Annotated in this window: 361 protein-coding genes and 68 pseudogenes (1 of these 429 only partly in view); 194 read left to right on the plus strand and 235 right to left on the minus strand. The window is 71.4% G+C overall.

The genetic code is table 11. The annotated features are described in order from the left end of the window. Window positions 1-117: 117 nt before the first annotated feature. The 7 genes and pseudogenes from WJ438_RS08550 to WJ438_RS08580 form a co-directional block, all read left to right on the plus strand. Window positions 118-5,634: an amino acid adenylation domain-containing protein gene (locus WJ438_RS08550; RefSeq protein WP_406724675.1), complete on the plus strand. Its 5,517-nt coding sequence runs from the start codon at window positions 118-120 to the stop codon at window positions 5,632-5,634. Beyond that, on the plus strand, window positions 5,631-9,602 hold the full coding sequence (locus WJ438_RS08555; RefSeq protein ID WP_406724676.1) for an amino acid adenylation domain-containing protein: 3,972 nt from the start codon (window positions 5,631-5,633) through the stop codon (window positions 9,600-9,602). Before WJ438_RS08550 ends, WJ438_RS08555 begins: the two co-directional genes overlap by 4 nt. A 61-nt stretch (window positions 9,603-9,663) precedes the next feature. Continuing rightward, window positions 9,664-10,932 carry a cytochrome P450 gene (locus WJ438_RS08560; RefSeq protein ID WP_406724677.1) on the plus strand — a complete coding sequence of 423 codons (1,269 nt, stop codon included), beginning with the start codon at window positions 9,664-9,666 and terminating at the stop codon, window positions 10,930-10,932. Window positions 10,933-10,981: 49 nt separating this feature from the next. Further along, complete coding sequence (locus tag WJ438_RS08565) at window positions 10,982-11,566, plus strand: DUF3995 domain-containing protein (RefSeq protein ID WP_406724678.1); 585 nt, start codon at window positions 10,982-10,984, stop codon at window positions 11,564-11,566. After that, complete coding sequence (locus tag WJ438_RS08570; RefSeq protein WP_406724679.1) at window positions 11,563-12,519, plus strand: ATP-binding cassette domain-containing protein; 957 nt, start codon at window positions 11,563-11,565, stop codon at window positions 12,517-12,519. The genes WJ438_RS08565 and WJ438_RS08570 overlap by 4 nt, the downstream gene beginning before the upstream one ends. Beyond that, window positions 12,516-13,304: an ABC transporter permease gene (locus tag WJ438_RS08575; protein WP_406724680.1), complete on the plus strand. Its 789-nt coding sequence runs from the start codon at window positions 12,516-12,518 to the stop codon at window positions 13,302-13,304. Before WJ438_RS08570 ends, WJ438_RS08575 begins: the two co-directional genes overlap by 4 nt. Window positions 13,305-13,367: 63 nt before the next feature. Continuing rightward, a pseudogene (locus WJ438_RS08580) lies at window positions 13,368-13,712 on the plus strand (transposase); the annotation flags it as partial. A gap of 46 nt (window positions 13,713-13,758) precedes the next feature. Here WJ438_RS08580 and cpt read toward each other — a convergent pair. From cpt to WJ438_RS08595, 3 genes are all read right to left on the minus strand, one after another. Then, window positions 13,759-14,289, minus strand: a complete 531-nt coding sequence (gene cpt, locus WJ438_RS08585) for a chloramphenicol phosphotransferase CPT (RefSeq protein WP_406724681.1) — start codon at window positions 14,287-14,289, stop codon at window positions 13,759-13,761. A gap of 462 nt (window positions 14,290-14,751) precedes the next feature. Further along, window positions 14,752-16,731 (minus strand): ABC1 kinase family protein, encoded by a 1,980-nt coding sequence (locus WJ438_RS08590; protein ID WP_406724682.1) that lies wholly within the window; start codon window positions 16,729-16,731, stop codon window positions 14,752-14,754. A 10-nt stretch (window positions 16,732-16,741) separates the two neighbouring features. Then, complete coding sequence (locus WJ438_RS08595; RefSeq protein WP_406724683.1) at window positions 16,742-18,889, minus strand: MMPL family transporter; 2,148 nt, start codon at window positions 18,887-18,889, stop codon at window positions 16,742-16,744. Between the two features lie 390 nt (window positions 18,890-19,279). Between WJ438_RS08595 and WJ438_RS08600 the strand changes: the two genes are divergently transcribed. From WJ438_RS08600 to WJ438_RS08610, 3 genes and pseudogenes are all read left to right on the plus strand, one after another. After that, window positions 19,280-20,305, plus strand: coding sequence for a polyprenyl synthetase family protein (locus WJ438_RS08600; protein WP_406724684.1), 1,026 nt, complete (start codon window positions 19,280-19,282; stop codon window positions 20,303-20,305). A gap of 509 nt (window positions 20,306-20,814) precedes the next feature. Then, on the plus strand, window positions 20,815-22,377 hold the full coding sequence (locus WJ438_RS08605; RefSeq protein WP_406729629.1) for a BTAD domain-containing putative transcriptional regulator: 1,563 nt from the start codon (window positions 20,815-20,817) through the stop codon (window positions 22,375-22,377). A 54-nt stretch (window positions 22,378-22,431) separates the two neighbouring features. Next, a pseudogene (locus WJ438_RS08610) lies at window positions 22,432-23,435 on the plus strand (IS5 family transposase). A gap of 34 nt (window positions 23,436-23,469) precedes the next feature. Here the strand turns inward: WJ438_RS08610 and WJ438_RS08615 are convergent. Further along, window positions 23,470-23,853, minus strand: a complete 384-nt coding sequence (locus tag WJ438_RS08615) for a hypothetical protein (protein WP_406724685.1) — start codon at window positions 23,851-23,853, stop codon at window positions 23,470-23,472. Between the two features lie 776 nt (window positions 23,854-24,629). Continuing rightward, window positions 24,630-25,383 (minus strand): annotated as a pseudogene (locus tag WJ438_RS08620) (IS5 family transposase). 26 nt (window positions 25,384-25,409) lie between these two features. Here WJ438_RS08620 and WJ438_RS08625 point away from each other — a divergent pair. After that, window positions 25,410-25,463: pseudogene (locus WJ438_RS08625) on the plus strand (hypothetical protein); the annotation flags it as partial. A 369-nt stretch (window positions 25,464-25,832) separates the two neighbouring features. On the opposite strand, the gene WJ438_RS08630 reads toward WJ438_RS08625, so the two are convergent. From WJ438_RS08630 to WJ438_RS08640, 3 genes are all read right to left on the minus strand, one after another. Beyond that, window positions 25,833-26,558, minus strand: coding sequence for a DUF4241 domain-containing protein (locus tag WJ438_RS08630; RefSeq protein WP_406724686.1), 726 nt, complete (start codon window positions 26,556-26,558; stop codon window positions 25,833-25,835). Window positions 26,559-27,073: 515 nt separating this feature from the next. Then, entirely contained in the window at window positions 27,074-27,382 is a 309-nt protein-coding gene (locus WJ438_RS08635; protein WP_406724687.1) for a hypothetical protein, read from the minus strand. A 181-nt stretch (window positions 27,383-27,563) separates the two neighbouring features. After that, window positions 27,564-28,826, minus strand: coding sequence for an IS701 family transposase (locus WJ438_RS08640; protein ID WP_406724688.1), 1,263 nt, complete (start codon window positions 28,824-28,826; stop codon window positions 27,564-27,566). A gap of 91 nt (window positions 28,827-28,917) precedes the next feature. On the opposite strand from WJ438_RS08640, the gene WJ438_RS08645 reads away from it, so the two are divergent. Next, entirely contained in the window at window positions 28,918-29,463 is a 546-nt protein-coding gene (locus tag WJ438_RS08645) for a helix-turn-helix domain-containing protein (protein ID WP_406724689.1), read from the plus strand. After that, window positions 29,366-31,141 carry a transposase gene (locus tag WJ438_RS08650; protein WP_406724690.1) on the plus strand — a complete coding sequence of 592 codons (1,776 nt, stop codon included), beginning with the start codon at window positions 29,366-29,368 and terminating at the stop codon, window positions 31,139-31,141. Before WJ438_RS08645 ends, WJ438_RS08650 begins: the two co-directional genes overlap by 98 nt. Here WJ438_RS08650 and WJ438_RS08655 read toward each other — a convergent pair. After that, window positions 31,110-31,808 (minus strand): DDE-type integrase/transposase/recombinase, encoded by a 699-nt coding sequence (locus WJ438_RS08655; RefSeq protein ID WP_406729630.1) that lies wholly within the window; start codon window positions 31,806-31,808, stop codon window positions 31,110-31,112. The two genes, WJ438_RS08650 and WJ438_RS08655, sit on opposite strands and share 32 nt — an antisense overlap. Before the next feature lie 165 nt (window positions 31,809-31,973). On the opposite strand from WJ438_RS08655, the pseudogene WJ438_RS08660 reads away from it, so the two are divergent. Then, window positions 31,974-33,069, plus strand: a pseudogene (locus WJ438_RS08660) (integrase core domain-containing protein). Window positions 33,070-33,419: 350 nt separating this feature from the next. Here the strand turns inward: WJ438_RS08660 and WJ438_RS08665 are convergent. After that, window positions 33,420-35,138, minus strand: coding sequence for an N-formylglutamate amidohydrolase (locus WJ438_RS08665; protein ID WP_406724691.1), 1,719 nt, complete (start codon window positions 35,136-35,138; stop codon window positions 33,420-33,422). An 817-nt stretch (window positions 35,139-35,955) separates the two neighbouring features. On the opposite strand from WJ438_RS08665, the gene WJ438_RS08670 reads away from it, so the two are divergent. Next, complete coding sequence (locus tag WJ438_RS08670) at window positions 35,956-37,902, plus strand: protein kinase domain-containing protein (protein WP_406724692.1); 1,947 nt, start codon at window positions 35,956-35,958, stop codon at window positions 37,900-37,902. 382 nt (window positions 37,903-38,284) lie between these two features. Here WJ438_RS08670 and WJ438_RS08675 read toward each other — a convergent pair whose 3' ends face one another. The 5 genes from WJ438_RS08675 to WJ438_RS08695 form a co-directional block, all read right to left on the minus strand. Further along, window positions 38,285-40,360: an SWIM zinc finger family protein gene (locus tag WJ438_RS08675; protein WP_406724693.1), complete on the minus strand. Its 2,076-nt coding sequence runs from the start codon at window positions 40,358-40,360 to the stop codon at window positions 38,285-38,287. Further along, window positions 40,357-43,275, minus strand: coding sequence for a DEAD/DEAH box helicase (locus WJ438_RS08680; protein ID WP_406724694.1), 2,919 nt, complete (start codon window positions 43,273-43,275; stop codon window positions 40,357-40,359). The genes WJ438_RS08675 and WJ438_RS08680 overlap by 4 nt, the downstream gene beginning before the upstream one ends. A gap of 158 nt (window positions 43,276-43,433) precedes the next feature. Beyond that, window positions 43,434-44,012, minus strand: coding sequence for a sugar kinase (locus WJ438_RS08685; protein WP_406724695.1), 579 nt, complete (start codon window positions 44,010-44,012; stop codon window positions 43,434-43,436). Beyond that, complete coding sequence (locus tag WJ438_RS08690) at window positions 44,009-45,193, minus strand: ROK family glucokinase (RefSeq protein ID WP_406724696.1); 1,185 nt, start codon at window positions 45,191-45,193, stop codon at window positions 44,009-44,011. Before WJ438_RS08690 ends, WJ438_RS08685 begins: the two co-directional genes overlap by 4 nt. Window positions 45,194-45,441: 248 nt before the next feature. After that, a complete protein-coding gene (locus tag WJ438_RS08695; RefSeq protein ID WP_406729631.1) occupies window positions 45,442-46,179 on the minus strand; it encodes a GntR family transcriptional regulator in 738 nt (245 codons plus the stop codon). Window positions 46,180-46,307: 128 nt separating this feature from the next. Between WJ438_RS08695 and WJ438_RS08700 the strand changes: the two genes are divergently transcribed. Together WJ438_RS08700 and WJ438_RS08705 are read left to right on the plus strand one after the other, a co-directional pair. Then, window positions 46,308-47,330, plus strand: a complete 1,023-nt coding sequence (locus WJ438_RS08700; protein WP_406724697.1) for a Gfo/Idh/MocA family oxidoreductase — start codon at window positions 46,308-46,310, stop codon at window positions 47,328-47,330. 181 nt (window positions 47,331-47,511) lie between these two features. Further along, window positions 47,512-48,384 (plus strand): Cof-type HAD-IIB family hydrolase, encoded by an 873-nt coding sequence (locus WJ438_RS08705; protein WP_406724698.1) that lies wholly within the window; start codon window positions 47,512-47,514, stop codon window positions 48,382-48,384. A 154-nt stretch (window positions 48,385-48,538) separates the two neighbouring features. Here WJ438_RS08705 and alc read toward each other — a convergent pair whose 3' ends face one another. Continuing rightward, the gene (alc, locus tag WJ438_RS08710; protein WP_406724699.1) at window positions 48,539-49,696 is read right to left on the minus strand and encodes an allantoicase; all 1,158 of its coding nucleotides are present in this window, start codon (window positions 49,694-49,696) and stop codon (window positions 48,539-48,541) included. 125 nt (window positions 49,697-49,821) lie between these two features. Continuing rightward, entirely contained in the window at window positions 49,822-51,162 is a 1,341-nt protein-coding gene (gene allB / locus WJ438_RS08715) for an allantoinase AllB (RefSeq protein ID WP_406724700.1), read from the minus strand. A gap of 245 nt (window positions 51,163-51,407) precedes the next feature. Between allB and WJ438_RS08720 the strand changes: the two genes are divergently transcribed. Continuing rightward, a complete protein-coding gene (locus WJ438_RS08720) occupies window positions 51,408-52,211 on the plus strand; it encodes an IclR family transcriptional regulator (protein WP_406724701.1) in 804 nt (267 codons plus the stop codon). Between the two features lie 106 nt (window positions 52,212-52,317). Here WJ438_RS08720 and WJ438_RS08725 read toward each other — a convergent pair whose 3' ends face one another. Then, a complete protein-coding gene (locus WJ438_RS08725) occupies window positions 52,318-52,635 on the minus strand; it encodes a DUF5955 family protein (RefSeq protein WP_406724702.1) in 318 nt (105 codons plus the stop codon). 249 nt (window positions 52,636-52,884) lie between these two features. On the opposite strand from WJ438_RS08725, the gene WJ438_RS08730 reads away from it, so the two are divergent. From WJ438_RS08730 to WJ438_RS08745, 4 genes are all read left to right on the plus strand, one after another. Next, window positions 52,885-53,523 (plus strand): NTP transferase domain-containing protein, encoded by a 639-nt coding sequence (locus tag WJ438_RS08730; protein WP_406724703.1) that lies wholly within the window; start codon window positions 52,885-52,887, stop codon window positions 53,521-53,523. A gap of 143 nt (window positions 53,524-53,666) precedes the next feature. Further along, window positions 53,667-55,292: a malate synthase A gene (gene aceB / locus WJ438_RS08735; RefSeq protein ID WP_406724704.1), complete on the plus strand. Its 1,626-nt coding sequence runs from the start codon at window positions 53,667-53,669 to the stop codon at window positions 55,290-55,292. Window positions 55,293-55,526: 234 nt separating this feature from the next. Beyond that, window positions 55,527-56,342 (plus strand): LysR family transcriptional regulator, encoded by an 816-nt coding sequence (locus tag WJ438_RS08740; RefSeq protein ID WP_406724705.1) that lies wholly within the window; start codon window positions 55,527-55,529, stop codon window positions 56,340-56,342. Further along, a complete protein-coding gene (locus WJ438_RS08745; RefSeq protein WP_406724706.1) occupies window positions 56,309-57,211 on the plus strand; it encodes an acyl-CoA dehydrogenase in 903 nt (300 codons plus the stop codon). Before WJ438_RS08740 ends, WJ438_RS08745 begins: the two co-directional genes overlap by 34 nt. A 33-nt stretch (window positions 57,212-57,244) precedes the next feature. Here the strand turns inward: WJ438_RS08745 and WJ438_RS08750 are convergent, their stop codons facing one another. Together WJ438_RS08750 and WJ438_RS08755 are read right to left on the minus strand one after the other, a co-directional pair. Further along, entirely contained in the window at window positions 57,245-58,132 is an 888-nt protein-coding gene (locus WJ438_RS08750; protein WP_406729632.1) for a HipA family kinase, read from the minus strand. Further along, a pseudogene (locus tag WJ438_RS08755) lies at window positions 58,021-58,461 on the minus strand (hypothetical protein); the annotation flags it as partial. The gene WJ438_RS08750 and the pseudogene WJ438_RS08755, both read right to left, overlap by 112 nt. A 205-nt stretch (window positions 58,462-58,666) precedes the next feature. Here WJ438_RS08755 and WJ438_RS08760 point away from each other — a divergent pair. From WJ438_RS08760 to WJ438_RS08780, 5 genes and pseudogenes are all read left to right on the plus strand, one after another. After that, window positions 58,667-58,873, plus strand: a pseudogene (locus WJ438_RS08760) (IS30 family transposase); the annotation flags it as partial. Next, a complete protein-coding gene (locus WJ438_RS08765) occupies window positions 58,857-59,186 on the plus strand; it encodes an integrase core domain-containing protein (RefSeq protein ID WP_406724707.1) in 330 nt (109 codons plus the stop codon). The pseudogene WJ438_RS08760 and the gene WJ438_RS08765, both read left to right, overlap by 17 nt. A gap of 29 nt (window positions 59,187-59,215) precedes the next feature. Continuing rightward, window positions 59,216-59,388: pseudogene (locus tag WJ438_RS08770) on the plus strand (trypsin-like serine protease); the annotation flags it as partial. Between the two features lie 172 nt (window positions 59,389-59,560). Continuing rightward, entirely contained in the window at window positions 59,561-60,799 is a 1,239-nt protein-coding gene (locus tag WJ438_RS08775; RefSeq protein WP_406724708.1) for a hypothetical protein, read from the plus strand. Between the two features lie 416 nt (window positions 60,800-61,215). Further along, a complete protein-coding gene (locus WJ438_RS08780) occupies window positions 61,216-61,911 on the plus strand; it encodes an MOSC domain-containing protein (protein WP_406724709.1) in 696 nt (231 codons plus the stop codon). A gap of 139 nt (window positions 61,912-62,050) precedes the next feature. On the opposite strand, the gene WJ438_RS08785 is transcribed toward WJ438_RS08780, so the two are convergent. The 4 genes from WJ438_RS08785 to WJ438_RS08800 all read right to left on the minus strand — a co-directional run bounded on the left by WJ438_RS08785 (window position 62,051) and on the right by WJ438_RS08800 (window position 67,016). Then, window positions 62,051-63,250, minus strand: coding sequence for a cysteine desulfurase-like protein (locus WJ438_RS08785; RefSeq protein ID WP_406724710.1), 1,200 nt, complete (start codon window positions 63,248-63,250; stop codon window positions 62,051-62,053). A gap of 233 nt (window positions 63,251-63,483) precedes the next feature. Further along, window positions 63,484-65,043, minus strand: coding sequence for a M28 family peptidase (locus WJ438_RS08790; RefSeq protein ID WP_406724711.1), 1,560 nt, complete (start codon window positions 65,041-65,043; stop codon window positions 63,484-63,486). A 110-nt stretch (window positions 65,044-65,153) separates the two neighbouring features. Continuing rightward, window positions 65,154-65,855: a MerR family transcriptional regulator gene (locus WJ438_RS08795; protein WP_406724712.1), complete on the minus strand. Its 702-nt coding sequence runs from the start codon at window positions 65,853-65,855 to the stop codon at window positions 65,154-65,156. Window positions 65,856-66,161: 306 nt separating this feature from the next. After that, window positions 66,162-67,016, minus strand: a complete 855-nt coding sequence (locus tag WJ438_RS08800; RefSeq protein WP_406724713.1) for a transposase — start codon at window positions 67,014-67,016, stop codon at window positions 66,162-66,164. A gap of 310 nt (window positions 67,017-67,326) precedes the next feature. On the opposite strand from WJ438_RS08800, the gene WJ438_RS08805 reads away from it, so the two are divergent. The 3 genes from WJ438_RS08805 to WJ438_RS08815 all read left to right on the plus strand — a co-directional run bounded on the left by WJ438_RS08805 (window position 67,327) and on the right by WJ438_RS08815 (window position 71,592). Beyond that, the gene (locus tag WJ438_RS08805) at window positions 67,327-68,454 is read left to right on the plus strand and encodes a sensor histidine kinase (RefSeq protein WP_406724714.1); all 1,128 of its coding nucleotides are present in this window, start codon (window positions 67,327-67,329) and stop codon (window positions 68,452-68,454) included. Beyond that, window positions 68,438-69,160, plus strand: a complete 723-nt coding sequence (locus WJ438_RS08810; protein ID WP_406724715.1) for a response regulator — start codon at window positions 68,438-68,440, stop codon at window positions 69,158-69,160. Before WJ438_RS08805 ends, WJ438_RS08810 begins: the two co-directional genes overlap by 17 nt. Before the next feature lie 419 nt (window positions 69,161-69,579). Further along, window positions 69,580-71,592: a BTAD domain-containing putative transcriptional regulator gene (locus WJ438_RS08815; RefSeq protein ID WP_406724716.1), complete on the plus strand. Its 2,013-nt coding sequence runs from the start codon at window positions 69,580-69,582 to the stop codon at window positions 71,590-71,592. Window positions 71,593-71,629: 37 nt separating this feature from the next. Here the strand turns inward: WJ438_RS08815 and WJ438_RS08820 are convergent, their stop codons facing one another. The 12 genes and pseudogenes from WJ438_RS08820 to WJ438_RS08875 form a co-directional block, all read right to left on the minus strand. Beyond that, entirely contained in the window at window positions 71,630-72,949 is a 1,320-nt protein-coding gene (locus WJ438_RS08820) for an MFS transporter (RefSeq protein WP_406724717.1), read from the minus strand. Next, entirely contained in the window at window positions 72,946-73,653 is a 708-nt protein-coding gene (locus WJ438_RS08825; RefSeq protein ID WP_406724718.1) for an alpha/beta fold hydrolase, read from the minus strand. The genes WJ438_RS08820 and WJ438_RS08825 overlap by 4 nt, the downstream gene beginning before the upstream one ends. 100 nt (window positions 73,654-73,753) lie before the next feature. Then, window positions 73,754-74,854 (minus strand): non-ribosomal peptide synthetase, encoded by a 1,101-nt coding sequence (locus tag WJ438_RS08830; protein WP_406724719.1) that lies wholly within the window; start codon window positions 74,852-74,854, stop codon window positions 73,754-73,756. 8 nt (window positions 74,855-74,862) lie between these two features. Further along, window positions 74,863-75,624: pseudogene (locus tag WJ438_RS08835) on the minus strand (AMP-binding protein); the annotation flags it as partial. Window positions 75,625-76,166: 542 nt separating this feature from the next. Beyond that, window positions 76,167-77,618 carry a serine hydroxymethyltransferase gene (gene glyA, locus WJ438_RS08840; protein ID WP_406724720.1) on the minus strand — a complete coding sequence of 484 codons (1,452 nt, stop codon included), beginning with the start codon at window positions 77,616-77,618 and terminating at the stop codon, window positions 76,167-76,169. Next, entirely contained in the window at window positions 77,611-80,784 is a 3,174-nt protein-coding gene (locus WJ438_RS08845) for a non-ribosomal peptide synthetase (protein ID WP_406724721.1), read from the minus strand. The genes glyA and WJ438_RS08845 overlap by 8 nt, the downstream gene beginning before the upstream one ends. Before the next feature lie 431 nt (window positions 80,785-81,215). Beyond that, window positions 81,216-82,274 carry a pyridoxal phosphate-dependent aminotransferase gene (locus WJ438_RS08850; protein ID WP_406724722.1) on the minus strand — a complete coding sequence of 353 codons (1,059 nt, stop codon included), beginning with the start codon at window positions 82,272-82,274 and terminating at the stop codon, window positions 81,216-81,218. A 49-nt stretch (window positions 82,275-82,323) separates the two neighbouring features. Continuing rightward, window positions 82,324-82,614 carry a hypothetical protein gene (locus WJ438_RS08855; RefSeq protein ID WP_406724723.1) on the minus strand — a complete coding sequence of 97 codons (291 nt, stop codon included), beginning with the start codon at window positions 82,612-82,614 and terminating at the stop codon, window positions 82,324-82,326. After that, complete coding sequence (locus WJ438_RS08860; protein WP_406724724.1) at window positions 82,590-83,231, minus strand: hypothetical protein; 642 nt, start codon at window positions 83,229-83,231, stop codon at window positions 82,590-82,592. Before WJ438_RS08860 ends, WJ438_RS08855 begins: the two co-directional genes overlap by 25 nt. Before the next feature lie 76 nt (window positions 83,232-83,307). Further along, complete coding sequence (locus tag WJ438_RS08865) at window positions 83,308-83,994, minus strand: 2OG-Fe dioxygenase family protein (protein ID WP_406724725.1); 687 nt, start codon at window positions 83,992-83,994, stop codon at window positions 83,308-83,310. A gap of 35 nt (window positions 83,995-84,029) precedes the next feature. Further along, window positions 84,030-85,073 carry an iron-containing redox enzyme family protein gene (locus tag WJ438_RS08870; protein WP_406724726.1) on the minus strand — a complete coding sequence of 348 codons (1,044 nt, stop codon included), beginning with the start codon at window positions 85,071-85,073 and terminating at the stop codon, window positions 84,030-84,032. A 322-nt stretch (window positions 85,074-85,395) separates the two neighbouring features. Then, window positions 85,396-85,986 carry a transposase gene (locus WJ438_RS08875; protein ID WP_406724727.1) on the minus strand — a complete coding sequence of 197 codons (591 nt, stop codon included), beginning with the start codon at window positions 85,984-85,986 and terminating at the stop codon, window positions 85,396-85,398. A gap of 99 nt (window positions 85,987-86,085) precedes the next feature. On the opposite strand from WJ438_RS08875, the pseudogene WJ438_RS08880 reads away from it, so the two are divergent. Together WJ438_RS08880 and WJ438_RS08885 are read left to right on the plus strand one after the other, a co-directional pair. After that, window positions 86,086-86,373, plus strand: a pseudogene (locus WJ438_RS08880) (IS6 family transposase); the annotation flags it as partial. A gap of 172 nt (window positions 86,374-86,545) precedes the next feature. After that, window positions 86,546-86,845, plus strand: a pseudogene (locus WJ438_RS08885) (IS5/IS1182 family transposase); the annotation flags it as partial. Window positions 86,846-87,062: 217 nt separating this feature from the next. Here WJ438_RS08885 and WJ438_RS08890 read toward each other — a convergent pair. After that, on the minus strand, window positions 87,063-87,584 hold the full coding sequence (locus WJ438_RS08890; protein WP_406724728.1) for an SgcJ/EcaC family oxidoreductase: 522 nt from the start codon (window positions 87,582-87,584) through the stop codon (window positions 87,063-87,065). Window positions 87,585-87,643: 59 nt separating this feature from the next. Here WJ438_RS08890 and WJ438_RS08895 point away from each other — a divergent pair, with 59 nt between their 5' ends. Together WJ438_RS08895 and WJ438_RS08900 are read left to right on the plus strand one after the other, a co-directional pair. Continuing rightward, a complete protein-coding gene (locus WJ438_RS08895; RefSeq protein ID WP_406724729.1) occupies window positions 87,644-88,111 on the plus strand; it encodes a MarR family winged helix-turn-helix transcriptional regulator in 468 nt (155 codons plus the stop codon). Window positions 88,112-88,198: 87 nt separating this feature from the next. Beyond that, window positions 88,199-89,112: pseudogene (locus WJ438_RS08900) on the plus strand (IS982 family transposase). Window positions 89,113-89,131: 19 nt separating this feature from the next. On the opposite strand, the gene WJ438_RS08905 reads toward WJ438_RS08900, so the two are convergent. Beyond that, window positions 89,132-90,544 carry an amino acid permease gene (locus WJ438_RS08905; RefSeq protein ID WP_406724730.1) on the minus strand — a complete coding sequence of 471 codons (1,413 nt, stop codon included), beginning with the start codon at window positions 90,542-90,544 and terminating at the stop codon, window positions 89,132-89,134. Between the two features lie 929 nt (window positions 90,545-91,473). On the opposite strand from WJ438_RS08905, the gene WJ438_RS08910 reads away from it, so the two are divergent. Then, a complete protein-coding gene (locus WJ438_RS08910) occupies window positions 91,474-91,692 on the plus strand; it encodes a hypothetical protein (protein ID WP_406724731.1) in 219 nt (72 codons plus the stop codon). A gap of 2 nt (window positions 91,693-91,694) precedes the next feature. Then, a complete protein-coding gene (locus WJ438_RS08915; protein ID WP_406724732.1) occupies window positions 91,695-93,692 on the plus strand; it encodes a caspase, EACC1-associated type in 1,998 nt (665 codons plus the stop codon). Between the two features lie 501 nt (window positions 93,693-94,193). On the opposite strand, the gene WJ438_RS08920 is transcribed toward WJ438_RS08915, so the two are convergent. From WJ438_RS08920 to WJ438_RS08955, 8 genes are all read right to left on the minus strand, one after another. Further along, window positions 94,194-96,119, minus strand: a complete 1,926-nt coding sequence (locus tag WJ438_RS08920; RefSeq protein ID WP_406729633.1) for a helix-turn-helix domain-containing protein — start codon at window positions 96,117-96,119, stop codon at window positions 94,194-94,196. A gap of 174 nt (window positions 96,120-96,293) precedes the next feature. Beyond that, complete coding sequence (locus tag WJ438_RS08925; protein WP_406724733.1) at window positions 96,294-97,688, minus strand: MFS transporter; 1,395 nt, start codon at window positions 97,686-97,688, stop codon at window positions 96,294-96,296. Window positions 97,689-97,785: 97 nt separating this feature from the next. Then, entirely contained in the window at window positions 97,786-98,583 is a 798-nt protein-coding gene (locus tag WJ438_RS08930; protein WP_406724734.1) for a 3-hydroxybutyrate dehydrogenase, read from the minus strand. A 168-nt stretch (window positions 98,584-98,751) separates the two neighbouring features. Further along, window positions 98,752-100,185: a tannase/feruloyl esterase family alpha/beta hydrolase gene (locus WJ438_RS08935; protein WP_406724735.1), complete on the minus strand. Its 1,434-nt coding sequence runs from the start codon at window positions 100,183-100,185 to the stop codon at window positions 98,752-98,754. Between the two features lie 168 nt (window positions 100,186-100,353). Continuing rightward, on the minus strand, window positions 100,354-101,889 hold the full coding sequence (locus tag WJ438_RS08940; RefSeq protein ID WP_406724736.1) for a PHB depolymerase family esterase: 1,536 nt from the start codon (window positions 101,887-101,889) through the stop codon (window positions 100,354-100,356). 179 nt (window positions 101,890-102,068) lie between these two features. Next, entirely contained in the window at window positions 102,069-102,728 is a 660-nt protein-coding gene (locus tag WJ438_RS08945; protein WP_406724737.1) for a CoA transferase subunit B, read from the minus strand. Window position 102,729: 1 nt separating this feature from the next. Beyond that, window positions 102,730-103,512: a CoA transferase subunit A gene (locus WJ438_RS08950; protein ID WP_406724738.1), complete on the minus strand. Its 783-nt coding sequence runs from the start codon at window positions 103,510-103,512 to the stop codon at window positions 102,730-102,732. A gap of 299 nt (window positions 103,513-103,811) precedes the next feature. After that, complete coding sequence (locus WJ438_RS08955; RefSeq protein WP_406729634.1) at window positions 103,812-105,377, minus strand: IucA/IucC family protein; 1,566 nt, start codon at window positions 105,375-105,377, stop codon at window positions 103,812-103,814. A 115-nt stretch (window positions 105,378-105,492) separates the two neighbouring features. Here WJ438_RS08955 and WJ438_RS08960 point away from each other — a divergent pair. From WJ438_RS08960 to WJ438_RS08970, 3 genes and pseudogenes are all read left to right on the plus strand, one after another. After that, window positions 105,493-107,059, plus strand: a pseudogene (locus WJ438_RS08960) (IucA/IucC family protein). A 16-nt stretch (window positions 107,060-107,075) separates the two neighbouring features. Beyond that, complete coding sequence (locus WJ438_RS08965; protein WP_406724739.1) at window positions 107,076-108,350, plus strand: VWA domain-containing protein; 1,275 nt, start codon at window positions 107,076-107,078, stop codon at window positions 108,348-108,350. Continuing rightward, a pseudogene (locus WJ438_RS08970) lies at window positions 108,350-109,179 on the plus strand (hypothetical protein). Before WJ438_RS08965 ends, WJ438_RS08970 begins: the two are co-directional and overlap by 1 nt. Before the next feature lie 92 nt (window positions 109,180-109,271). On the opposite strand, the gene WJ438_RS08975 reads toward WJ438_RS08970, so the two are convergent. Further along, window positions 109,272-109,898 carry a winged helix-turn-helix transcriptional regulator gene (locus WJ438_RS08975; protein WP_406724740.1) on the minus strand — a complete coding sequence of 209 codons (627 nt, stop codon included), beginning with the start codon at window positions 109,896-109,898 and terminating at the stop codon, window positions 109,272-109,274. A 91-nt stretch (window positions 109,899-109,989) separates the two neighbouring features. On the opposite strand from WJ438_RS08975, the gene WJ438_RS08980 reads away from it, so the two are divergent. Further along, window positions 109,990-111,198 carry a pyridoxal phosphate-dependent aminotransferase gene (locus WJ438_RS08980; protein WP_406724741.1) on the plus strand — a complete coding sequence of 403 codons (1,209 nt, stop codon included), beginning with the start codon at window positions 109,990-109,992 and terminating at the stop codon, window positions 111,196-111,198. A 130-nt stretch (window positions 111,199-111,328) separates the two neighbouring features. On the opposite strand, the gene WJ438_RS08985 is transcribed toward WJ438_RS08980, so the two are convergent. Together WJ438_RS08985 and WJ438_RS08990 are read right to left on the minus strand one after the other, a co-directional pair. Beyond that, entirely contained in the window at window positions 111,329-112,651 is a 1,323-nt protein-coding gene (locus WJ438_RS08985) for an MFS transporter (RefSeq protein WP_406724742.1), read from the minus strand. Window positions 112,652-112,937: 286 nt separating this feature from the next. Further along, window positions 112,938-113,729, minus strand: coding sequence for an IclR family transcriptional regulator (locus tag WJ438_RS08990; protein ID WP_406724743.1), 792 nt, complete (start codon window positions 113,727-113,729; stop codon window positions 112,938-112,940). Window positions 113,730-113,868: 139 nt separating this feature from the next. Between WJ438_RS08990 and WJ438_RS08995 the strand changes: the two genes are divergently transcribed. Continuing rightward, the gene (locus WJ438_RS08995; protein ID WP_406724744.1) at window positions 113,869-114,501 is read left to right on the plus strand and encodes a hypothetical protein; all 633 of its coding nucleotides are present in this window, start codon (window positions 113,869-113,871) and stop codon (window positions 114,499-114,501) included. A 58-nt stretch (window positions 114,502-114,559) separates the two neighbouring features. Then, on the plus strand, window positions 114,560-114,982 hold the full coding sequence (locus tag WJ438_RS09000) for an acyl-CoA thioesterase (RefSeq protein ID WP_406724745.1): 423 nt from the start codon (window positions 114,560-114,562) through the stop codon (window positions 114,980-114,982). Window positions 114,983-115,028: 46 nt separating this feature from the next. Here the strand turns inward: WJ438_RS09000 and WJ438_RS09005 are convergent, their stop codons facing one another. Beyond that, window positions 115,029-115,430, minus strand: coding sequence for a winged helix-turn-helix transcriptional regulator (locus tag WJ438_RS09005; protein WP_406724746.1), 402 nt, complete (start codon window positions 115,428-115,430; stop codon window positions 115,029-115,031). 103 nt (window positions 115,431-115,533) lie between these two features. On the opposite strand from WJ438_RS09005, the gene WJ438_RS09010 reads away from it, so the two are divergent. From WJ438_RS09010 to WJ438_RS09020, 3 genes and pseudogenes are all read left to right on the plus strand, one after another. Continuing rightward, a complete protein-coding gene (locus tag WJ438_RS09010) occupies window positions 115,534-117,180 on the plus strand; it encodes an MFS transporter (RefSeq protein WP_406724747.1) in 1,647 nt (548 codons plus the stop codon). Between the two features lie 99 nt (window positions 117,181-117,279). Next, window positions 117,280-118,164, plus strand: coding sequence for a lysozyme (locus WJ438_RS09015; protein ID WP_406724748.1), 885 nt, complete (start codon window positions 117,280-117,282; stop codon window positions 118,162-118,164). A gap of 118 nt (window positions 118,165-118,282) precedes the next feature. Continuing rightward, window positions 118,283-118,940, plus strand: a pseudogene (locus WJ438_RS09020) (peptidoglycan recognition family protein). Window positions 118,941-119,003: 63 nt separating this feature from the next. Here WJ438_RS09020 and WJ438_RS09025 read toward each other — a convergent pair. The 10 genes from WJ438_RS09025 to WJ438_RS09070 form a co-directional block, all read right to left on the minus strand. Further along, window positions 119,004-120,398 carry an 8-oxoguanine deaminase gene (locus tag WJ438_RS09025; RefSeq protein ID WP_406724749.1) on the minus strand — a complete coding sequence of 465 codons (1,395 nt, stop codon included), beginning with the start codon at window positions 120,396-120,398 and terminating at the stop codon, window positions 119,004-119,006. Between the two features lie 18 nt (window positions 120,399-120,416). Continuing rightward, window positions 120,417-121,352: a factor-independent urate hydroxylase gene (pucL, locus tag WJ438_RS09030; protein ID WP_406724750.1), complete on the minus strand. Its 936-nt coding sequence runs from the start codon at window positions 121,350-121,352 to the stop codon at window positions 120,417-120,419. Between the two features lie 4 nt (window positions 121,353-121,356). After that, complete coding sequence (gene uraH / locus WJ438_RS09035) at window positions 121,357-121,752, minus strand: hydroxyisourate hydrolase (RefSeq protein WP_406724751.1); 396 nt, start codon at window positions 121,750-121,752, stop codon at window positions 121,357-121,359. Window positions 121,753-121,759: 7 nt separating this feature from the next. Then, a complete protein-coding gene (uraD, locus tag WJ438_RS09040) occupies window positions 121,760-122,269 on the minus strand; it encodes a 2-oxo-4-hydroxy-4-carboxy-5-ureidoimidazoline decarboxylase (RefSeq protein WP_406724752.1) in 510 nt (169 codons plus the stop codon). Between the two features lie 147 nt (window positions 122,270-122,416). Continuing rightward, window positions 122,417-122,785, minus strand: a complete 369-nt coding sequence (locus WJ438_RS09045) for a helix-turn-helix domain-containing protein (RefSeq protein ID WP_406724753.1) — start codon at window positions 122,783-122,785, stop codon at window positions 122,417-122,419. After that, window positions 122,782-123,033, minus strand: a complete 252-nt coding sequence (locus WJ438_RS09050) for a hypothetical protein (protein ID WP_406724754.1) — start codon at window positions 123,031-123,033, stop codon at window positions 122,782-122,784. Before WJ438_RS09050 ends, WJ438_RS09045 begins: the two co-directional genes overlap by 4 nt. Window positions 123,034-123,071: 38 nt before the next feature. Continuing rightward, window positions 123,072-123,512 carry an NUDIX domain-containing protein gene (locus tag WJ438_RS09055; protein ID WP_406724755.1) on the minus strand — a complete coding sequence of 147 codons (441 nt, stop codon included), beginning with the start codon at window positions 123,510-123,512 and terminating at the stop codon, window positions 123,072-123,074. Between the two features lie 276 nt (window positions 123,513-123,788). Beyond that, window positions 123,789-123,980 (minus strand): hypothetical protein, encoded by a 192-nt coding sequence (locus WJ438_RS09060; RefSeq protein ID WP_406724756.1) that lies wholly within the window; start codon window positions 123,978-123,980, stop codon window positions 123,789-123,791. 501 nt (window positions 123,981-124,481) lie between these two features. Further along, the gene (locus tag WJ438_RS09065; RefSeq protein ID WP_406724757.1) at window positions 124,482-125,012 is read right to left on the minus strand and encodes a hypothetical protein; all 531 of its coding nucleotides are present in this window, start codon (window positions 125,010-125,012) and stop codon (window positions 124,482-124,484) included. A 136-nt stretch (window positions 125,013-125,148) separates the two neighbouring features. After that, entirely contained in the window at window positions 125,149-125,823 is a 675-nt protein-coding gene (locus WJ438_RS09070; protein WP_406724758.1) for a DEAD/DEAH box helicase, read from the minus strand. Window positions 125,824-126,066: 243 nt separating this feature from the next. Here WJ438_RS09070 and WJ438_RS09075 point away from each other — a divergent pair, with 243 nt between their 5' ends. The 7 genes from WJ438_RS09075 (at window position 126,067) to WJ438_RS09105 (ending at window position 131,767) form a co-directional block, all read left to right on the plus strand. Then, a complete protein-coding gene (locus WJ438_RS09075) occupies window positions 126,067-126,261 on the plus strand; it encodes a DUF2795 domain-containing protein (protein ID WP_406724759.1) in 195 nt (64 codons plus the stop codon). 191 nt (window positions 126,262-126,452) lie between these two features. After that, window positions 126,453-126,866 carry an SRPBCC family protein gene (locus tag WJ438_RS09080; RefSeq protein WP_406724760.1) on the plus strand — a complete coding sequence of 138 codons (414 nt, stop codon included), beginning with the start codon at window positions 126,453-126,455 and terminating at the stop codon, window positions 126,864-126,866. A gap of 19 nt (window positions 126,867-126,885) precedes the next feature. After that, complete coding sequence (locus tag WJ438_RS09085; protein ID WP_406724761.1) at window positions 126,886-127,194, plus strand: hypothetical protein; 309 nt, start codon at window positions 126,886-126,888, stop codon at window positions 127,192-127,194. Window positions 127,195-128,397: 1,203 nt separating this feature from the next. Beyond that, window positions 128,398-129,255: a TIM barrel protein gene (locus WJ438_RS09090; RefSeq protein WP_406724762.1), complete on the plus strand. Its 858-nt coding sequence runs from the start codon at window positions 128,398-128,400 to the stop codon at window positions 129,253-129,255. Window positions 129,256-129,301: 46 nt separating this feature from the next. Continuing rightward, window positions 129,302-130,195, plus strand: a complete 894-nt coding sequence (locus WJ438_RS09095) for a 2-hydroxy-3-oxopropionate reductase (RefSeq protein ID WP_406724763.1) — start codon at window positions 129,302-129,304, stop codon at window positions 130,193-130,195. 444 nt (window positions 130,196-130,639) lie between these two features. After that, window positions 130,640-130,915 (plus strand): hypothetical protein, encoded by a 276-nt coding sequence (locus WJ438_RS09100; protein ID WP_406724764.1) that lies wholly within the window; start codon window positions 130,640-130,642, stop codon window positions 130,913-130,915. A 207-nt stretch (window positions 130,916-131,122) separates the two neighbouring features. Next, window positions 131,123-131,767 carry a TIGR04222 domain-containing membrane protein gene (locus WJ438_RS09105; protein ID WP_406724765.1) on the plus strand — a complete coding sequence of 215 codons (645 nt, stop codon included), beginning with the start codon at window positions 131,123-131,125 and terminating at the stop codon, window positions 131,765-131,767. A 33-nt stretch (window positions 131,768-131,800) separates the two neighbouring features. On the opposite strand, the pseudogene gcl reads toward WJ438_RS09105, so the two are convergent. Next, window positions 131,801-133,584: pseudogene (gcl, locus tag WJ438_RS09110) on the minus strand (glyoxylate carboligase). Between the two features lie 263 nt (window positions 133,585-133,847). On the opposite strand from gcl, the pseudogene WJ438_RS09115 reads away from it, so the two are divergent. After that, window positions 133,848-134,623 (plus strand): annotated as a pseudogene (locus WJ438_RS09115) (hypothetical protein). A gap of 197 nt (window positions 134,624-134,820) precedes the next feature. Here the strand turns inward: WJ438_RS09115 and WJ438_RS09120 are convergent. The 4 genes and pseudogenes from WJ438_RS09120 to WJ438_RS09135 form a co-directional block, all read right to left on the minus strand. Continuing rightward, window positions 134,821-136,491, minus strand: coding sequence for an AMP-binding protein (locus WJ438_RS09120; RefSeq protein WP_406724766.1), 1,671 nt, complete (start codon window positions 136,489-136,491; stop codon window positions 134,821-134,823). A 298-nt stretch (window positions 136,492-136,789) separates the two neighbouring features. Beyond that, window positions 136,790-137,550, minus strand: a pseudogene (locus WJ438_RS09125) (S1 family peptidase). A gap of 204 nt (window positions 137,551-137,754) precedes the next feature. Continuing rightward, a complete protein-coding gene (locus tag WJ438_RS09130; RefSeq protein ID WP_406724767.1) occupies window positions 137,755-140,607 on the minus strand; it encodes an AAA family ATPase in 2,853 nt (950 codons plus the stop codon). A 157-nt stretch (window positions 140,608-140,764) separates the two neighbouring features. Then, a pseudogene (locus tag WJ438_RS09135) lies at window positions 140,765-141,712 on the minus strand (hypothetical protein); the annotation flags it as partial. Window positions 141,713-141,863: 151 nt separating this feature from the next. On the opposite strand from WJ438_RS09135, the gene WJ438_RS09140 reads away from it, so the two are divergent. Continuing rightward, window positions 141,864-142,130: a hypothetical protein gene (locus tag WJ438_RS09140; protein WP_406724768.1), complete on the plus strand. Its 267-nt coding sequence runs from the start codon at window positions 141,864-141,866 to the stop codon at window positions 142,128-142,130. A 79-nt stretch (window positions 142,131-142,209) separates the two neighbouring features. Continuing rightward, window positions 142,210-142,650, plus strand: coding sequence for an SRPBCC family protein (locus WJ438_RS09145; RefSeq protein WP_406724769.1), 441 nt, complete (start codon window positions 142,210-142,212; stop codon window positions 142,648-142,650). A 39-nt stretch (window positions 142,651-142,689) separates the two neighbouring features. Here the strand turns inward: WJ438_RS09145 and WJ438_RS09150 are convergent, their stop codons facing one another. From WJ438_RS09150 to WJ438_RS09165, 4 genes are all read right to left on the minus strand, one after another. After that, window positions 142,690-143,868 carry an XdhC family protein gene (locus WJ438_RS09150; RefSeq protein ID WP_406724770.1) on the minus strand — a complete coding sequence of 393 codons (1,179 nt, stop codon included), beginning with the start codon at window positions 143,866-143,868 and terminating at the stop codon, window positions 142,690-142,692. A 160-nt stretch (window positions 143,869-144,028) separates the two neighbouring features. Beyond that, window positions 144,029-146,356, minus strand: coding sequence for a xanthine dehydrogenase subunit D (pucD, locus tag WJ438_RS09155; protein ID WP_406729635.1), 2,328 nt, complete (start codon window positions 146,354-146,356; stop codon window positions 144,029-144,031). A 148-nt stretch (window positions 146,357-146,504) separates the two neighbouring features. Continuing rightward, window positions 146,505-147,110, minus strand: a complete 606-nt coding sequence (locus tag WJ438_RS09160) for a (2Fe-2S)-binding protein (protein ID WP_406724771.1) — start codon at window positions 147,108-147,110, stop codon at window positions 146,505-146,507. Continuing rightward, complete coding sequence (locus WJ438_RS09165) at window positions 147,110-148,000, minus strand: FAD binding domain-containing protein (protein WP_406724772.1); 891 nt, start codon at window positions 147,998-148,000, stop codon at window positions 147,110-147,112. The genes WJ438_RS09160 and WJ438_RS09165 overlap by 1 nt, the downstream gene beginning before the upstream one ends. A 413-nt stretch (window positions 148,001-148,413) precedes the next feature. Here WJ438_RS09165 and WJ438_RS09170 point away from each other — a divergent pair, with 413 nt between their 5' ends. Beyond that, on the plus strand, window positions 148,414-150,147 hold the full coding sequence (locus WJ438_RS09170) for a PucR family transcriptional regulator (protein WP_406724773.1): 1,734 nt from the start codon (window positions 148,414-148,416) through the stop codon (window positions 150,145-150,147). Between the two features lie 323 nt (window positions 150,148-150,470). Continuing rightward, complete coding sequence (locus tag WJ438_RS09175; RefSeq protein ID WP_406724774.1) at window positions 150,471-151,226, plus strand: hypothetical protein; 756 nt, start codon at window positions 150,471-150,473, stop codon at window positions 151,224-151,226. 16 nt (window positions 151,227-151,242) lie between these two features. Here WJ438_RS09175 and WJ438_RS09180 read toward each other — a convergent pair whose 3' ends face one another. Then, on the minus strand, window positions 151,243-152,103 hold the full coding sequence (locus tag WJ438_RS09180; RefSeq protein ID WP_406724775.1) for a GntR family transcriptional regulator: 861 nt from the start codon (window positions 152,101-152,103) through the stop codon (window positions 151,243-151,245). A 189-nt stretch (window positions 152,104-152,292) separates the two neighbouring features. On the opposite strand from WJ438_RS09180, the gene WJ438_RS09185 reads away from it, so the two are divergent. Together WJ438_RS09185 and WJ438_RS09190 are read left to right on the plus strand one after the other, a co-directional pair. After that, window positions 152,293-153,147 (plus strand): (2Fe-2S)-binding protein, encoded by an 855-nt coding sequence (locus tag WJ438_RS09185; RefSeq protein WP_406724776.1) that lies wholly within the window; start codon window positions 152,293-152,295, stop codon window positions 153,145-153,147. A gap of 248 nt (window positions 153,148-153,395) precedes the next feature. Next, window positions 153,396-154,439: a DUF2637 domain-containing protein gene (locus WJ438_RS09190; RefSeq protein ID WP_406724777.1), complete on the plus strand. Its 1,044-nt coding sequence runs from the start codon at window positions 153,396-153,398 to the stop codon at window positions 154,437-154,439. A 14-nt stretch (window positions 154,440-154,453) separates the two neighbouring features. Here the strand turns inward: WJ438_RS09190 and WJ438_RS09195 are convergent, their stop codons facing one another. Together WJ438_RS09195 and WJ438_RS09200 are read right to left on the minus strand one after the other, a co-directional pair. Then, window positions 154,454-154,903 (minus strand): ATP-binding protein, encoded by a 450-nt coding sequence (locus WJ438_RS09195; protein WP_406724778.1) that lies wholly within the window; start codon window positions 154,901-154,903, stop codon window positions 154,454-154,456. 241 nt (window positions 154,904-155,144) lie between these two features. Further along, window positions 155,145-155,765, minus strand: coding sequence for a hypothetical protein (locus WJ438_RS09200; protein WP_406724779.1), 621 nt, complete (start codon window positions 155,763-155,765; stop codon window positions 155,145-155,147). A 299-nt stretch (window positions 155,766-156,064) separates the two neighbouring features. Between WJ438_RS09200 and WJ438_RS09205 the strand changes: the two genes are divergently transcribed. After that, the gene (locus WJ438_RS09205) at window positions 156,065-157,423 is read left to right on the plus strand and encodes a helix-turn-helix domain-containing protein (protein WP_406729636.1); all 1,359 of its coding nucleotides are present in this window, start codon (window positions 156,065-156,067) and stop codon (window positions 157,421-157,423) included. 6 nt (window positions 157,424-157,429) lie between these two features. On the opposite strand, the gene WJ438_RS09210 is transcribed toward WJ438_RS09205, so the two are convergent. Further along, the gene (locus tag WJ438_RS09210; RefSeq protein ID WP_406724780.1) at window positions 157,430-159,172 is read right to left on the minus strand and encodes a pyruvate dehydrogenase; all 1,743 of its coding nucleotides are present in this window, start codon (window positions 159,170-159,172) and stop codon (window positions 157,430-157,432) included. A 93-nt stretch (window positions 159,173-159,265) separates the two neighbouring features. Beyond that, window positions 159,266-160,473: pseudogene (locus WJ438_RS09215) on the minus strand (protein phosphatase 2C domain-containing protein). Between the two features lie 177 nt (window positions 160,474-160,650). Here WJ438_RS09215 and WJ438_RS09220 point away from each other — a divergent pair. Further along, window positions 160,651-161,133: a DUF456 domain-containing protein gene (locus WJ438_RS09220; RefSeq protein WP_406724781.1), complete on the plus strand. Its 483-nt coding sequence runs from the start codon at window positions 160,651-160,653 to the stop codon at window positions 161,131-161,133. A 16-nt stretch (window positions 161,134-161,149) separates the two neighbouring features. On the opposite strand, the gene WJ438_RS09225 is transcribed toward WJ438_RS09220, so the two are convergent. The 5 genes from WJ438_RS09225 to WJ438_RS09245 form a co-directional block, all read right to left on the minus strand. Continuing rightward, entirely contained in the window at window positions 161,150-161,659 is a 510-nt protein-coding gene (locus WJ438_RS09225) for a methylated-DNA--[protein]-cysteine S-methyltransferase (RefSeq protein WP_406724782.1), read from the minus strand. Beyond that, window positions 161,656-163,065 (minus strand): DNA-3-methyladenine glycosylase 2 family protein, encoded by a 1,410-nt coding sequence (locus WJ438_RS09230; protein ID WP_406724783.1) that lies wholly within the window; start codon window positions 163,063-163,065, stop codon window positions 161,656-161,658. The genes WJ438_RS09225 and WJ438_RS09230 overlap by 4 nt, the downstream gene beginning before the upstream one ends. 80 nt (window positions 163,066-163,145) lie before the next feature. Next, on the minus strand, window positions 163,146-164,273 hold the full coding sequence (gene rsgA / locus WJ438_RS09235) for a ribosome small subunit-dependent GTPase A (RefSeq protein WP_406724784.1): 1,128 nt from the start codon (window positions 164,271-164,273) through the stop codon (window positions 163,146-163,148). Between the two features lie 294 nt (window positions 164,274-164,567). Continuing rightward, window positions 164,568-166,067, minus strand: a complete 1,500-nt coding sequence (locus WJ438_RS09240) for a cellulose binding domain-containing protein (RefSeq protein ID WP_406724785.1) — start codon at window positions 166,065-166,067, stop codon at window positions 164,568-164,570. 278 nt (window positions 166,068-166,345) lie between these two features. Further along, window positions 166,346-167,665, minus strand: a complete 1,320-nt coding sequence (locus WJ438_RS09245; protein WP_406724786.1) for a radical SAM protein — start codon at window positions 167,663-167,665, stop codon at window positions 166,346-166,348. A gap of 189 nt (window positions 167,666-167,854) precedes the next feature. On the opposite strand from WJ438_RS09245, the gene WJ438_RS09250 reads away from it, so the two are divergent. From WJ438_RS09250 to WJ438_RS09260, 3 genes are all read left to right on the plus strand, one after another. Next, the gene (locus WJ438_RS09250) at window positions 167,855-169,111 is read left to right on the plus strand and encodes an FAD-binding protein (RefSeq protein WP_406724787.1); all 1,257 of its coding nucleotides are present in this window, start codon (window positions 167,855-167,857) and stop codon (window positions 169,109-169,111) included. Window positions 169,112-169,351: 240 nt separating this feature from the next. Beyond that, on the plus strand, window positions 169,352-170,767 hold the full coding sequence (locus WJ438_RS09255; protein WP_406724788.1) for a hypothetical protein: 1,416 nt from the start codon (window positions 169,352-169,354) through the stop codon (window positions 170,765-170,767). A 30-nt stretch (window positions 170,768-170,797) separates the two neighbouring features. Then, window positions 170,798-171,547, plus strand: a complete 750-nt coding sequence (locus WJ438_RS09260; RefSeq protein ID WP_406724789.1) for a hypothetical protein — start codon at window positions 170,798-170,800, stop codon at window positions 171,545-171,547. Here the strand turns inward: WJ438_RS09260 and WJ438_RS09265 are convergent. Beyond that, window positions 171,534-171,953, minus strand: coding sequence for an NUDIX hydrolase (locus WJ438_RS09265; RefSeq protein ID WP_406724790.1), 420 nt, complete (start codon window positions 171,951-171,953; stop codon window positions 171,534-171,536). The genes WJ438_RS09260 and WJ438_RS09265 overlap by 14 nt on opposite strands. A gap of 77 nt (window positions 171,954-172,030) precedes the next feature. Then, entirely contained in the window at window positions 172,031-172,828 is a 798-nt protein-coding gene (locus WJ438_RS09270) for an isocitrate lyase/phosphoenolpyruvate mutase family protein (protein ID WP_406724791.1), read from the minus strand. 86 nt (window positions 172,829-172,914) lie between these two features. On the opposite strand from WJ438_RS09270, the pseudogene WJ438_RS09275 reads away from it, so the two are divergent. Beyond that, a pseudogene (locus tag WJ438_RS09275) lies at window positions 172,915-173,918 on the plus strand (IS5 family transposase). Between the two features lie 121 nt (window positions 173,919-174,039). Here the strand turns inward: WJ438_RS09275 and WJ438_RS09280 are convergent. Then, window positions 174,040-174,275: pseudogene (locus WJ438_RS09280) on the minus strand (carbohydrate esterase); the annotation flags it as partial. Between the two features lie 179 nt (window positions 174,276-174,454). Beyond that, window positions 174,455-175,288, minus strand: a complete 834-nt coding sequence (locus WJ438_RS09285) for a class II glutamine amidotransferase (RefSeq protein WP_406724792.1) — start codon at window positions 175,286-175,288, stop codon at window positions 174,455-174,457. A gap of 115 nt (window positions 175,289-175,403) precedes the next feature. Here WJ438_RS09285 and mmuM point away from each other — a divergent pair, with 115 nt between their 5' ends. After that, window positions 175,404-176,333 carry a homocysteine S-methyltransferase gene (mmuM, locus tag WJ438_RS09290; protein ID WP_406724793.1) on the plus strand — a complete coding sequence of 310 codons (930 nt, stop codon included), beginning with the start codon at window positions 175,404-175,406 and terminating at the stop codon, window positions 176,331-176,333. On the opposite strand, the pseudogene WJ438_RS09295 reads toward mmuM, so the two are convergent. Further along, window positions 176,320-176,739, minus strand: a pseudogene (locus WJ438_RS09295) (ATP-binding protein); the annotation flags it as partial. The gene mmuM and the pseudogene WJ438_RS09295 sit on opposite strands and share 14 nt — an antisense overlap. Window positions 176,740-177,184: 445 nt before the next feature. Here WJ438_RS09295 and WJ438_RS09300 point away from each other — a divergent pair. Then, the gene (locus WJ438_RS09300) at window positions 177,185-177,940 is read left to right on the plus strand and encodes a hypothetical protein (RefSeq protein ID WP_406724794.1); all 756 of its coding nucleotides are present in this window, start codon (window positions 177,185-177,187) and stop codon (window positions 177,938-177,940) included. A gap of 494 nt (window positions 177,941-178,434) precedes the next feature. After that, window positions 178,435-179,136 (plus strand): hypothetical protein, encoded by a 702-nt coding sequence (locus tag WJ438_RS09305; protein WP_406729637.1) that lies wholly within the window; start codon window positions 178,435-178,437, stop codon window positions 179,134-179,136. An 11-nt stretch (window positions 179,137-179,147) separates the two neighbouring features. On the opposite strand, the gene WJ438_RS09310 is transcribed toward WJ438_RS09305, so the two are convergent. Beyond that, the gene (locus WJ438_RS09310) at window positions 179,148-179,570 is read right to left on the minus strand and encodes a leucine-rich repeat domain-containing protein (protein WP_406724795.1); all 423 of its coding nucleotides are present in this window, start codon (window positions 179,568-179,570) and stop codon (window positions 179,148-179,150) included. A gap of 194 nt (window positions 179,571-179,764) precedes the next feature. On the opposite strand from WJ438_RS09310, the gene WJ438_RS09315 reads away from it, so the two are divergent. Continuing rightward, entirely contained in the window at window positions 179,765-180,457 is a 693-nt protein-coding gene (locus WJ438_RS09315) for a maleylpyruvate isomerase family mycothiol-dependent enzyme (protein WP_406724796.1), read from the plus strand. 138 nt (window positions 180,458-180,595) lie between these two features. Here WJ438_RS09315 and WJ438_RS09320 read toward each other — a convergent pair whose 3' ends face one another. Continuing rightward, window positions 180,596-180,904: a hypothetical protein gene (locus WJ438_RS09320; RefSeq protein WP_406724797.1), complete on the minus strand. Its 309-nt coding sequence runs from the start codon at window positions 180,902-180,904 to the stop codon at window positions 180,596-180,598. 93 nt (window positions 180,905-180,997) lie between these two features. On the opposite strand from WJ438_RS09320, the gene WJ438_RS09325 reads away from it, so the two are divergent. Beyond that, window positions 180,998-181,456, plus strand: a complete 459-nt coding sequence (locus tag WJ438_RS09325; protein ID WP_406729638.1) for a DNA glycosylase AlkZ-like family protein — start codon at window positions 180,998-181,000, stop codon at window positions 181,454-181,456. A gap of 54 nt (window positions 181,457-181,510) precedes the next feature. Here the strand turns inward: WJ438_RS09325 and WJ438_RS09330 are convergent, their stop codons facing one another. Together WJ438_RS09330 and WJ438_RS09335 are read right to left on the minus strand one after the other, a co-directional pair. Beyond that, window positions 181,511-182,518: a homoserine dehydrogenase gene (locus tag WJ438_RS09330; protein ID WP_406724798.1), complete on the minus strand. Its 1,008-nt coding sequence runs from the start codon at window positions 182,516-182,518 to the stop codon at window positions 181,511-181,513. A gap of 87 nt (window positions 182,519-182,605) precedes the next feature. Further along, window positions 182,606-183,837, minus strand: a pseudogene (locus WJ438_RS09335) (carboxylesterase/lipase family protein); the annotation flags it as partial. Between the two features lie 234 nt (window positions 183,838-184,071). Here WJ438_RS09335 and WJ438_RS09340 point away from each other — a divergent pair. Next, window positions 184,072-184,425, plus strand: coding sequence for a substrate-binding domain-containing protein (locus WJ438_RS09340; protein ID WP_406724799.1), 354 nt, complete (start codon window positions 184,072-184,074; stop codon window positions 184,423-184,425). A 63-nt stretch (window positions 184,426-184,488) separates the two neighbouring features. After that, window positions 184,489-184,892: pseudogene (locus tag WJ438_RS09345) on the plus strand (VOC family protein). On the opposite strand, the gene WJ438_RS09350 reads toward WJ438_RS09345, so the two are convergent. From WJ438_RS09350 to WJ438_RS09380, 7 genes are all read right to left on the minus strand, one after another. Next, on the minus strand, window positions 184,872-185,564 hold the full coding sequence (locus tag WJ438_RS09350) for a helix-turn-helix domain-containing protein (protein WP_406724800.1): 693 nt from the start codon (window positions 185,562-185,564) through the stop codon (window positions 184,872-184,874). The pseudogene WJ438_RS09345 and the gene WJ438_RS09350 overlap by 21 nt on opposite strands. A 10-nt stretch (window positions 185,565-185,574) precedes the next feature. Then, window positions 185,575-186,510 carry an AraC family transcriptional regulator gene (locus WJ438_RS09355; RefSeq protein WP_406724801.1) on the minus strand — a complete coding sequence of 312 codons (936 nt, stop codon included), beginning with the start codon at window positions 186,508-186,510 and terminating at the stop codon, window positions 185,575-185,577. A 225-nt stretch (window positions 186,511-186,735) separates the two neighbouring features. Then, window positions 186,736-187,827 carry an ABC transporter ATP-binding protein gene (locus WJ438_RS09360; protein WP_406724802.1) on the minus strand — a complete coding sequence of 364 codons (1,092 nt, stop codon included), beginning with the start codon at window positions 187,825-187,827 and terminating at the stop codon, window positions 186,736-186,738. Next, window positions 187,824-189,431, minus strand: a complete 1,608-nt coding sequence (locus WJ438_RS09365) for an ABC transporter permease (protein ID WP_406724803.1) — start codon at window positions 189,429-189,431, stop codon at window positions 187,824-187,826. The genes WJ438_RS09360 and WJ438_RS09365 overlap by 4 nt, the downstream gene beginning before the upstream one ends. 5 nt (window positions 189,432-189,436) lie before the next feature. Next, window positions 189,437-190,309, minus strand: a complete 873-nt coding sequence (locus WJ438_RS09370) for an iron ABC transporter substrate-binding protein (protein WP_406729639.1) — start codon at window positions 190,307-190,309, stop codon at window positions 189,437-189,439. 19 nt (window positions 190,310-190,328) lie between these two features. Beyond that, window positions 190,329-190,490, minus strand: a complete 162-nt coding sequence (locus tag WJ438_RS09375; protein ID WP_406724804.1) for a hypothetical protein — start codon at window positions 190,488-190,490, stop codon at window positions 190,329-190,331. 253 nt (window positions 190,491-190,743) lie between these two features. Further along, window positions 190,744-191,895, minus strand: a complete 1,152-nt coding sequence (locus tag WJ438_RS09380) for a YihY/virulence factor BrkB family protein (RefSeq protein ID WP_406724805.1) — start codon at window positions 191,893-191,895, stop codon at window positions 190,744-190,746. A 90-nt stretch (window positions 191,896-191,985) separates the two neighbouring features. On the opposite strand from WJ438_RS09380, the gene WJ438_RS09385 reads away from it, so the two are divergent. From WJ438_RS09385 to WJ438_RS09455, 15 genes and pseudogenes are all read left to right on the plus strand, one after another. Further along, window positions 191,986-193,620, plus strand: coding sequence for an acyl-CoA dehydrogenase family protein (locus WJ438_RS09385; RefSeq protein WP_406724806.1), 1,635 nt, complete (start codon window positions 191,986-191,988; stop codon window positions 193,618-193,620). Window positions 193,621-193,902: 282 nt separating this feature from the next. Continuing rightward, window positions 193,903-194,400: pseudogene (locus WJ438_RS09390) on the plus strand (transcriptional regulator); the annotation flags it as partial. Window positions 194,401-194,616: 216 nt separating this feature from the next. Continuing rightward, window positions 194,617-195,947 (plus strand): annotated as a pseudogene (locus WJ438_RS09395) (hypothetical protein). A 91-nt stretch (window positions 195,948-196,038) separates the two neighbouring features. After that, a complete protein-coding gene (locus WJ438_RS09400; RefSeq protein WP_406724807.1) occupies window positions 196,039-196,611 on the plus strand; it encodes a GNAT family N-acetyltransferase in 573 nt (190 codons plus the stop codon). A 216-nt stretch (window positions 196,612-196,827) separates the two neighbouring features. Further along, the gene (locus WJ438_RS09405; RefSeq protein ID WP_310887545.1) at window positions 196,828-196,911 is read left to right on the plus strand and encodes a putative leader peptide; all 84 of its coding nucleotides are present in this window, start codon (window positions 196,828-196,830) and stop codon (window positions 196,909-196,911) included. A gap of 157 nt (window positions 196,912-197,068) precedes the next feature. Then, entirely contained in the window at window positions 197,069-198,766 is a 1,698-nt protein-coding gene (locus WJ438_RS09410) for a nitrite/sulfite reductase (protein WP_406724808.1), read from the plus strand. Further along, a complete protein-coding gene (locus tag WJ438_RS09415) occupies window positions 198,763-198,942 on the plus strand; it encodes a hypothetical protein (RefSeq protein WP_406724809.1) in 180 nt (59 codons plus the stop codon). Before WJ438_RS09410 ends, WJ438_RS09415 begins: the two co-directional genes overlap by 4 nt. Next, entirely contained in the window at window positions 198,939-199,649 is a 711-nt protein-coding gene (locus WJ438_RS09420; protein WP_406724810.1) for a phosphoadenylyl-sulfate reductase, read from the plus strand. The genes WJ438_RS09415 and WJ438_RS09420 overlap by 4 nt, the downstream gene beginning before the upstream one ends. Window positions 199,650-199,684: 35 nt before the next feature. Next, the gene (cysC, locus tag WJ438_RS09425) at window positions 199,685-200,275 is read left to right on the plus strand and encodes an adenylyl-sulfate kinase (RefSeq protein ID WP_406724811.1); all 591 of its coding nucleotides are present in this window, start codon (window positions 199,685-199,687) and stop codon (window positions 200,273-200,275) included. Then, entirely contained in the window at window positions 200,272-201,225 is a 954-nt protein-coding gene (gene cysD, locus WJ438_RS09430) for a sulfate adenylyltransferase subunit CysD (protein WP_406724812.1), read from the plus strand. The genes cysC and cysD overlap by 4 nt, the downstream gene beginning before the upstream one ends. Before the next feature lie 2 nt (window positions 201,226-201,227). Further along, a complete protein-coding gene (locus WJ438_RS09435) occupies window positions 201,228-202,559 on the plus strand; it encodes a sulfate adenylyltransferase subunit 1 (protein ID WP_406724813.1) in 1,332 nt (443 codons plus the stop codon). Window positions 202,560-202,782: 223 nt separating this feature from the next. Then, the gene (locus WJ438_RS09440; RefSeq protein WP_406724814.1) at window positions 202,783-203,886 is read left to right on the plus strand and encodes an aliphatic sulfonate ABC transporter substrate-binding protein; all 1,104 of its coding nucleotides are present in this window, start codon (window positions 202,783-202,785) and stop codon (window positions 203,884-203,886) included. A gap of 38 nt (window positions 203,887-203,924) precedes the next feature. Next, complete coding sequence (locus WJ438_RS09445) at window positions 203,925-204,740, plus strand: ABC transporter ATP-binding protein (protein ID WP_406724815.1); 816 nt, start codon at window positions 203,925-203,927, stop codon at window positions 204,738-204,740. Further along, window positions 204,727-205,618, plus strand: a pseudogene (locus tag WJ438_RS09450) (ABC transporter permease). Before WJ438_RS09445 ends, WJ438_RS09450 begins: the two are co-directional and overlap by 14 nt. A gap of 7 nt (window positions 205,619-205,625) precedes the next feature. Next, the gene (locus WJ438_RS09455) at window positions 205,626-206,375 is read left to right on the plus strand and encodes a sirohydrochlorin chelatase (protein WP_406724816.1); all 750 of its coding nucleotides are present in this window, start codon (window positions 205,626-205,628) and stop codon (window positions 206,373-206,375) included. Between the two features lie 44 nt (window positions 206,376-206,419). On the opposite strand, the gene WJ438_RS09460 is transcribed toward WJ438_RS09455, so the two are convergent. The 3 genes from WJ438_RS09460 to mgt form a co-directional block, all read right to left on the minus strand. Then, on the minus strand, window positions 206,420-206,773 hold the full coding sequence (locus WJ438_RS09460) for a DUF4440 domain-containing protein (RefSeq protein ID WP_406724817.1): 354 nt from the start codon (window positions 206,771-206,773) through the stop codon (window positions 206,420-206,422). A 13-nt stretch (window positions 206,774-206,786) separates the two neighbouring features. Then, on the minus strand, window positions 206,787-207,335 hold the full coding sequence (locus WJ438_RS09465; protein WP_406724818.1) for a DUF1697 domain-containing protein: 549 nt from the start codon (window positions 207,333-207,335) through the stop codon (window positions 206,787-206,789). 305 nt (window positions 207,336-207,640) lie between these two features. Next, entirely contained in the window at window positions 207,641-208,840 is a 1,200-nt protein-coding gene (gene mgt, locus WJ438_RS09470; RefSeq protein ID WP_406724819.1) for a macrolide-inactivating glycosyltransferase, read from the minus strand. Between the two features lie 278 nt (window positions 208,841-209,118). On the opposite strand from mgt, the gene WJ438_RS09475 reads away from it, so the two are divergent. Next, entirely contained in the window at window positions 209,119-209,988 is an 870-nt protein-coding gene (locus tag WJ438_RS09475; RefSeq protein ID WP_406724820.1) for an aminoglycoside phosphotransferase family protein, read from the plus strand. Window positions 209,989-210,055: 67 nt separating this feature from the next. Here WJ438_RS09475 and WJ438_RS09480 read toward each other — a convergent pair whose 3' ends face one another. Then, window positions 210,056-210,778, minus strand: coding sequence for a 3'-5' exonuclease (locus WJ438_RS09480; protein ID WP_406724821.1), 723 nt, complete (start codon window positions 210,776-210,778; stop codon window positions 210,056-210,058). 130 nt (window positions 210,779-210,908) lie between these two features. Continuing rightward, window positions 210,909-212,147, minus strand: coding sequence for an SAV2148 family HEPN domain-containing protein (locus WJ438_RS09485; RefSeq protein WP_406724822.1), 1,239 nt, complete (start codon window positions 212,145-212,147; stop codon window positions 210,909-210,911). 288 nt (window positions 212,148-212,435) lie between these two features. On the opposite strand from WJ438_RS09485, the pseudogene glgX reads away from it, so the two are divergent. From glgX to WJ438_RS09510, 5 genes and pseudogenes are all read left to right on the plus strand, one after another. Further along, window positions 212,436-214,633: pseudogene (gene glgX, locus WJ438_RS09490) on the plus strand (glycogen debranching protein GlgX). A 67-nt stretch (window positions 214,634-214,700) separates the two neighbouring features. After that, window positions 214,701-217,112, plus strand: a complete 2,412-nt coding sequence (gene treY / locus WJ438_RS09495; protein ID WP_406724823.1) for a malto-oligosyltrehalose synthase — start codon at window positions 214,701-214,703, stop codon at window positions 217,110-217,112. A 157-nt stretch (window positions 217,113-217,269) separates the two neighbouring features. Further along, entirely contained in the window at window positions 217,270-217,821 is a 552-nt protein-coding gene (locus WJ438_RS09500) for an FHA domain-containing protein (RefSeq protein WP_406724824.1), read from the plus strand. Window positions 217,822-217,839: 18 nt separating this feature from the next. Further along, window positions 217,840-217,989: pseudogene (locus WJ438_RS09505) on the plus strand (dehydrogenase); the annotation flags it as partial. Continuing rightward, a complete protein-coding gene (locus WJ438_RS09510) occupies window positions 217,986-218,414 on the plus strand; it encodes an SSI family serine proteinase inhibitor (RefSeq protein ID WP_406724825.1) in 429 nt (142 codons plus the stop codon). The pseudogene WJ438_RS09505 and the gene WJ438_RS09510, both read left to right, overlap by 4 nt. 68 nt (window positions 218,415-218,482) lie before the next feature. Here the strand turns inward: WJ438_RS09510 and WJ438_RS09515 are convergent. Continuing rightward, window positions 218,483-219,735: pseudogene (locus WJ438_RS09515) on the minus strand (M14 family zinc carboxypeptidase). Between the two features lie 213 nt (window positions 219,736-219,948). Here WJ438_RS09515 and WJ438_RS09520 point away from each other — a divergent pair. Together WJ438_RS09520 and treZ are read left to right on the plus strand one after the other, a co-directional pair. Further along, window positions 219,949-220,194: a helix-turn-helix domain-containing protein gene (locus WJ438_RS09520; RefSeq protein WP_406724826.1), complete on the plus strand. Its 246-nt coding sequence runs from the start codon at window positions 219,949-219,951 to the stop codon at window positions 220,192-220,194. A gap of 21 nt (window positions 220,195-220,215) precedes the next feature. Then, window positions 220,216-221,960: pseudogene (gene treZ / locus WJ438_RS09525) on the plus strand (malto-oligosyltrehalose trehalohydrolase). Window positions 221,961-221,998: 38 nt separating this feature from the next. Here the strand turns inward: treZ and WJ438_RS09530 are convergent. From WJ438_RS09530 to WJ438_RS09550, 5 genes and pseudogenes are all read right to left on the minus strand, one after another. Beyond that, entirely contained in the window at window positions 221,999-222,955 is a 957-nt protein-coding gene (locus WJ438_RS09530) for an aminoglycoside phosphotransferase family protein (RefSeq protein ID WP_406724827.1), read from the minus strand. Window positions 222,956-223,235: 280 nt separating this feature from the next. Beyond that, a complete protein-coding gene (locus tag WJ438_RS09535; RefSeq protein WP_406724828.1) occupies window positions 223,236-223,484 on the minus strand; it encodes a PDZ domain-containing protein in 249 nt (82 codons plus the stop codon). Window positions 223,485-223,966: 482 nt separating this feature from the next. After that, window positions 223,967-226,162, minus strand: coding sequence for a germacradienol/geosmin synthase Cyc2 (gene cyc2, locus WJ438_RS09540; protein WP_406724829.1), 2,196 nt, complete (start codon window positions 226,160-226,162; stop codon window positions 223,967-223,969). Window positions 226,163-226,273: 111 nt separating this feature from the next. Continuing rightward, window positions 226,274-227,460: pseudogene (locus WJ438_RS09545) on the minus strand (damage-control phosphatase ARMT1 family protein). 87 nt (window positions 227,461-227,547) lie between these two features. Continuing rightward, window positions 227,548-228,195 (minus strand): ScbR family autoregulator-binding transcription factor, encoded by a 648-nt coding sequence (locus WJ438_RS09550; protein WP_406724830.1) that lies wholly within the window; start codon window positions 228,193-228,195, stop codon window positions 227,548-227,550. Between the two features lie 563 nt (window positions 228,196-228,758). Here WJ438_RS09550 and WJ438_RS09555 point away from each other — a divergent pair. From WJ438_RS09555 to WJ438_RS09575, 5 genes are all read left to right on the plus strand, one after another. After that, entirely contained in the window at window positions 228,759-229,772 is a 1,014-nt protein-coding gene (locus WJ438_RS09555) for a substrate-binding domain-containing protein (protein ID WP_406724831.1), read from the plus strand. Window positions 229,773-229,958: 186 nt separating this feature from the next. Further along, the gene (locus WJ438_RS09560) at window positions 229,959-232,493 is read left to right on the plus strand and encodes a nitrate- and nitrite sensing domain-containing protein (RefSeq protein ID WP_406724832.1); all 2,535 of its coding nucleotides are present in this window, start codon (window positions 229,959-229,961) and stop codon (window positions 232,491-232,493) included. Between the two features lie 22 nt (window positions 232,494-232,515). Then, window positions 232,516-232,947 (plus strand): roadblock/LC7 domain-containing protein, encoded by a 432-nt coding sequence (locus WJ438_RS09565; protein WP_406724833.1) that lies wholly within the window; start codon window positions 232,516-232,518, stop codon window positions 232,945-232,947. A 1-nt stretch (window position 232,948) separates the two neighbouring features. Continuing rightward, entirely contained in the window at window positions 232,949-233,308 is a 360-nt protein-coding gene (locus WJ438_RS09570) for a DUF742 domain-containing protein (RefSeq protein ID WP_406724834.1), read from the plus strand. Next, window positions 233,295-233,891: a GTP-binding protein gene (locus tag WJ438_RS09575; protein WP_406724835.1), complete on the plus strand. Its 597-nt coding sequence runs from the start codon at window positions 233,295-233,297 to the stop codon at window positions 233,889-233,891. Before WJ438_RS09570 ends, WJ438_RS09575 begins: the two co-directional genes overlap by 14 nt. 67 nt (window positions 233,892-233,958) lie before the next feature. Here the strand turns inward: WJ438_RS09575 and WJ438_RS09580 are convergent, their stop codons facing one another. From WJ438_RS09580 to WJ438_RS09615, 8 genes are all read right to left on the minus strand, one after another. Further along, window positions 233,959-234,915 (minus strand): ABC transporter substrate-binding protein, encoded by a 957-nt coding sequence (locus WJ438_RS09580; RefSeq protein WP_406724836.1) that lies wholly within the window; start codon window positions 234,913-234,915, stop codon window positions 233,959-233,961. 159 nt (window positions 234,916-235,074) lie between these two features. Beyond that, a complete protein-coding gene (locus WJ438_RS09585; protein WP_406724837.1) occupies window positions 235,075-235,740 on the minus strand; it encodes an ABC transporter permease in 666 nt (221 codons plus the stop codon). Then, window positions 235,737-236,435 carry an ABC transporter permease gene (locus WJ438_RS09590; RefSeq protein WP_406724838.1) on the minus strand — a complete coding sequence of 233 codons (699 nt, stop codon included), beginning with the start codon at window positions 236,433-236,435 and terminating at the stop codon, window positions 235,737-235,739. The genes WJ438_RS09585 and WJ438_RS09590 overlap by 4 nt, the downstream gene beginning before the upstream one ends. Further along, window positions 236,432-237,556, minus strand: a complete 1,125-nt coding sequence (locus WJ438_RS09595; protein ID WP_406724839.1) for an ABC transporter ATP-binding protein — start codon at window positions 237,554-237,556, stop codon at window positions 236,432-236,434. The genes WJ438_RS09590 and WJ438_RS09595 overlap by 4 nt, the downstream gene beginning before the upstream one ends. A gap of 289 nt (window positions 237,557-237,845) precedes the next feature. Then, the gene (msrB, locus tag WJ438_RS09600; RefSeq protein ID WP_406724841.1) at window positions 237,846-238,253 is read right to left on the minus strand and encodes a peptide-methionine (R)-S-oxide reductase MsrB; all 408 of its coding nucleotides are present in this window, start codon (window positions 238,251-238,253) and stop codon (window positions 237,846-237,848) included. 47 nt (window positions 238,254-238,300) lie between these two features. Then, window positions 238,301-239,725: a UDP-N-acetylmuramate--L-alanine ligase gene (gene murC, locus WJ438_RS09605; protein ID WP_406724842.1), complete on the minus strand. Its 1,425-nt coding sequence runs from the start codon at window positions 239,723-239,725 to the stop codon at window positions 238,301-238,303. Between the two features lie 63 nt (window positions 239,726-239,788). Further along, window positions 239,789-240,262: an indole-3-glycerol phosphate synthase gene (locus WJ438_RS09610; protein ID WP_406724843.1), complete on the minus strand. Its 474-nt coding sequence runs from the start codon at window positions 240,260-240,262 to the stop codon at window positions 239,789-239,791. A gap of 239 nt (window positions 240,263-240,501) precedes the next feature. Further along, complete coding sequence (locus WJ438_RS09615) at window positions 240,502-241,326, minus strand: pyrimidine reductase family protein (protein ID WP_406724844.1); 825 nt, start codon at window positions 241,324-241,326, stop codon at window positions 240,502-240,504. A 319-nt stretch (window positions 241,327-241,645) separates the two neighbouring features. Between WJ438_RS09615 and zapE the strand changes: the two are divergent. From zapE to WJ438_RS09630, 3 genes and pseudogenes are all read left to right on the plus strand, one after another. Continuing rightward, a pseudogene (zapE, locus tag WJ438_RS09620) lies at window positions 241,646-242,823 on the plus strand (cell division protein ZapE). A 39-nt stretch (window positions 242,824-242,862) separates the two neighbouring features. After that, a complete protein-coding gene (locus WJ438_RS09625) occupies window positions 242,863-243,846 on the plus strand; it encodes a slipin family protein (RefSeq protein WP_406724845.1) in 984 nt (327 codons plus the stop codon). A gap of 134 nt (window positions 243,847-243,980) precedes the next feature. Further along, window positions 243,981-245,405: a PhoX family protein gene (locus tag WJ438_RS09630; RefSeq protein ID WP_406724847.1), complete on the plus strand. Its 1,425-nt coding sequence runs from the start codon at window positions 243,981-243,983 to the stop codon at window positions 245,403-245,405. Between the two features lie 66 nt (window positions 245,406-245,471). On the opposite strand, the gene WJ438_RS09635 is transcribed toward WJ438_RS09630, so the two are convergent. Both WJ438_RS09635 and WJ438_RS09640 read right to left on the minus strand, forming a co-directional pair. After that, window positions 245,472-245,957: an SRPBCC domain-containing protein gene (locus WJ438_RS09635; protein WP_406724849.1), complete on the minus strand. Its 486-nt coding sequence runs from the start codon at window positions 245,955-245,957 to the stop codon at window positions 245,472-245,474. Further along, complete coding sequence (locus tag WJ438_RS09640) at window positions 245,954-246,334, minus strand: ArsR/SmtB family transcription factor (protein WP_406724851.1); 381 nt, start codon at window positions 246,332-246,334, stop codon at window positions 245,954-245,956. Before WJ438_RS09640 ends, WJ438_RS09635 begins: the two co-directional genes overlap by 4 nt. Before the next feature lie 101 nt (window positions 246,335-246,435). Between WJ438_RS09640 and WJ438_RS09645 the strand changes: the two genes are divergently transcribed. The 4 genes from WJ438_RS09645 to WJ438_RS09660 are packed head-to-tail and all read left to right on the plus strand — an operon-like array spanning window position 246,436 to window position 249,858. Then, a complete protein-coding gene (locus WJ438_RS09645) occupies window positions 246,436-248,058 on the plus strand; it encodes an FAD-dependent oxidoreductase (RefSeq protein WP_406724852.1) in 1,623 nt (540 codons plus the stop codon). Continuing rightward, window positions 248,055-248,906, plus strand: coding sequence for a polysaccharide deacetylase family protein (locus tag WJ438_RS09650; protein WP_406724853.1), 852 nt, complete (start codon window positions 248,055-248,057; stop codon window positions 248,904-248,906). Before WJ438_RS09645 ends, WJ438_RS09650 begins: the two co-directional genes overlap by 4 nt. 18 nt (window positions 248,907-248,924) lie before the next feature. After that, complete coding sequence (locus WJ438_RS09655; RefSeq protein ID WP_406724854.1) at window positions 248,925-249,104, plus strand: hypothetical protein; 180 nt, start codon at window positions 248,925-248,927, stop codon at window positions 249,102-249,104. A 37-nt stretch (window positions 249,105-249,141) separates the two neighbouring features. Beyond that, complete coding sequence (locus WJ438_RS09660; RefSeq protein ID WP_406724855.1) at window positions 249,142-249,858, plus strand: peptidyl-tRNA hydrolase; 717 nt, start codon at window positions 249,142-249,144, stop codon at window positions 249,856-249,858. Window positions 249,859-249,979: 121 nt separating this feature from the next. Here the strand turns inward: WJ438_RS09660 and WJ438_RS09665 are convergent, their stop codons facing one another. Continuing rightward, the gene (locus tag WJ438_RS09665; RefSeq protein ID WP_406724856.1) at window positions 249,980-251,317 is read right to left on the minus strand and encodes an MFS transporter; all 1,338 of its coding nucleotides are present in this window, start codon (window positions 251,315-251,317) and stop codon (window positions 249,980-249,982) included. A gap of 129 nt (window positions 251,318-251,446) precedes the next feature. Beyond that, window positions 251,447-252,091: a GntR family transcriptional regulator gene (locus WJ438_RS09670; protein ID WP_406724857.1), complete on the minus strand. Its 645-nt coding sequence runs from the start codon at window positions 252,089-252,091 to the stop codon at window positions 251,447-251,449. A gap of 190 nt (window positions 252,092-252,281) precedes the next feature. On the opposite strand from WJ438_RS09670, the gene WJ438_RS09675 reads away from it, so the two are divergent. The 7 genes and pseudogenes from WJ438_RS09675 (at window position 252,282) to WJ438_RS09705 (ending at window position 265,235) form a co-directional block, all read left to right on the plus strand. Beyond that, window positions 252,282-254,378: a hydantoinase/oxoprolinase family protein gene (locus WJ438_RS09675; RefSeq protein ID WP_406724858.1), complete on the plus strand. Its 2,097-nt coding sequence runs from the start codon at window positions 252,282-252,284 to the stop codon at window positions 254,376-254,378. Then, window positions 254,375-256,111 (plus strand): hydantoinase B/oxoprolinase family protein, encoded by a 1,737-nt coding sequence (locus WJ438_RS09680; RefSeq protein WP_406724859.1) that lies wholly within the window; start codon window positions 254,375-254,377, stop codon window positions 256,109-256,111. Before WJ438_RS09675 ends, WJ438_RS09680 begins: the two co-directional genes overlap by 4 nt. 144 nt (window positions 256,112-256,255) lie before the next feature. Further along, window positions 256,256-257,646, plus strand: a pseudogene (locus tag WJ438_RS09685) (2-oxoadipate dioxygenase/decarboxylase family protein). A gap of 54 nt (window positions 257,647-257,700) precedes the next feature. Beyond that, a pseudogene (locus tag WJ438_RS09690) lies at window positions 257,701-260,609 on the plus strand (FAD-binding and (Fe-S)-binding domain-containing protein). A gap of 28 nt (window positions 260,610-260,637) precedes the next feature. Then, the gene (locus tag WJ438_RS09695; protein ID WP_406724860.1) at window positions 260,638-261,783 is read left to right on the plus strand and encodes a Glu/Leu/Phe/Val family dehydrogenase; all 1,146 of its coding nucleotides are present in this window, start codon (window positions 260,638-260,640) and stop codon (window positions 261,781-261,783) included. A gap of 180 nt (window positions 261,784-261,963) precedes the next feature. Further along, window positions 261,964-263,280 carry a DUF692 domain-containing protein gene (locus tag WJ438_RS09700; RefSeq protein ID WP_406724861.1) on the plus strand — a complete coding sequence of 439 codons (1,317 nt, stop codon included), beginning with the start codon at window positions 261,964-261,966 and terminating at the stop codon, window positions 263,278-263,280. Window positions 263,281-263,570: 290 nt separating this feature from the next. Continuing rightward, complete coding sequence (locus WJ438_RS09705; RefSeq protein WP_406724862.1) at window positions 263,571-265,235, plus strand: alpha/beta hydrolase; 1,665 nt, start codon at window positions 263,571-263,573, stop codon at window positions 265,233-265,235. Here WJ438_RS09705 and hemQ read toward each other — a convergent pair whose 3' ends face one another. Together hemQ and hemG are read right to left on the minus strand one after the other, a co-directional pair. Next, window positions 265,236-265,967, minus strand: a complete 732-nt coding sequence (hemQ, locus tag WJ438_RS09710) for a hydrogen peroxide-dependent heme synthase (RefSeq protein WP_406724863.1) — start codon at window positions 265,965-265,967, stop codon at window positions 265,236-265,238. It lies immediately after the preceding gene. Between the two features lie 5 nt (window positions 265,968-265,972). Continuing rightward, the gene (gene hemG, locus WJ438_RS09715; RefSeq protein WP_406724864.1) at window positions 265,973-267,433 is read right to left on the minus strand and encodes a protoporphyrinogen oxidase; all 1,461 of its coding nucleotides are present in this window, start codon (window positions 267,431-267,433) and stop codon (window positions 265,973-265,975) included. A gap of 158 nt (window positions 267,434-267,591) precedes the next feature. On the opposite strand from hemG, the pseudogene WJ438_RS09720 reads away from it, so the two are divergent. After that, window positions 267,592-268,658: pseudogene (locus WJ438_RS09720) on the plus strand (DUF4349 domain-containing protein). A 163-nt stretch (window positions 268,659-268,821) separates the two neighbouring features. Next, window positions 268,822-270,198, plus strand: a complete 1,377-nt coding sequence (locus WJ438_RS09725; protein WP_406729640.1) for an FAD-dependent oxidoreductase — start codon at window positions 268,822-268,824, stop codon at window positions 270,196-270,198. Here the strand turns inward: WJ438_RS09725 and WJ438_RS09730 are convergent. Then, window positions 270,182-270,539: pseudogene (locus WJ438_RS09730) on the minus strand (hypothetical protein). The gene WJ438_RS09725 and the pseudogene WJ438_RS09730 sit on opposite strands and share 17 nt — an antisense overlap. A 132-nt stretch (window positions 270,540-270,671) precedes the next feature. On the opposite strand from WJ438_RS09730, the gene WJ438_RS09735 reads away from it, so the two are divergent. Continuing rightward, window positions 270,672-271,487 (plus strand): rhomboid family intramembrane serine protease, encoded by an 816-nt coding sequence (locus tag WJ438_RS09735; RefSeq protein ID WP_406724865.1) that lies wholly within the window; start codon window positions 270,672-270,674, stop codon window positions 271,485-271,487. Window positions 271,488-271,881: 394 nt separating this feature from the next. Here WJ438_RS09735 and WJ438_RS09740 read toward each other — a convergent pair whose 3' ends face one another. Genes WJ438_RS09740 through WJ438_RS09755 form a run of 4 tightly spaced genes read right to left on the minus strand, consistent with a single transcriptional unit; the run spans window position 271,882 to window position 274,695 of the window. Continuing rightward, a complete protein-coding gene (locus WJ438_RS09740) occupies window positions 271,882-272,040 on the minus strand; it encodes a hypothetical protein (protein ID WP_406724866.1) in 159 nt (52 codons plus the stop codon). 28 nt (window positions 272,041-272,068) lie between these two features. After that, window positions 272,069-272,569, minus strand: a complete 501-nt coding sequence (locus WJ438_RS09745; protein ID WP_406724867.1) for a helix-turn-helix domain-containing protein — start codon at window positions 272,567-272,569, stop codon at window positions 272,069-272,071. A 23-nt stretch (window positions 272,570-272,592) separates the two neighbouring features. Next, entirely contained in the window at window positions 272,593-273,801 is a 1,209-nt protein-coding gene (fahA, locus tag WJ438_RS09750) for a fumarylacetoacetase (RefSeq protein ID WP_406724868.1), read from the minus strand. Window positions 273,802-273,846: 45 nt separating this feature from the next. After that, on the minus strand, window positions 273,847-274,695 hold the full coding sequence (locus WJ438_RS09755; RefSeq protein ID WP_406724869.1) for a hypothetical protein: 849 nt from the start codon (window positions 274,693-274,695) through the stop codon (window positions 273,847-273,849). Between the two features lie 107 nt (window positions 274,696-274,802). Here WJ438_RS09755 and WJ438_RS09760 point away from each other — a divergent pair, with 107 nt between their 5' ends. From WJ438_RS09760 to WJ438_RS09790, 7 genes are all read left to right on the plus strand, one after another. Further along, window positions 274,803-276,002: a homogentisate 1,2-dioxygenase gene (locus tag WJ438_RS09760; RefSeq protein ID WP_406724870.1), complete on the plus strand. Its 1,200-nt coding sequence runs from the start codon at window positions 274,803-274,805 to the stop codon at window positions 276,000-276,002. Window positions 276,003-276,066: 64 nt separating this feature from the next. Then, window positions 276,067-277,410, plus strand: coding sequence for an MFS transporter (locus WJ438_RS09765; RefSeq protein ID WP_406724871.1), 1,344 nt, complete (start codon window positions 276,067-276,069; stop codon window positions 277,408-277,410). Then, window positions 277,407-278,222 (plus strand): SDR family NAD(P)-dependent oxidoreductase, encoded by an 816-nt coding sequence (locus WJ438_RS09770; protein WP_406724872.1) that lies wholly within the window; start codon window positions 277,407-277,409, stop codon window positions 278,220-278,222. The genes WJ438_RS09765 and WJ438_RS09770 overlap by 4 nt, the downstream gene beginning before the upstream one ends. Next, window positions 278,219-278,680, plus strand: coding sequence for a nuclear transport factor 2 family protein (locus WJ438_RS09775; protein ID WP_406724873.1), 462 nt, complete (start codon window positions 278,219-278,221; stop codon window positions 278,678-278,680). Before WJ438_RS09770 ends, WJ438_RS09775 begins: the two co-directional genes overlap by 4 nt. Continuing rightward, window positions 278,677-279,510 (plus strand): SDR family NAD(P)-dependent oxidoreductase, encoded by an 834-nt coding sequence (locus tag WJ438_RS09780; protein ID WP_406724874.1) that lies wholly within the window; start codon window positions 278,677-278,679, stop codon window positions 279,508-279,510. Before WJ438_RS09775 ends, WJ438_RS09780 begins: the two co-directional genes overlap by 4 nt. Continuing rightward, window positions 279,503-280,969, plus strand: a complete 1,467-nt coding sequence (locus WJ438_RS09785; protein ID WP_406724875.1) for an FAD-dependent oxidoreductase — start codon at window positions 279,503-279,505, stop codon at window positions 280,967-280,969. Before WJ438_RS09780 ends, WJ438_RS09785 begins: the two co-directional genes overlap by 8 nt. After that, complete coding sequence (locus tag WJ438_RS09790; RefSeq protein ID WP_406724876.1) at window positions 280,966-281,484, plus strand: nuclear transport factor 2 family protein; 519 nt, start codon at window positions 280,966-280,968, stop codon at window positions 281,482-281,484. The genes WJ438_RS09785 and WJ438_RS09790 overlap by 4 nt, the downstream gene beginning before the upstream one ends. A 587-nt stretch (window positions 281,485-282,071) precedes the next feature. Here the strand turns inward: WJ438_RS09790 and WJ438_RS09795 are convergent. From WJ438_RS09795 to WJ438_RS09835, 9 genes and pseudogenes are all read right to left on the minus strand, one after another. Next, window positions 282,072-282,248: a hypothetical protein gene (locus tag WJ438_RS09795; protein WP_406724877.1), complete on the minus strand. Its 177-nt coding sequence runs from the start codon at window positions 282,246-282,248 to the stop codon at window positions 282,072-282,074. A gap of 491 nt (window positions 282,249-282,739) precedes the next feature. Then, window positions 282,740-283,381, minus strand: a complete 642-nt coding sequence (locus WJ438_RS09800) for a CoA transferase subunit B (protein ID WP_406724878.1) — start codon at window positions 283,379-283,381, stop codon at window positions 282,740-282,742. Next, window positions 283,381-284,141, minus strand: a pseudogene (locus tag WJ438_RS09805) (CoA transferase subunit A). Before WJ438_RS09805 ends, WJ438_RS09800 begins: the two are co-directional and overlap by 1 nt. Window positions 284,142-284,143: 2 nt before the next feature. Beyond that, complete coding sequence (gene fahA, locus WJ438_RS09810) at window positions 284,144-285,346, minus strand: fumarylacetoacetase (protein WP_406724879.1); 1,203 nt, start codon at window positions 285,344-285,346, stop codon at window positions 284,144-284,146. Next, window positions 285,343-286,215, minus strand: a complete 873-nt coding sequence (locus tag WJ438_RS09815) for a hypothetical protein (protein WP_406724880.1) — start codon at window positions 286,213-286,215, stop codon at window positions 285,343-285,345. Before WJ438_RS09815 ends, fahA (WJ438_RS09810) begins: the two co-directional genes overlap by 4 nt. Beyond that, the gene (locus WJ438_RS09820) at window positions 286,212-287,408 is read right to left on the minus strand and encodes a homogentisate 1,2-dioxygenase (RefSeq protein ID WP_406724881.1); all 1,197 of its coding nucleotides are present in this window, start codon (window positions 287,406-287,408) and stop codon (window positions 286,212-286,214) included. The genes WJ438_RS09815 and WJ438_RS09820 overlap by 4 nt, the downstream gene beginning before the upstream one ends. A 26-nt stretch (window positions 287,409-287,434) precedes the next feature. Then, window positions 287,435-288,811, minus strand: coding sequence for an MFS transporter (locus tag WJ438_RS09825; RefSeq protein WP_406724883.1), 1,377 nt, complete (start codon window positions 288,809-288,811; stop codon window positions 287,435-287,437). 58 nt (window positions 288,812-288,869) lie between these two features. Then, the gene (locus tag WJ438_RS09830) at window positions 288,870-289,109 is read right to left on the minus strand and encodes a hypothetical protein (protein WP_406724884.1); all 240 of its coding nucleotides are present in this window, start codon (window positions 289,107-289,109) and stop codon (window positions 288,870-288,872) included. Beyond that, a complete protein-coding gene (locus WJ438_RS09835) occupies window positions 289,106-290,749 on the minus strand; it encodes an FAD-dependent monooxygenase (RefSeq protein ID WP_406724885.1) in 1,644 nt (547 codons plus the stop codon). The genes WJ438_RS09830 and WJ438_RS09835 overlap by 4 nt, the downstream gene beginning before the upstream one ends. A 149-nt stretch (window positions 290,750-290,898) precedes the next feature. Here WJ438_RS09835 and WJ438_RS09840 point away from each other — a divergent pair, with 149 nt between their 5' ends. After that, window positions 290,899-291,579, plus strand: coding sequence for an IclR family transcriptional regulator (locus tag WJ438_RS09840; protein ID WP_406724886.1), 681 nt, complete (start codon window positions 290,899-290,901; stop codon window positions 291,577-291,579). A gap of 288 nt (window positions 291,580-291,867) precedes the next feature. Here WJ438_RS09840 and WJ438_RS09845 read toward each other — a convergent pair whose 3' ends face one another. Next, window positions 291,868-292,134: a hypothetical protein gene (locus WJ438_RS09845; RefSeq protein WP_406724887.1), complete on the minus strand. Its 267-nt coding sequence runs from the start codon at window positions 292,132-292,134 to the stop codon at window positions 291,868-291,870. Window positions 292,135-292,465: 331 nt separating this feature from the next. Here WJ438_RS09845 and WJ438_RS09850 point away from each other — a divergent pair. Both WJ438_RS09850 and WJ438_RS09855 read left to right on the plus strand, forming a co-directional pair. After that, window positions 292,466-292,991: pseudogene (locus tag WJ438_RS09850) on the plus strand (rhomboid family intramembrane serine protease); the annotation flags it as partial. Continuing rightward, complete coding sequence (locus tag WJ438_RS09855; RefSeq protein WP_406724888.1) at window positions 292,975-293,967, plus strand: ATP-binding SpoIIE family protein phosphatase; 993 nt, start codon at window positions 292,975-292,977, stop codon at window positions 293,965-293,967. The pseudogene WJ438_RS09850 and the gene WJ438_RS09855, both read left to right, overlap by 17 nt. Here WJ438_RS09855 and WJ438_RS09860 read toward each other — a convergent pair. Beyond that, the gene (locus WJ438_RS09860) at window positions 293,918-294,406 is read right to left on the minus strand and encodes a J domain-containing protein (RefSeq protein WP_406724889.1); all 489 of its coding nucleotides are present in this window, start codon (window positions 294,404-294,406) and stop codon (window positions 293,918-293,920) included. The genes WJ438_RS09855 and WJ438_RS09860 overlap by 50 nt on opposite strands. Before the next feature lie 183 nt (window positions 294,407-294,589). On the opposite strand from WJ438_RS09860, the gene WJ438_RS09865 reads away from it, so the two are divergent. Next, window positions 294,590-295,012 carry an Hsp20/alpha crystallin family protein gene (locus WJ438_RS09865; RefSeq protein ID WP_406729641.1) on the plus strand — a complete coding sequence of 141 codons (423 nt, stop codon included), beginning with the start codon at window positions 294,590-294,592 and terminating at the stop codon, window positions 295,010-295,012. Window positions 295,013-295,108: 96 nt separating this feature from the next. Here the strand turns inward: WJ438_RS09865 and WJ438_RS09870 are convergent, their stop codons facing one another. The 4 genes from WJ438_RS09870 to WJ438_RS09885 all read right to left on the minus strand — a co-directional run bounded on the left by WJ438_RS09870 (window position 295,109) and on the right by WJ438_RS09885 (window position 298,658). Next, complete coding sequence (locus WJ438_RS09870) at window positions 295,109-295,342, minus strand: hypothetical protein (protein WP_406724890.1); 234 nt, start codon at window positions 295,340-295,342, stop codon at window positions 295,109-295,111. Between the two features lie 175 nt (window positions 295,343-295,517). Next, complete coding sequence (locus WJ438_RS09875) at window positions 295,518-296,585, minus strand: hypothetical protein (RefSeq protein ID WP_406724891.1); 1,068 nt, start codon at window positions 296,583-296,585, stop codon at window positions 295,518-295,520. A 480-nt stretch (window positions 296,586-297,065) separates the two neighbouring features. Continuing rightward, window positions 297,066-297,554: an Hsp20/alpha crystallin family protein gene (locus WJ438_RS09880; protein WP_406724892.1), complete on the minus strand. Its 489-nt coding sequence runs from the start codon at window positions 297,552-297,554 to the stop codon at window positions 297,066-297,068. Between the two features lie 108 nt (window positions 297,555-297,662). After that, a complete protein-coding gene (locus tag WJ438_RS09885) occupies window positions 297,663-298,658 on the minus strand; it encodes an alpha/beta fold hydrolase (protein WP_406724893.1) in 996 nt (331 codons plus the stop codon). 305 nt (window positions 298,659-298,963) lie between these two features. Between WJ438_RS09885 and WJ438_RS09890 the strand changes: the two genes are divergently transcribed. From WJ438_RS09890 to grpE, 3 genes are all read left to right on the plus strand, one after another. After that, window positions 298,964-300,415 carry a lipase maturation factor family protein gene (locus tag WJ438_RS09890; protein ID WP_406724894.1) on the plus strand — a complete coding sequence of 484 codons (1,452 nt, stop codon included), beginning with the start codon at window positions 298,964-298,966 and terminating at the stop codon, window positions 300,413-300,415. Window positions 300,416-300,599: 184 nt separating this feature from the next. Beyond that, on the plus strand, window positions 300,600-302,483 hold the full coding sequence (gene dnaK, locus WJ438_RS09895) for a molecular chaperone DnaK (protein ID WP_406724895.1): 1,884 nt from the start codon (window positions 300,600-300,602) through the stop codon (window positions 302,481-302,483). Next, window positions 302,480-303,064 carry a nucleotide exchange factor GrpE gene (gene grpE, locus WJ438_RS09900; protein WP_406724896.1) on the plus strand — a complete coding sequence of 195 codons (585 nt, stop codon included), beginning with the start codon at window positions 302,480-302,482 and terminating at the stop codon, window positions 303,062-303,064. The genes dnaK and grpE overlap by 4 nt, the downstream gene beginning before the upstream one ends. A 592-nt stretch (window positions 303,065-303,656) precedes the next feature. Here grpE and WJ438_RS09905 read toward each other — a convergent pair. Together WJ438_RS09905 and WJ438_RS09910 are read right to left on the minus strand one after the other, a co-directional pair. After that, window positions 303,657-304,184, minus strand: a pseudogene (locus WJ438_RS09905) (aldehyde dehydrogenase family protein); the annotation flags it as partial. Between the two features lie 495 nt (window positions 304,185-304,679). Further along, a complete protein-coding gene (locus WJ438_RS09910) occupies window positions 304,680-305,132 on the minus strand; it encodes a YbhB/YbcL family Raf kinase inhibitor-like protein (RefSeq protein WP_406724897.1) in 453 nt (150 codons plus the stop codon). A gap of 381 nt (window positions 305,133-305,513) precedes the next feature. Here WJ438_RS09910 and WJ438_RS09915 point away from each other — a divergent pair, with 381 nt between their 5' ends. The 3 genes and pseudogenes from WJ438_RS09915 to WJ438_RS09925 all read left to right on the plus strand — a co-directional run. Further along, the gene (locus tag WJ438_RS09915) at window positions 305,514-305,876 is read left to right on the plus strand and encodes a DUF5335 family protein (protein ID WP_406724898.1); all 363 of its coding nucleotides are present in this window, start codon (window positions 305,514-305,516) and stop codon (window positions 305,874-305,876) included. Window positions 305,877-306,680: 804 nt separating this feature from the next. Beyond that, the gene (locus tag WJ438_RS09920; RefSeq protein ID WP_406724899.1) at window positions 306,681-307,253 is read left to right on the plus strand and encodes a YceI family protein; all 573 of its coding nucleotides are present in this window, start codon (window positions 306,681-306,683) and stop codon (window positions 307,251-307,253) included. A gap of 232 nt (window positions 307,254-307,485) precedes the next feature. Further along, a pseudogene (locus WJ438_RS09925) lies at window positions 307,486-307,789 on the plus strand (isochorismatase family protein); the annotation flags it as partial. A gap of 127 nt (window positions 307,790-307,916) precedes the next feature. Here the strand turns inward: WJ438_RS09925 and WJ438_RS09930 are convergent. Then, window positions 307,917-308,444, minus strand: a complete 528-nt coding sequence (locus tag WJ438_RS09930) for a copper chaperone PCu(A)C (RefSeq protein ID WP_406724900.1) — start codon at window positions 308,442-308,444, stop codon at window positions 307,917-307,919. Between the two features lie 313 nt (window positions 308,445-308,757). Between WJ438_RS09930 and WJ438_RS09935 the strand changes: the two genes are divergently transcribed. Beyond that, window positions 308,758-309,168 (plus strand): transposase family protein, encoded by a 411-nt coding sequence (locus WJ438_RS09935; protein WP_406724901.1) that lies wholly within the window; start codon window positions 308,758-308,760, stop codon window positions 309,166-309,168. 264 nt (window positions 309,169-309,432) lie between these two features. On the opposite strand, the gene WJ438_RS09940 is transcribed toward WJ438_RS09935, so the two are convergent. Next, the gene (locus WJ438_RS09940; protein WP_406724902.1) at window positions 309,433-310,575 is read right to left on the minus strand and encodes a cation:proton antiporter; all 1,143 of its coding nucleotides are present in this window, start codon (window positions 310,573-310,575) and stop codon (window positions 309,433-309,435) included. A 2-nt stretch (window positions 310,576-310,577) separates the two neighbouring features. Continuing rightward, the gene (locus WJ438_RS09945) at window positions 310,578-311,057 is read right to left on the minus strand and encodes a cation:proton antiporter regulatory subunit (protein WP_406724903.1); all 480 of its coding nucleotides are present in this window, start codon (window positions 311,055-311,057) and stop codon (window positions 310,578-310,580) included. Window positions 311,058-311,432: 375 nt separating this feature from the next. Between WJ438_RS09945 and WJ438_RS09950 the strand changes: the two genes are divergently transcribed. Both WJ438_RS09950 and WJ438_RS09955 read left to right on the plus strand, forming a co-directional pair. Next, entirely contained in the window at window positions 311,433-312,185 is a 753-nt protein-coding gene (locus WJ438_RS09950) for a transposase family protein (RefSeq protein ID WP_406724904.1), read from the plus strand. A 377-nt stretch (window positions 312,186-312,562) separates the two neighbouring features. Then, window positions 312,563-313,225, plus strand: coding sequence for a dienelactone hydrolase family protein (locus WJ438_RS09955; RefSeq protein WP_406724905.1), 663 nt, complete (start codon window positions 312,563-312,565; stop codon window positions 313,223-313,225). Between the two features lie 216 nt (window positions 313,226-313,441). Here the strand turns inward: WJ438_RS09955 and WJ438_RS09960 are convergent, their stop codons facing one another. The 4 genes and pseudogenes from WJ438_RS09960 to WJ438_RS09975 all read right to left on the minus strand — a co-directional run bounded on the left by WJ438_RS09960 (window position 313,442) and on the right by WJ438_RS09975 (window position 315,298). After that, a complete protein-coding gene (locus WJ438_RS09960; protein WP_406724906.1) occupies window positions 313,442-313,723 on the minus strand; it encodes a hypothetical protein in 282 nt (93 codons plus the stop codon). Between the two features lie 419 nt (window positions 313,724-314,142). Beyond that, window positions 314,143-314,265, minus strand: a complete 123-nt coding sequence (locus tag WJ438_RS09965) for an Hsp20/alpha crystallin family protein (protein ID WP_406724907.1) — start codon at window positions 314,263-314,265, stop codon at window positions 314,143-314,145. A gap of 83 nt (window positions 314,266-314,348) precedes the next feature. Next, a pseudogene (locus tag WJ438_RS09970) lies at window positions 314,349-314,786 on the minus strand (thioredoxin family protein). A gap of 71 nt (window positions 314,787-314,857) precedes the next feature. Beyond that, entirely contained in the window at window positions 314,858-315,298 is a 441-nt protein-coding gene (locus WJ438_RS09975; RefSeq protein WP_406724908.1) for an ATP-binding protein, read from the minus strand. A gap of 887 nt (window positions 315,299-316,185) precedes the next feature. Between WJ438_RS09975 and WJ438_RS09980 the strand changes: the two are divergent. Next, window positions 316,186-316,947: pseudogene (locus WJ438_RS09980) on the plus strand (transposase family protein). Window positions 316,948-317,108: 161 nt separating this feature from the next. Here the strand turns inward: WJ438_RS09980 and WJ438_RS09985 are convergent. Then, window positions 317,109-317,264 carry a hypothetical protein gene (locus WJ438_RS09985; protein WP_406724909.1) on the minus strand — a complete coding sequence of 52 codons (156 nt, stop codon included), beginning with the start codon at window positions 317,262-317,264 and terminating at the stop codon, window positions 317,109-317,111. A 21-nt stretch (window positions 317,265-317,285) separates the two neighbouring features. Between WJ438_RS09985 and WJ438_RS09990 the strand changes: the two genes are divergently transcribed. After that, window positions 317,286-317,423: a hypothetical protein gene (locus WJ438_RS09990; protein WP_406724910.1), complete on the plus strand. Its 138-nt coding sequence runs from the start codon at window positions 317,286-317,288 to the stop codon at window positions 317,421-317,423. An 85-nt stretch (window positions 317,424-317,508) separates the two neighbouring features. Then, the gene (locus WJ438_RS09995; RefSeq protein WP_406724911.1) at window positions 317,509-317,859 is read left to right on the plus strand and encodes a transposase; all 351 of its coding nucleotides are present in this window, start codon (window positions 317,509-317,511) and stop codon (window positions 317,857-317,859) included. Between the two features lie 321 nt (window positions 317,860-318,180). Here the strand turns inward: WJ438_RS09995 and WJ438_RS10000 are convergent, their stop codons facing one another. The 8 genes and pseudogenes from WJ438_RS10000 to WJ438_RS10035 all read right to left on the minus strand — a co-directional run bounded on the left by WJ438_RS10000 (window position 318,181) and on the right by WJ438_RS10035 (window position 322,989). After that, on the minus strand, window positions 318,181-318,372 hold the full coding sequence (locus WJ438_RS10000) for a hypothetical protein (protein WP_406724912.1): 192 nt from the start codon (window positions 318,370-318,372) through the stop codon (window positions 318,181-318,183). A gap of 30 nt (window positions 318,373-318,402) precedes the next feature. After that, window positions 318,403-318,489: pseudogene (locus WJ438_RS10005) on the minus strand (hypothetical protein); the annotation flags it as partial. Between the two features lie 15 nt (window positions 318,490-318,504). Then, a complete protein-coding gene (locus WJ438_RS10010) occupies window positions 318,505-319,188 on the minus strand; it encodes a hypothetical protein (RefSeq protein WP_406724913.1) in 684 nt (227 codons plus the stop codon). Between the two features lie 198 nt (window positions 319,189-319,386). After that, a complete protein-coding gene (locus WJ438_RS10015; RefSeq protein WP_406724914.1) occupies window positions 319,387-320,064 on the minus strand; it encodes a hypothetical protein in 678 nt (225 codons plus the stop codon). Window positions 320,065-320,081: 17 nt separating this feature from the next. Continuing rightward, window positions 320,082-321,791: a S8 family peptidase gene (locus tag WJ438_RS10020; protein WP_406724915.1), complete on the minus strand. Its 1,710-nt coding sequence runs from the start codon at window positions 321,789-321,791 to the stop codon at window positions 320,082-320,084. A gap of 65 nt (window positions 321,792-321,856) precedes the next feature. After that, a complete protein-coding gene (locus WJ438_RS10025; protein WP_406724916.1) occupies window positions 321,857-322,111 on the minus strand; it encodes a hypothetical protein in 255 nt (84 codons plus the stop codon). A 9-nt stretch (window positions 322,112-322,120) separates the two neighbouring features. Continuing rightward, the gene (locus WJ438_RS10030) at window positions 322,121-322,318 is read right to left on the minus strand and encodes a hypothetical protein (RefSeq protein WP_406724917.1); all 198 of its coding nucleotides are present in this window, start codon (window positions 322,316-322,318) and stop codon (window positions 322,121-322,123) included. Window positions 322,319-322,401: 83 nt separating this feature from the next. Next, a complete protein-coding gene (locus WJ438_RS10035) occupies window positions 322,402-322,989 on the minus strand; it encodes a hypothetical protein (protein WP_406724918.1) in 588 nt (195 codons plus the stop codon). Window positions 322,990-324,119: 1,130 nt separating this feature from the next. Here WJ438_RS10035 and WJ438_RS10040 point away from each other — a divergent pair. Both WJ438_RS10040 and WJ438_RS10045 read left to right on the plus strand, forming a co-directional pair. Further along, window positions 324,120-324,347, plus strand: coding sequence for a hypothetical protein (locus tag WJ438_RS10040; RefSeq protein WP_406724919.1), 228 nt, complete (start codon window positions 324,120-324,122; stop codon window positions 324,345-324,347). 26 nt (window positions 324,348-324,373) lie between these two features. Beyond that, window positions 324,374-324,715, plus strand: a complete 342-nt coding sequence (locus WJ438_RS10045; RefSeq protein ID WP_406724920.1) for a hypothetical protein — start codon at window positions 324,374-324,376, stop codon at window positions 324,713-324,715. A gap of 381 nt (window positions 324,716-325,096) precedes the next feature. Here WJ438_RS10045 and hemE read toward each other — a convergent pair whose 3' ends face one another. Continuing rightward, a complete protein-coding gene (hemE, locus tag WJ438_RS10050; protein WP_406724921.1) occupies window positions 325,097-326,164 on the minus strand; it encodes a uroporphyrinogen decarboxylase in 1,068 nt (355 codons plus the stop codon). A 159-nt stretch (window positions 326,165-326,323) separates the two neighbouring features. Here hemE and WJ438_RS10055 point away from each other — a divergent pair, with 159 nt between their 5' ends. The 5 genes and pseudogenes from WJ438_RS10055 (at window position 326,324) to WJ438_RS10075 (ending at window position 332,943) form a co-directional block, all read left to right on the plus strand. After that, entirely contained in the window at window positions 326,324-327,001 is a 678-nt protein-coding gene (locus WJ438_RS10055) for a DUF3000 domain-containing protein (RefSeq protein WP_406724922.1), read from the plus strand. 267 nt (window positions 327,002-327,268) lie between these two features. Next, window positions 327,269-327,927 (plus strand): annotated as a pseudogene (locus WJ438_RS10060) (LuxR C-terminal-related transcriptional regulator). 183 nt (window positions 327,928-328,110) lie between these two features. Next, a pseudogene (locus tag WJ438_RS10065) lies at window positions 328,111-329,409 on the plus strand (HRDC domain-containing protein). A gap of 190 nt (window positions 329,410-329,599) precedes the next feature. After that, the gene (locus WJ438_RS10070; RefSeq protein ID WP_406724923.1) at window positions 329,600-330,817 is read left to right on the plus strand and encodes a thiolase family protein; all 1,218 of its coding nucleotides are present in this window, start codon (window positions 329,600-329,602) and stop codon (window positions 330,815-330,817) included. Continuing rightward, on the plus strand, window positions 330,814-332,943 hold the full coding sequence (locus WJ438_RS10075; RefSeq protein ID WP_406724924.1) for a 3-hydroxyacyl-CoA dehydrogenase NAD-binding domain-containing protein: 2,130 nt from the start codon (window positions 330,814-330,816) through the stop codon (window positions 332,941-332,943). Before WJ438_RS10070 ends, WJ438_RS10075 begins: the two co-directional genes overlap by 4 nt. Before the next feature lie 117 nt (window positions 332,944-333,060). On the opposite strand, the gene WJ438_RS10080 is transcribed toward WJ438_RS10075, so the two are convergent. Next, the gene (locus tag WJ438_RS10080) at window positions 333,061-334,077 is read right to left on the minus strand and encodes a hypothetical protein (RefSeq protein WP_406724925.1); all 1,017 of its coding nucleotides are present in this window, start codon (window positions 334,075-334,077) and stop codon (window positions 333,061-333,063) included. 69 nt (window positions 334,078-334,146) lie between these two features. Between WJ438_RS10080 and WJ438_RS10085 the strand changes: the two genes are divergently transcribed. Next, on the plus strand, window positions 334,147-334,521 hold the full coding sequence (locus WJ438_RS10085; protein WP_406724926.1) for an NTP pyrophosphohydrolase: 375 nt from the start codon (window positions 334,147-334,149) through the stop codon (window positions 334,519-334,521). A 64-nt stretch (window positions 334,522-334,585) separates the two neighbouring features. Here the strand turns inward: WJ438_RS10085 and WJ438_RS10090 are convergent, their stop codons facing one another. From WJ438_RS10090 to ngcE, 9 genes and pseudogenes are all read right to left on the minus strand, one after another. After that, window positions 334,586-336,112 carry an amino acid permease gene (locus WJ438_RS10090; RefSeq protein WP_406724927.1) on the minus strand — a complete coding sequence of 509 codons (1,527 nt, stop codon included), beginning with the start codon at window positions 336,110-336,112 and terminating at the stop codon, window positions 334,586-334,588. Window positions 336,113-336,260: 148 nt separating this feature from the next. Then, complete coding sequence (dxs, locus tag WJ438_RS10095; protein WP_406724928.1) at window positions 336,261-338,231, minus strand: 1-deoxy-D-xylulose-5-phosphate synthase; 1,971 nt, start codon at window positions 338,229-338,231, stop codon at window positions 336,261-336,263. A gap of 291 nt (window positions 338,232-338,522) precedes the next feature. Next, complete coding sequence (locus WJ438_RS10100; RefSeq protein ID WP_406724929.1) at window positions 338,523-339,815, minus strand: sugar ABC transporter permease; 1,293 nt, start codon at window positions 339,813-339,815, stop codon at window positions 338,523-338,525. Next, complete coding sequence (locus tag WJ438_RS10105; protein WP_406724930.1) at window positions 339,812-340,603, minus strand: ATP-binding cassette domain-containing protein; 792 nt, start codon at window positions 340,601-340,603, stop codon at window positions 339,812-339,814. Before WJ438_RS10105 ends, WJ438_RS10100 begins: the two co-directional genes overlap by 4 nt. Window positions 340,604-340,779: 176 nt before the next feature. Further along, window positions 340,780-341,880 (minus strand): substrate-binding domain-containing protein, encoded by a 1,101-nt coding sequence (locus WJ438_RS10110; protein WP_406729642.1) that lies wholly within the window; start codon window positions 341,878-341,880, stop codon window positions 340,780-340,782. Between the two features lie 133 nt (window positions 341,881-342,013). Next, window positions 342,014-343,225 (minus strand): ROK family protein, encoded by a 1,212-nt coding sequence (locus tag WJ438_RS10115; RefSeq protein ID WP_406724931.1) that lies wholly within the window; start codon window positions 343,223-343,225, stop codon window positions 342,014-342,016. A 262-nt stretch (window positions 343,226-343,487) separates the two neighbouring features. Next, window positions 343,488-344,411, minus strand: coding sequence for a carbohydrate ABC transporter permease (locus tag WJ438_RS10120; RefSeq protein ID WP_406724932.1), 924 nt, complete (start codon window positions 344,409-344,411; stop codon window positions 343,488-343,490). A 4-nt stretch (window positions 344,412-344,415) separates the two neighbouring features. Further along, the gene (locus WJ438_RS10125) at window positions 344,416-345,342 is read right to left on the minus strand and encodes a carbohydrate ABC transporter permease (RefSeq protein ID WP_406724933.1); all 927 of its coding nucleotides are present in this window, start codon (window positions 345,340-345,342) and stop codon (window positions 344,416-344,418) included. A gap of 82 nt (window positions 345,343-345,424) precedes the next feature. Beyond that, a pseudogene (gene ngcE / locus WJ438_RS10130) lies at window positions 345,425-346,907 on the minus strand (N-acetylglucosamine/diacetylchitobiose ABC transporter substrate-binding protein). Window positions 346,908-347,310: 403 nt separating this feature from the next. Between ngcE and WJ438_RS10135 the strand changes: the two are divergent. The 4 genes and pseudogenes from WJ438_RS10135 to WJ438_RS10150 all read left to right on the plus strand — a co-directional run. Further along, window positions 347,311-347,946: pseudogene (locus WJ438_RS10135) on the plus strand (discoidin domain-containing protein); the annotation flags it as partial. A gap of 160 nt (window positions 347,947-348,106) precedes the next feature. Continuing rightward, window positions 348,107-349,794, plus strand: a pseudogene (locus tag WJ438_RS10140) (GH92 family glycosyl hydrolase); the annotation flags it as partial. A gap of 79 nt (window positions 349,795-349,873) precedes the next feature. Then, window positions 349,874-350,077 carry a hypothetical protein gene (locus WJ438_RS10145; RefSeq protein ID WP_406724934.1) on the plus strand — a complete coding sequence of 68 codons (204 nt, stop codon included), beginning with the start codon at window positions 349,874-349,876 and terminating at the stop codon, window positions 350,075-350,077. A 31-nt stretch (window positions 350,078-350,108) separates the two neighbouring features. Further along, the gene (locus tag WJ438_RS10150) at window positions 350,109-350,303 is read left to right on the plus strand and encodes a hypothetical protein (RefSeq protein WP_406724935.1); all 195 of its coding nucleotides are present in this window, start codon (window positions 350,109-350,111) and stop codon (window positions 350,301-350,303) included. Between the two features lie 38 nt (window positions 350,304-350,341). Here the strand turns inward: WJ438_RS10150 and WJ438_RS10155 are convergent. The 5 genes and pseudogenes from WJ438_RS10155 to WJ438_RS10175 form a co-directional block, all read right to left on the minus strand. Continuing rightward, window positions 350,342-350,533, minus strand: a pseudogene (locus tag WJ438_RS10155) (cellulose binding domain-containing protein); the annotation flags it as partial. A 223-nt stretch (window positions 350,534-350,756) separates the two neighbouring features. Continuing rightward, entirely contained in the window at window positions 350,757-353,480 is a 2,724-nt protein-coding gene (gene acnA, locus WJ438_RS10160) for an aconitate hydratase AcnA (protein WP_406724936.1), read from the minus strand. A gap of 486 nt (window positions 353,481-353,966) precedes the next feature. After that, the gene (locus tag WJ438_RS10165) at window positions 353,967-354,539 is read right to left on the minus strand and encodes a PIN domain-containing protein (protein ID WP_406724937.1); all 573 of its coding nucleotides are present in this window, start codon (window positions 354,537-354,539) and stop codon (window positions 353,967-353,969) included. After that, entirely contained in the window at window positions 354,503-354,841 is a 339-nt protein-coding gene (locus tag WJ438_RS10170; RefSeq protein ID WP_406724938.1) for a hypothetical protein, read from the minus strand. Before WJ438_RS10170 ends, WJ438_RS10165 begins: the two co-directional genes overlap by 37 nt. A 37-nt stretch (window positions 354,842-354,878) precedes the next feature. Then, the gene (locus WJ438_RS10175) at window positions 354,879-356,423 is read right to left on the minus strand and encodes an integrin alpha (protein ID WP_406724939.1); all 1,545 of its coding nucleotides are present in this window, start codon (window positions 356,421-356,423) and stop codon (window positions 354,879-354,881) included. Between the two features lie 744 nt (window positions 356,424-357,167). Here WJ438_RS10175 and WJ438_RS10180 point away from each other — a divergent pair. Both WJ438_RS10180 and WJ438_RS10185 read left to right on the plus strand, forming a co-directional pair. Continuing rightward, window positions 357,168-357,368: a DUF4236 domain-containing protein gene (locus WJ438_RS10180; RefSeq protein ID WP_406724940.1), complete on the plus strand. Its 201-nt coding sequence runs from the start codon at window positions 357,168-357,170 to the stop codon at window positions 357,366-357,368. An 82-nt stretch (window positions 357,369-357,450) separates the two neighbouring features. Next, window positions 357,451-358,980 carry a helix-turn-helix domain-containing protein gene (locus WJ438_RS10185; RefSeq protein WP_406724941.1) on the plus strand — a complete coding sequence of 510 codons (1,530 nt, stop codon included), beginning with the start codon at window positions 357,451-357,453 and terminating at the stop codon, window positions 358,978-358,980. Here the strand turns inward: WJ438_RS10185 and WJ438_RS10190 are convergent. After that, window positions 358,914-359,438 carry a hypothetical protein gene (locus tag WJ438_RS10190; RefSeq protein WP_406724942.1) on the minus strand — a complete coding sequence of 175 codons (525 nt, stop codon included), beginning with the start codon at window positions 359,436-359,438 and terminating at the stop codon, window positions 358,914-358,916. The two genes, WJ438_RS10185 and WJ438_RS10190, sit on opposite strands and share 67 nt — an antisense overlap. A gap of 392 nt (window positions 359,439-359,830) precedes the next feature. Next, a complete protein-coding gene (locus WJ438_RS10195) occupies window positions 359,831-360,379 on the minus strand; it encodes a TetR/AcrR family transcriptional regulator (RefSeq protein ID WP_406724943.1) in 549 nt (182 codons plus the stop codon). A 304-nt stretch (window positions 360,380-360,683) separates the two neighbouring features. Between WJ438_RS10195 and WJ438_RS10200 the strand changes: the two genes are divergently transcribed. Continuing rightward, window positions 360,684-361,151, plus strand: coding sequence for a hypothetical protein (locus tag WJ438_RS10200; protein WP_406724944.1), 468 nt, complete (start codon window positions 360,684-360,686; stop codon window positions 361,149-361,151). A gap of 240 nt (window positions 361,152-361,391) precedes the next feature. Here the strand turns inward: WJ438_RS10200 and WJ438_RS10205 are convergent, their stop codons facing one another. Both WJ438_RS10205 and WJ438_RS10210 read right to left on the minus strand, forming a co-directional pair. Beyond that, on the minus strand, window positions 361,392-362,330 hold the full coding sequence (locus tag WJ438_RS10205) for a sigma-70 family RNA polymerase sigma factor (protein WP_406724945.1): 939 nt from the start codon (window positions 362,328-362,330) through the stop codon (window positions 361,392-361,394). A 10-nt stretch (window positions 362,331-362,340) separates the two neighbouring features. Continuing rightward, complete coding sequence (locus WJ438_RS10210; RefSeq protein ID WP_406724946.1) at window positions 362,341-363,531, minus strand: NAD(P)/FAD-dependent oxidoreductase; 1,191 nt, start codon at window positions 363,529-363,531, stop codon at window positions 362,341-362,343. Between the two features lie 322 nt (window positions 363,532-363,853). Between WJ438_RS10210 and WJ438_RS10215 the strand changes: the two genes are divergently transcribed. Both WJ438_RS10215 and WJ438_RS10220 read left to right on the plus strand, forming a co-directional pair. Next, window positions 363,854-364,084: a hypothetical protein gene (locus tag WJ438_RS10215; protein ID WP_406724947.1), complete on the plus strand. Its 231-nt coding sequence runs from the start codon at window positions 363,854-363,856 to the stop codon at window positions 364,082-364,084. Beyond that, on the plus strand, window positions 364,068-364,208 hold the full coding sequence (locus WJ438_RS10220) for a hypothetical protein (RefSeq protein WP_406724948.1): 141 nt from the start codon (window positions 364,068-364,070) through the stop codon (window positions 364,206-364,208). Before WJ438_RS10215 ends, WJ438_RS10220 begins: the two co-directional genes overlap by 17 nt. Before the next feature lie 113 nt (window positions 364,209-364,321). Here WJ438_RS10220 and WJ438_RS10225 read toward each other — a convergent pair whose 3' ends face one another. Then, entirely contained in the window at window positions 364,322-364,897 is a 576-nt protein-coding gene (locus WJ438_RS10225) for a flavoprotein (protein ID WP_406724949.1), read from the minus strand. 162 nt (window positions 364,898-365,059) lie between these two features. Continuing rightward, window positions 365,060-365,920: a sulfurtransferase gene (locus WJ438_RS10230; RefSeq protein WP_406724950.1), complete on the minus strand. Its 861-nt coding sequence runs from the start codon at window positions 365,918-365,920 to the stop codon at window positions 365,060-365,062. Between the two features lie 525 nt (window positions 365,921-366,445). On the opposite strand from WJ438_RS10230, the gene WJ438_RS10235 reads away from it, so the two are divergent. Further along, entirely contained in the window at window positions 366,446-367,426 is a 981-nt protein-coding gene (locus WJ438_RS10235) for an alpha/beta fold hydrolase (RefSeq protein ID WP_406724951.1), read from the plus strand. Between the two features lie 108 nt (window positions 367,427-367,534). Here WJ438_RS10235 and WJ438_RS10240 read toward each other — a convergent pair whose 3' ends face one another. The 3 genes from WJ438_RS10240 to WJ438_RS10250 are packed head-to-tail and all read right to left on the minus strand — an operon-like array spanning window position 367,535 to window position 370,094. Further along, the gene (locus WJ438_RS10240; protein ID WP_406724952.1) at window positions 367,535-368,224 is read right to left on the minus strand and encodes a 3-oxoacid CoA-transferase subunit B; all 690 of its coding nucleotides are present in this window, start codon (window positions 368,222-368,224) and stop codon (window positions 367,535-367,537) included. Further along, entirely contained in the window at window positions 368,221-368,892 is a 672-nt protein-coding gene (locus tag WJ438_RS10245; protein ID WP_406724953.1) for a 3-oxoacid CoA-transferase subunit A, read from the minus strand. The genes WJ438_RS10240 and WJ438_RS10245 overlap by 4 nt, the downstream gene beginning before the upstream one ends. Continuing rightward, window positions 368,889-370,094: a thiolase family protein gene (locus WJ438_RS10250; protein ID WP_406724954.1), complete on the minus strand. Its 1,206-nt coding sequence runs from the start codon at window positions 370,092-370,094 to the stop codon at window positions 368,889-368,891. The genes WJ438_RS10245 and WJ438_RS10250 overlap by 4 nt, the downstream gene beginning before the upstream one ends. A gap of 83 nt (window positions 370,095-370,177) precedes the next feature. Between WJ438_RS10250 and WJ438_RS10255 the strand changes: the two genes are divergently transcribed. Beyond that, on the plus strand, window positions 370,178-371,062 hold the full coding sequence (locus WJ438_RS10255; RefSeq protein WP_406724955.1) for a LysR family transcriptional regulator: 885 nt from the start codon (window positions 370,178-370,180) through the stop codon (window positions 371,060-371,062). A gap of 49 nt (window positions 371,063-371,111) precedes the next feature. Here the strand turns inward: WJ438_RS10255 and WJ438_RS10260 are convergent, their stop codons facing one another. Further along, the gene (locus WJ438_RS10260; RefSeq protein ID WP_406724956.1) at window positions 371,112-371,306 is read right to left on the minus strand and encodes a hypothetical protein; all 195 of its coding nucleotides are present in this window, start codon (window positions 371,304-371,306) and stop codon (window positions 371,112-371,114) included. Between WJ438_RS10260 and WJ438_RS10265 the strand changes: the two are divergent. Then, a pseudogene (locus WJ438_RS10265) lies at window positions 371,258-371,452 on the plus strand (hypothetical protein); the annotation flags it as partial. The gene WJ438_RS10260 and the pseudogene WJ438_RS10265 sit on opposite strands and share 49 nt — an antisense overlap. Before the next feature lie 99 nt (window positions 371,453-371,551). Here the strand turns inward: WJ438_RS10265 and WJ438_RS10270 are convergent. Next, window positions 371,552-372,201: pseudogene (locus WJ438_RS10270) on the minus strand (DJ-1/PfpI family protein). Window positions 372,202-372,355: 154 nt separating this feature from the next. Here WJ438_RS10270 and WJ438_RS10275 point away from each other — a divergent pair. After that, window positions 372,356-373,117 carry an IclR family transcriptional regulator gene (locus WJ438_RS10275; protein ID WP_406724957.1) on the plus strand — a complete coding sequence of 254 codons (762 nt, stop codon included), beginning with the start codon at window positions 372,356-372,358 and terminating at the stop codon, window positions 373,115-373,117. 42 nt (window positions 373,118-373,159) lie between these two features. Here WJ438_RS10275 and WJ438_RS10280 read toward each other — a convergent pair whose 3' ends face one another. Next, window positions 373,160-373,411, minus strand: coding sequence for a hypothetical protein (locus WJ438_RS10280; protein WP_406724958.1), 252 nt, complete (start codon window positions 373,409-373,411; stop codon window positions 373,160-373,162). 485 nt (window positions 373,412-373,896) lie between these two features. On the opposite strand from WJ438_RS10280, the pseudogene WJ438_RS10285 reads away from it, so the two are divergent. Both WJ438_RS10285 and WJ438_RS10290 read left to right on the plus strand, forming a co-directional pair. Beyond that, window positions 373,897-376,603, plus strand: a pseudogene (locus WJ438_RS10285) (SpoIIE family protein phosphatase). A gap of 194 nt (window positions 376,604-376,797) precedes the next feature. Further along, a complete protein-coding gene (locus WJ438_RS10290) occupies window positions 376,798-377,055 on the plus strand; it encodes a hypothetical protein (protein WP_406724959.1) in 258 nt (85 codons plus the stop codon). A 187-nt stretch (window positions 377,056-377,242) separates the two neighbouring features. Here the strand turns inward: WJ438_RS10290 and catC are convergent, their stop codons facing one another. The 4 genes from catC to WJ438_RS10310 are packed head-to-tail and all read right to left on the minus strand — an operon-like array spanning window position 377,243 to window position 380,434. Next, window positions 377,243-377,536: a muconolactone Delta-isomerase gene (gene catC, locus WJ438_RS10295; RefSeq protein ID WP_406724960.1), complete on the minus strand. Its 294-nt coding sequence runs from the start codon at window positions 377,534-377,536 to the stop codon at window positions 377,243-377,245. Window positions 377,537-377,542: 6 nt separating this feature from the next. After that, entirely contained in the window at window positions 377,543-378,400 is an 858-nt protein-coding gene (catA, locus tag WJ438_RS10300; protein WP_406724961.1) for a catechol 1,2-dioxygenase, read from the minus strand. A 25-nt stretch (window positions 378,401-378,425) separates the two neighbouring features. Beyond that, window positions 378,426-379,529, minus strand: coding sequence for a mandelate racemase/muconate lactonizing enzyme family protein (locus WJ438_RS10305; RefSeq protein WP_406724962.1), 1,104 nt, complete (start codon window positions 379,527-379,529; stop codon window positions 378,426-378,428). After that, complete coding sequence (locus tag WJ438_RS10310; protein ID WP_406724963.1) at window positions 379,526-380,434, minus strand: LysR substrate-binding domain-containing protein; 909 nt, start codon at window positions 380,432-380,434, stop codon at window positions 379,526-379,528. Before WJ438_RS10310 ends, WJ438_RS10305 begins: the two co-directional genes overlap by 4 nt. Before the next feature lie 250 nt (window positions 380,435-380,684). Here WJ438_RS10310 and benA point away from each other — a divergent pair, with 250 nt between their 5' ends. The 10 genes and pseudogenes from benA (at window position 380,685) to WJ438_RS10360 (ending at window position 391,010) form a co-directional block, all read left to right on the plus strand. Beyond that, window positions 380,685-382,031, plus strand: coding sequence for a benzoate 1,2-dioxygenase large subunit (gene benA / locus WJ438_RS10315; protein ID WP_406724964.1), 1,347 nt, complete (start codon window positions 380,685-380,687; stop codon window positions 382,029-382,031). Next, complete coding sequence (benB, locus tag WJ438_RS10320) at window positions 382,028-382,534, plus strand: benzoate 1,2-dioxygenase small subunit (RefSeq protein ID WP_406724965.1); 507 nt, start codon at window positions 382,028-382,030, stop codon at window positions 382,532-382,534. The genes benA and benB overlap by 4 nt, the downstream gene beginning before the upstream one ends. Window positions 382,535-382,632: 98 nt before the next feature. Further along, window positions 382,633-383,664 (plus strand): benzoate 1,2-dioxygenase electron transfer component BenC, encoded by a 1,032-nt coding sequence (gene benC, locus WJ438_RS10325; protein WP_406724966.1) that lies wholly within the window; start codon window positions 382,633-382,635, stop codon window positions 383,662-383,664. Beyond that, complete coding sequence (benD, locus tag WJ438_RS10330; RefSeq protein WP_406724967.1) at window positions 383,661-384,437, plus strand: benzoate diol dehydrogenase BenD; 777 nt, start codon at window positions 383,661-383,663, stop codon at window positions 384,435-384,437. The genes benC and benD overlap by 4 nt, the downstream gene beginning before the upstream one ends. A gap of 30 nt (window positions 384,438-384,467) precedes the next feature. Then, a pseudogene (locus tag WJ438_RS10335) lies at window positions 384,468-384,845 on the plus strand (ATP-binding protein); the annotation flags it as partial. A gap of 1,465 nt (window positions 384,846-386,310) precedes the next feature. Continuing rightward, window positions 386,311-387,225, plus strand: coding sequence for a LuxR C-terminal-related transcriptional regulator (locus WJ438_RS10340; protein ID WP_406724968.1), 915 nt, complete (start codon window positions 386,311-386,313; stop codon window positions 387,223-387,225). A gap of 440 nt (window positions 387,226-387,665) precedes the next feature. Further along, window positions 387,666-388,712: a PHB depolymerase family esterase gene (locus WJ438_RS10345; protein WP_406724969.1), complete on the plus strand. Its 1,047-nt coding sequence runs from the start codon at window positions 387,666-387,668 to the stop codon at window positions 388,710-388,712. 175 nt (window positions 388,713-388,887) lie between these two features. Then, window positions 388,888-389,523, plus strand: a complete 636-nt coding sequence (locus tag WJ438_RS10350; RefSeq protein ID WP_406724970.1) for an HAD family hydrolase — start codon at window positions 388,888-388,890, stop codon at window positions 389,521-389,523. Between the two features lie 284 nt (window positions 389,524-389,807). Beyond that, window positions 389,808-389,978, plus strand: a pseudogene (locus WJ438_RS10355) (IS110 family transposase); the annotation flags it as partial. Between the two features lie 144 nt (window positions 389,979-390,122). Next, window positions 390,123-391,010: a class I SAM-dependent methyltransferase gene (locus WJ438_RS10360; protein WP_406724971.1), complete on the plus strand. Its 888-nt coding sequence runs from the start codon at window positions 390,123-390,125 to the stop codon at window positions 391,008-391,010. A 3-nt stretch (window positions 391,011-391,013) separates the two neighbouring features. On the opposite strand, the gene WJ438_RS10365 is transcribed toward WJ438_RS10360, so the two are convergent. Then, window positions 391,014-391,397 (minus strand): VOC family protein, encoded by a 384-nt coding sequence (locus WJ438_RS10365; RefSeq protein WP_406724972.1) that lies wholly within the window; start codon window positions 391,395-391,397, stop codon window positions 391,014-391,016. A gap of 480 nt (window positions 391,398-391,877) precedes the next feature. Here WJ438_RS10365 and WJ438_RS10370 point away from each other — a divergent pair, with 480 nt between their 5' ends. Then, the gene (locus tag WJ438_RS10370; RefSeq protein ID WP_406724973.1) at window positions 391,878-393,182 is read left to right on the plus strand and encodes an MFS transporter; all 1,305 of its coding nucleotides are present in this window, start codon (window positions 391,878-391,880) and stop codon (window positions 393,180-393,182) included. Between the two features lie 161 nt (window positions 393,183-393,343). Here the strand turns inward: WJ438_RS10370 and WJ438_RS10375 are convergent, their stop codons facing one another. Together WJ438_RS10375 and WJ438_RS10380 are read right to left on the minus strand one after the other, a co-directional pair. Continuing rightward, window positions 393,344-394,141 carry a hypothetical protein gene (locus tag WJ438_RS10375; RefSeq protein ID WP_406724974.1) on the minus strand — a complete coding sequence of 266 codons (798 nt, stop codon included), beginning with the start codon at window positions 394,139-394,141 and terminating at the stop codon, window positions 393,344-393,346. Between the two features lie 451 nt (window positions 394,142-394,592). Continuing rightward, on the minus strand, window positions 394,593-395,501 hold the full coding sequence (locus WJ438_RS10380; protein WP_406724975.1) for an NAD(P)-dependent oxidoreductase: 909 nt from the start codon (window positions 395,499-395,501) through the stop codon (window positions 394,593-394,595). A gap of 83 nt (window positions 395,502-395,584) precedes the next feature. Here WJ438_RS10380 and WJ438_RS10385 point away from each other — a divergent pair, with 83 nt between their 5' ends. Further along, window positions 395,585-395,956: a winged helix-turn-helix transcriptional regulator gene (locus WJ438_RS10385; protein ID WP_406724976.1), complete on the plus strand. Its 372-nt coding sequence runs from the start codon at window positions 395,585-395,587 to the stop codon at window positions 395,954-395,956. Window positions 395,957-396,169: 213 nt separating this feature from the next. On the opposite strand, the gene WJ438_RS10390 is transcribed toward WJ438_RS10385, so the two are convergent. From WJ438_RS10390 to WJ438_RS10405, 4 genes and pseudogenes are all read right to left on the minus strand, one after another. After that, window positions 396,170-396,265 carry a DUF397 domain-containing protein gene (locus tag WJ438_RS10390; protein ID WP_406724977.1) on the minus strand — a complete coding sequence of 32 codons (96 nt, stop codon included), beginning with the start codon at window positions 396,263-396,265 and terminating at the stop codon, window positions 396,170-396,172. Between the two features lie 62 nt (window positions 396,266-396,327). Continuing rightward, window positions 396,328-396,468, minus strand: a pseudogene (locus tag WJ438_RS10395) (XRE family transcriptional regulator); the annotation flags it as partial. Between the two features lie 7 nt (window positions 396,469-396,475). Beyond that, window positions 396,476-397,290 (minus strand): IS5 family transposase gene (locus tag WJ438_RS10400; RefSeq protein WP_406724978.1). Its coding sequence is split into 2 segments (ribosomal slippage): window positions 396,476-396,936 and window positions 396,936-397,290, totalling 816 coding nucleotides; the frame shifts between segments, so codons are not numbered across the junction. Window positions 397,291-397,356: 66 nt separating this feature from the next. Beyond that, on the minus strand, window positions 397,357-397,953 hold the full coding sequence (locus WJ438_RS10405; protein ID WP_406724979.1) for a Scr1 family TA system antitoxin-like transcriptional regulator: 597 nt from the start codon (window positions 397,951-397,953) through the stop codon (window positions 397,357-397,359). On the opposite strand from WJ438_RS10405, the gene WJ438_RS10410 reads away from it, so the two are divergent. Further along, entirely contained in the window at window positions 397,952-398,386 is a 435-nt protein-coding gene (locus WJ438_RS10410; protein WP_406724980.1) for a VOC family protein, read from the plus strand. The genes WJ438_RS10405 and WJ438_RS10410 overlap by 2 nt on opposite strands. A 119-nt stretch (window positions 398,387-398,505) precedes the next feature. After that, window positions 398,506-398,613, plus strand: a complete 108-nt coding sequence (locus tag WJ438_RS10415) for a hypothetical protein (RefSeq protein ID WP_406724981.1) — start codon at window positions 398,506-398,508, stop codon at window positions 398,611-398,613. A 146-nt stretch (window positions 398,614-398,759) separates the two neighbouring features. Here the strand turns inward: WJ438_RS10415 and WJ438_RS10420 are convergent, their stop codons facing one another. Further along, complete coding sequence (locus tag WJ438_RS10420) at window positions 398,760-399,146, minus strand: DoxX family protein (protein WP_406729643.1); 387 nt, start codon at window positions 399,144-399,146, stop codon at window positions 398,760-398,762. A gap of 175 nt (window positions 399,147-399,321) precedes the next feature. Here WJ438_RS10420 and WJ438_RS10425 point away from each other — a divergent pair. Together WJ438_RS10425 and WJ438_RS10430 are read left to right on the plus strand one after the other, a co-directional pair. Next, a pseudogene (locus tag WJ438_RS10425) lies at window positions 399,322-399,793 on the plus strand (carboxymuconolactone decarboxylase family protein). 132 nt (window positions 399,794-399,925) lie between these two features. Next, entirely contained in the window at window positions 399,926-400,849 is a 924-nt protein-coding gene (locus tag WJ438_RS10430) for an RNA polymerase sigma-70 factor (protein WP_406724982.1), read from the plus strand. Between the two features lie 144 nt (window positions 400,850-400,993). On the opposite strand, the pseudogene WJ438_RS10435 reads toward WJ438_RS10430, so the two are convergent. The 6 genes and pseudogenes from WJ438_RS10435 to WJ438_RS10460 all read right to left on the minus strand — a co-directional run. Beyond that, window positions 400,994-401,221: pseudogene (locus tag WJ438_RS10435) on the minus strand (IS5/IS1182 family transposase); the annotation flags it as partial. A 38-nt stretch (window positions 401,222-401,259) separates the two neighbouring features. Then, a complete protein-coding gene (locus WJ438_RS10440; protein WP_406724983.1) occupies window positions 401,260-401,943 on the minus strand; it encodes an ABC transporter ATP-binding protein in 684 nt (227 codons plus the stop codon). Continuing rightward, window positions 401,936-402,937, minus strand: coding sequence for an ABC transporter ATP-binding protein (locus WJ438_RS10445; RefSeq protein WP_406724984.1), 1,002 nt, complete (start codon window positions 402,935-402,937; stop codon window positions 401,936-401,938). The genes WJ438_RS10440 and WJ438_RS10445 overlap by 8 nt, the downstream gene beginning before the upstream one ends. Further along, window positions 402,934-403,845: an ABC transporter permease gene (locus WJ438_RS10450; RefSeq protein WP_406724985.1), complete on the minus strand. Its 912-nt coding sequence runs from the start codon at window positions 403,843-403,845 to the stop codon at window positions 402,934-402,936. Before WJ438_RS10450 ends, WJ438_RS10445 begins: the two co-directional genes overlap by 4 nt. 5 nt (window positions 403,846-403,850) lie before the next feature. After that, window positions 403,851-404,819, minus strand: coding sequence for an ABC transporter permease (locus WJ438_RS10455; RefSeq protein ID WP_406724986.1), 969 nt, complete (start codon window positions 404,817-404,819; stop codon window positions 403,851-403,853). 20 nt (window positions 404,820-404,839) lie between these two features. Further along, window positions 404,840-406,435 carry an ABC transporter substrate-binding protein gene (locus WJ438_RS10460; RefSeq protein ID WP_406724987.1) on the minus strand — a complete coding sequence of 532 codons (1,596 nt, stop codon included), beginning with the start codon at window positions 406,433-406,435 and terminating at the stop codon, window positions 404,840-404,842. A gap of 432 nt (window positions 406,436-406,867) precedes the next feature. Between WJ438_RS10460 and WJ438_RS10465 the strand changes: the two genes are divergently transcribed. After that, window positions 406,868-407,269 carry a hypothetical protein gene (locus tag WJ438_RS10465; RefSeq protein WP_406724988.1) on the plus strand — a complete coding sequence of 134 codons (402 nt, stop codon included), beginning with the start codon at window positions 406,868-406,870 and terminating at the stop codon, window positions 407,267-407,269. Window positions 407,270-407,324: 55 nt separating this feature from the next. Here WJ438_RS10465 and WJ438_RS10470 read toward each other — a convergent pair whose 3' ends face one another. From WJ438_RS10470 to WJ438_RS10480, 3 genes are all read right to left on the minus strand, one after another. Next, a complete protein-coding gene (locus WJ438_RS10470) occupies window positions 407,325-412,346 on the minus strand; it encodes a DNA repair ATPase (protein ID WP_406724989.1) in 5,022 nt (1,673 codons plus the stop codon). 76 nt (window positions 412,347-412,422) lie between these two features. Beyond that, the gene (locus tag WJ438_RS10475; protein ID WP_406724990.1) at window positions 412,423-414,468 is read right to left on the minus strand and encodes a flotillin family protein; all 2,046 of its coding nucleotides are present in this window, start codon (window positions 414,466-414,468) and stop codon (window positions 412,423-412,425) included. 223 nt (window positions 414,469-414,691) lie between these two features. Then, window positions 414,692-415,081: a hypothetical protein gene (locus tag WJ438_RS10480; protein WP_406724991.1), complete on the minus strand. Its 390-nt coding sequence runs from the start codon at window positions 415,079-415,081 to the stop codon at window positions 414,692-414,694. A 249-nt stretch (window positions 415,082-415,330) separates the two neighbouring features. Between WJ438_RS10480 and WJ438_RS10485 the strand changes: the two genes are divergently transcribed. Then, window positions 415,331-416,392 carry a PucR family transcriptional regulator gene (locus tag WJ438_RS10485; RefSeq protein ID WP_406724992.1) on the plus strand — a complete coding sequence of 354 codons (1,062 nt, stop codon included), beginning with the start codon at window positions 415,331-415,333 and terminating at the stop codon, window positions 416,390-416,392. Window positions 416,393-416,599: 207 nt separating this feature from the next. Here WJ438_RS10485 and WJ438_RS10490 read toward each other — a convergent pair. Next, window positions 416,600-416,996: pseudogene (locus WJ438_RS10490) on the minus strand (RidA family protein). Then, window positions 416,993-418,119: pseudogene (locus tag WJ438_RS10495) on the minus strand (acyl-CoA dehydrogenase family protein). The pseudogenes WJ438_RS10490 and WJ438_RS10495 overlap by 4 nt, the downstream one beginning before the upstream one ends. A gap of 136 nt (window positions 418,120-418,255) precedes the next feature. Here WJ438_RS10495 and WJ438_RS10500 point away from each other — a divergent pair. Both WJ438_RS10500 and WJ438_RS10505 read left to right on the plus strand, forming a co-directional pair. Further along, window positions 418,256-419,911, plus strand: coding sequence for an AMP-binding protein (locus WJ438_RS10500; RefSeq protein WP_406724993.1), 1,656 nt, complete (start codon window positions 418,256-418,258; stop codon window positions 419,909-419,911). Window positions 419,912-419,951: 40 nt separating this feature from the next. After that, window positions 419,952-420,773, plus strand: coding sequence for a PaaX family transcriptional regulator C-terminal domain-containing protein (locus tag WJ438_RS10505; RefSeq protein WP_406724994.1), 822 nt, complete (start codon window positions 419,952-419,954; stop codon window positions 420,771-420,773). A 22-nt stretch (window positions 420,774-420,795) separates the two neighbouring features. Here WJ438_RS10505 and WJ438_RS10510 read toward each other — a convergent pair whose 3' ends face one another. Together WJ438_RS10510 and WJ438_RS10515 are read right to left on the minus strand one after the other, a co-directional pair. Continuing rightward, window positions 420,796-423,117: a bifunctional salicylyl-CoA 5-hydroxylase/oxidoreductase gene (locus WJ438_RS10510; protein WP_406724995.1), complete on the minus strand. Its 2,322-nt coding sequence runs from the start codon at window positions 423,115-423,117 to the stop codon at window positions 420,796-420,798. Further along, a pseudogene (locus tag WJ438_RS10515) lies at window positions 423,102-423,928 on the minus strand (enoyl-CoA hydratase family protein). The gene WJ438_RS10510 and the pseudogene WJ438_RS10515 overlap by 16 nt, the downstream one beginning before the upstream one ends. A gap of 224 nt (window positions 423,929-424,152) precedes the next feature. On the opposite strand from WJ438_RS10515, the gene WJ438_RS10520 reads away from it, so the two are divergent. Continuing rightward, window positions 424,153-424,587, plus strand: a complete 435-nt coding sequence (locus WJ438_RS10520) for an ATP-binding protein (RefSeq protein WP_406724996.1) — start codon at window positions 424,153-424,155, stop codon at window positions 424,585-424,587. Between the two features lie 29 nt (window positions 424,588-424,616). On the opposite strand, the pseudogene argF reads toward WJ438_RS10520, so the two are convergent. The 10 genes and pseudogenes from argF to WJ438_RS10570 all read right to left on the minus strand — a co-directional run bounded on the left by argF (window position 424,617) and on the right by WJ438_RS10570 (window position 436,363). Then, window positions 424,617-425,623 (minus strand): annotated as a pseudogene (gene argF / locus WJ438_RS10525) (ornithine carbamoyltransferase). Window positions 425,624-425,709: 86 nt separating this feature from the next. Continuing rightward, on the minus strand, window positions 425,710-426,933 hold the full coding sequence (locus WJ438_RS10530; protein WP_406729644.1) for an arginine deiminase: 1,224 nt from the start codon (window positions 426,931-426,933) through the stop codon (window positions 425,710-425,712). Window positions 426,934-427,276: 343 nt separating this feature from the next. Beyond that, entirely contained in the window at window positions 427,277-429,832 is a 2,556-nt protein-coding gene (locus tag WJ438_RS10535; protein WP_406724997.1) for a polynucleotide kinase-phosphatase, read from the minus strand. Next, window positions 429,829-431,303, minus strand: a pseudogene (locus WJ438_RS10540) (3' terminal RNA ribose 2'-O-methyltransferase Hen1). The gene WJ438_RS10535 and the pseudogene WJ438_RS10540 overlap by 4 nt, the downstream one beginning before the upstream one ends. A 163-nt stretch (window positions 431,304-431,466) precedes the next feature. After that, complete coding sequence (locus tag WJ438_RS10545) at window positions 431,467-432,390, minus strand: LLM class F420-dependent oxidoreductase (RefSeq protein WP_406724998.1); 924 nt, start codon at window positions 432,388-432,390, stop codon at window positions 431,467-431,469. Window positions 432,391-432,537: 147 nt separating this feature from the next. Beyond that, window positions 432,538-433,540 (minus strand): annotated as a pseudogene (locus WJ438_RS10550) (IS5 family transposase). Window positions 433,541-433,613: 73 nt separating this feature from the next. Next, window positions 433,614-434,090, minus strand: coding sequence for a DUF6099 family protein (locus WJ438_RS10555; RefSeq protein WP_406724999.1), 477 nt, complete (start codon window positions 434,088-434,090; stop codon window positions 433,614-433,616). A 188-nt stretch (window positions 434,091-434,278) separates the two neighbouring features. Continuing rightward, entirely contained in the window at window positions 434,279-434,638 is a 360-nt protein-coding gene (locus tag WJ438_RS10560) for a nucleotide pyrophosphohydrolase (RefSeq protein WP_406725000.1), read from the minus strand. After that, window positions 434,631-435,881: an ATP-binding protein gene (locus WJ438_RS10565; protein ID WP_406725001.1), complete on the minus strand. Its 1,251-nt coding sequence runs from the start codon at window positions 435,879-435,881 to the stop codon at window positions 434,631-434,633. The genes WJ438_RS10560 and WJ438_RS10565 overlap by 8 nt, the downstream gene beginning before the upstream one ends. Before the next feature lie 86 nt (window positions 435,882-435,967). Further along, the gene (locus WJ438_RS10570) at window positions 435,968-436,363 is read right to left on the minus strand and encodes a cell division protein SepF (protein WP_406725002.1); all 396 of its coding nucleotides are present in this window, start codon (window positions 436,361-436,363) and stop codon (window positions 435,968-435,970) included. Window positions 436,364-436,601: 238 nt separating this feature from the next. On the opposite strand from WJ438_RS10570, the gene WJ438_RS10575 reads away from it, so the two are divergent. The 3 genes and pseudogenes from WJ438_RS10575 to WJ438_RS10585 all read left to right on the plus strand — a co-directional run bounded on the left by WJ438_RS10575 (window position 436,602) and on the right by WJ438_RS10585 (window position 439,630). Next, window positions 436,602-437,057 carry a tellurite resistance TerB family protein gene (locus WJ438_RS10575; RefSeq protein ID WP_406725003.1) on the plus strand — a complete coding sequence of 152 codons (456 nt, stop codon included), beginning with the start codon at window positions 436,602-436,604 and terminating at the stop codon, window positions 437,055-437,057. Window positions 437,058-437,268: 211 nt separating this feature from the next. Beyond that, complete coding sequence (locus tag WJ438_RS10580) at window positions 437,269-438,615, plus strand: hemolysin family protein (protein ID WP_406725004.1); 1,347 nt, start codon at window positions 437,269-437,271, stop codon at window positions 438,613-438,615. Beyond that, window positions 438,612-439,630: pseudogene (locus WJ438_RS10585) on the plus strand (hemolysin family protein). Before WJ438_RS10580 ends, WJ438_RS10585 begins: the two are co-directional and overlap by 4 nt. 88 nt (window positions 439,631-439,718) lie before the next feature. On the opposite strand, the gene WJ438_RS10590 reads toward WJ438_RS10585, so the two are convergent. The 4 genes from WJ438_RS10590 to WJ438_RS10605 all read right to left on the minus strand — a co-directional run bounded on the left by WJ438_RS10590 (window position 439,719) and on the right by WJ438_RS10605 (window position 443,866). After that, on the minus strand, window positions 439,719-441,074 hold the full coding sequence (locus tag WJ438_RS10590; RefSeq protein ID WP_406725005.1) for an FAD-dependent oxidoreductase: 1,356 nt from the start codon (window positions 441,072-441,074) through the stop codon (window positions 439,719-439,721). A 67-nt stretch (window positions 441,075-441,141) separates the two neighbouring features. After that, window positions 441,142-441,852: a maleylpyruvate isomerase family mycothiol-dependent enzyme gene (locus tag WJ438_RS10595; RefSeq protein ID WP_406725006.1), complete on the minus strand. Its 711-nt coding sequence runs from the start codon at window positions 441,850-441,852 to the stop codon at window positions 441,142-441,144. Further along, the gene (locus WJ438_RS10600) at window positions 441,852-442,700 is read right to left on the minus strand and encodes a fumarylacetoacetate hydrolase family protein (protein WP_406725007.1); all 849 of its coding nucleotides are present in this window, start codon (window positions 442,698-442,700) and stop codon (window positions 441,852-441,854) included. Before WJ438_RS10600 ends, WJ438_RS10595 begins: the two co-directional genes overlap by 1 nt. Beyond that, window positions 442,697-443,866, minus strand: a complete 1,170-nt coding sequence (locus WJ438_RS10605) for a cupin domain-containing protein (protein WP_406725008.1) — start codon at window positions 443,864-443,866, stop codon at window positions 442,697-442,699. The genes WJ438_RS10600 and WJ438_RS10605 overlap by 4 nt, the downstream gene beginning before the upstream one ends. Before the next feature lie 107 nt (window positions 443,867-443,973). Between WJ438_RS10605 and WJ438_RS10610 the strand changes: the two genes are divergently transcribed. Further along, window positions 443,974-444,750, plus strand: coding sequence for an IclR family transcriptional regulator (locus tag WJ438_RS10610; RefSeq protein WP_406725009.1), 777 nt, complete (start codon window positions 443,974-443,976; stop codon window positions 444,748-444,750). 246 nt (window positions 444,751-444,996) lie between these two features. On the opposite strand, the gene WJ438_RS10615 is transcribed toward WJ438_RS10610, so the two are convergent. Continuing rightward, entirely contained in the window at window positions 444,997-445,638 is a 642-nt protein-coding gene (locus WJ438_RS10615; RefSeq protein WP_406725010.1) for a TetR/AcrR family transcriptional regulator, read from the minus strand. Between the two features lie 510 nt (window positions 445,639-446,148). Between WJ438_RS10615 and WJ438_RS10620 the strand changes: the two genes are divergently transcribed. Next, a complete protein-coding gene (locus WJ438_RS10620) occupies window positions 446,149-447,795 on the plus strand; it encodes an MFS transporter (RefSeq protein ID WP_406725011.1) in 1,647 nt (548 codons plus the stop codon). A 67-nt stretch (window positions 447,796-447,862) separates the two neighbouring features. After that, complete coding sequence (locus tag WJ438_RS10625) at window positions 447,863-448,450, plus strand: YdeI/OmpD-associated family protein (protein ID WP_406725012.1); 588 nt, start codon at window positions 447,863-447,865, stop codon at window positions 448,448-448,450. 89 nt (window positions 448,451-448,539) lie between these two features. Here the strand turns inward: WJ438_RS10625 and WJ438_RS10630 are convergent, their stop codons facing one another. From WJ438_RS10630 to WJ438_RS10645, 4 genes are all read right to left on the minus strand, one after another. Beyond that, window positions 448,540-450,030, minus strand: a complete 1,491-nt coding sequence (locus WJ438_RS10630; protein ID WP_406725013.1) for a glycoside hydrolase family 3 protein — start codon at window positions 450,028-450,030, stop codon at window positions 448,540-448,542. Window positions 450,031-450,039: 9 nt separating this feature from the next. Beyond that, a complete protein-coding gene (locus WJ438_RS10635; protein ID WP_406725014.1) occupies window positions 450,040-450,870 on the minus strand; it encodes a carbohydrate ABC transporter permease in 831 nt (276 codons plus the stop codon). After that, the gene (locus WJ438_RS10640) at window positions 450,867-451,853 is read right to left on the minus strand and encodes a carbohydrate ABC transporter permease (RefSeq protein ID WP_406725015.1); all 987 of its coding nucleotides are present in this window, start codon (window positions 451,851-451,853) and stop codon (window positions 450,867-450,869) included. Before WJ438_RS10640 ends, WJ438_RS10635 begins: the two co-directional genes overlap by 4 nt. An 86-nt stretch (window positions 451,854-451,939) precedes the next feature. Further along, window positions 451,940-453,214: an extracellular solute-binding protein gene (locus WJ438_RS10645; RefSeq protein WP_406725016.1), complete on the minus strand. Its 1,275-nt coding sequence runs from the start codon at window positions 453,212-453,214 to the stop codon at window positions 451,940-451,942. A 369-nt stretch (window positions 453,215-453,583) separates the two neighbouring features. Here WJ438_RS10645 and WJ438_RS10650 point away from each other — a divergent pair. Continuing rightward, window positions 453,584-454,474 (plus strand): annotated as a pseudogene (locus WJ438_RS10650) (GntR family transcriptional regulator). Here WJ438_RS10650 and WJ438_RS10655 read toward each other — a convergent pair. The 4 genes from WJ438_RS10655 to WJ438_RS10670 all read right to left on the minus strand — a co-directional run bounded on the left by WJ438_RS10655 (window position 454,446) and on the right by WJ438_RS10670 (window position 457,722). Then, window positions 454,446-455,003, minus strand: a complete 558-nt coding sequence (locus tag WJ438_RS10655) for a TetR/AcrR family transcriptional regulator (RefSeq protein WP_406725017.1) — start codon at window positions 455,001-455,003, stop codon at window positions 454,446-454,448. The pseudogene WJ438_RS10650 and the gene WJ438_RS10655 sit on opposite strands and share 29 nt — an antisense overlap. Before the next feature lie 12 nt (window positions 455,004-455,015). Next, window positions 455,016-455,597 carry a sugar O-acetyltransferase gene (locus WJ438_RS10660; RefSeq protein ID WP_406725018.1) on the minus strand — a complete coding sequence of 194 codons (582 nt, stop codon included), beginning with the start codon at window positions 455,595-455,597 and terminating at the stop codon, window positions 455,016-455,018. A 53-nt stretch (window positions 455,598-455,650) separates the two neighbouring features. After that, window positions 455,651-456,874, minus strand: a complete 1,224-nt coding sequence (locus WJ438_RS10665) for an MFS transporter (protein ID WP_406725019.1) — start codon at window positions 456,872-456,874, stop codon at window positions 455,651-455,653. A 128-nt stretch (window positions 456,875-457,002) separates the two neighbouring features. Beyond that, window positions 457,003-457,722: a hypothetical protein gene (locus tag WJ438_RS10670; protein WP_406725020.1), complete on the minus strand. Its 720-nt coding sequence runs from the start codon at window positions 457,720-457,722 to the stop codon at window positions 457,003-457,005. A gap of 385 nt (window positions 457,723-458,107) precedes the next feature. On the opposite strand from WJ438_RS10670, the gene modA reads away from it, so the two are divergent. The 3 genes and pseudogenes from modA to WJ438_RS10685 all read left to right on the plus strand — a co-directional run bounded on the left by modA (window position 458,108) and on the right by WJ438_RS10685 (window position 460,879). After that, a complete protein-coding gene (gene modA / locus WJ438_RS10675; RefSeq protein ID WP_406729645.1) occupies window positions 458,108-458,923 on the plus strand; it encodes a molybdate ABC transporter substrate-binding protein in 816 nt (271 codons plus the stop codon). Next, entirely contained in the window at window positions 458,920-459,783 is an 864-nt protein-coding gene (modB, locus tag WJ438_RS10680) for a molybdate ABC transporter permease subunit (RefSeq protein WP_406725021.1), read from the plus strand. Before modA ends, modB begins: the two co-directional genes overlap by 4 nt. Further along, window positions 459,780-460,879: pseudogene (locus WJ438_RS10685) on the plus strand (ABC transporter ATP-binding protein). The gene modB and the pseudogene WJ438_RS10685 overlap by 4 nt, the downstream one beginning before the upstream one ends. Window positions 460,880-461,170: 291 nt before the next feature. Here the strand turns inward: WJ438_RS10685 and WJ438_RS10690 are convergent. Continuing rightward, window positions 461,171-461,373: the 3' end of an MFS transporter gene (locus WJ438_RS10690; protein ID WP_406725022.1), read on the minus strand. It continues 1,180 nt past the right edge of the window; the window shows 203 of its 1,383 coding nt (coding positions 1,181-1,383); its start codon lies off the right edge, out of view; the stop codon is at window positions 461,171-461,173.

Below are 461,373 nucleotides of genomic sequence, written 5' to 3' on the forward strand. Positions count from 1 at the left end.
GGCGTCACCGGCGAACTCTACGTCGCCGGCCCCGGCCTGGCCCGCGGCTACCTGGGCCGCCCCGAGCTGACCGCCGAACGCTTCACCGCCTGCCCCTACGGCACCCCCGGCGAGCGGATGTACCGCACCGGCGACCTGGTCCGCTGGACCGCACCCGGCGAACTCACCTACCTGGGCCGCACCGACGACCAGGTCAAGCTCCGCGGCTACCGCATCGAACCCGGCGAGATCGAAGCCGCCCTCCGCCACCAGGACGGCATCCGCCAGGCCGCCGTCACCGTCCGCGAGGACCGCCCCGGCGACCGCCGCCTGGTCGCCTACATCACCACCGACCCCCACACCCCCGCCGACCCGGCGACGCTCCGCGACGCCCTCCGCACCACCCTGCCCGAGCACATGGTCCCGGCCGCGATCGTCACCCTCGACGCCCTCCCCCTGACCGTCAACGGCAAACTCGACCGCACCGCCCTCCCCACACCCGACATCACCGCCACCGGTGCGGGCCGGACTCCCCGGACCGTTCAGGAAGCGCTGCTCTGCGACCTGTTCGCCGAGGTGCTCGGGGTGGAGACCGTCGGCATCGACGACGGCTTCTTCGACCTCGGAGGGCACTCCCTGCTGGCCACCCGTCTCGCGAGCCGCGTCCGGGACGAGCTCGGCGTGGAGCTGCCGGTGCGCAGCGTCTTCGAGCACCCGACCGTGGCCGCGCTCGTCCGGCAGCTCGGCTCGGCGTCCGGGGTACGGCCCCCGGTGCGCGCGGTCGAACGCCCTGCGGAGGTTCCGCTCTCCTTCGCCCAGCGCAGACTGTGGTTCCTCGGTCACTTCGACGGGCCCAGCGCCGCGTACAACATCCCGCTGGCGTTGAGCCTGACCGGCGACCTGGACCGGGAGGCTCTCGCCGCCGCGCTGCGCGACGTGGTCGACCGGCACGAGAGCCTGCGGACCGTCTTCCCCGACACCGACGGGCGCCCGCGCCAGCTGGTGCTGGAGGCCGCTGCCCTCGGTCTCGGACTGCCCGTCACCGAGGTCACCGAGGCCGAACTGCCCGGCGCGCTGAGCGCCGCGGCCGGCCACGCCTTCGACCTGACGGCCGATGTGCCGGTGAAGGCGGACCTCTTCGCCCTCGCTCCCGACCGGCATGTGCTCCACCTGCTGGTGCACCACATCGCCGCCGACGGCGCCTCGCTGGCGCCGCTGGCCAGGGACCTGTCCACCGCCTACGCGGCGCGCCGCCTGGCACGGACCCCCGACTGGGAGCCCCTGCGGGTGCAGTACGCGGACTACACGCTGTGGCAGCGGGACGTGCTGGGCAGCGAGGACGACCCGGACAGCAAGGTCTCGGCTCAGTTGGAGCACTGGCGTACCGCTCTCGCGGAGCTCCCCGAGGAGCTGACGCTGCCGACCGACCGGCCGCGGCCCCAGCGTTCCTCGCACCGCGGCGGCCTGGTCCCGCTGGAACTCGACGCCGAGCTGCACGCCCGGATCGCAACGCTGGCACGCCGCACCGGTACCAGCGTGTTCATGGTGCTCCAGGCGGCCACCGCCGCCCTGCTCACCAAGATGGGGGCCGGCACGGACGTCCCGATCGGCACCCCGGTCGCCGGACGGACCGACAGTGCCCTCGACGACCTCGTGGGCTTCTTCGTCAACACGCTGGTGCTGCGCACCGACACCTCCGGCAACCCGACCCTCCGGGAGCTGCTGGCACGGGTCCGGGACACCGACCTCGCTGCCTACGCCCACCAGGACGTTCCGTTCGAGCGGCTCGTGGAGGTCCTGAACCCGGAGCGCTCGTCGGCCCGGCACCCGTTGTTCCAGGTCAACCTGACCTTCCACAACCAGGCCGCCGCCGCGGACGGCCTGGACCTGCCCGGACTGACGTTCGGTGGTCACCCGGTCGAGCACAACGTCGCCAAGTACGACCTGGCACTGAGCCTCACCGAGCAGCGGACTCCCGACGGTTCGACCGCGGGGATCACGGGTGCTCTGGAGTTCGCCGTCGACCTCTTCGACACGTCCACGGCCGGCAGCCTGGTCGAGCGCTTCGTCCGACTGCTGTCCACCTGGACCGAGGAGCCCGACCGTGCACTCGGCGACGTGCACGTTCTGGACGCTGCCGAGTGGGATGCCGCTCTCGCCGGCGTGGGTGCGGTGGTGGACCAGGCCGGCACGGACAAGCCGTCGCTGGCGGAGCTGTTCGAGGACCGCGCCGCCGGCACACCCGACGCGGTCGCCGTGGTGTGCGGTGACCGGTCGGTCTCGTACCGCGAGTTGAACACCTCCGCGAACCGGCTGGCACGCCGCCTGATCGCCACCGGTGCCGGACCCGGCCGGTACGTCGGCCTGGCCCTGCCCAGATCCATCGACCTCGTCACCGCGCTGCTCGCCGTCCTCAAGTCCGGCGCCGCCTACGTGCCCATGGACCCCGACTACCCCGCCGACCGCCTGGCCCACATGGTCGCCGACTCCGCCCCCGCCCTGGTGGTCACCACCTCCGCGGTGGACCTCGCGGGCGTCGACTGCGGCACCGCCACCGTCCTCGTCCTGGACGACCCGCACGTGCTGTCCGACGTGGCCGCCCTGCCCGGCACCGACCTCACCGACGCCGAACGCGGCGGCCCGCTCTGCGCCGGCTCCGCCGCCTACGTCATCTACACCTCCGGCTCCACCGGCCGCCCCAAGGGCGTGGTGGTCCCCCACGGCAACGTGGTGCGCCTCTTCACCGCCACCGACCCCTGGTTCGGCTTCGGACCCGACGACGTGGGGACCCTCTTCCACAGCTACGCCTTCGACTTCTCCGTCTGGGAGATCTGGGGCCCGCTGCTGCACGGCGGCCGCCTCGTGGTCGTGCCCTTCGAGGTGTCCCGCTCACCGGAGGACTTCCTGGCCCTGCTGGCCGACCAGAAGGTCACCGTCCTCAACCAGACGCCCTCCGCCTTCTACCAGCTGATGCGCACCGACGCCGACCACCCCGACCTGGGCGCACGCCTGGCCCTGCGCTACGTGATCTTCGGCGGCGAGGCGCTCGACCTCTGGCGCCTTCAGGAGTGGTACGACCGCCACCCCGACCACGCCCCCCGCCTGGTCAACATGTACGGCATCACCGAGACCACCGTCCACGTCACCCACCGCGCACTGGATGCCGAAGGCGCCGCCTCGGCGACGGCCAGCCTCATCGGCCGGCCGATCCCGGATCTGCGGGTGCACGTCCTCGACGCGCACCTCGCTCCGGTCCCCGCCGGTGTCGTCGGTGAGATGTACGTGGCCGGCGCGGGCCTGGCCGACGGCTACCTGGGCCGGCACGCCCTGACCGCCGAGCGCTTCGTCGCCGACCCGTACGGCCCGCCCGGCAGCCGGATGTACCGCACCGGCGACCTGGCACGCCGCACCAGGGACGGTGACCTGGAGTACCTCGGCCGCGCCGACCACCAGGTCAAGATCCGCGGCTTCCGCATCGAACTCGGCGAGATCGAGGCCTGCCTCGCCTCGCATCCGCAGGTCGGCCAGATCGCCGTCGTCGTCCGGGAGGACCGGCCGGGCGAGCGCAAGCTCGTCGGGTACGTCGTCCCGGAGGCGGAAGAGCGGACCGAACCGGAGGAACTGCGCAAGCACCTGCGTACGCAACTCCCCGAGTACATGGTGCCGTCGGCTTTCGTCACGCTCGACGCCCTGCCGCTGACCTCCAACGGCAAGCTCGACCGGAAGGCGCTGCCCGCTCCCGACTTCGCCGCGGCGGCGGGAGGCCGCGCGGCGCGGACCGAGCGTGAGGAGCTGCTCTGCGGCCTGTTCGCGGAAGTCCTCGGACTGCCCACCGTCGGCGTGGACGACGGCTTCTTCGACCTGGGCGGCGACTCCATCGTCTCCATCCAGCTCGTCGCCCGCGCCCGCAGGGCCGGACTGCTGCTGACCCCGCGCGACATCTTCGAGCACAAGACGGTCGAGGCGCTGGCCACCGTCGCCGCCGTCGTCGACCGCACGACCGACGAGGGACCGGACGCCGGGATCGGGACCGTCGGGGCGACGCCGATCGTCCGCTGGCTGGAGGAACGCGGCGGCCCCGTCGACCGCTTCAACCAGTCGATGCTGCTCCAGGTCCCCGCGGGTGCGTCGGCCGGGCATCTGACGGCCGCGCTGCAGACGCTGCTGGACCACCACGACATGCTGCGGGCGCGGCTGACGCGCGGCGCCGGCGGCTGGTCGCTGGAGGTTCCGGACCGTGGCACGGTCGACGCGGCCGACCTGCTGCACCGGGTGGCGCTGCCGTCGGGCCAGGTCCGGGCCGAGACGCTCGCCGAAGCCCTGGAGGAGCACGCCACCGCGGCGTGGGACCGGCTCTCGCCCGAGGACGGCGTCATGGTCCAGGCGGTCTGGTTCAACGCCGGCCCGGACCACCCGGGTCGGCTGCTGCTGATCGCCCACCACCTCGTGGTCGACGGCGTCTCCTGGCGGGTCATCACCCCCGATCTGGCCGCGGCGTACCAAGCCCTGGCCGGTGGCGGGAAGCCGGTGCTCGAACCGGTGCCCACGTCCTTCCGTACCTGGGCCCGCCTGCTGAACGAGGAGGCCCACAAGCCCGCACGCGTCGGTGACCTGAGCCGCTGGACGACGATGCTGGCCGATGCCGAGCCGCTGCTCGGCGAGCGTCCGCTCGATCCGGCGCGTGACACCCAGGCGACCGCGCGCACCCTCACCCTGTCCCTCGCCCGCGAGCACACCGAACCGTTGCTGACCTCCGTCGTCTCCGCGTTCCACGCCGGGGTGAACGACGTGCTGCTGACCGGATTCGCGCTGGCCGTGGCCGAGTGGCAGGAGAGCCGGGGACGCAGCACGCGGGGTGTCCTGGTGGACCTCGAGGGCCACGGCCGGACCGGACCGGGCGGCGACACCGCCTGCGACCTGTCGCGCACGGTCGGCTGGTTCACCGGCATCCACCCGGTGCGCCTGGAGACCGGCCACCAGGACTGGGAGCAGCTCACCGCCACCGGCTCGGGCGCGGGCAGGGTGCTCAAGCAGGTCAAGGAGCAGCTGCGGGCGGTGCCCGACAACGGGCTCGGCTACGGGCTGCTGCGCTACCTCAACCCGAACACCCGGACCGTCCTCGCCGAACTCGCCCCGCCGCAGATCGGGTTCAACTACCTGGGCCGGCTCGGCGGGGGCGGCGAAGCGGCCGAGGCCGCGGACTGGGGCCCGGCCCCCGAGTCGGGCGGGCTCGGCGGCGGCTCCGACGACGCCATGCCGCTCGCGCACCCGCTGGAGGTCAACGCCTTCACCCAGGACGGCCCCGAGGGTCCGCAGCTCGTGGCCACCTGGACCTGGGCCGGGGAACTCCTCGGCGAGGAGGACGTGGCGGGGCTGGCCGAAGGGTGGTTCCGCATGCTCCGCATGCTCGCCGAGCACGCGGCCGCTCCCGAGGCCGGCGGCTGGACGCCTTCCGACCTGCCGCTGGTGTCACTGAGCCAGCACGACATCGACGGCCTCGGTGACGACCTCGATGACGACTTCGACGACGAGTTCGAGGACGACTTCGACGGTTCTGACGCGTCCGACGGTCACCAGGACCGAGGGACGCGGCACGACCAGCACGACAACGGACACGACGACGCCGATGCCGGCACCAACTGGAGGAACCGATGACCAAGCCGGCGATCGAGGACGTACTCCCTCTGTCACCTCTGCAGGAGGGGCTGCTGTTCCACGCGCTGCTCGACGAGCAGGAGATGGACGTCTACACGGTGCAGCTGGTGCTGGAGCTGACCGGCATCGTGGACACCGAGCGGATGACGGCCGCCGTCGCCGCGCTCGTCGCCCGGCACACCAGCCTGCGCGCCGGCTTCCGGCACGAGGGCCTGGAGCGCCCGGTGCAGGTGATCCGCAGCCGGGTCCGACCGCCCTACCGGGAGGTCGACCTCGGCGGACTGCCCGAGGACGAGCGGCCCGCCGCGCTGGAACGGGCCCTGGCCGAGGACCGCGCGCGCCGCTTCGACCTGAACCGGCCGCCGCTGGTGCGCTTCACCCTGGTGCGCCTCGGCGAGCGCGAGCACCGGCTCGTGGTGAGCAACCACCACATCCTGCTGGACGGCTGGTCCACACCGCTGCTGGTCAGCGAGCTGTTCACCCTGTACAGGCAGCACGGCGACCCGTCCGGGATGCCGCACGTCACGCCCTACCGCGACTATCTGGCGTGGGTGGCCAAGCAGGACCGGACGCAGAGCGAGCAAGCCTGGCGCGAGGTACTCGGGGACGTCTGCGAGCCCACCCTGCTGGCTCCCGCGGACCCGTCCCGCCGGCCGATCCGGCCGCGCCACCACACGCTGGACCTGTCCGAGGAGTTCACCTCCGCGCTGGCGGCGCGGACCCGCGCGAACGGTCTGACGCTGAACACCGTTCTGCAGGGTGTGTGGGGGCTGCTGCTGAGCCGCCTGACCGGCCGGGACGACGTCGTCTTCGGCGGTACGGTCTCCGGGCGCCCGCCGGAGCTGCCCGGTGTGGAGCACATGATCGGGTTGTTCATCAACACCCTGCCGGTCCGGGTCACCCTCGACCCCACCGAATCGCTGGCGGGGCTCCTGGCCCGGCTGCAGAAGCAGCAGTCCGGCCTCATGAGCCACCAGCAGCTGAGCCTCACCGAAGTACAGTCCCTCGGCGGTTGGAAGGAGGGTGTCGGCGAGCTGTTCGACACGCTCACCGTGACGGAGAACTACCCCGTCGACCCGTCCGCGCTGGCGGCCGAGGACCCGGGCGACCCGGACGAGCTGCGGGTCACCGGGCTGGTGGGGGAAGACGCCAACCACTACCCGATGAGTCTCGCGGCCGTCCCCGGCCCCCGGCTCCACCTGCGGCTGAGCTACCGGCCCGACCTGTTCTCCGACGAGACCGTGCGGCTGATGGGCGGACGTCTGGAGGCGCTGCTGCGAGCCGTGGTCGAGGACCCGGAGCAGGCCGTCGGCCGGCTGGACGTTGTCTCCCCGCAGGAGCACCGGCGGCTCGTCGACGAATGGAGCCGCGGCGGCGACGGGCCGCGGGCCCGGACCTTCCCCGAGCTGTTCGAGGAGCAGGTGCGCAGCACCCCGGACGCCGACGCCGTCATCGCGCCGGGGGTTCTGCTCCGTTACGCCGAGCTGAACGAGCGGGCCAACCGGCTCGCCCGGCTGCTGGTCGCGCGCGGGGCCGGGCCGGAGAAGATCGTCGCCCTGCTGCTGCCCCGGTCGGTGGACATCGTGGTGGCGCAGCTCGCGGTGCTCAAGTCCGGGGCCGCCTACCTGCCGGTGGACCCGTCCTACCCGGCCGAGCGCATCGCGTTCATGCTCGACGACGCGGCGCCGGTACTCGCCGTCACCGTCTCCGGTGTCACCCTGCCGCAGGGCACGCTGTCGGCCGGGCTCCCGGTGCTGCGGCTGGACGACCCGGCCGTCACCGGGGAACTCGCCGCGCTGCCGGCCCACGACCTGGCCGACTCCGACCGCTCCACCGCGCTGCTGCCCGGTCATCCCGCGTACGTCATCCACACCTCCGGTTCCACCGGCAGGCCCAAGGGTGTGCAGGTGCAGCACAGCGGGCTGGCCGCCTTCTCCGCCGCGGTGGCGGAGGGGTTCGCCGTGGACGGCACGGCCAGGGTGCTCCAGTTCGCCTCCCCGAGCTTCGACGCCTCGGTGCTGGAACTGTGCTCCGCGCTGCCCGCCGGGGCCGCGCTCGTCGTGCCCCCGCCCGGCCCGCTCGGTGACGAGGCCCTCGCCGAGGTGCTGCGCGAGCAGCGGGTGACCCATGCCCTGGTGCCGCCGGCGGCGCTCGCCACCGTGCCCGTGGAAGGGCTGCCCGATTTCCGCTCCCTGGTCGTCGGCGGTGACGCCACCGGCGCCGAACTCGTGGACCGCTGGGCGCCGGGCCGCCGGATGGTCAATGCCTACGGGCCGACCGAAGCCACCGTCGCGGCCACGCTCAGCGAGCCCCTGACCGCGGGGTGCGGCACTCCGCCCATCGGTCGGCCGGTCCGCGGCACCAGGGTCTATGTACTGGGCGATACGCTGCGCCCTGTTCCCGTCGGCGTGCCGGGTGAGCTGTACGTGGCCGGGGACGGTCTGGCCCGCGGCTACCTGGGCCGTGCGGCACTGACGGCCGAACGGTTCACCGCCTGCCCTTACGGCGGGCCCGGCGAGCGGATGTACCGCACCGGGGACCTGGTCCGCTGGACCGACGAGGGCACGCTGGAGTACCTCGGCCGCGCCGACGACCAGGTGAAGATCCGCGGCTTCCGCGTCGAACTGGGCGAGATCGAGTCGGCGCTCGCCGCGCTGCCCGGTGTCGGCCGTGCGGTGTCGGTGGTGCGGGAGAACACCGGGGGCGACCGGATGATCGTGGCCTACGTCGTTCCGGCGGACCCGGCCGGACCGGCGGGCTGCCTGGAGCCGGACGCGCTGCGGGCCGGTCTGGCCGGCACGCTCCCCGAGTACATGGTGCCCGCCGCGTTCGTGCGGCTGGACGAGGTTCCGCTGATGCCGAACGGAAAGCTGGACCGCAGGGCGCTGCCCGACCCCGAGTTCACCGGGGCGCTGGGCAGCGGGGCGCCCCGTACCCCCGAGGAGGAGGTGCTCTGCGGTCTGTTCGCCGAGGTGCTCTCGCTGCCCAGGGTCGGCGTCGACGACAACTTCTTCGATCTCGGCGGGCATTCGCTGCTCGCGACCCGGGTGATCAGCCGGGCGCGGGCCGCGTTCGGCGTGCGGCTCTCGGTGCGCAGCCTGCTGGAGAACCCGACCGTGGCCGCACTGGCCGCCGAGCTCACCGCCGGCTCCGACCACGACCCGTTCGACGTGCTGCTGCCCCTGCGGCCCGGCGGCTCGAAACCGGGCGTGTTCTGCCTGCACCCCGGGGCCGGTATCGGGTGGGGCTACTCGGGACTGCTGCGGCACATCCCGGCCGACCACCCGATCTACGCGCTCCAGGCGCGAGGTCTCGCCCGCGACGAGGAACTGCCCTCCTCCATCCAGGAGATGGCCGACGACTACCTCGACCGGATCCGCAGCGTCCAGCCGTCCGGTCCCTACCACCTGGTGGGCTGGTCCCTCGGCGGAATCCTCGCGCACATGATCGCCACCCGGCTCCAGGAGGCGGGCGAGCAGGTCGGGCTGTTGGCCGTGCTGGACACCGACCCGGACATCCCCTCCGAGGAGCACGCGGATCTCGCGTACGACGAACAGGACGTGCTGGCCACGCTGTTGGACCTCAGCGGCCGGACAGGGGACCGCGACCCGACCGAGCCGCTGGTGTACGAGCGGGTGATGGAGGTCCTGCGGGCCGGGGACAGTGCACTCGCCGGCCTGGAAAAGCGCCATATCAGCGCGCTCGCCCGTGTTGGCACCAACATGTCGAGGAGCATCATCCACACGTACAGCCCTGATCTACTGGGCGTCGTCCGTGGCGATGTCATGCTGACCGTCGCAGGCCGGGACCACGCCTCCCCGCAGGCGATGGCCGCGGCGTGGCGGCCCTTCGTGGAGGGGCGGGTCGACATCCAGGTCGTCGACTGCGGGCACAACGAGCTGACCCGGCCGGGGCCGATCGGCGAGATCGGCCGGGCACTCGCCGCGCAGTTGCGCGAGCTCCGGTGAACCGCCGGAGCATCACCGTACCGACGACCCGCCACAGCGCACCCACTTGGAGCAAGCCCCTATGACCAGCGCCACCGAGGCACTGGGCGGAGCCGACGTCGAGGCCCATGAGCTCGACAGCTTCGACCTGACCGATCCCCGGACCTATCAGACGACCGACGTCCACGCCATGTGGCGCCGGTTCCGCGCCGAGAGCCCGGTACACCGTCATCCGGCGACAGCGGCGGGACCCGAATTCTGGGTCCTGTCCAAGTACGACGACATCATGAAGGTGTACAAGGACGACGACAACTTCACCTCCGAGCGAGGGAACCTGCTGGTCACGCTGTTGCACGGCAGTGACTCCGCGGCGGGCAAGATGCTCGCGGTCACCGATGGCCCCCGGCACGCGGCGATCCGCAAGCTGATGCTCAAGTCGTTCTCGCCGCGCGCCCTGCGGCACATATCGGAGCAGGTCGTGCAGCGCACCCGCACGCTCCTCAAGGACGCGGTGGAGCGGGGCGAGGCGGACTTCGCGCGGGACGTCGCCGAGCACATCCCGATCGCCACCATCTGCGACCTGCTGGGCGTCCCCGAGTCGGACCGCGCCTTCCTGCTCGGCCTCAACAAGCAGGCCCTCAGCTCCAGTACGGCCAGCACCAGTGCCGAGGAGTCCTGGCTCGCCCGCAACGAGATCCTTCTGTACTTCGGCGAGCTCGCCGAGGAGCGCAGGAGGAACCCGGTCGACGACGTCATCAGCGTGCTGGCCACCGGCGAGATCGACGGAAAGCCGCTCGACGAGGACGAGGTCGTCCTGAACTGCTACAGCCTGATCATCGGCGGCGACGAGACCAGCCGGCTGTCGATGATCGGCGGGGTGCAGGCACTGATGCGTCACCCGGAGCAGTGGAACGCGTTGAAGCAGGGCGAGGTGACGGTGGAGAGCGCTGTGGAGGAGGTGCTGCGGTGGACGACTCCGGGCATGCACTTCGGCCGCCGGGCGCTGCGGGACGTCGAGATCGCGGGGCAGCGGATCGCCGCCGACGACATCGTCACCCTGTGGAACACCTCCGCCAATCGGGACGAGGACGTCTTCGACGCCCCCGAGACGTTCGACCTGGCACGCACCCCCAACAAGCACGTGTCGTTCGGCTACGGGCCGCACTTCTGCCTCGGTGCGTTCCTCGGCCGTGTCGAGATCAACGCCATGCTCGACGGACTGCGCACCGTGGCGGACCGCATCGAGCCCAACGGCCCGGTGGAGCCGGTGTTCTCCAACTTCCTCAGCGGCCTGGAGAGCCTGCCCGTCCACTTCGACGCGGACCGTACAGGGCTCGCCCAGTGGAGCTGAGGGACGTTCGCTGCGCCCCCGGGTCCTGATGAGAAGGAAGAGGAAGACGATGTCGAAGGCACGAGAGGATGCCGCCTCGGCGTCCGAGGTCCCGATTTCCCGATGGGAGCGGGCCGTTGGGTACTGCGCGGTGATCGCCGGGCTCGCCTACGCCCTGCCGCACCTGTGGTGGGGGCTGGGGATCATGATCGCCTACCCCGACACCCCCGAGTCGGTGCCGGACGTGGCCTGGCAGCGCATGGTCGCCTTCTGGGGCATGGGGGCGGCCTCCACTCTCGCCGCCCTCGCGACCACCGCCCTCTTCCGGCCCTGGGGGGACTTCTTTCCCCGGTGGCTCCGCATCGGGGCGGGCCTGATCGGCGGCACCGGGCTCGCTCTGTGGGGACTCGGCTACGGATACCTGCGGTTCTTCGTCGCCGTCGGCAGGGTCGAGCCGAGCGCGGAAGTGGCCGCCTCCTTCGGTCCCTGGAACTTCTACTGGTATCCCGTGTTCTTCATCTGGGGCGCGTCGCTGGCACTCGCCGCACTCCACCTGCGCCACCGCCCCCGCCGTCTGTCCGCCCCCGGGGCCGACGTCCCGCAGTCGGACGGACGGAACCGAAGGGCCCCTTCAACGATCGAGGTGAAGCCGTGACGAACGCCATCGAGGCGGAGGGCCTCCGCAAGAGTTACAAGGGCCACGAGGCGCTGAGCGGGGTGTCCCTCTCCGTGCCCGAGGGAACGGTTCTCGGACTGCTCGGCCCCAACGGTGCGGGCAAGACCACCACCGTCCGCATCCTGGCCACCCTGCTGCGGCCCGAGGAGGGCAGGGCGACGGTCGCCGGATTCGACGCCCTCAAGCAGCCCAAGGAGGTGCGCCGCCGGATCGGCCTCACCGGCCAGTACGCGGCCCTCGACGAACGGCTCACCGGCCGCGAGAACCTGCGGCTCGTCGGCACCCTGCTGCACCTGGGCAAGGGCCCGTCGCGCCGCAAGGCGGACGAGTTGCTGGAGCGCTTCGAACTCTCCGACGCCGCCGACCGGGTGGTACGGACCTACTCCGGCGGCATGCGCAGGCGGCTGGACCTGGCGGCCAGCCTGATGGTCGACCCGCCGGTCCTCTTTCTCGACGAGCCGACCACCGGACTCGACCCCAGCAGCCGGCTCGTCCTGTGGGGGATGATCCGGGAGCAGGTGGCCAAGGGCGTCACCGTCCTGTTGACCACCCAGTACCTGGAAGAGGCTGACCAGCTCGCCGACCGCATCGTGGTGATCGACTCCGGCAAGGTGATCGCCGATGGCACCGCCGACCAGCTGAAGCAGAAGGTCGGCACCGAGCGCCTCGAGGTCGCCGCGCTCGCCGTCGAGGACACCTCCCGGGTGGTGGCCGCGATCGGCGCCCGGCTCGCGACCACCCCGTCCGTCTCCGACGACGGCCGCACCGTGTCGGTGCCGCTGCCCGACGGCATGGGCGGAGTCGCCGCCGCAGCCGCGGCCGTGGAGGAACTCGGCATCGAAATAGCCGAGTTCGCCGTCCGGCGCCCTTCGCTCGACGACGTTTTCATGACGCTGACCGGCCAGACGGCCAGGGAGAGGAATTCGGCGTGACCGAGACACTGAGTGACGTACGGGCGTTGGTGGGCCGTCACTTCCGGCACATCTACCGCATACCCGAGCAGCTGATCAGCGTCACCATCATGCCGATCGCCTTCGTGCTGATCTTCGGCATGCTGTTCGGCAGTGCCATGACGGTGGAGGGCGGCAGCTACCAGGAATACATCATGGCGGGCATCTTCATCCAGGTGATGATGGCCAACATCTCCCAGACCGCCCTGGGCGTTGTCGGGGACCTGAGTAACGGCCTGGTGGACCGCTTCCGTTCGCTGCCGATCTCCCGCTCCGCGGTGCTGATCGGCCGTACCACCGCGGACATGGCGCTCGCCGCCTGGTCCTGCGTCCTGATGGCCGGTGTCGGCTATCTCATCGGCTGGCGCATCCACAACGGACTGCCCAAGGCCCTCGCGGCGTTCGGGCTGCTGCTCCTGCTCGGCTTCGCCATGTCGTGGCTCGGCGCGCTGCTCGGTCTGGCGCTGCGCAGCACCGAATCGGTCAACGCCCTGGCGTTCATGGCGATGATGCCGCTGGTGTTCCTGTCCAACGCGTTCGTCCCGCCCGCCGGACTGCCGACCTGGCTGAGGGTCGTCGCCGAGTGGAACCCGGTCAGCATGGTGGTCACCGCCTGCCGGCAGCTCTTCGGCAACCCCACCGTGGGCGTCGGCACGGGACTGCCGGCCGAGCACCCCATCGCGATGTCGCTGCTCCTGATCGGTGTCATCCTCGCCCTGGTCGTACCGCTGTCGGGCCGCGCCTACAGCACGGCGACCGCCCGCTGAGGGCACCCGTGCACGCACAACGCCCGGCCGGAGTTCCCCGGCCGGGCGTTGTGCGTGCACGGCGGCGCCCCGAGCTACGTGATCATGGACAATCTCTCCGCGCACAACGGAGCGAAGATCCCCGCCTGGGCGAAGAAGCACAAGGTCGAGCTGTGCTTCACCCCGACCAACGCCTCCTGGGCCAACCCGATCGAGGCGCACTTCGGACCGCTCCGGCAGTTCACTCCCACCAGCTCGCACCATCCGAACCACACCGTCCAGACCCGGGCCCTGCACGATTGCCTGCGCTGGCGCAACGCCCACGCCCACCACCCCGACGCCCTCGCCGCCCAACGACGCGAACGCGCCCGCATCCGCAGCGAGAAGGGCATCCGCCGGGGCGGACGCCCCCTCACCATCGCAGCCTGACTCCTCCCGGCGCTGCGGTCACAGCGGCAGACAGCCGGACCGTCGATCACCTGACCTGTGCGGCGATGGTCCGCGCACACTCCATCGCCTCCGCATGCGCGGTGTCCACCTCCAGGTCATAGGCCACGCCCCGGTGGACCACATCCGCCTGGGACGCAGCCATCCCGGTGGTCCGATCGCCTCGTGCGACCTCACGGCCTGCGGCCACCGCAGCGTCACACCGGACGCCGACCCACAGCACCCGCGATTCGCCCAAGGCTTTCCGCCATCGCTGCTGCGAGTCCGCTCCGCCGAGGAAGACCTCATCGACGATGACCCGGGCGCCGGCACGGACCATCGCGGCGACCCCCTCGATCCATGCCGCTTCCAGCGTTCGGAACTCCGGCCCGACGATCACCTCCCCGTCCGGAGCGAACTCGATCCCGCCATCCGACGCCTGCATGGACGCCGGCATCGCGTCAACCAGCGTGTCGGTCCCCAGGGCCAGCCACGGATCCGGCAGGACTGCCTGCAGACACCGAACGATCCCGGACTTCCCCGAGCTGGAACCACCGTTGAGAACGATCACCTGAGTCATCACCGCGCCACAGTAGAGGCACCGGGGCAAGTCTCGAAACGGATTTCCGCGAACTCTGCACCGCCTGCCACAACCTGGTGAACTTTCCCGGTCAGAGCACTGGCGCGCGTAGGCGGACAGTCCGCGTGGACAGCGGGCGCACGTAGGCGGCGAGCACGCGTGGACAGCAAGTCCGCGTAGGTGGCGACGGAGTTCGGCGGCTACGGCCTCCGGGGGCGCCGGTGCGGGCCGAGAGACCGGCACGTTCCGCAGCCGACCCGGTCCCGGGCGCCCGCCGAACGGGGCACCACCGCTGCGGACTTCGCCTCCTGTCCGCCCCCGTTCCTGCCCAACATCGCGCGGACGGCGGTCCGCTGTACCGGGACGGAGCCGAACCCGCGGGGCGCGGGGCGGGGCCCGCGGTCGTTCCGGCTGGCTCGAGCCGCGGACGTACGGCGAGCCCGGGGGCTCAGGGGGCCGGGGTCAGCGGCGGCCGTGGGAGAGCGAGAACAGCACCCGCAGCGTCAGCACCGAAGCGACGAGCAGCAGATTGCACCCGAGCACCTCGAACAGTCCGACCGACGGGGTGATCTCCGGCCCGCCGGGCGTCTGCAGCAGCATCACCCCGACCACCCCGGCCGCACCGCCGCTGAAGGCCAGCAGTACGTCGTGGACGATTCCACGGACGAAGTCGCGGTCACGTTCGTCGGCCAGCACCCGGACGTTCACGCTCAGCCGTCCCTGCTCCAGGGCCTCCGTGAGGCGGTCGACCCGGCGCGGCAGGCGGCGCAGGACCGGCAGCAGCGTGAGCATCTCGTCCGTGGCCGCACGTCCGAGGCTCCCCGGGGTCAGCTTCCGCCGGACCTGGGAGGTCGCGAACCGGCGGGCCTCGGCGATGATGTCGTAGTCGGGGACCAGCCGGTCGAGGGACACCTCCAGGGTCGACAGGGAACGGAACACGGCGGCGATCTCGCCGGGCACGACGAGCCCGTACTTGGTCACCAGCAGGAACAGCGCGGCGAACATGTCCCGGTCCGGCCGGGTCCCGGGAGCCAGGTGCCGGGCCATGAACCGGCCCAGGTCACGGGTGAGCCGGTTCTCGTCGGCCGGTTCCGGCCGGTGCTCCAGCAGTTCCAGCAGCGCATCGCAGAGGGCCTGCTGGTCGTTGCGGTGGATCGCGACCAGCAGGTCGCGCAGCGCCGAACGCAGCACCCGGTCGATCCGGCCTGCGCAACCGAAGTCCAGCAGTCCCAGTCGTCCGTCGTCCAGCAGCATGATGTTGCCCGGGTGCGGATCGGCGTGGAAGACGCCGTCGGTCATGATCTGCGCGAGGAAGCAGTCCAACAGGGCTCCGGCGAGCGCCGTCCGGTCCCATCCGCGGGCGTCGGCGGACTCGGCCGCCTTGTCGAGCGTCACCCCGTCCAGCCACTCCACCACCAGCACGCGGGCGGTGGTCAGACCGTCGTGGACAGCGGCGATCTTCACCGCCGGGGCCGGATCCTCCGACGGGTGCTGTCCTGCTTCGGCCTCCCGCGCGGCGGCGATCTCCCGGGTGTTGCGGGCCTCGGTGCGGAAGTCGAGTTCCTCCCGGAGGGAGGCGGCGAAGCCCCGGACCAGTCCGGTGACTCCGACGGAGCGGCCCCACGCGGTGCGTTCGCCGGTCCTGCGGGCGATCCGCAGGAGGATGTCCAGATCGCGTTCCACCACCTGGCGGGCCCGGGGGCGCTGCACCTTGACGGCGACCACCCGGCCGTCACACAGCCGCGCCCGGTGCACCTGGGCGACGGAACCGGCCGCCAGCGGCACGGTGTCGAACTCGGCGAACACCTCGCCCGGCGGGGCTCCGAGGTCCTTGGTGAGCACCTGCTCGATGTCGTCCCAGGGCTCGGCGGCCGCCGTGCACTGGAGCAGGCTCAGTTCGTCGATGAACTCGGTGGGCAGCAGGTCGTAGCGGGTGGAGAGCACCTGGCCGAGTTTGACGAAAGTGGTGCCCGCCTCCTCCAGGGCCATCCGCAGGGCGCGGGCGTGTTCCGTCCGGGTGGCGCTCGTCGCCGGGCGGGTCAGGCCGGACAGCCGCGGGAGGCGGCCCAGCCCGTGCCGGAGGGCGATCCGGCTCAGCTCCGTGAAGCGCCGGGTGCGCGCCACCCGGCGCTTCACGGAGCGGGGCCAGCGGACGATGCCGCCGACCAACCCGCTGGGCACCACTGCCTCGGACAGGGCCAGGAACGTCATGGCGGCCAGCAGGGCGCAGCCCACCTGGACGGTCACCAGCGCGGTGCCCGCCGCGGCGGGCCCCATCGCGGAACTCACCAGTCCGGTGGTGAGCAGTCCGGTGCATCCGGTCAGCAGGAAGCGCAGCACGCCGATCCGCAGACCGAGCAGCCTGCGCGCCCCGAAACCGAGTACCACCAGACCGAGGGCGATGGTGCCCACAGCGGTCAGGGCGATGACGAACGCGGTCAACGTGAGGAGGTCACGTCGTGGCCGGCTCGGGTGCCAGCGCCGGCACGGCGTCATCGCCTTCCGTCGGCCCCTGCCGGTCACGCGACGGCCACCAGGCCCGTTCGCCGAGCAGCGAGGTGACCGCCGGTACCAGCACGAGCGCCATCACAAAGGCGGCGATCAGGATGCCGAACGCCACCGCGAAGCCCAGTTGCTGGAGCATGCTGTTGGCGGCCAGCATCAGGACGCCGAACGTGCCGGCCAGGATGACGGCGGCGGCCCCGATGGTGGGCGCCGAGTGGGTCACGGCGAGCCGGACGGCCTCCTGCTGGGTCCTGCCCCGGGCGATCTCCTCTCGGAGGCGGGCGACCATGAGAATGTTGTAGTCGGTTCCGATCGCCACCACGAAGAGGTAGACGAACACGGGCAGCGCGAACATCAGCCCGTTCTCGCCCTTGATCTGCTGGAAGACCAGGACGGCCGAGCCGAGGGTGGCACCGAACCCGAGGCCCACAGCCACGATCAGGTACCAGGGCGCGATGGCGCTGCGCAGCAGGAGTCCGAGAATCACCATGATGGCGATGCCGGCGATCGGGAAGACCAGCGAGTAGTCGTGGTCGACGGCGGCGCGGATGTCGGCGAGGACCGCGCTGGTGCCGCCGACGAGCGCTTCGGTGCCCTCGGGCGCCACCTGGTGCGCGGTGTCGCGCAGGTCGCCGGCGACCAGGTTGATGGCCGCCTCCTCGGCGGGGCGGAAGTCCAGGACGACGCTGAACTGCGCCGCGTCCCCGGCGGTGCCGAGCATGGCCGGCGAGACGTCGCCGACGCCCTCGACCCCGGAGAGCTTCTCGCGGAACGTCTCCAGGGCGGCCGGGTCGAGCCGGGAGCCGTCCTTGGAGGCGACGAGCACCAGGGAGGGGTCGGTCTGCCCGGCGGAGAAACCACGCTGGAGGTCCTTGGACGCCTGTACGGACTCCAGGTTCTGCGGCAGCGAGCTCTCACTGTCGAACTCGGCGTTGAAGCCGAACGCGGCCACGCTCATGACGGCCAGCAGGCCGCCGGAGAGACCCGCGAGGAGGCGGGGCCGCTGCGAGACGAGGGTGCCGAGCCCGGCGACGACGCTCCTGGGCTGCTTCTTCCACGCCTTGGAGGGCCAGAACGCCTTGGCGCCCAGCAGCGAGAAGACCGCGGGGACAAGGGTCAGGGAGGCCAGCAGGGTGACGGCCACGGCGATGGCCAGCGACGGGCCCATGGCGCGCAGCATGCCCATGGTGGAAAGTACCAGGGCGAAAAAGGCGACGATGACCGCGCCGGCCGCGGAGGCGATGGTCTCGCCGACCCGGGCCACCGCGTCGATCATGGCCTTCTTGGGCTCCTGCCCCTCCCGCAGCTGCTCGCGGTACCGGAAGAGCAGGAACAGGATGTAGTCGGTGCCCACGCCGAACAGCACCACGATGAGGATGGCGGAGACCGAGTTGTCGGCCTGGAGCCCGCCGAGTTCGGCGGCGGTGGCGATCAGCCCGGTGGCCACCACGAACACCAGAAGGATCAGCAGGACCGGCAGCAGCGCGATGAGCGGACTGCGGAAGATCAGCAGCAGCAGCACCACGATCAGCACCAGGGTTGCCAGCATGATCATCGCGTCGGTGTCACCGGAGGACTCGAGGTTGTCCAGCCCGCTGGCGGTCGGCCCGGTCACCCCCATGCTCAGGCCGGTCTTCGCGAGCAGCGGCTTGGCGTCCGCCCGGAGCTGCTTCACCGACTCGAAGAGCGCCTGGTCGTAGTGGTTCTTCGTCGTGGCGAAGACACTCGCCAGCGCCACCTTGCCGTTGGGCGAGACCGCCTCGGGGCTCGCGAGGACCGACTTCACCTTGTCGTAGCCCTCCGCCTGCAGGGCCCCGGCGATCCGGGTCACCTCCGTCAGGTCGGCCGGTGAGAGCTTGTCCCCGTCGTCGCGTTGGAACACCGCGATGGCGGAGGGCTGCTCCGCCATCGGGAACGCGCGCTGCTGCAGCTCCGTGACGCGTACCGACTCGTAGTGGGACGGCAGGAAGTCCGCCTGGTCGTTGGTGCTCTTCAGCTGCGGCGCGAGCGCGACCACGGCGACGGTCGCGAGGATCCAGGCGATGATCGTCAGCCAGGGCCGGTTGACGGCGAACCGCCCTATCCGTCCGAACATGGTGCTCCTTCGTGCTTCCTGAGCTGGGGGATACCGGGGCCAACGCATTGGGGTCGCCGGTCTACTCGCAGTCTGGCCGCCGTGTTCCGCCGCCGCCGATGACGAGCGCCAACGCGGCAAGAACCTGCCAGGACCGTTGCCCGCGCTCCGGGCCCGGTGTGACAGTCCTGGTGTCCGCAGCGCGACCCGGTGCGACAGTCCTGGCGTCCGCAGCGCGACCCGTCGCGGACGCCCGCCACTCACGGCCCGCCGCACGCATTGTCCGGACCCTGCCACGGCGTCGGGCGAACAGCCGGCTGCCAGGAGCGAGCCCTCGTGGCGAGCCCCCGCGGCCGACCGTCCGCAGTGTCCTGCCGGGGAACCCCGTGCCTCATACCCTCAGGAGCCCGGATGAACGTGTTGAGCCCCCCGGAGCACAGTTCCCTCGTGTCCGGTCTCGCCGTCGAAGACCCGGCACTGCGCGACCGGCTCGCCAAGCGCCTGCGGACCGTCGAACAGCGCCTCCAGGAGCGCACCGCCGGCACCGCCGACCCCCGTGTCGCCCCACTCGTCGGGCATCTCGTCACCACCGGCGGAAAGCGGCTGCGGCCCCTTCTGGTCCTGCTGGGCGCGGAGTTCGGGGATCCGGAGAGCGAGGGTGTCATCGACACGGCCGTGCTGACCGAACTCGTCCACGTCTCCTCCCTCTACCACGACGACGTCATCGACGAAGCCGGCACCCGGCACGGGGCGGACAGCGCCAACGCCCGCTGGGGAAACCGCCGAGCGGTGTTCGCCGGGGACTGGCTCCTCGCCCAAGCCGCCCAGCTGGCCTGTGAACTGGGGCCGTGCGCGGTGCGGTTGAACGCGACGACCGCAAGCCGGTTGGTGCGCGGCCAGTCACTGGAGCTGCTCGGGCCCCAGCCGGGGACCGCGCCCCTGGACCACTACCTCCAGGTGACGGCCGGCAAGTCCGCGTCCCTGATCGTCCTGTCGTTGCAGCTCGGTGCTCTTCAGGCAGGCGCGCCCGGAGCGCACGTCGACGTCCTCGCGGAGTACGGCGAGCAGCTGGGCCTCGCCTTCCAGATGTCCGACGACATCCTCGACATCAGTTCGCCCGCCTCCGCGTCGGGCAAGGAGCAGGGCAGGGACATAGAGGCCGGTGTGCTCAGCCTCCCGGTGCTTCTCGCGCTTGCCGACGAGGACCCGGGCGACGGAGAGCTGCGTTCCCTGATCACCGCCGGACCGGCCACCGGGACACGGCCGCACCGCCGGGCGATGGAACTCCTGCGGGACTCCGCCGCACTCGCCGCGGCCGCAGCCATGAGGGACGAGCGCCTGGCACTGGCCCGTACGGCCCTCGCGGCCCTGCCTCGGACCCCGGCACGCGCGATCCTCGACACGCTCTGCGACTTCGTGGCCCACCGCACGGCCTGAAGCACCTACGGGAGACCGACCATGCCGGGGCACAGCGACACCGTGCGCGAACGCACCACCCGACTCGGGTCCGCGGGAGCGGGCCGCGTCCGGCCACCCGCCGCACCGTCCGCCCCGCAGCCGCGCCCGGCCGCCGGACCGCGAGCACGGAGACCGGCGGGCGTGAACGGCGTCGGCCCGTTCGTGTTCCGCGTACTCGGATCAGTCGAGGCCGAGAGCGACGGACGGACAATCCCCCTCGGCGGGGCGAAGCAGCGCACGGTCCTCGCGGCGATGCTGCTCGCCGGGGCCGGCCGCTCTCCGACGACCGGCTCAAGGCCCTGCTGTGGGGATGCGAACCGCCCGCCACGGCGACGGCCCAGCTCTACACCTACATTTCGCAGCTCAGGAAGTGCCTGGGTACCGGCGTCCACCTGAAGCGGCACGCCCACGCCTACCGACTGGACGCACGGGGCGCCTTCTTCGACTGGACGGCTTTCGAGAGCCTGTCGGACCGCGGTCGCGCGGACCTGACGGCGGGCCGCTACACCGAGGCCGCCGAACACCTGGGCCAGGCGCTCGCGCTGCGGCGCGGGCCGGTTCTCTCCAACGTCACCGTCCACCTCCGGGAACGCCAACAGCCCTTGCTGGACGAGGCCCTCCTGTCCGCGCGGGAAGGCCGGATCGAAGCCGAACTGGCCCTGGGACGCCACGACGCGGCGGTCCCGCAGCTGATGCGGCTCGTGATGGAGAATCCCCTGCGCGAGCGGCTGCTCGGCCAGCTCATGACCGCTCTGCACCGGTGCGGTCGGCAGGCGGAAGCCCTCGCGGTGTACGAGCGCGGCCGACGGATGCTCCGTGACGAGCTGGGGGTGGACCCCGACCGGGCGCTGCGTGACATCCGGCAGTCCGTGCTGACGGGCACCCTCGCGAGGCCGGCCGCGCGTGAGACGGCGGGGATCGTCGGCACGGCGCTCGCCCTGCCGGACGGCGGGCCCCGCCCCGCGGTGGCGCGGGTGCGCGACCGCGGGGCCTGGAGCGGTGTCGTGCCCGCGATGCTGCCCGCCGATGTCGCGGACTTCTCCGGCCGCCGCCGGGAGCTGGACGGCATCGCGGCCGCCCTGGGCCAGGCGGGGCCCTCCCCCGCCGTGGTGACGGGCGCCGCGGGTACCGGCAAATCGGCCCTGGCCGTGCACGCCGCGCATCAGGCACGGCGCAGCTTCCCGGACGGGCAGCTCCACGCCGACCTGTCCGGACAGTCCGAATGTCCCCGCTCTCCCGCCGAGGTGCTCGGCTGGTTCCTGCGGGCCATGGGCGTCGCGGAGCACAACCTTCCGGCTTCCGTGGAGGAGCGCGGCCAGCTCTACCGCAGTCTGCTCGCCGACCGCCGCATGCTGGTGCTCCTGGACAACGCCGCCGACGACCGCCAGATCCGCCCGCTGCTGCCCGGCACGGGCGGCTGCCGCACGCTGATCACCGGCCGGGACTCCTTCACCACGTTGCCGGGGGCGCGTCCGCTCGCCCTCGGCCCGATGAGCGCCGAGGAGGGCTGCCGGATGCTGAGCGCGATCGTGGGGGCCGAACGAACCAGGAACGAGCCCGACGCGGCCGCCCGCATCGCCGAACTGTGTGACCGACTGCCTCTCGCCCTGCGGATCGTGGCGGCCCGGCTGGCCGCGCACCCGCACCAACGGCTCGCGGCGGCGGCGGCCCGGCTCGAACCGGAGGAACGCAGGCTCGACGAACTACGGGCGGGCGACCTCGACATCCGGGCGGCGCTGTCCTCCGGCCACCGGCGGGTGGCCGCACCGGTGCGGGCGGCCCTGGGGGTCCTGGCGTACAGCGGGCCCGACGCCTTCGGCGTACAGGAGGCGGCGGACGTCCTCGGTTGCCCGCGGAAGGACGCCGAGGACGCGTTGGAGAGCCTGGCCGGTGCCCGCCTGCTGGAGGTGTCCACCCCGGCCCCGTCGCGTTACCGTCTCATGCCGCTGGTGCGCCTCTACGCCCGCGAGCAGAGCCGCGGGGCCGGCTTCCCGGCACCCCGGGCGGCGGACGACGGCCGGTGGTCTGCTAGGGCCTGTGTGATGTTGTGATCAGTCTTGCCGGTCCGGATCCGCCTGGAAGGCGGATCCGGTAGGAAGACAATCGTGACGCGCAGACAACTCACCGAAGAACAGTGGAAGTTGATCGAGCCGTTCCTGCCGATAGGCGAGTACGGCCCGTACCCCGAGCGGCTGCGGGATCAGTTCGAGGGGGTGATCTGGCGGTTCAGGACGGGCGCGCAGTGGCGGGAGATGCCGGGCGAGTTCGGCCCCTGGCCGACCGTCTACGGACGCTTCCGGCTCTGGCGGAACGCCGGTGTCTTCACCGCCCTGCTGGAGGGCCTGATCGCCGAGGCCGCCCGCCGGGGCAAAACGGACCTGTCCCTGGTCAGCGTGGACTCCACGACCGTCCGCGCCCACCACGACGCCGCCGGGATGCTCGTCGGCCAGGAGGTCATGGAGGCGCTCGAGGAGGCCGCCGCCGAGCAGGAACAGGCCCGGCAAAAGGGGGCGACAAGGCGGAACAGAACGGGCGGGACGGCGGAAACGGGCCCGAGCGGGAAGAACGCCGGCGCGTCCGCCGCCGACGCAGGCTCCGCCTGAAGGAAGCCCTGCTCGGCCGGTCCCGCGGCGGACTGACCAGCAAGATTCACCTCGCCGCCGACCAAAAGCGCCGGCCGCTGTCGTTCGTGCTGACCGCCGGGCAGGCCGCGGACAGCCCGCAGTTCATCCCCGTGCTGAACAAGGTCCGGGTCCGCGGGCCGGTCGGCCGGCCCCGCACCCGGCCCGGCGCGGTCGCCGCGGACAAGGCCTACTCGTCCCGCGCCAACCGCGCCTACCTGCGCAAACGGCACATCAGGGCGGTCATCCCGGAGAAGAAGGACCAGGCCGCCAACCGCAAGAGGAAGGGCAGCAGGGGCGGCCGTCCCGTCACTTACGACGCCGATCGTTACCGTGACCGCAACACCGTCGAGCGACTGATCAACCGGCTGAAGGACTGGCGCAGCATCGCCACACGCTTCGACAAGACGCCCGAGAGCTACCTCGCCGGCCTCGAACTCCGCGCCTCGATGATCTGGATCGGAGATCTCCTGCAAGCGGCCGATTGATCACAACATCACACAGGCCCTAGAAGGGAAGCGGTCAGCCGCACCCTCCCGCGTGCCCCTCGTCGAGGCCGAGCGACCTGGTGTACCCCCCGTCGCCGGTATGCGGCAGCAGCGAACCGCTCAGGGAGTCGATGTAGGTGGCCACCAGATTGCTCCATCGGATGTCGGAGTCGATGTCCCTTCGGCCGAGCAGCCCCGAGGACCGGTCGACGGTCTCGGTTCCGCCGAAGCCGCCCTGTTGCACGAGGTCCCAGATCGTGTTCCTGGCGGTCGTTTCGTCGGACACACTCTGGCCGTTGAGGACCGTCATCAGGTTCATCCCTCCTTGTTCCAGCCAGGACGTGATCTCCTCCTCCAGTTCCGCCAGCATCTGGTCGCTGTCGCGGCCGTCCCCCTCATGGGGCGTCCTCTCGCTCATAACCGCCTCCCTCGTCAACACGGATCCGATCGGTCAGTACTGGAACAGCATCCGGGAAGCATCTATGAATCGCCTATGGAAAGCGATCCTGCCCGACTCCGGGGCCGCTCCCGCAGCCCACTGCCCCCCTTCTGGCCGACTGGCACGCCTACTTGGCGTCCCATCAGGCCTGGCGTCGGGTAAGCGCCTTCGGCTGCCCCACATCACCCAGCCGTGCCTCGACGCGCACGGCATCGCGCATCTGAAGAACTGGCGACACCGGCTCCCCACCTCGGCCACTGCGAACACCGGACACTCCGCCTGTCGGACAGCCCGAAACCCTGTCCGGACGATCTGCAGCCGTTCATGTGCGACGGGAGCCCCTACGGTCCAACCCTCTGAAGACGCGTCCCCAGAGGGCGTTTCGGATCCGCCATAGCGACCCCTTCCTTGCACGCCCGCCGCCGCCCATCGGCGTCAGCGTCCACAGACGGAGAAGAGTCAAGCCTTCGCAAAGCCAGAACCTCGGGAACCACGCCGTGCGTGGTGCGTGACCCGCATCATTGGCGAGATGACGATCCATCGGAAATGGCGTCAAATGAGCGTCACGAGCGTCGTTTCAGCGTCAGGATATCGCCTGTAACGCTCACAGCGCACATTATGCGCACCGAGGGAACCGCGGGTCAGGCGCCCTTCACAGCAGGCTCAAGGACGGCGACGCACTCTACGTGGTGCGTCATCGGAAACAGGTCTGGCTCGCAATTCGTCCCTGGTGACTGCTGCCCTTACTGATCGTTTCAGAATGAGGTTCGGAGTCGTCTCCAGCAGATGATGCCGCAGGCGAGTTGGAGCAGGCCGAGGTGGAGGTCGGCGCGTATCTCGTAGCGGGTCCGCAGCCGTTTGAACTGACGCGGCCGGGCGAGGGTGCGCTCGGCGCCCCAGCGGGTCTTCCCCAGGCCGGGACCGTGGGCGGTGCCCTTGCGGGCGGTCTTCGGTGTGATGCCCCGGGCCCGCAGGAGGCGGCGGTACTTGTCGTGGTCGTCGCCGCGGTCGGCGATCAGTCGCCCGGACCGTCGGCGAGGCCGTCCACGGGTCCCGCGGAGGTGCGGTATCGCGTCGAGCAGAGGCATGAGCCGGGTGGCGTCGTGACGGTTTCCGCCGGTCAGGGACACGGCCGGCGGCGTTCCGTGCCGGTCGGTGATCAGGTGGTGCTTGCTGCCCGGGCGGGCCCGGTCGACCGGCGAAGGTCCGGGGTGAGCTCCCCTTTGAGCGCCCGTGCGTGCGAGCCGTCGATCGCCGCGTCGTCCGTCTCCAGCAGTCCCGCCTTGCGCAGTTCACCCAGATGACCTCGTGCAGACGCGGCCGGGGGCCCGCCTCGGTCCAGTCCCGCAGCCGTCGTCAGGCCGTCACTCCGCTGCGGCCGATCCGCTCCGTGGGTACATCGGCCCAGCTCACGCCCTTGCGCAGCACATAGACGATCCCGCGCAGGGCGACCCGGTCATCCACCGGCAGCCGGCCCGTATACCGGCGACGACGCGGCGGCCGAGGCAATCCGGCACCGGCGCGCCAGAGCCGGCATCCCCGAGTCCGAGCGGCACCGGGAGAAGTGGCGCCTGGCACTGGAGATGCTCGACGAGGTGCGCGAGGAGTGGGAACTGCCGGACCTGCCGGTCGTCGCCGACGCCGGCTATCTCTGGGCCTTCTCCTCCCTGCACTCATCACCCGGGGCGCAGACCCACTACCGCCACCGGCGCGACCTCGGCGACTGGCACGCACAAGCTCAGTGGCACCTGTTCAATCGCCTGCTCGGGCAGCTGTTCCACTGCCTCCAGAGGCGAGTCCTCTTCGAGGAAGAACGTGCCCTCACTCCGCCCGCGACCGCACCAATGGCAGCTGCTGACGGGGTTCTTGAAAACGACCGGGAATACTCCTCACCCCACTTGATCAAGTCCTCAAGCGCATGGGGAAGTTCGGCGACCGGCGGACCCGGTGGCGCCGCGTCAGGCCTTGGCACCAGGCAGGCCGCTGGTTACGACGATCACGGCCACGTCGCCGGTCTTGGTGCGACCCAGCCAGACGACACCGCCCGACTCTGCCGTGAACGTGACCAGATCGGCTTGTTGCGACTCGTCGGTGACCCGCTCGCACCAGCCGGGCAACTGTTCGGAGTCGCGCGGCACCGGCCCGCCATCCACATACGCGCGAAACGGCGCGGCCAAGGCCGTCCACGCGCCGGCGTCGGCGAAGCAGCCCACATTGGCGTCGGAGCCAAAGCGGATCCGCTCGCCCGGCTGAAGCCGGTCGATGTCGTCGTCGACACCCAGGCCCATCTCCCACCCGACCACGGGGTCGTCACTGATGCGCAAGCGGGTCGCGGCGCACTCAACGCCGTCGCAGTGCTCCCCGAAGAATTCGTACGGCCCCGCCGTCCACGCGATCTCCACCCGGTAGGTGCCCGGGGGAATCCGCACCGCCAGCTCCCGTGGAGGCCTCGTCGGCAGTCCTCGCTCGTACTCCCAGACTTCGTCGTCATGCCACGGCGCGTCCACGACAAGACGGCCGCTGGGTATGCGAATGGCGGTCACCTCTTCAACCCCCGTGACTACGACGGGCGTTGTCGGATCGTCGTACACCGTCCCCAGGTGCTTCCCGGGCGTGAATGCCGTCTCCAGGTACCAGGCGGCCTCCGGCCCGGCCGCCAGCCGGGCGTCCCCGATCCACTCCATGTCTCATCCCTCCGTCGCCACCCGGCCGGGCGGTCAACCGAAAAGGTACGTGGGCCCAGTGACATCGGCAGTTCGCACATCGGCCCACGGAAGGTGACCGTGACCAGGTCAGCTCGCCGTGGTGCCACCACTGCGTCGGATGCCGCCTGGCAGGTCGTGGAGGTAGGCAGCCAGACCGTAGGTCAGCGCGGGTCGGCCTGGAAAATCAAGCTGAGCGGCTCTGAGGTCACCGAGCAGAGGGTGGGGAAATTCAAATGTCCCCATCACTGCTTGACGTCTTCAGATCCCGAGATGTCTATCGGGACACGACCCCCAGGCTCGGTGCGGGCACGCACCGCCCCACGTCCGAAGATCGACACATCCGTAACGAGGCACCCGGCCAGCCATCACACGAGTCAGACCACGACACGGGGCGGCACCCGTCGGATTCTCCCCGCACAGCCGCCCTAACGACGGCGTACTTCCGAAAGTCAGGCTGATGTGGGTGTGATGCCCCAGGAGGACTACTGGCTCATTCATGGACCGTGAAGTTCGGTCTCCCAAGCCTGGAACGGCGGCTCGACCTCATAAGTCGGATCGCAACAGCTGCGGATCCACTGTGCGACGCGGTACTGCGCATCCCCGTCGTTCAGCACCTCGCCGTTTGTGTCGACTTGCAGCACATTGCCGTAGATCGCGAAGACCTGCTCCAGCGACGAACCGAACTGGAAGAGAGTAGGTCGGTAGTCAAAACCGTCGAGCAGGTCAACGTCGATGGTGCCGTTGGCCAAGTAGAAGGCGAAGAACCGAAGCGAAGCACGCACGTCGACAGGAAGATGTTCCACCAGCACATCATGCCTGGTGTCTACGCCGCCTTGGCAAGATCTTTTTGACGGCGGGACCTAGTAGGGCTTTGTTAGGTCCTGTGGTGTGGTTCTGGTGTCGGTGCGGGCCGGCCGCATATCGAGCAGGCGCCGGCCCAGGTGGCCAGGAGGGCCTGGAGTTCGCGGAGGACCGCGTACAGGGTCAGGCCGGCGCAGGGACTTTTGGGTCGAGTCGCAGCAGGGTACAGAACGCCTGGGCGAGGGAGGCGAGGGTGGTGTGCCGGTGCCAGCCGGAGTAGTTGCGGCCCTCGAAGTGGTCCAGGCCCAGGCCGTCCTTGAGCTCGCGGTAGTCGTGCTCAACTCTCCAGCGGATCTTGGCGATCCGGACCAGGTCACGCAGCGGGGTGTCGGCAGGCAGGGTGGACAGCCAGTAGTCGGTGGGCTCGGCGGAGCCCGGTGGCCACTCGGCCAGCAGCCAGCACTCGGGCAGGGAGCCGTCGGCGAAGCGGCGGATGGTGCGGTTGGCGGGGCGGACCCGCAGCGCCAGGAAGCGCGAGCGCATCTCGGCGCGGGGGTTGTGCTTGCCGACCCTGCTGCCCTGGCGCCAGGTCACCGTCCGCACCACCGACCTTCCTGCATCCAGGGCGAGTTGGCGCAAGGTGGTGTGCGGCTGGGGGTAGGTCGGGACGGGTGGGCGACCCCGACCGGAGTACGGCGGGCGCTCGGGGACCGCGTCACCCGGGTAAGCGGTGGTGGTGCCCTTGACCGCCACGGCGTAGGCCAGGCCGCGCTCGGTCAGCCCCTCGCGAAAGCCGGTGGCATCCCCGTATCCCGCGTCGGCGACGACCGGCAGGTCCGGCAGTTCCCAGTCCCCGCGCACTTCGTCGAGCATGTCCAGGGCCAGGCGCCACTTCTCCCGGTGCCGCTCGGCCTCGGGGATGCCGGCCCTGGCACGTCGGTGCCGGATCGCCTCCGCCAGCAGCACATCGCCGGCGTGCTGGGCGTCGTCCCAGCTCTCGGGCAGGAACAGGCGCCAGTCGACGGCCGCCGAGGCGCGGTCGGACACCAGGTTGACGCTGACGCCGATCTGGCAGTTGCCGCGCTTGCCCAGCGCGCCGCAGTACATCCGGGCCACCCCCGGGGAGTCGTAGCCGTCCTTGGGGAAGCCCACGTCGTCGATGGCGTACGCCTCCGGCGAGATGTGGGCGGCGGCCCAACGGGCCATCCGCTCACGGACCTTGACCCAGTCCCAGGTGGAGGAGGAGACGAACTGCTGGAGTTGCTGGTGGTCCACGCCCAGGCGTTCGGCCATCGGCTGCATCGACTTGCGCTTGCCGTCCAGCATCAGCCCACGCAGGTACAGCTCACCCTTGGCCCGCTGGTCCCGCCGCGGCAGCGAGCCCAGCATCTCGGCCGCGAACGCCTCCAGGCGCGGGCGGACCGTCTCCATCTCCTCCGGTGTCACACCCGAAAGAAGATCACAACACTACCTACGCACGAACAATCGGGGTACCTAACAAAGCCCTACTAGAGTTCCTGTTTCGGGGCGTAGGTTGGTGGCCTTGAGCTGGGAGGGGCTGCGGGTCCCGGAGATCGCCGGGGAGCTGGGCTGCCATGAGCAGACGGTGCGCCGGTGGCTGCACCGCTTCAACGCCTCCGGTCTGGATGGTCTGGTCGATCTGGGCGGGCAGGGCCGCAAGCGGCGATCACCGAGGCCGAGCGGTCCCGGATCATCGCGCTGGTCCGGAAGCCGCCGTCCGGGCGCTCGGTCCCCGGGGCCGACGGCGCCCTTCAGGCCGCCGACGAGGTCGGTGCGCCGGTGTGGACGCTGGCCGAGGCGGCCCGGGCCGAGGGGATCGAGGTCCGGCGCAGTCAGGTGCGCCGGATTCTGCTGGTGGAGGGCGTGCGTCGGCGCCGTATCCGGTCCTGGGTGCGGAGCCGGGATCCCGACTTCGCGGGAAAAGGACGCGGATCGTCGCGCTCTACACCAGCCCGCCCGAGGGCGTGACGGTCCTGTGCGCCGACGAGCTTGGCCCGATGATCCCCCGTACCTTCCCGCCGGCGCCGGGCTGGTCACCGGACGGGCACCGAATCAAAAGTGAACTCGACTACAGCCGGGGGCCGGAGAAGACCTGGGTCTACGGCGCCCTGCGGCCGGTGGACGGCCGGGAGGTCACCATGACCGCTTCTTCCCGAAACAGCGTCGACTACCAGTGGTTCCTGCAGGTGGTGGAGGACGCCAACCCGACGGGCGAGATCGTGGTGGTCACCGACCATCTCTCCTCCCACAACAGCCTGGCCACCCGGACCTGGTTGGAGGATCACCCCCGCATCCGGCACGCCTTCATCCCGGTCGACGCCTGTTGGCTGAACCTGCAGGAGGGCTGGTGGCGGATCTTCCGCAAGACCGCTCTGGCCGGCCAGTCCTTTGCCGACCCCGCCGAGATCGACCGAGCCACGACCCTGGCCACCACACAGCTCAACTCCCTTTCCACACCCTGGGTTCGGGGACGCCCCGCACCACCGACCCGCACACTACGCCGCCGTCTTACTTACTGCCTTCGAGGAACCTTGCATAACAGGGCCATCGCGGGAAAGGGCCCCGGTGGGCGAAACCGTACGGTTCGAGAATCCGGGACCTCCGTGCGCAGTCGGCGTGAGCTCGTCCACGGCTCTATCGCTGCGGGCCGGGGCGGAGGGTGCACGGGTGGTGACGATATGCTCACGCGGTGGGCCGGAATCCCCGTCGCGTCGTCGTCCGGGCTGCCGGAAGGTCGGAGAAGGAGCCGGTCCGGTCGAGTGTGGGGTCAAGGGGGAGGCGATGGGATGCGGCAGGCCGGTGTGCTCGATGTCGGGTGCCACAGTGCTCTACTGACGGTGGTGCGCCGGCGCCCGGGGGCGGTGCTGGAGCCGGTGTTCTCCCGCAAGGTGCGGTTGAGACTGCACGAGACCCTCGACCGCAAGGGGCGGCTGGACAAGGCCGGCATGAAGAGCGTCGAGCGGGCAGTGGCCGAGGCCGTCGCCGCCGCCCCGCGTCCGCGCGGACCGGAAGTGTTCGCGTTCGCGACCTCCGTCATCCGGGACGCGCCCAACCGCGACGAGATCATCGCGCGGGTGGCACGCACCACTGGCACCCACCTGCGCGTGCTGAGCGGCGTTGAGGAGGCGCGGCTGGCCTACGTGGCCGCCCGCCAGTGGGCAGGCCCGACGGCCGGGCAGCTGCTGGTCCTGGACATCGGCGGCGGCACCGTAGAGATCGCCTCCGGCACCGGAGACCAGCCCCGCGCCGTCCACTCGCTGCCACTGGGTGCTCGCAGGATCACCCGGGACTGGCTTCCCGGCGGCACCGCGCCATCCCAACGCCGCCTGGCCGAGATCCGGCAGCACCTTCATCGGTCCCTGGAAGCCGTGCCCGGTCTGCCGCAGGCCGAACCAGGTGGGCGGGTGCTGGCCTGCTCCAAGACCTTCGAACAGCTCGCCCGGCTCGCCGCCGCCCAGGGCAAGACACCGCGAGCCGGACGGCGGCTGGCGCTACCCCAACTGCGCACGTCAGTCTCCCTGCTGGCCGACGCGGGAACGCCCCGCCGTGCCAAGCTGCCGGGCATCTCCCGGCACCGCGCCGAACAGTCCCTGGCCGGAGCCCTGATCGCACAGGCCCTCATGGAAGCCTGCGGGGCCAAGAACGTCGAGATCTGCCCGTGGTCCACCCGGGAAGGGCTACTGCTCGAACGCCTCGGCCCACCCCACATCACAGCCGACCGTTCCCGCCTGGTCGGCTGAGCCCAAGGGACGTCGAAAGCGTCGACATCCGCACCATGATGGTGGCCACCGTGAACGGGCATGAGTCAAAGGGGATCCAGTTCCTCGCTCGCGAGCCCCCGACGATATGAGCGCGGCTCAAACCCACCGGTGTTGACGATGCCTCCGATGAGGGCGGCGACGGCGGAGACGAGTGCGAGCAGTGAACGGCGTTGTCACGTTGTGGGGTGCGTGACTGTCTGACGGCGGGCCGGGGCGTGGTGGGTCCGCGGCCCGGGCCTGTGGTCAGGCCGTGGTGGGCGGGTCGGCAGCGCCGGGGTCCGGTCCCGGAGGGCGAAGCGGAGGGCCGTCTCGGCGCGGGGGCCGGGGGCGGCCATCGGGTGGCGGTGGGGGCGGAAGCGCGGTGGGATGCCGCTGCAGGCGGCCGGGAACCGCTGCGCTGCGCCGGCGGAGCGCAGCGGTTCCCGGCGTGTTCGTGCCGCCGGGTGGGCTGGTGGGAGTTCTCCGCCCGGTGGTTCAGGCCCTTGGGACAGCGGTGCTCCCCGGAGGGCATGACCTGGCGGTGGGCGGTGCCGTGGGAGCGGAGCTTGCCGGTGACCACCATCCGCGGGACCGCACGCGTCGTCTTCAGCAGGCGGCGGAAGAAGCGCCGGGCCGCGGCGGTGTCCCGCCGGTTCTGTACGAGGATGTCCCAGACGGTGCCGCCGGCGGCGACGGCCCTGCGCCTGCCGAAAACTCATCCGCGCTGGTGGGAGGCAGTGTGCCTCGGCCGCCGGGCGCCGACCGCGTCGCCCGAAGTGTCAAGGTCAGCACCCTGGCCGCCCTGTGGATCAAGGCGACACGGTGATCGACCGTGCTGCTGAAACCGGCCTACCTCGGCGTCATGAATGCCCTCGCCCTCCTGCGATTGCTCCCGCTGAGCGACCGCGAGAAGGATGCCGAGATACTCGCCTTGCGCCACCAGATCACGGTGCTGGAACGCCAACCCGGCAAGAACAGAGCCCGGTTCACCCCAGGCGACCGGGCGTTCCTGGCAGCACTCCTGCATCGGCTGCCGCTCGACGCTCTCCGCGGCATGCGGCTACTGGTGCGCCCCGAGACGGTGCTGCGCCGGCACCTCGACCTGATCGCGCGCCGCCACACTGCGGCCTCCCACCCCAAGCGCCCGGCAGGCCGAGGACCATACGCTCCATCCGGGCCCTGGTGCTGCGACTGGCGACGGAGAACCCCACCTGGGGCTACAGGAGAGTGCATGGCGAACTGCTCGTCCTCGGGGGAAGGTGGCCGCGTCCACGGTGTGGGAGATCTTGCACCGGGCCGGTATCGACCCCGCCCCCGAACGGACCTCCACTACCTGGGCGGGTTTCCTGCGCTCCCCGGCCGACGCCCTGCTGGCCTGCGACTTCTTGGAAACCGTCACCCTGTCCGGGGCGCGCATGTACGTTCTGGTCGTCATCGAGCATGCCACCCGGCGCATCCGCGTCCTCGGCGCGACTGCGCACCTGACCGCCTCCTGGGTGGCGCAGGCCGCGAAGCACCTTGTTGTGGACCTTGAGGATGCCGATGGTCGGGTCAGATTCATGATCCGGGGCCGGGACGGGAAGTTTTCCGCCCTCTTCGGCGCCATCCTCGCCGACGTCGGCATCGAGGTCATACTCAGCGGCGTGCAGATGCCGAGGATGAACTCCCTCATGGAGCGCTGGATACAGACTTGTCGACGCGAGCTTCTGGACAGGGCGTTGATCTGGAACCAGCGCCATCTCCTCCACACTCTGCGCGCGTTCGGACAGTTCTACCACTCCCACCGACCCCACCAGGGCATCGCGAACGTCCGTCCCCTCGACTCCCTGCCCACGCCGATCACCGCTCCGGAGCAGATCGCCCGCCTCGACATACGCAGACGCGACCGCCTCGGCGGCATCCTCCACCAGTACGAACATGCTGCCTGACCCGCACGGATGTCATTTTCGACAAGGACAACGCGGCCGCCACCGCGGCGTCGACCGCGTTGCCACCCCTCTCGGGGATCTGCGGGCCGGCTTCAGCGGCGTACGGGTTGACCATCGCCACGACGCCCTGCCGGAACGCCTTGCCCGACCACGGCGGCGGGCTGCCCTGGGCGTGTGACGGCAGGGACACGGTGGACTGGGCGCCAGGCGACGGATCGTTGCTGCCCGCACTGGCGATTGCCCTCGAGCCAGGGCTTGCGCCCACCAGCAGACCTGCCGGCAGGACGCAGCCCAGGGCTCTTCGAGAGCAAGTCATGCCCTCCCTTCATCGACGAACGTCTGGTTCGGTGTCACTGACCGGCCTGCTGCCCAGCGTCGCGGATCACGCGCTCCGCGTATGCGATGACGGGCCGCGCCTGCTCGGCCGAGAGGCTTCCGGCCTGCTCGAAGTCCGTCACCTGGTTGATGAACGCACCGAGCTGGCTCTTTCCCGCTCCGATGTTGCCGCGGCTGAACTGCGCGCTCGCGGCATCGAGCTTCGCGTTCAGCGATTGCGCGTTCCCCGCGGTGACCGGCAGCTCACCGACGAGCCCCGCCAGCACCGCAACACCTTCTGACGGTGTCAGGTGCGCGAGAGTCACCCGGACGGCATCCGCGGCAAGCGAACCGGTTGAGCCGGGAGATTGCGACACCACCACCTTGGCCCAACCCGCCTTGCTGAAGTGGTGAACGCCGAACGGATTCCACCGTGCCCCGTCGACGCGCTGATCGCGCACCGATTCCGCGAGTGCGGTGCTGCCGTCGTCCTCGTGGATCCGATACACGACGTTCCTGGATCGACCGGACTGCGCCGGCCACCAGGCATCGATCGCATACGACCCTGGCGTCGGAACGTAGAACCGGAACTCTGCGGTGTCCCCCGCTGTCGGGTTCGACAACAGCCGGAAGTTGAGGCCGTGAGACTGGCTGTTGTTGCCATCCACCCAGCTGCCCGAGGTGACGAAACGCGCCTTGGCCGGGTCATTGAAAGAGTTCAGGTTGTCGACGATGACCTCGTCGCCCGGCGTGGGCGGAGTCTGCGCCTGGGGCTCGATCCGGACACCGAACTGCGCGAGGAAGTCCGGGTAGACGTCGGCGAGCGCGGTCGCGAAGTTGGCGCGGTCGGTCAGCGTCTTCCGCACGCCGGCGTAGTGCGTCTCGATCTGCACCCCGCAGATGCGGCCGCCGTCCGCACAGCCGTGCCGCGGGGTGTTGTACCCGGGATCCGCGCCCGTGAAATAGGGTTCGTCCACCTGTGGGGCGGGATCCTGCTGGCTCGGCACTGACGGATATCCCGCGTCGGCAAGGTAGGTGCCGAGCGCCGTCGGGCCGCGCAGGAGCGCCGAGAACGGCAGCGGTGATTCCTCGGAGAAGGTCCGGAACGACGCGGCCTGCTCGTAGGCCGGCGCAGCGTCCAGCTCGGCGTCGGAGAGGCGAAGCGTCTCGGCGGTCAACTGGTAGCCGAGCTCCAGACGCTGGACGGCGTGCCCGTGACCGTGGAGGTCCGTGTACCAGCCCCGGCCGGATTCGGCGAGCACGTCCGCCTTGGCCGCATCGATGAACTTGTGGTAGTCGCGCCAGGCTTGTTCGGCCAACGGGTTGCCGCACGCCGCCGCCCCGATGTCGCGATTGGCGTCAAGGCGCGAACGGGAGAGACGGTTGATGACGACGTGCGGGTACTTGCCCGTCTTGGCGAAGAAGGCCTGCTGGATCTGGCGGGCGAGATCCTGCGTGTTCAGGTCGGTCTGGGTGACGGTTTTCGGCCCACATGTGGTGGAGGTGCGGGCGGGGATGGCCTCCGGGGTCAGCGACCCCCCGTGCGGGGCGGTGAAGATGACCGGCAGGTTGCCGGCCACGTACTCGATGTACTCGTTCTTGCCGAAGTACGAGGTGCCGGGGACGAACGCCTTCGCCTCCGTTTCCTGCCCCGCGGCGGGGCTGAGACCGGCACCCGCCAGAACACAGGCAAGCGCTGCGACTGGAAGTGCCAGGAGCCGCCTCCACCGCAGCCTGCTTCTTATGAATCCCATCCGGGAATTGTCCTTTCTGGATGAAACGACCTCGTGCTCGCCTTTTGCGCCACGGCCGCTATCGGGCTTCCGCGACGCCCACATACTGAACTGATCCGTGACTCGACCTCCATTGGAAGATGTACTGGCCAACCGGACCGAACGTAGGAGTCGGCTGGGACGGAGGTGAGCGTAGGTGCATTCATTTTCGTTGGCTATGGCGTGAACCGAACTTGAGCATTTCTTGAGCTGGCCCCTCAGTTGGAGATCCTTGAGGCGCCGCAGTTCGGTGGTCTTGTGTATCGGGTAACTTCCGTACGTGCGGGCTGAGTTACCAGATGTCCCGTCGGTCGTGACCGACCGGGAGGAGGCTGAGGAGTGGTCAGACCGGCTGGAGAACCTGCCGGCTGGAGGACCTGCTCGTGGACCTGGGGCACGTCTTCCGCCACATCCGACCGCAGGAGGCCCTCGCGGGCCACCGCCCGATCGAGATCTGCAACGCCCCGACCCTGCACCCCGAACTTCCCACCAGGATTTCTGAGCCACGAACGTGACGCGGGACACCGGGACCGCGCGTCCCCGAACCGTCTCCCCCGCTGCCCCCGCCCGGCCGCCCCAAGAGCGAGGGCAGCGTCGTGTCCGGAAAGCCGGCAAACACCGGCGGTACCCGGCGGGCGCCGGTTTCGCCTCGCGCAGTGCCGTCGCGGTGCTGTACCGGGGGTATTCCAGCTCTCCGTGGGTACCCGCGTCCAGCGGCGCGCCGACCACGGCTCGCCAGCAGCATGCGCACCTCAATGCAGTGGGAGAGGGAATGAGGCTTCGTGAGTCGGCTCGGGCCATGGCTTCCCGGTGTTCCGCCGAAGTACTGAGCGGCCGGTACCGTCTGGACGATCTCCTTGGTTCGGGCGGCGCCGCGGATGTCTACCGAGGTTTCGATCTGCGATTGCAACGACCGGTGGCGGTCAAGGTCTTTCGGCCCGATACCGGCATCGACATCGAGGAGAACCTGCACAGCGAAGCTGTGATCCTGGCCCGGTTGCACCACCCCGGGCTTGTCACCGCCTACGACGCCGGCCAGCACAACGAACGTGTCTTCCTGGTCATGCAACTGATCGAAGGCAACACACTGAAAAACCGCATCGCCAAGGGCCCGCTGCCACCCCGAGCGACTGCCGCACTCGGCGTCGACCTGGCCCACGCACTGGCGCACGCACACGAAGCAGGAATCGTCCACCGAGACGTCAAACCGTCCAACATCCTCCTGGACACTTCCCACCGCCCCCACCTGACCGACTTCGGCATCTCCCGACTGCTGGACGCCACCACCCGCACCGCCACCGGCACGCTCATCGGCACCGCCGCCTACCTCTCCCCCGAGCAGGTCCTCGGCCGGCCCGTCGGCCGGCCCGCCGACGTGTACGCCCTCGGCCTGGTGCTCCTCGAATGCCTCACCGGCAGGCTCGAGTACGACGGCGGTCCCCTCGAAGCCGCGATCGCGCGACTGCACCGCCGCCCCGTTCTGCCCCACTGCCTGCCGGAACAACTGGCCGTCCTGCTGCGGGACATGACAGCCCTGGACGAGCAGAACCGCCCAACAGCCCGCGACTGCGCCCGCACACTGGCGGCGTTGGCCGAGACGGCACGTCTTGAAGCCGGTCCGTCGGCGCACGTCACGAGCCTCATCGCCAGCCCCGGGCCGTCGCAGACGGCCGACCGCACGCACATGAATCCGCTGCCCGACGAGGATCAGGCTGCTCCCCGCGCTACGCCCGCGCGTGGGCGCACCCTCGTGGCCGGCGCGACCGTTGTACTCGCCGCTGTCATGGCAACCGCCTTCGCCGTCACCGACGACTCCGCCCCACCAGGCGAGGACCGAAGCGCGCCCAGGGCTACCAGTGCCCCCACTGGGAAGTCGGATCCTCCTGGTGGCGCAGGGCAGAAGGAGGCGGCCACGACGTCTGCGGCGGCGCCGTCCTCTGACCCCAGCGCCTCTGACCCCAGCGCCTCTGACCCCAGCGCCTCTGACCCCAGCGCCTTTGACCCCAGCGCCTCTGTCGGCACACTCCCCGACGACGTACCCGGGCAAAGCGTCGGCCCCTCTTCCCCGGCCCGAACCACAGCTCCGCCAACGACGCGGCCACACCCAGCTCTGCGGCCAAGACGGCACAAGCCGCACCAAGCGACACGGACACACCCGTGGCGGCAACGCCGGGCGGCGCGGCGACCGAGACCCCGCACCGACCGCCCGGCCAGGCAAAGAAGGCAGAAAAGGCCGAGAGTACGGCGCCGCAGAAGGAAGCCGAGAAGACGGCCACGGAACGCTGACGATGCGAGCGGGATGCCGGCTGACTTCGTCGGACCTCGAGCAGTCTCCGGCAGCCTGACCTGCCCAGGAGGGGGCAGGCGCCCGCCCGTATCTGTGCGTGGCTCCGACCCGTCAAGGAAGTGCGCCATGTCCTGGACGTGGCGGGCTTCATCATCGTCGACGAAGAGTCGAGACGGCAAGAGCGCGCCGCGAGCGCCGCGGAGGAATGCCCACGGCGGGAGGAGCATCGGTAGCATCCGACGGGAGGCCCTCGATCACGTCCTCCTCAGGGGCGAGGCCCACGCCCGACAGGTCCGGGCCCCCTACCAGAAGCACCACACCGCGCCTCGGCCCCATCGGGCCCGCCGTCAGCCGCCACCCGACTCGGCCCGACAGCCCGCCACCGACTTCGATACGCGCAGACTCCTGCGCACCCGCGTCCTCGGTGGCGTCCTCAACGGGTCCCGCTACCCGGCCTGAGCAGCAGCCATGGCTTTCCGAGTCCCACAGGGTCTGCGGGCTTTGCTCAGCGCGTGCCGGTCGTCGCAGTGCTGTAGGCGTACAAGGCGACGACGCCGACCACACAGGCGAGGATCATCCAGAAGGCGAGGCTCAAAGACGCTTCCCGACTACACCGTAGCTCCGGGTCACGACCTCAGAATCATGCCGAGACCCCCATGAAGGCGAACGCGACCAGAAGCCCGCCTGCCCGTCCAGCCGTTCGCTTGATCTTCGCCATGGGCGCCTCCTCCGGCGGGCCGGGACTCAGGGTCTTTGCGGAAAGCGGATCGGCCCGGTTCGGGGCCATCGCCCTCGCTATGGCGTCATGCTCCGCTCCAGGGGGCCACGCCCTGCACCGGGCTCACCCGGTGTCCGGGATGTCCGGGGCATCCAGGCCGGTCAGGGCGCCGACGGGATCCGGGTCGGGGGTGCCTCGGGGCCACCAGTCGTCGTGGCCCGGTTCCGACTCGTACGCGTACCAGAGGTGGTCCCGGCCGAGGCGGAGCTGGACGTGTCCGCGGGGGTGGGTGAGGTGGTTGTGCCAGGGGCGGAAGGCGGGTAGGTCGGCGGCGAGGAGCAGGGGGCGGGCGCGGTCGAAGCGTCCGGCCGGCGGGTCCCAGGGGTCCTCCAGGACCTCGAGTCCCGTCGGGCCGCCCTGGCGCCACGCGGCGACCGCGCGCGCCAGCTCGGCCGGGGTACGGCCGACCCCTTTGGCGAGCGAGGCGTACAGCGCGCGGGTGGTCGCGGTGAGCCCGGAGCCGGGGCGGGCGGCCGCGAGCCGTACTGCGTCCTGCCACAGCGTGAGCCGGCCGACGGGGTCGCGGCCGGTGGTGAGCAGGGTGTGGGCGCGGGCGGCGGCGTCGGTGGCGAGCTGGTCGAGTGCGAACGGGTCCGGGCCGCCGGGGGACGCGGGGTACACCGGCGGCTGCTCGGGATGCGGGGGCGGGGGCAGCGGTGCCGGCAGCGGTGGGAGAGCGCGTGGGGCGAGCGCCTCACTGGCGCGCACTCCGGAAAGGGGCTCCTGTTCCCTGCCCCGGGTGGCGCGGGCCGCGCGGGCGGCGCTGCGCCGGGACAGGGCGTCGATCAGCTGGCGCTCGCCCCGACCGCGCAGCAGGAGCAGCACGAACGGATCGGCGTCGAGGAGCCGGGCGGCCTGGTAGCAGAGGGCGGCGGCGTGCTTGCAGGGGTGCCCGAAGTCGGGGCAGCTGCACCGCGGTTCGAGGTCGCCGGGGCTGGGGAGCAGCGGGACCCCGCAGTCGGCGAGGGACTGGGGCAGCTCCTTGTCCAGGAGGGCCGCGATGTGGCCGGGCCGGTCGGCGGCGACGTCCAGGAAGCGCTCCCAGTCGGCGTCCCCGAACGTGCGCAGCCGCAACTGCACCCGGTACGGGCGGGGGCGGCTCCCCTGGACGTAGGCGAGGACGAGGCCGGGGGTGACGGTGACGGCGTCGACGTGGCCCCGCTCCGCGTATCGGCGTCCGCGTGCCAGCCGCGCGGCGTCCAGCGCGCCCTCCTCCAGCGCCGTGACCCACGCGTTGCCCCACCAGGTCTCGGCGAACCCCGGGGCGTCCGAGGCGCCGGGCGGGAACGCGGGGAAGGTGCGTCGGAGTTCACCGTCGCGGGTGGGGGCGGCCATGGAGCGGGGGGTGTGCGACGGAGGGGAGGCGGGTGGGTCGGGGGACGCCTGGGGTATCGGGGGTTCGTGGCGGGCTCCGTCGGGCTTCGGGGCCGGTTCTTGCACGTCGGGGAGCGAGGGGAAGGCGCCGGTGAGCAGCTCCCGTACCGGGTGTGCTCCTCCGCCCGCTCCTCGCTCGTTCGTCCGGGTGCCCTCGGCGCGGTCGCCCCGGGTGGTGCGCGGGAGCCGGGAAGTGGTGCCCGACGGGGTGCGCCCGGTGTGGCGTCCGGCGGCGGCCCCCCGGTCCTCGGTCTCCGTTCGCGCGCGCAGCGCTTCCTCCCGGGCCGATCGCAAGGCCTCCCGCGCGATGTCACCGGGGCGCCGGCCGTGTCGGTCCGCCGAATCCGACGGGTCCGACATGATCGGCCGGTTTCGGGGGGCTCCGGCTGCCGGCGGTGCGGCGGTGTCCACTTCGGGCCGATCCACGGGTACGCCGCTGTCCGCACTCCCGTCGCCGGTCTCCGCGCTCGTGCCCTCCTCGCCCGTGTCCCCCTCCCCCGCCGCGTCCGCGGGCTCGGTCGCGTCGGGGCTTCCCGTTCCCGCCGCGCGTCGGGCGAGTACCGCCCTGCGCAGGGCGTCGCGGGCCACGTCCCCCGGACGCTGCTCCTGGCCCGCGGACTTCCCGTGCCCCCCGGTGTCCGGGCCCGGGTCGGGGACGGGCGCGGGGCGCTGCTCCGGGGTGCCGGTGTCCGCCGGTTCGGCGCTCACGCGTCGGCGGGCCGCCCGCAGGGCCTCCCGGGCCTGGTCGGACGGGCGGGGGGTCATGACGTCCTCCGCAGGGAGACCAGGTCGGACAGCTCGCGGTCGGTCAGTTCCGTGAGCGCCGACTCGCCGGAGCCGAGGATCGCGTCGGCGAGGGCCCGCTTGGCCTCCAGCATCTCGGCGATGCGGTCCTCGATCGTGCCCTCGGTGATGAGGCGGTGGACCTGGACCGGCTGGGTCTGGCCGATGCGGTAGGCACGGTCGGTGGCCTGCTCCTCGACCGCCGGGTTCCACCAACGGTCGAAGTGGACGACGTGGCCCGCGCGGGTGAGGTTCAGGCCGGTGCCGGCGGCTTTCAGGGAGAGGACCAGGACGGGGGTCGTGCCGCTCTGGAAGCGGTCCACCATGCGCTCCCGCTCCGGTACCGGCGTACTTCCGTGGAGGAGCTCGACCGGGACCGCGCGCTCGGTCAGATGTGCGGTGATCAGCCGGGCCATGCCGACGTACTGCGTGAAGACCAGGGCCGATCCGTCCTCGGTGAGCAGGGTGTCCAGCAGTTCGTCCAGCAGGGTCAGTTTGCCCGAGCGGGCCGCCAGGCGGTCACCGCCGGTCCGTGCGTGCTCGTCCTTGAGGTAGAGCGCCGGATGGTCGCAGATCTGTTTGAGCGCGGTCAGCAGCTTCAGCACCAGGCCGCGGCGGCCCATGCCCTGTGCGGTCTCGATGGCGAGCATCGACTCGCGCACCACCGCTTCGTAGAGCGCGGCCTGTTCACGGGTGAGCGGGACGGGGTGGTCCGTCTCGGTCTTGGGCGGCAGTTCGGGGACGATGCCCGGGTCGGACTTCTTGCGCCGCAGGAGGAAGGGCCGCACGAGACGGGAGAGTCGCTCGACGGCCTGGTCGTCCTCGCCGTTCTCCACCGCGCGGGCATGCCGGGCGCGGAAGGACTTGAGCGGGCCGAGGAGTCCGGGGGTCGTCCAGTCGAGGAGGGCCCACAGCTCGGAGAGGTTGTTCTCGACGGGGGTGCCGGTGAGCGCCACGCGCGCGGGGGACGGGATGGTGCGCAGCGCCTTCGCCGTGGCCGAGTGCGGGTTCTTGACGTGCTGCGCCTCGTCGGCGACGACCATGCCCCACCGCTGGGCGGCCAGCGTCGGGGCGGCCGAGCGCATGGTGCCGTAGGTGGTGAGGACGAAACCTCCGGCCAGGTCGTCCAGGGTCCGGTCCGGGCCGTGGAAGCGGCGCACGGGGACACCGGGCGCGAACCGGGTGATCTCCCGCTGCCAGTTGCCGAGCAGTGAGGCCGGGCAGACGACCAGCGTCGGCTCGGTACGGGCCCGCTTCAGATGCAGCGCGATGAGGGTGATCGTCTTGCCGAGGCCCATGTCGTTGGCGAGGCAGCCGCCCAGGCCGAGGGAAGTCATGAGGTCGAGCCAGGCCAGGCCGCGCAGCTGGTAGTCGCGCAGGGTGGCGTCGAGTCCGGGCGGTGGAGCGGCGGGCTGCACGCCGGTGGTGAGGCGGTCGCGGAGCACCGCCAGGGCGCCGACCGGGACCGCCTCGACGGTCTCGCCGTCGGCCTCCGCGGTGCCGGTGAGGGCGACGGACAGCGCGTCGACGGGATCGAGCAGACCCAGCTCCCGTTTGCGGGCTTTGCGGACGAGGGCCGGGTCGACCGGCACCCACTGGTCGCGCAGCCGGACGACCGGGCGGTGGGCCTCGGCCAGGGCGTCCATCTCGGCCTCGGTGAGCGGATCGCCGCCGAGCGCGAGCTGCCAGCCGAACCGCAGCAGGTCCTCGCTCTCGAAGAAGCCGCTCCCGTCGGTCGCCGAACCGGGCGCCGACCGGACCACCGCCGTCGCGGTCAGGTCCTGGGCGAGATCCCTGGGCCAGTGCACGGCGACACCGGCCGCGGCGAGCCGGGTCGCGGCCACGCCGAGCAGATCGTTCAACTCGTCCTCCGACAGGGCCAGCACGTCGGGTACGTCCTGGTCGGAGAGCCGGTCCAGCGGGGGCCAGACGCGGGCCGCCCGGCGGACGGCGAGGGCTGCGTCCACGCGCGCGCGGGGGCCGAACGCGCTGCCCGCCGTGCCCGCCCACAGGGCCGCCGCGTCAGTGACGAGGGTGGGGTCGGCGAGGCTGTGCACCTGAACGATCGCCGCGCCCGCCCCGCGCGCGACTGCACCGCCCTCGCCCTCGTCGGCACCGTCGAACAGGTCGTACGCGGAGAGGTCGAGGCGGAGCGAGACGCGCACCCCGGCGTCCATTCCGGCGGCGACCTCGGCGGCCCAGTCGTGGGCGCCGGGCAGCCGCTGGGCCTTCCGCGCGGCGAACGGCAGTCCCGAGGCGTACGGCGCGGCGGGGGTGCGGGGCAGGGTGTCCGCGACCGCGTCGAGGAAGGCGCGGACGAGTGCTTCCGGCTCCGGCAGCCGGAGCGGACCGGAGCCGGGAAGCGGGACTGCGTGGCCCTCGAACGGCAGGGCCGCGGCCACCGCGCGCAGGTGCGCCACGTCGTCGGGGTCGAGCGGGCCGGCCCGCCAGGCGTCGTGGCCGGTGGTCGTCAGGCCGGGCAGTAGCCGGCCGCGGGCGGTGAGCCGCAGCGCGTGCAGGGCGGCGGCGCCCCAGCAGGCGGTGGCGGGGTGGGCGGTGGGATCGTGCCGGGCGCGGACCAGCAGTGGCAGGGCCTCGTCGAGGGGCAGGGAGTGGGCGCTGACCGTCCGCCGCCGAACCCCGGCGCCGTGCGGGCGGGTGACGGTGAGCCGCGTACGCGGGGCGGGCTCCGGTGCGGGGGCGGTCGGATCCGTGGGAGCGACGGGATCGCCCTCGGGGTCGTAGAAGGCGATCCGGCCGTCGCGCGGAAGGGGTGCGGGCAGGAACACCGCGGCGAGACCGACGGAGATCTCCGTCGTCCCCGTGTTCTCAGCGATCTCGGCGGTCTCCGTCCCGGCCGTGCGCAGCTCGGCCGTCACGGTCGCCCCCTCGCTCATCCGTCCTGTCACCTCCCGCCCGTTCCCGTCCGCTCCGCCCGCGTGGCCGGATCAGCCGTCCCTCAGCCGTCTTCGACTCTACGGGCGGGCACTGACAATCGGTCCCGGCGCCCTGACCGGGCGGTCGGGACGGGAGGGAGCGAGGGAGCGGCGCGGGGTCAGGGAACCGTCCGGGAGACGACGTACACCTTGGGAAAGCCCGGCTTGCCGTGGTTGACGACGACCTCGTGGGTCGGCGCGGGGTCCTTCTGCTCGTTGACGAGCCCGGACCACGTGCCGGGGCGGTCGAACTTCCAGCCGGTGATCTCCTGGTCGCGGTCGCTGATGGTGATGTCGTCCCGCTTCAGTTCGTCCTGCTGCACCCCCATGCTGGTGAGGAAGGCGCTCAGGCCGGCGTCGGTGGTCTCGAACTCGACGTAGAGGCGGCTGGTCTTCCAGTTGTTGGTCTCGTAGGTGGCCACCCACCAGGCGGGGTGCGGGACCGGCACCTGGTAGAGGCGGCGCTGCAGCTTCGACGGCCAGCCCTGGGTCAGGCCGTTGGCCGAGTACTTCGCCTCCTTGTTCTTGCCGCTCGCGCGGCTCTGGTTCGCGGAGATCACCAGGTACCCGGCCGGGACGCCGATGAGCAGCACGATGATCAGCAGGGTGAGCGCCCTGCGGCGGATCATGTGCAGGCGGTCCTCGGGCGGCCGGGGCCTGCCGGGAAAGCGTGCCTGCGGGGGAAGGTCGCCCGTCACAGCGTCTCCTGGGGGGTTCGGCGGGCCTCCGCGTACCGCTCGTAGCGCTCGTACCGCTCGACCCGGCGGCGCTTGGCGCGGCGGAAGCGGCGGGCGACCAGGCGGGCGAGGTCGGCGGCGCCCACCATGCCGGCCTCGGGGCCGAGCTGGGCGCGGACGATATGGGCCTCGGGGCGGTAGCCGCGGCCGGTGAGGTGGCGCTTGAAGGCGTCCCGCGCGGGGCCGATCAGCAGGTCGTCGGCGGCCGAGACCCCGCCGCCGATGACGAAGCAGGAGGGGTCGAGGGCGGCGGCGAGGTTGGCGATGCCGACGCCGAGCCACTGGCCGATGTCCTGGAGGAGCTCGATGCACATGGCATCGCCCTCACGGGCCAGCTCGGTGATCATCGGGCCGCTGATCTCGGCGATGTTCCCTTTGACGTGCTCGATGATCCCGTAGGCGACCGGCGAGTCGGCGGCGGCCAGTTCGCGCGCCTCCCGGACCAGTGCGTTGCCGGAGCTGTACTGCTCCCAGCAGCCGCGGTTGCCGCAGGGGCAGCGGTGGCCGCCGGGGACGACCTGCATGTGGCCGAACTCGCCGGCGACGCCGTACTTGCCGCGCTTGACCTGACCTTCCTCGAGGATCGCGCCGCCGATGCCGGTACCCAACGTGATCATGACGAGGTGGTCCTCGCCGCGGCCGGCGCCGAAGCGCCATTCGGCCCAGGCGGCGGAATTGGCGTCGTTGTCGACCAGGACGGGGACGGCCAGGCGTCCGGCGAGCCGGTCGCGCAGCGGCTCGTTGCGCCACGACAGGTGCGGGGCGAACAGCACGCGATTGCGGTCGGCGTCGACCCAGCCGGCCGCGCCGATGCCGACCGCGTGCACGTCGTGCCGGTCGGACAGGTCCAGCACCAGTTCGACGATGGTGTCCTCGACGACTCTCGGGCTCTTCGACTTGTCCGGGGTTTCGGTGCGGAGCCGCTCCAGAATGTTGCCGTCGGCGTCGACGACGCCCGCCATCACTTTCGTACCGCCGATGTCGATGCCAACAGTCGGCACGCGCGGGGCCGACAGGTGGGAGCGGCGTTCCCGGGTACCGACCGTGCGGAGCACGGGTGTACGGCGGGAGCCGATGGGGGTTGCGCCCGCCCGAGCGGAACTCAGCGCCCTGGGCAGTGTGAGGTCGCGGTAGGTGCTCATTGTCGCCGATTCTGCCTCACCGTGACCCTGGGTGGCGTACTCGGGCGCAAACGCATCGCGTGACGCCTGCCGCTCCTGGGGCACTCGCGGCGGCCTCCTGGTGCGTGCCGGCGGCTCCCTCCCCGGAACGACGCCCCGCATCTGCGCACCGACCGCACCGAAGCCGGTCACATTGTCCGGACAATGTGACGAGGATCGGCTCAAGTCCCTGGTGTTCACTGGGATGTTCACGCTGGATCTCACCGGCTTCACGACCGTACGAGCAGCTGGAACTCGAACGAGTAGCGGCCGGGCCGGTAGATGTGGGTGCCGAATTCCACGGCGCGTCCGGTGTCGTCGAAGGTCACCCGCTGCATGGTGAGCAGCGGGGCGCCCGTCTCCTCACCGAGCCGCTCGGCCTCGACGGCACTGGCGGCGCGGGCGCCGATGGCCTGGCGGGCGCTGTGCAGGGTGATCCCGGCGGACCGCATCAACCGGTACAGGCCGGTGGCCTCCAACTGACCGGTGTCCAGGTCGAGCAGCCCGGATGGCAGGTAGTTGCACAGGTACGCCATCGGCTCGCCGTGCGCGAACCGCAGCCGCTCGATCCGGTGCACCTCGCCCGCCTCTGCCACACCGAGGGCCGCCGCGACCTCGGCGGACGCGGGGACGACCGTGTTGACCAGGACCTTCGTGGCCGGGCGCTGGCCCGCCGACTCCAGGTCGTCGTAGAGGCTGCTGAGCTCCAGGGGGCGCTTGACCTGGCTGTGCACCACCTGGGTGCCCACCCCTCGCCGCCGTACGAGCAGACCCTTGTCGACGAGGGACTGGATGGCCTGACGGACGGTCGGCCGGGACAGGCCGAGCCGCCCGGCGAGCTCGATCTCGTTGCCCAGCAGGCTCCCCGGGGTCAGCCTGCCGTGCTCGATGGCGGCCTCCAGTTGCTGGGCGAGCTGGAAGTACAGCGGTACGGGGGAGCCTCGGTCCACGCTCAGATCCAGCTGCACGGTCGGGTCCACTCCTGGTTTCGGCACGGCCCGAGCGTAGTCCCACGCGTGGTTGACGGGAAGTCGTGTCGTTCGATTGTCCGGACATGCGGATTGACAGGGAGGGGCGCGGGCCGCAGGTTGTTCCCATGCGCATCGGGGTCATCGGTACGGGCCGTATCGGCACCATTCACGCCCACACACTCAGCAGGCACCGCGACGTCGGTTCCTTGATCCTCACGGACGCGGAACCGGCTCGGGCACAGGCACTCGCACACCGGCTCGGTGAGACGGCGGCGCCCGGGGTGGACGAGATCTACACCTGGGGGGTGGACGCCTTGGTGATCACGACGGCCACGTCCGCCCACGCCGAACTCATCGGCCGGGCAGCCCGGTCGGGGCTGCCGGTGTTCTGCGAGAAGCCCATCGCCCTGGATCTGGCCGGTACGTTACAAGCGGTCACGGAGGTCGAGGCGGCCGGGACCGTCCTCCAGATGGGCTTCCAGCGCCGGTTCGACCCGGGCTACCTGGGCGCGCGTGAGGCGGTGCGCTCGGGACGGCTCGGCCGGCTGCACACCGTACGGGCGATGAGCGGCGACCCGGAGCCGCCGCCTGCCGGGTGCCTGCCGCAGTCCGGCGGGCTGTACCGGGACACCCTGATCCACGACTTCGACCTCGTGCGCTGGGTGACCGGCCGGGAGGTCGTGGACGTCTACGCCGTCGGCTCCGACGCCGGTCCGGCCATGTTCCGCGAGGCGGACGACGTGGACACCGGCGCGGCGCTCCTCACCCTCGACGACGGCACACTCGCCGCCCTCACCGCGACGCGGATGAACGGCGCGGGCTACGACGTACGCATGGAGCTCGCCGGGGAGCGGGACCAGATCGTGGTCGGCCTGGACGACCGTACGCCGATCGCGTCCACCGAGCCGACCGGGCCGCCGGCCGCGGACAAGCCGTGGACCGGGTTCGTGGAGCGTTTCGGGCCCGCGTACGAGGCGGAACTGATCGCGTTCGTCGAGGTGGTGCGCGGTGAGCGGGCCAACCCCTGCGACGGGCGCGAGGCCCTGCAGGCACTGCGCGTCGCGGAGGCGTGCGAGGTGTCCCGGCGGGAGCGCAGAGCGGTACGGCTGAGGGAGATCACCGGCGGGGCGGCATCGCCCTTCGGGTGAGGTCCGGAAGCCCTCGGGCGCGCTGACGCCCCGTCCTGTTGCGCCACCGCGCTCGGGAGGCGGGCCCGTCGCGTGCGCACCAGGGGCGCCAAGCCGTCCCAACGAATTAGGCAAGGATCCTTACTAGAATGGCCGCGGCCCGGCCGAAACCGTCCCCGAAGATGCAGAACAGGATCCTTCCATGACCGCGTCCACCGCGTCGCCCACCGTGTCCACCAGCCTCCCCCACCTGCCCGGCGTGCCGGTCGACATCAGGCTGGTCGTCACCGACATGGACGGCACCCTCCTGGACGACGCCGGAAATCCGCCGCGGCGGCTGCGCCGGACCATGTCGCTCCTGCGCGAGCGCGGTGTGCTGTTCAGCCCGGCGAGCGGCCGTCAATACGCCACCCTCGCCCGTCTGTTCAAGGGCTTCGACGACGGCATGGTCTTCATCGCGGAGAACGGCACCCAGGTGGTCCGCGACGGCATCGAACTCGCCTCCGACCCGCTGGACCCCGCCGTCGCCGCCCGGCTCGTCAGGACGGTGCGCCGACTGGCGGACGACGGCACGGACGTCGGCGTCGTCGTCTGCGGCAAGCGCCACGCCTACACCGAGCGCACCGACGCGGCCTTCCTCGCCAAGGTCGCCCAGTACTACGTCGCCCACCGGAACGTCGCGGACGCCACCGTCGTCGACGACGAGATCAACAAGATCGCGATATTCGGTTTCGCCCCCGCGGCCCGCACCATCGCACCGGCCCTGACCGAATTCGCCTCCACCCACCAGGTCGTCGTCTCCAGCGAGCACTGGGTCGACGTGATGAACCGGACCGCCGACAAGGGCACCGCCCTGCGCCGCGTCCAGCGGGAACTGAACGTCACCCCCGCCCAGACGCTGGTGTTCGGCGACTACCTCAACGACCTGGAAATGCTCGACGCCGCCGAGTGGTCCTTCGCCATGGCCAACGCGCATCCCGACGTCCTGAACCGCGCCCGCCATGTGGCCCCGTCCAACAACGACGACGGCGTTCTGCGCACGATCGAGCGGCTGCTCGCGCTGCCCGGCGAGTGACGGCACGGCACGTCAGCACTCCCGGGTGTCCTCCAGGAAACCGGCGTCGTGGACGAGCGGGGCGATCTGCACGCGACACCGGCACGAACCCGGCGGACGGCCCCACGCCCCGGTCGGGCCGCGATGACTCGCCGGACCCGCCGGGGCTCGTGGGTCAGCCGGCCAGTTCCCGGTGGCGGGCGGCCAGGGCGGTCGAGCCCTGCTCGGTCAGCGAGCCGAACAGGCGCAGCCGGGAGATGCCGCCGTCGGGAAAGATGTCCACGCGCGCGTGCGTACCGATCGTCGGGACGGGGAGGACGAAGCGGTGGTTGGTGTCGGGCTGGAGACGGGTGCGGGGCAGGATCTCCCGCCAGCCGTCGCCCCCGCCCTCTCCGTCCGCCACGCCGCCCTCGGCGTCCCGTACCGACACCGAGGCCCAGCCGGCGCTGTTGCCCTTCAGGTACGCCGTGTCGATCTCGAGGGCGCGGATCCGTGCCTGACCGGTGAGCCGGTAGCGGATCCAGTCGTGGCCCCGGTCCCGGCGGCGCCGGGTCTCCCAGCCGTCGTCCATCTTGCGGGAGCGGTCGGGCCGGATGGTGTTCGCGGCCGGTGAGTAGAAGCGGTCGGACGCGTCCTCGACCCGGCCGCCGTTCTCCAGGGCGACGACGTCGAAGGTGCCCAGGGCGCCCAGCCACCCGGGGTCCGGGACGACGTCGCCGTACACGCGCAGGCGCGCGATGCCGCCGTCGGGGTGCTGGGACAGGCGCAGGTGGGTGAAGCGCCGCCCGGCCGAGACGGCGAAGCCGTTGGCGGCGTGGCCGCCCACCGGGGTGCGCGGGAGAAGCGTCGTCCACTTCACCCCGTCCGAGAGCAGTTCCTCCGGTGTCGGGGAACCGGGCACCGAGGCGCCCTCGACCGATACGGCCTGGGGATGGTTGCCGCGGAAGTGGGCGGTGTCGACGACGACGCCTCGGACGACTCCGGGCGCGCCGAGGCGGATCAGCGCCCAGTCGTGGTCCTCGGGCGCTGGCCAGGGTTGCCCGGCGGAGGGGCCGCGGCGGCGCCGGGTCTCCCAGCCGTCCATGACCTTGCCCTTGTGCCCGAAGTGCTCTGGATCGAACAGCGGGCGCTCGGGCAGCAGCAGGTTCTCGCGCTGGGCGAAGAACTCGTCGTTGGCGGCGACGACACCGGCGCCGAGCCGACGGTCGGCGAGATCGGTGAGGTCGGCGAAGGGGAAGTCGGCGGTGCGGTAGTCCGCGTAGGGGTCACCGCCGCCGTAGGGGGCCGCGTCGCCGCTGAAGCGGGGCCACGGGGAGGGATACTGCGCCGTCACGGTGATCCGATCCTGCCTTTCGGGGGTGGGGAGCCGGTGGCCGGAGGTCGGCAGTCGGGAGCGGGAGACGGGGTCGAGTGGGTCGGTCGTCCGGCGCCTTCCGTCTCCGCGTCCTCGCCCCGGCGTCAGGGGATGCGGGTGAGCAGGTGGCCCTTCGGTTCGGTGAATTCGCCGTCGGCCATGACGCGCCGACCGCGCAGCCAGGTGGACTTCACGACGCCGTACAGGGTTCTACCCGCGTACGCCGTCACCCGGTTGCGGTGCTGGAGCCCCTCCGGGTCGACGGTGAAGGTCTCGTCGGGTGCGAGGACGGCGAAGTCGGCGTCGCGGCCGGGCGCGATGGCGCCCTTGCGGGTGCCGAGGCCGACCAGCTCCGCCGTGCGCGTCGACATCCAGCGCACGACGTCCTCCAGGCCGTGGCCCCGCCTCCGGGCCTCGGTCCAGACGGCGGACAGGCTGAGCTGGAGGCCGGAGATGCCGCCCCAGGCGGTGGCGAAGTCGGCGGTCTTGAGGTCGGCGGTGGACGGGGAGTGGTCGGTGACCACGCAGTCGATGACGCCGTCCGCCAGAGCCCGCCAGAGCGGGTCCTGGTTGGCGGCTTCGCGGATGGGCGGGCAGCACTTGAACTCGCTCGCACCGTCCGGGACTTCCTCGGCGGTGAGGGTCAGGTAGTGGGGGCAGGTCTCGACGGTGACGCGTACCCCGTCGGACTTGGCCTCGGCGATCAGCGGCAGCGCGTCGCTCGAGGACAGATGCAGGATGTGCACGCGCGCGTCGAGACGCTTCGCCTGCGCGAGGAGCAGGGCGACGGCGGTGTCCTCGGCGTCGCGCGGACGGGAGGCGAGGAAGTCGGCGTACTTCGGGCCGCCGCGGAGCGGGGCGGCGGCGAGGTGGCGCGGGTCCTCGGCGTGCACGACCAGCAGCCCGTCGAAGGCGGCGATCTCCGCCAGGGCGCGGGCCAGTTGCTCCGGTCCGAGGTGCGGGAACTCGTCGACGCCGGACGGCGACAGGAACGCCTTGAAGCCGAAGACCCCGGCCTCGTGCAGCGGGCGCAGGTCCGTGACGTTGCCCGGCAGGGCGCCGCCCCAGAAGCCGACGTCGACATGTGCCCGGCCCGCGGCGGCCCGCTGCTTGATGCGCAGGTGACCGGCCGTCGTCGTCGGTGGGAGGGAGTTGAGCGGCATGTCGACGAGCGTCGTGATGCCGCCGGCCGCCGCCGCGCGGGTGGCGGTCCAGAAGCCCTCCCACTCGGTACGGCCCGGGTCGTTGACGTGCACGTGGGTGTCGACCAGGCCGGGCAGCAGAACGTCGCCGCCGAGGTCCGTCAGGCGGGCCGTCCCGGGGAGGGATGCCTCGTACGGCAGGACGGCCGTGACGATGCCGTCGGCGACCGCGACCGACGCGGCCCGCGTTCCCTCGGGAGTGATGACGCGCGTCGAGCGCAGTACCAGTTCGGTGTCGGACACCCGTGCCCGCCTCCCTTCCACCGGCGTTCTTCCCGGGATTTCAACTTTCTGTTGAAGGAGTCTTCACTCCCCCTTCCCGTCGTCAAGGGGCACACTGCCCGGAGAGCGACCAATGGCCCCTCTCTGGACGTTTCCATAAAGCGGAATTAGAATTCCGATAAACAGAATGCAGTGACGCACCATCGGGCAGCCCACCGGCCGCGGGGTAGGCTTCCCCTTCCCGCAGCCCCGAAAGGAAACGCGCCGTGCCGACGTCCAGCGCCAGCACCAACGGCTCCGCCCGGTCCGCCTCCGGCGGGGTCCAATCCCTCGAGCGCGCCTTCGACCTGCTCGAAAGGATGGCGGACGCGGGCGGCGAGGTCGGTCTCAGCGAGCTGTCGACGAGCAGCGGGCTGCCCCTGCCGACCATCCACCGCCTGATGCGCACCCTCGTCGCATGCGGTTACGTGCGCCAGCAGCCCAACCGCCGTTACGCGCTCGGCCCACGCCTGATCAGGCTCGGCGAGTCCTCCTCCCGACTGCTGGGCACCTGGGCACGCCCGTACCTGGCCCGCCTGGTGGAGGAGACGGGCGAAACGGCGAACATGGCGCTGCTCGACGGGGACGAGGTCGTGTACGTCGCGCAGGTGCCGTCCAAGCACTCCATGCGGATGTTCACCGAGGTCGGCCGGCGCGTCCTGCCGCACTCCACCGGTGTGGGCAAGGCCCTGCTCGCAGGTTTTCCGCCGGAGGACGTACGAGCTCTGCTCGCCCGTACCGGGATGCCCGCCGCGACGGACAAGACCATCACCACGCCGGAGGGGTTCCTGGCGGCGCTCGACGAGGTGCGCCACCAGGGCTACGCCATCGACGACAACGAGCAGGAGATCGGCGTGCGCTGCCTCGCCGTTCCGGTGCCCGACTCCCCCACCGCCGCGGCCCTCTCGATCTCCGGCCCCGCGGGGCGGGTCACGGAGTCGGCCACGGAGCGGATCGTGCCGGTACTCCAGCAGGTGGCCGCGGAACTCTCCGAGGTGCTCACCACTCCGGGCGGCGGCCCGACGGTCTGACGCGACCCCGTCGCCCGGCCCGGTCGGCCGCCCCGCAGACCCGCCGCCCCTCGACCGCAGCGCCCGCGCACGCCCCCTTTCGAAAGGCGTTTCGCAAGCTTGTCCGTCAACCTCGGGGTGACGGTTCGAACAGTTCCACCGCGTCCCGCACCTCCCGCAGCCCCGGGGCCAGTGCGCTCACCGAGCCGATCGCGCCGGCGATCAGCAGCAGGGAACGGCGCAACCGGGGGATCTCGGCATTGCCGTCCGCCACCATGGCGTCCAGTGCGGCCAGCTCCTCCTCCGCGATGCTCCGGTCAGAGAACTCCGCGGGGTGGGACGCGAGTTGGCGCCGCAGCCGGGACACGGCGGAGCGCAGCCCCGTCACCCGCGGGTCCTCCTGACGACTGCCGCCCGTACGCCTTTGCTCTACGCTCCGCAACACAGTCCTCCCCCTCACGCACCACGGTGCACCTCTCCCCACCGGCCTCGCCGCCCCCGTCGCCGGTGCGCGCCAGTAAACGCCACGCCGGCCCTCCGCGCCAGTCCGCTGCGTCATCGGTTTGCTCCAGAGCGTGACATCGCGCGCTCGATGCGCCCCTCCCCCGCCCTCTTCCCACCCCTCCGCGCGCCGCCTCCGCACCCCCCATCGCACCGCGCGGACACCCGGCGGCAAGTGCGGTATGCAGGGCGCATGACGATACCTCGGACGAGCCCGGACACCGCACAGGCGGTCCCGGAACGGGTCGCGGGACTGCTGCTCGCGGCAGGCGGCGGACGACGGCTGGGCGGCCGCCCCAAGGCACTGCTGACGCACCGGGGGCGACCGCTCGTGGAGCACGCCGTACGGTCCCTGCGCGAGGGCGGCTGCGAGCGCGTCCACGTGGTGCTCGGCGCGGGGGCGGACGAGGTGCGCGCGCGTGCCTCATTGCCGGGCTGCGTGCTCGTCGACAACCCTGGATGGGAGCGGGGCATGGGCTCGTCCCTACGGGCCGGGCTCGCCTCGCTGGCCGGTACGGACGCACGGGCCGCACTGGTCCTGCTGGTCGACCAACCCGGGATCGGGCCAGAGGCGGTCGCGCGGGTACTCGGCGCACGCGCGGCGCGAGAGTCGCGGGAGTCGCTCGCCTCGGCCACCTACGCCGGCGTACGCGGTCACCCGGTCCTGTTCGGGTCCGGGCACTGGGCCGGCGTCGCCGCGACCGCGACGGGCGACCGGGGGGCGCGCGCCTACCTGAAGAAGCACGCGGACCGGGTCACGCTCGTCGAGTGCGGGGACGTGGCCGAGCCCTACGACATCGACACGGAGGAGGATCTGGCCCGCCTCGAGTGAACGGAAGGGCACCGAGCGCCACCGTGACCCGAACCGAAGCGCCTCGACCCGAAGATCCTCGACATCAACAGAGCATTGAACTTCCACGATAAGGAAACTACTATCCAGCGCCCAGAGCGCCCGCCTGAAGGAAGTGACAGCTGATGTCCGCACCAGCGCCGTCCCCGCTGGCCATCGTCGACGCCGAACCCCTGCCCGGGCAGGAGGAGGTCCTCACCGAGGCGGCACTCGCCTTCGTGGCCGAGCTGCACCGGCGGTTCACGCCCCGGCGTGACGAACTCCTCGCCCGCCGCGCGGAGCGCCGTGCCGAGATCGCCCGCACCTCCACGCTCGACTTCCTCCCGGAGACGGCCGCCGTCCGCGCGGACGACTCCTGGAGGGTGGCCCCGGCCCCCGAGGCCCTGAACGACCGCCGCGTCGAGATCACCGGCCCCACCGACCGCAAGATGACCATCAACGCCCTCAATTCGGGCGCGAAGGTCTGGCTCGCGGACTTCGAGGACGCCTCCGCGCCCACCTGGGAGAACGTGATCCTCGGCCAGCTCAACTTGATCAACGCCTACACCCGGACCATCGACTTCACCGACGCGGCGTCCGGCAAGTCCTACGCCCTGCGCCCGGACGAGGAGCTGGCGACGGTCGTCACGCGCCCGCGCGGCTGGCACCTGAACGAGCGGCACCTCATCGCCCCGGACGGCACTCAGGTGCCCGGTGCCCTGGTCGACTTCGGGCTGTACTTCTTCCACAACGCCAAGCGTCTCCTCGACCTCGGCAAGGGCCCGTACTTCTACCTCCCGAAGACGGAGTCCCACCTGGAGGCCCGCCTGTGGAACGAGGTGTTCGTGTTCGCGCAGGACTATCTGGGCATCCCCCAGGGCACCGTCCGCGCCACCGTCCTCATCGAGACGATCACGGCCGCGTACGAGATGGAGGAGATCCTCTACGAACTGCGCGATCACGCCTCGGGGCTGAACGCGGGACGCTGGGACTACCTGTTCTCCATCGTCAAGAACTTCCGTGACGGCGGCGCCAGGTTCGTCCTCCCGGACCGCAACGCGGTCACGATGACGGCCCCGTTCATGCGGGCGTACACCGAACTCCTCGTACGTACCTGCCACAAGCGGGGCGCGCACGCGATCGGCGGTATGGCGGCCTTCATCCCCTCCCGCCGGGACCCGGAGGTCAACAAGGTCGCGTTCGAGAAGGTCCGCGCCGACAAGGACCGCGAGGCGAAGGACGGTTTCGACGGCTCCTGGGTCGCCCACCCGGACCTGGTCCCGATCGCCATGGAGGCCTTCGACAGGGTGCTGGGCGACAAGCCGCACCAGAAGGACCGGCTGCGCGAGGACGTCCACGTCAGCGCCGCCGACCTGATCGCGATCGACTCCCTGGAGGCCAAGCCGACGTACGCGGGCCTGGTCAACGCCGTCCAGGTCGGTATCCGCTACATCGAGGCCTGGCTGCGCGGCATGGGTGCGGTCGCCATCTTCAACCTGATGGAGGACGCGGCCACCGCCGAGATCTCCCGCTCCCAGATCTGGCAATGGATCAACGCGGGTGTCGTCCTCGACAACGGCGAGCGGGTCACCGCAGAACTGGCCCGCAGGGTCGCCGCCGAGGAACTGTCGAACATCCGCGCCGAGACCGGCGACGAGGCCTTCGCGGCGGGCCACTGGCAGCAGGCCCACGACCTGCTCCTGAAGGTCTCCCTCGACGAGGACTACGCCGACTTCCTCACCCTGCCGGCGTACGAGCAGCTCCAGGGCTGACGCTCACCCGTGCCCGTGGCCCCCGGGAGACCTCCGGGGGCCACGGGCACCCGGGGGTTGCTCGGCCGCCCGCACCCCGGAACTCGACGCGCTCCCGGTACGCGAAGGGACTGTCCGGCGCTGCGGGCGGTCATATCCACGAAGCGCCGAGTCCATTTGGCTGACCCATTCAGCCTTCTCCGAGTCGGTCGATCATCTGTTGACATTCCCCGGGAGCCATGAAATGCAGACGGCATGGATTTTCGCCAACTCGAGTACTTCAGGGCCATTGTCGAGGCCGGCTCGGTTTCGCAGGCCTCCAAGAATATGAACATGACACAGCCGCCGGTGAGTCACGCCGTCGCGAAGCTGGAGCGGGAGCTCGGTGTGCGCCTTCTCGAGCGGACGGCGAAGGGTGTCCACCCCACCCAGGCCGGGCTCCACCTGCTCTCCAGAGGCGAGCGCCTGCTCGCCGACCGGAACCGTGCGGTCGAGACACTGAGGTCGATGGCCGAGGGGGCGGCCGGAGACCTGCGCATCGGCGTGGAGCCCATGGTCATCAACGAAATCACCGCCGATGTCCTGGCGGAGTTCCTCGACCAGGCTCCCAGCGCCCGCGTGAGTCTGATCGACGTCACTCCCGATGTGATCGTTCAACGGATTCGGGCCGGTGAATTGGACATGGGCTGCGTTCCGTTCGCCCCCGCACAATTCGCCGGGTTCGTCGCGGACATCTGCGAGTGGTCTCCCGTTATCGATATCGACATCAAGCTCGCCGTGCCGAAATATCGCGCGAAGGAACAGCACCCTGACGGAAAAGGTTGGGGTCGCTGGATTCTCCCGTCCCCGATTCCCGCCTTCTCGGGAATGCCCGACGCCGCGGAGAAAGCCCTGTCGGCCGACCATTCCTTCGAAGTCATCGAGGTCTCCACGCCACAGACCGCGCTCGCTTTCGTCGCCGCGGGCCTGGGCGTCGCCCCTGTGACCGAGCGCATGGCCGGCAAAAACGACGCGGTGGCCCTTCTCGATCCCCCGCGATGGCTCAGGCCCATGCAGGCGACGAGGCGGTGACCGAACTCTTCACCCAGGAAGCGTTTCCCCTGGTGGCGGGGCAGTCCACCACGTGCACCGGCCAGGCCGTACGGGAGGACGGCGGCTACCGGGTGAACGGCGTCTGGCAGTTCGCGGCCGGGGTGTCCATGGCCACCCACCTCAATCTCGCGGTGACGGTCCAGGGGACGGGAGAGAGGCTGGTCTGCCTGGTTCCCCGCGCCGCCCTGCGGATCAGCGACAACTGGGACATGCTCGGGCTGCGGGCGACCGCCAGCCTCGACTACCGGGCCGAAGACCTGCTGGTCAAGGACACCTATGTCTTCCGCCCCGGCCCGGAGCACGCCCGGCGGGGCCGTTCCCTGCAGGGCCTGAGTCCCGCGCTGCTGGCCGGGCTGCATCAGGCGGCCTGGTCGCAGGGGATCGGACGGCGCATGCTCGACGAACTGCGCGAGCTGACGCAGCGCGAGGACCCCGCAGCGGGGTCCCCGGTCACCAGTGACGAGTTCTTCGCGGAGTACGCACGGCACTTCTCGCACGTCCGGGGCACCACGGCACTGCTGCGCGAGACCTGGCGCGACAACGAGTCGACGCTCGCGGCCCAGGCCCCGCTCGACGACGAGCAGGAGACGATGTCGCGGCTCGCCTGCAGCCTCGCCACCCGGACCGCGCTGGAGATCAGTCAGCTCGTGCATCGCTTCGCGGGTGCCCAGGTCATGCGGGACGGCGCGTTGCAACGCTTCTTCCGCGACAGCCACGCCGGAAGCCAGCACCGGGGCTCCTCGCACATCGTGACGCAGAAGTGCGGCCGGATCCTGTCGGGCACTCTGCCCGCCGGGTTGCACTGGGGGTTCTTCGACCTCGTCGTCACCGAGCAGGCGGCGGCGTGAGCGGGCCCGCGGGGTCCGAGCAGGATCCAGCCCTCATCCCGGCCGTGATCCCAGGTGCACCGACCAGTCCCGTTCCGCCTCCGGCTTGCCGTGCAGGTCGGGGACGCGCTTGAGCCAGTCCGGGCGGCCCTGCCGGGTCCGGGCCGCGCGGCGCGCGTTCTCCTCGGCCAGTTCCTCCGCGGCGGGGAAGTCGGTCGGCAGCCACGCCGGTGAGGCCCGCACGCGCGCGTGGAGATACGCCACGTACGCCTCGCGGGCCGCGTCGGGCGTCGCGAAGTCCGGGTCGTCGGCCAGCCAGGCGTCGGGCACCTCGTCGGTGATGGCCCGCAGCAGTTCCTCGGTCACCCGGGGCGCCAGTTCGGCGTCGGCGGCGCGGACGTCGGGCGCGTAGCCGCCGAGGGCGTGGTGACGGAAGTCGTACGCCTTCGCCGGGTCGGAGGCGGCCCAGCGGTGATGGAAAACGAGCGCGGCACCGTGATCGATGAGCCACAGACGCGGCGGGGCGACGCCGAACGTCGGCCAGACCATCAGATTGGAGCTGTGCGTGGTCCGGTCCACGTTCACCGTCAGCGCGTCGAGCCAGACGGTCCGGCCGGCCTCCACCGGATCGACGGGGAAGACCTCGGCGACCTCGGGCGTGAAGTCTTGCGCGCCCGACAGGTAGTCCATGCCGAGGTTGACCCCGGCACTGGCGGAGTGCAGTTCCCGTACCTCCTGGTGGGGCTCGCCGTCGGCGATCGCCGGGTCGAAGTCCACCAGGACCAGCTCCGGGAAACGCAGCCCCAGGGCACGGGCCAGCTCACCGACGATCACCTCGGCGACCAACGCCTTGCGTCCCTGCGCGGACCCCGTGAACTTGACGACGTACGTGCCGAGGTCGTCGGCCTCGACGATCCCGGGCACGGAACCACCGGACCGCAGGGGTGCGATATAGCGGGTGGCAGTGACCTCGGACAGCATCTCGCCAGGCTACGCGATCCCTTGGCCTTGCAATCCATGACCTCCCCAAGATTCCCGTGTTCCGGCAAATCGGCCACGATCAGCCCTGGGGAGTTTCGGCCGGCGCACTGATCTCCCGGCTCCCCGAGCAGTCCGTCGATCATGGCGCGCCCCTTGCTCCCGGCCTCCGGCATGAAGTGAGCGTAGTGACCGAGCGTGACAGCCGGCGAGGAGTGCCCGAGCCCTCGCGCCAGCGTCACCACGGACTCCCCCGCCTCCAGCATGATCGAGGCATAGGCGTGACGCGGCACCAACGAGAACACCTATCGGTGCAGCCTTGGCGGGCCGGGCTTCTTCGACGGGAGGGGTTCGGCGGGACCACCGGGTGACTCGGAGAACACGTGCCGGAAGGCTTTCCGTTGAGATGTCCACGGCGGTCCACAGGGCGAGAGCCCTGGCCGGGAGTGACTTGATAGAAGCCTGCTGAGCCGTCAACTCGCAATAGGTCTGTCCCCTGGCCAGGGCCCTCGTATCAACGGTCTGCTGCGGCAGTACTTTCCCAAGGGAACGGACCTCTCCCGCTACGGCACTCGCGAGCTCGATGCGGTCGCTGCCACCTTGAGCAGCCGACCGCGCAAGACCCTCGGCTGGAAGACCCCGGCCGAGGCCCTCAACGAGCAGCTACCGTTGATCCCACAGGCCGGTGGTGCGACGACCGGTTGAATTCGCCCCGTACACGAGCCTGACGTTTGGTCAGCACTGCGAGGAAGCGGGCATCCGACCATCGACCGGACGGACCGGCTCGTGCTTCGACGACGCCGTCACCGAGAGCTTCTTCGCTTCCCTGGAGACCGAACTCATCGACCGCACCGCCTTCCGCCCCCGACACCACGCCGAGCAGGCCCTCTTCGCCCACCTCGAAGGCTTCTACAACCCGCGGCGCCGTCATTCGGCGAACGGTCACCTCAGCCCGGCCGAGTACGAGCGTCGACACGCGGCCGAGCCATCCGTCAACCGCGCGCAGACCGCGGCATAGCCCGCAAGCCCGTCCGCGTCCGTCAGATCGGGGCAACTCCAACCAACGTCTGCGCCGAGGCGGGCGACACCGGAGGGCCCGCCTTCTCCGGACCACGGCCCTTGGCCTGCTCTCGGGCGGCAGCGGAAACTGCACCTCCGGCGGCACCACCTTCCACCAGTCGATCACCGAGGTCCTCGCGGCCTACGGCCCGACCCTGTACTGGCGGCCCGGCTGCCGGGCCTTCCCGGCCGTGGTAGCCCTCCGCGACCCCCGAGCGAAGGACCCTGTGTCGAAGCGTACTTGGCGCCGGGCCCACCCACCTCTATGTTGACGGCGTCCATTCAAGCCGAGGTGCTGCCACAAGCGGCACCTCGACAACCGAGGAGGCCCCCATGTTCGGCCGGAGAAGACCGAGAACCCGATGGACCGCCACCAGCAGTGTCCTGGCGATGCTGGCCGGAGCGCTGGCGCTGACCGTCCCGGCGGGCGCTGCCGCCGCGGACCGGCCGGCCGCCACCCCTGCGGCCGCCGTGACCGAGCACCTGCTGGAACACGGCCGCACCGCGATCGGTGCCACCGCCCGTGACACACCGCGCGTCGACATCACCCGCAGCGCCGACGGCTGGGCCTTCGGCACGGCCGTGCTGGCCACCGAACCGGGATCGGACCGGATGCCCCAGGGGTGGCTGTTCCTCGCCGAACGCGAACGCGGCACGTGGCGTGTGGCATTCGAGGGCGAGGAGGGGTTCGCCGAGCTGTCGAAGCGCTCTCCCGTGGTGAAGGCCCAGGAGAAGCCCCTCTTCGCCCAGCGGGACGGCAAGCAGAAGGACACCCTCGACCGCGGGGCCCCCGGTGCCGACGGCGACGTCACCGTGTACAGCGCCGGTGACTACCGTACGGGCATGGCGCTGCCCACGACCATCGGCGCCAACACGGTCATGACCAGCGGCCCCCACGGCTGGAGCGGCAGCGCGGCGCCGTGGAGTTCACTGGACTTCGCCGGCGGCGACGAGGCCGTGCGCGCGGCCCGGCAGGGGACGGCCTACACCATGTGTCGGGGCTGGATCAGGGTCGTCCACGACCGCGGCTACGCCACGGACTACTACCACCTGTGGAACAACATCAACACCAACGGCGGCTGGGTGAACACCGGCGCCTTCCTCGGTTCCACGGGCACGGACGTCACCTGCGGCGGTGCCGCCTACGGCCGCCATGTCCACTTCGGCCTGATCCAGAACGGCTCGTACATTCCGATCGCGGGCCACAACCTGGGCAAGTGGGTGCTCTACAACGGCTCCGCCGCCTACCAGGGGTCGGCGATGCACGGCAGCCGGCGGGTGTACGCCGGGGGGACCCTCTACAACTACGGCGCGCTGGGCCTCACCCAGGCCGTGATTGACGCCAACGGCGGCACGTACGTCAACAAGCGCTCCGGGCCCGGCACCGGTTACGCGTCCAAGGGCACGGTGGCGGACGGAGCCACGGTCGGCATCGCCTGTTCCCGCTACGGCACCTCGCACACCGGCCGCTACGGCACCACGAGTCTGTGGAACAAGCTGACCGACGGCACGTGGGTCAGCGACGCCTATGTCTGGACGGGGGTCAACGGACCGGTCAACGGTTGGTGCTGAGACACCGACGGGCCGAGCGGGGCCCAACGCCCGGTTCCCGCTCGGTCCGCCAACTCCCGTGCTCCGGACGGTTCCGCACCCACCGGGCGGCGGGAGAAGGACCGAAGGGACCGTCCGCGGGGAGGGGAGGGACAACCCCTGGCACCCCATCTGGTGGCCAGAAGGAGGTGGCCTCCTCCACGGTGGACCGGCGGCGCCCCCGGCGTACAGAACGCGCCATGCGGCAGCGGTGAGTGGCAGGAAAGGATTCACGGATGACCGGGGATCTACTGGAGTTCGGCCCAGGCCGACACAAGAATGGCCGCGTGCGCAGCGGCCATGACGCGCATGTTTTCGCAGGACAGGGTCTGGTGCGCGCGCCGTGCCCGCCCGTTTCTCCCTGACAGCGTCGGTCCCACACCCCTAGAGAGAGTCACGTGCACCTCAGAGAAATCTGGCGATTCCCCGTGAAGTCCATGCGCGGCGAGCGGCTGAAAAACGTCGAACTCACCGAGAACGGTCTGACCGGCGACCGGCACATCCACGTCCGTGACACCCGCGGCCTGCTGACGGCCCGGGTGCGTTCCCGGCTGCTCGGCCTCTCCGCGACCACGGCGATGGACGGCAGCGTGCTCGTCGACGGCCACCCCTGGGACAGCCCGGAGGCGGCGGAGTCGGTGCGCGGCGCGGCCGGCCCCGACGCGGAGGCCGTCTACTACAGCGGGCGCGAGCGGTTCGACGTCCTCAACCTCACCGTCATCACCGACGGCGCCGCCGAAGCCCTCGGCCACGATCCGCGCCGGCTCCGCTCCAACCTGGTGATCGGCGGTGTCCCCGGCCTCGCCGAACGCGACTGGCCCGGCCGCACCCTCCGCATCGGCGACACCGTCATCGGCGTCTGCAAGCTGCGCTCCCGCTGCGTCATGACGACCGTCGACCCCGACACCGGAGAGCGCAACCACGACGTCCTGCGCGACATCCACCGGCTGTACGACGGCGTCTTCGCGCTCGACTGTTGGGTGGCCTCGCCCGGGACCATCGCCGAGGGCGACGAGGTCAGACTGACCGACGAGCAGTGGCCGGAGCCGGTCCGCGGCGGCTGGATCGTCGGGGCGCCGTACCTGGTGCCCTGAGCCCGGACCGTACGACGCCTTCTCCACGCCTCGTGTCCACCCGGTCTCAGGGCACCGCGATCCTGGAGTGAGGGCAGCGCGAGGGCGTCTTCCAGAGCCTGCTGCAGGCCCGCCGTGCTCGGCGCCGGCCTGGGGCGGATCAGAGGAAGGACGCCAGGCCGTCGAGGAGCCGGTCCACGTCCTGCGCCGTGTTGTACGGAGCGATGCCGGCCCGCAGGGCGGGGCCCTCCAGTTTCAGCGCCGTGAAGGGCTCGTACGCGTAGAACTGCCCGGCCGTCGCCAGCACGTTCCGCGACGCCAGGTGGATCTGTGCCTCGCGCTCGTCACGGCCCACCAGCGTCATCAGCAGCGTCGGGGTCCGGTCCGCAGCCCTGGAGTGCAGCGTGACCGCGTCGCCGAAGGACCGAAGACCTTCCTCAAGGCGCGTACGGAGCGTCGACTCGTGCTCGTGCAGCGCGGTCAGCGACGAGGCCAGCCGCTCTCTGCGTGTGGTCCCGGCGCCCGGGTCCACCGCGGCGAGGAAGTCCACGGCGGCGCGGGCGCCCGCCAGGATCTCGTAGGGCAGCGTGCCGAACTCGAAGCGCTCCGGCACCTCGTCGGAGGAGGGAAGCAATTTGTCCGGTCGGAGCGTCTCGAGGAGTTCGGGTGCGGCCGCCAGCACGCCGCAGTGCGGGCCGAGGAACTTGTAGGGCGAGCAGACGAAGAAGTCCGCCCCGAGTGCCGGCACGTCCACCAGTTCGTGCGCGGCGTAGTGCACTCCGTCGACGTGGACCAGGGCGCCGATCTCGTGGGCCCGGTCGGCGATGTGGCGGACGGGCGGCTTGGTGCCCAGGACGTTGGAGGCCGCCGTGATCGCGACCAGCCGGGTGCGCGGGGAGAGGGCCCGCTCGAAGGACTCCAGGTCGACCTCGGCCGTCGCCGGGTCGATCTCGATCCAGCGGACCGTGGCGCCCGCGTGCTCGGCGGCCTGGATCCACGGCCGCACGTTGGTGTCGTGGTCCAGGCGGCTCACGACGACCTCGTCCCCCGCCCGCCACCCCTGAGCGAGGGTGCGCGAGAAGTCGTAGGTCAGCTGGGTGGCGCTGCGGCCGTGGACGATCCCGCCGGCGGGCATGTTCAGCAACTCCGCGTAGGCGGAACGGAACGCGGCGACGGCGCGTTCGGCGTTGAGTTCGGAGGGGCTGACGGTCCCCCGGTTGGACAGCGGTCCGGTCAGCGTCTCCGCGATGGCGTCGGCGACGGGTCGGGGCGTCTGGGTGCCACCCGGCCCGTCGAAGAAGGCGAGACCCCCGTCGAGCGAGGGGAAGTGGGCCCGGAGGGCGGTGACGTCGATGGCCATGGCCTCTGCTTTCTGTCGGGCGGCGTCAGTGGTGCGCGCGTGGCAGGGCAGGGCGGGGTGCCCTGTGGGGCACGGCCCCCGGCGCCGGTCCGCCGTGCCGGGATCGGAGCACGGCGGAGCGCGTCCCCGGTGCCGGGTCCGCCGGTCCGGACACCGGGGACGGTGGTGCTCTCCGATCGTGCCGGGCTTGCGTCTGATCGACAAGGACGCCCCCGGGGGAGGCGGGACGGACCCTACCGGGTCACACCGTACGAACCGACGGCGGGCCGGACGGCGTCGCGGTCGGCGGCCGTCCGCGGCGCGGTGGTGGCCGGAGGGCGCACGGAGCTGATGTCGTGCGCATACGTGCCCACCGCGTCGGCGATGACGTCGATGTTCTCCTCGAGCGTCGTCAGGCTGATGTTGTTGATGTCGTCACGCGCCCCGTGGTAGTTCAGGTCGAACGCGGCCCCCGCCGTACCCCCGAAGACGGCCGCCTCGGCGGGTGTCTTGAGCGCCTCCGCGCCGGCGAACGTCCCGCCGGCCGGGATGCCGGCGTCGAGGAACGGGCCGTAGTCGAAGCGGGCGACGAACGGGGTGCCCGCGTGCGGCCGGCCCTGCTTGCCGAGGAACGCGGCTATGTTCTGCTCCAGGCGGTCCGAGCCCGCGGGCGCGCTCTGGGTGTTGGCGCCGTCGGAGTTGTCGCCGTCGTAGACGAACATGGCGCCGTTCGTGGAGGCGATCAGCTCGAAGTTCAGGTAGAGCTTGATCTCCTGTTTGTCGAGCGGCGTGAGGTTCGCGACGTAGTGGTGCGAGCCGACCAGGCCGCTCTCCGCGGCGGACCACCAGGCGAACCGCACCTTGTTGCGGGGATTCTTCTCCTGCTTCGCCAGCTTCAGCGCGACGTCCAGCAGGGCGGCCGAGCCGGAGCCGTTGTCGTTGATGCCGGGACCGGCGTGCACCGAGTCCAGGGAGGCGCCGAGCATGACCGTCTCGGCGGCGTCGCCGCGCGCGGTTTCGGCGACGACGTTGTTGGTGGAACGGTTCTCCTGGAGCTGGCGGATCTCGAGGGATACGTTGACCGGGCCCGCGGCGAGGTCCGCGGCGAGCTTCTCGCCCTCGGCCTTGCTGATGCCGCCGGTGGGAACCTTCGCGGCGGACGGGTCGCCGAGGGTGCCCGAGAGGGGACCGTACCCGGCGTCGATGTTGTTGTAGATGAGGGCGCCGATCGCGCCCGCGGCGGCGGCCTGCTGCTGCTTGAGGGCGAAGGCGCAGCCTCCCCGCTTGATCAGGGCGATCCTGCCCGTGTAGCTGCCGGAGGCGAAGTCGCCCGGCTCGCAGCCGGTGGTGCCGTCCTCGTCGACCGGGACGGCCGCGAGGTCGGCGCGGATACCGCCGGCCGGCGTGGACGTGGTGTACGTCAGCGCGCGTATCTCGATGTCGTGCGGGGCGGGCGTCACGGTGGAGAGTTTTTCGGCCAACGTCTGCGTGTAGACGAAGTCGAACCTCTGGTACTCGACGTGGTAGCCCGCCTCCTTCAACTGCTGGTGGACGTAGGCGGCCGAGGCGTCGTGGCCGAGCGAGCCGGCGACGCGGTGACCGCCGGCCGGGTCGGCTATCGCCTGGAACTTCTTCAGGTGCGTTAAGGCGTCCTTGGCCGACGCCTCGCGTACCAGCGCCCTGGAGAGCGCGGCGGCGTCCCGGCCCGGCCGGTGCTGCCAGGAGGAGGCAGGAGAGGCGGAGGCCAGCAGGAGCGGGGTTACGAGAGCAACTGCGGCCAGGGCGGCCGCGGCTCTGCGAGGTGGTGCGTCCACAGAGGTCCTTCCCGATACGAACGAGGTTGAGGGGAAGCTAGCGATCCCTGAGGGCTTTTGTGAACAGACGTGCAAGAATTCATCTCATCTCACGCACAGTTGTGATTGTGTCATGGATGACGGATGCACGGAGGTTCGTCGCGGCGCGGGGTCCGGTGGCGCTCACGCCGACCGCCGTCCGTCCCGGGTGATACGGAGTGCTCCGCCCCGCTTCCACCGGGTGACAGGAAATGCTCGTGGGCGAGCCGGCGGAGCGCGGACAGGGCGATCCCGCCGAGCGCGGTCACCGCGACCAGGCTTGTCGCCGCGCTTTCGGGGTCGTCCTGTTCCCTGAGGATTTGCACCTCGAGCCGCGCGATCCGCTCCAGGTGTTCGGCATAAGCGGGGAACAGCCGTGGAATTTCGTGGTGTCCGAGGGACTTGCAGGCGATGGCGACCTGGCAGAGCGTCTTCCAGGCCGGGTTGTCGCGGTTGACCTGCCAGCCCCAGCCGTGGACCAGGCCCTCCACCCGGGCCTTCGCCCACTCCCACTCGGGGTCGGGTGAGGCGGAACCGGGGGTGGGCAAGGCGTACTGCGTGAGGCGCAGCAATTCCGTCGCCGGCGGTCGCTCCTCCTCGACGTGCCGGACGATCCTGCGCACCTCGGCGTGCGGAAGGCCGCCGATATCCAGCAGTGCCTTTACCAGTGCAACCCTGCGTACATGCGTTTCGTCGTATTCGGGGAGCGTCGGCAGGAGTTCCAGATCCTGATAGGACCGGAGCGTGCGGACGGATACGTTGGCCTTGCGGCTCAGGGCGGAGAGCTGCGACATATTCCACCGGATTTCGGTCGGCTACTGGGGAGGGCATGCTTCACGACTGGACAGGCAATTCGGGATCGCCGTGACCCTAGGGCGCGGGAATGCGGAACCACAAGCATTTTCTGGGCCACCGCCGGGGAATTGGCTCAAAGGGGGACTTCCCTTGCCCAGGAGGAGAGAGGCGGGCGTCGTGAAGGTCCTCCCGTCTCGGTTGGATGATCGTTCAACCTCGATTCGTCGGCTGTCGCCGGGAGGGGCGGACCCGGCGGACGATCAGCCGCATCCCCTCCAGCCAGCCCTCGCGGGTGTTCAGACCAGTCAACTCGGTGACCGGATAGCCCTCTTGAAGTCGCCGCCCAGTGTCAGCGAGGTCTCCCATGCTTGCTCGGGAAGCTGTGCGATCACCGCCTCGTCCTCATCGGTGATCTTCCAGCCGACCGTGTAGCGGACCGTGCGCCGGGTGGTGTTCAACGCTTCGAGATGCTGAAGCAGGACGTGGGTGGCGCCCGCGCCGTCGACGCGGATCAGCAGCTTGGACTGCGAGGAGCGGGGGATCTGCTGAAGGCAGGCGGCCAGTACGCGCACAGGGTCGTCCACAGTGTTCGCTCCCGCGTTGCCCGGGCGCAGTTCCATCACGAGGCTCTCGCCGGTGTTCGCGCACCAGCCGCCCGGCGGATGGAACCCGAAGGTTCCCTTGGACGTGCCCGCGGCTCCTTCCTTCCTGGACGCGGTGGTGATGATCGTGGCGTCCAGGTCCACGACGATCCAGCCCGTCAGGGCGCGTCCGGCGACCGTGAGACAGGGAAAGCCGCCGGGCCGCAGGTGGAGCAGGGTCCACACGTGGCGGCGCACCCGCCGCCACGCCTTCGCGATCCGCGTCAGGGTCCGCTCGTCGAGCCCGGCCAGCACCCGGCGTGTGGTCGAGTCCGAGACGGCCTGCCCGAACAACCCCTGTTGATGCAGTTGGAGTCGTTCGGCCTCCAACAGACTTCGCGTCCCCGGCACGAGCGCGCCCGCCAGCTGGACGAGCACGGCAGCCCGCTCCCGCCAGCCGGCCGCCGCGCTCGTCGGCAGCACCCCGGCAAGCCCTCGGATCAGACCGATCCGGTCCGCCAGCTTCCGTAGCAACACCGCCCCGGCATGCCCGACCAGCCCCTTCCCCTCGGCCGTCACAGGCAGCCCACGGTCCCCCAGTACGCTCGACCACCAGAAAGGTGTCCTGGCTCCTGAACCGGATACGAACTCGGCACTCGCGTCCTTGCAGGTCAGCAGCACCTTTCTGCCGTCAGGGCGTCAGGGCACACAATTCCGCTGAATAGCCCGGGTCAATGGCTTCGGGTTAGGCTGGATTTCGCGGGCGCGGCACTTGACGTCCTTTTAGCGAGTACGGCACGATCATTCTGTGTCCGGCCGCTCTCTCCTTTTTGCGCCGACTGCGTGGCGAGAGGGCCGGTGATGGGGGAACACAAAGGGGAGGGGATTCGTGTCCGACGCGTCGGCGCGGGGAAAGCCGCGACACGGTCCTCGTGCCGAGGACGAGGGGCTGGCCGCCGAATTACTCGCCTACGAGCCGGAACTGCTCGACGTCTATCGAAGCAGGCTCGTGGAGCAGCGCAATCCGCTCGGGACGCACGAGGAAGTCTGGGATTCCGTGCGCGACCGGGTGAGGGGGATCCTGACCGAATGCCGTGACGCCCTGGGCGAAGGCGTCACCCGGCCGGGGCCGCACGACCGGCGGCCCGTCGACCGGGTGCCCCGTCCTGAGGAGCCGCCGACTCCTCAGGGCGCCGTGCCGGTGCATGTGCTGCGGGCCGGATCCCTGCTGGTTGAGCTCGTCGCCGAGTTCCTGGAACGGCCACCGGCCGCCCGCCGGCTCCCGGACGGCCTGAGCCGGGTACGGCTGATGGCCGGACTCCAGGCGGCCGTGGCCCGTTCCCTGGAGGACGACGCCGCCGGACGCGGCTTCCTTCCGCTCGACGTCGTACGGGACTCCACCCGCCAGAGCCGCGACGCCATGGCGCGCGAGATCCACGACCGTATCGGCAGCGCCGCCGGCCTGGCCCTGCGTCAGCTGGAACTCTACGAACTCACCCAGAACGTCTCGTCGGTGACCGACCCTCGGCTGGACAGTCTCAAGCAGGCGATCCTGGAGATCATGCACAGCACACGGGAGGTCGTGACCGGACTGCGGGCCGGCACGCACTCCGCCGAGTCCCTCCGGGCGGCACTGGCCGCCTTCGTCACCACGATGGCCGTCGACCGGCCGCACGTGGAGATCCGGGTCGAGGACTTCGACGAACCGCTCTCCGAGCCCCTGGGCGAACACCTCTTCCTCGTCCTGCGCGAGTGCCTGCGCAACGCCCTGGCACACGCCCATGCCGAGCGGGTCGTCCTCGGCGTGCGGTGCGAGGGACCGCGGCTGGAGGCGCATGTACGCGACGACGGGATCGGACTCCCCCCGGAGCGGAAGTACGGCAACGGCCTGGTCTCCGTGGCGGAGCGGATCCGCCTCCTCGGAGGCGGCATGCGGATCGACAGTGCGCCCGGGCGGGGCACCTCCCTGACGTTCTCGGTGCCGAGGGACGGGGAGTGCCATGCCGGAGACCGATGAGACCGGGCCGCCGCGACCCGGCGAGCCGATCCGTATCGTCGCTGTCGACGACCACTCCCTGCTGCGCAACGCCCTCTGCCAGCTGCTCGACGTCGAGGACGACCTCTGTGTCGTCGCCGAGGCGGACACCTCCGTCGGCCTCGGCGACCTGGTGGCGCGCACCGCCGCCCACGTGGTCCTGCTCGACGTGGAGATGCCCCACCACCACGCCCCCGGCGTCGTGAGCGAACTGACCGCGCGCTTCCCGCACCTGCAGGTGCTCATGCTGTCCATGCACGACCACGCGCCGCTGGTCCACGAACTGCTCGCCCGCGGTGCCCACGGCTATCTGCACAAGAGCTCCCCGCGCGCCTCGCTGCTGTCGGCCATCCGCGGGGTGATGGCACGCGACCCGCAGGTCATGATCGCGCTACCGAGCAGCGCCACGCCCGAGAAAGCCATCCAGAGCGCCGGACACACCCTCTCGCTCCGCGAACGCGAAGTCCTCACCCATGTCGCCGGCGCGCTGAGCAACCGCCAGATCGCCAACGAGCTCGGCATCACCGAGGCTACGGTGAAACGCCACCTCCGGAACGTCTTCGAGAAGCTCGGCGTCGCCTCGCGCATCGGGGCCGTCAACAAGGCCGTGGAGGCGCGCCTCATCGACCCCGCCGCCGCGGGCAAGCAGCCGTCGCTTCCCGAGCCGGTGTACCGCCGTGCCATGTGAGAGCCGCCGCCGTCCCAGCTCGCCCCGTCCCTCTACGCCTGCTCGCCCCGTCCCTCTACGCCTTTCGAAGCATGCGGGATGCTCCCTGCAGGGTCTGGTGTCGACCAGGCGTGCGGATTACATTCGCGCCCATGCCTCGACTGACACCCTGCGAGACTCACGTTCCGGCACCCGGTGCTGAGCTTCTCCCTGCCGTGTGTCACCGCCGCCACCCGGGCCCGCTCGGCTCCTGTCGGCGGCCCACGGGCGCGTACTGAACACCGGGGCGACTCTGCCCACGCCGGCCGTCCGGGGCGGTCGGCTCTTCATGAACACGCGGAACGCGACGCAACTCGCCGCCTCCGCGCAACCCGGGGCCCGAACGGCCACCACCGGGGACTGGCATGAGCAGCACGCGACCCTGAGGGGTGAACAGGAACATGACCTGCACGGGGGCACCTCTTCGCATACAGCTCCTCGGACCGGTACGGGCATGGCGGGACGGTGAGGAGATCGCGCTGGGCTCGCCCAAACAGCGCGCGGTCCTGAGCATCCTCGCCAGCCGGGCGGGCGGGGTGGTCAGCGGGGAGACCATCATCAGCGCACTCTGGGAGAGCGACACCCCGCAGACGGCGGCCAACGGCGTCCACACCTACGTGGCCCGCTTACGCCGCGCCCTGGAGCCGGACCGCGGCAGCAGGGCGGCCAGCACGGTCCTCTCCTCCGAATCGGGCGGCTACTGCCTGCGCCTGCAACCGACGGACGTGGACGCCACACTCTTCGTCGAACGCCACGGGCACGCCCGCAAGTCCCGCGAAGGCGGCAGCACCGAGACGACGTTACGGCTCTACGAGGACGCCCTGGGACTCTGGCGGGGCGAGGCGTACTCCGGTGTGCCCGGCCCCTTCGCGGCCATGGAGGGCGGGCGGCTGCGGGACCTGCGCCTGACCGCCGTCGAGGAGTGGGCCCAGGTCATGGTGGAAGCAGGCGAGCACGCCGAGGTGGTCGACGCCCTCTCGCGCGCCGCCGCCGAGGAACCGCTGCGCGAGAAGCTCCGCTGGCTGCTGATGCTGGCTCTCTACCACTCGGGCCGCCAGGCCCACGCGCTCGCCGTCTACACCGAGACCCGCCGGCTGCTGCGTCGCGAGCTGGGCATCGAGCCGGGCACCGAACTGCAGGACCTCCACCGGCGTATCCTCGCCGGCCAGCGCGAGTTGCGCCTTCCCGGCGGCAGCCTCACCCCCCGGCCCAGGGAAGGCCTCACCGCCGTCGTCCCCGTACCGGCCCAACTCCCGGCCGTCGCACGAGGCTTCACCGGACGCGACGCCGAGCTGCGGCAACTGGGGCAGCTCCTGGACGACGAACTGGCCCAGCGGGGGACACCGGTGGTCGTCGTCGACGGACCCGCCGGCGTCGGCAAGTCGGCGCTCGTCCTGGAACTGGCCCATCGCGTCGCCGACCGCTTCCCTGACGGCCAGCTCTACGTGGACCTCTGCGGCAACGGCCTGCGTGGGCGGCCGCTGAGCGCCTCCGACGTCCTCCACCAGCTGCTCGTCAGCCTCGGCGCCGACAGCGCCCGGATCCCGCGCGACCTGGCGGGCCGCACCACGCTCTACCGCAGCCTGCTCTACGGCCGGCGGATGCTGATCGCCCTCGACGACGCCCTGAGCGCCGACCAGTTGCGGCCCCTCATACCGCGCGGCGCGTCCTGCGTCGTAGCCACCAGCCGGCAGCGGTTCGGCGGACTGGCCGCCCGCGACGGGGCACACACCTTCACCGCGCGGCCGATGGCCTTGGACGAGGCCGCCGACCTGCTCACCGGACTCTCCGGTGGCCGCCTCGCCGACGAACCCGCGGCCGCCCTGCGTCTCGCCGCGCTCTGCGGCGGGCTGCCGCTCGCGCTGCGCATCACCGCCGAAGGCCTCGCCACCCGCCCGGACGTCCCCCTGGAAACGCTCGTGAAGCAGTACGCGGCGGAGAGCGACCGGCTCGACCGGCTCACCGTCGCCGACGACGCCCTCGCCAGCGTCCGCGACGCGTTCCAGACCTCGTACCAGGCCCTCTCGGCCGACGCGGCACGGATGTTCCGCTTCCTCGGCCTGGTCAAGGACGCGCCGATCACGGTCGAGGCCGCCGCGTCCCTGGCCGACACCGACCACGACGGCGCCCGGCGCCTGCTGGACCTGCTGGCCGCCCACCACCTCCTGGAGGACCACGGGCACCAGTACCGTCTGCACGACCTCCTGGGCATCTACGCCGCCGAGTGCGCCGAGCGCGAGCCGGTGCTGAACCGGCGCGCCGCCCTGGCCCGGCTCGACCAGGCATGCCGGGCCGCCCGCGCCGGGCGGATCGCCGAACGGGACGGCGGCGCGGACTACGCCGTGGTGCTCCGCCGCGCCGCCGTCCTCCGCCGGGCCGCCCCCCAGCGGCGCGAGGAGGTCACCCGGCCCTGACGGCCCGTGGGCCCGGCGACGGCGCGGCGCGCGGACTTCACCGCGCGGCGAGAGCGGCGTCGTCGGGTCCCTCCGGCATGGTGCGCAGCCGGCCGACCGGCGACAGGTAGATCGGGATCAGCATCGCGATGGAGAGCAGACCCGCGATCCACAGCGCCCCGCGCAGCCCCGCCCACGCCGCGAGCAGACCCGCGACCGGGCCGCCCAGCGCACCGCCGCCGTACAGGAGCATGCGCATCGCGGCCGTCATCCGGCCCATCAGGTGCTGCGGGGTGATGGTCTGCCGCAACGACACGATGAGCACGTTGGAGACGCTGCTGCCGAAGTACTCGATGAAGAAGGAGGCCACGAACAGCCCCACGAGCAACCAACGCGGACCGCCGGCGGCGGGCACCAGCAGCGGGCCGAGGAAGATGATCGACACCGACACCCGGTAGGCGGTGCCCACCGAGAGCCGCCGCACCACCATGCCGGATACCAGCGCGCCCAGCAGACCGCCCACGGCCGCCGCGCCCATCACGAACCCGATCACCGCGGCCGACAGCTCCTTGTCCCGCACGGCGTAGAGCAGGAACAGCGTCTGCACCGTGGTCAGCAGGAAGTTGCACGAGCAGCCGACCAGTCCCATCGCCCGCAGCCACCGGTTGCCGAACACCCAGCGCAGGCCCTCGGTGAGCTCGACGCGCAGCCGGCGCCTCTCCGCCGGGACCTCGGGGGCCGGTTCGGGCTTCCTGACGAGGAGCAGCGAGACCACCGACAGCGCGTACGAGACCGCGTTCGCGGTCATCGCGAAGGGCGCCGAGAACGCGCTGACCAGCGTGCCCGCCAGGCCGGGACCGGCGATGTCCGCCGACGACAGCGTGGCGTTCAGCTTGGTGTCGGCCTCCAGCAGGCTGTGCCGGTCCTTGACCAGCACCGGCACGTACGACATCCAGCTGACGTCGAACAGCACCGTCGCCACACCGATCCCGAGCGCCAGCGCGTACAGCGTCGGAAGCGTCAGCAGATCGAACTGGTAGAGCAGCGGCACCAGGCTGATCAGCACCATCCTGACCAGGTTCGCGCCGAGCATCACCGGCCGCTTGCGCACCCGGTCCACCCACACGCCGAAGAGCAGGGCGAGCCCGAGGAAGGGGACCAGCTGGGCGAAGCGCAGCATGCCCAGCTCCCCGGCACCCACCCCGAAGACCAGGACGGCCGTGAGGGGCAGCGCGAGCTGCGTGATCTGCGAGCCGTAGAGGGAGAGCGCCTCGCCCGCCCAGAACACCATGAAGTTCCGATCGCGCCAGAGCGACCGGGGAGGGCCCTCCGCCTCGGTCGCGAAGGCCGGGGCGGAGGACGTGCCGTGCTCCGTCATGCTGGAGTCGCCTCTCGTAGAGCCTGGTTGACGATGCCGACGAGGGAGCTGAGCCCCGGCTCCTGCCACACCGAGTGGTGGTCGCCCGGCGCGGTGAGCACGGACAGACGGCTCACGTACGGACTCCAGTCGAGCAAGCGCTCCACCGAGTCCTCGGCCTTGACCAGGATCGCGGACCCCTGGTGCACCTGGCTCAGCCGGTGCTGCCGCATGGCCACCACGTGCGTTCGGAACAGGGCGTACCGCTCCAGCAGGAACTCGACGTCGAACTCCTCCGGGACCGCCCCGCCGCGCTCGGCCGCCGCGAAGATCTCGGCCGGCTCCGCGCCCTCGGGCGTCCCCACGAGTGCTTTGTCGATCCCCGGGGCACGCTCCGGGGTCACTCCGAGGAAGTCGTACAGGAAGTACCGGGCCAGCCGGTCGTCGGGCGGGACCGACTGCGTACCCGGAAGCGCCGCGTCGACGATGACGAGCAGCGGCACCTCCTCGCCCTCGGCGGCCAGCAGCCGCGCCATCTCGTAGGCGACCACACCGCCGAGCGACCAGCCGAGCAGCAGGTACGGGCCGTGCGGCCGGTCCGCCCTGAGCGAGGCCGTGTGCAGCGCCGCCAGCTCCCCGATCGACGTGAGCGGGTCGGAGGCGCCGTCGAACCCGGGCGCCTCGAACCCGAACACCGGCCGTCCGGGATCCAGCCGGTGCGCCATCGTCGAGTAGCAGTAGGGCGAACCCGATACCGGATGGACACAGTGGAGCGGGGCAGGCCGCCCCCGTCCCGCAGAGGGACGAGGCTGCCGGGGGACGCGGTCACGGTGCGGTGGCTCCGTTCGTGGTCGGTGCGGGCGCGGCGAGCCGCTCGTCGATGACGGAGGCGATGTCGGCGACGGTGCTCCCGCTGTACAGCAGGCGGACGTTCACCCTGATCCCGAAGTGCTTGTTCAGCCGGGTGACGGCGCGCATGGCCTGCAGGGAGTTGCCGCCCACCGCGAAGAAGCCGCTGTCGGCGCCGACCCGCGTCGTCCCGAGAACGGCCGTGAAGATCTCGGCCACCGTCCGCTGGGTCGCCGTGGCCGGCTCCGCGTAGCTCTCCGCCGGCGCGCCGAGGTCCTCAGGCGGGGCCGGGAGGGCCTTGCGGTCGACCTTGCCGTTGGGCGTCAGGGGCAGCTCGTCCAGGACGAGCACGGTGCCGGGCACCATGAAGCGCGGCAGGGAACGTGCCGCGTGCTCGGCGACCGGCTCCGCCTCCACGGTCCGGCCCGCCTCGGCGACGACGTAGGCGACCAGCCGCTTGTCGCCCGAGCCGTCCGGGTGCGCGGTGACGACCGCCTCCCGCACCGTCTCGTGGGACCGCAGCACGGCCTCGATCTCACCGAGCTCGATCCGCAGACCGTGCAGCTTGACCTGGAAGTCGGCACGGCCCAGCAACTCGATCATGCCGTCCGGAGCGAAGCGCGCCACGTCGCCGGTCCTGTAGAGGCGTTCGTCCGTCACCTCGCCGCAGGACCAGGTGAAGAACCGCTCGGCGGTCTGCTCGGCGCGGCCGAGGTACTCCCGGGCCAGTCCGATGCCCGCCAGGTGGAGTTCACCCGGGACGCCGGGCGGCACCGGCTGCAGGTTCTCGTCGAGGATGTACGTCCGCTGGTTGGCCATGGGCCGCCCGTACGGGATGCTCGTCCAGCGCGGGTCGGTCTTGGTGACCTCGAAGAGCGTGGAGTGGATGGACGACTCGGTGGCTCCGCCCATCGCGACGAACCGCAGGGCGGGCGCCTTGGCCCGGGCCCGGTCCGGCAGCGACACCGGGATCCAGTCGCCGCCGAGCAGGGCCAGACGCAGATCGTCCAGCGGGCCGGCCCGGTGCTCTCCAGGTGGTCGACGACCATGTCCAGGAGGGCGGGGGCCGAGTTCCACACCGTGACCCGGTGTTCGGCCAGCAGATCGGCCCAGTGCTCCGGGTCCTTGGCACGCTCCGGGTCCGGCAGGATCACCGTGCCGCCCGCGGTCGTCAGACCCATGAACTCGTACACCGACATGTCGAAGCTCGGCGACGACAGCGCCAGCACCCGGTCCCCGGGGCCCACGCCGTAACGGGTGTTGAGGTCCGCGAGGTTGTTCATCACGCCCCGGTGGCGCAGGGCGATCGGCTTCGGCGCGCCGGTCGAGCCCGAGGTGTGGATGATGTACGCGAGATCCTCCGGCGTGGCTTCGCCGGCCGGGTCGTGCGCCGGGTAGGCGGCGAGCGCCTCGGCGTCCCGGTCGAGCAGCAGCACGGGCGTGGCCGGGTCGATGTCCGGCAGCGGGAGGCTGTCGGCCGGTCCGCTCCGGCTGAGGACGACGGCGCAGGAGGTGCCGGCGACCATCGTGGCGAGCCGTTGCCGCGGATAGTACGGGTCGAGGGGCACGTACGCGCCGCCCGCCTTGAGCACCCCGAGGACCGCGACCAGCAGCTCGGCGCAGCGGTCCAGGCAGATGCCGACCCGCCGGTCCGGGCCGACACCCAGCTCCCGCAGACGGTGTGCGAGACGGTTCGCCGCCTCGTTCACCTCGCGGTACGTCCAGGTCCTGCCCCCGCCGACCAGGGCGGGGGAGTCCGGAGCCGCCGCGGCGCGGCCCTCGAAGGCGGTGTGGAGGCAGACGCCGTGCGGAAGGTCCGCCGCGGTGTCGTTCCACTCGACGAGCATCTGGTGCAGCTCGTCCCCGGGAAGCAGCCGCAGCAGTGCCACCGGCCGCTCCAGGTCGGCCAGACCGTCCTCCAGGAGCACGCGGTAGGAGGAGAGGAACCGCAGGGCCGTGTCGTGGTCGAAGAGTTCCGGGGCGTACCGCAGCTCCGCGTCCGGCGGTCCGCCGACGCCCTCGCCCGGCGCGTGGAGGACCAGCTCGACCTCGTCCCGCGCCGTGTCCGTGAACGGCGGCCGGCCGGCGATCGGGTCGCTGACCAGCGAGGCCAGGGTCGAAGCACCGGTGACGGTCCGGACCGACCGGGCCGTCACCGAGCCGGGAGTCGTCACGGCGAAGCCGAAGGTGAACTGCCCGCTCCAGCGGTGGAGCAGGGCGGTGAACCCGGCGAGCAGCAGCGCCTGGGAGGCCGCCGCGGCCCGGGGGCCGAGCGTCACGCGGGCGGACCCGGTGCGCTCGGGGGTGGCCCCGGCGAGGCGGGGGCGGTCGGTGGGCAGGAGCACGGGCGGTGTCGGCTCGGTGGGCGTCACGGGTTCGGTGTTCCGGCTCAAGGCCCTTCTCCTCGTTCGCGGTCGGCGGCGCCGACGGGGCCGAGCCCGGCGCCGAACGGCAGCGGGTGGGCCCGGCACAGGGCGGCGACCTCGGCCGTCACCCGCTCGCGCACCGTGGGGTCGGTGCGGAACTCGGTGTCGCCGAGCACCGTGGTGGCGGTGAGCACCCGGTGGAGCATTTCGGCGCAGACCCGCGTCTCAGCCGGCCCCATGCCGCGCTGCGCCAGGACGTTGGTGCCCAGGCGCAGCCCGCTCGCGACGAGCGGCGCCTTGGTGTCCTTGGGGATGCGGTTGCGGTTGGTGAGGATGCCGCACGCTTCCAAGGCGCGTTCGGCGACCACGCCGGTGATCCCGCGCTCGAACACGTCCAGCAGCACCATGTGGTTCTCGGTGCCTCCGGCCAGGACCCGGTAGCCGTACCCGGCGAGCGCGTCGGCCAGCTCCGCGGCGTCGGCGCGGACCAGCCGCATCGTCTCCCGGAACTCCGGCTCCGCCACCAGCTTCAGCGCGTGGGCCTTGGCGGCGATCGACGCCGGGCTCGGCGTCCCCTGGGACTGCGGGAAGACCGCGCGCTGCATCAGCCGGCCGAGCGGGGTGCGACGGGGGTCGGGACCGGGGGTCCGGTCCTCCTCGCCGATCAGGATCAGCCCGCCGCGCGGCCCGCCCAGCTGCTTGTACATACTGGTGGTGGTGATGTGCGCGAGGTCGACGGGGCTGGGGTGCTCCCCCGCCGCCACCAGTCCGGCGATGTGCGAGATGTCGGCCACCAGGTACGCGCCGACCGAGTCGGCGATCGCGCGGAACCGCTCGAAGTCCAGGGTCCGCGGGTAGGCGCTGGCGCCCGCGATGAGCACCTGGGGGCGGTGGGCGAGCGCCAGCTCGGCCACCTGGTCGTGGTCGATGAGCCCGTCGTCGTCCAGGCCGTAGTGGACGGCCCGGTAGTGGTGGCCGGTCACCGAGGCGGAGGACCCGTGCGTGAGGTGCCCGCCGGAGTCCAGGTCGAGGGCGAGGAGGACCCCGCCCGGCGGCATCAGCGCCGCCAGGACGGCCTGGTTGGCGGAGGAGCAGGAGTGCGGCTGCACGTTGGCGTACCGCGCCCCGAAGGCTTCCCGGGCCCGCTCGACGGCGAGCCGCTCCACCGCGTCGAACCGCCCGGCGCCGGGGTGGTAGCGGGCCCCGGGGTAGCCCTCGGCGGTGACGTTCGACAGGGCGGCGCCGCCGGTGGCGAGGACCGCCGGGTTGGCCACGCTGGCGGACGCCACCATGGCCAGGGTCAGGGCCTGCTCCTCCACCTCGCGGTCGAGGAGCAGGGCCAGTTCGGGATCGGTGCGGTTCAGCAGGTCCATGCCCTGGGCCAGCAGGACGGACTGCGCGGCGGCGGAACCGGAGGCGAGGCCGTTCCACGGTGGGCGCGGGGACGGGACCGCCGCCCGGAGGGTGTCAGGCACGCGTATCCGCCTTGGCGTCCACGAGCCCGTCGATCGCGCTCGCCACCGAGGCCACCGAGGCACCGCCGTACAACAGCCGGACGTTGACCTTGACGGGGAAGTGCTTGTTGCGCCGGCTCACGACACGCATCGCCTGCAGCGAGTTGCCCCCCAGCTCGAAGAAGTTGCTGTCGGCGCCGACCTCTGTCATGGACAGTACAGCACCGAAGACCTCGGCCACCTTCTCCTCGGTCGCGGTCACCGGGGCGACGTACCGCGCCGTCCCCTCACCCGAACCGGACACCGGGGCGGGGAGCTTGGCCCGGTCGATCTTGCGGGCCGGCGTCAGCGGGAACTCCGTCAGCTCCACCCAGCCCGTCGGCACCATGTACTCCGGCATCGTGCTGCCCAGGTGCTCACGGAGCTCGTGCACCGTCGGCGGGGTGTCGCCGAGCACGGTGTAGTACGCCACCAGCTGCTTCTCCCCGAAGTCCTCACGCAGCAGGACCAGGGCCATCCGGACCTTCGGATGGGTCAGCAGCCCGGACTCGATCTCGCCGAGCTCGATGCGCAGACCGCGCAGCTTCACCTGGTTGTCCAGGCGTCCGATGAAGTCGATCTGCAGATCGCGCGTCCAGCGCACCAGGTCGCCCGTGCGGTAGACCCGGCCCTCGCCCAGGAACGGGTCGGGGACGAACTTCTCGTCCGTCAGCTCCGGCAGGTTGAGGTACCCGCGGGCCAGACCCTCGTCGCCGCCGATCAGCAGCTCACCTGGGACGCCGACCGGCACCAGGTTGAACTCCTTGTCGACCACGTAGTGCAGACGGCTGAACTCCGGCCGGCCGATGGGCGGCGAGGACAGCCACTCCTTGTGCTCGCACAGGTACTCGGTCGTCGCGATCGACGCCTCGGTGGGGCCGTACAGGTTCACGAACTTGCGGCCCGGCAGGTTCCACTTGTTGACCAGCTCGGCCGGAAGCGCCTCCGCGCCGCCCATGATGTACTTCAGGTCCGGGTACGGACCCGCCTCCACCACGGAGAGGATCGCGGGAGAGAGCCCGGCGTACGTCACCCGCTGGTCGCGGATGAGGGAGCCCAGTGACTCGGGCGACGAGGCGTCCTCCGGCGCCACCAGCACCAGCGCGGAGCCGCTGATCAGACCAGCGAAGATCTCGCCCTGGGACATGTCGAAGGTCAGCGCCGGCAGCTGCAGCAGCCGGTCCTCGGTCGTCCACTCGCCGAAGCTGCGCCGGTACGCCTCGATGAACATGCGCAGACCGCGCTGCTCGATCATCACGCCCTTGGGGCGGCCCGTGGAACCCGAGGTGTAGAGGACGTAGACCAGCGAGGTCGGCTCCGTCCACTCCTCCAGCGGCTCGTCGTCCGACAGCGCCTCGGCGGCCTCCCACTCGGTGTCGATGCTGAAGGTCGCCCAGCCGCTGGACTCCGGCAGGTCGCCCAGCGAGCGTTCCCGCGTGATGACCAGCGGGCTCTTGGTGTCCCGCAGCATGTGGTCCAGGCGGGCGTTCGGGTGCGAGGGATCGATGATCGTGTAGGCGGCGCCCGACACCATGACACCCAGGATCGCCACGAGGGCGTCCAGGTCGCGGTCCATGGCGATGGCCACGACCTCCTCCTGCCGCACCCCGCGCGAACGGATGTACCGCGCGAGCTTGCCGGCCCGGCGCATCAGCTCGCCGTACGTCATCTCCCTCCCGCGGCAGACCGCGGCGACCAGCTCCGGGTTCTCCTCGGCAATCCGGGCGATCGTCGCGTGCACCGGCTCCGTCGTGTAGTCGAAGTCCGCGCCGCGTCCGACCTCCAGCAGCTCCGCGCGCTCCTCCTCCGACAGCAGCGGGAGGGCCGAGACGGGGGTGTCCGGGGCGTCGGCGGCGACGGCGAGCACGTTCCGGAAGTGCCCGACCATCGCCTCGACGCGCCAGCGGTCGTACAGGTCGGTCGCGAACTCCACGATCAGCCGCAGCCGTTCGGTGCCCTCGACGAAGGAGAAGGAGAGGTCGAACCGCGATCGCGAGGTGGCCAGCGGGATCGACTCGCAGGCCAGCCCGGACAGCTCCAGGACATCGCCCGTGGCGGCCTCGCCCAGCAGCTGGCAGGCGATCTGGAACAGCGGGTTGCGCCCGGCGTCACGCGTCGTCTGCACACGGTCCACGACGTGGTCGAACGGCACGTCCTGGTTGTCGTACATGTCGAGGTTGGCGTCCGCGATACGCTCCAGGAGCTCGGCGAAGGTGACCCCGCCGGACAGGTCGCACCGCAGCACCGTCATGTTGATGAACAGGCCGACGACGTCTTCGAGCTCGGGGTCAGTGCGGCCCAGCATGGGCACACCGAGCGCGATGTCGTCCTGCCCGCTGTAGCGGCTCAGGACCACGTTCAGCGCCGCGGCCACCACCATGTACAGGGACGCGCCCTGCTCGTGCGCCAGCGCCCGCGCCTTGGTGAGCAGCTCCGCCGGGAAGTCGGCGACGAAGGTCTCGCCTTTCTGCGTCGGCTCGGCGGGACGGAGCCGGTCGGCGGGCAGTTCCAGCGCCTCCAATCCGGCGAGACGCTCCTCCCAGAACTTCAGCTCCTCCTCCCACACACCGTCCGCGCGCTGCTTGCGCTGGCGCTGGATGTGGTCGCCGTAGCCGATGGCCAGCTCGGGCAGCGCGGGCGTCCGGCCGGCCGCCAGCTCCCCGTAGGCCTGCGAGATCTCGCGGCTGACCACACCACCGGACCAGCCGTCGGTGACGATGTGGTGGAAGCTCAGCCCGAGCACGTGGTGGTCGGCGGCCAGCCGGAACAGCTGGAACCGGGAGATCGGACCCGCCGCCAGGTCGAAGGGGGTGTCCGCCTCCGTCGCCAGCGCCTCCGTCAGCGCGGCCTCGGCCTCCTCGGGAGCCAGCCCGGACAGGTCCACGACCGGCAGCGGCCGGTCCTCGGCCGGCGACACCACCTGGTAGGGGACGCCGTCCTGGGCGTGGAAGGTCACCCGCAGCTGCTCGTGGCGCTTCACCAGCAGGTTGAGCGCGCCCTCCAGCGCCGCGACGTCCAGCTCACCGCGCAGCCGGTAGGCGATCGGGACGTTGTAGGTGGTCTCTCCGGGGTTCATCTGGTCGAGGAACCACAGCTGCTCCTGTCCGAAGGACAGTTGGATGTGCGACTCGGCGGTGTGCGTGCTCATCGTCACAGGACTCCATTCGGCTTTTCACGGTGGTCGCCCGGGGCGTGCGCGGGGTGCGGACCGTACCCGGGCGGCGCCAGGACGGCGGGAAGCGGACAGGGCGAGGCGGACGGTGCGGGAGGGAAGGCGGAACCAGGCCCCCGCGGGCCGGGTGCGCGGCCTGGGGCGGGGATCCGTACGAGGTACTGCAGGAACATCCGGGTCCGGGCGGGGGCCGGGGCCGGGTTTCCGGACCGGTGTGGCGGTCCGACGTTCGCGGTCCGGTCGGCTGACCGGTGCAGGGCCCGGACGGTCTCCCGGCTGGCCCGGGTCCGTCCGGCTCCGGGTCATGGTCCGGGCGGGCCCGGGAGCCCTGGCCCGGGCCCGCCCCGACGGCTCGAGCGGCCGGGGCGGGCCGCGGCGGTTCGGGCGACCCGTGGGCCGCCCGGCCGTCAGCGTGCCGGGTCGGCGCCGGCCGGGCCGGGCACGGGCCGGAGCACGCGCTCCACCCGGCCGAGGCCCTCGGCCACGGCTTCGGGGGAGCGGGCGAAGCAGATCCGGAAGCCGTCGCTGGCCCCGAGCGTCTCGCCGGGCATGAGCAGGACGCCCAGGCCGAGGGCCCGGCGGCACATCGCCAGCGGTTCCTCACCGGTGGTCAGCCAGAGCCAGGCGAACGGGGTGTCCTCGGGCTCCACCAGGGTCACCGCGTCGGCGTTGCGCCGGGCGAAGTCCCGGACGAGCTCCAGACCCCTGCGGGTGGTCTCGTGATAGGTGCGCAGATGCTCCTCACGGTGGGCCAGGACGTCGCAGGCGAGTGTCTCGCACAGCACCGAGTTGGAGATCGTGGACAGGAACTTCCGTCGGGCGCACGCCTCGACGACCTCCGGCGAGCCGTACAGCCAGCCGACCCGCAGGCCGGGGAAGCCGTACACCTTGGAGAGGCTGGACACCGAGATCACCCGGTCGCGGCCGACCGCGGCGGAGCGCGACAGGTCGAGCGCGTACTCCTCGTCGAGCAGCAGATGGGCGTCGACGCGGTCCGCCAGCGCGAGCAGGGCCTCGAGGTCCTTCTCCGCGATGCGCCGGCCCGTCGGATTGCACGGGCTGTTGGCGACGATGAGGCGTACGTCCGGCCCGGCGACCGCCTCGGCGGCCTCCACGTCGAAACCGAGGTCGGGACGGAAGCCGACCAGGTCGACCTCGCAGCCCAGCTCCGGCGGCACGTCCCAGGACTGCTGCCAGCCCGGCCGGAAGGCGATCACCCGCGACCCGGGGGTCAGCAGCGCCGCGTAGACGAGGTAGAGCGCCTGCTGCGCGCCCTGGGTGACGAGAACCGAGTCGGCCGAACCGCCGTACAGGCCAGCGACCGCCTCCCGCAGGGCCGTGAGGCCCCGGTCGTGTCCGTAGTCGAGCTCCAGGGAGGACGGCACGTTCAGCGCGTCGAGGCGTCCCGGGATCATGTTGCTGTCGCCGAGGTCGATGTCGAAGCGGCCCGCGGCGTCCTCGAACACCCACCGCTGGATCGGATAGTCGCGCGCCGTGCGCGTGGCCGGGGGAGGGTCACCGTACGGTCCCCGCAGTCAGGGTCCGGTCGAGCCGCGCGCGGAGTGCCGGGGCGAAGGACCCCGCCGCCACCTGCTCAGCGTCGCCCGTCATCATGATCCCGCCGTCCTCGGCGACGGCGATCTCCAGGGAACCCCCGGGCATCCGGACCTCCACCCGGTCGTCGCACAGGCCCAGTTCGCGGGCGGCCGACACGGCGGCGCAGGCGCTCGCGCCGGAGGCCGTGACGTAGCCGGCGCCGCGCTCGAAGATCTCCAGCTCCATCAGGGACCGGGACGCCATGCGCATGAACTGCACGTTGGTGGTGCTCGGGAACCGGCGATGGCGGGCGATCCGCGGCCGAGCCGGCGGGCCAGCTCGGCGGTGGGCTCGTCCACCGGGACGACCGTGTGCGGATTGCCGTTGTGGACGCAGGTGACCGTCAGCTCCTCGCCGTCCACGGACAGCGGGACGCCCACCGCGCGGCCGGTGTACGGGGCCCCGTCCTCCCGGAGCAGGGGCAGGTCGGCCGCGTCGAAGCCGGGTCGTCCCATGCCGACCTCGACCCGCCCCTCGGTGGCGTCGAGGACCCGGACCGGGCTGTCGCCGGCGGCGGTACGGAGGGTGAACTCCCGTCCCTCGGCCCAGGCGCCGGGCTCCTGGCCGGCGAGGTGGAGGGCGAACATCCGCAGCCCGTTGCCGCTCCTGCCGCAGTCGGAGCCGTCGGAGTTGAATAGATCGAGCGGAACCGGGACGCCGGGCCGGGGCGGTTCCAGCGGTCCGTAGAGGACTCCGTCCGCTCCGATGCCCAGGTGCCGGTCGCAGACCAGCCGGATCGCCTCACGCGTCAGGGGGAAGTCGGTGCGGCGAGGATCGATCACCAGGTAGTCGTTGCCTGCTGCCTGATACTTGAAGAAGTCGATCACGGGATGATCTCCCTTGGCTACTGGGTGCGGCGCCGCCCCGGGGCGTGGAGGCCCCGCTCCGGGGCGGCACGCGGGATCACTGCTCGGCGAGCGCGGCGGTGTCGTGCTCCTCGCCGTACCACTTCTCCGCCCACCGGGAGAAGGCGATGATCACGATGTCCCGGTGGCCGGGGCCGCCGTCGGCGGAGGTCACGTCGGTGACGTCGTGGGCCAGCCCGCGGTCGTCCAGCAGCACCGCCTGTCCCGGCTCCAGCGTGCCGGTCCAGAACGGCTCGTCGGCACCGGGATTCCACAGGCGGGTGGTGCCGCCGCCGACGTTCTGCTTGTTGAGGACCGCGATCATCACGAACTCGTGGCCGTCGTGGTGCACGCCCTCCGGGGTGAGCGGACCGGGCTTCCCGCCGTCGGCACGCGTCCGGTTCTGGTGGACGTTGATCTGCCAGTCCTCGGAGCGGTCGAGACCGAGCTTCCGGGCACCGTGCTCGATCAGCGGCGTGAAGTCCACCTTGATCGGCTCGTAGACGCGACGGATGCCGCCGCCCACCGAGTTGAACTTCTTGTACGTCGTGTAGTCGCGGTGCGGGAGGCGCTCGAACGACCACCCGTCGGTGCCCTCGGGGCTCAGTCTGTATTGCGAGAACCGCTTGAAGCGGGTCCCGTTGCCCATGTACTCGTCCACGGGGCAGTCGTCGTAGCTCGCCAGGATGTCGGCCGAGACCTCGGGCAGGTCGATGATGGCGAAGCGTTCGCTGCCAAGGGCCATGGTTGCTCCTCCGGAAGGGTTGATGTCGGCGGACGTCAGGCGGCGACGGACGGCATGCGCTCGTCCAGGTACGCCGCAGAGGAGTTGAGCCGCCACAGGATGCCGCGCGCGATGGCACGACGCATGTCCGCGGACTCCGCCGCTGGCAGGACCACGTTGTGGAACCAGCCCTGCGCGTGCTGGGAATCGATGGTGATGTGGAGCTTGTGGTACGTGATGCCGACCTCGGGCAGACCCAGGCGCTCCCACGCGTGCACGACCTGGACGAACCGGTCCGGGGCCATCCACTCGGTCATGCCCAGGAAGCCGACGGCCTCCGGGTACAGGGTGCGGTGGCGGCACAGCATGACCGCGAGGTTGCCGTTGAGCAGCGAGGTGGCGGTGAGGGAGCGGGAGAGCTCCTCCTCCGAGATCTCGAACACCTCGTAGATCTTGTTGAAGAGGTGGGTGTGGACCTGGTCGTGATCCCCATTGCCCATCTCGTCCCAGAAGTTGGACGCGATCTCCATCTTGGCGGCGCCGGCCGTACCGACCTGCATCATCGCGAGAAGGTCGTCGAAGCGGCCGTCCACGACCGACTCCTGCATCACGTAGTTGCGCAGGTCGTCCTGAGTGGCGGTGTTGCGGATGAACTGGTGGTAGTACGGGTGCTTGTACACGCGGTGGTTGCGCGCCGTGGTCTTGAGCCAGGTCAGGTACTCGCGGGGCTCGGTCGGCGCCTCCTCCAGCAGACCGGGCTCGACCAGCCGGTCCTGGGCGGCCGCGGTCGCGATCTCCAGGGAACGGGCGATCTCGTAGACGAGGACGGAGCCCTCGGCGCTCCCCCGCTGCGGGATCTTGGTGTATATCTGGTAGATCCGGTCGAGCAGGTACTGCTGCGCGTACAGGGCGTCGAGGTCGCCCGTGGCCGCGGCGGCGTTGATGTCGGCCACCTCGCCCAGGACGCGGCTCCGCTCGCCGGCCGGCAGCGCGTCGACCTTCTCGGGCGCGGAACCGAACCATGCGGACACCGTGTCCACGGTGGACCGGAACCGGTCACCGGATACGGTCAGACCCTTGGAGCCGCCGATTTCTGGCATGTGTTTCCCCTTGGATTCACTGGACATCAGTTTTCCGATACGAGGTCTGTGCACTGTCGCTGGGACGACGGTTGACCTGCCGTACTGTGCTGCGGCGAAACGTTCTTTCGTCAGCCGCGCCGATGGCGGGCGATGCCATTCTGCAAGGGGCCCGCTGGACGGAACATGTACGCCGTCTGTACGTCCCCGCCGGACTGACCTGACCCGGCGGTGAGGGGCGCCGGCGGCGGGTGAGCGGGAGAGCGTGGACGGAGCACGGCAGGGACGGTTGCGCGTCGAACGGGACGCCTCGGACTCTGAGACGAAAAATCAAGTGCGTCGTTCAGGCCGTCGCGGTGAGGGGTCCGAAACGGACGGTCAGGCCGAGGCGGTTGGCTCCCTTGGTCATCCGACGCATGGCGCGTTCGGGGTCACGCCGGGTGAAGTAGTCGGCGCCGGAGCCCTGATGGCGGGCCTTGTCGCGGAGGATGTGCCAGATCGCGACAGCCAGCTTGTGCATGACGGCGATCAGTGCCCTCTGGCGACCGCGGCGGGCGGCGATGCGCCGATAGTAGGCGCCGAGGTAGCAGTCCTTGTTCCGGGTCACGGCCATCGCGGCGGCACCCGGCAAGCGTTTGAGGTCGGAGTTGCCATTGCGGGGCCGAGCGGACTTGGTGACGCCGGCCGATTCGTTCATGCCCGGGCAGACGCCGATCCATGAGGCGAGGTGCCCGGCGGTGGCGAACTGGGCCATGTCACCGCCGGTCTCGGCGAGGATGATCTGGGCGCCCGCGGGGCCGATACCCGGAACGCTGTCCGGATCCTCGACGGCCTCGTCCCGCCCCAGGCGGGTCAGAAGCGCGGTGATGCGCTGGTCCAGCTGGTCGAGCACAGCAGCGAGATGGTCGATCTCGTCGAGGAAGTGCCGGCACATGAACGCATGATGCTCGGTAAGTTCCCGTCCAGTGGCACTGTCACGTTGACTGACCGGGTGGGATGATCTTCTGGTTGATCAGGCTGGAAGGGCTCGTCCGTGGACAGCGCGCCGTCGTACAGGGGGCACCGGTGTCCGGTCGAGGTGATCTCTCACTGCGTGTGGCGGTACTTCCGCTTCCCGCTCGGCTTCCGTGAGATGGAGGAGCTGATGCCCGGGCGCGGCGTGCTCGTCTGCCACGAGACGGTCCGCCGCTGGTGCGCCACGTTCGGACAGGCCTACGCGAACGGCCTGTGCCGCCGCCGGCCCCGGCCCGGGGACGGGTGGCACCCGGACGAGGTGTTCGTCAGGATCGACGGGGAGCTGACGTACCGGTGGCGGCCCATCTTGATTGCCGCAGTGCCGCACTCACGAGGGGCGCGGAGCCGACCTCGTCTTGTCAAAGGACTCTGTGGGTCCGGGCATGCTCAAAGGCTCGGCCCGCGCCATGAAGGCCGGCTCTGGCTCCTCCAGCGAACCGGGGAACAGGACTTGCTTGCCCTCCTTCACGTCCCATTAGGCCTACTCGCCCCTCAGAAACCGGGCCCACCCGCGGAAACGCCGTATCAAGGCGGTCATCCCGGAAAGAGGGCCCAGTCCGTCAACCGGAGGATGGAGGGCTCCGGGGGCGGCCGGCCCGTCAGCCACGACGCCGGCCTCCCCAAGGAGAGGAACACCGCCGAGCGCCTGATCAACAAGCTGAAGGCCTGACGAGGCGTCGCCACCCGATACGAGCAAGACCCCGGACAGCCACCTCGCCGGCCTCCACCTGCGCGCCTCGGCGATCTGGAGCAAAGACCTCATCCGGACCACCCATTGATCACGACTTTCCACGCGCCCTGGATGAATGAGTCCAAGGGTGAGGTGCGCACGCCAAGCCCCTTGTCTGATGCCGGGAGTACGGGGACCGCTCGTTCTGCAGGTACTCGGCCGCAGCGCCGGCGCCTACTGGGGCGGGGATCCGGCTGGCGCTGCGGGGCGCCCTGGGATGAACTACTGCCACGGCTGAGGTGTGGGCCGAGTGGTCTGTCGTGGTGTCAGATCGATGTCGTGGGCGAGGTTGTCCGCGGGGCGTCAGGAGAGGGGCGGCCCCCGCTCAGGCGCCGACTGACGCGACTCATTGCCTGTGACATGCGGGAGGGGAAGGAGCCGGGGTCGGGAATGGTGACCGGCCGCACGCGACCGTTGTGGAGGGCGGAGATCCGCCAGCCCTGCTCGGTGCGGACGACCACGAGGGTCTGCCGGGACAAGCGCCGCTTGGGCAGCTCGGACCGCCACGGCATCAGCACTGATGCCGTGCCGTGAACGACAGCGACGTCCGCGGTGATGTGACGGATGGTCTCCAGGTCTCCGACGAGCGCCGAGCCTGCCAGCACACCGCGAAAGAGCCGGTCGTGGTTGTCCTGGAGGGCTGGTCGGCCGGTCGCGTGGGTGCCGTCGTAGGAGACGTAGTCGGCGTCGGCGGTGAAGCAGGCGCCGAAGGCGGCGGCGTCGTTGTCGGTCCACGCCTGCATGAACTGCTTGAACAACTGCGTGATCTGCTCGTCGTCGGTAGGCATGACGTCCTCCCGGGACTATTATTTCGTTTACCGAACCTTACGTTAACAGAAAGATTCGAATGTCGAAAGATGATGTCGTGGGCGAGGTCGCCGTGCGGATGAGGATGCTCCAGCAGAGCTTCGACGCCTTCGACGAGGCGGCCGCGGCCCTGCTGGGGCTGAACCGCACCGACCTGCGCTGCCTGGACCTGATCCTGGCCAAGGACCCGATGTCGGCCGGAGAGCTCACCACTGCGGCCAAGCTCAGCCCGGCGGCGACGACAACAGCCATCGACCGACTCGAACGAGCGGGCTTCGTCACCCGCAGCCGGGACGCCGCCAACCGGCGGCGGGTTCTGGTCGCCGCCACCGAGGCTGCCCGCGCCGCCGAGCGGGAGGTGTACGGTCCCCTCGGCGAGGCCGGGAGGTCGGCGCTCCGGCCCTACGGCGAAGAGCAGCTCGCCGTGATCATCGATTTCCTGGAGACAGCCCGCCGGGTCCAGGAAGAGCAGACGGCACGCCTCAAGGGGCCGCCGGTCCGGGGATGAACGCGGGCATCGATGGGCTTCACGATGTCCAGCTCGCCGTGGGTGAATTGGCTGCGCAGACGTGGCGAGGGTCTCCGGAGTCGGTTTGTGACGACCGATCTGCACGCCCTCGCGACCGCACTGTGCGTGAAGACCGATGACCTGCTGAAGGATTCGCCTCCTCTCGCACCGTGGCGTCCACGGACGGGCTCGGCACCGAAGCCGAGCGATGCCGAACTGGCCACCCTGGCGGTGATGCAGGCTCTGCTCGACTTCACCTCCGAGGCCCGCTGGCCGCGCCACGCCCGCTCTCGCCTGCAGGGCCTGTTCCCGTATCTGCCGTAGCAGAGCGGCCACAACAAGCTACTGCGCAAGGCCGCGGGCCTGCTCCGACAGGTCATACGCGAGCTGGCCCACGACACCCCGCTGTGGGCCGACGACGTCTGGGGGGTCGACTCAGCCTCCTCGAGTGCGGCCGCTCGCGCGAGACCGTCAAGCGCTCCGACCTGGCCGGTCGGGCCGAGTACGGGTACTGCGCCAGCCATTCACGGTTCTTCTGGGGCCTGCGGCTGCACCCGGTGTGCACCCTGCACGGCCTGCCCGTCGCCTTCGCCCTGACCGGCGCCAAGGCCGACGAACGCGAGACCTTGCTGGACCTACTCGCCGTCGAGCCCCGGTTGCTCGCCAACCGGCCAGGCCAGACGCTGATCGGCGACAAGAACTACTTCGGCAAGGACTTCGAGGCCCAGCCCGCCGAGCTGGACATCCGGCTGCTGCGGCCGGCCCGCAAGGGCGAGCCCGCGCGGGCGGGATCACACCCGTTCAAGCCATTACGGCAGGTCATCGAGTCGGTCAACGAGAGCTTCAAAGGCCGGCTCGACCTCGAACGCCACCGCGGCCGCACGCCCGGCGGTGTCACCGTCCGCGTCCTGCAGCGCATCCTCGCGCTGACCACCGCGATCTGGCACAGCGATCACACCGGTCAGCCGGTCATGCGCGCGTTGACGGCACACGACCACTGAACCCCTTGGAATCGATCATCTAGCGCTTGGCCAGCTCCGAGCGCCTGTACGAGTACGCGAAGTAGAACACGCACCCGATCAGGAACCAGATGGCGAACCGCACCCAGGTCTGCCACTGCAGGAACGTGATCAGCCAGATCGAGAAGACCACACCCACCGCCGGCACGAACGGCATCCACGGGGTACGGAAGCCGCGCGGCAGGTCCGGCTGCCGGTAACGGAGCACGATCACCGCCGTGCACACCACCACGAACGCCAGCAGGATGCCGATGTTGGTCAGTTCGGCCACCTCCGCGATCGGCAGGAAGCCGGCGAGGAGGGCGGACGCCACCCCGACGATCCACGTCACGCGGGTCGGCACGTGCCGCGTGGGGTGCGTCTTCGCGAACCACTTCGGCAGCAGCCCGTCCCGGGACATGGAGAACCACACCCGGGTCACACCCAGCATGAACGTGAACATCACCGTGAGAATGCCGATGATCGCGCCCACCGCGATCACGTCCGCCAGCCAGCTCAGCCCCACCGACTGGAACGCGGTCGAGAAGCCGCTCTCCTTGTCGATGTCCTTGTAGTTCTGCATACCGGTCAGCACCAGACAGGCCGCCACGTACAGGACCATCGCGATCGCCAGCGAGTAGATGATCGCCTTCGGCATGTGCCGCCGCGCGTCCTTGGACTCCTCGGCAGCCGTCGACATCGCGTCGTAGCCGAAGACCGCGAAGAACACGGTCGCCGCACCCGTGAACGCCCCGCCGATCCCGTAGGGGAAGAACGGGTTGTAGTTGGCGGTGTTGACGTGGAAGACGCCGACCAGGATCACCACCAGCACCACCAGTACCTTCAGCCCCACCACGATCGTCTCGAAGCGTGCCGCGCTGCGGATGCCGAGGTTCAGCAGCCAGGCGATGAGCAGGCACAGGAGCGCCGCGAACAGGTCCACCGTGTGCCCGGCACCGGTGCCGGGCGCGCCCAGCATCCAGGCGGGCAGATCCGCGCCCACGTCCTCGATCAGGAAGCTGAAGTAGCCGGAGATGCCGATCGCGACCACCGCCACGATCGCCGTGTACTCCAGGAGCAGGTCCCAGCCGATGAACCAGCCGGCGAACTCGCCGAGCACCGCGTAGCCGTAGGTGTAGGCCGAGCCCGCCTTCGGGATCAGTCCCGCGAACTCGGCGTACGACAGGGCGGCCGCCGCGCTGGCCACGCCCGCGATGAGGAAGGACACCAGCACCGCGGGGCCCGCCGTGCCGTTGGCCACCGTGCCGGCGAGGGTGAAGATGCCCGCGCCGATGATGCCGCCCACGCCGATCGCGGTCAGCTGCCACAGCCCGAGCGTCCGCTCGAGGCGCGGCCCCTCGACGGTTTCCGTCTCCTCGATGTGTTCGATGGGTTTGCGACGGAGAATGCCCTCGCCTGCTCGGAGCCCTGCCATGTGCCTCACCTCTTCGTCTGCGGTAACGGCTGACGGCGGATGATGACGGCTCAGCGCCGCCGGGTACGGAAGACCGTCACGCACGCGGCCGGACCGCGGCGGGGCGGCCGCCGGTCCGGCCCACTGCTCCAGGCTCTGCCTACGGCACCACCGTCACCGGCCATCGTCCCGCTTTCACCAGGCGGACCGCGACCGATCGACGCCCACCCGTGCCTGGTACAGCCGTCCGCCGTCCTGACCCGGAGACTGCCGCCGTGGCGCATCTCCCCGCGCTCGGACGTGGTGGGCGGAGGCCCGTGGGGCAGCTCGTCCTCGCTCCTCGCGGCCAGAATTTTCTTCACGTCTTTCTTCGGGCCGCGGAATACCGGGACTCGCGTCGCCAGCTGTGCGGGAACAGACGGATCCTCCAGGGATGGCGCCCCGAACGGATACCGCCGAGCGGCAGTACGGCCGAAGCGCGGGACGATGTCGTGGAAACGGCGACGGACATGGCCGGCTCCCCGAACTGCACCTCCCTGCCCTTGTGCTCCCGCACGCTGCGCATGATCAGCCGAATGGCGTCTGAGCAGGCATGTCGGCTCCACTCGCCGCACACGACTGGTTGAACCGTGAAATGCGCGGAGAGATGCGGAGAGGAGGAAGGAAAATAGATTTGCCACCGCCGGATCAGCGGCAGAAAATGAAATAAGAATGAGACGTGGAGCCACCGGAGGTCCGACTCCGCGCCGCCCCGACAGGCATCGGACAAAAGGGGCTGACCCGGTGGAGAACGAATTGCAGATCCTTCTTTCCGAGGAAGGATCAGACCCCGAACACGTTGCGCGGAGGACCCGCAATCTGCGCGAGGAACTGCTCCGGCTCGATGTGGAGGACGTACGTTCGGCCCCGGCCGGGAGGTCCCGCCCGGGGCGCGGGCCGTCGATGTCGCGATGGTCGGTTCCCTGCTGGTGAACCTGGGCAGTGCGGCCACCGGGCTGGGCCAGGTGGTCGCCGTGATCCGCGACTGGTGGGGCCGGTGCCATGACACGCGCCCGTCGCTGCGCCTCACCCTGGACGGCGACGTCCTGGAGCTGTCCGAAGCGACCGACGATCAGGTCGTGGAGGCCTTCGACCTGTTCGTCCGGCGCCACGCCACGGCGGTGACCTGACCATGGGCGGGGAATCCCGGCATGCGCTGATCATCGCCAACGACAGCTACGAGGATCCCGCTCTGAGGAAACTGCGGGCACCCGCTCAGGACGCTGTCGCTCTCGCCGAGGTCTTGGGCGACCCGCAGATCGGTGGCTTCGACGTCCGGGTGATGCGCAACGAACCGGCGCACGTCATCAGCATGCGGGTCGACGACTTCTTCTCCGACCGGAGGCCCGGCGACACCCTCGTACTGCACTTCTCCTGCCACGGGCTGAAGAGCGAGACCGGCGAGCTGTTCTTCGCCGCGCCCAACACCCTCCCCCGGCGCCTGGCGTCGACTGCCGTCGCGGCCAACTTCGTACGCCGCTGCATGGCCTCGACCCGGGCCCGCAGCATCGTGCTGCTGCTGGACTGCTGTTACGGCGGAGCCTTCTCCCAGGGCCCGGCTTCCGTCCGCGCCGGAGGGGACGCGCACGTGCTCGACTCCTTCGCGGGGGACAAGCTCGGCGGCGGACGCGGCTGGGCAGTGATCACGGCCTCCAACTCCATGGAGTACGCCTTCGAGGGCACCGACCTCGCCGAAGGTTCCGTGCCACGGCCGTCGGTGTTCACCCACGCTGTGGTGCAGGGCCTGGCGACCGGCGAGGCGGATCTCGACGAGGACGGCCGGGTCTCCCTCGACGAGCTGTACGAGTACGTCTTCGACCACGTACGCCGGCAGAACCCCCATCAGACCCCGGGGCGCACCGTCGACTTGCAGGGGGACATGTACCTGGCGCGCAGCCATCGCCGCCGCATCGTTCCGTCGCCGGTGCCGGACGATGTCCGGGCAGCCATGCGCAGCCCGGACATCTACACCCGGCGCGGGGCCATCGCCGAGCTGCGCGCCCGGATGGAGAACAGGGATCTGTCCATTGCCGCGGGGGCGCGCGAGGCACTGGAGGAGATGGCGCACCGGGACATCCACGCGGTTGCGGAGGAGGCGTCCCGAGCCCTGAGCGAGATGGGCATCAACCCGTACCCGGCCCGCCTCGACTTCGGTCCGGTACGGCAGCACACGAGCCCGCCCCACCGGACCGTACGCCTGCTCGGCCCGCCCTTGGCCCGCAGTTGCACACCGCACGTCAAGGGGCCGAGGCTACGGGCCCAGGAGTCGGGGGACGGCCTGGACGTCTGGGTCGACACGGTGTCGACGGGACCCGTGCGCGGGGACATCGTGCTGAAGGGGGTCGTGGGGGAGGCGGTACTGCACGTGGAGGGAAAAGTGGTGCCCGCGGAAGGAGCCGCGTCGTCGCCGCAGGGCCGGACCGCATCGCCGTCGGCCTCGGCGCCGCCTACCTCGCCGTCCGCTCACGCGACGTCGCCGGCAGCCGGACCGACATCTCGGCCCGCCGAGCCGGAGCCTCCGCCGAGCGTGACCGCACCGGCATCCCAGCGGGCCGGCTCCCCGGCCCCGCCCTCCACGCACCGCACGCCACCCTCGCCCGAGACCAGGCGCCCGGCGCCTCCGCTCTCGCCACGCCCCGGGCGGTACGGCGCCGACGAACAGCCGACCCGCCCCGGCACCGCACCGTCCTCGCCGCCGGAGAGCGGCGCACCGGCCTCCCCGGACGCACACGCCCGCCGCACTCCCACGCCGTCCAGGTCCCTTCGTGCCCCCACCCTGGCCGGAGCCGGACTCGCCCTCGCCACGCTCGCCGACGGCGCGGTGATCGCGGCCGGTACCAAGGTGGCAGAGATCGCGAGGAGCGCGGAGAGTGCCGGAACCACCATCAAGGACCATGTCCAGCAGGGCGGCATGCTCACGCCACTCGTCATCTGTCTGCTGTCCGCGGTGACCGGCCTCGTCCTCACCGCTCTTGCCCGTCACGAGGCGAAGGCGCGGCCCGAGCGGTGCACGCCGTCCGCCGCCGTCGCCACCAGGCTCCTGACGGCAACGGCGAAGTGGCTGGCAGTCCCCGCCTTGCTCCTGGCCGCACTGATGCTCATCGCCTACCTCGTCGTGCAAGCGTGGTAGACCTGGGGCCGGTTCGGTCGTCCCACCGTCCGGGAACCGACGAAAACGCTGGTCAGGTCTGAGCTCGGCCCGTCGGCGACCGTGTTCCCGCGCAGATCGAGATCATTTCCCAGGCATCCGGCTCAGGGCCGTGAGTGCTTCCAGGGAACCCGGGCCAGAACGAGGCCGAGGATCTTGGCCCACGGTCGACGTGGGACAGACGGCCGGCCGTGCCTGTGGTGCACGTCGTCGACCAGGAGTATCCGCTTGCCCTGGAACGTTGTACGTGCCGTTGCGGCGGATGGGTCGCGCGTGGTCCTGGTCGGCTTGTCACTTGGCCCGGAATCCGCTGCCCTTGGGGTTTCGGCGAGAGCTGCCTTGACAGCACGGGCCGTGCCGGTGACTGGAACGGCCGGCGACCGGCGGCGTTCTCGGCGCAGGCCGCAGCCGTGTGCGGTTTACGGTCGGGGGGAGTCGAGTTGCCGGCGGTCAGGGCGCTGTGCCGGTGTTGCCGGATCCGACTCAGTGGTCGGGCGTCGGGTTCTGGGCGAGGTGGTGCAGGCTCAGGGCGACTTGGATTTCCAGGGCCTTCCTGGGCGTGTTCCAGTCGGGACCGAGGAGTTGGGCGACACGGTCGAGGCGTTGGACCACGGTGTTGACGTGGACGTGCAGGGCGTCCTTGGCTCTGGCGAGGCTGGCACCGTGGTCGTAGTAGGCGCTGAGGGTGCGGGCGAGTTCGGTGCCGCGCTGGCTGTCGTAGGCGAGTACGGGGCCCAGGACGCGGTCCACGTATCCGTGGATGTCCGCCCGGTCGCCGAGGAGCACCCCGAGGAAGCCGAGGTCGGCCAGGCCTGCGCCGGTGCCGGTGCGGCCGAGTGCTTCCAGGGCCTCGAGGCAGCGGCGTGCCTCGTCGTAGGTGTCGGGGAGGTGTTCGGGGGCCGTGCCGGGGCCGGCGGCTCCGATGGTGATGGGGGTGCCGAGGCCCCGGGAGAGGCCTTGGGCGAGTTCCTGGGCGAGTGGGCCTGGAGTCGAGGTGGGTGCGAGGAGGACGGTGTGCCCGTTGCGGGTGCCGGCCAGGCCTCCGAGCGTGCGGGCATGGCGTGCTGCCTCGATCAGCAGGCGTGAGCGCAGGTCCGGATCGCAGTTGAGGACGAGTACCGCGTGCGGCCGGGCGAGGTTGATGTCCAGCTTTCTGGCACGCAGCGTCAGACTGCCGATGTTGCGGTGGCTTCCGGGGGGTTGGGCGGTGAGCAGGTCGTCGAGGAGTTCGCCGCGCACGCGGTCCTCGGCTTCGGCCACGGACCGGCGCAGGAGCAGCAGGAGGGCGGTGACCATGCCGGCCCGTTCGAACAGTCGCCGGTCGGCGTCGGTGAGATCGGCCCGGTCGGTGAGCACCAGGCTGCCGAGGAGTTCCGGGCCCGCCAGGACGGCGCACACCCAGTTGCCGCCGACGGGGATGGCCCGTCCGCCTCTGCGGGAGGCTTCGATTCCCTGCTCGGGCGGGCGGACCGGGCCGGTTCCCAGGCGGGCGAGTTCGGTACCGTCCGCGTCGTGAACGGCCAGGCCGCCGTCGAGGAGGGCGGCGATCTCGCGGGTGACGTCATCGACGTCGCCGCCTCTGAGGACCAGGTCGGTGAGCCGGTCGTGGGCTTCGGCCGCGCGGTGCAGGTCTTCGCTGCGGGCCCGGGCCGTTTCGTTGGCGGCGTTCAGTTCGACCAGCGCGGAGCGGGTCTCCTCCAGCAGGCGCGCGCCGTCGATGGCCACGGCGGCGTGGTCGGCCAGGGAGGAGAGCAGGGCGATGGCCTCGGGGGTGAAGTCGCGCGGAGCGCGGTCTCCGGCGAACAGGACGCCGATCACGCGCCGGCCGACGCGCAGGGGCACGCCGAGGATGCCGCGCAGGCCCTCCTCGTCGACTCCCTCGTCGATGGCTCCGGTGTGCTTGAAACGGCGGTCGGTGCGGTAGTCGGGGCTCGCGTAGGGGCGGGCGGTCTGCGCGACCAGGCCACCGAGTCCTTCGCCCATGGCGAGGCGCAGTTGCTGGAACTTGGCGGAGACCGAACCGGCGGTCACCCGCATGAACGTGTCGTCGGCCGTGGGGTCGTTCAGGGTCATGTACGCGGTGTCGGTGCCCAGCAGGGTTCTGGCCCGGTGCACGATGGCCCGCAGTACGGCGTCCAGGTCGCGCAGTGCGGCCAGGTCGCTCGCGGTGTCGAAGAGGGCGGCAAGCTCGGCCTCCCGTCGTCGGCGCTGGGCCAGGGTCCGGTGGACGTCCAGTGCGGTCCGGGTGGCCTCGTCGATGACGGCCTGCTCACTCGGGTCGGCCGCGGCGGCGCGGGCCCGGGCCGCCGGCTGGGCCAGGCGTTCGGCCGGTGCGTCGGCGGCGAGCAGGTCGAGCAGCTGTCGGAGTGCCGCCGTCGCCGTGGGGGAGGGGTCGCTGCCGACAGTCATGGGGCTCACGGGGGTCATGGGGCAGTACTCCCTCCAGCTGCGTGGCTGGTGTGCGGACGGGCTGTGGTGGCCCGCGTGACGGGCGCGGTGGCTGCGGGCGAGTATGCCGCGGTCCGCCCGTTCCCTCCTGCACGGGGCGGACCGCGGCACGGTGGCCTCTGGGCCTCTGAACCTCTAGACCCGGTCGGTACTGGCGACCGGTGCCTCCTGCCGCTGCTGCTCCGGCGTCGAACCCGCCAGCGGGACGGTCAGGTCACGGCCACGGGTCTCCTTGATGACGAGGACGGTGATGGCGGTGATCACCGCGGAGGCGCAGACGTACACCGCGATGGGCGTCCAGGAGTCGTAGCGCCTGAGGAGCTCGACGGCGATGATGGGGGCGAGAGCGCCGGCGACGATGGAGGCGAGCTGTGAGCCCACGGAGGCCCCGGAGTAGCGGACCTTGGTGTCGAACATCTCGGAGACGAAGGCGGCCTGCGGCCCGTACATGGCGCCGTGGAGCAGCAGGCCCACGGTGACCGAGAGGGTGATCACGGTGAAGGACTTCGTGTCGACCATGGAGAAGAAGGCGAAGATCCACGCGGCCATGCCGACTGCGCCGATCAGCGTCACGGGCCTGCGGCCGATGCGGTCGGAGAGTGCCCCCCACAGCGGGATGGTGATGAAGTGGACGGCGGAGGCGATCAGGACGGCGTTCAGCGCGGTGCTCTTCGGCAGCTCCAGGTGGGTGGTGACATAGACCAGCAGGAAGGAGGTCACGATGTAGTAGGAGATGTTCTCGCCGAACCGGACACCGATGGCCCCGAGCACCTCACGCCAGCTGCGGCGGAAGACCTCGATGACGGGCGCCTCGTCCTTGACTCCCTTGGCGGCGTCCGCTTCGGCCTTGGCCCGGGCGGCGAGGAAGACCGGCGATTCGGACACCGAGATGCGGATCCACAGTCCGACCACGACCAGGACGCCGGAGAGCAGGAAGGGGATGCGCCAGCCCCAGGACAGGAACGTCTCCTCGGACTGAATGGTGGCCAGCAGCGCGAGAACGGCGGTGGCCAGCAGGTTGCCGGCGGGGACGCCGCACTGGGGCCAGGAGGCCCAGAAGCCGCGGTGCTTCTCGCCTCCGTGCTCGGAGACGATCAGCACGGCACCGCCCCATTCGCCGCCCAGGGCGAAGCCCTGGATCAGGCGCAGGACGGTGAGCAGGATCGGGGCGCCGACGCCGATGGTGCCGTAGGTGGGCAGCAGGCCCATGGCGAAGGTGGCGCCGCCCATCAGCAGCAGGCTGAGCACGAGCAGCTTCTTACGGCCGATCTTGTCGCCGTAGTGTCCGAAGACCATGCCGCCGATCGGCCGGGCCAGGAACCCGATCGCGTAGGTCATGAAGGCGAGCAGCGTGCCCACCAGCGGGTCGCTGCTGGGGAAGAAGAGGGTGTTGAACACCAGCGCGGCGGCGGAGCCGTAGAGGAAGAAGTCGTACCACTCGACGGTGGTGCCGATCAGGCTCGCACCGACGATACGGGCGATGCCGCCGGAGCGGGGCTCGTCCGGCTTGGCGGTTGTGGTCTCGGACATGGGTTCACCGATTCTCGGGTGAGGTGCGGGTGCGGGGACAGGCGTGGGGGGAGTCATGGGGACGGGGGCGGCGCGGGGCGGCGCCCGAGGCGGTGGGTCAGTTGGCTCCCCAGCCGCCGTCGAGGGGCAGTGAGGTACCGGTGATGTAGCTGCTGTGGTCGGCGCACAGCCACAGCGCGGCCGCGGCGACCTCCTCCGCCTCCAGCAGGCGCTTGATGGGTGAGCGGGTCAGCAGCACATCGGTCAGGACGTCGGCGGGGCTGATCCCGTGGGCGGCGGCCTGGTCGCGGATCTGGTTCTCGACCAGGGGGGTGCGGACGTAGCCGGGGTTGATGCAGTTGCTGGTCACGCCGTGGGCGGCGCCCTCGAGCGCGGCCACCTTACTCAGGCCCTCCAGGGCGTGTTTGGCGGCCACGTAGGCGGACTTGTAGGCGCTGGCCCGCAATCCGTGGACGCTGGAGACGTTGATCAGCCTGCCCCAGCCCCGCGCATACATGTGCGGCAGGCTACGGCGCATCAGCAGGAACGGGGCGGTGACCATCACCTGCTGGATGAGGGCGAACCGCTCCGGCGGGAACTCGGTCAGGGGCGCCACGTGCTGCAGGCCGGCGTTGTTGACCAGGATGTCGATCTCGGTCGGCAGCACGTCGATCGCGGCCGGGTCGGCCAGGTCGACGATGTGCGCCTCGCCGCCGATCTCGGCGGCGACCTCCTTGGCCGAATCCGCATCCCGGTCGACCACGTGCACGGTGGCGCCCGCGGCGGCCAGCGCCGTGGCGCACGCCTTGCCGATGCCGCTGCCGCCACCGGTGACCAGAGCGACCCGGGACGTCAGGTTCACGCCGACGCTGGGCGGCGCCGAGTCGGCGGTGGGAGGAGGGAATTCGCTTGTCATGGCCGGAAACAGTACGGATGCCACCCAGCCACACCTATGTATGCAGCACACACAGTAAGGGCTGCTTTTGTAGCGACCTCATCCATAAAGCGAGGCGTGAAGCGACACGCGCCGTGAGGGGTGGGCCCTGCGGCGACCGTGACATTTCGCCACGGCCGCCGCGGTGCGTCACCCGTCGAGGCTGCAGCCGGTGAGCAGGGCCGCCGGATCGGCGGCCTCGGGCCGGGCGACGGTGTGGCTCGCGGGCGGACGATGCCCGGTGGTGAGCCACTTCTCCAGGGCGGTGAAGGCCGACCGGTGGCAGGGCAGGAGGGGCCGGAGTCGGTCGGGGAAGGCGTCGACGAGGGAGTCGGTGTGCGTGCCGTCCTCGATGCGGTAGTAGCGGTGCAGGCCGCCGCGGCCCGCGTCCTTGATCATTTGGGCGTAGACGTCCGAGCCCTTGCTGATGGGCAGCAGGACGTCCAGGGTGCCGTGAAGGGTGATCAGCGGCTTGCCGATGCGGCCGGTCAGCGCGATGCGTTCCACGGCCTTGTGGACTTCGGCGGGGCGGTTCGCGTAGTCGTAGTCGGCGTCACAGCCCGGGATCTCCCCGGAGGCGCAGTACGGCGTGCCGGCCTTGGTCGCGCCGTCGAAGGCAGGGTCGAACTCCTCACGGTAGATGCGCTGCGTCAGGTCCCAGTAGACCTGGTGGTGGAACGGCCACAGGAACTCCGAGCCGGCCGGGAAGCCCGCGCGGTGCAGTTCCTCGCGTGCCCGCTCGGCACCGGGACCGCCCGCCTCGTAGGCGGGGTAATGACGCAGGGTGGGTGGCAGGAAGGTGAACAGGTTGGGGCCCTCCGAGCGCCAGAGGGTGCCTTCCCAGTCGATTCCGCCGTCGTAGAGCTCGGGGTGGTTCTCCAGCTGCCAGCGCACGAGGTAGCCGCCGTTGGACATGCCGGTGGCCAGGGTGCGCACGGGCGGCCGGTGGTAGCGCTGGGCGACCACCGCGCGGGCGGCGCGGGTGAGCTGGGTGACGCGGGTGTTCCATTCGGCGACGGCGTCACCGGGCCGGCGGCCGTCGCGGTGGAAGTCGAGACCGGTGTTGCCCTTGTCGGTGGCGGCATAGGCGTAGCCGCGGGCGAGCACCCAGTCGGCGATGGCCCGGTCGTTGGCGTACTGCTCACGGTTTCCGGGGGTACCGGCCACCACCAGGCCGCCGTTCCAGCGGTCGGGCAGCCGGATGACGAACTGTGAGTCGTGGTTCCAGCCGTGGTTGGTGTTGGTGGTCGAGGAGTCGGGGAAGTAGCCGTCGATCTGGATACCGGGCACGCCGTCGGGAACGGTGAGGTCCTTGGGCGTGAGTCCGGCCCAGTCCGCCGGGTCGGTGTGGCCGGAGGCCACGGTTCCCGCCGTGGTCAGTTCGCTCAGGCAGTCGGCCTGCTGATGAGCGGCGCCCGGCACCCGCAGGTGGGACAGGTGGGCGCAGTGACGGTCCGCGGAATCGGGAGCCGCCGGCCGGGCCGCGGCCGAGGAGGGGAGCAGGGCCGCGGCAGCGGCCAGGGCGACAGCGCCGATGACGGTGCGCCGTCTCCGGCGCGAGGTGAAGCCGATGAGCAAGGCCACGGAGAGCCTCCAGTGTGCGACGGATGGACGGGCTGGAGGCTAGGCGGAGCGGCGTGCACAGGAATATGTGTGTGCCCAACATGGCGGCGATCCTTGGCGGATGGGCCGCCGCCATGTTGGGCACGGCCATAAGTGCCGTGACAGCACCTACGGCCGTGACCGGTCGCGTCAGGAGCAGGTGCCGTCCGCGAGGGTGAAGTGGCCGACGGGTGACTCCTTCAGGGTGCGGGTGATGAAGATGTTGTACAGACCCATGTTCTGTTCGGAGCCCTTGGCGTAGGTGTAGCCGCCGCTGGTTGTGGCGCGTCCTGCCTGAACGTGGGCGTAGTTGGTGGCGGTCCAGCAGGCGGTCTCACCGCCGGTGGTCCACGCGGTGATCGTGTCGGAGGGCCATCCCGGCTTGCCGTCGGCGTCGCGGGCGGCGACCGCGTAGGTGTGGGAGGAACCCGCGGTCAGGCCGGTGTCGGTGTAGGACGTGGCGTCTGCCGGGGCGAGCGGATCACCGTCCCGGTAGACGATGTAGTCGTGGGCGCCGTCGACGGCGTTCCAGCTCAGGCGGATGGTGGTGTCGGTGGCGTCGGTCGCGGCCAGGCCGGTCGGGGCGGGCAGCCTATCGTCCTCGTAGGGTCCCGTCAGGCCGAAGAACTGGGCGATCCAGTGGCTGGAGCAGATGGAGGCCTGGAAGTTGACGGTGCCGGTGCTGCCGCACTGCTGGGGCCCGCTGCCGGGATCGACCGGCGTGGCGTGCCCGATGTTCGGGACCCGGTTCACCTCGACAGCCACCGAGTCGTCCGCGGCGGCGTACTCCTCGTGCCGGGTGGAGTTCGGGCCGATCACGAACGTGTGGGTCGGCTTCTGGGACAGGCCGTGCAGTGCGGTCCACTGGTCGCGCAGTTCGTCGGCGTTGAGCGGGACGACCTTGGAGTCGTTGTCACCGTGCCAGATGGCCACGCGGGGCCAGGGGCCGGACCACGAGGGATTGGCGTCGCGGACCCGCTTCGCCCATTGGTCCGGAGTCAGGTCGACTCCGGGGTCCATGCACTTCAAGGCGGCCATGACGTCGCTGGCGCAACCGTAGGGCAGACCCGCGACGACCGCGCCGGCCTGGAAGACGTCCGGGTACGCGGCGAGCATCACCGACGTCATGGCGCCGCCGGCGGACAGGCCGGTGACGTAGGTCCGCCGGGCGTCCGCGCCGTAGGTGGAGACCGCGTGCGCGGCCATCTGCCGGATCGATGCGGCTTCGCCCTGGCCTCTGCGGATGTCGGTGGTCTGATACCAGTTGAAGCACTTGCTCATGTGGTTCGAGAAAGTGGTCTCGGCGAACACCACCAGGAACTTGTGCCGGTCGGCGAGTTCGGGCAGGCCGGAGTTGTTGGCGTACATTTGGGCGTCCTGGCTGCAGCCGTGCAGCGCGAACACCACCGCCGGCTTGGCGGGCAGGGACGCGGGCCGGTAGACGTACATGTTCAACTGGCCCGGGTTGGCGCCGAAGTCGGTGACCTTGGTCAGGCCGACCGCGGCCTGGGCGGTCGGCGCCGGACCGACCAGGGCCGCCGCGAGGACGAAGGCCACGACGGCCACGAGACGGGACAGCAGTCCGCGCCACACACCCCGCGCCGGACGTGGCGCGGGATCGGCGGACGGTGCGGACGACGTACGGGACAGCGGGGCGCCGGTTCCCCGGAAAGGCGGCGGTTGCATGGCGGCTCCTCGGTGCGGTGGGGGACACCGGGCCGCTCCTTGGCGTGGAACGGTGGGAGCGACCCAGTGCCCGGCACCGTAGGGGTCGTTCAACGTGCAACGGTATGGCAGGGAGCACCACAGCCCGCTTGCCACGATGTGGACCCGAACCGGTTGTGCCGCCGGGAGGCGTCTGCTACTCAGACACCGGCCACCGTCTCCAGATGCGAGGGAACGCGCAGGTCGGCCCCTGTCGCGGCGCGTACGTCGTCGACGCCGACCCCGGGAGCGAGTTCGGCCAGCGAGAAACCGTCCGGCGTGACGTCGATGACGGCGAGATCGGTGATGACGCGCTGGACGACCCCGGTACCGGTCAGCGGCAGATCGCACTCCGCGACGAGTTTGGGGCTGCCGTCCTTGGCGGTGTGCTCCATCAGCACGATGACCCGGCGCGCCCCGTGCACCAGGTCCATGGCACCGCCCATGCCCTTGACCATCTTCCCCGGGATCATCCAGTTCGCCAGGTCCCCGGAGGACGACACCTGCATGGCGCCCAGCACCGCGGCGTCGATGTGCCCGCCGCGGATCATGCCGAAGGACAGCGCGGAGTCGAAGAACGACGCCCCGGGCAGGGTGGTCACCGTCTCCTTGCCCGCGTTGATCAGGTCCGCGTCGAGTTCCTCCTCGAGCGGGTAGGGGCCGACGCCGAGGATGCCGTTCTCGGACTGCAGCACCACCTCGACTCCCGGCGGGAGGTGGTTCGGGATCAGTGTGGGCAGGCCGATGCCGAGGTTGACGTAGGTGCCGTCCACCAGTTCGCGGGCCGCCCGGGCCGCCATCTGCTCGCGAGTGAGCGCCATGTCAGGCACCGCCTTCCTGCTCGGTCCGCACGCACCGTCGTTCGATCCGCCGGGCGGCGGCCGGGTCATCGGGAAAGACCCGGACCACCCGCTGCACGAACACCCCTGGCAGGTGCACCTCGTCCGGATCCAGTTCCCCCGGCTCCACCAGGTGCTCGACCTCGGCGACGGTGACGCGCCCGGCCATCGCGGCCAGCGGGTTGAAGTTGCGGGCCGAGGAGCGGAACACCAGGTTGCCGTGACGGTCCCCGAGGGTCGCCCGCACCAGGGCGTAATCGGTCCTGATGCCCTCCTCCAGCAGGTACTCACGCCCGTCGAAGACCCGCGTCTCCTTCGGCGGCGACGCCACCGCGACCTGCCCGTCCGCGCCGTAGCGCCAGGGCAGCCCGCCCTGCCCGATCTGCGTCCCGGCCCCGGCCGGTGTGTAGAACGCCGGGATGCCCGCCCCGCCGGCCCGCAGGCGTTCCGCCAGCGTGCCCTGCGGCACCAGCTCCACTTCCAGTTCCCCACTGAGGTACTGGCGGGCGAACTCCTTGTTCTCGCCCACGTACGAACTGGTCATACGCGCGATCCGGCCGGCCCGCAGCAGGAGTCCCAGCCCCCAGTCGTCCACTCCGCAGTTGTTGGAGACGACCTTGAAGCCGCCCGCCTCCCGCTGCAGCAGTGCGGCGATCAAGGCGCTCGGTATGCCACACAGCCCGAACCCGCCGACGGCCAGCGACGCCCCCTCGGGGATGTCCGCCACTGCCTCGTCCACGCTGTCGACCGTTTTGTCCAGTCCCATACGGCCCCTCTCCATCAAGGGGCGCGTACCGCCCCGAACAGCCGAGGTGTACATATGGTGTGACCTTCGCACCCCGACTTCCCTCGACGTGACGACCCTAGGGACGCACAGGAGCCGACCGGTATGGCCGCCTCCGACACCTTCCGCGTGGTCTGGGTGTGGCTCGCAACCAGGTGCGGACGTGCCTTATGCGTGTGAGCGCACAAGGCCTGCGACGGCCGTATGGCGTCGGCAACCACATCTGCGGCCGTCATCCGTGCGTCCCGGCAGCTGTGGCTTTCGCCCCTGCGCCCCCGCGCCTATCCGTCGGCCAGCGGGTTGGGGACCGGGCGGTAGCGGGCGGCGGCGCCGTCGGCGTCGGTCCAGCGCAGGAGGAGGTTGGTTTTGGCGGGGAGTGTGGGGTCTGTGAGGAGGGCGGGCACCTCGGGGAGGTCGTGGCGGGCCAGTTCGTGGCGTACCGCGGGCCAAGGGTCGAGGCCGGGGTGGTGCTCGGCCAGGGCCGCGGCGATCTCGCCCAGATGGTTGACGACCAGGCAGTACACCAGCCGCTCCCAGCCCGCCGCCCGGGACACCTCCGGCAGGAGCTTCACCCCTTCGGCGTCCCGGAACAGCGCCTGCACGGGGATGCCGTCGGGGCCGACCGCGACCAGGGTGTTCTGCAGGTGCGCCTCCAGGACGACACCGTGCCCGGCGAAGGCCGTCAGCGCTGCGGGGACGACCTCGGCCAGGTACGCCTTCCACCACGCGGCCGGGGCCGTGGTGGTGGCGAGCGGATTGCCGGCGAAGCCCTCGGCCAGGGCGGCGGCGAGGTGGGGGGTCGCACCGGGCAGGAGGTGGTCGCGCAGCCCGTCGCGGACGACCACGGCCAGTTCCTCGAAGGCGAAGCCCGCGGTGCGGTGGCCGCGGTCGCTGAGCCAGGCCGCCGGGCCGCCGAAGGCGGCGAACGCCTCGCGTACGGCCGTGTCGGTCCTGCGCAGCCGCAGCAGGTCATGGCGCCACAGGCGGCGGATGTCGTTGGTGATGCGTACGTCGAGGCTGAACTTCAAAAACAGGTCGCGTGCGGGTGCGTACACGGTGCGGATCGCGGCCGTGGGCCAGGCCGGGAACGGGGTCGCGCCCAGGCTGATCAAGCGGCCGTCGGCGAACGCGGGGGCGAGGTTCCGGGCCGCCAGCTCCAGCTGCCAGGGGTGGGCGGGCAGTAAGCGGTAACCGGGCGGGGCGGTGCCGAGCCGGTCGAGGGCCGAGGTGTCGCCCTCCTCGACGACCGCGTCCTCGCGCAGTCCGAGCAGCGTCAGCGGGAAGCGGGCGTACGCCTCCGGCGCGTACGGCAGCCAGCTCGCCGCGGGGCCGCCGCCGCGCGCCTTGGGGGCGGGGTGATGGGTGTGGCCGGTGAGCAGGGACTGTTCGGAGCGGAGGTAGGGGTCGAGGGGCGGGGCCGTCCGGGCCCGCGCCCCGAGCAGGGCGGCCACCGCGTCCCTGCTGCGGATCATCTCGGCCGGCAGCTCCTGGTTGGGCAGACCGGTGTGCCGCCGCAGTTCCTCCGCGACGAGTTTCACCAGTTCGGCGTAGCCCACGCGGTGCCAGGCGCCGTCCACGCACACCTCGGGTACGGCGGGGCGCCGGGTGCCGCGGACCCGCAGCAGGCGGTCGACGCCGGGCAGGCGATACGTCCGGACGTCCGCGTGCTCGTCAACGTCCGCGTCCACGTGTGCGTCAACGTTCACGTCCGCGTCCGGCACGGGTTGTGCGACCTCGCGCAGCAGGCAGTTCAGCAGCGGCACGGCCGCGTACGCGTCGGCGCGGGCGGCGAGCCCGGCGGCGTGGTGGGCGCGGATCGCCGCGTCGTCGTCTGCGGGCGGGGGCATGAGATCCACGCGTTCCACTGTTTCCCAACGGTCTGTCCGGACGGAGACGATCAGTATGTCCGTCGTGGACCGCTTGTCCGCCGCGCAACGCTGTTCGCACCCGAGGAGCCCACCCGTGCACCGTCCCCCCACCGCCGAGGCCGAGATCGCCGACGAGCTGGCCGCCGTACGGCCTGCTCTGATGCCCCGGTACGCCGCAGCGCTGCCAGGGGCCCGCGCGGCCGTGCTGACCCGGCTGTGGCGTGGCCTCGCGCACGATCCGCTGCCGTGGATCACCGGCCGGGAGCCGGACCGTGACGGGCTCACCTTGCGGCTGGCGGACGGGCGGCGGCTGCACGGCCCGCGACCGGACCCGTACGCGACCACCGCGTACGTCACCGTCGTACACCTGGACGAGGTGGCGTACGACGATCCGGCGCGGTTGATGGCGCGGCTCACCGTGCCGCAGTCGGCGGCCTTCGCCGCCGAACTCGCGCACAGTGTGGCCTCGTTGGCGTTGTCCCGAACGGCCGGAGGGGCGTGGGAGCGCGCGGACGAGTGGCCTCGGTGGGACTGGGAGTGGGAACAGCGGGTGGTCGACGGGCATCCGTTCCATCCCAGCTGCCGTTCCCGGCCCGGTTTCTCGGTCGCCGAGCAGTTGGCGTACGGGCCCGAGCACCGGCCGGTCGTGGAGTTGGGACTGGTGCCGGTACCGGCCGGCGACTGCCTGGTGACGGGGGCCTGGCCGGAGTGGTTGCGGGACGGAGGGCGGATGGTGATCCCCGTGCACCCATGGCAGGCGGCGCATGTGCTCAAGCGGGGAAACCCCGGAAAAGAGGAGGGGGAGATCCTGCCCAGCGGATCGCCGCGCATCCGCTGATGGCGCTGCGTACCCTCGCGCTGCCCGACGGGCCCCATGTCAAAACGGCGTTGAGTGCGCGGCTGACGTCCTCGGTGCGGGACATCTCGCCCGGTTCGGTCGCCGCGTCCGCGGTGCTGTCCGGCTTCGGGGAGTCGGTGGCCGCGCGGACCGGCGGCCTGCTGCACGTCACCCGCACCCTCGGCGCCGCGGCGGCCGGCTCCCCGATCTGGCGGCCGTGGTGCGCGAGTCGCCGCAGGAATACGCGTCGGCCGGGGAGCGGGTGGTTCCCGTGGCGGCGCTGGCGACCACCGAGGTGCTCCGCTCCCCCGCCTGGGCGGCCCGGTTCGCGCGGCTCGCCCTGACAGTCGGGCTGCGACTCCTTGATCTGGGCGTGGCTTTGGAGGCGCACGGCCAGAACCTCCTGGTGGTGTTGTCGCCGGACGGGGAGCCGGTGCGGCTGGTCTACCGCGATCTGGCCGATCTGCGGATCAGCCCCGCGCGGCTGGCGCGCCACGGCATCCCGGTGCCCGAGGTGTCCGCCCGCATGGTCACGGACGACGAACGCGCCCTGCGGCGCAAGCTGTTCGGTTCGCTGGTCGCGGGTGCGCTGGCCGGTACGACGGGTTCGGGCCCGGCGCTCCGGGCCGCACTGGAGACGGCCGTACGGGATCTGCCACGCACGCCGGACCTCGCCGCCCTGCTCGGCGAACCGCTGCCCGCGAAGGCACTGACGCTGATGCGGCTGTCACCGCGCGCGACCGGGGATGAATGGGCGGAAATGCCCAATCCCCTTCGGGGCGAGTCGCCTTGGGAGCCCCGTTTTGGAGCGGGCCGTCCCTGATCAATAGGATCCATCGATGATCAGAAGAAAATGGCCGGCAGCGGGAGTCGGTGTCCTGCTCGCCGCCCTGACGGCCGGGCTCGCCTTCCCGACCGCGGCGGTCGCCGGTGAACCCACGGGCCAGGACGCGCCCCAGGTCGACCTCGTCCTCGATGTGAGCGGTTCGATGCGGACCCGGGACATCGACGGCCAGTCCCGGATGGCGGCGGCGAAGCAGGCGTTCAACGAGGTGCTGGACGCGACGCCGGAGGAGGTCGAGCTGGGTATCCGGACCCTCGGCGCCGACTACCCCGGCGACGACCGCAAGGAGGGCTGCAAGGACACCGCGCAGCTCTACCCGGTCGGCCCGCTGGACCGTACGGAGGCCAAGACGGCGGTGGCCACGCTCACCCCGACCGGCTGGACCCCGATCGGCCCCGCCCTGTTGCAGGCGGCCGACGACTTCAAGGGCGGCAACGGCTCCAAGCGCATCGTGCTGATCAGCGACGGTGAGGACACCTGTGCCCCGCTCGACCCGTGCGAGGTGGCCCGGGAGATCGCGGCCAAGGGCATCGGCCTGACCATCGACACCCTGGGCCTGGTGCCGAACGCCAAGCTGAGCCGGCAACTCAGCTGCATCGCCGAGGCGACCGGCGGCACCTACACCTCGGTCGAGCACCAGGACGAACTCGCGGACCGGGTCAATGAGCTGGTGGAACGTGCGGCCGAACCGGTGGTGACGCCGGTCGCGACCGAGGGTGCCGCGTCCTGCGCGAAGGCGCCGACACTGGAGTCCGGTCTCTACACGGACCGCGAGGAGTTCGGGCAGCAGCGCTGGTACCGCGTGGACGTGCCGGCGGGCCAGGAGCTGCGCGCGTCGGTGAGCGTGGCGGCCGACCGGGCGGTGAACCCGGACTACGGCGTGCTGCTGCGGGCCGTCACGGTGCACGACCGGGAGATCGTCCGCGGTGAGGCCACGGGCAACGGCCGTACGGACGTCCTGTCCACCGGCCTCCGCTACCCGAAGCCCGAACGGGACGACGACGACAGCGACAAGCCGGCCGCCGAGACGGTATGCCTGGCGGTGACCAACTCGTTCTCGCCGGGCTCCGGTGTGAAGACCACGCCCGGCCTACCCCTGGAACTGACCATCGATGTCGTCGAGGGTCCGGGCGAGTCGAGCGACGTGGCCTCCTTCGGCCTGGGCCGGGGCTGGTGGCTGCTCGGCGCACTGGTCCTCACCGGCTTCCTCGCCGGTCTCGTCTGGGGCTGGCTGTCCCGTTGGCGGTTCGCGGTCTGGAGGACCCACTGATGCGTATCACCCGCTTGTGGGGCGCCGCCCTGCTCACGCTCGGACTGGCCGCGGCTGCCGTGGCCCCCGCGGCGGCCGATTCCAGCCCCTCCCCCACACGTCGGAGGACGCCGCCGGACCGACCCGCGCGGGCACCTCGTTCCGTACCGCGACGGAGTTCGAGCAGGGACAGACCGCCACGGCGCGTGCCTCCGTCGGCGACTACCTGTACTGGTCGTTCCCGGCGGACGCGGGGCAACGCCCCACCGTGCAGGTGACGGTGAAGCTGCCCGAGACGCACGCCGCCGAGACCTGGCGGGTCGACGTGTACGACGGTCTGCGCCGCCGCCAGGCCTGCCAGTACGGCGCCCAGACCCGCACGGCGCCGGCGGACGCGGCCTCCGTGGAGCTCGCCTGCGTGCTGCGCACGGTCCGCGCCTGGTCGGAGCCGTGGGCCAACGACCCGCTGCCGGGCACGTATTACATCCGGCTCACCGCGGTGAACCTCTCGGCGTCCGACCTGGGCCAGCCGGTGGACGTCGAAGTCCGGGTCGGCTCCAAGGACATGGGCGGCGCCGCGGCGGTGGACGGCTCACTCGCGGAGCCGCTGGTGCCGGGCATCGCGCTGCGGACGGAGGCGGACGGCGAAGGCGACGGGGACGGCGAGGAGAAAACACCCTCGGCCGTACTCGCCGCTCTCGAGCCCGAGGACGGCTGGACCTCCGGCTGGTGGTCCGACCGCTGGGTCTGGACCGCGGTGGGCGGCGCCCTGGCCTCGCTGGCGGGTGTCGCCGGCTACCGGTTGACCCGTGGGTCGGGACGGCCGTCCCGGGTACCGCCGGGCGCGTGACGGTCGGCATGTGACGATCAGCAGCGCGTGACGCCTGCTCAGGAGGCCCGCCTTGTGCGGGCCTCCTTTCGTTGCCGTCGCCGCCCTCCCCGTCACGCCTCGCGGAGCGCCTTGGCGAGCGTGCCGTCGCCGCCCACCTCGATCCGCCCGTCCCGCACCGCGTCGGCCAAGGCCAACTCGCCGCGGCCGATCGCCGTACAGGTGTCGGCGTCGAGGGCCAGGGTGGCGTCGGGCTCCCCGGGAGCGGGCCCGTCGCCGTAGACGGCCCCGTCCTCAGCTCCGACGTGCAGGTGGAACCGCCCCTCGTCCAGTTGGACTTCGACCAGCCCCTCACCCCCCAGGGCACGCAGCAGCGGCAGCGCGAACCAGTGCGCCCGTACCGCGTCGGTGGGCCGCCGCTCCCCCAGCACGCCCTGTCCCCACGTGCCGAGAGCCTGGAGCACCGGCAGCAGCTCGCGCCCTCGGGCGGTGAGTTCGTACACGGAGGCCGCGCCGGGCGGGGGCAGCCGCCGCCGGACGGTCAGCCCGTCGCGCTCCATGTCCTTCAGTCGCGAGGCCAGCACGTCCGTGCTGACGCCGGGGAGGTCCGCGTGCAGGTCGGTGTAGCGCCTCGGGCCGGCGAGCAGCTCCCGGACGATCAGCAGGGTCCAGCGGTCGCCGACGGCGTCGAGCGCGCGGGCGGCGGAACAGTACTGGTCGTAGCTTCGGCGAGGTGACATGCGACGCAGTGTAGACAAGTCGTTGGACTTTCCAAGCAGTCACTTGGTAAAACCAAGCAAGCAACACCGGATACCTGAGGGGAAGCGGCGCATGGAGTTCCGGCAGTCGAGCAAGCTCAGCGAGGTCTGTTACGAGATCCGCGGCCCGGTCATCGAGCACGCGAACGCCCTGGAGGAGGCGGGGCACAGTGTGCTGCGCCTGAACACCGGCAATCCGGCCCTGTTCGGCTTCGAGGCGCCGGAGGAGATCCTCCAGGACATGATCAGGATGCTGCCGCAGGCGCACGGCTACACCGACTCGCGGGGTGTCCTCTCCGCCCGCCGCGCGGTGGCCCAGCGCTACCAGACCCTGGGCCTCGAGGTCGACGTCGACGACGTCTTCCTCGGCAACGGCGTCTCCGAACTGGTCTCGATGGCCGTGCAGGCACTCCTGGAGGACGGCGACGAAGTCCTCATCCCCGCCCCGGACTTCCCCCTCTGGACGGCGGTGACCACCCTCGCGGGCGGCAAGGCGGTGCACTACCTGTGCGACGAACAGGCCGACTGGTACCCGGACCTGGACGACATGGCGTCGAAGATCACGGACCGTACGAAGGCCCTGGTCATCATCAATCCCAACAACCCCACCGGCGCGGTCTATCCGAAGGAGGTCGTCGAGGGCATCCTCGACCTGGCCCGTCGGCACGGTCTGATGGTCCTCGCCGACGAGATCTACGACCAGATCCTCTACGACGGCGCCGTGCACCACTCGGCCGCCGCGCTCGCCCCCGACCTGGTGGTCCTCACCTTCTGCGGGCTGTCGAAGACCTACCGCGTGGCGGGTTTCCGCTCCGGCTGGCTGGTGGTCACCGGCCCGAAGCAGCACGCCAGGAACTACCTGGAGGGCCTGACCATGCTGGCCTCCATGCGCCTGTGCGCCAACGCGCCCGCCCAGTACGCCATCCAGGCCGCGCTCGGCGGCCGCCAGTCCATCCGTGAACTGACCGCGCCGGGCGGACGCCTGCACGAGCAGCGGGACGTGGCCTGGCGCATGCTCAACGACATCCCCGGCGTGAGCTGTGTCAAGCCGAAGGGCGCCCTGTACGCCTTCCCGCGCATCGACCCGGCGGTGCACAAGATCCACGACGACGAGAAGTTCGTCCTCGACCTCCTCCTGCGGGAGAAGATCCAGGTGGTCCAGGGCACGGGCTTCAACTGGCCCTCCCCCGACCACTTCCGCATCCTCACCCTCCCCCACGCGGACGACCTGGAGGCAGCGATCGGCCGCATCGGCCGGTTCCTGGGCGGCTACCGTCAGTAACGGCCGGTCGGCCGCGTTCAGACCGTACACCGCTTCCTGTACGGGTCCGGCCGGGCCTGAGGCCGCCGCCGCGAAGCGCGATGCCCCGCCTCCTGCAGGAGGCGGGGCATCGCGCTTCGCGGCGGCGGCCTCAGGCCCGGCGGTTCGGGATGGCGAGGAGGGCCGCGGCACTCAGGGCGGCGGCTGCGGCGAAGACGTAGAAGACCGTGGTCGGGCCGAGAGAGGCCGTCAGGATCCAGCCGCCGAGCAGCGGCGCCACGATCGCGCCGCCGCGCCCGAAGCCCGAGACGTAGCCGAGTGCCGTGGCACGGATCGAGGCCGGGTAGCTGGACGCCACCCAGTCGTTGAGCACGGTCAGGGCCGAATGGGCACCGACACCGGCGAGCGCGGTCAGACAGAGGACGACGACGGTGTTGCCGCCCCACGACAGGCCGACGACGGCGACCGCGGAGAGCACCGCGCTGCCGATGGTGACGAAGCGCGGGCCGACCCGGTCGGCGACGGCGGCGATGGCGAACGAGCCGATCACGGCACCCAGATTGAGCACGAGCGTGAACTGCAGCGCCGAGCCGAGCGGGTAGTCCATCTCGCGCATCAGCTGGGTCAGCCAGGTGTTCAGGCCGTACCAGGCCAGGAGCACCGCGAAGTTGGCGACGACGAACAGCACAGTGGTGCGTGCGCGGCCGTCCGACAGCACGGAGCGGGCCGGCGAGGGGGTCTTCGCCTCGGCCGTCAGGCCGCCGGACTCGGGGCTGCCGACGGACGCCGTCGGGGGAGTGGCTTTGGGGTCGGGGACGTCGGCCGCTCCGGGCCGCGAGTCCGGCAGCAGGGCGTACGCGCCGACGAACACCAGCGTCGACAGTGCCGCGCCGACACCGAACAGGCCGCGCCAACCGAGGGACTCGCCCCACGTGGCGGCGGTGAGCGCGGCGAGCACACCGCCGACCGGAACGCCCGCGAGGACGACGGTCGCCACCAGCGCGGAGCGACCGCGCGGAGCGTACTCCTTCGCGAGGGCCACGCAGGACGGCATCACACCGCCCATGCCGATGCCGGCGAGCAACCGGAAGAGACCGAACTGCCAGGGCTCGGCGGCGACGGCACAGCCGACGGTGAACAGGGTGAAGACCACTCCCGACGCCAGCACGAGCCGACGCCTGCCGAGACGGTCGGCGAGTGGCCCACAGACGATGGCGCCGATGAGCATGCCCAGATAGACAAGGCTGCCGAGAGTTCCGGCAAGGGACTTGTCGAGGCCCAGATTCGAGTCGGCGAGCATCGACGGCATCGCCACGCCGTAGACGATGAGGTCGAACCCCTCGACCGTGATCGCCGCCGTACACAGGGCGACGACCGCACGGGTCAGGGCGCGGGTGCGCCGGTCCGTCGGGGCGGGAGCGGGGGCCCGGGCGGAAGCGGGAGCGGAGGCGGGAGCTTGAGCGTCGGTGGTCATGCGGCCACGTCCTGTCGTGGAGAGGTGGGGGGAGGGGAGCCGGGCAGGCCGCTGGACGGAGCACCGACACGGTGGGCGGCTCCGCAGACCCCGGTGTCCTTCCGGCGACGAGCGGATGACCCATCGGTGACCACATGAAAGCAGCCCTGTTACGCAGGGAGCAATAAAACTGCCCAGGAATTCCGCTCTGCGGTACAGAAGGGAGCACCCCTTTGCACCACGGGCCTGCCGCCGTACGATGCCCGTCCGCTTCGGCCGCGTGCGTACGGGGACACCGGCCGCCGACTCAGAGTGCCGCCTCCATGCGGCGCACGGCCTCTCCGAGCACAGCGGCCGCATCACTGAGGCGGGCGCGGGTGAAGCGCAGCGAAGGGGCCGAGGCGATCATCGCCGCCACGGCGCGGCCGCCCGGCTCCCGCACTGCGGCGCCCACGGCGGAGATACCGCGCTCGGTAACCCCGATATTGACGGCGTAGCCCCGCCTGCGGACGGTCGCGAGCGTGCGGTGCAGTGTCTCGGGGTCGGTGTCCGCCTGTGCCGTGCGCCGGGTGCCGTAGATGTCGGCGAGTTCGGAGACGCTCAGGTCGGCGAGCAGCGCCTTGCCTCCGGCGGAGAGGTGCGCGGGCAGATTCACGCCCACGCGGCTACCGACGCGCAGTGCGTGCGTTCCCTCGATGCTGTGCAGGATGCGCGCCTCGGCCCCGGCCCGGACCGCCAGGTGCACCGTCTCGCCGAGCTGTCCGTTGAGCCACAGCATGTGCGGCCGGGCGGTTTCCACGAGGTCGTACTCGGACCGCTGGGACATCCCCAGGCGGTAGAGCGTGGGGCCGGGCCGGTACACCTTGTCGGCGCCCTGCACCGCGAAGCCGCGGCCGCGCAGGGTGGAGAGCAGACGATGAGCCGTGGACCGGGCCACACCCAGCTCGTCGGCGGCCTCGCTCAGCCGCACACGCCCCTGCTTGCGGAGCAGGAGCAGCAGGGAGAGGGCGTTCTCCACGGATTCCAGGCCCTGCGCGGGCTTGCCGCCTGCACTCCGCGGTTCCGATCCGGGCTGCGACGTACGATCTGAATTCTCCACAGCGGAATTCTACGACCGGCTCATGGAACGGCACGCATCGCGCCGAGGCTCCGGGCGCCGGGGGTGTCAGTGCTCGGTCGTAGCCTTCGAAAGGATGGAAAAGGGATGGTCGGCCGGTCGGGGAGCGGGGGTGGCTGTGGTGACGAGAGCGTTGGGTGCGGGGCTGCGGCGGGTCATCGAGGGTGCCGATCTCGCGACCGGGCGCCTAAAGGGGACGGAGGCGCAGCTTGCCGCGCTGGTGAAGCGTGGGCTTGCCTTCCGGCATCCGCGGGCGCCGCGCCATCACTTCCTGACGCCTGCGGGGCATCGGATACGGGACGCGGAGGCGGAGCCCGAGCCGGTGGAGGCCGGGGCACCGGCGGCCACCGGGGTGTTCGCGGCGCGGGTCGGTGGTGAGGCCACGGCTTCCGGAACCGGGCCGGCTCGGCTCCGGGAGGTGCGCAGTGCCTGGCAGGGCATGCTGGAGCTGCGCAGGATGACCAACCCCGACGGTGCCACCGACCGGCCGTGCGGATGGGAGCGGGCTCATCTGGTGCAGGCCGCCGCGCTCGCCCTGGAGGCCGCCGGGTGCCGTCCCGCCGGGGAGGGCGCCGAAGGCGGCTACCGGGTGCGGGAGACGCCGCAGCCGGAGGCCGTCGCCGTGTACGAGGTGGACGGAGAGGCGCTGCGGGCCTGTGCGGCCACCCTGGAGGGGGCCGGCTGGCAGGTCGGGGAGCACACGGAGCCGAGGACGCGAACGCGGTATCTGCTGGCCTCTCCGCGCCGGGTGTGAGGGGCATGCCAAAATCGGTGGTCAGGGCAACGAAACGAGCAGGCGCGAAGGGGACGCAGTGAGCGAGCCGTTTTCCGTCCGGGTGACCGTGCGCGGATACGAGACCGATGTACAGGGCCACCTCAACCAGGCCGTGTACCTCAACTACGCGGAGCACGCGCGCTGGTCGCTGCTCCAGGAGGCCGGGATCACGCAGTCCGGTCTCATCGGGCAGGGTGTGGGACCGGTCGCCCTGGAGACCACCATCCGCTACAAGCGGGAGCTGCTCGCCGGTGACGAGGTCGACGTGAGCTGCGCCTTCACCTGGGGCACCGGCAAGACGTTCCGCATCGAGCAGATCATCACCAGGGCGGACGGCACGGTCGCGGCCGAGATCACGGCGGTCGGCGGCGTACTGGACCTCGAGGAGCGCAAGCTGGTGCCGAGCCCGCAGGACGTCTTCCGGGAACTGGCCAAGGACCCGGGCGTGTTCGGGCTGTAGGGCGGTCGTCGCGTCCGGACCGGGGCGAACGGCTCCCCCGGTGCGGCTACGCGCCGACGGGGTCGGGGTTGTGCTCCGTATCGTAGGCCGCCCGTGACTCGGCGATGTAGACCCGGTTGCGTTCGGCCCAGTCGGTCAGCCGCTGCAGCGTCTCGTGCAACTCGCGGGCCACCGGGGTGAGTGCGTACTCCACCTTCGGCGGCACCGTCGGATGGACGGTACGTGTGACCAGCCCGTCGCGCTCCAGGTTGCGCAGGGTGAGCGTCAGCATGCGGCGGCTGATGCCCTCGATGCCGCGCTCCAGTCCGGTGAACCGGATGGGTCCGTGCGCGGCTGCGACAAGGATCTGCACGCTCCATTTTCCGGCGACCCTGTCAAGAACTTCCCGCACCGGGCACGCGTGCGCGTTCACCACCTGCGGGGTAACAACGGTGTTCCTCCGGGACATCGAACTGCCTCCTTACCGCGGTCTCCCATGGTCACTGACGATGTACCCCGTTACAAGTCGTGCACCTTTGGAGCTCCGGACAGGAAGTGGAGGCCGCACCCCCATGTCGACCCCGATCAAGTCACCGGCGCCGGCGGCACCACGGCGAACGTCCTCCCGTGGGGCGTCACTCGTCGTCCTGTGCGTGGGGACGCTGATGACGATCCTGGACGGCACCGTCGTCACCGTCGCCCTGCCCGCCATACAGAACGACCTCGGCTTCAGCGCGCCGGGGCTCGCCTGGGTGGTCAACGCCTACCTCTTCCCGTTCGGCGGGCTCCTCCTGCTGGCCGGTCGGCTCGGCGACCTCGTGGGACGCAAGCGGATGTTCACCGCCGGGCTCGCCGTGTTCACCGCTGCCTCCGTCCTGTGCGGGGTGGCCACCGACCAGGGCATGCTGATCGCGGCGCGTGCCCTGCAGGGTGCAGGCGGGGCGATGACCTCGGCGGTGGTGCTGGGGATGCTGGTCGCGCTGTTCCCCGAGCCCCGGGAGCGGGCCCGGGCCATCGCGGTGTTCAGCGCGGTCGGTGCGGCGGGCGGGGCGCTCGGCACGTTCCTCGGCGGCGCGCTGACGCAGTGGTGGGGCTGGCACTGGATCTTCCTGATCAATCTTCCGATCGGCGTCGCCGCGCTGTTCGCCGCGGTCCGTGCGCTCGCTCCCGACCGCCGTGCCGCCGACGCGGGACTGGGCCGCGGCGCCGACCACCCGGGGGCGGTGCTGATCACCGGGGCACTGATGCTCACCGTCTACGTCGTCATCGGTACCGGCGAGCGGGACATCGGCGGCACCCTGCTGCTGTCCGTGCTCGCCCTCGCCCTGTTCGCGGCGTTCACGATCCGTCAGGCACGGGCCGCGCGCCCGCTGCTGCGGCTCAGGTTGCTCGGCTCAAGGATGCCGGCCGGCGCGAACGCGGTGCAGGTGCTGATGGTGGCGACGATGTACGGCTTCCAGTTCATCGGCGCGCTGTATCTTCAACGGGTTCTTGGATACGGCGAGTTGATCACCGGTCTGGCGTTCCTTCCGGCCCCGGTCGCGATCGGGGCGCTGATGCTGGGCCTGTCCGCGCGCACCATCGGCCGCTTCGGTGCGTACTGGGTGCTGCTGTCGGGGCTGGCGCTGATCGTCGCCGGGATGGCGCTGCTGAGCAGAGCGCCCGAGGGCGGTGTGTACGTCACGGACGTCCTGCCGCCCATGCTGCTGCTCGCCGCCGGGTTCGCGGCCGCGATGCCCGCGCTGACCGGGCTCGCCATGACGGGAGCGCGGGAGGAGGGCGTCGGAGTGGCATCCGGGTTGTTCAACACCACCCAGGTGGTGGGAGGTTCACTGGGGCTCGCGGTACTGTCGGTGCTCGCGGCGAGCCGCACGGACGGGCTGCTCGCGGGCGGTGCGGACGCGGTGCCGGCGACGGCGGAAGGGTACCGGCTGGCCTTCCGGGTGGCGACGGCGATCGCGGTGGCAGCGCTGGTGCTGGCAGCGGCGGTCCTCAAGGCTCGCCAGGCCGGCCCCCGCGCCGGACTCGGACTGAGGCTTGCCCACCGTCCACCACTTGGCCCTGCCCGGGTTTCCACAAGAACAAGCCGCAGTTTTCACGCCGTGAAAGTTTCTGCCACCGAACCCGCAAGGTCCCAGGCCACCCGAACCTCCAGTGGACCAGACCTCCAGAGGCGCCCGCGAGGGCTTTACACGCGTAGACCCCACATGCCTAACTAATGACGCGCGCACGTCAAATCACGGAACAGCACGGTTCTGCCCAGGTGGCACCGGCCGACGTCACCTCCTCTCCTCCCCACATGCGTACCGGAGGCAGTCATGTTCTCGTTCCCCAGCCGCTCGACCGGCACCCGCAGACGGACGACCACGGCGCTCGGCGTCCTCGTCGCGGCTCTCGCGCTGACCGCGACCACCGTCTCCAGTGCCGCCGCCGCGCCCCAACCCGACAAGGACCGCGTCAAGGTCAAGCCGGGCCAGGCGTACATGGGCGTGGGCGCCCAGGTCCACGGCGACGTCCCGGCCGAAGAGCCGTCGATGGGCATCATGGCTCCGACCGACGGCGTCCAGGGCATCGACGTCTCGCACTGGCAGGGCGCCATCAACTGGACCTCGGTGCGCAACTCCGGGATCCAGTTCGCCTGGATGAAGGCGACCGAGGGCACCAGCTACAAGGACCCGAGTTTCAACACCAACTACCCGGCCGCGTACTACGCCGGTGTGATCCGCGGCGCGTATCACTTCGCGCGCCCCAACGTCTCCAGCGGTGCGACCCAGGCCAACTACTTCGTCAACAGCGGCGGGGGCTGGTCACGCGACAACATGACCCTGCCGGGCGTCCTGGACATCGAGCACAACCCCTACGGGGCCATGTGCTACGGCCTGTCCACCACCCAGATGCGCACCTGGATCAACGACTTCTACAACACCTACAAGTCCCGCACCGGCCGGGACGCGGTGATCTACACGACGGCCGGCTGGTGGAACACCTGCACCGGCAACTGGACCGGCATGTACTCCAAGAGCCCGCTGTGGGTGGCGCACTGGACCTCGGCATCGTCCCCGACCATCCCCAGCGGTTTCCCCACCTGGACGGTCTGGCAGTACACGAGCACCGGCTCGGTCAGCGGCGTCTCCGGCAACGTGGACCGCAACCAGTTCAACGGTTCGCGCGACCGGCTCCTGGCCCTCGCCAACAACACGTGACGGTATAGGCGCGAGCGCCTTCCGAGACTTCCCCAGCACGCGATCACGCGGTGGAGCCGGCGGCCGGACGGCCGCCGGCTCACCGCCCCCCACCCTCCCCCTCCTTCGAGGAGTGATCGTGAATCCCGAGAACGCCCTCCGGCGCCGCCTGCTGCTCGCCGGGGCGGCCGGCCTGGTCGCCGCCACCGCCCTGCCCGGCACCGCCGGCGCGCAGAGCGCCGAAGCCGTCGAACCGGACATCGACACCACCGGAGTCTGGGGCGCCCGTTCCCCCCAGGGGAACATCCGCCTCCTCCGGTACCGGCCGAGCAGGATCATCGTTCATCACACAGTGAGCGCCAACACCTCCGACTCCTCCCGTGCCCAGGCCCACTCCCACGCCCACTGGGTCCAGGACCTGCACATGGACAAGAACGGGTGGGCCGACACCGGCTACCACTTCCTGGTCAGCCGGGGCGGCTGGATCACCGAGGGCCTGGCACGGCAGCCTGAAGGGCCTCACCGGCGGGACCACCTTCCCCCTCGGCACCCACACCGCCGGGCAGAACAACTACGCCATCGGCATCGCCAACGAGGGCGCGTACCACGACGGCGCGGTTCCGCCCCAGGCCCAGTGGGAGGTCCTGGTGACCCTCTGCGCCTATGTGTGCGACCGGTACGGCATCCCCACCCCGCAGATCTACGGCCACAAGGACTACGGCGACACCCTCTGCCCGGGGGTGTTCCACGACATGCTGCCCCGGTTGCGCGACGAGGTCGGAGCGGCTCGGGCGTAGTTTCCATGACGGCCGGTCAAATCGACGGGCGGGCGGAAGTCGTGCCGCCCGCCCGGTTGGTGGTCAGGCCTGGGCGGTGATCCGGGCCAGTCGCTGGGCCTGTGTGCGCGTGGAACGGGCGATCTCTTCCTCGTCGGCCGTGCGGAGTCGGCTGTCCTCCACGATCTGGCGGCCGTTCACGAAAGACGCGGTGACCGGGGCCGCCGCGCCGAGGACCAGCGCGGCCACCGGGTCGGCGATGGAGGCATGGGCGAGGGTGTCCATCCGCCACAGCACCAGGTCGGCGAGCTTGCCCGGCTCCAGCGAGCCGATCTCGGCGGCACGGCCCAGCACTCGGGCGCCACCGAAAGTACCCAGACGCAGTGCCTGACGAGTCGTCAGGGCCGCTTCCCGGTGCGGGCCGAGGCGGTTGACGAGCAGGGTGTTGCGCAGTTCGGTGTGCAGTTCGCCGGACTCGTTGGACGCCGTGCCGTCCACGCCGAGGCCGACCGGGACGCCGGCCGCCAGCAGGTCGGGGACGCGCGCGATACCCGCGGCGAGGCGGGCGTTGGAGGAGGGACAGTGGGCGACGCCCGTCCTCGTACGGGCGAAGGCGGCGATGTCGGAGTCGCTCATGTGGACGCAGTGGGCCATCCACACGTCCTCGCCGAGCCAGCCGGTGGACTCGAAGTAGTCGGTCGGGCCCATGCCGAACAACTCGTGGCAGAACTTCTCCTCCTCCACCGTCTCCGAACCGTGGGTGTGCAGGCGTACGCCGAGCCCGCGGGCCAACTCCGCTGCCTGCCTCATCAGTTCGGTGGAGACGGAGAAAGGGGAGCAGGGCGCCACGGCGACCTGGGTCATGGCGTCGAAGGAGGTGTCGTGGTGCTGCCGGACGGTCTCCTCGGTCGCGGCGAGGGCGTCCTGGAGCGTCTCGACGGCGAAGTCCGGGGGCAGTCCGCCGTCCTTCTCGCCGCGGTCCATGGAGCCGCGGGCGAGGGTGAAGCGTACGCCCATGTCGCGGGCGGCGCGGATGATGGTGCCGGACAGGTCGCCGGTGCCCCGCGGGAAGACGTAGTGGTGGTCCATCGCGGTGGTGACACCGCCGCGGGCCATCATCGCGAGGGAGCCCCGGGCCGCCGCGTCCACCATCGGCTCGTCGATGCGCGCCCAGGTCGGGTACAGCGCGACGAGCCAGTCGAACAGGTTGTGGTCGGTGGCCAGGCCCCGGGTGATCCACTGGTAGAAGTGGTGGTGGGTGCTGACCAGGCCGGGGGTCGCCAGATGCCCGGTGGCGTCGATGCGGCGGACGACGTTCTCCAGGCCCTCGGGCGCCCTGCCCGCGCCGAGGGACTCGATGCGGTGGCCGGCGAGGACGAGGTGCCCGGAGGGGTACTCGGCGTCCTGTGCGTCGACGGTCGCGATCGCGCAGTTCTCGATGACGACGCGTTCGGTGGCGCTGCGCTGGGCTGCTGCCATGGTTCGTCCCTTCTGCCCTCAGAGGTTGGTGAGGTCCGCCGGTATCAGCGCCTCGCAGCCGTCCCGCAGGATCGTGGCCTCTATCAGACCGTAGGGGCGGTCGGCGGCGAGGTAGACGGCACCGCCCTCGCTGTCGTTCTTGAGGCCGAAGGGTTCCAGGTCCACCTGGAAGTGGTGACTGTTGGGGAGGGAGAAGCGGACCTCGTCTATCTCGTCGCGGTTTTCGATGATCCGCGCGCCCATCTGGTACATCGTCTGCTGCAGGGAGAGGGAGTAGGTCTCGGCGAACGCCTGGAGCATGTGCTGCTTCGTCCGCTCGTAGGACGTCTCCCAGTCGGGCATCCGCTGCTCGTCGTCGGTCCAGTTGAACCGCCAGCGGGCGGCGACCGAGGTGGCGAGGATACGGTCGTGGGTCTCCTTCAGTGTCGTGTACTTGTCCTTGACGTAGCCCCAGAACTCGGAGTCGGTGGAGTTCAGCACCGTCAGGTCCTTCAGGCCCGAGACGACCTCCCACCGCTCGCCGTCGTAGGTGACCTGCGTCAGTCGGGTCTCCTGGCCCTTGCGGACGAAGGAGTGCTCGCCCTCGTGGGCGTCGGAGGTGGCGATCCGTTCCCAGGCGTACTCCTCGACGCGGATACGGGCCCGGTGGAGGGGCTCCTGCGAGGTGACGAAGTGCCGGGCGAGATGGATGCCGAACTGCTCGGCGGACTCGATGCCGTGCTCCTTGGCGAACGCGAACACGGTGTTCTTGGTGGTGTCGGTCGGCAGGACGTTGGCGTTGGAGCCGGAGTAGTGGACGTCCTCCATGTCGCCGGACAGGGCGATGGAGACGTTCAGATCCTTGATGTGGTGGGTGGCGCCGTTCCGCGTGATCCTGACGACTCGGTTCTCGGCCTTGCCGTACTGGTTCTGGCCCAGGACCACAGGGCGGGCAGGGCGGGACGTGTCGGTCATCTCGCTAGCTCCCTCGGTATACGGAGTAGCCGAACGGGTTGAGCAGCAGCGGTACGTGGTAGTGCTCGCCCGGTACGACGGCGAACGTGATCGCCACCTCCGGGAAGAACACTCCGGCACCGCTGTCCCGATTCGCGGGGGCGTCCTGCTGCGCCTCGGCCTGCCGGTCGGTGAAGTACGGCTCCACGGCGAAGTCGAGCCGTACGTGGGTGGTTCCCTCCGGCGGCGCCGGAAGGTCCTTGCACCGCCCGTCCTCGTCGGTCGCGGAGCCGCCGAGCGCCTGCCAGGGCGCCTCCCGGCCCGAGCGGGCGGAGAGGTGGACGGCGACGCCCCGGGCGGGGCGGCCGGCGCTGGTGTCCAGGATGTGCGTGGACACGGAGGCGGTGGTCTCGGTGCTCATCTCTGCGTCAGTCCCCGTCGACGAGTCGGGCCAGGCGGATGCGGTTGATCCTCCCCAGTTCGGTGCGGACGATCTCCCGCTCCCGCTCCGGCGTGTTGCCCATGCGCCCGGTCAGCGCGTCGCGCATCTGCTCGCCGGTCCGGCCGGTGGCGCAGATGAGGAACACATGGCCGAACCTCTCCTGGTAGGCCAGGTTCAGTTCGAGCATCTCCGCCTTGAGCCGGTCCGTCGCGAAGGCCATGCCGCTCTGCTCCCGCGTCGAGGCCGGGTCGCCGGGCCGGGGCCTGCCGATCGGCGGGTGCCCGGCCATCGCCTCCTGAAGGTCCGCCGCGCTCAGCCCGCCCATGGCGGCGTCGGAGGCGGCGTACAGGTCGTCGGCGGTGGCGTAGGGCCGGTCGGCGAGCAGTCGGCGGGCCCACGCCGTGGAGGCACATGCCTCGTGGAGGGCGGCCAGGGCCGCGGACTCCTCGAGTGCGTTGAAGCGGGCCAGGCCCGGCGGCGTGGAAGTGGACGTCACGGTGGCCTCCCCGGCCGCGAGCGGCCTTCGTGCTGAGCGGGCGTGCCGACAGCTAACGCCGCCACGGACCGACACGTCAACACTTTGTTGAAAAATAACGGCCGGCCACCCTGCCACGCAGCATCAGAAGCGGCTTGTACGCCCTGTTCAGGAGCCCTTCTCACGGTTGAGGTAGTTGTAGACGGTGAACCGGCTGACGCCGAGCGCGCTCGCCACGGTCTCCACGCCGTGCCGTACGGCGAAGGCGCCGCGCGCTTCCAGGCTCCGCACGATCTCCTGCTTGGTTCTGCGGTCCAGGTCGGCGAGGGGTCTGCCCTGCCGGCGCTCCAGGGCGGCGAGGATGCGATCGAGGGAGTCGGCGAGCTGGGGCAGGCGTACGGCGACGGCGTCGGCACCCTTCCAGGCGAGTACGACGTCGTCGGGGCCGGCCTCGTCGGGCGGGATCAGCTGCCCGCCCACCGCGTTGACGAGCGGTTTGACCGCCGCGATGAACGGCTCGTCCGTCGCGCCGCTCATTCCTCGCCCTCCGCGATCACGTTGACCTGGAGCGACACCCGGGTGGCGCCTGCCTCCAGGGACCGGCGCAGCAGGGCGTCGACGGCGGTGAGCATCGCGCCCGCGCCGCCCTCCGCGGTGTTCCCGAACGGCCCGACGTCCACCGAGTCCAGCCCGGCCGCCTCCACAACCTCCCGGGCCACCACCGCGTGCGCGGGCGCCTCGTCCAGGTCGAAGGGCTCGGTCGTGAACTCCACTCTCAACCGCATCGCGCCCCCATGACCTTGACTCTGACCAGCTTGTTCCCTCAGGCCTCCGGCTGAGAGGGCCCATTCGGGGCACATTCGAAGAGGTGGCTGTAGACGTTCAAGGTCATCGCAGCGTTGGTGTGCCCCGGTCGAGACACGACCTTAACGGACTCCCCTGCGGCGATCAGCAGGAACGCGTGAGCCTGCCGTAGGGCATGAGGTCCGAGGCCCCTGGGAAGCTTGGCCTTGGCGAGCGTTGGACGCTGGAAACCGAGCACGACCGGGGCTCCGAGGCAGGCGGCGACTTCTTCGGCGGCCTCCCGGGCCAGGGTTCGCCCCGGACTCTCGCCGGGCTCGGAACGACCGCCGGGCAGGCTGGCGTCCCGAACCGGTCCGGTGGGACGGCGATGCGGCCGTCGGCCAAGACCGCCGGCGGCGCGAGGGTGCCCGGCATGCGCGCGGCGCGGCGGCTGCTCATACGGCCGGCGCGGGCTCGGCACCGAAGGCAGTGACGGCCTGATCGTGCAACCCGGAGAACGTCTCCGGGCCGGCCTCGTACCCGGCAGTGCCGGCGCTGTTGAAGCGGCCCGGGGCCCACACCCGTCTGGTTGGCGATCACCAGCGTCACGGGGCGGTCGGAGGCGTCAACCGCCACGGCCGCGCTACCGCACCTGGGAGTTCTTCCGCGGACAGGAGAGTGGACCCGGAAAGTGCAGGTCGCCACCCCGCACACTCCCGATGACCTGTGCCGCAGTCGGATTTTGCCTGGCGTCTTGTCAGGTTCGTCCGGGCCCGACGAGCTGCAGGGCGAGTTCCGCGTAGCGATCGGCAAGCTCGTCAGGCGGCCATTCCCCTCCCGGGCGATACCAGCGCGCGATGTCGATGCCGAGCGACAGCAGCGCGGTGCTTGTCAGCCTCGGTCCGGCGACGTGGAACTCACCGACGGCGACGCCGCGGCCGACACCCACGACAGCCTTGGCCTGAGACCGAGGGACGCGTATTTCCCCAGGGGACACGAATCCCACACCAACCGTTCCAGGCCCCGGAGCCTGCACGCCGACAAGGTTTATGACCTGCCTGACCTGCGGCAACGGCTGCACAGTCGGGGCACTGGAGAGCCGGATGACCGGGAAACCGTCATGTCCGGTCCGGCGGGAGGCCGCGCGGAACAGGACTCACCCCACGGCGAGAACCTCACCGCGCGGCCGACCCAACCTCCTGGCTGACCGGCTATCGCCGCCCGTCACCCCGCTACGAGCGTCCCCGCGCAACGACCTGGCCTTCCTCGGCCTCGCCGCAGCCCTGTGCTGCTGCGAGCGCCTCCTCGGCCTGACCGTGTAGGACACGGTGTAAGCCTGCCGCCGGTCAGGTCCATTCGACCTCCCAGGGGCTGTGGCCTGCTGGGCGCCCGCCGCCCCGGGGCGGAAGTCGACGATCGGGGCAAGCGCGTCGACAGCCCTCCGATCGGCTCATCCACCCTCGGGCAGGTAGTAGGTCTGCCTCAGGTATGCAGCCATGTCCTCAAGCGCTTGGACATAACCGGCCCTGTACCGCGCGTCGGTGTCGGTACGTTCGCTCTCCGCCTTCGCCCACTGGTCCAGGTGCATCGCGATGTGCAGGTGGTTGCGGTACAGCGGGCCGTTTCCGCCGTTGAGTACCGCTCGCGCGCGCTTCTCGTCCCAGTCTTCGAGTGCGGTGGTGTCGAAGTTCAGCAGTTCGTCATTCGAAGGCTGCGTCTCGAGTCCCCAAGGCGCCTCCTGACGGGGGTCGGCCTTCCCCTCACCGTCCGGCTCGTGCCGGGCTCGCTCGGCGGCCTCGACACCCTCCAGTGGGTTGCCCGCCGTCGTGCCGTGCCCCGGCTGGTAGCCCTCCCTGGCGCTCGCCGTACCCGGCACGGACCGCTCCTGCGCCTGGCTCTCGGCGCCCGAGTGCGCCCCGGGCTCGTCGTGGCTGCGCGCCCGGTCGTAACGGTCCCCGCGGTGGTTCTTCTGGCCGGTCATGTCCGCCCTCCCATGCGTGGGAGCTTGCCGAGTCCCCTGGGAGGGACACCGCAAACGGCCACGCGGTCGCGGTGCCGACCGATCCCCACCCGGCCCGCGCACCACCGTGGGCAAGCCGTCCCGGGCGGCCAGCGCTTCAAGGGGCAGCGTGTCGCTCGGCAGGGAGACACACCGGGGGCCGAACGTACTTCGCCCTCCTTTCCCGTGGCGACGGCGTCGGCCTCTTCCAGTTGCGCACCGGTGTAGCGGCGGTCTCGGTCAGGGCCGGGACCGGTGGTCTCCCACGCGGCGCACCGCCCGATCCAGGCGCAGGTGGTCGGGCGGAAGTCGTGGCCCCACGGGGACACGCACCGCGCCTCGTCCCCCACGAACCGGGCGGGACCCACCTCGGCCAGTCGCTCCCCCACCTCGTCCTTGGCCAGCTGTTCCGGTGGCGGACACAGGAATGTGGCCTGGCCTCGACGCATCGCCCCCAGGCGGCCTCCTTACTCGCCGCGCCGAGGTCGCGGTTGACCGCGACGGCGGCAGGGGCGCGGTCGCCGTCCGGCAGGTCGGCGATCCGGTCCCGCTGGAGGGCCGGCAACGGCGACACCACCACGACCGGTGCGCACAGCGTCAGGGCGGGCACCCGGTAGACGGCGGACTTGCCGGCCCCGGTCGGCATGACGACGAGGGTGTCCTCGCCCTCCGGCAGCCGTTCCACGGCCGTGAGCTGCTCGGGCGGGAGGGTGTCCCAGCCGAACACGTCCACGGCGATCTCCCGCAGGCGCGTGGCCCGCCCCTGTTCCGTCCGTGGCCCTTCGCGCCCCACGGCCCGCTTCCTCGCTGCTCGTGCGGACGCGTGCGAGGGCCGCGCCCATGGCGCCGCCCTGAATACCCGCAGGACTGGCGGACGATGCTGCGGCACACTCGCCCACCGCGGGGCACGAGGAGGATGTGAAGGCGCTGGTCTGCCACCACGATGCCCGGCGGCGAGCGCTGATTGGCACGGCAGCCCGTCGGGTACCCGGCCTCCGGCGCAGGCCCCCGCGCCACGTACGGAACGGAGAACGCCATGGCAGAGATCAGCCCGATCGACCTGCAGAAGGCCCTGAAGGGAGCCGACTATCCGGCCAGCAGCGACGATCTCGTCTCGCTGGCCAGGAGCAACGGCGCGGACGACACCCTCGTCGAGAAGATCTCCCAGTCGGGAGCGAAGCAATTCGACGGACCCAACGACGTGCAGAAGGCCGTCTTCGGCAGCGACTAGGAAAGCCGTGACGTCCGTGCTCATCGCCTCGATCCAGCTTTTGCCGCTGGCTCAGCGCACGGCCCCCACCGACCGGTTCCCGGTCCTCTCCCGCGGTTGGCGCTCCATGGGCGAGCAAGAACCGCGGGGTTGTATCCGGGCGGGGCGGGCACCCGCTCCGCTGTACGCCCCCAGCCGAGGACGGTATCGCGATGACCGAGTACGAACGTTCGCGGACGATGCCCGCACAGCCCGAGCACGTCTTCGACCAGGCCGCCCATGTCGACCAACTGGAGACCTGGCTGCCGGAAGCGCTGCACGTGGACGTCGGGGACCTTCCTGCCGTCACCGTGCACGAGGACCGCACCGACGAGGACGTCTCCGCCCTGTTGCGCGCCCAGCGGGACCAGATGCGGCTCGAGTGGGGCACCCGCGACCAGGGCAGCTATGCCGGCTGGCTCCAGGTCGCCGGCATCGGTGGCGGAGCCAGTGAGGTGACGGTGCACCTGTCGTTCTTCGACGACAGCCACGACCCGGGCGAGGAAGCCGTCGGCGACGCCCTGGACACCAGCCTTCAGCGCCTGGAGGAGCAGGTGCGGCTGCGCGTCGACAACGCGGCCGGCTGACGGGCGGGCCGCGTACGACATGGCACGCGCCAAGCAGTACGCCGTCGCCGCGTCCGGACAGTGGACCGACGAGGAGGAGGACCGCCGCCGACTGCAGGCCGGCGAGGTCCATGCCTGGGAGCCGGGCCTGAACCAGACCGTCTGCGGGCTGTCCCTCAGCCGCTCCCGGCTGATCCGCTTCGCGCACATCGCCTGGCCCGACACCTTCCCGGAGTCCGGAGGCGCGGCGGACCGGGTGCGACGCCAGTGCCCGCGTTGCGCCTCGGTCGCCGGACGCCGTGGCGGTGACGCACGCCCGCGGTGGCACCGCTCCAACCCCCGGCCCTGAGCGCTGCTCGGCGGTACTGCCATGGCGGACGTATGCCGCCGAGGGGCCCTTGGAGTGGGTCGACGAGCCTGGAACCGGGCGGCGTTTCCGGTGGAGGCCGGCAGGCGTCCGCCGAGCCACGAATCCAAGTCGTCGCCCTCCGCTCGTCGACAGTTCGCTCGCCGTCCTCACCAAGGGGGACGCCTGGCTGCCCGACCGTCGGCGCCGTACCACCGCTCCGCTACGGCCGCGCCCGCATCGACTTCCTCCTGGACCACCACGCCCTCACGCCCCCGGACCTCCCCTTCGGCGGGGTCAAGCGCTCAGGTGTGGGGCGGGAACTCGCCAGGTACGGCATCAACGAGTTCGCCGACAAGAGGCTCGTCCGTGTCCCTCACTGAACAGAGGGAACCGACGCATTTCCTCGGCTGCGCCGTAGTCGCTGGCGGGTGGTCGAAAAGGCCGGTTGCCCACGGTGCCGGGCAGGCATTCGGCGCAGCACTGGAACTCAATTTCCGCGCCCTGCGGCACCGCCATCGCCTGGTGTTCACCGAAGCGACGGACCATCGCCCGGTCGCTGATGACCGCCCTGGTCAGCCAGAGCCGTGCAACAGACCACACCTTTCCCATTGGGCGTCAGAAATCTTGAGCGATGCCCTGACACCCTCGCCACTTCAAACGCTGCCGTGCCATAGATCCACAGGTCAGGCGCCCTTGCAGCAGGCTCAAGAATCGCCACGCACTCCACGTGACGCGTCATCGGGAACGGGTCGAAGGCGTCCGCGCGGAAGTGCCCGCACCAGGCCGTGAGGCCCTGACCTGGAATTGGGCGCCTGTCCCGGATCGGCCAGGCGTCCCTGGGTCGTTACGACCTGTGCCGAGTCGGACCGCTGCCGCATTGACCACAAGGCCTCCCTCGCCCACCTCCCCACAGGGCATATCCAGGGCACACGTACCTGGAAAACGCTGCGAAGCGACGAGAACGGGTGAGGGGCGTTCCTGCAGGTCAGCACGAGTAAGTGTGCGTTACCGCAGGCCAGAGCCGCGCCGCGGGACTCCGCCCTCACTCGTACGCGCTCAACCTAACCGTTCCCTCGAGCCGTCCGGCACCTCTCGCGCGCCCCCTCTTGACAGCCCTTGAAGCTTACGGGCAGTCTTCCGGTAAGCAGAAACTGCATTCCGTAATGCGAAATAGGAAATCGGGAGGAAGGGAGCGCGGCCCAGATGCCAGGTGCCGAGTGGAGTACTGCCGCAGACCAGCGCTTCAACGTCAATCTGTCGATCCTCTTCACCGAACTCCCGCTCCTGGAGCGCCCCGCGGCAGCCGCCGCGGCCGGCTTCACCGCGGTCGAGCTGTGGTGGCCCTGGGTCGCCTCGCCCACACCCGAGCGGTCCGGACTCGACGCCCTGAGGAAGGCGATCGAGGACGCGGGCGTCCGGCTCACGGGCCTGAACTTCTACGCCGGGCAGCTCCCCGGCCCGGACCGCGGCGCCCTGTCGGTCCCGGGCGAGGAGTCGGAGCGGTTCCGCGCCAACGTCGAGGTCGCCGCGGTCTTCGCCGAGTCCCTCGGCTGTACGGCCCTCAACGCGCTGTACGGCAACCGCGTCGACGGCGTGGATCCCGCCGAGCAGGACGCGCTCGCCCTGGAGAACCTCGTCCTCGCCGCCCGCGCGGCCCACCGGATCGGCGCGATCCTGCTGATCGAGGCGTTGAACCGGCCCGAGTCCCCGCGGTACCCGCTGGTGTCGGCGCCGGCCGCGGTGAAGGTCGTCGACGAGGTGAACGCGGCCACGGGGCTGGACAACGCCCGGTTCCTGATGGACCTGTACCACCTGGCCATGAACGGCGAGGACCTGCCGGCGGTGATCGAACGGTACGCCGCGCGGACCGGCCATGTGCAGATCGCCGACAGCCCCGGCCGCGGCGCTCCCGGCACCGGCTCGCTCCCGCTGGCGGACCTCCTCGGACGGCTGCGGAAGGCGGGCTACACGGGCTGGGTCGGCCTGGAGTACAAGCCCGGCGACCGGCCGAGCGCCGAGGCCTTCGACTGGCTGCCGGCCGAGGCCCGTACTCCCCGCTGAGCAGCGGACGCCCGCGGACACCGCAGAGCGAAAGAGAGGCACCCGCATGAGCACCGGCCTTCCCAAGGTCTCCTGGATCGGCCTCGGCATCATGGGCTCCCCCATGTCCGAGAACCTGATCAAGGCGGGCTACGACGTCACCGGCTACACCCTGGAGCAGGAGAAGCTGGACCGGTTGGTCGCCGCGGGCGGCACGGCCGCCTCCTCCGTCGCCGAAGCGGTCCGCGACGCGGACGTGATCATCACCATGGTTCCCGCGTCCCCGCAGGTGGAGGCGGTCGCCTACGGGCCCGACGGCATCCTGGAGAACGCCCGGTCCGGCGCCCTGCTGATCGACATGTCCACGATCACCCCACAGACCTCGGTCGACCTGGCCGCCGCCGCGAAGGACAAGGGCATCCGGGTGCTCGACGCCCCGGTGTCCGGCGGCGAGGCGGGCGCCGTCGAGGCGGTGCTGTCCCTCATGGTCGGCGGCGACCAGGCCGACTTCGACCGGGCGAAGCCGCTCTTCGACGTGCTCGGCAGGACGATCGCGCGGTGCGGACCGCACGGCTCCGGGCAGACCGTGAAGGCCGCCAACCAGCTGATCGTCGCCGTCAACATCCAGGCGTGCGCCGAGGCCGTGGTCTTCCTGGAGAAGTCCGGCGTGGACCTGGCGGCCGCGTTGGACGTCCTGAACGGCGGTCTCGCCGGCTCGACCGTGTTGACCCGCAAGAAGGGCAACTTCCTCGCCCGCGACTTCAAGCCCGGCTTCCGCATCGACCTGCACCACAAGGACATGGGCATCGTCACCGACGCCGCCCGCACCGTCGGAGCGGCCCTGCCCGTCGGCGCGGTGGTCGCGCAACTGGTCGCGAGCCTGCGCGCGCAGGGCGACGGCGGCTTGGACCACTCCGCGCTGCTGCGCGCGGTGGAGCGGCTGTCCGGCGCCGAGGTCTGACGCCGGTCCGACGCCTCTCAGCACCCGGAGTCCACCCCGCCCGAACGGACCAGCTCGGCTGAGCCCGCCTCGGCCCGGCTCGACGACAGGAGAACCGGAACAGGCTCGCGTACGGCCCCCGACGGGAGGTCGAGGCCGTACGCGCGGCCCGCGGCGGAGACCGCGCGCGGTCCGGACGAAGGGTGACCGCGCGGACCCCGCGGGCGGGGCGGGGGCGCCGCGGCGGCGTGCGAGCCAGTGCGGTGGCGAAGGCCACCGGGCCCCTCCTTCGGCCTGAAGGGGAGGAGCACCCGGTGCCGTCGCACCCGCCGCGGTCCCGAGCCCGACTCACCGACCCCGTCCGGCGGCGCGAACGTACCGTCGTGCCCGACCTCGCGCCGCCGGACGGCCACACCTCCCAGCGCCCGGGGTGCGGATCCGCCCGGCGGGCAGGAGCCTGGGGGCATGGCACCTCCCACGGAGCAACCGCACATCGTGGTGCATCCGCCTGCCCTGGACGGCTCGCGGCGGGTGACCTCGGGCGACGAGACGCTGGGCGTCGCCTCGCACGTCGACGACGTCCGCGAGATCCTGCGGCTGGCGGACCACGGGGGTACCTCCCTGCTCGAGCTGATTCGAGAGCTCGGGGGAGTCACCGACGTCGAGGAGGCCGACCTCATCGAGTGGCAGGGCGGCGGCCCCGACAACTGGCCGGGCCTGTCGGAGCACCACGAGGCCTGAGCCCGCGTGCCACGTCCGCGGACAAGGACCGCACGACCGTACTCGGTTCATCAGGCCTACGGCAGTGGCCGTAGCCCGCCTACGGCACCCTCAAATCAAGCTCTGAACCGAGCCCCGGACGCTTCGAGCCCCCCTGTCGACGGGCACACATACCTCGTACGTGGGGCCTGCCGGCACGGGGGCGGCGGGCCCCGCTTCGGGGGAGCCATGGGCGACAGCACCGACAGCACCGATGTCCGCCGGACGCCGGACGAGATCGCGCTGCTGCGCGGCGGCCCGCGTGCCGCGGTCACCGTCACCGTCGTCGCCCTGCATCTGCGGGGCGCCGTCGAAGCGGGGCCGCCGGGCACCGTGCGGGCCGCCGCGCACGATTCGGCTCCGGCGGAGGATGCCGGAAGCCCGGACCGGACTCGGGTCCTGGAGCGCGCCGTGCACGGTGCCCTCGAAGAGCCCGCCGGGCTGCGGGAGTTGGTTCGGCATCCGGATGTCCGCTGGGCGGTGGCCGAGGTACGCGTCGGCCTCACGGAGGCAGGGCTGCTGCGCCACCCGCTGCTCGGCCCGACCCGTGCCGCCCGCCGCCAGGTGCGGGGCCTGCGGGAACGGCATCCGCTCCCGGCCGACCGGCACGGCCTCACCCAGCACGACAAACTGCTGGCCGTCGCGCTGCACGGGGAGCCGGCCCTGCGGGTGTTCGTGCCACGCTTCGCCCTCCGCGCGGGGCTGATCGCCCGGGTCGAGATCGGGAGCAAGAGCATGCTCCGGCCTTCCCGGGGCTCCGGGACCTACGGCGGCTCCGGCGGCAGCCACTACTGCGGAGGCGGTGGCGGTTGTGGCGGAGGGGGCGGGGGCTGAGGACGGCCGGGACCGTCCCTCACCCCTCCTCCGTCAGGCCTTCAGCGTCCTGATCGACGTCGGGGCGTGCCACGGCTCCGTCGCGAGTTCCTCGAACTCGACGACGTCGCTTATGTCGTTGGTGGTCGACATGGAGATGTCGGTGACGCGCTCCAGGATCACCTCGACGACCACCGGGACCCTGAATTCCGCGGCGAGCTTCTTGGCCTCCTCCAGTGCCGGGCCCAGCTCGCCGGGTTCGGTCACCCGGATCGCCTTGCAGCCGAGGCCCTCGGCGACCCGGACGTGGTCGACGCCGTAGACGCCCAGTTCGGGCGCGTTGATGTTCTCGAACTCCAGGCTGACCTGGAAGTCGATGTCGAACGCCCGCTGCGCCTGCCGGATCAGGCCCAAGTAGGAGTTGTTGACCAGGACATGGATGTACGGGATCTTGTGCTGCGCCCCGACCGCCAGCTCTTCGAGCATGAACTGGAAGTCGTAGTCGCCGGACAGGGCGACGACCTGCGCCCCGGGGTCGGCCTTGGCCACGCCGAGCGCCGCCGGGACGGTCCAGCCGAGGGGCCGGCCTGGCCGCAGTTGATCCAGTGCCGGGGCCGGTGGACGTGCAGCATCTGGGCGCCGGCGATCTGCGAGAGGCCGATCGACGAGACGTACCGCGTCTCGGGGCCGAAGGCCCTGTTCATCTCCTCGTAGACGCGTTGCGGCTTGATCGGGACGTCGTCGAAGTGCGTACGGCGCTGGAGGGTGGCCCGCTTCTCCTGTGCCGCCGCCGCCCAGGCGGAGCGGTCGGGCAGCCCTCCCCCTGCCCTGAGTTCCGTCGCGACCTGGACGAACAGCTCCAGCGCGGCGCGCGCGTCGGAGGCGATGCCGTAGTCGGGGGCGAAGATCCGGCCGATCTGGGTGGGTTCGATGTCGACGTGGACGAACGTCCGGCCGGCCATGTAGACGTCGAGCCGGCCGGTGTGGCGGTTGGCCCAGCGGTTGCCGATGCCGAGGACGAAGTCGGACTCCAGGAAGGTCGCGTTGCCGTAGCGGTGCGAGGTCTGCAGGCCGACCATGCCGGCGTTCAGCTCGTGGTCGTCGGGGAGGACGCCCCAGCCCATCAGGGTCGGCACGACCGGTGTGCCGGTCAACTCGGCCAACTCGACGAGAAGTTCTGCGGCGTCGGCGCCCAGGACGCCGCCGCCCGCGACGATCAGGGGGCGCTCGGCGGCGTTCAGCATGCCGAGCGCCTTCTCGATCTGGGCGCGGCTCGCGGCGGGCTGGTAGACGGGGAGCGGCTCGTACGTCCCGGGGTCGAACTCGATCTCCGTCTGCTGCACGTCGATCGGCAGGTCGATCAGGACCGGGCCCGGCCGGCCGGAGCGCATGAGGTGGAAGGCCTGCTGGAAGACGCCGGGGACCTGCGCGGCCTCCAGGACGGTCACCGCCATCTTGGTGACCGGCCCCGCGATGGCGGCGATGTCGACGGCCTGGAAGTCCTCCTTGTGGATCACCGCGGTCGGGGCCTGGCCCGTGATGCACAGGATCGGAATGGAGTCGCCGGTCGCGGAGTACAGCCCGGTGATCATGTCGGTGCCGGCCGGACCGGAAGTGCCGACGCAGACCCCGATGTTGCCCGGGCGGGTGCGGGTGTAGCCCTCGGCCATGTGCGAGGCACCCTCGACATGGCGGGCAAGGGTGTGGGTGATGCCGCCGGAGGCCTTGAGCGCCGCGTAGAAGGGGTTGATCGCCGCGCCGGGGACACCGAACGCGTCGGTGACGCCCTCACGCTTGAGGATCTCAACTGCCGCGCGGGCAGCGGTCATTCGAGCCATGGAACACTCCTGATTCGACTGTCGGATTCGCACTCCCGTCGCGCCCCGCGGTGATCCTATTTCGCATTGCGGAAAATGAATTCTACTATCTGGAATGAATGTAGGTGGGTGGGTGAAGGCCGTCAAGAGAGCGGCGCGACGGCGCCAAGAGGCGGCCCGAGGGCCGTCCGGGAGTGGCAACCGCCGGACAGGACGGGCGCGCGGGAGGACGAGGGGGACGCCGACCTGAGGTGAAGTCGTCCAGGAACGGGAGTGGGTGGGCCATGCCCGAGAGCGTGTCCGTGTCCGTGCGCTGTCCGGCCTGTCGCAGCGCGCACCGTTACACGCTGCGCGTGCGGTGCGCCCGTCGCCCTGCCGCCGGGCCCTGCCGCCGGGCCCTGCCGCCGGCCAGGAACGCGGTGCCCACACCGGTCGTCCATCGCGTCCGGCAGGGCGACTGGATCACCGTACGCTGCGGCGGCTGCGGACGGCCCGGCGAGTGGCCGCGGCCGGAGCTCGGATGCCCGTGCGGGACGGTGCTGCGGATCCCGCTGGCCGCCCGGGGCGCCCCGTCCGGCCCCGACACCACGCCCGCCTCCGATGACACACCCGCACCGAACGCCACGCCCCGCCCGAACGGCACACCCGCACCCGGCCCCCGGGACACCGGCTCCGCTCCACGCCACGCCCTCCGTTCCGTGCCGATCCGCAGCGCCCGCGACGCGGTCACCGCCACCGTGCTGTATCTGCGGCGGCTCGGCCACGGGGACATCCGCCGCGCCGACCGGCGCCCCCGTCCGGCATCGGGCCGGCCGACCGGGGTGTCGTCGTCCTCCTCGACCCGTCCGCGCGTCGGGCGACACCGCGGGACGTGGAGTGCCTGCGGCTGACCGCCATGACGGAGTCCGCCCGGTGCCTGTACTCCTTCCTCGCCGGTTACACCCCGGACGCCCGGGACCGCGCCGACCGCCTCGGCGTCCCGCTGTTCCTGCTCGACCTCACCGGCACCCCGCAGCCGGTGAACGACCCGGCCGACGCCCTGGACGCCACCCGGACCTGAGAGCCCGACCCGGAGAACCGGCGACGCGCCCGCCGCCCCCGTCCGACACTCGGCACATGCGCATCCGCCCCGCCGCCCCCGACGAGCTGCCCGCCCTCCAGGACATCGAACGGGCCGCCGGCGCCCTGGGCGCGGCGGAGATCACCGACGACGAACCACCCGCCCTGGACACCCTCGAGCACCACCGTCGGGCGAGGTCACCGGAAGTCCTCCTCGCGGTACTCGGCGTCGGAACCCGCCGCCGTGGCCTCGCGCAGCTCGATGCGGCGGATCTTGCCGGAGACGGTCTTGGGCAGCTCGCCGAACTCCAGCCTGCGGATCCACTTGTAGGGGGCGAGCACCTTGCGGGAGTGCTCGAAGAGCTCCTTGGCGGTGTCCGGGCCGGGCTGCCTGCCCTCCGCAAGCACGATGTACGCCTTGGGCACGGCCAGGCGCAGCTCGTCCGGGGCGGGCACGACGGCCGCCTCGGCGACCGCCTCGTGTTCCAGCAGGGCGCTCTCCAGCTCGAACGGACTGATCTTGTAGTCACTCGCCTTGAAGACGTCATCCGCCCGCCCGATATACGTGATGTATCCGTCTTCGTCCCGCGCGCCGATGTCACCGGTGCGGTAGTAGCCGCCGGCCATGACCTCCGCGGTGCGGTCGGGGTCGCCGTGGTAGCCGGCCATCAGGCCCACCGGACGGTGCGACAGGTCGAGCGCGATCTCGCCCTCGGTGGCGGGCGCGCCGGAGACCGGGTCGAGGAGTGCGACGCGGTAGCCGGGGCTGGGGCGGCCCATGGAGCCCGTCTTGAGGGGTTGGCCCGGGCTGTTGGAGATCTGGACGGCGGTCTCGGTCTGTCCGAAGCCGTCGCGGATCGTCACGTTCCAGGCACGCCGGATCTGCTCGATGACCTCGGGGTTGAGCGGCTCACCGGCGGCGACGATCTCGCGCGGCGGGGTGCGCAACTGGGTGAGGTCGGCCTGGATGAGCATGCGCCACACGGTCGGCGGCGCGCAGAAGGTGGTGACGCCGGCGCGGTCCATCTCGGTCATCAGCCGGACGGCGTCGAAACGTGCGTAATTGTGCAGGAAGACGGTCGCCTCGGCGTTCCACGGGGCGAAGAGATTGGACCAGGCGTGCTTGGCCCAGCCGGGTGAGGAGATGTTCAGGTGCACGTCGCCGGGTTTCAGCCCGATCCAGTACATGGTGGCCAGGTGCCCGATGGGGTATGTGGTGTGGGTGTGCTCGACGAGCTTGGGCCGGGCCGTGGTGCCCGAGGTGAAGTAGAGCATCAGCGGGTCGTCGGCGAGGGTGGGCCCGTCGGGCGCGAAGTGCTCGGCGGCGCCGTAGGCGTCCTCGTACGGCAGCCAGGCGTCGCCCGCTCCCGCGCCGACCGCGACACGGGTGTAGTCGCCGGGCACCTCGTCGAACTTCGCCGTGTCTGCGGCACGTGCGATCACGTGCCGGACGCGGCCCCGGTCGACGCGGTCGCGCAGGTCGGCGGGGCCGAGCAGCGGGGTGGCGGGGATGACCACGGCGCGCAGTTTCATCGCGGCGAGCGCGGTCTCCCAGAGTTCGGCCTGGTTGCCGAGCATGACCAGCACCCGGTCCTCGGCGCGTACGCCCTGCTGGCGCAGCCAGTTCGCGGCCTGGTCGGAGCGGCGTGCCAGCTCGGCGAAGGACAGCCTGGTCTGCTCACCGTCCTCCTCGACGAGGTGCAGCGCGGTGCGGTCGTTGCCGTCCGCGATCACGTCGAACCAGTCGAGCGCCCAGTTGAACCGCTCGGGGCGCGGCCAGCGGAACCCCTCGTAGGCGGTGGCGTAGTCGTCGCGGTGTTCCAGCAGGAAGTCCCGGGCCCTGCGGAACTCTTCCGTCGCCGTCGTCATCTGTCCTCCTCGGTGCCGCATCGTGCCGAGCGGCTCTCCCCCATCGTGTAATCCGTGACGCAAGTCTCACTACCCCCGAACGGGGGGTGGGCACGCGGGAGCCGCGACGAAATGGGCTGTTCCGAGGGACCCCCCAGGTCACCGTGGGCAGAAGCCGACCGCGATCCTCGGTGGCGTGCGGCCGTGACGAAGGCATGGAAAGGGGGCGTTGCGGGCTGCTCGTGGAAGCTCGCAACGCCCCCTGGCAATCACCTGAGGGTTACTCAGGAACTCGGGTGCCTCACATCGACCCGTGGGACTACGGGTCGATGTGGGCCGTGACCTCCCCGGAGAAGGCGGTCAACCGGGTGTGCACACCCGGGGATCCGGCCGCCGCGCAGCCGGCGCCCCAGGAGGTGATGCCCGCGAGCCTGCCGCCGATGAGCAGCGGGCCTCCGCTGTCGCCCTGGCAGGTGTCCACGCCGCCGGAGGAGTAGCCGGCGCACACCATGTCGCTCTGGACGAACCGGGATCCGTACGAACTGCCGCAGCTCGCGTCGGACCCGGTCGGTACGGTCGCGGTGCGCAACCGGTGGGAGGAGCTGCCGCCCGAGGAGGTGGTGCCCCGGCCCAGGATGCGGGCGGTGGTGCCGGCCGTGTACACCGAGGTGTCCGAGGAGGAGACGTACCCCGCCGTGGAGTACGGCATCGACCTCGACAGGGTCAGCACCGCGACGTCGTCGCCGCGGGTGGCGCTCCGGTGGTCCGGGCTGATCCAGATCCCGCTGACTTTCGCCACCGTACCGTCGGCGCCGTTCAGGTAGGTGCGCTCGCCGACCACGCGCACACTGCCGGCGGTCTCGCCGACCAGGCAGTGGGCGGCCGTGACCACCTTCGCGGGCGTGACCAGGGTGCCGCCGCAGAACTGGTTCTGCGAGGCGTCGGTGATCTGCACGACGAACGGGTACGCGGACGTCGTGGTCGTGGTGCCGCCGGCGATCGGCTGGGGGAGGCGGCGGAGGAGGGAGCGGTGAGCAGTGCGGTCGCGGCGGCCTTCTTGGCGAGGGTGAGCCCGGACATCGGTCTCCTCATCGTTGCCGGTGGGGGTCGCACGGGGTGGGGGGTTCGAGCACGAGGACCGGGCTACCGGTCTCCGTGTGCCCGGCGAGCGGCACGGATTACGCTACGAGTGGGAGCGTGAGCCCCCAATGAGGGAAGCCCCTACAGGAGTCGGACAGGGAAAACCCTCGGTCGCCGGCGCCCCGGATTCCCCGCCCGCCCCGGTTACTTCGTGCGGCGGCCCGCCGCCAGCCGGACGATGTCCACCCGCGACCGGATGCCCAGTTTCCGGTACACCCGGGTGAGGGTCGCCTCGACGGTCTTCACGCTGATGAACAGCCTGGCGATCTCCCGGTTGGTGGCCCCCTCCATCACCAGTGAGGCGACCTGCCGTTCCATCGAGGCGAGGCCGTCCAGCGCGGCCGGGGAGGCCGCGGGCGCGGTCTCCGGTTCCACCGGACCGGCGGCCACGGCCGCGTCCACCTGGCGCAGCCAGGGCAGCGCGCGGCAGCGCCGGAACAGCCGCGCGGCCTCGTCGTACGGGGCCGGACCCGGGCCCCGGGCACGCAGCCGGGCCAGCACGAACGCGGCCCGCGCCTCCTCCAGGCCGAGGCCCAGCCTGGCGAACCGGTCCTGCGCCGACGTCAACTGCGCCCGTGCGGCCTCGTGTTCGCCACGCGCCGCGCGTACCAGCGCCTCAGCGCGGTCGAGCACGGCCAGCACGCTCGAGCGGTCCAGACGCTGCGCGTGCGCCCGCGTGACGTTGATGAGTTCCTGTGCTTCGCCGGGTTCACCGATCCGCACCAGCGCCTCGGCGAGGTCGCCGTGCCAGCGGCCACGCGCCGGGTCGTTGATGCCCATGCCGTGCTCCAACTCCCGCACCCGGCGCAGCGACCGGACCGCGGCCGCGGCGTCCCCGGCGACCAACTGGGCGTAGCCCAGGGCGGCCAGGGCGAGGGAGAGGTACAACTGGTCGCCGTCCACCTCGGCGTGGTCCGCGGCCTCCCGGGCCAGTGCGAGCGCCCGGTCCACGTCCCCGCCGGAGGCCTCCGCGAGGGAGGCGAGCATGGCCGAGGCGCTCTCGCCGATCCCCGAGTCCCGGGCCAGCCGCAGGCTTTCGCGGGTCAGGTCCAGGGCCCGGCCGCAGTGCCCGGAACGCAGTTCGGTGTCGGCGAGCAGACGCAGGAAGTGCACCTCGCTCTCGACCATGCCGCGCCGCCGGGCCTCGCGCAGCAGCCCGGTGATGCTCCTACGGGCCTCGGGGAGCTGGTCGCTCATGAGCAGCCAGCGGAATCTGGCCGACGCGGCGCCGTTGTGGTGGCAGGCCACATCGGGGTCCTGGGGTTCCTGCAGGGCCCGCTCGATGGTGGCGGGCGCGTCCGGGTGGCCCATCAGGGTCTCGGTGGAGGACTGGAAGGCGAGCGCCATCAGCTCCGTACGCCGGTCCCCGCCGCGTGCGGCCAGCTCCGCGGCGTGCGCGGTCTCCTGCCGGGCCTTGACGAAGTCGCCGTCCACCACCACCTCCCGCCAGGCCAGCTGGTAGTGGACCAGGGCGAGCAGCCGCGGGTCGTCGCCGGCGTCCGCCAGCACCTGCGGGTAGACCGCGTCGACCTCGCCGAGCGCCTGCCCGGCCGCCTCGATGACCACCATCCACGCCCGCACCCGCTCCGCGGGCACCGTGGCCCGGGTCAGCACCTCGCGCGCGATGTCCCGGGCGAGATCCACCTCACCGGCGGTGATGGCGTCCTCGGCGGCCTGCAACCGCCGTTCGTCCGGCCCCGGCACGCCGCGGCCCGGCTCGGTGCCGGCCGGTGCGCCGTCGGCCGGCGGGTCCACCGGGGTGTGGCGGGCGGCCAGCAGCCCCAGCGAGGCCGCGACCGAGGGCGCCCCCCGGTCCCGGGCCAGCGCGGCGGCCTCGGCGAGCCGGGCCGCCACCTCCGGATCGGTGCCGGTCGTGGCCAGGGCCAGATGCCGGGCCCGCTCGATGGGGTCGGAGGCCGCCGTGGACAGCGCGGCGTGCGCGGCCCGCCGCTCGTGCGCCGGGGCCTCCGCGTACAGCGCGGCCGAGATCAGCGGATGCGCGAAACGCAGGGCCGGCTCCTCCGGGTCCGTCGCCAGCAGCCCCAGCGCGGCGGCCTGGGCCGTCTCCTCCTCGGCGTGGTCCCGGCCGGCCGCGTGCAGCAGCGCCGGCGTGGGGCGGGCGCCGGCGCTGGCCACCAGCAGGGTGCGGCGTGCCTCGTCCGACAGCATCTCCAGCCGGCTGAGCACCAGGGCCCGCAGCGAGGTCGGCACCGGAAGCGGCTCACCGGGCCGGGGGCGGGTCGGGCTCTCGGCCAGGGCGCGGCCCAGTTCGAGCGCGAAGAGCGGGTTGCCGCCGCTGGTGCGGTGGATGTCACGGACGGTGGTACGGGACAGGCCCGTGTAGCCGCGGTGGTCGAGCAGCGTGGACACCTGGACGCGGGAGAACGGGCCCAGCCGCACCACGCGCGTGTCCGGTGGGCAGGCCCGCAGATGACGGTCGTACTCCTCCTGGCCCTCCGTACGCACCGCGCACAGCATCTGCACGGGGGTGTCGCCGAGGCGTCGCGCGGCGAACCCGAGAAGTTCCGCGCTGGCCGAGTCCAGCCACTGCAGATCGTCGGCGACGACCAGGACGGGTCCCTCGGCGGCGAGCGCCCGCAGGGTGGACAGCACCGCCAGGCGCAGCGCGAGACCGTCCCGCTGGAGGGTCGACTCGCCACGGCCGGTGAGCGCCGACTCCAGGGCGGTGCGCTGAGCGGCGGGCAGCGCACCGGAGACCCGGTCCAGCACCAGACCGAACAGGTCGGCCAGCGCCAGGAACGGAAGATGGGATTCGGACTCGGTGGCCGAGCAGCGCAACACCGTGGGCGCCGCGCGGGCGTTTTCCGCCGCAAGTGCCCGCAGCACGGTCGACTTTCCTATTCCGGCGGGCCCGTGGAGCAGCACACTGCCCCCTCGGGCGAGCTGCTCGCGCGCGTCGGCGAACGGTTCCTCCCGGCCGATGACCAGGTCGGGGCGGCACCTGGCAGGCTCCTTGAAGTCCCGTCGCACGGTCACCGCTCCTCTCCTGTGTCGTGTCCTGGCCAATATTAGGCAACAGGCCCTTGCATTTCGGAGAGACGGTGTGGTGAGGGAAATAACAGCGTGCGGCGCGGATGAAATCCAAAGCCCGGGACACCGGTAATGGCGACCGCCCGAGACCACGGCAAACCCAAGGCAACCACCCCGCCCGGCGGGCCGCGGTCACCGCCTCCCCACGGGTCCGTGCCCCCGGTTCCCGCATCGCCGACCGCAGACGCCCCTTGACGGTCTCGGCCGCCACCCCCAGCCGGTCCACCGCCACGGCGTTGGTCGCCCCCGCCGCCACCCACGCCGGCACGTCCACCTCCGGGGGCCGGCCGCACCGCGCCCCCTCCCGGGGTGCCGCGGCCGGCACCGCGCACCCGCCGCGGTCGTCCCGGGTGTCACCGGTGAGCGGCGCGCACGCCCCGAGCAGGTCGGTCCGCAGGGCGGGGCCCGCGATCCGCGGGGCGAGCGCCCGCAGCGCCGCGTGCGCCTCCCGGGCCTGCTCCCAGGCCCGCCCCCGAGGACGCGTCCCCGGGGACGCCGGGTCGCCCTTCCGCGCGGCGTCCAGGTCCGGGCCGGGACGGGCCGCCGCCAGCAGCTCACCGACCTCCTCCCGCACCACCAGCGCGGCCTGCTCCACCTTCCGCGCCGCCTCCACCGCCGGACTCAGCGTGCGGCCCCCGGGGTCCCCCCACGCCCTTCGGCGGTGGGGGAGGTTGTGCCGAGCGCAGCGCGCCGTGGAGCACGCCCCGCGCCCGCCGCCCTACGACCACCGGCACGGCCACGATGGCGCGCAGGCCCTCGGGCGCGACCGGCACGCCGTACTCGTGGCTGATCTGGCGCGAGGCGGAGCAGTCCGTCACCGCGCACGGACGGGCGAGCGCCACCGCCTTGCCGCCCAGGCCGTTCCCGGAGATCACGCGAGCGCGCTCAGCGCGGGCGTCGCGGTGCCGATCAGCCTGCTGATCCGCACCTGTCGGTGCCCGTGCTCCACCAGGCCGCCGAAGGCGACCGGCAGGCCGGTCGTGCGCCGCAGCCGGGCCGGCGCGCCACCGGTCCCGACCGCGTCGAGTGCTCCCGTCGGGTCAGCTGCCACCTGTTCGCCCCTTCAATCAGGACATTTCCTCGAGACGTGTAACACCGTGACGGCCACCGGACGCTGATCCGTACGGGACGCGAGAAGCGGCCCTTTTTCATGCAGTCGGGCACCACCCCGGAACAACCCCACAACGAAGGGCCGCCCCCCAGTGAATCCCCACCCCACCGAAAACGGCGGAAACACACAGACCACGCAGACCGCCCAGAGCCCCCAGTCCGCCCAGGACCCCCAGCCCGCTCGAACCGACGCCGGCAGCCTCGGGGGAACCGAAGGTCTCCCGGTCTACGAGCGCCTGGTGCGCGAACGGGGTGACGTCGTGGCGGAGGTCCGCGAGGTGGCCGAACGCACGGAGTTCGAGATGCGTCAGGTGCTGGCCTCCCGCCCCCGCACCCGGCCAGCGCCGGCCTCCCGGTGATTCGCGCCCCGACTGGGCCAGGCGGGTGAGCCCTCCCCGCCCGGGTCCCCGGGCGGGCGGGATTCCCTAGGATCCTTCCGTGGCCACCTTCCAACTCCAGCGCACGGCACCCCTTCCGCTCGACGAGGCCTGGCGTCGGCTCACGGAGTGGCACCGCCACGGAGCGGCGGTCCCCCTCACCAGGATCACCGTGACCACTCCCCCGCCCACCGGCGAGGGTACGGTCGTCGTCGCCCGCTCGGGCCTCGGCCCGCTCTCCTTCGACGACCCGATGGAGGTGACGGTGTGGCAGCCCCCGGTCACCGATTCCCCGGGCCTGTGCCGCCTGGAGAAGCGGGGCCGTGTGGTCCGGGGCTGGGCGGAGATCGAGGTCCGTCCGGGGCCGGGTGGCCGTACCCGTGTCCTGTGGCGCGAGGAACTGCGGGTCCGCTTCCTCCCCGCCTTCTGCGACCCCGCGCTGCGGTCGGTCTCCCGCCAGGTGTTCGGGCGAGCGGTGAACACTCTGCTGCGGCAGCCGTGACGACCGGAACGGCGGAGGACCGCCGCGGCGGCACCACCGTCACGCCCTCGAACCGACCCTGCCCGCGGGCTCAGGTGCGGGTGTGGGTGCGGGCGGCGTGGGGTCGAAGTCGTGGTGGATCGGGGTGTGGGCACCGGTGAGGGGGACGCCGGTGCCGCCTCGACGGGTGGCGACGATCTCGGCGGCGATGGACAGAGCCGTCTCCTCCGGGGTACGGGCGCCGAGGTCGAGGCCGATCGGGGAGCGCAGGCGGGCCAGTTCCGGGTCGGTGACGCCGACCTCGCGCAGGCGGGCTTCACGGTCCAGGTGGGTGCGGCGGGAGCCCATCGCGCCGACGTAGGCGACCGGGAGGCGCAGGGCGAGTCGGAGCAGGGGGACGTCGAACTTCGCGTCGTGGGTGAGGACGCACAGGACCGTACGGGCGTCGACATCGGTGCGTTCCAGGTACCGGTGCGGCCACTCGACGACGATCTCGTCGGCGTCCGGGAAGCGTGCCCGCGTGGCGAACACGGGGCGCGCGTCGCACACCGTGACCCGGTAGCCGAGGAACGTGCCGATCCGGACCAGCGCCGACGCGAAGTCGATCGCGCCGAAGACGATCATCCGGGGCGGCGGGACCGACGACTCGACCAGCAGGGTCACCGGGGCGCCGCAGCGTGAACCCTCGGCGCCGATCTCCAGGGTGCCGGTGCGGCCCGCGTCCAGGAAGGCGCCCGCCTCCCCCGCCACGGTGCGGTCGAGACCCGGACGGTCGCCGAAGCCACCCTCGTACGAGCCGCCGGGGCGCACCGTGAGCGCGCGGCCCATCAGGTCGGAGGGGCCGCTCACGATCCGCGCCACGGCCGCCGCCTCGCCTCGCGCGGCGGCGGCGAGCGCGGCGGTGAGCGCCGGGCGGGCGGGGTCCGCGGCCCGCACCGGTGTGATCAGGATGTCGATGACGCCGCCGCAGGTCAGACCGGCGGCGAAGGCGTCCTCGTCGCTGTATCCGAAGCTTTCCAGGACGGTTTCGCCGTCCCGGAGCGCCTGCTCGCACAGCGCGTACACCGCGCCCTCCACGCAGCCGCCGGAGACCGAGCCGAGCGCCGTGCCGTCGGTGTCCACCGCCAGCGCGGCACCGGGCCCGCGGGGCCCGCTGCCGGTGACCGTCACCACGGTGGCGACCGCGAAGTCGCGGCCCTGCTCGGCCCACCGGTGCAGTTCTTCGGCGATGTCCAGCATCTCCCGGCCTCCTCGGCGGTTGGTCGCGTGAACGGGCTTCGAAAACGTCCGGCGCACGCCCGGCCGGCTCTCGATCGGGCCGGGTGACGGCCCGGGACGAACGATCCGGGTCCTCCGGCGGCGCACCGTGTGGCCGTTCGTGCGCCGCCCGGAGGGTCTGTCACGCGGTGCCGGTCAGGTGTTCCGGTCGTACCGGCGTACGGTTCAGCTCCAGTCCGGTCGCGTTCCGGACGGCCGCGAGGACCGCCGGGGTGGACGACAGGGTGGGGGCCTCGCCGACGCCGCGCAGCCCGTACGGCGCGTGGTCGTCGGCGAGTTCGAGCACGTCGACGGGGATGGTCGGCGTGTCGAGGATGGTGGGGATGAGGTAGTCGGTGAAGGAGGGGTTGCGGACCTTCGCGGTCTTCGGGTCCACGAGGATCTCCTCCATGACCGCCACGCCCAGGCCCTGGGTGGTACCACCCTGGATCTGGCCGATGACGGACAGCGGGTTGAGCGCCTTGCCGACGTCCTGCGCGCAGGCCAGTTCGATCACCTTGACCAGGCCGAGCTCGGTGTCGACCTCGACGACGGCGCGGTGCGCGGCGAACGTGTACTGGACGTGCCCGTTGCCCTGGCCGGTGCGCAGGTCGAAGGGTTCGGTCGGCCGGTGCCGCCATTCCTCCTCCACCTCGACGGCCTCGTCACCGAGGACGTCCACCAGGTCGGCGAGCACTTCGCCGCCGTCGGTGACGACCTTGCCGCCCTCCAGCAGGAGTTCGGCCGTCGCCCACGCCGGGTGGTACGAGCCGAGCCGGCGCCTGCCGAGTTCGAGCACCCGCTCGCGGACGAGCTCGCAGGCGTTGCGCACGGCGCCTCCGGTGACATAGGTCTGCCGGGAGGCGGAGGTCGAACCGGCCGAGCCCACCTGGGTGTCGGCCGGGTGGATGGTCACCTGGGTGACGCCGAGCTCGGTGCGGGCGATCTGGGCGTGGACGGTGACGCCGCCCTGCCCGACCTCCGCCATCGCGGTGTGCACGGTGGCCACGGGCTGCCCGCCGACCACCTCTATCCGGACGCGCGCGGTGGAGTAGTCGTCGAAGCCCTCGGAGAAGCCGACGTTCTTGATGCCGACCGCGTAGCCGACGCCGCGGACGACGCCCTCGCCGTGGGTGGTGTTGGACAGACCGCCCGGCAGCTGGCGTACGTCGGCGCCCTCGCTGCTCTCCCACTGCCGCTCGGGCGGCATCGGCATCGCCTTGACGCGGCGCAGGAGTTCGGCGACCGGCGCCGGGGAGTCGACCCGCTGTCCGGTGGGCATGACCGTGCCCTGCTCCATGGCGTTGAGCTGCCTGAACTCCACCGGGTCCATGCCGAGTTCCCGCGCCAGCCTGTCCATCTGCGCCTCGTAGGCGAAGCACGCCTGGACCGCGCCGAAGCCGCGCATGGCGCCGCAGGGCGGGTTGTTGGTGTAGAGGGCGAGGCCCTCGATCTCGACGTCGTCGACCCGGTAGGGGCCGATGCCGAGGGAGGTGGCGTTACCGACCACGGCCGGGGAGGCGGAGGCGTACGCGCCGCCGTCGAGCACGATGCGGCACTTCACATGGGTCAGTCTGCCGTCGCGGGTGGCGCCGTGCTCGTAGTGGAGCTTGGCCGGGTGGCGGTGGACGTGGCCGAAGAAGGACTCGAAGCGGTTGTAGACGATCTTGACGGGCTTGCCGGTGCGCAGGGCGAGCAGGCAGGCGTGGATCTGCATGGACAGGTCCTCGCGGCCCCCGAACGCGCCGCCGACGCCGGACAGGGTCATCCGTACCTTGTCCTCGGGCAGGCCGAGGACGGGCGCGATCTGGCGCAGGTCGGAGTGGAGCCACTGGGTGGCGATGTAGAGGTGGACGCCCCCGTCCTCCTCGGGAACGGCGAGCCCCGACTCGGGGCCTAGGAACGCCTGGTCCTGCATGCCGAAGGTGTACTCGCCCTCGACGACGACATCGGCCCGCTCGCGGGCCTGTGCCACGTCGCCGCGCACGATCGGCTGGCGGTGGACGATGTTGGGGTGGGTGACGTGGGCAAAGTGGTGGTCTTCCCGGTTCTCGTGGACGAGGGGCGCGTCGGGGGCGAGCGCGGAGGCCTCGTCGGTGACGACCGGGAGTTCTCGGTACTCGACCCTGATCTTGGCGGCGGCGCGGCGCGCGGTCTCCGGATGGTCGGCGGCGACCATGGCGACGGGCTCGCCGTGGTGGCGGACCTTGCCGTGGGCGAGGACGGGGGTGTCCTGGATCTCCAGGCCGTAGTTCTTCACCTCGGTCGGCAGGTCGTCGTGGGTCATGACGGCGTACACGCCCGGCAGCGCGAGGGCCTCGGAGATGTCGATCGACACGATCTCGGCGTGCGCGACCGTGGAGCGCAGGATCTGTCCCCAGAGCATGTCCTCGTGCCACATGTCGGAGGAGTACGCGAACTCTCCGGTGACCTTGAGGGTGCCGTCGGGGCGGAGTGTGGACTCCCCGATGCCGCCCTTGGTCTGCGCGCCCTGCGTGAGGGTGGCGGGCGCGCCGAGGGGGCGCCGGCAGGCCCGGACGTGAGGGGGGAGGCGGGGGTCCGCCCGGGCATGGAGGCGGTACGGGTCGGTCCGGACGCCGTGGAGGGTTCGTGGATGGTCATGCTCGGGCCCCCTCGGACTGGCGGGCGGCCGCGAGGCGGACCGCGTCCATGATCTTCTCGTAGCCCGTGCAGCGGCACAGGTTTCCCGACAGCGCCTCACGGATGTCCGCGTCGCTCGGACTGGGGTTGCGCTCCAGCATCTCGTCGGCGGCGACCAGCAGGCCCGGGGTGCAGAAGCCGCACTGGACGGCGCCGGCGTCGATGAACGCCTGCTGGATCGGGGCGAGTTCGGCACCCTCGCCGGTCTGCGAGTCGGTGCCGGAGGCCGCCTGCCACCGGTGGGCCTCGTTCAAAGAAGTGCCACTTTCCGCCGGAGTGTCACGGTTTCCGGCACCGGCACCGCGGGAACGCTGCCGGGCGAAGTCCGCCAGCCCCTCGACCGTGACGACGTCACGGCCTTCGGCCTGGCCGGCCGCGACGAGGCAGGAGCACACCGGGACGCCGTCCAGACGCACCGTGCAGGAGCCGCACTCGCCCTGCTCGCAGGCGTTCTTGGAGCCGGGCAGGCCGAGCCGCTCGCGCAGCACGTACAGCAGGGACTCGCCCTCCCACACGTCGTCGGCCTCCTGGGGCCGTCCGTTGACGGTGAAGTTGAGACGCATTACGCAGCTCCCTCGGTGCTACGGCGGGCGCCGCGGTACGACTCCCAGGTCCAGGTCAGCGTGCGGCGTGCCATGACGCCGACGGCGTGCCGGCGGTAACTCGCGGTGCCGCGGATGTCGTCGATCGGATTGCAGGCGGCGGAACACAGGTCCGCGAACTGCTTGGCCACGGACGGTGTGACGATCTTCCCGTTGTCCCAGAAGCCGCCCTCGTCGAGCGCCGCGTTCAGGAACTCCTCGGCGGCCGTGGCGCGTACGGGCGTGGGTGCCGCGGAGCCGATGCCGGTACGGACCGTACGGGTCTCGGGGTGCAGGGCCAGGCCGAACGCGCACACGGCGATGACCATCGCGTTGCGGGTGCCGACCTTGGAGAACTGCTGTGGGCCGTCGGCCTTCTTGATGTGCACGGCGCGGATCAGCTCGTCCGGCGCCAGCGCGTTGCGCTTCACGCCGGTGTAGAAGGCGTCGATCGGGATGCGGCGGGACCCGCGCACCGACTCGGCCTCGACCTCGGCGCCGGCGGCGAGCAGCGCCGGGTGGGCGTCGCCCGCCGGGGAGGCGGTGCCGAGGTTGCCGCCGACCCCGCCGCGGTTGCGGATCTGCGGGGAGGCGACCGTGTGGGAGGCGAGGGCGAGGCCCGGCAGCTCGGTCCGCAGGTGCTCCATGATCCTCGAGTACGGGACGGAGGCGCCGAGCCGTACGGTGTCCTCGCCGACCTCCCACTCGGCGAGGTCGCCGATGCGGTTGAGGTCCATGAGGTACTCGGGCCTGCGGTGGTCGAAGTTGATCTCGACCATCACATCGGTGCCGCCCGCGATCGGTACAGCGGTGGGGTGCTCGGCCTTCGCGGCGAGCGCCTCCTCCCAGCTGGCGGGGCGAAGGAAGTCCATGACCGGCTCTCTTCTTCATCTCATGTCGTACGCGTCGAGCTGTTCGTCTCGTGAGTCGTACGGGATCGAGCCAATCCGTGTGCGGCGGGCCCGGCTCGTTCACGGAGGATTCACTCGGAGTGCGCTCCAGTACACCGCCCGTTGCTCCACCCGGGTCAGTCACGAAAGACATGAAGGAGTTGGCTGGCCAGCACAGTCATCTTGTAGATTCATATGAACGAAGGACCTCAGTGGCCTCTTTGTCTTCCTCCAGAAGCGGCGGACACGGAAGACACGGAGGGCACAGTCCGGAATCGGCCGACCGCACCTGATCAGCCACCCACCGGGCGCTGCGCCGAAAACCGCGGAACCCCTCCACGGCCCATCCAGACATCAACGTACACATCGATACACAGGGAACGGCGGCGACGAGAATGCGGCTGCGCGCACTGCTGGAGACCGACGCGCTGGGCCTCAGGCTGCTCGGCGGCGAGGACGAGCTGGACCGCACCGTGCACGGGGTGATGACCACCGACCTCAAGGACCCCAGCCGCTACCTCTCGGGCGGGGAACTGGTGCTCACGGGCCTGGCCTGGCGCCGGGGCCCCGCGGACTCGGAACCGTTCGTGCGGCGCATGGTGCGGGCGGGGATCGCCGCCCTGGCGGCCGGCGAGGCGGAGCTGGGCGACATCCCGGACGACCTGATCGCGGCCTGTGCGCGGCACCGGCTGCCGCTGTTCGCGGTGCACGAGTCGGTGGCCTTCGCGACCGTCACCGAGCACGTCGTGCGGAAGGTTTCCGGCGAGCGGGCCGGGGATCTCGCGGCCGTGGTGGACCGGCACCGGCGGATGATGACGTCGGGCCCGGCGGGCGGCGGCCCGGACGTGGTGCTCGATCTGCTCGGCACCGACCTGGACCTGCGGGTGTGGGTGCTCTCGCCCACCGGTCGGCTGATCGCCGGTTCGAAGGCGGCGGGGCCGGAGCTGCCCGCGGACGTGGGCGCACGGCTCGCGGCGGAGCAGCTGGCGGCCGCGCGCTCCGGCCGGCCCGGACCACACCGGGTGACGCTGGACGGCCGGACCACGTACAGCCTCTTCCCGGTGCGCGGCGGCGGGCACTCCCCGCAGACCGCGCGAACCCCGCAGGAGGCGCGGAACGCACGCGACGCGCCCGGGGTTCAGCACGGCCCGGATGCCCGGGGGGCAGTGCTGTCGGACTGGCTGCTGGCGGTCGAGGCGGACGCCGGGGACTGGGCCGAGGAACGGATGGACCTGCTGTACGGGGTCACCCAGCTGATCGCGGTCGAGCGGGACCGCCGGGACGCGGCCCGCGCGGTGCGCCGCCGGCTCGCGCACGAGGTGCTGGAGCTGGTGCAGGCGGGAGCCGTGCCGGCCGAGGTCGCGGCCCGGCTGCGGCTGGCGGCGCCGGTGCTGCTGCCCGGACTTGGGGCCGCGCCGCACTGGCAGGTGGTCGTGGCCCGCGTCGACTGGGACGGCGGCGGGGTCGAGGGCGGCCCGGCGGCGCAGGCGCTGCTCGAGGAGATCCTGGTCGACCCGGCGTCGACGGGGCCCGAGCACTCCGACCGGATCGCGGTGACGCACACCGGGGAAGAGGCGATCGCGCTCGTCCCGCTGCCGGCGGTGACGGGCGAGCACGAGGGCTCCGACGGGAGCGAACTCCTCGCGGAGACCCTGCTGGAGTCCGTACGGGACCCGCTGACGGCCGGTCTGGAAGGCGACGGGCGGCTCACGCTCGGGGTCAGCGCGGCCGTGCACTCGGCGGAGGGGCTGCGCGGGGCCCTGGAGGAGGCGCGGCACGCGCGGCGCGTGGCCGCGGCCCGCCCGGGCCGGGTCTGCGCGGCCGGCCACCACGAGCTGGCCTCGCACGTCCTGCTGCTTCCCTTCGTCCCCGACGACGTCCGACGGGCCTTCACCGCCCGTCTCCTGGACCCGCTGCGGGAGTACGACCGGCGCCACCGCGCCGAGTTGATCCCCACGCTGGAGGCCTTCCTGGACTGCGACGGCTCCTGGACCCGCTGCGCCTCCCGGCTGCACCTGCACGTCAACACCCTGCGGTACCGGGTGGGCCGCATCGAGCAGCTGACGGGCCGCGACCTGTCCCGTCTGGAGGACAAGCTGGACTTCTTCCTGGCCCTCCGCATGAGCTGAGGGCGGGCCGCCGACGGGGGCTGGCCCGTCCGGGGCAGGGGCTGGCCCGTCCGGAGCAGGGGCTGGCCCGTCCGGAGCAGGGGCTGGAGCGTGCGGGGCAAGGACTGGGCCGTCCGGGGCAGGGGGTGGCGTGTGGTGGAGTCGTGCGCCGGTGGGAACACGCGGGCGCCGTCAGGGACTTGCCTGTTCGTACCCGTTGATCCATGACTTTGTGAAATCCTTCACCCACCCTCTTGGCCCGACCCCGTTGTTCGTGCTGAGATGCGGCCACCACTCAACAGCTCGAAGGCGTGCTCGGGGAGGACAATGTGGCGCATACCGCCATGTCTGGTAACGGAACGACCGCTGGTGACGATCCTCTCCAGACCGCGGTATGGCGGCTGCGCTCACGCGCCTGTTGGGCCGACGCCGCCGCCCTGCTCACCTCGGGGACCCCGGCCGCCGCGCTGCAACGGGCGTCGCTCCTGGTGGAGCGGTGCCTGTACACCGAGGCGGGGTGGGAGGAGGCCGAGGACGCGCTGCGTACGGCCGAGGCGCTGGCCGACAGCGACGACGAGCGGGGCGCCGCCGCTTGTGAACGCGGGTACTTGGCCTACGCCGCCACCCTGTTCGGCGTGCGGGACCGGGCCGACGAGGCACGGGCCGCGCTCGGACGCGCGGCGGCGCTGATCCCTCCGGGAGCCACGGCGCGGGCGCTGCTGGACTTCCGGCGCGGGCTGATCGCCGAGAACCTGACCCGGTCCCCGCAGTCGGCGCGTGCCGCGTACCGACGCGCCCACGCGGGCGCCATCGCGCACGCCGATCCACTGCTGCTCTCCGGCACTTGGCGTCATCTCGCCGGACTCGCCCTGAGAGAGGGGGAGGTGGCAGAGGCCCGACACGGCTTCGCCGAATCGCTGCGGATCCGCGAGGAGTTGGGCTATCTGGTCGGCACGGCCCCGGCCCTGGTCTCCCTCGCCGAGACGGAGACCGACCCGGAGGCGTCCCGCCTGCGGGAGGAGGCGGGACGCCTGTTGCGTCTGCTCGGCGGGGTCCCCACCTGGCTGTCCCGCCAACTGACCCCGCCGGCCCCGGCGTAGCGGTGCCCCGGCGTGCTCAGACCGCGCCGGTGAAGTGGGCCTCCATCAGTGACCGCACCGCGTCCGGGTCGCCCGCGATCAACGCGTCCAGCAGGGCCGTGTGTTCGTGGGCGTCGGCCACCAGTCGCGCCCCGCCGTCCCGGGCGCCGGGGGTGGAGCCGACCAGGGGCCACTGGGCGCGGCGGTGCAGGTCCTCGGCGATCCGGACCAGTTGTTCGTTGCCGGCCAGGGCGAGCACCGCGCGGTGGAAGGCGCGGTCGGACTCGGCGTACGTGGCACGGCAGCCGGAGGAGGAGGCGCGGATCGTGGCCTCGGCGAGGGGGCGCAGTTCGGCCCAGCGTTCGGCGGGCACCGTGCGGGCCAGCCGCAGCACCACCGGGATCTCGATCAGCGCCCGGACCTCGGCCAGTTCGGCCAGCTCCCGGTCACCCCGCTCCACGACCCGGAACCCCCGGTTCGGCACGACCTCGACCGCGCCCTCCAGGGTGAGTTGCTGCATGGCCTCGCGGACCGGTGTCGCGGAGACCCCGAACCGCTCGGCCAGCACCGGCGCGGAGTACACCGCACCGGGCCGCAGCTCACCCGTCACCAGCGCGGTGCGCAGCGCGGCGAGGATCTGCCCGCGTACGGAGGACCGCTGGACGGGCCGCCGGGGAAGGGGCCGGGGAAGGGCCGGTTCGCTGTGCGTACGCTCACCGCGTACGCCGTCGACCCCGGTCCGGCCGGGTACGGCGTCGGTCCCACCGCCTCGCGTCCGGTTCCGTTGCCGTCCCACGTCCTCCGCGCCGGGCTGGGCGGGCACCCTGGCCCTGCCCGTGGCGCCCTGTCCGGCCCCCGTCTCATCCGCCCCGACAAAGCCCTTCGTGCCCTGCTTCACCGGGTCCTCCTCCGGATGTATCGGTACTTGGGGTCATTACGGCGGCTTGTCACTCGCCCGTCAAGCACCTTAAGGGCACCGGCCCCCCAGTTCACATCCCGGCGACCTTGGGTAAGGTGAGCCTTACCTTTATTGGACCGGTGCCGGTCGGGCGTCGGTCCGTTCGACGAGACATGAACGGGTGATCCCATGGCAGTGCCCGGTTCGGCCGTCGCGGACGCCTACGCCCGCCTGGCGGAGGCCTTCCCGGCGCTCGCCGTCACGGAACTCGCCGCCGGCGAGGAGGCCCCCCGGGGCGGCGGCTGGGTCGCCGCCGACGCCCTCGCCGAAGGAGAAGACGGGCCCGCGCTGGACGCCTTCCTGGCCTGGGACGACAACCAGGTACTGCGGGACTACGGACAGCGGGCCCGCCCGGACGTGGTCGCCAGTTTCGGCCTGCACCGCTACGCCTGGCCCGCCTGCCTGCTGATCACCGTGCCGTGGTTCCTGCACCGCCGCGTGCCGCGTTATCCCGTGACCCATGTCTCCTTCGACCGCACCGCCGCCGGACTCGCCGTGGGCCGCATGGCCGTACGGCCGGACACCTTCGCCTGCCTCCCCGACGACCCGGCGGCCGCGCTGCCCGGTGCCCGTGTGGTGCCGGACGAGGAGGCGCTGCGGGCCGAAGTGCGGGCCGCCGTCGCCGAGCACCTCGAACCCGTCCTGGCGGGCTTCGGCCCGAGGATGCGGCGGCGTGGCCGGGCCCTGTGGGGCATGGCGACCGACGAGGTCGTGGAGAGCCTGCGGTACATCGGCCAACTGCTCGGCGAGGAGGAGCGTGCCCTGCGGGAGCTGGAGCTGCTGCTGCCGGGCGCGACCAGGCCGTACGTCGGCGCGGCGGGGTTCCGTCGGGTGGTCGGACCGGAGGGCGGACCGACGCATACCCGGGACCGGATCAGCTGCTGCATGTTCTACACCCTGCGCCCCGAGGACATCTGCGCCACCTGCCCGCGCACCTGCGGGGGCGCGAAGGCCGCCACCAGGCAGCTGGCAAAGGCGAGTTGACGCCAAGAAGGTCACAGGCGATTCACAATTCCCGCACCGGTCACGGGAATTCTCCACGGAACCACTCGTACGGGTAGTCTCATTCGAACCCAACTCTCGCCTCTCAAGTGCTAGTTCGAGTGAAACGACGTCCTGGGCGTCCTCTCGCACTTCGATGGCCGCCACTTGCCCCGAAATCCCCAGAGGGACGGCGGGATTGGGCCACTATGGCGGGCGTTACGCCCTATCCCAATGCAAGGGACCCCTAGATGAGACTGACCGATATATCGCTGAATTGGCTGCTTCCGGGCGCCGTGCTGCTCCTGGGCATGCTGGCGGCGGTGGCAGTGCTCGCGCGCGGCAAGCGCTCCTCGGTCAAGGACACGAGCGCGGACGACTCGTGGGAGCGCAGCGAGGAACGCCGCAGGCGCAAGGAGGCGCTCTACGGCACTGTCTCCTACATCCTGCTGTTCTGCTGCGCGGCGGTGGCGGCGGCGCTCTCCTTCCACGGCCTGGTCGGCTTCGGCGAGCAGAACCTCGGCCTGACCGACGGCTGGCAGTACCTCGTCCCCTTCGGCCTGGACGGCGCGGCGATGTTCTGCTCGGTACTCGCCGTGCGCGAGGCGAGCCACGGTGACGCGGCGCTCGGCTCCCGCATACTCGTATGGACGTTCGCGTTCGCCGCGGCCTGGTTCAACTGGGTGCACGCTCCCCGGGGCATCGGACACGCGGGCGCCCCGCACTTCTTCGCGGGTATGTCCCTGTCGGCGGCCGTGCTGTTCGACCGCGCGCTGAAGCAGACCCGCCGGGCCGCCCTGCGCGAACAGGGCCTGGTGCCGCGCCCGTTGCCGCAGATCCGTATCGTCCGCTGGCTGCGGGCCCCCCGGGAGACGTACCGTGCCTGGTCGCTGATGCTCCTGGAGAACGTGCGCAGCCTGGACGAGGCGGTCGAGGAAGTGCGCGAGGACCAGCGCCAGAAGGACGAGACGCGGCGGCGCAGGCGCGACCACGAGCGGGTGGAGCGGGCGCGGCTGAAGGCGATCAGCCGCGGCCACCGCGGTGTGCTGGGCCGGGGCACCGGCCACCAGGTGGAGGCCCCCACGGTGGAGCGGGCCGACGACATGGTCCCCACGGAGCCCGTCATACCGGCGCCGGAGGCCCTGCCGATGCGCGCGCGCCCCTCCCTCCAACCGGTACGCAGCGGTTCCGACCCGATGACCGTCGACCTCACCGCGGAGGACGACACCCAGGCACTGCCGCGCCTGGACTCCCTGGAGCGCAAGCTCAAGGACCTGGAGCAGCAGTTCGGCTGACGGACGACGGCACGTCAGGCGGCGTCCGCGTCGAGTTCGAACCAGACCGCCTTGCCCACCGCGTGCGCCCTGACCCCCCACGCGTCGGCGAGGGACTCGACCAGCGCCAGCCCCCGGCCGTGCGTACCGTCGCCGGCGTCCGGTACCCGCGGCCGGGGCTCGTGGCCCACGAAGTCCCTTACCTCGACGCGTAGTCCACGGGGTCCGACGGTGGCGGTGAGGACCACCGCCCGGTCGGTGTGGACCAGCGCGTTGGTGACGAGCTCGGTGGTGAGCAGCTCGGCCGTCTCCGACTGTCCGGGCCTACCCCAGTGCCTGAGCAGCTCTCGCAGGTCGTGGCGGGACTCGGGCACCGCCCGCAGGTCCGCGCGTCCCAGCCGGCGTCTCAGCTGTGCCGCCGGGGCCTGCTCCCCGTCGCCGCCGGCCGTCTCCTCCACGGTCGTCACCCGGGTGGCCCCGGCCATGCCGGGGCCACCCCCTCGTGCCTGCCTTCTCATGGCCCCCGCCCGCGTTCCGGTGTCGATTCCCCCTGCGGCTCGAACACGTCCATGGGAATCCATGCCCCGTCATCCACGCGGCGAGTCATGCGGCATGGTCACGGCCGGTTATTGGCCGAACTTCAACGGCCACACACGTGTGCGGGGTCGTCCTCCCGACCCCCGTGGCGAGAGGACGACCCCGGTCTTCACGGTGGTCGTGCGCGCGTCAGTACAGCTTGTTGACGGCCGTGGTCGTCGTCTTCTTGAAGGCGGCCACCGGGGCGTCGGCGAAGTCGCCCATCTGCCCCCAGCTCACGACGGTCACCGTCCTGCCGTCCCGTCCCACGGACAGCAGGTGGATGTCGGTGGCACCCCAGGAGGCGTTGGTGTGCAGACCGTGCACCTGCGCGCCCTCCTCGACCGGCAGTGAACCGTAGTACCGGCCCTCGGCGTCGAGTTCCGGGTCGGATCGCTCGATCCGGTCCGCGCAGGAACGGATCTCCTTGTTCAGCAGCGCGGCCAGTGCCTTGCCCTTGGCGGCCGAGCCGGTCACGACGGTGGCCTGCACGGCGCCCGTGTCCAGTTCGGTGTGGAAGACCCGGTGCCGGTAGTCGTGGGCCGGCACGCCCTCGCCCAGGCAGTAGGCCAGCTCCGTCGGGAAGCCGTCGGTGACCGGTCCCGCGGTCCACTCGGACCACGCGTGCGGAGGCAGCTCGGATGCCGCGAGGAACCTGGGCGAGGCGGCCTTGTTCTCCAGGGCCCCGGCCGGCCCGGTGAGTGCCGTGACGGCGGCGAGGGCGGCGACGGTGAGTACGGAGAGTGCGGCGGCCCGGGTGTGCGTGGGCATGGGTGTCCCCCGTGAGGAGTGCGTGGTTGGATGCGGTACGGCGTGTGGTGGCCATGTCGGCCGGCCGTTGGTCCGGCCTTCGTACACCGCGACCACCGTCGTGACCGCGGTGGTCCGTCCGGTGGTCGTCGGGACGACACCCAGAGCATCGGCCGTCCCTGGAGGCCGGCGCAAGCGTCGGGTCCCGATCCATGGGTATGGAACCATCCCAGCCCGCCCGACGTGCAGGTACGGGGGGTCCTTGGGATGCCGTTCCGGCCGTTCCGAGCCCGGTTCGGCCCGACGAGTACGAGGTGACGGTGTCGGCACAGGACGATGTGGCGCGGTTCGCGGCGCTGCTGCGGGAACTGAAGGAGCGTACGGACCGCAGTTACGGCTCGCTGGCCCGCCGCCTCAGCATGAACACCTCCACCCTGCACCGCTACTGTGCCGGCGAGGCGGTCCCCCTCGACTTCGCGCCCGTGGAGCGTTTCGCCGCCCTGTGCGGGGCGTCCAGCGGGGAACGCCTGGAACTCCACCGCCGCTGGCTCCTGGCGGTCGCGGCACGACAACGGCCTCGGGCGGCAGCGGCGGAGGCGGGCTCGAACGCTCCCGACGGTGACGGTGCCCTCGCCCTCGCCGGTACTGGCACCGGCACCGATCGTCCATCCCTGGACACCGGCATCGTGAGCGGCCCCAGGCCCGCGTCCGTCCGCCCCCGGCCCTGGTACCGGCGCAAGCGCGTCGCGGGCACGCTTGCCGTCGCCTGTGCGTTACTCGCCACGGTGGGAACACTGGCCGCGCTGCCGGACGGCCACCGCTCCTCCCCCGACGACGGCACCCGGGTCGCCACCGCGAACCCGGCACCGACCGCCTCCGCGGAACCCACGGCAGCGGACCGCTCTGCCTCCTCGCCGCCCGCGTCCGCTTCCTCCCGCTCCTCCGGCTCCTCCGGTTCGGGGCGCACCCCCGACGCTCCCGGGGCGCGGGGTGAGCCGTCCGGCCCGGCCGCTCCCGGGAGCACCGAACGCACCCCGGAGAAGTCCGCCGCCCCGGCCGGGACGCCCCTCGCCTGGACCGTCGACTCGCAGGCCTGGGCGTTCGGCTGCGGCCACGACTACGTCATCGCCAAGCCGCCCGCCGAGGTGCCGCCGCCCCCGGCCCCGCAGGACGCCGGCACCTGGGCGGCAACGCAGAGGGCGGTGCACGGGGGCGAGACGATCGTGAAGTTGTCCGTGCAGGGGACGTCCGACACGGCCGTCGTCCTCACGGCGCTGCGGGTCCGGGTGACCGGCCGCACCGACCCCGCCCCGGGGAACGCGTACGCCATGGACCAGGGCTGCGGCGGTGCCCTCACACCGCGGTACTTCGACGTGAACCTGGACAAGGACCGGCCTCTCGCCCGCGCGGTCGCCGGGAACGACGCCGGTACGCCGATCCCGGCGGTCCGCATGCCCTACCGGGTCTCCGCGAAGGAACCGGAGGTGCTGCAGGTCACCGCCCGGACCGGGACCTGCGACTGCCGCTGGTACCTGGAGCTGGACTGGTCCTCCGCCGGCCGCTCCGGCACCGTGCGGATCGACGACCACGGCCGTCCGTTCCGCACCAGCGGCATCAAGGGCCTGCCCCGCTACGAGTACGACACGAGCACCCGCCGCTGGGCGCCCCGCACGGAATGAATCCCGTTACGGCCGGGGCACGTTGCGCAGGTTGGACCGCGCCATCTGGAGCATCCGGCCGACCCCGCCGTCCAGCACCATCTTCGACGCGGACAGCGCGAAGCCGGTCACCATCTCAGCGCTGATCTTCGGTGGAATGGACAGCGCGTTCGGATCGGTGACGACGTCGACGAGGGCCGGACCCTTGTGCTTGAACGCCGACTTGAGGGCCCCGGCGAGGTCCTTCGGCTTCTCCACCCGCACCCCGTGCGCGCCGCACGCGCGGGCGACGGCGGCGAAGTCCGGGTTCTTGGTGGCGGTGCCGTGCGAGGGCAGTCCGGCGACCAGCATCTCCAACTCGACCATGCTGAGCGAGGAGTTGTTGAAGACGACGACCTTCACCGGCAGGTCGTACTGGACGAGGGTGAGGAAGTCGCCCATGAGCATGGCGAATCCGCCGTCCCCGGACATCGACACGACCTGTCGGCCCTGGTCGACGAACTGCGCCCCGATCGCCATCGGGAGCGCGTTCGCCATCGAGCCGTGGGAGAACGAACCGATGACCCGGCGGCGGCCGTTCGGCGAGATGTAGCGGGCGGCCCAGACGTTGCACATGCCGGTGTCCACGGTGAACACCGCGTCGTCATCGGCGAGTTCGTCCAGCACGGAGGCCACGTACTCGGGGTGGATCGGGACGTGCTTCTCGACCTTCCGTGTGTACGCCTTCACCACCCCCTCCAGCGCGTCCGCGTGCTTCTTCAGCATCCGGTCGAGGAACCTGCGGTCGTCCTTGGCCCTGACCCTCGGGGTCAGACACCGCAGCGTCTCCCGCACGTCGCCCCACACCGCGAGGTCCAGTTTCGAGCGGCGGCCGAGGTGCTCGGGCCGCACATCGACCTGGACGATCTTCACGTCGTCGGGGAGGAAGGCGTTGTACGGGAAGTCGGTGCCGAGCAGGATCAGCAGGTCGCACTCGTGGGTGGCCTCGTAGGCGGCGCCGTATCCGAGCAGCCCGCTCATGCCGACGTCGTACGGATTGTCGTACTGGATCCATTCCTTGCCGCGCAGGGCGTGCCCGACCGGGGACTTGATCTTCTGGGCGAATTCCATGACCTCCGCGTGCGCGCCCTGCGTGCCGGCGCCGCAGAAGAGGGTGACCTTCCCGGCCGCGTCGATCATGTCGACGAGCCGGTCGATCTCGGCGTCGCCGGGCCGGACCGTGGGCCGGGAGGTGACGAGGGCGGTCTCGGCGGCCTTCTCGGGGGCGGCGTGGTCGGCGATGTCACCGGGGAGGGTGACGACGCTGACCCCGGAGCGGCCGACCGCGTTCTGGATGGCGGTGTGCAGCAGCCGGGGCATCTGCTGAGGACTGGAGATCATCTCGCTGTAGTGGCTGCACTCGCGGAACAGCCGGTCGGGATGGGTCTCCTGGAAGTAGCCGAGGCCGATCTCGCTGGACGGGATGTGCGAGGCGAGGGCGAGGACCGGTGCCATGGACCGGTGGGCGTCGTACAGCCCGTTGATGAGGTGGAGGTTGCCGGGTCCGCAGGAGCCGGCGCAGGCGGTGAGCCGGCCGGTGATCTGGGCCTCGGCACCGGCGGCGAAGGCGGCGGTCTCCTCGTGCCGGACGTGGACCCAGTCGATGGCGGAGTTGCGGCGCACGGCGTCGACGACGGGGTTGAGGCTGTCGCCGACGACGCCGTAGAGGCGCTTGACTCCCGCGCGGGTCAGGATGTCGACGAACTGTTCCGCGACGTTCTGTTTGGCCATGGCTCTCGTGTGCCCCTTCGGTGTCCGTGGATCCCTTGGACTTCAGGGCTTCCGGGTCTCCCTCCGGGTTCCATGAATGCACACCCGCCGCGCTCACGCCTCCCAGACGGCGACGGCCGTACGGTCGTCCGCGTACCCCTTGACCCGTACCTGGGTGTCGGCGAGGAATGCGGCGAGGCCCGGCGGTTCGGGGCGGGACCACCGCTCGGCCAGGTGGGTCCGGAGTTCCCGCTCGCCGCGCAGCGGGTCGGCGAGGCCCGTACTGCACAGCAGGAGGGTGTCACCTTCACGGGCTATGGAGGTACGGAAGCGGAAGGGTTCGCGCGGGGGGCCGGGGGCGGGCTCGTACGGGCTCGGAGGTGCCGGGATGCCGAGGTCCATGGTGAGCCGGTCGCCCTCGGGGGTCTCGGAGGGCGGCGAGCCGAAGCCGACGGCGGCCCCGCCCCTGGCCTCGGCGGCCTCCGGTTCGATGTCCTGCCACGCGCCGTCCCGCAGCCGGAACAGGCCGCCGGTGCCGACGCCGAAAAACACCCGGGTACGGCATTCGGGGTCGGCGGGCAGCAGGAGACAGCGCAGGGTGGCCCCGTACGCCTCGGGTCCGAGACCCTGCTCGGCGGCGCCCGCGCGGAGCCTGCCGAGGGTGCGGTCGGTGAGGCGGTGCAGTCCGGACTTGAGTTCGCCGCGCCGGGCGGCCCTGAGGTCCTCGGCGAGGCGGGGATGGCTGAGGCCCACCGCCTCGCCTATCCACCGGCAGGCCTCGGCGGCCGCGCGGTGCGCGCCGGGGGCGGCCCGTACGCCGGTCGCGACCGCCACCAGCACCAGTGCCTGGTCCCCGCTGCCGAACCTGGCGGTCAGCAGGGCGTCCCGCCGCGGTTCGCCCCGGTACCGCGCGGAGTCGCCCCGTACGGACGCGGCCCGCAGGGTGCAGGCCCCGTACCGGGCGCCGTCCAGCACGGTGTCCGGGACCAGGTCGTCCAGTTCGTGGGGGTCGGCGGCGGGCAGCGCGGTGGGTTCGGCGTCGTAGGTGGGCGGCCGGGAGCCCACATGGCCGCGCGGCACCGGCGGCGCTTCGACGGGGCGGACGAGACGCGAGGCACGGGGCCGGCGGGGACATCGGCGAGGGTGGGCGTGGCGTCGGCGGGCGCGGTCGGTCCCTCGTTCACCGTGCCGGCCGCGGAGTCGAAGCGGTCGTCGAGGGAATCGGCCGCGGGCGCGGAGCCCGTGTCGCCGCCGGCGTCGTCGTACAACTGCTCCCACCAGTCGTTCTCGTGACCGGCGGACCTGCCCCCCTGCTCGCTCATACCCTCAATTCTCCACCGCGAGGGCCCGAGGAAAACGGAGCATCGGAAATCCGTCCCCGGTGCCGGGCGGCGACGGCACGCCGCCCGGCGCAAGGAACGTTCGTTCGGCAGGAGTGGTCGGTGCGGGTCCGGCGCACCTGGTCTGCGCCTTCTGTCGTCCTCCGGCACCCTGGACAGATGGGAGCGTGGGACCTCCTGCTGGCCGGACTGGTGATCCTGCTCGGCCTGTGCGGAGTACTGCTGCCCGGGGTGCCGGGGTCGTGGCTGGTGTGGGCCGCGATCCTCTGGTGGGCACTGAAGGATCCGCGGCCCGTGGCGTGGGGGGTGCTCGTCGGGGCGACCGTCGCCCTGTTCCTCTCCCAGGTGGTCCGCTGGACGCTGCCACCCCGCCGGCTGCGGACCGACTGGGTCGACGGGCGGGTGCTGGCGTACGCCGGCGCGGGGTCGTTCCTCGGCTTCGTCCTGGTGCCCGTGCTGGGCGCCGCCCCGGGCTTCGTGGCCGGGATCTACGCCGTCGAGCGGATCCGCCTGGGCCGCCACGGCGAAGCGGCCGCGGCGACGCGTACGGCGATGCGCGCGGGCGGCTGGAGCCTGCTGACCGAACTGTTCGCCTGCCAGCTGATCACGGCGGCGTGGCTCGGCGCGGTGTTCTGGGGCTGAAGCCCGCCGGCCCCGGCTACGGCCGGAGCACCCCTTCGTGGGTGAGCAGCCGCACCTTGCGGTCCAGGCCGCCCGCGTATCCGGTCAGCGACCCGTCGGCGCCGATCACCCGATGGCAGGGGCGCACGATCAGCAGGGGGTTCGCGCCGATCGCGCCGCCGACGGCCCGTACGGCGGCGCGGGAGGCACCGATCCGCGCGGCGATCTCGCCGTACGACGCGGTCGCCCCGTAGGGGACGTCGTCGAGCGCGGCCCAGACCTTCTCCCGGAAGGGGGTGCCGGTGGTGTGCAGGGGCAGCCGGAATTCCCTCAGCTCGCCGGCGAAGTACGCGGCGAGCTGTTCCTCCGCCGCACGGAACGGTCCCGGGTCCTGCCGCCCGCCCGTCGGCACCCCGCGACCGCCCTTCTGACCGGGCACGGAGAGCGAGCTCAGCTCCCCGTCCGGTCCTGCGGTGAGGAGCAACGGCCCGAGTGGGCTCTGCACGCTCGTCCAGTACGTGTGCGGGGTGCTTGCCGTCGTGGTCATCGGTACTCCAACTCCCCTGCCGCGCGCAGGTGGTTCAGGGCGTACGAGCGCCAGGGGCGCCAGCTGTCGGGCAGATCCGGACCGGGTGGGGCCACGTCCGGGTCGCCGAGGGCACGGGTGCGGATCTCGGCGACGGTACGGGCGTCCAGGCCGGGAACGGCGCGCAGGCCGTCCGCGGCGTCGTCCCGGTCGGCGCCGGGGTCGAGGCGTACCGTGCCGTCCGCGAGGGCGGCGGTGAGCGCGCCCAGGGTGCCAACGGGTTCGGCTTCGGCGAGGACGGCCGGTTCGGGGAAGAGGTGGGTGAGGCCGCCGCAGGGGGCGTCGAGCGTCTTGCCGTACCGCTGGACCAGCCGCGCGGCCTGCTCGCGGCCCACCAGGGCCCGTACCGCAAGTTCCTCCGGGTCGGCGGTGCCCGGCGAGCGCAGGCCGGGCCGGGCGGCGACCAGCGAGGCGAGCCGCGCGTCGGCACCGAGCCGTTCGTCCACGGCGTAAGGATCCGCGTCCAGGTCGAAGAGGCGGCGCAGCCGCTGTACGGCGGTGGTCAGGTCACGGGGGTCGGTCAGGTGGACACGGGCGTCGAGCCAGCCGCCGGGGCGGGCGGCGGAGCCCGTGCGCGTGGTCCCGGGACGTTCGTCGACGGCGGTGACGCCGATGCCGTACGGGAGCCGCAGGGTGCGCCGGTAGGTGCGGGTGCCCGGGGGGCCGGTGACGTCCTCGACGCCCGGGACGGCCTCGCGTTCCAGCAGGTCGAAGACGGGGCGGGGCTGGTACGGGCCGCGGTGGGCGAGCCGCACGGGGATGCCCGCCGTGGGCGTGGCCGTACGGCGGGCGGCGGCCCGGCCGCCACCGGGCGCGGCGGCGCGCAGTGCGGTGGGGGTCACGGCGTACACGGCCCGGACGGTGTCGTTGAACTGCCGCACACTGGTGAACCCGGCGGCGAAGGCGATCTCGGTGATCGGGAGCCCGGTGGTCTGCAGGAGCACGCGCGCGGTGTGCGCGCGCTGCGCGCGGGCGAGGGCGACGGGACCGGCGCCCAGTTCGCCGGTGAGCTGGCGCTGCACCTGGCGAGCGCTGTAACCGAGCCGTGCGGCCAGTCCGGCGACGCCCTCGCGGTCGACCACGCCGTCGGCGATCAGCCGCATGGCCCGGCCCACGACGTTGGCGCGCACGTTCCACTCGGCGGAGCCGGGGACGGCGTCCGGACGGCACCGTCGGCAGGCTCGGAATCCGGCGCCCTGCGCGGCGGCCGCGGTCGCGAAGAACCGCACGTTGCGTCGTTTCGGCGTGACGGCGGGGCAACTGGGACGGCAGTAGATCCCGGTCGTCCCGACGGCGAAGAAGAACTCCCCGTCGAACCGTCCGTCCCGGCTGCGCACCGCCTCGTACCTGCTGTCCTCGTCTCTCACACCGCCCAGTCTCCGCCACCCGGGGGAGGCCGGCTGGCGGAAATCGGACAGGGAGATGAGGCGAGGTGTGCGCTGACGCGTCAGCGCAGGCGGCCCCGCTTCGCCTCCATCGCCGCCTTGCCCACCGCCCCCTTCCGCTTCCACTCCTTGCGGATCTCCGCGCGGAGCCGCGCGTCGGTCTTGGCGACGATGCGCTGGTTCTCCCGTAGCAGCTTGCGGTAGCTCTCGAGACGGCGTTCCGGGAGGGCGCCCGTCTCGACGGCCTCGAGGACCGCGCACCCCGGTTCGCTCTCGTGGGCGCAGTCGTGGAAACGGCAGCCCCCGGCGAGCTCCTCGATCTCGGAGAACACCTGGCCGACACCGCTGCCGGCGTCCCAGAGCCCGACGCCCCGCAGGCCCGGGGTGTCGATGAGGACTCCCCCGCCGGGCAGGGCGAGCAGGTTGCGGGTGGTGGTGGTGTGGCGGCCCTTGCCGTTGACGTCCCGGGCCGCCCGGACGTCCATCACGTCCTCGCCGAGGAGCACGTTGGCGAGGGTGGACTTGCCCGCGCCGGACAGTCCGATCAGTACCGAGGTACCGCCGGAGGCGACCGCGGCGAGGACGTCCAGCCCTCCCCCACCGTCCCGCGCGCTGACGGCGAGCACCGGCACGCCGGGCGCGGTGGTCTCCACGTCCTGGACCAGGTGGGCCAGGGTCGCCGCGTCCGGCACGAGGTCGGCCTTGGTGAGCACGACCACCGGCTGCGCCCCGGACTCCCAGGCGAGGGCGAGGAACCGTTCGATCCGGGCCAGGTCCAGCTCGACGGCGAGCGAGACGGCGATGACGGCGTGGTCGACGTTGGCGGCGAGGATCTGTCCCTCGGACCGCTTGGAGGAGGTGGAGCGCACGAAGGCGGTACGGCGCGGAAGGTACGCCCGTACGTAGCGCGGCGTGTCGCCCGCCGGCTCGACGGCGACCCAGTCCCCGGTGCACACGACCCGCAGGGGGTCGTGCGGGGTGACGAACGCGGTGTCGGCCCGTACGGTCCCGTCGGCGGTGACGACGTCGCACTGACCGCGGTCGACCCGCACCACGCGCCCGGCCAGCAGCCCTTCGGCCTCGTACGGGGCGAACGCGTCGGCCCACTCCTCGTCCCAGCCGTAGGCGGCCAGCACGGAGGGCGGCGCGGAGAGGGGGGTGGAGGAGGAGAAGGAAGAGGTGGAACTCAAGGGGTGACCCTTCGCAAGGGTGGCCCCGGCGGCCGCGCGGAGACGCGGAACGGAAAGGTGAGGTCAGCCGGTGGCCACGGAGGTGAAATGGATGGATTCCTGGATGCGGGCAGCGCCCCTCACGAAGACAGCCATCGGTCGCACCTCCTCTCCTTCACTCGATCCGGCAGCGGCGGACAACGACGCATGCGTGCGCCGCTTGTGTGCCGCGGCTCCCACTGTAGGGAGACGCCGGCCCGGGCACCACCGATTTAACGGGTGCCCCGGACACCGGGTGTTTCGGGTCGGCTCGCGTCACACGGTCGTGCAGGAGTGGCCGTTGAGGCTGATGTCGGAGGGTGGGGAGTTCGTGCCGTTCCCGGAGGCGAGGAAGCCGAAGGCGAGCTTCCCGCCGGCGGGGACGGTCTTGTTGTAGTCGGCGGCGGTGGCGGTGACGCGGGGCCCGTTCTGGCTGACGCCGGCGTCCCACATCTGGGTGACGCGCTGGCCGGCCTCGAAGGTGAAGGCCACGCGCCAGGAGTCGAGAGGCGCCGTCGTGGTGACGGTGACGGTGGCCTGGAAGCCGACGGGCCACTGGTTGACCAGGTCGTACGCGGCGTAGCAGACGGCCGGCCTGCTGGGCGCGGTGGTCCGGGGCGCGGCGGTGGCGGTGGCGGTGGTACTGCCCTGGGTTTCGGGGTCGGGGTTCGCCGGGTCGGGGTTCGCCGGGTCGGGGGTGCCGTCGGAAGGTGGCTGCGGGGTGTCGGAGGGGGCTGGGCCGGAGGCGGTGGGGGTGGGCCCCGCGGGCGGGTACAGGCCGGGGGCGGCCACCGGTCCGCGGTCGTCGGCGCCGGCGCGGATCGCGCTGTCGGCGCCCGTGCCGCCGAACGGCATCAGGGAGACGGCGAGGGCGAGGGCGGACACCAGGGCGGCGGCGACCAGCAGCCCGTTGCGGGTGGCGCGTGCCCGGCCCGTTACCTCGACCGGGTCGCCGCCCGCGTCGGGGCCGTCGGGGCGTCCGGGACCGAGCCGCACCTCGGCCGCGCGGCGGCGGCGCTCCAGGTAGGCCAGTCCGCCCCAGCCGACGACCCCGCCGGTGAGGGCGCCGGGCAGCCCGCCGCCGTGCAGCCGAAGGCAGGCCGCGGCCTCGGCGCACCGCACACAGGTGGCGAGGTGCCGGGAGAGGTCGTCGGGGGTGTCGGCGGCGGGCGAGCGGGGGACGGCGTCCAGCAGCCGGGCGTAACCGCGACACTCCGCGTCCATCGGGGAGTCGAGGTGGTTGCGGTGGCAGCAGTCCCGGAAGAAGCCGCGGACCTGGGCGAGTTCGTCGGCGGCGGTGGCGGGGTCGAGGCCGAGCCGGCGGGCCACCAGGGGCAGCGGGAGGGACTCCGCCTCGGCCAGCCACAGCAGTTCGGCGTCGGCCTGCTGCAGATCGCGCAGTCCGCGCAGGGCGATCGGGCGCGAGAGCGGCGGGCCGGTGTAGCGGGCGGCGTTCTCGGAGTGGAGCCACAGCCGCAGGTCGGGATCGAGCCGGTTCCCCTGCCCGCTCTCCTCCCAGGCCGCCGCGGTGGTGCGCACGGCGGTCAGCAGCAGGGGTATTCGGGGCAGCCTGGACGAGCAGCGGCCGGCCGCGCGTACGGTGGTCGCCTCCGCGTCGCGCACCTCGCGCATGCCCTGTGCGAACGCCTCGCGCGCCAGTTGCGCGGCGGCGGTGGAGCCGGCCGTGCACAGGTCGGCGTAGGAGAGCACCGCGTCCCAGCACTCGGAGAACAGTGCCGCCTCGGTGGCGTCCTGGGGTGCCGGTAGGTCGGGCATGAGTCTCCTGCATCCACGAATGAGGTCAACTCGTGATATCAGCAATGCAGTTGGGGAAAACCGCGGGGGCGATGGACGAGCTTTTCACGCTGCCGACACAACTGACAAGCGTCGTCTCCACTTCGTGCGTCACGGCGCCCGCGCACGCGCGCGCACGCCCCCCGCAGGGACCATGCGCAAGGAAGGCCGGAACCGCCCCGGTTCCGGCCTTCTCGTTTCTGCTCAAGGGCGTTCGAGTTCCTCAAGGGCGCCCAAGAGCCCTCGAATGCCCGGGTGTCTCACGCCTCGACGGGCTCCTGCTCCGAGAGGCTGTCCATGAAGGAGCTGACGGAGAACACCGCACGGCCGGGTCCGGGCGGACCGTAGCCGGGGGGCGAGGCCAGACCGAACTCGTCCATCGTGGCGCGGTACGCCTCGAGCAGCCGGATGTGGTACTCCAGCGGCGCGCCCTGCGGGTTGGCCTTGCCGAGCGGGGTCGTCGGCTCGGGGCACCAGGTGGTGAAGCGGGGCGTAATGCCGTGCGACATGAAGAAGCGCAGGCCCTCGGTGGTCGAGGCGATGGCCTCGTCGACGGTGGTGAAGCCGAACGGCTCGGACATCTCCACACCCGCCACGAAGTTGGGAATGACGTTGCGCGCGCCGAAGACGTCCGCGGAGTCCAGGATGCGCTTGTGCCACTCGTCACGGCCGACGTAGCGCTCCTTGCCCGGGCAGTACAGCTCGAACAGACGGCGGTCCCACACCTCGTAGTTGGGGTGGTAGATCTGCACGCCGTAGTCCTTGAAGCGCTGCACGTCGTCCTTGGGCAGCGCCTGGGCGACGACCTTGCCGATCCAGCGGCCGGGGAAGCGCTCCTCGATGGCCTTGGCGTAGTGCCCGTAGAAGTCGGCCTCGTCACGGCCGGCGACCGTCTTGGTGATCGCGCCGCCGGTGAGGGTGTAGGCGGTGGACGCCTTCGCCGTGTCGTACCGGTCGATGATCTCCAGGGCCTCGAGGACCTCCTCGACGTCCTTGACCCCGGTGTAGGGACGGCCGGCCGCCTTGTGCTGGCGCCAGTTGTGATTGATGTCGCAGTACTGGCACTCCTCCTTCGCACCGAAGTACTGGCAGACCCGGAAGACGGTCAGGTAGATCAGGTAGCCCCACTGGATGGTCGGGGCCACCTCCATGACGGACTTCCCGTTGGCGAGGGTGTGCCGGTAGTACTCGGGCATCGGCGGCACGCCGACGTCGGCGATGCGCTTCCCGTCGAGGTAGAGGCCGAGCACGCCGTCCTCGTTCGCGGCGACCCGGTACGGGGACGACGGGTTCACCCGGACGGAGACGACCGTCCGGCGCAGGTCGTAGGGGCCCCCGGTGAGGATGATCTCCTCGGGCGGGCGCCGGAGCGCGGCCTCGCCCAGCTCGGGCAGCGTGCCGTGGTCGAAGGAGAAGATGAAGTACGACTTCGGTTTGACCTCGCCGTTCTCGTTGTCGCTGAGCGCGGACGGGTCGAAGGCGACACCGCCCCGGAGCAGGTCCTCCTTGAAGACGGCCTCTCGCGGTACATGCGGGAACCGCTCCATAAGATCCTCGACCAGCGCGGTCCGGCTGCCCATCCCGTGTCTCCTTCCGGCTCGGACGTACGACTCCCGGCTCGGACGTACGACTCCTCACGGTATGCCCCCGGCCCCCTCGGGTGTGCCACCGGGTCCGGCGAACGGACCGGCGGCCCCTGGCATCGGCGCCGGTCGGCGCGGTGATGTGCTGTCCCCGACATGCTCGACGACTCGGGGAGGGGCCGCCGCATGACCGGGACCGTGACCAACTGGGCCGGCAACATCACGTATGCCGCCGAGGAACTGCATCGCCCGCACACCCTGGACGCGCTGCGCGCGCTGGTCGCCGGGAGCTCCCGGGTGCGGGCCCTGGGCAGCGGGCATTCCTTCAACGAGATCGCCGAGGCCGGTGCGGACGGCGTCCTGCTCTCCCTCGACGCGCTGCCTCCGCAGATCGACGTGGACACGGCGGCCGGGACGGTCCGGGTCGGCGGCGGCGTGCGGTACGCCGAGCTGGCCCGGCAGGTGCACCGGCACGGGCTGGCGCTGGCGAACATGGCGTCGCTCCCGCACATCTCGGTGGCCGGCTCGGTCGCCACCGGCACGCACGGCTCCGGTACCGGCAACGGCCCGCTCGCCTCGTCCGTGCGCACGGTGGAACTGGTCACGGCGGACGGTTCGGCGGTACGGATCGACCGCGGGGACGAAGCGCGGTTCGGTGGGGCGGTCACCTCGCTCGGGGCGCTCGGTGTCGTCACCGCACTCACGCTGGACCTGACGCCCGCCTTCGACGTCGAGCAGCATCTGTTCACCGAGCTTCCGTCGGCCGGGCTGGACGTGGCCACCTTCGCAACGGTGATGTCGGCTGCCTACAGCGTGAGCCTGTTCACCGACTGGGCGGCGCCGGGCTTCCGGCAGGTGTGGGTGAAGCGGCGTACGGACCAGCCGCTGCCGGACTTCCCGTGGGCGACGCCCGCGACCGAGAAACTGCATCCCGTGCCCGGCATGCCGGCGGTGAACTGCACGGAGCAGTTCGGGGTACCGGGGCCCTGGCACGAGCGGCTGCCGCACTTCCGCGCGGAATTCGTCCCGAGCAGCGGGTCGGAGCTGCAGTCGGAGTATCTGCTGCCGCGACGGTTCGCCCTCGACATGCTGCACGCGATCGACGGGATCCGGGAGACCGTCTCCCCCGTACTGCAGACCTGCGAGGTACGGACGGTGGCCGCCGACAGCCAGTGGCTCAGCCCCTGCTACGGCCGGGACACCGTGGCCGCCCACTTCACCTGGGTGGAGGACACGCCGGCCGTGCTGCCCGTGGTGCGGCGGCTGGAAGAGGCGCTGGCGCCCTTCGAGGCGCGACCGCACTGGGGGAAGGTGTTCACCACGCCGGCGGCCGACCTGCGCGCCCACTACCCGCGGCTGGACGACTTCCGGACCCTGGCCCGGTCACTGGACCCCGAGGGGAAGTTCACCAACACGTTCGTCCGGGACGTCCTGGGCGAGTGACGTCGACGTCTCCTGGGACAAGGCGGTCGAGGCCCTGCACGTCACCCTGACGAACTGGCCCCGGGAGAGCCGGAGATGAGGTCGGAAGGGGCCGTATGTGCCGCAGACACGCATCGGGCGGCGGTGCCGGGTGTGAGACGGCGAAAACAGCGGTACGGACGTTGAGTCGGAGCCCTTTTTCTAAGATGGCATGATCGCGGACGTCATGTGCCGCCCAACGGGAGGGGGATGGAGCGCGCCTTGTCCCCACAGCAGCTCGGCCGCGGCCCATTGCGACCCGCACGTCCGGACGACCGCCTCCCCGCCGGAGGGGACGGCGGGGCCTTTCGGCCGACCCGTTTCGTGGGCTGGCTGGGCGGGTTCGGCTGCGTGGCCGCCGGTTACGCGGTGTTCCAGTTCCTGTTCGAGGTGCTGCCCGACTCCGTCGACGGGGAGGCCGCGAAGTATCTGATCGCGTCGGTGAGTGGCCTCGGCACGGCGCTCGCCGCATGGCTCGCGGCGGCACTGGTACGGGCCCGCGCCACGGCTCCGGCCCGGCAGTCGCTCCCGACTCCCACGACCACGGCCGGCCCGGTGCCCGGCCCGCTCCCGCGCCTGTTCGCGGCCACCCACGACACCCTCGTCGACGAGGTGTCCGTCGTCGACGATCCGGAGCGCGGGCGGCTCGTCGGCTGGTCGCACGCCCTGGGTGAGAGCACCCCGTCCCGACCCACCTCGGTCGGTACGGCGTACGGGCTGCAGATCATGCTCGAGCTGGGCATGCCCGACGGACGCCTCGCGCCGGGCGAACTGGCCGACACGCTGTGGCGGTTGCGGCTGCCCGACGGCGGCTGGTCGGCGCGGTCGCAGGGCGCGCGGGCCCGGCCCGAGGTGACCGCGCTGGTGCTGGGCGCGCTGGCTCGCGCGGGCGCGGCCCGGGGAGGACGGCTGGCGCGGGAGGTGGACCTCTGCACGGCGGCCTTCACCCGCGAGGCCGACCGGGCCGGACGCGAGTCGACGCATGTGATGACGACGGTGTTGCGCGGGCTGCTGCGTGCCGCGCCCGACTGCGACGCCCTGCCGGTACTGCGGGAGGCACTCGTCGACGGATCGATCAGCGATCCGGGCCGGGACCATCTGCGCTGCTGGGGCTACCGGCTCGACCCGCCGTACGGGCCGCCGTCCCCGGTGCACACCGCGCAGGCGGTGCTCGCCCTCGACCGTGCGGCCCGCGTCCTGGGTGAGAGCGCGGCGGTGCGGGCCGCCCGCGAGGACGGCGTGCGCTGGCTGCTGTCCTGCCCCGACGCACCGCACCACGCCTGCCTGGACCTGGAGAACCGGCGCGAGGAGGTACGGCGTCCGCGCCCCGACGACCCCGCGCGCCACGAAGTGCTGCACGTACGGCACTTCACCGCGTCCTGGATCGTGCGCGCCCTGCTGTCCCCGGGCGCGCTGGAGGTGGCCCGGCAGGACGGCCTGGAGGACACCTGGCGGGAGCTGCTGGACGGCGCGGCGGCCTCGGTGCTGGCCGGGCAGCAGGACGGCATCTGGTCCTGGGAGCGGGGCGACAGCACGGAGCTGCGGCGCCCGATGTGGATGACGTATCAGGGTGTAACGGCGCTGCGCGCACACGCGGTGTGGACCTATCGGCCCGACGAGGCGGCTCCCGCGCGTTGAGCGGGAGCCGGAGGACGGAGGACGGAGTGCATGGGCGGTCAGCGGGTTCTGGCGGCGCGGCGACTGCTGGCGAAGACCCTGGACGACACGTTGCCCGAGCGGGAGCAGGTGGCCGCGGCGTACGCGGTGGTCGCCGAACTCGGTGAACTGGAGCGGCTGTGGGAGCTGGTCGCCGAACTCGCCTCCGGCGCGGGCGATCCGGAGGCCTGCGCGCGGCTGTCGTACCGGCACGTCCTCGGTTTCGACAAGCTGCTGCTGGTCGACTCCGGCCCGCTGCACATGCTGCGCGCACACGTTTGGCACGCGGGCGCGGGCGGCACCGGCCGGGAGGACATCCACAACCACCGCTCGGCGCTGGCCTCCCATGTCGTCCGGGGGCGGCTGTGCACGGAGTTGTACGAGGAGATGCCCGAGACGGGGCACGAGGCACGGGGCGACGCCGGCATCGGGACGACCCGGTTCGAGGAGTCGCTGGCCGAGGGATCGGCCGACTGGCTGCTGGCACCGGCGGGGCAGGCACGGCTGCGCCTGACGCATCTGGGCCGGTACGCGGCGGGGAGCACGTACGCCCTGCCGGCGCACACGCTGCACCGCGCCTGGTGCGACACGGACGCGCCGACGGTGACGCTGTTCCTGGAGACGGGCGGGCGACGGCGGCGGCACACCGACGTGTTCACGGCGGCGGGCCCGCATCCGGCGGCGATGCCGAAGGTACCGCTGAACGTGCCGGCCTACCTGGACGCGCTGGGCGCGCTGGCGGAGCTGCTCAGGAGTCCGTGAGGGCCTGCCGTACGACGTCCAGGTTGTAGGCGTCGATGTCGACACCGGTCAGCTCGGACGGATGGAGCCAGGCGTGCTCCTGATCCGGACTGGGCAGTGTGACCTCCCGGGACAGCGGACGGACCAGGAAGTTCTCCTGCCAGTTCTTGATCTCGTGCCCCGCGTACTCGCTGAGGAAGGACGACTCGCCGACCTTGCGCACGATCTCGCCGAGCAGGCCGGTCTCCTCCTTCAGCTCGCGCAGCGCGCCGTCCCGGGCGCTCTCGTCGGGATCGAGTTTGCCGCACGGGACGCCCCACACCCGGGGCAGGAACCTCTCGGTCTCGCTGCGGCGCACCAGGAGCACGCGCCCCTCGTCGTCCCTCACGACCGCTGCCGCCAGCCGTTTGTCGCCGGGGATGTCCATGTCCATGGTTCCTCGGTCTCTCGCCGGAGATGAGTCCGAAGGTTCTGATACCCGCGAAAGCTTCTACCGTACCAGGGTCACTCGAAGGAAACTGTGGCGTCGGCCGCACCGCCGGTGTCCCGGCTCAGTGCCTGGATCTCCTCGTAGGTGGGTACCGGGCCGCCGGGTGTGCGGCCCGCCCGGATGTCGGTCGCCGCCTGCACCGCCGCGCCCAGCGCCCGCCGGTACAGCAGCGAGCCGAGGCTGATCCGGCGTACGCCGAGGTCGGCGAGGTGGGGGACGGAGGGGCCGGTGGGCGAGTAGAGGATGTTGAGGGGGACGCCGCCGTCCAGGCCTCGTACCAGAGCGGCGATCTCCCGGGCCTCGGTGAGCCCGGGGACGAACACGCCGTGCGCGCCTGCCTGTCGGTAGGCATCGAGTCGGTGGATCGTGCCGTCGCCGTCGCCGAGCCAGTGGGTGTCGGTGCGGGCGTTGACGAAGAGGCCGGGGGCCGCGGCCCGGACGGCGGCGATCTTCGCGGCGTGCCGGTCGACGGGCCCGAGTCCGTCCTCCAGGTTGATGCCGACGGCGCCCGCGGCGTGCAGTTCGCGGGCGAACTCGGCCACCTCGTCCGGGTCGTCGCTGAATCCGCCCTCCGCGTCCACGGACAGGTGGAACGGCTCGGAGCCGAGGGCGCGGGCGAGCAGCAGGGTCTGTTCCCGGGTCGCCGCCGCCCCGTCGGGCAGCCCGGCCGCCGCCGCGACGGCCAGGCTGGTGGTGCCGATCGCCGGGAACCTCTGGGCGGCGAGAGCCGCAGCGGAGGCGTGGTCCCAGGCGTTGGGCAGCAGGAGGGGTTCGTCGGCGTGATGGAGATCGGCGAAGGTTCTCTGGGTCATGAGGCCACGCTAGGGCCTGTGTGATGTTGTGATCAGTCTTGCCGGTCCGGATCCGCCTGGAAGGCGGATCCGGTAGGAAGACAATCGTGACGCGCAGACAACTCACCGAAGAACAGTGGAAGTTGATCGAGCCGTTCCTGCCGATAGGCGAGTACGGCCCGTACCCCGAGCGGCTGCGGGATCAGTTCGAGGGGGTGATCTGGCGGTTCAGGACGGGCGCGCAGTGGCGGGAGATGCCGGGCGAGTTCGGCCCCTGGCCGACCGTCTACGGACGCTTCCGGCTCTGGCGGAACGCCGGTGTCTTCACCGCCCTGCTGGAGGGCCTGATCGCCGAGGCCGCCCGCCGGGGCAAAACGGACCTGTCCCTGGTCAGCGTGGACTCCACGACCGTCCGCGCCCACCACGACGCCGCCGGGATGCTCGTCGGCCAGGAGGTCATGGAGGCGCTCGAGGAGGCCGCCGCCGAGCAGGAACAGGCCCGGCAAAAGGGGGCGACAAGGCGGAACAGAACGGGCGGGACGGCGGAAACGGGCCCGAGCGGGAAGAACGCCGGCGCGTCCGCCGCCGACGCAGGCTCCGCCTGAAGGAAGCCCTGCTCGGCCGGTCCCGCGGCGGACTGACCAGCAAGATTCACCTCGCCGCCGACCAAAAGCGCCGGCCGCTGTCGTTCGTGCTGACCGCCGGGCAGGCCGCGGACAGCCCGCAGTTCATCCCCGTGCTGAACAAGGTCCGGGTCCGCGGGCCGGTCGGCCGGCCCCGCACCCGGCCCGGCGCGGTCGCCGCGGACAAGGCCTACTCGTCCCGCGCCAACCGCGCCTACCTGCGCAAACGGCACATCAGGGCGGTCATCCCGGAGAAGAAGGACCAGGCCGCCAACCGCAAGAGGAAGGGCAGCAGGGGCGGCCGTCCCGTCACGTACGACGCCGATCGTTACCGTGACCGCAACACCGTCGAGCGACTGATCAACCGGCTGAAGGACTGGCGCGGCATCGCCACACGCTTCGACAAGACGCCCGAGAGCTACCTCGCCGGCCTCGAACTCCGCGCCTCGATGATCTGGATCGGAGATCTCCTGCAAGCGGCCGATTGATCACAACATCACACAGGCCCTAGAGGCGGGACGCTTCGGTGCCGGCCGAAGCGTCCGCGCACCCCGGTGACCCGACGGCGGACCTGGGGCGCCCCGGTTCCGGTCGGAACGCCCCAGGGGCTCATCCCACCCTGACCCTGCCCTCGGGCACTAGATGCCGGGCGACGAGTTCGTCGCGGACCAGAGTCGCGTACACGGTGGCGCCGTGCACGGAGGTGTGCGTGTTGTCCCGTTTCTCGTCAGCGGACGACGGCCGGGGGGCGACGCCGAGCCCGTTGACCAGCAGGGCGGTGTCGTTGTCCAGGGTGCCGTCGAGTTGAACCAGCACCACACGACGGGCGTCACGAGGACTGGTTCGCTGCTCCGCCATTTCCCACCCCGCTAAAGCGGGCGTCCTATGGCTAGGTTCTGAGGGAGCGACAGTTCAATATCGCGAACGCCATCCGGTATGACGAACGTCGACATGGTAAGGGTGTGTCACGGACAGGTCAACGGGCCCGGTGGGACGAAACCGCCCGCCCCTCTCACCGAGGGCCCTACACCGCCTGAGGGGTGAAGCGGGCCATCTCGTCCCCTTCCGGCTGGACGACGCCGTACCTGCCCTCGGGAACCTCGTTCCACATGCCGGGCAGGTTCCCCAGGGGCTCCGACACGATGAGGCGGGTCTCGTCGGACGCCTCACGCAGGAACGCCATGTCCGGGTGGAGAGAGCGCAGCGCCTCCACGCGCGTGCTGTAGAAGAGCGAACGGGACGCCCTCCGCGTCGAGTAGCGGAATGCCCACAGCCGTCGCCCGTCGGTCACCGCCACCGTCATCTGCAGCGGGTGCTCCACCCCGTGCTCGCGCCCGACCCGCTCCACCAGGCCCACCATCCGCGCGACCGCACCGGGCGGATCCTGCTCGAGGCCGAAGGTGAGCGCCAGGTAGAACATCAACTCGGAATCCGTCGACCCCTCGACGGAGAGGAAGAGCTCCGGGTCGACGGTCAGGGCGAGATCGCGCCGGATGTGACGGAAACCCGCGATCGCGCCGTTGTGCATCCACATCCAGCGGCCGTAACGGAACGGGTGGCAGTTGGTCTCCTGCACCGCTGATCCGGTCGAGGCCCGGATATGGGCGAAGAACAGGGGCGAGCGGACGTGGCGGGCGATCTCGCGCAGATTGCGGCTGCTCCAGGCCGGGCCGATCTCCCGGACGACCGCCGGAGTGTCGGTGTGGGACCCGTACCAGCCGACGCCGAACCCGTCACCGTTGGTCGTCTCGACGCCCAGCTTGGCGTGCAGGCTCTGATCGATCAGCGAGGGCGTCGGCTTGTAAAGGATGCTGTCGAGCAGGATGGGGGTGCCTGAGTAGGCCAGCCAACGGCACATCGTCCACCGCCTCCCGAGTGCGGGTCGTCTCCCCCAGGATCCCAGCCCTCCCGCAGGGGCGCGCTGGGAGGCTGCGAGGCAGGTCGGGGGGCCGCCTCGACTACCGTCGGGCGGTATGAGCACCGCCCCCGTCCCCGCTCCCGTCCCCGCCCTCGCCGACGCCCTCGCGGGCGGCACGGTCGTCCTCGACGGCGGCATGTCCAACCAGCTCGCGGCGGCCGGCCACGACCTGAGCGACGAACTGTGGTCGGCACGGCTGCTCGCCGAGGACCCCGGGGCGGTCACGGAGGCACACCTCGCCTACTTCGAGGCGGGCGCCGACGTGGCGATCACCGCCAGTTACCAGGCCACCTTCGAGGGCTTCGCCCGGCGCGGGATCGGGCGGGAGGAGGCGGCCCGCCTGCTCGCTCTCAGCGTGGAATCCGCCCGCACGGCGGCCTGCCGGACGCAGGTGACCCGCCCGCTGTGGGTGGCGGCCTCGGTCGGCCCGTACGGCGCGATGCTCGCCGACGGGTCCGAGTACCGGGGCCGGTACGGGCTCACCGTGTCCGAGCTGGAACGCTTCCACCGCCCCCGCATGGAGGTCCTGGCCGCCGCCGGCCCCGACGTGCTCGCCCTGGAGACGATCCCGGACACCGACGAGGCGAAGGCCCTGCTCCGGGCACTGCGGGGACTCGGCGTCCCGGCCTGGCTGTCGTACTCGGCGGCCGGTGACCGCACCCGCGCAGGTCAGCCCCTGTCGGACGCCTTCGCGCTCGCCGCGCGGATGGACGAGGTGATCGCCGTCGGCGTCAACTGCTGCACCCCCGAGGACGCCGACCACGCCGTCGCCCTCGCGGCCCGCGTCACCGGCAAACCCGTCGTCGTCTACCCCAACAGCGGCGAGACCTGGGACGCCGGGGCACGGGCGTGGACCGGCCGGCCGACCTTCACCGCGGGGCGGATCACGGGCTGGCGGGAGTCCGGGGCACGGCTGATCGGCGGGTGCTGCCGGGTGGGACCGGAGACGATCTCGGCGGTCGCGGGGGCGCTGCGGGAGCCGTAGCGAACCCGCACCACACGACCTTTCCCGGCCCCCGCTCCCCCACGCCCCACTTGTTGGCCAGCCCGGCCACCAGCAACGACCCGCGCCCGCCCTCCCGCGGCTCCCCCGCTTCCGTCTGCGGTACGGCCGGTACGCCGCCCCCACTGTCGTGCGCCTCGACCCGTACACCACCGTCGCCGTACGGCAGCATCCGCAGCAGGAATCCACGACCGGGCGGCACACCGTGCACCAGCGCGTTGGCGGCGAGTTCACTGACGCACAGCAGCACCTCGTCCTCACGCTCGCACACACCCCACTCTGCGAGCACCCGACGCGCGAACGCCCGCGCGTCTGGCACGGACCGTCGCTCACGCCGAAAGAACCGCTGCCCCCCGCTGGAGCGCGAGTGCCGGGCGACCAGTGTCATCCAGTTCACCTGAACCGCGCCTACACCGACCGGATCGCCGCGGCCACACGGATGTCCGGACGAGAGTCTGACCCAGCATCTGACGAACGAAGTTGCCGAACTGGTGATCCAGAGGCTTCGATGAACCCCCGTGTCCCGTCCCTTCTTCATGCCCGCACGCCGATATCGACCGGTCCGGCGAACGAATTTCACGGCGTTGACGATCATGATGCTCGGCCTGCTCGCGCTGACCGGCTGCACCCGATGGGACGAGCCGCCGCCCCTTCCGCCCGCCGACGTTTACAAGCATGGCGCAGCAGATGAGAACTCGCAGGCCGAGCCGATCCCGCCCGACGGCGCGGCAGGAGCTCTCACTCGCCCCTTGAGGGATGCCGGTTGGTTCTGTGCGCAGGTCCGAGCCAATGCGGACGGTCGTGCCCTGGGGTGCCGGATCGCTCACCGCGACGTGGCAGACACAGTCTCTCCGCAGGTGGCGCAGTTCCTGCTCGACCGCGACGACGGACTTGTCTGGGCGTGGTTCCCGTCCACCGGGGCGGACCACGAGGACCACGAGGTTGCCGTGGCCGCGGCACCAACGCTGACCGCGATCTGGCCCGGCGCCGGTGAGCGCGTGCGGGAGGAAATCGACGACTTCGATGACAATCACCGGTGGCACGACGACGCCACGCCCCGGACGGGGTGGCGGGACACACACGCGGAGTACAGGTACGACTGGCTCAACGGACTGGCCGTCACCGCCCGGGACGCCTCCGTACGACGCTGGCCGTTCGGCTCCGAGCACTACGCGACATCGATGAGCTCCGCTGTCGATGACCTTCTCGCCGGTGGTTACGACTGCTTCTATCCACCCCAGCAGAACTGCAATCGCACCCAGTCGAACGGCTACTTTCGTGTCACCCTCCGTGGTGACCAGATCGTCTCGGCCCAGTTCGGCATCGGCAGCCTGATCGAGTCCGGGCGGCAACGACACTTGCTCAGCGAGGAGTTCCCGCACGGCCTCACCTTTCTCACCGAGGCGGTTCGCCGTCCCGTCACGGAGCGCATCGAACAGGCCCGACGAACCGGCACCAGCTTCGCCGGCATCGTGGCCGGAACGGTCGTGACCATCGACGCGCGTAGGGGTGCTGTCGACGGAGGTGATCTCGTGGCCTACCTCGACATCCAGATCGGTGCACCGCTGGCTGCAACCCTGCCCCTCTGATCACGCGACCAAGACGGGGTGCCGCCAACGCGTTGGCCGCTACCCGTTCCCAACACCACGCGGACCCAGTGGTCGGCGAGCAGGCCGCTGTACGGCTACCTGCGGCTGCTGCTTGCTCTCGGCTGTACCCCGACCGCTCTCTGGGCCCATGAGCCGCTCTACGGGCAGCAGGCGCTCCGCAGTGTCCTCTGCAGCGACCGGCCGACTGGCCGGCCCCGTCCCCAGTACTCGACGTGTCACGGGGTGATCCTGCCGTCCCGGGCTCGGGGGGTGAACGGCGGCCCCTCCCGTGGGCGGCCGGGCCGACTGCCGACGCCTGACTCGCCCCGTACGTCACCGGGTCCACGTACGGCGGCAGCCGATGACGTACGTGAGGGCCCCGGTCTCACACCCCAGGAACTGGGCGGGGCGCCTGGGGCGTCCGTCCTGTGGCTGACGGAAACTGTTCGAACGGACCGGGCCGGGACAGGGCATGATGCGCACTCGTGACGGCGATGAAGCAGTTCGTGATCCGGGCCGCCGCCCGCAACAACGCCGAGTGGTGCGCGTCGATGAGCCGATCACACGGCTTGACGGGCGAGTTCGGGTTGCAGGCTTGGGCCGTACCGGCCCGGCCGCCGCTGTACTACCCCGACGCGGTGACGCTGGTGCCGGGGGCCGATGCCGCCGCGCTGGTCGACCGGATCGACACCGCCGCTCCCGGCGCCTGCGTCAAGGACAGCTTCGCCGACCTCGACCTGGTGGGGGCCGGCTTCAAGGTGCTGTTCGACGCGCAGTGGATCCACCGCCCGGCGAGCGCGCCGACCACCTCACCGGATCTCGCCTGGGACGTGGTCAGCGACCGGGACAGGCTGCGGTCCTGGGCCCTCGCCTCGGACGACGGGGACGGCAACGCGGATCTCTTCCGGCCCGAATTGCTCGCTGACCCGGCCACGTCCGTGCTCGTCGGGCACTCCGCTGACGGCCTGGTGACCGTCGGGGCGGTGGCGAGCCGCAACGACCATGTGGTCGGAATCTCCAACGTCTTCGCGTTGGAGGGCGGCGCTGACCGGGCCTGGCCGGTGGTGCTGGACGCAGTGCATCGGCTTTTCCCGACCCTGCCCGTGGTTGGCTATGAGCGCGGCGAGGACCTGGACGCCGCCGTCCGCCACGGCTTCGAGGCGGTCGGTCCGCTGCGGGTCTGGCTGCACGGCTAGTTGATCGCCGGTCAGTTCCTGTCGGTGGGGTTCTTCGGTCGCTTGTCGGGGCGGTAGCTGAGGCCGTTCATGATGACCTGCAGTTCCGTCATCCGGCCGACGGTTTCGGGCAAGGCGGTGAGAGGGTTCTCGCCGACGTTGAGGTAGCGCAGCCGCATGAGGTTGCCCAGTGTGTCCGGGAGTTGGGACAAGTTGTTGTCGTGCAGGTAGAGGCAGTCGCTGAGTTCGACCAGGTCACCCAGAGCGTCGGGAAGCGACGTGAGCTTGTTGTGGCCGAGGTCCAAAGTGGTCAGACGGTCCAGTTGTCCGATCTTCGGTGAGAGGGCCGTGAGGCCGTTGTCTGCCAGGATCAGCACTCGAAGCTCGGTGCGCTGCCAGACTGACTCGGGCACCTCCCCGAGTTGCCGACGCCAGAGGCTGAGGGTGGGCTGCACGGTCTCATCCTTTCCGTTGACGGTCCGGATCGAGATTCTCGCGTGGAGCTTGAGGCCGTGCAGCAATGTCGGCGAAGATCAGCCGGCTGCCTCGTGCTGGGCCTGGGCTCAGGTGCCGGCGAGCCGGGTGGGAGCCGCGGGCATCGACGGGGCGGGCACAGGGTCATGGGCTGAGGGTGGGTAGGGTCAGCGCAGTGACTTCGCTTCCCTACCTCCAGCTGCTGCGCCAGGAGTCCGCTGCGTTCAGCGCTTGCCTTGGGCACGACCTCGGCGCACCCGTCCTCCACTGCGGGGAATGGACGCTGCGCGACCTTGCCGAGCACATGGGCCGGGGTAACCGCTGGGCCGCCGCCGCGATCACCGACAAGCGCGGCGACTACGAGGCACCGCCCGCACCGCAGGCGGGCGCCGAGGTGCAGGGCTGGTTCAACGCCTCGGTGGACGAGCTGCTGGCCGTGCTGGACACTGATCCGGCCCTCGAGGCGTGGGCCTTCGCCCCGCCGCACACCGTGGGTTTCTGGCAGCGGCGGCGCGCCCAGGAGACGCTGATCCACCGCTGGGACGCGCAGAACGCGCTCGGGCGTGCTCTGCCCTTCGATCCGGAGTTCGCGGCGGACGGCGTGGCGGAGGTCTTCGACACGATGGCGCCGCGTCAGGTCACGCTCGGACGGGCCGAATCGCCGCGCCGTGCGCTTCGGCTGCGGGCCACCGACACCGGCCAGTGCTGGACTTACGGTCCGGGTGAGCCCGTCGCCGAGATCTCCGGAAAGGCGGAGCGGCTGCTGCTCATGGTCTGGGGTCGGGTGTCCGCTGACGACGCGTCGATCTCATGGTCCGGGGACCGCGCGGCGGGCGCAGCGGTTCTCACCGGCCCGCTGACGCCCTGACCGCCCCGGACCGTCGGCTTCTGCCCGGACACCGAGTCCCTCACACGCCGCGGTCAGGGCCTTCCCGGCTGACCACGGGGTCCGTTTCGCTCATCGGCATGCTCTCGAAGACAATCGGGCCGCCGTAGAAGTCGGAAATCATTTCGAACGATTCGCGGACCCCACTGTCCGACCGGAGCGTGTCCGCCGGGGCTCCTCGAGGAGCTGCGACGCCGTCATCAGGGAGAGCCCGACCAGAACGAGCGGCATGTTGCCCCCGGAGGGCATGCGGCGCGTGGCCGCGAGCCCTCCGGCCAGCAGGAGCGCACCGGCACCCCACAGTCCGGGACGGCTCACACTGCCGCGGAACCAAGGCAGTACGATCCGGCCGGTCACCAGCGCCACCGCCCCCGCCGCCCCGAGCACCAGTGCCATCACCGAACCGACCACCAGAAAGAACGTGGACACGCGCCCCCCTTGATCACTCCAGCGATGATCATCTCAGAAGCCCGGGGGCCGCAATGAAGGACGCGTCCTCCCTGCCCGCCTGGCCTCCTGGTCCTGCCCGGCGCCCGGCTTCTCAGGAGGGGTGCCGCACCTTCCAGGGCACAGCGGAGATGCAGGACCGGTTACGCGGCGGCCTGGCGGCAGATGGTGTCGGCGGGCAGGCCGGCGCCGCCGAGGCTGCTGCCGATGTGGGACAGCACGATGCTGGCCCACGCCGTCCCCGGGCGGCTCCTGCCCCGGGAATACCGGCCGTCGGTCGTACGGCGCAACGGCGACATACTGCCCTGCCTGCTCGTTGACGGGCAGGTCGCCGGAGTCTGGCGCGCGACTGACGGCGGGCTGGCACTGACCGCCTTCCGCACACTCGCTAAGGCCGCGTGGCACGGTCTGACCGAGGAGGCGAAGAGGTTGTGCGTACTGCTCGGCGACCGCGACCCAGCCGTCTACCGGCGCACCGGGCACTGGTGGGACAAGGGGATTCCCGGTGTCGAAAGCAGGATCGTCAAGGGCTGACCGCCCTGCCCGCTCTGCGCCCTCCCGGAGCGCAGGTCCCCCGCGTATCACGTGTCAGAGGAACCCGGCTCGGGGGGCCGTGACCTCGATGGTGTCCTTCACCAGGGCGAGCGCGGCACCCAGGGGACTCGAGCGTCCCCCGCTGACGATCACGTCACCGGCATCGGGGCAGCCGAACACCACGGCCTTCTCCGGTCCGACGAGCGCGTGCAAAGGGTCACCGGGCTCCGTCTCCTCCAGTCGGACGCGGACCAGGCGGGGCGTGTCCAAGGATGCGCTTGCCACGGCCCGCAGGCGGCGTGCTCGGGAGGCCGCGTCCAGCGCCGCCCGGGAAGTGTCCTCGTCCACCGGCTCCGCCTGCACCCGTACGGACGCCGGGTCCCATCCCCAGGCCAGCGCTGCCAGCAGCCGCACCTTCGTGGCGGCATCCTCACCGGACAGGTCGGACGAAGGATCCGCTTCCGCGGTCCCGCGGCGCTGAGCCTCCCGAACCGCCTCACCCAGCGAGTCGCCCGCGGCGAGGCGGTCGAGGACGAAAGTGGCGGTGCCGTTCGGGCAGGCCCGAATCGTCGTGCAGCCCAAGCCTCGCAACGAGGTCCTGGACAGGTCCCCCGCCGGCAGAGCGGCTCCCGTCGCCCCGGAGATCCTGATCATGACGGCGGCTGCGCGGGCCGCTTCGTCGAGGTCCCGCCAGTGGCTGAGCAGGTGGCTCTTGGTGGCCGTGACCACATGGACCCCTCTGCGCAGGGCGATCATGGCCTCCTCCGCGGCGTGCCGGCGGAGTCGGGGTGAGGACGGGATCGCCTGGACGAACACGCGGGCAGCGGTCCGGTCGAGTGTCTCCTCCAACGAGACCAGCGGGCTCCACGCCGAGCGGGGCGGCACGGGTCCGCCCTCGCGGAGTCGGCACTGTCCGGAACTCGCCCGGACGGCACCGACGTCCACCCGTACACCGTGCCGACGGGCAAGCTCGTCCCGCTGCCGAACCAGGTACTCGACGTAGGCCTGGCCGACCGGACCGTATCCGGAGAGCACCACATCGGCCCGGCTCACTTCACGCATGGTTCTCTGCTCCTCTTCGGTACGCCGTGCGGGAGGTCAAGCCTCGCATTCCCTCGTGGTGCCACCGGGGAAGAACCGACCTCGCGCGGGAACGGAGCCGAAGCCGAGTTCCAGGGCGTGGCAGGCGCCCATGCCGGGGCGGTGGGAGGGCCAGGCGAACTCGTAGACGTACGAGGGGGCTTCGCGGTCGTCGGCGAGTCGGTGGAGCGGGGTGCGCAGGAGGTGGTCGGTGATCAACTGACCGACGATCTCGGCGGTGCCGGCGTCCGGGCGCAGGGCGCGGTAGCCGCCCGGGACCTCGCTGCCGCAGTGGCAGCGGGTCATCGCCCCGGCCAGGGCGACCGCGCCGAGCCGGTCGATGCGTTCCATGAGTCCGCCCGGCACCAGCCACAGCCGGTACTCCTCGCTGGTCCAGCCGGTGAGCAGGTCGACGCCGGGGGCCGCGCCGCCGTCGGTGAGTGCTTCCAGGGGGTCGCGCGGGACGAGGTCGTCGCCGGTGACGATGCCGAAGGCGGGTCCGCCGAGCACCGGGCTGCTGAGGCGCCCCACCTCGGCCCTGGGTGCGCAGCAGCAGCTCGCGGTCGACGGCGGCGAAGGCCTCGGCGGTCGCGGGGACCTTCAGCCGGCCGGTCATGCGGCGCACCACCCGTCGCACCTTGTCCCGGTCGGACACCGCGGGCGGGCCGCTCTGCAGGATGGCCCGCCGGACCAGGCCCTGGGCCTGCGGGGCGGCGATCAGCACGCCCGCGCTGATCGCCCCGGCGGACTGGCCGCCCAGGGTGATGCGGTCGGGGTCGCCGCCGAAGGCCGCGACCGACTCGTGGACCCAGCGCAGGGCGGCGAGCTGGTCGCGCAGGCCCGGGTTGGCGGGGACGTCCGGGAAGAGGCCGTAGCCCTCGACGCCGAGCCGTTAGTTGACCGACACGAACACCACGCCGTCACGGGCGAAGGTCCGCCCGTCGTACACCGGTACCGCCGAGGAACCTCTGGTCAGGGCTCCTCCGTGCAGCCACACCAGCACCGGCAGAAGGGCCGTCGGGGACGGGTCGGGGGTCCAGACGTTCAGGTTGAGACAGTCGTCGCCGGGGACGGACGGGTCGGCCAGATAGCGCGCGAAGGCTTCGGAGTACGGGGTTTCGGGGCGGTGGGGCCGAAGGCGACGGCGTCGCGTACGCCGTCCCAGGGGTCCGGCGGGAGGGGTGGCCGGAATCTGCGGGGCCGAACGGCGGCGCCGCGTACGGGATGCCCCGGAACGCGGCGACCTTGTTTTCCCACCTGCCGCGTACGGCACCGTACGGTGTTCTGACCACGGGCGTCATAGGGGTCACGGGGTTCACCCGGTCGTCTGCCGTCATCGGCCTGCCAGCCCTTCGCAGAGCCTCCAGTATCACAAGAGCACCAATATGCTCATCAGTATTCCTGCACCATTTCGGTGGCCGACTGCGGGCGACGGGCGGCGCGGTGCCGCCGTCTACCGTCGGCGAAGTTCTGTATGCGGGATTCGACAGATTGTCCGGCATGCGACCTTCTCGCAAACGCGCCGCCCCACTCCGATGCTCTCCGCACCGCTCCCGCCACGTTGCCTCACACCTGTGACAGAAAGCGCCTTCCATCCGGTCGCGCCCCGGACCGCCGGGTGGTCTCGGCACCCCTGGCCCGCGGCCGCTGCGGCCGTACGGAACCCATGGGCGCCAAAGGACGTGAGCGTGATCGGCTTCGACGATCTCCCCGGGGTCCGCCGGCTCGCCCCGCCGCTGTCGACGGTCCGTCAGCCCCTGTCCGAGATGGCGGCGACGGCCCCGCGCCTCCTGCTCCGCATCATGGACGGCCACCACCCGGAGAGCACCCGCACCGAGTTGTCCACCCACCTGGTCGAACGCGCGAACGCGGCACCGCCGCGCGGTTGATCCACACGTGAGCGCGTCCGATTCCTTCAAGACCGGGGGCCGGGGCGTGCCTACGGTGCTCTCATGAGTGCACGATTTGCTGCCATCGGATTGGTCGTCTCCGACATGGGCGCCTCCGTCGCCTTCTATCGGCGGCTCGGGTTCGCGTTTCCCGAGGGGGCCGAGGAACAGGGTCACGCCGAGGCCGAGTTGCCGGGCGGGTTGCGGTTGTTGCTGGACACCGAGGAGGTGGTCCGGTCGTTCCACACCGGGTGGCGGCCGCCGTCCGGCGGGGACGGGCATCGCTCGCTCTGCGGTGCGACAGTCCCGCGGAAGTTGACACGACGTATGAGGAGTTGGTGGACGGCGGCTGCCGAGGGGAGCTCAAGCCGTGGGACGCCGTGTGGGGGCAGCGGTACGCCGTGGTGCTCGACCCGGACGGGAACGGCGTCGATCTGTTCGCCCCGCTAGCGGCCGGCGGCCAGTAGCTCGCTCAGGGCCAGGCCCGTCAAGGCCCGTACTTCGCGGGACAGATGGGCCTGGTCCGCGTAACCGGTGCGGGTGGCCGTCTCCGCGAACGGGGTGCCCGTGCGGGCCAGGGCGAGGGCTCGGTGGAGGCGGAGGATGCGGGCCAGGGTCTTGGGGCCGTAGCCGAACGCGGTGAGCGAACGGCGGTGCAACTGGCGGGCGCTCAGGCCGAGTTCGTCGGCGGTTGCGGCGACCGGGCGGCCCGCGTCCAGGGCGGCCACGACCCGCAGCAGCACCGGGTCGGGCGGAGCGGCCTCGGCGGTCCGCCCCAGGGCCAGGTCCTCCAGGCCGCGCGCCGGGTCACCCGTCGCGTTCACCCGGGCGGTCAGGCGGCGTACCTCCGCCGTCGGCCACAGGTCCGCCAAGTCGGTGCGTCGGTCGCGCAGTTCGTGCGCGGGGACGCCCAGCAGGGCGGGGGCGGTGCCGGGGCGGAAGCGGATGCCCACCCAGGGGCGGGTCGCGTCGCCCTCGGCGAGGTGGGCGTGGGTGTCGGGACCCGCGACCAGCAGGCGTCCGTCGTGCCAGAGCAGGTCCATGCAGCCGTCGGGCAGTACCCGGCCCGCTCCGGTGCCGACCGGGGTGTTGGTCCACACGATCGCGCCCGGCAGCCGTGCCGCCCGCTCGCTGTACACGTCACCCACGCTACGCGGCCCGCGTCCGCCACTCCTGCGGGCTGACGCCGTACGCCCGTTTGAAGGCCGTCGACAGGGCGAAGGCGCTCCCGTAGCCGACGTGGCGGGCGATCGCGCCGATCGTGTCGTCGGTGTCGCGGAGACGGTCCGCGGCGAGGGCGAGGCGCCAGCCGGTGAGGTACGTCATCGGGGGTTCGCCGACGCGTTCGGTGAAGCGGCGGGCCAGCGCGGCGCGCGAGACGCCGGCCTTCGCGGCGAGTGCGGCGACCGTCCAGGGGTGGGCGGGGTCGTCCTGGACGAGGCGCAGCACCGGGCCGACGACGGGGTCCCCCAGGGCCTCGTACCAGGCGGGCGGCGCTGCCTCGGGGCGGGCGAACCAGGCCCGCAGGGCGGCGATGACCAGCAGGTCGAGCAGCCGGTCGAGGACGACCTCCTGGCCGGGTTCGTCCCGCACGATCTCCGCCATGAGGAGCGGGGTGAGCGGGCAGTCCCAGTCGTCGGCGGTGAGGGAGAGCAGGGCGGGCAGCGCGTCGAGGAGTCGGCCGCCGATCTCGCCCCGCATCTGGTAGGTGCCGATGAGCATGACCGTGTCACCGTCGGGCCGGTCGCCCCAGGTGCGGACGCCGAGGTCCATGACACCGTTCAGCGGGCGCCCGTCGGGGTAGTGGCACTCCTCGCCCGGCAGGATCAGCGCCTGCGGCGCGGTGCCGGGGTCGTCGGCGCAGGTGTACGGGTCGGGGCCGCGCGCGATGGCGAGGTCGCCGGGGCGCAGCCGCAACCGGTCGCCGCGGTCCGGCACGATCCAGGCGTCACCGCGGACGAGCAGCATCACGGTCAGCGGGGCGCGGTCCTCGATCCGGACCGACCAGGGCGGGTCGAAGCACGCCCTGATCACGAACGCCCCACGGGCGCGGGGGCCTTCCAGCAGGCCGGTGAGAGCGTCCATGGGGCCAGCGTAAACGCGGGGTGGGCTGCCCCGGCACGCTTGCTTCTCCTCGTCCGACCGTCCCGTCGACTCCGTACGGGAAGTGCGGGTGTGGCGGCCGGGCCGACGCCGGCGGTCGTGGCCCGCGGGACGGGGGTGTCGGTGCCGGCCGCGTCCCACTACGCCGCCCGCGTCCGCCACTTCCGTGAGCCGACCCCCGCGCGCCCGCCCGACGTCCCGCACCGGTCAGGCGGTGGCCGCGGGGCCGTCCCCGCCCACCACGCATCCGTTGCCGTCCCGCCGGGGGAGGTGGAGGGTCGCCGTGCCGGTGACGGCCGGGCTCACCGGATCGCCGGGCCGGTGAGCGACCGGCCCTGGAACACGGACGTGCACCGGTGAGTCCAGTCCGGTCACCGCCACCGTCACCAGGGTGTCCGGTCCGTGGAAGGAGACGTCCGCCACCGTGCCGTGGGGAGCCTGGCCGGACGGTGCACCGAGGGTGAGCTGTTCGGGGCGCAGCACGACCGTTCCGGCACCGCCGTCCACCGGGGTCTCCAACGGGATGCGGCCCAGGGCGGTGTCCGCGGTCGTGCCCCTGCCGGTGCCCGGAAGCATGACGACGCCACCGACGAAAGCAGCCACCCAGGGGTCGTCCGGCCTGCGGTAGACGTCCTGCGGAGTTCCGCACTGAGCCACTCTGCCCGCCCTGACGACCGCCACGAGGTCTGCTGTGGAGAGTGCCTCCTGCTGGTCGTGGGTGATGAGGACACCCGTCGCCCCGGTGGACCTGAGCGCCGCGCGTACATCGGCCCGTACGCCTGCCCGCAGTCCGCTGTCGAGCGCGTTGAACGGTTCGTCGAACAGGACGATCGCGGGTTCCGGGGCGAGCGCCCGCGCCAGCGAGACGCGTTGCTGCTGGCCGCCGGACAGTTCGTGGGGCATCCGGTCCCCGTAGCCGTGCAGGCCGACGAGATCGAGCATGTCCCCGGTGCGCCGACGGCGTTCGGCCGGGGAGGAGCCCGCCAGTCCGAACGCGACATTGCGCGCCACGCTCAGGTGCGGGAACAAGGCACCCTCCTGCGGCACGATGCCGATGCGCCGCCGTTCCGGGGGGAGGTGGGTGCCGGGTCCGGTGACGGTCCGCCCGCCGATCTCGACCGTCCCCGCGTCCGCCCGCAGAAAACCTGCCACGATGCGCAGCATGGTCGTCTTTCCGCAGCCCGAAGGCCCGAGAACGGCGGCCAGCCGCCCCGCGGGGACGGAGAGGTCGATCCCGTTCAGGACGGGGGCGCCGGGACCGTAGGACTTGGTGAGCCCGGTGATCCGCAGGTCGGTCATGGGCGGTGCCTTCCGAGGAGGTACGAGGGAACGGCGGCGATCAGGATGAGGACGGCCGCGTACGGAGCGGCGGCGGCGTACGAGCCGGTTCCGGTCTCGGTCCACAGGCGGGTCGCGAGGGTGTCCATACCGGTGGGCCGGAGCAGCAGGGTCGCCGGGAGTTCCTTCATGCAGACCACGAAGGTCAGGGCGGCGCCCGCGGCGATACCGGGAGCGGCGAGCGGAACCGTGACCTCGCGCAGGACACCCAGAGGCCCTCGTCCGAGAGAACGCGCGACGTCCTCCAGCACGGGCGGTGACTGAAGGACCGCTGCCCGGGTGGCGCCCACGGCGACCGGCAGGAACAGCACTGCGTAGGCGGCGACGAGCAGGGGCAGCTCCTGGTACAGCGGGTGGGCGAACCGCACCGCGAGGAAGACCATCGCAAGGCCCACGGTGATCCCGGGCACGGCATGGCCCGCGTACGCGGCCTGCTCCAGCAGGTGCGCGGCGCGGCCCCGATGGCGGGCGGCGAGCACGCCGACGGGAAGCGCCAGGCACGTGGTGAGCGCGGCGCCGAGGGCCGCCACGAGCAGCGTGATCCCCCCGGTCTCCAGCAGTCCCCGCGGATCCCAGGTACGGGAGTTGCCGACCGCCAGCCAGTACCCGAGGGTCCCGGCCGGGAAGGCGACCCCGGCCGCGGCGACGGCCGAGCACCAGCCGAGTGCGGGCCACTTCAGTCGGCCGAGCGGGGTCGGGGGCGCGGGCCTGGCCGTGCCGCCGCCGGTCCGGGCATGGCCCGCACGGCCGCGGGTACGCGCCTCGGCGGCCACCAGCAGCACCGTCATCAGGACGAGCACCACGCTGAGGGCGGCTGCGGGCGTGCGGTCGAAACTCGCCTTGTACGACGTGTGGATGGCCCGGGTGAAGGTCTCGTACCGCATGATCGACACGGCCCCGAAGTCGGAGAGGACGTACAGCGCCACGAGCAGTCCGCCTCCGGCCGCGGCCGGGCGGAGCTGCGGCAGGGTGACCCGACGGAACGTGCTCCAAGGCCCGTGGCCCAGGGCGCGCGCCGCTTCCTCCTGGGCGGGGTCGATACCGCGCAGCGCGGCAGCCACCGGCAGATACACGTACGGGTAGCTGACCAGGGTGAGCGCGAAGGCGGCACCGCTGAATCCGGCGAGGTCGGGGCGCGCCGAGATCCAGGCGAAGGCCGCGACATAGCTGGGCACGGCGAGCGGCAGCGTGGCGAGCACCGACCACGCGCGCCGGCCGGGCAGCGCGGTGCGGACGGTCAGCCAGGCGAGGGAGATGCCCAGGACGAGGCAAGCGGTCACCACCACGGCGGCCAGGCCGACGCTCCGGGCGAGCAGTTCCAGCGTGCGGTCGGTCGCGACGACGTTCCACGCGTACTCGGGACCTCGCTCCACCGCCCGTACGACCAGGTAGACCAGCGGGAGGAGGGCCAGGGCTGCGGCTGCCGAAGCCAGGGCCAGGAGGAAGAGCGGCGGTCTGCGCCCGGCACGCCCGGGCCTGGACGGTGCGGGGGCGTTGTCCGGGCCCGGGGCGGACTGGGCGGGTGCCGACGGGGCCTGGTGGCCTCGGGTACCCGAACTCTTCATACCGATCAGACCATTCCGGCTTCCTGGAGCATCTCCAGCGTCACCTGAAGGGATTCCAGCCGGCTCAGGTCGATCTCCGGCGCGTCGATGGACTCGAGCGGCGGAAGGTCGTCCTCGCTGGTGACTCCGGCGGCCAGCGGGTACTCGTGGGTCTCGTTCGCGAAGTAGGTCTGTGCCTCCTTCGCCAGGAAGAAGTCGACGGCCTTCTGCGCCGCGGCGCTCTGGTCGCTGCCCTTGATGACTCCGACGCCCGCGACGTTGACGAGCGCGCCCGGGTCGCCCTTCGTGGGGAAGTGCAGCTTGGCCTTGAGCTTGTCCGCGCCCTCCTCCTCGGCCTTCTCGTACCAGTAGTAGTGATTGATCAGACCGAGTTCGGCCTTGCCGTCGTCGACGGCGTCGAGGACCGCGCCGTTCTTCTCGTACACCTGAGGGTCGTTGGCCTGGAAGTCCTTCAGCCACTTGCGCGTGGCGTCGTCGCCCTCGAGGACCCGCATACCGGTCACGAACGCCTGGAACGAGGCGTTGGTGGGCGCGTAGCCGACCTTCCCCTTCCATTCCGGCTTGGTCAGTTCGTGCACGCTGTCCGGTGCCTTGGCGACCTTGTCGCTGTGGTAGGCGATGACGCGGACCCGCCCCGACACACCGACCCAGTTGCCGTCCTCCGCGCGGAATGCCTTGTCGACGGTGTCGAGGGACTTCTGCGGCAGCGCCGCGAGGCGGCCCTCCTTGCTCAGGGCGCCGAGCGCGCCGGCGTCCTGCGAGAAGAAGAGGTCCGCGTCGGTCCTGTCGCCCTCTTCGAGGAGCTGGGCGGCGAGTTCGGCACTGTCCCCGTAACGCACCTCGGCCTTGGCGCCGGTGGCCTTCTCCAGCTTCTCGATGAGCGGCGCGACGAGGTCCTCACTGCGGCCGGAGTAGACGACGAGGGTCCCTCCCCCGTTCTTCCCCGGCCTCGGTGCCGGAGCCGGTCTCCTTGCCGTCCGAACCGCAGGCGGCCATCAGGGGGACGAGCAGGGCTGCGGCGGCGAGGGCCCCGATCGTGCGGGAGGAGGGGTGTTTCATGTCAGAGCCTTTCCAAAGCATGGGTCGTGATTATTTAAGGTTAGGCTTACCTAATGAAGCAACTCTGTCCCGTTCTCCGTAACCAAACTGGGATCTGATGCGTCCTGGTGGGATTTGTGGGAGCGGACTCGTCGCCGTCGCGCAGGGGTGAACCGGGCGAGCGGTCCCGGGCACGGGCAGCAGCCGCGACGACGCCGAGCGGATCAGTGCCCGCGGACAGGTCTCGGACGCGGGGCGGGGCGGACGTGCGGCCTCACTTCTCCTCGCCCTCGGAGCCCTCCTCGTTCCTCGGGTGGTGGTGGCTGCTCTTCACGTGGGTGCGCAGGCGGGCCGTGACGTCCTCCGGGGGCAGGAAGCGGGACCAGCGTTCGGGGAACTCGGCGGGCATGTCCGGGTCGGTCTCGTCGGCGGCCGCGGTGGAGGTGCGGGCGACGTACTCGGCGACCTGCTCCTGCCGCAGCCGCTCGTTGGCCTCGCGGGCGGCGGCCGTCGCGGCGGCCGGCCAGACCCGGTCGATGGCGGCGTTGACCGCGGCCCCCACGAGCACGGCGAAGGCGGACACGCCGATCCACAGCAGGACGGCGACGGGGGCCGCGAGGGAGCCGTAGATGGTGGGGCCCTCGACGGTGTTGGTGAGGTAGATCCGCAGCAGGAAGCTGCCGAACACCCACATGGCGAGGGCGACCAATGCGCCGGGCACGTCCTCGATCCACGGGGACCGCACGGGTACGGAGACGTGGTACAGCGTGGTCAGGAAGGCGACCGACAACAGGATCACCACCGGCCAGTACAGGATCTGCACGAGCGTCGCCGACCAGGGGACCACCCGGACGACGGCGTCGGGCCCCGCCACCATCAGGGGCAGCGCGACCGAGCCCACCAGCAGGGCCACGATGAACAGCAGGAAGGCCAACAGCCGGGTCTTGACGATGCCGCGCACCCCGTCGAGGCCGTACATCACGGTGATGGTGTCGATGAAGACGTTCACCGCGCGGGAGCCCGACCACACGGCGAACAGGAAGCCGATGGAGATGACGTCGGGCCTGCCTCCTTTCACGACGTCGTGCAGGATCGGCTCGGCGATCTGTTTCACGCCCCGGTCGGACAGCACGGTGCGGGACGCGTCGAGGATGCTGGTCTGCAGGCTCTGGATGGTCTCGGCGCCGGTCCAGGAGTCGACGTAGCCGAGCAGACCGATCATGCTCAGCAGCAGCGGGGGCACCGACAGCAGGGTGAAGAAGGCCGCCTCGGCGGCCAGGCCCAGGATGCGGTACTCCATGCAGGAATTGACGGTGTCCTTGAGCAGCAGCCAGACGGTCCTGCGTTTGGAGACATTGCTGTACAGGGCGCGGACCCTGTGAAGTCGACCGGAAGGCGCGTCGGGGGATTCGCTTGCTGACTGCACGACCTAAAGGTATCCGCCGTGCTTGGTCGTCCCCACCTGAAGGGCCGCGGGATGAGACGGGGGGTGGCGACGCCGGGTAGGTTCGGGGTCATGGCAGGTAGCACCCACACCGTGACCAACCAGGCGCCGCCGCTGACGCAGTACGACGTGTTCGCCGCCGACCGGGCGCTGACGGAGGCGGTCGAGCGACATCTGGACCCGGCGGTGCTGGACGAGGGCCTGTCCGAACTGTCGGCGCTCGGCCGGACCTCCGGTGCCGCGCAGGTGCAGGACTGGGGGGTGCTGGCCAACGAGAACCCGCCGCGGCTGCGCAGCCACGACCGGTACGGGCATCGGATCGACGAGGTCGACTTCCATCCTGCCTGGCACCGGCTGCTCGGCAAGGGTGTCTCGGCGGGGCTGACGGGCGCGTGGGCGCGGCCGGGCGGGCATGTGCGGCGGGCGGCGGCGTTCGTGATGTGGACGCAGGTCGAGGCCGGCAACTGCTGCCCGCTGTCGATGACGCACGCGGCCGTGCCCGCCCTGCGCGCGGACCCGGCGCTGGCCGCCGAGTGGGAGCCGCGGCTGGCGTCGCCGGTGTACGACTGGGGGCTGCGGTCGGTCCATGAGAAGGCCGGTGTGCTCTTCGGGATGGGCATGACGGAGAAGCAGGGCGGCAGCGACGTACGCGCGAACACGACGTCCGCGCGGCCGCTGGCCGAGGACGGCGCCTACGAGCTGACCGGGCACAAGTGGTTCTGCTCGGCGCCCATGTCGGACGCGTTCCTGGTGCTGGCGCAGGCGCCCGGTGGGCTCACCTGTTTCCTGGTGCCGCGCGTCCTCGCGGACGGCTCGCGCAACGTGTTCCTCATCCAGCGGCTCAAGGACAAGCTGGGCAACCGGTCCAACGCGTCCGCCGAGGTCGAGTTCGCGGGAACCTGGGCGCGGCGGGTCGGGGACGAGGGGCGTGGGGTGCACACCATCATCGGGATGGTGGCGGCGACCCGGCTGGACTGCGTGCTGGGCTCGGCGGGGCTGATGCGGCAGGCCGTCGCGCAGGCGGTGCACCACTGCACGTACCGGGAGGCGTTCGGCGGGAAGCTGGTCGACAAGCCGCTGATGCGCAACGTGCTGGCCGATCTCGCCCTGGAGTCGGAGGCGGCCACCACGCTGGCGCTGCGGCTGGCCGCGGCCTACGACGACGGGGGCGAACAGGAGCGGGCGCTGCTGCGGATCGCGGTGCCGACAGCCAAGTACTGGGTGACGAAGCGGTGTGCGCCGGTCGTCGTGGAGGCGGCGGAGTGCCTGGGCGGCAACGGGTACGTGGAGGAGTCGGGGATGCCCCGGCTGGTGCGCGAGTCGCCGCTGAACTCGGTGTGGGAGGGCGCGGGCAACGTCCAGGCGCTGGACGTGCTGCGGGCCCTGCGCCGGGAGCCGGGGGCGCTGGACGCGTACCTCCGGGAGGTCGGGCGGGCGCGCGGGGCCGATCACCGGCTGGACGGCGCGATCAGAGGCCTGCTGACCGAACTGGCCGATCTGGAGGGTGTCGAGGGGCGGGCGCGGCGGCTGGTGGAGCGGCTCGCGCTGGTGCTCCAGGGCTCACTGCTGGTGCGGTACGCGCCGCCGCAGGTCGCCGACGCGTTCTGCGCGGCTCGGCTGGGCGGTGACGGGGGCGCGTCGTTCGGGACGCTGCCGCACACCCTCGACCTCGCGGCGGTCGTGGAACGGGCCCGGCCGGACTCGTGAGGCGGCGAGCCGTACGACGGCACGTACGGCGACCGGTACGACGCCTCGCGGCGTGACGCGGGGGTGGTGCTGCGCCGACACGGCACCACCCCCGCCGCACAGGCCCCTTGGAGCCGTGGACGCCGCTCGGGACGGCGTCGCTCAAGTTTCAAACAGTGCGGGGCGCTCCACCAGGGTTGCAGGGGGTTGCAACTTGCTGCTGTCCGTGTCCGTACTGGACGCCCTCGCCGCGGGCACACGGCGCTATGAGACCGACAGCCAGGACGGATCTTGGGGGCGCGGCCGGCGGGCCGTAGGTGCGGCTGCCCTCCGAGCCCTTGCCCGGGAGGCCCAGTGGCGCTCTCGCCGACGGACGTGACGCCGCTGGCCGGCGGCCGGCTGGTGCGGGTGGCGGACGAGCCGGTGACCCGCGCGGCGAGCCGGATCGTGCTGGATCTCCAGAGGCCCCGCGACCGGTCGGTGGAGGTGTCCGGCGGGGCGGGTTCCTGGTCCCGGAAGCTGAGCCCCCGCCACGCCGAGCTGCTGTATCCGCCGGCCGTGCGGCGGACCGGTTGCAGCGCCACGGGGCTGGCCGAGGACGCGTTCGGGGATCCGGCCCGTACGGTGACGGTGCGCGCGGAGATGTCCCGGATACGGCGTTATCCCGGCGGGCTGCTGGAACACCGCCCGTACCGGTTCGTGGAGGATGCCGAGGGGGACGTCCTCCTCCCGGACGACCCGCGTGAGCTCCTCCCGCACTCGACGGCTCCGGCGCTGGGCGGCCTTCGGCACCCCGAGCCCCGAGCCCCGAGCCCCGAGCCCCGAGTGTTGTTATCGGCCCGTCATCCCGTCCCGGAAGCGCCTCCGGGCCGTCCGGGCCACTCGTTCCGCATATTTGCAGGGTCTTCGTCCCCCGTCGGGCCCCCCTGCCGTAGCATCCCTCTACGGGCCACCCCACCTGCTCCACGGTCAACGGTCGGATCACCGGACGCAGTTGGCTCGCCTCGGGAGGACGCTATGAAGCATCGCGGCAGACATCGCCGACGCAGGCGGGGCAGGGCGCTGCGGGCGACGCTGGCCGGGACCGCGCTCGCGCTCACGGCGGCGGCCACCATGATCAGTACGTCACAGGCCACCGATGCCGACGACCCCGGGGCGTTGAAGCCGCTGACCGCGTTCGCCGAGACCGCGCCGCTGCGGCTGACCGAGGGCAGTGTGCCCCCGGAGTGGCTCGACCGGCTCTCCGCGGAGATGGGCCGGCCCGTCGGCGTCCGGGCCGTGCTCGACGACACCGACGGTTCCCTGCGGGACGCGGCGGCCTGTCCGGAGGACGACAGGCGGGCGCTGCCCGTCGAACCGGCCGCCACGCGCGCGTACTGCTGGGACGGCGCCGACGTCAAGGGCTGGCGTTCCGGCGCCGTCACCACCTCCGGGGACGCCGACGACGACGGCCGCTGGGGCCCGAGCCGTGTGGTGCTCTCCGGCTGGAGCCAGGGCGGCACCACGGCGGACGGCACTCCGGCGGAGGGCCCCGCGGCCGCGGGTGCCGGCCCGGGGCAGGGCCTCGCGCGCGTCGCGTTCATCGACGCCGGCGACCCTGACGACCTCCGCTACACCTGGGCGCAGCTCGCCGTCCCGGTGGACGACGGCCACGACTACCGGGGGCTGGTCTCCCCCGTGTCCGGCATGGTCTGGTACCAGGACAAGCTGCTGATCACGGCCGGCCGGGGGACGGCAGCGCGCTGTACGTGTACGACGTGGACCGCGTCCAGCGGGCCACCGTGGACGGTACGACGGTCGGGCGGGTGCCCGGCGGCTGGTCGGCGGCCGGGGCGCGGTACGTACTGCCTGCCGTCGCCTCGTACCGGACCGCCGGCGCGGACGCCCCGCAGCCGGGCGGCATCTCGCTGGACCGCAGCACGGCGCCGGACAGCCTGGTCGCGCACGAGGCGGTGCCGGAGGACCACGACGGGCCGACCCGGCTGTGGCGGTACGCGTTCGACGACGACCGTTCCCGCGCGGGGCTGCTGGCCACGGACTCGGTGGGGCAGGCGGACGCGGCCGCGGCGTACGAGACGGAACTGACGGATGTGCGCAGCGTGCTGTCGTACGGGTCGGGCTGGTACCTGGGCCGGATGACCGGGACGCCGGAGGAGCGCGGGACGCTGTGGCGGCAGGACACGGAGGGGGCGCGGCCCACCCGGTGCGGGGCGGACGAGACGCACCGCTGCTGGAGCGGGTCGGCGGAGTCCCTCTCCTACTGGCAGGAGACCGGCGAGGTGTGGTCGCAGTCCGGCCGCATGCTCTTCGCCCTGCCCCTGGACTCCGTCGACCACTCCCTGGACTAGGGCCTGCACGACGCGACCGCTCCCCCGGGACCGTACGCCTCGTCGACCAGGCGTTCGACAGATGCCCGTGCCGGATGGTTCCCTTTCCGGCATGACGACCATCGCCGTGACCACCTGGTCCCTGGAGCAGACCGCGCCCACCGATCTCCTGCCGGCCGCCGTGCCCGAGGGGGATGTGCGGGTCGCCCGTGCCGAGGTGCCCTCCCCGGAGTTCAGCCGTTTCCTGTACGCCTCGGTCGGCGGTGACATCCGCTGGACCGACCGGCTGGGGTGGACGTACGCGCAGTGGCTGGAACACTTGGACCGGCCCGGCGTGGAGACCTGGGTGGCCTACGACCGGGGGACGCCCGCGGGGTACGTGGAGCTGGAGGCGCAGGACGACGGGGTCGTGGAGATCGTCTACTTCGGGCTGATCTCCGCCTTCCGGGGCCGGCGCATCGGCGGGCACCTGCTGTCGTACGGTGTCGCGCGGGCCTGGGACCTGGCGGAGCGCTGGCCTGGACTGAAGCCGACCAGGCGGGTCTGGCTGCACACGTGCAGCAAGGACGGCGAGTACGCCATGGACAACTACCGGCGCCGGGGCTTCAGGCTGTTCGACACCAAGGTCGAGGAGGAGCCCGAGGTCGCCACACCGGGCCCGTGGCCGGGAGCCCACTCCGCCTGAGCGGTACGCCCACCCCTGCTGGCCAGCGCGTCCGACCCGCCTGAACAGCGTGTCAATCCCGCCCGAGCGGCGTCGTTTACCCCGCTTGAACCACACGGGCAAGACCGCCTGGGCCCCTTGTGAGCAAGGACACCCCTGTCTCTCATTCCGAGACAAGGGAGTCCACATCATGGATGAAGCTGGACTGCGTCCAGATCTCCGTGCCACGCTTCCGTCATGCCTGGAACGGGAATCGCCTTGGTGAGTCGGCGGCACGTCGACCTCGGCCGTATGTCCAGCGCCATCTGTCCGGCGCGCTGAGAGCACGTTCAGCAGTATCCGACGGTTCTGCTCCGCTCCGTTCCACCCCTCTTCTCCGTTCGACCGAACTCCCGCGCAATGGCGTGTAGTTGTGACCTACGCCGCCATGTGCAGGTCAGAGACGCCGCTCCCGCCTGTCCCGAAGGACGTATCAGCCATGGCCGCCAGTCCGCAGAATCCTGCTGCCGCGACCCCCCGCCGCAAGGTGAGCCGTCACCGCGGAGAGGGTCAGTGGGCCGCGGGCCACTTCACTCCGCTCAACGGCAACGAGCAGTTCAAGAAGGACGACGACGGTCTCAACGTCCGGACACGTGTTGAGACGATCTACTCGAAGCGGGGCTTCGACTCGATCGACCCCAACGATCTGCGCGGCCGCCTGCGCTGGTGGGGCCTGTACACGCAGCGCCGCCCCGGGATCGACGGCGGCCGTACCGGCGTGCTGGAACCCGAGGAGCTCGAGGACAAGTACTTCATGATGCGGGTGCGCATCACCGGCGGACGGCTCACCACGGAGCAGCTGCGCGTGATCGGCGAGATCGCCGAGACCTACGCCCGCGGCACCGCCGACATCACCGACCGGCAGAACATCCAGTACCACTGGATCCGCATCGAGGACGTGCCCGCGATCTGGGAGCGACTCGAGGCGGTCGGCCTGTCCACCACGGAGGCCTGCGGCGACACCCCGCGCGGCATGCTCGGCTCCCCCGTCGCCGGTGTCGCCGAGGACGAGATCATCGACGGCTCGGCGGCGCTGGACGAGATCGCCCGCCGCTACATCGGCGACCCGCGCTTCTCCAACCTGCCGCGCAAGTTCAAGACGGCCGTCTCCGGCTCCCCGCTGCTGGACGTCGCCCACGAGATCAACGACGTGTCCTTCGTCGGCGTCGTCCACCCCGAGCACGGTCCCGGCTTCGACCTGTGGGTCGGCGGCGGTCTGTCGACCAACCCCAAGTTCGGCGTGCGGCTGGGCGCCTGGGTTCCCGAGGCGGAGGTGCCCGAGGTGTGGGAGGGCGTCACCTCCATCTTCCGCGACCACGGCTACCGGCGGCTGCGCAACCGGGCGCGGCTGAAGTTCCTGGTCGCCGACTGGGGGCCGGAGAAGTTCCGCCAGGTCCTGGAGGACGACTATTTGGGTCGCAAGCTGAGCGACGGTCCGGCGCCCGAGATGCCCGCGCAGCAGTGGCGCGACCACATCGGGGTGCACCGCCAGAAGGACGGCCGGTTCTACGTCGGCTTCGCGCCGCGGGTGGGCCGGATGGACGGCTCACTGCTCACCAAGGTCGCCGCGCTGGCCGAGGAGCATGGCTCGGGGCGGGTCTCCACCACGGCCGAGCAGAAGATGATCGTCCTGGACGTGCCGCAGGACCGGGTGGACTCGCTCGTCGACGCCCTGGAGGCGCTGGACCTGCGGGTCAAGCCGTCGTCCTTCCGGCGCGGCACGATGGCCTGCACCGGCATCGAGTTCTGCAAGCTCGCCATCGTGGAGACCAAGGAGCGCGGCAGCGAGCTCATCGACGAGCTGGAGCGCCGGCTGCCCGACTTCGACGAGCCGGTCACCATCAACCTCAACGGCTGCCCGAACGCCTGCGCCCGTATCCAGACCGCGGACATCGGTCTCAAGGGGCAGCTGGTCACCGACGCCGAAGGCCGGCAGGTCAGCGGCTACCAGGTGCACCTGGGCGGCGCGCTCGGCCTGGACCCGGCCTTCGGCCGCAAGGTGCGCGGTCTGAAGGTCACCTCGGACGAACTGCCGGAGTACATCGAGCGGGTCCTCAAGCGCTTCCAGGCGGAGCGCGAGGAAGGCGAGCGGTTCGCCACCTGGGCGGCCCGCGCCGATGCGGAGGCGCTGTCGTGAGTGAGCGGGCCGCGCCTTTCTACTGCCCCTACTGCGGTGACGAGGACCTGCGTCCCGGCGAGGAGGGACGAGGGGCCTGGGAATGCGGGGCGTGCAATCGGGGCTTTCGGCTGAAGTTCCTCGGGCTGCTCGCCCGGGGACTCGAGCGGCCCGACACGGGAGGGGACCGGACATGAGGGCTGTTCAGGAAGACCGCACCTCCGACGACTTGAGGGCGCTGGCCGAGCAGGCGGGCCGCGACCTGGAGGACGCCTCCGCACTGGAGATCCTGACGTGGGCCGCCGAGACCTTCGGCCCGCGGTTCTGCGTGACCTCGTCGATGGAGGACGCGGTGGTCGCCCACCTCGCCTCCCGAGCCCTGCCCGGCGTCGACGTGGTGTTCCTCGACACCGGCTACCACTTCGAGGAGACCCTCGGCACCCGGGACGCGGTGGAGGCCGTGATGGACGTCAACGTCATCACGCTCACCCCGCGGCAGACGGTCGCGGAACAGGACGCCGAGTACGGGCCGAAGCTGCACGACCGCGACCCCGACCTGTGCTGCAAGCTGCGCAAGGTGCGGCCGCTGGAGGAGGGCCTGCGGGGCTACCTGTCCTGGGCGACCGGGCTGCGCCGCGACGAGTCCCCGTCCCGGGCGGACACCCCGGTCGTCGGCTGGGACGAGAAGCGGCAGAAGGTCAAGGTCTCCCCCATCGCCCGCTGGACCCAGGACGACGTGGACACCTACGTCGCCGAGCACGGCGTGCTCACCAACCCGCTGCTGACGGACGGTTACGCCTCGGTGGGCTGCGCACCCTGCACCCGCCGTGTGCTGGAGGGCGAGGACGCCCGCGCCGGACGCTGGGCGGGCCGCGCCAAGACCGAGTGCGGACTGCACGGCTGACCATGACCGCGCCCTCCACGTCCTCAGCGCCCCTCATGTCCCCCTCGACCGCTACCACCGCCACGACCGCCACGAACCAGGAGACCGACGTGACGACCGGAGCCACCGTCTGGCTCACTGGTCTGCCGAGCGCAGGCAAGACCACCATCGCCCACGAGCTGGCCGATCGGCTGCGCGAGCGGGGCCGACGTGTCGAACTGCTCGACGGCGACGAGATCCGCGAGTTCCTCTCCGCGGGCCTCGGCTTCAGTCGCGAGGACCGGCACACCAACGTGCAGCGCATCGGCTTCGTCGCCGAACTGCTCGCCCGTAACGGCGTCACCGCACTGGTCCCGGTGATCGCGCCGTACGCCGACAGCCGGGACGCGGTCCGCGAGCGTCACGAGACGAACGGCACGTCGTACGTCGAGGTGCATGTGGCGACTCCGGTCGCGGTGTGCTCCGAACGCGACGTGAAGGGCCTGTACGCCAAGCAGGCCGCGGGTGAGCTCACCGGGCTGACCGGGGTGGACGACCCGTACGAGGCTCCCGTCTCACCCGATCTGCGCATCGAGTCGCAGCACCAGACCGTCCAGGAATCCGCCGCGGCGGTGCACGCCCTGCTGAGCGAAAGGGGACTGGCATGACAATCGTGGCCACGGTCGAGACGGGCGGCGAGGGCACCGGCGGTGCGACCGGCCCGTACGCCCTCTCCCACCTCGACGCCCTCGAGTCGGAGGCGGTGCACATCTTCCGCGAGGTCGCGGGCGAGTTCGAGAACCCGGTGATCCTCTTCTCCGGCGGCAAGGACTCCATCCTGATGCTGCACCTGGCGCTGAAGGCCTTCGCTCCGGCGCCCATCCCCTTCTCGCTGCTGCACGTCGACACCGGGCACAACTTCCCCGAGGTCCTCGAGTACCGCGACCGCACGGTCGCGCGGCACGGGCTGCGGCTGCACGTCGCCTCCGTGCAGGAGTACATCGACCGCGGAGTGCTGCGCGAACGCCCCGACGGCACCCGCAACCCGCTCCAGACGCTGCCGCTCACCGAGAAGATCGCCGCCGAGAAGTTCGACGCCGTGTTCGGTGGTGGCCGCCGGGACGAGGAGAAGGCCCGCGCCAAGGAACGGGTGTTCTCCCTGCGCGACGAGTTCTCCCAGTGGGACCCCCGCCGCCAGCGGCCCGAACTGTGGAACCTCTACAACGGCCGGCACGCCCCCGGGGAACACGTCCGGGTGTTCCCGCTGTCCAACTGGACCGAACTGGACGTGTGGCAGTACATCGCCCGCGAGAAGATCGAACTCCCGCAGATCTACTACGCCCACCAGCGTGAGGTGTTCCGGCGGGGCGGCATGTGGCTGACCGCCGGCGACTGGGGCGGCCCGAAGGACGGCGAGAGCGTCGAGAAGCGGCTGGTCCGCTACCGGACGGTGGGCGACATGTCCTGCACCGGCGCGGTCGACTCCGGGGCCGACTCCATCGAGAAGGTGATCACCGAGATCGCCGCCTCCCGGCTGACCGAGCGCGGGGCCACCCGCGCCGACGACAAGCTCTCCGAGGCAGCGATGGAAGACCGCAAGCGCGAGGGGTACTTCTAGACATGAGCACGATCACAAGCGAGGCGCTCTCGGAGACCACCCTGCTGCGGTTCGCCACCGCCGGTTCCGTGGACGACGGCAAGTCCACCCTGGTGGGCCGGCTGCTGCACGACTCCAAGTCGGTCCTCACCGACCAACTCGAGGCCGTGGAGCGGGCATCGGTGAGCCGCGGTCAGGAGGCTCCCGACCTCGCCCTGCTCACCGACGGACTGCGGGCCGAGCGGGAACAGGGCATCACCATCGACGTGGCGTACCGCTATTTCGCCACGCCGCGGCGCCGGTTCATCCTCGCCGACACCCCGGGCCATGTGCAGTACACCCGCAACATGGTCACCGGTGCCTCCACCGCGGAGCTGACCGTCGTCCTCGTCGACGCCCGCAACGGTGTCGTCGAGCAGACCCGGCGGCACGCCGCCATCGCCGCCCTGCTGCGCGTGCCCCATGTCGTCCTGGCCGTCAACAAGATGGACCTGACCGGCTACGAGGAGGCGGTGTTCGCGCGGATCGCCGAGGAGTTCACGGCGTACGCGACCGAGCTGGGCGTGCCGGAGGTCACCGCGATCCCGATCTCGGCACTCGTCGGCGACAACGTCGTGGAACCGTCGGCGCACATGGACTGGTACGGCGGCCCGACGGTACTGGAGCACCTGGAGACGGTGCCGGTCAGCCACGACCTGGCGCACTGCCACGCCCGGCTGCCCGTGCAGTACGTGATCCGGCCGCAGAGCGCCGAGCACCCGGACTACCGCGGGTACGCCGGTCAGATCGCCGCGGGGACGTTCCGCACCGGCGACGAGGTGACCGTGCTGCCGTCCGGCCGGACGACGACGATCACCGGGATCGACCTGCTGGGCAAGCCCGTCGAGGCGGCCTGGACGCCGCAGTCGGTGACGCTGCTGCTGGCGGACGACATCGACATCTCCCGCGGTGACCTGCTCGTCCCGAGCAAGGACGCGCCGGCCACGACGCAGGACGTCGAGGCCACCGTGTGCCATGTCGCCGACCAGCCGCTGACGGTCGGCCACCGGGTGCTGCTCAAGCACGGGACCCGCACGGTCAAGGCGATCGTGAAGGACATCCCGGCCCGGCTGACGCTGGACGACCTGTCCCTGCACCCGCACCCCGGGCAGCTCGTCGCCAACGACATCGGCCGGGTGAAGATCCGTACCGCCGAGCCGCTGCCGGCCGACTCGTACGCGGACTCGCGGCGCACCGGTTCGTTCATCCTCATCGACCCGAACGACGGCACCACGCTCACCGCGGGCATGGCCGGCGAGTCCTTCGCCGCCCCCGAGCCCGTCAAGGGCGCGGACGAGGACGGATGGGACTTCTGAACATGAACTCCACCGGTTTCTACGTCACGTTCGCCAAGGAGGGCGGGCGCGTGGGGGGAGGCGCCCTGGGAAGCGGGCAGGGCGGGGTGGCCCGATGTGCGCGATGACGTACGCGCACTGCTTGCGCGCCCTCAGCACCCATCGCCGTAGGCGAAAACCCGCCCACCTCCCGGCCGCGACGTAAGAGTCCGTGACCGCCGGGCCTCCGAGAGGAACACCTCCCGTGCCTGCCATCTCCGCCCCGCGCCGCGCGTTCGCCGTGACGGCCGCGCTGGTACTGCTCACCCTCGCCGGGTGCGGCTACGGCTCCCAGGCCAAGGACAACGGCACGGCCGGCATCGCCGCCGGGGCGCGGAAGATCGACGGCCTCGACTCGGTCAGGATCGGATACTTCGGCAACCTCACCCACGGGACCGCGCTGGTGGGCAACCAGAAGGGCTTCTTCCAGAAGGAGCTCGGCGCCACCGAGGCGCGGTACGCGGTCTTCAACGCGGGGCCGTCCGAGATCGAGGCGCTCAACTCCGGTTCCATCGACATTGGTTGGATCGGCCCCTCCCCGGCGATCAACGGCTACGTCAAGTCGGGCGGCAAGAACCTGCGGATCATCGGCGGTTCGGCGTCCGGCGGGGTGAAGCTGGTGGTGAACCCGGACCGGGTGAAGTCCCTCGAGGACGTCGAGGGCAAGCGGATCGCGACACCGCAGCTCGGCAACACACAGGACGTGGCGTTCCTCAACTGGGCGTCCGAACAGGGCTGGACGGTCGATCCGCAGAGCGGCAAAGGCGATGTGACGGTCGTCCGCAGCGACAACAAGGTGACCCCGGACGCCTTCGCGGCCGGGTCGGTCGACGGGGCGTGGGTGCCGGAGCCCACCGCGTCGAAGCTGGTCGCCGAGGGCGGGAAGGTGCTGCTGGACGAGGCCTCGCTGTGGCCGGACGAGGAGTTCGTCATCACGAACATCGTCGTGCGCCAGGAGTTCCTGGAGCAGCACCCGAAGGCCGTCGAGGCGGTGCTCAAGGCGTCGGTCGAGACCAACCGGTGGATCAACGCCCACCCGGACGAGGCCAAGGCCGCCGCCAACGAGCAACTGGCGGCCGACTCCGGCAAGGCGCTGCCGGCCGACGTACTGGACCCGGCGTGGAAGTCGATCCGGTTCACCGACGACCCGCTGGCCGCCACCCTCGACGCCCAGGCGGAACACGCCGTTGCGGTGGGCCTGTTGAAGAAGCCCGACCTGAGCGGCGTCTACGACCTCAAGCTCCTCGACAAGGTCCTCGCGGCCGAGGGCACACCCGCCTTCGACGACGCCGGTCTCGGCGCCCACTGATCCCGGATCCCGAAGAAACGTCCCAGGAGGTGACGACCATGGCCACCACCCTCGCCAAGGCCGCCGACGGCACCGAGACGGCAGCCACCCACGCCGCCCGGATCGAGCACGTCTCGAAGTCGTATCCGGGCCCGGCCGGGCGGCAGCTCGTACTGGACGACATCACCCTCGATGTCGCGCCCGGCGAGTTCGTCACCCTGCTGGGCGCCTCGGGCTGCGGCAAGTCCACGCTGCTCAACCTGGTCGCGGGCCTCGACCGGCCCACCATCGGCACGATCAGCACGGACGGGCGCCCGGCGCTGATGTTCCAGGAGCACGCGCTGTTCCCCTGGCTGACCGCGGGCAAGAACATCGAACTCGCCCTGAAGCTCAGGGGCGTGCCGAAGTCCGAGCGCCGCGGCCGGGCCGAGGAACTGCTGGAACTGGTCCGGCTGGGGGGCGCCCACGGCAAGCGGGTGCACGAGCTGTCCGGCGGTATGCGTCAGCGGGTGGCGCTGGCGCGGGCGCTCGCCCAGGAGAGCAGGCTGCTGCTGATGGACGAGCCGTTCGCCGCGCTGGACGCCATCACGCGGGACGTGCTGCACGACGAGCTGACCCGGATCTGGCGCACTGCGAACACCAGCGGCTCCGCCGCGGGCCGGCTGTCCGTCCTGTTCGTCACGCACAACGTGCGCGAGGCCGTCCGGCTCGCCGGGCGAGTGGTGCTGCTGTCGTCCCGGCCGGGCCGGATCGCCCGCCAGTGGACGGTGGACATCGAGCATCCGCGCCGTATCGAGGACACCGCGGTGGCGGAACTGTCCCTCGAGATCACCGAAGAACTCCGTGGGGAGATCCGCCGTCATGGCAAGCACTGAGACGACCACCAAGGACGGCGGTGACCTCGCCGGTCTGGAGGCGGGGCTCGACGCGCTGGAGACGGTGCAGCGGGGCCGCAAGCCGTGGCGCCGGACGTTCGTCGAGAAGATCCTGCCGCCGGTCCTCGCCGTCGCCCTGGTGCTGGCGGTGTGGCAGGCACTGGTCTCGTTCGAGATCGTCGACGATCCCACCAAGCTGCCCTCGCCGGGCGCCGTGTGGGGCGTCCTGCGGCAGGCGTGGCTCGAGGGCGAACTGCTCGGCTACATCTGGACCAGCGTCTCGCGCGGACTGCTCGGCTTCTTCTTCGCGCTGCTGATCGGCACCCCGCTGGGTCTGCTGGTGGCGCGGGTGAAGTTCGTGCGCGCGGCGCTCGGCCCGATCCTGTCCGGGCTGCAGTCCCTGCCGTCGGTGGCGTGGGTGCCGCCGGCCGTGATCTGGCTGGGCCTGAACAACCAGATGATGTACGCGGTGATCCTGCTCGGCGCGGTCCCCTCCATCGCCAACGGTCTGGTATCCGGCGTCGACCAGGTGTCCCCCCTGTTCGTGCGGGCCGGCCGTACGCTCGGCGCGACGGGACTGAAGGGCACCTGGCACATCGGTGCTGCCGGCCGCGCTGCCCGGCTACGTGGCGGGTCTGAAGCAGGGCTGGGCGTTCTCCTGGCGCTCGCTGATGGCGGCGGAGATCATCGCGTCGTTCCCGGACCTCGGCATCGGCCTCGGACAGCTGCTGGAGAACGGCCGCAACGCCAGCGACATGGCCATGGTGTTCGAGGCGATCCTGTTGATCCTGACCGTGGGCATCGCCATCGACCTGCTGATCTTCAGCCCGTTGGAGCGGTGGGTCCTGCGCAGCCGCGGCCTGCTGGCGAAGGACTGAGCCGACCATGCGCCGTCCGGTACTTCTCGTCGTCGCCCACGGCAGCCGCGATCCACGGCATGCCGCGACCGTGCACGCCCTGGTGCGGCGGGTGCGGTCGCTGCGGCCGGGACTGCGGGTGGAGACCGGCTTCCTCGACTTCAACATCCCGTCCGTGCCGGGGGTGCTGGAGTCCCTCGCGGCGGAGGGGGTGCGCGACGTGGTGGCCCTCCCGCTGCTGCTGACCCGCGCCTTCCACGCCAAGACGGACATCCCGGCGGTCCTCGCGGAGGCGCCCACCCGGCTGCGCGTCCGTCAGGCGGACGTCCTGGGCCCGTCCCCCCTGCTCCTCACCGCGCTGGAACGCCGGCTGTACGAGGCGGGCCTGACGCCCGCCGACAAGCCCTCGACCGGGGTCGTCCTGGCCTCGGCGGGGTCCACCGACCCGGAGGCGATCGCAGTGATCGCAGCAATCGCGCGGGAGTGGCGGCACACCGGTTGGTGCGCCGTGCGGCCTGCGTTCGCCTCCGCCGGTTCTTCCGCGGGGTTCCCCCGCACCGAGGATGCCGTGCGGGAGCTGCACGCCCTCGGCTGTGAGCGCGTCGCCGTGGCCCCGTACGTGCTCGCCCCCGGCTTCCTCCCGGACCGCATCGTGCGGGGCGCGGCGGCGGCGGACGTCCGGGCGGACGTGCTGGGCCCGGCCCCCGAGGTGGCGCGGGTCCTGCTGGAGCGGTACGACGCGGCGCGGATGCCGGCGCTGACGGCGGTGGGGGCCTGACGGCGCGGGCTCGAGGGTGTACGGCCGGACCCTCACCAGACCCGTCACGCCTCGTCCGGGTCGAACAGCGTCCCCTGGTGGAAGTAGAGAAGCCAGTCCTGGCCGGTGCGACGCCACAGCGAACTACGGTGCGCGCGGCGACCGTTGTGGTCCGTGTCGTAGGTGAGATGGACGACGTCGGGGGCAAGCCGTGTGGCCTTGATACCGGAGACGGTGCCGGCCGGGTCCCCCCACACGTGTTCGTCGGCGAGCAGGACGATGACCGAGTCGCGGTCCCAGATCCGTCCGGAGGCACCGAACTCGACGAACTCCGGATGCAGCAGTGCCCCGACCCGCTCGGGCGAGCGGCGCACCTCGGGGTCCAGGAGTTTCAGTTCCCCCTCGATGGCGGCGTTCACGGCTGTGTTCTCCTCATGCACGGGTGAGCTCCACGAGCTTGGCGACGGTGTTCCAGTTGCGGGTGGTGGCGATGACGCCCTTGGTGATCCGGGGCCTGGCCAGCTGCTCGGCGAGTTTGGAGCGGCCGAGGCCGTCCGGGGCGTACAGGTAAAGGGCGCGGTCGCCGAGGCGGAACTCCTCGGGCAGGTGGGCCGCCCCGTCGATCTGCGTGAAGCGGTCGGCGCCGACGGCGGCGGAGAAATAGGTGACGTGAAGCTGTTTGGGGGCCGACTCGGCGGCCGGGAACGGGCAGGCGTCGGCGACGCCCCGGAGATAGGCGTGGTCGCGCACGATCACGTCGACGGCGAAGCCGAAGTGCCGCTCGATCGCCTCCGCGAGTTCGGCGGCCAGCGACTCCTCGTCGCCGTGCGGGGAGGTGAACACCGCCTGGCCGCTCTGGAGGTGGGTGCGCACCGCGTCGTGCCCGAGACCCTCCATCAGGGTGCGCAGTTCGGCCATCGGGACTCTTCTGCTGCCGCCCACATTGATCCCGCGCAGCAGCGCCGCGTATGTTGTCGCCATGCCCACACGATAGGGCGGCCGTCGCACCCCGTGGGGGTGGGCACGACGGCCGTGTCCGCGCGGGGTGCGGTGAGGTGGGGCGGCGTGGGCTGTACGAACTCTTGCCGACCCACGGGACCGGATCAACCGCTACCCGCACCTGTGACTTGTTCACAAGGTTGCGGAGGAAAGCCGGAAGGGCTCCGCCGGCCGTTTGGCACCCTGATCACCTGTCTGATCCCGTAATCCCGGCATCCCAGCATCCCGCAGGAGCGAGGAAGGGGGAGCGGGGGCCGGTGACTGTGCCGGGCCCCCGCTCCCCGCGGCTACCGCTGCTTCGACAGCTCCGCCTCGATGAGGCCGGCCGCCCTGTGGGTGCCGCCCTCCTGGGCCATCCCGGCCTGGATCTCCTTCAGCCGGCGGGCGACCTCCGGGTCGCCGACGAGACCGAGGGCCGCCGCGCGCAGGGTCTCGGCGGTCGCCTCCTCGGCCGGGACGTGCCGGGCGACGCCGAGCGCCTGGAGCATGTCCGCGTTGCCGAACTGGTCCACGGCCTGAGGTACGGCGATCATCGGTGTGGCCGTGGCCAGCCCTTCCTGACTGCCGCCGGCACCCGCGTGGGTGAGGAACAGATCGGCCTGCTTCAGGACCGCGAGCTGCGGCACCCAGGGGCGCACCTCGACGTTCGCCGGTACGTCGCCCAGTTCGGCGGGGTCGACGTGCTTGCCGATCTGGAGCACCAGATGCCAGCCGGGCAGGTCGCCGAAGGCCTTGAGGCACTCCCGGTAGAAGCCCGGCTGCTTGGTGAACGAGGACCCGAGCGACACCAGGACGACCTGCCCCGCGCCGGAGGGCCGCTGCCACCGCCCCTCGGCGCTCCGGTCGCCCTGGCAGGCTCCGACGAAGGTGTACACGCTCTCGTCGACCCGGTCGGCGTTGGGCTGCAGCGCCTTCGGGATCAGGACGAGGGAGCGGGCGGGACGGCCCACGAACGGGTCGGGGTGCTCGGTGATCCCGTTCTCCTCCAGCCACGCGTGGAAGCGGGCGTAGTAGGCCTGGCCGCGCTCGGTCCTGAGCGGCTCCTCCCACATCGGCTCGCCGACCTCCTTCTCGTATCCCTCCCAGGCGACGAGGTTCGGTGAGAGGGAGACCACGGGTACGCCCCAGCGGTGGCCGAGCACGCGCGCCGGGTAGGAGGTGATGTCGTGCAGCACCAGGTCGGGGGTGTCCCCCTCGTAGGCCTCGATCAGCTGCGGGAGTGCCTGGATCGCGTCGTCGAGGAACGGCTCCACGTTGTCCAGCAGGGTGCTCCCCCACGCCTCCGGGTCGTCGTCGGGCGAGGGCAGCGTGGAGTTCCAGAGCTTCACCTCGGCTCCGGTCTCGGCGACCTTGTCCGCGAAGACCGGCGGGATCGCATACGTCACCCGGTGGCCACGCGCCACGAGTTCGCGGATCACCTCGAGGCTCGGGTTCACGTGGCCGTGGGCGGCGATGGAGAACATGGCGATGTGAGCGGGACTGGTCATGCCCTGACCTTAGGCGAGACGAGACGTCTCGTGCAACAGGAATCAAGGGGCCGGCGCTGCACCACCGGGGTCCGTCGCCTTCCCGCCTGCCGGCCTGCCGCGCCGGGTACCGGGACACGCCGCGTTCGGCCGACCTGTGCGAATGCGACACTTACCGACGGTGCGGACACGGTCGGGCGACCGGCGCGGACCGGAGACGGACCCGGAGCAGGACCCGAAGAAGAACCGGATCCGACCGGCAGTGGGCACAGGTCAGGTACAGGCACGGAGGCGGACGGATGGACGAGGCACGGGCGCGGGACGTCCTGGCGGCGGCGGGCGTACTGTCGGGGCGCGCGGCCGCCGGGGACGCGCGGTTGCTCGCCCTGGGCGAGAACGCGGTGTTCGCCGCCGGTGACCTGGTCGTCAAGGTCGGCCGCGACGGCGGCCTGCTGGAACGGGCCCGCCGGGAGCTGACCGTCGCGCTGTGGCTCGCCGAGGCGGGCGTACCCGCGGTGCGGGCGGCGGTGCCCCGGGCACTGCTGGTCGAGGGGTACCCGGTGACGGTGTGGCACCGGCTGCCCGCGCCGGTGCGGGCAGCCGAGCCCCGGGACCTGGCCGCGCTGCTGCGGGTGGTCCACGCCCTGCCCACTCCTTCCTTCGGGCTGCCGCCCCGCGAGTTGCTGGGCGGTGTGGAACGCTGGCTGCGGCTCGCGGGCGAGGTGATCGACCCCGAGGACGCCGCGTACCTGCGCGAGCGGCGCGACGGTTTCGCGGCGGCCGCAGCGGCGCTGACGCCCCAGCTGCCGCCGGGGCCCGTCCACGGGGACGCGCTGCCCCGGAACGTGCACGTCGGACCGGACGGGCCGGTCCTGGTCGACCTGGAGACCTTCTCCGCCGATCTGCGCGAGCACGATCTAGTGGTCATGGCCCTGTCCCACGACCGCTACGGGCTGTCGGACGAGGCGTACGCGTCCTTCACCGAGACGTACGGCTGGGACGTGCGCGCCTGGGAGGGGTGCGCGGTACTGCGCGGCGCGCGGGAGACGGCCAGTTGCGCCTGGGTCGCCCAGCACGCGCCGAGCAACCCGAAGGCCCTGGCCGAGTTCGAGCGCCGCGTGGCGTCCCTCCGGGACGGCGACCCGACCGTCCGCTGGTACCCGTTCTGATTCCGAACGCCCTGGTTCCGCACACCTCCGCCCGGACGTCTCGCGGGAGGCTTCCCGCGGCGCCGGGTCAGACCCGCTCGTCCGCCGGCTCCCGCAGCGGCCAGGTCCCGTCGACGGTCGCGGTGGCGTCGCCCTTGCGGCGCAGGAAGCTCTGGAAGTCCGCCGCCCATTCGGCGTACCAATCGATCTGACGGCGGTGCAGCTCCGCCGGGCCGAGGGCCGCGACCTTCGGGTGGCGGCCCGCTATCGCGCCGGCCAGCCGGGCCGCGGCGAGCGCGTCGGCCGCCGCGTCGTGCGCGGAGTCGAGCGCGACGCCGTACTCCGCGCAGACCGCTTCGAGGTTGCGCTTGCCGCGGCGATAACGGTCGACGCTGCGGTCGATCGTGTACGGATCGATGACCGGGGCGGGGTCGACGCCGCCCAGCCGGTCGCGCAGCGACGGCAGCCCGTACCGGCGCAGTTCGGCGGAGAGCAACGTCAGATCGAACGCGGCGTTGTAGGCGACGACCGGGACGCCCGCGCTCCAGTGGGTGGTCAGGACGTCGGCGATCGCGTCGGCCACCTGGTCGGCGGGGCTTCCCTCGGCCGCCGCCCGCTCACCGCTGATGCCGTGCACGGCCACCGCGTCCGCCGGGATGGGCACACCGGGGTCGGCCAGCCACTCCCGGCGCCCCAGCGGCTCTCCGTCCCTGACCTCGATCACGGCCCCCGTGACGATCCGTGCCTCGCGCGGGTCGGTGCCCGTCGTCTCCAGGTCGAAGCCGATCAGCAGCTCCCGGTGCCAGCCCATGGGCCGTCCCCCTTCTGTGTGGTGCGTTCCCCCAGTGGTCCCCACCTTCGCACGCGCCACTGACAGCCCGAAGGCCGCCTTCCGTTTACCGGTCGGGACAGTTCACGACAGGCGACCGCAGGAAAGGCGTTCACGACACCGGGCGCGAATCCACCCACATCTGCTCGAACTCCTCGCGGTACGTCGGGAACAGTCCGCCCTCCTCGGCCTCACCCGGTTTGACCACCTTGCTGCCGTTGCGCAGCACCAGCACCGGAACCTCCATCCCCCGGGCCCGGCGCAGATGGTTCTGCACCACGCCGACGCCGTCGGCGCCGTCCCCGTCCACGAGGTACGCCGTGCAGCGGGGCGTCTCGTCGTAGACCTGGATCTCGAAGGCGCCCGGGTCGCGCAGCCGGGACCGCACCCGGCGCATGTGGAGGATGTTCATCTCGACCGCGCGGCCGAGTTCCCCGCGTTTGAGGCCGAGTTCGCGCTCGCGGCGCTTGACCGCGCTGGAGGCGGGGTTGAGGAACAGCAGCCGCACCCGGCAGCCGGATTCGGCGAGCCGCACCAGACGGCGCCCGGAGAAGTTCTGCACCAGCAGGTTGAGGCCGATGCCGATGGCGTCCAGGCGGCGGGCGCCACCGAAGATGTCCTCGGCCGGAAACTGGCGGAGCAGCCGCACCCGGTCGGGGTGGACGGCGACCACGTCCGCGTACCGGTCGCCGACCAGGTCCTCCACCGCGTCGACGGGCAGCCGGCGCGCGGACGGCACGTCGCCGTCGGCGCCGAGTATCTCCAGCAGCCGCGCCGAGGCACGCTCGGCCTGGTTCAGCACCGCCTCGGACAACGCCCGGTTGCGGGAGACGACGTTGCGGGTGACCTCCAGCTCGTCCAGGACCAGTTCGACGTCCCGTCGGTCGTCGAAGTACGGCTCGAAGCAAGGCCAGTGCTGGACCATCAGCTCCCGCAGCTGAGGGAGCGTGAGGAAGGAGATCACGTTGTCGTCGGCCGGGTCGAGCAGATATCCCTTGCGGCGGCTGACCTCGCGCACCGCGACCGCGCGCTGCACCCACTCCTGTCCGGCGGGTCCGGCGGCGGCGACCACCCAGTCGTCGCCGTGCACCGGCTCGTAGACCGGACGCAGTACGGCGGCGACGACCGAGCGCAGCCGCTGTTCGACGAGGTTCAGCCAGATGTAGGCGCGGCCGGCCCGCTGGGCACGGGTCCGCACCTCGCTCCAGTCGTCGGCGCCCCAGGCCAGGTCCGGCCCGATCGAGCCCGCGTCCATCGGCCGCGCCAGCGACACCGCGCCGGGCGGGACGTCCGTGGAGTTTCCCTCGTGACCCTCGTCACCAGGGGGCAGCTCCAGCCCTCCCGAGCCCACCCACGCACCGCCTTCCGCTCCCCCGAGCACTCCCAGCCCCAACGATCAAGGAGAGTACTCCGCATGCGGTGCGCGGTGCAGCCTGATGGCGGGGTCGTTTCTCAACTTCCGCCTTCCACAAGGCTTTTCCACCATGACCTCTCCCCACGAGTGGGCGGATTCACGGTTTTTTCACAGCGCCGCCGCCAGGGAGTTCCGGCCCGAAGACCCGGTACGGCACGGGACGACACGGCAACACTCGGGGCCAAGCGCCCCCACCGGGGCCGTCCACCTGAAAGAGTCGTGTCCATGCAGGTCTGGCCAGGCGAGGCGTATCCCCTCGGTGCCACGTACGACGGCGCCGGCACGAATTTCGCGGTCTTCACGGAGGCCGCGGACCGAGTAGAGCTGTGTCTGCTGCACGACGACGGCTCCGAGACGGCGGTCGAACTGCGCGAGAGCGACGCGTTCGTGCGGCACGCGTACCTGCCCGGCATCATGCCCGGGCAGCGTTACGGCTTCCGTGTGCACGGGCCGTACGCCCCGAACGGGGGCTGCGCTGCAACTCGGCGAAGCTGCTCCTCGACCCGTACGCGCGTGCGATCAGCGGGTCGATCCGCTGGGGCGAGGAGGTGTACGGCTACCACTTCGACGCGCCCGAGCGGCGCAACGACCTGGACTCGGCGCCGCACACGATGACGTCGGTCGTGGTCAACCCGTACTTCGACTGGGGTGACGACCGGCCGCCCCGGACGGAGTACCACCACACGGTGATCTACGAGGCGCACGTCAAGGGTCTCACCATGCGCCATCCGGGGCTGCCGGAGGAGCTGCGCGGCACCTACGCGGGCCTCGCGCACCCGGCGCTGATCGAGCATCTGACCGAACTCGGGGTGACGGCGCTGGAGCTGATGCCGGTTCACCAGTTCGTGAACGACCACCGTCTGGTGGACATGGGCCTGAACAACTACTGGGGCTACAACACCATCGGCTTCTTCGCCCCGCACAACGCCTACGCGTCCTGGGGCGACCGCGGTCAGCAGGTGCTGGAGTTCAAGTCGGCGGTGAAGGCGCTGCACGAGGCCGGTATCGAGGTCATCCTCGACGTCGTCTACAACCACACCGCCGAGGGCAACCATCTGGGCCCGACGCTGTCCTTCAAGGGCATCGACAACCCGAGCTACTACCGGCTGGCACAGGACAGGCGTCACTACACCGACACGACGGGGACGGGGAACTCCCTGCTCATGCGGTCCCCGCACGTACTGCAAATGATCATGGACTCGCTGCGGTACTGGGTCACCGAGATGCATGTCGACGGGTTCCGCTTCGATCTCGCGGCGACCCTGGCGCGGCAGTTCCACGAGGTGGACAGGCTCTCGTCGTTCTTCGACCTGGTGCAGCAGGACCCGGTGGTCTCCCAGGTGAAGCTGATCGCCGAGCCGTGGGACGTGGGCGAGGGCGGCTACCAGGTGGGCAATTTCCCGCCGCTGTGGACCGAGTGGAACGGCAAGTACCGGGACACCGTGCGGGACCTGTGGCGGGGCGAGCCGCGCACGCTCGCGGAGTTCGCCTCCCGGCTGACCGGCTCCTCCGACCTGTACCAGGACGACGGACGGCGCCCGCTGGCCTCGATCAACTTCGTGACCTGCCACGACGGCTTCACCCTGCACGACCTGGTGTCCTACGACCACAAGCACAACGCGGCCAACGGCGAGGACGACCGGGACGGCGAGAGCCACAACCGGTCCTGGAACTGCGGCGCCGAGGGCGAGACCGACGACCCGGCCGTGCTGCGGCTGCGCGCCCGGCAGATGCGGAACTTCATCGCGACGCTGATGCTCTCCCAGGGCGTGCCGATGATCAGTCACGGCGACGAGGCCGCCCGCACCCAGCGCGGCAACAACAACGCCTACTGCCAGGACAACGAGCTGGCCTGGCTCGACTGGCCCTCGGAGCGGAACCAGCGGGACGGGCGCGGGAAGGACGGGCAGGGCGCCGGCAGGGGCGGGGACGCGGACGGCGGCGAGGACGACGGTGACGACGCCCGTCGGCAGCTGCTGGCCTTCACCCGCGCGATGGTGTGGCTGCGCAAGAACCATCCGGTCTTCCGCAGGCGCCGCTTCTTCCACGGACGGCCGGTGGAGGGCACCCACGACGACCTGTCCGACATCGCCTGGTTCACCCCGGAGGGGGCGGAGATGACCCAGCGGGACTGGGACTCGGCGCGGGCCTCGGCGCTGACGGTGTTCCTCAACGGCAACGCGATCTCGGAACCCGGACAGCGCGGCGAACGCATCACGGACGACTCGTTCCTGCTGATGTTCAACGCCTCCCCCGGCCCGCTGGAGTTCGTGGTGCCGGTCGACCACGGCCGGCAGTGGCAGGTCGTCGTCGACACCGCCCGCGAGGACTGCGTACCGCCGGGCACCGGCCCGAAGGTGCGGGCCGGTGCCCGGCTGACGCTGACCGACCGGAGCCTGACGGTACTTCAGCGTCCTGTGTAGCGGTCGGTCCAGCGGCAGCCGGGTCACTGATGACAGGAAGGACGGCAGGGCGGGTACGTACGTCTGCATGACCCTTGAGCGACCCGACCCCGCGGTCCCCACCGCCACCTACCGGCTGCAGCTGCGGCCCGACTTCCCGTTCGCGGCAGCGGCGGCCGCCGTGCCGTACCTGGCCTCGCTCGGAGTGTCGCACCTGCACCTGTCCCCCGTCCTGGAGGCGGTGCCGGGCTCGCCGCACGGCTACGACGTGGTGGACCACGCGCGCGTGCGAGAGGAGCTGGGCGGCGAGCAGGCGCTGCGGGCCCTGTCGCGCACCGCGCGGGAGCACGGACTCGGCCTGGTCGTGGACATCGTCCCGAACCACATGGCGATGTCCCCACGCCACAACCGCGCCCTGTGGGAGGTGCTGCGCGAAGGGCCCGCGTCGCGCCACGCGCGGTGGTTCGACATCGACTGGGAGGCGCAGGACGGCCAGGTGCTGCTGCCGGTGCTGGGCGGGCCGCTCGGCGCGGAGCTCGGCAGGCTGAAGGCCGACGGCGACGTGCTGCGCTACCACGACCACGCGTTCCCGCTGCGCGAGGCCACCGCCCTGCTGCCGCTGCCGCAACTGCTGGACGCCCAGTGGTACCGCCCGGTGTGGTGGCGCCTGGCCCGCACGGAACTCAACTACCGGCGGTTCTTCAGTATCTCCGAGCTGATCGGGGTGCGGGTCGAGGACCCGGAGGTGTTCGAGGCCACCCACGCCAAGATCCTCCAGTTGCTGCGCGAGGGCGTGGTCGACGGGCTGCGCGTCGATCATCCGGACGGGCTCGCCGACCCGGACGGGTATCTGCGGCGGCTGCACGCGGCGACCGAGGGCCGCTGGACCGTGGTGGAGAAGATCCTGGCCGACGGCGAGCCGCTGCCCGCCTCCTGGCCGGTCGCCGGCACCACCGGCTACGACGCCCTGCGGCACGTGGACGGCCTGTTCACCGACCCGGCGGGGTTCGGGGAGCTGCTCGGCCAGTACCGGCGGTTCGCGGCGCCGCAGACGGACCGGGGCGGCGAGTGGGCGGCGACGGTGCGGCGGGCCGCGTACAAGGTGCTCACGCACGAGCTGGCCGCCGAGGTGGACCGGCTGACCCGGGTGGCGCACCGCCTGTGCGCCACCTCGCCCGAGCCCGCGCTGCGCGACCGCGCGCCCTGGGCGCTGCGCACCGCGCTCCAGGAGCTGCTGGTCCGGCTGGAGGTGTACCGGCCCTACACCTCCGTGGACCCGGCCGGCGTGGTCACCGAGGAGGCGGCGGCCGGTGCCCGGCTCGGCTTCGCCGTGTCCGAGGAGGCCGGGGCGGTGGACGTCGTACGGGATCTGGTGCTCGGGCGGTACGGCGACGGGCCGGGGCAGGCGGAGTTCCGTACGCGGTTCGCGCAGACGGCGTCGGCGCTGCGGGCCAAGTCGGTGGAGGACACGGCGTTCTACCGCTATGTGCCGCTGCTGTCGGCGACGGAGGTGGGCCAGAACCCCGGCGATCCGGCGGTGTCCCCGGAGCGGTTCCACGCCTACTGCACGCGCGTGCAGCGCGACTGGCCGGCGACGGGAACGGTGGTGTCGACGCACGACACCAAACGCAGCGCCGACGTGCGGTCCGCGCTCCATGTGCTCACCGAGTGCCCGCGGCGCTGGGCGGACGTCCTCGCGGAGGTGACCCGCACCGGCGAGGGCGTGCCGGACGCACAGCTGGCGTGGGCGGCCTGGCAGACGGTGTTCGGACTGGGCCCGGCGGACCCGGAGCGGGTGACGGGAGCGCTGCTCAAGCATGTGCGCGAGGCGGGGCTCTACACGAGCTGGACGGAGCAGGAGCCGCCGTACGAGGAAGCGGTGGCCCGGTTCGTGCAGGCGGGGCCGTGCGGGGCGCCGGGCGGGCGGGTGACGGCGTTCCGGACCTCGCTCGAGCCGCACATCCACGCGAACGTGCTGGGCACCGCCCTGGTCCACCTGACGATGCCGGGCGTGCCCGACGTCTACCAGGGCACCGAGTTCGAGTACCGGGCCCTGGTGGACCCCGACAACCGGCGCGCGGTGAGCTTCCCGGCCGTCGAGCCGTCCGCGCCGGGCGCGGGCGACGGCAGTGACGCCGACGCCGGCCTCAACGGCGTCGGCAAGGACGCGGTGACGCGGGCCGCGCTGCGGCTGCGGGCACGGCGGCCCGAGGCGTTCGGCGACACGGCGTCGTACGAGCCGCTGACCACCGAGGGGCCCGGAGCCGCGCACTGCGTGGCGTTCGTGCGTTCCGGTGCGGTGCTGACCGCCGTGACCCGGCTGTCGCTGCGGCTGGCGGAGGCGGGCGGCTGGCGGGAGACCCGGCTGGCACTGCCACCCGGCCGGTGGGCCGACGTACTGGAGCCGGGACGGGAGTTCACGGGGCACACGCGCGTGGCGGAGCTGTTCGCGCGGTCGCCGGTGGCGCTGCTGGAGCGGGCCGCGGAACCGGACGCGTAGCCCGTCCCTCGTGCTGCACCGGAGATCGATCCGCTGGAGGACGATCCTTCGGTGGCGGGGATCACTGCCGGAGGTGTGGGGGACCGTGGGGACGGCCGGGACGGCGCTTCTCCCGTCTCCTGGACAGTCCGCCCCGCACTGGCCGACAATCAGCAGCGTGACGTCGTCCTTCGAGTTCAACACGTACCCCGCGCGGCTCTCCGACGTGGAGCGCGACAAGGCGCTGAAGGTGCTGCGGGACGGTGCCGCCGTGGGACGGCTGTCCCACGACACGTTCATCCGGCGCATGGAGCTCGCCCTCGCCGCCCGGTCTCCCGAAGAACTCGTCCCGCTCACCGCCGACCTGCCCACCGAAGGCCGCTTCTCGCGCCTGCTGTTCTCCTCCGTGGAGGCGGTCTCCGGGTTCACGGTTCGGCTGCGCGGGGCGTGGCGGGCCGAGCGGCTGCCGAAGCTGCTGCTGCCCCATCCGGCCACCGGCCGCCCGCTGCGCATAGGGCGCGATCCCGCCAACGGGCTGCGGCTCAACCACGAGACGGTCTCCCGTGTGCACGCGGAACTCCACCGACAGGGCGACCTGTGGGTGCTGCGGGACCTCGGGTCGACCAACGGCACGACGGTGAACGGACGCCGGGTCGTCGGCGCGGCCGTCGTCCGCGAGGGCGACCAGGTCGGCTTCGGGCGGATGGCGTACCGGCTCGCAGCGAACTGAGCGCGGCGCGGTGCGACACGGTGGATTCCGGTCGCACGCCAGGTCGAGTACCGGACGCGGGCCGTGGCCGTCGCGTTCGAGCCGGCCATGCGGCACCCGCGCGCACGCTCCCGTTCGGGTGAGCCGGGCTGGGGTTCCGGCACCGCCGTGCCGATGCATCTGGAATGACGCACACCACGCACACCTCAGGGAAAGCGGTACGGGGCGCCCTGCTGGCGGCGATCACCCTCCTCGCCTGCGCCGCGCCCGCGCAGGCGGACACCCGGAGCGCGGCCCTCCCCGACACCTGGCTGATCCTCGGCGTCGACCGGGGCGGGGCCCGGACCGGCACGACGCCCGGCAGCCTGCTCCTCTGCGACCCGCCCCACGGCCACCCGCGCGCCGCCGACGCCTGCGCGGAACTCGCCGCGGCGGACGGGCGGATCTCCGGCATCCCGACACGGGACACCTTCTGCACGATGGTCCACGCCCCGGTGACCGCCCACGCGCACGGGCAGTGGCGGGGGCAGCCGGTCGAGTACACGGAGACCTTCCCGAACGCGTGCGTGATGCGGGCCCGGACCGGCTCCGTGTTCGCTTTGGACGAGTCGTAGGCCAGAGGGACGGGAAGCCGGGGCAGCTCGCTCCGGCTTCCCGTCCCTCACCCGTGCGCGCCGCACGGTCACGCGCGGGCGTGCAGTGCCGCCGCCACGACCGTGCGGGCCTGGTGCTCCACCTGATGCTCCACGGGCACCCAGCGGGCCCGGAAGTGCACGGCGAAGGCATCGCTCCACAACGCGACCAACCGGTCGAGACGCGCCGCCGCGTGCGCGTCGGCCTCCCGCAGCTCCCGCAGCAGCATCGCCGCCGCCCGCAGCGGCACCCGGCGCGTGAACGCGTCCACACTGCTCACGTACGCCCTCGTGCCGTCCGGGGGCGGGGTGCGGATCAGGTCGTCGGCCAGTCCCGGTGCCAGCTCCAGCCCCCAGACGGCCGCCCGCAGCAGCGGACCGCCGGCGGTCCCGGAGCCCGTCATGGCCTCGGGCCGCGCCTCCTCGAGCACCTGCCGCACCTTCCGCGCGTCCCGCTGCAGCCGGTCCGCCAGATACCGCAGCGCCGCCGCCGGTGCCGGATGCGGACCCGGATCGTCCACCAGGGCTGCGGCCCACATCGGCACCTCGACGACCGCTGTCAGACCGCCGTACCGGTGGGCGCGGTACCAGGTGCTGTGCCGCGCGTCGTCCGGCAGGCTCGGGTACGCCGGGCCGGCCTCCACCGCGGGCATCACCCGCACCCCGGGACCGGACACCGGCCAGCCGGCCGCGTCCGAGGCGCCGGCCTCCACCGGAATGTGCAGCTCCGCGGCCGACTTGGCGAACGACTCGGCGAGCCCCGGCACGTCCCTCGTCAACTGGACCCAGCTGCCGCCCAGATCGGTCCCGTGCAGCGACACCTGGAGGTAGGGCCGCAGCTCGTCGATGACCCCGGTCAGGGCCCGGGTCTCGGGCGGCAGCCGGTCGGGCGGCAGCACCGACGGCGCCCACTCCGGCTGCTCCGATCCCTGGGGACGGAAGAAACCCAGGTGGTAGTCGTACAGGCTGTGCGGCGGCGAGGTCACATGGAGGCTCGCCCCGTCGGGGTCCGCACACAGCAGGAAGTGCCAGGACGTGCCGTTCCGCAGCTCGCTCTCCTCCAGGACCCGCCGGGCCAGCGCGAGCAGTGTGCCCCGCCGGCCGGTTCGTTGGCATGGGCACCGGCGACCACCAGCACGGCACGCCGGGCGTGGCCCACGGACAGCAGGTGCAGCGGCCGCCCCGCGCGGGAGGTCCCCACCTGCCGCAGGACGCTCAGACCGGGCCGTTGGACCGTCAGCGCACGCGCGGAGGACACCAGTTCGGCCACCGTCGGATAGCGCAGCTCCGGCAGGAGACCCACCCCCCGTCATCCACCCGTCGTCGCAATCCGCAGTACCCCACGGTCACGGAACGGTGTCAAGAGCGCGACCGGGGGAGGCATCAGGGAGCGCGCGCAGCGCACTTCAGGCGAATCCGGCGGGTGCGACGCGGAGCGTCACAAGATCGTTCCGGCGAAGCCGGAATTCGGCCGATCCGACCCGGACTGTCGGCGACCGGTGCTAGCGTCCGGATCATGAAGCTTCGGTACGTCTTCCGTCTCGACCCCATGCCGGGTCAGCGCAGTGCGCCGACCCGGGCGTCCGGGTGCGCGCGGGTGGTGTACAACGACGCGATCGCGGCCCGGGAACGCGCCCGGGCGGACGGCCGGCCGTTCCCCACCGCGGCGGTTTCGTCGTGGACGCTTCTCACCGAGGCGAAGAAGATCCATGAGCGGCCAGAACCCCCGGGCTTCAGCCCGAGGAGCAAGTCAGATCACTGAGCAGACGAAGGGGAACCGTCCGTGCAGTTCGAGGTGTGGGCACCGCAGGCCGGCAGGGTGACGCTCCAGTGCGACGGCGTCACGCACGCGTTGGCGCGCGATCCGGAACGGGAAGGGTGGTGGCGCGGGGAGGCCGACGCGCGCGACGGCTCCCGGTACGGCTTCTCCCTGGACGACGGGCCCGTGCTGCCCGATCCGCGCTCGCGCCGGCAGCCGGACGGGCCCGACGGGCCGAGCGCGGTCGTCGACCACGAGGCCTACGCCTGGCGCGCGGCGTGGGCCGGGCGTCCGCTGCCCGGCGCCGTCCTGTACGAGCTGCACGTGGGCACGTACACGCGCGAGGGCACCTTCGACGCCGCCGCCGAGCGGCTGGAGCACCTCGCCGGGCTGGGCGTCACCCATGTGCAACTGATGCCGGTGTGCCCCTTCCCGGGCCGCCATGGCTGGGGGTACGAGGGGGTCTCGCTGTGGGCGGTGCACGAGCCGTACGGCGGACCCGAGGCACTGAAACGGTTCGTCGACCGCGCGCACGGCCTGGGGCTGGGCGTCGTCCTGGACGTGGTGCACAACCATCTGGGGCCGTCGGGGAATCATCTCCCGCGGTTCGGACCGTACTTCACCGACACCCACCACACCCCGTGGGGCGCCGCCGTCAACCTGGACGCGCCCGGCTCCGACGAGGTGCGGGCGTATCTCGTGGAGAGCGCGCTGGCGTGGCTGCGGGACTACCGGATCGACGGGCTGCGCCTGGACGCCGTGCACGCGCTGGCGGACACGCGCGCGTACCACTTCCTCGAGGAGCTGTCGGCGGCCGTGGACGCGCTGGCCGCCGACACCGGCCGGCCGCTGTTCCTGATCGCCGAGTCGGACCGGAACGACCCCCGGCACATCACCCCCCGCGCGGAGGGCGGCCACGGGCTGCACGCACAGTGGAACGACGACTTCCACCACGCCCTGCACACCGCGCTGACCGGTGAGTCGCAGGGCTACTACGCCGACTTCGCGCGCGCCCCGTTCGCGGCTCTCGCCAAGACGCTCCGCGGCGGTTTCTTCCACGACGGCACGTACTCCACGTTCCGCGGCCGGCGTCACGGCCGGCCCTGGACCGCACGCGGGTCGCCGGACACCGGCTTCTCGGGTACAGCCAGACCCACGACCAGGTCGGCAACCGGGCCCAGGGGGACCGGCTGGCCGCGCTGGTCTCCCCGGGCCTGCTGGCCTGTGCGGCGGCCCTCACCCTGACGGCCCCGTTCACGCCGATGCTGTTCATGGGCGAGGAGTGGGCGGCCGGCACGCCCTGGCAGTTCTTCACCGACCACACCGACGCCGAGCTCGCCGAGGCGGTGCGCGACGGCAGACGGCGGGAGTTCGCGACGCACGGCTGGGCCGAGGAGGACGTGCCCGACCCGCAGGATCCCGCCACCCGCGCCCGCTCCTGCCTCGACTGGTCGGAGCCGGAGCGCGAGCCCCACGCGCGCGTGCTGGCCTGGTACCGGCAGCTCGTCGCCCTGCGGCACGCTCAGCCGGACCTCACCGACCCCGACCTCGCCGACACCAAGGTGGTGTACGACGAGGAGCGGCGCTGGCTGGCCTTCCGGCGCGGGGACGTGCTGGTGGCCGTGAACCTGGGCGGCGAACCGGTCTCGCTCGCGCTGGGCGTCCCGCACGCGCGCGTGCTCGCCGCCTGGGAACCGGTCGGCGTACCGGGCGCCGACGGGTTGCTGCGCCTGCCCGGCGAGTCCGCGGTGGTGCTGCTGCAGGAGTGAGGGTCGGGGCTCCGGGACACGGCAGCCGGGGCGTGTCTCTAGGGCATGTCGTCGGTAGCGCGGAGGTCCGTCACCCGCTCCAGGAGGATCGCCTCCCAGGCCCGGCGCAGCCGGACCCGCAGCAGCGGCAGTGGGTCGGTGCCCCCGCCGCCGAGTGCCTCGGCGAGGTGCAGGACGCTGTCGCAGCGGGCCAGCCAGAGCCCGCGCAGACAAGGGCGGGCGCCGTAGCCGGCGAGGGTGGCGGCGCGTACGGCGGCCGGGGAGCCCACGGCGCGCGCCAGACCGGCGATGTCCTCGGCGGGGTCGCCGACCACCGCCCCCGCCCAGCCGAGGACACCGCGTACCCGGCCTTCGGCACTGACCACGAGGTGTGCGCCGGTGAGGCCGTGGTGGACGAGGACCGCCGAGCCTGGCTGAGCGGTGAGCTGGACGGCGGCGGACGGGGTGAGCTGCCGCAGCCGGCCGGGGGCGAATTCGTCGGCCCCGGCGAGTCGTTCGGCGGCCTGTCCGGCGGCCCGGCGCAGGGCCTCCAGGGAGCGCGGGGGGACCCGCGGCACGCCCAGCGTCTTCGCCTGCCGCACCGGCACCTCGCGCAGCCCGGTGAGCAGCGCGGCCAGGTCGGCCTCGCCCACGGCCGACACCCGGTGCTCCTCCGCCGACCCGCCGGGCAGCCTGGTGTCCAGGGTGTAGACCAGGCCGGGCGCCCACTCGCCGTGCGCCGCGCTCGACGGCACCGCGACCGGGATGTGCGGCCGGACGAGTTCGCGCAGCCGCAGCTCACGGCGCCTGCGTGTGCTCGCCGCCCGGTCGGGGGCCAGGCGCAGCACGTGGCGGGTGCCGATCCACCAGGTGGCGGGGTCGTCGCCCTCGCCGCCGGGCCGCACGTCCAATCCGTCCGGCCCGGCGGCGGTGTCCGCGCCACCCCCCTCGTCCTTCAGGAGGGTACGGACCAGTCGGCGGACGGTGTCCGCGGTGGGTGTCGGTGCCTGGGTCATGGTCGCGCCCGGTGTCGTTCGATAGGCGTTGCGGGACGTCTGGGGCCGCTCAGTCCCCTATGACCGCCTCCCGTACGCCCTCCATGCGGGTGGCGGAGCCCTCGGTGGTGAAGAGGGTGAGCGTACTACCGGTCATCCGGGCCTCCCGGAGCGTGCCTATGGGCTACGTGCGGTCACGTGCAGCATCCTGCCCGGCGGACGGGGGCTGCGCGAGCCGGTCCGCCGCGTTCAACCGGTCGTGTCACCTTGTCCGGGGCGCCCGCGGCCCGCTTCCCGCTGGTCAGGTGACGAGGCCGGGGACGGCCGTGAGCTGCCGGTGGCCTCCGTCGCGATGGCGCACGGTCAGGGTCACCTCGGCGCCCGGTCCGGCCCGGACGACCGCGCGGGCCGGCCCGGCCGCCGGGCCGGCACGGGTGCCGCCGACGGCGAGGAGCACGCCACCCCGGGCCGGAGCGGCCGAGTACCCCGGGCCCGGCACATGGACGCCGGCCACCAGAGCCCCGGGCCCGCTGCCGTCCACGACCTCCACGCCGAGCCCGACGACGACGGGCGCGGCCGCCGGGGAGGGGGCGGGACGCCCCGCCGCGGACGGCGCGGCGGGGGCCGGGAACCCCGCCCGGCGCTGCAGCTCGGCGAGTCCGCCGCGCCGACGACCGTGGCACCCATCGCCCCGCCCCCGGACAGCGCCAGGACCGTGCCGACGGACATCGCGAACAACGTGGTCATCAGCCGCCGACCCCGCCGCCGCGCGGCATGCGGGCGCCGCTGGCCGGACCCGCTCACGCTCGCAGTTCCCGCCGTACTCCCGCCCCCGCCCCTTTTTCCCACCCCCCTTCCTTCCTCCACCCCCGAAGGGGTCCCCGCCCCCCTCGTGTCACCGGTGTCGTCCGGCCCGCGGCCGGGCATCGGTTCGGGACGCAACGCGGTCTGTTCCATGGATCGCCTCCGCCTGGAGTGCTACCCGGATCGGCAAAGGACGACGAGCCACGAACGAGTGAGACTGACTCCCCCTCAGGAGAGGGAAGCCATGGGCCGCGGGGGTGTGCGGTCCGGCAGGAACCCGTGGACCCGGCCCGAGAGCCACTCGTCCTTGTAGCGGTCCACGCTCCGGTGCCAGTTCAGGATGCCCGCCATCCAGTTCCGCAGGTCCAGCACATGGTCCCGCATGATCGCGCGCGCCTCCGGGGAGAGCCCGAAGTCCTCGTACAGCACGGGAAGTTCGTGCTCCACGACATGCTCGAACTGGTCCAGGCGACAGCTCATCAGGTCGTGGACGATGCCGAGGGCCCTCGGATAGTCGCAGCCGAAGAAGGTCTGCACGACGAGGATCGCGTTGTGGATCTCGCCCTCGTACTCGATCTCCTTCTGGTACGAGAAGACGTCGTTCAGCAGGCAGGCCCAGTCGATGGCCGCGTTCTCCAGGGAGCGGACCGGGCCGCTGCGGTAGATCTCGGGCGGGACGGCGGGGCCGTGGCCCATCCGGCACAGGCCGAGCGTGAGGTCGGAGCCGAAGGTCTGCCGGCGCATCTCCAGATAGTCGACCGGGTCGGGCACGCGGTGCAGCATCTGGTTGGCCAATTCCCACAACCAGCTCTCGGTCATGACGTTCACGGCCTTCTTCAGGACGGCCCGCGCCTCGGGCGCCATGGCCGCCGTGGTGCGTGCCCACAGGTCGGTCAGGGCCCGCTCCATGGCGTTGGCCGCCGGTGGCACCGGCTCACCGTCGACGGGCATGCAGTCCGACAGGCGTGCCGTGGTCAGCCGCGCGGTGGCCAGGTCACGGCGGTGTCCGTAGACCAGGGGGTAGTAGTCGTCGCCGTAGGTGCCCCAGGCGAGCCACTGGGCGCTGAGGTCGAGCGCCTCGGGAGTGGCGTCCGGGTCGAGTCCGGCCGAGCACAGCGCGAGATCGTAGGCGGCGAGCTTGTCCTCGTCCCACACGCCTTCGGCGAGGATGCCCGTCCGGTGGCACCAGTCGGCGAGGGTGCTCCGGGAGGCGTCGAGGTGCGGGCTGAGTTCCAGCGGGAACGGCATCCGGATGTCGGGGATCAGGGACGGGCCGACCTTCTGGTACGGCACATGGGTGTGGTCCCGCAGCCTCCCCCACTGCCTGGACGTCGTGGGAGGCGCCCCCGCCGCGCCCGCGGCGGCGAGCAGCCCCCGCACGTCGGCGGCCGAGGTGCCGGGACCGGTCGGCCCCGCCCACGGGCCGGTCCGCCGCGCGCCCTCGTTCATGTACCGGCTGGAACGCGTGTGCCATTCGTGACCGCCGGACTGCCAGTCCTGGAGCCCTTTCGCGTACGCCGCCACGGCCGCGACCTCGTGCGGGGCGAGGCCCTTCTCCAGGGCGACCGCGGGCACTTCGGTGAACGCGGTGTGCTCGAACTGGTGCAGCCGCGAGGTGAGGATGTCGTTGACGGTGTCGGCGGCCTCCTGCGTGGTGCAGCCGAAGAAGGTCTCCAGGACGAGTACGCCGTTGCTGTTCTCGCCCTCGTCCTCGACCTCGCGCTGGTAGGAGAACAGGTCGTTGCGCAGGTGCACGGCGTCGGAGAACGTCTCCATCAGCACCCTCAGCGGCCTGGTTCCGGCGACGGCGGCGGGCACTTCGGCCGTCGCGTACTCGACGAGCCCCGCCGACCAGGGGGCACCGCCCACCTTGCGGCGCATCTCGATGTACTCGACGGGGTTGGCGATCCGTCCCTCGTTGATGTTGGACAGCTCCCACAGCGACTCGTTGAGGAGGTGCTCGGTGGCGAGGGCGAAGCGGGCGCGCCAGTCCTCGGACATCGCGGGCACCGTGCGCGCCCACAGGTCGGCGAGGCCCGCCTCCACCGGGTTCCGCGGCTCGGGGACCGGGGTCGCCGGGTCCAGCCGCATGAACAGCGGCAGCCGGTCCAGGTGGGCCTTGCCGCCCTCACGGTCCTGGCTGCGTTTGAACAGCTCCAGGAAGTGGTCGTCGAAGAAGAAGACCCACACGTACCAGTCGGTGATGAGGGAGAGGGCGGGCCCGTCGCAGTCGGGATGGGTGTAGGCGCAGAGCAGGCCGTAGTCGTGCGCGTCGAGGTCGGCCTGGTTCCACACTCCGGATCCCTCCAGCATGCCCATCTCTCGCGCCCACACCGACGAGTGGGCGCGTGCCTCCTCGAGATGCGGGTTCAGCCGCGCGGGATGCGGCAGGTAGAAGTGCGGAAGTTCGAACGGCTGGGTCATGGCCGGGCACTACCCGTGGGCCCGTGGCGGCATCCACCGGCCCGGACATGATCACACCATCGCGTGAACCCTCTCCGATACACCGATACGCCGAAAACAGAGTTCGGCGTGCTATGCCCGTACCTGGATCAGCGCGTGGGTGCCGCTGGTGCGCCAGCGTTGCTCCTCGGCCGCGACCAGTGCCTCCTCCGTACCGGGCGCCAGGCCGGTGACGACGTCGGACTTCAGGGTGCGCAGGGCGGCGACCGGCCCCGGGAAGTACTCGGTGACCTCCGCGAACGGCGTGGTCGGCGGCCACTGTCGATCGCCCACCAAGCGGCGGTAGTTGAGGTCTCCCTTGACGAGGGTGAGGACGGCCGGGGCGAAGTCGGCGCGGAGGTCGTCCGGCATCTCCTCGTAGGGCAGCGGGGAGCAGGAGAAGGGGTGCGCGCGGAGTGCGAGCCGTCCGTCGGCAAGGGCGTCCCAGAGCCGGCGCCGTAACCGGCCGCTGCCGCCCCGGCGTCGATCAGCCGGCGCAGCGCGTCGAGGACGTCGGCGGTCGTGGCGTCGGAGACGTAGTAGGGGTACGGCTTGACGTGCAGCACCGCCCGGCCGATGTGCCCGTGGGCCAGCAGGTGGGCGATGAGCAGCAGATCGGGGACGAGTTCGCGACCGGCGTTGTCGGCGACCAGCACCAGTGTGCCCGCCGTGCCCGCGCGGGAGGGGGCCAGCAGCGACCACAGGCGCTCGCTGTCATCGGCCACCAGCGCGGGTACGGCCGCCGCGAGGTCGGTTCCCCCGGCGGACAGCCGGAAGCCGAGGTCGGCGCGGTTTCCCCAGAGGGATCCGTGCAACAGGGCCCGGCCCTGTTCGTCCTCGGGCCGCCCGGCGAGGTCGTCGAGCGCGGCGAGTTCCTCGCTGGTCTCGGGCGAGTCGAGTTCGGCGAGCTTGGAGGGGCGGAAGGGGTCGATGCCCTGCCAGACGCCGGGTACGAAGTACCCTACGGCTCTCAGCAGTTGACGATAGAACCAGCTCTCGGACCACAGCCAGGGCACGTCGTACCAGGTCTGTCCGGTGTACGTGTCCATCCCCCAGGCCCTCCAGCGGTCCCGGTCGTGGGCGTCGGCGGGGAGGGCCTCGATCGCGCCCTTGACGCAGTTGGCCAGCAGCGCGTCGAGCGCGTGCCGCTGCTCGGGTGCGTAAGGGAAGGCGTCGCGCACCTGCCGGATGATCGCGGGGTGCCGCTCGGCGAGCACGCTGTGCGGGAACGAGCCGGGCCGGTTGCCGAGGATCACGGGAGCGGTGGGGGTGTCGGGCATGCGGCTCACCGTAACGCGCGGCGCCGGGCGGCGTGACCGGCCACACCGGCAGGAGCGGCGGCGGCGGCAGGAGGGGTGGCCGAGCGGTCACACCGGGGCGATCTCCCGCTCCAGCCGTGCGGCCAGGCTGAGATAGCGCGCCCTGCGGGTCACCGGCACCAGGCCCCTGACGAGGATCTGCCACATCTCCGCGGTGCGGCGGGGCTGGCGGGCGACGGGTTCCCGGGAACGGCCCACGACCCGGGTGCCGATGAAGAAGCAGACGAGGGAGTGGGCCACGACGTCGATGTCGACCTCCGGGTGGACGTCGGCCTCCTTGACCGCGCCGAGGAGCCGGGCGGTGACGATGTCCATCCACTCGGTGAAGGGGTGGCTGAGCGGGGGGCGCGGCCGGGTGCCCCCGGTGGCGAGCCGGAGCCCCGCCCGCAGGACGGGGTCCTCGGCCGACAGGCGGGCTATGCAGAAGGTGAGACGCATCAGCGCCTCCAGGGAGGTGTGGCCGCGGATCTCGGTGTCCCTGGCCAGCCGGCGGCAGGTGGCGGACTGGAGTTCCAGGATCGCGTGGGCCAGATCCTCCTTCGCGGCGAAGTGGAAGTACAGGGCCCCCTTGGTGACTCGGGCGTGCTCGACGATGTCGCTGAGACTGGTCGATTCATAGCCCTGCCGGTTGAACAGATCGGCGGCGGCCGTGATGATCGTCGCGCGGGTCTGCTCGGCGCGTACCTGCCTCGCCATCGACTGACACTCCTGAGCCGGAAAGGAACGGGTCATGCCGTTTGTTTTCACCCCGCGTACACGGTAACTCACCCTGTGACAGCGTCCGTCCCAGCGGTTCGCTCCGTGATGCGGTACACATCCGGCAATTCAAATTCGGGCGCCGAAAGAAAACAGCGCGTCCGGTATCTGAGTGTGACAGCTGTGTCGGCAAAAGAGAACGGCGGGCGGATCCGGGCGGAACTCGTCGCAATGTGTCGCCGCGCCCACGAACACCCGGAAACCCTCCGGAGGTTGTTCCGGAGCAAGTCCGTCCGCGCCTGTCGGGCAGGTCCGTCCGGGTTCCGTACCGGCCGCGCGGTGAGAGGAGAGAAGGGTGCGGCCACCCCTGTCACCTCGGATCTCACCGTTCATCACAATGCGGCAGCGGCGTCTCGCTTCACGTGGCCCTTCACTTGACTACCAGCGGTGCGACGCGATTGGCTCCGGCCAGTGAGAGTCACCCGGTCGGCGTAACACCCCGCGACTCCGCCCCTGCTTCCGTCTCCTGACTTGCTCGGCCGTACAGCGAGGTCCGCTCCCTCATGAACACTCGTCCCCCGTCCCACGGTTTCCCGAGACGGCCCGTCCGCCTGGCCGTCCTCGCGGCAGCCGTCGGTCTGCTGGTGACCGGCTGCTCCGCCTTCGACGTGGCCGGCGACTCCTCGGACTCCAGGAGCGCCGGTGCGGCCGGTGACGGGATGAGCGTCGTGATGGTGACGCACGGCGCCGAGGGGGACACCTTCTGGGACAGGGTGAGGAAGGGTGCCGAGACCGCCGCGGCGAAGGACGGCATCGACCTCACCTTTGTGAGCGACCCGGACCCGGACGGCCAGGCCGAACTGGTGCGCAACGCGGTCCGCGACAAGGTGGACGGCATCGCTCTCACGCTGGCCAAACCGCAGGCGATGAAGGGCGCCGTGAAGGAGGCACGCGAGGCGGGCATCCCCGTGGTCGGGCTCAACTCCGGTATCGGCGCCTGGAAGTCGACGGGGCTGCTGGGGTACTTCGGCCAGGACGACGGCGTCGCGGGCCAGGCCGTCGGCAACGAGCTGAACGAGCTGAAGGCCGAGCACGCCCTCTGCGTCATCCACGAGCGGGGCAACGTCGGGCTGGAGGCGCGCTGCGCCGGCATGCGGAAGACGTTCGACGGGAAGACCGAGAACCTCTACGTGGACGGTTCCGACGAGCGCGCCGTCTCCGGCATCGTCACCGCCCGGCTGCGCCAGGACCCGACCATCGACGAGGTGGTCGCCAACGGCGCGCAGCAGGCCCTCATCGTGGCCGGCGCCGCCAAGGAGGCGGACACCGGGGCGCGCGTCGCCACCTTCGATCTCAACAAGGACCTGGTGGACGCCGTCCGCAGGGGTGACATCCAGTTCGCCGTCGACCAGCAGCCCTACCTCCAGGGCTATCTCGCCGTGGACGCGCTGTGGTTGTACCGGGCCAACGGCAACGTCAGCGGCGGCGGGGTGTCGCCCGTGCTCACCGGACCTGCGTTCGTCACGAAGACCAACGCCGCCTCGGTCGCCGAGTTCGCCGCCAACGGAACCCGGTGACAGTCGCATCCGGTGAGGACGTACCCAAGGACTCGGTTACGCACGGGCTGTACGGTCACGTGTGCGGACAACCACCCGCGCATCATCTGGGAGTAGTCGGACGTGCGTCCGACCCACCCGGCCGCAGCCTGTTCCCGACTGCTCTCCGCCCGCGATCCCCGCTGATCCGACCGCTCTAGGACGACGATGCCTCCACGGACAGATGCCCGGCGCCGTCTCGGCTCCATACGTCTCTCGCTGGTCCTCCTGGCTCTGGTGCCCAGCGTCACCCTCGCCGCCATGTGGGGTGTGACGACGATCCAGATGTTCTCGGAGGGGCTCCAGCTCCGTGCGCAGACGGAACTGAGCCGGTCGACCGGCGCGATGGGCACCGAGGCGACCCTCGCGTTGCAGCAGGAGCGGAGACTGTCCGCGGTCTGGCTGACCTCTCCGGAGAAGTCCCGGGCCGCCCTCGACGCGCAGCGCGAGAAGACGGACGCGGCGGTGGCGAAGCTGGTCGGGCAGGCCGACGCGATAGCCGAGGCGCCGGCCCGCGTGTCGGAGCGGCTGTACTCGGTACTCGGTTCGGTGGGCAGCCTCGAGTACTACCGGGACCAGGTGGACGAACCGAGCGACATCACCGCCGAGCAGGCACTCGACCAGTACACCTCGATCATCGACGACCAGATCCACGCCTTCCAGGAGCTGTCGCAGGTCGACGACGGCGACCTGACCTCGCAGGCCGGGCCGTTGGTCTCGCTGGAGCACGCCGCGGAACTGGTGTCCAAGGAGGACGCGCGGCTCACCCTGGCCTGGCCGTCCGGGGAGCTCGACGAGCCGTCCTGGTCCGCCTTCGCGGGGTCGGTCGCCACCCGCCGCTGGCTGATCGAGGACCAGATCGTGCCGTCCCTGCGCGGCGACACCAAGACGCAGGCCGAGCGGATCCTGCACAGCCCGGAGTGGCGCACCCTGCAGGAGATCGAGGACGAGGTGCTCGCCGCCCACCCCTCTGCGGAGAGCACGGCCGACCTGCCGGACGCGCAGAAGCGGTGGGAGGCGGCCCTGACCAAGGTCACACCGCAGTACGCCGCTCTGATCCGGCAGCAGACCGACGCGCTGCTCACCCGCAGCGCCGACGAGGCCCGGGGTCTGCTGCTGACCGCGGCGTCGCTCAGTGCCGGCGGGCTGATCGCCCTGCTGCTGTGCATCGGCGTGTCGTGGCGGATCACCCGCTCGCTGTCCCGCCGGCTGCACGGCCTGCGGATGGCCACCCTCAGCCTCGCCGAGGAGCGGCTGCCCGACGTGGTGGCCCGGCTGGAGCGGGGCGAGAAGGTCGACGCCGAGTCGGCGACCACTCCGCTGGACTACGGCCACGACGAACTCGGCCAGGTCGCCCAGGCGTTCAACACCGCGCAGCGCACCGCGGTGCACACGGCGGTCGAACTCGCCGACACCAGACGCGGGTTCCAGAAGGTCATCCTGGGCATCGCGCGGCAGAGCCAGAACCTCGTCAACCTCCAGCTCAGCAAGCTCGACGCGCTGGAACGCCGGCACACCGACCCCGATGTTCTCAAGGGGCTGTACGAACTGGACTCCACGGCGAGTCAGTTGCGTCGCTACGAGGAGAACCTGGTCATCGTCAGCGGTGAGCGGCCCGGCCGTTCGTGGAGCGAACCGGTCGCGCTGATCGACATCCTGCGCAGCGCCGTCGGTGAAGTCGCCGAGTACCAGCGGGTGGAGGTGCACACCGACGAGGAGGTCGCGCTGGCTCCGCCCGCGGTGGCCGACGTGATCCACCTGCTGGCCGAGCTGATCGACAACGCGACGGCGTACTCGCCCGCGCCGAGCCCCGTGGGGGTGCGCGCCGCGGTGGTGGCCAAGGGCCTCGCCGTCGAGGTCGAGGACCGGGGCCTCGGCATGTCCGAGGACGACTACGCCTCGATGAACGCCCAGTTGGCCAAGCCCCCGCAGTTCGACGTGGTGGCCCTCGCCGACGACCTGCGACTCGGCATGTTCGTGATCTCCCAGCTGGCCCACCGGCACGGCATCACCGTCACCCTGCGCCCGTCGCCATACGGCGGGACGACGGCGATCGTGCTGATCCCGCACGCGATCGTGGTCCGGAACGCGCCCGACGCGCCGCACGGGGCCGCGGCCGCCCCCGCCGCGAACGGGCACCGCACGGCGGCAGGCACGGACCGGGCTGCCACCACCGGCGCCACAGACACGGCGGACGCCGGGAACACCGGCGGCACAGGCAACACAGGCGAAACCGCCGACACCACCGGCGCCGCACAGGCAACCGGCGCGGCGGCCGTCCCGCACACCGCGGACGCCCGGACCCCCGTGACCGCGAGCGCCCGTACGGCGCCGTCCCGGCCCGGGACCACCGTACGGACCGCTCCCCGCCCGGCCACGGCCGCACCCGCGTCCCGGCCGGACGGGCTCACCCCGCTGCCCCGCCGGGTGCCGCAGACCAGCCTGGCCGCCGAACTGCGGGAGGAGGCGGCGGTGTCCGTCACCGAGCACGACTCCGACGACTTCACGGCGGAACACGCGGCCTCCTCCCTCGCCGGCTTCCAGCGCGGCACGTCCCAGGCACGTGAGGAAAGCGACGACGCCCGTGCCGACGACGATGCCGCGCCACCGGCCGCCGGCCACGACACGACGGCCTCCTCCGGGGTGTCCGCCGAGGTGCCCGCCGGCTCCCGAGAGCTCCCGAATCCGCCCGCCGACCGCTGAACGCCGACGAAGGAACACAGAAATGACACGCCCCGTACCCGCCACTCACACCCAGCTCGACCAGCTGCTCACCGGACTCGTGGAGCGGGTCGCCGAGGTGAACCAGGCCGTGGTGCTGTCCGAGGACGGTCTGGTGGTCAGTAAGTCCACCGGGTTCCTGCGCGACGACGCGGAGCGTCTGGCGGCCACCGCGTCCGGGCTGATGAGCCTCAGCAAGGGCGTCAGCATGGACTTCCGCGGCGGCCCGGTGCGCCAGGCGCTCATCGAGATGGCCAACAGCTACCTGATCCTCACCTCGGCCGGGCCGGGCGCCCATCTCGTGGTGCTGACCGGTCCGGGCGCGGACGTCGGCGTGGTCGCCTACCAGATGAACATGCTGGTGAAGAAGATCGGCGAGCATCTCAGCGCGGCGCCCCGGGGCACGGCAGACTCCGCCGCCGACTCCGGCGCGTGAAGTGGGCGGAGGCGATGTCGCGGGCCGGCTCGTCCGACCGTTCACCCTGACCGGTGGCCGGACGCGGCCCAGCCGCGCCGACTTCACGCTCATCACGACGGTGACGGCGGTCGATCCACAGCCCGAGACGGCCGCCCGGCCGCAGCCCGAGCACACCCGCATCCTGCGGCTGTGCGCGGAGCCCCTCGCGGTGGCGGAACTCGCCGCCCGCCTCGACCTCCCGATGAGCGTGGTCGTCATCATGCTCTGCGACCTGCTGGAGGCGGGCCGGATCACGGTCCGCCCGCCGCACCACGTCACCCGCACCACTCCGGACCTGGATCTGCTGCAGAAAGTGAGGGACGGCCTTGGCCGGCTCTGACACCACCGCTCAGGCACCCACCGAGCGTTCGGCACCCGACACGGTCAAGATTCTGATCGCCGGGGGCTTCGGCGTGGGCAAGACCACCATGGTCGGCTCGGTCAGCGAGATCGCCCCGCTGCGCACCGAGGAGCCGCTGACCATGGCGGGCCTGGGCGTCGACGACCTCAACGGCATCGAGGAAAAACGTGACACCACGGTGGCGATGGACTTCGGCCGGATCACCGTCTCCGACGACCTCGTGCTGTACCTCTTCGGTACGCCGGGCCAGCAGCGGTTCTGGTTCATGTGGAACGACCTGGCCCTCGGCGCGCTCGGCGCGGTGGTCCTGGTCGATGTGCGCAGACCCGAGTCCAGTTTCGCCGCGATCGACTTCTTCGAGCGCCGGGGCATCCCGTTCGTCATCGCCGTGAACGGCTTCCACGGGGAGCACCCCTACCCGGTCGAGGACATCCGGGAGTCGCTGACGCTGCCGGAGGGCGTGCCGGTGCTGCTCTGCGACGCGCGGGAGCGCGAGTCGTCCAGGGACGTACTGATCGCCCTGCTCGACCGGCTGATCGCCGCCGCGTCCCCGGCGGGGTGAGGCGGCGGCCCGAGTCCTGTCGTCACTTGGCCCGGGCCGCCGCCCCACTTCCCTCGGAGAGGAGCCGTCAGGCCAGTCCGGCCGACTTCAGCCAGGCCTTCGCCACGTCCAGCGGGTCCTTCTTCTCCAGCTGGACCTGGGCGTCGAGGTCGAGCAGGGTCTCGGTGTCCAGCTTGGCGGAGACCGCGTTGAGCGCGTCGACACCCTCCTGGGAGAGGGCGTCCTTGTGGACCAGGGGGGTCACGTTGGCGAAACCGAAGAGGTTCTCCGGGTCCTTGAGAACGACGAACTTCTCCTTCAGGATCGTCGGGTCCGTGGTGAAGATGTCCGCCGCCTGCACGGTGTTCTTCGTGAGCGCGGCCTGGGTCAGCGGGCCCCCCGCGTCCAGCGCCTTGAACGACTTGAACTCCAGCCCGTAGACGGACTTCAGGCCCTCGAGGCCCTGCCGCCGGGTCTGGAACTCGGGCGATCCGCCGATCACCAGGTCCGGTGCGACGTCCTTGAGGTCGGCGAGGGTGGACGACGCCGTGAGACCGTACTTCTTCGCTGTCCGGGCGTTGACGCTGACCGAGTCCTTGTCCTCGGCCGGCGACGGGTCCAGCAGCGTCAGCTTCTTGTCGAGCTTGGCCTTGACGGCGGCGTTGACGGCGTCGGCGGACTCCTGTTCGGCCTCGGGGTCGAGGTAGGCGAGCAGGGAGCCGTTGTACTCGGGCAGGACGGTGATGGAACCATTCTTCATCAGGCCGTAGGTCGTCTCCCGGCTGCCGATGTTGTGCTTGTAGGTGACCTTGAGGCCCTTGGCCCTCAGTGCCTCGCCGTAGATGTCGGCGAGCAGGGTGCTCTCGGCGAAGTTGTTGGAGCCGACGACGACGGTGCCGGTCTCCGCCTTCTCCTCCTCGAGGGGGTTGTCGGAGGTGTCGCCGGACGAACAGCCCGCGAGCAGCGCCGTCGCGGCGCTGAGCGCGACGACCGCCGCGCCGGTGTGCCTCGTCCTGGACCTGCTGCTCTTTGCGGTAGAAGTCATCCACCGATCCAATCCAGCCGGTTCACGGCCGTCAAGCGCGGCCGGATCACGGTTGTCACTCGGGTCGGCCGCGCGGCTGACGGCGGGTGACCTCGTGGAAGGCGGCACGAACCTGATGACGGATGGCACGGCCGGCCGCCCGTGCGTCCGGGGGCCGGTTCAGCGCCGTCGCACGCCCGGTGACACCACCAGCCGTCCCGCCGCCCAGAACAGGGCGAGCGTGACGAGGGCCAGGACCGCCACCAGGGTGGCTCCGCCGACCACCTTCTCGTAGTCGCGCTGGTAGAGCCCGTCGATGATGTACCGGCCGAGGCCGCCCAGGCTGACGTACGCGGCGATGGTGGCCGTCGACACGATCTGGATGGCCGCCGAGCGCAGCCCGCTCAGGATCAGCGGCAGCGCCACCGGCACCTCGACCTGGAACAGGATGCGCGACTCGCGCATGCCCATGCCGCGGGCGGCGTCCACCGGGGAGGGGTCCACGGAGCGGACGGCCTCGTAGGTGGTCACCAGGATCGGCGGGACGGCCAGCACGACCAGCGGGATCATCACGGGCAGCAGGCCGAAGCCGATCAGCAGCACCACCAGTACCAGCAGACCGAAACTGGGCAGGGCGCGGGCGGCGTTGGCGAGGAAGGCGAGTGCGTTCCCGCCGCGGCCGGTGTGCCCGGTCAGCAGGCCGACGGGCAGGCCGATCGCGGCGGCGATCGCGAGGGCCAGCAGAGAGTACCGGACGTGTTCGAGGAAGCGCTGCGGGATGCCGTCGTAGCCGTGCCAGTGGGCACTGTCGCCGAAGAAGGCGTTCATGAAGTCGAGGATGTTCACCGGGCCGCGCCCTCCGCTTCGAACGGCTCGGGGCGTACGGCGGGTTTCGGCCGCGTCCCGCGTGGCATCCATGGCGTGAGCAGGACCCTGAGCAGGACCAGCAGCGCGTCGCACAGGATCGCCAGCACGGCCATCGTGACCACGGAGTTCACCGCGAGCTCGGGCCGGTCGTACTTCTGCGCGGCCGCGAGCAGGTTGCCGAGGGCGCCCTGATTGCCGATCAGGGCGCCGACACTGACCAGGGAGATGCTGGACGCGGTGGCCACCCGCAGGCCGGCGATGATGGCGGGGGCGGCGATCGGCAACTGCACCTGGGTGTACCGGCGTACGGGGCCGAAGCCCATGGCGGTGGCCGCGGCCAGCGTCTCCTGTGGCACCGAGCGCACCCCGTCGACGATCGCCGGGATCAGCACCACCAGGCTGTACAGGGCCAGCGGGATCATCACGGTGAGTTCGGTCTGGCCGGTGTAGTCGATGAGGACGACGAAGAACGCCAGCGACGGGACGGCGTACAGCACGGTCGTCATGCCCAGCACCGGCGGGTACAGCCAGCGGAGGCGTCCGCACAGCTGGGCGATGGGCAGCGCGAGCAGCAGCCCGGCCGCCACCGGGATCAGCGCCTCCCTCAGGTGCAGTCCGATCAGGCCTGCCCAGCTGTGCTGGAGGTCGCTGGGGATGTCGAAGAAGCCGCTCACCCGGCGACCTTCTCGTCGTCGGCGCGGCCGCCTCGGTGGGCGGTGCGGATGGCGTCGCCGATGGTCTGCTGGGAGACGACGCCTCGCACCCGGCCGGCGTCGTCCACGGCGACGGCCCAGCCGGTGGGGGAGAGCACGGCGCAGTCGAGCGCGACCCGCAGCGAGTCCACGCCGGGCACGAACGGCCGCCCGTACGGCAGCAGCCGGTCGGGCCTGATGTCCCCGGCGGTCAGCCGCCGGGGCTCGGACCAGCCGAGCGGGCGCCCCTCGTCGTCGGTCACCAGGAGGTGGGGGGCGTTCGACGCGTCGATCCGCTCGGCGGTGGCGTCCGGCGGGATCACCGTGTCGGTGGCCAGTTCCAGCGCGGCGGTGGTGAGGAAGGAGAGCCGCCGGATGCCCCGGTCGGCCCCGAGGAAGTCCTCGACGAACGCGTCCGCGGGGTCGGACAGCAGTTCGGCGGGCGGCGCGTACTGGGCGAGCCGGCCGCCTTCGCGCAGTACGGCGACCATCGTGCCGAGTTTGACCGCCTCGTCGATGTCATGCGTGACGAAGACGATGGTCTTGCCCAACTCTTCCTGGATCCGAAGGAGTTCTTCCTGCAGGCCCTTGCGGACCACCGGGTCGACGGCCGAGAACGGCTCGTCCATCAGCAGCACCGGCGGGTCCGCGGCGAGCGCGCGCGCCACTCCGACGCGCTGCTGCTGGCCGCCGGAGAGCTGGTACGGGTACCGCTTGGCCATGGCGGTGTCGAGGCCCACCCGCTCCATCAGCTCCGCCGCCCGCTCCCGGGCCCGCTGCTTGCCCCAGCCGAGCATGCGCGGCACGGTGGCGATGTTGTCGACGATCGTGCGGTGCTGGAAGAGTCCGGCGTTCTGGATGACATACCCCATGGACCGGCGCAGGGTGGTGACCGGCCGGCCCTGGATGTCCGCACCGTCGAGCAGGATCGTTCCCTCGGTGGGCTCGACCATCCGGTTGATCATGCGCAGGGTGGTCGTCTTGCCACAGCCCGACGGTCCGACCAGGACGGTGATCGAACGGTCGGGAATCTCCAGGGAGAGCCGGTCGACCGCCACCGTGCCGTCCGGGTAGCGCTTCGTCACTGAGTCGATCCGTATCAAGACGCCGAATACCCTTCGGGTGGCTGAGAATTTCCGGCCGAGCCGGCCGCACGGTCTGCCGCCGGTCGAGTGTAGACGGCACCTCCGACAGCGCCCGGGGAACACGCCCCCGCGCTACGCGGCCACCTGCCCCGCCCCGACCTCGGGAAACCACCCGACTGCCCCTGAACGAACCGAGCCCGGCCGACCGTTGACACGGCCTCACCGGCAGATGAGAACCGGGCGGGGGGGCCGCCGGGATTCCCGGCGGCCCTCCCCGCCACCACGGCTCGGCGCGCGTCCGCGCGGATCAGCCCTCGGTGGGCTGCAGCTTCAGCGAGATGCTGTTGATGCAGTACCGCTGGTCCGTGGGCGTCGCGTACCCCTCACCCTCGAAGACGTGCCCGAGGTGTGAGCCGCAGCGGGAGCAGCGCACCTCGGTACGCACCATGCCGTGCGACCGGTCCTCGACCAGCTCGACCGCCTCGGAGTCCCGTGGGTCGTAGAAGGAGGGCCAGCCGCAGTGCGACTCGAACTTGGTCTTCGAGGTGAACAGTTCGGCGCCGCAGGCGCGGCACGAGTAGACGCCCTCGGTCTTCGTGTCGGTGTACTCACCGGTGAAGGCCGGCTCCGTGGCCGCCTGGCGCAGAACGGCGTATTCGGACGCCGACAGCTCCGCGCGCCACTGCTCGTCCGGCTTCTCCACGTCGTACGACATGAGCCTTCAGCCCCTTTGCTTCCGCTGCTGCGTGCTTCTTCCGCGTCTCACTTCGAGAGACGGTCAAGGATCAGCGGGCCGAGGTCGGTGACGTCGCCCGCTCCCATGGTGAGAACCAGATCGCCGGGCTTCGCCATTCCCGCGACCGCATCCGGAATCTCCGCCTTGTCGTGCACCGGTGTCACGTCCGCGCCGGCCGCCCGCGCCGCGTCGATGATCAGCTCGCTGGTGACGCCCGGGATCGGGTCCTCCCGGGCCGGGTAGACGTCCAGCACGACCGAGGAGTCGGCCAGGGACAGGGCCTGACCCATCTCCTTGGCCAGCTCCCGGGTGCGGGAGAAAAGGTGCGGCTGGAAGACGACGAGGATGCGGGCGTCGCCCGCGGCGGCGCGCATCGCCTCCAGGTCGGCGGTCATCTCGGTCGGGTGGTGCGCGTAGGAGTCGATGACCTGGACGCCCGCCGCCTCGCCCTTGAGCTGCAGGCGCCGCTTCACCCCGGTGTACGCGGCCAGTGCCGGAGCCAGTTCGGCGGCCGGGATGCCGACCGCGACGCCGGCGGCGAGCGCGGCCACCGCGTTGTGCGCGTAGTGGCGGCCCGGGACGGACACCGTGAAGGTGAGCGGGGTGCCCTCGAACTCGACGGTCACCTCGCTCTTCAGCCCCTGCGGGACGACCGACGTCACCCGCACGTCGGCGTCGGGCGCCTCCCCGTACGTCACCGTCCGGACGGAGCCGGCTGAACCTTCCGAACCTGCCGCACCGGCCGAGGTGCGCAGGCGCCGGGTCAGTTCCCGCGCGCCCTCGTGGTCCGACGAGATCACCAGCGTGCCGCCGGGCACGATCCGGCCGACGAACGTCTCGAAGGACTCGTGGATCTCCTCCATGGACGCGTAGGTGGCGTGGTGGTCCAGTTCCACGTTGAGGATGATCGCGACCTCGGGGGCGTACTTGTGGAAGCTGCGGTCCGACTCGTCCGCCTCGGCGACGAAGATCTCGCCCTCGCCGTGCAGCGCGTTGGAGCCGGGCACGTCCAGGTCGCCGCCGATCGCGTACGACGGGCGGCGGCCCAGCTCGGTCAGGGAGACGGCCAGCATCGAGGTGGTCGTGGTCTTGCCGTGGGTGCCGGCCACCGCGATCGGGCGCAGGCCGTCCATGAGGGCGGCCAGCGCGTCGGAACGGTGGACCACGGGAACGCCCAGTTCGGCCGCGCGGACGAGTTCCGGGTTGTCCTCACGGATCGCCGACGACACGACCACGCAGCTCGCGTCGTCGGCCAGGTGCCCGGCGGCGTGCCCGAGGTGGACCGTGGCGCCCAGCGCGCGCAGCGCCTCGGCGGTGGCGGACTCCTTGGCGTCACTGCCGGCCACCTCGGCGCCGCGCTGCGCGAGGATCTTCGCGATGCCCGACATCCCGGCGCCGCCGATGCCGATGAAGTGCGGTCGGTCCATGGCGGTAGGAAGGCCGGGTGCCATGCGTGTTTCTCCCCAGTGGTGACGAGTGTCCTCGCGCCCTCGTCGGAAGGGCGCCGCCCCAGCCTATGCCTTGCTGTGCGAGAACAGTTTCAGCACCGGCACGCCCACCTTGTGGCGGGCCCGGGAGGCCCAGTCCCGGTGGAAGAACTCCTCCACGTAGTGCGGATCGGTGAGCACGATCACCTCGTCCGCCCCGGCCTCCTGGACCATCGTTCTCAGCACGTCCAGCGGGTGGTCCTCGATCAGCCGGCCGTCGGCCTCGTGCCCGGCGGCGCGCAGGGCCTGCAGGGACACCTCGAGTGCCCGCTCCCCCATCGTCCTGGCATCCTCGCCCTCAGGCGTCTCCGCCTCACGGACGGCGTCGTCGAGCTCACCGAGGGCCACGTCGTCGATGGCCCTCAGCAGCCGGTCGGCCTGCTCGCCGCGCGGCTGGAGCAGCACCTGGAAGGCGACCTCCTCGTCACCGTGCAAGGTGGTGACGAACTCCACGTCGGCGGACGTCAGGGCCTTCTCGATCATCAGTACGCTTGTGAACACCAGGCGCCCCTTCTCCTCGGAGGGCCGTCGGCCCTCTCTCCCCGTGGGCCGAGCCAGGCCCTGCGGAATCCGTCCTGTCCCGCGCGCACGGGCACCACCGGGTTCAGTGTGCCCCTCGCGACACCAAGCGGAACGGAACATTCCGCTGATTACCGGACCAGCGGTAATCATCGAACTCGTTTCCGGATGCTCCTGGACGCTCCGGATACCGCAGGAGGATTCGGGTCTGCCCGGTCCGTTCAGGACCGCGCGTACCGCGTGAAAAGGAAACCGTCCTCCTCCAACATCGATTTCAGCGTGAAACGACGCGGAAGTGTCACAGACGGTCCATCGGCGATGCGCTGAGCGTCACCCGCGACGAGCATCGGGGCGACGGTCAGACAGAGCTCGTCCAGCACCCCGGCGGCCACCAGCTGCCCCAGCAGCCGCGGCCCGCCCTCGGTCAGCAGCCGGGTGTGCCCCAGTTCCGCGAGCGCCCGGACCGCGCGCCCCGGGTCCACACCGGCGCCCTCCCCCGCGATCACCACACGGGTCCCGGCGGCCGCCTCGGCGGCGGCGATCCGGTCGGGGGACGCGGCGGCACCGGTCAGGATCAGGGTGTCCACCAGCGGAGCGGTGAACAGCGGCAGGGAGAAGTCCAGGTCCAGGCCGGCGGACACCACGGCGATCGCCGGCGCGGGACCCTGCCCGGCCGCCTCGCGCGCCGCCGCGAACTCCGCACGCGCGCGTGCCGGGCGGTAGCCCTCCAGCCGAACCGTTTCCGCGCCGACGAGCACGACGTCCGCGAGGGCCCGCAACGTGCCGAAGACGCGCATGTCGGCCGAGCTGGAGATGGGCTGCGAGCGGCCCTCGTGCTGGGCGGCTCCGTCGAGCGTGGACACCATGTTGGCCCGCAGCCACGGCTGCCGCTCCCCATCGGGCCCCGGCCCCGGGTAGGCGTACGCGGCGGCCAGTTCGGCCAGGCTCCACTCCCCGCCCTCTCCGCCCTCTCCCGGGCGGGAGGTACCGGTCGTCTCCCCGGCGGGAGCTGCTGTTTCGTCGATCACAGGGAAGAGGCGTCGCATGCCGTGCAGTGTTCCACGCCCCGTAGGCCCTGCCCTCGAACCCCCGTCTGCCTCGCGACGCCATGCACTCCCCCGAGCTCTCGGCTTCTCCCACTCTCGACTTCTCCCCCACTCTCGACTTCTCCCCCACTCTCGACTTCGCTCGAGCGGGGGGACCCCCATGAGCGGGGGGACCCCCATGAGCGGGGGGACCCCCATGAGCGGGGGGACCCCCATGAGCGGGGGGACCCCCATGAGCGGGGGGACCCCCATGACGCCGCACGGCCCGTCCTCCGGGCGGACGACGTGAGTGTGACAAGAGGACCTAGTATCAGTAAGCGTGTCGTCCTCCTCCCCTGCCTCCCGGCTCGCTCCCACCGCCGACGCGGCCCCGCTGTCCCTGTGCGCCCGTGAGCCGCGCGTCCCCGCGGACCGGCTCGTCGCCGAGATGGTCCCCCCGCCCCGGTTCGACGCGGTCCGCTTCGACACCTACATACCTGACCCGAACCAGCCCAGCCAGACCGAGGCCGTGGGCGTCCTCGAAGGCTTCGCGGCGGGTCTCGGCGGAGCACCGGCCGGCGGTTCGGGCAGGCGCCGGCTGTTCGGCTTCGGGAAGCCGGCGAAGCCCGCCCGGCCGGCCCGCGCGGCGTCTACCTCGACGGCGGCTACGGCGTCGGCAAGACCCACCTGCTGGCCTCCCTGTGGCACGCCACCCCGGCCGAGCCCGCGCTCAAGGGGTTCGGCACCTTCGTGGAGCTGACCAACCTGGTCGGCGCCCTCGGCTTCCAGCAGACGGTACGGACGCTCTCCGGTCACCGGCTGCTGTGCATCGACGAGTTCGAGTTGGACGACCCCGGCGACACCGTGCTCGTCTCCACCCTGCTCGGCAAGCTGGTCGAGGCGGGGGTCGCGCTCGCCGCCACCTCCAACACGCTGCCCGGCAAGCTCGGCGAGGGCCGGTTCGCCGCGGCCGACTTCCTGCGCGAGATCCAGGGCCTGTCGGCCCGCTTCCGCGCCCTGCGCATCGACGGCGAGGACTACCGCCATCGCGGTCTGCCCGAGGCACCGCCGCCGTACACCGACGAACTGGTGACCAAGACGGCGTACGCCACCGAGGGCGCCTCGCTGGACAGCTTCGCGGATCTGCTGGAGCACCTCGCGAAGGTGCACCCCAGCCGCTACGGCGCCCTCACCGACGGGCTCGCCGCCGTGTGCCTCACCGGTGTGCGCCCGGTACCGGACCAGTCGACGGCGCTCCGGCTGGTCGTCCTCGCCGACCGGCTCTACGACCGCGAGGTGCCCGTACTCGCCTCGGGACTGCCCTTCGACCAGTTGTTCAGCGAGGAGATGCTGAGGGGCGGCTACCGCAAGAAGTACTTCCGGGCGATCTCCCGGCTCACCGCGCTGGCCCGGGACGCCATGGCTCACCGGGACCCCGTAGCCGCTTCCTCGCCTGCCGGCTGCATGACCTCACCCATGGCCCCGGCCGGGGCGGCGGGCATATCGTGGCAGGAGTGACCGTAAGCGCGTGAAGCAGACCTCTGACGGGAGGTCGTCATGGTCGAAGAGCTGCTCGCCGCGGCCGCCGTAACCGGTGCCGCGGGTCTCACCTATCTCGCCGCGGCGGCGCGGGTCGTCAAGCAGTACGAGCGGGGCGTGGTCTTCCGCCTCGGCCGGCTGCGCGGCGAGGAGCGCAAACCGGGGTTCACGGTGATCGTTCCGTTCGTGGACCGGCTGCACAAGGTCAATCTGCAGATCGTCACGATGCCGGTGCCCGCGCAGGAGGGCATCACCCGGGACAACGTCACCGTGCGGGTGGACGCGGTCGTCTACTTCAAGGTCGTCGACGCGGCCGCCGCGCTCGTCAACGTCGAGGACTACCGGTTCGCGGTCTCCCAGATGGCGCAGACCTCACTGCGCTCGATCATCGGCAAGAGCGATCTCGACGACCTGCTGTCCAACCGGGAGAAGCTCAACCAGGGCCTGGAGCTGATGATCGACAGCCCGGCGGTCGGCTGGGGCGTGCAGATCGACCGGGTCGAGATCAAGGACGTCTCGCTGCCCGACACGATGAAGCGGTCCATGGCCCGGCAGGCGGAGGCCGACCGCGAGCGGCGGGCCCGGGTCATCAACGCCGACGCCGAGCTCCAGGCGTCGAAGAAGCTGGCCGAGGCCGCCCAGCAGATGGCGGACACGCCGTCCGCGCTGCAGCTGCGGCTGCTGCAGACGATCGTGGCGGTCGCGGCCGAGAAGAACTCCACGCTGGTGCTGCCCTTCCCGGTGGAGCTGCTGCGCTTCCTGGAACGGGCCGCCCAGCAGCCGGTGCAGCAGGAACGCGCCCTCGAGAAACCCGGATCGCCGAGCGACCGGCACAGGACCGGCGACGCGGACAAAGACGGAGTGGCAGGGCGAGAGAGCGGCAGGGTCGGAGACGGGGGCAGGGACCGAGCCCCGGATACCGATCGCACGGTCCCGGACTTCGGGCGCCTGGCCCCGGACACGGGCCGCAAACCGACTCCGGCCCCGACCCCGGACACATGACACGCGACCGCCCCCGGACCGACGCGTGACACGTGCTCCGCGCGTGGTTCCCGTGACTCGCGGCAGGTGATAGACACGGCGGGACCACAGTTCCTGTCCGCCAGCAGGAAGGTTCCCCTATGTCAGAAACAGGCATGCCGGAAACAGGGTCCGACACCGGATTCCTGCCCTCGACACGACGTCATCTGCTCGCCCGTTCCGGCGCCCTGGGAATCGGCATCGCGTTCTCCGGCGCCCTCTCCGAGCTGTTCACTCCCGCGACCGCCGCCGCGCAGAACCTCGGCCACCACGACTACGGCCCCCTCGTCCCCGACCCCGACGGGCTGCTGGACCTGCCAAGAGGTTTCCGCTACCGGGTGCTCTCCCGCGAGGGCGACGAACTGCGCTCCGGTGAAGGCCCCGTCCCCTCCCACCATGACGGCATGGCCGCCTTCGCGGGCAGACACGGCCGCGTCCATCTCGTCCGCAACCACGAGAACCGCGCCAACGGCAGGGTCCCGGTCCCGGTGATCGAGGGTCTGACCTACGACCCGGAAGGCAAGGGCGGCTGTACGTCGCTGACCCTGGACGCCCGCAACCGGGTGCTGTCGGAACGGGTCGCGATCGCCGGTACGGCCGTCAACTGCGCGGGCGGGCCGACGCCTTGGGGCACCTGGCTGACCTGCGAGGAGACCGAGGACAAGGCGGGCACCAACGGCTACACCAAGGATCACGGCTTCGTCTTCGAGGTCGACGGGGCCGACCCGCGCCGCACGGGTGCCGTGCCGCTCACCGCGATGGGCCGCTTCCAGCACGAGGCGATCGCGGTCGACCCGAAGCGGGGCGTCGTCTACGAGACGGAGGACGCGTTCGAACGGCCCTTCGGGCTCTTCTACCGCTTCCTGCCGAACAAGCCGCTCGGCGGCACCGGTTCGCTGCGCGCGGGCGGCCGGCTCCAGGCGATGCGGGTGCCCGGACTGCCCGACCTGTCCTCCGTCCAGGAGACGGGCGCCGGCTTCGACGGCGTCGAGTGGGTGGACGTGCCGGACCCGCAGGCCGCCGAAACCCCCATCCGATTGCAGGACTTCGGCGCCGGGGGCATCACGCACGCGCAGAAGCTGGAGGGCTGCTACTGGGGCGGCCGGTCGGTGTACTTCGTGTCGTCCTTCGCCCGCAGCGCCGAGGGTTCGGGCGGTGACCACTACGGGCAGATCTGGCGCTACGACCCGGACCGGCGGCGGCTGACGCTGGTGATCGTCTTCGGGCCGGACACCGACGTCCAACTGCCCGGCGAGTCGCCGGACAACATCTGCCTCGCCCCCAGCGGCGGCTTGATGGTCTGCGAGGACGGCGGCGGCGCGCAGTACGTCTACGGCGTCACCCGGCGCGGTGAGGTGTACGCGATGGCGCGCAACCGCCAGGCGATCACATCAGCCGCTACCGCGGCGGAGGGAACGCCCGAGGAACCGGAGTGGGGCGAGTTCGCCGGGGTCACCTTCTCCCCCGACGGCCGGACGATGTACGTCAACTGCTACTCCCCCGGCACGACGTTCGCGGTCACCGGCCCCTGGCGGCGGTGACGCACGCGGGGACGGCCGGGGCGAGCCCCGGCCGTCCCCGCGGTCCGTACGCGGTCCGTACGCGGATCAGGCCGCCAGCAGGTCGTCCATCTGGCCGATCGACTGCCGCAGCCCCTCGACCATGCCCATCTCCGCGAGCTGATCCATCTGCTCCCGGCTGTCGAAGACCGAGCGCAGTTCCATCCGGGTACCGCCCTCGCGCTCGTTGAGCGTCATCCGTACCGCCGTGGTCGGCATCTCGGGGTCCGGCTTGCCGTCCTGGTCGGAGAAGCCGTCGGTGAACTCCAGGGCGGTGGGCGGGGTGACCGAGGCGATCCGCCACCAGCCGCCGAACTTCTCGCCCTCCGGGCTGGTCATGAAGTACCTGACCTCCCCGCCGGGGGTCAGGTCGTGCGCCTCCACGGTCGCCGGGTAGGCCGGCGGCCCCCACCAGCGCTCCAGCTGCCGCGGGTCCGCCCACAGCTGCCACACCTTCTCTACCGGGGCGGTGAAGTCCGCGATCACGGTGAGGGTCAGGTTGTCGAGATCCTTGTCCACGCTCGTGACGGTCATGCGTCCTGTCCTTTCGTCGAGTCGTCGTCGGGCCCGGCGCCGTCCGCGAGCAGACCGGACATCCGGTCCACGCGCGCCCGCCAGGCCGTCTCCAGTTCGTCGAGGGCCTGCCGCGCCCGGCCCACCGCGTTGGGGTCGGTACGCACGAGTCGCTCCCGTCCACGCCGCTGCTTGGTGACCAGCCCGGCGCGCTCCAGCACCGTGACGTGTTTCTGCACCGCGGCGAAGCTCATCGGGTACGCCTCGGCCAGACGTGACACGGACAGCTCACTCCGCACACAACGACGGAGTATGTCGCGACGCGTCGCGTCGGCCAGGGCCTGGAACAGCCGGTCCACGGCCTCGTCGGTCTCTTCGGTCACTCCATCTACAACCATTTGGTTGCATGTTAGTTCCGCCCACCCCCGTCTGCAAGAGGAGGGGATGTCGAGCCCCGCCACGGGCCACTGAACCCGGCGCGCCGGGGTACTCGGCATTCATGACAGAGAAGCAGCAGGTCAGCGGCTCGTACTGGCTCCAGACCGCACCGGGCGGCCGACATACCGCACTGGCCGGCGACCTCGAGGTGGACGTGGCCGTGATCGGCGCCGGAATCGCCGGGCTGTGCACCGCCTGGGAGCTGACGCGGGCCGGGAAGAGCGTCGCGGTGCTGGAGGCCGGGCGGATCGCGGCCAGTGTCACCGGACACACGACCGCCAAGATCACCGCCCAGCACACGCTGATCTACGACAAGCTGCGCCGCACCCGCGGCAGCGAGGGCGCGCGGCTCTACGCCCGTTCGCAGTCGGAGGCGATCGAGCACCTCGCCGATGTCATGACGGAGCTCGGCGTCGACTGCGAGTGGGAGCGCCGCAGCGCGTACACCTTCGTCCGTGACGCGGGCCGGGTCGAGGAGCTGCGCGCGGAGGCGGAGGCCGCGCGGGAGGCGGGGCTGCCGGCCTCGTTCGTGACGGAGACCGGACTGCCGTTCCCGGTGGCGGGCGCGGTCGAGGTGACCGGTCAGGCGCAGTTCCATCCGCGCAAGTTCCTGCTGGCCCTCGCCGACGACCTGGTGGCGCGCGGCGGACGCGTCCACGAGGGCACCACCGTCCTCGGCCTGGACGAGGGCGAGCCCTGCCGCCTGTCCACCGCGGCCGGGGCCGCGGTGACCGCCCGGGACGTCGTGGTCGCCACCCACTACCCGATCTTCGACCGGGCCCTGCTGTTCACCCGCCTCTCCCCGCGCCGCGAACTGGTGGTCGCCGGTGCCCTCCCCGCCGACCAGGACCCGGACGGGATGTACATCACCCCCGACGAGAACACCCGCTCGGTGCGCACGGCCCCCCATGGCGAGGACGGCACCCGTCGCCTGCTCATGGTCACCGGGGAACATTTCACGCCGGGCACGGGCGACACCCGGGCCCGCTTCGACCGCCTGACCGCCTGGGCGCGCGAGCACTTCCCCGACGTGGAGCTCACCCACCGCTGGGCCACCCAGGACAACGACCCCACCGACACCGTGCCGCTCGTCGGCCCGTTGCACCACGGCGCCCGGCACGCCTACGTCGCGACCGGCTTCGGCGGCTGGGGCATGAGCGGCGGCATGATGGCGGGCCTGCTGCTCACCGCGCAGATCACCGGCGAGGAGCGCGCGTGGAGCGGGCTGTACGACCCGCGTCGGCTGGGTCCGGCCGTACGCGAGGCGCCGTCCTTCCTCAAGACCCAGGCCGAGGTCGCCCGGCACTTCGTCGGCGACCGGCTGCGCCCCTCACCGCCGGTGGAGTCCCTGCCCCCCGGCGAGGGCGCCGTGGTCCGCGCCGACGGCGGCCGCCTCGCGGTCTACCGCGACGAGGACGGCGCCCTGCAGGCGGTCTCCGCCCGCTGCACCCACCTGGGCTGCCTGGTCAACTTCAACTCCGCGGAACGCGCCTGGGAATGCCCCTGCCACGGCTCCCGCTTCGACACCGACGGCAAGGTCATCCAGGGCCCGGCGACCCAGCCGCTGGAGCGGCGGGACATCTCAGCCGGCACGGAGGCCCTGCCCCGGCCGGGTGACACCCGGCCGCGCTCCACCCCGCGACGGAGGAAGCGCGGTACACCTTCTCATATTGTCATACGGTGATCACCCTTGTACGACGCGTAGCAGCCGTATGCGTTCTGGGCACCGCGCTCACCGCCTGCGCCACCGCCCAGCCCCCTCAGCAGCGGCCCCGCCCCGCGCCCTCCGCCTCCCCCGCCGCACCGCCGCCGTCCCCACCCACCCTCGCCCCGGGCCCCTCGGGCCTGACCCCGGTGTTCCGCAACGGTCTCCGCACCCCCGGCGACAAGACGGTGGCCCTCACCTTTGACGCCGACATGACCGCCGACCAGGGCCCGAGGGCCGCGGCGGGCGAGCGCTTCGACCACCCGCGGCTGATCGCCACCCTGCGTGCGCTGAAGGTGCCGGCCACCGTGTTCATGACGGGACGATGGGCCGAGGAGTACCCGGCCCAGGCCCGCTCCCTCGGCCGGGACCCGCTCTTCGAGGTCGCCAACCACTCCTACAGCCACTACGCGTTCACGGACGACTGCTACGGCCTGCCGACCGTCTCCGCGGACCGGATGCGGGCGGACGTGGAGCGGGCGTACACCGCCTTCCGCGCGGTCGGGGTGCCGGACCCGATGCCGTACTTCCGCTTCCCCGGCGGCTGCTACGACCGCGAGGCGCTCAAGGCGCTGACCCCGACGGGCGTCACGGCGGTGCAGTGGGACGTGGTCGGCGGTGACGCGTTCGCCACGGACGCGGAAGCGGTGGCCCGGCAGGTCCTGGACGGTGTACGGCCGGGTTCGGTGGTCGTCCTGCACTGCACGCGCAGCGCGGCCCCGACGACCGAGCGGGCGGTGCGGACGATCGTCCCGGAGCTGCGCCGCAAGGGGTACCGGTTCGTGAAGGTCTCCGCACTGATCGCGACGGCGGGCGTACGAAGTTGAGCGTCCTACGCTGGACGTATGAACGACAACGACTACTGCCTGATCGACGTGTCCAGGCCGCCGAAGGCCGACGGTCCGCCGTACGCGGAGTGCGTGCTGTGCCGGGAACCGACGGAGTACCCGGAGTCGTACAAGGGCATCACAATGTGCCCCGTCTGCGAGTGGCGGGAGGCCGAGCGCACGTCCTGCTCGGGGTGACGGTCCCCGGTGCCCGGCGGCTTGGCAGACTGGACCGGTGAACAACGACCCGACGCCCGCCGCCGACAGCCCCTTCCGCCATGAGCCCAGCGCCCGCGACACGGCCCCCCAGTTCGTACTGCCCCTCGTGGCGCGCATCGAGCGGTCGGCGCCCCCGGCCCGTACGGACGCGCTGGAGACGGCGGCCCGCGCGGTGCTGACGATGCTGGTGGACGACCGGTCGACGGGCGAGGGCGAGTGGGCGCGGGCGATGCGCGACTGGCAGGACGCCCGCATCCGCAAGGTGGTGCGCCGGGCCCGCGGCGCGGAGTGGCGCCGCGCGGAGGCGCTTCCCGGCATCACGGTCACCGGCAAGTCGGCGGAGGTCCGCGTCTTCCCACCCGTCCCGCTGGACGGCTGGCCCAAGGACCTGGCCCGCCTCCAGGTCTCCGGCACCGACCTCGAGGACCCGGAGCCCCTGCCCCCGGCGGACCCCACCGCCCCCGCCCTCTGGCTCAACCCCGACCTCGACATGTCGGCCGGCAAGGCCATGGCCCAGGCGGGCCACGCCGCCCAACTGGCCTGGTGGGAGTTGCCGGACGGAGCCCGCACGGCATGGCAGGCCGCCGGCTTCCCCCTTGTAGTCCGCACCGCCGACCCGTCCCACTGGCCCGACCTGGTGACCAGCGGCCTCCCCACGGTCCGCGACGCCGGGTTCACGGAGATCGCCCCGGGCTCCTGCACGGTGGTGGCGGATCACCCGGCGCTCCGTTGACGCGCGCCCCTGTCGGCGGAAGGCGGAGGGAACGACGCCCGGCCACCGCACCGGGGTCCGGCAGCGTCCTGGGAACGCGCGGAGCGGTGGGTGGCCGGGTGGTGGGAGGGGGAGCGAGGTGCTACACCTCGCCGGTCTTGAGCGGTGCGCTCTCCCGGGTCGTCAGGACCACCGCCAGGGTGATGGCGGCGCTCGCCATGACGTAGAACGCCGGGGAGGCGATGATTCCTGTCTCGGCGACGAGGAAGGTAACGATGAAGGGTGCGGTGCCTCCGAAGGCGGAGACCGAGAAGTTGTAGCCGAGGGAGAACCCGCCGTACCGCACCCGGGTGCTGAACAGTTCGTTCATCGCGGCCAGGGTCGGGCCGAGGAAGACGGCCAGAATCAGTCCCAGGCCGCAGTGCGCGAGCACCGCGAGCACCGCACTGTCCGACTCCATCATGACGAACAGCGGATACGACAGGAGCAGGGCCATGACGCACGACGCACCGAGTACGGGCCGTCGGCCGACCCTGTCGGACAGGCCGCCCATCAGGGGGATTGCCGCACACACCAGGATCATGGAGACGACCGACGACACCGAGGCGAGGGTGGCCGTGTGGCCCAGCGTGCTCTCCTGGTAGCTCGGGATGAACGTGAGGATCACGTACAGAGCGGCGTTCTGGAACAGTGCGTATCCGGCGGTGCGAAGGATGGACCGCCAGTGCGTGGTGATCGACTCGAGCAGGGGGCGTTTGGAGACCTTGCCCTCGGCGCGCAGTGCGGTGAACTCGGGGGTCTCCTCCAGCTTGTTCCGGATGAAGAGCCCGATGAATCCGAGCGGGGCGGTCATCAGGAACGGGAGGCGCCAGCCCCAGTCGTGGATCTGCTCCGAGGTCAGGGAGAGGTTCAGGAGCAGCACGACCAGCGAGCCCAGCAGGAAGCCGAGGATGCAGCCCATCTCGACCAGGCTCACCAGGTACCCGCGCCGCTTCGGTGGTGCGTACTCGGCGACGAAGGCGGACGCGCCGCCCATCTCCCCACCTGCGGAGAATCCCTGGATCAGCCTCAGGACCACCAGGAGTACGGGGGCGAGCAGCCCGACCGAGGCGTACGACGGCAGCAGGCCGATGCACAAGGTGGCGACCGAGACAGAAATGATGACCCAGGCCAGGGTCTTCTGCCGGCCGATGCGGTCACCGAGTGCGCCGAAGAAGATCCCGCCCAGCGGCCTCACGGCGAAGGCCACTCCGAACACGGCGAAGGAGCTGAGCAGTTGGGTGGTGGGATCGCTGGCGGGGAAGAAGACCTTGCCCAGCACACTCGCCAGGTAGCCGTAGACGGCCACATCGAACCACTCGACGATGCTGCCGACGGTGGCTCCGACGGTCGCTCGGCGCAGCGTGGACTTGCTGGGGACCGGTCGTCCCTCAGGAGGGCTCGCCCCTGGAGGAACGGCGGTCTGGCGGTCAACGCTCACAGGAACTCCCGAAGGGGGACAGGCGGGCATACGCCGCGGTCGACAGTGGTGAGACCGTAGGTAATCGTCGGACGATAATCAAGGGATTCGTTACTGAAACATCCCCGTCATCGGACGATGACCTCAGCGTTACCGAGCGGGGTAGCCCTCGAGGAGCGCCGCCTCCGAGTCCGTCAGGTAGGACTCCAGCAGTGCGGCCGCCTCCTCGATGTCGCCCGAGCGCAGGGCCTCGGCGATCTCCGTGTTCCTGTCGAGGTAGGCGGCGTGGAAGACCCTGGTGTCACTCATGTGCACGTAGGCGAGCCGGAACTCCGCCAGGATGCCGCTCATCATCGCGTCCAGCCGCTCGCTGGCCGCGAGCGCCACCAGCGCCTCGTGGAACCGGATGCTCGCGGCGGCGACGGCGTCCCACCGCGACTCCTCCGCCGCCGCGCGGCCGTCGGCGATCGAGCCCGACAGCCTGCGCAGACCCGCCGGCGTCAGGATCCGAATGGCCCGCACCGCAGCACACTCGATGATCCGTCTGACCCGGTAGAGATCGGCCACGTCCTCCCGGGACAGCTGACGGACGAAGACCCCGCGACTCAGCTCGTGCACCAGCAGCCGCTCCCGGATGAGTCGCTGGTAGGCCTCGCGGAGGGTGCTGCGGGAGACACCGTGCATCTTTCTCATGCGCTCCTCGGACAGCCGCGTTCCCGGCTTCAACTCGCCGGAGACGATCTGTGCGCGCAGTGCGTCCGTCACGCGGCTTGCGGTGCCGGCCGAATCCGTCATTCCTGCTCCCCTCGGGCCGCGGCGACCACTGCGGCCGGTCATCTCTCCGACAGGAGAGAGCTCGGATTCTAGCAATTTTCGTCAGACGATTCATTGCAAAATCGTCAGACGATCTGTAGCGTCCTTCCGGCGTGCCGATGACCGAGCAAGAGGCGCCGCGCACGTTCTCAGTCGGCCCTGGAGGATTTCTATGACCCAGTCCCGTGCACTGCGTGTCGGGGTGGACATCGGTGGCACCTTCACAGACATGGCGATCCTCGATGACCGTGGGATCGTCGCTGTCGGGAAGACCCTCACCACCCACAGCGAACCCGCGGCCGCCGTCGAGACGGTGCTGCGGCAGACCCTGGCGGCACACGGACTCGACGCCGCGGACATCACCACCTTCGTCCACGGCACCACCCTGGTGACGAACGCGCTGATCGAGCGCCGTGGTGCGACAACGGCGCTGCTCACCACCGAAGGCTTCCGCGACGTGGTGGAGATGGGTCGGGAACACCGGTACGAGCTCTACGACCTCGACCTGGAACTGCCCCGTCCCCTCGTACCGAGGCACCTGCGCTTCGGCATCCGCGAACGCGTGCTCGCCGACGGCACCGTCGACACCGCCCTCGACGAGACCGCCGTGAAGCAACTCGCGGCCGAGCTGTCGGCAGCCGGAGTTCAGGCGGTGGCGGTGTGCTTCCTGCACAGCCATGTCAACAGCGAGCACGAGCGGCAGGTCCGGGAAATCATCCGGGCCACCGCGCCGGAGCTGCGCGTGGCGCTGTCCAGCGAGGTCAACCCCGAGATCCGTGAGTACGAGCGCAGCTCGACCACCCTGGCCAACGTCTACGTCCAGGAGCTCGTCGAGACCTACCTGGAGGACCTCCGCGACCGTCTGCGTGGCCTCGGCCTGCGCAGTGCCCCCCTGATCATGCTGTCGAACGGCGGGGTCGCCGCGATCGACGTCGCCCGGCAGTTCCCGATCAGGATGCTGGAGTCCGGCCCCGCGGGCGGCGCGCTGGGGGCCGTCGCGTTCGGCCGCAGCGCCGAGCGGCCCGACCAGATCGCCTTCGACATGGGCGGCACGACCGCCAAGCTCTGCATCATCGAGGCCGGCCGTCCCCTGGTCACCCACACCTTCGAAGTGGACCGGGTGTACCGGCTGCGCGCCGGGTCCGGTCTCCCCGTACGGGCTCCGGTCATCGACATGATCGAGATCGGCACGGGCGGCGGCTCGATCGCCCGGGTCAACTCACTCGGTCTGATCACCGTCGGCCCCGACTCGGCCGGATCGGAACCGGGCCCGGTGAGCTACGGCCGCGGCGGAGAGCACTGCACCGTCACCGACGCCGACGTCGTCCTCGGCTACCTCGACCCCGACCACTTCCTCGGCGGCGACATGTCCCTGGACGTGGAGGCGGCGGCGACCGCCATCGACAAGCAGGTCGCCCAGGAACTCGGCATCAGCGTGGCCGAGGCGGCGTGGGGGATCCACGCGACGGCCAACGAGAGCATGGCGAACGCGGCCCGCGTCCACGCGATCGAGCGGGGCCAGGACCCCACGCGCCTGCCGATGTTCGTCTCCGGGGGCAACGGGCCCCTGCACGGCCCCGGAGTGGCGGCCGCACTCGGTTCCCCCGCCGTGGTGGTGCCTCCCGCCGCCGGTGTCCTGAGCGCACTGGGCTTCCTGTCCGCGCCGATGTCCATCGACATCGTCCGCTCGCGCCACGCGGAACTCGGCACCGTCGAACTCCCCGTGCTCGAGGAGATCTTCGGCGAGATGGAAGACGAGGGCACCCACGTCCTGCACAGCTCCGGCGTGCCGGCCGAGGACATCACGCACGAGCGCACCCTGGAGATGCGCTTCGTCGGGCAGGGCAGCGAGATCGAGGTGCCGGTGCCCCCGCTGGGGGGCCGCTGGCAGGCGGACCTCGCCGAGAGCTTCGCCGAGCAGTACCGGCAGCGGTTCGGCACCGTCGCGCCGGTGGGCGTCGAGACCGAGATCCTTACCTGGCGCGTCGCGTCACGCGGCCCCGACCCCCGGGCCCGGCTGCGGTCGGCACGCCCGGCGGAGTCCGAGAGCGCCCTCGTCGGGCACCGCGACGCCTACTTCCCCGCGGCCGGGGGCTATGTGCCCACGGCCGTGTACGACCGGTACCGGCTGGCCGTCGGCACCACCGTCGAAGGCCCGGCACTGGTACGGGAACGGGAGTCGACGCTCGTCGTCCCGCCCGCTGCCCGCTGCACCGTCACCGACGACGGCAGCATCCTGGTCGAGTTCACTTCAGGAGGAACCCGATGACCACTGCCTCCGCTCCCGGCCGCCCGGTGGACCCGGTCGTTGTCGGGCTGGTGGCCAACCGGCTGCACTCCCTGCTGGACGAGCAGCAGGCCGCACTGGTGAACACCGCCTTCAGCCCGGTGGTGCGCGAATCCCTCGACCTCGCCTGCGCCGTGTTCGACAGCCGGGGCGAGATGATCGGCCAGTCCTCCGGCGGCACCCCGGGCCACATCAACGCGATGGCGACCGGGATGGGACACATCGTGGCGAAGTATCCGCCCGAGGCCCTCGCGGACGGCGACGTGCTGATCACCAACGATCCGTGGATGACGGCCGGTCAGATCAACGACATCACGGTCGCGACCCCCGTCTTCCGCGCCGGGACGCTGGTCGCGTGGTTCGCCAGTTGCTGCCACTCTCCCGACATCGGCGGACGCATCCTGTCCGCCGCGGCGACGGAGGTCTTCGAGGAGGGGCTGCGGCTGCCCATCCTCAAACTGCGGACCGCAGCCGGGCCCAACGAGCCCCTGGAGGAGCTCATCCGCGCCAACGTGCGCACCCCCGACGAGACGATGGGCGACATCTACGCCCAGGTGGCGGCCAACCAGGTGGGTGCCCGCAGCCTCGGCAGGATGATGGACGAGTTCGGCCTCGACAGCATCGACGCCGTCGCCGCCGAGATCATGCTCCGCTCCGAGAAGGCCTTGCGGACCGCGCTGCGCGGACTGCGCGACGGCCGCTACGAGTCACGGCTGACGTCCGACGGGTTCAACGGAGAGCCGATCGACCTGGCGGTCGCCGTGACCATCGACGGGGACCGCGTCGACATCGACTACACCGGCTCCTCACCGCAGTCGCGGCACGGCGTGAACGTGGTCCTCAACTACACCCGGGCGTACACCTCCTTCGCGATCAAGGCCGCCCTCGCGCCGGAGGTCCCGCACAACGCCGGCTCGTTCCGGCCCGTCCAGGTGAGCGCGCCCCGCGGCTCCGTGCTGAACTGCGTCGACCCCGCCCCGGTCGCCTCCCGGCACCTGGTCGGGCACTTCCTGCCCAGCCTCCTGTTCGACGCCCTCCGCCCGGCGGTTCCCGGGGGGCTGCCGGCCACCAGCTCCGACGCCCTGTGGATGACGGTGTGGCGCGGCGGGGACATCGGGGAAACACATCCGTTCACCCTCACCGTGTTCGGCGCCGGCGGAACGGGCGGACGCCCGAGCAAGGACGGCCTGAACACGACCGGTTTCCCCACCGGCGTACGGGCGGCTCCCACCGAGGTGCTGGAGACCCTCACCCCGCTCGTCCAGCGGCAGCGCGAGCTGCGCCCCGACTCCGGCGGCCCCGGCGAGCACCGCGGCGGCCTCGGACAGGTGGTACGGGTCGGCCGCCGTGGCGACCACGGATGGACACTCAACGCCAACATCGACCGGGTCGACACCCCCGCCCCGGGCACCCTGGGCGGACTGCCCGGCGCACGGGGCGAGTTCACCGACGCCACCACCACGGAGCAGCTCCCGCGGAAGCAACTGGTACGCCTCGCCCCCGACTCCGTGGTCCAGTTGCGGTTCCCGGGCGGCGGCGGCTACGGCGACCCGAAGGCGCGTCCGGTCGAGCGCGTACTCGACGACGTCGTCAACGGCTATGTGAGCTGCGAGGCCGCTCGCGAGTACTACGGGGTGCACATCGAATACGTCGGAGACCCCGATGCGTTGGTACGGCCTCCCTCGTCCTACCGCGTCGTACGGGCCCGCGACTGACCCGTGCAACCCATGCGAGGGACACACCCCGTGTCCCCGCGTGAGGGGCACACCCGCGCCCGGCCGGGGCGCGGGCCTATGGCGAGGCCCGCCTCGAAGCCCATGTGTGAACCCCCGACTGGAAAATGAAAGGTGAAACTGTCGATGATCAGCCAGTGGCAGCTGCGCGCCGCATTCGCTGCGCGGCTCTCGGACATGTACGGGCGGGAGGTCCCCGCCTACACCACGCTCGTGGACGTCTCACGCGAGGTCAATGAGGACGTCCTGCGCACGCGGGGCGCCGATGCCGAACGCCTGGGCTCCATCAGCCGGGTGACCGCGGAACGCCACGGTGCCATCCGGGTCGGCACTCCGCAGGAGCTGCAGCAGGTGGCCCGTGTCTTCGGCGCCCTGGGCATGCACCCGGTCGGCTTCTACGACCTGCGCGAAGCCGCCGCCAGCGCGGTTCCGGTCGTCTCGACCGCCTTCCGTCCCATCGACGGCGAGGAACTGGCGCGCAATCCCTTCCGCGTCTTCACCTCCATGCTCACCCCTGCCGACCCGCGCTTCTTCGACGCCGACCTGCGCTCCCGGCTGGAGGCCTTCCTCGCCGGCCGGGAACTGTTCCCCCGGAGCTGCTCGCCCTCGCGGACCGGGCCGAAGCGGAGCGGGCCCTGCCCGAGGAGGACGCCGAGCGTTTCCTCCAGCTCGCCGTGCAGGCCTTCGAGCTGTCGACCGAACCCGTCGACAAGGCCTGGTACGAGACCCTGGAGCGGATCTCCGCCGTCGCCGCGGACATCGGCGGCGTACGCAGCACGCACATCAACCACCTCACTCCCCGCGTGCTGGACATCGACGAGCTCTACCGGCGCATGACCGAGCGCGGCATCGAGATGATCGACACCATTCAGGGCCCACCGGCCTGGAAGGGACCCGACGTCCTGCTGCGCCAGACGTCCTTCCGCGCCTTGGCCGAGCCCCGCGCGATGCGTACCCCGGACGGCACCGTCATCAGCGGCGCCCTGCGGGTGCGCTTCGGCGAGGTCGAGGCCCGCGGCATCGCCCTCACCCGCGAGGGCCGCGCCCTCTACGACCGCCTGCTCTCCCTCGTCGACCAGCAGGCGGCCGCCCGCCCCGAAGCGGACCGGAGCGAACTCACGCGCACCGTGTGGGAGCAGCACCTGCCCGGCACCGAGCAGGAGCTCATCGCCCGGGGCCTGGCCTGCTTCACCTACCAGGTGGCGCCCGACCGACCGCGGGACGGAAGCCGTCCGCCCGTCGGCATCGCCGATCTGGTGGAGCAGGGCTGGGTGCGTGCCGAGCCCATCGTCTACGAGGACTTCCTGCCCCGCTCCGCGGCCGGCATCTTCCAGTCCAACCTCAGCGGCGAGGGCTCCAGGAACAACGACCACGAAGGCACCGCCTACGACGCCGAGTGGCTCTCCGGTGCCATCGGCCGCGAGGTCCTGGATCCCTTCGCCCTCTACGAGCAGCAGCAGAGCCGATCCCTCGCGCAGGTCGCCCGTGAGCTGGAACTCGACGGCACGCCCGGCTGACGCACCTGGTCAGGGCACAGGAACGACTCACGTGAGCATGAAGGAGCGAGCACAGTGACCACGACAGCGCAGGGCCTCGGCCGCCTCGACGCGGCAGCCGTGACCGAAGCCCTCAGCCGAGGGAACTGCGGCGAGGTCGCCGGTGACGCCGGCCGCCGGGCACAGTACTCGGCCGACGCCTCCAACTACCGGCAGGTCCCGCTGGCGGTGGTCTTCCCCAGCGAGCGGCAGCACGTCATCAACGCGCTCGCTGTGTGCCGCCGGCTGGGCGTGCCCGTCACCTCCCGGGGAGCGGGCACCAGCACCTCCGGACAGGCCGTCGGCGCCGGCGTGGTGCTCGACTTCTCCCGCTTCTTCAACCGGCTGCTCGTCCTGGACCCGCAGGCCCGCACCGCGACGGTGCAGCCGGGCATCGTCCTGGACGACCTGCAGACGGCCGCCGCCGAGCACGGCCTCCTGTTCGGTCCCGATCCGTCCACCCACAGCCGGTGCACCGTCGGCGGCATGATCGGCAACAACGCATGCGGCACCCATTCGGTGGCCTGGGGCCGCACCGCGGACAACGTCGTGGAACTCGAAGTGGTCACCTACCGCGGCACCGTGGTGCGCCTCGGTGAGATGACCCAGGCCGAGATCGACGAGGCCATCGCCGCGGATGACGACCGGGCCGGCTCATCGCGTCCCTGTACCGGCTCGCGCAGGGCAATCTGGCGACGCTGCGGACCGAGTTGGGGCGGTTCCCGCGACAGGTGTCGGGCTACGGGCTGGAGCACCTGCTGCCCGAGCACCGCTTCAACCTCGCCAAGGCCCTCGTCGGCAGCGAGGGCACACTGGCGGTCATCCTCTCGGCGACCGTCCGTCTCGTCTCCCCGCCGCCTGCGCGGGCCCTGGTCGTTCTCGGCTTCGAGGACGCCTGCGCCGCGGCGGACGCGGTGCCCGCGCTGCTGGACCACCGGCTGCTGGCGCTGGAAGGGCTCGACCAGGCGCTGACCGACATCATCACCCGGCCCGAGACCCGCGCGACGATCGACACCCTGCCCGCCGCGCAGGCCTGGCTGTTCGCCGAGCTCGGTGGCACCGCGGACGAACTGCCCCAGCGCGCCCGGGAACTCACCGCGGCGGCCGAACAGTCCGCCGGGCTCACCGGCAGTGAGATCGTCACCGACCCCGTGCGGGCCCGCCAACTGTGGCGGATCCGCGAGGACGGGGCGGGCCTGGCCACCCGCCTGCCCGACGGGTCCGAGGCCTGGCCCGGATGGGAGGACGCGGCGGTCCCGCCCGAGCAACTCGGCTCCTACCTTCGCGAGTTCACCGAGCTGCTGGAACAACACCACCTGCGGGGGGCCGTGTACGGGCACTTCGGCGAGGGCTGCCTGCACGTCCGCATCAACTTCGACTTCACCACCGAGGAGGGCACCACCGTCTTCCGGGCCTTCCTCACCGACGCCGCCGAACTGATCGCCGCCCACGGCGGTTCCCTCTCCGGCGAGCACGGCGACGGCCAGGCCCGCTCCGAGCTGCTGCCCGTGATGTACGGGCCCGAGGTCATGGCCCTGTTCGAGGAGTTCAAGAATATCTGGGACCCCGACAACGGTCTGAACCCCGGCATGATCGTGCAGCCGCTGCCCCTCGACGGAAACCTGCGCGTCAGCCCGCACCGCACTCCCCTCCCCCTGGCCACCGTCTTCCCCTTCCACTCCGACGACGGCGACTTCGCCAAGGCCACCCGCCGCTGCGTCGGCGTCGGCAAGTGCCGTACCGCCTCCCACCGCGGGGACGTCATGTGCCCCAGCTATCGGGTGACCCTGGACGAGAAGGACTCCACCCGCGGCCGTGCTCGCCTGCTGTACGAGATGACCCAGGGCGAGGTGATCACCGACGGCTGGCGGTCCACCGAGGTACGCGACGCCCTCGACCTGTGCCTGTCCTGCAAGGGATGCAGCGTCGACTGCCCGGTCGGCGTGGACGTGGCCACGTACAAGTCGGAGTTCCTGCACCATCACTACAAGGGACGCATCCGGCCCGCCTCCCACTACACGATGGGCTGGCTGCCGCTACTCTCCCGTCTGGCCGCCCGCATGCCGCGCTTCGTCAACGCGCTGACCGCATCCCGCCTCGTCCCGCTGATCAAACGCCTGGGCGGCATCGCCGAAGAGCGGGAGGTGCCACGGTTCGCCGAGCAAACCTTCCTGTCCTGGTTCCGCACCCGCGCCCCCGGCGGCGACGGACACCGCGGACCGGTCGTGCTGTGGGTCGACTCCTTCAACAACCATTTCAGCCCCGAGGTCCTCCAGGCCTCAGTGGCCGTGCTGGAGCACGTCGGCTTCCGCGTTCAGGTCCCCGACGGAACCCAGTGCTGCGGACTGACGTGGATCACCACCGGGCAGCTCGGCATCGCCCGCCGCATCGCCGAGCGCACCGTCGCCGCTCTGGCGCCGGCCGCACACGCCGGAACGCCCGTCGTCGGCCTCGAGCCCAGCTGCACCGCGGCCCTCAAGTCCGACCTGCCCGAACTCCTCGACGGCAATGCCGACGCCCAAGCCCTGGCCCGGTCCACCGTCACCCTCGCCGAACTCCTCGTCCACCACGCACCCGACTGGCAGCCCCCGCGCGTCGAGGCCCAATCGATCAGCCAGACGCACTGCCACCAGCACGCCACCTCCGGCTTCGGCGCCGACAGCGCCTTGCTGGACGCCATGGGTGTCGACAACAACAGTCTGGATTCCGGCTGCTGCGGGCTGGCCGGCAACTTCGGTTTCGAGCGGGGTCACTACGAGGTGTCCGTCGCCGCCGGCGAGCAGGTCCTGCTCCCTGCCGTGCGGGCGGCGTCGCACGACACCGTCGTCCTCGCCGACGGCTTCAGTTGCCGCACCCAGATCGCCCAGCAGACCGACCGCCGCGGCACCCACCTCGCCGAGCTGCTCGCCCGCGCTCTCCCCTCCTCCCACCGTCCCAGCGCCTGACTCTCACTCGAGACAAGGAACCACACCCGTGACTGACGCACTCTCCCTCGTTGACGACTGGGGACCCGAGAAGATCGTTGTCGTTTCCCACCGGCGCACCGGTATGAAGGGCGTCCTGGTCATCGACAACACCGCCCGCGGCGTGGGCAAGGGCGGCACCCGTATGAGCCCCCACGTGACCGTCGACGAGGTGGCCCGCCTGGCCCGCGTCATGACGTGGAAGTGGGCGAGCGTCGACCTCTTCTACGGCGGCGCGAAGGCCGGCATCGTCGCCGACCCGACCTCCCCCGACAAGGAGGCGATCCTGCGGGCCTTCGCACGTGCCCTGTCCAACGAGGTGCCCCGCGAATACGTGATGGGGCTGGACATGGGACTGACCGAGAACGACGCGGCCATCATCCAGGACGAGCTCGGCGACCGGGGCACCGCGGTCGGCACCCCGGAACACCTCGGTGGTGTCGCCTACGACAAGCTCGGCGTCACCGGTTACGGCGTCGCCGAGGCGACCGACGCCGCCGCCCAGCATCTGGGCCTTCCCCTCGGTGGCGCCAGGGTCGCGATTCAGGGCTTCGGCGCCGTGGGCCATGCAGCGGCCGCGCGGTTCGCGGAGCTCGGTGCCACCGTCGTCGCCGTGTCCACAGCCAAGGGCGCACTCCACGACCCCAGCGGCCTGGATGTGCAGGCCCTGCTCGCCGCGCGTGCGGAGCACGGCGACGACTTCGTGAACCGGCACCCTCAGGGGACCGTCATTCCTGCCGGTCAGGAGCTCACCGTCGACTGCGACATCCTGGTGCCCGCCGCCCTGCAGGATGTCATCAGCGATGAGACCGCGCACCGGGTCAAGGCCAAACTCGTCGCGGAAGGCGCGAACCTTCCCACGTCCGAGCAAGCCCAGGAGATCCTCACGCAGCGCGGCATCGCCGTCCTGCCCGACTTCGTCGCCAACGCGGGCGGCGTCGTCGCCGCCGCCTTCGCGATGGACGCCCGGTACTCCGGGTTCCGCCCCGAAACCCCCGCGATCTTCCAGACGATCTCCGACCGACTGCGCGCCAACGCCGTCGTCGTCATGGAAGAGGCGAAGCGCCGGGGTACGACCCCTCACCTCGCCGGCCGTAGCCTCGCCGAGGAACGCGTCCGCACCGCGATGCACAGCAAGGGACGCATACCTCGCTGAAGTCCGGCCCCCGCACGTACTCACCGGCACCTATGGGGACAGGTCGCCCGAAGCTCAAATATTGCTCTGAAGGTGACCGTCACAGGGTTCGCGGGCTCGCCACGGGGCTATGTCCCCGTCACGTCCGACGGGGGCGGCCGGCGAGGGCCGGGGAACACGGGTGGAGGAGGGGGAACAAGGGTGCGACTGGGAACGGGGATCGGGTGGCGGCCGGAGATCGCCGAGGACGTCGAGGGGATGACGGGGATCGACTGGGTCGAGGTGGTGGCCGAGAACGTGTGTCCCGGCCATCTCCCCGCGTCGCTGCTGCGGCTGCGCGAGCGTGGGGTGACCGTCGTGCCGCACGGGGTCGCGCTCGGGCTCGGCGGGGCGGAGCGGCCTGACGCCGGGCGGTTGGAGGCGCTCGCCGAGCGGGTCACGGCACTGGGGGCGCCGCTGGTCACCGAGCACATCGCGTTCGTACGGGCGGGTGGGCCGCTCAGTGTCTCCCCGCGGCTCGAGGCGGGGCACCTGCTGCCGGTGCCGCGGACCCGGGACGTGCTCGACGTGCTGTGCGAGAACGTCCGTATCACCCAGGACGCGCTGCCGGTGCCGCTCGCCGTGGAGAACATCGCGGCGCTGTTCTCGTGGCCCGGTGAGGAGATGACCGAGGGTCAGTTCCTGTACGAACTGGCCGACCGCACCGGCGTGCGGCTGCTCGTCGACGTGGCCAATCTGCACACCAACCACGTCAACCGCGGCGAGGACCCCGCGCGGGCGCTCGCTGAACTTCCCCTGGAGGCCGTCGCGTACGTCCATGTCGCGGGTGGCGTCGAGCGGGACGGTGTCTGGCACGACAGCCACGCCCATCCCGTGCCCCGGCCGGTGCTGGACATCCTCACCGACCTCGCCTCCCGGGTCTCCCCTCCCGGGGTGCTCCTGGAGCGGGACGAGAACTTTCCCGGACCGGGCGAGCTGGAGCGGGAGTTGGCGTCCATCCGGGAGGCGGTGGAGAAGGGGGCGACCGCGCGGGCGCGGGTGGCGAAGGGTACCGGTACTGCCGGCTCGCGCGCCGAGTCCGTACCGGGCCCCGACTCCTGCGAACCCGCGCGGCAGCGCCTCGCGCTCGCGCAGACCGCGCTGCTGTCCGCGCTGGTCGCCGGGACGCCCGTGCCCGAGGGGTTCGACCGGGGGCGGATGGCGGTGCAGACACGGGCGCTCGCCGCGAAGCGGGCGGATGTCGTCGCCAAGGTGGCGCCCGAGTTGCCGGTGATGCTCGGTGAGGGGTACCGGGCCGCCTTCCTCGCGTATGCGCAGGCGCGGCCGAGGACCGAGGGCTACCGGCGGGACGCGCTGGACTTCGTGGAGCAGTTGTTGCTCGCCGGGCGGCCGGAGGACGGACGGGTCCGGCGGGAGCTGCGGGAGTGGTGGCTGGAACGGTCGGGGCCGAAGCCCCGGTCACGCCGACCGGCGGTCAGGCTGGCGCGCGCCACGCGACGGGTCCTGCTCCGGCGTTGAAACCGACGCGGCGGCTGCGGGGCGCGCTGTCCCGGGCCGCGACGGGGGCGCCGGCGGCGACGACCGTACGGATCTCACGTGGTGGCCGTACCCGGCCTCCGCGCGGTCGGTGAACCGGGCCTGCGTGCTGCCTTCGCGCACCGCGAGCACCACCTGGGCCACCGGACGGGCGACCACCGCGCGGGGGGCGGCCTCGGCTCTGACGGCGACACCCGCGAACGGTGCTTGCCTTCCCTCCCCGCCGGACGAAACATCCCTTGGGTCGCCGCCGTGCACCGAAGGGACACACGATGAGAACTGCCGTCGTCCACGCGGCCGCCGGGTCCTTGCTGCTCACCACCCTGGCCCTCGCGCCGACCGGCGGCGCCACCGCCGCCCCGGGTGCCGTCGCCGCTCCGTACGCCCCCGGCGCGGCCGAGCTGCGCGGCACCGCGGTGGCCGCCGCGCGCGCCGCGGCCGAGGGCATCGCGTTCGGTGCCTGCCCGGACGCGCAGGATCTGCCGGGCACCATCCGGTGCGGCACGGTCACCGTCCCGCTCGACTACGCCCACCCGTACGGCAGGCAGATCGAACTCACCGTCAGCCGCGTCCGGGCCACCGGGAAGGACCCGGACGACGGCAAGCGCAAGGTGCTCCGGCAGGGTGCCCTGGTCCACAACCCTGGCGGGCCGGGCTCCGACGGCACGTACTTCCCGCTCATCGGCCTGCTCCCCGAGTGGAAGCGGATCGCGGGGGCCTACGACCTCGTCGGCTACGTCCCGCGCGGGGTGGGCCGGTCCGCGCCGCTGTCCTGCGAGGACCCGAAGAAGTCCGTCCAGGGCCCCACGCAGGCGCCGGTGCACCCCTCGGAGTCGTACAAGCGGGAACGCGTCGCGCGGGCGAAGGCGTACGCGCGCGGCTGCGCGGAGCGGGTCGGCGACGCGCTCCGGCACTACCACTCCCTGAACAACGCGCGCGACCTGGACGTGCTGCGCGCCGCGCTGGAGGAGCCTCGGCTGACGTTCATGGGGACGTCGTACGGGACCTACTTCGGGGCGCTGTACGCCACCATGTTCCCCTCGCACGTCCGGCGGATGGTGTTCGACTCGGCGGTGCACCCGGACCCGGAGCAGATCTGGTACCGCAACAACCTCGACCAGTCGGCGGCGTTCGAGGACCGCTGGGCGGACTTCCGGACGTGGGCGGCCCGGCACGACGACGTGTACGGGCTGGGCGACACCCCCCGGGAGGTGCGGCGCAGTTACGAGAAGGTGAGCGCGCGGCTCGCGAGGGAGCCGGCGGGCGGGAAGGTGGGCCCGGGCCAGTTGCAGGCGGCGTTCCTGCAGACCGGGTACTACGACGACCACTGGCCGCATCGCGCGCACGCCCTGTCGGCCTATCTGAAGGGCGATCCGGGACCGCTGATCGAGCAGGCGGAACCGCATCCCCAGGCGGCGGTGGAGACGGAGAACGCGCGCTCGGTCCATGTCGCCGTGGAGTGCAACGACGCGCCCTGGCCGACGGACTGGGCGGTGTGGGACCGGGACAACACCCGGCTCGCCCGCCGGGCCCCGTTCGAGACCTGGGCCCACGTGTGGGCGAATCTGCCGTGCGCCTTCTGGCCGGCGCCCCGACAGCAGCCGCTGGACGTTCGGGCCGGGGCGGGTGAGCTGCCGCCGACACTGATCCTGGCGGCCGAGCGGGACGCGGCGACCCCGTACGACGGGGCGCTGGGGCTGCACCGGCGGCTCGCGGGTTCGGCGCTGGTGACCGAGCGGGACGTCGGCACCCATGGTGTCGCGGGCGGCCCCAACGCCTGCGTGAACGGCCACCTGGAGACGTACCTGCTGACCGGCCGGGTCCCGGGGCGGCGCGCGTCCTGCGCGCCGCGCCCGGAACCGGAGCCGTGGGCGAAGCCGGAGCCGCGGGCGCAGGCTCCGGCCGGGAAGGCGACGCCCGCCCGGACGGCGACCTGATCAGGCGAGGCCGGCGACCAGTTCGGCGATGTCCTTGCGGCGGCCCGTGTAGAACGGGACCTCCTCACGGACGTGCATCCGGGCCTCGGAGCCGCGCAGGTGCCGCATGAGGTCGACGATGCGGTGCAGTTCGTCGGCCTCGAAGGCGAGGACCCACTCGTAGTCGCCGAGGGAGAACGAGGGGACCGTGTTGGCGCGCACGTCGGGGAAGCCGCGGGCCATCTTGCCGTGGTCGGCGAGCATGCGGCGGCGGTCCTCGTCGGGCAGCAGGTACCAGTCGTAGGAGCGCACGAAGGGGTAGACGCTCACGTACGCGCGGGGCTCCTCGTCGGCGAGGAAGGCCGGGATGTGCGAGCGGTTGAACTCGGCGGGGCGGTGCAGCGCCATGTTCGACCACACCGGCTCGAGGGCCCGGCCCAGCTTGGTGCGGCGGAAGAGGTTGTACGCGTCCTGGAGCTGGTCGCTGCTCTCGGCGTGCCACCAGATCATGAGATCGGCGTCGGCACGCAGTCCGGAGACGTCGTACGTCCCGCGGATGACGACGTCCTTGGCGGCGAGCTGGTCGAACAGCTCCTGGACCTCGCCGGCGTACCCGGCGCGGTCCTCGGGCAGTACGTCCTTCAGCTTGAAGACGGACCAGAGGGTGTAGCGGATGACCTCGTTGAGGTCCTTGGCCAGCTTGCCCTTGTTCGGGATCCGGGCGGGGTCGGGGGTGGTGGTGGCGTCGCTCATGTCCCTTATTCTCCTGCTCCTCCGTGGAGGCTTTGCATCGGGTCGGTGGTGACCTCCCGCACGCCGTGCGGGAGGTCACCGTGGATCTGGTCGACGGCGGCGTTCGCGCTCGCGACGCACGCGGGGATGCCGACGCCGTCGTAGGCCGCGCCGCATACGGCCACCCCGGGGAGGGCGGCGAGGTGCTCGCGGACGCGGGCCACGCGCGCGTGGTGGCCGACGGGATACTGGGGCAGTCCGTCGTGCCAGCGGGTGACGCGGGTGGCGACGGGGATGGCGTCCAGGCCGGTGGCGGCCTTCAGGTCGTGCCGGGAGACCTCCACGAGATCGGCGTCGTCGCGGCGGAGGATCTCCGTCTCGCCGTGCCGGCCGACGGAGGTGCGCAGGACGGTGAGGCCGGGGTTCCCGTCGGCGATCCAGCTCCATTTGTGCGAGGCGAACGTGGACGCCTTGATGGTGCGGCCGTCGACCGGCGGCACCAGGAATCCGCTGCCTGCGGGGAGGTCGGTCTCCGCGCGGCGGTAGGCGAGCGTGATGAGCGCCATGGAGGCGTATTCGACGCCGGTGAGTTCGGCGGAGGCGCCGGGGGCCTCGGCGCGCAGCAGACGCGCGGCGTCCGGGGCGGGCACGGCGACGACGACCGCGTCGGCGTGCAGTTCCCGCTCCCCGGTGACGACCCGCCAGCCACCGGCCGGCTCCCGGCGCAGTTCGGTGACCGGGGTGCCGGTGTGGATCTCCCCGCCGCGTGCCCGCACCGACTCGGCGACGGCGAGCGGGAGGGTGCCCACTCCGCCCTCGATGCCCATGAACACCGGGCCGGTCTGCTGCTGCGCGGCGGCCGCGGCCTGGATCTCGCGGACGCCCTCGGTCAGGGAGGCGTGGGTCTGCGCGGCCCGGAACAGCTGGGGGACCGCGGAACGCATCGAGATGCGGTACGCGTCGCCCGCGTACACCCCGCCCAGCAGGGGTTCGACGAGTCGGTCGACGACCTCGCGGCCCAGTCGGGCCGCCACGTACTCCCCGACGGCGACGTCGTCGCCGATCTCGGTGCGGGGCAGTTCGGCGTCGCGCTCGATCCGGGCGAGGCCCTCGGCGGAGAGCACACCGGCCAGGGCGGCGGCCGTGCCGGGGACACCCATGACGTGGCCCTTGGGCATGGGGCGCAGGGCGCCGCGGGTCCACAGCGAGGCGGACGCCGTGGCCGGCGGCTGGAGCCGGTCGGTGAGACCCACCTCGCGGGCGAGGGTCACCGCCTCCGGGCGGCGGGCCAGCATCGACTCGGCGCCGAGGTCCACGCGCGCGCCCGCGATCTCGCCGGGCAGCAGCTTGCCGCCGACCCGGTCCGAGGCCTCCAGCACGGTCACCCGCGCCCCGCGTCCGAGCAGCCGGTGCGCGGCGGCCAGGCCGGCGATGCCGGCTCCCACGACGACGACCCGCTGTTCCGCGCCCGCACGTGATCCGCTCATGGCTCCACCCTCTCAGACGCGCCCTGCGTTCCCGCCAGGGCCATACGGCCCTCCCGAGTCCCTACCGTGACCACTTCGGAACCGTTTCGCGCCAACGTTCGGCCCGCCCCCGGCGTTCGAAGGAACGTCAGTGGTCACGACCCCTGGGGGGAACCCGCATGCGCACACGACGACCCGCACGACTCGTACCGTCCGCGGCTGCGCGGCGACCAGCGCGATCCGGACGGCCTGCCCACGCGATGGCCGGTCTGCTGCTCGCCGCCGCTCTCGCCCTGACCGGGTGCGGCGGCTCGGACGCCGACTCCGGCGCGGCCTCGGCCGCCGACAAGGCCGCCGCCTCACGGGGGGACGCCCAGGCGGGCACGGAGGAAGCGGCGGGGGAGCGGCGCGGGACGGGGCCCCCGGTGGCTCCGCGGACGGCTCGGGCGGCGGCTCGTCGGCGGGCGGTTCGCGGGCGACCGCGCCGCCCTCGAGCAGGAGCGGCACGAACCACATCATCCGCACCGCTTCCCTGACCGTGCAGGTCGAGGACGCGTCGAAGGCCCTGGACGAGGCCCGCACGACCACCGAGAACGCGGGCGGCTACATCGGCGACGAGAACACCCGTCGGGACGAGGAGGGCCACGAGCACACGCGCGTGGTGCTGCGCGTACCCGTGGAGAAGTACGACGCGGTACTCACGGAGCTCGAGGGCGCCGGCAAGCTCGTCGAACGCAGCGCGAAGGCGGAGGACGTCACCGACCAGGTCGTCGACGTGGAGAGCCGGATCAAGACGCAGCGCGCCAGCGTGGCCCGGATCCGCGAACTGATGGACCGGGCCACCCGGCTCAGCGACGTGGTCACCCTGGAGGGCGAACTCAGCACCCGCCAGGCCGACCTGGAGGCGCTGCTCGCCCGGCAGGAGTCCCTGAAGGACCGCACCAGCCTCGCCACCCTCACCCTGTCCCTGTCCGAGACGCCGGTGGAGCGGCCCGCGAAGGACGACGACCCCGGGTTCCTGGACGCGCTCGCCGGCGGCTGGGAGGCGTTCGTGACGATGCTGCGCTGGATCGCGGTGGCGCTGGGCGCGGCGCTGCCGTTCGCGGCGGTGGCGGTGCTGCTCGCCCTCCTGTGGCTGAAGGCCGTACGCCCCCGACTGCCCCGCCGCGCACGGCCCGCGCCCGCGTCCGCGGCCGTTCCCTCGCCCGCGTCCGCGCCGGTCCGGGCACCGGAGGAGACCCCGTAGCCGCACCCGGAGCCGGACCCGAAGTGCGCGGCCCCCGTAGCGTGTTCGTATGAGCACGAGCGAGCACACGAACCGGAGCACGAGTACGAACACGCGCACGCGCACGTCCGCCGCCCCGGCCGCGCGGGAACGCCTGGTGGTGATCGGCGGGGACGCCGCGGGAATGGCCGCGGCGTCCCAGGCACGCCGGCTGAAAGGGCCGGACGAGCTGGAGATCGTGGCGTTCGAGCGCGGTCGCTTCACCTCGTTCTCGGCCTGCGGCATCCCCTACTGGGTGGGCGGGGACATCACCGAACGGGACACTCTGATCGCCCGTACGCCCGAGGAGCACCGCGCGCGGGACATCGACCTGCGGCTGCGCACCGAGATCACGGAGATCGACCTGGACCGGGGGCGGGTACGCGCGCGTGACGTCGGTTCCGGGGCCGAGTCCTGGACGTCGTACGACAAGCTCGTGATCGCGACCGGCGCGCGACCGATCCGCCCGGAGCTGCCCGGCATGGACGCCCCCGGGGTGCACGGGGTGCAGACCCTGGACGACGGCCAGGCGCTGCTGGACACGTTGGCACGCACCGACGGCCGCCGCGCGGTGGTCGTCGGTGCGGGGTACATCGGCGTGGAGATGGCCGAGGCGATGGTCAAGCGCGGCTACGAGGTGACGGTCGTCAACCGAGGCCGGGAACCCATGGCGACCCTGGACCCCGACATGGGTCGCCTGGTGCACGGGGCGATGGAGGGCCTGGGCATCACCATGGTGAACGACGCCGAGGTCACCGGGCTGGTCACGGACGACGGGGAGGACGGCGCGGTCCGGGCGGTGGCCACAGCGGACGCCCGGTATCCGGCGGACGTGGTGGTGCTCGGCATCGGGGTGCGGCCCGAGACCGACCTGGCGCGGGCGGCGGGGCTGCCCCTGGGGAAACACGGCGGGCTGCTCACCGACCGGTCGATGCGGGTGCGCGGGCACGAGAACGTCTGGGCGGGCGGCGACTGCGTGGAGGTGCTCGACGTGATCTCCGGACAGGAGCGGCACATCCCGCTGGGCACGCACGCCAACAAGCACGGCCAGATCATCGGCTCCAACGTCGGCGGCGACTACGCCACCTTCCCGGGCGTGGTCGGTACGGCGGTCAGCAAGGTCTGCGACCTGGAGATCGCGCGCACGGGCCTGCGGGAGAAGGACGCCCACCGCGCGGGTCTGCGGTTCGAGACGGTCACCATCGAGTCGACCAGCCGTGCGGGCTACTACCCGAACGCCTCCCCCATGACGGTGAAGATGCTCGCCGAGCTGCGCACGGGCCGCCTCCTCGGTGTCCAGATCGTCGGCCGGGAGGGTGCGGGCAAGCGCGTCGACATCGCGGCGGTCGCCCTCACCGCCGGGATGACGGTGGAGCAGATGACGATGCTGGACCTGGGCTACGCGCCGCCCTTCTCCCCCACCTGGGACCCGGTCCTGGTGGCGGCCCGCAAGGCGACGGCGAAAATCCGCGCCGCGGCAGGAAGCCCGACGCACCCTGCCGCTCCTACGCGGTCCCGTTGATCCGTTCGATCGCCTGCCGCGCCTGCTCGGTGGCGGGCCGGGGCGGCAGGGACGACACGGAGGCACTGGAACCACCGGGCACACTCGGGACACCGGACGTGCCGGAGGTCACGGCCGGCGGCTGCTCCCGCCGGCCGCGCGTGTGCGGCGGCGGGCCGCGTGGAGCGCAGGCGGTGGCTCACCGCCTCGTCCAGCGTCACCGGCCGCTGTCTCTGGGAGGCGAGCCGTCCCGCCTCCTGGCCGAGCCGGGCGAAGTCCTCCCAGGAGAGCCGCACCACCAGTGTGAGTTCCGCCTCACCGTCGGGCAGCGCCTGCATCGCAGCGGTCACTCGGTCGTTCATGGCTTTTCCTCACGTCGGCCCCGCGGCCCCTTCCGCGCGCCGCGGGCGGTTGGGAAGGGATACGCACGGCCGGGCGGCGGTGTTCAGCACGGCCGCTGATTCCACCGGTGGCCGCGGGGGCACAAGTGCGGTGTGGTCATCCCGGTCCATGACGTGAATCCGGCGCGGCGCACCCCCTGGGTGACGTACGCGCTGCTCGCCGCGAACTTCGTCGTCTTCGTGTTCTTCACGCCCGGTGTCGCCGGTTCGCTGACCGGCAGCGGGGGCAGTCTGGCGGAGTTCTGTCATCTGCAGGCGTTCCTGGACCAGTACGCGGCCGTGCCGCGGGAGCTGATCCACCACCGGATGCCGCGCCTGGTGCCCACGGGCGGTACGGGGGTGGGCCCGCAGGGGCCGGGCTGTCTGGTGGGGCCGCCCGGCTACGACAAGTCGCCCGAGCTGAGCGTGGTGACGGCGATGTTCCTGCACGGCGGCTGGCTGCACCTGCTGGGCAACATGCTCTTCCTGTGGATCTTCGGCAACAACGTCGAGGACCGGATGGGGCACGCCCGCTTCCTGCTGTTCTACCTGGTCTGCGGGTACGCGGCCGCGTACGCTTTCGCCCTCGTGAATTCCAATTCGGGCGAATCGCTGATCGGTGCCTCCGGCGCGATCGCCGGCGTCCTCGGCGCCTATCTGGTGCTGTATCCGAAGGCCCGGGTGTGGGTACTGGTGCCGTTCCTGATCTTCCTGCCGCTGCGACTGCCGGCCTGGACCGTGCTGGGCCTGTGGTTCGCGCTGCAGGCGGCGTACTCGTCCGGCGCGGGCGTCTCGCAGGCCGGGACCGTGGCCTACCTGGCCCACGTCGCCGGCTTCGTGGTAGGCATGCTCCTCGCTTGGCCGCTCAAGCCCGGCACACTCCCACCGCCGGAGCCGCGCGGCATCCTCTTCGGCCGGCGGGCTCGGTAGGAGCCTGCCGCACAAGCGAGCAACACGAAGAGAGGCTCAACAGATTCGCAGGTGCGAAATCACGATCCGGCATCATTCACCATTGATTGAACGATTCAACCATCTGCGAGTTTTGCCAGCACTTTGAGCCTCTAGTAGGGCTTACGCTGACCCATTGCCGACATACCTGATGGTTTGCCAGTTTATGGCGAACGCCCCATGTGGGCCCCGCGGAGCCCGTACAGGAGGCCCAGCGAGGAAGCTCACCGCCACGACCTTGCCTGCGCACGACTTCTGCTCGTCGCATACAGGGCCACCCCGAGGCGAAGCGGCGCGCAACATAGCAGTAAGTCGCCGGTTGGCCAAACCGGCGATACTCCGCATCATTCTCATACCCGATCAAGCGAATCGCCTGTCAGAGGTGATCGCTCGGGACGCCGATGGCTGCGGCCGCGTCCAGCACGTGCGGGATCGCTTGGTCGGCGAGCTGCGGATCCGAGGTGACCACGTTGATCGCCGCCCGGACCGGCCAGCCGGGCAATGGTGCCGCGATGCCGTGCGCGCCGACGTTCACCTCTCCGTGGGTGACGATGTAACCGGCGTCACGGATCCCCTGTACGCGCTCCGGCTCGGAGGCGCGCGGGGCCGGCGGCGAGACAGGCCAGGCCCCCGGAGCCGTGGTCGAGCGGGTCGCGGCTTCCCCTGCGGTACCAGAACAGCGGCCCGTCGGTGGGGGGTTCGGCCACGACCGTGGTGACCGCCGCCGTGCCGATGGCCTCGACGAGGCTCGCGGTGGCGTCCAGCTTCTGCGCCAGGCGCTGGAGGACGGGCTCGGCGATGGTGCGCAGGCTGGGGCCGGCGTCGCCGAGGAGCCCGGCCACGGTCGGGCCCACGACGTAGCGGCCGTCGTCGTCGCGCGCGGCGAACCCCGTCCGGTGCAGGGAGACGAGGAGTCGGTGCGCGATGGAGCGGTGGAACCCGGTCGCGGCCGCGACCTGACTGGTGTTCAACCCCTCAGAGTGGCGGCTGAGTTCGATCAGAATCGCAAGGCCGCGCTCCAGGGTCTGCGAGCCACCGCCTTCGGGCTCGTTTGACGGCGTCATGACACCTCTCCGGGAATCAGGGGCTAGACCGTGGGAAGGATCTTGCCACGGACCTCTCCGAGGCCGATACGGCCTCGAGCGCCGGGCGCGGAGTAGCGCAGGACCACCTCGTCGCCGTCCTCGAGGAAGGTGCGCTCCTGCCCGTCGGCGGTCCATGTCTCCTTGCCTCCCCAGGACAGTTCGAGGAACGAGCCGCGCTGGTGCTTCTCCGGGCCGGAGATGGTGCCCGAGGCGTAGAAGTCGCCGACCCGCAGTGAGGCGCCGTTGACGGTGAGGTGGGCCAGCATCTGCGCGGGCGACCAGTACATGCAGGAGTACGGCGGGCGTGCCACGACCGTGCCGTTGACCTCGACCTCCACATCGATGTCGTATCCCGAGGGGCCCTCCTCCTGCAGATACGGCAGAACGGCCGGGTCCTGGCCGGGAAGGTCGACGCGGGCGTGCTCGAGCGCGGCGAGCGGGGTGACCCACGCGCTGACGGTGGTGGCGAAGGACTTGCCGAGGTTCGGGCCGAGCGGGACGTACTCCCAGGCCTGGATGTCGCGGGAGGACCAGTCGTTGACGCCGGTGACACCGAAGACGGTCTCGGCGAACTCCGAGGTGGCGACCCGCTGGCCGAGCGGGACCGAACGGCCCACGACGAAGCCGAGTTCGGCCTCGATGTCCAGGCGCAGCGACGGCCCGTAGGAAGGCGCGGGGTCGGTCGGGGCCTTGCGCTGACCGGCGGGACGGCGCACCGGTGTCCCGGAGACGACGATGGATCCGGCACGACCGTGGTAACCGACCGGAAGGTGGCGCCAGTTGGGCATCAGCGCATCGCCGTCGGGGCGGAAGATCCGACCGACATTGGTGGCGTGGTCGACGGAGGCGTAGTAGTCGACGTAGTCGGCGACCTCGAACGGCAGGCGCAGGGTGGCATCGGCCAGCGGCACGAGCCGTACACGGTCGCGGTACGCGGTGTCGGTGAGCAGTTCGACGGCCCAGGAGCGGACCGCTGCCCAGGTCGCCGGACCGTCGGCCATGAGCGGGTTCAGCGCGGCGGTGTCGAGCAGCACCGTCCAGTCGGGGCGCAGAGCGGTGGCCGCGGCACCCAGGTCGAGTACGTGGTCCCCGATCCGGACACCGATGCGCGGGCCGGACTCCGCGGTGGAAAAGACGGCGTACGGGAGGTTGTCGACGTCGTACGCGCTGCCGGCCGCAGCCTTGACCCAGGTGACGGGAGGAGTACTCATGTGTAGAGCCCTTCGATATCGGTGTTCCGGGTGACGAAGTGACGGTCAGACGGTGGCCGGGTCGAGCATGCACAGGCCGACCAGGTCCTCGAGCGGTTCGAGAACACTGCAGGACCCGTACGAAGTGAACGTCGACCGCGCGGCGGCGGCGTCGACCGCGGGGAGCGCGGTGACCGCCCGGGCCAGCGCGCCCGGGTCGCGCTCGGCGAGAGCGGCGCGGACGTCGGACAGCGGGGCTCCGGCGCGGGCCCACGCGGTGGCCAGCAGCACGTTGAGGTAGCCGTGGTGCTCGAACCCGGTCTCGCGCCCCGTGTGCCGGACCGCGTTGTGGAGCCCGGCCGTGCACTTGAAGGCGGCGCCTGCGGCGACGGCGTCGTGGATCCACGCGGCCACCTCGCTCTCGGTGGGGAAGGCAGCGGCCTCGGTGCCCCCGGTGCGGAACTTCAGCCGGAAGCCGTGTCGGGTGACCGCGGCGAGGGTCTGCTCCCACGCGGGGCCACCGGGGCGCGGCACCTCGACGTACACGGTGCCGGAGAGGCCGAGCGCGGCCAGCTCGTCGACCTGAGCGGGCACGGGCAGCGCGGGATTCGGCTTGACCTCCAGGGCGGCGAGCACGAGGCGGTCGGTCGCGGCGACGGCGTCGAGCGCGGCCGGGACGGCTGCTTGCCCGGCCACGACGCTCACCCGCAGACCCGCTGGGAACAGCTGCGGCGCGGCGAGCCGGGCCAGGTCGTCGAGGTCGGCCGCGGCGACGACGAAGGGACCGACCAGATCGGTGTGGGGGGACGTCAGGTGCCCGGCGTGCTCGGCCACGGCGCGCGGCAGCGGCGCCAGGCCGGGAGGGAAGACCGCGGCGTCGTCCACGAGATGTCGGAAGACGAGAGGTATTGACATGGGCCGGACCCTAACTGAGGATCTTCGAAATGCGAACACGCGGTGTTCTTTTATCGGTCACTCGATTTTCGGTGACTCAGTTCATCGGTCAACACGCCGGAGGGGTCATGGCGTACTACCGTCGAGTCGGCACGGTGCCGCCGAAGCGGCACACGCAGTTCCGTGATGACGCGGGCAAGCTCTACTACGAGGAGTTGATGGGGGAGGAGGGGTTCTCCTCCGACTCGTCGCTGCTGTACCACCGGGGCGTCCCGTCGGCGATCGTCGCGAGCGAGATCTGGGAACTGCCCGACCAGTCGACGGTCGTCAACCATCCGCTCAAGCCTCGCCATCTCAAGCTGCACGACCTGTTCGACGCGGATGAGGCGAAGACCATCGACGCCGTGACCGGGCGCAGGCTCGTGCTCGGCAACGGCGACGTGCGCATCTCCTACGTCGTGGCCAACGAGGCTTCGCCGCTCTATCGCAACGCGATCGGCGACGAGTGCGTCTACGTCGAGGCCGGTACCGGCGTGGTCGAGACGGTGTTCGGCGTGCTGCCCTACCGAGCCGGCGACTACGTGCTGCTGCCCCGCGCCACCACGCACCGCTGGGTCCCCGACGTCACCGACGGACCGAGCCGGCTGTACCCGATCGAGGCGAACAGCCACATCGCGCCGCCCAAGCGCTACCTGTCGAAGTACGGCCAACTGCTCGAACACGCGCCCTACTGCGAACGGGACCTGCACGGGTCGACCGGGATCCACCTGGCCGAGGGACGCGACGTGGCGGTGCTGGTCAAGCACCGCGGTGGTCGGCACGGAGTGGTCGGCACCCGGTTCGTCTACGACACGCACCCCTTCAACGTCGTGGGCTGGGACGGCTGCCTGTACCCGTACACCTTCAACATCGCCGACTTCGAGCCGATCACCGGCCGGATCCACCAGCCGCCGCCCGTCCACCAGGTCTTCGAGGGCGACAACTTCGTCATCTGCAACTTCGTGCCACGCAAGGTGGACTACCACCCGCTGGCCGTCCCGGTGCCGTACTACCACTCCAACGTCGACTCCGACGAGGTCATGTTCTACTGCGGCGGCGACTACGAGGCCCGCAAGGGCTCCGGCATCGGCATCGGCTCGGTCTCGCTGCACCCGGGCGGACACGCCCACGGCCCGCAGCCGGCGGCGATCGAGGCGTCCCTCGGAGCGGAGCACTTCGAGGAGTCCGCGGTCATGGTCGATACCTTCCGCCCGCTCGAACTGGGCGAGGGCGGAAAGGCCGTTGACGACCAGCAGTACGCGTGGGTCTGGGCGGGCCGACAGGCGTGAGCCGTCAACTGCCTCACCCGACAAGCGATCAACCATCCGTAAAGCGCATCCAAAGGACCGATCCATGAAAAACCTGGCCACCGAACCGGAGCCGACCAGCGAGTCGGCGGCTCTGTCGCCCCCGGCCGCCGCGAGCCCCCATTCCACATTCAAGGTCATTCGAGCGGCGGTCCTCGGCACCGTCGTCGAGTACTACGACTTCGGCATCTACGGCTACATGGCCACCCTCATCGCGGCTCACTTCTTCGTCGAGAGCGACCCGAACGCGGCGCTCCTTTCGACCTTCGCCGCGTTCGCGGTGGCGTTCTTCCTCCGGGCGCCCGGCGGCATCCTCTTCGGCCACGTGGGCGACAAGTACGGCCGTAAGAAGGCGCTCACCTGGACCATCCTGCTGATGTCCGTCGCCACCGCCGGGATCGGCCTGATCCCCTCGTACGCCACACTCGGCCTCTGGGCGACCTGCCTGCTGGTGCTGTGCCGCTGCCTCCAGGGCTTCGCGGCCGGTGGTGAGCTCAGCGGCGCGAACGCCTTCGTGTCCGAGCACGCGCCGGCGCACCGACGGGCCTTCCACACCTCGTTCGTCAACACCGGCACCTATCTCGGCTCGCTGGTCGCCTCGCTCGTCGCGCTGGTGCTCACCGTCAGCGTCAGCGAGGAGATCGTGCGCGCCTGGGCCTGGCGCATCCCGTTCCTCCTCAGCCTGGTCATCGGCGTGATCGGCCTTTACATCCGCAGCCAGCTGCCCGAGACCGAACAGTTCGAGGCCATCCAGGGCAGCGAGACGGTCGAGGTCGCGAAGTACCCCATCGCCGAGGTGTTCGCGCAGGCGTGGCGCCAGATCGTGCTCGTCATCTTCCTCGGGGCGCTGATCGTCGGCGGCTACTATGTGGCCGGCGTGTACGCCGCCAGCTATCTGCAGACCGAAGGCGGTCACTCGGCCGACTTCGCGTTCATGTCGACGTGCCTCGCCATGGTCGCCGCCGTCATCAGCCTCCCGGTCGCCGGGTACGCGGGTGACCGCATCGGCCGCCGGCCCGTGTTCTTCCTGGGCAGCGGCGTCACCGCGGTCATCGCGCTGCCGGCCTTCATGCTGATGCGCGACGGCAGCCCGGTTTCCGCCGTCCTCGCCCAGTGCTCTCTGACCTTCTTCATCGGGCTCGTCAACGGTGTCTCGTTCGCGACGTACGCCGAGATCTTCCGGGCGCGCTACCGCTACAGCGGTATCGCGATGAGCAACAACGTCACCAATATGCTGCTCGGCGGTACCGCGCCGTTCATCGCCACGCTTCTGATCAATGTCACCGGAAACAACCTCGCGCCGGCGGGCTACATCATCGTGACCGCGCTCATGACCTTCGGCGCCACCTTCTTCCTCAAGGAGACCCGCGGGAAGGAGCTGGAGCTGTGAGCCCCGTGCCGACCGACCGACGACGCTTCGAGGGCCGTTCGGTCGTGGTCACCGGCGCCGCCGGCGGCCTGGGCCGGGCCGACTGCCTGGCGCTCGCCTCCGAGGGGGCGCACGTCTGGGCAGCAGACATCGACGTGACCGCTGCCGAGGCGCTCGTCTCCGAGCTCACAGCGGCCGGTGGGTCAGGGCGGGCCGTCCGACTCGACGTCGCCGACGCTGACTCGTGGGGCGTGCTCGCGGGCGAGGTGGAGGCCGCAGGGCCGCTGCACGGCTTGGTCAACAACGCCGGTGTCAGCCTGCGTGCCGGCATCGCCGACACCACCGTCGAGCAGTGGCGCCGCGTCATGGACGTCAACCTGTCCAGCGTCTTCTACGGTCTCAAGACGCTCACCCCCGCTCTGGCGCGGGGCGCGCAGGACGGCGGCGCGGCCGTCGTGAACATCTCCTCCATCGCCGGCATGGTCGGCTACTTCTCCGCCACGTACGGCACCAGTAAGTGGGGCGTACGCGGGCTGTCGAAGGTCGGCGCGCTCGAACTCGCCGCTCTCGGTATCCGCGTCAACTCGCTGCACCCGGGCCTCACCGGCACGCCACTGCTGCACCAGGCCGCCGACACCACCTTCGTGGACGAGAGCGTGCGGTCGGTCCCGGCCGGCAGGCTCGCGACCCCCGAGGAGATGGCGCGCGTGGTCGCGTTCCTGCTGTCCGACGACGCCACGTACATCACTGGCGAGGAGATGGTCGTCGACGGCGGACTGACGTCCGGCGGGCTCTACCACCGCATCCTCGCGGGTCTGGAGGAAAAGCCGTGACCCCCCTGCTCGAAACCCTCCTCGAGGTCCAGCACCTCTACGCCGCCCAGTCGCATGCCATCGACACCGGTGACGCCGAGGCATGGGCCGACACGTTCGTCGCCGACGGGGTCTTCGACTCCCCGACATACGGCAAGCCGGTCACGGGCCGCGACGCACTCGTCGCCTTCGCCCGCGACCTGCACGCCGCGGCGCCGCACCTGCACCACGTCATCACCAACGTGCTGGTCCGGCCCGCCGTCGAGCCCGGCACATACGACGTCCGCGCCAACCTCCTCATCGTCACCACCCACGACCTCGCCTCCGGGGCGGCCCGGATCGACCGCATCACCACGATCGACGACCGGCTGCGCCGCACCCCCGACAACCCCGCCGAACTGAGGCTCGTACACCGCCGCGTGACCCGCGACGGCGCCGCGCCCGAACCATCCGCACCCCACCTGAAGGAGCACCCGTGAGCACCCAGACCCCCGAAGACAATCCGGGCCGCGTCAACCACGACGCCCTGCCCGCCCTCAACCCCGAGCTGGTCGGCCGCACCGTCGTCGTAACCGGAGCCGGCCGTGGCATGGGCGCGCTCTTCCTGGAGGAATTGGCCCGTCGCGGTGTCAACGGCGTCGGCGGCGACCTCGACCAGGAGGCGATGGCATCCGTCGCCGACAAGATCAACGCCAACCTGGCCGGCGTCGACGGCGCAGGCCGCGTGGTCGGCGTGGGCGCCGACGTCACCGACCCCGCCGCCGGCGACGAACTGGTCGCCACCGCCCTGCGCGAGTTCGGCCGGCTCGACCTGTGGGTCAACAACGCCGGTGTCTTCCCGCAGGCGGAGTTCACCGACATCACGCCGCAGCAGCTATCGCTCACCTACGGCGTGAACGTCAACGGTGTCGTCTACGGCGGCCAGGCGGCCGCCCGCCACTTCCGCACCGTCGACGGCGGCGTGATCGTGAACATGGCCTCGGTCGCCGCCGTACGCGCCCGGCCGACCCGGGCCTCGTACAACTCCTCGAAGGCCGCGGTGAAGCACCTCACCACGTGCATGGCCGTCGAGCTCGGCCCCGACAACATCCGCGTCAACTCGATCGCGCCGGGCTTCATCGACACCGAGATGACCCGCTGGGTCCGCGACGACCAGGCTGCCATGAACCGGGCGCTCACCACCGTCCCGCTGCGCCGCCTCGGCGCGCCCATGGAGGTCTTCGGCGCCCTGTACTTCCTGCTCTCCGACAGCGCCCGGTACATCACCGGCGCCAACATTCCCGTGGACGGAGGTTCGCAGCATGTCTGAGTCCGACACCATCGCCTACGACTACGACGTCATCGTCGTCGGCGCGGGCGGCGCGGGTCTGGCGGCCTCGGTCTCGGCCGCCCAGGCGGGCGCACGGGTGCTGCTCCTCGAGTCCGAGGACGAGATCGGCGGCTCCACCCAGCTGTCCGCCGGGCTGCTGACCGCCTCGGCCACCAGCGTCCAGCAGAGCCTCGGGGTCGAGGACTCGCCACTGCGCATGTTCCAGCACTACATGGACCTCAACGGTTGGCGTCTCCGGCCCGGCCCGGTCCGGATGTTCTGCGAGGAGTCCAGCGCGGTCGTCGACTGGCTGCTCGACCTGGGTGTCGAGATACCCGCACAGGTCTCGCGCAGCGCCCATGAACCGGGGCTGACCCGTGCCGGAGTGGAGGACGTCTGGCGCGGCCACGTGCCCAAGGACCAGGGCTACGGCCTGGTGCAGGTGCTCGACAGAGCCCGCGCCCGGCTCGCCGTGGACCTCGCCCTCGGCAGCCGGGTCGAGGATCTGGTGATCCGCGATGGTGTCGTCCGCGGCGTCGTCCTGGACGGCGAGGAGGCCACCGCAGCCGCCGTCGTCATCGCCAGTGGCGGCCTGGCGGCCGACCCGGAACTCGTCCGCCGATTCCTCCCCGACGCCGAGATCGCCGGCGACGCGCTGTTCGTGGTCGCCGCGCCGGGCTCGCGGGGCGACCACATCGGCCTTGCCGAACGGCACGACCTGGCGCTGTTCGGGCAGGGCTGGGGCCTGCTCCTGGTGACCGCCGAGTTCCAGCGCTACCACCACTGGCAGAGCGGTTTCCCGCCCGCCTCGCGCATCAACGTCGGCCTCGACGGGCGGCGTTGCATGGACGAGGACGCCCCCTACGCGGTCAGCCCGGGCATCCTCAAGGACCACGGCGGCTGGGTCTGGTCGGTGTTCGACGACGCGGCCCGTACCGGACTGTCGGCCGGCTACGCAGACTGGACCGCGGACCGGGTCCTGGAGGAGGTCGCCAAGGGCGTCGTGCTGCGCGCCGACACTCTGGAGCAGCTCGCCGACCTGATGGACGTACCGGCGGACCACCTGGTCGCGAGCGTCGACCGGTTCAACGAGCTGTTTGCCCAGGGGCGCGACGAGGACTTCCTGCGCCACGAGTCCCTGGCCGCCAAGGGCGCCGACCCGCACCTCGCGCCGATCGCCACCGGACCCTTCTTCGCGGTGAAGATGCTGCCCGCAGAGCTGGTCTGCACCCACACCGGACTCGAGATCGACACCAGGACGAGGGTCCTCGGCGTCGAGGGCCGGGCGGTCCCGGGGCTGTATGCGGCCGGCGAGGCCGCCGGGGGCGTCCTCGGCGAGCGCTACGTGGGCGGCGGCAACTCCGTCGCCCACGCACTGGTCCTGGGTCGAGTCGCCGGCCGAGAGGCGGCCGCACATGCCGCCGCACTGTCACCCCGAGTTGAGGAGATTTCCGCATGAGTCGCGCCGACGACCGTTTCGAGATCCAGGACGTCTTGTTCCGCTACGCCCGGGGGGTGGACCGGCTGGACCACGACGCCATCGCGGCCTGCTACTTCGACGACGCCATCGACGTCCATGGTGCCTACACCGGTGACGCCTCGGGCCTCGTCGAGGACATCCGTGGCCGCCACCGCACCATCGACTCCTCCCAGCACTTCATCTCCAACGTGCTGGTGGAGTTCACCGGCGAGAACAGCGCCGACGTCGAGTCGTACTGCCTGTGCTTCCTGCGGCAGGCCCCCGCCGAGCCCGGCGGGGAGCAGGACTTGGCGATCATCCGCTGCCGGTACGTCGACCGGTTCGAGCGGCGCGACGGCTCCTGGGGCATCGCCGACCGGGTGGTCGTGTTCGACGAGTCCCGGGTCGTCCGCATGACCGACGCCCTCGACCCCGCGTGGGTCGCCTCGCAGCGCGACGGGTCGGACCCGGTCTTCACGTGGGGGCATCGCACTCCCGTGCAGGCGCAAGCGTAGGTCGTGAGCAGCGCTCGAGTTGGCGGCAGCCGACACCCATGATGCGTCGATGGCCGAGCTAATGAACGGCGGATTCAACCGGTCGTCGCAACACCTCGATCGTGGAGGATGTGGTGGCTCAGGGAAGAGCACGTGCAGCGATTCGGGCCGGCCGTCCGCCACTGAGACTGCTCGGCCCCGAGGAACGAGAGCGACGACGCCCGACTGTCCCGGACAGGACCGAGCTGTCCGGGCTGTTCAGAGCCTCACCCTGCGCCTGTCCCGGGCAGCGGACAGCGGGCAGCGGGCAGGACAGGGACAGGCGCGGGCGCCGGAGCGCTCCCGGTCCCGGTCGCGGGTTGATGGCACGTGGTGCAGTCGGCGATCTGCAGCAGGGCGGCCCATTCCTCGATGGCCGGCCGCTCGGCCGGGTCCGCGACGGACACGTCGACACCGTGCGGGCGCCCCGGCGGCCGGCCAGGGCCATCAGGCGGACCGAGTCGAGGCCGTGGTCGACCGGGTTCTCGTCTTCGGGGATGTCCTGGGGGATTTGGGCGGCAGTCGGGCAGATGGCGCCCGGCCCAGCCCCGCCCCGGACCACGGTGATGTCAGCCGTCCGTCCAGGCCGCGAGGTCATTCACGATCTCGGGGGACGGTCCCGCCCGGGACACGTCGGCGAGCAGCAGACGGTCACCGCTGACCAGTAAGGTCGCACAGTCACGCGCCGCGGCCTCGGCCAGCAGCCGGACGATCCCGGCGCGGCGCGCTTCCTGGTCCGGCGGCACGGTCCACCGTCCACCCGGCCTCCGTCATCCGCTCCCGGAACGGGGCCTGCCGAGGCAGGTCGGCGCTGTAGAGCACCGTCGTCGCGTTCTGGCCGGCCGGTCACGCAGTGCCCGCAGAGCCAGGCGCGCTGGTCGGAGGTTCAGCCACTACTGGGTCGGCGACAACCACCCGGCCGCCCTCGGCGGGCGGCCGGGGCGCGGCGTCGTACATCCGCCGCGCCGAAGCGGCGGCGAACCGGTCCGCACCGGTCGGGGGCGCGGACACTACCCCGCCTCAAGCGGGCCCTGTGGGACTCCGGAACGAGCATGGCGGGCCAACTCCCACAAACCGTCCGGCACAATCCATCCCCACAGCCCACTCCCCACATCCAGCACAATTGCCAACTGACCACGCAAGAACCGGTCTTGGGCGAAAGGTCCGGGCCTCACCCACTGACGAACGGGCCGTCCCGATGTCCCGGGGCGGCCCGTTCGGTGGCTGCGGACGCGGGTCAGACGGCGGCGGGGGCGAGCACCGGCGCGCCCGTCCTGTCGCGGAGTTCCTCCTCGGTGACTCCCGGGGCGAGTTCGACGAGCCGGAAGCCCTCATCGGTGACGTCGAGGACGCCGAGGTCGGTGACCACGCGGTGGACGCAGCCCCGGCCGGTGAGCGGCAACGTGCAGGACTCGACCAGCTTGGCGCTGCCGTCCTTCGCCACGTGTTCCATCAGGACGATGACGCGGCGGGCACCGTGCACGAGGTCCATCGCGCCGCCCATGCCCTTGATCATTTTCCCGGGGACCGCCCAGTTGGCGAGGTCGCCGGACGCCGAGACCTGCATGCCGCCCAGGACGGCGACGTCCAGGTGGCGGCCGCGGATCATGGCGAAGGACAGCGCCGAGTCGAAGAAGGCGGCGCCGGCGACGACGGTCACGGTCTCCTTGCCCGCGTTGATGAGGTCGGGGTCGACGGCGTCCGGGGTGGGGTAGGGACCGGTGCCGAGGATCCCGTTCTCCGAGTGGAGGACGACATGGACGTCATCGGGCAGGTGATCGGGAACGAGGGTGGGCAGGCCGATGCCCAGGTTCACGTACTGGCCGTCGGCCAGCTCGCGGGCGGCGCGGGCCGCCATCTCGGTGCGGGTCCAGGCCATCAGACGGCGCTCCCTTCGCGGACGGTTCGCTTCTCGACGGGCTTGGCGCCCCGCTCCCGCACCTCGACCACGCGCTGCACGAAGATGCCGGGCAGGTGGACGTGTTCGGGGGCGATCTCACCGGGCTCGACGAGTTCCTCGACCTCGGCGACGGTCACCCGGCCGGCCGTCGCGCACAGCGGATTGAAGTTGGCCGTGGTCTTGTCGAAGACGAGGTTGCCGTGCCGGTCGCCCTTCGAGGCCCGCACCAGGGCGAAGTCCGTGGTGATGGACCGCTCCAGAACATACGTCTCGCCGTCGAGGACACGGGTCTCCTTAGCCGGGGACTCGACCGCGACCGAGCCGTCGGCCGCGTACCTCCACGGCACGCCGCCCTCGGCGACGGCGGTGCCCACACCGGCCGGGGTGTAGAAGGCCGGGACGCCGGCGCCGCCCGCGCGCAGCCGTTCGGCGAGCGTGCCCTGCGGGACGAGTTCCAGCTCCAGTTCGCCGACCAGGTACTGGCGGGCGAACTCCTTGTTCTCGCCGACGTAGGAGCCGGTGACCCGGCTGATCCGCCCGGCCCGGAGCAGGATGCCGAGGCCGTGGTCGTCGGTGCCGCAGTTGTTGGAGACCACCCTCAGGTCGCCGGCCCCTGCTCGTGGAGGGCGTCGATCAGCTCCTGCGGCACGCCGCAGACACCGAAACCGCCGACGGCGAGGGTGGCGCCGGAGGGGATGTCCGCGATCGCCTCGGCCGCGGACGCCACTGTCTTGTCCATGTTCACGCCTCCACGGCCGGCTCGATGCGGCCGGTCACGGCGCCGAATCCGATGGTGGTGCCGTCGGCGCCCGGGGCGGTGGCGGTGATGGTGATCTCGTCGCCGTCCTCGAGGAAGGTACGGACCGAGCCGTCGGGCAGTGTCACCGGGGTCTCGCCGCCCCAGGCGAGCTCCATGAGGGAGCCCCGCTGGTTCTCCTCGGGGCCCGAGACGGTCCCGGAGGCGTAGAAGTCGCCGGTGCGCAGCGAGGCGCCGTTGACCGTCATGTGGGCGAGCATCTGCGCCGGGGTCCAGTACATCGCGGAGAACGGCGGGGTGGCCACCAGGTGGCCGTTGAGGCGGACCTCGAGGGTGAGGTCGAGGCCCCAGTCCTCCTTCTCGGCCAGGTACGGGCGGAGCTCGTGCTCACGCGCCGGCGGGGCGACCCGTGCGGCCTCCAGGGCGTCGAGCGGAACCACCCAGCAGCTGACGGAGGTGGCGAATGACTTGCCGAGGAACGGGCCGAGCGGCACGTACTCCCAGCTCTGGACGTCGCGCGCGGACCAGTCGTTGACCAGCGTCACGCCGAAGACGTGCTCGCGGAAGGCATCGACGGCGACGGGCCTGCCCAGCTCCGAGGGGGTGCCGACGACGAAACCGACCTCGGCCTCGATGTCGAGGCGCGAGGACGGGCCGAAGCCGGGCAGTCCGCCGTCGGCGGGCCGCTTCTGCCCGTTGGGTTGCACCACCGGTGTCCCGGACGGCACGACGGTGCCGGCCCGGCCGTGGTAGCCGATGGGGAGGTGCTTCCACTGCGGGGTCAGCGGGTCGCTGCCCGGCCGGAACATGCGGCCGATGTTGGCGGCGTGGTGCTCGGAGGCGTAGAAATCGACGTAGTCGGCGACCTCGAACGGCATGCCGAGACCGACGTCGGTGAGCGCGTGCAGGTGCGGTTCGACGGCGGGGCGGGCCGTGGCGTCGGTCAGCAGCCGGGTGATGTCGGCACGGACCCGTTGCCAGCGGGCACGGCCCTGGGCCATGAAGGCGTTCAGGGAGCCCCGCGCGAAGGTGTCGTCGCCGAGGGCTGCGGCCAGGTCGAGGACCTGCTCGCCGATGGCGACGCCCACGCGTGCCCCACCGCCGGACTTCGGGGTGAAGACGCCGTAGGGGAGGTTCTGGATCGGGAAGGGTGAGCCGTCGGGGACGGTGACCCAGGTGGTGGTCATTCGTGTTCCTTCACAGGGGTGTTGAGCAGGGCCCGCGCCTCGCTGACGGGACGGGCGGTGGAGCAGGAGCCGTACGAGACGAGCGCGTGGCGCGCCGCGACGGCCTGTTCCCCGGTCAGCGTGTCGGCGCGGCGGGCGAGTTCGCCGCCGTCCTCGATCTCCAGGACGGCTCGTACGGCAGCCTCGTCCCCACCGTCGGCAGCGGTGGCCGTGGCGAGGAGCAGGTTGAGGTAGCCGTGGTGGGTGAAACCCGTCTCCGGCGCGGTGTGGCGGACCGCCTCGTGCAGTCCGGCGGTCGCCTTGAACGGCACCCCGGCCGCGACGCAGGCGCACACGAACGCGGCGACCTGCTCCACCGACGGGAACAGTTCGGCGCGGACCCCGCCGCAGCGGAGCTTGGCGCCGAGGGGACGGGTTCCGGCGTGCGCGGCGAGCGCGGTGAGCAGTGGCTCGGGGTGTGCCTGCACGACCGGCTCCGCGTACAGGGGCACCTCGCTGGGCACGTCCTGCAACGTGGCCGACACCGCGTCCAGGGCGGTGTGCTCGTCCTCGCCGAAGGCCTTGAGGGGCACTTCGAGGAGGGCGAGCCGCAGCCGTGGGTCGGCGAGGATCTGCGCGCAGGCCGCGGCGAGGGTCTCGGCGTCCTGGTCCGCGATCAGACCGAGCTCGAAGACCTCGCCGTCGCGCAGCAGGGAGCGCAGCTCGCCGAGCCGGGACGCGGGAACGAGGAAGCGGTGGGTGTGCATCGCCTCCCCAGCCGCCGCGTCTGCGCGGTGCCGCTCGACCGCCCGGTCCATGGGCAGCGCGGTGGGCGGGAACAGGCCCGCGTCGTCGACCAGCGCGTCCAGTAGTGCGTGCGGGACCGTCATGCTCGCCGCCCCGCCCAGCTCCAGGCGTATACGCCGTCGTCACAGGCCCGGCCGCCCTCGCCGATCTCCAGGGGGCGGAACGTGTCGACCATGACGGCGAGTTCGTCGAAGGACTCGGCGCCGATGGAGCGCTCGTAGGCGCCGGGCTGCGGGCCGTGGCTGTGGCCTCCCGGGTGCAGCGAGACCGAGCCGATGCCGATGCCGGAGCCCTTGCGGGCCTCGTAGTCGCCGCCGCAGTAGAACATGACCTCGTCGGAGTCGACGTTGGAGTGGTAGTACGGCACCGGGACGGCCAGCGGGTGGTAGTCCACCTTGCGTGGCACGAAGTTGCAGATGACGAAGTTGTCGCCCTCGAAGACCTGGTGGACGGGCGGCGGCTGGTGGATCCGGCCGGTGATCGGCTCGAAGTCGGCGATGTTGAAGGTGTACGGGTACAGGCACCCGTCCCAGCCGATCACGTCGAACGGGTGGTGGGCCTGCAGGAACCGGGTGCCGACGATCTCGCCGCCCGTGCCGCGGTGCTTGACCAGGACCTCGACGTCGGTGCCTGTGCCCTCGACCAGCTCGGTCGGCCCGTGCAGGTCGCGCTCGCAGTACGGGGCGTGCTCGAGGAGCTGGCCGTAACGGGACAGGTAGCGCTTGGGCGGGGCGATGTGGCTGTTGGCCTCGACGCAGTAGGCGCGCAGGGGCTCCCCGCCCTGCGGGATCCAGCGGTGTGTGGTGGCGCGCGGGATCACCACGTAGTCGCCGGCGCGGGCGTCGAGCACGCCGAAGACGGTCTCGACGCGGGCGCTGCCGGACTCGACGTAGACGCACTCGTCGCCGATGCCGTTGCGGTACAACGGCGAGGCGCTCCCGGAGACGACATAGGAGATGCGCACGTCGCCGTTGCCGAGGACCAGGCGACGGCCGGTGACCACGTCCGTCTCCTGCCAGGCGTCGTCCTTGAACAGCTCGTGCAGTTTCAGATGACGGGGCTGCAGCGGGTGGTTGGGCACGGTCCTGGCGTCCGGCACCTGCCATACGGAGGAGTCGGTGATCGCGGAGGGGATGTGCTTGTGGTAGAGCAGCGACGAGTCGGCGGAGAAGCCTTCCTCTCCCATCAGCTCCTCGAAGGCGAGGGTGTCGCCGTCGTAACGGAACTGGGTGTGCCGTTTCGGGGGGATGGTGCCGAGGCTGCGGTAGTGGGCCATGGGCCGGCCTCCTTTCGTAGGGGGTGTCAGAGCGCGCCGGCGACCGGCGCGGGTGAGGGTGCGGGTGCCGAGTCGGGGGTGGCGTCGGGATCGCGGTCCTTCGTCTCACCGACCCAGAGGAAGGCCGCGATGGTGCACAGCTGGGCGACGGCGAGGAAGACACCGACCGGCCAGGTGGAGCCGGTCTGCCGCATCAGGGCGACACCGAGCAGCGGGGCGGCGGAACCGCCCACAACGGTGGCGATCTGGTAGCCGAGCGAGGCGCCGGTGTAACGGACGGCGCTCGGGAACAGCTCGGAGAAGAACGCGGCCTGGGAGCCGCACATCAGGCCGTGCAGGGCGAGACCGACCGAGACGGCGAGGACGATCAGGCCCATCTCCTTGGTGTCCACCAGCGGGAGACCGACCAGTCCCCAGACAAGCAGCAGGGCCGCGACCGTCAGATTGACCTTCTTCCGGCCGAGCCGGTCGGAGAGATGACCGCCGACCAGCATCGCAGCGACCTGAAAGACGGAGCCGACCGCGACAGCGATCAGGCCGGTGCTCTTCGGCAGGCCCAGCTGTTCGCTGAAGTAGGAGAGCAGGAAGATGCTGAAGGAGTAGTAGGCGGCCTTCTCGCCCAGGTTGGCGAGGGCGGCGATGGTGACCTGGCGCTTGTGGTCCCGCAGGACGGTCTTGAGCGGGGCGTGCCCCTCGTGGGCGCGGCCGCTGTCCTGCAGCGCCAACCACTGCGGAGACTCCTCGACGGCCCGGCGCAGCCAGAGACCGATCAGGACCAGGACCGCCGAGAGCAGGAAGGCGATGCGCCAGCCCCAGGACTCGAACTCGGCATCGGTCATCGAGACGCCGAGGACGGCGAGCACCGCGGTGGCCACCATGTTGCCGAGCGGGCCACCGGTCTGCGGCCAGGCCCCCCAGAACCCGCGCCGATGCTTCGGGGAGTGCTCGGTGACGAGCAGGATGGCGCCGCCCCACTCGCCTCCGAGCGCGACGCCCTGCACCAGGCGGAGCAGGGTCAGCAGTATCGGCGCCGCGACGCCGATCGAGTCGTACGACGGGACGAGACCCATCAGGACGGTGGCGCCGCCCATCAGGGCGAGGGAGAGCGAGAGCGTCTTCTTGCGGCCGATGCGGTCCCCGAGGTGACCGAAGAGGATCCCGCCGACCGGGCGAGCCAGGAAGCCCACCGCGTAGGTGGCCAGGGCCATGAGGATGCCGATGACCGGGTCGCCGGCCGGGAAGAAGACCTTGTGGAAGACGAGCGCGGCGGCCGATCCGTAGAGGAAGAAGTCGTAGAACTCGATGGTTGTGCCGGCCAGGGCGGCGCCGACGACGCGGGCGAAGCCGCGTCCCGTGGCGCCGGTCGGCGCCTTCGCCGACGCGGGGGCAGTGGGTTCGGACAAGGAGGACTCCGTTGTCGTCCGTAGGGGGTGGGGGTCGTCCGTAGACGTGGGCGTGCGGTTACGCGGTCCTCTCTGCCTCGGCCACCAGGGCGGCGAACCGCTCCGGGGTGAGGTGGTCGAGCGCGGTGAGCATGGTGAGGCGGACGAGGAACGGCACCCGGCCCGCCTCGCCGGCCCGGTCGATGGCCTCGCTGAGCGTGCGCCAGGTGGCCTCGGCGTGCGCGATGGCGCGGTCCTCGTCGTCCTGGACGGCGGCGGCGACATCGGTGGGCGGAGCGGGTTCGGTGGTGGTGGTCATCGCGCTCCTCCTGCGGTGAGCTGGTCGGTGAGGTGTCGGGTGAGCGGGCCGAGCGGTTCGTCGGTACGGATCCGGGCGAGAACCAGACCGTCGGGTCGGACGAGGAGCGCTTCGCCCTCGGTCAGGCCGAGGTGGGCGGCTGTCTCGTGGCCCAGAACGGGTACGCCGTCGGCGGGTTCGCCTTCGGTGGCGAGGGCGGTGACGGGCAGGAAGGCGGAGAGTTCGGACGCGACGCGGGCGGCGTCGGCGGCGGTGGCCGCGGCGATCAGCGAGAAGGTGGCGCCGCGCAGGGCGTGCAGGCCGGTCCCCTCGCCGCCCGCCGGGGTGACCTTGAGGTCGGGCAGTGGGTCGCCGGGGAGCGGGCCGCTCGCCGCCGGGGTGGCGGTGTGGGTGAGCGGCGAGGTCCGACTGTGGGTGGCGTTGGACTGGCGCGGGTTGATGAGGTGGCGCAGTACCGGCCGCGCCAGCGCGAGTTGCAGGATGGCGTCCCGGGTGAGGCGGTAGCCGTCGGTGCCGGGCGTCATGAACAGGGTGGACTTCTCGGCCTGTTCGGCGTTCTGCCGCCAGGCGTCCCGCCGCTCGTCGGCGACGGTACGCAGAATCCGCTCGTCGGCCCCTCCGTTCACCACGGCGGCCAGCGCCCAGGCATAGACGTCGGCGTCCTCCAGACCGGAGTTGAGGCCGCGCACGCCGAAGATCGGCACCAGGTGGGCGGCATCGCCGGCGAACAGGACACGGCCGTGCAGGAAGGAGCCCAGGGCGCGGGCGTGAGCGCGGTACAGGCTGGACCACTCCAGTGTCCACGGCTTCCTGGTGCCGAGCCACTCGAGGTGACGGGTGATCACGGCGCGGACGTTCTCCTCGCGGATCGCCTCCTCGGGGTCCTCATCGGCGTCGATCTGGTAGTCGATACGCCAGATGTCGTCGGGCTGGCGGTGCAGCAGGATCGTCTGGCCCGGGTTGGACGGCGGGTCGAACCAGGCCTGTCGTTCGGTGGGCAGTTCGCTTTCCCAGTGGATGTCCGCGATGACGTACCGGCCCTCGTAGCTGGTGCCCTCGAGGTGGACATCGAGCGCCTTGCGGACCGCGCTGTGCGCGCCGTCGCAGGCGACGAGGTGGCGGGCGCGCAGGACACGCGGTCCGGCCGGGGTCTCAGCCTCGACGGTGACCTGGCCATCGTCCTGGGTGACGCCGGTGATCCTGCTCTTCCAGCGCAGCTTGATCCGTGGCTCGGCGAGGGCGGCGTCGAGCAGGATCTGCTCGGCGACCGATTGGGAGATGTTCGCCATCGGCTCACGGACGTCCGTCTCACCGTGCGGCATGGCGAAGGCGAGCACCTCGGTGTCGCGGTAGTGGCTGCGGCCCGTGGTCCACGGCAGGGACCGCCGGGTGAACTCCCCGCCCACGCCGATGCGGTCCAGGACCTCCATGGAGTGGCGGGAGAGGCAGATGGCTCTGCTGCCGTGGCAGACCGAGTCACCGGCCTCCAGCACGGTGACGGTGACTCCGCGACGGGCCAGGCCCAGGGCGACGGCCAGGCCGACGGGGCCCGCTCCGGCCACCACGACCTGCTCGGGGTCGGCGCCGGGCGCTGTAGAGGCGAAGTCCACGAAGTCGTGATGGTGCGGCTCGAAGTACACGAGGACACACTCCTCAGTTGTTGCAAATAAAGAAACAACGCGTTACGAATGTTGCAACACCTTCGTCGCGATAATGTCCTCACGTCAAGAGGTCAAGGGGAAAAAGTTCCTCTTGTGCGCGGAGAAGGGCCTGAGGGAAGGGGTACGGGGTGGCCGCTGGAGGTTCGCAGACGCTGGAGCGGGGGCTCATGGCGCTGCGCATGATCGCCGAAGAGCCGCAGGGGGTGACGGCCAGCGAGATCGCGGCCCGGCTGGGCGTTCACCGGTCCATCGCGTACCGGCTGCTGATGGCACTGGTGCGGCAGAACTTCGTGGCCAAGGACGAGGCCAACCGGTACCGCATCGGCGTCGCCTTCTTCACCCTGGCCCAGCAGTCCCGCCCCCCGATGCTCGACACGGCGCAGCCCGTGCTACGTGACCTCGCCGCGGAACTGGGTGCCACCGCCTGCCTCGTCGTCCGTGACGGCATGGAGGCGGTGGCCGTCGCGGTCGTCGAGCCGCCCGGCTCCGGCGCCCGGCTTTCGTACCGCATCGGGAACCGGGACCCTCTCGACCGGGGCGCCGGCGGCCTCGCCCTGCTGGCCGCCGCGGACCCCACGCCCGATGAGCCCGAGCGGATCGCCGACGTCCGCTTCCGCCGGTACGCGGTCACCAGTGAGGAAGTGCTGCCCGGTATCTTCGGCGTCGCCTCACCCGTGGGCGCCCGGTCCGACGAGCAGCCCGCCGCGGTGACCGTCCTGACTCATCATCAGGACTTGGCGGAGGCGGCCGTCCCCGCCGTCGTCGCCGCCGCGGAGCGCCTCACCGCGGCGCTGAGTCCGTCCGCCTGACCGGCCAGGGTCCGCCTCCCGGGCACTCGTCCTCCTGCCCGCAGCCTGGGCACCCGCCGTTCACGATGGCCTGGAACCCTGCCGAGTAAGCGGAGTTGCGCCATGCCTACGGCACCGACGTCACCCTTTGGGCCAGGTATGAACTCTTCGCCCCGATCCGGGAAGTGCGCACGGGCACGTACGCCGCCCAGCACGCAGCCACCCGCCCTGAATGGCGCGCACAGGCGCAGCACCGAGTTGACTGCTTGCGGGGGCGACTCGGGCCGCGGCCGCGGCAATGGCGAGGCATCACATCAAGCCTTGGCAGGCCAGAGGCGCGCGGCCACTGGCACAGTGAATCCTCGTGCCCGCCAAGTGATCGAGAAAGTCCTCCACCACGGTCGGTGTCACCGCGTTCGGCTTCCGTGATCCGATCACCGGGTTGATCTGCACCTTGAAGTGGCTCGCCAGGGCCTTTGCGGTCGAGTACTCGGTTGTCCTGCGCTGCCGGGGCAACCACGTCCGGGCGTACTCCTCTATCGTCTGCTGCCCCGGTCCGCGTCGCGCCTCCGCCACCGAGGGAGACGTCTTCTTCCGGTCGGCGTACGGCTCCGTCAGCCTTTCGACCGCCGCGTCCTGAGTCCGATACCCGGTTTCCTCTCACCGCTTTCCCCGGGCGTCGCGAAACCGGATGGTGCAGGCGTGCGGGCCACGACTGGGCTTGAAGAAGGGGCCCATGCCGCGGGCGAGCCGGCGAGCCAAGGAGCGACACCTTCCGGGGACGAGTGGACCAGCGAACCTGGTCCCGCTGACGCTCCCCTCGGTCAGCAAGGCGGGGCCTCCCGCTCGCCGCTTGCTGGCTACTTGCTGACCCAGGGCTCAGCAATCATGTCCATGACCTGCACTGATGTCCACCCTTCAGATCTTCGGCAACAACATCGAGGACCGCATGGGCCACGCCCGCTACCTGCTGTTCTACCTGGTCTGCGGCTACACGGCCGCCTACGGATTCGCCCTCACGACCCCCGACTCCCCCACTCCCCTGCTCCCCTGCTCCCCTGCTCGGCGCCTCGGAAGCCGTCGCCGGCGTCCTCGGCGCCTGCCTGGTGCTCTACCCGAGGGCCCGGGTCTGGGTCCTCATCCCCTTCCTGATCTTCCTGCCGCTGCGACTGCCGGCCTGGACCGTGCTGGGCCTGTGGTTCGCGCTGCAGGCGGCGTACTCGTCCGGCGGGGGCGTCACCGCCGCCGGGACGGTGGCCTACGTGGCCCACGTGGTCGGCTTCGTCGTGGGCATGCTGCTCGCCCGGCCCCTCAAGCCGGGCACTCCCCCACCGCCCGAACCGGGCGGCATCCGCTTCGGACAGCAGACACGACGGGCCTGGCAGGGCCACACACCAGGGCCGACTGCGCACCGCGGTGCGCACTCTCGCTGATGTCGAGCTGCCCCCCGACGAACTGCTGGTGTACCTCGACGACCTCATCCTCGATGAGGCCCGGGAAGGGATCGATCCTGTGGGGGAGATCGGCGCGACCTGCCTGTACGCGGTTTACGACCCCGTCACCTGCCACTGCATCGCCGCCAGCGCCGGGCATCCGGCCCCGGCCCTCGTCACCCCGGACGGCATCGTGGACTTCGTGGATGTGGAGCCCGGTCCGCCGCTGGGCGTGGGCGGCGTACCCTTCGAAGCCACGGACTTTCCCGTGGCTCAGGGCAGCCTGCTCGTGCTGTACACCGACGGCCTGGTCGAGGCCCGCGGCCGCGACATCGGCACCGGGCTCGAGGCCCTGCGCCTCGCACTGGCCCGCCCCGGCCAGAGTCTGGAGACCCTCTGCGACACGGTGATCCACACTCTGCTGCCGGAGCAGCCCGACGACGATGTCGCGCTGCTCATCGCCCGCACGCACGCGTTGGACGCCTCTCACACGGCGTCCTGGGAGGTCCCTGCGGACCCGGCCGCCGTCGCCGACGCCCGCCGGCGGGCCACGGCCCAGTTGGCGCGCTGGGGCCTGCGGGAGGCTCAGCCCACCACCGAGCTGATCGTCAGCGAGCTGGTCACCAACGCCATCCGCCACGCCAGCGCCCCCATCGAGCTGCGGCTGATCCACAACGGGACGCTGATCTGCGAGGTGTCCGACGCCAGCAGCACCTCTCCGCACCCGCACCGGGCCCACGAGCTCGACGAGGGCGGTCGCGGACTGCTCCTGGTCGGCAAGCTCTGCGAGCGGTGGGGCACCCGGCACACCCCGAGCGGAAAGACCATCTGGACCGAGCAGCCCCTTGTGCTGCGGCACGCCGGGCGCCCTCACACCGACAGCCTGCCCCACGCGGGCACCCGGGCAGTGCGGCCTGACACGGCGGTCAGCGCAGCCACGGATCCGTCTGCCGCAGCCACTGCAGAACCCGGGTGACCACCCCATGGTCGTCCCACCCCGGCGGAAGAACGGCGAACCGGGGGTCGATGCGCGCCGACGCGAAAAAGAACGGCCCGTCCCCTGCACCCAGCGGGCTGGACGTCTCGCGCCCTGCCCGGCTCCGGGGCGCCGGCCTCGCGGGGGCGGTCCGCTGCCGCCGGGTGACACGGACGGGCACCGGCCGACCGGCACCCGTACGCGGCGCAGGGCCGACCCGCCCGGCGTCGTACGCCGCGCGCCGCCCCGGATCGCCCAGCGTGTTGTAGGCGGCGAGGACATCGGCGAGGCTATCCGCCGCTGCCGGATCCACCGGCCGGGCGTCCGGGTGCAGCAACCGCACCAGCCTGCGATACGCGGAGGTGATCTCCCCGGCGGAGGCATCACGTGAGACGTCGAGGACCGCGTAGTGGTCGCGCCGCGGTCGCTGCCCGGGCATCGTCCTCACCTCCCCGGCCGCTTGACCTGCGTGAATCCTCAAAATCTCCCACCAAGAAGGCATATAACCTTGCCCGGATATTGTCAATATATCTCCTTTAGGGGTATATGAGGTGTTGAGAGAGGTTCGTATAAGCGGCCGCCCATGTCGGCCCTGTCACCATCCGAGGGGAGCGTGACCGGAATGCTGCTGCGCACCGATCCCTTCCGTGAACTGGACCGCCTGGCCGAGCAGCTGCTGGGGACCGTGGCCCGCCCGATGACCATGCCGATGGACGCCTACGCGCGCGAGGGCGCGTTCTGGGTCCACCTGGACCTTCCCGGTATCGACCCGGACAGCATCGATCTGAGTGTCGAGCAGAACGTGCTGACCGTGCGCGCCGAGCGCCCCGCGCCAGAGGCTTCCCAGACGGAGATGGTCGCGGCCGAGCGGCCGTACGGGGTGTTCTGGCGGCAGCTGTTCCTCGGCGACACGCTGGACGTGGAGCACATCGAGGCCAGTTACGACACCGGGGTACTGACGGTCAAGATCCCGGTGGCCGAGGAGGCGAAGCCCCGCAAGATCGAGATCAGTCACGCCGAGGAGAAGAAGGAACTCGCCGGCTGACGGCCAGGCGTCCAGGCCTGTGGCCCGACCGTTTCCGGTCGGGCCACAGGCCTTCCGCCGCCCCGGCCGGGAAAAGGCGCTCGGGCTGGGCCGTATTCAGCCGCCGAGCCGGGAGCGCAGGAGCTGTTTGCCGAGTTCGGCGCCCTTGCGGCTGTCGGCTTGTGCCTTGCGGAACAGTTCCACAATTTCGGTGTCGTTGTCCCGTTCCGCGTCCTGGATGTAGGTCTCCAAGCGCAGAGCGTTACTCAGGCAGGCTTCGACGAACCAGATCAGGTTGTAGTCCTTGTCCTTGGTTCCGGTGATGCCGCCCGTTTCCGTGGTGCTGGCCATGGTGGTGCCTTCCTGCTTCGCGGATACAACTGCAGTCTTCGTTCGTCAGCCGGTCCGGAGAGTCCGCTGAGCGGAAATGGAGGGAAGCGTTCCTCCCGGGTGCCCGGCCGCCAGCCGGCCCGTGTGGGGATCGGGGGCCGGGGTGGTGTTGGTGCGGCGGTGGTGGCCGCCTTCGTCAGGGTGTGGCGCCCGCATGCTGCCTGGCGGCGGCGATGACCTGATCACGCTGCCGGTGCTGCTGCTCGTAGTCCAGCACCTGCCGGACCAGGGCGGGCTCCGCGGTCCGCAGCAGGCGGGCGGCGATCTGGTCGGGGCTCATGGCGTCGTAGTCCGGCCAGGGCTGCCTCCCGCGCAGCTCTTCGATGGCCCGCAGCACGGTGGACCGGTTGGCGTGGGCGCGCTCGAAGCCCTCGATGACGGTCAGGTCGCTCTGGGAGAGATCGCGCAGTCGCTGGGTGATGTCGGTGGCGGTCAGTCGGCCGTAGCCGGAGATCGGGAGGTCTTCCTCCCGGGTGACGGCGCCCTGTACGTGCTCGGCCGCTCGCGTCACGCTCGGCATCTCCCGGGCTGTCCCGGTGGCCGTTCGGCGGGTCTTCTGCCCGCTGGTCCGGGTGGCCTCCCGGATCCGGGCGATGGTGGTACGCATGGTCTGGGCAGCCGCCGCGGTGGGTCCACCGTTGCTGTGTGTCGGCCGATGGCCGTTCACAGATGCGGCAGCCAGGGCCCTGGCCTGTTCGTCGACCATGTTCTCCAGCGTCTGCAGCAGTTGCTCGTCCTGGCGGCGCAGCGCGGTGAGCAAGTCCAGGGCTTCGGGATCATCGGCGAGGACGGCGATGCTCTCCCCGGCCCGGCAGGCCACCAGAGCCCGGGCAGCGGCCGCGTACTTGCTTTCCGCGTATCTCAGCAGCTCGTGCTCGGTGACCTGACGCCCTGCGCGCAGAAGACCGCCGGCGATCACCGCGCCGATCTCCAGCGGAACTCTGGCGGTGCGGACCGCGCCGTCGGAGACGCTGCGGACCAGCTCGGTGGTGTCCCGTAGCAGCGTGCGCGGGCGGATCTCGCGAACGTGGTCGTCGATCCGGGCCATGTGCTCCTCGGTGTCGGCGACGTGGCGCTGGAGCGTCTGGTGGTGCGGGCCTACGGGGGTGAGGGCCATGTCGACACGGAAGCGGTCGACGACTGCGGCGTGGGCCTCCCGGACATCTTCCAGCGCCGGGATGAGCGCGTCTGTCATCACTGTCATGGCGGTACTCCCTGTGATTTCGGGTGGCAGAGGTGGGGCGTGCCCTGTCCGCCGGGCGGTCGCCCGGCGTGGGCGTGTCACGGGATCAGCGTGTGGGACGGGGCTGAGGATCGCCTGCGGCCAAACCCCGTCTGGCAGGGGCGGCGGAGCGGTTATGGCCGGTGACACGCGCACGGCCGCAGGTCTGCCGACAGGCTGCGCCTTAGCCCGTCTGGGTGATCAGGCGGTGGTGTCCCCCCGGCAGGAGGCCGTCAAAGGTGCTTGGCGTAGGGCTGCGCGACTGGGAGCTGTTTTCCCTCTGGGCAGCCGCCACCGAGTTCCTCCGGCCGCGGGCGGTGACCGTTCTGGGCCTGCTCCCTCCGGGCGGCACCACCCGGGGAGCGTTGAACGGAACACGGAGCGTGCCTCGTACGCCGCTCCGGTCCCCGGGCGGCCGATGCCTGCCCCGGGACCGGAGCGGCGCGTGGCAGAGGCGGGTGGTCACTCCCCGCCGGTGATCTCGATGCGGCGGGGCTTGGCCGCTTCGACCTTGGGGACGTTCACGGTCAGTACGCCGTCCGTCAGGGTGGCGTTGACGCCTTCGGCGTCGACCTCGCCGGGCAGCACGGCCCGGTACTCGAACCGGCCCGTCCGGCGGGTGCTGCGGCGTAGGACCCCGGCGCGTTCCCGTTCCTTGAATTCGCCGCTGATGGTCAGTTCGCGTTCGCTCATCTCGATGTCGATGTCGTCCCGCTTGACACCGGGAAGCTCGACCTCGATGAGGTAGGCGTCGTCGGTCTCGGAGACATCGGCCGTCGGAGCCCACGCCCCGGCAGCCGGCGCCAGGCCACCGCCGACGGTGGTTTCCAGCAGGTTGCCGATACGGCTGAAGAGGTCGTCGAACTCGGCGAGCGGGTCCCCGGCCCAGCCAGGGAAACGCCGTTCGGCAAGCCGACTCCCCGTGGAGCGTCGTACAGGCAGAGTCATCATCCGTCACCTCCAGGGCAATTACTTCCGATTGATACCGATATGGGGTGCCCGATATGTCTGGACCCGAACACGTCCTGTCCCTCCTGTCCCTCCTGTCTCTTCGGTGGTTCAGGTACCGGCGCGTTCAGTGCAGGCTGCGGCATCCCGGATCACGCGGGCGACCAGCTCAGGTGCGTCGGCCATGGGGACGTGGCCGCAGCCGGGCAGCGCCACGAGCCGGGCCGCGGGGATCATGGCCTTGGCACGGACGGCCTGCCGGGGCGGCAGCAGACGGTCGCGGGTGCCCCAGACGATGGTGACCGGCACGTCGGCGATGTCGCCGACGAACAGGCCCGGTGCCCGTCCGGCCCGCAGGGTGGCGGTGAACGCCTGCGAGTTCCGCAGTGTCTTCAGCGCCGCGAGCATGTCGCTGGGCGGGGCGAGGTGCGGGTGGCCGTAGAGGGTGCCGGTCAGGGCGGCACGTCCGGCGGCACTGCCTGCCAGGCGGGCGATGGCCGCTTCGGGGAGCAGCCGGGTTCCGTGCCGGGCGGCGTTCAGCACCGCATAGGCGTACCGCCTCTCCGCGGGCGTCCAGAAGCCCGCCGGGGCCAGCGCGGCCACGCTGCGCGCAAGCCCGGCCTGCGCCATGCGCAGCCCGATCAGCCCACCCAGCGAATGCCCGGCCACGTGCGGCCGGTCCACGCCCAGCTCCGCCAGGAAAGCCTCCAGCCAGGCCACCGCGGTCTCCAGGTTGCGCGGCACAGCCGGGCCGAGGTCGGGCGACTGCCCGAAACCCGGCAGGTCGATGGCGATCGTGTCGTACCCCTCGGCAAGCAGCGGCACGACGCGCTCCCAGGCTTGGCGGTGGTGCCCGAGACCGTGAAGCAGCAGCAGCGGCTCGCCGGCGCCCCGTCGCTCGTAAGCCACCGCGACCGGCGCCAGGCCCTGGGCGTGGGCCTGCACAAACAACACCCACGCCGCGGCAGGATCCGTTCCCCGGTCGGGGGTGCGCACCAGCTGCGCTTCGGCCGGCCTGGCCCTGCGGTCACGGAGGTGCGAAGCCGCAGCCTGCGCCATCCGGACCGGCCGGTTGGCCGTGGAGATCAGGGAGGACACCAACACCATCCCTTGACGTCGCCTCCCTCCAGCTGCCCGCGCCTTTCCTCACGAGGCGTTGACTCCTCACAACACCCATATCCTAAAATGTGAGTCAGGTAGTAGCAAGTTACTTCAGTCTGACGGGTCATGTTGCTCGTCCGGGCGGTCCCGGCCGCGCGGGCGCGCTGTCCGGGGCCGGGCTGCTGGTCCGCTTCTCGGACCGGGTCGGTGCGGCCTGGGCAGGAGGTGTCCAGACATACCCAGGCCCACCGGCACCCGGGCCCGCAACCGGGTGCACTCCCGGACGCGACGGTCGCTTCGAGGAGAGCGTCGTGGAGTGGTTCACGGATGCCGATTACTGGCTGGGCAGGGTTGTGTTCCAGCGGGGCCTGGCCGTGCTGTACCTCGTGGCGTTCCTGAGTGTGGCCGGCCAGTTCCGCGGACTGATCGGCGAGCAGGGAATGCTTCCGGCGTCGCGTTTCCTGGCATCGGCCCGCTTCCGGCAGGCTCCGAGCATCTTCCACCTGCACTACTCGGACCGCTTCTTCGCCGCCATCGTCTGGACGGGTGCGGCGTTGTCCGCTGCGCTGGCGGCGGGAGTGGGCGATCTGGTGCCGCTCGGGGCGTCGATGCTGATGTGGGCGGTGCTGTGGGCGCTGTACCTGTCGGTCGTCAACGTCGGTCAGACCTGGTTCGGCTTCATGTGGGAATCGCTGCTGCTGGAGACCGGCTTCCTCGCGATCTTCCTGGGCAACGACGACACCGCGCCGCCGGTGCTGGTGCTGTGGCTGCTGCGCTGGCTGCTGTTCCGGCTGGAGTTCGGAGCCGGGCTGATCAAGCTGCGCGGCGATGCGTGCTGGCGCGATCTGACCTGCCTGTACTACCACCACGAGACCCAGCCGATGCCGGGTCCGCTGAGCTGGTTCTTCCACCACCTGCCACGGCCGGCGCACCAGGGGGAGGCCGCGGCCAACCACGTCGCCCAGCTCGTCGTGCCGTTCGCGTTGTTCGCCCCGCAGCCGGTGGCGAACGCGGCCGCCGGGTTCATCATCCTCACCCAGCTGTGGCTCATCGCGTCCGGGAACTTCGCCTGGTTGAACTGGCTGACGATCGTGCTGGCGCTGCCCGTCGTCGGCGGCTCCACAACCACCGACGCCCTGGGCCTGCCGGCACCGCCGCACTTCGCGGCCGCGCCGACGTGGTACGTGGCCCTGGTGCTGGCGGCCACCGCGGTGGTGGCGGTGCTCAGCTACCGGCCGGTCCGCAACCTGTTCTCGCGCCACCAGCTGATGAACGCCTCCTTCACGCCGCTGCACCTGGTCAACGCCTACGGCGCCTTCGGCAGCGTCGGCCGCGTCCGCGGCGAACTGGTCGTCGAGGGCACCGACGAGCCGGAGATCACCGACGCCACGGTGTGGAAGGAGTACGGCTTCAAGGGCAAGCCGGGCAACGTGCGCCGCCTGCCGCCGCAGGTGGCCCCCTACCACCTGCGGCTGGACTGGCTGATGTGGTTCGCCGCCTTCTCGCCCGCGTACGCCGGGCCGTGGCTGCCGGCCTTCCTCGTCGCGCTCCTCAACGGCAACCGGGCTGTCCTGCGGCTGCTGCGCCACAACCCCTTCCCCCACGCGCCGCCCACCTTCGTCCGGGTACGCCTCTACCGGTACCGGTTCACCACCTGGCGCCAGCTGCGCTCGACGGGCGCCTGGTGGGACCGCACGCTCCTGGGCGACTACCTCCCGCCGGTCACAAAAGCACCCACAGACGCGGAAACTGGGATTTCTTGACAACTCAAGGTGAGGACTTTATCTAGACTGTTAGTGAGGTTTACTCCAAATCCGCAGGTGGCGGCGCCGACAGGAGGCGACGCAAGCAAGCCGCTCCGGTGGCCGGTCGTTGGGCCGGGCCGGGCGGTCACCCGTTTCACCAGGCGCTGGCCCTGGGTTTGGGATGCAGAGGGAGGAGAGGCCAATGGCACGTGCAGTGGGGATCGACCTCGGCACGACAAACTCGGTGGTCTCGGTCCTGGAGGGCGGCGAGCCCACCGTCATCACCAACACCGAGGGCGCGCGGACCACCCCGTCGGTCGTGGCGTTCGCCAAGAACGGCGAGGTGCTGGTCGGCGAGGTCGCCAAGCGGCAGGCCGTCACCAACATCGAGCGCACCGCCCGCTCGGTCAAGCGGCACGTGGGCGATCACACGTGGCGGTTCCCGGACACGGGAAGCATCGACGGCAAGCGGTACACCGCCCAGGAGATCTCCGCGCGGGTGCTGCAGAAACTCAAGCGGGACGCCGAGGCCTACCTCGGCGAGGACGTCACCGACGCGGTCATCACCGTCCCGGCCTACTTCAACGACGCCCAGCGCACCGCGACCAAGGAGGCCGGGGAGATCGCCGGGCTGAAGGTCCTGCGGATCATCAACGAGCCCACGGCGGCGGCCCTCGCGTACGGCCTGGACAAGGAGCACGAGCAGACCGTCCTCGTCTTCGACCTGGGCGGCGGCACCTTCGACGTGTCCCTGCTCGACATCGGCGAGGGCGTGGTCGAGGTGAAGGCCACCAACGGCGACACCCACCTCGGCGGCGACGACTGGGACCAGCGGCTCGTCGACCACTTGGTGAAGCAGTTCAAGAACAACTACGGCGTGGACCTGGCCAAGGACAAGATGGCCGTGCAGCGGCTGCGCGAGGCCGCCGAGCGGGCGAAGATCGAGCTGTCCTCGTCCTCGGAGACCACCATCAACCTGCCCTACATCACCGCCTCCGCCGAGGGCCCCCTGCACCTCGACGAGAAGCTGACCCGCGCCCAGTTCCAGCAGCTGACCGCGGACCTGCTGGAACGCTGCAAGGGCCCGTTCCACAACGCGGTCAAGGACGCCGGGATCAAGGTGTCCGACATCGACCACGTCATCCTGGTCGGCGGATCCACCCGGATGCCGGCGGTGACCGATCTGGTGCGGGAGCTGACCGGCAAGGACCCGCACAAGGGCGTCAACCCCGACGAGGTCGTCTCGATCGGTGCCGCGCTGCAGGCCGGGGTCCTCAAGGGCGAGGTCAAGGACGTCCTGCTGCTGGACGTCACCCCGCTGTCCCTGGGCATCGAGACCAAGGGCGGCATCATGACCAAGCTGATCGAGCGCAACACCACGATCCCGACGAAGCGCTCCGAGATCTTCACCACGGCCGAGGACAACCAGCCGTCGGTGCAGATCCAGGTCTACCAGGGCGAGCGCGAGATCGCCGCGTACAACAAGAAGCTCGGCATGTTCGAGCTGACCGGTCTGCCCCCGGCGCCGCGCGGCGTCCCGCAGATCGAGGTCTCCTTCGACATCGACGCCAACGGCATCATGCACGTCACGGCGAAGGACCTGGGCACCGGCAGGGAGCAGAAGATGACCGTCACCGGCGGCTCCTCGCTGCCGAAGCAGGACATCGACCGGATGATGCGCGAGGCCGAGCAGCACGCCGAGGAGGACCGCCGCCGGCGCGAGGCGGCCGAGACCCGCAACCAGGCCGAGCAGCTCGTCTACCAGACCGATCGGCTGCTCACCGACAACGCCGACAAGATCCCCGCGGACGTGAAGAGCGAGGTCGAGACCGCTCTGTCGGAGCTCAAGGAGACCCTCAAGGCCCAGCAGGGCGACAGCGACAACACGGTTGCCCTGCGCCAGGCGACGGAGAAGGTGATGGCAGCGGCTCAGAAGGTGGGCACCGCCATGTACGCCCAGGCACCGGGCGAGCAGACCGCAGCCGGCGGTGCGGGCGGTGGCGAGGCAGGAGCTGCCGGGCAGGACGAGGAGGTCGTCGATGCCGAGATCATCGACGACGACAAGCGGCAGGAGGGCTCTGGATGACCCGTTCGAGCGACACCCACCGCCCCGACGAGCACCCGCTGACGCTCATCCGCGACAACCGGCGGCAGGATCCGGGAACCAGCCTGGAGCCCCGCCGCCGCGGCGACGTCGAGCCCGCCGGGCAGGCCGACGTGGCCGTGGGCGAGGCCGATGTCCTGCGGGCGCAGCTGCGTGAGCGGACAGCGGACCTGCAGCGGGTGAAGTCCGAGTACGGCAACTACCGCAAGCGGGTGAGCCGAGACCGCCACGCGGTCGGTGAGATAGCCGTGGCCAACGTGCTCACCGGTCTCCTCCCCGTCCTCGACGCCATCGACCAGGCCCGCAAGCAAGGAGAAGTCACCGGCGGCTTCCAGCGCGTCGCCGAAGTGCTGGAAGGCGAACTCGCGGCCCTGGGGTTGCAGTCCTTCGGCACGGCAGGGGATCCCTTCGACCCCGCCCGGCACGAGGCCGTCTCCTGCACCTGCTCCGACCGCGTCGAACGGCCCACCTGCACCGCGATCCTGCGCCCCGGCTACCGCGTCGGCGACCAGCTCCTGCGGCCCGCCCAGGCAGAGGTCACTGAACCACCGGCCAGGCGGTAAGGCGCCTCACCTTCCCCCCGACAAAGGTTCCCTGCACAGCCGCCCGCGCCCGTCTCCGAGACGGTCACGGCCACGGATCGGAATCGCGGCGGCGGCGAGGGCCGGTGGGGTCCCTTCGCAGTGCCCGCCGTTGCGCGGGGTGCAAACCGGTAACCTCGGACGCGCCCCGCTGCGTCGCCCTGTCCGCGGATCCCAGAGGCCCGAGGGTGCCGATGTCAGCACCTCAACGGGCCCCGGCAGGCCGCCTTCTGTCCTGCCCTGGGAATCATCGGCGTTTCGCGGGCCCGGATTCCTTGATGCATCTGCCATAGCCGCCTCCTCGATGCCTTCGCCTGATCAGGAGCTCAAGAGGGCTGGGCCAGCGAGCGGCGCGTATCCGCCCTCAGATGAGACGAAACCCTGTGGCGGCATATCCGGCACGCCGAAGCACTCAGGCAGCTCGCGGCCCCCGGCGCCGCCCAGCCAGCGAACGACCCACCGCCGCGACCGCGTACGCCAACGCCCGCAGTAGCGGCGAGGTGCCGTGACCGGCGTGCTCACCAGTCGCTGCCCACCTCGCTCTTGTAGAACACCGTCGCGTCGAAGGGGCCCTGGGCATGAGGTGGTAGTCCGGGAAGTTGCCGGGCAGTCGTTCTCCCGCGGATCCGTCGGTGACGGCCCTGAGCAGCAGTTCACCGCCGACGAAGGCGCCGCGCCAGGAGTGGCCGAAGCCGCCGGAGAGTCCGTCGCGGTCGTCGGTGGAGAGGATGGAGAGGGTGGCGACGAGGGCACCGTTGGAGGTGTTCATCGCAGCCAGCAGCTCGGCCTCGGTGTCGACCAGGACGATCGTGTCGATGGGGCCGAAGGGCTCCGCGTGGTGAAGCCGTGGGGATGGGGGCGGGCCGAGGAGAAAGGCGGCCGGGTCGAGACAGCCCCGGTGGAGGGGGACGGCGCCGCGGTCGATGGCCTCGGCGACCTGGTCGGTGAGTTCCTTGGCCTTCGCCGTGTTGATCAGCGGGCCGAAGTCGAGGGTGGGCAGCGGGTCGGCCGGATCGGTGACCGCGAGGGGGTGGCCGATGCGGATGGAGCGTACAGCGGGCAGGTACGCGGCGAGGACCTGGTCGAAGAGCGTGCCGTCGACGGGGCTGGCGAAGGGCAGCACACGCCCGTCGGCCTGCCATCGGGCATCCCACAGGTTCAAGACCCGCTCGTCCGGAAGGCCTCGGGAGCGACGACGAGGCAGCGCTGCCGGGCATCTGCCCATGCCGTTTTCGGCTTGAGGACCAGGCTGCGCGGGGTGAGGGTGGGTGCCATCGCGGTCTCTCCGCACGTACGGGGCGGGGCTGACAGTGGCTGCGAATGCGCGCCAAGGGCCCCTGCGGGGAGCCGTCCACCAGCCGGTGAAGGTACTGGCCGTGATCCGACGGCAGCAGTGGGCGGCCGCCGTGAAGGATGGCACGCGGCGGTTCTGTGGTCCCGTGCACATCATGCCGGGCCGATGCCGTGCAGGGTCAGACTCGCCGCTGATTTGCGAAGCCCCACGGCTTTGAGGTCTTCTACACGTCCGGCAAGATCAGCCAGGCCCTGATGGGCGGGCCGGGCAATACCGGTGGCCGCGTGCTACCGCGGTGGTCGCTCAGCGGTGGTAGAGCCCGACGATGTTCCCACTGGCGGTGTGGTGTTCCTCGACGGCCTGGTGCACCTGGTCCGCGCTGGGGGCGTCGGACAGGACGCAGGGTTCGGACAGGGCGTAGAGGCGGAAGAAGTAGCGGTGCGCCTCATCCCCGGCCGGCGGGTGGGGTCCGCCCCAGCCGGGCTCGCCGAAGCCGTTGATCAGTTCAGTGCCACCCGGCGGACGCTGTCCCGCCTCCACGCCGCCGCTGCGTGGGTCGATGCCGACCACGATCCAGTGCACGAAGGTGCCCGACGGTGCGTCGGAGTCCTCACACAGCAGGACCAACTCGGCTGCCTCATCCGGTACCCCGGACCAGGTCAGCGGAGGGGAGGTGTTTTCGCCCTCTCGCGCGTACCGGCGCGGGATGAACGAGTGATCATTGAACGCGCTGCTTCTCAGCTCGATGCCGGCCATACGGCTGGGGTACCCCTTGCCGCGATCGGCCATACGGCGCTGATCGAGTGGTTCCCCAGAGCGCACACTCCCCTTGGCCCGTGCCGACGAATGCCGGCGTATGCGCCGGCGTTGGATTCGCTGAATTGACCCGCCGACCAGAGGGCCGGGCAGCCGGCCTCGCACCCCAGCATCACCGGCCCGAAGCCACCACCGCTGATGGGCCGCACTTTCCCCGATTCGGCAGTCGGCGAGCCAGCCTCGGGCGCCCCATGACGCACAGGTCACCGGGCCCTCCCCATCAGGCCGGAGCCTGGCATCGACCGTGGCGGCGTACGACGGCACCGGCGACCATGGACAGGGAGAAGCCCCATCCAAGCGGCATGGAGGGAGGATCAGGCAATGGCCGACACCCTGACGCTCGACCGCGGCGACTGGCGGACCGTGCTGGACGAGGTCACCGCCGCCCACAGCGGTGACCTGGTCACCATTGAAGTACTGGACCCCTCGATCGGGCACCAGTACGAAGCCGAGCGGCTGCCCTTCTCCTACCTCGCCTACGACCCGAAGGACGATGTGGTGATCGTCGGCGTCGGCGGGCAGTCGCCGCGCTACCCGGTCGTGCTGCGCCACATGGTGCCGCACCCCAAGGAGATCGACGTCTCCACACAGAACGTTCCTGAGGTGACCGTCCGGGTCGTGGACCCGGAGGACTCCGCCACCTTGATCACCTTCTTCCCGGTGGAATCCCCGACGGGGTCCTGAAGGGCCTCTGCCGACCCCGCCCCGGCCGCGGGCACGCCGACTGTTCCGCGCAACCTGCGGTCCGCTGCGAGGGCGGGGGTATCGGCACACACCGGAGCATGGTCAGGCAGGTGCAGCCGGCACAGCGACGGCGCCACTGCAGAGGCCGCTCACCGCAGGGCTCACCACCCCGAACGCCGAGGCCGCCGACGGGGCCTGGCTCTGCATCTGCCACCAAGCGTCCGCCCACCTGGAACACCTCATGGCCCGTCCGGACGGGTCCGGCCGTGTGCCGGATTGCGGCCGCACCGCCGCCGAACCGCCGATGAGCTGCGCCGCCTTGATGCTGACGAGGCATCCGCCGCCCTGCGCGCCACGCACATGGCGACATCGGCAAGAGGCAGGCGGAGTGCAACCCGGCGTCGTTGACCGACGCCGGCCCGCGTGGTCGTGAGGATCAAGTCGCACAGGGTCGTCGGATGTCTCTGACGGCCCGCCGCGTGCACCCGGCGTCGGCCTGAGTTCAGCGACGAGGGCCTCGCCGTGGGCCACGGCTTCCTGGCGCCGGTCAGGCGTCCAGGGCAAGCTGGGTGAGTGTCGGATCCGGGGAGTGGACACTGGTTCCGGTATCCAGACGCAAGCGGTTGCCGGATCGACGGGTCTCCTACGCTGCAGTGGCCACCACGGTTCGCCTGCGCAGGAAGGTGCCGTGCCCAGGCCCCGGCATCCAGTTCCACTGCAGCCCTCGTCAGGTGCAGGGACCAGGGACACGCCGAATGGGTTGCCTCAACGCTCCGGCCGCGTCCAGGCCGTACCTTCGGCGCTGTGACGCTCACAGACGGAACCTACCGGCTCGGCCCGTCCACCGGCCGCCTCCTGATCAAGACCGGCCGTGCAGGGCTGGGCCGCAAGGCGGGGCACGACCTCACGATCGAGGTCACGCGATGGTCAGGGGAGGCGGTGGTGGCCGTGGGTGATCCGGGCAGGTCGTCGGTGCGCGTGAGCGTGGAGGCCGGCTCGTTGGAGGTCCGGGAGGCAACGGGTGGGCTAAAGCCGCTCACTGACGCTGACCGGGCGGAAATCAAGCGGACGCTGGGAGACAGGGCCCTGCTGCACACCGCGGAGCACCCCACGATCACTTTCCGTTCCACCGGCGTCGCGGGGACGCCCCAGTCGTTCGAGATCACCGGGGATCTCACCATCAAGGGCCGGACCCATCCGGTGACGGTACGCGGGAAGGGCAATGACGGCAGTCTGATGCGCGGGTGGGCGACGGTCGTGCAGTCCACCTGGGGGATCAAGCCCTATACCGCGTTCTTGGGCGCGTTGCGGCTGGCCGACGAGGTTCGGGTGGAGTTCGAGGTGGCCAGGCTCGAGCCAGTGGACCGGCCGGAGTAGCCGCTGCGGGCGGTGGCGGGGCGGCTGGAGCGGCCGGTCATGCCCGCCTCGTCCAGCGCGCGGTAGCCATCCGCCCACGCTCGGCAGAGGTCGCATGCACCGCCAGGCCGTGAGCACCGACGACCGGCAAGCCAGGGCGGGGATTGTCCGGCCCGGTCCTGCGTGTTACATCGAGAATTGGCACTCTCAACCCTGGAGTGCCAACACCGGCCCGGGTGACGCGTTGGTCGAGGCGGTCCTCGACAAAGGGGCCTACGCGGCCGTCTCCAGCGGTTTCGAGGGTGCGGACGCGAACGGGACGCCTCGGGCGCAGTGGCTGCGGCAGTGCCAGGCGGCTGAGGTGGACATCGTCGGTATCGCCACCGATCACTGCGTACGCGCCACCGCGCTGGACGCTGTGCGGGAGGGATTCCGTACACGGGTCCTGATCGACCATACGGCTGGCGTCGCGGCGGAGTCGACGGAGCGCGCGCTGGGCGAACTACGGGCCGCCGGCGTGGCACTTGTCCGGGAAGCCCGTCGTGGCCGCGGGCTGAACCAGCCAGCCCGTACCGGGACTGCTCGTCGAGGCGTTCAGCCGGGACTTGGCGCCGGTGCCGCGGTCCGCAGAGCTGCTTGACCAAGGCCAGTGGGTACGCGGCGTTCCGGAGCTCCGCAGTTGGCTCACCGTGTCGGGGAGGGGCTTTCGTCGTAGACAGGGACCTGCGATTGGATGTTGAAGGTGATCGATCCCGCGTTCTTGAAGCGCATGGTGAACTTCATGAAGTCGCCGCCCCTGATGAGCTGGCCAACGTCCCGCAGCATCAGGTGGGCCTTGCCCGGCTCCAACTCCACGAGCTGGTTCGCCGGCAGTTCCACCCCGTCGGGAAGCGGCTTGCCGTCGGAGTCGACGATGTCCACCGAGGCCGCATTCGGCGTGCTCGCGCCCACGAGCTTGTCGGCCTCGCTGCCCTTGTTGTAGAGCCACACGTACGCGGGGACGTCATCTCCCGGCTGCCACGGCTTGCCGCGCGGTTCCGCCACATGCGCGTACCGGATCATGATGTCGCCGACGCGGGCGTTCTGACCCGGCGCGTCCCACTCCGGCAGAGAGAAGTCGTCATCCCCGCCGCATCCACTCGAGGTCAAGGACAGGACGAGGACGGCCGCCGCGAGGACGCACCGGCCACGGGGCGCTAACAGAGCTGCCAAGGTCGCTCCTCTCACCAGCCCCACCGATTCCACATTGAGGACCCGCACGATCCAGGGCAAACGGAACGGGGCCGATTGCGCACAGTTCCAACGTCGCTCGTACGCAAGCCACACGGGCGCCCCGGATGCCCGCAGTCCCAGGCACCACTCGGATCGTCAGCGAGTGCGGCAACAACTCTAACGGCGTTGCCGACTATTGAAGATCGGGGCGAGAACCGTGTGGCTGAGGGCCCGAGGTGCTGACCGGGGATGGTGGTTCGGCCGCTGGTGAACGCCGATCCTCCGGCAGGACCCGTCCGCATATCCTCCGGACATGGCTGATCACCGCTCGGTCGACGTGGGCGGGGTCCGGCTGACCTACCAGATATCGGGTCCGCCGGATGCTCCGCCGCTCGTCCTGTTGCACGCGCTGGGCGAGGATGCCACCGACTGGGAGCCGGTGGTGCCCGCCCTCGCCCGCGCGGAGGGCGTGAGCTTGCGGATCGACGGGACCGAGACCCAGGTTCGCCGCCCGAAGGCCCACCGCCCGGGCCGCTGCGCGTTCGTCTCCGGCGAGAAGAAGCAGGACACCATGAAGACCACCACGATCAGCGATGGCCCGGGCCGCACCCTGTGGTCCGGGGCCGACCGGCCCGGAAGAACGCACGCTCAGACTGCGATGCGCACCGAGGTGCATCGCCGAGCAGTCCCACCTCCACCCAGACGTGAGAGCCGAGGTGGATGAGGGCTACCGGGGTCTGGCGAACGAGTTCCCGAACAGGTCAGTGCGCCGCCGAAGAAGCCAAGGGAAGGCGCCCCGTTCGGTGACCGGTACGCCTGGCGTGAGCGTTCTGCGACCGGAGTGGTGGCCGCAGGGCCCGCAGGAGGAGGACGGTCTGCGGCTGTATGAAGTTCTGCGGGACGTCCGGAGCGGGCAGCAGTCGCGGACCGTGGCGGCCGACCGGCCGGCCCCGGTGTCTGGGCCAAGGGGCGCGGCTCGCTGCCGCTCTCATGAAGGCAGGCGCGGGGCACCTGCGAGGCGGGTGAGGAACGGCCCCGCGATGGCGAGGACGAAGACATAGGCGGTGACCAGGGGGGCGAGGTCGCGGTGCAGCGTGCCGACCAGTCCGATGATGACGATGGAGAATTCGCCGCGCACGATGAGCGCCGTTCCGGCCCGCAGCTGCCCGCGGCGCCCGATGTGGTCCCGCGCCGCGGCGTACCGGCCGGTGAGCAGTTTTGTCGCGGCCGTGACCGCGGCCAGCGCGAGGGCGGCGGGAAGGAGCGGCACGAGGTTGTCCGGGCCGACCGACAGGCCGATGGCGAGGAAGAAGACGGCGGAGAAGAGGTCGCGCAGGGGGCCGAGGACGGCGCGGGCGCGGTCGGCGGTCTCTCCGGTGAGGGCAAGGCCGACGAGGAAGGCTCCCACCGCCGCCGAGGCGTGGATGAGTTCGGCGAGTGCCGCGACGCTCAGGGTGATGCCGAGCACTCTGAGCATGAGTTGTTCGTCGTCGGGGTGCGAGAGCAGCCGGCCGAGGTGGTGGCCCCACCGGTAGGAGGCGGCGAAGGCCGCCAGCACCGCGCCGAGGGCCGCGAGGGCGCCGAGGACGGCCTGCCACCAGGGGCCACCGGACGCCAGGACCGCCAGCAGGGGCAGGTATGCGGCCATGGCGATGTCCTCCATCACCAGGACGGAGAGGATGGCGGGCGTCTCCCGGTTGCCGAGCCGCCGCAGGTCGGAGAGCAGCCGGGCGACCATTCCCGAGGAGGAGACATACGTCGCTCCCGCGAGAGCCAGAATGCCGATGGCGTCCAGGCCGAGGAGCCATCCGCTCAGTGCGCCGGGGGTGGCGTTGAGCACCAGGTCGACGACGGCGGAGGGCAGGTGCCCGCGCAGGCTGCCGGTGAACTCGGGGAGAGAGAACTGCAGTCCGAGCGTGAGCAGCAGCAGGACCACACCGATGGCCGCCCCGGCCTCGACGAACTCACCGGCGGCCGGCACCGGGGCGACACCCCCCTCACCGAGGGCCAGGCCGGCGAGCAGGTAGAGCGGGACCGGCGAGAGCGAAAGGCGCCGTGCGGCGGCACCGAGCACGCTGAGCGCGGTGAGGATGAGTCCGAGCTCCAGCAGCAGTGTGACGGTATGGCGCACTCTCAGCCCTGGACGATTCGGTCCACGCCGGCGATTCCCTCACGGGTTCCGATCACGACCAGCACATCACCGGCCCGGAGCATCTCTTCCGGCTTCGGCGACGCGATCACGGTCTCGCCGCGGACGATCGCCACGATGGAGGCGCCCGTGCGCGACCGGGCCCGGGTGCTGCCCAGCGGTCGGCCGGTGTACGGGCTGGCGGAGCGGACCTCGACCTGCCCCGACAGCAGTCCGGGCACCTCCTTGGTGAGGTCCGCGAAGCGTTCGGCGATCCGCGGAGCGCCGAGGATCTCGGCCACCGCGTCGGCCTCCTCACTGTTGAGACGCACCACTGGCCGACTCGCGTCGGGGTCACCGCTCTCGTAGACGACCAGTTCGAAGTCGCCGGTCCGCTCCGCGACGATGCCGACCAGGTCGCCCTCGTGGTTGGTGAACTCATACCGGAGCCCCACCCCTGGCAGGAGTACCTCGGTGACGTCCATGCGCTCATCATCACCGGACTCCACGGTCCAGCGCGGTATGCGCCCAGGCGTGTCACCGTCGCGCCCGTGCGGCGGTCGGACCTCAGCGTCGACGAGGCCCGCGCAGAAGTCCCCGGCGGCGATCCCCCGCCAAGGCACTCGCGCCCCCAGCCGGCGCTCCAGACCCCTGGCTGTGACCAGTTGCAGAACGACTTGGGACCAGAGGTTGCCTCGCACGGTGGTGGAGTCGGACCCTGGAAGACGAATTGCCCCGCACATCACTGAGCCCCTTCCAACCTGACGGGTGGTTGGGCTGCGGGCCCCGGCGGCGGGCATGAAGAAAGCTCCTGGTAGACGGGTTCACGACCAAGATCACCGCATCCGCCAGGAGCTCGTGTGCCTGTCTACCCGCCTGCCATCGATCTGTCCAGCCGTACCCTGCGTCGTCTCTCCGGTCTGCTGGCAGGTCACCGACGCCGGATCGGTTCTCGCCGGCGCCGCCTGAGCTGCGGCCGGCAGGCTCTGCTCGTACTCGCCCACCTACGCTGCGGCGACACCTACAGCCGCCTCGCCGCCGGCTTCCGGGTCGGGATCGCGACGGTCTACCGCTACATACGCGAGGCCGTCGGCCTCCTGGCCACCCTCGCCCCGACGCTGGAGCAGGCCATGCACACCATCCGCGGGAAGGCGTACGGGATCCTCGACGGCACACTCCTGCCGATCGACCGTGTTGCGGCCGACCGCCCGTACTACTCGGGAAAGAAGAAGCACCACGGGATGAACGTGCAGGTCCTCGCCGACCCGGCCGGACGACTGCTCTGGGTCTCGGACGCCCTGCCCGGCGCCGTCCACGATCTGACCGCGGCCCGCACCCACGGCATCCCCGCCGCCCTCGCCGCCGACGGCATCAAGTGCGGGGCGGACAAGGCCTACCAGGGCGCCGGACCCGCCGTCCGCGTCCCGATCCGGGGCAAGCACCTGCGCGGCCGGCGCCGCCGCCACAACCGCGATCACGCCAAGATCCGCAGCCTCGGCGAACGCGCCATCGCCACCCTCAAGTGCTGGCGAGTACTTCGCAAACTGCGTTGCAGCACCACGAGGATCACCACCGTCGTCCGCGCCATCGTCACTCTCGAACTCACCAGCTGATCAAGATGGAAACGGCTCAAGCACTGCCTCCCGTGCATGAAGGCGTTTCAGGCCGCCATCGCATCCACAAAGTCCTGAACACGGGAGCGGACGATGGCCTCAGTCCCTCGGGTTTCCCGGAACGTGGATGGACCCAGTATCCGGTTACTGAGGGGTACGTCTGCCACGGACGTGCGAGGCGTTCGGCGATGGCCTGGTATCTGTGCTCGTTTCGGCAGCTGACCGACCCGGCATCCTGCTCGGCACGCGGCGGGAGTCCTCGTCGGACCGCCAACGGCGTGGTTCGTGCGACCTGTCGGGTTCCGGCGCGTGCGGAATCCGGCTCCGGGTACCCAAGGCATCAGTAGCTCCATGAGTGCCGCGTCGGGAGGAAACAGATGATCTCCGACTTGGTGTTGGTACCCGCGGAGGGGGTCCCGCTCGCCGGTGATCTGGTCGTGCCCGGCCCGGCGCAGGCGGTGGTCCTCATCGCCGAGGGCGCGGTCAGCTCCCGTAGCAGCCCGCGCGACCGCGCGGTCGCCGCCGTGTTCCACCGGGTGGGTCTGGGCACGCTGCTTCTCGACCTCCTTACCGAACGCGAGAGGCGGGAAGACACACGCTCGGGCCGGCACCGCTTCGACATCCCGTTTCTCGCCCGGCGGCTGGTGTCCGCCATCGACTGGCTGCGGCAGCGGCCCGAGACGGCTGAGGTCCCGGTATGCCTGTTCGGCGCCGAGACGGCCGCGGCAGCGGTTCTGCTGGCCGCCGCCGAACGGCCGGAACGGGTCTCGGCCGTGGTTTCCCGGGGCGGTCGGCCGGACCTGGCACACGACGCGCTGGCCTGCGTCCGGGCCCCGGTGCTGTTCATTGTCGGCGGCGACGACGAGACGGACATGCGCCTTGGCCGGGAGGCAACGGAGAAGCTGAAGGGCCCGAGCGAGATCCATACCGTCCCCGGTGCGACGCACCTGTTCCAGGACCCACGAGACCTCGGGGAAGTCGCGACTGCGGCTCGCGACTGGTTCGTCTCCCACCTGGGGAAGGAACAGCATTCGGCCTGACCCCGGCCAGGACCGCGAATGCTTGCCCGCCCTGAGGGAAAGCCACACCACACGGCGTACGAGGACTCCTCCTGAGGGCACGGACGGCTCCCGAGCGGCGCTGAGACGTCATTGCTGTCACATGGCGCGCCCGGTGTCGCCGCCCAGCGCCGCCATGTGCAGTGGCGCCGCGCGGCCTCCGGCTCCCCAGTCCTTCACCGTCCACGGTCCGGTGGTTCAACTGGTGTCGAACAGCGGACCCGTGATCGTCAGACCCAGTTCCGGCCCGGCATAGGAGATGAGCGCGAGCAGCATCGGGCAGGCGCCGCCCAGCGACGTGTCCTTCAGGAAGTGGATCCTCTCATTCTGGCGGCTCTGGGGATCCGTCTCCTTCCAGAAGGCGTGCATCAAGGACGCGGGGAACAGGAAGACGGCCAGCAGCAGGGCGCCGAGGTCGGCCCACACGCCGAGGACGATGCTCAGGCCACCCGCCAGGAGCAGAAGTCCGCTGACGATCACGGCGAGAGCTGCGGCGGGGACACCCTGGAGGAGGCGTACCCGGCCATGGCCTTGGTGCGGGTGAGGTGGCCGATGGCGGAGTTGACGAAAAGCACGAGCAAGGGGATGCGACCGATCAATGCCAGGACGTCCCTCGCGGCCTCCAGGTTCAAAGCGCAACTACTTGTTGGCTACCGCCTGCGCCGCCTTCTGACGGCCAGCATGCTGCCTGCACACCGTGTGGGACCGTCCTCGAGGCGAGACAGGTGGTGACGCGGCTGATTCCGGACGAAGCGGGTGACGGTGCCGACGCGTCGGCCGTTCGCCAGCACAAGGGCTCCCGTGGCTCGATGTCTGACAGGGGCCGGTCCCACAGAGTCCTGGCGCGGATGCCGCGGCGGGTCGGCAACCAAGGCTCAGCCAATCCGCCGTGCATCCCGTCAGCCTGTGATCTCAATGCGGCGGGGCTTGCTCTTCTGGGCCCGGGGAACGTGCACGGTCAGCACCCCGTGCGCGAGTTCGGCGCTGACCTTCTCGGCGTCGGCGTCCTCCGCCAGAACCATACCGATAGCGCCCCTTCTTCACCGTTTCCTCCACTATTCGAAGCCCGTGTCTGCCACGGCCACAGCGGCTCAGGGCACAGCGATCACCCGGATGACAGGGCCTGTTCGACCCACGAGCGCAGTGCGGGGGCGGGTGCGGCGCCGGTCTTGCGGGCGATGGTCTCTCCGTGGTCGAGGTGAGCAGGGTGGGCACGGCCTGAATGCCGAAGCGGGCGCTGAGCTGGGGGCTGCGGTCGATGTCGACCTTGAGGAGTTCGATCCGCCGGCGAGTTCCCTGGCGACCTGTTCCAGTGCGGGACTGACCAGGGGGAAGGGCCCGCACGAAGCGACCCGCGGATCCACCACGACCGGGATCGGTGCTTTCTCACTGACCTCGGTGAAGTCGTCGTCGGTGGCGTCGGCGCTCCAGGGCGATGGCGCGTGACAGTCGCCGCAGCGGGGTGCCCGCCGGCAGCGGCGGACACCCGATTCTGGCGCCCGCATGCCAGGCAGCCGACCGTATCGGTGCGGTGTTCGCTCACATCGCCTCACTTTTCCCTTCCCCCTTCCCCTGGCAGTGCGTGGGACGTGTGCCATGGCTGGCCCTCCAGGATCAGGCGACGACGGGGAGGTCGGCCCAATAGGTGGCGCGGTCGGCCTGCCGGCCATCGCCGTGCGCGACGGCGATGCGGTCGATGATCGCGAGGCCGCGTCCGTGCTCGCCGCCCGCGCAGCTGGCCGCCCAGTCGCCTTCTTCGGCGGCGGGCCCTCCGTCGGTCACCTCCACATGGACCTGCCCGGTGTGCGGATCCCGGCTCAGGTGCAGGACGAGTGGTGGCGCAGCGTGCTCAACGGCGTTGGTGACGAGTTCGGAAACGGCCAGCAACACCAGGTCGCGGGCTTCCGGGGCGACCTTCCACTGCGCCAGTGCCCCTTCGGTGATCTGGCGTGCTTCCCGGGCGGCCTGCGGTCGGTGCGTCAGTGCCCAGGTCCCACGATCCACGGGACCGGGCCTGCGTCCCGCAGACCGCCGCGCGTCGATGATGTCGCCCACGGTGCCTCCTGCCCTTCTCTTCCAGCTCCTCCATCCAGCAACCTGGGGCATCTGTGCAAGTACTTGCTCTTCAGAGCAAACGTCGATCGCTGGGTGGCTATTCCACGTTTCCCGTAAGACCAGCGGCGCCGGAGCCTCTGACCGGTCTCCGACGAGGCGCGCGTCGAACGCGGACAGCCACGACAGGACCGGCCGAATGTGGCGGGAGGCTGGAAGGCGACATGCTGCTGCACGTCGACGCTGCCGCCAACGCACGGCTGCGCGCACGGGTCCGGCCGCGGACTGGTCCACGGCCGCCCGGTCTCACGAATACGCTCTGTCGCGCGGCGGGCGAGCGGCTGCGGTACGAGGTCTCCCCGGTGGGCCGGCCGATGCCACGGCGCCCGGCAGCCCAAACAGTGCAGCGCCACAGACAGACCCTCGCGGCACCGAGCGGCCAGGCGTGCAGGGACCGCCTCGCCGGCGGCAGAGGCAACCGCGTCTGCCGGGAGTAGATCTTCCAGTCCGCGTGCAGGCCGGGTGTGAGAACGGCAGCGAGCAGCATCAGAGGGATCACGACAGCGGATACCCACCCACACAGCTCCTCTTTCCCGGGCTGCTGGTGTTGGACGCGTCAGCGTCGTCGCGGGCGCGGGATCTGAGCTCTCGGGCAGCGCGTGGCATCCGCAGGCTGCGCGGAGACCCTCCGACCGCATCGGTCCGCGCCAGCGGGCAGCGTGCGGCGGCCGCGGGTCGCGCCGCCCGGCACATCAGGCCCAGAGGCTGCTGCCGATCCCTCAGCTCTTTCCAACCTGCCATGGCAGCGTGGCAGTTGGGCTGGCAGATGGGTGAAGCCCCTGGTAGATGGGTTTTCGACCAAGAAGATCCGTGCCCACCAGAGGCTTCGCATGCCTGTCTACCCGTCCGGGCTGGACGTGCCAGTTCTGCCCTGCGCTTCCTCGCCGCTCGCCTGCGGGAACACCGTCGTCGCCTCGACACCCGGTGGCGGCGCCTGAACGCGGGGCGGCAGGCTCTACTTGCCCTCGCCCACCTCCGTAACGGTCACCCGTGCGCCCGGCTCACGGCCGGGTTCGGGATCGGCACGGCCACCGCCTACCGCTATGTCACCGAGGCCGTCGGCCTCCTGGCCGACCTCGCCCCGACACTCGCCGAGGCGGTCCGGACGGCGTCAACGAAGGCGTTCGTCCTGCTGGACGGGACGCTGCTGCTCATCGACCGCATCGCCGCCGACCGGCCCTTCTCCTCGGGCAAGCACAAGAAACACGGCATGAACATGCAGGTCCTCGCCGACCCGTCAGGGCGCCTGCTATGGGCATCTCCGGCCTTGCCCGGCGCTCTCCACGACGCCCGCGGCCCGCGAGCACGGCATCGTCGACGCCCTCGCCGAGGCCAGCATCTCCTGCTGGGCCGACAAGGGCTACCAGGGCGCCGGAGGCACGGTCCGTGTTCCCTACCGCGGCCGTTGGGAGACGCTCTCGGCAGGCCAGCAGGCCGTCAACCGATCCCACGCAAAGATCAGGGCCCTCGTGGAACAGGCCGTCGCCGCCCTCAAGTCCTGGCGGCTCCTCCGCAAGCTCCGCTGCTCGACCACCCGCATCACGAGCCTGGTTCAGGCCGTCCTGACCCTGCATCTGACCAGCTCGGACTGAGGAGGGAAAGGGCTCACTGACTCCCGCTCTCTCTCGTTGTCTCTCCCAGTTCGCGGCACGCCTCCGGCACACTCGGCAGCCGAAGGACGTGGCGCCAGGCCGCGCCCCGGGTCGCGCCGCCGACCGAATCGGCCTTCACCAAGGGCACGGTGCTGCGTGCGCTATTCCCTCGCCGCGTCCAACTCCACGTTCCCGGAGCAGTCCATGAACCAGTGCGCGCGGAAGTCCACCGGCATCGGGATCGGGTGCTGCGGGTCGGTGAGGTGCCGGAACAGGTACTCCGTGGCCGTGCAGTCGAACCGATCCCTGCCTCCCAACAGGGCCGAGCCGAGCGCCCCGTGTGGGTGAAGTTGATGGCAATGAGAAGACGTAAGACCCTGGTCGTCTGCCGGCCTTGCCACGAGGACATCCACGCGGGACGAGCGACCTCATCCACCCGGAAAAGATCACTGGAGAGCGGTGTGCTGGGAAACTAGCCCGCACCGTTCGGGAAGGGGCCGTCGGAAAAGGACCCGGGCCACGGGCACCTCGTCGGCGGCCTACTTCACTCGCCGCTGGTGGGTGACCGGGCTGATCGCCGAGCTCCATGACCGGCTGCGCGGGCAGGTCCGCGAGGCGGTGGGGCGGGAAGCGGAGCCGACGGCGGCGGTCATCGACTCGCAGTCCGGGAAGGCCGATGTGGCGGTCGGGTCCGGCAGCCGGGGCTTCGACGGCGGGAAGAAGATCAACGGCAGGCGGCGGCATCTGATCTGCGACACGACCGGCCTGCTGCTGATCAACGTGACCGCCGGTGACGTCACCGACCGCCAGGCGGCCACCGACATGCTGCCCGCCCTGCGCAGGCTCTTCCCCACGATCACCGAACTGTGGGCCGACGGCGGCTGCACCGGAACCCTGATCACCTGGGCCTGAGCGCGCTGCACCTGGTCGTCACCGTGATCAAGCGCAGCGACGACGCATCCGGCTTCGTCGTGCTTCCGCGCCGGTGGGTGGTGGAACGCACCGCTGTCCTTGACCTCGGTGGGACGGTCGCTGATGGATATCGCGGCTCCGGATGACGCCTCGCCCGGCTGGCCGACGGGCAGTCTTCGGGCGGCGTACGGGTCGCGCGGTCCGAAGCCGCTGGGTGAGGCCGCGGTCGATCGCCTGGCGGCGGCGCGGGTCGTAGAGCGAGAGGTAGGTCGCCTCGTGCGGGATCTGCATGGAAGTGTCGCCGGGGAACTGGTGTCGCAGTCAGTCCGCGAGCTGCCCGGGTGACCGGCACCGGGCCAGCTTGGCCTCCACCAGCGTGCGCGGAGCGGGCTGTTGGGTGAGTTCGGCCTGCCTGGGCCGGCGCCCACGTACGGAGGCGGCCGCATCGGCGGACGCGGCACGGTACTGGTTCCGGCCGCCGTCGCGGGCGATCTCACGGGAGACGGTCGACACCGGTCTCCCCAGCCGCCGGGCCAGCCGCCGGGCAGATTCTCCGGCGGCGATACCGCGGGATATCTCTTCGCGCTCGACGCAGGTCAGATGCCGCCCCGACCGCCGCTGCGGGGCCAGGCGGACCGAGCGGGTTCAGCACTCGTCGATTCCCGGAAGCCAGGGGTCCGGATGGTCGATGAAGATGTTGGAGATGTAACCGCCGAGCGCCGGCACGAAGGACCACGCGTCGTTGCTGAGCCCCGAGGCGCGCACGAGGTCCCCGCGCTTCTGGCACTGGACGCGTACCCGTGTGGGGCCGGGCAGGGAGGTGAGGACCGGCGCGTCCAGGCGCGGTTCCTGGCGCACGTTGACCATGGTCCCCCATGTGGTGAATTCCGCCCGGCCGGTCCCATCGGCTCCGTCGTCCGGCGCCCCGCCGAGCGTCGGCAGGTCCCAGGGGCTGGTGTCGTCACACAAAGGGTCGGCCACCACGGAGAGGTGGAAGTGCGTGGTGTGCGGGTTCCTGCCGCTGTAGGGCTTCCACTGCCACGACTGCGCGTCCAGGAACATTCCGTTGGCGATGACGTACTTGATCCTCCGGTCACGGCTGTCGGCCAGCTCGCGGGTGAAGGGGCCGATGTCGACCCCGTTCGCGGGATCGTGGGTGAAATCCCGCGCCGTGACGATCCCCGGCCCGTACCAGGGGTTGTGATCGCTGTCGCGCTTCTGGTGGTCCGCATCCCCGATCGCACCGTCACTGGCCCTGTTGCGGTCGGGGAACCGCGCGTCGATCTGCCTCAGCAGCACGTCCAGACTGCGCGCAACTCTCCATGCCATGGGCGGGATCCTTCCTTGCTTTTTCGGGATGCCGGTTCATGCGAACCGCGGAAGGCGGCCGCCGGGTGGTCCGGGCCCGGGGACGGATGCGGCGGGGGCTGTGAACGAGACACACGAGCCGGGCACTGCGGCCCGGGGCACCGGGCCCCGTCTCCTCGCCGGTTCGTGCGGACCGCCCGCGCCGCTCCTTTCGGCCCTTCAGACGTCGGCCGCGTCAGCGGGGAAGACCAGGGCCTCCCGGTCCAGGTCCCTGGCGACCACTCGGGCCGCGTTGCGGAACAGCTTCTGGTTCCGGTCGTTACGGATGACGATGGTGCCGATCTCCGGGTTGAACCGGCATTCCGTCGCCGCTCCTTCCCAGTCGTCCGAGGAGACGAATGCCTGGAACCGGGGGAACCTGAAGGCCGGCCCCATTCCCCAGGACATGCTCAGCACGCCGAGTTGGGCGTCGGCCGGCCAGCTGTCGAAGGAGGAGAACTCCGTCCGCCTCCTGAGGTGGCCTTCCATCTCGTCGAGCTTGGAGAAGACCAGGCGTTCGATCTCGTCGTCAGGGAGGCGCAGGCTGGTGATCGCTGCGAAGCTTCCGCCTCCCCGCGGCGCCAGGTCGGTCCTGCTCTTGACGAGATCCCACTCCGAGTCGATCTGTTCGGCAGTGGCCTCGTCGCCGTCCGCGGTCAGCCATCGGAGTCGGCGGGCGATCGCATGCGACGCCTCACGCTCGGAGGCCGTCGGCTCCTGCAGCGTGCCCCTGCTCGCGTCGATCCGGTTCCCGACGCCCGTGGACACCAGCCCCTTGACGTCCAGGTACATGAAGGACAAACGGCCTTCCAGGGGTTCGTTGAACTCCATCCAGAAGTCCCGGACACTCGCTCTCATCGCTTCCTCTCGAAGACTCAGACGATGCCGATCCGTTCCAGGTCCCGCTCGAGCTCGTCCACCAGTGCGACAGCGGAAGTCCGGGTGAAGCCGCCGGTCGTGCCTGCGCCTGGCATGAGACCGCCGAGCAGCACGCTGGAGTCCAATCCCAACGCTCGCACCGCGTTGGGCAGGCCGGCTCCGGAGCGGCGGGGGTCGCCGAAGTCGAGCGGTTCGCAGCTGTCGCGCAGGATCTGGAAAAGGTGCTCCACGCGCGCCTCATCACGGCCCGAGAAACGCTGCTGGAAGTCGGGATGGTGCGCCAGGACCAGGGCGGCCAGGCTTGTGACATGAGGAGCGGCCATGGAGGTGCCGTCCTGGGCGGCGTAGTTGGCGGGAGGGACGGAGGAGACGATCGCCACGCCCGGAGCGCAGAGATCGACCCCGGGGCCGTAGGCGCTGAACTTCGCGGAGTAGTACCCCTCGGCTGTGGGTTTGCCGAACACCTGGAAGGCGTGGGAGCTGTCCTCGGGGCCTTCTCCCGTTTTGCCCATGGCGGCCACCGTGAGGACGGTGTCGAGCGTGCCCGGGAAGAGGATCTGCTCCCCGCCGTTGTTTCCTGAGGCGGCGATGCAGGCCATGCCGAGTTTGCGCGCCGCTGCGATCTTGTGGGCGACCAGGGCGGAATGCTCTCGGGTTCCGAGACTGAGATTGACCACGTCGATGCTGTGCTCGATGCAGTAGTCCAGGGCTTCGAGGAGGTCGCTCAGGCGGCCGCTCGGGAAGATCTTGCAGGCATGGATCTCGGCCTCCGCGGCGGATCCGATGATTCCCCTGCCGTTGTCCGCGCCGGCGATCGTGCCGGCGCAGTGCGTTCCGTGGCCGCTGACGTCGACACTCCAGGATTTCCGCTCAGCCACGTCCACGCCGCCCGCCACCCGGCCTTCGAGGTCCGGATGGGAGGTCGCGATGCCCGAGTCGATGACCGCGATCCTGATGCCGTGGGCGCGGTACGTGGGCGGGATGCGGTCGAGGCACATGGCTTTCTGTCCCCAACCGAACATCTGGCGATCGGGAAAGCCCGGAACAGTCTCGTCCAGCCTCGTCAGCGTGATGACGTTGTCGGCGTTGGGGACGAGCTGGGGCCGTACCACCCATCGGTCCCAGTAACCGTGCTCCGGCCTGACGTAGACGGCCCTGATCGATCCGGGGGTTTCGCCGCTGAGCGAGATCACTACTCGTCCGTCCGGTCCGGTGACTCCCTGCGCGGGCCACGCCGCCCCGGTCAGGGACACCTCCGCCCGGGGCAGCGGCGTACCGTCGCTGCCCCGGACGGCGAAGGCGAGGGTGAGACCGCCGATCATGGGAACCCTGGCGGCAGGATCCAGTACCTGGATGTTGTCCGGAGACGCCATGGGCATGCCGTAGACGAGCCGGTGGTCGCGTTCCACGTGGACCTCGAGACTCCGGTTGAGCTCCTGGGCGCGTTCCTCCGTCATCGTGAGGACCGCCACTTCCGGGAAGCCGGAGTCGCCCGACAGCGCCTGGAGCCTCTCGCTCGGTGTGATGCGCTTGCACAGTTGCACATCCGATTCGGCGGAGAGCCGATCGAACACCGAGTCGGGTTCCATGGGGGTCACCCCCTGGGGGAGCACGGCTGCCGGCAGTGGCGCCACGAGCCAGCGAATGGGGCGCTCCCGCACGTCGTGGTCCTGTGCTTCGGAGTCGGAGGTGTTGTTCTGACTCATGGATACCTTCGCCTTTCCTGACCCGGTGCCCAAGGCAGTGCCGGGAAGCTCGGAGGCTGGGAGGGCTATGACAGCGGTTCGAGCGGAGCGTCGGGCTCGATGATCACGCGGGGATATTTCCGGCGCAGAAACTCCGCATGGTCGAGCGTCATCTCCGCGACGAGCAGAGTCGGTTCGTCGGCGGGGCCCTGCTGCTTGAGGAGGGCGACTTCCGGATCGCCGGTCAGTTCCGCGGCCAGGTGACGCAGTACGACCGGATCCTCGGCACCGATGAGGTGCGGCAGTCTGGGCCGGGCCGGCCGGTGGCCGGCCCGGCCCAACCGGTGGTGTCACAGCGGCGGCAGTGCCGGGTGGCGGACTCGGGACTCCTCCAGCGCCCGGCCGACAGCCATCACCTGTGTCAGGCACGCCTCGTACTGCCCGGCCTGGTACAACCGCACCGACTGCCTGAGCGTGGGCACGACCTCGGCCAGTTCGGGAACTTCCAGCACGGCGCGCTTCAACCAGAGATGGATCCGGCGGAGCATCCCCGCGCACATTCCTTGCACCAGTTCCTGGAATTCGGGCGCGAGCGTCGCGGGAGACCCCGTGAGGCTTGGGGCGGTCACACCTACCTCCAACCCGCCATCATGGGCTGGGGTCCACCGGCGGAGCTGCCGAACTGCTGGGGCTGGCCGCCCATGGCGCCCTGCGGCTGGCCGCCCATGGCGCCCTGCGGCTGGCCCTGCTGCGTGCTGAGTCCGAACAGGGACCCCAGGGATTCCGCGGCCTTGATGATGGTCGGGGCCGCGGAGATCACCGCGGGAAGTGCGGCGGCGAGCGCGGGGATGAACTGGGGGTCCAGCTGCTGGGGCTGGCCGCCCATGGCACCCTGCGGCTGGCCCTGCGGTGCGCTGAGTCCGATGAGACGGAACACGTCCGAGGGGGAGGGGGGAGCGGGGAGCCCGAACACGCCCTGTTGGCTCAGCTGCTGGGGCTGGCCGCCCATGGCGCCCTGCGGCTGGCCCTGCTGCGTGCTGAGTCCGAACAGGGACCCCAGGGATTCCGCGGCCTTGATGATGGTCGGGGCCGCGGAGATCACCGCGGGAAGTGCGGCGGCGAGCGCGGGGATGAACTGGGGGTCCAGCTGCTGGGGCTGGCCGCCCATGGCACCCTGCGGCTGGCCCTGCGGTGCGCTGAGTCCGATGAGACGGAACACGTCCGAGGGGGAGGGGGAGCGGGGAGCCCGAACACGCCCTGTTGGCTCAGCTGCTGGGGCTGGCCGCCCATGGCGCCCTGCGGCTGGCCCTGCTGCGTGCTGAGTCCGAACAGGGACCCCAGGGATTCCGCGGCCTTGATGATGGTCGGGGCCGCGGAGATCACCGCGGGAAGTGCGGCGGCGAGCGCGGGGATGAACTGGGGGTCCAGCTGCTGGGGCTGGCCGCCCATGGCACCCTGCGGCTGGCCCTGTCCGGCACTCTGCCCGCCGAAGGGCATTCCTTGTCCGATCAGGTTTCCGAGGGCCTGCGCAGCTCCCTGCTGCTGACCGCCATTGGGGAACGACATGCTGACTGTCCTCTCGCCATGCCTCCGGGTGGACCCAGAGGCATTCGAAGTAGACCCAGGGACACGCGAGATGCCCCTTTTGACATGCTTGACGCTAGATTCACCTCCTGTTTCCCGCAACGGGGCGGACCCTTGAGTGGCGTAGGGCCGGGATCGGTGGAAGCGGGTTGCCCCTGGTGCGCAGAGAAGGGGTCCGACCTGCGGGAACGCCTCAACATGTGGCACCGGAGCACGCCACCAGGGATGGCGGCGTGCCTGTCCACAGGACTGCGGCCGGTTCGACGAACCCGCGCCGGGCAGCAGGGCCCGGGGCGGTGAACAAGTCGCTTCGAGGGCTTGGCCCCGGAGTCCCAGCCCGGACACCAGCCGCAAAGTAGGTCGCGGGTAGCGAGGCGGTTCCCGTTTCCCTGCTCTGGTGACCGTTGTTGGTCTGATCGAGTGACGTGCCGTTGTCCGCACGACTGACCGTCCGACGGGGTGACAAATCCTTTATCGGGGGAGATCTGACGTCCGGGGGTACGGCAGGTGGCAGCGTTGGCGCCGAAGTTGTGGGAACCGACGGGTTGCGGCAAGAAAACCAGGAAATTATGTGTGCGATCCGTGGTGTACCTTCACGGTGCTCCGTTCGGCATGCGACTCACTCGTGGCCGCCGGAATGTGAACCCGGTGGCCAATTGCGCTGTGGAGGAAAGTTCCGCCTAAGAGCTTGTAACGCGATCATGATCGAGTCTTCTTGAGGCGTCGGTAGCAGATCAGACCGCAGGCCAGGGAGACGAAGGCATCGTGGAGTTCGGTGCGGCGTTCCCAGCGGACCGCGAGTCGTCTGAACTGGTGGAGCGGGGCGAAGCTCTGCTCCACGACGTAGCGGAGCCTGCCCAGGCCCTTGATGTTGGGGCGCTCGTCGCCCGACGGCTGCGGCAGACCGTCGTGGGAATCTCCGTGATCCTCACCGTGGCCCTGGTGCTCCTCGCGCTCGTCGACACGGGGGCGTCACCGCGGGCGCCGTCCTGATCCTGCGGGGCCTGGGCTACGGCGCGGTGCCGGTCAGCTTCCGGACCTGGATCCTCGACGCCGCACCGGAGACCACCGAGGCCGCCACCTCGCTGTACGTCTCCACGTTCAACCTGGTCCTCGCGCTCGGCGCGCTCTTCGGCGACTCCGCCGTCGACGGCATCGGCACCACGAGCGTGCTGTGGACCGGCGCTTCCCTGGCCGTCCTGACGCTGCTCGTGGTGGGCGGGTCCCACCACGCCGCGGCCCCCTCCGCCGGGTGGGGCGAGGGGTCGGTCCGTCCAGCACCCACGAACGGCTCGTCCTCCGCGAACGAATTCCCGGGGGACGGGCTCCCCTGCCCTCACCCCCTTCCCTCCCGGCCATGACGTGAGGGAAGGGGGTCGCCGTGAACAACGGCCGTGAGCACTTCGGCCTTCCCGCGACGAGGGCCCGGTCGAAGAGGCCGGAGCAGGCGGACTGCCCGGGGTCGGGAAGGGTCCGGCGAACAGGGCGGCCCGGCGGACGGTCGCCAGTGGTCTTCCGACAGAAAGTGTGGGTGGACGCGAGCCGGCGCCCCGGCCCCTGGTGGACACCGGGCCGATCGGAGCGGAAGCGAACGCTTCGATCCCCCATGCCCCCATGAGGCCTCCACCAGCGCGTGATCGGGGAACGCACGTGGCGGGCAGCGCGTGCCCGGGGCCCGGCTCGCAGTCGGCGCGTACACCATGGGGGCCGGGACCGCGTCCGGTCCCGGCCCCCATGGCGGCTCAGCGGGCGGTCTGCGTGTGGACGTGGTCGACGAGGCGGGTCAGCGCGTCCGGGTCGGTGTTCGGCATGACGCCGTGGCCGAGGTTGAAGATGTGGCCCTCGAGACCCTTCGCCTGGGCCAGGACCTCGCGGGTCTTCGCCTCGACGGCCTCGGTACCGGCGAACAGCACGGTCGGGTCGAGGTTGCCTTGGAGCGCCTTGCCGGGGCCGACTCGGCGGGCGGCCTCGTCCATGGGGACGCGCCAGTCCACGCCCACGACGTCGGCGCCGGCCTCGCCCATCAGGCCGAGGAGTTCACCGGTGCCGACACCGAAGTGGATGCGGGGGACGCCGTGACCGGACACCGCGTCGAGGACCTTGGCCGAGGCGGACATCACCGAGCGCTGGTAGTCGGCGGGGGCGAGCGCGCCGGCCCAGGAGTCGAACAGCTGGACCGCGGAGACGCCGGCCTCGATCTGCACGGTGAGGAAGGCGGCCGTGATGTCCGCGAGACGGTCGAGGAGGTCGGCCCAGAGTTCCGGGTCGCCGTACATCATCGCCTTGGCGTTCTCGTAGGTGCGGGACGGGCCGCCCTCGATGAGATAACTGGCGAGGGTGAACGGGGCGCCCGCGAAGCCGATCAGCGGGGTGGATCCCAGTTCCGCGGTCACCAGGCCGATCGCCTCGGTGACGTAGGAGACGTCCTCCGGGGTGAGGTCGCGCAGCCGGGCCAGGTCGGCGCGGGTGCGGAAGGGCTCCTCGACGACGGGGCCGATGCCGGGCTTGATGTCGAGGTCGATACCGATGGCCTTGAGGGGCACGACGATGTCGCTGAAGTAGATCGCCGCGTCGACGTGGTGCCGACGGACCGGCTGGAGCGTGATCTCGGCGACGAGGTCGGGACGCATGCAGGAGTCGAGCATCGCGATGCCCTCCCGCACCTTGCGGTATTCCGGCAGCGAGCGGCCCGCCTGCCGCATGAACCACACCGGAGTGTGCGGCACCGGCTCACGCCGGCACGCCTTGAGGAAGGCACTGTCGTACGTATGGGTCGGCTGCTTGCCCCGCGGGCTGACATTGGCACTCACACCGGCCAGTCTCGCATGGTCCGCCGGCGACCCCGCACCGCAGGCCACCCGGCACATGGCGCCCGTGCGCCGCGCCCGGGACGAAACGATCCGGACACCGTGCTGCGCCGTGGGTGTCCTTCCCCGCGCCAAGGCCGGGTTCCCCTTAATCTTCCCCGCATGGCTGCGGCTCAAGGACGATTGTCGGACGGCAAGGGTGGTATGGACGAGGCGAAGGACACCGAGGAGGATCTCGGGCAGGGGGGCGCGGCGCCCCCGTTGCCCTTTCGGACGGCCGTCGACGCGATGCGGGACGCCCGGCTGCGACCGCAGATCGAGGTGGGGACCACACCCGCGCCCAAACGGCTCGCCCCCCACGCGTACGCGCTGGAGGCGGCGGTCGTGGACGGTGAGCAGGAGCTGGCGGACGGCCGGCTGGTGCTGCTGCACGACCCGGCCGGGCACGACGCCTGGCAGGGCACCTTCCGGCTGGTGACGCTGGTGCGCGCGGAACTGGAGCCGGAGATGGCGGCGGATCCGCTGCTGCCGGAGGTGTGCTGGTCCTGGCTGACCGGCGCGCTCTCGGCGCGCGGTCTCACCTACGGCGAGCCGAGCGGCACGGTCACGCGGGCGAGTTCGCACTACTTCGGCGGGCTGTCCGAGCGCCCCGCCGCCTCGCAGATCGAGATCCGCGCCTCGTGGACACCGCGGGAGGGGCTGGGTGGGGCGCCGGACACGGCCACCCACCTGGTCGCCTGGTGCGACCTGCTGGCACAGGTCGCCGGGCTGCCCCCGGCGGCTCCGGGGGACGCGTCGGTGGTGACGCTCCCACAGCGGAGGGGGCCGCAGTCGCGCTGAGCTTCCCCTTCGAAGCCCTCGGCAATCACACACATCGATCTCTTTGTCGATACGGCCACTTTCGGAAGCGTTGCGACGTTGACCGAAACCGTTCGGTCTTCGAATGATCGACCGCGTGTCCGAATTGCACAGATTGTTACTCACCAGATCGTGATCATTCTCTAAAGGAGACCGGGTTTGGTGCCGAAGACGACTGTGACCTTGAAAGCACGGTTGAGCCCGGTTTCACCCCCACGCAGGCCCCGTCCCGCCACCCCAGGAGGCCTGGTGTCCGTTCTCCTCGAGCAGCCCGCAAGCCTGGTCGCCTACCGCCCGAACAAGCCGACCGCCATGGTGGTCGTGGCCGACCCCCGCGTCCGTTCCACCGTCACCCGCCATCTGTGGGCGCTCGGTGTGCGCGACGTGATCGAGGCCTCGTCCGTCGCGGAGGCTCGTCCCCGCATCGGCAACCCCCGCGACATCTGCGTCGCCGACGTCCATCTGCCGGACGGTTCCGGCCTCACCCTCCTCTCGGAGACCCGAGCGGCGGGCTGGCCCAACGGCCTCGCCCTGTCCGCCGCCGACGACATCAGCGCCGTGCGCAACGCCCTAGCGGGCGGAGTGAAGGGCTACGTCGTCACCGGCACCCGCACCAACCTCGGGCTCCCCTCCCGCCCCGGAGCCGCTCCCCTCGGTGCCGGCGCCGTCTGCACCGCCGCCCCCCGGGTGCTCCGAGCCACCCGGGCGGCTACCGCGAACTCTCCGGCCGTGAGGTCGAAGTGCTGCGGCTGGTGGCGGAGGGCCAGTCCAACAAGGCCATCGGCGTCTCGATGGGCCTGTCCGCGCTGACCGTCAAGAGCCACCTCGCCCGCATCGCCCGCAAGCTCGGCACGGGCGACCGCGCGGGGATGGTGGCGGTGGCCCTGCGCACGGGCATCATCCACTGACCTCGCCGCCACCCCACCGTCCCACCGTCCCCGCCACGTTCTCCGGCAGTCCCCTGCCGTTCCCCTTCGCTCCGCTCCCCCTCTGCCGAACATTCACCGACCTGACTGGTTTACGACCCCCGGGCGCCTGCCGACGGAACGTTCCGTCGGCAGGCGCCTTCACGGCATGGCTACTCTTGACAGGTGACCGACGCCCACGACACCGCAGCAGACAGTTCCCTGCGAACCACCGGAGGCGCTCCTCCGGACGACAACGGATCATCTGCTACGGAGGCGCCGATCCCCTTGCTCGAACCGCGTGAGGGCGTCCCGCCCGTGATCGCGGACGAGGCCACCCTCGCCCAGGTGGTCGCCGCCTTCGCCGCGGGCACCGGCCCGGTCGCCGTCGACGCCGAGCGCGCCTCCGGCTACCGCTACGGCCAGCGCGCCTACCTCGTCCAACTGCGCCGTGCGGGCGCCGGGTCCGCACTGATCGACCCCGTCGCCTGCCCGGACCTGTCCGGCCTGGGCGAAGCGCTGTCCGGCGCCGAGTGGGTGCTGCACGCCGCCACCCAGGACCTGCCCTGTCTGCGCGAGATAGGGATGCTGCCCAGCCGCCTCTTCGACACCGAACTGGCCGGACGTCTGGCCGGTTTCCCCGGGTCGGCCTCGGCGCGATGGTCGAGAACGTGCTCGGCTTCGTCCTGGAGAAGGGCCACTCCGCCGCCGACTGGTCCACCCGCCCGCTGCCCGAGCCCTGGCTGCGCTACGCCGCCCTCGACGTTCGAGCTCCTGGTCGACCTGCGGGACGCCCTGGAGAAGGAACTGGCCCGGCAGGGCAAGCTGGAGTGGGCACTGCAGGAGTTCGAAGCGATCGCGTCCGCACCGCCGCCGGAGCCCCGGAAGGACCCCTGGCGGCGCACCTCCGGCATGCACAAGGTGCGCCTGCGCCGGCAGATGGCCGTCGTCAAGGAGCTGTGGCAGGCCCGGGACCGGATCGCGCAGCGCCGGGACGTCTCCCCGGGCAAGGTACTCTCCGACGCAGCCATCGTCGAGGCCGCGCTCGCCGTGCCGGCCAACGTGCACGCCCTGGCCGCGCTGAACGGGTTCGGGCCGCGTGCGGGGCGGCGCCAGCTGGAGCAGTGGCAGGCGGCCGTCGACCGGGCGAGGGCGCTGAGCGAGTCGCAGTTGCCGCAGCCCGGACCGCCCGTGACCGGTCCGCCGCCGCCGCGCGCCTGGGCGGAGAAGGACCCGGTGGCCGCCGCCCGGCTCTCCGCGGCCCGCGCGGGGGTGAGCGCGCTCGCCGAGCGGCTGAACATGCCGCAGGAGAACCTGATCACCCCGGACACGGTGCGCAGGGTGTGCTGGGAGCCTCCGCAGCCCGCCGACACGCCGTCCGTCGCGGCGGCGCTGGTCGGGTACGGGGCGCGGCCGTGGCAGGTGGAGCAGGCGACACCGGTCCTCGTCGCGGCACTGGCCTCCGACGGTTCCGGAGGGGCCTGAGCGCCGTGGGCGATGCGGGTGCCGACCCCGGTCCTGACCCCGCGTAATTCGACGGCTCCGCCAGGAGTGTGAGCTTCGCCGCTCGGGTCCGCGGGGCTGGGCAGCTACATTACCCACAAGTAGCATAGGCTCGGAGCGCGCGCTCAGCGCAACGCAGCAGTGCCACCCCGCACCCTGGAGGAGAGCCATCGTGCCTCGTACCGTCAGGGACGTCGTCTTCGTCGACGGCGTCCGCACCCCGTTCGGCAAGGCGGGCCCGAAGGGCATCTACCACGAGACCCGTGCCGACGACCTCGTCGTGAAGGCGATCCGGGAGCTGCTGCGCCGCAACCCCGGACTCGACCCGAAGAAGATCGACGAGGTCGCTGTCGCCGCGACCACGCAGATCGGCGACCAGGGCCTGACCATCGGCCGCACCGCCGGCATCCTCGCCGGCCTGCCCACCTCGGTCCCGGGCTACTCCATCGACCGCATGTGCGCGGGCGCCCTGACCGCCGTGACCACGGTGGCCGGCTCCGTCGCCTTCGGCGCGTACGACGTGGCCATCGCGGGCGGTGTCGAGCACATGGGCCGCCACCCGATGGGCGAGGGCGTCGACCCGAACCCGCGGTTCGTCTCCGAGAAGCTGGTCGACGAGTCCGCCCTGTTCATGGGCATGACCGCGGAGAACCTGCACGACCGCTACCCAACGATCACCAAGCAGCGCGCCGACGAGTACGCGGTCCGTTCGCAGGAGAAGGCCGCCAAGGCGTACGCCGACGGCAAGATCCAGGCCGACCTGGTGCCGGTCTCGGTGCGCCGCACCAATGAGGAGGCCGGTGAGACCGGCTGGGGCCTGGTCACCGCCGACGAGCCGATGCGTCCGGGCACCACCCTGGAGAACCTGGCCGTTCTGAAGACGCCGTTCCGCGTCCACGGCCGGGTCACCGCCGGTAACGCGGCCGGTCTGAACGACGGTGCCACCGCTTCGGTCATCGCCTCCGAGGACTTCGCCCGCGAGAACGGGCTCCCGGTGAAGATGCGCCTCGTCGCGTACGCCTTCGCGGGCGTCGAGCCGGAGGTCATGGGTTACGGCCCGATCCCGGCCACGGAGAAGGCGCTCGCCCAGGCGGGGCTGAGCATCTCCGACATCGGTCTGTTCGAGATCAACGAGGCCTTCGCCGTCCAGGTGCTGGCCTTCCTGGAGCACTACGGCATCGCCGACGACGACGCGCGCGTCAACCAGTACGGCGGCGCCATCGCCTTCGGCCACCCGCTGGCCTCCTCCGGCGTCCGGCTGATGACGCAGTTGGCCCGCCAGTTCGAGGAGCAGCCGCACGTCCGCTACGGCCTGACCACCATGTGCGTCGGCTTCGGCATGGGCGCGACGGTCATCTGGGAGAACCCGCACTTCGAGGGGGACAAGTGAGCACCACCGCAGAACTGTTGAAGGGCGCCGCCGCTCTGTTCCCGGACGAGGTCGTCACGACCTCCCACGTACGCCACTTCGAACTGCCCCTGGGAGTGGGTCGCTTCGCGCTGATCACGCTCGACAACGGGCTGGACCACACCAAGCCGACCACCTTCGGCCCCCAGTCGCTGGCGAACCTGGACGCCGCCATCGACCAGGTCGAGAAGGAGGCCGCGGACGGCGCGATCGTCGGCGTCGGTATCACCGGCAAGCCGTTCATCTTCGCCGTCGGCGCCGACCTCAAGGGCGTCGAACTGCTCAAGAGGCACGAGGACGCGCTCGCCATCGGCAAGGGCGGCCACGACGTCTTCAAGCGACTGTCGAAACTCGCCGTCCCCACCTTCGCGTACTACAACGGCGCGGCCATGGGTGGCGGCGTCGAGGTCGGCCTGCACTGCTCCTACCGCACGGTGTCCGCGGCCATCCCCGCGTTCTCCCTGCCCGAGGTCTTCCTCGGCCTGGTCCCCGGCTGGGGCGGCTGCGCCCTGCTGCCGAACCTGATCGGCGCCGACAAGGCCGTCTCGGTGATCATCGAGAACAGCCTCAACCAGAACAAGCAGCTCAAGGGCGAGCAGGTCCACGAACTCGGCATCGCGGACGCGATCTTCGAGGGCGCGGACTTCCTGGAGCAGTCGCTGATCTGGACGGCGGCCGTCCTCAAGGGCGAGCTCGAGGTCGAGCGCCCGGTGATCGACCGCGGCGAGGCCTGGGACCAGGCGGTCGCGCGCGGCCGGTCCCTCGCGGACAGCAAGGTGCATGGCGCCGCCCCGGCCGCCTACCGCGCCCTGGACATCATCGCCGCCGCCAAGAACGGCGACCTGCAGCAGGGCTACGACGCCGAGGACCGGGCGCTCGCCGACCTGATCATGGGCGGTGAGCTGCGCTCCGGCCTCTACGCGTTCAACCTGGTGCAGAAGCGCGGCAAGCGCCCGGCCGGCGCCCCGGACAAGAACCTGGCGCGTCCGGTCACCAAGGTCGGTGTCGTCGGCGCCGGTCTGATGGCCTCGCAGCTCGCGCTGCTGTTCCTGCGCCGCCTCGAGGTGCCGGTCGTGCTGACCGACATCGACCAGGAGCGCATCGACAAGGGTGTGGGCTACGTCCACGCCGAGATCGACAAGCTGCTCGGCAAGGGCCGCATCAACCAGGACAAGGCCAACCGCCTCAAGGCGCTGGTCACCGGTGTGCTGAACAAGGCCGAGGGCTTCGCGGACGCGGACTTCGTCATCGAGGCCGTGTTCGAGGAGATGGGTGTCAAGCAGCAGGTGTTCGCGGAGGTCGAGGCGGTCGCCCCGGCGCACGCGATCCTCGCCACCAACACCTCCTCGCTCTCCGTCTCGGAGATGGCGTCGAAGCTGAAGCACCCCGAGCGGGTCGTCGGCTTCCACTTCTTCAACCCGGTCGCGATCCTGCCGCTCCTGGAGATCGTCCGCGGCGAGCAGACCGACGACGCCTCGCTGGCGACGGCGTTCGGTGTCGCCAAGAAGCTGAAGAAGACCGCGGTGCTGGTCAAGGACGCCCCGGCGTTCGTCGTGAACCGCATCCTGACCCGCTTCATGGGCGAGATCCAGAACGTCATCGACGAGGGCACCCCGGTCGAGGTCGCCGAGAAGGCCGTCGAGCCGCTCGGTCTGCCGATGTCCCCGCTGGTGCTGCTGGAGCTGGTCGGCCCGGCGATCGGGCTGCACGTGTCCGAGACGCTCAACCGGTCGTTCCCGGACCGCTTCACGGTCTCGTCCAACCTCAGGGCGGTCGTGGAGGCGGGCAAGCGCGGCTTCTACGTCTACGACAGCGGCCGGCCCGAGCTGGACCCGGAGGTCGCCGCGCTGCTCAAGCAGGGCGACACCGTCCTCACCGAGGAGCAGGTGCGGGCGCGGGTGCTCGACGCGGTGGCGCAGGAGATCGGGCTGATGCTCGACGAGGGTGTCGTCGCCGAGGCCCAGGACATCGACCTGTGCCTGATCACCGGCGCCGGCTGGCCCTTCCACCTGGGCGGCATCACGCCGTACCTGGACCGCGAGGGTGTCTCCGAGCGCGTCAACGGCAAGAGGTTCCTGGCCCCGGGCGTGGCGAGCGTCCCGGCGTGACCGGCCGGCCCTGACAGGGGCGGGCCGCACGGTGACGATCCGTGCGGCCCGCCCCTTTCGTCACGGGCGTGGCGAGGGGCTCACCGCATGATCCGACCGCGTGTGTGCGTGCCCGGGTCACACCTCGCGCCATGCCGTCAGGGCCAGGCCCGATTCGTCCTTGCGGCGGGCGAGTCGGAGGGAGCCGGTGGAGCGGGAGACGGTGGCGGCGACGATCTCGTCGTGCTCGTCGAGAGCGAGGTCCACCTCCGCGTCGGGCGGCAACGGGGGGCCGGACTCGGTCCACCGGGCGCCGGACGGCTCCGCCTGCGTGGGGTACGCGGCGAAGGCGCTCCTGCCGCTCGCCGAGCGCTGGGCGAGCACCGTGCAGTCGTGGCCCGCCATGGCGCAGCGCACGGCGCGGACCGGGCCGGGCCCGGCCGCGGTGAGCAGCGGGACCGGTTTGCCGCCGGGGCGCCAGGCGCACAGTTCCCCGGAGGTGTCGGTGCAGAACAGGGTGGTGTGCTCGGCGGAGGTGGCGAGCGCGCACAGGGTGTCGGGACGGACCGGTACGTCGGTCTTCTCCGCCCGCACGGGCTGCCCGCCGGATGTCTCCTGGCGCCAGTGCAGGAGGGTGTCCGGGGTCGCCGCGTAGAGCTCGACCCGGCCCGACTCGCCGGTCACGGCCGCGAGTTCGCCCTGGATGTCCGCTCCGCCGAGGTCCCGCCAGGGGTCCCAGCCGCCCTTCTCCTTCTGCGCCCGCATGCTCACCCCGCCGCCCTGGTTGCGGACGAAGACGTGCGCGCGTCCCTGGGCGTCGACCGCGACGGCCGGCGTCCCGGTGCGGTCGCCCTTCGTGTCGGGATGGCCGACGGGGTTCCAGTCGAGGGCGGCGAGCCGGGGCCGGAAGTGGGTGGAGTGCACCAGGCCCGACTGTCCGGACCCGGTGGGCCGCCAGGCGACCAGATGGGCGTAGCCGTCGGCGCCCTGGCCGACTGCCGGGCCCGGACGCAGCTTCTGGGCGCCGCCGACGGTACGGGGCGCCTCCCACGGGCCGCCGGGGGCGAGTTCCGCGCGGCACAGGACGGCGTCGTCCGAGGGCAGGTAGACGGTGAGGCGGCCGTCGCGGCCGCGGAGGAGCCAGTCGCCGTTCACCGTTTCACCCTATGCAAGCCGGTCCGCGGGCGCCTCGGGCGGGGCGCCGTTCCGTGGGAGTCTGGCCGCATGGACAACAGCGCCGCCGCCCTGCTCGTGATCGTCGACTCCGCGAACGTCGTCGGGTCGGTGCCCGACGGGTGGTGGCGGGACCGCCGGGGCGCCGCGGAGCGGCTGCGGGACCGGCTGGCCTCGCGGGGGCTGCCCGACCGTCCGGGGCCGGTGGAGATCGTCCTGGTGGTGGAGGGCGCGGCGCGGGGTGTGGAGTCGGTGCCCGGGGTGCGGGTGGAGTCGGCACCGGGCAGCGGTGACGACCGCATGGTCGGCCTGGTGGCCGAGGCGGGTGAGCGTCCGGTCCTGGTCGTCACCGCCGACCGTGAACTGCGCCGCCGGGTGACGGCCCTGGGCGCCACCGTGACCGGCCCCCGGACCCTTCATCCCTGACCGCCACCGCCGGCGGCAGGGGCAGGCGCTGGGAGCGGAAGCAGGGGGCCGAGGGCCGTAGGGGTTATCGGAAGGCCGGGCCCGGCGGCTTGCCGGGCCGGCCGGAGCCGACGACCTCCTCCTCCCGGCCCAGACGGCTGTGGCTCCGGCTGTAGAGGAAGTAGACGACGAAGCCGAGGGCCATCCAGACGGCGAACCGGACCCAGGTCTCGGCGGGCAGGTTCACCATCAGCCACAGCGAGGCGGCGATCGACAGGATCGGCAGGAACGGCACCAGCGGGGCCCGGAAGGCGCGGGGCAGGTCGGGGCGGGTCCTGCGGAGGATGATCACGCTGATCGCGACGACCACGAAGGCGAACAGGGTGCCGATGTTCACCAGCGCGGCGAGTTCGCTCAGCGGGGTGAAGCCCGCGAGGACCGCGATGACGACGCCGAGCAGGATGGTCGGCCGGTGCGGGGTCTTGAACCGGGGATGGACCCGGGAGAAGAACCGGGGCAGCAGTCCGTCGCGGCTCATCGCGAAGAACACGCGGGTCTGGCCGAGCAGCAGGATCATGCAGACGGTCGTGAGGCCGACGGCGGCGCCGAAGCTGATGAAGCCCGCGTACCAGGGATGGCCGGTGGCCTTGAAGGCGTCCGCGAGCGGGGCGTCCACGGACAGATCTCTGTAGTTCTGCATACCGGTGACGACGATGGACACGGCGACGTACAGCGCGGTGCAGATGAACAGGGAGCCGAGGATGCCGCGGGGCATGTCGCGCTGCGGATTCCTGGTCTCCTCGGCGGCGGTGGCGACGATGTCGAAGCCGATGAACGCGAAGAAGACCACCGAGGCGGCGGTGAAGATGCCCATGACGCCGAAGTTGGCCGGCGCCCAGCCGAACATCAGCTGGATGAGGGGGGCGTCGAGGTTGTTGCCCGCGGGCACGGGCTGCGGGCTCGGGACGAAGGGGGTGTAGTTGTCGGCGGTGATGAAGAAGGCACCCGCGATGATCACGACGAGGACGACGGTCACCTTGATGGCGACGACGACCGAGGTGACCCGAGCGGACAGCTTCATGCCGAGGACGAGGATGCAGGTGAGGACCAGCACCAGCGCGGCGGCGAGGATGTCGAAGCCGAAGCCCTCGGCGCCGTCCCGCGTGCCGAGGGCTTCAGGCAGCTGCCAGCCCGCGTTGTCCAGCAGCGAGTGGATGTACCCGGACCAGCCGACGGCCACCACCGCCGTGCCCAGCGCGAACTCCAGGACCAGGTCCCAGCCGATGATCCACGCGGGCAGTTCACCGAGGGAGGCGTACGAGAAGGTGTAGGCGGAGCCCGCCACCGGGACGGTGGAGGCGAATTCGGCGTAGCAGAGCGCGGCGAGTGCGCAGACGACGCCGGCCACCACGAAGGCCAGGGCCACCGCGGGCCCGGCGTTGTTCTTGGCGACCGTGCCGGTGAGCACGAAGATGCCGGTGCCGATGATGACGCCGACGCCGAAGACGGTCAGGTCCAGCGCGGAGAGGGACTTCTTGAGCGCGTGCTCCGGTTCCTCGGTGTCACGGATGGACTGCTCGACCTTCTTCGTCCGGAAGAGGGTGTTGCTCACAGGTACCTCCCACGCTGTGTCGTCCTCGACATGATCGAGAGGGGGCACAGCTCATGTGCCCCGGCGCGGGCGCCTTCACGCGAACGGGTCGCCCTCACCACTCTTCACAGTGGCACGGGCGACCCGTTCGGGCGCATCGGCGGAGAGGTCAGTCGCGGGCCGGTTCCACCGAGTCGGCGGCGGCGCGTGCGGCGCGCACCCCGTCGTGCGCGCCGTTCGAGCGGAGCCGGGAGTGCGGGAGGCCGCCGTCCAGCTTCGCCACCAGGCCGGTGACCTGACGGGCGATGTCGGGGGCGGTGAGCCCGATCTCCGCCATGACCTCGGCGCGGGAGGCGTGGTCGAGGAAGCGCGGCGGGATGCCGAAGTCCCGCAGCGGTACGTCGACGTCGGCGTCGCGCAGGGCCTGGGCGATCGTCGAGCCGACTCCACCGACGCGGGAGTTGTCCTCGACGGTGACGACGACCCGGTGCTTCCCGGCGAGCGGGGCCATGGCCTCGTCGACGGGCTTGACCCAGCGCGGGTCGACGACGGTGGTGGAGATGCCCTGCCGGTCGAGCAGGCCGGCGATCTCCAGGCACATCGGGGCGAAGGCGCCCACGGAGACCAGCAGCACGTCCGGGGTGTCGGTGCCGGGCTCGCGCAGGACGTCCATGCCGCCGACGCGTCCCACGGCCGGTACGGCGGGCCCGACGGCGCCCTTGGAGAAGCGGACCACGGTCGGCGCGTCGGTGACCTCGACGGCCTCGCGCAGCTGGGCGCGGACCTGGTCGGCGTCGCGCGGGGCGGCCAGCCGCAGCCCGGGGACGACCTGGAGGATCGACATGTCCCACATGCCGTTGTGGGAGGCGCCGTCGGTGCCGGTGACACCGGCCCGGTCCAGTACGAAGGTGACGCCGCACTTGTGCAGGGCCACGTCCATCAGCACCTGGTCGAAGGCGCGGTTGAGGAAGGTGGCGTACACGGCGAAGACGGGGTGCACCCCGCCGTGGGCCAGGCCCGCCGCGGACACCGCGCCGTGCTGTTCGGCGATGCCGACGTCGTAGACCCGGTCGGGGAACCGCTTGGCGAACCGGTCGAGGCCGACCGGCTGGAGCATGGCCGCGGTGATGGCGACGACGTCCTCGCGCTCCTCGCCGAGCTTGACCATCTCCTCGCCGAAGACGGACGTCCAGTCGGCACCGGAGCTGGCGATGGGCAGGCCCGTGTCGGGGTGGATCTTGCCGACGGCGTGGAAGCGGTCGGCCTCGTCCGCCAGGGCGGGCTGGTAGCCGCGGCCCTTCTCGGTGAGGCAGTGCACGATCACCGGGCCGCCGAAGCGCTTGGCGCGGGTGAGGGCGGACTCCAGGGCCTCGATGTCGTGGCCGTCGATGGGGCCGACGTACTTCAGCCCGAGGTCCTCGAACATGCCCTGCGGGGCGATGAAGTCCTTCAAGCCCTTCTTGGCGCCGTGCAGGGTGTCGTACAGGGGCCGGCCGACGACCGGGGTGCGCTCCAGGAGGTCCTTGGTGCGGGCCAGGAAGCGCTCGTAGCCGTCGGTGGTGCGCAGGGTCGCCAGGTGGTTGGCGAGGCCGCCGATGGTGGGCGCGTAGGACCGCTCGTTGTCGTTGACGACGATGACGAGCGGCCGGTCCCTGGCGTCGGCGATGTTGTTCAGCGCCTCCCAGGCCATGCCGCCGGTGAGCGCGCCGTCCCCGATGACGGCGACGACGTGGTCGCCGGTCCGCCTGAGCTGGTTGGCCTTGGCGAGGCCGTCGGCCCAGCCGAGGACGGTGGAGGCGTGGCTGTTCTCGATGACGTCGTGCTCGGACTCGGCCTGCGAGGGGTAACCGGAGAGGCCGCCCTTCATCTTCAGCCGGGAGAAGTCCTTCCGGCCGGTCAGCAGTTTGTGCACATAGGACTGGTGGCCGGTGTCCCAGAGCACCTTGTCCCTGGGGGATTCGAAGACGCGGTGCAGGGCGATGGTGAGCTCCACCACCCCCAGGTTGGGACCGAGATGGCCGCCGGTCTTGGAGACCGCGTCGACCAGGAAGGTCCGGATCTCCTCGGCCAGCCGGCTCAGCTCCTCCGCGGTGAGCCGGTCCAGATCGCGCGGTCCCCTGATTCGGGTCAGCAGCGGCACCCGTGCCTCCTTGCAGTAGAGCTGATCGAGCTGTTGCCGGGCTCAACGAGTCTAATGTTCCGCTCCAATGGTCGGCGTCCGGGCCGTGCGTCACACCTCACGCGGCCGGCTCTGCCCAAGACAGGGCCGCCCTACGAGGCAGTCCCTGCGGCAGGCCGTGGGACACGTCTGTGCCCGGTACCGCCAGGGGTACCAGGCACAGCACGGCGGAAACGGTACGCCTGATCGCTGGGGCCTCTCGTTCGGATCATGTCGGGCTCGCGGGGTCCGGCCTGATCCACACGAAAGACCCTAGGCGCGGCCCGCGGTCTTCTGCGTCTTGCGGGTGATCGCGTCGATGACGACGGTCGCCAGCAGCACACCACCGGTGATCATGTACTGCACCGGCGAGGCGATGCCCTCCAGGGCGAGGCCGTACTGGATGGAGACGATCACCATGACACCGAGGAGCGCGTTCCAGGTGCGGCCACGGCCACCGAAGAGGGACGTACCGCCGATCACTGCCGCGGCGATGACGTTCATCAGGAACTCACCGGTGCCCGCGCCCTGGTTGGCGGAGGCGATCTTCGAGGCGACGAAGAGGCCACCGATCGCGGCGAAGGTTCCGGCGATGGCGAACACCGAGATCCGGACCATCTCCACGTTGATACCGGCACGGCGGGACGCCTCGACGCTGCCGCCGAGCGCGAAGATCTTGCGGCCGTAGGCGGTGCGGCGCAGCAGGAAGTCGGTGAGCACCAGCACGCCGAGGAAGATCACGACGGCGAGCGGCAGGCCCTTGTGCTGGTTGAAGACGACGGCCACGGCGAAGGCGACGACGGCCAGCAGCGCGGTGCGCACCAGGATCTCGCTGAGCGGGCGGGAGGGGATCCCGACGGCCTCACGGCGGCGGTTGCCCAGGTACGCGGTCAGGAAGTAGCCGGCGACGGCCACGACGGCGAGCCCGTAGGCGGCCGCGACGTCGGTGAAGTAGTAGCTGGTGAACTTGCCGACTATGCCTTCGCTGTCCAGGTTGATGGTGCCGTTGCTGCCGAGGATCTGCAGCATGAAGCCCTGCCAGAACAGCAGGCCGGCCAGCGTCACGGCGAAGGCGGGGACGCCGATGCGGGCGAAGACGAAGCCGTGGATGATGCCGGCCGCCGTGCCGGTGAGGACGGCCAGCACCAGGGCCAGCACCTCGTTCATCCCGTGCGTGACGCTGAGCACCGCGAAGGTGGCACCCGCGACACCGCTGACCGAGCCGACCGACAGGTCGATCTCACCGAGCAGCAGCACGAAGACGACACCGACGGCGATCATGCCCGTGCCGACCATCGCGACGGACATGTCGGAGAAGTTGCCCGCGGTGAGGAAGTTGGGGTTCAAGCCGGTGAAGATGGCCCAGATGACCACCAGACCGATGACGACGGGCATGGACCCGAGGTCGCCGGCCTTCATCTTCCGCTTGAACTCGCCGAGGTAGCCCGCGAAGCCCTGTTCGCGCACCAGCAGCCGGGGGTCGACGACGGTGACCGCCGCGGCGGCCGCCTCGGGGTTGGTCACCTCGTGCTCGCCCGCGGACGTCGAGGTCTTGTCGATGCTCACTTCTTGATCTCCCCATTGGTGCGCGCCGCACGACGGGTCACGGCGTTTTCCGTGGCACCGGTGATGGCGGAGATGATCTCTTCCTGCGAGGTCGACTTGACCTCGAAGATGCCGTTGTTGCGTCCGAGGCGCAGCACGGCGACCTTGTCCGCGACGGCCTTGACGTCGGCCATGTTGTGGCTGATGAGGATGACCGCGTGGTCCCGCTCGCGCAGCCGCTCGACCAGGTCGAGGACCTGCGCGGTCTGCTCAACGCCGAGGGCGGCGGTGGGCTCGTCGAGGATCACCAGCTTGGGCTCGCCGAGCATGGACCGGGCGATGGCCACGACCTGGCGCTGACCGCCGGAGAGGGAGGCGATCGGGATCCGGACGCTGGGGATGCGGATCGACAGGGTGTCGAGGAGCTCACGGGAGCGGCGCTCCATCTCGACCTCGTCCAGGACGCCGCGCTTGCGGAGCTCCCGGCCCAGATAGAGGTTGCCGACGACGTCGATGTTGTCGCACAGCGCGAGGTCCTGGTAGACCGTCGCGATGCCCAGGTTCTGGGCGTCGTTCGGCTTGTTGATCTGGACGGACCTGCCGTCCCACTCGATGACGCCCTCATCGATGGGGTGCACGCCGGCGATCGTCTTGACCAGCGTGGACTTACCGGCACCGTTGTCGCCCACCAGGGCGACCACCTCACCGGCGCGGACCTCAAGCTCTACGTCGGTGAGCGCCTGGACGGCACCGAAACGCTTGGAGACCCCGCGCAACGCCAGCACGGGCGTAGCGGACACGTGAACCATCTCCTTCGCCGCCTGACCCGGCGGGAGGTTGTGCAGAAGTTGGGGGGTGTTCCGACCGGCGCCCCGCGTAGCTTGCGGGGCTGGTGTGTGCGGGGCGCCGGCGGAGTTCGTGGCAGTCGGTCCCGTACGGGAGTCCGGTGTGGACTCCCGTACGTCTCATGGGACTCGGGGACTGCTTACTTCAGACCGATCTTGTCGCAGGCGGCCTTGTACTTGCCCGTGCAGATCTCCTGGACGGTGTAGACGCCGTCCTTGATCACGGTGTCGTTGATGTTCTCCTGGGTCAGCGACACGACCGGGACGAGCACGGAGGGCACGCCCTTGGTGGTGGGGCTGTCGACCGTGTCCTTGGCGACGGAGTCGAGCGACTTGCCCTGGGCGAGCGCGACGGCCATCTCGGCGGCGGCCTCGGCCTCCGGGGCGTACGGCTTGTAGACGCTCATGTACTGCTCACCGGTCACGATGCGCTGCACACCCGCGAGTTCGGCGTCCTGGCCGGTGACCGGGACGTCGATGCCGGCGGCCTTCAGGGCGGTGATGATGCCGCCCGCCATGCCGTCGTTGGCGGAGTAGACGCCGACGATCTTGTCCTTGCCGAGGGCGGAGATGGCGCCCTCCATGTTGGCGTTGGCGTTCTCCGGCTTCCACTCCTTGGTGTCGTACTCGCGGCCGATCTTGACCTTGCCGTCGAGGACGGAGTGCGCGCCCTCCTTGAACTGGGCGGCGTTCGGGTCGGTGGAGGAGCCGTTCATCATGACGATCTGGCCGTCCTTGGCCTTGTCGCCCAGCGCCTTGAGCAGCGCCTCGCCCTGCGTCTTGCCGACGGTCACGTTGTCGAACGAGGTGTAGGCGTCGATCGGGCCCTCGGCCAGGCGGTCGTAGGCCACGACCGGGATACCGGCGTCCTTGGCCTTCTTCACCGAGCCGGCGATGGCCTTGGCGTCCACCGCGTCCACGATGAGCACGTCGACCTTGTTGGTCACCATCGTGTCGACCTGCTGGTTCTGCAGGCTGGCGTCCTGCTTGGCGTTGGCGTAGACGACCTCGGCCTTGTTGTTCGTGAGCTCCTTGATCTTCTTCTCGATCAAGGGCTTGTCGAACTTCTCGTAGCGCGCGGTCTGGTTCTCCGGCAGGAGCAGACCGACCTTGATGTCGTCGCCCTTCTTGGCGGCGGAGTCGCTCGAGTCGCTCTTGTCGCCGGACTCGGCGGCGCTGCCGCAGGCGGCGAGCGAGAAGGCCATCGCACCGGCGGCAACGGCGACGGCGGCACGACGCATACGCGTGTTCACTTCAGAAACCTCCCTGACGAGGCCGCGACGGTGCGGCCGAGGTGGCTGGAAGTCAACTCGGCCACACGTACGGCGTCAAGAAGTAAATCCTTAACGAGATGGCAACGGTGCCATCCGTTCTCTAAGTGAAGGCAGGAGAACTCGCGGCGAGGGATCCGACGGCCGTGCCGTCCAACAGGGTGGAATCGCCCATTTCGCCCAGCGCGAGGGCGAGCGCGCCGAGCACCTCCGCACGGCCCCCAAGTGCTCCGGGAAGAACGGAGAGTTGACGCGCCGCACTGGGGATCGCGTAGCGGCCGACGGACTCCCTTATCGGTGCGAGCACCAGCTCACCGGCCTCGGCGAGGTCGCCGCCGAGCACGACCCTGCTCGGGTTCAACAGGTTGCAGAGATTGGCGACTCCGCTGCCGATGTGACGGCCGACGTCGGCGATCACCCTACGGCAGCCGGGATCGCCCTCGCGCGCCAACCGTACGACATCTTCCATGGTCAAGTCCGTGCCATGGCTGGGCTGGAGCAGCGGAAGCACATAGCGGGCCGCCGTGAACGTCTCCAGGCAGCCGCGGTTGCCGCAGCGGCAGACCGGGCCGGACTCGTCGAGCGTGATGTGCCCGATCTCCCCCGCCGTGCCGCCGGGCCCGCGGTAGATCTTCCCGCTGATCACCAGTCCGGCGCCGACACCGCTGGCGACCTTGATGTACGCGAGGTCGCGCACGCCCCGGCCGCTCCCCCAGACCATCTCGCCGAGGGCACCGAGGTTCGCGTCGTTGTCCACGTGCACGGGCACGCCGAGCCGCCCCCGCAGCTCCTCGGCGGGCTTGGTGCCGGTCCAGCCGGGCAGGATCGCGGTCGAGCCCAGGGTGCCGGACTCCACGTCGATCGGACCGGGCACGCCGAGGCCGATCCCGGTGAGCTTGGCGCGGTCCACTCCGGTCGCCTCGATCAGCCGGTTGACCAGCTGCTCCGCCCGGTCGAAGCCCTGGGTCGAGGAGGCGTCCACGTCCAGCGGCTCGGATTCCTCGGCCAGCACCTGGTGGGCGAGGTTCCCGACGGCCACCCGCAGATGGGCGTGCCCGAAGTCCACCCCTATGACGATCCCGGCGTCCCCGCTGAGCGAGACGCTGCGGGCCCGGCGGCCGCCCGCCGAAGTGGGCGTGACCTCGACCGTCCCGCCTTCCTTCAGTTCCCGGACGATATTGGATACCGTCGCCGCGGACAGGCCCGTCGTCCGCGCGATCTCGGCCTGGGTGAGGGAGCCTGCCAGCCGTACCGCTCGAACGACCCGTTCCAGATTGGCTCGGTGCAGCGACGACTGCGACCCCGGAGTCTCCACGACGACCTCCTGCGCGCGGGGCCGCTTCGACGAGGCCCCATTCCGTGTCCAACTAGTGAACTCTAAGATGAGCTGTTCGGGTTGCCTCCCGTCAAGAGGTTGAACCGTTTCCGGGTCCGCCGGTGCCATGGACACACCGGCACCCGCCGCTCCCAGGGGCGGGTGCGGCGGGTGCGCGAGCGAATCCGGAAGGTGACTTCGGAGAATCCCGACGGATACTCCCCGGGACGGCCGCGCGGCTGTCCCGAGAGGACCCGGGACGTTACTTCAGGGCACCTGCGGTGAGGCCCTGCACGACCTGGCGCTGGAAGACGATGTACGCGGCGAGCACCGGGAGCATCGCCATCACGAGGCCGGCGAAGAGGCCGGACCAGTCCCCCTTGTAGCCCTGGCTGACGGCCAGCTGCACCAGGCCCTGGGTGAGGACGTGCTTGTCCTCGTCGGTGTTGAGCACGGTGGGCAGCATGTACTGGTTCCACTGGCCCAGGAAGTTGAAGATGCCCACGCTGATCAGGCCCGGCTTGGCCATCGGGAGCATGATCTGGAAGAACGTCCTGGTGTGCGAGGCCCCGTCCACGAACGCGGCCTCCGCCACGGTGCTGGGCAGGGTCCGGAAGAACGCGGTGAGGAAGAACACCGTGAACGGCAGCGAGTACGCGATGTAGACCAGGATCAGCCCGTGGATCGTGTTCAGCAGGCCCATGTTGTTGACGACGTAGAACAGCGGGACCAGGGCGAGCATGATCGGGAAGCTCATGCCGCCGATGAACAGGTAGTAGATGAACCGGTTGCCCGGGAACTCGAAGCGGGCCAGCACATAGGCGGCCATCGAGCCGAGCACCAGCGTGCCGATGAGTGAACCGCCCACCACCAGAACGGTGTTGAGGAAGTAGTCGCTCATGTGGGCCTGGGTCCAGGCCCGCGACCAGTTCTCGAAGTGGAGCTTGTCCGGCAGCGACCAGGGCGAGCCGAAGATGGAGGCGTCGTCCTTGAAGGACGTCATCACCGCCCACACCAGCGGCAGGGCCACCATGATCGCCCAGATCACGAGGATGCCGTGGGAGAAGACGTTGAGGACGCCGCCCGCCTTCTTCTCCTTGGGGGGCGCGCCGCCGGGGCTGTCGGCCCTGGTGACGGTGACACCGGACTCGGCCGGTACCGGGGCGGGGGTCTCGGTCGTCTTCATGTGATCAGTACTCCAGCCGCTCGCGCCGCCCCAGCTTCATCACGACGGCGGCGAAGGCCAGTGTGACGACGAGCAGGGCGACACCGATGGTGGTGGCGTAGGCGGCCTGACCGTCGCGGAACGCCTTCTGGTACACGTACAGGACCATGACGGTGGTCGAGTAGTCGGGGCCGCCGGGCCCGGTCGTCATGATGTGTACGACCGCGAACGATTCGGCGCCCAGGGCGAGGATGCCCATGTACACCCAGCCGGACTGCACGGTGTCCCACAGCAGCGGCAGGGTGATGCGGAAGAACGTGGTGATGCGGTCGGCGCCGTCAAGCAGCGCGGCCTCGTACAGGTCCGCCGGGATGGACGCCATACCGGCGGAGAAGAGGACCACGAAGAAGCCGACCGTGGACCAGACGATCACCGCCATGACGGCCCACAGGGCGAGGTTCGGATCGCCCAGCCAGAGCGGCTGGATGCCGTCGAGCCCGACCGCCCGCAGGAACGAGTTGATCGCACCGCTGTCCGGGTTGTACGCGAACGCGAACAGCAGGGCGACGATCGCGATCGACAGGACCTGCGGGAAGAAGTAGACGATCTTGTAGAACGCGGAGCCGCGGACCCCGGAGATCACCGGTCCGCCGCGGCGCCGCCGGCCGCCCACGTTGATCATGAAGGAGAGGAACAGCGCCAGACCGATCGTCACCACCGGCACCAGCAGGGCGAACAGCAGGCTGTGCTGCAACGACTTCCAGAAGATGTCGTCGTCCAGCATGCGTGCGTAGTTGTCGAGCCCCACCATCGTGAAATCGGGACTCAGACCGGTCCAGTCCGTGAACGAGTAGTAGATCGACTGGATGAACGGCCAGACGACGAAGAGCGCGTACAGCCCCAGGGGAACCGTCAGGAACCCCACGATGAACCGGTACTTGCCGTGCTGCATTGCTAGCGACCCCGTTCTGCGCGCGGGCGTCACCAGGGCCTGTCCGGCACGGGTGTGCCGGACAGGCCCTGGTGACGGGTCCTCACTGGTGCTTGTAGTGCTTGATCGACGAGTCCTTGGCCGCCTCGTCGGCGAAGCCCTGGATCTTCTTGATGGTCTCGGCAGGGGTCGCACGGCCGGCCATCATCTCGCCGAGTCCGGACACGCCGATCTTCTCCTTCTGGAGTTGCACGTACCAGTCCTGGATGCGCGGGTTCACCACGTTCTCGCCGGCCTTGTCGAGCGCGGCGACACCGGCCTTCAGGCCCGGGGTGAGCTCGATGCCGTCGGTGCCGCCGTTGTACGCGGTCAGGGACTTCACCTTGCTGGTGAAGTTCTTCGAGGACGCCTCGCTGAGCATGATGCGCATCTGCTCCATGCCGCCCGCGCCGTTCTTCGCCTTGGCGGGCACGACGAAGGGTTCGCCGCCGGAGGCCCAGATGGTGCCGAAGGGCAGCTTGTCGGAGGAGTCCAGACCGGTGGGCGCGGAGACGGCCAGGTCGAAGTCGGCGGGGATCACCTTCGCCGACTCGTTCTCCACCCAGGAGCCGTTCGGGATGAACAGCGCCTTGCCCTTGGCCCAGGCGGTCTGGGACTGGACGTGGTCCAGCCCCGGGGTGCCCTTGAGGACGTAGCCCTTCTGGTAGAGCTCGTAGTAGGCCTCGAAGCACGCCTTGACGGCGGGGTGCTTCCAGGCGTTCGGCTCCAGGTTGTCGATGGCGTCGAGCACCTCGCGCCCGCCGACCTTGCCGATCATCGGGTAGAGCGAGAAGGGGAGGTAGTACGGGTACTTGCCAGGCGTAGGTCCAGCCGGCCATGCCCTTCTTCTTGGCCTTCGCGCAGACCGCGAGCATCTGGTCCCAGGTCTCGGGGTACTGCTCGTCGAGCGAGTCCAGGGCCTTCTGCGAGTACCAGACGCCGTAGACCGTGTAGGCGTAGTACAGGATCCAGACCTGGTCGCCGTCGAACTGGCCCATCTCCACGATGCCGGGGCGCAGCGTGTCGCGGACCTTCTTGGCCGGGTCGTCGTAGGAGGGGGCGTCCAGCAGCGGGGTGAGATCGGCGAGCTGCTTCTTGCCGACCAGGACGCCCATGTCCATCTGTTCGGCGCCGGAGTTGTCGATGAGGTCGGGCGGGTTGCCCTGGTTGAACCGCGGCTGAAGGGTGGACTGGATCTTCTGGGTGGCGGAGAACTTGACCGTCGCCCCGGGGAAGGCCTTCTCGTAGACCTTGACCGCGTCCTCGGCGTACTCCTTGCCGAAACCGCCGTCGAACAGGACGAATTCCATCTGTGCGGTGTCATTGACACCGAGCGGGTTCTGCTCGGTCTTCTTGCCCGCCTTGGCCTTGTCCTGATCCTCCCCGCCGCCGCTGGCGCACGCGGACAGGAAACCCATCGCGGGTACGGAGATCAGGCCGAGTGCCGCGGACCGCTTGATCAGATCGCGGCGGCCGACTCCGGTGGTGCTGTGGTCACGCGTGCTGTGGTCACGGGCGCCGTTGTTCTCGGCGGAAGTGGATCCCATGCTCAAGTCCTCGCCTTCTCCAGGACTCAGGCGGTGAACCGGATCCTTCCGGCACCGCGTTCGGGTCACGCTGGGTCGTGCAGGATGTGCGGCTGGTGCCGGCGGCACCAGTGGTACGGGACGTCTGCTGTTCGAGGTGCTGTGAGGATGCCCCGGAGTGCCGACAGGTATAGTCCACTTCCCGTCAACGGAGCAAGATCGAACACAAGGTTCCCCACCGGTCTTTTCCGAGTTGAGACCTGGCGGAAAAATGAGCGGTCCTCGCGTTCCGCAGCGGAGGAATCCCTACCCCTGGAAGCGAGCGCCGCATCCAACACCCTTGACACCCCTCACCACTTGGACCACTGCTGGTGCTTGCGCAGCAATTTTGCCAACGTTCTCCAGCCAGGGAGGGTGCTCGCGCATGCAGCACGGAGTCCGGCACAGAGTTCGACTCAGATGGGGCCCGGCGGTCGTCGCGACGACCGCCTTCGCCGTGGCAGCGGCCTCACCGGGCGTCGCGGTCGCCCTGCCCGGGGCCCCGGCCGAGGCCGACCGGGAGTTCGCTTCGTCGTTCGAGCCGGGGGAGCCCGCCCCCGACTGGTTGAACACGGTCGACACCACACCGGGCGGCGGCAAGCGCGCCTCGGGCGTCGACGGCGGCTACAGCAGCGGCATTCCGGGCAATGTCACCGACCATGTCACGGAGGTGCGCGCCAGCGCGGAGAACACGGGCGGCGGCGAGGTCAAGGAGAACCTCGCCGACGGCGAGCCGGGCACCAAGTGGCTGGCCTTCGAGCCCGTCGGCTGGGCCGAGTTCGACCTGGACGCCCCGGCCGAGATCGTCCGGTACGCGCTCACCTCGGCCAACGACCACGCCGAACGCGACCCGCGGGACTGGACCCTGAAGGGTTCGGCCGACGGCGAGAAGTGGAAGACCCTCGACACCCGTTCGGGCGAGTCGTTCTCCGAGCGGTTCCAGACCAGGATCTACGACCTCGACGCTTCGGCCGTCGCCGAGTACCGGCACTTCCGGCTGGAGATCACCAGGAACGCAGGCGGGGGCATACTCCAGCTCGCCGACGTCCAGTTCTCCACCGGTGACAGCGCCGGTCCCGTCCCGCAGGACATGCTCTCGCTGGTCGACCGCGGCCCGAGCGGCTCGCCGACGGCGAAGTCGGGCGCCGGATTCACCGGCAAGCGTGCACTGCGCTACGCCGGACGGCACACCGTCGACGCGCACCGGCGCGAGGATCGTCGAGGGCAAGGTGTACGTCAACAACGGCTTCTGGGACACCTACCGGACCACCTGGCCCGCGTACTCCTTCCTGACCCCCTCCAAGGCGGGTGAGCTGGTCGACGGGTTCGTACAGCACTACAAGGACGGCGGCTGGACCTCCCGTTGGTCCTCACCCGGTTACGCCGACCTGATGACCGGCACCTCCTCGGACGTCGCGTTCGCCGACGCGTACGTCAAGGGCGTGGATTTCGACGCCGAGGCGGCGTACGACGCGGCCGTGAAGAACGCCACCGTCGTGCCCCCGTCGTCGGGCGTCGGCCGCAAGGGCATGGCGACCTCGCCCTTCCTCGGCTACACCGGCACCGAGACGCACGAGGGCCTGTCGTGGGCACTGGAGGGCTACCTCAACGACTACGGCATCGCCCGGATGGGCCAGGCCCTCTACGGGAAGACCGGCGACAAGCGCTCCATGCAGGAGTCCGCCTACTTCCTCGACCGCGCCCAGAAATACGTCAACCTGTTCGACTCCGAGGCCGGCTTCTTCCAGGGGAGGAGCACGAAGGGCGACTGGCGCGTCGAGTCCTCGACGTACGACCCGCGGGGCTGGGGGTACGACTACACCGAGACGAACGGCTGGGGCTACGCCTTCACCGCCCCGCAGGACAGCCGCGGCCTGGCCAACCTGCACGGCGGGCGGGGCGGCCTCGCGGACAAGCTCGACGAGTACCTGGCCACCCCGGAGACGGCCTCCCCCGAGTTCGTCGGCTCCTACGGCGGAGTCATCCACGAGATGACCGAGGCGCGGGACGTCCGGATGGGCATGTACGGGCACTCCAACCAGGTCGCCCACCACGCCCTGTACATGTACGACGCGGCCAGGCCCTGGAAGACCCAGAAGAACGTCCGTGAGGTGCGTCACGGCTCTACACCGGCAGCGAGATCGGGCAGGGATACCACGGCGACGAGGACAACGGCGAGCAGTCCGCCTGGTACCTGTTCTCTTCCCTCGGCTTCTACCCGCTGGTGATGGGCAGCGGCGAGTACGCCATCGGCTCCCCGCTGTTCACGAAGGCGACGGTACACCTGGAGAACGGCCGCGAACTGGTCGTCAAGGCGCCGAAGAACAGCGCGAAGAACGTCTACGTGCAGGGCCTGAAGGTCAACGGCAAGCGCTGGAACTCCACCTCGCTCCCCCACGCGCTGATCGCGAAGGGCGGCGTCCTGGAGTTCGACATGGGCCCGCGTCCGTCGACGTGGGGCACGGGCAAGGACACCGCTCCCGTGTCGATCACCGAGGACGACGAGGTGCCCACGCCCCGCGAGGACGCGCTGAAGGGCGAGGGCGCCCTGTTCGACGACACGTCGGCGACCGGCGCCACGGTGTCCGTGGTCGACCTGCCCGTGACCGGGGAGACGAAGGCGGTGCAGTACACGCTGACGTCCTCGGACGCCGCCAAGGCGCCCACGGGCTGGGTGCTGCAGGGGTCCTCGGACGGCCAGACGTGGGAGCACCTGGATAAGCGGGCCAAGCGGGCGGACGCCACGGACACGTTCCGCTGGGACCGGCAGACGCGGGCCTTCTCGGTGGCCGAGCCGGGGACGTACGGCCACTACCGGCTGGTCCTCACCGGTGAGTCGGCGCTGGCGGAGGTGGAACTCCTGAGCTGATCCGACTCCTTGAGGCGGGTTCGGGCCAGGCCCGGACCCGCCTTTCCCCCTGTGCCGACAGGTACCACTGCGGTGACCGGTGCACCAGAATCGACCCCACGGCCGCCGCCTTCCGCACGGCTCATCCACCGAGGGGGACGGCGACACGGGCTCCGGCGACATGGGCTCGGCGGACGTCGACCCGGCCTGGCTGCCGCCCGTCGTCTTCCGTGCCGTCGGCAGTCGGCGCTCCCCCTGCGGACCGCCCGCGGGCCGCTGGTGGACACGGTGCACGGCGAACTGACGGCGGCCTGCGAGCGGTTCGGTGGCCGGGGGTGCGGGACGGAGGCGCGGACACCGAGTTGGTCCTCGAACGCCGCGCGGAGCCGACGGACGCGGACCCCCGCAGGGAGATCCACATCTACCCGTTCAACGGGCACGAGGGCGGGGACGCGGTTCATGTACGACGCCGACTGGACCGGCTGAACGGTCTGCTGGGGAGTCGACCGACGCCGGAGCGGCACCGATGACGACCGGACACGCCATCGGGGCCGCCCACGACGCGGGTTCAGCCAACTCTGCAGGGCAGGGTCGTCGTGCTGTCACCGCCGGAGCCGGAGACGACGTAGCCGAAGGTGGCACTCTCCCCCGGATCCAGCGCGCCGTTGTAGTCGGCGTCGTGGACCATGCCGTCCTGGCCCTGGTAGGTGCCGTTGCCGCTCCACAGACTGTCGACCCGCTGGCCGTCCGGGAGGGTCCAGCGGCGGGTTCCGGTCCGCCGACATGATGGGAGCGCTCCATCCCACTCGTCAGGGAAGGCAGCGTCGCACGCTCCGGTTGTAAACGGCTGACGCAGCGGGGACTGGAAGCACGCCGGTTCCGGGCCGGACGCGGGGGCCGGGACGGACGACGAGGGCCGCATCCCCGACGGACGGGGATGCGGCCCTCGACTTCCTCGCGGTACCGCTTACTCGCCGATCAGGTCACTTGCTGATCAGGCCGCGCAGCACGTACTGCAGGATGCCGCCGTTGCGGTAGTAGTCCGCCTCGCCGGGGGTGTCGATGCGGACGACACCGTCGAACTCGACGCCGGTGTCGGTGGTGACCTTCACCGTGCTGGGGATGGAGCCGTTGTTGAGCTCGGTGACGCCGGTGAGGGAGAAGGTCTCCTCGCCGGTCAGGCCGAGCGTCTCGGCGGTGTGGCCCTCCGGGAACTGGAGCGGCAGCACGCCCATGCCGATGAGGTTCGAGCGGTGGATGCGCTCGTACGACTCGGCGATAACGGCCTTGACGCCGAGCAGCGCGGTGCCCTTGGCGGCCCAGTCGCGGGACGAGCCGGAGCCGTACTCCTTGCCGGCCAGGACGACCAGCGGGATGCCCTGGTCCACGTAGTTGCGCGAGGCGTCGTAGATGAACGACACCGGACCGCCGTCCTGGGTGAAGTCGCGGGTGTAGCCGCCCTCGGTGCCCGGCGCGATCTGGTTGCGCAGGCGGATGTCGGCGAACGTGCCGCGGATCATGACCTCGTGGTTGCCGCGGCGGGAGCCGTAGCTGTTGAAGTCGCGGCGCTCGACGCCGTGCTCCGTGAGGTACTTGCCGGCCGGGGTGTCGGCCTTGATGGCACCGGCCGGGGAGATGTGGTCGGTGGTGACCGAGTCGCCCAGCTTGGCGAGGACGCGGGCGCCGGCGATGTCCTCGACCGGCTCCGGCTCCATGCCCATGCCCTCGAAGTACGGGGGCTTGCGGACGTAGGTGGACTCGGCGTCCCACTCGAAGGTGTTGCCGGTCGGGATCGGCAGCGCCTGCCACTGGGCGTCGCCGGCGAAGACGTCGGCGTAGGACTTGGTGAACATGTCCTCGCCGATGGTGTGGGCGACGACGTCGTTGACCTCGGCCTCGGTCGGCCAGATGTCCTTCAGGAAGACGGGGTTGCCGTCCTGGTCCAGGCCGAGGGACTCGCGGGTGATGTCCACCTTCATCGAACCGGCGATGGCGTAGGCCACGACCAGCGGCGGGGACGCCAGGTAGTTCATCTTGACGTCGGGGTTGATCCGACCCTCGAAGTTGCGGTTGCCGGAGAGCACCGAGGTGACGGCGAGGTCGTGCTCGTTGACCGCCTTGGAGACCTCGTCCGGCAGCGGGCCGGAGTTGCCGATGCAGGTGGTGCAGCCGTAACCGACGAGGTTGAAGCCGACCTTGTCGAGGTAGGGGGTCAGGCCCGCCTTGTCGAAGTAGTCGGTGACGACCTTGGAGCCCGGGGCGAGGGTGGTCTTGACCCACGGCTTGCGGGTCAGGCCCTTCTCGACCGCCTTCTTGGCCACCAGGGCGGCGGCGACCATGACGTACGGGTTGGAGGTGTTGGTGCAGGAGGTGATCGCGGCGACGGTGACGTGGCCGTGGTCGAGCTCGTACTCCGTGCCGTCGGCCGCGGTGACCTTCACCTTGTGGGTGGGGGCGCCGTTGGAGATGGCCGGCGCGTCGGAGGCCGGGAAGGACTCCTTGCTGGCCTCGTCGACGTCGCCGCCGTCCTTGACGTAGTTGCGCACGTCCTGGGCGAACTGGGCCTTCGCGTCGGCGAGGACGATGCGGTCCTGCGGGCGCTTCGGGCCGGCGATGGAGGGCACGACCGTGGCCAGGTCGAGCTCCAGCTTCTCGGAGAAGTCCGGCTCGGCCTTCGGGTCCAGCCAGAGACCCTGCTCCTTGGCGTACGCCTCGACGAGCGCGACCTGCTGGTCGCTGCGGCCGGTCAGGCGCAGGTAGTTCAGCGTCTCGCCGTCGATCGGGAAGATGGCGGCGGTGGAGCCGAACTCCGGCGACATGTTGCCGATGGTGGCGCGGTTGGCCAGGCTCGTCGCGGCGACGCCCTCGCCGTAGAACTCGACGAACTTGCCGACGACGCCGTGCTTGCGCAGCATCTCGGTGATGGTCAGCACCAGGTCGGTGGCGGTGGTGCCGGGCTTGAGCTCACCGGTCAGCTTGAAGCCGACGACGCGCGGGATCAGCATGGAGACCGGCTGGCCGAGCATGGCGGCCTCGGCCTCGATGCCGCCGACGCCCCAGCCGAGGACGCCGAGGCCGTTGACCATGGTGGTGTGCGAGTCGGTGCCGACCAGAGTGTCGGGGTAGGCCTTGCCGTCACGGGTCATGACGACACGGGCCAGGTGCTCGATGTTCACCTGGTGGACGATGCCGGTGCCGGGCGGGACGACCTTGAACTCGTCGAAGGCGGTCTGGCCCCAGCGCAGGAACTGGTAGCGCTCCTTGTTGCGGCCGTACTCCAGGTCGACGTTCTGCTTGAAGGCGTCGTTGGTGCCGAACTTGTCGGCGATGACGGAGTGGTCGATGACCAGCTCGGCCGGGGCCAGCGGGTTGATCTTAGCCGGGTCGCCGCCGAGCTCCTTGACGGCCTCGCGCATGGTGGCGAGGTCCACGACACAGGGGACACCCGTGAAGTCCTGCATGATCACACGGGCCGGGGTGAACTGGATCTCCTGCGACGGCTGGGCCTGGGAGTCCCAGGAGCCGAGCGCGCGGATGTGGTCGGCGGTGATGTTCGCGCCGTCCTCGGTACGGAGCAGGTTCTCCAGCAGCACCTTCAGGCTGTAGGGAAGGCGTGCGGCGCCCTCGACCTTGTCCAGCCGGAAGATCTCGTACGACTCGTCGCCCACCTGCAGCGTGCTGCGGGCGTCGAAGCTGTTCGCCGACACGACAGTCTCCTTCATTGATGTGCGCGTACCACCACACCGCAACCCATGTGCGGCTACCGCCGCGTGGTGCCGCCACTACGTCTCGACGATCCGCTAAGGTAAGGCTTAGTTAGGCTTCCCTTACCGGTGTGGCGACTGCGGTGCACCTCGGCCTGATATCTCGATGTCGAGATAACTCTAATACACGACGGCCGAATGGTCATGCGCGGCCCGCCTGTCCGCTGTCATCCAACCGAGGCGATTGACAGCGAACCCAGTCGTTCTGGGTTCCTTGCCAGCGAACCTAGTCGTACGAGGTGATGTGCTGGGGGTGGGTGGCTGTACCGGTCGGGGTGGATCTTGCGGAGCCGTACGTGGATGCTGTGCACGAGCGTCAGCGACGTCCGCTGCTGGACTGCGGGACGGCGCGGTTCGAGGACGTGGCTGCGGTGCGGCCACATCGCTAACTACCGTCAGGTGGCGTGTAGCGCAGTGTTACTGCCGTTCTCAACTGACCGTAGGAGCCTCGGCTTCGGCCTGTCGGGCGCGCCGCTGCGCGCGGACGCCAGTGCCAGACCTGTCCGGGGCCGACCAGTCTGGCTCGGCCCCGGGGTCCTTCGTCGCCACTTTGGACACCTGCAGTCCGGCAGCCCGGCCCCGGGTGTGCTGACTCGTATCGCACGTCAGCAACCGAACGTCGCGGCCGGCCAGGCCCTGGATGGCCACCGTCCGGTTGATGATCTCGACATCGGGGCGGTCCAGGCGCACGTAGCCGGGGGGATCGAGGACGATCTCCACGTTGACCTTGCCGCGGGTCTCGCCGTCCTGAACGGTGTGCTCCCCCTCATGCAGGACCCCGTGGCGTTCGCCGTTGAGAACCCCGTCGAGGAGACCGAGCGTGTGGGCGGCACGCCAGCGGGCCCGCTGCTTGCTGGCGTCCTTGAGGTCGTCCAGCTCGTCGACCACCACGATCGGGAACAGCAGGCGCACGAACTGCCAGCGCGGCACGTCAAGCACCTCGTGCAGGTCGACGTCGGCCAGCTTCACCTCGTTCTGGATGTAGAAGCTGGAGTCGGCCACGACGAACACCTCCCGCTGGCTCCACCGGCCGATCCGCGTATCCAGCGCGGCCACGGCCGCCTCGAACGCCTCGATCCGTTCGGCGACACAAGTTGGACCAAGCCGTTCACGAGGCGTTGCTGGGCGGTCCCGGCGAGGGTGCCGCAGCTGCCCAGCAGCGTCCGGTAGCGGTCGGTGAACACGAGCTGGTCGAGGTCCCGGTCGCTGATCTGGGAGCGCAGCATCCGCGCGGACTCCGTGGCCCACTCCAGATACGTCAGCATCCCCTCGAAGGCGCTGCCGTACGGCCGCTGCAGGTTCATCGCCGTGGGTGTGGACGCCGCTGGGATGTGGTCGCCGTCAGTCGGCCACCGAGGCTCCGAACAGGGCCCCGGTCGCGGGCAGGCCCATGGTGGACGGGCCGAACGAGAAGGAACCGCTCGCGGTGATGCCGCTGGAGGTGGCCGAGAAGACCCACGCGGCACCGTTGTTCGCGTTCTCCGCCCAGTCGCCGACGACTAGGCCGTCCTTCTTGTCGCCGTTGGCGTCGACGAGGGCGGTCTCGCTGCCGAAACGGTCCAGCTTCTCGGCGGTGCCGGGTACCCCGGCGGTGTTCTGGCTGAACGACTTGATGCCGGTGGTGGTCAGACCGTTCGCGCTGCCGCGCAGCACGAGCACGGTGCCGGCGTCGGTGAGGCCGTCGAAGTCCTCGCCGGGCAGGCCGGTCGCCACGTCCAGGTAGCCGTCACCGTTGGTGTCGCCGATCGACAGGCCCGTGCCCATGCCGTCACGCCACTCCCCCACGCCCGGTACGCCCGCGGTGTCCTGGTTGATCCACACCGGCTTGCGGGTGGTGGACACGCCGTTCGGGCCGCCGGGGACGACGGCGATCGCACCGCCCTTGACCGGGAGGCCGATGTCGTAGTCGGTGCCGTCGACAGAGTGGCCGACGACGATCTCGGCGTGACCGTCCTTGTCGAGGTCGCCGATCTCGACGTCATCGCCGCGGATGAGCCGTCCCTGAGCGTCCTTGAGGAGGCCCTTGTACGTGAACCCGGAAGGACCGCCCACCAGCAGGGCGACCCCACCGGTACCGACCTCGCCGTCCTGCTGCCTGGCGCTGATGGCCAGATCGGCAATGCCGTCGCCGGTCACGTCACCGGCGGCCATCGCGAGGGCGTACCACTCCTCGCCGGGGAAGACGGTGAACCGGGTCGTCCCCGCGCTGCCGCCGTCCCGCTGGAACGGGCCGTGCAGCACCGAGCCGTCGCCCGGCGTGTTCTCGTCGCCGTAGTCGTCGCCCCACGCCGCCACGTCCGGGTTCTTGTCCCCGTCGACGTCGGCGACCACGAAGGCGCTGCGGGAGTTCGCCGGCACGTTCCTCAGCAGGGTCGGCGTGGCGGACAGCCCCTTGGGACCGCCCCAGTTGACGGCCAGGAAACGTCCGTCGTAGCCGCTGATCGGCGACATGTCCACGAGCGACAGCAGATCGGCGTAGCCGTCCCGGTCGAGGTCGCCGCTCTGCAGGGCGCTGCCGTAGCGCGTCTGGGGCTGCGTCGTCGACCGGTTCGACCAGGTCGGCACCGACCGGCTCGACCAGGTCAGCACCTGCTTGCGCGAGGTCGACAGCCCGCTGGACGAGCCGTACAGCACGCTGACGGCCCCCGCCTTCGCCTGCCCGTTCAACGTGGTGCCCGGCGCGCCGATCGCCAGGTCGGGGTAGCCGTCGCCGTTGAAGTCGTCGTGCAGGCGCTTGGTGCTGGGCGTGGTGGCGGTCGTGGCGGTGGTCGTCGCGGCCGGGGTGGCGGCGTTGACGACGGGAGCCAGCACGGCACCGCTGACCAGGGCGATACCGGTGGCGAGGACGAGCCGTCTGCGGCGCCGGGGAAGGGAACGGGAAGCCATGGTTGTCCTGACGTAGGCGGAGAAGAAGGCGCGTGGGGGGTGGCGGGGTACCAACGCGGGAACGCGTCGCCGAGCCAGGCGCCGCTCGCGACCGTGCCGAGAGTGCGGGCGCCGAAGGAGACGGAGCCCTTGGCCATGACACCGGCGGACCCAGAGCGGAACACTTATACGGCACCGGCGTACGCGTCCTCACGCCGCCCAGTACGACTCACCAGAGAGACGGTTGGTTGTGCTGGGGTACGCCGCGACTTTCCCTGCCGTTTTAAGCCAGCCAAGGGATCCTAATGCGCCGTCTGTCAAGCGGCAGAGCTTTTTCAACCACACCCGGCCCCCTGGGTGGGTGAACCATACGAAGGGCTCACCGCCTCCCGCAGGACAACGTAGGGAGCTTTTTGCCAACCAAGTTAGTCCGCCCAGGTCACAGACCGACAGCGGACTAACTTCGCTGTCAACGGACACCGCCCGACGGCACCCGCGCGCCCGGATACACCGGGCGCCCGCGGGCATCACACCCGGCTCCCGGACGCACCGATCCGGGCGCACCGAGCCGGGCACCCGGAACCGAGCCCGCCCCGCCGGCACCCCATACCGGAACACTTCGACCCATCCCTCCCCCCTCTCCCGAATCCGCCCTCCCCGCCTGCCATCACCGCGCACGGACGGGGTAACCGCACGGAGACGAAGCCAGTTCGCGCGGCGCCCGGCCCGGGCGCCGCGCTTCCACCGCCACAGAGGGAGGCCGGGATGCCACTCACGTTCCGCAAGAGCTTCAGGATCTTTCCGGGGGTGCGACTGAACCTCAACAAGCGCTCCTGGTCCGTCACCACCGGCGGCAAGCGCGGCCCGCGGCACACCACGAGCAGCACCGGGCGTCGTACGACATCAGTGGATTTGCCCGGGCCTTTCGGGTGGCGGCGCACCCGCAGCACCCGTCACACCAGGTAGTATTGACGTCATATCACCTGAATGGGCTTACCCAAGAGGCCCCGGGGAGGTGCCATCTCATATCTGAGATAGCCTCAGCCTCATGTCAGACGACTACCTCGTACGCATCGGCAAGCTCATCCGCGACGCCCGGCAACACCGCGGCTGGACACAGGCGCAGTTGGCGGAGGCTCTCGGCACCAGCCAGAGCGCCGTCAACCGCATCGAGCGCGGCAACCAGAACATCAGCCTTGAGATGATCGCCAGGATCGGCGAAGCGCTCGACAGTGAGATCGTCTCTCTGGGCTATGCCGGCCCCATGCATCTGCGGGTCGTCGGCGGCCGCCGCCTCTCGGGCGCCATCGATGTGAAGACGAGCAAGAACGCGTGCGTGGCACTGCTGTGCGCCTCGCTGCTCAACAAGGGCCGCACGGTGCTGCGCCGCGTCGCCCGCATCGAGGAGGTGTACCGCCTCCTGGAGGTGCTGAGCTCGATCGGCGTCCGCACCCGGTGGATCAACGACGGCGTCGACCTGGAGATCGTGCCGCCCACCACGCTGGACCTGGACTCCATCGACGCGGACGCGGCCCGCCGCACCCGCTCGATCATCATGTTCCTCGGCCCGCTGCTGCACCGCAAGGACCGCTTCATGCTGCCGTACGCGGGCGGCTGCGACCTCGGTACGCGCACCGTCGAGCCGCACATGATCGCGCTGCGCCGGTTCGGCCTGGAGATCGCCGCGACCGAGGGGCAGTACCACGCGGTGGTGGACCGTACCGTGCGCCCGGGCCGGCCGATCGTGCTGACCGAACGCGGGGACACGGTCACCGAGAACGCGCTGCTGGCCGCCGCCCGGCACGACGGCGTCACCGTCATCCGCAACGCCTCATCCAACTACATGGTCCAGGACCTGTGCTTCTTCCTGGAGGCCCTGGGCGTCAGGGTCGAGGGCATCGGCACCACCACGCTCACCGTGCACGGCGTGCCCACCATCGACGTCGACGTGGACTACTCCCCCTCCGAGGATCCGGTCGAGGCGATGAGCCTGCTCACCGCGGCCGTCGTCACGGAGTCCGAGCTGACGGTGCGCCGGGTGCCGATCGAGTTCCTGGAGATCGAGCTCGCGGTCCTGGAGGAGATGGGCCTCGACCACGACCGCAGCCCCGAGTACGTCGCCGACAACGGCCGTACCCGGCTGGTCGACCTCACGGTCCGGCCCTCCAAGCTGGAGGCGCCGATCGACAAGATCCACCCGATGCCGTTCCCCGGCCTGAACATCGACAACGTCCCGTTCTTCGCGGCGATCGCGGCGGTCGCGCAGGGCCAGACCCTCATCCACGACTGGGTCTACGACAACCGCGCCATCTACCTGACCGACCTCAACCGCCTCGGCGGCCGCCTCCAACTCCTGGACCCCCACCGCGTCCTGGTCGAGGGCCCCACCCGCTGGCGCGCCGCCGAAATGATGTGCCCGCCGGCCCTGCGCCCGGCCGTGGTCGTCCTGCTGGCGATGATGGCCGCGGAGGGCACGTCGGTGCTCCGCAACGTCTACGTCATCAACCGGGGTTACGAGGAACTGGCCGAACGCCTCAACTCGGTCGGGGCGCAGATCGAGATCTTCCGGGACATCTGAGCGGCGATGTCGCCGCACCCCGCCTGGCCTGCGGTGAAGTCGGTCAGAAAGGGATGCGGCGGCATCCGTGGGACTTCTCTGGGGCTTTGAGCCTGCGGCGGGCTCCACGGAGGTGTCTGCCGGGAGGTGAGCGTCTCCTGCGGGCGGGCCGGCCGCGGGTGGTCGATGAGGTGTCGGCGCCCGGCGGTCCGGTGCTGGAGCTCAGGCAGGCGGCCGAGGGCCGCGCCGAGCGCGGCGATCCAGACCAGCAGCAGGGGCAGTGAGACGAACGCCGTCGGGGTCAGGGCGGTGGACAGCAGCAGGTAGCCGATGCCGGACGCGGTGATCGTGACGGCAAGGGCCCAGCCGGTGACGGCCTTCCAGCGCCGCAGCAGTGAGCCGTGCCGCGAGGCCGCGCAGGTAGCGGCGGCGAGCGCGGCAAGCGCGAACATCTTGACGCCGTCCACGCGCTGGACCACCTCGAACAGCGTGCCAGGCCCTGCCCGGGGACGCCGGATCGGCCCCGGACACGGCGATCAGCTCCAGGGCGAGCTGCACGAACGCGAGTGCGCCCGCGGCCACCCCGGCCCGTCCGGCGAAGCGAGCCGTGGCGTTGCCGGTCCGGCGGGCCCAGCCGAGCAGTCCGGATCCGACGACCACCAGGCCGGCGGCCGCCACCCCGTGCACGAGCAGCGCCTGAGCGATCGCCTGGACCGGCCGGTCGGCGTACGCGGTCGCGATCCGGGCGTGTGTGGCGCCGACTTCGGGTGTGGCGCCCCAGGCGACGGCGAGCCCGACGATCCATGCCGCGGCGTGTGTGTATCCGGCGACGCGGGGGGGGCGGCGGCGGCCGTCCCCGCAGCGATCACGGTCATGCGGTCTCTCCCTGACTTTTGTCGTGGATGGCACGGGCGAACGCCTCGCAGCCGGCTCGCCAGGCGGCGTCCAGGTCCGCGCCGGGCGGGAAGCGGCCGTCGAGTTCGAGCACGGCCATGCCGTGCGCGAACGCCCAGAGCGAGCGCGCGATGTCGATGTCGCCGTGCGCCGCGCGGACCAGCGGCATCGCCGCGCGGTCCTCGAGCCCTTCGGGCAGCGCGGTGCGGGCGAGCGGCCGGGTGTGGGTGATGCGGTAGAGGTGCGGGTGGGCGAGGGCGTGCCGCCGGTAGGCGCGGGCGAGCGCGGGCAGGGGCGGTTCAACACCGATCTCGGCTTCGGCGGCCTCCAGCTCCTGCGCCAACTGGGCCATGCCCTGCGCCTGGAGGGCGGCCTCGACGGCGGCCTTGTCGGGGAAGTGCTTGTACAGGGACGGTGCCCGGATGCCGACGCGCTCGGCGATGCGCCGCATCGACAACGCGTCCGGCCCTTCGGCCTCGAGCAGCTCCCGGGCGGCGGCCGTGATCTGCTGCGCGCGGTCAGCCACGGCCCGCCGTCCGTGCGGTGGCGATGCCGGTGGGCCGGCCGGGTCCGGCAACGGGCCGGGGGCTGCCGGTGGGTGTGGTCGTGGTGGTGGTCACGGTGGTCCTTCCATGGGGGGCCGATCAGATGGAGCTAACAGCGTTAGCCGCACAGTCGCCACCCTAAGGCTAACACTGTTAGCCGTCAATCCTGGAGGGTGCCTTCCGCGTCGCCGGCGACTGTGTGGATCAGCAGTCCGCCCCGGCCGCACTCGGGACTCCCGGGCGACTTCGGCGAGCTGCCGGCCCTTCTCGAAACGGGAACGGCTCGTGCACCACCACGGCTACCTGTGGACCGGCCCGAAGGCACGCTTCGACGACGAGGCCCTGCGGCGGCCCCCGCATCCCGATCCGCCCCCGGCCGGAAGCAGGCCGGAACTGATCCAGCGCTACCGCCAGGTGGCCGCGGAGTTCTCCACGTCGAACCTCCCACCCCTGGAGACGGCGTACTGGCTCGTCAAGCCCCGTTCATCGGTTCGGGGCACGTGGGACGAGGCGGAGGAAGCGGCGGCCTGGCTCGGTAAGCGGCTGGCCGAGTACGCCCCTCGGTTCGCGCCGGAGAGGGACCGGAACACCCTGCGTCTGGCCCCGCTGGTGAGCGCTGCCGCCGGACGGCTGCACTCGGGTGCCGATGTGGCGTACGGCTACTACCTCGAACGCCCCTCGTATCTCTCCCTGGCCGTGGTGACGTGCTCCCCGAATCGCGCGATTCCCGAACTGGCGTGCCCCGTGGCGTAGTCGGCGGGACGGGTGCGCTGTTCGGGCTCGTCCGGCGCGGGCCCGGTCGCGGTTCTCGCGCACGACGGTGGACCCGGCCGATCGGTGGAGCGCCACCGCGGCCCCGTCGGTGGACGGTGTCACGCGGCGACCGCGTTCGCACCCCGACGGGCGAGAGCCGCGCACGCGCCCAGGACGGCATCGCGCCCGCAGTCGTGCCCGCGATGGTCCGGACGCGTCACCGGATTCCGGTGGCTCCGGTCACCATGCGCCGATGACCGGCGCGTCGGGTTCGTGTTGCCGCCAGGCCTCGTTGAGGCGCGCGAGCCGGTCCGCGGCGGCGATGCCGCACAGGAACGCGACCTTGCCGTCGCCGACTTCGAACGCCACGACGCCCACGACCCGGTCGTCGACCACGGCGAGGACGGACGGGGAGCCGTTGACCAGCGCGATGTGGAACGCGGGCGAGCCGCCGGCCAGCCGCCGCTTCGCCGGCGTGGGCTTGAAGCCGGCCCGCACGTAGGAGGCGATCCGCTCGCGCGTCGTGTACCGCAGCAGCCGCCTGGCCAGTCCGGCGCCGTCCGAGACCGCCGTCACGTCGTCGGTGAGCAGCTCCACCAGCCGTTCGGTGCGCCCCGACGTGGCGGCGGCGAGGAACTCCTCGACGACCCGGCGCGCGGACGCCGGGTCCACCTCGTCGCCGCGGCGGCGCTCGGCGGTGACCCGGCGTCGGGCCCGGTGGGCGTGCTGCTGGCTCGCGGACTCGGTGATGTCGAGGATCTGGGCGATCTCGGCGTGGGGGTACGAAAAGGCCTCACGCAGGACGTAGACGGCCCGCTCGACCGGTGAGAGGCGCTCCATGAGGGTCAGTACGGCCAAGGACACCGATTCGCGCTGCTCGAAGGTGTCGGCCGGGCCGAGCATCGGGTCGCCCTCGAGGAGCGGCTCGGGCAGCCAGGCACCGGCCGCTCGCTCGTGGCGCGTCTGCGCCGAGCGGAGCCGGTCGAGGCAGAGATGGGTGACGACCTTGGTCAGCCACGCCTCCGGCACCTCGATGTGTTCGCGGTCCGCGGCCTGCCAGCGCAGGAACGTGTCCTGCACGGCGTCCTCGGCGTCGGCCGCCGAGCCGAGCAGACGGTACGCGAGCGAGGCCAGCCGGCCCCGGCTGGCCTCGAACCGATCGATGGCTGTGCTGTCCATGCGGAACAGGCTATGCGGCGGCCCTCGCACCGGACAGGTCCGGTGCGGTGGCCAGGCGGCGCTTGCGCTTCGGCATGCCGAAGGTCGGGTGGGCGATGCCCCACCCGGCCCCCTTGAGCACGCCCGACTTGAGCCGCGCGGCGGCCCGGCCGCCCAGGTACCAGGACTTCGACCGGACGTCCCCGTCCACCATCTGGAAGATCGCGTCCCGCCGCCCGAGGCTGATGTGGTTGCCGTAGTACTTCAGCCCGGTGGTCGGGACCTCGCCGCCCGTCAGGCGCGCGATGATCGCGGCGGTCGCCTGCATGTTGGTGAAGCCGGCCGAGGCGCAGGACATCGGCAGCGGCAGGCCGTTCTCGCCGATCGCGTAGGCGCAGTCACCGGCGGCGTAGACCTCCGGGTGCGAGATTGAGCGCATGGTGCGGTCGACGACGATCTGGCCGGTCTCGGCGACCTCCAGGCCGGCGGCGGCGGCGATGGGGTGCACGGCGAACCCGGCCGACCACACGGTCACGTCGGCCGGGAGGGACGTACCGTCGGCGGCGATCGCCCGCGTCGGCTCGACGGCTTCGATGCCGGTGTGCTCGTGGACGGTGATGCCCAGCCGGTCGAAGGCGCGGCGCAGGTGACGGCGGGCCTTCGGGGAGAGCCAGGCGCCCAGCTCGCCGCGGGCGGCGAGCGCGACCGAGAGGTCGGGCCGGGCCTCGGCGAACTCGGTGGCGGTCTCGATGCCGGTCAGCCCCTCGCCGACGACCAGCACGGTGCCGCCCCCGCCCAGGCCGGCCAGGCGCTCGCGCAGACGCAGCGCCGAGGACCGGCCGGCCACGTCGAAGGCGTACTCGGCCACGCCGGGGACGCCGTGGTGGGCGACGGAGCTGCCGAGCGCGTAGAGAAGCGTGTCGTACACGAGCTCGCCGTCGCCGTCCTCGCCGGTCACGGCGACGGTCCTGCGCTCGGGGTCGACGCCGGTGACGCGCGCCAGGCGCAGCCGCACCCCGGTGCCCGCGAACACGTCGGCGAGCTTGCGGACCGCGACGTCCTGGCCGGTCGCGAGCTGGTGGAGCCGCATCCGCTCGACGAAGTCGGGCTCGGCGTTGACGACGGTGATCTCGGTGTCGGCGGGGGAGAGCCGGCGGGCCAGGTTTCCGGCGGCGAAGGCCCCGGCGTATCCGGCGCCGAGGACGACGATGCGGTGCTTCATGGCGTTGCTCCTGTCTCGTTCGCGTGCCCCTTGAACGAGACGGCGCCCCGATTGCTGACAGGAGCCGGGTGTGACACGGGTCACTGATCCAAGGCGGGCGGCTGAGCCTTCGGCGGACGCCCGGGTCCGCCCTGGGCGGTCGAAACGGGGCTATGGCCGACCACGGATCGAGAGGGCCGGCCATCGGTCGACATCACACCCGCGCCCACCACACGACGTGGCGGAGGACCGGCGCACCGCCCACTCTCCGCGTCCGTACGCTGACTCGGTGTACGGGGTGCCGTGCTCGTCCCCACCCGAGCCCGACCGTCACTCTGGCGTCATGAACCACGCGATTCCCCAAGTCGGCACCCTCACCGCCGCCTTCACCCAACTGCTGTCGTCCAAGCGGCGCGGCGCCCGGCTCGCCCGACTCCTCGCCGTGACGGAGCTGCACTCCTGGGGCGCTCCGCAGGACCTCACGGAGCGTGCCGAACTGGTCGTCGCGGAGCTGGCCGCCAACGCCGCGCTCGCGATCCGAGAGGACCAGAACCCCAATGAGCAAGGCCGATGACGCCGAGAGCCTGGTCCAACAGGCGCTCGACAAGGCGTTGGTCACCCAGCAGTCGCCGGCGAGGAAGAACGCCGAGCGCCTGCGGCGAGTCCACCCCGGCGACACTCCACAGCGACGCGCCTGACCCTGAAGACAGAACCGTCTGAATCATCGGAGCTGAGACAGCGGCCGCAGACTGCAGTCGGGCCTCATCGTCCTCTTCCGGGACATCCGAGGGGCGGGGCCGATCGCGGCGCGCTACGCAGGCACCCTGGGTTCCAGGAGGTCCAGCGCCTCCGTCCAGCGGAAGCCGTCGGCGCCTCCCCCGGCCTTCGGTCGGTGCGGTTCGTGCGAGCCGAGCAGGACGCCCATCCCGGTCAGCCGCTCCAGACTCTGCCGGTAGGCCGGATGGGCGGCCTGGGCCGCGTTGAGGTACGGCAGGACGGCGATGGGGACGCCCATGCCGTACGCCTCGCACAGGATGCCCAGGGCGAGGGTGTCGGAGATACCGGCGGCCCACTTGTTGACCGTGTTGAACGTGGCCGGGGCCACGGCGATCGCGTCCGCGGGAGGGAGGGGGCGGGCCTCGCCGGGCTTGCGCCAGGCGGACCGGATCGGATAGCCGGTCTGCGCCTCGATCGCTTCCGTGCCGAGGAAGCCCAGTGCCTGCGGGGTGGCCACGACCCCGACGTCCCAGCCCCGTTGCTGCGCGGCGGTGATCAGCGTGCCGACGTCGCCGGCTATCCCGCTCGCGCAGACGACGACGTACAGGAAGGGCTTCTCGTCCGAGGCGGACGGGGTGGACGGGACGGTCGGGGCGGTCGGCTCGGTCACGCGGGGACTCCCGGTCGGCGGCTGAAGTGACGCAGTCCGGGCAGGATACGGCGGCGGTCGCGGGCGCTGAGGTCGGCGGTGGATGTGTGAGGGGCACCCGACCGCCCGGCAGGGCACCCCCGGACAGCGCGGGTCCGGGGGCGTCCGGGTGAGCCGGGGCTGTCAGTCGACTTCGAGGGGGAGGGCCGGGTCGGCGGCCCACTCGGTGAGGGAACCGTCGTAGATCGCGACGTCGGGGCGGCCGAGGAGGGCCAGCTGGAAGGCCAGGCCGGTGGCGGCGATGCCGCTGCCGCAGTACGTGATGACCTTCTTGGACTCGTCCAGGGCGCCGGCGTCGTCGAAGAGCTCGCGGACCTCGTCCGGGCCGCGGAAGAGGCCGTCGGAGTCGGCGAGTTCGGGGAACGGAACGTTCGTGCTGGACGGGATGCGGCCCGGGCGTGCGTAGGTCTGGCGGGTGCCCGCGAAGGTCGGCCGGTCGAGGGAGTTCACCAGCCGGGTGCCGGGGTCCTCGATCGCGGCGAGGACCGCGTCCTTGTCGGCGTACAGCTCGGGACGGCGGTTTGCGGTGAACACGGCGGGCTCGTTGGACTCCACGCCGCTCTTGACCTCGTGGCCCGCTCGGATCCAGGCGGGGAGGCCGCCGTTCAGCACCGAGACGTCGTCGAAGCCCTCGTAGCGCAGGTTCCACCACAGCCGGGTGGCCCAGATGTTCGGGCCCTGGTCGTAGACGACCACGTGCGTGCCGGGGCCGACGCCGAGAGCGCCGAGCCGGGCGGCGAATGTCTCGCTGTCGAGCGCGGTGAACGTGGTGGCCGCGTCGGGGTCGGCGAGGTCGTTCAGCAGGTCGGCGAAGACGGCGCCGGGTATGTGGGCCTTCTCGTAGGCCTGGCGGCCCGACTCGACGTCGTAGTAGCCGTCGCCTTCGGGCTGGGTGAGGAAGGTGGTCGCGTCGAGGATCCGGATCGCGGGGTCCCCGAGGCGCTCGTGCAGCCAGGTCGGGTCCACCAGCAGGGGGTGAGACATGCGCGTTTCCTTTTCTCGTATTTATTACGGCCCCCGGCAAAACGCCGAGGTGTCCTACAAACGTACCTGTTTGAGATGCATGTCTCAGTAGGCGGACATCTGGGTGGTTCGAGGGCCTCGTGTCCGGCCGCAGACGGGAGAAGTCCCCTGGGGCTTCTCCGGACATTCCGGTGTCTCGACAGGTGGGAGCGTGCACCGGCCGAAAGGCCGTCTGCACAGGTCAGCGCCCGTCATCCGTCCGGCACGGAGAAGCAGGGAGTCAGAGGGTCAGAGGGCCCGTAGGTCTCTTGCGGACCCTTTCGACCCTCGCTGGTGCGTGTCCGGGAGGGGTTCGGCGGTGTCTCCGGGAGGCGCCGGCCCATGTTCACGGTGACCTCGGACCGGGAGGCGCGGGGCCGGGATGCGCGTCGGGAAGGGCTCACACACGCCGGCTCGGTTTTCACTCGACCGGACCAGCTCATGGTGCCGCACCAGCCGGTGGAACGCAGTGTCGTCGTGCAGTCGTCCCCTCGAGAAAGAGTGGTCATGAAGCACATACGGCACGCCGCTCGGCGGGTACTCCCCCTGGCCGTCCTCCTTCCCGCCGCGGCCCTGACGGCCGCCTGCCCGTCCGTGGCATCCGAGAGCGGCGGAGGTGCGGAACCCCGTGAGGGCACCAAGCCGACCGTCGTGCTGGTGCACGGCGCCTGGGCGGACGCCTCGGGCTGGGACGAGGTCGTTCGGAGCCTCCAGGCCCAGGGCTATCCGGTGGTCGCCACCGCGAACCCGCTGCGCGGCCTCTCCGGTGACTCCGACTACCTCGCCGCCCGACTGAAGTCGATCGAGGGTCCCATCGTGCTCGCCGCCCACTCCTACGGCGGCGCCGTCATCACCAACGCGGCGGCCGGCAACCCGAACGTCAAGTCCCTCGTCTACATCGCCGGGTTCGCCCCGGACCAGGGCGAGACCACCCTGCAGTTGACGGCCAAGTACCCCGGCAGCCGTGTGACGGAGGACCCCGAGGCGCCCGTGCCCACCGCCCTGGACGCCGTTCCGTTCGGCAGCGGCCCCACCGACGTCGATCTCTACCTCAAGCCGGACAAGTTCAGCGACGTCTTTCTGAGCGACCGTCTCGAGGCGAGCCGGGCCGACGTGCTCGCCGCCTCGCAGCGGCCGGTGGCCGTCGCCACCGGCAGCGAACCGACCACGGCGGTCGCGTGGAGGACGATCCCCTCCTGGTACCTCGTCGCCACCGACGACCGCACGATCGGTACCGAGAACCTGCGCTTCATGGCCGAGCGGGCGGGCTCGACCACCGTCGAGGTCGACGCCCCGCACGCCGTACTGGAGACCGACCCGGACGACGTCACCGACCTGATCCTGCAGGCCGCGCACGGCTCGCACCCCCGTCTCGCCGAGGCCGGCGCGGGTGAGCAGGCCGCGGTCCTCGGCGGTGCGGCGGTCCTCGCGATGGCCGGGGGCACGGCCCTGATCGCCCGGTCCCGTCGCGCCGGAGGCGGCCGCTGACGTTCTTCTCCGAGCATGCGTCAGAGCGTGCGACGGCCTGCCCGCGAGGTGCGGGCAGGCCGTCGGTGCGCGGTCGGGCAGGCCGTCGGTGTGCGGTCGGCCCGTGTCTCACGCCTCGGGGGCGAGCAGGGGTACGTCGAGGCGGGCGGCGAGTTCGTCCAGCGTGGTGCCGAAGGTCTGGGTGACCCTGAGGCCCTGGGGGGTGACGTCGAACACCGCCTGGTCCGTGTAGACGCGGTCGACGCAGCGCAGCCCGGTGAGCGGGTAGGTGCACTCGGGCACCAGCTTGGGGGCGCCGGTCTTCGTGAAGAGCGTCATCATCACGAACACCTTCTTGGCGCCGATCGCCAGGTCCATGGCCCCGCCGACGGCGGGGATGGCGTCGGGTGCTCCCGTGTGCCAGTTGGCCAGGTCACCGGTGGCCGAGACCTGGAACGCACCCATGACGCAGATGTCCAGGTGGCCGCCGCGCATCATCGCGAACGAGTCGGCGTGGTGGAAGTAGGCGGCTCCCGGCAGTTCGGTCACCGGGACCTTGCCCGCGTTCGTCAGGTCGGGGTCGACCTGGCCCTCCTTCGCCGCGGGCCCCATGTTGAGCATGCCGTTCTCGGTGTGGAGGACCACCCCGGAGTCGGCGGGCAGGTGGTCGGCGACGAGGGTCGGCTGCCCGATGCCCAGGTTGACGAAGGCACCCTGGGGGATGTCGCGCGCCACGAGGGCGGCCATGTCGTTCTTGCTCAGCGGACCCCGGCCGTTCAGCGGACCTCGGTCGTTCATCGCTCGGCTGGTCGCGTTCATGCGGTGACTGCCTCCTTGACCACGCGGTCGACGTAGATGCCGGGGGTCACGACGGTTTCGGGATCGATCTCGCCGGTCTCGACGATCTCGCGGACCTGCGCGATCACCGTGGTCGCGGCGGTGGCCATGACCGGACCGAAGTTGCGGGCGGTCTTGCGGTAGACGAGGTTGCCCATGCGGTTGGCGCGGTGGGCGCCGATCAGCGCGACGTCACCCCTGATCGGGTACTCCAGCACGTAGGTGCGGCCGTCGATCTCGCGGGTCTCCTTGCCCTCCGTGAGGAGCGTGCCGACTCCGGTGGGGCAGAAGAAGGCGCCGATGCCGGCCCCGGCCGCCCTCATCCGTTCCGCGAGGTTGCCCTGGGGGACCACCTCCAGTTCGATCCGGCCCGACCGGTAGAGGCCGTCGAACACCCAGGAGTCCGCCTGGCGCGGGAAGGAGCAGATCACCTTGCGGACCCGCCCCTTGGCCAGCAGCGCGGCCAGTCCGGTGTCGCCGTTGCCGGCGTTGTTGGACACGACGGTGAGGTCCTTGGCGCCCTGGCGTATGAGGGCGTCGATCAGGTCGACCGGCATGCCGGCCATTCCGAACCCTCCGACGAGTACGGTCGAGCCGTCCTCGATCCCGGCCACCGCCTCGTCCGCGTGGTCGCACAGCTGTGTGTTCATCGGTTGCCTCCCGAGACGTTCTCCAGGACCACGGCGAGCGCCTGGCCGACTCCGATGCAGATGGCGGCGACGCCCCAGCGCTGCCCCGACTCCCGGAGCCGGTGCGCCAGGGTGCCCAGGAGCCTGCCGCCGGAGGCACCCAGGGGGTGGCCGAGCGCGATCGCGCCGCCCTTGGCGTTGACGATCTCCGGATCGACGCCCCAGGCGTCCACGCAGGCCAGCGACTGGACGGCGAAGGCCTCGTTGAGCTCGACGGCGGCGACGTCGGACCAGGTGATCCCGGCGCTCTTCAGCGCCCGGTTCGCCGCCTCCACGGGGGCGTATCCGAACAGCTGCGGGTCCAGCGCGGACACGCCCCGGCCGGCGACGCGGGCGAGGGGGTCGGTGCCGATGCGTGCGGCGGCCTCGCCCGAACCGAGCAGGACCGCGGAGGCGCCGTCGCTCAGCGGGGAGGCGTTGCCGGCGGTGATGACGCCGTCGGGGCGGAAGACGGGCTTGAGCCCGGCGAGCTTCTCGACGGTCGAACCGGGGCGGATCCCCTCGTCCCGGGTGACGGTCGTGCCCTTGCGGTCCGCGACGACGGGCACCACCAGGTCGTCGTAGAAGCCCGCGTTCCAGGCCTCGTCGGCGAGGTTGTGGGAGCGGGCGGCGAACTCGTCCTGTCGCTCGCGGGCGATGGTGAAGCGGTCGCCCAGCTGCTCGTTCGCCTCGCCCAGGGAGACGGTCCACTCCTTCGGCATGCGCTGGTTGACCAGTCGCCAGCCGAGCGTGGTGGACACGGCGGTCGCGTCCCCGGCGGGGAACGCGCGCGAGGGCTTGGGCAGGACCCAGGGCGCCCTGGTCATCGACTCGACGCCGCCGGTGAGCACGATGTCCACGTCACCGGTCTCGATGGCGCGGGAGGCGATGATGGCTGCGTCCAGGGAGGAGCCGCACAGCCGGTTGACGGTCGTGGCGGGGACCGAGGTGGGCAGTCCCGCGAGCAGGACGGCCATCCTGCCGACGTTGCGGTTGTCCTCGCCGGCGCCGTTGGCGTTCCCCCAGACGACGTCGCCGATCTCCGCCGGGTCGAGCGCGGGGGTCTTGGCCAGGGCCCCGGTGACAGCCACCGCGGCGAGGTCGTCGGGCCGGACCTCGGCGAGGGCGCCCGAGAACTTCCCGAAGGGCGTTCTTGCTGCTGCGTAAAGGTAACTGTCGCTCACGCCTCCACGGTACGAGCGCCCGCTTCATCATGTCCAAGACCTAGTCCGCATCGATTCATAAGTCGGTCTTATAAAATAGGCTCATGGAACTCCGTCAGCTCCGCTCCTTCCTCGCCCTGGCCGAGGAGTGCCACTTCGGGCGCGCGGCCGCCCGCCTGCACGTGGCGCAGCCGGCTCTCTCCCAGCAGATCAAGCAGTTGGAGCGGGAACTGGGCGTCTCGCTGTTCAACCGGTCCACCCGGCGCGTCGAACCGACCGAGGCCGGCCGCCACCTCACCGACTACGCACGCGCCCTCGTCACGGAGGAGGAACGCGCGCGGACCCACATGCGGGAGCTGGCCACCGGTCACGCGGGCCGGGTCTCCGTCGGCTTCATCGGCACGGCCACCTACGACGTCCTGCCGAGGGTCGCCCGCACCGTACGGCTGAAGCTGCCCGGAGTCACCCTGGACCTGCGGGGTGAGCTCCTCACCCCCCGGCTCGTCGAGGGCCTGCTCTCGGGCGTGTTCGACCTCGCAGTCCTACGGGGCGCGGCGTCGGAGGAGAACATGCGCATCACGCCGTTGCGGTCCGAACCGCTGGTGGCCGTACTGCCGTCCCACCACGAGCTGGCGGGACGCCCGAGCATCCCGCTGGAGGCCCTGGCCGGCGAGCCGTTCGTCATCCACCCCTCGCAGTCCCGGTCCTCGATGTACGACCGGGTCCTGTCCGCCTGCCGACGGGCCGGCTTCCGGCCCGACCCGCTCCTCGAGGTGGGCGAGACGGCCACCCTGGTCGTCCTCGTCGCGGCCGGCCACGGCGTGGCCCTCGTGCCGCAGTCGGTGCAGAGCCTGAGCCTCGAGGGCGTGACCTACGTACCGCTCGCCGATCCCGAGTCCGTCGAACTGGTACTGGCCCGGCGCGCGCACCGCGTCTCGGCCGCGACCGAGCAGGTCGCCTCGGTGATCGAGGACTGTGCCCGCGGCTGAGGCACCCGCGGCCGGGAGAGGGTTTCCGCTCCGGGACGTCCGGCGGGGCTCATCCCGCCGGTGCGGTGATCTCCCTCTTGAGGATCTTGCCGCTGGGGCCGGTCGGCGGGGTGTCCGTGAGCCACACCTCGCGCGGGTGCCTGTACGCCGCTACCCGGTCCTTGACGAACTCCCGCAGTTCGTCGGGCGTGGCCTGTGCTCCGTGGCCATGGTCGTCGCCGCCGCAACGGCGGAGGCGGCCCACTTGGTGGAGGTGGTGCTGCGGCCCTGCCCGACCTCCCGGCCGCGGAGCGTGCCCGCCACCCGGAAGCCCCGGAGCACTGGTTCGCCACCTCCGGCTCCGCCAAGGACGCGGCCCCACACCTGTTCGTCCACCCCCACACCGTCCGCCACCGGCTGCGCCGCGTCGAGGAGTTGGCGGGCCGCTCCCTCTCCGGTCCGCGAGCGGCGGCGCCCACTCGGTTTCGTGGAGCCGCCCGCCGGGCGGGGTTACCGGAGGATGAAGCGGCTTCTGGCGCGGAGCTCGTCGACGAGTGCCGCGGGGGCCTTCCGGGGGAGCCCGCGTCGTAGGGCGGCTGGGGGTCGTACTCGGTCCCCAGTTGGACGGCCTGCGCGTGTTCGTCGCCGGCGACCCTGCCGACCAGGGTGAGGGCCATGTCGATTCCGGAGGAGACGCCGGCCGCGGTGATGAACTTGCCGTCGATGACGACGCGTTCGCCGGTCGGTTCGGCACCGAACGCGGCGAGGCCGTCGAGCGCCAGCCAGTGCGAGGTGGCGCGGCGGCCTTCGAGCAGCCCGGCCGCCGCCAGCAGGAGCGAGCCCGTGCACACGGAGACGATGCGCTCGGCACTCCAGGCGTGCTCCCGGAGCCAGTCGATCAGCCGGGGAGCGGGGTGGCGGATGCCGTTGCCACCCGGGACGAGCAGGGTGTGCGGCGCTTCGGCCTCGCCCAGTGCGCAGTCCGGGACGACGGTGAGACCGCTCGAGGTACGGACCGGAGCGCCGTCGAGCGAGGCGGTGCGGATCTCGTACGGGTCCCCGCTGTGGCGCCCTGCCCCCGTGAACACCTCCATGGGGCCGGTCACATCGAGACTCTGCACGTCGTCGAAGACGACCACCAGCACCGATCTCCTCGTCATGGCATTCATCTTCCGCGGGGCACCTGATGGCTGCAACGACGGATACCCCACTCTTCCTGCCACGCGGAGGCCACTGCCGTGGAGCCGGTGCCAGGGAGCCGGTGCCAGGGAGCCGGGCTTGCCTCTGTTTTCGCCCGGCGGAAGGATGCCGGGCATGGCAGGCAACTCCGCGAGGTCCGGACGTTCCGTGACCAGCCGCGCGCTGGCGATCCTGGGAGCCTTCGACGGGCGGCATCGGCGGCTCAGCCTCACCGAGCTCGCCAACCGCGCCGACCTCCCGGTCCCGACCGCGCACCGGCTGGTCGGCGAGCTCGTCGCGTGGGGCGCGCTGAGCCGTACCGCATCGGGGGAGTACGTCGTCGGGCGCCGGCTGTGGGACATCGGCCTGCTCGCGCCTGTGCACACCGGGCTGCAGCAGACCGCTTCCCCGTACCTCCACGACCTCTACGGCGCGACCCTGGCCACCGTGCACCTCGCGGTGCGCGACGGCCTGCGGGCGCTGTACGTCGACCGGCTCTCCGGACACGCCTCGGTGCCGGTGGTCAGCGCGATCGGCTCCCGTCTGCCGCTGCACGCGACAGGGGTCGGCAAGGTGCTGCTCGCGCACGCCCCGGCCGACGTTCAGGACGAGGTGCTCGCCGACCTCCCCCGGATCACCCCCTACACGGTGAGCCGGCCGGGTCTGCTGCGTGGCCAGCTCAAGAAGGTGCACGAGGACGACTACGCCACGACGGTGGAGGAGATGAGCCTGGGCGCCTGCACGGTGGCCGTGCCGATCCGGTCGGACGGCGCGGTGGTGGCGGCGCTCGGCATCGTCGCCCCCAGCCTCACGCGCGACCGGGCGCGGCTGGTCAGCGCCCTGCAGGTGGCGGCCCGGGGTATCGGGCGGAGCCTCATGGGCCCGGTCGCCGGCTGAACGCCGCCCCGCCACGGGGGCCGCACCCGTTCCCTCCCTGCGTCAGAGGTCTCCGAGGACGTTCCGGCGGGCCGCCTCGGCCTTGCGGTTGAGCCGGTCGGTCATCCGCACGGCGGTGAGGGTGAACGCGATGCCGCCGCCGACGAGCAGGATCTGGGTGACGACGCCGACGATGCGGATGTCCTGGGTGGCGAGGGCGGCGGCCAGCATGACGAACCCGCCGGACGCCCAGGCGCACCAGACACGCAACTTCTCGACTCTGACCGCTGTCTGGAACTTTCGATGGCCGGCCATGGCTTCCCCCTGCGGTGGTGTCGCTCCTGAGCCGCATTGTGGCGCGCTGTGCCCTCCGCGCGCAGCGGTTCCGCACCGGCCGGTTCGCACAGCCGGGTCCGGGTCCGGGTTCACGGTTCCGGGTTCGGCGGTGGGCTCGGGAGGGCCGCGCTCGACCGAACCGGACCGGGGCCGAGCGGGTACCGTTGACTCGTTCGCGAGGAATGCGAAGAAAATCCGGTGCGATGGTCCCGGTGTCCGCTCGCCGGACGCGACGCCGCGGAGGCCCCACACCGCCAGTCGTCCCTCGTCGGGTGGCCGTCCGGCGGACGGTTGGTCACGGACAACCGGAGCACCACTGCCGAGGAGGCGAACGATGCAGTGACCACACATTCCCGTCGCTCTCCCCCATATCACCCCGCCCCTCCGGGGGCCGGGCCGCACACGCGGGATCGGCCCGCCGGCCGGCCCGGCAGGGGGACCGGCGCGGCGGGGGTTCCTGGCCGGTGCGGCCCTCCGGGCGACTGCGGTCCCTGCTCCGGGTACGCAGCGTGGCCGGTCAGGTGTTCGTGCTTCAGGTCCTGATCGTGACCCTGGTCATCACCGCCGCGCTGGTCGCACTCGTGTTCCAGGCCCGGCGTGACAGCGCCCACGAGGCCCAGTCGCGGTCCCTGGCCGTCGCCACGACGTTCGCGGCCTCCCCGCAGACGGTGACGGCGATGACCGGCCCCGACCCCAGCAGGGTCCTGCAGCCGCTCTCCGAGCGGATCCAGCGGGCGACCGACGTGGATCTCATCGTCGTGTACTCGAGGGACGGGGTCCGCTACACGCACCCCGACCCCTCTCAGATCGGGAAGGCCGTAACCGGCCCGCTCAAGCCGCCGACCTCCCCCGGACGAAGACCATCGAGACGGCCAAGGGGCGCTCGGTGGTCGCGTACGCCCCTGTCACCGAACCCGATGGGACGATGGTCGGCTCGGTGGGAGTCGGGATCACGGTCCAGAAGGTGGCGGGCATGGCGGCCCAGCAGTTTCCGGTGATCCTGGGGACCGCGGGCGGGGCCTTGGTCCTCTGCGCGGGCGGCACCGCTCTGGTGAGCCGACGGCTGCTGCGCCAGACCCACGGTCTCGGTCCGGTGGAGATGACACGGATGTACGACCACCACGACGCGGTGCTGCACGCGGTGCGGGAGGGGGTGCTGATCGTAGGGGGTGACGGGCAGCTGGTGCTGGCCAACGACGAGGCGCGGCGGCTGCTGGATCTGCCGCCGGACGCGGAGCGGCGGGAGATCACCGACCTGGGTCTGAGCCCGGCCATCGTCGAACTGGTGACCTCGGAGCGGACGGCCACCGACGAGGTGCTCCTCTCGGCCGACCGGTTGCTGGCGGTCAACAAGCGACGCACCGTGCCCGACGACGGGAGTGCCGGGAGCGTCGTGACGCTCAGGGACACCACGGAGTTGCGGGCTCTGTCCGGTCGCGCCGAGGCCTCACGGGAGCGCCTGAGCCTTCTCTACGAGGCAGGGGCACGGATCGGCTCCTCCCTGGACGTGGAGCGCACCGCGCACGAACTGGCCGGGGTGGCGGTTCCGCGCTTCGCCGACCTGGTCACCGTCGACCTGGCCGAGGAGGTGCTGCGCGGCGAGGAGCCGACCGGGCGGAGCACCGTAATGCGGCGGACCGGCGTGAGCACCGTCCACACCGGCCTGCCGCTGATGGCGGTGGGCGAAACCGTTCGCTTCCCCGACGCCACACCACAGGCACGGTGCGTGAAGAGCGGCCGGGCGGTGCTGGAGGCGGATCTGAGCGCCGCCGAGGGATGGCGGACGCTGGCCCCCGACCGCGCGGAGGAGTTCCTGGGCCACGGTATGCATTCCCTGATCGCGGTACCCCTGCGGGCCCGCGGCACGGTGCTGGGCTCGGTGGACTTCTGGCGCTCGGAGCGAGCGGAGCCGTACGACGAGAACGATGTGCTGTTCGCCGAGGAGCTGTCCGCCTGGGCCGCCGTGGCGCTCGACAACGCCCGCCGCTACACCCGCGAGCACGCGATGGCGGTCACCCTGCAACGCAGTCTGCTGCCCCGTGACCTGCCGGACCTGAGCGCGCTGGAGGCGGCCCACCGCTATCTGCCGGCTCAGGCCGGGGTGGGCGGGGACTGGTTCGACGTGATCGAGTTGTCCGGCGCCCGGGTGGCACTGGTGGTCGGGGACGTGGTGGGGCACGGTCTGCACGCGGCGGCCACCATGGGGCGGCTGCGCACCGCGGTGCACAACTTCGCCACCCTCGACCTCCCACCGGACGAACTGCTGGCCCGGGTGGACGACCTGGTGGCCCGGCTCGACCGGGAGCGGGCGGACCAGGGTGAAGACGAGGGAATCATCGGGGCCACCTGCCTGTACGTCGTCTACGATCCTGCCTCCGGCAGGTGCACCATGGCCGGGCAGGCCACCCGCCGCCCGCCCTCGTCCGTCCGGACGGCACCGTGACCTTCCCCGACGTGCCCGCCGGTCCGCTGCTGGGCCTGGGCGACCTGCTCTTCGAGACCGCGGAACTCGAGGTGCCCGAGGGAAGCCGGCTCGTCCTCTACACCGACGGGCTCATCGAGAGCCGCGACCGGGACATCGACGTCGGCCTGGAGATCCTGCGCGGCGCACTGTCCCACCCCGACCGGACTCCCGAGCAGACCTGCGACGCGGTGCTCGACGCCCTCCTGCCGAACGGCGGGAACGACGACATCGCCCTGTTGGTCGCTCGCACCCGAATGCTCGCCCCCGAGCGGGTCGCCGACTGGGACGTGCCCCCCGAAGCCGCGGCCGTGGCCGGCATCCGCGCCCACGTCACCCGGCAGCTGGCGGCATGGGACCTGACGGACGCGGGCTTCACGACCGAGCTCATCCTCAGCGAACTGGTCACCAACGCCATCCGCCACGGCACCGTCCCCATCCACGTCCGCCTGCTGCGGGACCGCCGCCTGATCTGCGAGGTCTCCGACGGCAGCAGCACCTCACCCCACCTGCGCCAGGCGAAGGCCACGGACGAGGGCGGACGCGGCCTGTTCCTCGTCGCCCGCTACGCCGAACGCTGGGGCACCCGGTACACACCCACCGGCAAGGTGATCTGGGCCGAGCAGCTCCTGGACGGCGGGGCGAGCGAACCCGACACCGCCCTGACCGGCGACGACGTCCTCGACCAGTGGTCCGACACGATCCTGTGACCCCTGCACGGCCTGTTCGCCGCCGGTTCTGGGCCTCGGTGTGTCGCGCCACCGCATCCCGCGCCGTGCGGTGGCCGGCGGACGCAACCCTTCCGGGGCGGGCGGTGGTCTTACCGGGCGTCGTGCGCGGAGGCCGGTACGATCCCGCCTCGGGCGACGCGGACCGGTGACGACCGACGGGAAAGGCACAGCCCGTGGAAATCGACCCCGCCCTCCGCCTGGACGTCCCCGAGGACTTCGACGACTCGGACGCCGAGACCCGGGTCCACCCCATGGCGCGCAAGCCGTTCCCCTCCACGACCGCCGCGGGGGCGTTCGGCAAGGCCCAGAAGTGGGTGCGGGAGCACAACGTGTTCCTGGTGGACGTCTCCTGGGACTACGCCTACGACGAGGACGAGCCCTACACCCTGTGTGTCTACTCCAGGCTCGAGTGCGGCCCCGAGGACGGCTGACGACGGCAGTGCCGGTCGGGGGCCGACCGCGGAATCGTCAGCACTTCGGGCATCAGTGTCTCACTTGCCTCAGATGAGCGGAGCGTGAGCACTTTCCGGGAAAGTGCTCACGCTCCGCGAGTCAGACCGAACCCGCCCACCGCCGGCGGCGCCCCCTCCCCCGCCTCCGAGGTCACCGCCTTGTCCCTCAGGCCACGTCCTCGGCGGCGAGGTCGGACGGGTGCTGGGCCAGTGGCGTGACCTCGATCGTCATGAAGGGGAAGAGCGGGAGGTTCCACAGGATGCGGTGCAGGGCCTCGTTGTCGGCGACGTCGAAGACACTGAGGTTGGAGTACTGGCCGACGCACCGCCAGATGTGCGCCCACTCCCCCGACTTCTGCAGGTCCCGGCAGTACGCCTTCTCCCGGGCCACCAGGTCCCCGCGGACCTCGGGGTCGAGGTCACGCGGGATGTCGACGTCCATGCGTACGGCGAAGAGCACTGTGGATCACACCCTGTCGAGAACGAAGTCGTAGGTGACCTCACGGCCGGGGCCGTCCTCCACCGGGGTGGGGTCGAGGACCAGCTCGGGCTTGACGGCGGTGGCGATGTCGTCGGCGACATGGGTGCCGCCCTTGAAGTACAGCTGGGTCGTGATGAGCTGGTGGCCGTCGGCCGACACCTTCAGGTGGAGGTGTGCCGGGCGCCAGGCGTGCCAGCCGGCGGCGGCGATGAGCTTGCCGCAGGAGCCGTCGGTGGGGATCTGGTACGGGGCGGGCTCCATGGTGTGAATCTTGAAGTTGCCCCGGTCATCGGCGACGACGGTGCCGCGCAGGTTCCACTCGGGCAGACCCGGCGCGAACTGCGAGTAGAAGCCCTCGTCGTCGGCGTGCCACATCTCCACCGTCGCGCCGGCGAGCGGGGTACCGTCCACGGACCTGACCTGGCCCTGGAAGAGCAGCGGGGTGCCCTTCTCGTCGTCCCGCATGGGCAGGGTGGCCTCCGCGGGCAGGCGCGGCGCGTCGGCCACGTAGTACGGGCCCTCGATGCTGCCCTTGCTGCCCTCGCGGTGCTCGTTGGCGACCTCCTCGACGGCGTGCTCCACCCACACGTCCAGGAAGAGCGGCCACTCGCCGTCCTCGCCGACCTGGATCATCCACGCCTTGAGGGCGTTGTACTCGTCGTACGTCACCTTGTGGCGGCGGATGATGTCATGGGCGGCGTTGAGCAGTTCGGTGGCGAGCATGTCCACGCGCGCGGTGTCGGTGTGGACGTCGCCGGCGCTCACCCGGGTGCGGAACTGTTCGGTGGCGGCGGCTCCGGAGCCGGCTGCGGTGGCCTGCTGCTCGGTGATGCTTTCGGTCATGGTTTCCGTCCCTCGCAATCGTGTCTCAGTGGTCCTGGCGGTAGCGGTTCAGCTTGTCGGCGTCGATCTCGATGCCGAGTCCGGCGCCCTCACGCACGCGCAGGGTGCCGTTCTCGATGCTCAGCGGTTCGGTGAGCAGGTCGTCGCTCATGTCGAGGAAGTTGGACAGCTCGCCGGCGTGGCGGCAGGCGGAGCGGTGCGCGGCGCCGAAGGCGACCGAGCACAACGTGCCGATCTGGCCGTCGATCTGATTTCCCATCACCACCGGCACGCCCAGCCCCTCGCACTGGTGCAGGACGCGCTGGGAGGCGGTGAAGCCGGTGCGGGCGGTCTTGACGCTGATGGCCGTCGCCGAGCCGCCGAGGACCTCGCGGGTCACCTCCGCGGCGCTGGTGGCGCTCTCGTCGGCGATGAACAGCACCGGGCTCCGGGCGACCAGCCAGCGCCGGGCGAGTACGTCGTCGGCGGGGCACAGTTCCTCGGCGAAGGTCAGCCCGAGGTCGGCGGTCTCGCGCAGGACACGGGCGGCCTCCTGCGCGGTCCAGCCCCGGTTGCCGTCGATGTAGAGCTCGACGTCCGGGCCGAGTGCCTCGCGCAGGGCCCGGCAGGCCGCCACGTCGTCGGTATAGGGCCGGCGGCCGACCTTCACCTTGAAGGTGGTGATGCCGTGGGTGTCGCGGATCCGTTCGGCCTCGGCGACCATCTCGGCGGCGGGCGCGAAGCCCACCATGTGGCTGACCCGCATGCGGTCGGTGTAGCCGCCGAGCAGTCCGGACACCGGCAGTCCGGCCACCTGGCCGACGATGTCCCACAGCGCCATGTCGATGGCGGCCTTGGCGGTCGGGTTGCCGACGGTGCGGTCGAGGCGTTCGTGGACCGCCTCCCGCTCCAGCGGTGTCAGTCCGAGGAGCTGCGGCTCGAAGATCCGGCGGATCACCGCGACGATCGACTCCTGCGTCTCGCCGTAGGTGTACGGGCGCGGCGGCGCCTCGGCGGTGCCGACCAGACCCCCGTCGGTGTGCACCCGGACCAGGACGTGGTCGGCGGTGTGCACCTCACCGCTGGCGAAGCGCAGGGGCTTCGTGTACGGAATGGCGAAGGGAATGGCCTCCACCCGGACGATCTTCATGCCACTCCTTCGAGTCCTTCGAGGAACACGTGGTTCCGCTCCAGCACACCGAGCAGGTTCCGCAGCAGCGGCGAGGTGTCGTCCCGGCGCCACGCGAGGTCGAGCCGGACGCTCAGCGCGTCCTCGATCTCCTTGCACAGCACGCCCTCGCGGGGCGCGGAGCGGATCGAGTCGGGCAGCATCGCGATGCCGAGGCCCGCGGCGACCAGTGCCAGCGCGGCAGAGGTCTCGGTGACCTCGTAGGCGCGGTGCGGATAGAAACCGGCGGCCAGGCAGGTGCGGACGACGGCGTCGTTGACGACGGAGCCGAGGCCGGCTCCGTACAGGACGAAGTCCTCGTGCCGCAGTTGCTCGACGCGGACGGTGTCGGCCTCGGCGAGCCAGTGCTGTTCGGGCACGGCGAGGACCAGGGGCTCGGTGGCGATGGCGCGGTGTTCGATGCCTTCCTGGCGGACCGGGGGCCGCAGGACGCCGATGTCGAGGCGGCGCTCGATCAACCCCACTTCCTGTGCGGGCGTGAGCATCTCGGTGTGCACCTCCAGCATCACTTGGGGCATCTCGCGCTTCATCAGCCGTGCGAGAGCGGGTAGTTGTCGGTACGAGGCGGAACCGGTCAGGCCGATCCGCAGGACGCCCTCGGCACCCGAGGCGAACCGCGCCACCCGGGCGACCGCCTCGTCGACGGCCGCGAGGACGCGCTCCGCGTCGATACGGAACACTTCGCCGGCGCCGGTCAGCGCGACCTGCCGGGTGGTCCGGGTGAACAGCTCCACACCCAGTTCCGTCTCCAGGCGACGGATCGCCTGGGAGAGCGGGGGCTGGGCCATGTGCAGCCGCTCCGCGGCCTTTCCGAAATGCCGGGTCTCGGCGACGGCCACGAAATACCGGAGATGCCTGAGTTCCACCCAGTCGCCCCTTTCCGTTCCCGGGGGCTTCGGGTAGCCCCAGAGTAGAGAGCCTTTCCCATACCGCACAAATACCTGATTCCAGGATATTGAGACGACTGGGATATCAATACCCCCCTGGGTCAACCCTGGGGAAATGCCTGGGGCCGACTCTTCACCGCGCTGCCATGGTGCTGCAAAGCGGCCGTCACACGCCGTTGCCGACCGGAGTCACCGGCCGGCGGGCCACGAAGCAGCGGAGGGACGGACCATGACGGAGGACCTCAGCCGTGCGCGGACCCTCCTCGAGAACGCTCTCGAGGAGGACCCCGACAACGGTGTGTACCGGGTACGGCGCAGCGTGTTCACCGACGAGGAGCTCTTCGAGCTGGAGATGCGGCACATCTTCGAGGGCAACTGGGTCTATCTGGCGCACGAGAGCCAGATCCCGAAGGTCGGGGACTACTTCACCACGTACATCGGCCGTCAGCCCGTGGTCGTCTCCCGTGACAAGCACGGCGAGCTGCACTGCCTGGTCAACGCGTGCAGCCACCGCGGTGCCATGCTGTGCCGCCGCAAGACCGACAACCGCACCACGTTCACCTGTCCCTTCCACGGCTGGACGTTCAGCAACAGCGGCCGGCTGCTGAAGGTCAAGGACCCGCGGGAGGCCGGCTACCCCGAGCAGTTCAACAAGGACGGCTCGCACGACCTGACCAGGGTCGCCCGCTTCGAGAACTACCGCGGCTTCCTGTTCGGCAGTCTGAACCCGGACGTCAAGCCGCTCACCGAACACCTGGGGGACGCCGCGGCCGTCATCGACATGATCGTCGACCAGTCCCCGGAGGGCCTGGAGGTGCTGCGCGGCTCCTCCACGTACACCTACGACGGCAACTGGAAGCTCCAGGCGGAGAACGGCGCCGACGGCTACCACGTCTCCGCCACGCACTGGAACTACGCCGCCACCCAGGCCCGCCGCACCTCCGGCGAGTCGAAGAACGACACGAAGACCATGGACGCGGGCGGCTGGGCCAAGCAGAAGGGCGGCTACTACTCCTTCGACCACGGCCACCTGCTGCTCTGGACGCACTGGCTCGACCCCGCCAACCGGCCCCTGTACGACCGGCGCGACGAGCTGGCCGAGCGGGTCGGACCGGAGCGCGCCGACTGGATGATCGGCGTCTCCCGCAACCTGTGCCTGTACCCGAACGTGTACCTGATGGACCAGTTCAGCTCGCAGATCCGGCACTTCCGGCCGATCTCCGTGGACAGGACCGAGGTCACCATCTACTGCATCGCTCCCAAGGGAGAGGCACCCGAGGCGCGCGCCCGGCGCATCCGGCAGTACGAGGACTTCTTCAACGCCACCGGCATGGCCACCCCGGACGACCTGGAGGAGTTCCGCTCCTGCCAGAAGACGTACCGGGCCGGCGCCGCCCCGTGGAACGACTTCAGCCGCGGCGCGGCGCACCGCGTCGACGGCCCCGACGAGGACGCCGAACGCATCGGCATCCGCCCGCTCGCCAGCGGTGTCCGCACCGAGGACGAGGGGCTCTACCCCATCCAGCACGGCTACTGGGTCGAGACCCTGCGCAAGGCCCTGGAGGTGGCGAAGTGACCACGGCGACCGAGTCGATCACCCTCGAAGGCGTCCGCCGGTTCCTCCACCGCGAGGCCCGCCACCTCGACGACCGCGAGTTCGAGAAGTGGCTGGAGTGCTACCACCCGGACGCCGAGTTCTGGATGCCGGCCTGGGCCGACGACGACACGCTCACCACCGACCCGCAGCGCGAGATCTCGCTGATCTACTACCCGAGCCGGGCCGGCCTGGAGGACCGCGTCTTCCGCATCCGCACCGACCGCTCCAGCGCCACCAGCCTGCCCGAGCCGCGCACCGGCCACAACATCACCAACGTGGAGATCACCGGCACGGACGGCGACCGGGTGGAGGTGCGGTTCAACTGGTTCACCCTCTACTACCGCTACCAGCACACCGACACGTACTTCGGCACGTCGTTCTACACGCTCGACGTCTCCGGGCCCGAGCCGCTGATCACCCGGAAGAAGGTCGTCCTCAAGAACGACTGCGTGCACCACGTGGTCGACATCTACCACCTGTGAACGCGGCTCCGGCCCCACAGCCTGTGAGCACGGCTCCGGACCCCCACCAGCGAACGCGGCTCCGGCCGCCCGCCCCGCAACCTGAAACGAGGAGCAGCATGTCCTTCCAGGTCGCCCTGAACTTCGAGGACGGCATCACCCGGTTCATCGAGTGCCGCCCGGACGAGACCGTCGCCGAAGCCTCCTACAAGGCCCGCATCAACATCCCCCTCGACTGCCGCGACGGTGCCTGCGGCACCTGCAAGTCGCTGTGCGAGTCCGGTGGTTACGACGGCGGCGACTACATCGACGAGGCACTGACCGACGACGAGGCAGCGGCAGGCCACTGCCTGCCCTGCCAGATGACGCCGCGGTCCGACCTCGTGCTGCGCATCCCCTCCACGTCGGCCGCCGCGAAGACCGGCCCGGCCACGCACACCGCCACCGTCGCCGCCGTCAAGCAGCACTCGGCCACCACCGTCGAGTTCGCGCTCGACGTGGACGGCCGCGACGCACTGGCCTTCCTCCCCGGCCAGTACGTCAACATCGCCGTGCCCGGCACCGACCAGGCCCGCTCGTACTCCTTCAGCTCCGGACCGGCCCAGAAGCAGCTGTCGTTCCTGGTCCGCACGGTCCCGGGCGGCGCGATGTCCGGCTACCTCACGGAGCGGGTCCGGGCCGGCGACCGGGTCGAGTTCACCGGCCCGATGGGCAGCTTCTACCTCCGCGAGACCGTCCGGCCCGCGCTGCTGCTCGCGGGCGGCACGGGCCTCGCGCCGCTGCTGTCGATGCTGGAGCAGCTGGCGCAGCAGCCACCCGCGCACCCCGTCCACCTGCTCTACGGGGTCACCACCGACCAGGACCTCGTCCACCTGGACACCCTGGAGGACTACGCGGAGGTCATCCCCGGCTTCACCTTCGACCACTGCGTCGCCGACGCCGCCAGCACCGCCCGCAACAAGGGCTTCGTCACCGGCCTGATCGACTCCTCGACCCTGCACGGCGGTGACGTCGACGTCTACCTGTGCGGGCCGCCCGCCATGGTCGAGGCGGTACGCGGCCACATCACCGCCCTCGGGGTGACCCCGGCGAGCTTCCACTACGAGAAGTTCACCCCGGCCACCGTGCGCGCGACCGCGGAGGCGGCGTGAGCGCGCACCCCGGCCGGTTCGCCGGGAAGCGGGCCGTGGTCACCGGCGCGGCACAGGGCATCGGACTGGCCGTGGCCCGCCGGCTGGCCGCCGAGTCCGCCGAACTGGTCCTGGTCGACCGCTCCGACCTGGTGCGGGAGGCCGCCGCCGAGCTGAAGGCCGAGGCGGTGACGGCCGACCTGGAGGCGTACCCGGGGGCCGAGGACGCCCTCGGCCGGGCACTCGCCGTCCTCGGCGGCGTGGACGTCCTGGTCAACACCGTGGGCGGAGCGATCCAGTTCAAACCGTTCACCGAGTTCACCGCCGAGGAGATCCAGGCGGAGGTGACCCGCTCCCTGCTCCCGACGCTGTGGTGCTGCCGCGCGGTGCTCCCCGCCATGGTCGAGCAGGGCGGCGGCACCATCGTCAACGTCTCCTCCGCCGCCACCCGCGGCATCCACCGCATCCCGTACTCGGCGGCCAAGGGCGGGGTCAACGCGCTCACCGCCTCCCTCGCCCTGGAGTACGCGGACGCCGGCGTCCGGGTGGTCGCCACCGCCCCCGGCGGCACCGACGCGCCCCCGCGCCGTATCCCCCGCGGCACACCGCCCCGGCGCACCGAACGGGAGGAGGAGTGGTTCCGGGCGCACATCGACCAGACGGTCGCGTCCTCCCTGATGAAGCGGTACGGCACCCTCGACGAGCAGGCCGCGGCGATCTGCTTCCTCGCCTCCGACGAGGCCTCCTACATCACCGGCACCGTGCTGCCCGTCGCCGGCGGGGACCTGGGGTGAGGGCGGATCGCGGTGTTAGCGTGCCGGTCCATGGATGACCGCCCTGAACGGCAGCGACGTCTGATCGGGCGGGTCGGCGAGTGTGCCGCGCTGACCCGTACGGTCGACGCCGCCCGCACCGGCAGGCCCTCGGTCGTGCTGGTCGAGGGCGCGGCGGGCATCGGCAAGACGGCCCTGGTCGATCACGTGCTGGGGTCACGGGAGGCCCGCGCGGTCCTGCGCGTCGCGGGCGTCTCCTGGGAGACGGACCTGCCGCTGGGCGTCGCACGGCAACTGCTGCGCGCCGACGACGACGCCCCGCGGTCGGTACTGGAGACGGGCAGGCTGCTGCACCGGCGATGGGCGGCCCGCCAGGAGCGCGCCCCGCTGCTGGTGGTCGTGGACGACGCCCACTGGGCCGACGTGGAGAGCCTGCGCGCGATCCGGTCCGCGGTGCGCCGGATGGCCGACGAGCGCGTCCTCGTGGTCCTCGTGGCCCGGGACGAGGTGCACGAGGTGACCGAGCCGCACGAGGAGCCGTCCCCGTCGGTGCTGCGCACGCTGGAGTTCCTCGACGGCTACCGTGACGCCGCCGTACGCCCCGGCCCGCTGTCCCCCGAGGGGATCAGGGCGCTGGCCCACGACACCTGCGGCCTCGCCCTGGGGCTGCCCGCCGCCCGCCATCTGGGCCGGCACACCGGGGGCAACCCCCGGTACACCGTCCAACTGCTGCGCGAGCTGCCTCCCGAGACCTGGCAGGACTGGCGCCCCGAGCTGCCCGCCCCCGCCCGGCACGCCTCGGTGGTCCGGCACCGGCTGGCCGGCTGCGGCGAGACGGCGCGGCGGCTGGTCCAGGCGTGCGCCGTGCTCGGCGACGACGTCTCGCTGTCCGAGGCCGCCGTCCTGGCGGGCGTCACCGATCCGCTGCCCGCCGTGGACGAGGCCCGCGCGGCCGGACTGCTGACCGCGACCGTCGACCCCGGCCGGATGCTGCTGTCCGTCACCCACCCGCTGGTCCGGGCGGCCGTCCTCACGGCGATGGGCCTGACCCGCCGCGCCGAACTGCACCGGCTCGCCGCGGCCGGCACCGAGGACCGCGGCCGGCAACTGGCGCACCAGGTCGCCGCGACGACGGCGTCCGACGGGGCGCTGGCCGGGGAACTCGACCGGTTCGCGGGCGAACACGCCCGCGCCGGTCAGTGGTCGGCCGTCGCCGACCTCCTGGTCCGCGCCAGCCGGCTCAGCCCCGACCGCGCCGCCCGCGAGGACCGGCTGCTGCGGGCCGTCGACGCCATGGTCGCCGCCGGCGACATACCGCAGGCCGCGGTGTTCGCCGGGGAGTTGGAGAGCTTCCCGGCCGGCACCCTGCGCGAGGTCGTGCTGGGCTATCTGGCCATCATGCGCGGGCGCCCCTCGGAGGCCGAGGCGTTCCTGACCCGGGCCTGGGACCAGTGCGACCCGCGGCCGCACCCCGATCTGACCGCCAGGATCTGCCAGCGCCGGGTGCTGCACGCGCTGGGCCGCTGGGACGGGGACGCCCTGGTGACCTGGGCCCGCCGGGCCGTGGAACTGGCCGACCCCGACGATCCCTCGGCCACCGAGTCCGAGGCCGTTCTGGGCCTCGGACTCGCGGCGAGCGGCCGTCCCGAGGAGGCCGTCGCCGCGTACGAGGCGGCTGCCGCCCGGCTCCCCGGCGGCGCCCAGCCGCAGCGGTTCCAGCTGGGACGGGGCTGGGTCGATCTCGCCCTGGACGCCCCGGAGGCCGCCCGCCGCCGGCGAGGCCGCGGTACCCACCGGCTACCGGCGGGGGTCCACCCGTATCTCCCTGTGGGCCCAGGGCTGGCTGGCCCGTACCCAGTTCGCGCTGGGCGCCTGGACGGAGGCCCTGGAAACCGTGGAGCGGGCCTCGGCCCGGCTCGCCGAGGTCCGCATCGAACTCGTCCGCCCGCTGGTGCACTGGACCGCCGCCGAGATCCACGCCCTGCGCGGCGACTGGGAGGTGGCCGAGCGGCATCTGAGCGCGGGCGTCGCCGCCCCGCACCAGTACGAGGTCATGCTCGTCCCGGCCGCTCTGGCCCGCGCCCAGGTCGCCGAGGCGCGCGGCGAGTACGACCGCGTACTGGAGGCGCTGGCGCCCGTCGCCCAGCTGCCGTCCCGCCGGTCGGTCAACGAACCGGGCTTCTGGCCCTGGCAGGGGGTGTACGCCAACGCCCTGGTGATGACCGGCCGGTTGGACGAGGCCGAGGCGTTCCTGGCCCCCTGCGAGGAACTGGCCGGCCGCCGCGGCCACCTCTCCACGCTGGCACGCCTGGGACTGGCCCGGGGCCGGCTCACCGGGGCGCGGGGCGACATCGACACCGCCCGCACCCAGTTCGAACAGGCCCTCGCCCGCCTCGAACCACTCCCGCTCCCCTACGACCGGGCCAGGGTCAACTTCTCCTACGGCCAGACCCTGCGCCGCGCCGGCAAACGCCGCGAGGCAGGCACCGTCCTGACCAACGCCCGCGACACGTACGTCACCCTGGGCGCCCACACCTACGTCGAGCGCTGCGACCGCGAACTCCAGGCGGGCGGCGTCCAGGGCGCCCGGAGCGCCCCGGGCCTGTCCCGCCTCACACCGCAGGAGCAGGCGGTGGCCCGCCTGGTCGCCACGGGCGCAACGAACAAGCAGGCCGCGCTGGAGCTGTACATCTCCGTCAAGACGGTGCAGTACCACCTGACCCACGTCTACTCGAAGCTCGGCATCCGCTCCCGCAGCGAACTCGCGGCCCGCTTCAAGGAACCGCACCCGGGTCCGCGCTTGCCGTGACTGAGCACGACCACCCGGAGCCCGCGTTGCCGGCAGGGTTGTCGGCCCTGTCGGGTGGCCTCAGGATCGAAGCACCGGCCACGCCCTCGCTATGCGCAGTCGCCGTGACGAGCACCCGCGCCCAGAAGTGACGCACCTACCCAAAAAGCGTGAGCACTCCGGCCCTCACTGTCCACATGCCGCTCATCTGAGCGTTCAGGTGACACTCGTCTGCTGATTACCCACGCTTCCGGCAAAGGCCGCTTTTGGCCTGCGGTCTCGGCATCGCGCGGCCACCGCCCTTCGATCCGGCCGTCAGGACCAGATGGTTTTGAGCCACTGTGACTCGCTGCCGGATGTGCGCCACGCACATCGCCAGTGCTCTCGCGTCACCTCTACGGTTCAGCTATCCCACGGCCCGGCGCCTTGGCCGGACCGTAAGCCCCAGGGAGCAGGTTTACATGATGCGAGCCTGTCAACGCGTCTTCTGGTGGACCCCCACCTTGATCCTCTCCGTCCTGGTAGCCCTGCTGACGCCGGCAGGTACCGCCCAGGCCGCCACTCTCCACACGGCTCCCCCGGTGTCGGGCAGTCTCACCGACCACAACATATCCGGCGTGTACGTCTCCGGAATCTCCTCCGGGGGCTACATGGCAGGTCAGCTGCACGTCGCCTACTCGAAGAAGATCAAGGGCGCGGCGATCTTCGGGGCGGGACCGTACTACTGCGCCCAGAACAACGTCTACCAAGCCCTGTACGGCTGCGGGGACAACATCTACCCCACCTATCTGAGCACTCTGACCTCGAGGGCCTCCACCTGGTCCGCCTACGGGTGGATCGACCCGGTCAGCAACCTGTCCGGCAGCCCCGTGTACCTCTACCAGGGCAAGAACGACACCACGGTGAAGCCCTCGGTCGGCGATGCCGGAAAGGCCTTCTACCAGCACTTCGGCGCGAACGTGACCTACGACAACACCTCCGCGGCGGGGCACTCCTGGGTCACCCCGTACGGGCCCAACAGCTGCACCGCGAACAGCGCGCCGTACATGAACAACTGCGGCACCGACCCCCAGAGAGCGCTGCTGCAGAAGCTCTTCGGCTCGGTCTCCTCCCCCAACACCGGGCCGCTGACGGGCAAGCTCATCAAGTTCGGTCAGAGCACCCACGCGGTCAACGGATGGGCGAGCGGGCTGAGCATGGGCAGCTCCGGGTTCGCCTACGTCCCCAAGTCCTGTGAGTCGGACCAGAGCTGCCGTTTGATGGTTTCCCTGCACGGCTGCAAGCAGGGGTACGACAAGATCGGTACGACCTTCGTCGACCGCGCCAACCTCAACCAGTACGCCGACAACAACAAGATGATCGTCCTGTATCCGCAGGCCACGTCGTCCTATGTGAACCCCAACGGGTGCTGGGACTGGTGGGGTTACCTCGGCGCCACCAACTACCCCATCCAGGGCGGCGCCCAGGTCGAGACCATCATGAACATGGTCACCGCACTCGGCGGCTGAGCCCCACCCGCCGGGGTGGGCCGGCACCGCAGGCCCACCCCGGCGTTTCCCCTCGCAGCGAGCGAATCTCTCAGACATCTCGGGATTCGAAGGACACCGTCACCAAAGAAACGACGTCCCTCTCCGGCCTGTGATTCCGGCCCCAGTGCCTGCCCTTGCCCGGGATCATGCCGGTATGCCGATCTCTGCTGTGCTCTTCGACGTAGACGGAGTCCTGTTGGACTCCGCAGCCGCTCACCGGAGAGTCTGGACCTCCTGGTCGCAAGCACGGGGACTGGATCCTGAGAAGGTCTGGACGCTCACCTTCGGACGGCGCCCCGAGGACACCGTCAGGGACGCGGCTCCACATCTGGACCCAACCACCGAGCGAAAGGCGCTCGATGAGTTGTTGGCCCAGGAAAGGGGCGGTTTCCCGCCGATCGACGGAGCTGCCGATCTGCTGGAGGCGTTGTCCGACAGCCCTTGGGCGATTGTGACTTCTGGCGACCGGGACTCCGTCACGGAGCGTTTCACGGCGGCCGGCCTCCCTCTCCCCGCGGTACAGGTCTATGGCAGCGACGTGGAACACGCGAAACCCGCACCGGACTGTTTCTCCCTTGCTGCCACTCGGCTCGGCATAGCCCCCGCTGCATGCCTGGCCGTCGAGGACGCGCCGGCAGGCGTGAGCGCGGCTGTGGCGGCGGGCTGCAATGTGATCGGCTTGACGACCACACATGCGGAAGCATCCCTTTGGCAGGCGCATATGCGCGCCGCGTCTTTGGCCGAGGTGCGAGACCTGCTGATCACAAAAGGACTTCTGGCCAGGGCCTGAAGCAAGAACGCGCTCCAAGACGGACCAGCAAGAACCCGCTCCGCAAAGGGCTGAGCCCGCAGCAGTTCGCCAAGCTGATGACAGCCCTGCGGCGCGAGGGAGCCGCCCCCCTGCCCGCAGGGACAGACTCTGAGACCCTCCGCTGGAGGGCCGGGTGCTGCTGCTCGCCTCATCGATCACCTCGGCCCCGCGCTCGCGCTCCCGCCACGCAAACGGTTCCGCAAGGCCACGGCGCTGCTCGTGGGCGGCGGCTGCCGGGGCCCGGAGGCGAAGCCGCCATCGAGCTTGGTCTGCTGACCAGTCACCGTGCCGATCTGGTCGCCGAGCGCACCCGCACCATCAACCGGCTCCGCTCCGTTTTGACCGGCATGTCCCCTGCCCCGGAACGGGCCCTGGAACTCACCAACGCCGGACCGCTGGTCCTGCTCACCGGCTACCAGACCCCGGCCGCCCTCACGTCGAACCGCTGCTCTTCCATGTCGCTACGATCCCCCCGGCAGGGCCTCACGAGCCGCGGCCACGCCAGCGCCGACCGACGGCCCCAGGCAGGCCGGGGAAACGGACGACCCCGGCTGCGGGGCAGGCCTTAGGCTGCGGCGATGGAACCCGTAACCGACGTGCCCGAGAGCTTCGCCCAGCCTGCCGATCCGGCCCAGGTGAACGACTATGACGGCTTCGCCGAGGCGTACTCGGCGGAAACCGAGAACAACCTCGTGAACGCGTACTACGCGCGGCCCGCGATGGTGGCCCTCGCCGGCGACGTGGCCGGCCGTCGGATCCTGGACGCCGGCTGCGGCTCGGGCCCCCTGTCCGCCGCACTGCGCGACCGCGGTGCGGTCGTCACCGGCATCGACGCCAGCGCCGGGATGCTGGCACTGGCCAGGCGGCGGCTCGGTGACGACGTGGCCCTGCACCTGGTCGACCTGAACGACCGCCTGCCGTTCGCCGACGGCGCGTTCGACGACGTGGTCGCGTCACTGGTGCTGCACTACCTGGAGGACTGGGGGCCGACGCTGGCCGAGTTGCGGCGAGTGCTCAGGCCCGGCGGCCGACTGATCGCGTCGGTGGACCACCCCTTCGTGGCCTACACGATCCGGGATCCTCGGCCCGACTACTCCGCGACCACCAGCTATACCTTCGACTGGACGTTCAACGGGCAGTCCGTCCCGATGAGGTTCTGGCGCAAGCCACTGCACGCGATGACCGACGCCTTCACCACCGCCGGCTTCCGCCTTGCCGTCATCAGCGAGCCGCAGCCCGACCCGGCCGCCCGTGAACTGTCCCCCGACGGCTTCCATGACCTTTCGACCAAACCCACCTTCCTGTTCTTCGTCGTCGAGGTACCGCCGTCGGCTGCCGGCTCGGACGACCAGCCAGCCGCGGAGCACGAGCGGAGCCGGAGTCGGGTCGAGGCGACCGTTCGTATCTCGGCCATCAACGAGCGGCGTGACCAGCAGCCATGCGAAACCGGCCAGGACGGCGCGTGAGCGTCAGGAATTCATGGCGGCTCGGTCGGATTCGCTGCGCAGAACGCAGAATTCGTTGCCTTCCGGATCAGCAAGGATTGCCCAGCCGGAACCATCGGGATTCCGGTGATCGGCGACAAAGGTGGCACCGAGGCCCAGCAGCCGTTCCACCTCCTGCTCACGCGAGGTCTCAGGGCGCAGACACAGATGGATCCGGTTCTTGATCGTCTTGGCCTCGGGCACCTGGTTGAAGTGCAGCACCGGGCCCTCCGCCAGCAGCACCTGAACCTCCCGGTCGCCCGGTCTGTCCTCCGGATGCAGTGGACGGCCGGTCACCCCGCTCCAGAACCGGGCCAGCTCGTAGGCATCCGCACAGTCGATCGCCACGTTCTGCACTACCGAAACCATGCACGCAAGCCTTCCTGACTTCCACCCCGGACGCCACCGAGTTGCGCTCAGCCTCCGCGCACACAGCTCAGGCGCACAGCAGCACTCTCGATTGACGGAACATTCCTGCAGTCCAGGCGGTACCGATCCAGGGCCCCGCGGTCACCATGCGGCCTTCGGGGACCGAGTGACCAGTTGAACCGCCCCCCTCGTGACCCGGCGCGAACAGCCGGACTCCTCCCGCCGTTCGCCCGTCCTTAATCGCCTTTCGTGCCCTGCCGAGCGGTAGCTGGTGTTCGCGCAGCGAGTGACTCACAAGGAGCGAAGACATGGTCGGTCGTCCGAGCACGCGTTGACGTCTGAGGCCGTGAGCGGCCTGTCATCGCGTGCTGCCCTCACAGCGCGGCACAGCGAGCCTTCCCTTCCCGCTGCCCGAAATCGTCGGTGCACCTGGCGTGCGCCGGTGGGCGGCTCCCGTCTTCGGTCATCCGAGGGGTCCCTGTGCCGTCCTCTTCCTCCGCTGTCTCCGATTCCGGTCGACCTGTTCCGTCGAGCCTGTGGCGGGACGGCGACTTCCGCAGGCTCTGGGTGGGCCAGGCCGCCTCCCAACTGGGCGAACATGCAAGTCTGGTGGTCCTGCCGCTCTTCGCCGTCCTGACGCTCAACGCCGGTGCCGGCCAGCTGGGCGTCCTGCGCGCGGTGGGGCAGGCGCCGATTCTGCTGCTCTCGCTCTTCGTCGGCGCGTGGGTGGACAGGTGGCGGACCCGCACGGTGATGGTGCTGACGGACGCCGACCGCACCTTGGCGCTGGGCGCCGCCGCCGTGGCCGGTCTCCTCGGCCGGCTCGGCTTGCCGGCGCTGCTCGTGGTCGCCTTCGCCGTCGGGGCTCTGTCCGTGTTCTTCGACGTGGCGTACCAGGCTTCTTTGGTACGGCTGGTGAGGCGCGATCAGTTGGTGCGGGCCAACAGCGCGCTCGAGGGCAGTCGGTCCGCGGCGCAGATCGGCGGTCCCGCCCTCGGTGGTGCGTTGGTGTCCGTGCTGTCGGCGCCGATCGCTGCCGCCTCCAGCGCGCTGTTCTTCGCGCTGTCGTTCCTGTCGATCCGACGGATCGGTCGCCGCGAATCCCTCCCGGAGCGCTCGGAACGTCCTCCTCGGGTCTGGCGGCGGATCCAGGAGGGCCTCCGCTTTGTCGTCGGCGACGCCTCGCTGCGGGCCGTGTGCCTGGCATCAGCCGCCTTCCCGTTCTTCTTCGCGGCTGTGGTGACCGTCTATCTGCTGTTCCTGCCGCGGGGCCTGCACCTGTCGGGCGCCGCAGTCGGGCTGGTCCTCGCGGCGACGGGGCCGGGCGCGCTCCTGGGCTCGTTGCTGGCCGCCCGCCTGCCGAGCCGGTTCGGACATGGCGCTGTGCTCGTGTCCGCGGCGACACTCGGCGACGGCGTGTTCCTGTGTGTGCCCGCACTGCACGGTTCCTCTGCCGTGACGGTTCCCGCGCTCCTTGCGGTCAGCTTCGTGTTCGGGGCCTTCGGTCAGCTGGTGAATGTCACGCTCATGGCCGTCCGGCAGACCCTCACTCCGGACGGGATGCAGGGCCGTGCGGCCGCGACGATCAACTTCGCCGGCATGGGGCTGACCCCGCTCGGTTCGCTGCTCGGCGGCTTCCTCGCGGAAGCATGGGGGACGCGCGCCGGCCTCCTGGTGACAGCCGCAGGCATGCTGCTCTCTCCGGCACTGATGGCCCTGTCCCCACTCGCCCGCCTGGGACGGACGCTTCCCGCCCCGCCAAGAACTCCGGCCCCGTCTGCATAACGGCCCTTGTCGCCGCGAACAGTCGGCACGACTCCGTCAGCGGTCGCAGCCGTCAGGCAGACGCGGTCACCACCGCGCAGTCGGCCAGTCCGGCCGACTGCGCCGCTCAGCTCGATGCGGGTACTGCGGGTACTGCGCACCAGCCGGTGCGCCTACCCCTCTCACCGGGTGAGCACGTACCAATCGGGCGAATCCGTGTCTCCGAGCTGGTAGTTCAGCTTGGGGCGGCCGGCCGTGCCGCCCAGTGTCCACTGCCCCGACCAGCAATCGCCGACATCGATGGTGACGCCCTGGAGCCAGGGGTTGTCGTCCGGTTCGAACCTCCACGTGCCCGAGCCCTCACATCGCTCGTCCGGCGAGTCCACTCCGCCTTCGCCCCAGGTGCCGGTGGCCACCGCACGCCCTTCTTCGTCCAGCCGCAGCGTGCCGCCACGGCCGTCGTTCCACGTGCCGACCAGCTCCGAGGTGTGGACCCGGGGCGGTGCATACTCATCCACCAGCCCGGTCCCGTAGGCCAAGGACCCCACGGCGACCACGGCGACCGCCGACAGCAGGCCGACCCCGACGACCGTCCCGTACGGGCGTCCACGGGTGAGGGCCCACCGCGTCAGCAGCGTCACCGTCGACAGCGCCGCCATGCCGGACAGCCACACCCACAGCCAGGTCTCCAGGCCATTCCCCGTCGCCGCCGGCCACAACGCCACGGCGGCCGCCCAACAACCGGCCACCGCCGGAATCCACCATCCCACGTGCCGGCCGGCACACCGTCGCCCCGCCCACACGGCGACCGACAGCGTCGGCAACACCCCGAACAACGTGCCCAGGAACGCCACGGGAAGACCGAAGCAGAACAGGAAAGGAAGCATCAGCAACCCGATGCCCGGACCACTGCTGCGCATCGGAGACTCCCCTGCCATCTCCACGAGGCCCACGATCTCCACGGCCGTCGGAGCCATCATCAGCACCGCCACCATCGAAACGGAGATCGGCTGCGGCCCCCGCGAGCCGTGCGGGCTCCCCGGCTTCTTCACGGGAAGCCCCGGCGGCCGCTTCGCACCCTCGCTCAAATGCCCCTCACCCCCATCCGGCGCCATCCTTCCATGGGAGCCACTGGCGGCATTTGTGACCTGCGATCCCAGCAGTTTCGGAGCTCGGGTACCGCAACATCCGCCGTACCCGGCTCATCCCCACACGGAAATCGAGCGCTGCTGTGGCCGCCTATCACACTCACAGGGGAGCAGGGGGTTGGGCCAACGCACTCCAGCGGGCCGTTGGGACCCTCCCCGCGGGTGCGGGGAGCAGGGGCGTAGGGGACATGCGAGGGGCCCCGAGCCAGCCGTGTGGGTCGGCGCCCCAGGATCGACTACATGCGTCGCGGCTGGGGCCTGTGTTCATCGGTCCCGTGTTCGGTCAGCGCGGTCCTCGGATGCTGTCGATGATGCGGGTCCAGTTGTCGCCGCCGTGTCCGTCCTCGATCGCGCGCCGGTAGTGGGCCTGCACGGCCAGGGGGAGCGCGAGGTCGAGGCCGAGTGACGTGCTGGTCTCGACGATGTGGTCGGAGGTCGCACCCATCATGGTGACGGTGCTGAGGTCGCCAGGATGCTCTCCGGCATCAAGCGCGGTGCCAGGGTTCTCTTCGCCGGCCCTCAGGATGTCGCCGATCGAGTCCGCGAAGGAGAGCAACTCCGGCAGCGCTTCCCTGGCCTTGATCCCTGCGGTACCCAGCATCGCGGTGGCATGCATCAGTCCGGACAAGGTAGTGAGGAACAGCGCGAGTTGGGCTTGATACATCATCTGGGCGAGGCCCGGGTCCTCGCCCAGATGCTTCGGTGTCCCGAGCAGTGCCAACGTCGGCAGGTGGCTCTGCATCGCCTCGTCGGGGCCGCTGTAGTAGACGTAGGCCGCCTCCGTGCCGACCATCGGCGCGGGGACCATGACACCTCCGGTGAGGAAGGTGGCGCCGTGGCCCGCTGCCCAGGTTGCCGCCTCGCGTGTGGCGTCGGGAGTGTCAGAGCTCAGGTTGACCAGCGTCCGGCCGGCGAGCGATCCGGTGGCGCTGTCGAGGATGTCGTACATCGCCTGGTAGTCGGTGAGGCTGAGGAGCACGAGGTCACTCGCTTCGACCGCCTCGCTGGGTGTTGCCGCGAGCATCGCTCCGTCGGTGACGACGCCGTCGGCTCGACTGGCGGTGCGGTTCCAGACCGTGATCGGGTGGCCGGCGGTGAGGAGAGTGCGTGTCATCGCCTGTCCCATCGGGCCGAGTCCGATCACGGTGACAGTGCTGTTCTGTCCGGGGGCGCGGTTCTGTTGTTCGTTCACCTCTCCATCCTCGGAGAGCGCAACTACTCTCGGAAGTACCCACTGTTTTCTGCGGTACTTACCTTTCAGTAAGGGGATCAGTGATGGCCAAGGCGCCGAGACGCGGGCCTTACATCTGTGGCATCGACGCTGCGCTCGACGTGGTGAGCGGTAAGTGGAAGGGGCTGATCCTCTGGGAACTCGATGCCCATCGCGTATGCCGCTTCGCTGAGCTCCGTCGCGCTCTGCCGGGAGTGAGCGAGAAGATGCTGACGCAGCATCTGCGCGAGATGGAGGCGGACGGTCTCGTACACCGGGAGGTTCATGCCGAGGTGCCACCGCGGGTGGAGTACTCCCTGACTGAACACGGGCACACACTCAATCAAGCGCTCGGGCCGCTCGGCGCCTGGGGAAGCGAGCGGATGCGTCGCGAAGGCTTCGAAACGGTAGACGTAGCCGAGACCTCACACGGCTGAGCATCCCGACCATCAATCCGTGCGTGCTCAACCCTCCTGAGGGCTGAATGCCGCGGGGCACCGAGGGTGGCACGTCGCGCGCGTCGACGCGAAGGCCCGTCCCGCAACCCGGTGACCCTTCCGGCTGCCGGACGGCCCCGTGCTCAACGTGCGGTGTGCACGGGGCCGTCACTGACCTCCGCTGGGTAGGTCAGGCGTCCAGCTCGCCGGTCTTCACGGCAGTGACGAAGAAGATCCAGCCCTCCGCCTCAAGGTAAGTACCGGACCGTTCGACGTCTTGCTGTCGCGCACGGGAACGACGGGAAGCACGTCGGCGGAAACCTCCAGGCAGGCGCCGCCATCTGGATTGCTGTAGCTGCTCTTGCGTCACGTCACGACACCCGGGTCCATGGATCGCACGGCGACTCCTCCCACATGCGCAGGATGAATTTCCGCGACTCGGCGGGGGACATGGCCTTGTCGCGCACCACATCGTAGGCACGCTGCAGGCGCTCGATCCGAGCGTTTTCCTTAGAGGTCCTAACAGAGTGCTCGGACGCGCCGGTGCAGGATGAGGCAGACAGCCAACTGCAGGAAGGCGTCATGGATGTCGTCCCGGCGCTCCCAACGGATCCTCAAATGCCGGAAACCGTGCAGCCACGACAGTCCACGCTCGACCACCCACCGGTGAACGCCGAGGCCCGAGCCGTGCACCTGTCCGCGGCGGGCGATGACCGGGGTGATGCCCAGGGCGCGGACCATGCGGCGATAGCGGTCGTGGTCGTAGCCGCGGTCCGCATACAGACGGCGCGGCCGGAACCGGGGACGCCCGCGGTGGCCGCGGACGGCGGGGATCGCCCGCAGCAGCGGCATCAGCTGGGTGACGTCGTTGCGGTTGCCGCCGGTGAGCGAGACCGCCAACGGAGTTCCGTGCGCGTCGGTGATCAGGTGGTGTTTCGAGCCTGGCCGGGCGCGGTCGACCGGACTCGGCCCGGTTTTGGGCCGCCTCGCAGGGCGCGGACGTGGGAGGTGTCGATGGCGGCGCGGGAGAAGTCCAACTGGTCCGCACCGCGCAGCTTCGCCAGCAGGATCTCCTGCAGCTGGTGCCAGACGCCGGCCTGGTTCCAGTCCCGCAGTCGGCGCCAGCAGGTCATGCCCGAGCCGAAGCCCAGTTCCTGCGGCAGCCACTCCCACTGGATGTTGGTGGACAGCACGAACAGGATGCCCTGCAGGGCCTTGCGGTCGTCCAGTCGTTTGCGGCCCGGGTGGTCGGGTCGGCGCTCCACCACTGGCAGCAACGGCTCGATCAGGGCCCACAGGTCGTCGTCGATCTCCCAGGGCTTGGGGCGGGACATCACACACCTCCCGATCGGCACGAACTCGCACCAGTACACCCAGAATAATGCAAGCACCCTATTTTGTTAGGGACTCTTAATGAGTTCACCCCCATGCGCGTTCTCCGTGTAGGCCACGGGGCGACCGTCCATGAGACGCAGGAACCACACGTCCGTGGCGACCAGCCCATGCACCCCTGCCCCCTGGGACAGCACCTGGACCGTTACGTTCTCCCTCTCGGCCACCTCAGCCAGGTAAGCGAGTTGAGCCCGCCACTCCCCTCGTCCTGCAACGTGTACGCAGAACCGCCTCAGCGAGAATCGTGCGGCCGGAGAGCCATCAGCTCCTGACCGATCAGACGCGCCTGGTACGGCAGGCCCTCCGGTCGGCGACTCGGCCGGCCATCGTCGAGACTCCGCACGATCGGCGAATTTCTGGCACGAGGATCGGCCCCGCAGCGTATGACCTCGTGACCAGCCACGGGCAGATGCGGGACAGCCTTTGGCGGGGTGGGGCCGGGCGCCGAGCAGACACCGAAGTGGACGGCGGAGGCGGGCATCGGCTCGGTCGGCGGGGAACGTCCGGCTGGACAAGGCTGCGGCCAACCGGTCACGGCGTATCAGCCGTCGTCTCTCCTCCGCCTCAGCCGCGACTGTCAGAGGTGCGCAGTACGGTCCTGCCATGGCAGCCGGAATCGATCTGACCCTTGATTGCGCAGACGCGAAGCTCCTTGCCGAGTTCTGGAAGACGGCCCTCGGGTATGTGGACGAGCCGCCGCCCGCTCCCTTCAAAACCCGTGAGGAGTGGCTCGCGCAGTTCGACCTTCCGGAGGACGACTCCGCGGACGACGGCGCGTGGCTCTGTGATCCTGACGGCGCCGGGCCCCGGCTCTGCATCCTCAAGGTCCCTGAGCCGAAGACGGCGAAGAATCGACTCCATATCGACGTCCGGGTGCCGGGACACGGCAGTCACGATGAACGGTGGGCGCGGATCAGGGCGGAGTCCGAGCGGCTGGTGAAGGCGGGCGGGGGCGTCCTGGAGGAATTTGATGGGCACCATATTGTGATGGCCGACCCGGAGGGCAATGAGTTCTGCGTTGCCGCGGCCTCGGCTTGAGGTTGACCGGGGCAGGATCCCCGCCCCATGACCGACACCACCGCCCGCGTCCGCGACTCCACCTCTGCTGCCAGCACTTCGACCTCGTCACCGCAGGTAATAAGACCGGCGAGGTGCGGGTGGAACACCCGCACCTCGCCGACATCACCGTCGGCGACCTCATCCGCTCCCCTGTCAAGGGCACCGACGAGACCTGCGAGGTCAGGGTCAAGCGGGTCACCGAATAACCTGATTCCAAGCCCCTGCTCGGCGGTTGAGTGTCGTCCCGTGAACAACCTTGATGCGCGGTGTTCTCAGGTCACGGCATCGGAGCCGTCCTGGGGTCCGGTCTCACCGGGCGCCTTGGGCAACCGGTTCACCCCGGCCCGGAAGGTCAGCCGGTGAAGGACTCGGGGCCGAAGCGGCCCCATGCGACGAACACGGCCAGCGCGAGGTAGATCAGGTCGCCCGTGATCGTCATCCTCTCGCCACGGCGGAGGCGGGTCGTGACCGCGCCGACGAACAGCAGCACCAGACCGGTGGCGGCCAGCGGCACCAGAACCGGTGCGACGTCGAGCACGGCGGGCAGGACCAGGCCCACCGCGGCCAGGAGCTCAAGGGCACCGATGGCCTTGAGGGCACCGGGACTGAAGTCCTCGACCCATTGGGTGGCGGTGCCCCCCATGCCGGCCATCTTCTCCTTGGGCACGAACATCTTCGCACTGCCGGCCAGACAGACGGCGGCCAGCAGCCCGGCAGTGATCCACAGCGCGAGGTTCATCATCAGCTCCTTGATCGAGGTTCGCCCGCACCCCCGAGACGAGACGGCAACCCGGCCTGTGACATCTGCGAACTGCCGGCGGCAGGGAGACGTGCCTCACATGCGTCCGTGTCACACGGTGTCGGGCCGCCTCGTCTTGGGGGTGTGACCACTGACGAGCACGGAGGAGCAGACGATGGACGCGCGACTGAACTACTTCGCCAGCCCGACCGCCGGCGAGGCCCTCAAGCACTTCATGGCGGCGGGCAGAGCGCTCAAGGAGTCAGCGCTGCCGGCCGCGACGCAGGAGCTGGTGGCGCTGCGGGTGAGCCAGATCAACGGCTGCGCCGTCTGCATCGACATGCACACCAAGGAGGCCGCGGCGGCGGGAGAGACGCCGGAGCGGCTGAACTTGGTGGCGGCGTGGCGGGAGGCGACGGTCTTCACCGAGGCCGAGCGTGCCGCGCTGGAGCTGGCGGAGCAGGGCACCCGGGTCGCGGACACGGCCGGCGGGGTCACCGACGAGGCATGGGCGCGTGCCGCCGAGCACCACGACGAGGAGCAGCTCACCGCCCTGGTGATGCTGGTGTCCTTCATGAACACGGTGAACCGGCTGAACGTCCTCACCCGGCAGGCCAGGCGACTACGTGGCCGGGCAGTTCCACTGAGTGGCGGCTGTTCGTTCCCGGGCCGGTGGCGGACTCCGGCCGCCTGCCGGGTCGGCGGCCAAGCAGATGGCCTTCCAGAAGAAGCCCGCGTCGCCGAGAGCGGCCGGGCGGGAGAACGCGAGGGGACCAGACGTGAGCAAGGTCGAGGAGTTCGAGGAACTGCGGCCGCTGCTGTTCTCGATCGCCTACCGGATTCTGGGCAGTGTGGGCGAGGCCGAGGACGCGGTGCAGGAGACGTGGCTGCGCTTCGACGGCTCGGCGACCCGGCCCACGTCGACCAAGGCGTTCCTGTCCGCCACGGTGACCCGCATCTCGATCGACGTGCTGCGCTCCGCCCGGGTGAAGAGGGAGATGTACGTCGGACCATGGCTCCCCGAGCCGCTGCTCACCGACCCCTATGACGATCCGGCACGTTCGGCGGAACTGGCCGACTCGGTGTCGATGGCGGCGCTGCTCCTCCTGGAGCGGCTCAGCCCGCTGGAACGGTCGGTGTTCGTGCTGCGCGAGGTGTTCGCCTTCGGGTTCGACGAGATCGCCGCGGCGGTGGGACGGTCGGAGGCGGCGTGCCGACAGTTGCTGGTGCGGGCACGACGGCACATGCGGGCCGGGCGACCACGGTTCGAAGCGGACCGTCGGGAAAGGCGGGAACTGGCGACGCGGTTCTTCGACGCGTTGAAGAACGGCGACGTCGACGGGCTGCAGAATCTGCTGTCCGCCGACGCCCAACTGGTCGGGGACGGCGGCGGCAAGGCCCCACAGCTGGCCAGGGCCGTCGTCGGCGCCGAGAATGTGGCCCGACTGCTCGCCGCCGCCTACCCGCTGATGCCCCGGATCGGCGTGACGTTCGAGCCGCACGAGGTCAACGGCCATCCCGGCGCGGTCTTCCGCGACCGGGACGGCAGGGTCCTCCATGCTCTGGCCCTCGACATACTCGACGGGCAGATCCAGACCATCCGCTCGGTGATCAACCCCGACAAGCTCGGTCACCTCGGGCCGGTGGCCGACGCATGGGCCGTCGATCGCGAGGTGAAGCGGATTCGCCGGCAGATGCGGTGAGCACGGCACCGGCCCGGGCCGGTCTGCTCACCGGCAGCTCATGTCAGCAGCCGTGGGGAGGCCGAGTCGCTCATCCGGCGAGATCGAGGTGGTGCGGGCGGGCGATGCCGCGCATCGCGTGGTGCACGCCGTCGCCGTGCTCTTCGACAGCAGCCGGCCGACCACGACCGCCAGCCGGGTGTCGGCGTCGACGACGACCTGATGGCGCGTCGAATGGCGATGTTCTTCGACTGCTCGGCCACCGAGTGATCGCGGGTCGGCACCCTGGTGCCGACCCGCGATCGGGGCGGAGTCCTTACGGAAGCGACGCCACGGCGAGAGGGCGAGTTCGGGTCCGAGGTGGCTGACGACCCGGTCCGCCGCCGACTTCGACGCCTGCTCCAACCACTCGTTGCATGAGGGGAGTTCCGCTAACTCGCCTTGGCCGTCGGTACGCTGGGCGCCGCCACCGTGTCCCAGTGGACCGTGCGGTCGCACCAGCGGTCCAGGAGGGTGCGGTCGTGGCCCACGGCGAGGAGGGCGGCGCCGGTTTCGGTGCGGTAGTCCTCGACCACCGCCACCAGGGCGGCCGTGGTCGAGGCGTCGAGCATCGCGGTCATCTCGTCGCAGATCAGCCAGCGGGGGCGCAGGACCAGCGCGCGGGCGAGGCAGGCGCGTTGGAGCTGGCCGTCGCTGACCTCGTGGGGGCGGCGGGTGAGGAGGTCGGGGGTGAGGCCGACGGTGGAGGCCAGTTCGGCGACTCGGTCGGAGGCCTCGCCGCGGCGGCCCGTGGCGCGCAGGGGTTCAGCGATCAGGTCGGCGAGGGACAGGCGGGGGTCGGCGGAGAGGCGGGGCTGCTGGAAGACCACGCCGAAGGCGGTGCGCAGCGCGCGGGGGGCGCGGTGGCGCCAGTGGCGTACGAGGGTGCCGTCGAGGAGGAGGGTGCCGGCGTCGGGGCGGTGCAGGAGGGCGGCGACCTTGGCGAGGGTGGACTTGCCGCAGCCGCTGGGGCCGAGCAGGCCGACCGCCTCGCCGGGGGCGACGGTGAGGGAGGCGTCCCGGACGGCGGGGGCGCGGCGGTCGTAGCCGGCGGTGATGGCGCGGAGTTCAAGCATGGACGACGTTCTCCGGGGCTGCGGGGGCGAGTGCGGGGGCCTGGACCGGGTGGTGGCAGGCGACCGAGTCCGTCAGGGGCGGGAGGGCCGTACAGGCGGTGGTGGCGCGGTCGCAGCGGGGGGCGAAGGCGCAGCCGTCGGGGAGGGCGCCGAGCTCGGGGGGCATTCCGGGGATGGGGGTGAAGGCGCGATCGGGGAGGGCGTTCAGGAGGCCGCGGCTGTAGGGGTGGCGAGGGCCGGGGGTGCCGAAGAAGGTGTCGGCTTCGGTGAGTTCGACGATGCGGCCCGCGTACATGACGGCGACCCGGTCGGCGATGCGTTCGGCTGCCGCCAGGTCGTGGGTGATCACCAGGAGGGCCCGGGCGTGGTCGCCGGCGGCGTCGACGTGGCGGCGCAGTTCGTCGACGGTGTGGTCCACCAGGTCGCGGTCGAGGCCCGTGGTGGGCTCGTCGGCGAGCAGGAGGGGGGCGTCGCCGATCAGGGCGAGGGCGGTGGCGGCGCGCTGGGCGAGGCCGCCGGAGAGTTCGTGCGGGTAGCGGTCGAGGTGGTCCGCGGGGAAGGCGGCGCGGGCGGCGGCCTTCTCGGCGGCGGTGCGCAGGGCCGTGCGGCCGCGGGCCCCGGCGAGTGCGGCGACCGTCTCCTCCATCTGGGAGCGGATGGTGCGGACGGGGGTGAGGTGGGCGGCGGGGCTCTGCGGGATGAGGCCGATGCGGCGGCCGCGTACGGTGCGGGCGAGGGTGCGTTCGTCGGCGGTGAGCAGGTCGAGGTCGCCGAGCAGGGCGTGGCCGGCGGTCTGTGCGTTGGCGGGGAGCAGGCCGAGCAGGGCGGAGGCGAGGACGGACTTGCCGCAGCCGCTCTCGCCGATCAGGGCGAGGCACTCGCCGGGCGCCACGTCGAAGTGGGCGTCGGTGACGGCGGCGACGCGGCCTTGGTCCGGCACCCGGAAGCGCACCGACAGTCCGCGGACCGACAGCACGGGAGGTGGCTGGGTCATAGCGTCAGCTCCGATCGGCGGCGCGGGTTGATCCGCTCCCGCCAGACTCCGGCGAGGCCGGCGATGGCGAGGGTCGGGATGATCAGAAACAGGCCGGGGAACAGGGTGGGCCACCACTGACCGGCGAGCAGGGAGCCGCGGGCGCCCTGGATGAGGGTGCCGAGGCTGGCGGTGTGGGTGGGCAGGCCGAGGCCGAGGAAGGACAGTGCCGATTCGTGCCACATGGCGTGCGGGACCATGAGGACGGCCGCGAGGCCTGCCTGCGGCAATACCCCGGGCAGCAGGTGCCGTAGCACCACCCGCCGGCGGGAGGCGCCGCCGGAGACGGCGGCGTCGATGTACGGGCGGGAGCGCAGCGAGAGGACCTCGGCGCGGACGATGCGGGCGGTGGACAGCCAGTGGGTGAGGGCGACCGACACCACCACCGGCCAGACGCCCGGCCGGAACATGGCGACGATGAAGATGCCGAGCAGCAGGTGGGGGACGGAGGAGAGGGTGTCGACCAGGCGCATGACGAGGCGGTCGACCCAGCCGCCGAGGGCTCCGGCGGTGGCTCCGACGGCGGTGCCGATCACGGTGGCGGTGAGGGCCGCCACGAGCCCGACCAGCAGGGAGACCCGCAGGCCGTAGACGCAGCGCAGCAGCAGGTCGCGGCCGACGTCGTCGGTGCCGAAGGGGTGGGCCCGGCTGGGTGGGAGGAGTTTCGAGGCGAGGTCGACGGCTTGCTGGTCGAGCTGGACCAGCGGCGGGACGAGCAGCACCGCGAGGGCGGTCAGGGTGACCAGGACGGCGGAGACGCGCAGTCGCAGGGTGTGGGTGGAGCGGCGGGTGGTGCCGTGCGAGCGCCACCCGGCGGCCGGGGTCGCGGGTCCGGTGGTGTTCGCCTTCTCCAGTGTGGTGTCAGCCATGGGGATCACATCTCATTCAGCTTCACCCTCGGGTCGATCAGCCCGTACAGGAGGTCGGCGAGGAGGTTTCCGGCGAGGACGGCGGCGGTGGCGAGGGTCGTCAGCGCGGCCAGCAGCGGGAAGTCGACGGCGGTGGCCGCCTCGACGGTGGCGGCGGCGATGCCGGGCCAGCTGAAGACGGTCTCCACGAGGAGGGCGCCGGTGATGAGTTCGGGGACGCGGGAGCCGATCAGGGTGAGCACCGGCAGCAGTCCGGAACGCAGGGCGTGGCCGAGCAGGACGGTGCGTTCGGCGAGGCCGCGGGCGCGGGCGCCGCGCACCGGGTCCTCGGCGAGGGCGTCGCCGACGCCCTGGCGGACGTAGAGGGTGAACCAGGGCAGTTGGGAGACGGCGAGGACGCCGGCGGGCAGGATCAGGTGGCCGGCGACCTGTCCGGCGGTGACGTGCTCGCTGCCGGTGTCGGTGAGGCCGCCGGCCGGGAGGACGTCCAGCTCGAGGGCGAACAGCCAGACGGCGAGCAGGCCGATCCAGAAGACCGGCGCGGCCTCCAGGGAGTAGGCGAGGGAGGTGACCGTGCGGTCGAGGAGCGAGCCGGGGCGGCGGGCCGCGAGCACGCCGAGCAGGGTGCCGAGCAGCACGGCGACCGTGAAGGCGACGGTGCACAGCAGGGTCGACCACACCAGCCGTTCGCCGATCGCCTCGGCCACCGGCTGCCGCATCACGCTGGAGTGGCCGAGGTCGCCGGTGACCGCGGAGGTCAGCCACTCCCACCAGCGGACGGCGAAGGGCTGGTCCACACCGAGGTTGTCCCGGAGCCGGTCCAGGGTCTCCTGGTCGGCGCCGAGGGCTGCGGTGCCGGCGTAGGCCTTGACGGGGTCGAACGGGGAGGCGGCGGCGAGGGCGAAGGCGCCGAAGGTGACGACGAGGAGGACGGGCACGGCGAGCAGGGCCCGCCGTGCCACGAGGCGTCCCATCGCTCCCCAGGGCAGGGTCTTCACTTCTTGGGCTGCCAGTCCTCGGCGTTCCACCAGGGGCCGCTGGCGAAGCCGTGCTCGTGCGGTTCGACCTGGGTGGTCAGTCCGTCCCAGCGGTCGGCGAGGACGTAGAGGTGGTCGATGTGGGTGAGGAAGGTGTAGCCGGGGTTCTTCACCAGTTCCCGCTGGAGGTCGTCGTAGGCGGCCTTGCGGTCGTCGGGGTTCTGGCTGCGGCGGCCGGCCTCGAGGGCCTCGTCGACGGCGGGGTTGTCGTAGTGGGCCATGTTGTTGAAGCCGTCGCCGGCGAGGGAGGAGTGCAGCAGGGTGTAGAGGCCGAAGTCGGGGTCGCCGGTGCTGCCGAGGCCGGCGAGGACGGCGTCCCTGCCCATCCGGGGTTCGATGACCTCCCAGGTGGCGCCCTCGACCCTGACGTCGATGCCGGCCTTCTTGGCGTCGGAGGCGTAGGCGAGGGCGTGGTCCTGGCGGACCTTGTCACCGGAGGGGTAGAAGAGGGTGAACGTGGCGCGGACGCCGTCCTTGGCGCGGATGCCGTCCTGGCCGGCCTTCCAGCCGTCCCGGTCGAGGATCTTCTCGGCCTCGGCGAGGTCCTGGGAGCGTGCGATGTCCTTGGTGTACCAGGGGTCGTCGAGGGGCAGCGGCCCGTAGGCGGGGCGGCCGGCTCCATCGAGGATCTTGTCGACCATGGCCTCGCGGTCCACGGCGAGGTCGAGGGCGCGGCGGACCGTGGTGTCGCCGGTGACCTTGTTCCCGGTGGGGAGGGTGACGGCGCGGAAGTCGTAGGAGGTGGCCCGGTAGGTCTGGCGGTCGTCGTCGTTCTTGAAGGTGGCGGCGAGGTTGGGCGGGAGGACCGCGCCGTCGAGGTCGCCGGAGCGCAGTCGGGTGGCGCGGACGTCGTCGTCGGTGATGATCGCCATGGTGAGCTTTTTCACCTCCGGTGCGCCGCCCCAGTAGTCCGGGTTCGCCCTGAAGGTGAGCTTTTCGCCCTTGCTCCAGCCGGTGAGGACGTACGGTCCGGTGCCGACCGGCTCGGTGTTGAAGGCGCCGGTGTTGGGGTCCTGCCTGCCCGCGATGTGCTCGGGGACGATGGGCAGCACCGTGCGGGCGGCGAAGGCCGCGTACGGGTACTTGAGGGTGAAGACGACCTTGTCGTCGCCGTCCGCGCGCACCCGCTCGACGGCGCCGAGTTCGCTCTTGGCGGTGTTGTTGGTCTTGTCGTCGAGCACCGTGCGGTACGTGTAGACCACGTCCTCGGCGGTGAGGGGTTCGCCGTCGCTGAACTCCACGCCCTCACGCAGGGTGTAGGTGTAGGTGCGTCCGTCGTCGGCGATCTCGGGGAGTGCCTTCGCCAGGGCGGGCTTCAGTTTCAGATCGGCGTCCCGGGCGAGCAGCCCGTCGAAGATCTTGGAGTTGCCGTCCTTGCCGTAGCCGAGCAGCGGGCTCAGGGTGTCCGGTTCGGAGGCGACTCCGACCACCACGGAGTCGGTGGACCCGCCGTCCGCGGCGCCGTCCGTGCCGCCGCTCGGCGCCGAGCACGCGGCGACCGCGGCGGCCATGGCCGCCGCGACGGCGGTACCCCTCATTCGTCGGGTCGTCATCGAATCTCACACTTCTGCTGCCCGGAACTCGTTATTGCATATTAGTTGCAGCAGGGTTCTGCCCAGGACCCCCTCCCCTCATTCCCGCACTTCGGTGGACTGCGCATGCCGGGGTGCCGCCGATGTGCGGCCGTTCCGCGCCGGGTGTCAAGACCGCAGGTGCGCGCCGGTGTGCGAGCCGCGGGGTGCCGTCCGCGCGCCCCCGGGGCCGCTTGTCAGCGGCCCGGGGCGGGGTGGGGCACTGCTGGGGGTGCGCGGCGGTGTGTGCGGTCGTGCCTGGTCGTGGGAATGAGAGTTCGCCTGTCGAACCCGCGAGCCTTGCGGTTGGTGCTCGTTGGGTGGGGTGAGCGGGTCTTCACGGCTGACCGGGGGTGTGGGGTGGAGGGGCTGCGGGGGCTTGCGGCGCCGTTTGCCGCACCCGGCCCGTCGGGGGTGGCCATCCGTACCCGGCTCAAACTGCTCACGGCCGCCGATGAGCGGGTGCTGCGGCGGATGGGCGCGCATCTGGGCACGCCGGCCTCCGGTGACCTGAAGACGCGCCGCCACGACGGCCTCGGGCACGACGCCGGGGCGTGGGCCGCGCGCAGGCGGGAGCTGACCCCTGCGTCGTCGGCTCGCTGGGTGGGTGCGCTCACCAGGGCCACGCGCGATCAGTGGGCGCCGGTCCGGCGCTGCGCGCTCGCCCGCCTCCAGTCGCTGGAGGCGGGCGTGCGGACCCCCGTCCGCCGGCGCACGCGGTCGCCTGGGGCGGCGCGCCTGCTCCGCGCCCAGGGCCTGCTGACCGACACGGCCGCCGGCCCCGGACACCGGAGGGACTCGCGTCACCGACGGTGACAGCGGGGCGGGCGGGCGCCGACCGCCCCAGCCACGGCCACGGCCACGACGCCCCTCACCCGACCGCCTCACCTTCTGGCCCACCTTCCCCTTGAGCCCTTGCGGCCCCCTTCGGCTGCCCCACCCGGCGGATCACCGGGTTGGCCATGCGCCGGCGGGGGTCGGTGGCGCGGGTGATGGCCGACTCGACGGCGGCGATGCGGTCGCCGAGGAGGGCGAGGGCGGCGACCGCGCGGGTGAGGGCGTCGTCGTCGGGGCCGCCGAGGGTGCGGGTGCGGAGGTGGGCGGCCTTCACCTCGGCCCAGCGGTCGGCCTGCGCGGCGGTGAGCGTGCCGCGCAGTTCGGCGAGTTTGAGCAGGCTCGCCTCCGCGCCGGTGGTGAGGGTCTGTGCCTCGGCCGTGTAGTGGTCGTCGATGACGGCGCTGAGTTCGGCGTCGTTCATGACCGGCTGGATCCGCTGGGCGATCTTGTTCATGTTGCGGTAGGAGCCCTGGAGGCGGAACGGCGGCTCGGTGCGGGCGTCGTCGGACTGGGCGGCGGAGGTGATGTAGGCCGCGTTGACGGCCAGGACCGTCCGGCGGGCGGTGAGCAGATGGCGCAGTACGGCCAGGACGCGGTCCAGTTCGGTGGGGGCGTAGGGATGGGTGAGCCGGTCGGCGTGGGCCGTGGGGTCGCCGTCGGCGAGGCGGATCAGCAGGTCGAGGTCGGCGCGGTCGCGCCCGGCCAGCGGTGCGAGCACCGGGTTGGCGGTGAGGGCGTTCTCCACGAAGCTGACCGCGAAGGCGTCGTCCTTGCCGGTGAGGACGTCGCCGAGGTTCCACACGTCGGCGCGGTTGGCCAACATGTCGGGCACCCGGAAGAGTTCGCCGGACTCGGTGTACGGGTTGCCGGCCATGCAGACGGCGAACCGCTTGCCCCGCAGGTCATAGGTGCGCGGCTCGCCCTCCCACACGCCCTCCACCCGGCGGGTGGCGTCGCAGAGCGGGATGAACTTCTGGAGCAGTTCGGGCGAGGTGTGCTGGATGTCGTCGAGGTGGAGGAGGGTGTTGTTGCCGGCGGCCAACGCGAAGTTGATCTTCTCGATCTCCTGGCGGGCGGTGGCGTTCGGTGCCTCGGCCGGGTCGAGGGAGGTGACCGTGTGGCCGAGCGCGGGGCCGCTGATCTTCACCAGGACGAGGCCGAGCCGGTCGGCGACGTATTCCATGAGGGTGGTCTTGCCGTAGCCGGGCGGGGAGAGCAGCAGCAGCAGTCCGCCGGTGCCGGTGCGTGCGGATTCGCCGGTGGTGCCGAGCTGTTTGGCGAGGCTGTCCCCGACGAGGGGGAGGTAGACCTCGTCGACCAGGCGGTTGCGGACGAAGGTCGACATCACGCGGGGGCGGTGGTCGTCCAGGCGCAGCCGGGTGCGTTCGGCGTTCACCAGGGCGGTGCGGCGGCGCTGGAAGGCGCGGAAGGCGGGGGTGTCGTGCTCCCGGAACTCCTCGGTGCGGGCGAGGAATTCGTCCAGGCGGAGGGTGAGGCGCCGGTCGGTGATCCGGGGGTGGGTGCCGAGCAGGCCCTCCACGGTGGTGGTCAGGGGCGCGTCGGACTCGTGGCGGGCCTGGTCCGGGCAGAGTTCGGCGGCGACGGCCTCGGCGAGGTCGCCGGGGGTGAGGTGGGTGCCGGTGGCGGCGGCGTACGCGGACAGCCAGGCCTCGACGAGCTGGCGGCGGGCGGTGAGGTCGGCGAGGGCGGGCAGGTCCTCGTCGTAGGCCTCGGTCGCGACGGTGCGGCGGAACTTGTCGAGCAGGGTGCGGGCCTGCGCGCTGATGACGAATCCGTCGGGTCCGGTGGTGAGTTCGTCGAAGAGGTAGGCGGCGCAGGCTTGTGGGCGGGCGGTCGCTTCGGGGTACCGGTCGGCGATCGTGCGGGCGAGTTCGGCGTGCAGTGCGGCGAGTGCCGGGGGCGGGCCGAAGGCGTCGCGGACGCGGGCGAGGGAGCGGGCCCGGCGGGTGAGGTCGGCGCGCTCCTCGGCGGTGGTGCCGTGCGTCCAGTACAGCAGGGCGAGGGCGCGGGCGGCGGGCTCGTGGCGCAGGACTCCGGCTCCGTCGTGCAGGCGCAGGACGGCGGTGAGGATCGTGGTGGCGTCGTGGTCGTGGACGCCGCGCTCGTATCCCTCGTCGTAGGCCTCCTCGGCGGCCCGGCGCACCAGGGCGTCGAGGTCGTCGGCGTCGTTCAGGGCGTGGGGGCCGTGCTCGTGCAGGAGGCGGGCGGCGAGGTGTTCGGCGCGGTAGACCTCGGGCGACTCGGACGGCAGGTGCCGGTCCCAGTAGCGGCGGTCGCCGGTGAGGGCGGGGTCGGTGACGGGGCCGCGGTAGTCGGTGCCGGTGAGGGCGAAGGCGAGGCCGTCGCCGTGCGGGACGACGGTGAGGTCGAGGGGCTGGGTGGTGACGGCGAAGCGGTGGCCGCCGAGGCGGAGGGCGCGGCCGCCGTCGGCGTAGAGGTCGGTGCGGTCGCGCAGGGCGCGGGCGGCTTCCTGCCGGGCGGACCTGAGTCGTCCGTCGAGTTCCTCGGCCCGGACGCGGTCGCCGAGTTCGCGCAGTTCGTCGGCGGTGCGGCGGACCTTGGCGACCAGCGGGTCGGAGGCGAAGTAGGTGCTCACCTCGTCGGTGTCGGCGAGGGTGGCGGAACGGCGGGCGATCGTCGCGAGGACGCGGTCGGCGGCGGACGCGAGGTGTTCGGCGCGGCGGGCGCGGGCGTCGGTGAGGCTCTGCTTGCGGGCGGCGAACGCCTCGTAGATCTCGGTGCGTTGGTCGGCGAGTTCGCCGAGACCCTCGTCGAACTCCGCGAAGCGGGACTCCAGGGTTTCCAACTGAGCGAGTACCCGGGTCAGTTGTTCGTCGCAGGACTCGGGGTCGGTCGCGGCGGCGAGGGCACCGGTGACCGTCTGGCCGAGCAGGGCGATCTCGGCGGCGAATCCGGCGCGTGCCTCCCGGTCGCGCAGGCCGCGCCGGCGGGCGTCGAGGGTGGCGCGGGCGCGGTTGACGCCGCCGAGGGCCTCGGCGACGCGTTCCAGTACGGCGGTGCGGACGGTCGCGTCGCCGAGGTCGAGGCCGGCGACGACCTCGGTCACCGTCCGCAGTCCGTCGGCGAGTTCGTCCAGGCGGGCGGCGACCGGGGTCGCCTCGGCGGTGGTGCCGATCGCCTCCGCGTCGGCAACGAGCCGTTCGACGTCGGCGTGGTGGGCGGCGAAGGCGTCCTCGCGGGCGAGACGGGTGACCGCGCGCTGTCCGAAGGAGGTGAGATCGTGCCCGGCCTCGGCGGCGAGTTCGTCGATGCGGGCGTGGTCGGCGTACCGCATCTCCTTCAGGGTCAGCAGATGGCCCTGGGCGTGGCGGAGTTCGGTGAGTCCGGCGACCCAGGCGGCGGCCTCGCGGGGCTGCTCGCCGCGCAGCCGGCGTACCACGGAGGTGATGCGGCCGGCCGCCTCGTCGAGCGCTTCGGCGGCCCGGCGGGAGAGGTCGCGCACGGTCTCGAACTCGGCCAGGACCTGTTCGGCGGTGCCGCGCACCTGCTCCAACGGGGCGCGCAAGTCGCCGAGTTCGGGCTCGCCCAGCCAGTGGTGGGCGTCCGCGGTGCGGACGCAGGCGGCGACCAGGGCCTCGTACACCTCGGTCGTCGGGGTGGTCTCGGTGACGGAGCGGGCCAGGGACAGGCAGTCGGAGACGCCGCGTACGAGGTCGGCGTTGCCGACCCGGTCCAGGGGGCCGTCGCCGACGGGTTGGGCGGCGGCGTGGGTGTCGGAGACGTAGGGCGAGTGCCACAGCTGGAGTGGGTGGACGCGGGCCGGTTCGTCGCCGTCGGGCCGCAGCAGGGTGAGCGCGCCGTCGTCGAACAGGGCCCAGCCGTGGCAGGTCAGCGGGGTGGCGACCTCCTCGCGGATCACGTTGTACGACAGCAGCAGGGCGCGGCCGCGGCCGGGTGCGTGGAAGGCGTACAGCACGTCCTCGCCGTTGGGTGAGCGCACCTCACGCTCGAACTCCATGCCGCTCGTGTCGAGTTCGTACGTCTTGTGGGGGCCGGCGGCCAGGCAGTAGCCGCCGGGGAACACGATGCCCTGGTCCTCGGGCAGGCGACGGCAGCCCTGTCCGACGCCGTCGAGGCGGACGACGGTCCGGGTGAGGGTGTTGAAGACGAGATGGCGGTGCGCGGTCTCCTTGTAGGGGAGGACGCGCAGCAGGATCAGGGCGCCGGCGCGGGCGTACGCGATCTCCGCGTCGGCGAGGGACTGGAGCGGCTCCTCGACCGGTTCGGTGTGGATGCCGTCGGGGGTTTCGGTGTCGCTCTCCGCCTTGACGGTGAGCGTGCCGCCGAGGGTGTCGACGAAGACCTCGCCCTGGACGGAGACGTGCGGGTGCCGGCCGAGGACGTGGTCCTCGCGGGTGGTGCGGATCCATTCGATGTCCGGGACCGGGGTGCGCGCGTGGTCGCGGTCGCCGCGCGCGTCGAGGAAGGAGGCCCGGCCGTCCTCGGTCACCGACCAGCGCAGGACGCGGATGTCGCCGGCCTTCTCGCCGGTCTGGAAGACGGCGAGCAGTTTCCCGTCGACGCGGCGCAGCCGCAGCAGGCGTGCCTGGCGGTAGTAGCGGTGCAGGGCGGCGAACTCCCGCACGAAGGCGGGGTCGTCGAGGAGTCCGGGCACGGCGTCGTCGGGCAGCCGGCCCAGGTCGCGGTCGTGGGCGGCGAGGACGTCACCGACGGCGGTGTCCGCGTCCGGGCGGGGCTGGGCGCCGTAACCGAAGAGGAGCACGTCGCCCACGGCGACGATGTCGCGGGGCACGCTCGTGCGGTCGGTGCGCAGCCGTTCGGTGCCGGTGAGGCGCAGTTCCGTGGAGCCGAACGCCTCGATCCTCAGCCGGTTCAACGCTTCGGTGCGGCGGGCGAGTTCGGTGGCCTGCGCGGACAGCCGGTCGCGCAGCACCTGGTAGGTGCCGCCGTCGACCGACTCGTGGCGGCCTGCGCCGGCGCCGGGGCCGGGACCGCTGTCGCCGGCCGGGGCGTGGGCGCGGGTGTCGGGCGTCTCGTGGATGCCGGTGCTCATGGCTGCCTCTCGGGAGGGAGCGGTCGGGAGCCGCCGTCCCCTGTGCGGCGGCTCCCGAGGGGGGTGGTCGGGCGCGTCAGGCCCTCGCGTGGCCGTTCAGCGCGGCCAGCGGGGTGTCCGCAAGTCCCAACTCCCCAGCTTTTTCGATCAGTTGCTGAAGCTGTCCGGTGTTCTCGCCGCCCGCCTTCATCAGCTGCATCAGCAGCGCGGACACCGTCAGGTGCTGCACGTCGGCGCTCGACACGGAGCCCAGCATCCGGCTCAGGTCGTCGGTGAAGTTCGCCGTGCCGTCCAGCCAGGGCCCGGCGAGGGCCTGGGCGGTCTCGGAGTGCTGGACGAACCCGTCGACGCTCTTGCCGAGGGCGATCGACGACATCAGCCGGTCGAAGAACACGGACTCCCCGCCGACGATGTTGATGTCGGCGTTCTCCAGGCCGGTCGCGAGGACCGTGGCCTGCGCCTCGGCGACCTGCCGCTGCACCTCGAGGCCGGCGAGCCGTACGTCCTTCTCCGCCTCCAGCCGCAGCCGGTACTCCTCGTGACCGCGGGACGCCTCGTCCAGCGCGGCCATCGCCGCCGCCTTCTCGGTGAGGCCGGCCGCCTCCGCCCTGAGCTTCCCGCTGATGGCCTCCGCGTCCGCGAGCGCCTTGGCCCGCGCGCCCTCGGCCTCGGCACGCATCCGGGCCCCGGCCGCCTCGGCCTCGGCACGGCCGGCCTTCTCGATGACCTCGGCCTCCTTGTCGCGGACCTGCACGGCGGCGAGCCCCTCGGCGGCGGCCTCCGCCTGGATGCCCTCGGCCATCCGCAGCTTCGCCTGCGCGTCCAGGTCGGCGGTCTTCAACCGGGCTTCGGCCAGGGTCAGTTCCTCGGCGGCGCGGTGCGTGGCGGACTGCTCGGCGGCCTCGGCGGCCTTGATGTCCTTGACCAGCTTCTCCTGCGCCTCGGCCTCGGCCGCGATGATCACGGCCTGCCGATGCCGCTCCGCCTCCTCCACGGCCCGCAGCTTCAGAATCGACTCCTCCTGCTCGGCGACCGTACGGTCCACCGCGACCCGCTCCCGGACGACCTCGGCGATCTCCCGCTTCTGGGCCTCGACCTCCTTGTCGGCGGCGATCCGGGTCAGCTCGGTCTCCCGCTCGCGGGCGATGACCTCCAGCATCCGGTCCTTCTCGATGCGCTCGCTCTCCACGGCGATGACCCGCTCGCGGTTCTTGGCGGCGACGGCAACCTCGCGGGCCTGGTTCTCGCGCTGCACGCCGAGCTGTTCCTCGGTGCGCAGGAAGGCGCTCTGCGCGCGCAGCCGCTCCTCCTCCACCACCCGCGCCGTCTCTGCCTCCTCACGGGCCCGTACGGTCTCGATCTCCCGGCGCTGCTTGATCTCGGCGTCGGTCTGGCGGCGCTCCAGCTCCAGGATCGCCTCCCGCGCGTCGACGTTCTGCCGGGTGATCTCCTTCTCCTCGCCGCGCTGGGCCTCGTTGGTGCGGACGTGCTCGATGGCCGTCAGCTCGGTGATCTTGCGGATGCCCTGCGCGTTGAGCACGTTGCCCGGGTCCAGCTGGGACAACGGCGTCTGCTCCAGGTAGTCGATCGCCGCGTCCTCGAGGTGGTAGCCGTTCAGGTCGACACCGATGACCTCGATGATCCGGTACCGCAGTTCCTCACGCTTGGTGTAGAGGTCGGTGAAGTCCAGCTGCTTGCCGACGGTCTTCAGCGCCTCGGAGAACTTCGCGTGGAACAGCTCCTGCAGGGTGTTGCGGTCGCTGGCCCGCGCCGTGCCGACCGCCTGCGCGACCTTGATGACGTCCTGCACGGTCTTGTTGACCTTGACGAAGAACGTGATGCGGATGTCGGCGCGGATGTTGTCCTGGCAGATCAGGCCTTCCTTGCCGGCCCGGGTGATCTCGATGGTCTTCACCGAGATGTCCATCACCTCGGCCTTGTGCAGCACCGGCAGCACGACCTGCCCGGTGAAGGTCACGTCGACCTTGCGCATCTTGGAGACGATGAGCGCCTTGCCCTGCTCCACCTTGCGGAACAGCTTGGTCATGATGAACAGGGCGGCGATGACGAGGATCAGGCAGACGCCGACGAGCACGGCGACGCCCACGGTGGCAGTATCCATGGGACACGTCCTTCAGGGCTTTGTGACGGACAGAAGTGACAGGTCGACGCCGGGCGTCGAGGAGTGGAGCGGGCGGAGCCTCCCGGTGCGGCTCGGCCCGTACGGCTCGGACGGCTCGTACGGCGTGGTCGCGCGGCACGCTCGGCATGCGCGGGAGCCGTGGATCGGCTCCGTCACGAGACACGTGCGGCGCACCGCCCCGGTTCCCTCCGAGCCCGCGGGACTACCGGGACGGCTCGGGTTCGTCAGGGAGGAGGCGGTGCAACGGGCGCACGAAGAAGCGGGTCAGCCGCCAGGCGGCGAGCAGCGCGCCGCACACGACCGGCAGGCGCAGCGATCCCGCGGCGGACCCGTCGGGGACGTGGACGGCCAGCAGCACGGTCGCGCCCGTGGCCAGCAGCCAGGTGAACAGGGCCAGCAGGGAGAGCGCGAGAGCGACCGGCACCCCGCCCATCCCCCAGGCGTCGAGATCCGCGTCCGAGTCGAAGGCGTGGGGAGTGGCGGCACCCACGACCACCAGCAGCCAGAAGCAGGCCGCCACGACGAGGGCGGCGGTGAGCAGGTACGGGAACACCGGGGCCAGGCCCGTGGCGGCCTCTGCGATCATGTACATGCCCATCCCCCCTTCCCGCTCGCGGCTCGTGCCGACGGCAGCACCGGTCCCCTCGGGTTCGGTGCCCGGCGCCTGCCGATGCCGGGCACCGGAACCATCCGTGGTGCTCCCCGCGGACCATGTTGCCCGCTCCGGTTCCGTCCGCGCATTGCCGGAACTCGGCAATGTTCACTAGGGTCTTCATGCCGGGTAGGGCATCAACGACGCATCAAGACGGCGTCAAGGACGCGTCAAAATCGAAGGGGCGATGTGGCAGAGCGGGAGATTCCGGAGGATTATCTCGAAGGTTATGCCCAGATCCTGGAGGAGGTCGCGGCCACCGGTCGGCGCCTCACCCGGGACGAGCTGGCCTCCCGGAAAGCGCTGGGGGAGCGCGCCGCGGAGGCGGGCTTCGGACTGCGCGCCCTGGTGCGCACCCACCTGATCGCCGCACGCGACGCCTGGCCGCGCGGCCACACCGACTCGGCCGAGGAGGCGCTCTTGGCCGTCCAGCAGGCCGTGGACGCCTTCGCCGAGGGCTACGAGCGGGCGCAGCGGCTTGCGGTCCGCCGGGAAGAGGCGGCCCGGCGGGAGTTCATCGATGATCTGCTCCACGGGCGCAGCGACCTGGGCCGGCTCGCCGAACGCGCCGACCGCTTCGGCCTGCGGCTGTCCCAGGCCCACGCCGTCGCCGTCGCCCGGGGCCCCGCCCCCTACGACGAGGGGGACGCCGTGCCGCGGCAGGTGGAGCAGGCCCTCGTCGCCCGGTTCGGTGACCGCAGCATCCTGCTCACCACCAAGGACGGGCGGCTGCTGTGCGTCGCGCCGGGTCACCACGGCGAGGTGCTCACCCACTTCGCCAAGCAGGCGCACGCCGCCACCGACGGCGGCCAGGTCGCCATCGGCCGCCCGCGGCCCGGGCCCGGCGGTGTCGTCCACTCGTACGAAGAGGCCCTGCGCACCCTGGAGATAGCCGAGCGGCTGGGGCTCGACGACCCGTTGCTGCGCGCCGCCGATCTGCTCGTCTACCCCGTCCTGTCCCGCGACCGCCAGGCGATGGCCGATCTGGTCCGCAACACCCTCGGTCCGCTCACCACGGCCCGGGGCGGTGCGGAGCCCCTCCTCGACACGCTCACCGCGTACTTCGACTCCGGCTGTGTCGCGGCGGAGGCGGCCCGCCGGCTCTCCCTGAGTGTGCGGGCGCTGACGTACCGGCTGGAGCGCATCCACAAACTCACCGGCGCCAACCCGTCGGACCCGGCGCACCGCTACATGCTCCAGACGGCGGTCATCGGCGCCCGCCTGCTGGCCTGGCCGGCCAACGAAATTTGATCCCGCGGAGTTCACCACGCGTCCCGGTTGCCGGGCGTGCGGGCCCGCTCGCCTCAGGCGGGGGCAGGATCTCCCGGCGGATGCCGTCGCGGCCCCTCGCCGTGAGGCGGGGCGCCTCGGCGCCCCAGTGCGCGGCCAGGCTCTCCAGGGCACCGGTCAGGGTCCGCTGCAGTCGTCGCCGGCCCAGGCGGTCAGGACGGCGGGAGGTCAGGGCAGCAGGGCGAAGCCGTCGAGTTCCACCATCGCCTGCTCGTCCCACAGGCGGGCGACCTCGACCACCGCCATCGCGGGGTAGTCGGTCCCGGCCAACCGCCGCCAGACACGGCCGAGTTCGCGGGCGTGGACGCGGTACGCGGCGACGTCGGTGGCGTAGACGGTGACGCGGGCCAGGTCGGCCGGGGTGCCGCCGGCGGCGCGCAGGGCGGCGAGGAGGTTGGCGAGGGCCCGCGTGAACTGCTCGGGCAGGGTGTCGCCGACGACCTTGCCGTCGCCGTCGAGGGCGGTCTGGCCGGCCAGGAACACCACCCTGGAGCCGGTGGCGACGACGGCGTGCGAGAAGGCCAGGCGGGCAGAGGTCGGGCGGGTTGACGCGCTCGGCGGTCATCGGTCCTCCAGGCTCTTGTACAACTCCTTGGCGATGATGTCCCGTTGGACCTCGCTGGCCCCCTCGTAGACGCGGGGGGCCCGGACCTCGCGGTAGAGGTGTTCGAGCAGGTGCCCGCGTTGCAGCGCCCGTGCGCCGTGCAGTTGGACGGCCCGGTCGACGACGTACTGCGCGGTCTCGGTGGCCAGCAGCTTGGCCATGGCGGCGCGCCGGGGAACGTCGGGGGCGCCCGCGTCGTACGCCGCGGCGGCCGCGTACACCATCAGGCGGGCCGACTCCGTGCGCAGGGCCATCTCGGCGACCTGGTGGGACACCGCCTGCAGATCGCTCAGCCGGCCGCCGAACGCCTCGCGTCCGGCGGTGTGTCCGAGGGTGGCGTCCAGGGCCGCCCGCGCCATGCCGACCGCGAACGCGCCGACGCTGGGCCGGAACAGGTTGAGGGTGCCCATGGCGACCCGGAAGCCGCGGTCGGGCTCGCCGAGCAGGTCGTCGGCCCTTACCGGTACGGCGTCGAGGGTGAGGGCTCCGACGGGGTGCGGGGAGAGCATGTCGAGGGCGGTGCCGGTGAGGCCCGGACGGTCGGCGGGCACCAGGAAGGCGGTCACGCCTCGGGCACCGGCGCCGGGGGTGGTGCGGGCGAAGACGGTGTAGAAGTCGGCCTCGGGGGCGTTGGAGATCCAGCGTTTCTCGCCGGTGAGCCGCCAGCGGCCGGGGCCGTCCGGGTCGGCGGTCAGGGAGAGCGCCGCCGCGTCCGAGCCGGCCCCGGCTCGCTGAGCGCGAACGCCGCGACCGCCGTGCCGTCCGCCACCCGGGGCAGCCAGCGGGCCCGCAGCTCTTCGGTGCCGTGGGTGTGCACGGGGTGGGCGCCCAGGCCCTGGAGCGCGAGGGCGGTCTCCGCCTCGGTGCAGCCGTGGGCCAGGGACTCGCGCATCAGGCACAGGTCGAGCGCTCCGGAGGTGAACAGGCGGGGCAGCAGGCCAAGGGTGCCGAGTTCGGCGACGAGGGGCCGGTTGACCCGGCCCGGCTCGCCCTTCTCGGCGAGCGGGCGCAGACGCTCGGCGGCCAGCGCACGCAACCGGGTGCACCAGGCGAGTTGTTCCGGTTCGAGCGAGAATGCGGTCATCGCCGGTTCCTTCCCTCCCCGCGCCCGATGAGGCCCGTCCGAGTGAGCCCCGTCAGGCTATCGCGAACCGTTGACTGCCGTCATCAACGCGATACGCTCCTGATGCGAGCCCACCACGCCAAGGGGGCGAACCCTCATGAATCCACGGGCCACCGGGCGCCCGCGCACCACCGGGCACCTCGACACCTTCGCCCGCGACCACCTCCCGCCACCCGGCCAGTGGCCCGAACTCCGCTTCGACCTGCCGGAGCTGGACTACCCCGAACGGCTGAACTGCGCCGCCGAGCTGCTGCACGGCCCGCCGGGCGACCGTCCGGCGTTCCGCACTCCCGACGGCGGCATCTGGACGTACGGCGACCTGCGCGCCCGCGTGGACCGGCTCGCGCACGTCCTCACCGGCGACCTCGGCGTCGTCCCCGGCAACCGGGTGCTGCTGCGCGGCCCCACCACGCCCTGGCTTGCCGCCTGCTGGCTGGCGGTGCTCAAGGCGGGCGCGATCGCCGTCACCGTGCTGGCCCAGCAGCGTCCGCACGAGCTGAGCACGATCTGCGAGATCGCCGACGTACGGCACGCGCTGTGCGACGCCCGGGCCGTCGACGACCTCGCCCGGGCGGAGATCCCCGGCCTGCGGATCACCACGTACGGCGGTGACGCGCCGGACGACCTGCTGAACCGCCCGGCGCCCGGCACACCGTACGAGGTCGTGGACACCACGGCGGACGACGTGGCGCTGATCGCCTTCACCTCGGGCACCACCGGCCGCCCCAAGGGCTGCATGCACTTCCACCGGGACGTGCTCGCGATCGCGGACACCTTCTCCCGGCACGTCCTGCGGCCGGAGGCGGACGACGTGTTCGCCGGCAGTCCGCCGCTCGGCTTCACCTTCGGCCTGGGCGGGCTCGTGGTCTTCCCGCTGCGGGCGGGCGCCAGCGCGCTGCTGCTCGAACAGGCCCATCCCGCACAGCTGTTGACCGCGATCGCCGAGCACCGGGTGTCGGTGCTGTTCACCGCGCCCACGGCCTACCGGGCGATGCTCGGGACCCTCAACGGGCACGGCGGACCCGACGGGCACGGCGGACCCGACATCTCGTCGCTGCGGCGCTGCGTCTCGGCGGGCGAGAACCTGCCGGCGGCGACCTGGCGGGCCTGGCACGAGCGCACCGGGCTGCGGGTCATCAACGGCATCGGCGCCACCGAACTGCTGCACATCTTCATCTCCGCCGCCGACGAAGGGATCAGACCCGGAACCACGGGAGTCCCGGTCCCCGGATGGCACGCGCGCGTGCAGGACGCCCACGGCACTCCCGTGCCCGACGGCGAGCCGGGGCTGCTCGCGGTGCGCGGCCCCGTCGGCTGCCGCTACCTCGCCGATCCGCGCCAGCGGGAGTACGTGCGCGACGGCTGGAACGTCACCGGCGACACCTACGTCCGCGAGCCCGACGGCTACTTCCGCTATGTCGCCCGCGCCGACGACATGATCATCTCGGCCGGGTACAACATCGCGGGCCCCGAGGTCGAGGACGCCCTGCTGCGCCATGCGGACGTCCTGGAGGCGGCGGTGGTCGGGCGGCCCGACGAGACGCGCGGCCAGGTCGTGGTGGCGTACACGGTCCTCAAGGAGGGCGCCGAGCGGGACGCCGAGGCCCTGCGCGCCTTCGTGAAGGCGGAGCTCGCGCCGTACAAGTGCCCGCGCGAGATCGTCTTCCTGGACGCGCTGCCGCGCACCGCGACCGGCAAACTCCAGCGGTTCCGCCTGCGCACCACCGCCGGTACGGGAGCTGACCAGGGGTGACACCGATGCCGAGGACCGGAGTGGATCAAGACGACCTAAGATGATCAACGTGTCCGACCAGTCCGCGCAGCACGCTCCGAGGTCTCTCATCGTCACGCTCTACGGCGCCTACGGCCGCTTCGTGCCGGGCCCCGTGCCCGTCGCCGAGCTGATCCGGCTGCTGGCCGCGGTCGGCGTCGACGCCCCCTCCGTGCGTTCCTCGGTGTCCCGGCTCAAGCGGCGCGGACTGCTCGTCCCGGCCCGCACCGCGCAGGGCGCGGCCGGCTACGAACTGTCCCCGGAAGCCCGCCAGTTGCTGGACGACGGCGACCGCCGCATCTACGCGACCACCGCACCCGGCGACGAGGGCTGGGTGCTCGCGGTGTTCTCGGTGCCGGAGTCCGAGCGCCAGAAGCGGCACGTCCTGCGCTCCCGCCTGTCCGGCCTCGGTTTCGGCACCGCCGCGCCCGGTGTGTGGATCGCGCCCGCGCGGCTGTACGAGGAGACCCGGCACACCCTTCAGCGGCTGCGGCTGGATGGTTACGTCGACTTCTTCCGCGGTGAGCACCTCGGTTACGCGCCCACCGCCGAGGCGGTCGCCCGCTGGTGGGACCTCGAGGGGATCGCGAAGGAGCACGAGGCGTTCCTGGAGCGCCACGCGCGCGTGCTGGACGCCTGGCGGGAGCGTGCGGACACCCCTCCCGAGGAGGCCTACCACGACTATCTCCTCGCCCTCGACTCCTGGCGCCACCTCCCCTACACCGACCCGGGTCTGCCCGCCGGCCTGCTGCCCGGGGACTGGCCGGGGACCCGGTCGGCGAGCGTCTTCCACGGCCTGCACGCACGCCTGCGGGACGCGGGGGCCGTCTTCGCCGGACTGTGACCCCCCCGGGCCGGTCGTTCTCTCAGTCCCCCAGGGTCAGCCGGGGTCTGGGGGCGTCCGTGCGGCCGGTCCGCGGGGGTCTGCGGCCGGCCCGGTAGGGCGCGGGCCAGACGACCCCCTCGCCCTCGTAGCCCTGCTCGGCCGCCGCGTGCAGGGTCCAGTGCGGGTCGTAGAGGTGGGGGCGGGCCAGCGCGCACAGGTCCGCGCGTCCGGCCAGGATCAGCGAGTTGACGTCGTCCCAGGAGGAGATCGCGCCGACGGCGATCACGGGCACGCCGACGCGGTGGCGGATGCGGTCGGCGAACGGCGTCTGGTAGGAACGGCCGAACTCCGGCTTCTCGTCGGACACGACCTGCCCGGTGGACACGTCGATCGCGTCGGCGCCGTGCGCGGCGAAGGCGCGGGCGATCGCGACGGCGTCCTCGGCCGTGGTGCCGCCGTCGGCCCAGTCGGTGGCGGAGAGGCGGACGGTCATGGGCCGCTGCTTCGGCCACACCGCGCGGACGGCGTCGAAGACCTCCAGCGGGAAGCGGAGCCGGTGTTCGAGCGGGCCGCCGTAGGCGTCGGTGCGGCGGTTGGTCAGCGGGGAGAGGAAGCCGGAGAGCAGATAGCCGTGGGCGCAGTGCAGTTCCAGCAGGTCGAATCCGGCGTGCGCGGCCCGCTCGGCCGCCGAGGTGAACTGCTCGCGGATGTCGTCGAGTCGGGCGCGGGTCAGCTCGTGCGGGGTCTGGCTGTCCGGCCGGTACGGCAGGGGGGAGGCGGCCACGAGGGGCCAGTTGCCGGTGTCCAGCGGCTCGTCCATGCCCTCCCACATCAGCTTGGTCGAGCCCTTGCGGCCGCTGTGGCCGAGTTGTACGCCGATCGCGGTGCCGGGTGCCGCCGCGTGCGCGAAGTCGGTGATCCGCCGCCATGCCGCGGCCTGACCGTCGGTGTAGAGACCGGCGCAGCCGGGCGTGATGCGCCCCTCGGCGCTCACGCACACCATCTCCGTCATGACCAGCCCGGCTCCGCCCAGCGCACGGGCGCCCAGATGGACGAGGTGGAAGTCGCCGGGGACGCCGTCGGTGGCCGAGTACATGTCCATGGGGGAGACGACGACACGGTTGCGCAGGGTCAGTTCGCGCAGCCGCAGCGGGGTGAACATCGGGGGCGTGCCGGGCGGGCAGCCGAACTCGCGCTCCACGGCCCCGGTGAAGCGGGCGTCGCGCAGGCGCAGGTTGTCGTGGGTGACGCGGCGGCTGCGGGTGAGCAGGTTGAAGGCGAACTGCCGGGGCGGCTCCGCGAGATACAGCTCCAGGTCCTCGAACCACTCCAGGCTGGCCCGTGCCGCTCGCTGGGTGGAGGTGACGACCGGCCGCCGTTCCGTCTCGTACGCGCGCAACGCGGCTTGCCGCGTGGGGTGTTCACGCAAGCAGGCGGCCAGGGCCAGGGCGTCCTCGACGGCGAGTTTGGTGCCGGAGCCGATGGAGAAGTGGGCGGTGTGGGCGGCGTCGCCGAGGAGCACGACGTTGCCGTGCGACCAGCGGTCGTTGACGACCGTGCGGAAGGCCGTCCACGTCGACCTGTGGGAGCGCAGCGGGCGGCCGCCGAGCGCGTCGGCGAAGATCTTGGCACAGCGCTCGATCGACTGCGCCTCGTCGAGTTCGCCGAACCCGGCGGCCCGCCACACCTCCTCGCGCATCTCGACGATCACCGTGGACGCGTAGGCGGAGAAGGGGTAGCCGTGCAGTTGCATCACGCCGTGCGGGGTCTCGGCGATCTCGAAGCGGAAGGCGTCGAAGGCGAAGTCCGCGGCCAGCCAGATGTAGCGGCAGCGGTGCTCGGTGATCCGGGGCCGGAAGACGTCCGCGAAGGCGGCGCGGGTGCCGCTGTGCACTCCGTCGGAGGCCACCACCAGGTCGTACGCCCGGGCCAGGTGTGCGGGGTCCGGCGCCTCGGCGCGAAAGCGCAGGTCGACGCCGAGGGAGCGGCAGCGTTCGTGCAGGATCTCCAGCAGCCTGCGCCGGCCGAGGGCGGCGAAGCCGTGGCCGCCGGAGGTGTGGCGTACACCGCGGTGGACGATGTCGATGTCGTCCCAGCGGACGAAGTCCGCCCGGAGCGCCGCGTGGACCACCGGATCGGCGTGCTCGATGCCGCCGAGGGTCTCGTCGGACAGGACGACGCCGAAGCCGAAGGTGTCGTCGGGGGCGTTGCGCTCCCAGACGGTGACCTCGCGCGCGGGGTCGAGGCGTTTGAGCAGCGCCGCCGCGTACAGGCCGCCGGGCCCGCCACCGACCACCGCGACCTTCCCGGCACCGGTGTCCTTCACGGCTCCGATGTCCCTCACGGCTACCGCCCCCGCCATTTCGGGGGCGCTTCTCGGTGAAGGCCGCGTGGAACTCGGCGTAGTCCTCGCCGTTCATGAGCAGGGCCTGGGTGGCGGCGTCCAGCTCGACGGCGGCGGCCAGCGGCATGTCCAGTTCGGCCGTGAGCAGCGCCTTGGTCTGGGCGTACGCCAGCGCCGGGCCGTCGGCCAGCCGGCGGGCGAGGGCCCGGGCCGCGGTGCCGGCACTGCCCTCGTCGGTGAGTTCGCTGATCAGGCCGATCCGCTCGGCCTCGGGCGCCCGTACCGGTTCGCCGAGCATGAGCAGCCGGGTCGCGTGGCCGAGGCCGACCACCCGGGGCAGCAGATACGCGGCGCCCATGTCGCCGCCGGACAGGCCGACCCGGGTGAAGAGGAAGGCGAAGCGGGCGGTGGGGTCGGCGACCCGGAAGTCCGCGGCCAGGGCGAGGACGGCACCCGCTCCGGCCGCGACGCCGTGCACCGCGGCGATCACCGGGAACGGGCACTCCCGGATCGCCCGTACGGTCTGCCCGGTCATCCGGTTGAAGTCGAGGAGCTGGGCGGTGTCCATGCCGAGGGTCGCACCGATGATCTCGTCGACGTCACCCCCGGAGCAGAAGCCGCGCCCCTCCCCGGCCAGCACCAGGGCCCGCACCGCCCGCTCCCGGGACAGCTCGGCGAGCAGGTCGCGCAGGTCGGCGTAGGCGCCGAAGGTGAGCGCGTTGAGCTTGTCGGGACGGGCGAGGGTGACGGTGGCGACGCCGTCGGCGAGGTCGACGCGCAGATGCTCCCAGCGGGGGGTGCGGGCGGCGGAGCCGGTGAAGGGACTCATGAGGGCGGCCTCCTCGGGCGGGCGCGCCGCACGGTGTCGCACTGCGGCTGCTGCACGGCTCACTTCACTGAGCACTACCCCGCGAAGCTGTCATCCATTCGTGACTGCCGTCATGAGTACGCGATAGATGTACCCGGGTGCCCCTGAAAGGATCCGGTCGGGGCCCCGTACGATTGAGTGATTGAAAGCAGGACCGCCCGCCTGCTCTCCCTGAACGGATCCACGTGCACGAATCCCTGACCTCCCCCTCCTGGCGCGTCGCGCTGCCGCACACCACCGCGGCCGTGCCCGTCGCCCGTGCGCTGGTCCGTACGGCGCTGGCCGAACGGCAGCACGCCGCGGACAGCGACACGGCGGAGCTGCTCACCGCCGAGCTGGTGGCCAACGCGGTGGAGCACACCTCGGGGAGCACGCCGATCGAGCTGGTGGTGGAACTGCTGCCGACCGGCTGCCAGGTCGAGGTGCACGACGCCGACCCGGCACCGCCCGGTGACCTGACCCGTCCCACTCCCGGCGCGCCGGACCCCTGGCAGGAGCACGGGCGCGGGCTTCTGCTGATCCGCGCCCTGAGCTCGTCGTGCGGTCACCGCCCGACCGAGTCCGGCAAGGCGGTGTGGTTCCGGCTGGCAGTGGTACCGCGACAGCGGCGGCCCGCCTGAACCAGCGCCGACGCCGGCCCGCCCGCACCTCAGGCCAGGGTCGCCACCAGGACCGCCTTGATCGTGTGCATCCGGTTCTCCGCCTCGTCGAAGACGACCGAGTGGTCCGACTCGAACACCTCGTCGGTCACCTCCAGCGACTCCAGACCGTGCTTCTCGTACACCTCGCGCCCGACCAGGGTGCCCAGGTCGTGGAAGGCCGGCAGGCAGTGCAGGAAGCGGACGCCGGGGTTGCCGGTGGCGCGCAGGACGTCCATGGTCACCGCGTACGGCGCGAGGGCGGCGATCCGCTCGTCCCAGACCTCCTGGGGCTCCCCCATGGAGACCCAGACGTCGGTGGCGACGAAGTCGGCCCCCGCGACCCCCTCGGCGATCTCCTCGGTGAGCGTGATGCGGGCCCCGCTGGACTCCGCGAGCGCCCGCGCCCGGTCGACGACCTCCTGGGCGGGCCAGTACGTCTTCGGGGCGACGATCCGCACGTCCATGCCCAGCAGGGCCGCGGTGACGAGGTAGGAGTTGCCCATGTTGAAGCGGGCGTCACCGAGGTAGGCGAAGGCGATCTCGGTGACCGGCTTGCCGCTGTGCTCGGTCATGGTGAGCACGTCGGCGAGCATCTGGGTGGGGTGCCAGTCGTCGGTCAGGCCGTTGTAGACGGGCACGCCCGCGTGCTCGGCGAGGGTCTCGACGGTCGACTGGGAGTCCCCCGGAACTCGATCGCGTCGAACATCCGGCCGAGCACCCGCGCGGTGTCCTTCGCGGACTCCTTCTTCCCGATGTGCGAGCCGCTCGGGTCGATGTACGTCGTGGCGGCGCCCTGGTCGGCGGCGGCCACCTCGAAGGCGCAGCGGGTCCGCGTCGAGGGCTTCTCGAAGATCAGCGCGATGTTCCTGCCCCGGAGGTGCCGGGTCTCGGTCCCGGCCTTCTTGGCGGCCTTCAGCTCCGCGGCCAGGTCGAGCAGGCCGAGGAACTCCTGCGCGGTGAAGTCCACCTCCTTGAGGAAGTGGCGGCCGGCGAGGGCGGTCGGGACTGTCGCCATGGGGGCGCTCCAGAGGTGCAGGTACAGAGGACACCTGGAACTCTATACGAATCTCAGAATTTATATGCAAACGCCCATCGGCACCTCTACACCGCGTCCCGCTCCACCGGGCAGCTCATGCAGCGCGGTCCACCCCTCCCCCGGCCGAGTTCGCTGCCGGGGATCTCGATCACCTCGATGCCCTGCTTGCGCAGATGCGTGTTGGTGGTGGCGTTCCGCTCGTAGGCGACGACGACGCCCGGTTCCACGGCCAGGACGTTGCAGCCGTCGTCCCACTGCTCGCGCTCGGCGGCGTGGACGTCCTGGGTCGCGGTCAGCACCCGGATCTCGCTGAGCCCGAGCGCGGCGGCGATGGCACGGTGCATGTGCTCCGGCGGGTGGTCGGTGACCTTCAGCTCCTTGTCCCCGACACCGGGTTCGATGGTGTACGAACGGAGCATGCCGAGGCCGGCGTACTGGGTGAAGGTGTCGCCGTCGATCATCGTCATCACCGTGTCCAGGTGCATGACGGCGCGTCTCTTCGGCATGTCGAGGGCGACGATGGTCTCGGCGGAACCGGTGGCGAACAGCTTGTACGCGAGCATCTCCACGGCCTGCGGGGTGGTCCGCTCGCTCATGCCGATCAGCACCGCGCCGTTGCCGATGACGAGGACGTCCCCTCCCTCGATGGTGGACGGGTAGTCGGCCTGCCCCTCGGACCAGACGTGGAAGTCCTCCCCGCGGAACAGCGGATGGTGCCGGTAGATCGCCTCGAAGTGCACGGTCTCGCGCTGCCGGGCGGGCCACCGCATGGCGTTGATGGAGACACCGTCGTAGATCCAGGCGGAGGTGTCGCGGGTGAAGAGGTGGTTGGGGAGGGGGCGGAGCAGGAAGTCGTCGAGTTCCATGACGTGGAAGCGCACGGACGTCGGCTCGGGGTGGGCGTCCAGGAACTCCCGCTTGGTCATCCCGCCGACCAGTGCCTCGGCGAGCTCGGCCACGGGCAGCGCCTCGAACGCCGCACGGAGATGGTCGGTGGCCAGCGGGCCGTACTCCTTCTCGTCGAAGACACGGCCCAGGACGAGCTCGCGGGCCGCCGGGATGTCCAGCGTCGAGGCGAGCAGCTCACCGAAGAGGTGGACGGTGACACCCCGGTCGCGCAGGACGTCGGCGAACCCGTCGTGCTCGGCGCGCGCCCGGCGCACCCAGAGCACGTCGTCGAACAGCAGGGCGTCCCTGTTGCTGGGGGTGAGCCTTTTGAGCTCGAGATCGGGCCGGTGCAGGATGACACGGCGCAGCCGTCCGGCCTCGGAGTCGACGTGGTAGGTCATGCCTCCATCCTGACCACCCGCGCGGAGGTTCACCCCTCTGCGGACGGGACGGAAATCGGCTTCCGCCGCCGGTGCGCCGCGGCCGGCACAGTCCGGGGCGGGCCAAGAGCCGCCGGGTGGCGGGGTGGGCGGCCGCCGGCCCGTGTGCAAAGTGACCGAGCCGGTCTCCCACCAGGACCCGGCGACGCCGGTGAAGGCGTACGCGCCGTGCAGCAGGCCGGTGAGGTAGCGGGGCCGGGACGCCAGGAACTCGTGGACCAGCGTCTCGGCCCTGCCGTCCCCGCGGAGCTCGGTGCCCCGTAAGCCCACGTGCCGGAGCTGTTCGGCGAGCAGTCCGGCGAAGCTACAGTCGCGGGTCGACCGGCTCCGACTCCAGTGCCAGTACGCCGAAGACCGCCTCGTGCACCCGCCACAGCGGCTCGCCCTCGGCGAGCCGGTCCAGGGCCTCCAGGCCGAGCGCGTACTCGCGGACGGCCAGGGACCGCTTGTGGCCCAGGGACCGGCCGCGCAGCCGGGCCAGGTTCTCCGGGCGCGTGTACTCGGGGCCATAGATGATCCGCAGGTACTCGCGGCCCCGGCACTTGATGCCGGGCTGCACCAGACGGCCCTTCGGGTCGCGGACCAGGGCCCCGACCGGCTTGACGACCATGCCCTCGCCGCCGCGTCCGGTCATCTCCAGCCACCAGTCGACGCCCGCCCGCACCGACTCGGGGTCGGCGGGGTCCACGTACAGGCGGCGGGTGGTCCGCAGCAGGCCGGTGGCGTCGTGCTCGACCATGCGGTCGAGCAGGGCGAGTTGCTCGTCGTGCGGCAGGGCGGCGAGGCTGCGGCCCTGGACGGCGAGGATCTGGAACGGGGCGAGGTGTACGCCGTCCAGTCCGTCGGTGGGCCAGCAGTAGCGGCGGTAGGCGTCGGTGAACGCGGCGGCGTCGTCGGCCCGTTCGCGCTGGCGGTCCAGGAGGCCCTTCACCTCCACGCCCCGGGAAGCGGCCTTCTCCAGGGCCGCCAGCGCACCCGGGAACACCGCGCCGGAGGCGGCGCCCACCGCTGCGTACTGCGAGCGCAGCAGCCCGGACGCCTTCAGCGACCACGGCATCAGCTCAGCGTCCAGCAGCAGCCATTCCGTCTCGAGCGTGTCCCAGAGCCCGGCCTCGGTGATCGCCGTGCGCAGCCGGCCGAGGATCTCCTCGGTGACCGCGGCGTCGTCGAGGAACGGGCGGCCGGTACGGGTGTAGAGCGATCCGGCCGGGCCGTCCTCGACACCGAAGTGCTTGGCGGCCGCGGCCGCGTCCCGGCAGACCAGGGCGACCGCCCGCGACCCCATGTGCTTCTCCTCGCACACGACGCGCTCGACCCCGTCCTCCCGGTACTGGGCGAAGGCCTCGACCGGGTGCTCCAGGTAGCCGTCCAGGTGGGAGGTGGCCGTGGGGGCCATGGTCGGCGGGAGGTAGGGCAGCAGGCGCGGGTCGATCGCGAAGCGGCTCATGACCTCCAGCGCGGCGGCGGCGTTCTCCTCGCGCACGGCCACCCGGCCGGCGTGCCGGGTCTCCACGGTCCGGCGGCCGTGCACGTCGGCGAGGTCCAGCGGGCGGCCGTCGTGGCCGCCGGGGGCCTCGGTGCGCAGCGGGCGGGTCGGCTCGTACCAGACCCGCTCGGCCGGCACGTCGACCAGTTCCCGCTCCGGCCAGCGCAGCGCGGTGAGCTTGCCGCCGAACACGGCCCCGGTGTCCAAACAGATGGTGTTGTTCAGCCAGGTCGCCTCGGGGACCGGGGTGTGGCCGTAGACGACGGCGGCCCGCCCCCGGTAGTCCTCGGCCCACGGGTAGCGCACGGGCAGGCCGAACTCGTCGGTCTCGCCGGTGGTGTCGCCGTACAGGGCGTGGCTGCGGACCCGGCCGGAGGTACGGCCGTGGTACTTCTCCGGCAGCCCGGCGTGGCAGACGACGAGCCTGCCGCCGTCGAGGACGTAGTGGCTGACCAGACCGTCGACGAACTCCCTCACCTCGGCGCGGAACTCCTCGCTCTCGCGGTCCATCTGCTCGATGGTCTCGGCGAGGCCGTGGGTGTGCTGGACCTTGCGGCCCCTCAGGTACCGGCCGAACTTGTTCTCGTGGTTGCCGGGGACACACAGCGCACTGCCCGACTTCACCATCGACATCACCCGACGGAGCACGCCCGGACTGTCCGGGCCGCGGTCGACGAGGTCACCGACGAAGACCGCGGTGCGGCCCTCGGGGTGCACGCCGTCGGTGTAGCCCAGCGCGCCGAGCAGCGACTCCAGTTCGGTGGCGCAGCCGTGGACGTCGCCGATGATGTCGAAGGGGCCGGTGAGGTGGGTGAGGTCGTTGTACCGCTTCTCGGTGACGACGGTGGCGCTCTCGACCTCGGCGACACCGCGCAGGACGTGCACCTTGCGGAAGCCCTCGCGCTCCAGACTCCGCAGGGAGCGGCGGAGTTCGCGGATGTGCCGCTGGACGACCCGGCGGGGCATGTCCGCGCGGTCGGCGCGGGCCGCGTTGCGCTCGGCGCACACCTCCTCGGGCACGTCGAGCACGATGGCTATCGGCAGTACGTCGTACTGCCTGGCCAGGTCGATCAGTTGGCGCCTGGCGTCCTGCTGGACGCTGGTGGCGTCGACGACGGTGCGGCGGCCGGCGGCGAGCCGCTTGCCGGCGATGTAGTGCAGGACGTCGAAGGCGTCCTTGGACGCTCCCTGGTCGTTCTCGTCGTCGGAGACCAAGCCGCGGCAGAAGTCGGAGGAGATGACCTCGGTGGGCTTGAAGTGGCGGCGGGCGAAGGTGGACTTGCCCGAGCCGGAGGCGCCGACGAGGACGACGAGGGAGAGGTCGGTGACGGGCAGGGCCCGGCCCCCGGTGCTTCGGGCTTCGGCGGTGGTCATGCGGCCTTCTCCTCCTTCACTGTCCCGGACCCGGACCCGGTCACGAACACGGCCATCTGGGTGGGCGGCCCGACCTCCGGGTCGTCGGGTCCGATCGGCTCGAACCCGACGTCGTAACCGTGGCGTTCGGCCACTTTCCGCGCCCAGCCGCGGAACTCCTCGCGGGTCCACTCGAAGCGGTGGTCGCCGTGCCGGACCTGGCCGGCCGGCAGGCTCTCCCAGCGCACGTTGTACTCGACGTTCGGGGTGGTCACGAGGACCGTGCGGGGCGGGCCGCGCCGAACACGGCGTACTCCAGGGCGGGCAGCCGCGGCAGGTCGAGGTGCTCGATCACCTCGCTGAGCACGGCCGCGTCGTACCCCTTGAGCCGCTTGTCGGTGTACGCCAGCGAGCCCTGGAGGAGCTTCACCCGCGCCGCCTGCCGTTCCCCGATCCGGTCCAGCTTGAGCCGCCGGGAGGCGAGGGTGAGCGCCCGCATGGACACGTCGAGGCCCACGATCTCGGTGAAGGCCGGGTTCCGCAGCAGCTCCTGCACCAACTGGCCCTGGCCGCACCCGAGGTCGAGCACCCGGGCGGCCCCGGACTCGCGGAGCGCGGCGACGATCGCGTCCCTGCGCAGCACGGCGAGCGGGGTCGGCTTCTCCTCGCTCTCGGTGTCCTCCCCCACGGCGTTGTCGATCTCTTCGACGGCGGTGTCGTCGGCCTCCGCGAGCCGTACCAGTTCCAGCCGCTCGAGCGCCTCCCGGGTCAGCGACCAGCGGCGGGTCAGGTAGCGGCTGGTGATCAACTTCTGCTCCGGGTGGCCGGGCAGCCAGCCCTCACCGGCGCGCAGCAGCTTGTCCACCTCGTCGGACGCCACCCAGTAGTGCTTGGCGTCGTCGAGGACGGGGAGCAGGACGTAGAGGTGGCGCAGAGCCTCGGCGAGGGTGAGGGTGTCCGCCTCCAGGACGAGGCGTACGTACCGCGAGTCGCCCCACTGCGGGAACTCGGTGTCCAGGGGCACCGGCTCGGCCGTGACCGTCCAGCCGAGCGGCTCGAAGAGCCGCCCGACCAGTGCGGGGCCGCCCCGCGCGGGCAGCGCGGGTATCTCGACGCGCAGCGGCAGCGGTCGCCCCGGCAGCTCCGGGCGGGCCTTGCACACACCGCGCATCGCACTGGAGAAGACCGCGCTCAGCGCGACGGCGAGCAGCGAGGACGCCGCGTACGGGCGGTCGTTGACGTACTGCGCGAGCGCGGCGTCGGGTGCGCCGCCACGGCCCTTGCCCCTGCCGCGCCGGATCAGTGCCACCGCGTCCACCTCCAGCAGCAGCGCCGCCGTGCAGCGCTCGTCGTCCGCCTCGGGGTAGAGGACGTGCGCCGTGCCGTAGGAGGTGGAGAACGCCTGCGCTTTCCCGGGATGCTTGTGCAGCAGGAAACCGAGGTCGGTCGCGGGGCGCTCGGGGGCGCCGGTGGTACTGATCGTCAGGAACACGGTGGTTACACCTCAGAACACCTTCTGAACTGTGGATACGCGCCGGATGCCCGGCGCGCCACGCCAACGTACAGGCAAGAGGTGCGAACCCCGTCGGAATTTTTCCGGCCGCCGGTTCCCGCGCACACCGGCACCGGGTGGGACCCGGGGTGGGTGCGGTCGGCTAGGACAGCTGGGACTGGACCTGGGAGGAGATCAGTTCCAGGTGGTCGAGGTCGGAGAGGTCGAGGATCTGGAGGTAGATGCGCCGGGCGCCGATCTCGGCGTAGCGGCCGATCTTGTCGACGACCTCGGCGGGCGAGCCCGCCAGGCCGTTGGCCTTGAGCTCGTCGGCCTCGCGGCCGATCGCGGCGGCACGGCGGGCGACCTCCCGGTCGTCCTTGCCGACGCAGACGACCAGGGCGTTGGAGTACACGAGGTCGCCGGGGTCGCGGCCGGCTTCCCGGGCGGCGGCGCGCACCCGGCCGAACTGGCGCTCGCTGTCCTCGATCGAGGCGAAGGGCATGTTGAACTCGTCTGCGTGGCGCGCGGCGATCCGTGGGGTGCGGACGGCGCCGTGGCCTCCGATGAGCACCGGGACCTTCGACTGGGCCGGCTTGGGGAGCGCCGGGGAACGCGTGAGGTCGTAATAGGTGCCATGGAAGTCGTAGGTCTGGCCGGCCCCGGTGGCCCACAGCCCGGTGATGATCTCCAGTTGCTCCTCCAGGCGGGCGAGCTTCTCCTTGGGGAAGGGGATGCCGTACGCCCTGTGCTCCTCCTCGAACCAGCCCGCGCCCAGGCCGAGTTCGATGCGGCCGCCGGACATCTGGTCCACCTGGGCGACCTGGATGGCGAGGACGCCGGGGAGCCGGAAGGTGCCGGCGGTCATCAGGGTGCCGAGCCGGATGCGCCTGGTCTCGCGGGCGAGGCCGGCCAGGGTGATCCAGGCGTCGGTGGGGCCGGGCAGGCCGTCGCCGGAGCCCATTTTGAGGTAGTGGTCGGAGCGGAAGAAGGCGTCGAAGCCCAGGTCCTCGGTGGCCTTGGCGACGGTGAGCAAGGTGTCGTAGGTCGCCCCCTGCTGGGGCTCGGTGAAAATTCGGAGATCCATGTCTCCATCCTGCCTGGTCGGACCCGGTACGGTCGGGCCGGTCCCGCGCGCCCGCGACCGGCGGCCGGGTGAATCCCGGCGACGGACGGTGACTGCTCTCCAGGCGCGCCCAGGCGTTCTGCCCCTAGGGCCTGTGTGATGTTGTGATCAATCGGCCGCTTGCAGGAGATCTCCGATCCAGATCATCGAGGCGCGGAGTTCGAGGCCGGCGAGGTAGCTCTCGGGCGTCTTGTCGAAGCGTGTGGCGATGCCGCGCCAGTCCTTCAGCCGGTTGATCAGTCGCTCGACGGTGTTGCGGTCACGGTAACGATCGGCGTCGTACGTGACGGGACGGCCGCCCCTGCTGCCCTTCCTCTTGCGGTTGGCGGCCTGGTCCTTCTTCTCCGGGATGACCGCCCTGATGTGCCGTTTGCGCAGGTAGGCGCGGTTGGCGCGGGACGAGTAGGCCTTGTCCGCGGCGACCGCGCCGGGCCGGGTGCGGGCCGGCCGACCGGCCCGCGGACCCGGACCTTGTTCAGCACGGGGATGAACTGCGGGCTGTCCGCGGCCTGCCCGGCGGTCAGCACGAACGACAGCGGCCGGCGCTTTTGGTCGGCGGCGAGGTGAATCTTGCTGGTCAGTCCGCCGCGGGACCGGCCGAGCAGGGCTTCCTTCAGGCGGAGCCTGCGTCGGCGGCGGACGCGCCGGCGTTCTTCCCGCTCGGGCCCGTTTCCGCCGTCCCGCCCGTTCTGTTCCGCCTTGTCGCCCCCTTTTGCCGGGCCTGTTCCTGCTCGGCGGCGGCCTCCTCGAGCGCCTCCATGACCTCCTGGCCGACGAGCATCCCGGCGGCGTCGTGGTGGGCGCGGACGGTCGTGGAGTCCACGCTGACCAGGGACAGGTCCGTTTTGCCCCGGCGGGCGGCCTCGGCGATCAGGCCCTCCAGCAGGGCGGTGAAGACACCGGCGTTCCGCCAGAGCCGGAAGCGTCCGTAGACGGTCGGCCAGGGGCCGAACTCGCCCGGCATCTCCCGCCACTGCGCGCCCGTCCTGAACCGCCAGATCACCCCCTCGAACTGATCCCGCAGCCGCTCGGGGTACGGGCCGTACTCGCCTATCGGCAGGAACGGCTCGATCAACTTCCACTGTTCTTCGGTGAGTTGTCTGCGCGTCACGATTGTCTTCCTACCGGATCCGCCTTCCAGGCGGATCCGGACCGGCAAGACTGATCACAACATCACACAGGCCCTAGGTGTGTTCCGCCTCGCGCTCCGCCAGGGCACGGTCGCGGTCCGCCAGCTTGCGGAGCATCTCCAGGACGCGGTCCCGGGACTCGTCCGCCGCGTCGATGGCCTCCACGCACTGCCAGTACGCGGACTCGTCGTCCGCGGAGCAGGCGAGGCCGACCAGCGCGATACCGACCTCGCCGAGCAGTCCGCCGAGGTGCGTCAGGGTCTTCCGGGCGTCGCCCAGTTCGGTGAGCCGGGCCGCGCGCGGGCCGGCGGGACCGAGTGGCGGGGTGTCCAGGACACCGCAGCCGCGGCCCGCCAGTTCGGTCAAACCCAGTGCCTCGCCCCGCAGTTCGGGTGGGCCGGCGACCGCGAGGCGGCTCCCTATCGCCTGGGCGAGAGCCTGGGCCTGCCACACCTCCGCCGAGAGCTCCGGCACACCGCCGGCGGTGGTCAGGGCCCGTCTGCTCGCCGCTATCAGCCGCACAGCGTCCATATGCGCTGCCCCTGTCTGTCCGACGCGCTGCCCACGCGTCCACCCAACTCTCTTGTCAATTACCCAGAGTGAGGCCTGTTCAGTCAAAAAGCCATGGAGAAGGCGGAAATCTGGTGACAACAATTCAAAAACGGTCGACAAGTCGAACACGGAGCGTGACAACGGGGCTCCCTCCACGCGAGGGCGGTTCAGACCGGGAAGCGGCGCTCGTTGCGGTCGATCTTGGCGTCCAGCGCGGTCAGCGGGTCGACGCCGAGCACCTCGCACAACTGGAGGAGGTACGCGAGCACGTCGGCCACCTCGTCGGTGACGCGGTGCGCGGTGTCCGGGTCGTCCATGACCCGGGTCGACTCCTCGGGCGTCAGCCACTGGAAGATCTCGACGAGTTCGGACGCCTCCACGCTGAGCGCCGTGACGAGGTTCTTCGGCGTGTGATACGGCTGCCAGTTCCGCGCGGCGGCGAACTCGGCGAGCCTGCGCTGGAGTCCGGCCACATCGAGCGGGGCGCGCGGGCCGGTGGGGTGGGTCGGGTCGGTCGGGTCAGTCACGGTTCAGGTCTACCACCGTCACTCCGCCCACCCCCGTGGCCCAGGACGCGTCGCTCACCGCGCCGACCAGTCGGATGTGTCCGCGCTCGCACATCCGCGCCGCCAGCCGCAGCAGTTCCGCGCGCTGGAGCGGGTCCAGCCCCCGGTCGAGCCCGTCGGCGAGCACGGTGAGCGTCTGCAGCGCGGCGGGCACCTCGCCGGACGCGTCGACCTCCAGCACACCGGGCCCGGTGAGCAGGACCAGCGCGAGGGCGAGGTACCGGAGCTCTCCGTCCCCCAGCCGACCGAGGTCGGTGCGGATGCCGTCGCCCCGGTCGAGCAGGGCGCGGACCAGTCCGGCGCCGTACGGCTCGGCGCACAGCCCGGCGACCGGGCCGGCGCATCCCGCGCGCACGGCGGACACCAGGAGCCCGTACCGGATCGCGCACTCGGCCTGGGTGCGCCACAGCACGTCGGCGAGGTTGCCGCAACCGCCGAGCAGCCGCCCGCTGCCCAGCGGTACCGGGTCGCGCATGCGGTCGGGACGGGGATCGCAGGCGAAGACGGAGCGCAGGGCGACCACCATCTGTTCGGCGGCGGCCAGCACCCTGCGCTCGCCGGGCGTCTTGCCCGCGACGCGCAGCGGCAGCAGCGCGGTGCCGAGCCGGTCGTCGGGCAACGGGCCCCGGGTGACCGGGGTCGATCCGGCCGTGTGCCACGCGGCCTGGACGGCGCGCCGGCCGGGGTCGCGCAGCGCGGTCTCCAGCAGGACCACCCCGTCCGCCGTCAGCCGCTCCCCCACGATCCGCAGCTCCGGTTCGGTCTGCACGGCGACCTCCAGCCGGACCGGGCCCTCGGGGCCGTCGGCGGTGCAGCCGATCCGGAAGCCCCGGCGGTGCTGCGCGTCGGCGCGGGCCCGCTCCGGCACGCACGCGTCCGGCTCGGGGAACGCCTCTTCGAGTTCGGCCCCGCCGCCGAGCCGGGCGAGCGCCTCGTAGGCCCGCAGCGCGCTGGTCTTGCCGCTGCCGCTGACCCCGGCGAGCAGGGTGAGGGGGCCGAGCGGGAGCCCGGTGTTGCGGTGCCCGGCGAAGGCGGACAGCAGCAACTCGGTGAGGTGCGGCCGGTCGGGGTGCCCCTGGGAGCCGCCGCGCCCGTGGGCGGTCCGGGAGGAGGGGGCGGACGCGGTGGGCGGGGTGGGCGACGGCAGAGGCGCGGGCGGGGCGGACGCGGCGGAGAGCGGCGGCGCCGGGCGGGGCAAGGTCATGTGCGGGACGCTCAGGGCGCCGGCGCGGGGCGAACCGTTCCGCTTGTGCGTGCTTCCCACGATCGGGCGACACCGTCACCCACCGTTCACTCCTCCGGGATCCCGACGCCCTGCATCAGTCCGGTCACCTCGGTGTCGGCCGGGGTCAGCAGGAAGACGTTGCGGTCGACGCGGTGCATGCCGCTGCCCAGGCCGAAGACGACGCCGGTGCTGAAGTCCAGTATCCGCTTGGCGACGTCGCCCTCCGCGCCGGTCAGGTCGAGCAGGACCGGTATCCCGGCCATCAGCGTCTCCGCGACGTCGCGGGCGTCGGCGAACACGCTCACCCGCAGGACCACGAGGCGGCGTCGCGCCTCGGTCTCCGCCTCCGGCCTGGACCGGTGGCCCGCGGAGGACGGCCAGGCGTCCCGGCCCCGCAGCGGCACGACCTGGGCGAGCCCTTCCCACTGTTCGTCGGTGACGTCGTGGCTGTTCACCGGCATGCTCCGTCCCGGGTCGCGCTGGTGGTCTGCATCGGGCAATTCTTACGCATGGTCACCTGTTCGGCCCAATGCGACACACTCCGCCACCTCGGGCCGCCCGAGGTGGGGCCTTCCGCCCAGAGGGGCCGGATCCGCTAACTTCTACGTTGCTGTAGATACTTGCTGTCGACACCGTCCGGGGCCCGGCAGGCCGCACGGCGTGAAGCCGGCGCCCCGCACCCGAACACTTGGAGTACGCATGGCCCTGTGGGACCGCATCAAGGAGTCCGCGTCGCAGATGCAGACCCAGCTCGACGCGAAGAAGAACGATCTGAAGAGCGGCGCCTTCCGTGACGCGAGCATGGCCATGTGTGCCCTGGTCGCCGCCGCCGACGGTTCGGTCGACCCCTCCGAGCGGCAGCGGGTGGCCCAGCTCATCTCCACCAACGAGGTCCTGCGGAACTTCCCCGCGGACGATCTGCGCCGCCGTTTCGAGGAGAACCTCGACAAGCTGATCGCGGACTTCGCCTTCGGCAAGGTGAGCGTGCTGCAGGAGGTCGCCAAGGCGAAGAAGAAGCCCGCCGAGGCGCGCGCCGTCATCCAGATCGGCATCGTCATCGGCGGCGCCGACGGCGACTTCGACCAGAACGAGCAGGCGGTCGTCCGCGAGGCGTGCTTCGCGCTGGGGCTGCCGCCCCACGAGTTCGACCTCTGAGTCGCGGGCCGGACCGCACCCGGAGGGGTGCGGTCCGGCCCGTTGCGGGAACATGGCTCCCGTCAGAATCGTTGGACCGCCGACAGACCCGACCCGCAGGAATACGAGGAGCCACGTACGTGTCCGGCAGATCGACGGACCCCCCGGGACACAGTCCCGGACCGCCCCGTCACGAAACTGTGGAAACCGGCACCCGGCGGGGTGGTGCTAGATGAGTGCCGTGGAGGCCCTTCCGGGCCTGTTCGCCGTGTTCGTGCTGACCGCCGGCACCGGCTACTTCGTCGCCCAGGAGTTCGCCTACGTCTCCGTGGACCGGCTCGCGCTCGCCCGCGAGGCCGAGGCCGGGGACCGCAGGGCCGCCCGCGCGCTGAAGGTGCTGGAGCGGCTGTCCTTCATGCTGTCGGGCGCCCAGCTCGGCATCACCGTCACCGGTCTGGTCGTCGGCTTCATCGCCGAGCCGTCGGTGTCCGCGCTGCTCAAGCCGGCGCTGTCCGGCCTCGGACTGCCGGACGCGGCCGTCGGCGGCATCTCCGTCGTGCTCGCCTTCGTGCTCGCCACGATCGTCCAGATGGTGCTCGGCGAGCTGGCCCCGAAGAACCTCGCCATCGCCGTGCCCGAGCGGCTGGCGAAGGCGCTGGCCGGCTCGACCCTGGCGTATCTGAAGGTCGTCGGACCGCTGGTGCGGATCTTCGACAACGCGGCCTCCCGGCTGCTGCGCCGCATCGGCATCGAGCCGGTCGAGGAGCTGCACCACGGCGCCACACTGGAGGAACTCGGCCATCTGATCGGCGAGTCCCACGAGAACGGGGCGCTGCCCGGGGACACCGCCATCCTGCTGGACCACGCGCTGGAGTTCTCCGAGCGCACCCTGCACGCGGTGATGGTGCCGCGCGCGGACGCCGTCTTCGTGCGCGGGGAGGCGAGCGCCGACGAGACGGTCGCCCTGATCGCCGCGCACGGCCACTCCAACTACCCCGTCCTCGGGGACCACCCCGATGACGTCGCGGGTGTGCTGGGTGTGCGCGAGCTGATGGCGCTGTCCGCCGACCGGATCGCCGGCGCCACCGCCGCTGCCGTGGCCAGGCGGCCGCTGCTGCTGCCGGACACGCTTCCGCTGCCGGACGCGGTCGCGCGGATGCGCGAGCAGGACGACGAGTTCGCTGTCGTCCTCGACGAGCACGGCGGTGTGGCCGGCATCGTCACCTACGAGGACATCGCCGAGGAGCTGGTCGGTGACATCGCCGACGAGTCCGACAAGGTCACCGAGCTCGCGGTGGCCGACGGCGAGGGCTGGCTCGTGGACGCGGGCCGCCGGCTGGACGAGGTCGCCGAGGCGATCGGCGTACGGCTGCCCGAGGAGGACGACTACGAGACCGTCGCCGGGCTGATCGTGGATCGGCTGGGCCGTTTCCCCACCGTGGGTGACCGGGTCACCGTCGAGCTGCCCCGGGGTGGCCGCGCGGTGATCGACGTACGCACCCTGGACCGGCATGTCGCCGAGCGGGTGCGGATCACGGCCCCGGCCCGGGAAGAGCACACGGCGGAGGAGCCCGCATGAGTTTCCCGATGGCTCTCTTCGTGACCGTGCTGCTGCTGATCGGCAGCGGGTTCTTCGTGGCGGCCGAGTTCGCCCTGGTCGCCGCCAAACGGCACCGCATGGAGAAGGCGGCGGCCGAGGGGCGGCGCGGTGCAGGTGCCGCACTGGCCGGCATGCGCGAGCTGTCGCTGATGCTCGCCGGTGCCCAGCTGGGCATCACGGTGTGCACGCTGGGCCTGGGCTCGGTCTCCAAGCCCGCGATCTCCCGCGAGCTGGATCCGCTGCTGCACAGCCTGGGGCTGCCCAGCGCGGTCAGCTACGGTGTGGCGTTCGCCGTCGCGATGACCGTGGTGGTGTTCCTGCACATGGTGGTCGGCGAGATGGCGCCCAAGTCGTGGGCGATCGCCCACCCGGAGCGTTCCGCGATGCTGCTCGCCCCGTCGTTCCGGGCGGTGGTGAAGGTCGTCCGGCCGCTGATCCACGTGCTGAACGTGGTGAGCAACGCACTGGTACGGCTGTGCCGGGTGAGCCCGCGCGACGAGCTGGCCTCGGTCCACGACCGTGAACAGCTCACCCACCTGGTGGTGGAGTCGGAGCGGCTCGGTCTGATCAGCAAGACGGACTCGCAATTGCTCACCCGCTCGCTGACCGAGCCCGACACCCCGGTCGCCGCCCTGCGGATCCCGGCCGAGGAGATCACGTCCGTCGAGGGTGACGCGGGTGTCGACGAGGTGCTGCGGGTGGCCACCGCGTACGACCGCACGCGGCTGCTCGTCCGTGAGGGCGGCACCGTTCTCGGCGCGGTCCACGCGCGTGACGCGCTGGTCGCCCGTGCCCGGGGCCGCGCCACGAGCGCCCGCGAGCTGGCCCGCCCGGTGCCCGAACTGACGGACACCACGACGGTCGCCGACGCGATCGACCTGCTGCGCCGCCGCCGGGGCACCCTGGCGGTCGTCCGTGACGACTCGGCCGGCTGACCGGTCTGGTCACCCTGGACGACCTGCTCGCCCGGCTCATGCTCCCGGCCGAGAGCTGACCGCACGCCACCGGGCGCGAGCACAAGAGCGCCGGCCGGTCCGCGACATGCGGACCGGCCGGCGCTCTGTCGTGCTCGGCTCCCGGCGTCAGCGGGCCGTGCCGCCCGCGAGCGCGGCTGCGCCGGCTTCCGTGAGCTCCGCCGTGGCGTCGGTCGCAGCCGGGGCGCTCTCCTCGATCCGGACCGAGGCGAGCGGGATGGGCTGGAACATGGGCGGTTCCTCGTCCGGGAACAGTGCGGTGGGGCCGTACACCCAGTCGGTGAAGGCCCACTCGGCGGGGTCGAGCTCACGCATGATCGTGTTGCGCTGCAGCCGCGGCGTGCCGTCGAGGTGCCACAGCTCGCCCCAGGCGCGGGCGGTCGTCAGCACCCGGCGGCAGTGCTCGACACGGACCGCCTGGTACGCGGCCAGTGCGGCGTCCCAGTCGACGGCCGACGGGGCGGCGCCCTCGGCGCGCAGCCGGGCGACGTGCCGGGCGAGGACCCAGCCGTCCTCGATCGCCATGATCGCGCCCTGTGCCATGTACTGCAGCGGCGGGTGGGCTGCGTCGCCGAGCAGGGCGATACGGCCGTGCACCCAGGTGTCGATCGGGTCGCGGTCCATCATCTGCCACCAGCGGTCCCGCCACATCAGCGGGATGCCCTTGCCCACGGTCTCGCAGGTGCCCTCGAAGGCCGCGTCGAGTTCGTCGGGGGTGCCCCAGTCCTCCTGCCCGGCGAGGGCCTTGGGCGACTGGAACACGGCGACCTGGTTGAACATCTCGCCGCCGCGCAACGCGTACTGGACGAAGTGGCAGCGGGGCCCGATGTAGACGGTGACGTCCTTCTCGGCGATGCCGTTCTCCCGCACCTGGTCGATCGGGACGGCCGCCCGGTAGGCCACGTAGTCGGAGCTGACCACGTCGTCGCCGACCAGCTTCTGCCGGGCCACGGAGCGCAGTCCGTCGGCGGCGATGACCAGCGGCGCCTCCTCGGTGTGGCCGTCGGCCAGGGTGATGCGGGCGCCGCCGTCGATGTTCTCGTAGTCGACGACCGTCTGGTCGGTCACCAGGTCCACGCCGGCCCGCCGGCAGGCCCGCAGGAAGAGTCCGTGCAGGTCACTGCGGTGGATGACCATGTACGGGAAGCCGTAGCGGCGCTCGAGCTCGCCCAGGTCGAGGCGGACCAGCTCGCGGGAGTCGAGCGCGTCGCGCATGACCATGTTCTCGGGGACCACGCCGAGTTCCTTGGCCTCGTCGAGCAGGCCGTACTCGTCGAGGATGCGGGTGCAGTTGGGCGCGATCTGGATGCCGGCGCCGACCTCGCCGAACTCCTTGGCCCGTTCGAGAACACGGACGCGCAGCCCCTCCCGGGCGAGGGCGAAGGCGGTGCTGAGGCCACCGATGCCACCGCCGACGATAAGTGCGTCGGGTCGGCCTTCGGTGGGAGGGGTCGCAGGGGTCATCGTCATTTTCCTGTCTGAGCCGGGGGCCCTGATCTGCCTGTCCGCGCCGGGGAGCCGGCGCTGTCGGTCAGAGCCAGGGACCCAAGGTGGGTGCCGGGCCGCCGTCGGGGGCGGTGAGGGCGTGCCTGCGCCCGGTGAGGTAGGCCGTGATCTCGGCGAGCGGGCCGGTGAGCACGGTGGGCTCGCCGTCGCCGGGGAGTTCCCGGACCTCTCCGGTGTCGGTCTCCGTCAGGCGCAGCGCCGGGCCGGGGGCCTTGGCGCGCTTGGCGATGACGTCGTCGCAGAGCGCGGCGAGGAAGTCGGCCGGCAGGTCGGCGAAGGTGATGCCGGTGTCCAGGTCGACGGCGTGGACGCACACCTCGCGGGAGCGCATCCAGGGCAGTTCGGTGGCGGGCACCGTACGGCCCTGCGCCGTCACGACCGGGGACCGCCACTGGTCGTCGCCGAGCGCGGCCGTCGACACGGCGAGTGCGTCGGCGGACCGGCGCAGCCATGCGGTGAGTTCGGCGGCGGGCATCCCGACGCCGCGCTCGATGCCGGCGGCCCGTTCCTCGGGGGACGCGTACATCGGGGTCTCTTCGCCGGTGGCGGCCCAGTGCACGAGGTTGCCGAGGGCGTCCGCGTTGGCGGCGACGTGGGCGGCCAGCTGCCTGCGCTGCCAGCCGGGCAGGCAGCTGGGCGCGTCGTAGGCCTTGTCGTCGAAGTCGGCGGTGGCCTCGAGCACCAGGTTCGTGCCGAACTCCGCCCAGCGGCGGGCGTCGTCGAACGTGCGGGGCATCAGGCCTGCTTCTCCTGGACGACCTTGTTCTCCAGACGGCCGATGCCCTGGATCTCGGTGACCACGGTCTCGCCGCCGAGCAGGTAGCGGCCGGGCTTGCGGGCGTGGCCGACGCCGCCGGGGGTGCCGGTGGCGATGATGTCGCCGGGGTTGAGGCGGATCATCGTGGAGACGTACTCGACCAGGGCGACCGGGTCGAAGAGCAGGTCACCGGTGTTGTCGGACTGCATGACCTCGCCGTCCACGGTGAGCTTGACGTCGAGCGCGGGGCGGACGCCGCCGGGCAGGTCGTCGGGGGTCACCAGGTACGGGCCGACGGGGGTGGTGGAGTCCCAGGTCTTGCCCTGGAGCCACTCGCGGGTGCGGAACTGCCAGTCGCGCGTGGTGATGTCGTTCAGCACGGTGAAGCCGGCGATGGCCTGCTCGGCCTGCTCGCCCTTGGCGCGGCGGACCTGCTTGCCGACCACGACGGCGAGTTCGACCTCCCAGTCGAACTGCTCGGTCTCCTCGGGGCGGGCGATGTCGTCGGTCGCGCCGATCAGTGAGTCGGCGAACTTCGCGAACAGGGTGGGGTACTCGGGCAGGTCCCGGCCCATCTCCTGGATGTGGTTGCGGTAGTTGAGGCCGACGCACACGACCTTGGACGGCTGCGGGACCACGGGCGCGAGGTCGGCGCCCTCGGCGGGGTACGTCGGCGCCTCGTCGGCGGTGACGGCAGCGGCGCGCTCCGCCCAGTCGTCCTGGGCGAGCAGGGTGCCCACGTCGGGGAACCCGAGGTCGACCAGGACGTCACCGTCGAGCCGGACGGCCTTCGTGGTGCCGCCGGTACGGAGGGTGGCGAGCTTCATGAGCGGGTGGTTCCTTCCACGTGGGTACGGTCGAGCCGGAGGGCTTCGAAGATCGGGGAGTCGCTGAACCGGAACAGGTCCAGGGCGCCCGAGTCGGAGTCGGTGGCGCCGGCCTCGGAGCGTACGGAGAGCGGCTGCCAGGACGGGACGACGAACAGGTCGCCGCGCGTCACGGACCAGGACGTGTCGCCGACGGTGACGGTGCCAGAGCCGTCGAAGACCTGGTAGACGGACGAGCCGGTCTCGCGCACCGGGGCGGTCTCGGCGCCGCGTGCGACGCGGTGCACCTCGGCGCGGATGGTGGGCAGCACGTCGGCGCCGGTCGACGGGTCGGTGAACCGGACGGCGGCGTGGCCGGGCTCGACCGTGCCGTCGAACCCTTCCCTCTCCAGGGCGAGCTGGTCGGTGAGCGCCCGGTCGGTGTGCTCCCAGCGGTACGCCAGCAGGGGCGTGCCGGGGGCGACCGAGCCGGCGGCGACCGGGCGCAGGCCCGGGTGGCCCCACAGGCGCTCGGAGCGGGACCGGTCGGGGGTGATCCGCTCGGCGTCGCTGATCTCGTCGCGGCCGAACTCGAAGAACTGGGACTCGCTGGTGTACTGGAACGGGATGTCCAGGCCGTCGATCCAGGCCATCGGCTCGGTGGTGGCGTTGTGGTGGGCGTGCATGTTCCACCCGGCCTGCGGCAGGAAGTCGCCGCGCCGCATGGCCACCGGGTCGCGGCCGACGACCGTCCACACGCCCTCGCCCTCGACGACGAAGCGGAAGGCGTGCTGGGTGTGGCGGTGCTCGGGGGCGTCCTCGCCGGGCATCAGGTACTGGATGGCCGCCCACAGGGTGGGCGTGGCGAAGGGGCGGCCGCCGAGGGCGGGGTTGGCCAGTGCGATGGCGCGCCGCTCGCCTCCCCGGCCGACCGGGACGATCTCACCGGCCTGGGCGGCCAGTTCCCGCAGCCGCTCCCAGCGCCACAGGTGCGGTACGGCGCGGGAGCGCGGGTGAGCCGGCATGAGGTCGCCGATCTCGGTCCACAGCGGGACGAGCAGCTCGCTCTCGAAGCCCCGGTACAGCTCCTCGAGCGCCGGGGTGACGTCGGGCTGGTCCGCGGCGCTGACAGCGCTCAGGCGAACGGGGGAGCCCGTGGCAGTGGGGGTGCTGAAGGAGGTGGTCACAGCTGCCACTGTCCTCCATGTCCACGGAACGGACATATAAATTCTGGAGAGCAGAACACCTGCGAGAGATGCGACAGTCGAAACAGGCAAGCACCGGGAGGTTCGCCGTGGACAAACCGCTCAAGACGCCGCCGCCGTACGCCATCGCCAGCGTCGACCACGCCCTGCGCGCCGCGACGATGCTCCAGCTGGAGGGCTCGCTGACCGTCACGCAGGTCGCCGAGCGGCTCGGAGTGGCCCGGTCGACCGCGCACCGGCTGCTGGCCATGCTGGTCTACCGGGACTTCGCGGTCCAGGACGAGCGCCGGGCCTACCACGCGGGTCCGGTGCTGGAGCTGGCGACGCACTCTCGTTCCCTGGTGTCCCGGCTGCGGACAGCGGCCCTGCCCCATCTGCACCGGGTGGTGGACCTGCTGAACGAGACCACGAACCTCACCATCCGTACGGGGGACACGGCCAGGTTCATCGCCAGCGTGGAGTGCGACCGGACGCTGCGGGTCGGGTCCCGGGAGGGGATGGTCTTCCCGGCCCACCGGACGACGGGCGGCCTGCTGCTGCTCGCGGAACTGAGCGAGGAGGAGCTGGCGGAGGTGTACGCGACCGAGCACTACCGCGACCGGCCGCAGGAGCGCCCGGACCTCGGCCTGCTGTCCGCGGAGCTGAAGGGCATCGCCCGCGGTGGCTTCGCCGTGAACCGGAACCGCTCCGAGCGGGGCCTGGTGGCCGTCGGGGTCCCGGTCCGTGACGCCGAGGGCACGGTCCGGGCAGGTCTGTCGATCTCCATGCCGGGCATCCGCTACGACCCCCACCACCTGCAGTTCCTGGTCAGCACCCTGCAAGCGGCGGCCCGAGCCCTGAGCGCGGACCTGGCCAGGACGGCCTGAGAGCCCGGCCGGCGTCCGGCACCGCTCGCCCCGAGGACCGCCGCTCCGGCCTCACCGCCTGCGCACCCGTCAGCGGCGTCAACCGCTCCGACCCGACGCCCGGGCCACGACCGGCCCACCCGTCGGCGCCCGGCCACCGCTCACCCTGCGCTCCACCCGCGGCCCGCCCGCCGCGTCCGAGAACCCACCGTGCACCACACACGGCCGACACACCCGCCACCGCGGCCGCGGCCCTCCGCCCCGCGGTCAGTCGCGCCGCGCTCCCGGTACGTCCGGGGCGCCGGTGCTCAGCAGGCCGGTCCAGCTTTCGGCCAGGACGTCTACCACGGATGCGCGGTCGGCGCCCCAGCGGCCGGGGGTCCAGGTGCGGGCCACGTGGTCGAGCTGGGCGATCGCGAGCACACCGCGCAGGTGACGGCTTTCGGGAGGGAAGCGGTCGGCCTGGTCGAGGCCCTCCTCGATGTCGCTGACGGCCTCCTCCAGCCACGCGTTCACCAGGCCGCGCAGTTCCGGATCGACCGCCGCCGCCTCGAAGGCGGCCACCGTGTAGGGACGGATCGATTCCCAGCGGCCGGAGATGCCGTACAGCCACTCGGTGATCGCCTCGCGGCTGCCGTCGCGGACGACCTCGACCAGGCGCCGGGCGGTCGAGCCGTGGACGGGTGAGTCGATGCGTTCGAGCTTCTCGTTCAACTCGCCGATGAGCGCCCGCATCAGATCGCTGCGGGACGGAAAGTACGCGTAGAACGTCACCCGGGTGGTGCCCGCCGCGGCCGCGATGTCGTCCACGGTCGTGACGGCGTAGCCCTTGGTGCGGAACAGCTCCAGCGCCGAGTCCAGCAGGAGCTTGCGGGTCATCTGCTTCTGCGCCTCGCGCAGCCCGGCCATCTCAGCGCCCCCGCTTCCCGGTGTCGGACGGCGTGGGGAACGGGTCGGCCGTGGAGGCGGTCATGGCGCTCATCCTATAGCCGGTCTCGCGTCCGACGGCGCCCCCCTTACTTCATGATTGCTTTCAATACACGACATACATTTCCTTGACGTGGCATAAAGCCAATGTCATTCTCGCCGTCACCGCGCTTCTCTCGCGCCACCCCGAGAAGCCCGACTGCGCCCCTCCCCCACTCCAGGCCACGTCACCACGTGGTCCGACGGGTCGCGCCCACCCCGCCCACACCCCCGAGTCGCGGATGCGGGGCCGTAGCACTTCCGGCCCCCTGGTTCAGAGAGGAACTCCCGCGTGAGCTGCCGCTTCCGTGTCGACATCGTCGGCGCCCGCGCCAAAACCGCGTCGTCCTCGACGACCGGGGCACGGCGCACGCCCTGAGCCGCGGCTCACACCCCACCGGTACCGGCCACACGGGGCCGGACCGTCTCACCATCCCAGTCAGGGAGACTGCAGTGACGCTCAACAACGGGACGACGACGTCCCCCGGCCCTTCCGCGGGGACTGCCCGGAGGCCGGGCTACGCGGGCACGCTTGCCGCCGCGAGCTGCGCGGTGTTCGTGGCCCAGTTGGCCAACGCCCTGCCGGCCTCGCTCAACGGGCTCTTCCAGCAGGATCTCGGCACGCACGGGTCCCAGCTGACCTGGATCACGGCGGCCTTCATGATCGCCGTGGTCGTCTTCGAGTTCACCTTCGGTGTCCTCGGCGACCTGTTCGGACGCCGCAGGCTCATCGCCTCGGGTGCGGCGCTCGTCGTCGCCGGAAGCATCGTCTCGGCCGTCGCGCCCACCGTGCAGGTGCTGTGGGTCGGCGCCGCGCTGAACGGTCTCGGCGCCGGCGCCATGTTCCCCGGTTCGCTCACCATGATCGCGGACGTCGCCCGCAGCGCCCTGGAGCGGGCCCGCGCCATCGCGCTGTGGAGCGGCTTCCTGTCGGCCGGTGCGGCGCTCTCCCCCCTGATCGGCGGGGCGTTCGCCAAGATCGGGTCGTGGCGGGGCTCGTTCCTGGTCCTCGTCGCGCTGGCCTTCGTCAGCATGGTGCTCTCGCTGGCCCTGGCCACCGAGTCGAAGGCGCCCGAGGGCCGCCGGCTGAACGTCCCGGGCCAGGTCACCTTCGCGATCGGTCTCATCCTGGTGCTCTACGCGGCCGTGGAGGGACCCGAGAAGGGCTGGGGCGAGCCGGAGATCGTGGGCGCGTTCGCCGTCGGCGCGTGCTTCCTGATCGCCTTCCTCCTGATCGAGCGCCGCGCCGAGTCCCCGATCCTCAACCTGTCCCTGTTCAAGGACCGCGCCTTCGCGGTGGGGTCGGTCGTGGCGGTCATCGGCATGATCGCCTTCCTCGGCGCGTGCTTCGCGACAAGCATGTGGCTCGGCCCCGTACAGCACCAGGACCCGCTGCGCGTCGCCCTCCCGTTCCTGCTGCTCCAGGGACCGGCGTTCGTCCTGATCCCGGTCGTCTCCCGACTGCTCCACCGGGTCTCCCCGAACTGGCTGCTGACCTCCGGCTTCAGCCTGATGGCCGTCGGGTCGTTCCTGTGCGCCCGGCTGGACGTCACCGATCGGAGCCTGACCCCGTTCGTCGTGCCCACCCTGCTCATCGGCGTCGGCTTCGCGCTGGCCGTCAGCTCGATCACGGCCGTCGCGCTGAACAGCGTGCCGGGCCGGCTGGCCGGCATGGCGAGCGCCACCACCAACATGCTGCGCGACCTCGGCTTCGCACTGGGCCCGGTGGTCGTCGGCGCGGTCGCCCTCAGCCACGCGGGCGACACCTTCGCCTCGAAGCTGGCCGGCGCGGATCTGCCGCCCGACCAGCTGGGCGCCGCCACGGAGATCGGCCGGGCCGCCGGACCGATCGCCGTCAACAGCCTGCCGCCGGACGCCCCCGGAGCAGCCGCGCAGGGCATCGCCCTCGACGCCCTGGGCAGCGGCTTCGGCCTCGCCTACACCGTGTGCGGGGTCGCCGCCGCGGTGGCCGCGGCCGTGACCGTGATCGGCATGGCCGGCATCCGCGCCCCCCGCGCCCTGGACACGGAGCACTCGGAGCGCACGGCCGAGCAGGACCCGTCGGACCGGCCCCAGGCCCCGACCACCGCTCCGGCGTAGTCGACCGCCGCGCCGGCGGGGTCCGTTCCGTTGACCCCGCCGGCACGGACCGGGTTCCCTGTGTGCCATGGCTGCTGAAGCGCGCACGGAGGACCCGGTCCTCGCCGTCGGGACGCAGGGCGAGTGGGAGAAGTGGTTGGAGGAGCACCACGACGAGTTGCCCGGGGTCTGGTTGCGGATCCCGAGGAAGGACTCCGGACTGCCCGGCCCCGACTACGCCGCCGCCCTGGAGTCGGCGCTGTGCTACGGCTGGATCGATGGGCACAAGAAGAAGCTGGACGACACTTACTGGCTCCAGCGGTTCACTCCCCGGCGGCCGCGCAGCAAGTGGTCGAGGATCAACCGGCAGAAGGCCACCGCGCTCATCGAGGCGGGCCGGATGCGGGAGCCCGGACTGCGCGAGGTCGAGCGGGCCAGGGCCGACGGCCGCTGGGTGGCGGCGTACGCGAGCCAGAGCACCGCGACCCTCCCCGACGACCTGCGAGCCGCGCTGGACGCGGCTCCGGCGGCCCGCGACTTCTTCGGCACCCTCGACAGCCGCAACCGGTACGCGATCCTCTACCGCGTGCAGGACGCCAAGCGTCCGCAGACCAGGGCGGCCCGTATCGAGAAGTTCGTCGCCATGCTCGCCGAGGGGAAGACGCTCCATCCGTGACGACGTGACGGTGTGACAGCCCGACAGGCACCCGTTCCTGACACACGGGGAGGCGGTCCGGACCCCGGGGCCCGGACCGCCTCCCCGTGTCAGCCCGCGACGATCGCCTCGGCCGCCGCCACACCGCAGACGCGGGCCGCCCCGTGCGTGGCGACGTGCGGAGCGCCGCGCGGCGCGGACTGCGGGACGCCCATCTCCACGACGACGGTGTCCGGTGCGGCGGCGAGCAGGGTGTCCAGGGCGGTGCGCATCCACGGGTGCCGGTGCTCGTCGCGGACCACGGCGACCACGCGCCGGCCGGCCGCGGCCTCGAGCGCCCGCGCACCGGCGTCGGTGCCGGTGAAGTGGCCGGTGGTGGTGCCCGGCAGCAGGCGCTCCAGCTCCGCGCCGACGCCCCAGGGCGTCTCGTCGCCGACGGCGATGTTGGCCGCGGGGCTGAAAGTGGCCACGTACATCGGTGCGGTGACCGGTGCGGTGGGCCCGGTGCGGGTGACGGTCACCGCGCGGCGGGCCGCAGTGAGGCCGATCTCCGGCTCCGGTGCGGCCGCCGGCGCCGGGGATCGCTGTGCTTCCGCGGCCCAGCGGGCCAGCGCGCGGCCCCGCTCCGCCGCGTCGGCCAGGCGCTCCTCGGGCAACTCGCCCGAGCGGACGGCCTCGACCAGGGTGTCGCACAGCCGCCGTACGGTCTCCTCGTCGGCCAGACCGCCGCCCACACAGATCGCGTCGGCGCCGGCCGCGAGGGCCAGCACACTGCCGCGTTCGATGCCGTAGCTGCCGGCGATGGCCCGCATCTCCATGCCGTCGGTGACGATCAGGCCGTCGTAGCCCAGTTCGCCGCGCAGCAGGTCGGTCAGTATCCGCCGGGACAATGTCGCCGGATGGTCCGGGTCCAGCGCGGGGACCAGGATGTGCGCGCTCATCACGGCGCGCGAGCCGGTCGCGACGGCCGCGCGGAACGGTGCCAGTTCGCGTTCGGCCAGCACGGCGGCGTCCGCGTCGATGCGAGGCAGGGCGAGGTGGGAGTCGACGGCCGTGTCACCGTGCCCCGGGAAGTGCTTGGCGCAGGCCGCCACACCCGCCGACTGCAGGCCGGCGACGTAGGCGGCGGTGTGTCGGGCGACCAGGCCGGTGTCGGCGCCGAAGGAGCGCACGCCGATGACCGGGTTGTCCGGGTTGGAGTTCACGTCGGCGGAGGGGGCCCAGTTGAAGTTCACCCCGCAGGCCGCGAGCCGGCGGCCCAGCTCCGCGGCCACCGCTCCGGTCAGATCGGTGTCGTCCACCACGCCCAGGGCGTGGTTGCCGGGGAAGGAGGAGCCGGTGCGCACCTCCAGACGGGTGACGTCGCCGCCCTCCTCGTCGATCGCGACGAGCACGTCCGGGCGTTCGGCGCGCAGTCGCTCGGTCAGGGCGGCCAGTTGCCCGGGCGAGGCGATGTTGCGCCCGAAGAGGCCGACGGAGGTCAGGCCCTCGCCGAGGCGGCGCAGCAGCCAGTCGGGCGCGGTGGTGCCGGCGAAGCCCGGCTGCAGGACGGCCAGGGCGTCCCGGGTGAGGGTGTCGGTACCGGTGGTGAATGTCGTCATCGGGTGGCGTTATCCCTTCACGGCGCCCGCGGTGAGGCCGCTGACGGCCTTGCGCTGCAGGTAGACGAAGAGGATCAGGATCGGGACGGCGATGAGCGACGAGGCGGCCATGGTCGCACCCCAGTCGTCGCCGAACTGGGTCTGGAAGCTGAACAGCCACAGCGGCAGGGTCTGTGCCTCGGCGTCCTTGTTGAGCACCAGGACCAGCGCGAACTCGTTCCAGGCGGTGATGAAGCCGAACAGCGAGGTGGCCATCAGACCCGGGGCGAGCAGCGGCAGGATGACCCGGCGGAACGCCTGGGCGCGGGTGCAGCCGTCGACCATCGCCGACTCCTCCAGTTCCTTCGGCACGGCGGCGACGAAGCCGCGCAGCGTCAGGATGGTGAAGGGCAGGATCATCATCGTGTAGAAGAGCGTCAGCGGCACGAGGCTGTTCAGCATCGACGCGTCCCGCACGATCATGTACATCGCGATGATCATGACTTCCCAGGGCGCCATCTGGGCCATCATGAAACCGATGATGAAGCCGCGCCGCCCCTTGAACCGCATCCGTGCCAGGGCGAAGGAGCCGGCCAGCGCGATGATCAGCGAGAAGACGACGGCGAGGACGGTGACGGTCAGCGAGTTGCGGACGTACGACCAGAAGTGGTCCGCGCCGGTCGCGGTCTTGAAGTGCTGGAAGGTGACGTCGGTCGGGAACCAGACCGGGTCCTCCGAGATGATGTCGCCGGTCGGCTTGAAGGCCGTGGCGAACATCCAGTACACGGGGAAGACGAAGCCGATGAACAGGACGACGGCCGTGACGTTGGGCCAGACCCGGGCGAAGAGCGAGCGCTTCACAGCTCGGCCTCCTCTTCGTTCTCCTGCTTGAGCACGATCCTGAGGTAGTAGGCGGTCAGGCCGAGCAGGACCAGGACGGTGAGGACCGCGATCGCCGCGCCCATGCCGTAGTGCTGGTTGCCCATGCCCTCGATGTAGGCGTAGACGGGGAGGATCTCGGTGAGCCGGTCGGGACCGCCGCCGTTGAAGGCGAGGACCTGGACGAACGCCTTGAAGACCCAGATGATCTCCAGGAAGGTCGTCGCGTAGAGGAACGGCCGCAGGAACGGCAGGGTGACCGTGGTGAAGCTCCGCCAGGCGCCGGCGCCGTCGAGGGACGCGGCCTCGTAGAGCTCGCCCGGGATGGTGGTGGTCGCCGCGTACAGGTTGATCGCGACGAACGGGATGGACATCCACACGATCAGCACGATGACGACGAAGAACGTCGACATCTGGCTGCTGGTCCAGCTGTGGTCGGCCATGGAGTGCCGGCCGAGCTTGTCCAGGACCCAGTTGACGACGCCGAAGCGCTGGGCGAACAGCCACTGGTAGACGGTGGTGGCCGCCACGATGGGCATGGCCCAGGCCAGGACCAGTCCGAGCAGCAGGGTGACCCGCATCCGCCTGCCGAGGCGGGCGAGCAGCAGGCCGACCAGGGCGCCCAGGACCATGATCAGGACGACGTTGACCGCCGTGAACAGGATCGAGCGGAGGGTGACCCGCCAGAAGTCCCCGCTGGTGAGGGTCTCCTTGTAGTTGTCGACGCCGTTCCACTCGGTGACGTGCTGGATCAGCTGCCCCATGTTGAGGTTCTGGAACGACAGCAGCACGTCCTTCAGCAGCGGCCAGCCGAGCAGCAGCACGGTGGCCGCGCAGGCGGGCAGCAGCAACAGGTACGGGGCGAGCGCACCGGCCCGCGGTGTGGGCCTGCCGGATACCACCCCGTCGTCCGCCTTGCGGACGTCCATCGGCCCGGAGGGCGGCCGTTCGGTCTGCACGGTCATGCTCGCGATCTCTCTTCTCGGCCTGTTCAACACCGGGGAGGGGGCCGTCGCACGGCCGGCCCCGCTCCGGTCGGAGTGCTTGCGCTCTACTGCTCCTGCGCCAGGCGCTTGTTGAACTCGCTCTCGACCTGCTTGGCCGCCTCGGCCGGTGACTTACCGTTCAGCACGGCGGTCATGTACGTCTTGATCGGGTTGGGCGCGTTCTCGACCGCGGCCCACTCCGGGATCAGCGGGGTGGTTCCGCCGACGGCGGCGGCGGGTGCGGCGGCCTCGGCGGGGGCGTCGCCCTTCAGGTTGCTCTGCAGCGACTCCTTGTTGGGGATGACGCCGTTGGCCTTGGCCAGCCCGCCCTCGAACTTGTCGGACAGGGTGAGCTTCAGGAACTCCCTCGCGAGGTCCTGCTTCTTGCTGCCCGCGGCGACGGCGAGGTTGGAGCCGCCGAGGAAGACGCCCTCGGGCTTGTCGGCCGAGGCGCCCGGGAGGGTGAAGTAGCCGATGTCCTGCTCGATCTTCGGGTTGGCCTCGATGGCGATGCCGGCTTCCCAGCCCATGCCGATGAACGCGCCGACGTCGCCCTTGGCGAAGACCTCGCCCTGCTGGGGGGTGGCCTCGTCCTTGTCCTTGGGCGCCTTGGACAGCGACTGGAACTTCTTGTAGGTCTCCATGGCGGCGGCGACCTTCGGGTCGTCGAGGTTGGAGACGTGCTTGTCGCCGTCCTTCCTGACCAGTTCGCCCCCCTCGCCGATCACCAGGCCGACGAAGTGGTACCAGTTCTGGCCGGGCAGGTAGATCGGCTCCGCGTCGGTCCTGTCACCGATCTTCTCGAGCGCGTCGTAGAACTCGTCGCGGGTCTTGGGCGTGTCCTTGATGCCCGCGTCCGCCCAGACCTTCTTGTTGTAGAGGACCACGCGGTTGGCGAAGTACCACGGCACCGCGTACTGCTTGCCGTCGAAGACGGACGACTCGTTGAGCGACTCGGTCCAGTCCGCCCCGATCTCCGACTTGAGGTCGGTGAGGTCGGCGAGGCCGCCGGTCTTGGCGTAGGCCGGGGTCTGGGTGTTGCCGACCTCGAAGACGTCGGGCGGGTTCTCCTCGGACAGGGCGGTGGTCAGCTTCTGCTGGATGCCGTTCCACTGCTGGACCTCGAACTCGACCTTCGCCTTGGTCTTCGTCTCGAACTCCGTGGCCAGGTCCTTCTGCCACTCGTCCGGCGAGGAACCGTCCATCACCCACACGGTGAGCGTCTGGCCCTCGTACCCGTTTGCCCCGGTGCTCTTGCCGTCGCCGTCGTCTCCCCCGCACGCGGCGACGGAGAACAACATGCCCGCGACCCCGATCGCGGCTGTCAGCTTGCGCTTCACGCGCCACCCCTCCTCAGGAATGCCTTCCACACCCACGCCCTCGGCGGTGACCCTCACAACGGCGCGACACTCGGCGGGCTGGGACCCGGCTTCCTCTAAATGGTTTAGACCAGCAGGGGGAGCTTGGCCTAGACCTATGGCCCTGTCAAGAGTCACGCCGCCAATCGCCCGGGCCCCTTCCGACGCCCCCGCGCGGACCTGCAAGTCCCCCCAAACGGGGACGTGTCGATGGTTGGGCTAGACCAAAAGGAAGCGTGCGGTGATGACGGGACCGCCGAGCGTGCGGCGCCGAACCCGGCCGTCCGCCGACGTGCACCGTGGTCGGCGCCTGCCGTCCGCGCGCCGGACACCGCAGCCGGAAGGCAGGTCGTGAGCACCGATCTCAGCAGCGCCCAGACCGTCACGGGGGCGTCGGACCCCACCGACCGCGTGCCGAAGTACTACCGCGTCAAGCAGCGGTTACCGCGGATGAACGAGGCACGCACACCGGGCTCGCCGATGCCGGCCGAGCGCTTCCTCCCCCTCGAGTTCCGCACCTCCCGCACCACCCGTGCGCAAGGCGTTGCAGGAGCTGGCGAGCGAGGGGCGGCTGGTCCGCATCCAGGGCAAGGGCACCTTCGTCGCCCGCCCGAAGATCTACCGGGCCCTCCCACTCACCTCGTACACCGAGGACACGCACAACCAAGGGCTCACCGCTGCCTCCCGGGTCCTGAACGTCGACCACCTCGCGGCCGACGAGGAGCTGGCTGCCCTGCTCGGGGTGGAACGGGGCGAGCGCATCCTGCGCGTCGAGCGGCTGCGGCCGGCCGGGGCGAGCCCATGGCGATCGAGGCGACCCATCTGTCCGCGCGCCGTTTCCCCGGCCTGCGCCGGAACCTGGCCCGCCGCACCTCGCTCTGCACGACGCTCACCGAGGTGTACGGGGTACGCCTGGCGGAGGCCGACGAGACCATCGAAACCTCTCCCGCCACACCGCGGGAGGCAAGCCTGCTCCACACGGACGTGGGCCTGCCGATGCTGCTGCTGTGCCGCCACTCCCGGGACGAGCGGGGGGCGCCGGTCGAGTGGGTCCGCGCGGTGTACCGCGGCTCGCGCTACAGGTTCACGGCACAGGTTCACGGCGACGCTGACGCCGCCGGCGCTGTGAGCCGGCCCGGTCGGGCCCGTGCGGCACAGGGGTCAGGACTGTGCCGCACGGGCGGCTGGGGGGACCGGCCGGGCGCGGCGCCGCTCAGGGCTCCAGCCGGTCCGTTGCGGTGATGCGGGCGATCGCCTCGAGTGTCAGGGCCCGGTCGTGCGGTTCCCGGGACAGGGCTCGATGGAGCGTCAACCCCTCGATAAGGGCGTCGAGTTGGCGGGCGGTGTCCGGATCGAAATGCTTCTCGAGGTGGCTGCGGCTGCGGCGCATCCACTCATGGGTGAGCTCCCGGTAGGCGGGCCGGCGGGCGGCGAGGGAATACAGCTCCTGGGTGAGCACGAGGTCGCGCGAACTGCCCTCGGACAGGACGTGGACGAGGTCGGCCACGGCCGTGCGGGCCTCTTCACGGCCGGTCGGCGCCGCGAGATACGTGTCGAACACGGCGACTATGTGGCTGGTGAAGTCGCTGAACGCTTCCCGCAGCAACTCGTCGATCCCGCTGAAGTGGTACGTCATCGACCCCAGCGGCACCCCGGCGCGCTTGGCGATCTTGCGGTGGGAGACCGCCGCGAGCCCTTCCTCGGCGATGAGGTCGAGGGTGGCGGCGAGGATGCGTGCGCGTCGCTGCGGGTCGGTGTGTCCGGTGGCCATGGGCGTCGCGCCTCAGAGAGTACGGACCGGGCGGGCGGGACTGCCGACGGCGACCACGTTCGGCGGCACGTCCTTGATGACGACCGAACCGGCGCCGATCACGGAGTTGTCCCCGATGGTCACGCCGGGCAGGACGATCGCTCCCCCGCCGATCCAGACGTTGTCGCCGATGGTGATCGGCTGCGCGGCCTCCAGCTTGTCGCGCCGGGGCTGCGGTTCCAGGGGGTGCGTGGGGGTGAGGAGTTGGACGCCGGGGCCGATCTGGCAGTCCTCGCCGATGACGATGGCGGCGACGTCCAGTGCGGTCAGGTTGTAGTTGACGAAGGTGCGCGCCCCGATGGTGATGTTGCTGCCGTAGTCGACGTACAGGGGCGGACGCACATGTGCCCGGTCGCCCACGGCGCCGAGCAGTTCGGCGAGGATCGCCTCCGCCGCTTCGGCGTCCTCGGCATAGGCCGCCTGGTAGCGGGCGGCCAGGCGTACGGCCTGCTGCTGCCGGCGGGCGATCTCGGGGTCGTCGGCGATGTAGAGGTCGCCCGCCTGCATCCGTTCCAGGTGGGTACGGGAGTCCTGCGCGAAGTAGTCCGTCGCCATGGGAGCGACGGTACACCCCGGAGCGTACGAACGTACACTCTTCGCGCCGAGGACTACCGCTTGACGCCGCCGGCCCGCAGCACTCCCGCGCACACGACCACGAGCGCGCCCGCGAGGGGCACCACCACCAGTCCCAGCCGAAGGCCGGCCTCGTCGGCGACGAGCCCGACGACCGGCGGGGAGAGCAGGAATCCCAGCCGCATCAGCCAGGAGACGATCGTCAGCCCCGATCCGGGCTTGAGGCCGGGCAGTTCGTCGGCCTCGTGCATCGCCGCGGGCACCAGCGTCGCCACGCCGAACCCGGCCGCGGCGAAGCCGAGGATCGTTCCGGGCACCGTGGGCACGGCCAGGGCCAGGCCCATGCCGACCGCGGCGATGAAGCCGCCGGCGCGGGCCACCGCGCGCTGGCCGAACCGGTCGACGAGCCGGTCGCCGAGGATCCGGCCGACGAACTGGGCCCCCACCAGGGCGATGAAGCCGGACGCCGCCAGCGCCGCCGACGCGTTCAGCGAGTCGGCGAGGTAGAGCGCGGCCCAGGAGTTGCCCGCGTCCTCGACGAGCGTGCCGGCCGTCGCGATGAGCACGAGCGCGACCAGCACGTAGCGGACACGCGAGGTCACGACCGGACGTCCGTTGCGCTGCGGCTCCCCGCTGTCGGCGCCCTTCTCCTCCTTGCCCTCGACCGGCTCGGTGTCGGGTCCGGGCAGGGCGAACCGCAGGGCGACGCAGGCGGCGAGCCCGAACACCACCCCCGAGATCGACAGGTGCGCCCCGCGCGAGAGGTCGAGCGCTATGGCGGCGGCGGCCATGGAGCCGCCGGCGACGGCGCCGATGGACCAGATGGCGTGGAAGGAGTTGATGATGGAGCGCCCGTAACGGCGCTGCACCCGCAGCCCGTGGGCGTTCTGCGCGACATCGGTGATCGCGTCCATCGCTCCGGCCAGGAACAGCGCTCCCGCGAACAGCACTACCGAATGCGCCATGCCCGCGACGAGTATCCCCGCCCCGGTCAGCAGGGTGCTCGCCACCGCCACCCGCGCCGACCCCAGACGGCGGATGAGGACCCCCGCCGCCAGACCGGCGACGATGGCCCCCGTCGGGAACGCCGCGACGGCGAGCCCGTAGGCGGCGTTGCCGATGCCGAGATCCGCCTTGATCTGCGGATAGCGGGGCAGAAGGTTCGCGAACAGAGCCCCGTTGGTGAAGAAGAGGACGGCAACGGCTGCGCGAGCCCGCCGCTCGGCCAGGGCGGGCCGGCGCAGTACGTCAGTGGTCATGCGCCTGACCCTATCCACGGAGCGTACGAACGTACACTCCTTTCGGGCGGCACTGTCCGAAACCACGGGGCATCGGGTGCCGAGCCGGTGCACGGCACCCGATGGGCGGGACGGCGCTTTAACCGTTCCTATCCGTTGTAGGTCTCGAACTCGGCGATCCTCGGCGTGCCGCTCGAGCCGGTGATCTCGAAGGTGATCTTGCGCAGCGAGGTCCGCGCGAAGGAGACGACGCCCGCCCCGCCGCCGGAGGCCAGGACGGCGCCGGTGTCGTGGTCGAGGAGCCGCCAGGACCGGATCACACTTTCGGAACCCGACGCCTCCCGGACGTTGACCTTCGACACCGTGGCGGCGGACGACCACTTGACCGAGACGGAACCGGTCGAGCCGTTCGGCGACCAGGAGGTGCCGAGGCTGCCGTCGATCACGTTGCCGTAGCTCGTACCGCGGGCCTTGCTGGAGCCGTCAGCGCCGGCCCCGAGGCTGAGGTTGGCCCCGGTGGGAGGGTCCGTCGGGTCGGTGGGGTCGGTCGGGTCCGGGTTCTGCGGCGTGCAGTTGCCGTCCGACACCTTGCTGGTGTTGCCGTGATGGATGGTGCCCTGGACCTCGATGATGATCGGGGTGCTGCTGTCGGCCCGGTCGCACAGGGCGGCGTGGATCGCGGTGCCCGTGGTGGCCCGGACCGTCTGCCCGCCCGCGCCGCCGGTGGTCCCGCCGTTCTGGGTCGCGTAACCGGTGGCGCTGCCGGTCGCGGCCGACGCCGAGGGCGCCGACACCACCAGTCCGGTCGCGGCCGCGAGAGCCGCCGTGGCCAGCGTCGCCTGGAGCCGCAGTGCTGCTGATCTCTTCATACGGGCCTCTCCCTGTGTGCGTAATGTCATGTACATGTCATACGGAGTGCAGTCACGCAGAGGGCAGTCGAACGGAGTGCAGTCGAACGCCATCGAAACCATCAACCCGATGGAAAGCGCTTTCTCGCCGTGAGAACAGGGCGGCCCCGACCAGCCTGACAAGGCTCCGGACGCCACGAGTGCACTCTTTCGTATCTCATACGCCAGACGCAGCTCACCTCCGTCACGGAATCGCAGATGCGGCCCTGCTGCGTGAATATGACAGTGTGTGCGGCTCGAAAGGTGATTCACTCCTCGCATCTACGACAGTAGGATCAGCGAACGCGTCCCACCGGACCGGTCCGTGACAAGCGAGTAGCAGGCAGAGGGAGGAGCCGTGACGCCGATGCCCCGTCCCGCCCACCGGACCCGTCGGACGACCCGGACGGCCGGTGCGGGCACCGCCGCGCTGCTGGTCCTGGGCGCCGTGACCGCCTGCTCGTCGTCCTCCGACGACCCCTCCTCGAGGTCCTCGTCCGGCAAGCCGGCCGGCACGGTGACCGTCTTCGCCGCTGCCTCCCTCACGGAGAGCTTCACGACGCTGGGCGAGGAGTTCGAGAAGGCGCACCCCGGCACCGAGGTCACCTTCAACTTCGGCGGCAGCGACAGCCTCGCCGCCGGTATCACCGGCGGCGCCCCCGCCGATGTCTTCGCCTCCGCCAGCCCCTGGACGATGAGGATCGTCACGGACGCGGGGAGCGCCTCCGGCACCCCGGTCACCTTCGTCCGCAACCGGCTGGAGATCGCCACCCTGCCGGGCAACCCGGAGGGCGTCTCCTCGCTGAAGGACCTGACCGGCCCGAAGCTGAAGGTCGTCCTGTGCGACAGGAAGGTGCCGTGCGGGGCCGCCGCACAGAAGGCGCTGGACGCCGGTGGTCTGGACTTCACCCCGGTGTCGTACGAGCAGGACGTCAAGAGCGCCCTGACGAAGGTCGAGCTGAAGGAGGCGGACGCCGCCCTCGTGTACCGGACCGACGTGCGCGCGGCGGGTGACAAGGTGGAGGGCGTGGACTTCCCCGAGGCCGCAGAGGCCGTCAACGACTACCCGATCACCCTGCTCAAGGACGCGCCCAACGCCGGGGCGGGCCAGGCGTTCATCGCGTTCGTGCGGTCCGACGAGGGCCGGCGGGTACTGGCCGACGCCGGGTTCCTGACGTCGTGACCCCGGCGGACCCCTCCGGCGCCGCGGTCGGCACCCGCAAGGGCGCCGGCCCGCGGCGCCGCCGCACCCCGGCGGTCGGCGGGCGGACCGTGCCGCTGCCCCTGCTGCTGCCGGCGCTGCTCGGTCTGGCGTTCCTGCTGGTGCCGTTGCTCGGCCTGCTGGTCCGGGCCCCGTGGCAGAGCCTGCCCGAGCAGCTGACCAGCCCCGAGGTGTGGCAGGCCCTGCGGCTCTCCCTGGTGTGCGCCACCGCGGCGACGGCGGTGAGCCTGGTCGTCGGCGTACCGCTGGCCTGGCTGCTGGCCCGTACGGAGTTCCGCGGCCGCGGTCTGGTCCGGGCCCTGGTGACGCTGCCCCTGGTCCTGCCCCCGGTGGTGGGCGGTGTGGCCCTGCTCATGGCGCTCGGCCGCAACGGCATCGTCGGGAAGTGGCTGGACGCCTGGTTCGGCATCACCCTGCCCTTCACGACCGCCGGTGTCGTGCTCGCGGAGGCGTTCGTGGCGATGCCGTTCCTGGTCATCAGCGTCGAGGGCACCCTGCGCGCCGCCGACCGCCGCTACGAGGAGGCCGCGGCCACCCTGGGCGCCTCCCGCTTCACCGCGTTCCGCCGGGTCACGCTGCCGCTGATCGCGCCGGGCATCGCGGCGGGCTCCGTCCTGGCCTGGGCGCGGGCGCTGGGCGAGTTCGGGGCGACGATCACCTTCGCCGGCAACTTTCCCGGCCGGACGCAGACCATGCCCCTCGCGGTCTACCTCGCCCTGCAGAGCGACCCGGAGGCTGCCATCGCCCTCAGCCTGGTCCTGCTCGCCGTCTCGATCGCGGTGCTGGCCGGCCTGCGCGACCGCTGGATGACCGCGTCATGACCCGCACCGGAAAGCCCGGACACGGCCTCGCCGGCGACGACACCGGCGCCCCCGAACCCGAGGGCCTCGACGCCCGTCTCGTCGTCGACCACGGCACCTTCCGTCTGGACATCGCGCTCACCGCCGCCCCGGGCGAGGTCGTCGCCCTGCTCGGCCCGAACGGCGCCGGCAAGAGCACGGCCCTGCGCGCCCTCGCGGGCCTCGCGCCCCTCACCGCAGGCCATCTACGCCTGGACGGGAAGGAGTGGGACCGTACACCACCTGAATCCCGCCCCGTCGGTGTCGTCTTCCAGGATTATCTGCTCTTCCCGCACCTGACCGCCCTGGACAACGTCGCCTTCGGCCCTCGCTGCCAGGGCGCCACGAAGGCAGAGGCACGTGCGACGGCCGCCGCGTGGCTGGACCGCATGGGTCTGGCGGACCACGCCGGCGCCAGGCCCCGCCGCCTGTCCGGCGGCCAGGCCCAGCGCGTGGCGCTCGCCCGCGCCCTGGCCGCCGGCCCCGGCTGCTCCTCCTCGACGAGCCCCTCGCCGCCCTGGACGCCCGCACCCGTCTGGACGTACGCGCCCAGCTCCGACGCCACTTGGCCGCGTTCGAGGCCGTCGCCGTCCTGGTCACGCACGATCCGCTGGACGCGATGGTGCTGGCCGACCGCCTGGTGGTCGTCGAGCACGGCAGGGTCGTCCAGGAGGGAACGCCTCAGGACATCGCCCGTCACCCGCGCACCGACTACATCGCCCGACTGGTTGGCCTGAACCTCTACACCGGCCGAGCCCGGGGCCACACCGTGCGGTTGGAGTCCGGTCCGACGCTCACCACCACCGAGGACCTCACCGGCCCGGTATTCGTCGCGTTCCCGCCCGGCGCCGTGACCCTCCACCGCGACCGCCCCACCGGCTCCAGCGCCCGCAACCTCTGGCACGGCGAGGTCGCCGGCATGGAAACCCACGGCGACCAGATCCGCGTCGCCCTCGCCGGAGACCTCCCCCTGACCGCCGACCTCACCACGGTCGCCGCCGCCGAACTCGGCCTGCACCCCGGCGCGGACATCTGGGCCACGGTGAAGGCGACCCAGACCCACGCCTACCCGGTCTGACGGGGCCCGGCGAGGACCCGCGCACGGTCGGCCGCCTGCCACCGACTTCCTCGGGATCAGGCCGCACCCTCCGGCCTGCGCCCCGCGGGCCCGGGAGTCGGTCACCCACCGGGCAGCGGTGCGCCGATGTGAGTGAGTACGCGGCAAATCAGCCGGGGCTTCTCATACGGCACCCCCGGGCCCGGTGACACCACCCCAGGTCATCCGTGCGACAGGGGGCGTTCGTCATACCGGGCCCGGGCCGGCGGCCCGCTCTTTCAGGACCGCGAAGGAGGAACGGGGACTTGCGGCTCAGAAGGCGTGGAGATCCACGTCCCTGGTCTCCGGTCCCCAGAGCGCGCCGATGGTGGCCAGCAGACCTCCGACGGAGAGGAGCACGATCGTGGCGTACTGGATGGGCATGAAGTTGCCGAGCCCGGCCTGGTAGACCCCGAAGAACGACGGCAGCACGACGGAGGCACCGTAGGCGAAGCCGTAGCCGGAGGCCCGGACCG

This window comes from Streptomyces sp. GD-15H, assembly GCF_045291515.1.
Taxonomy (GTDB): domain Bacteria; phylum Actinomycetota; class Actinomycetes; order Streptomycetales; family Streptomycetaceae; genus Streptomyces.

Coding starts and splice junctions, on each gene's coding strand:
- WJ438_RS08985 (WP_406724742.1), bottom strand. CDS start 112,651: ATGACCACCGACGCTCAAGCTCCCGCCTCCGCTCCCGCTTCCGCCCGG.
- WJ438_RS08785 (WP_406724710.1), bottom strand. CDS start 63,250: ATGGCCATCGACGTCACCGCCCTCCGGGCCCACTTCCCCTCGCTCGAC.
- WJ438_RS09755 (WP_406724869.1), bottom strand. CDS start 274,695: ATGTCAATACCTCTCGTCTTCCGACATCTCGTGGACGACGCCGCGGTC.
- WJ438_RS09175 (WP_406724774.1), top strand. CDS start 150,471: ATGTCTGGTAACGGAACGACCGCTGGTGACGATCCTCTCCAGACCGCG.
- WJ438_RS09580 (WP_406724836.1), bottom strand. CDS start 234,915: ATGACTTCTACCGCAAAGAGCAGCAGGTCCAGGACGAGGCACACCGGC.
- WJ438_RS09760 (WP_406724870.1), top strand. CDS start 274,803: ATGGCGTACTACCGTCGAGTCGGCACGGTGCCGCCGAAGCGGCACACG.
- WJ438_RS08675 (WP_406724693.1), bottom strand. CDS start 40,360: ATGACCCCCCGCCCGTCCGACCAGGCCCGGGAGGCCCTGCGGGCGGCC.
- WJ438_RS09680 (WP_406724859.1), top strand. CDS start 254,375: ATGACCACTGCCTCCGCTCCCGGCCGCCCGGTGGACCCGGTCGTTGTC.
- WJ438_RS10535 (WP_406724997.1), bottom strand. CDS start 429,832: ATGACCACCGCCGAAGCCCGAAGCACCGGGGGCCGGGCCCTGCCCGTC.
- WJ438_RS10210 (WP_406724946.1), bottom strand. CDS start 363,531: ATGAAGCACCGCATCGTCGTCCTCGGCGCCGGATACGCCGGGGCCTTC.
- mmuM (WP_406724793.1), top strand. CDS start 175,404: ATGAGCACCGCCCCCGTCCCCGCTCCCGTCCCCGCCCTCGCCGACGCC.
- WJ438_RS10015 (WP_406724914.1), bottom strand. CDS start 320,064: ATGAGAGCGAGTGTCCGGGACTTCTGGATGGAGTTCAACGAACCCCTG.
- WJ438_RS09915 (WP_406724898.1), top strand. CDS start 305,514: ATGGCCGACACCCTGACGCTCGACCGCGGCGACTGGCGGACCGTGCTG.
- WJ438_RS09645 (WP_406724852.1), top strand. CDS start 246,436: ATGACAGAGAAGCAGCAGGTCAGCGGCTCGTACTGGCTCCAGACCGCA.
- WJ438_RS09305 (WP_406729637.1), top strand. CDS start 178,435: ATGAAGCAGTTCGTGATCCGGGCCGCCGCCCGCAACAACGCCGAGTGG.
- WJ438_RS09815 (WP_406724880.1), bottom strand. CDS start 286,215: ATGACGGTCCCGCACGCACTACTGGACGCGCTGGTCGACGACGCGGGC.
- WJ438_RS09560 (WP_406724832.1), top strand. CDS start 229,959: ATGCCTCCACGGACAGATGCCCGGCGCCGTCTCGGCTCCATACGTCTC.
- WJ438_RS09910 (WP_406724897.1), bottom strand. CDS start 305,132: ATGGCCGGCATCGAGCTGAGAAGCAGCGCGTTCAATGATCACTCGTTC.
- WJ438_RS09220 (WP_406724781.1), top strand. CDS start 160,651: ATGGGAGCGTGGGACCTCCTGCTGGCCGGACTGGTGATCCTGCTCGGC.
- WJ438_RS09860 (WP_406724889.1), bottom strand. CDS start 294,406: ATGCCCGGGCAGCGACCGCGGCGCGACCACTACGCGGTCCTCGACGTC.
- mgt (WP_406724819.1), bottom strand. CDS start 208,840: ATGACCAGTCCCGCTCACATCGCCATGTTCTCCATCGCCGCCCACGGC.
- WJ438_RS08630 (WP_406724686.1), bottom strand. CDS start 26,558: ATGGAGTGGATCGGGGACGCCCGGCTGGCGGCCGGGCCGGAGGCCGCC.
- benC (WP_406724966.1), top strand. CDS start 382,633: ATGTCCTTCCAGGTCGCCCTGAACTTCGAGGACGGCATCACCCGGTTC.
- WJ438_RS09360 (WP_406724802.1), bottom strand. CDS start 187,827: ATGACCGACCTGCGGATCACCGGGCTCACCAAGTCCTACGGTCCCGGC.
- WJ438_RS10345 (WP_406724969.1), top strand. CDS start 387,666: ATGATGCGAGCCTGTCAACGCGTCTTCTGGTGGACCCCCACCTTGATC.
- fahA (WP_406724879.1), bottom strand. CDS start 285,346: ATGACCACCACCTGGGTCACCGTCCCCGACGGCTCACCCTTCCCGATC.
- WJ438_RS09455 (WP_406724816.1), top strand. CDS start 205,626: ATGCGCCGTCCGGTACTTCTCGTCGTCGCCCACGGCAGCCGCGATCCA.
- WJ438_RS09550 (WP_406724830.1), bottom strand. CDS start 228,195: ATGGCGAGGCAGGTACGCGCCGAGCAGACCCGCGCGACGATCATCACG.
- WJ438_RS10305 (WP_406724962.1), bottom strand. CDS start 379,529: ATGAAGATCGTCCGGGTGGAGGCCATTCCCTTCGCCATTCCGTACACG.
- WJ438_RS08615 (WP_406724685.1), bottom strand. CDS start 23,853: ATGAGCGAGAGGACGCCCCATGAGGGGGACGGCCGCGACAGCGACCAG.
- WJ438_RS08890 (WP_406724728.1), bottom strand. CDS start 87,584: ATGCCTACCGACGACGAGCAGATCACGCAGTTGTTCAAGCAGTTCATG.
- WJ438_RS09630 (WP_406724847.1), top strand. CDS start 243,981: ATGCCGGAAACAGGGTCCGACACCGGATTCCTGCCCTCGACACGACGT.
- WJ438_RS10215 (WP_406724947.1), top strand. CDS start 363,854: ATGAACCACGCGATTCCCCAAGTCGGCACCCTCACCGCCGCCTTCACC.
- WJ438_RS09105 (WP_406724765.1), top strand. CDS start 131,123: ATGGGCGACAGCACCGACAGCACCGATGTCCGCCGGACGCCGGACGAG.
- WJ438_RS09820 (WP_406724881.1), bottom strand. CDS start 287,408: ATGGCCCACTACCGCAGCCTCGGCACCATCCCCCCGAAACGGCACACC.
- WJ438_RS09245 (WP_406724786.1), bottom strand. CDS start 167,665: ATGGGCAGCCGGACCGCGCTGGTCGAGGATCTTATGGAGCGGTTCCCG.
- WJ438_RS10360 (WP_406724971.1), top strand. CDS start 390,123: ATGGAACCCGTAACCGACGTGCCCGAGAGCTTCGCCCAGCCTGCCGAT.
- WJ438_RS08565 (WP_406724678.1), top strand. CDS start 10,982: ATGTCGAAGGCACGAGAGGATGCCGCCTCGGCGTCCGAGGTCCCGATT.
- WJ438_RS09445 (WP_406724815.1), top strand. CDS start 203,925: ATGGCCACCACCCTCGCCAAGGCCGCCGACGGCACCGAGACGGCAGCC.
- WJ438_RS09210 (WP_406724780.1), bottom strand. CDS start 159,172: ATGGCCAAACAGAACGTCGCGGAACAGTTCGTCGACATCCTGACCCGC.
- WJ438_RS10555 (WP_406724999.1), bottom strand. CDS start 434,090: ATGGACGCTGTGCGGCTGATAGCGGCGAGCAGACGGGCCCTGACCACC.
- WJ438_RS10385 (WP_406724976.1), top strand. CDS start 395,585: ATGGCCAAGGCGCCGAGACGCGGGCCTTACATCTGTGGCATCGACGCT.
- WJ438_RS09965 (WP_406724907.1), bottom strand. CDS start 314,265: ATGGTTCTGGCGGAGGACGCCGACGCCGAGAAGGTCAGCGCCGAACTC.
- WJ438_RS08895 (WP_406724729.1), top strand. CDS start 87,644: ATGTCGAAAGATGATGTCGTGGGCGAGGTCGCCGTGCGGATGAGGATG.
- WJ438_RS10170 (WP_406724938.1), bottom strand. CDS start 354,841: ATGAACCTGCAGCGGCCGTACGGCAGCGCCTTCGAGGGGATGCTGACG.
- WJ438_RS10375 (WP_406724974.1), bottom strand. CDS start 394,141: ATGATGGCTCCGACGGCCGTGGAGATCGTGGGCCTCGTGGAGATGGCA.
- WJ438_RS09885 (WP_406724893.1), bottom strand. CDS start 298,658: ATGGTGTTGGTGTCCTCCCTGATCTCCACGGCCAACCGGCCGGTCCGG.
- murC (WP_406724842.1), bottom strand. CDS start 239,725: ATGGCACCCGGCCTTCCTACCGCCATGGACCGACCGCACTTCATCGGC.
- dnaK (WP_406724895.1), top strand. CDS start 300,600: ATGGCACGTGCAGTGGGGATCGACCTCGGCACGACAAACTCGGTGGTC.
- WJ438_RS08865 (WP_406724725.1), bottom strand. CDS start 83,994: ATGGCCCTTGGCAGCGAACGCTTCGCCATCATCGACCTGCCCGAGGTC.
- WJ438_RS09400 (WP_406724807.1), top strand. CDS start 196,039: ATGACGACCATCGCCGTGACCACCTGGTCCCTGGAGCAGACCGCGCCC.
- WJ438_RS10175 (WP_406724939.1), bottom strand. CDS start 356,423: ATGGCTTCCCGTTCCCTTCCCCGGCGCCGCAGACGGCTCGTCCTCGCC.
- WJ438_RS10625 (WP_406725012.1), top strand. CDS start 447,863: ATGGCTGCTGAAGCGCGCACGGAGGACCCGGTCCTCGCCGTCGGGACG.
- fahA (WP_406724868.1), bottom strand. CDS start 273,801: ATGAGTACTCCTCCCGTCACCTGGGTCAAGGCTGCGGCCGGCAGCGCG.
- WJ438_RS08555 (WP_406724676.1), top strand. CDS start 5,631: ATGACCAAGCCGGCGATCGAGGACGTACTCCCTCTGTCACCTCTGCAG.
- WJ438_RS09285 (WP_406724792.1), bottom strand. CDS start 175,288: ATGTGCCGTTGGCTGGCCTACTCAGGCACCCCCATCCTGCTCGACAGC.
- WJ438_RS10440 (WP_406724983.1), bottom strand. CDS start 401,943: ATGCTTGAACTCCGCGCCATCACCGCCGGCTACGACCGCCGCGCCCCC.
- WJ438_RS08825 (WP_406724718.1), bottom strand. CDS start 73,653: ATGGCGCACCGGCTGGATCCCGGACGGCCGGTGTTCGGGTTCGAGGCG.
- WJ438_RS10530 (WP_406729644.1), bottom strand. CDS start 426,933: ATGACCTACCACGTCGACTCCGAGGCCGGACGGCTGCGCCGTGTCATC.
- WJ438_RS10670 (WP_406725020.1), bottom strand. CDS start 457,722: ATGAAGAGATCAGCAGCACTGCGGCTCCAGGCGACGCTGGCCACGGCG.
- WJ438_RS09655 (WP_406724854.1), top strand. CDS start 248,925: ATGAACGACAACGACTACTGCCTGATCGACGTGTCCAGGCCGCCGAAG.
- WJ438_RS10185 (WP_406724941.1), top strand. CDS start 357,451: ATGTCAGACGACTACCTCGTACGCATCGGCAAGCTCATCCGCGACGCC.
- WJ438_RS09270 (WP_406724791.1), bottom strand. CDS start 172,828: ATGACCCAGAGAACCTTCGCCGATCTCCATCACGCCGACGAACCCCTC.
- WJ438_RS09005 (WP_406724746.1), bottom strand. CDS start 115,430: ATGTCCCGGAGGAACACCGTTGTTACCCCGCAGGTGGTGAACGCGCAC.
- WJ438_RS08965 (WP_406724739.1), top strand. CDS start 107,076: ATGATCAGAAGAAAATGGCCGGCAGCGGGAGTCGGTGTCCTGCTCGCC.
- WJ438_RS08700 (WP_406724697.1), top strand. CDS start 46,308: ATGCGCATCGGGGTCATCGGTACGGGCCGTATCGGCACCATTCACGCC.
- WJ438_RS09010 (WP_406724747.1), top strand. CDS start 115,534: ATGTCGACCCCGATCAAGTCACCGGCGCCGGCGGCACCACGGCGAACG.
- WJ438_RS09420 (WP_406724810.1), top strand. CDS start 198,939: ATGAGGGCTGTTCAGGAAGACCGCACCTCCGACGACTTGAGGGCGCTG.
- WJ438_RS09405 (WP_310887545.1), top strand. CDS start 196,828: ATGCCTGGAACGGGAATCGCCTTGGTGAGTCGGCGGCACGTCGACCTC.
- WJ438_RS09945 (WP_406724903.1), bottom strand. CDS start 311,057: ATGGACGTCACCGAGGTACTCCTGCCAGGGGTGGGGCTCCGGTATGAG.
- WJ438_RS09880 (WP_406724892.1), bottom strand. CDS start 297,554: ATGATGACTCTGCCTGTACGACGCTCCACGGGGAGTCGGCTTGCCGAA.
- WJ438_RS08955 (WP_406729634.1), bottom strand. CDS start 105,377: ATGCCCCCGCCCGCAGACGACGACGCGGCGATCCGCGCCCACCACGCC.
- WJ438_RS10460 (WP_406724987.1), bottom strand. CDS start 406,435: ATGACGACCCGACGAATGAGGGGTACCGCCGTCGCGGCGGCCATGGCC.
- WJ438_RS09435 (WP_406724813.1), top strand. CDS start 201,228: ATGAGCACGATCACAAGCGAGGCGCTCTCGGAGACCACCCTGCTGCGG.
- WJ438_RS10105 (WP_406724930.1), bottom strand. CDS start 340,603: ATGGTTCACGTGTCCGCTACGCCCGTGCTGGCGTTGCGCGGGGTCTCC.
- WJ438_RS09375 (WP_406724804.1), bottom strand. CDS start 190,490: ATGAAACACCCCTCCTCCCGCACGATCGGGGCCCTCGCCGCCGCAGCC.
- WJ438_RS08945 (WP_406724737.1), bottom strand. CDS start 102,728: ATGGCGCTCACTCGCGAGCAGATGGCGGCCCGGGCGGCCCGCGAACTG.
- WJ438_RS08705 (WP_406724698.1), top strand. CDS start 47,512: ATGACCGCGTCCACCGCGTCGCCCACCGTGTCCACCAGCCTCCCCCAC.
- WJ438_RS09045 (WP_406724753.1), bottom strand. CDS start 122,785: ATGAGCGGCGCGACGGACGAGCCGTTCATCGCGGCGGTCAAACCGCTC.
- WJ438_RS10020 (WP_406724915.1), bottom strand. CDS start 321,791: ATGAGTCAGAACAACACCTCCGACTCCGAAGCACAGGACCACGACGTG.
- WJ438_RS09670 (WP_406724857.1), bottom strand. CDS start 252,091: ATGACGGATTCGGCCGGCACCGCAAGCCGCGTGACGGACGCACTGCGC.
- grpE (WP_406724896.1), top strand. CDS start 302,480: ATGACCCGTTCGAGCGACACCCACCGCCCCGACGAGCACCCGCTGACG.
- WJ438_RS08875 (WP_406724727.1), bottom strand. CDS start 85,986: ATGTGCCGGCACTTCCTCGACGAGATCGACCATCTCGCTGCTGTGCTC.
- WJ438_RS09705 (WP_406724862.1), top strand. CDS start 263,571: ATGAGAACTGCCGTCGTCCACGCGGCCGCCGGGTCCTTGCTGCTCACC.
- WJ438_RS08870 (WP_406724726.1), bottom strand. CDS start 85,073: ATGCCAGAAATCGGCGGCTCCAAGGGTCTGACCGTATCCGGTGACCGG.
- WJ438_RS09050 (WP_406724754.1), bottom strand. CDS start 123,033: ATGCGGTTGAGAGTGGAGTTCACGACCGAGCCCTTCGACCTGGACGAG.
- cysD (WP_406724812.1), top strand. CDS start 200,272: ATGACAATCGTGGCCACGGTCGAGACGGGCGGCGAGGGCACCGGCGGT.
- WJ438_RS09240 (WP_406724785.1), bottom strand. CDS start 166,067: ATGCCCGACCTACCGGCACCCCAGGACGCCACCGAGGCGGCACTGTTC.
- WJ438_RS09250 (WP_406724787.1), top strand. CDS start 167,855: ATGACCGGGACCGTGACCAACTGGGCCGGCAACATCACGTATGCCGCC.
- WJ438_RS10630 (WP_406725013.1), bottom strand. CDS start 450,030: ATGACGACATTCACCACCGGTACCGACACCCTCACCCGGGACGCCCTG.
- WJ438_RS09520 (WP_406724826.1), top strand. CDS start 219,949: ATGAAGCTTCGGTACGTCTTCCGTCTCGACCCCATGCCGGGTCAGCGC.
- WJ438_RS09465 (WP_406724818.1), bottom strand. CDS start 207,335: ATGGCGACAACATACGCGGCGCTGCTGCGCGGGATCAATGTGGGCGGC.
- WJ438_RS08820 (WP_406724717.1), bottom strand. CDS start 72,949: ATGACGGAGCACGGCACGTCCTCCGCCCCGGCCTTCGCGACCGAGGCG.
- WJ438_RS08560 (WP_406724677.1), top strand. CDS start 9,664: ATGACCAGCGCCACCGAGGCACTGGGCGGAGCCGACGTCGAGGCCCAT.
- WJ438_RS10595 (WP_406725006.1), bottom strand. CDS start 441,852: ATGCCCCGCACGTTCGACGACGCCCGCCGCTGGGCGGAGTTCGGCACG.
- WJ438_RS10180 (WP_406724940.1), top strand. CDS start 357,168: ATGCCACTCACGTTCCGCAAGAGCTTCAGGATCTTTCCGGGGGTGCGA.
- aceB (WP_406724704.1), top strand. CDS start 53,667: ATGTCCGCACCAGCGCCGTCCCCGCTGGCCATCGTCGACGCCGAACCC.
- WJ438_RS10615 (WP_406725010.1), bottom strand. CDS start 445,638: ATGGCCGGGCTGCGCGAGGCGCAGAAGCAGATGACCCGCAAGCTCCTG.
- WJ438_RS09120 (WP_406724766.1), bottom strand. CDS start 136,491: ATGACGACGGCGACGGAAGAGTTCCGCAGGGCCCGGGACTTCCTGCTG.
- WJ438_RS09385 (WP_406724806.1), top strand. CDS start 191,986: ATGGCAGGTAGCACCCACACCGTGACCAACCAGGCGCCGCCGCTGACG.
- WJ438_RS08690 (WP_406724696.1), bottom strand. CDS start 45,193: ATGAGCACCTACCGCGACCTCACACTGCCCAGGGCGCTGAGTTCCGCT.
- WJ438_RS10365 (WP_406724972.1), bottom strand. CDS start 391,397: ATGGTTTCGGTAGTGCAGAACGTGGCGATCGACTGTGCGGATGCCTAC.
- WJ438_RS10475 (WP_406724990.1), bottom strand. CDS start 414,468: ATGGATACTGCCACCGTGGGCGTCGCCGTGCTCGTCGGCGTCTGCCTG.
- WJ438_RS08775 (WP_406724708.1), top strand. CDS start 59,561: ATGTTCGGCCGGAGAAGACCGAGAACCCGATGGACCGCCACCAGCAGT.
- WJ438_RS08745 (WP_406724706.1), top strand. CDS start 56,309: ATGGCTCAGGCCCATGCAGGCGACGAGGCGGTGACCGAACTCTTCACC.
- WJ438_RS10420 (WP_406729643.1), bottom strand. CDS start 399,146: ATGAACCTCGCGCTGTGGATCACTGCCGGGCTGCTGGCCGCCGTCTGT.
- WJ438_RS08950 (WP_406724738.1), bottom strand. CDS start 103,512: ATGGGACTGGACAAAACGGTCGACAGCGTGGACGAGGCAGTGGCGGAC.
- WJ438_RS09190 (WP_406724777.1), top strand. CDS start 153,396: ATGAGACTGACCGATATATCGCTGAATTGGCTGCTTCCGGGCGCCGTG.
- WJ438_RS10110 (WP_406729642.1), bottom strand. CDS start 341,880: ATGCGTCGTGCCGCCGTCGCCGTTGCCGCCGGTGCGATGGCCTTCTCG.
- benA (WP_406724964.1), top strand. CDS start 380,685: ATGACGGAGGACCTCAGCCGTGCGCGGACCCTCCTCGAGAACGCTCTC.
- WJ438_RS09340 (WP_406724799.1), top strand. CDS start 184,072: ATGCTCTCCGCACCGCTCCCGCCACGTTGCCTCACACCTGTGACAGAA.
- WJ438_RS10545 (WP_406724998.1), bottom strand. CDS start 432,390: ATGGATCTCCGAATTTTCACCGAGCCCCAGCAGGGGGCGACCTACGAC.
- uraH (WP_406724751.1), bottom strand. CDS start 121,752: ATGAGCACCGAGACCACCGCCTCCGTGTCCACGCACATCCTGGACACC.
- WJ438_RS08920 (WP_406729633.1), bottom strand. CDS start 96,119: ATGACTGTCGGCAGCGACCCCTCCCCCACGGCGACGGCGGCACTCCGA.
- WJ438_RS10055 (WP_406724922.1), top strand. CDS start 326,324: ATGGCTGCGGCTCAAGGACGATTGTCGGACGGCAAGGGTGGTATGGAC.
- WJ438_RS10280 (WP_406724958.1), bottom strand. CDS start 373,411: ATGGCCGGCCATCGAAAGTTCCAGACAGCGGTCAGAGTCGAGAAGTTG.
- WJ438_RS10240 (WP_406724952.1), bottom strand. CDS start 368,224: ATGAACGCGACCAGCCGAGCGATGAACGACCGAGGTCCGCTGAACGGC.
- WJ438_RS09330 (WP_406724798.1), bottom strand. CDS start 182,518: ATGCGTGAAGTGAGCCGGGCCGATGTGGTGCTCTCCGGATACGGTCCG.
- WJ438_RS10480 (WP_406724991.1), bottom strand. CDS start 415,081: ATGTACATGATCGCAGAGGCCGCCACGGGCCTGGCCCCGGTGTTCCCG.
- WJ438_RS10575 (WP_406725003.1), top strand. CDS start 436,602: ATGGCCCTGTGGGACCGCATCAAGGAGTCCGCGTCGCAGATGCAGACC.
- WJ438_RS10275 (WP_406724957.1), top strand. CDS start 372,356: ATGGCAGGCAACTCCGCGAGGTCCGGACGTTCCGTGACCAGCCGCGCG.
- WJ438_RS08730 (WP_406724703.1), top strand. CDS start 52,885: ATGACGATACCTCGGACGAGCCCGGACACCGCACAGGCGGTCCCGGAA.
- WJ438_RS09565 (WP_406724833.1), top strand. CDS start 232,516: ATGACACGCCCCGTACCCGCCACTCACACCCAGCTCGACCAGCTGCTC.
- WJ438_RS09170 (WP_406724773.1), top strand. CDS start 148,414: ATGCGGCTGCGCGCACTGCTGGAGACCGACGCGCTGGGCCTCAGGCTG.
- WJ438_RS09640 (WP_406724851.1), bottom strand. CDS start 246,334: ATGGTTGTAGATGGAGTGACCGAAGAGACCGACGAGGCCGTGGACCGG.
- WJ438_RS08680 (WP_406724694.1), bottom strand. CDS start 43,275: ATGAGCGAGGGGGCGACCGTGACGGCCGAGCTGCGCACGGCCGGGACG.
- WJ438_RS09475 (WP_406724820.1), top strand. CDS start 209,119: ATGGACGAGGCACGGGCGCGGGACGTCCTGGCGGCGGCGGGCGTACTG.
- WJ438_RS10570 (WP_406725002.1), bottom strand. CDS start 436,363: ATGCCGGTGAACAGCCACGACGTCACCGACGAACAGTGGGAAGGGCTC.
- WJ438_RS09150 (WP_406724770.1), bottom strand. CDS start 143,868: ATGCTGGACATCGCCGAAGAACTGCACCGGTGGGCCGAGCAGGGCCGC.
- WJ438_RS08595 (WP_406724683.1), bottom strand. CDS start 18,889: ATGTTCGGACGGATAGGGCGGTTCGCCGTCAACCGGCCCTGGCTGACG.
- WJ438_RS09100 (WP_406724764.1), top strand. CDS start 130,640: ATGGCACCTCCCACGGAGCAACCGCACATCGTGGTGCATCCGCCTGCC.
- WJ438_RS10665 (WP_406725019.1), bottom strand. CDS start 456,874: ATGACCACTGACGTACTGCGCCGGCCCGCCCTGGCCGAGCGGCGGGCT.
- WJ438_RS10410 (WP_406724980.1), top strand. CDS start 397,952: ATGGCAGCCGGAATCGATCTGACCCTTGATTGCGCAGACGCGAAGCTC.
- WJ438_RS09555 (WP_406724831.1), top strand. CDS start 228,759: ATGAACACTCGTCCCCCGTCCCACGGTTTCCCGAGACGGCCCGTCCGC.
- WJ438_RS09260 (WP_406724789.1), top strand. CDS start 170,798: ATGGGCGGTCAGCGGGTTCTGGCGGCGCGGCGACTGCTGGCGAAGACC.
- WJ438_RS08810 (WP_406724715.1), top strand. CDS start 68,438: ATGCCGGAGACCGATGAGACCGGGCCGCCGCGACCCGGCGAGCCGATC.
- WJ438_RS10125 (WP_406724933.1), bottom strand. CDS start 345,342: ATGCAGCACGGCAAGTACCGGTTCATCGTGGGGTTCCTGACGGTTCCC.
- msrB (WP_406724841.1), bottom strand. CDS start 238,253: ATGTCGTACGACGTGGAGAAGCCGGACGAGCAGTGGCGCGCGGAGCTG.
- WJ438_RS09165 (WP_406724772.1), bottom strand. CDS start 148,000: ATGGACTTCCTTCGCCCCGCCAGCTGGGAGGAGGCGCTCGCCGCGAAG.
- WJ438_RS10245 (WP_406724953.1), bottom strand. CDS start 368,892: ATGAACACACAGCTGTGCGACCACGCGGACGAGGCGGTGGCCGGGATC.
- WJ438_RS09870 (WP_406724890.1), bottom strand. CDS start 295,342: ATGGCCAGCACCACGGAAACGGGCGGCATCACCGGAACCAAGGACAAG.
- WJ438_RS09865 (WP_406729641.1), top strand. CDS start 294,590: ATGCTGCTGCGCACCGATCCCTTCCGTGAACTGGACCGCCTGGCCGAG.
- WJ438_RS09530 (WP_406724827.1), bottom strand. CDS start 222,955: ATGACCCAGGCACCGACACCCACCGCGGACACCGTCCGCCGACTGGTC.
- WJ438_RS09365 (WP_406724803.1), bottom strand. CDS start 189,431: ATGAAGAGTTCGGGTACCCGAGGCCACCAGGCCCCGTCGGCACCCGCC.
- WJ438_RS09095 (WP_406724763.1), top strand. CDS start 129,302: ATGAGCACCGGCCTTCCCAAGGTCTCCTGGATCGGCCTCGGCATCATG.
- WJ438_RS08905 (WP_406724730.1), bottom strand. CDS start 90,544: ATGGCAGGGCTCCGAGCAGGCGAGGGCATTCTCCGTCGCAAACCCATC.
- WJ438_RS09675 (WP_406724858.1), top strand. CDS start 252,282: ATGACCCAGTCCCGTGCACTGCGTGTCGGGGTGGACATCGGTGGCACC.
- WJ438_RS09195 (WP_406724778.1), bottom strand. CDS start 154,903: ATGGCCGGGGCCACCCGGGTGACGACCGTGGAGGAGACGGCCGGCGGC.
- WJ438_RS08600 (WP_406724684.1), top strand. CDS start 19,280: ATGAACGTGTTGAGCCCCCCGGAGCACAGTTCCCTCGTGTCCGGTCTC.
- WJ438_RS09160 (WP_406724771.1), bottom strand. CDS start 147,110: ATGCGTCTCAACTTCACCGTCAACGGACGGCCCCAGGAGGCCGACGAC.
- WJ438_RS09075 (WP_406724759.1), top strand. CDS start 126,067: ATGGCAGAGATCAGCCCGATCGACCTGCAGAAGGCCCTGAAGGGAGCC.
- WJ438_RS10030 (WP_406724917.1), bottom strand. CDS start 322,318: ATGCTCCGCCGGATCCATCTCTGGTTGAAGCGCGCCGTGCTGGAAGTT.
- WJ438_RS10640 (WP_406725015.1), bottom strand. CDS start 451,853: ATGACCGTGCAGACCGAACGGCCGCCCTCCGGGCCGATGGACGTCCGC.
- WJ438_RS08795 (WP_406724712.1), bottom strand. CDS start 65,855: ATGTCGCAGCTCTCCGCCCTGAGCCGCAAGGCCAACGTATCCGTCCGC.
- hemG (WP_406724864.1), bottom strand. CDS start 267,433: ATGAGCGGATCACGTGCGGGCGCGGAACAGCGGGTCGTCGTCGTGGGA.
- cyc2 (WP_406724829.1), bottom strand. CDS start 226,162: ATGACCCAGCCGTTCGAACTTCCGCACTTCTACCTGCCGCATCCCGCG.
- WJ438_RS09830 (WP_406724884.1), bottom strand. CDS start 289,109: ATGACCACCACCACCGAACCCGCTCCGCCCACCGATGTCGCCGCCGCC.
- WJ438_RS09625 (WP_406724845.1), top strand. CDS start 242,863: ATGGTCGAAGAGCTGCTCGCCGCGGCCGCCGTAACCGGTGCCGCGGGT.
- WJ438_RS10510 (WP_406724995.1), bottom strand. CDS start 423,117: ATGGCGGGGGCGGTAGCCGTGAGGGACATCGGAGCCGTGAAGGACACC.
- WJ438_RS09800 (WP_406724878.1), bottom strand. CDS start 283,381: ATGGCCTGGACCCGCACCGAGATGGCGGCCCGCGCCGCCCGCGAGCTG.
- pucL (WP_406724750.1), bottom strand. CDS start 121,352: ATGACCGACACGTCCCGCCCTGCCCGCCCTGTGGTCCTGGGCCAGAAC.
- WJ438_RS10350 (WP_406724970.1), top strand. CDS start 388,888: ATGCCGATCTCTGCTGTGCTCTTCGACGTAGACGGAGTCCTGTTGGAC.
- WJ438_RS08925 (WP_406724733.1), bottom strand. CDS start 97,688: ATGTCCGAGACCACAACCGCCAAGCCGGACGAGCCCCGCTCCGGCGGC.
- WJ438_RS08670 (WP_406724692.1), top strand. CDS start 35,956: ATGGCTTCCCGGTGTTCCGCCGAAGTACTGAGCGGCCGGTACCGTCTG.
- WJ438_RS08975 (WP_406724740.1), bottom strand. CDS start 109,898: ATGTCACCTCGCCGAAGCTACGACCAGTACTGTTCCGCCGCCCGCGCG.
- WJ438_RS08930 (WP_406724734.1), bottom strand. CDS start 98,583: ATGACAAGCGAATTCCCTCCTCCCACCGCCGACTCGGCGCCGCCCAGC.
- WJ438_RS08910 (WP_406724731.1), top strand. CDS start 91,474: ATGGTCGGTTCCCTGCTGGTGAACCTGGGCAGTGCGGCCACCGGGCTG.
- WJ438_RS09510 (WP_406724825.1), top strand. CDS start 217,986: ATGACGCACACCACGCACACCTCAGGGAAAGCGGTACGGGGCGCCCTG.
- WJ438_RS09725 (WP_406729640.1), top strand. CDS start 268,822: ATGGCCGCGGCGTCCCAGGCACGCCGGCTGAAAGGGCCGGACGAGCTG.
- WJ438_RS08815 (WP_406724716.1), top strand. CDS start 69,580: ATGACCTGCACGGGGGCACCTCTTCGCATACAGCTCCTCGGACCGGTA.
- WJ438_RS10230 (WP_406724950.1), bottom strand. CDS start 365,920: ATGTCTCACCCCCTGCTGGTGGACCCGACCTGGCTGCACGAGCGCCTC.
- WJ438_RS09790 (WP_406724876.1), top strand. CDS start 280,966: ATGAGTCGCGCCGACGACCGTTTCGAGATCCAGGACGTCTTGTTCCGC.
- WJ438_RS10205 (WP_406724945.1), bottom strand. CDS start 362,330: ATGGACAGCACAGCCATCGATCGGTTCGAGGCCAGCCGGGGCCGGCTG.
- WJ438_RS08980 (WP_406724741.1), top strand. CDS start 109,990: ATGGAGTTCCGGCAGTCGAGCAAGCTCAGCGAGGTCTGTTACGAGATC.
- WJ438_RS10220 (WP_406724948.1), top strand. CDS start 364,068: ATGAGCAAGGCCGATGACGCCGAGAGCCTGGTCCAACAGGCGCTCGAC.
- WJ438_RS09080 (WP_406724760.1), top strand. CDS start 126,453: ATGACCGAGTACGAACGTTCGCGGACGATGCCCGCACAGCCCGAGCAC.
- WJ438_RS08855 (WP_406724723.1), bottom strand. CDS start 82,614: ATGCGCATGGCGTCCCGGTCCCTGATGGAGCTGGAGATCTTCGAGCGC.
- WJ438_RS09185 (WP_406724776.1), top strand. CDS start 152,293: ATGGCAGTGCCCGGTTCGGCCGTCGCGGACGCCTACGCCCGCCTGGCG.
- WJ438_RS09875 (WP_406724891.1), bottom strand. CDS start 296,585: ATGACAGTGATGACAGACGCGCTCATCCCGGCGCTGGAAGATGTCCGG.
- WJ438_RS10235 (WP_406724951.1), top strand. CDS start 366,446: ATGAAGCACATACGGCACGCCGCTCGGCGGGTACTCCCCCTGGCCGTC.
- WJ438_RS09085 (WP_406724761.1), top strand. CDS start 126,886: ATGGCACGCGCCAAGCAGTACGCCGTCGCCGCGTCCGGACAGTGGACC.
- WJ438_RS08665 (WP_406724691.1), bottom strand. CDS start 35,138: ATGGGATTCATAAGAAGCAGGCTGCGGTGGAGGCGGCTCCTGGCACTT.
- hemQ (WP_406724863.1), bottom strand. CDS start 265,967: ATGAGCGACGCCACCACCACCCCCGACCCCGCCCGGATCCCGAACAAG.
- WJ438_RS08940 (WP_406724736.1), bottom strand. CDS start 101,889: ATGCAACCGCCGCCTTTCCGGGGAACCGGCGCCCCGCTGTCCCGTACG.
- WJ438_RS10505 (WP_406724994.1), top strand. CDS start 419,952: ATGATCAACGTGTCCGACCAGTCCGCGCAGCACGCTCCGAGGTCTCTC.
- WJ438_RS10455 (WP_406724986.1), bottom strand. CDS start 404,819: ATGGGACGCCTCGTGGCACGGCGGGCCCTGCTCGCCGTGCCCGTCCTC.
- WJ438_RS10405 (WP_406724979.1), bottom strand. CDS start 397,953: ATGGCAGGACCGTACTGCGCACCTCTGACAGTCGCGGCTGAGGCGGAG.
- WJ438_RS10580 (WP_406725004.1), top strand. CDS start 437,269: ATGAGTGCCGTGGAGGCCCTTCCGGGCCTGTTCGCCGTGTTCGTGCTG.
- WJ438_RS08845 (WP_406724721.1), bottom strand. CDS start 80,784: ATGAGCACGCACACCGCCGAGTCGCACATCCAACTGTCCTTCGGACAG.
- WJ438_RS10660 (WP_406725018.1), bottom strand. CDS start 455,597: ATGGCGACGGACTACTTCGCGCAGGACTCCCGTACCCACCTGGAACGG.
- cpt (WP_406724681.1), bottom strand. CDS start 14,289: ATGACTCAGGTGATCGTTCTCAACGGTGGTTCCAGCTCGGGGAAGTCC.
- WJ438_RS10450 (WP_406724985.1), bottom strand. CDS start 403,845: ATGGCTGACACCACACTGGAGAAGGCGAACACCACCGGACCCGCGACC.
- WJ438_RS08550 (WP_406724675.1), top strand. CDS start 118: ATGTACCGCACCGGCGACCTGGTCCGCTGGACCGCACCCGGCGAACTC.
- WJ438_RS09225 (WP_406724782.1), bottom strand. CDS start 161,659: ATGACCACGACGGCAAGCACCCCGCACACGTACTGGACGAGCGTGCAG.
- WJ438_RS09265 (WP_406724790.1), bottom strand. CDS start 171,953: ATGGACATCCCCGGCGACAAACGGCTGGCGGCAGCGGTCGTGAGGGAC.
- WJ438_RS10470 (WP_406724989.1), bottom strand. CDS start 412,346: ATGAGCACCGGCATCCACGAGACGCCCGACACCCGCGCCCACGCCCCG.
- WJ438_RS09615 (WP_406724844.1), bottom strand. CDS start 241,326: ATGCGACGCCTCTTCCCTGTGATCGACGAAACAGCAGCTCCCGCCGGG.
- modA (WP_406729645.1), top strand. CDS start 458,108: ATGCCCCGTCCCGCCCACCGGACCCGTCGGACGACCCGGACGGCCGGT.
- WJ438_RS10590 (WP_406725005.1), bottom strand. CDS start 441,074: ATGACCCCTGCGACCCCTCCCACCGAAGGCCGACCCGACGCACTTATC.
- cysC (WP_406724811.1), top strand. CDS start 199,685: ATGTCCCCCTCGACCGCTACCACCGCCACGACCGCCACGAACCAGGAG.
- WJ438_RS10565 (WP_406725001.1), bottom strand. CDS start 435,881: ATGACCTTGCCCCGCCCGGCGCCGCCGCTCTCCGCCGCGTCCGCCCCG.
- WJ438_RS09955 (WP_406724905.1), top strand. CDS start 312,563: ATGATCTCCGACTTGGTGTTGGTACCCGCGGAGGGGGTCCCGCTCGCC.
- WJ438_RS09785 (WP_406724875.1), top strand. CDS start 279,503: ATGTCTGAGTCCGACACCATCGCCTACGACTACGACGTCATCGTCGTC.
- WJ438_RS10010 (WP_406724913.1), bottom strand. CDS start 319,188: ATGGCATGGAGAGTTGCGCGCAGTCTGGACGTGCTGCTGAGGCAGATC.
- WJ438_RS10655 (WP_406725017.1), bottom strand. CDS start 455,003: ATGGCCACCGGACACACCGACCCGCAGCGACGCGCACGCATCCTCGCC.
- WJ438_RS09090 (WP_406724762.1), top strand. CDS start 128,398: ATGCCAGGTGCCGAGTGGAGTACTGCCGCAGACCAGCGCTTCAACGTC.
- WJ438_RS09480 (WP_406724821.1), bottom strand. CDS start 210,778: ATGGGCTGGCACCGGGAGCTGCTGATCGGCTTCGACCTGGAGACGACG.
- WJ438_RS10600 (WP_406725007.1), bottom strand. CDS start 442,700: ATGAAGCTCGCCACCCTCCGTACCGGCGGCACCACGAAGGCCGTCCGG.
- WJ438_RS10120 (WP_406724932.1), bottom strand. CDS start 344,411: ATGAAGACGACCGAGACCCCCGCCCCGGTACCGGCCGAGTCCGGTGTC.
- WJ438_RS09635 (WP_406724849.1), bottom strand. CDS start 245,957: ATGACCGTCACGAGCGTGGACAAGGATCTCGACAACCTGACCCTCACC.
- WJ438_RS09745 (WP_406724867.1), bottom strand. CDS start 272,569: ATGACGCCGTCAAACGAGCCCGAAGGCGGTGGCTCGCAGACCCTGGAG.
- WJ438_RS10500 (WP_406724993.1), top strand. CDS start 418,256: ATGAATCCACGGGCCACCGGGCGCCCGCGCACCACCGGGCACCTCGAC.
- treY (WP_406724823.1), top strand. CDS start 214,701: ATGACCCTTGAGCGACCCGACCCCGCGGTCCCCACCGCCACCTACCGG.
- WJ438_RS09355 (WP_406724801.1), bottom strand. CDS start 186,510: ATGGACGCTCTCACCGGCCTGCTGGAAGGCCCCCGCGCCCGTGGGGCG.
- WJ438_RS09935 (WP_406724901.1), top strand. CDS start 308,758: ATGGCTGATCACCGCTCGGTCGACGTGGGCGGGGTCCGGCTGACCTAC.
- catA (WP_406724961.1), bottom strand. CDS start 378,400: ATGACCGAAAGCATCACCGAGCAGCAGGCCACCGCAGCCGGCTCCGGA.
- WJ438_RS09410 (WP_406724808.1), top strand. CDS start 197,069: ATGGCCGCCAGTCCGCAGAATCCTGCTGCCGCGACCCCCCGCCGCAAG.
- WJ438_RS10255 (WP_406724955.1), top strand. CDS start 370,178: ATGGAACTCCGTCAGCTCCGCTCCTTCCTCGCCCTGGCCGAGGAGTGC.
- WJ438_RS10445 (WP_406724984.1), bottom strand. CDS start 402,937: ATGACCCAGCCACCTCCCGTGCTGTCGGTCCGCGGACTGTCGGTGCGC.
- WJ438_RS09765 (WP_406724871.1), top strand. CDS start 276,067: ATGAAAAACCTGGCCACCGAACCGGAGCCGACCAGCGAGTCGGCGGCT.
- WJ438_RS08915 (WP_406724732.1), top strand. CDS start 91,695: ATGGGCGGGGAATCCCGGCATGCGCTGATCATCGCCAACGACAGCTAC.
- WJ438_RS10085 (WP_406724926.1), top strand. CDS start 334,147: ATGGACAACAGCGCCGCCGCCCTGCTCGTGATCGTCGACTCCGCGAAC.
- WJ438_RS09065 (WP_406724757.1), bottom strand. CDS start 125,012: ATGACCGGCCAGAAGAACCACCGCGGGGACCGTTACGACCGGGCGCGC.
- WJ438_RS08740 (WP_406724705.1), top strand. CDS start 55,527: ATGGATTTTCGCCAACTCGAGTACTTCAGGGCCATTGTCGAGGCCGGC.
- WJ438_RS09200 (WP_406724779.1), bottom strand. CDS start 155,765: ATGCCCACGCACACCCGGGCCGCCGCACTCTCCGTACTCACCGTCGCC.
- WJ438_RS09025 (WP_406724749.1), bottom strand. CDS start 120,398: ATGGCAGCAGCCCAGCGCAGCGCCACCGAACGCGTCGTCATCGAGAAC.
- WJ438_RS09015 (WP_406724748.1), top strand. CDS start 117,280: ATGTTCTCGTTCCCCAGCCGCTCGACCGGCACCCGCAGACGGACGACC.